The organism is Acidovorax facilis (assembly GCF_050626955.1).
Classification (GTDB): Bacteria; Pseudomonadota; Gammaproteobacteria; order Burkholderiales; family Burkholderiaceae_C; genus Acidovorax; species Acidovorax facilis.
This window is the reverse complement of sequence record NZ_CP192460.1, coordinates 3,764,224-4,209,266: the sequence shown is the minus strand read 5'-3', so window position 1 is coordinate 4,209,266 and position 445,043 is coordinate 3,764,224. Positions and strand designations below refer to the sequence as shown.

Below are 445,043 nucleotides of genomic sequence, written 5' to 3'. Positions count from 1 at the left end.
GTCCCGTGAGCCAGGAACTGACGGCCTCCATCCACCGCAAGGCCCCTGCGTACGACGAACTGTCGCCTTCGCAAGAGCTACTGGAAACCGGCATCAAGGTGATCGACCTGGTGTGCCCGTTCGCCAAGGGCGGCAAGGTGGGCCTGTTCGGTGGCGCCGGTGTGGGCAAGACCGTGAACATGATGGAACTCATCAACAACATCGCCAAGGCCCACAGCGGTCTGTCGGTGTTCGCTGGTGTGGGCGAGCGTACCCGCGAAGGGAACGACTTCTACCATGAAATGGCCGATTCCGGCGTGGTGAACCTGGAGAAGCTCGAAGAGTCCAAGGTTGCCATGGTGTACGGCCAGATGAACGAGCCCCCAGGCAACCGTCTGCGCGTTGCTCTGACCGGCCTGACCATCGCCGAGTCGTTCCGCGACGAAGGCCGTGACGTGCTTTTCTTCGTGGACAACATCTACCGCTACACGCTGGCCGGTACCGAAGTGTCCGCTCTGCTGGGCCGCATGCCTTCCGCCGTGGGCTACCAGCCTACGCTGGCCGAAGAAATGGGCCGTCTGCAAGAGCGTATTACGTCGACCAAGGTCGGCTCGATCACCTCCATCCAGGCCGTGTACGTGCCTGCCGATGACTTGACCGACCCATCGCCTGCCACGACGTTCGCCCACTTGGACTCCACCGTGGTGCTTTCGCGTGACATCGCCTCGCTGGGTATCTACCCTGCCGTGGATCCTCTGGACTCCACCAGCCGCCAGCTGGACCCGAACGTCGTGGGCGAAGACCACTACGCTACGGCCCGTGCGGTGCAAGGCACGCTGCAGCGCTACAAGGAACTGCGCGACATCATCGCCATTCTGGGCATGGACGAACTGGCACCTGAAGACAAGCTGGCCGTGGCCCGCGCGCGCAAGATCCAGCGTTTCCTGTCGCAGCCTTTCCACGTGGCCGAAGTGTTCACGGGCTCGCCAGGCAAGTACGTTCCACTGTCGGAAACCATCCGTGGTTTCAAGATGATCGTGAACGGCGAATGCGATCACCTGCCAGAACAGGCGTTCTACATGGTGGGCACCATTGACGAAGCCTTCGAAAAGGCCAAGAAGGTGGCCTGATTGCCCGGCGGCTGAGCAGCCTACCGCCGCTCGGCCTTCAGCAATCAAGCAACCCACCTTTTCCTAGGAGCAATGATGAACACCATCCACGTTGATGTGGTCAGTGCCGAAGAGTCCATCTTCTCCGGTGAAGCGCGTTTCGTGGCGCTGCCTGGCGAAGCTGGCGAGTTGGGCATCTATCCCCGCCACACCCCGCTGATCACCCGTATCAAGCCGGGCTCGGTGCGCATCGAAATGGCTGACGGTTCCGAAGAGTTTGTCTTCGTGGCCGGTGGCATTCTGGAAGTGCAGCCCAATTGCGTGACTGTGTTGTCCGATACCGCCATCCGTGGCAAGGATCTGGACGACGAGAAGGCCAACGCCGCCAAGGCCTCCGCCGAGGAAGCGCTCAAGAATGCCAAGAGCGAAATCGACCTGGCCAAGGCCCAGTCCGAACTGGCCGTGATGGCGGCGCAGATTGCTGCGCTTCGCAAGTTCCGCCAGAAGAAGTGATTCAGATCTTGGTGGATCTGCCCCAAAACCCGGCTTGGCCGGGTTTTTTTATGCCCGCCTGCTGCAAAACAGCAAGCGGTCATGGAAGTCTGCACTAAGGCAAGGCGGGGGACGTTTCCAGCAGGTGAAGTTGCAGCCCTTCACACGCCATGGAAAGCACATCGCCGCTGTCCGCCTGGAGCAAATGCCGGCTGCTCAGAAAGGCACGCGCTATAGATAGTGAGCGCACGCTCAGCGACAGCGATTCAATCAGCAAGTGGTCTCCTGGAACCAGCTCCAGACAGACATCCGGCATGACTGCAATGGGATGGCCAGGCTGCGAGCCTGTGAGTGCCCGCCAACGGTGCTGGTGTGTTTGCACATCCGGGGTGCCCATGCGCAGGGCATGCAGTCCGGTGATTCCCAGGGGGCCGCCCCCGCTGTCCTGCAGGGCCTGCCGATGCTGCGCGCGGCGTTCTACCGGCGTTGCGGTTTCGGGCCAGGGGTAGAGGGCCGCACGCCGATCCCACTCGCAAAAGAACACACAACAGCTTGGAGCGGAAAGCTCAAGCAGCACGGAATTGGTGAAATTGGTGACGCTTTCGCCCCGGCTGTTCTCGGACTGGAAGGCGCGGGGAGGCTTGCAAGTGATGCCTGCCTCCATCGCGTGCTCCAGACTTTCGGCCAAGGGCGAAGCAGGCTCCAGAGCAAAACCGTGGATCAAGGGCGGTTGCGCATGGTCGGGAAGATCGCCGTTGGCGGTCGCTGCCCACAATTCGAGGTCAGTGTTGCCCAGATGGACCCAGCCATACGTGGCGAAATCAGTGCGTTGCAAGGGCCAGGCCACGGGCAACCCGAAGGTCTCGCTGAAGAGCTGAAACAAAGGCTCGGCTGCGTGAAGGCGCAGCATGACATGGTCGATGGAGCGGTAGCTGGAAGCCATTGAGGTGTTCTGGGCCGGTGACTGTGCCATTGTCAATCTCTTCACGATTGGCAGGGCAGAAAAAAGCCGAGGCCCCTCACGGGGCCTCGGCTTTTTGCTTTCAGCATCGGGCTGCAGCCGTGACAACGACCGCAGTACCTCCCGCGCGAATTACATGGCGCTGAATTCGCCCGAAGGGATCTTGCCAGTGCGCAGGGCTTCAGCAGCCTGGGCGCGCACAGCAGCGCGGTCAGCCGTGGACGTGTAGGTCACCACACGCGAACCAGCGGGCTCGATGCTGCGGGTCTGGGCCACGGTGGCGGCTTCAGCGGCCACTTCGGCACGGGTGCGGTTCGTGTCGAACTTCAGGGCAAATTGCGAACCATCGGCTTCGTCAGCGTGGGCGCCGAAAGCAGTGAAAGCGGCAACAGCGGCGATAGAGAGGAAACGGACAGACTTGTTCATGGTGAAACTCCAGTGAAATTCAAAAAATAGGGACGAGGTACTTGGCAATACGAAAACGTGTGAACCGTGGATTCAACAAGAATCAACCACGCTCACCCGAAGGGATCTGGCCAGCGCGCAGGGCTTCGGCAGCCTGGGCACGCACGGCAGCGCGGTCAGCCGTGGACGTGTAGGTCAACACACGCGAGCCTGCCGGCTCGATGGAGCGGGTCTGGGCAACGCTGGCGGCTTCTGCCTGCACTTCAGCGCGGGTGCGGTTGGTTTCAAATTTGGTAGCGAATTGCGAAGCATCGGCTTCGTCAGCCTGTGCGCCGAAAGAGGCGAAAGCGGCAACGGCAGCGATGGAGAGGAAGCGGGCGGTGTTGTTCATGATGAAAATCCTTGGAAGTTAAAAAGCGTCTCAAAAAAGCCGGGTCAAAAAACCATTCCTGAACCGGGTTCGGTGAGTCGCCTTGCGGGTTCGGCTCATCGATGGGTTGAACTGTACGCGGGTGAAGTCCAAAGAAAAACCACCGAGTCGCAAACTAACTGTTCCAGTATTGGAAACAATAGGCTGGGAACTTCGGTCGGGGATTTCGTAATGAGCGAGAAGATCGCCTTGAAACAAGGTGTTCTAGAGGAAAACCCTGCGGCTTATTTGGAACAGTGAGAATGCCCCGAAAGACATGCACGGTGCAGGAAGCGCCAGCCACTCCCCCAACAAACCGCGCTTCTGCTGGGCCCGCAAATCGCTTGGACGGGCCGTCAAAAGCCCGCAGCGTCAACCCACTTTCTGGAGGCAACTCCGTGCGACCAGCCTCCCGCCGTGGAGGCTGTGCACGCGATGGCTAGCGCAGCACCGGCGCGTCCGGCAATTCGTTGTGCCCGGGCGTATCGGGCAGGCGTGGAAAGTGCCGGGCAAGGCGCAAGGACACGGCGTCGACGGCCTGTGCGAGGCCCTCTTCGTACTGCTCCTGGCGAAAGCGGGGAGCCATCAGCGCAATCACATCGCGCCATTCGTCCGCTCCCACCTGCCGGGCAAGGCCCCGGTCGGCCACGATCTCTATCGCGTGTTCGGGCAGCAGCAGGTAGATCAAGACGCCGTTGTTGTGCTCGGTGTCCCACACGCGGTATTTGCTGAACAGCATGAGGGCGCGTTCGCGCGCGCTGGCGTTGCGGCGCAGGTAGCTCCAGGGCAGGCTGGCTTCTGCGACGATGCGGATCTGGCCCGTGTGCTGCTGCTCGCTGGCAGCCACCCGCGCGGCCAGGCGCTCCAGGGTGTCGCCGGGCAGCGCGCGGCGTGCCTGGGGCTCGCCCCAGCGATGGCGGGCCAGGCGCCAGAGGGCGGCCGGTAAGGTCGCTATGGAGGTGGTGGTTGTTGATCCTGGACCCATGTTCACCAGTCCCCCGAGGCGCCGCCGCCTCTAAAATCGCCACCGCCACCCGAGCTGAACCCGCCACTGTCGCTGCTGCTGCCACCGCCGCTCCAGCCTCCGCCGCCGACACCCGCGCCCCAGCCGCCGACCGCCGCACCGCCTCGACCACGCCGTCGGCTGCTGCCACCGCCAGTGCCGCCGAAGATCCAGGTGTAAAGCAGAGCGAGGAGGCCGGCGCCGCCCGCCACGATCAGGCTGGAGGTAACCACAAAGGCCAACAAGCCCACACCGCCGCCCATGAGCAGGCCCCCGAGGCGGCTGCCAAAAATGCTGCGCATCACCGGTCCCGCCACCATCACGCCGAAAAACAAAAAGATGGCGAGGTCCGTCCAGTCGAATCCGTCGCGGCTGGTGTTGGGGCTATGGGCTGCGGTGCCGCTGTTGCTCGCGGGTGCTGGCAACGCCTCACCGGCTATGCGTGCGGAGATCTGGGTGACTGCGTCACGCAGGCCGCCCGCATAGTCGCTTTGCTGGAACCGGGGCTTCATGGCGCCGTCGATGATGCGCGCCGCTGCAATGTCGGGGATGGCGCCTTCCAGGGTCTTGGCGACCTCGATGCGCATCTTGCGGTCGTTCTTGGCCACGATCACGAGCACGCCGTCACCCACGTCGCGGCGCCCGATCTTCCAGGTGTTGCCCACGCGGTTGGCGAACGATGCAATGTCTTCGGGAGCGGTGGTGGGCACCATCAGCACCACCACCTGCGCGCCCCGGGTCTGCTCCAGCGTTTGCAGCTGCGTCTCCAACGCGGCCTTGTCGGAGGCGCTCAGGGTTCCGGTCTGGTCGATGACGGGGCCGGTGAGCGTGGGCACGGGCAACAGGCCACTGTCAGCATGCGCCCATGGGACTGCAAATGCTATCAATAGTATAGCTATTAGCGCTTTATAAATAAGCGCTAGGGGCATATTTTTCTCAAATTTTCAGCGGTGGAGAGGGCCGCGTTCAAGGCTTGGGCTTGGACGCGGAGAAATCCACGGTGGGCGGCGCGGAGATCTGGGCTTCGTTGGCCACGGTGAAGCTGGGCTTGGGCGCATAGCTGAACGCCATGGCCGTCAGGTTGGTGGGAAAGCTGCGCGCGAGCACGTTGTATTCCTGCACCGTCTGGATGTAGCGGTTGCGCGCCACGGTGATGCGGTTCTCGGTGCCTTCCAGCGTCACGCGCAGGTCGCGAAAGCCCTGGTTGGCCTGCAGCGTGGGATAGCGCTCGGACACCACCATCAGCCGCGACAGCGCGCCCGACAACTCGCCCTGCGCCTGCTGGAACTTGTTGAACGCCTCGGGATTGTTCAGGGTTTCGGGCGTGACCTGGATCGAGGTGGCCTTGGCGCGCGCCTCGACCACGCGCGTCAGGGTTTCCTGCTCGAAGTTGGCCTCGCCCTTGACGGTGGCGACGATGTTGGGCACAAGGTCTGCGCGGCGCTGGTACTGGTTGAGGACCTCGCTCCACGCGGCCTTGGACTGCTCGTCCAGCCGCTGGAAGTCGTTGTAGCCGCAGCCGGTCAATGCGCTGAGCGCCAGCAGGGCGGTCAGCAGGGCAAAAATGCGTTGGATCATGGTGGCTTCGCCAGGTGGAGTTCAGGGACAGTTTGGGGCACAGAGACAAGATGCCAAGGTGCCATCAACCGGCAGCTTGGCTGATTCTGCAACAAGTGCCTTCCCTGGTGCCACTTTCCGGGCGGGCCACAAGGCTTTGGGAGATGGCCGCACAATAGCAACCCGCACATGGCGGGCCGCATGGCCGCCGCGCCACCTTCCATCCCAGACGCCTCACCAACCACCATGCCCCGTTCTCGCGCCAGCGCCGCCACCCTCGGAGGTTCCTCGGACGACACCGAAGCCGCGTTCTATGAGGCTTTGCAGCGGGGCGATATCGAGCTTTTGATGTCCTGCTGGGCAGAAGACGACGACATCATCTGCGTGCATCCCGGCGGGCCCCGGCTGCTGGGTGCTGGTGCGATTCGCGCGGCGTTCGAGGCGATGTTTTCGCACGGCACGGTGCGGGCGCGGCCGTTGCAGGTGCACCGTGTGGTGGCGCTGACAAGCGCTGTGCACAGCGTGGTCGAGCAGGTCGAGGTGATGCTGCCCGACGGCCTGCACCAGGCCGTGGTGCTGGCCACCAATGTCTATCACAAGACCCCGGAAGGCTGGCGCCTGGTGGCCCACCATGCGAGCCCCGGCGTCGCGCCCGATGCGCAGGTGGTGGACGCCCAGCGGCCCGTGCTGCACTGAGTGGTGGGGCCTTGAATCGAAGCCTTTTTAGGGTCTGGCGCTTGATAGGAAAGCGCAAATAGCTATGAAATATGTAGCGCCTCGATGGTTGCCCGGTGGACAGCTCCAGACCATCTGGCCAGCCCTGTATTCGCGCCGCGTTTTCGGCCCCCGCCCCGTGTACCGCCGAGAGCGCTGGGACACGCCGGACGGTGACTTTGTAGACGTGGATTTTCTGCTGGAGGAGGGGGCCACGGCGCCTGCGGCACTCCGGCCGCTGTTGGTGGTCTTCCATGGCCTGGAAGGCTCGTCGCGCAGCCATTACTGTGAGGCCTTTGCCGACTGGGCGCGCGAGCGCGGTTGGGCATGCGCCTTGCCCCATTTCCGGGGTTGCAGTGGCGAGATCAACCTTGCGCCCCGCGCCTACCACTCCGGCGACCACGCAGAGATCGGCTGGATGCTGCAGCGCCTGCGCGCCTCGCACCAGGGCCCCTTGGTGGCCGTGGGGGTCTCGTTGGGCGGCAATGCGCTCTTGCGCTGGGCGGCCGAGGTGGGCCAAGACGCTGCGCGCAGCGCCGATGCCGTGGCGGCCGTGTGCTCGCCCATCGATCTGGCCGCAGGGGGGCACGCCATCGGGCGTGGCTTCAACCGACAGGTCTACACACGCATGTTCATGCGCACCCTGGTGCCCAAGGCGCTGCGCAAACTCGCGCAGCACCCCGGGTTGTTCGATCGCCAGGCACTGATGGCGGCGCGCGACCTGTATGCGTTTGACAACGTGTTCACCGCGCCACTGCATGGCTTTCGGAACACCGAGGACTACTGGCAGCGGGCGTCGGCCAAGCCGCTGCTGCACCACATCCGCGTTCCGGCCCTGGTGGTGAATGCGCGCAACGATCCGTTTGTCCCGGCCGCCAGCCTTCCGCTGCCGCACGAGGTGCGCAATGGGTTCGTCACGCTCTGGCAGCCTCCACACGGCGGTCACGTCGGTTTTGCCCATGGCCGCCTGCCTGGGCACGTGCGTGCCATGCCCGACGCGGTGGGCGGGTGGTTGGCGGAACACGCAGGGGCTGGGACGCGGGCGGGCGCACAATCGCCGCATGGATGACATCGTCAAACAGGCGCTGGCCAAGTGGCCCAACGTGCCCGACTGCTATGGCTGGCTGGGCCTGGACGCGCGTGGCCACTGGTACCTGCGCGATGACCAGGCCCAGGCAGCAGGGCCGTTTCCACGTAGCAAGGGGTCCTTGCTGCAGCATGAAAAGCTCATCGGCTTCATCGCGCGCAATTACGAATCCGATGCGCAGGGACAATGGTTCTTTCAGAACGGGCCCCAGCGGGTGTATGTGGAGCTGGAGGCTACGCCCTGGATCTGGCGCATACAGTCCGATTTTTCGGTGGTGTCCCACACGGGCCGTGGCGCGGCGGTGCAGGACTGCCTGGTGGACGCGCAGGGCCATGTCTACCTGACGTCGGCGCTGGGCGTGGGCCTGGTGCATACGCTGGACGTGCCTCTGGTGGCCGAAGCCGTGGAAGCAGGGCGCTGGCTGCCGCAGGAAGTGCTGGCGGAAGAGTTGCCTGATCGCTACGGCTTTGTCATGAGCCCGCAGGGCCAGTGGGGTGCCCGCGAAACCCCTGGGTCACCGCGCATGGTGGATGCAAAGCAATCCAGAAAAGCAAAAAAGCCGGTCCACTGAACCGGCTTTTTTAAGCCTGCATGCAATGCCCCAAAGAGTGCACCGCACATGCCGCAAGGGGAAGGCTTACTTGGCGGCGGCAGCCATGAACTCGACCGCTGCGCGCAGGTCGGCGTCTGACGCCTGGGCTGCACCGCCACGGGGAGGCATTGCGCCCTTGCCCTTGGCCACGCTGTTGTACAGCGCATCGATGCCGGCAGGCAGGCGGGCCGACCAGGCGGCCTTGTCACCAAACTTGGGAGCACCGGCTACGCCTGCAGCATGGCACACCTGGCAGGCCTGCTTGTACAGGGCTTCGCCTGCGCCTGCGCCCGCGGCGGCGGCCGCTGCCACCGGCGCGGCAGCGGCTGGCGCGGCTTCTGCGGCGGGGGCTGCTGCTGCCACCGGCGTGGCGGGGGCGGCGGGAGCGGCTTCTGCGGCTGCCGGAGCAGCACCAGCCGCAGCGGGTGCTGCAGGCTCGGCAAATTTGGCACCGGCAGCATTGGCCATGTAGGCCACGGCCCGTGCGATTTCGGTGTCGTTGAAGTCGCCGCCACCTTGTGGGGCCATCGCACCCTTGCCCTTCAGGGCGGATTGCACCAGCGTTTCAAAGCCGGTGGCGATGCGGGCCGTCCAGGCGCCAGCGTCGGCAAATTTGGGAGCACCAGCGGCGCCGGTTGCATGGCAGGCGGCGCACTGGCCCTTGTACACCTCTTCGCCAGCACGGAGAGGGCGGTTGGCGTCACGGATCTCGACCATGCCCACCTTCTGGATGCGCTCGGCAATGGCTTTCTCAGGATTGACGGCACCAGCGGCAGGCTTGTCTGCCGACGTGACGTACAGGACCAAGCCAATGATGGCAAAGATCGGAATCACAAACGAGAAAAGTACCGCGACCAGCAACTGCTTGGGGTTCTTGATCGGGCCGGTATGGGCTTCTTCGTGGTGGTTGTCGCTCATGACGTCCTCTGGTGTATCGGGGGCTTTGATGAAATCAACCTTAAATTATATCTGCGGGGCTGTTGCCTTCGGCTCAGGCCCGCGCGCACCCTGTATCTCACCCCACACAGCTTGAGCCTGGCACGCGCCCGAAAACCATGGGGCCGCGCCAAGCTTGCCGCCGCCTGCGTCAGGAGGGGTTGCCTGCTGTCGTTTCGGGTGCACCGCCGCCCAGGGCCTTGTACAACGCCACCTGGTTTTGCAATTGTGCAAGTTTCACCTGCACCACAGCCTGTTGCGCCGTGAACAGCGAGCGCTGGGCGTCCAGCAGGTCCAGGTAGCTCGACACGCCATTGCGGTAGCGCAGATCAGACAGTTGCAGCCGGGCGGCCTCGGCCTGCGCCTGCAGCTGTTGCGCCTGCGCCTGCTCGCCCAGCGTGGCCTGGCCGGCCAGCGCGTCCGACACTTCGCGAAAGGCCGTCTGAATGGCTTTTTCGTATTGCGCGACGGCGATGCTGCGGCCCGCTTGGGCGCTTTCCAGGTTGGCCTGGTTGCGCCCTGCATCAAAGATGGGCAGCAGCAGGGAGGGTGCAATCGTGAACCCCCACGAGCCGCTCTTGAACAGGCCCGACAGCTCGCCGCTGGCGGTGCCTGCCTGCGCTGTGAGCGAGATGCGCGGGAAGAACGCGGCCCTGGCGGCGCCAATGTTGGCATTGGCAGCAATCAGCTGCTGCTCCGCCTGGCGGATGTCGGGGCGGCGGGTCAGTAGTTCGGATGGGAGCCCCGCCGGCAGCTGTGCCATGGCGGGGGCGGCTGCCAGTCTGCTGCCTGTGAGGCTGGCACGAATGTCATCGGGCAGGGCTTGTCCCAATAGCAACGCCAGGGCGTTTTCGTCGAGCGCGCGCTGGCGCTGCTGCTGGGCCAGCGTGGCCCGCGCCGCCTGGGTCAGTGACTCGGCCTGGCGAAAGTCCAGCTCCGAGGCCACGCCTGCATCGAGGCGCATCTTGGTCAATCGTATGGACTCCTCGCGCGAGGCGAGGGTCTGGCGCGACAGGTCCAGCAGTTCTTCATCGGCCAGAAGGTTCAACCAGCCGTTGGCTACGGCAGCCACGAGGCTGACCTGTGCGGCGTTGCGGCCTTCTTCGGTGGAGAGGTACTGGGCAAGGGCCTGTTCCTTGAGACTTGCAATGCGGCCAAAGAAGTCGATCTCCCAGGCCGAAACGGCCAGGCCCACGCTGAACGAGTTGGTCAGATCGCCGGACCCTGCGGCGGGCGCGCGGCTCGCGTTGGCGGCCAGGCCCACGCCGGGGTACAGGTCGGCCCTGCGCACCTGGAATGTGGCGCGGGCCTGCTCGATGTTGAGCACGGCCACGCGCAGGTCGCGGTTGTTGGCCAGGGCCACCTCGATGAGCTGGCGCAGCCGGGGCTCGGCAAAATAATCTTGCCAGGGCGCGGCAGTTGCAGTGCCTGGGGCTGCCGCGTCCGTGGTGGCATAGGTGGCCGGCACTGGCGCTGCAGGGCGCTCGTACGTGGGTATGAACGAACAGCCGGCCAGAAGCAGAGCCGCTGCCAGGGCGATGGCGGTAGTGCGTGGGTGATTAGTCATGGGTTCCAACTCCTGCTTCTTCTGCGTGGCGGCGGTTCATCTCCTGCTGGCGCGCGCTGCCCTTGAACAGACTGCGCACCACTACGAAGAACACGGGCACGAAGAACACGGCCAGCACCGTGCCGGTGATCATCCCGCCCAGCACGCCGGTGCCGATGGCGCGCTGGCTGGCCGAGCCGGCCCCCGACGCAATGGCCAGTGGCAACACCCCGAGGCCAAAGGCCATCGACGTCATAACGATGGGGCGGAACCGCAGGTGGGCCGCCGCCAGTGCCGACTCGATCACGCTCTTGCCCTGGGCTTGCAGGTCCTTCGCAAATTCGATGATCAAAATCGCGTTCTTGGCTGACAGCCCGATGATGGTGATCAGCCCCACCTGGAAGTACACGTCATTGGCATAGCCGCGCAGCAGGGTGGCCAGCAGCACACCCAGCACCCCCAGCGGCACCACGAGAATCACGGCCAGCGGAATCGACCAGCTCTCATACAACGCGGCCAGGCACAAGAACACGGCCAGGATGGCAAAGCTGTAGAGGATCAGCGACTGGGAGCCCGCCAGCTTTTCCTCGCGCGACTGGCCGGTCCATTCGAAGCCGAAGCCTGCAGGCAACTGGCCGGCGAGTTTTTCCATCTCTGCCATCGCTGCGCCCGTGCTGAAACCAGGGGCCGGTGCGCCCGAGATGCGCATGGCGGGATAACCGTTGTAGCGCACCGTCTGCTGTGCGCCGTTGACCCAGCGCGTTGTGGCAAATGCGGAAAGTGGCACAGGTTTGCCCTGGCTGTTGGCGGCGTTGATCTTCAGCAGATCGTCCGGCTGCATGCGTGCAGGCGCATCGGCTTGCACCACCACACGCTGCAGGCGGCCCTGGTTCGGGAAGTCGTTTACATAGCTCGAACCCAGTGCCGTGGACAGTGCCGAGTTGATCGCATCAAACGGCACACCCAGCGCATTGGCCTTGTCGCGGTCGATATCGATCTGCAGCTGGGGTGCGTCTTCCAGTCCATCCGGGCGCACCTGGGTCAGCACCTTGCTTTGCGAGGCCATGCCCAGCAGCTGATTGCGTGCCTTCACCAATGCCTCGTGCCCGGCGCCTCCTCGGTCCTGCAGGCGGAATGTGAAGCCGCTGGCGTTGCCCAGTTCAGGAATGGGGGGGGGGCTCAGCGGGAAGATGAACGCGTCGCGGATGCCCATCAGCCCGCCAAAAGCGCGGTTGGCCACGTCTTGCGCAGACTGACCCGGGCCGTGGCGCTCGCTCCAGTCCTTCAGGGTCACAAAGGCGAGGGCCGCATTCTGGCCCTGGCCGGAAAAGCTGAAACCCAGCACACCCACCATGCTTTGAACTTCGGGCTGCTTGAGGATGAATTCCTCAACCTGTTGCATCACGGCCAGCGTGCGTTCCTGTGTCGCACCGGGGGGCAGTTGCACATTGACGATGATGTTGCCCTGGTCTTCGCTGGGCAGGAACGAAGTGGGCAAGCGCATGTACACCACGGTCACGGCGCCGATGATGGCGGCGTAAATGACGAGGTAGCGCGCGGCCCGCTTGAGCATGCGCGCAACAAAGCCTTCGTACCCCTTGGCCGTGCGTGAGAAGCTGCGGTTGAACCAGCCGAAAAAGCCGCGTTTTTCATGGTGGTGGCCGGCTTCTACGGGCTTGAGCAGTGTCGCGCACAGTGCCGGTGTGAGCGACAGCGCCATGAAGGCCGAGAAAGCGATGGATGCCACCATCACCGCCGAGAACTGGCGGTAGATGTTGCCTGTGGACCCGGCAAAGAAGGCCAAAGGTACGAACACCGAGATCAGCACCACGGTCACGCCGATGATGGCGCCCGAGATCTGGCGCATGGCCTTGCGGGTCGCCTCCAGTGGCGAAAGACCCTCCTCGCTCATGATGCGCTCGACGTTCTCCACCACCACGATGGCATCGTCCACCACGATGCCGATGACCAGCACCATGCCGAACATGGTCAGCACATTGATCGAGAAACCTAGCGCCAGCAGTGTGGCGAACGTACCCAGCAGTGCGATGGGCACCACGATGGTCGGGATGATGGTGTAGCGCCAGTTCTGCAAGAACAGGAACATCACAAGGAACACCAGCGCCACGGCTTCCAGCAGTGTCTTGGCCACCTGGGTGATAGAGATGTCCACGAAGCGCGAGCTGTCGTAGGGGATGCTCCAGCTCATGCCCTCGGGGAAGTAGCGCGAGAGTTCATCCATCTTGGTGCGCACGGCCTTGGCGGCTTCGAGGGCATTGCCGCTGGGGGACAGTTGGACGCCGATGCCTACGGCGGGCTTGCCGTTCAGGCGTGCAGCCGTGGCATAGGCCTGTCCGCCCAGCTCGACACGCGCCACGTCCTTGATGCGGACCGTGGAGCCATCGGTGTTGGCGCGCAGCACGATGTTGCCGAACTGCTCCACGCTGGAGAGCTGTCCGTTGACCACCACGGTGGCCGCGATGCCCTGGCCCGCCACATTGGGCAGGTCGCCGATGGTGCCGCTGGCTACCTGCGCGTTCTGCGCACGGATGGCGGCTGTGATCTCGGCCGCCGAGAGGTTGAAGCTCACCATCTTGGCCGGGTCGATCCAGATGCGCATGGCACGCTCGGTACCGAACAGCTGGGCTTGGCCAATGCCTTTCAGGCGCTGCAGTTCGGGCACCACGTTGCGCGATGCGTAGTCTCCCAGCGCCACCGTGTCCGTGGCAGGATTGGTGGACGAGAGCATGGTGAACAGCAGGAAGTTGGAGCGCGACTTGTCCACGCGCACGCCTTGCTGCGTCACGGCCGAGGGCAGGCGTGGCGTGGCTCGCGAGAGCCGGTTCTGCACATCGACCTGCGCCAAGTCGGCGTTGGTGCCGGGCTGGAAGCTCAGGGTGATGCTGCCGGAGCCATCGGCCTGCGCGACGGACTCCATGTAGATCAGCCCGGGTGAGCCGTTCATCTCGCGTTCAATCACTGACAGCACGCTGTCTTCGAGGGTTTGCGCAGAGGCGCCGGGGTAGGCCGCGTTGATGACGATGGACGGCGGCGCGACAGGGGGATACTGGGCGATCGGCAACTGCGTGATCGCCACCCCGCCCATCACCATGATGAACAAGGCAATCACCCATGCAAAGATGGGGCGGTCGATAAAGAACTTGGCCATGCTGGAATGCCCCTTATGGCTTCGATGCCGAAGCGGCCGATGCAGCAGGTGTGGCGGCCTGTGCCGAAGGCGCCCCCGGAGCTTGCCACGGGACGGGTTTTACGGGCGTGCCGGGAGGCAGCATCTGCAGCTTCTGGAAACCGTCCACCATGATCTTTTCACCGGCCTTCAGCCCCTCAAGAACCACCCACCGGTTGTTTTGTGCGGCGCTGACCTTGATGGTGCGCTGGGACACCTTGCCGTCTTCGCCCACCACGCTCACGGTGTCGCCCTGCTGGGTGCGCGTGACAGCCTGCTGAGGCAGGGTGATGGCATTGCTGGCCTGGGCTTGCTCAATGCGCACGCGCAGGTACAGGCCGGGCAGCAGCTCGCCCTTGGGGTTGGGCACCTCGGCGCGCAGCGTGACCTGGCCCGTGGTGGCGTCCACCGACAGGTCGGTGAACAGCAGCTTTCCTGTCTGGGCGTACTCCGAACCATCGCCCATCACGAGTTTGACACTGGCGGCCTCTGCGCTGCCTGCACGCTTGAACTGTCCACTTTCCATGGCCCGTCGCAACTGAAAGACGTCGCCCGCCGATTGGGTGAAGTTCACGTACACGGGGTCGATCTGCTGCACCACCGCCAGGGGGGTTGCTTCGCCTTGTCCCACGAGCGCACCTTCGGTAACCAGAGCCCGGCCGATGCGGCCCGAGATGGGCGAGGTCACACTGGCATAACCCAGGTTGATATCTGCCGTACGTACGGCAGCCCGGGCGGTGGCCACATCTGCCTGTGCCTGCTTTTCGGCAGCTTCGGCATTCACAAAATCCTGTTTGCTGATGGCATTGGCACTCACCAGCGGGCGGTAGCGTTCCACTTGAGCACTGGCCTGTGCGAGGTTGGCCTGGGCCTTGGCCAGGCCAGCGCGCGCGCTTTCCGATGCGGCGGCGTAGGGGGCGGGGTCAATGCGGAACAGCGACTGCCCTGCCTTCACATCACTGCCTTCCTTGAAAAGGCGCTGCTGCAGGATGCCTGCGGCGCGAGCACGTACTTGTGCAACCCGCGAGGCCTCCACACGGCCCGGCAATTCGGTGATCAGGCCGACATCGCCAGGCGTTGCCGTCACCACACCCACCTCAACAGGTGGCATTTGCGGCCCTCCAGCGGGTGCTTGGCCATCCGTCTTGCCACAAGAGGCGAGAAACAGTGTTGTTGCTGTCAAGGCAACCAGAGAGACAGCCCTGCGGGTGGGAAAGGCGCTAAAGGAGGGAGTTGCAGATGCATCACGCAGCATGGGAGTCCTTTTTGATGGGCGTCAAGGAATCGGGTTGTAGGGGATGGGCCGCTTGCCGAGGGCCCGACCAGGCCAGAGCCCGACAAAATAAGTGCGCGATTATACATACAGACATGAATGTATAATTGTGACGGCCGATGCCTTTGTGGATCGTGTGGATACGTAGTGTGTAGAACGAGGAGACAAATACCAATGGCGCGTCGAACCAAGGAAGATGCGGTTGCCACGCGCAACGGCTTGATTGATGCGGCGGAGCAGGTTTTTCGGGAGAAGGGGGTCTCACGCGCTTCGCTGAGTGATATTGCGCAGGCTGCGGGGGCTACGCGGGGAGCGATCTACTGGCACTTCAAGGACAAAGTGGATCTTTTCAATGCCATGATGGATCGGGTGACACTTCCGCTGGAGCAAGGCTACGGGGAGTTTGAGAGCAGCACCTGCCCAGACCCTGTGCAGCGATTGCGCGCGGTGATGGCGCTCGTGCTGCGCGGCGTTGCCTCTGATGAGCGAACGCGCAGGGTTTTTGAGATCGCGCTCTACAAAGTAGAGTATGTGAGTGAGCTTGGGGGGGTGCGTGACCGCCATGTGGCTGCGTCGGAGGGTTTTACGCAGCAGCTGGCGCGTGATTTTGCGTTGGGGGCGCAGCACCAGGGGGTTGTCTTGCCGATGGCTCCGATCGAGGCGGCGATTGGTTTGCATGCCCTGTTCGATGGCTTGATTAGAAACTGGATCCTGAGCGAGGGTGGTTTTGATCTTGTGGGTGTTGGTGGTGCCTGTACCGATGCCTTTTTGTTGGGGTTGGGGCTCTCGCTGCCGGTATCTTCGGGTGCCGAGGTTTGTAGTCTTTCTTCCTGATACGCCATCCATTTCGTCGTCGTGCGGGAGTCGGTTGTGATTGATTCCTTCGACGTGTGGTGGCGTGCGATAATGTGAAGCTGTGCCATTTCGGTCGTGCGGCTGTAGCTCAGTGGATAGAGTATTGGCCTCCGAAGCCAAGGGTCGTGGGTTCGATCCCCGCCAGCCGCACCATGAATTTGTATAGCTTTGCCTCCTGTCCTGGATGTGGCGTGGTGGCTTGGTCTTATGAATTTCTCCGGACTGCAAAAAACTGGTGCTATAATTCGAAATTCTCCGGAGGGGTGCCCGAGTGGCTAAAGGGGGCAGACTGTAAATCTGTTGGCTTACGCCTACACTGGTTCGAATCCAGTCCCCTCCACCAGTGAATAGAAGTGATGAGGTTGGTGCTTGGTCTCGTTGTTTGCGGGGCTGGGCGCGCAGAGACTGTTGGTCGATGCGGGAGTAGTTCAATGGTAGAACCCTAGCCTTCCAAGCTAATGACGCGGGTTCGATTCCCGTCTCCCGCTCCATTGCTTGTTGTGCTGGTTTGTTGAGTTAGAGATTTTGATGTCGCGCGAGCGGTGTCAAGTTGCCCATGTGGCTCAGTGGTAGAGCACTCCCTTGGTAAGGGAGAGGTCGCGGGTCCGATTCCCGCCATGGGCACCACTTTCAGGTGCGTCCGATTCTGGTTGCGCCGAGATCCAGTTGTATTGGTATAGATTTTTTTCGGAGTCGGAAAAATGGCAAAAGGTAAGTTCGAGCGCACCAAGCCTCACGTCAACGTGGGCACAATCGGCCACGTGGACCATGGCAAGACGACGCTGACGGCAGCCATCGCTACCGTGCTGTCTGCCAAGTTCGGCGGTGAAGCCAAGGCATACGACCAGATCGATGCAGCGCCCGAAGAAAAGGCCCGCGGTATCACGATCAACACCGCCCACGTGGAATACGAAACGGCCAACCGCCACTACGCCCACGTGGACTGCCCTGGCCACGCCGACTATGTGAAGAACATGATCACCGGCGCAGCCCAGATGGACGGCGCTATCCTGGTGTGCTCGGCTGCTGACGGCCCCATGCCCCAGACCCGCGAGCACATCCTGCTGGCTCGCCAAGTGGGCGTGCCTTACATCATCGTGTTCCTGAACAAGTGCGACATGGTGGACGACGAAGAACTGCTCGAACTCGTCGAAATGGAAGTGCGCGAACTCCTGGACAAGTACGACTTCCCAGGCGACGACACCCCCATCATCCGTGGTTCTGCCAAGCTCGCCCTGGAAGGCGACAAGGGCAAGCTGGGTGAAGAAGCCATCATGAAGCTGGCTGAAGCGCTGGACACCTACATCCCCACGCCAGAGCGCGCTGTGGACGGTGCCTTCCTGATGCCCGTGGAAGACGTGTTCTCCATCTCCGGCCGTGGCACCGTGGTGACCGGTCGCGTTGAGCGCGGCATCATCAAGGTCGGCGAAGAAATCGAAATCGTCGGTATCCGCGACACGCAAAAGACCATCTGCACCGGCGTGGAAATGTTCCGCAAGCTGCTGGACCAAGGTCAAGCTGGCGACAACGTCGGCCTGCTGCTGCGCGGCACCAAGCGCGAAGACGTGGAGCGCGGCCAAGTGCTGTGCAAGCCCGGCTCGATCAAGCCCCACACCCACTTCACCGCTGAAGTGTATGTTCTGAGCAAGGACGAAGGCGGCCGTCACACGCCCTTCTTCAACAACTACCGCCCTCAGTTCTACTTCCGCACGACCGACGTGACCGGCGCCATCGAGCTGCCAGCCGACAAGGAAATGGTCATGCCTGGTGACAACGTGTCGATCACTGTGAAGCTGATCAACCCCATCGCCATGGAAGAAGGTCTGCGCTTTGCTATCCGCGAAGGCGGCCGTACCGTAGGCGCTGGCGTCGTGGCCAAGATCATTGCTTAATTAGCAAGGTATACAGGGGTATAGCTCAATTGGCAGAGCGTCGGTCTCCAAAACCGAAGGTTGTAGGTTCGATTCCTACTGCCCCTGCCACTTGAATGTGGCCCAAAACAAGCCCGCCAGACCCTGGCGGGCTTCGGTGTCTTAAGTGATGCCGTGCATCGGAAGCAGGAAATACTCAAAGATGGCCACTTCACAGGTTGAAACAGTCAATACAGGCGCAGACAAGGCCAAGCTCGCTGCGGTGGTGGCCCTGGTCATCGCTTCGGTTGCAGGCTTCTATTTGTTGGGAAAACAAGGCGCTGTGGTGCAGTGGGCTGCGCTGATCGTTGGGCTGGCTGCTGCTGCTGGTGTGTTCTTGGTGTCGGAGTCCGGTCGCCAGTTCGTTGCCTTTGCCAAAGACGCTTGGCGCGAGGTGAAGAAGGTCGTTTGGCCCACCCGCAAGGAAACCCTGCAGATGACGGCCTACGTATTCGCCTTTGTGGTGATCATGGCCCTTTTCCTGTGGTTCACAGACAAGACGCTGGAATGGGTCTTGTACGACTTGATTTTGGGCTGGAGAAAGTCATGACAACCGCTGCGGAAATCACTGGAGCAGAAGCTCCTGCAGGCGCTTCTGCTTCGGCAAATCCCGATCTGCGTTGGTACATTGTCCATGCCTACTCGGGCATGGAAAAGGCTGTGGAGCGCAACATTCAGGAGCGAATTGGTCGCTCGGGTATGCAGGACAAGTTTGGTCGCATTCTTGTGCCGACTGAGGAAGTGGTCGAAATGAAGAACGGCCAGCGCAAGACGACAGAGCGTCGCTTGTTTCCTGGCTATGTGTTCGTCGAGATGGTGATGGACGATGACACTTGGCATCTGGTGAAGCACACCAACAAGGTGACGGGGTTTGTGGGGGGGGCGAAAAATCGCCCTGCGCCGATTTCTGAAGAGGAAGTCCAGAAAATCGTCAGCCAGATGCAGGAAGGCACAGACAAGCCTCGCCACAAGATCGAATTCATGGTGGGCGAACTTGTTCGTGTCAAAGAAGGTCCTTTCACCGACTTCAATGGTTCGGTTGAAGAGGTCAATTACGAAAAGAGCCGCGTGCGGGTCTCCGTGATGATTTTTGGCCGCTCCACGCCGGTCGAGTTGGAGTTTGGGCAGGTCGAAAAGACATAAGTCTTTCGATAACACCTAAGTTCTCCCTGGCAAACCCAGGGTAAGCAGTTGGATGCCGCACTTTTCGACTCGGTGCGAACATCGTGATAGCGAGTCGTTAACCCCGGGGAGCCAGTTGTTGCGTGGTGCGACAACAGCGTTATGACCCGTAAGGAGTAAAACATGGCGAAAAAAATCGTCGGTTTTATCAAGCTGCAAGTTCCAGCTGGTAAGGCCAATCCATCCCCACCCATCGGCCCAGCACTGGGTCAACGTGGTCTCAACATCATGGAGTTCTGCAAGGCATTCAATGCGCAGACCCAAGGTGTGGAGCCAGGTCTGCCACTGCCCGTGGTCATCACGGCGTTCGCGGACAAGAGCTTTACCTTCATCATCAAGACGCCGCCTGCGACGACTCTGATCAAGAAGGCTATCAAGCTCGAAAAGGGTTCTTCCAATCCGCTGAAGACCAAGGTTGGCAAGATCACGCGCGAACAGCTCGAAGAAATCGCCAAGACCAAGATGAAGGACATGAATGCTGCGAATGTTGACGCTGCTGTCCGTACGCTGGCTGGTTCCGCTCGCTCGATGGGCGTGACGGTGGAGGGTTTGTAAATGGCCAAGTTGACAAAAAAGCAAAAGGCCCTGCAGGGCAAGGTTGACAGCACCAAGCTGTACGCCTTTGCAGATGCCGTGGTTCTGGTGAAGGAAGCTGCTACTGCTAAGTTCGATGAATCCATCGACGTGGCTGTTCAGCTGGGCATTGATGCCAAGAAGTCCGACCAGGTGGTGCGTGGCGCTGTCGTGCTGCCCAACGGTACTGGCAAGACGACCCGTGTGGCCGTCTTTGCGCAAGGTGCCAAGGCGGAAGAAGCCAAGGCTGCTGGCGCTGACATCGTTGGCATGGATGACCTGGCTGCCATGGTGAAGGCTGGTGACATGCCCTTCGACGTGGTGATCGCTGCTCCTGACGCCATGCGCGTTGTGGGTACCCTGGGTCAGATCCTTGGCCCACGTGGCCTGATGCCAAACCCCAAGGTGGGCACGGTTACCCCCGACGTGGCTACGGCTGTGAAAAATGCCAAGGCAGGCCAGGTGCAGTTCCGTGTGGACAAGGCCGGTATCGTGCACAGCACTATTGGCCGCCGCTCGTTCGACAATGAAAAGCTGCAAGGTAACCTGGCTGCACTGATCGACGCTCTGAACAAGGCCAAGCCTGCTTCGAGCAAGGGTCTGTACCTGCGCAAGGTCGCTGTGTCCTCCACGATGGGCGTTGGCGTCCGCGTGGATACGCAATCCATCGCAGCGTAATTGCGGTAAAAAATCTTCGGGCCTGCAAGGGCCTGATGTGGTGGGCTGGGGTGGTCTAACAACCATCTCCAGGCCATCCAAGACCGTTGGTGTGCAGCCTTGCACTTAATCCCTCCGGGGCCAACGCAGATGGCGATCCCGCTGCAGATGGAATTCATTCCGAAACAGTTGGTCGCTGCAACAAGAGCGTGTACGAGGGCGCAAGCCTGAATGCACAATTTAAGGAGTAGACCTTGAGTCTTAATCGCAGTGAGAAAGAAGCGGTCATCAGTGAAGTGACCAGCCTCGCCGCTAAAGCTCAAACGCTTGTGATCGCGGAATACCGTGGCATCACGGTCGCCGACATGACCAAACTGCGTGTGGAAGCTCGCAGCAAGGGCGTGAACCTGAGTGTTCTGAAGAACACTTTGGCCCGCCGTGCTGTGGCTGGCAGCGCGTTTGACGTGGTGGCTGACCAGATGACCGGTCCTCTGATCTATGGCTTCTCCGAAGACGCCGTGGCTGCCGCGAAAGTGGTGGCTGACTTTGCGAAAACCAACGACAAGCTGGTGATTCGCGGTGGCGCTTTCGGTGGTAAGGCCCTGGACGTGAACGGCGTTAAGCAACTGGCCAACATTCCTTCCAAGGAAGTTCTGCTGGCTCAGATTTGTGGCTTGCTTATGTCCCCCATGTCGCGTACGGCCGTTGTGCTGGGCGCACTGGCGGCGAAAAAAGGCGAAGGCGCAGCCGCACCGGCCGCCGAACCTGTTGCGGCTTGATAGCCCGGCAGACAACCAACACAATTGTTAGGAAATCAAAATGGCATTCGATAAAGACGCATTTTTGACCGCGCTGGACAGCATGACGGTTCTGGAACTCAATGACCTGGTGAAGGCCATTGAAGAGAAGTTTGGCGTGAGCGCTGCAGCCATGGCTGCTCCTGCTGCCGCTGGTGGTGGCGCTGGCGCTGCTGCTGCTGAAGAAAAGACGGAATTCAACGTGGTGCTGACCGAAGCTGGCGCCAACAAGGTGTCCGTCATCAAGGCAGTGCGCGAAATCACCGGCCTGGGCCTCAAGGAAGCCAAGGACCTGGTGGACGGCGCTCCCAAGAACGTCAAGGAAGGCATTGCCAAGGCCGACGCCGAAGCAGCCGTCAAGAAGCTGGTGGAAGCCGGCGCCAAGGCCGAACTCAAGTAATTCGGTCTTGCTCAAGGGCTGGAGTGCTCCTCAAAGGGCCTCCAGCCTTTGGTGCTTTCAGAGCGCACCCGAAAGCCGCCGTGCAAACGCTGGTTTTCGAGTGTCTTCTGACAACCCCGACAGCAGAAGACGCCTTGGTTCGGGTGATGTGCAACGCATCACCGTCCGCCATGGTTGGTAGTGGCCAACCGCCAAGCCCGTAAGGACAGCGCTCCTTGCGGGTCAGTCGTCGAAGACCCAGGACTCATGTCTTTGCCCGGAGATCTCATGGCCTATTCCTACACCGAACGCAAGCGAATTCGCAAAAGTTTCGGCACCCGCGATAGCGTGCTCGAAGTTCCTTATCTGCTGCAGATGCAGAAGGACGCCTACACCGCTTTCTTGCAGGCTGATAAAGCACCCCAGAAAAGAACCATCGAAGGCCTTCAGGCTGCATTCGACGCTGCCTTTCCTATCGTCTCCCACAACGGTTTTGTGGAGATGAAGTTCATTGAATACAACCTGGCCAAGCCAGCTTTTGATGTGCGCGAGTGCCAGACCCGTGGTCTGACTTTCGCCTCGGCTGTGCGCGCCAAGGTGCAACTGATCATCTATGACCGCGAGTCCTCGACGTCGCAGTCCAAGGTGGTCAAGGAAGTGAAGGAGCAAGAGGTCTACATGGGTGAAGTGCCCCTGATGACCGACAAGGGCTCGTTCATCATCAACGGCACCGAGCGTGTGATCGTGTCGCAGCTGCACCGTTCGCCGGGTGTGTTTTTCGAGCATGACAAGGGCAAGACCCACAGCTCGGGCAAGCTGCTGTTCTCTGCACGCATCATTCCTTACCGTGGCTCTTGGCTCGACTTCGAGTTCGACCCCAAGGACATCCTGTACTTCCGCGTGGACCGTCGCCGCAAGATGCCGGTCACGATCCTGCTCAAGGCCATCGGCCTGAATCCAGAATCTATCCTGGCGAACTTCTTCGTCAACGATAACTTCCGCTTGATGGACAGCGGTGCACAAATGGAATTTGTGTCCGAGCGTCTGCGTGGTGAAGTGGCCCGTTTTGACATCACCGACAAGTCCGGCAAGGTCGTAGTGGCCAAGGACAAGCGCGTGACGGCCCGCCACACCCGCGAACTGGAACAGTCTGGTACCACGCACATTAGCGTGCCCGAAGACTTCCTGATAGGTCGTGTCGTGGCCCGCAACATTGTGGATGCGGACACGGGTGAGATCATCGCCAAGGCCAATGACGAGCTGACCGAAGCGCTGCTCAAGAAGCTGCGCAGCGCTGGTGTGCAAGACGTACAGTGCATCTACACCAATGAACTCGACCAGGGGGCGTACATGTCGCAGACCCTGCGCATCGACGAAACGGTGGACGAATTTGCTGCACGCGTGGCCATCTACCGCATGATGCGCCCCGGCGAGCCGCCTACGGAAGACGCCGTGCAGGCCCTGTTCCAGCGCCTGTTCTACAACCCCGACACGTACGACCTGTCGCGTGTGGGCCGCATGAAGTTCAACGCCAAGATTGGCCGCGACGAATCCACTGGCCCCATGGTGCTGTCCAACGAAGACATCCTGGCTGTGGTCAAGATTCTGGTGGACCTGCGCAACGGCAACGGCGAAGTCGATGACATCGATCACCTGGGCAACCGGCGCGTGCGCTGCGTGGGCGAACTGGCCGAAAACCAGTACCGCACGGGCCTGGCACGTATCGAAAAGGCCGTGAAGGAGCGTCTGGGCCAGGCCGAGCAAGAGCCGCTCATGCCCCACGACCTGATCAACAGCAAGCCGATTTCGGCCGCCCTGAAGGAATTCTTCGGTGCGTCGCAGCTGTCGCAGTTCATGGACCAGACCAACCCGCTGGCCGAAATCACGCACAAGCGCCGTGTTTCCGCCCTGGGCCCGGGTGGTCTGACCCGCGAACGCGCAGGCTTCGAAGTGCGCGACGTGCACGTAACCCATTACGGCCGCGTCTGCCCTATCGAAACGCCTGAAGGCCCTAACATCGGCCTGATCAACTCGCTGGCTCTGTACGCTCGGCTGAACGAGTACGGTTTCATCGAAACCCCTTACCGTCGCGTGGTGGATGGCAAGGTCACGAACGAGATCGACTACCTCTCCGCCATCGAAGAAGGCAAGTACGTGATCGCGCAGGCGAATGCCGTGCTCGACAAGGATGGCCGTTTGACGGGTGATCTGGTGTCTGCCCGTGAGAAGGGTGAATCCATTCTGTGTGGTGCAGACCGCGTGCAGTACATGGACGTGTCGCCCGCGCAGATCGTGTCGGTCGCGGCTTCGCTGGTGCCCTTCCTGGAACACGATGATGCGAACCGCGCGCTGATGGGCGCCAACATGTCGCGCCAGGCCGTGCCAGTGCTGCGTCCTGAAAAGCCGCTGGTGGGCACGGGCATCGAGCGCGTGGCTGCCGTGGACTCGGGCACCGTCGTGACGGCGACCCGTGGCGGTGTGGTGGACTATGTGGATGCGACCCGTATCGTGATCCGCGTCAACGATGCCGAAGCCGTGGCTGGTGAAGTGGGTGTGGACATCTACAACCTCATCAAGTACCAGCGTTCTAACCAGAACACCAATATCCACCAGCGCCCCATCGTCAAGAAGGGCGATATGCTGGTCAAGGGTGACGTGATCGCCGACGGCGCATCGACGGACTTCGGCGAAATCGCCATCGGCCAGAACATGCTGATTGCGTTCATGCCTTGGAACGGCTACAACTTCGAAGACTCGATCCTGATCTCCGAACGCGTGGTGGCCGAAGACCGCTATACCTCGATCCACATCGAGGAACTCGTGGTCATGGCGCGCGACACGAAGCTGGGCGCCGAAGAAATCACGCGCGACATTCCGAACCTGTCGGAGCAGCAACTGAACCGCCTGGACGAGTCCGGCATCATCTACGTGGGCGCCGAAGTGCAACCTGGCGATACGCTGGTGGGCAAGGTCACGCCCAAGGGCGAAACGACGCTCACGCCTGAAGAGAAGCTGCTGCGCGCCATCTTCGGCGAGAAGGCTTCCGACGTGAAGGATACCTCGCTGCGCGTGGACCAAGGCTCGTCGGGCACCGTGATCGACGTGCAGGTCTTCACCCGCGAAGGCATCCAGCGCGACAAGCGCGCCCAGCAGATCATCGACGATGAACTCAAGCGCTTCCGCCTGGACCTGAACGACCAGCTGCGCATCGTGGAGGCTGACGCCTTCGACCGTATCGAGAAGCTGCTCAACGGCCGTGTGGCCAACGGCGGCCCGCAGAAGTTGGCCAAGGGCACGAAGATCGACAAGGCCTACCTGTCTTCCGTCGAGAAGTTCCACTGGTTCGACATCCGCCCGGCTGAAGACGAAGTAGCTACGCAACTCGAGTCCATCAAGAACGCGCTGGAGCAGACGCGCCACAGCTTCGACCTGGCTTTTGAAGAAAAGCGCAAGAAGCTCACGCAAGGCGACGAGTTGCCAGCTGGCGTGCTGAAGATGGTCAAGGTGTACTTGGCCGTCAAGCGCCGTCTGCAGCCAGGTGACAAGATGGCCGGCCGCCACGGTAACAAGGGTGTGGTCTCCAAGATCGTTCCGGTCGAAGACATGCCTTACATGGCCGACGGCACACCTGCCGATATCGTTCTGAACCCGCTGGGCGTGCCCTCGCGGATGAACATTGGTCAGGTGCTGGAAGTCCACCTGGGCTGGGCCGGCAAGGGCATTGGCCAACGCATCGGCAACATGCTGCAGGAACAGGCCAAGGCCGCCGACATGCGCAAGTTCCTCGAAGAGGTGTACAACTCGCGCGGCCGCACGGAAGACCTGTCGCTGCTCAGCGATGACGACGTGATGGCCATGGCTGCCAACCTGACCAACGGTGTGCCTTATGCGACGCCCGTGTTCGATGGTGCTTCGGAAGAAGAAATCAAGGACATGCTCAAGATCGCCTACCCAGACGACATTGCAGAGCGCAAGGGCCTCACGCCCACCCGCACGCAGGCGTACCTGTTCGATGGCCGTACGGGCGAGCGCTTCGAGCGTCCGACCACCATTGGTTACATGCACTACCTGAAGCTGCACCATTTGGTGGACGACAAGATGCATGCCCGCTCGACCGGTCCTTACTCGCTCGTCACGCAGCAGCCGCTGGGTGGTAAGGCGCAGTTTGGTGGCCAGCGTTTCGGGGAAATGGAAGTGTGGGCGCTGGAAGCTTACGGCGCCGCCTACGTCCTCCAGGAAATGCTGACCGTGAAGTCCGACGACGTGGTGGGCCGTACCAAGGTGTACGAATCCATTGTCAAGGGCGAACACGCCATCGAAGCCGGCATGCCGGAATCGTTCAACGTGCTGGTCAAGGAAATCCGTTCGCTGGGCCTGGACATCGAGCTGGAACGCTCCTAAGCAGAAAAGGAAAGAGTCACTATGAAATCGCTACTCGACCTGTTCAAGCAATTCACGCCGGACGAGCATTTCGATGCCATCCGCATCGGCATGGCTTCTCCCGAAAAGATCCGTTCGTGGTCTTTTGGCGAAGTGAAGAAGCCCGAAACCATCAACTACCGCACTTTCAAGCCCGAGCGCGACGGCCTGTTCTGCGCCAAGATTTTTGGTCCCATCAAGGACTACGAATGCCTGTGCGGCAAGTACAAGCGCCTCAAGCACCGTGGTGTGATCTGCGAGAAGTGCGGCGTTGAAGTCACGCAGACCAAGGTGCGCCGCGAGCGCATGGGCCACATCGACCTGGCCGCGCCCTGCGCCCACATCTGGTTCCTGAAGTCGCTGCCATCGCGTCTGGGCCTGGTGCTGGACATGACGCTGCGCGACATTGAGCGCGTGCTGTACTTTGAAGCCTATGTGGTGACCGACCCCGGCATGACGCCGCTGAAGAAGTTCAGCATCATGTCCGAGGACGACTACGACGCCAAGCGCAAGGAATACGGCGACGAATTCATCGCCAAGATGGGCGCTGAGGGTATCAAGGACCTGCTGGAATCCATCGACATCGACATGTCGATTGAGCGCCTGCGTGGCGACCTCACCGGCTCTGAAGTCAAGGTCAAGAAGAACGCCAAGCGCCTGAAGGTGCTCGAAGCGTTCAAGAAGTCGGGCATCAAGCCCGAGTGGATGGTGCTCGAAGTGCTGCCCGTGCTGCCACCGGACCTGCGTCCGCTGGTGCCGCTGGACGGCGGCCGCTTTGCGACCTCCGACCTGAACGACCTGTATCGCCGCGTCATCAACCGCAACTCGCGTCTGCGCCGCCTGCTGGAGCTGAAGGCCCCTGAAATCATCGCCCGCAACGAAAAGCGGATGCTGCAGGAAGCGGTTGACTCGCTGCTGGACAACGGCCGCCGTGGCAAGGCCATGACGGGCGCCAACAAGCGCGCGCTGAAGTCGCTGGCCGACATGATCAAGGGCAAGTCCGGCCGTTTCCGCCAGAACTTGCTGGGCAAGCGCGTGGACTACTCCGGTCGTTCCGTGATTACCGTGGGCCCAACGCTCAAGCTGCACCAGTGCGGCCTGCCCAAGCTGATGGCGCTGGAGCTGTTCAAGCCTTTCATCTTCTCGCGCCTCGAAGCCATGGGCATCGCGACGACGATCAAGGCCGCCAAGAAGGAAGTCGAATCCGGCACCCCCGTGGTGTGGGACATCCTGGAAGAGGTGATCAAAGAGCACCCCGTGATGCTGAACCGTGCGCCTACGCTGCACCGTTTGGGTATCCAGGCCTTTGAGCCCATCCTGATCGAAGGCAAGGCCATTCAGCTGCACCCCCTCGTTTGCGCGGCTTTCAACGCCGACTTCGACGGTGACCAGATGGCTGTCCACGTCCCGCTGTCGGTGGAAGCGCAGATGGAAGCCCGCACGCTGATGCTGGCCTCCAACAACGTGCTGTTCCCTGCGTCGGGCGAACCCTCCATCGTTCCTTCGCAGGACGTGGTGCTGGGCCTGTACTACGCCACCCGCGATCGCATCAACGGCAAGGGCGAAGGCCTGGTGTTTGCCGATACCGGTGAAGTGCAACGTGCTCTGGACGCCGGCGAGGTCGAACTGGCCGCCAAGATCACGGTGCGCATGACCGAGTGGACCAAGAACAAGGAAACGGGCGAATTCGTTCCATCCACCTCGCTCGTGGAAACCACGGCCGGCCGTGCGCTGCTGTCCGAGATTCTTCCCAAGGGCCTGCCGTTCTCCAACATGAACAAGGCGCTCAAGAAGAAGGAAATCTCGCGCCTGATCAACGTCTCGTTCCGCAAGTGCGGTCTGAAGGAAACGGTCGTGTTCGCCGACAAGCTGCTGCAAAACGGCTTCCGTCTCGCCACGCGCGCCGGCATCTCGATCGCCATTGATGACATGCTGGTGCCGCCACAAAAGGCCGGCATCATCGAGCGTTCCGAGAAGGAAGTGAAGGAGATCGAACAGCAGTATGTGTCCGGTCTGGTCACCTCTGGCGAGCGCTACAACAAGGTGGTGGACATCTGGGGCAAGGCCGGCGACGAAGTGTCCAAGGTGATGATGGCCCAGCTGTCCAAGCAGAAGGTCATGGACCGCCACGGCAAGGAAGTGGACCAGGAGTCCTTCAACTCCATCTACATGATGGCCGACTCTGGCGCTCGCGGTTCCGCAGCACAGATTCGTCAGGTGGCCGGTATGCGGGGTCTGATGGCCAAGCCGGATGGCTCGATCATCGAAACGCCTATCACCGCGAACTTCCGCGAAGGTCTGAACGTGCTGGAGTACTTCATCTCCACCCACGGTGCCCGTAAGGGTCTGGCCGACACGGCGCTGAAGACCGCCAACTCGGGTTACCTGACCCGCCGTCTGGTGGACGTGACGCAGGATCTGGTGGTGACCGAAGAAGATTGCGGCACTTCCAATGGTTCGCTGATGCGCGCCATCGTCGAAGGCGGTGAAGTGATCGAATCGCTGCGCGACCGTATCCTGGGCCGCACGGCGGCTGAAGACGTGCTGCACCCCGAGAACCGCTCGGTGCTGGTCTCAGCGGGTGTCATGCTCGACGAAGACCTCATCGAAGAACTCGAAGCGGCTGGCGTGGACGAAGTGAAGGTTCGCACGGCACTGACCTGCGAAACCCGCTACGGCCTGTGCGCCAAGTGCTATGGCCGCGACTTGGGCCGTGGCGGCCTGATCAACCTCGGCGAAGCCGTGGGTGTGATTGCTGCCCAGTCTATCGGTGAACCCGGCACGCAGCTGACCATGCGCACGTTCCACATCGGTGGTGCCGCATCGCGCGCTGCCATCGCATCGAGCGTGGAAGCCAAGTCCAACGGCGTGATCGGCTTCAACGCCACGATGCGCTACGTGAGCAACACCAAGGGTGAGCTGGTGGTGATTGCGCGTTCGGGTGAAATCATCATCCACGACGAGCATGGCCGCGAGCGCGAACGCCACAAGGTGCCTTACGGTGCAACGCTGACGGTCAAGGCCGACCAGACCATCAAGGCTGGCACCATCCTCGCCAACTGGGATCCGCTGACGCGCCCCATCATCACCGAGTTCGCCGGTCAGACCAAGTTCGAGAACGTCGAAGAAGGTCTCACGGTGGCCAAGCAGGTCGACGAAGTGACCGGCCTGTCCACGCTGGTGGTGATCGATCCGAAGCGCCGTGGCGCTGCCAAGGTCGTGCGTCCGCAGGTGAAGCTGATCGACGCCCAGGGCAACGAAGTGAAGATCCCTGGCACCGACCACTCGGTGACCATCGGCTTCCAGGTGGGCGCTCTGATTCAGGTGCGCGACGGCCAGGACGTGGGCCCCGGCGAAGTGCTGGCCCGTATCCCGGTCGAAGGTCAGAAGACCCGCGACATTACCGGCGGTCTGCCCCGTGTGGCCGAGCTGTTCGAAGCCCGTACGCCGAAGGACAAGGGCACGCTGGCCGAGATGACCGGTACCGTGTCGTTCGGCAAGGAAACCAAGGGCAAGGTCCGCTTGCAGATCACTGATCCTGAAGGCCATGTGTTCGAAGAACTCGTGCCCAAGGAAAAGAACATCCTGGTGCACGAAGGCCAGGTGGTGAACAAGGGCGAATCAATTGTGGACGGCCCGGCAGACCCACAAGACATCCTGCGTTTGCTGGGTATCGAAGAGCTGTCGCGCTACATCGTTGATGAAGTGCAGGATGTGTACCGCTTGCAGGGTGTGAAGATCAACGACAAGCACATCGAGGTGATCGTTCGCCAGATGCTGCGCCGCGTCGTGGTCGAGAACGTTGGCGAGTCCAACTACATCGCCGGTGAACAGATCGAGCGTTCCGAGATCCTCAACACCAACGATGCGTTGCAGGCCGAAGGCAAGATCCCCGCGACCTACAGCAACCTGCTGCTGGGTATCACCAAGGCTTCGCTGTCGACCGACTCGTTCATCTCGGCCGCTTCCTTCCAGGAAACGACCCGCGTGCTCACCGAGGCTGCCATCATGGGCAAGCGCGACGAGCTGCGTGGCCTGAAGGAAAACGTGATCGTGGGTCGCCTGATCCCGGCCGGTACCGGCATGGCCTACCACCAGGCACGCAAGGCCAAGGACGCCATGGACGACGCCGAGCGCCGCGCCATTGCCGAAGCCGAAGCCGCCGAGATGGAAGCCCAGGGTGAAGCAACGGAAGTCGAGGGCAGCACCTCCACCGCGACCGACGCAGCCGCTGACTAAGCCTTCGGGCCGCCTCTGAAAAGCTCCCGTCCTGTCCCTGGCAGGCCGGGAGCTTTTTTCTGGAACCCGCACTTCGATCTTTCGTAGTCTTCGCCTTTCTCCCTCATTTCCTTATCGGGCCGTAACGCGTGGTGCACGCGAGGACGGCAACTGTGCATGTGGTCATCGCCCCTTTTCTGGATTGTTTTTGCCATTGCCGCTTTTTGGGCGCTGGGCGCCTACAACCGCCTGATGCGGCTGCGCTCGGCCGTTGTGCAGGCGTTTGGCAGCTTTGACGCTCACATGGTGCGCCAGCTGTCTTTGATGGGTGAGTATGGTGCGGCGCAAGCCGTACAGCAGGTCCCCTCGGCAGGTGGCACGGAGCCAGAGATGGCGGCACTGCAAGGCGCCACCACCCAGTTGAGCGCATCCTTGGCCATGGCGCGGGCGCGTCCCTTGCAGCCAGACGCGGTGGCCGCCTTGGCGGCAGCGCGCGAGGTGCTCCATGCGTCCTGGCAGAAGGCCACACACAACAGTGGGCAAGCGACCCGGGCGCAGACGTCTGTGGCTACCGCCGCTGCGGACGCGCCGCCCGTGTCTCCGTCGCTGTGGCAGGTTCGGTGGGACGAGCATGTTCTGCAGAACGACCAGGCGATGCGTGTTTTCAACGAAGCGGTGTTGCACTACAACGCTGCCATTGCCCAGTTTCCAGCCAACCTGCTGGCCTGGGTGTTCGGATTCAAGGCCGCCCGCGGGCTGTAGAAAGGTTGCCAGGACCACAATGAACCCACCCGCACCACGACAACAACCCCCACGCCCTGCGTCCCGCCCCGGGCCTAACAAGCGAGCCGACAGAGCCAACAACGCGCCAGCCCGTGACCGGACGCTTTCCGGCCCGGGCGGTGCCAGTCGCCCGGGGGCGGGCGGTCAGCCCGTAGCGCTATGGCAACAGTTGGAGGCTGTGGCCAGTGCCTTGCAGGCCATTCGCACAGGGCAGTCGGGCACCGCAGCACTGGCGGCGGTAGACACAGCTCTGCGCCCTGGGGTGCAGTCTCTCCTGTTCCAGGTGCTGCGCCAGGCCGGACGGGCCGAGGCGTTGCGCCGCCAGATGGTTGCACGCACGCCTCCACCGGCTGCGGATGCGCTGTTGTGTACGGCGCTGGCGCTGTGCTGGAACCCTGAGGAGTCGCCGTACGAGCCGTTCACCTTGGTGAACCAGGTGGTGGAAGCGGCCAAACGCAGCGCGTCCACGCGTGCGCAGGCTTCATTCCTCAACGGTTGCTTGCGCCGCTTTCTGCGCGAACGCGAAGCGCTGGTTGCCCGCACCGATGGCGATCCGCTGGCCCGTTGGAACCATCCGGTGTGGTGGGTCGAGCGCCTGCGCAAGGACCATCCCCACCACTGGGAGCAGATTCTGCAGGCCAACAATGCCCACGCACCGATGACGCTGCGAGTCAATGCACGAAAAAGCACTCTAGCGCTTTACCAGAAAGCGCTGGATGCTATCAGTTTAGAAGCAATTCCGTCTGGGAGTGTAGGACTGGTATTGCAGCACCCCGTGCCCGTGCAATCGCTGCCGGGGTTTGAAGAGGGCTGGGTCTCGGTGCAGGATGCCGCAGCCCAGATGGCTGCGCCTCTGTTGCTTGAAGGTCTGGACCTCACCCGGCCTGTGCGGGTGCTCGACGCCTGTGCGGCGCCTGGGGGTAAAACCGCCCACCTTATGGAGTGGGCAGGCGTTGGTGCTCCGATACACGTCACTGCGCTGGAGATCGATGCCACCCGCAGCGCGCGCATTGGTGAGACCTTGCAGCGCCTGGGGCTGCGCGCCCAAGTGGTGGTGGCTGATGCGGCGCGTCCGCAAGACTGGTGGCAGCAGCATTGCGATGGTGCGCAGTTCGATGCCATCTTGCTGGATGCGCCCTGCACGGCCTCGGGCATCGTGCGCCGCCATCCGGATGTGCGCTGGCTGCGCCGCGAGAGCGATATTGCGCAGCTTGCAGGCCTGCAGGCCCGGTTGCTCAAGACCCTGTGGCCGCTGTTGCGCCCTGGCGGACGGCTGCTGTATTGCACGTGTTCCGTGTTCCGTGCCGAAGGCGACGACCAGGTGCAAACGTTTCTTGCACACAACACCGATGCGCAATTGCTGCCGTCGCCGGGTCATTTAATTCCCACCAACGGGGACAAGCCCGGAGCTGTCCCGGACAATCGGTCGGGTGACCACGACGGATTTTTTTACGCACTGTTGCAAAAATCGCCGCAATGAGTTCCGTGGGGCTCGTTGGGTGGCGATCTGTGCGCTCTTTCTCTTGGTGGCATGGGCCGCAATGGTGCAGTCGGCCATCGCAGGCCAGCCGGTGGACCCCGAGGTGGGCGAACTTCGGCTGGACCGTGCCGAGGATGGCCTCTACCTCAGCGCCACACTGCAATTTGTGCTGCCGGAGCTTGCCGAGGATGCGCTGTACAAGGGCATTCCCATGTTCTTCGTGGCCGAGGCCCAGGTTTTGCGAGACCGCTGGTACTGGTCTGACCGCCAAGTTGCTGAAACCACCCGCTATCTGCGGCTAAGTTACCAGCCGTTGACGCGACGTTGGCGTCTGAACATCTCCCCGGTACCTTTCACCAACAGTGGCCTGGGTGTGGTTTTGGGGCAGAATTTTGACAGTTATGCCGATGCGTTGTCGGCCATTCAGCGCATTTCGCGATGGAAGATCGCAGAACGCGATGTCATTGAGCCAGATGCCGTCCATACGGTCAATTTCCGGTTCCGGCTTGATATGTCGCAGTTGCCCCGACCCTTCCAGATCGGTGCCGTGGGGCGCTCCGGCTGGAATCTCCTGGTATCCCGCAGCCAACGCCTGGCTGCAGAGACCGTCGCCAAGTGAGCCCTCCAGAGTCTTCTCAGACGGGAGCTTCCGCGTCGGCCCATGCCGCCGCACGCCAGTCGCGCGCCGTGCGCTGGGCCGTGGGGGTTGGGGCCGCCATCATGTCGGCCATCGGCATGGTGCTGTTGTTCCTGCTCACCCTGGCCACTAACAACCGCGCGCTGTACGAGCGCAACTACGCCTGGCTTTTTGGCGTGAACGTTTTGGTGGCTGCACTGCTGCTGGCCGTGCTTGTGTGGGTGGCGGTGCGGCTGGGCATGCGCTTGCGCAAAGGGCGCTTTGGCAGTCGACTGCTGGTCAAGCTTGCGGCCATCTTTGCGCTGGTGGGGCTGATGCCGGGGCTGCTGATCTATGTGGTGTCCTACCAGTTTGTCACGCGGTCCATTGAGAGCTGGTTCGATGTGAAAGTGGAGGGCGCTCTTTCAGCGGGGGTGAACCTGGCCCGTGTGTCGCTGGATTCGCTGGCCGCCGACATGGCCTCAAAAGCGCGCAATGCCAGTGCCCAAGTGGCGCAGGTGCCTGATGCCGCGGCTGGTCTGGTGCTGGAGCGCATCCGCGACCAGCTGGGAGCCACCGACGTCGTGCTCTGGAATGCTGCGGGCCAGGCGGTAGCCAGTGCAGGCCAATCGCGCTTTAGCCTGAACCCCGACCGGCCAGGCGTGGCGTTGCTGCGCACCGTGCGGCAGCAGCGCGCCACCGCGCAGATCGAGGGCCTGGACGATATTTCGGACCCTGCCGCGGCACAGAATGCGCGCGTGAAAGTGCTGGCGCTGGTCAGCAGCCCCAGCGTCGGCTTGCTCGTGGAGCCCCGATACCTGCAGGCCACGTTGCCCCTGCCGCCTGCGCTGGTGGCCAACGCCATTGCCGTGCAGGAGGCCAACCGCGAATACCAGGAGCGAGCCCTGGCCCGTGGGGGGTTGCGGCGCATGTATGTGGGCACGCTTACGCTGAGCCTGTTCCTGGCTGTCTTTGGCGCCGTTTTGCTGGCGGTGCTGCTGGGCAACCAGCTGGCCCGCCCGCTGCTGGTGCTGGCCGAGGGGGTGCGCGAGGTGGCGGCTGGCAATCTCAGCCCCAAGGCTGCATTGCAGGGCAAGGATGAGCTGGGTGGACTCACACGCTCTTTTGCACTGATGACCCAGCAGTTGTCCGACGCCCGCCATGCCGTGGAGCAGAGCATGGGCGAAGTCGATGCCGCACGCGCCAACCTGCAGACCATCCTGGACAACCTCACGGCGGGGGTGATCGTGCTGGATGCCCAAGGTTTGATCCGATCGTCCAATCCGGGGGCCACCCGCATCCTGCGGGCACCGATGGCGGCCTATGAGGGGCGACCCCTGTCGGAAGTGCCAGGGCTCGCCGAGTTTGCGGCGTCGGTGCAAGGGCACTTCGACGCTTTCCTGGGCGACCACGAACGCCATGGACTGGACCACTGGCAGCAGCCTTTTGAGCTGCATGCGTCTTCTGGCGGCGTCGGGCAACACGCTACCAGCCTCGTTGCGCGGGGGGCGGAACTGCCCGATTCGGCCAGACTGTTGGTTTTTGACGACATTTCGGAAATTGTTTCCGCCCAGCGCGCGCAGGCTTGGGGTGAGGTGGCGCGGCGCCTGGCGCACGAAATCAAGAACCCGCTCACGCCCATCCAGCTGTCTGCGGAGCGGCTGGAAATGAAGCTCTCTGGCAAGCTGCCCGGCCCTGAACAGGCCATCCTCGCCAAGTCCGTCAAGACCATCGTGGACCAGGTCGATGCGATGAAGCGGCTGGTCAACGAATTCCGCGATTACGCACGCTTGCCTGCTGCAGAACTCCATGCACTGGACCTCAATGCCCTGGTGGCCGACGTGCTCCATCTCTACGGCGAAGAGAACGCCGCCGTGCGCGTAGAAGCCGAGCTGGACCCGCGCTGCCCCTCTATCGCAGGCGATGCGCAGCAGCTGCGGCAGGTTGTGCACAACCTGCTGCAAAACGCGCAAGACGCCACCGAGCAGGCGCGCGCTGGAACCTCGGAGCCCGTGCCCCCGGTACGCATCAGCACGCGCTGGAGTGAGTCCTCGCGCCGCGTGCGGCTCACGGTATCCGACAGTGGTGGGGGCTTTCCTGCGCACATCCTGCAGCGTGCCTTCGAGCCCTACGTCACCACCAAGCCCCGGGGCACCGGCTTGGGTCTGGCCGTGGTCAAAAAGATTGCCGATGAGCACGGTGCGCGCATTGACTTGTCGAATCGGACCGAAGATGGCGTAGTGCGGGGGGCCCAAGTGTCGTTATCATTCGCCCCTGAACCAGCGGTGGCGTCATAACAACACCGCCCCGCAGTACCCCAAGGCGCTTCAACACACATGGCAAACATTCTGGTGGTCGACGATGAGCTCGGCATTCGTGATCTGCTGTCGGAAATCCTGAACGACGAAGGTCACAGCGTAGACCTCGCAGAAAACGCCACCCAGGCGCGCACGGCCCGGGCAGGCAACACCTACGACCTCGTGCTGCTCGACATCTGGATGCCGGACACCGACGGGGTTTCGTTGCTCAAGGAATGGGCCACAGCGGGCGTGCTGACGATGCCCGTGATCATGATGAGTGGCCACGCCACCATCGACACCGCCGTAGAGGCCACCCGGATCGGCGCCTTCTCGTTTCTTGAAAAACCCATCACCCTGCAAAAGCTGCTCAAGGCGGTGGAGCAGGGCCTGGCACGCAACGCTGCCCACCAGTCCGCCCCGGTGGCTGCGGCCCCAGCGCCCGTCCATACCCCGGCCGACCCCACGTTTTCGCAACTGCCTGCTGTGTCGGCCATCATGGCTGGCGTCGAGGCTGGCCCGCACGCGCACCAAGGGTTTGACCTGGACCGCCCCCTGCGCGAAGCGCGCGATGGTTTTGAAAAAGCCTATTTCGAATTCCACTTGGCCCGCGAAGGCGGTTCCATGACGCGCGTGGCCGAAAAGACGGGCCTTGAGCGCACGCACCTTTATCGCAAGCTGCGCCAGCTAGGGGTCGATCTCGGCCGGGGCAAACGCGGGTAGGCTTGCAAGAAATTATTGGCGGTTTCGCCAAAACGGCCTTTTTTTCTGGTTATAATTTGAGGCTCAGGCCCGGTAGCTCAGTCGGTAGAGCAGAGGATTGAAAATCCTTGTGTCGGTGGTTCGATTCCGCCCCAGGCCACCAAACAAAAGCCCTTGATTTTTGCTAATCAAGGGCTTTTTCCATTCTGCATGCGGCGTCCACGGCGCTGGGTCGTGCTTCGGAGAGGCGTTGGACGGGTCTCCTGTCGCGCCACCAAGCTGCCCAGAGCATTCTTCTCGCCGCAGCACCGCATCCGATGTTTGCGTTCACCGAGGCTGTGGCCGGTGTGCGTTGAACACTTCCTCATCGCTTCGACACTTCACCCATGCCCCTCCTGAAGGACACCACCCTCGGTATCGACTTTGGCACTTCCAACTCCGCGATGGCCGTGCGCCAGGGGGCGGGGTTGGCGCGGATGATTGCGCTGGAAGGGAGTGCGCACACACTGCCCACCGCACTGTTCTTCAACGCAGAGGATCACCGCACGCACTTTGGTCGCGATGCCGTGGGCCAGTATCTGGGAGGCACCGAGGGGCGTCTGATGCGGTCGCTCAAGAGCCTGCTCGGCAGTGCGCTGCTGCAGGACAAGACGGCGGTGCACAACAAGATGGTGAGCTACCAGGACATCATCAGCCTCTTCTTGCGCATGTTGGTGCAAAAGGCGCGCGATGAGCTGGGCGGCATGCCTGCCCGGGTGGTGATGGGGCGGCCGGTGCATTTTGTGGATGGGGATGCCGACCGCGATCAGCAGGCGGAAGATGCGTTGCGCCAGGCTGCGCTGGATGCGGGGTTTGCCGAGGTGTCGTTCCAGCTGGAGCCGATTGCCGCAGCGCTGGACTACGAACAGCGCATCGCGCAGGAGTCCCTGGTGCTGGTGGTGGACATTGGGGGGGGTACCTCGGACTTCACAGTGGTGCGGTTGGGGCCGGAGCGCATGGCGCGTGCCGCGCGTGGCAGTGATGTGCTGGCCACCACCGGCGTGCACGTGGGCGGCACCGACTTTGACCGGCGGTTGAGCCTGGACCTGTTGATGCCCTTGCTCGGGTTTCGGCACACCGGGCCCACGGGGCGCGAGGTGCCCAGCCGGGTGTTTTTTGACCTGTCCACCTGGCACCTGATCCAGTGGCTGTACTCGCCGCGTGCACTGCGCGATGCGCAGAACCTGCGCACCGACTATTCCGATGCGCGGCTGCACGCGCGGCTCATGCGGGTGCTGCACGAGCGCCTGGGGCACCGCATGGCCAACACGGTGGAGCAGGCCAAGATCGCCGCGTCGCTGGCCGATGCCGACGCGCTCATGCCTCTGGACTGGATCGAGGCAGGACTGGGCGCCGCCGTCACGCCCGAGGGGCTGGCGCAGTTCCTGTTGCAGCCCCTCGAACAGGTGGTCGCCTGCGCGCAGGAATGTGTGCAGCTGGCGGGCTTGGGTGTGCAGGGGCTGGATGCGATCTATCTCACCGGGGGCTCGTCGGCCCTGCGGCCGCTGCGGCAGGCGCTCAAAGCGGCGTTTCCCGACACTCCCCAGGTGGAAGGCGATTTGTTTGGCGGGGTGGCGGCCGGGTTGGCGGTGTCAGGGCGATAGATCTGGAGGGGGGGGCGGCACCAGGGCCGGTGGTGGATTCGCTGTGGAGGATGAAATGCTATTAAAAATATAGCTATCAGCGCTTGTCCATCAAGCGCCAGGTGCCAATTTGGCCCGAAATCCGAGGTGTTATCAGCTCCCGGCGTCGCCGGCTTCGTCCTCATCTTCCCCGCTCGCGCCGCTGCGCTTCCACGCCAGGGCCGTGTCGTACAGCACATTGCGTGATGCACCCGTGATCTCGGCAGCCAGGCGCACGGCGGTTTTCAGCGGCAGCTCCTGCACCAGCAGGCGCAACACCCGCAGGCTGGCGCCATCGTCGCTGGCCACCGCCACCGGGTGCAGCAGCACCACAAACTCGCCGCGCGAGCGCTGGGGTGCGCCGTCCAGCCAGGCTGTCAGCTCCCGGGCGGGCCGCGTGGTCACGTCCTCGAACTGCTTGGTCAGCTCCCGTGCCAGCGTTACCGGACGATCACCCAGCACCGCCAGGGCCTGGGCCAGCTCGTTGATGCGGTGGGGGGCTTCAAGCAGCACCACGCAGCGCGGCTCCGGGGCCAGCTGCTGCGCAATCACCGTGGCGCGTTCGGCGTTCTTCACGGGTAGAAACCCTGCGAACACAAAACCGCCATGTTCAGTGCTGTGGGCCACTGCGCCTGCCACGCTCAGCGCCGTGGTGATGCTGCTGGCGCCGGGCAGGGGCACGGCCCGCAGGCCCGCCGCCTGCACGGCGGCCACGAGCCGGGCGCCAGGGTCACTCACGCCGGGCGTGCCAGCGTCACTCACGTAGACCACGCGCTGGCCCAGCTGCAGCCGCTGCACCACGTTCTGCGCGGCCTCGGTCTCGTTGTGCTGGTGCACCGCCAGCAGCTGTGCGGCGCCCTTGTCGATGCCGTAGGCGCGCAGCATGGACTGCGTGTGGCGCGTGTCTTCGCAGGCCACGGTGTCGGCCATTTGCAGCACGTGCAGCGCGCGCAGGGTGATGTCGGCCAAGTTGCCGATGGGCGTGGCCACCACGTACAAGGCGCCCTCGGGATAATGCTGCGCAGCCGCCGCTTCGCGCGCGGCGCCCTGGGCTGAAGCGAAAGATGCGCTCAATGAAATTCCTTGGAAAGAGAAAACCGGCGGGGGGCTCTGGCCCGGCTGCCCCTGCCGCCACCACGCGCGAACGCGGCAATGTGGCGGAGGACCAGGCTCTGGCCCATCTGCAGGCGGCTGGCCTGCAACTGGTGGTGCGCAATTATCGGACGCCCGGGCGCGGCGGTGGCGAGATTGACCTGGTGATGCGCGAGCGGGACGGCACGCTGGTGTTTGTGGAGGTGCGCAGCCGGGCGGGCAGCGCGTTTGGCGGCGCCGGGGCCAGCATCAGCGTCACCAAGCAGCAGCGCATCATTTTTGCGGCGCGGCACTACCTGCTGCGCCTGCCGTCGCCGCCGCCCTGCCGGTTTGATGTGGTGCTGGTCGAGGCTTCGGTGCAGTGGCTCAAGGCGGCCTTTGATGCGCAGTGACCCCATCCGTTCCCTGTCCCCCATTCGGGCTCCAAAGCAATGCCAGTGACTACGGTTTGCTACAAAAGCTGTAACACGCGGCGGGTATCATCGAGCCCTCATGCTTGAGCAACGCATCCAACAGCATTTCATCGACAGCGCCGACCTGAAGTACCAGGCCGCGCAGGTTTTGAGCCATCCCATCGCCGCCGCAGTGCAGGCCGTCCTGGCCTGTGTGACCAGCGGCGGCAAGGTGCTGGCCTGTGGCAACGGCCCCTCGGCCGCCGAGGCGCAGCAGTTCGCTGCGTTTTGCGTGGCGGGTTTCGAGCGCGAACGCCCCGAGCTGGCAGCGCTGGCCCTGACCTCCGACAGCACGCTGCTGACGGCCGCCACAGGAGGCAGTCACGACGCCGCCCAGCAGTTTGCCCGCCAGGTGCGTGCGCTGGGCCAGGCCGGTGACGTGCTGCTGGCCCTGTCGGTGTCCGGCAACGACGCCAATCTGCTGGCCGCTGCCGAAGCCGCCCACGAGCGCGACATGACCGTGGTGGTGCTGACCGGCCGCACCGGCGGCAAGCTTGCCGCCATGCTGCGCGAAACCGACGTGTTGATCAGCGTGCCCCACGACCGCGCAGCGCGCGTGCGCGAAGTCCATGCCCTGGTGCTGCATTGCCTGAGCGATGGTGTGGACGCCCAGTTACTTGGTGAACAGGAGAATCCGCTATGAAGCAAACAACCATGAACCGTACCCAGCGCACGGTGTGCACCGTGCTGGCCGCTGCCGCCCTCGCTGCAGGCCTGTCGGCCTGCGCGCCGCTGATCGTCGGGGGCGCCGTGGTGGGTGGCGTGATGGCCGTGGACCGCCGCACGGCGGGCACCCAGATCGAGGATGAAGGCATCGAACTGCGCGCGGCCAACCGTATCCGCGAGACTTTTGGCGACCGCGTGCACGTGAACGTGACGAGCTACAACCGCCAGGCCCTGCTGACGGGCGAAGTCCCCAATGCGCAGGAGCGCCAGGCCGTCGAGCAATTGGTGTCGCAGGTGGAGAACGTGCGCTCGGTGGTGAACGACCTGACCATCACCACCTTCTCCAGCACCCTGAGCCAGCGTTCCAACGACACCTTCATCACCGGCAAGGTCCGCGCCAGCCTGGTGGACGCGCAGGACATCTCGGCCAATTCCTTCAAGGTGGTGACCGAGCGCAACGTTGTCTACCTGATGGGCCGTGTGTCGCAGCGCGAAGCCAACCGGGCCACCGAGATTGCGCGCGGGGTGAGCGGCGTGAGCAAGGTGGTGCGTGTGTTCGAGATTGTCTCGGAAGAAGAACTGCGCCGCATCGCTCCGCAGCCTGCACCCGTCACCACGGATGACACCAAGCCCTCTGGGGGCTGAAGATCGTTTTCAGCCGGCTCGACAGCCTGCACAACTGGTAGATCAAAAAAAATCCCGGCTCGCACCACGCGACCCGGGATTTTTTCTTGGGGACTCCGCACCGCGCGCGGCTGCGTGAAACTGGCGTGGCCGAGGCCAGCACCCCCGCGCAAGGGCCGCCAAGCTGCGAATGCAGCGTTGCACTTGCGGGCGCTGGGGGAGGGCGCGAAGCGCCCACGGGGTGTTTTATTTCAACCGCTGGATGAGGGACGATGTATCCCAGCGGTTGCCTCCCATTTTCTGCACATCGGCATAAAACTGGTCCACCAGGGCCGTCACCGGCACGCGTGAACCGTTGCGCTTGGCCTCATCGAGCACCAGGCCCAGGTCCTTGCGCATCCAGTCCACGGCAAAGCCAAAGTCGAACTTGCCGTCCACCATGGTCTTGCCACGGTTGTCCATCTGCCAGCTTTGGGCGGCGCCTTTGCCGATCACGTCGAGGACCTGTTTCATGTCCAGCCCCGCGTTCTGGCCAAAGGCCACGGCCTCGGACAGGGCCTGCACCAGCCCGGCAATACAGATCTGGTTGACCATCTTGGCCAGCTGGCCCGAGCCACTGGCACCCAGCAGCGTGAAGGCACGCGAGAACGCCATGGCCACGGGTTGGGCTGCCTCGAAGGCTGCGGCATCGCCGCCGCACATCACGGTGAGCAGGCCGTTCTGCGCGCCGGCCTGGCCGCCCGACACAGGGGCATCCACAAACTGCAGGCCCAACGCCTGGGCGGCTGCGTACAGCTCGCGCGCCACCTCGGCCGATGCCGTGGTGTGGTCCACAAAAATCGCACCCGGCTTCATGCCCGCAAAGGCGCCGTCCGCACCCTGCGTCACAGAGCGCAGGTCATCGTCGTTGCCCACGCAGCAGAACACGATGTCCGCGCCCGCAGCGGCTTCGCGCGGCGTTGCAGCGTGTTTTGGCGCCTTGGCGCTTGCATACTCTGCGCACCAAGCTATTGATTTGGTAGCGGTACGGTTGTAAACCGTCACCTCATGCCCGGCCAGTGCAAGGTGTCCGGCCATCGGGTAGCCCATCACACCCAAGCCCAGAAAGGCGACCTTGCGGGAAGGGGTGGCGTCGTAGTTGCGGGGGTTGGTGCTTGGCATGGAAATGGTTCTTGTGAGAAAAGGCCGCCATGTCGACGGCGTTTGAAACTGGCGCGGCCTGGGCCAGCGGACGCCGTGGAACTGGCTTTGCCAGGCCACTGGCGTCGTCCCCCTTCCCGCGCGCCGCGCGAGAGAAGGGGGAAGCGGCGCAGCCGCTCAGGGGGTTGTCACACGATCGCGAAATGCTCGGTACCCGAGGCCAGGTCTGGCGACTTGGCGCGCTGGCTGTTGAGCTTGATCTGCAGGCGCAGGTCGTTGAGCGAGTCGGCGTTGCGCAGCGCGTCTTCGTAGCTGATCACGTTGGCCTCGTACAGGTCGAACAGCGCCTGGTCAAAGGTCTGCATGCCCAGGTTGCGGCTCTTTTTCATGATCTCCTTGATCTCGGAGACATCGCCCTTGAAGATCAGGTCGGAGATCAGCGGCGTGTTCAGCATGATCTCCACCGCAGCCGCACGGCCCTTGCCGTCCTGCTTGGGGATCAGGCGCTGCGAGACCATGGCGCGCAGGTTCAGTGACAAATCCATCAGCAGCTGCGCGCGGCGCTCTTCAGGGAAGAAGTTGATGATGCGGTCCAGCGCCTGGTTGGCGCTGTTGGCGTGCAGCGTGGCCAGGCACAGGTGGCCGGTTTCGGCAAAGGCCACGGCATGTTCCATGGTCTCGCGGTCGCGGATTTCGCCCATCAGGATCACGTCGGGCGCCTGGCGCAGCGTGTTCTTGAGGGCCGCTTCCCAGCTGTCGGTATCCAGCCCCACTTCGCGCTGCGTGACCACGCAGTTCTTGTGTGGGTGCACGAATTCCACCGGGTCTTCCACCGTGATGATGTGGCCGAACGAGTTCTCGTTGCGCCAGTCCACCATGGCGGCCAGCGTGGTCGATTTACCCGAGCCCGTGGCACCCACCAGGATGCACAGGCCGCGCTTGGTCATCGTCACTTCCTTGAGCACCTGCGGCACGCCCAGGCCGTCGATGGTGGGCAGCGTGAGCGGAATCGTCCGCATCACCATGCCCACATGCCCCTGCTGGATGAAGGCGTTGACGCGAAAGCGGCCGATGCCGGAGGGCGAGATGGCGAAGTTGCACTCCTTGGTGCGTTCAAAGTCGGCCACCTGCTTGTCGCTCATGATGGCGCGCGCCAGCGTGAGCGTATGGTTGGGGGAGAGCGGCTGGGGCGACACCTTGGTCACCTTGCCATCCACCTTGATGGCGGGTGGAAAGTCTGCGGTGATGAACAAGTCGCTGCCGTTGCGGCCCACCATCAACTTGAGCAGGTCATTGATGAATTTACTGGCCTGATCGCGTTCCATCAGAAGTTCTCCCGGGGCTGTTCGTCGGCTGGACGATCATTGATCTTGTCTTGACGCATCATTACTTGTGGTTGTCGCTCAGGCGCGCACTCACCACACGCAGGCGCAGCGACAGCTTGCGGGCCAGCAGCGCAATCAGGCTGGCTGCAAGCTGCGGGTCCTTGGTCATCATGTCGTCCATGGCTTCGGCGCTCAGCACGGCGATCTCGCAGTCAGTGAGCGTGGTGCAGGCCGAAAAGCGGATGCCGCTGTCGAGCAGCGACATCTCGCCCAGGATGTCACCGGGCCGCGTCTCGGCCAGGCGCAATTGCTCGCCCCAGGGCTGCACACGGTCCACGGCGATAGTGCCCGTGAGCAGCACCACCATGAAATTGCCGTACTCGTCCTGGCGGATCACATCGCGGTTGGACGGGATGGCCGCAAATTCGAAGAAGCGCTCCATGCGCTCCACGGCGTCCTTGTCCAGGTGCGCCATGTATTTGTCCTTGGCCCACAGCCCTTGCAGCAGCTTGCCGCCTCGGCTGGTGGGCAGGCGTTTGGCGCCTACTTCCACGGCACGTGCCTCCCAGGGCACCAGCATCGAATCGTCTACGCCCTGGCCTGCAAAGGCCGTGGAGAACAGCACGGAATCCGTGTGGTCCTCCGCAGGCTTGCCGCCCCGGGTTTTCATTTTCAGAAGGCTCAGAATGCCTTTCATATCGGGCTCCGGTATGCGGCGCCTGCGGGGGCCGCAAAGTCGTTCATGGGTGTGTGCTGCGGGGGGCTCAGCCAGGGAAGTTCTCGGGGATCTTGGCCTTGCTGCGGGCCTCGGCCGGGCTGATGATGTTGCGGCGCACGAGGTCGGTGAGGTTCTGGTCCAGCGTCTGCATACCCACGCTGTTGCTGGTCTGGATGGTGGAGTACATCTGCGCCACCTTGGCCTCGCGGATCAGGTTGCGGATGGCGCTGGTGCCCAGCATGATCTCGTGCGCGGCCACGCGGCCCGAGCCATCCTTGGTCTTGCACAGTGTCTGCGAGATCACGGCCTGCAGCGACTCGGACAACATCGCACGCACCATTTCCTTTTCTTCGGCGGGGAACACGTCGATGATCCGGTCAATCGTCTTGGCAGCGCTGGAGGTGTGCAGTGTGCCAAACACCAAGTGGCCCGTTTCCGCCGCCGTCATGGCCAGGCGGATGGTTTCGAGGTCGCGCATTTCACCCACCAGAATGGCGTCCGGGTCTTCGCGCAGTGCGGACTTCAGCGCGGCAGCGAACGACAGCGTCATCGGCCCCACTTCGCGCTGGTTGATCAGGCACTTCTTGGATTCGTGCACGAACTCGATCGGGTCTTCCACCGTGAGGATGTGGCCGTATTCGGTTTCGTTGAGGTAGTTCACCATGGCCGCGAGCGTGGTGGATTTGCCCGAGCCCGTAGGCCCGGTCACCAGCACCAGGCCGCGCGGCTTGAGGGCCAGGTCGCCGAAGATCTTGGGTGCGTTGAGCTGCTCCAGCGTCAGGATCTTGCTTGGAATCGTCCGGAACACGGCGGCGGCGCCCCGGTTCTGGTTGAAGGCGTTGACGCGAAAACGTGCCAGGCCTTCGATTTCAAAAGAGAAGTCGACTTCCAGAAACTCTTCATACGTCTTGCGCTGCGCGTCGCTCATGATGTCGTACACCATGGCATGCACCGTCTTGTGGTCCAGCGCATCGACGTTGATGCGCCGCACATCGCCGTGGACCCGGATCATGGGCGGCAGGCCTGCGGAGAGGTGCAGGTCGGAGGCCTTGTTCTTGACGCTGAACGCGAGCAGTTGGGTAATGTCCACGGAATCCCTCTATCGTTTGGTACGCTTGCCAAACATTATGACCACGATTGCTAACAACCTCCAACAGGTTCTGGGCAGGATGGCGCAGGCGTGCAAAGCCGCCGGGCGCGATCCGGCCAGCGTTTCCTTGCTGGCCGTTTCCAAGACCTTTGGCGCCGATGCGGTGCTGGAGGCCGTGGCCGCCGGCCAGCGCGACTTCGGCGAAAACTACATCCAGGAAGGCGTGGACAAGATTGCGGCTGTGCGCGCCGCCTTGCCCGATGTGGCGCTGCAGTGGCACTGCATAGGCCCCATTCAGAGCAACAAGACCCGCCTGGTGGCCGAGCACTTTGGCTGGGTGCATACGGTGGACCGGCTCAAGATCGCCGAGCGCCTGTCGGCCCAGCGGCCCGATCACCTGCCGCCGCTGCAGATATGTATCCAGGTCAATATCGATGGAGGCCCCACCAAGTCAGGTGTGGCTCCTGCTGAAACGCTGGAGTTGGTGCGGGCTGTCGCAAAACTGCCACGGCTGGTGGTGCGGGGGCTCATGAGCATTCCGGACCATGCTCCTGAATTTGAAGCGCAACTGGCAATCCACACCAGCGCCAAGAGGCTTTTTGACCAAATATCTGCCTTGGGCGGACCGGGCCTGGGGAAGTTCGACACCCTGTCCCTGGGCATGACGGCCGATCTGGAGGCCGCCATCCAGGCGGGCAGCACGCTGGTGCGCGTGGGCACCGGCGTGTTTGGTGGACGGACCTACCCCGCCGCCTGAGCGGGCTCAGCCCGGCAGCGTGAAGCGCGCCACGCAATCCAGCGCTGCCGTCACATCCTCCTCGCTCACATCCAGGTGCGTCACCCAGCGCAGCCGGGTGGCGCCGCCATACAGGCTGCTGGTGACGCGCACGCCGTGCTGCGCCAGCCAGGCGGTGAAGGCTGGGGCCACCTCTGCGTGCAGGTCGGTGAAGAGGATGTTGGTCTGCCACGGCAGCACGGTGAGCTTGCCCTGCAGCACAGGGTGGCTGCGGTTGGCTTCAGCCAGCCCTTGCGCCAGCCGGTCCAGGCGGGCGTGGTCTTCCGCCAGGCGCCGCACATGGTGCTGCAGCGCATAGTGGCCGGCAGCCGCCAGCACACCCGCCTGTCGCATGCCACCGCCCAAAATCTTGCGGGTGCGGCGCGCCTGCCGGATGAAGTCGCGCGAGCCCAGCACCAGCGAGCCCACCGGCGCGCCCAGGCCCTTGCTCAGGCACAGCGATGCGGAATCAAAGTGGCTGCACAGCGCGCGCGCTTCCGCATACACATCGGTACCGTTGCGCGCGGCATTGGCCGTGGCAGCGTTGAACATGCGTGCGCCGTCCAGGTGCATCGCCAGCCCCCGGCTGCGCGCCAGTTGCCCCACCTCGGCGATGTAGGCGGGCGGCAGCACCTGGCCACCGGTGGTGTTCTCCAGCACCACCAGGCGGGTGCGGGCAAAGTGCGGGTCGTCGGGCTTGATGGCGGCGGCGATGTCGGTCACGCGCAGCGTGCCGTCGGGCTGCGTCTCCACCGGCTGGGGCTGGATGGAGCCCAGCACGGCCATGCCACCCGCCTCCCAGCGGTAGGTGTGCCAGCTCTGGCCCACGATGGCTTCGTCGCCGCGCTGGCAGTGGCCCCACAGCGCGATCAGGTTGGTCTGCGTGCCCGAGGGGGCGAACAGCGCGGCCTCAAAACCCAGCAGCTCGGCGGCATGTTCCTGCAGTGCGTTCACTGAAGGGTCGTCGGCAAACACATCGTCGCCCAGCGGGGCCTTGAACATGGCCTCGCGCATAGCGGGCGTGGGCTGGGTGACGGTGTCGCTGCGAAAGTCGGGCATGGGCGCGGTCCTTGTGGGTCGGGTCAATGAATGGCCGACCATATTAGTCGCGTTGGCATCCCCAGCGGCTGCAATGCTCTCGGCCGGCGAAATGGGCGCTGCCTAGGTCAGTGACGCCGAGCAAGGGCCGCCCCGCAGTGAGGGCGTCGTCCCCCTGAGGGGGACGGCGCCGAAGGCGACTCAGGGGGCTACGGTCTGGTCATCTTGCAGTCCGTGCCTTGCGCCAGCTCATTGCCGGTGTAGGCGGCATCGGTGCGAAAGCCATAATTCGTGCCTTCCCAGCCCACCTTCACGGCCTTGCCGTCCACCGGCGCGATGGTGTTGACCACCTGGGGCAGCAGCAGCTGGTGGTCTTCCCCGCGCATGCGCACCGGGCCCACCACCGAATCGATGGTCAGGTCTTCCAGCGCGCGGGCCACCTTCACCGGGTCGGTGGACTGGGCCTTGTTGATGGCGGCGGCGAGGAAGCGCGGCGTCATCTCAATGCGCGGCGCGAGAAAGTCCTTGCCCGTCTTGGTCTTGTAGGTCTTGGCCAGCGCATCCACCTTGGGGGTGTCGGCCTGTCCGGGGTGCCATTCGGCCACCCAGGTCAACTGGCCCTGCTTGGCCTGCGATACCGCCAGCACCGTGCCGGGGATGGAGCCCGCGCTGTGGTTGAAGTAGCGCAGGTTGTAGCCCGCGTCACCCGCCGCCTTGAGCAGCAGGGTCATGTCCTGCCCCCAGTTGCCGGTGATGACCGAGTCGGCCTCGGTGCTCTTGACCTTGGCGAGGTAGGGCGCAAAGTCTTTCACGCGGCCGATGGGGTGCAGCGCCTCGCCCACAAACTGGATGTCGGGCCGCGCCAGGCCCACCATCTCGCGGCCATAGTGCGCCCACTGCTTGCCGTGCGCGTAGTCCTGGTTCAGCAGGTACACCTTCTTGATGTCCGGCTGCTTCTTGATGTAGTTGGCGATGGCCTTCATCTTCATGGCCGTGTTGGCCTCGAACTGGAAGTGCCAGAAGTTGCACGCCTTGCCCGTCAGCTCGGGGTCGATGGAGGAGTGGTTCAGCACCAGGATCTCCTTGCCCGGGTTGCGCTGGTTGTGGCGCGCTGCCGCCTGCACCAGCGCCGTGACCACGGAGGAGCCCGAGCCGCCCGTCACGATGGCCTTGGCTCCCTGGTCAATGGCGGCCTGCAGCGCGCTCTGGCTCTCTTGCGCCGAGAGCTTGCTGTCGAACTGCAGCAGCTGCAGCTTGGTGCCCTTGAGCACGCCGCCCTTGGCGTTGATGTCCTCGATGGCGTACTGTGTGTGGGTGAGCATCAGCTCACCCACGTTGGCGAACGGGCCCGACAGCGGGTCGATGTAGGCAACCTTGAAGGTCTCCTGCGCGCTGGCGGCCGTGCCGATGAGTAGTGCCGCCGCAGCGGCCAGGGGGGTGAGGAACACGGTTTTCATGGGTTTTGTCTCCGGTGGTTGTTGTGCTTGGTGTAGGGGTGCTGCGGTGCGCGTCAGGCTGGGTTGCGCTTGCGGGTTCGCCGCAGCCCCAGCACACGCCAGGCCAGCTGCGCCAGCTCCTGCGCCACCTCGTCTTGCGACAGGCGGCCGTCAGGGCGGTACCAGTTGTAGAGAAAGCCGGGCAGGCTGCAGGCGGCCAGGGCGGTGATCTTGGTGTCGTTGAACTCGAACATGCCGTCGTCGCGGCCCTGTTCGAGCAGCGCGCACAGCCGGTCGTAGAAGTGGTTCGCCAGATCCTTCTGCGCCGCCAGGTATTCGGGCCGGTACACCTGCGGCTCGCGGTAGGGGAAGAAGGCCGAGGGGTGGTGCTCCAGCGTGGCGCGGATCAGCCGCTCGATGCCTTCCGTCACCTTCACATGCGCGGGGCGGTCGTCGCCCGCCGCAAAGTCCATGGCCGTGAAGCAGGCCACGGCAGGTGCCCACGACAGCGTCTCGAAGATCTCCTGCTTGTTGCGAAAGTAGTAGTACACAAAGGGCTTGGTCACGCCCAGCTGCTGCACGATCTGCTCGATGGTGGTGTTGGCGTAGCCCTGCGCATCGAACAGCGCCTCGGCTGCGCGCAAGATGCGTTCGCGCTTCTCGTCCGACCCGGCCGTGGCGGCCTTCTGGCGGCCGCTGGCCTGCACGGGGGGCTGCTGGTTCATCGGTGTCCTTTGCGCGACGTTAGATTTATACCCATGGGTAGCATTGTTCTACCGAGCGGTATATATTGGCAAGACGCTGGCGGGTGAGGGCGCTCAGAGAAAACCCTGAGTGGCCGCCAAGAACCAGCGATTCCAGACACCTTGGAGACAACGCCATGCCTTCTTCCGCACCGCAGCTGCCGCTGCACGAACACCTGCGCCGCCACGCGCGCGAAACGCCCGACCGCATAGCCTACCTTTGGTACGGCCAGCCCCTCACGTGGGCGCAGCTTGATGCGGCCAGTGATGCATTTGCCGCGCGCCTGCAGGCGCTGGGTGTGGCCAAGGGCGAGCCCGTGGCGCTGTTCATGAACAACTGCCCGCAGTACGTGATGGCGCACTATGGCATCCAGAAGATCGGCGCCATCGTCTGCCCTTGCGGGCCGCTGAACAAGGAGCATGAGCTGGAATACCAGCTCACCGACCTGCAGGCGCGCGTGATCGTCGCGGCCGATGTGCTGCTGCCCGTGGTGGACAAGGTGCGCGCCAAGACCGCGCTGCAGCAGGTATTTGTGGTGCGCTATGCCGAGCTGCTGCCCGAGGGCGCGCCCAGCATCGACGTGCCCGCCGAGCTGCTGGCCATGCGCGCCGCCATGGCGCCGGTGCCTGCGGGCTGCGAAGACTTCCTGGCCGCCACCCGCACCGGTGCGCGGCCTGCGCCCGTGGCGCTGTCGATGGATGACATCTCGCTCATGACCTACACCTCGGGCACCACCGGGTTGCCGAAGGGCGCGATGCTGAGCTACGGCAACGCCACGTTCAAGACCGCGGCATCGGCGGACTGCAACGGCATGACACCGCACGAAACGCTGCTGGCGGTGGCGCCGCTGTACCACATCGCCGGCATGGTGATGGGCGTGAACCTGCCGGTCTACACCGGCGCCACCGCCGTGCTGCTGTACCGTTTCGACCCCCTGGGCGTGGCCCAGGCGCTGGAGCGCCACCGCGTGACCTGGTGGTACAGCATCGCACCCATGAACGGTGCGCTCATGCAGGTGCCCGGCGCGCGCGAGATGGACTGGAGCGCGCTGCGCCGCAACCCGGTCACCAGCTTTGGCATCACCTTCACCGAGGCGCTGGCCCAGCAGTGGCTGCAGTTCGCGCCGAACTGCATTGCGCACGAGGCGGCCTATGGCCTGTCCGAAACCCACACCGTGGACACCGCCATGCCGGTGGACGCGATCCGCTGGGGCACGCAGGGCAAGCCCGTGCCGGGCAACACCTTGCGCATCGTGGACCCTGACACCGGTGCGCCGCTGGCTGCTGGCGAGGTGGGCGAGATCACCATCCACGGCCCCGGCAACTTCAAGGGCTACTGGAACAAGCCCGAGGCCACGGCCAAGACCCTGCGTGACGGCTGGGTCTACACCGGCGACATGGGCAAGATCGATGCGGATGGCTACCTCACCTTCATCGGCCGTTTCAAGGAAATGATCAAGGTCTCGGGCTACAGCGTGTTCCCCGAAGAGGTCGAGACCCTGCTCATCAAGCACCCCGCTGTGGCCCAGGCCGCCGTGATTGGCGTACCCGATGCAGAAAAGGGCGAGGTGGTGCGAGCCTTCATCGTCAAGAAGCCTGGCCAGGATGTGGACACCGCCGCCCTGGTGGCCTGGTGCCGCGAGAACATGGCGCCCTACAAAGCCCCGCGCGAGGTGCATTTCATCGACGCGCTGCCCGCCACGGGGGCGGGCAAGGTGCTGCGCCGCTTGCTGCGTGATATTGCTTGATTGAATGAAAAATTGCCCGCTGGCGTTAGATGAATATACGTCGGTAGCTATAAAAAATAGAGCGACTGCCCCCCATGCCATCTTCTGTTCTGTTCACCAAAGTGCTGGTTGCCAATCGGGGCGAAATCGCACTGCGCACTGTGCGCGCCCTGCACGACCTCGGCATTGCCAGCGTGGCCGTGTATGCCGACGATGACGCCACCAGCCCCCATGTCCACGCAGCCAGTGCGGCCGTGGCGTTGGGCGCCACCGGCCCGGCGGCGTACCTGGACGGCGCGCGCCTCATCGCCATTGCCCAGGCGCAGGGCTGCGATGCCGTGCACCCGGGCTACGGCTTCTTGAGCGAGCGTGCCGACTTTGCCCGCGCCTGTGCCGAGGCGGGGCTGCGCTTCATCGGCCCCACGCCTGCGCAGCTCGCGCTGTTCGGCGACAAGGCGCAGGCCCGTGCGCTGGCGCAGCAGCAGGGCGTGCCGCTCATGCCCGGCACGCAGGCGGCGGTGACGCTGCAGGAGGCGCAGGCCTTCTTCGCGCAGCACGCCCATGCCGGCATCGTGATCAAGGCCATCGGTGGCGGCGGCGGGCGGGGCATGCGCGCGGTGGCGTCGGCCGATGACTTGCCCGCTGCTTACGCGCGCTGCCGCAGCGAGGCGCAGGCCGCCTTTGGTGTGGACGGCGTGTACGTGGAGCGCCTGATGGACAACGCCCGCCATATCGAGGTGCAGGTGCTGGGCGACGGGCGCGAGGTAATTGCCTTGGGCGAGCGCGAGTGCACGCTGCAGCGGCGCTTTCAGAAGGTGGTGGAGATCGCGCCCAGTCCTTCGTTGCCTGCGCCGCTGCGCGAGCGCATCACCACCGCCGCACTGTCCATGGCGCGCGCCGTGGCCTACGAGGGCCTGGGCACGTTCGAGTTTCTGGTGGACCTGGCCTCGAACGACCTGCCGTTTGTGTTCATCGAATGCAACCCACGCCTACAGGTGGAGCACACCATCACCGAAGAGGTTACCGGCGTGGACCTGGTGCAGGCGCAGATCGCGCTGGCCGCGGGCCGCACGTTGCAAGACATCGGCCTCGACCCTGCCGCACCGCCCACCGTGTTGGGCTTTGCCGTGCAGTGGCGCATCAACGCCGAAACGCTGGACGCACAGGGCAACGCCACCCCAGGCAGCGGCACGCTCAGCCGCTTTGACCTGCCCGCAGGCCCAGGCGTGCGCGTGGACACGCACGGCGCAGCAGGCGCCACGCCGTCGCCGCACTACGACACGCTGCTGGCCAAGCTCATCGTGCACACGCGCAGCCCGCGTTTTGCCGATGCGCTGCGCCGCTCGCAGCGCGCGTTGGCCGAGTGCCGCATCGAGGGCGTGGCCACCAACCTGGCGCTGCTGCAGGCGCTGGCAACACGGCCTGAGATGGAGAGCCAGCAGGTGCACACACGCTGGCTGGAGTCGGTGCTGCCCCAATTGCTGAGTGCTATTAAAAATATAGCTATAAGCGATTATCCAGAGCGCGGATACGGCCAAAATGCCTTGGAATCTACAGCTCCCGTGCCTCATGGCGCGGTGCTGGCCCCCATGCCCGCGCGCCTTGTGCAATTCAGCGTGGCCGAAGGCGACGTGGTCGCTGCCGGCGCCGAACTGGCCGTGCTCGAAGCAATGAAGATGGAGCATGTGCTGCTGGCCCCGCACGCGGGCCGCGTCTGCGCGCTGCTGGCCGTGGCCGGTGGCTACGTCGCGCAGGGGCAGCCGCTGCTGGTGCTGGAGGCTGTGGACGATGCGGCCGATGTCGAAGTGCAGGGCAGCGCTGCGCACGACCCCGACCACATCCGCGCCGACCTGCAACGCGTGATCGACCGCCACGCCTTCACGCTCGACGCCGCGCGCCCCGACACCATGGCCAAGCGCCACGCCCAAGGCGGCCGCTCCGCGCGCGAGAACATTGCCGACCTGTGCGACGACGGCAGCTTCATCGAATATGGTGCCCTCGCCATCGCCGCGCAGGCCCGCCGCCGCAGCAAGGAGGACCTGATTGCCAACACGCCCGCCGATGGGATGGTCACGGGCATCGGCGGCATCAATGGCACACTGTTTGGCGACGAGAAATCCCGCGCGGTGGTCATGTCGTACGACGCCACCGTGCTGGCCGGCACCCAGGGCGCGCGCAACCACGCCAAGACCGACCGCATGCTGGGCATCGCGCTGGCGCAGAAGCTGCCCGTGGTGCTGTTCGCCGAGGGCGGCGGCGGGCGCCCGGGCGACACCGACATGCCCGTGGTGGCGGGGCTGCATGTGCACACCTTCGCCAGCTACGCGGCGCTGTCGGGCCAGGTGCCGGTGATCGGCATTGCCGCAGGCCGCTGCTTTGCGGGCAACGCGGCGCTGCTGGGCTGCAGCGACGTCATCATTGCCACACGCGCCAGCAACATCGGCATGGGCGGCCCGGCCATGATCGAAGGCGGCGGGCTGGGCGTGTTCAAGCCCGAGCAGATCGGCCCGAGCCGCGTGCAGCATGCCAACGGCGTGATCGACGTGCTGGTCGATGACGAGGCCGGGGCGGTGCAGGCCGCGCGCCACTACCTGTCGTTCTTCCAGGGCCGCACATCGCAGTGGTCTGCACCCGACCAGCGCCTGCTGCGCGCCGTGGTGCCCGAGAACCGCCTGCGCGTGTATGACACCCGCACGGCGATGGCGGGCCTGGTGGACGACGGCAGCCTGCTGCTGCTGCGCACCGGCTTCGGTGCCGGCATCCACACGGCGCTGGCGCGCATCGAAGGCCGCCCGGTGGGCCTGCTGGCCAACAACCCGCAACACCTGGGCGGCGCCATCGACGCTGACGCGGCCGACAAGGGCGCGCGCTTCATGCAGCTGTGCAACGCACATGGCCTGCCCATCGTGAGCCTGGTGGACACGCCCGGCTTCATGGTCGGCCCCGAGGTCGAAGCCACGGCCCAGGTGCGCCACGTGAGCCGCCTTTTCGTCACCGCCGCCAGCCTGCGCGTACCCACCTTCAGTGTGGTGCTGCGCAAGGGTTACGGCCTGGGCGCCATGGGCATGACTGCCGGGGGCTTCCATGCGCCCGTGTTCACTGTCGCCTGGCCCACGGGCGAGTTCGGTGCCATGGGGCTCGAAGGCGCAGTGCGCCTGGGCTTTCGCAAGGAGCTGGAGGCGCTGCCCGAGGGCGCCGAGCGCGACGCGCTGTTTGCCAAGCTGCTGGCCAAGTCCTACGCCAACGGCGAGGCGATGCACATGGCCGCCACGCTGGAGATCGACGCGGTGATCGACCCGGCCGACACCCGGGCGTGGCTGGCGCGGGGGTTGGCATCGGCGCAGGTGGCGCCGCTGGGTCCACGTTGCATCGATACCTGGTGAAGCAGCACGGCACCTGACACGGTGGTGCCTATCGGTGCATCAGGGCGAGCTTTGCGCCGAGCCCGACAAACGCGGCCGCAAAGCCGCGGCGCAGCCACACCAGCGTGCCGGGGCGCTGCAGCACCTGGTCACGAAACCGGGCGGCAAAGACGCCATAGCCCAAGAACACCACAAAGGTCATGGCCATGAAGACCAGCGAGAGCTGGAGCATGCGCCACGCGGGCTGCGCTTCACCCGGTGCGATGAACTGCGGCAGAAAGGTGAGGAAGAACAGCGACAGCTTGGGGTTGAGCAGGTTGATCAGCATGGCTTCCGCGATACGCCCACTGGCAGCGCGTGTGGGCGCGTCAGTGCGAACCTCCAGGGTGGCGGGCGAGCGCCACGTGGCCCAGCCCATGTAGACCAGGTAGGCGACCCCCGCGTAGCGCAGGACTTCGAATGCCGTGGCGCTGGCGTTGAGGAGCGCGGCCAGCCCGGTGATCGCCGCCAGCAGGTGCGGCACGATGCCGAGCGTGCAGCCCAGCGCCGTCACGGCGGCGGCCCGCGCGCCGCCCGAGAGTCCGGCCGCCACGGTCAGCAGGGTTCCTGGCCCCGGCGAGACGACCACGATGAGCGAGGTGATGAGAAATTCGATGCCCATGGCGAGAGGCCGCGCGGCGGCGGCGTGAAGTGGCGATGCCCGCAGCATCCGCCAACCCCCGCACAACGGTCTTGAACGAAATTGCAGGGGCCGGGCTGTCAGCCGCGTGCGCGGACGTAGGCGCCGGGTGTGATGCCAAAGCTGCGCGTGAAGAGGCGCGTCAGGTGGCTTTGGTCGGCAAAGCCACTGGCTGCGGCGACATCGGCCAGGGGCGTACCCGCACCCATCAGATGGCGCGCAAGCTGCAGTCGGCGCTGCAGCAGGTAGGCGTGTGGCGTCAGGCCCGTGGCCTGGGCAAATTGGCGCACGAGCTGGTAGCGGCTCAAACTTGCTGCGTCGGCCATTTGCGCGAGGCTCCAGGGTGCGGCGGGATCGTCGTCCATCATGGTGCGAGCCCTGGTGATGGACGCGGCGGATTGTTGGTGGCCCTTCGGTCGCAGCAGGCCGCTCAGCACCCGCAACAGGCATTCCTCCACATGCAGCGCTGCGGCCGAGTGGTTGGGGCGGTGGGTGGCCGCGTCGAACAGCGCCAGTACCTGGGCCGCCAGCCGCGCATCGCGCATCGTCGGAGCATGGAATTCGAAGGCGGAGCCGAGCGGGCCCGGATGCACCTCTGCCGCCAATGGCGCCACCAGGGCAGGCTCCAGGTAGAGCATGCGCCAGGCGCGTCCACGCTCGTCCAGCGGCATGCCATCGTGGACTTCGCCGGGGTTGACCGTGATGGTGTCGCCTGGGCCCGATTCCACAATCCCCCGGCCGCTGGCCGATTTCTGCGCACCCCGCTCGATCACGCCGAGGCCGAACTGCAAGTGCATGTGCCTGCCGAAGACGAGGCGGGAGTCGGCCTGCATCGCTTCGATGCCGGGCAGTGCGGTGGGCAGGAATCGGAAGGGTTTTTGCTGCATGGCGCGCGGCCTTTGGGTGGCGCGGGGCCATGATAAGCTGACCTGATCGTCCCTTTTTCCTACCCCAGTTTCACACGCGGAGACTCCCCTATGCCCGGCCTTTTGCCCGATATCGACCCCGATGGTTTGCTCGAATTTTCGGTGGTCTACACCGACCGCGCGCTCAACCACATGTCCAAGCGCTTCACCGGCGTGGTGCAGGACATCCTGGGCACGCTGAAAGAGGTCTACCACGCCCACACGGCCGTGCTGGTGCCCGGCAGCGGTACCTTCGGCATGGAGGCCGTGGCGCGCCAGTTTGCCAACAAGGAAAAGGTGCTCATCGTGCGCAACGGCTGGTTCAGCTACCGCTGGACGCAGATCTTTGATGCCGACAAGGGCCTGGGCGGCGGTTCCGTGGTGTGCAAGGCGCGCCAGCAGGGCAGCGGCCCGCAGGCGCCCTGGGCACCATGCCCGGCTGAGGAAGTCGCCGCTACCATCCGCGCTGAAAAGCCCAAGGTGGTGTTTGCGCCCCATGTGGAAACGGCCAGCGGCATCATCCTTTCGGACGACTACATCCGCACGCTGACGGCAGCTGCGCATGAGGTGGGCGCGCTGTTTGTGCTGGACTGCGTGGCGTCGGGCGCGATGTGGGTGGACATGCAGGCCACGGGCGTGGATGTGCTCATCAGCGCGCCGCAAAAGGGCTGGAGCGGATCGCCCTGCTGCGCCATGGTGATGCTGTCCGAGCGTGCGCGCGAAGCCATCGAGGGCACCACGAGCAGCAGCTTCTCGTGTGACCTCAAGAAGTGGATGCAGATCGCCGAGGGCTACGAAAAGGGCCAGCACGCGTACCACACCACCATGCCCACGGATGCGCTGGTGCGCCTGCGCGAGGTGATGGCCGAGACGCGTGAATATGGATTTGCCAAGGTGCGTGACGAGCAGATCGAATTGGGCGCCAAGGTGCGCGCGCTGCTCGAATCGCGCGGCTTCCCCAGCGTGGCGGCCGACGGCTTCAAGGCGCCCGGCGTGGTGGTGAGCTACACCACCGACCCCGGCATCCAGAACGGCAAGAAGTTCATGGAAGTGGGCCTGCAGACGGCTGCGGGTGTGCCGCTGCAGTGCGATGAGGGGCCGGACTTCAAGACCTTCCGCATCGGCCTGTTTGGCCTGGAGAAGTGGCACAACGTGGACCGCACCGTGGGCCATTTGTCGAAGGCGCTGGACCAGATTGCGGCGGCAGCCTGACAGGTTGCGGTCCAGGTCGGCGGGCTTGCTCGGATGAACGCCGAGACTGAAAGCGCAACCCTCACCTTGCGCCGGGCCAAGCGCCAGGCACTGGGCCTGTTGTTGCTCGTGACGGCCGTGTTCATCGCCACCAGTGTGGTCGAACGCGGCCTGCTGCTCAACTGCGTGAAAGCCATGGCCGAGGCCGCCATGGTGGGTGCGCTGGCCGACTGGTTTGCGGTGGTGGCGCTGTTCCGGCGCCCGCTGGGCCTGCCCATTCCGCACACGGCGGTCATTGCGCGCAACCAGGCGCGCATCGGCCGCAACCTCGCCACCTTTGTGCGCGACAAGTTCCTGGACGTGCCTTCGCTCGTGTCGCTGATCCGCCGGCATGACCCGGCCGAGCGGCTGGCGCAGTGGCTCACGGCGCCAGGCAACGCCGCGCTGCTGGGGCACCATGCCACGCGCCTGGCATCGGCCGCGCTGGAGACGGTGCAGGACGCGCAGGTGGAGCGCTTCATCCACAAGGCCGCGCGTGCCTTGATCGGGCAGGTGGATATGTCGCGTGCCCTGGCGGCGGTGCTCGACACCCTCACGCACAACGGCCGTCACCAGGCGCTGCTGGACGACGTGCTGGCCAAGCTCATCGAACTGCTGCAGAACGAGCAGACCCGTACCTGGGTCGCGCAGTCCATCGTGGCCTGGCTCAAGAAGGACCACCCGCGCACCGAGAAGTTATTACCCAGCGACTGGCTGGGCGACAAGGGCTCGGCCCTGCTGGCCCGCGCGCTGGAGAGCCTGATGGCCGATGTGGCCGCCAACCCGCAGCACGCACTGCGTGCGCAGTTTGATGTGGCGGTGCAGCGCTTTATCGAGCGCCTGCGCAGCGACCCGGAATGGGAGCGCAAGGGCGAGGAGATCCGCACCTGGCTGCAGACCGATGCCACCGTGGCAGGTTATGTGCAGACCTTGTGGCTGGATCTGCGCGGTGCGTTGCAGCGTGACCTGGCCGATGCCGATTCGGTGCTGGCGCGGCAGGTGGGCAAGCTGGGGTTGTGGCTGGGTGAGTCGCTGGCGGGCGATGCGGCGTTGCGGCAGTCGTTCAATGACCGGCTGGAGCGGTGGGTGGAGGGGCTGGCGCCGGATGTGTCGGCGTTCATTGCTCAGCACATTGAGGAGACGGTGCGGCGGTGGGATACCGAGGAGATGACACAGCTGATTGAGCTGAACATTGGGAAGGATTTGCAGTACATCCGTATCAACGGCACCGTGGTGGGCGGGTTGATTGGGCTGGTGCTGTTTGCGGTGTCGCACGCGGGGGAGATTTGGCGGGCGGTGGTGGGCAGCTGACCACTCGTTCGGGCTCAGTCTGTCGAAGCCTGGGCTTGTGCGCTGATTTCAGCGGCGTGCCTGTGCAAAGGGCGGAAGCCGGGACTCGCCCCGGCGGGCGAGGTACTTGTTCTTTGCTTCGCCAAAGAAAAGTACCCAAAAGAAAGGCGACCCCCAGTCTGCGACCCCCACGCGGTGCGTGGGGGCAAACCTGCGTCGGGGCGGTTGCGGGGTGCGCCGTGGAACTCGCTTTGCGCTGGCGCGCGCCGCTCGGACAACCACGGCGAGTCAGATCACGAGGCATGGGCGCTTCGACGCCCATGCTCACCCCGTAACCGCCCCGCCGCAGGCGCAGCCAGCAGGGGGATGGACAGCCGAACATCCAACAGCCGAACAGCCACACGGGCCATCGCGTTGCTCGGCCGCGGCGGGGCTGCTTCAGCTAGCGTGCCGCTTGATCCGCCGCCATGTTGGCCGCGTGTTCTTCCTGCAGATGCTGCGCAATCTGCGCCCAGGCCTGCTTGGCGTCCGCGTCTTGCGCCCGGGCGTAGCAACTGGCGATGTGCATGGCCGTCACCGCATGGTGCGGGTCGAGCGCAAAGGCCACCTCGCACTGCAGTGCCGCCTGGCGCCACATCGCCGTCACATCTTCTGATCCTTCTTTCTGCAGTGCATGGGCCTCGGCCACCCACGCCTGCCCCAGACGAAATGCCGCAGCATGTTGCGTGGGGTCGGCTTCGTGCGCCCGTTGAAACAACACGCCCGCCTCCCGCCACAGCGCCCGCGCTGCGGCAAAGTCTTGCGTGGCCACGGCTTGCGCTTGGGCTACGAGGGCGTTGCCGGATTGGAGGAGGGTGGTGGGGGAGTCGCTGGGCATGAGGTCGGATGAAAGAACGCGAGGACCTGCAGATTGTCGGGGTTTTGCAGGGCGCAATTGTCCAGCGGAGCCGGTGGCTGCTATGAAATTGGACGCTCAGCGTTGGCAGTGAAATGCACGAAACGGCTTGGTACTGCGAGGCATGCGATTGCCAGCACCTCGCGGGAGCCAAGCTGTTGCGTGTCGGTCTCGACCATTCGTCATTTCCGCGTTTCGAGTTCGTTAAGGAAGTGAGGCATTTGGCGCAGCAGATAGTGGGCCCATTCATCCACATGTTCAGCGGTGTAGTACCGCATCCACGTATCGTGCTTTGGATTGATCGAAGGCACTGGTACGAACTTTTCCAGATACCAATCTCTCGTTTCTGTATCAAGGTCTCGTACGCGCTCGTGGTCGTAGGGAGGTGCGGTCAGTGAGTTGATTACGCGATTTTGTATTAGGCGCAGCTCTTCCCGCTGAGCGTCGGTTAGCAAGTAACAAAATCGAAAGCACCGATTTTTCAGATCGTCGTTCCCTGGCCTTCCAATCTGGAAATCCAAAACAAACTGAGATCCTGCAAATTGATCCCAATAGTCCCTGCGCGCAACGCCGAAACCAAAAATTAAGGCCACACTACCGTGAGGCCGACTCCAAGAGACGCCTCGCTCTAATGGGCTAAATCCATGCATCTTGGTCCAAGCGCCGAAATGGTCTTTCAGTCGCTTGTATACGTCGGCGGCTTTCATTCTTTAAAACCTCGGCAAATCCGGATGCTTGATCGCCCCCCCGCGCACCAGCATCTTCCCGTACTCCGCACACCGGTTCAGCGTAGGAATCACCTTCCCTGGGTTCAGCAACCCCGCCGGGTCGAATGCATGTTTCAGTCCAAACATCTGCGCGTTTTCCTCGGCCGTGAACTGCACGCACATGCTGTTGAGCTTTTCCACGCCCACGCCGTGCTCGCCCGTCACCGTGCCGCCCATGGCTACGCTGGTCTCAAGGATGTCCGCGCCAAACAGCTCGCAGCGGTGCAGTTGGTCGGCATCGTTCGCATCAAACAGGATGAGAGGGTGCAGGTTGCCGTCGCCCGCGTGGAACACGTTGGCGCAGCGCAGCTGGTATTTCTTTTCCATTTCCTGGATGGCGAGCAGGATGTCGGCTAGGCGCTTGCGCGGGATGGTCGAGTCCATGCACATGTAATCGGGGCTGATGCGGCCGCTGGCGGGGAAGGCGTTCTTGCGACCGCTCCAGAAGCGCAGGCGTTCGGCCTCGTCGCGGCTCACGCTGATGGCGGTGGCGCCCGCAGCGCGCAGCACCTCGCTCATGCGGCCGATTTCTTCTTCCACCTCTTCGGGCGTGCCGTCGCTTTCGCACAGCAGGATGGCTTCTGCGGTCAGGTCGTAGCCCGCGTGCACAAAGTCTTCGACGGCGGCGGTCATGGGCTTGTCCATCATCTCCAGCCCGGCGGGGATGATGCCCGCCGCGATCACCGCAGCCACCGCGTCGCCCGCCTTGCGCACGTCGTCAAAGCTGGCCATGATGCAGCGCGCCAGCTGGGGCTTTGGGATGAGCTTGACCGTCACTTCGGTGGTCACGGCCAGCATGCCTTCGCTGCCGATCACGGCGGCCAGCAGGTCGTAGCCGGGGGCGTCCAGCGCCTCGCTGCCAAATTCGACGGGCTCGCCTTCCACTGTGAAGCCTTTCACCTTGAGCACGTTGTGCACGGTGAGGCCGTATTTGAGGCAGTGCACACCGCCCGAGTTCTCGGCCACGTTGCCGCCGATGGTGCAGGCGATCTGGCTGCTGGGGTCGGGCGCGTAGTAGAGGTTGTAGGGTGCCGCCGCCTCGCTGATCGCCAGGTTGCGCACGCCACACTGCACCACGGCCGTGCGGCTTTCGGGGTTGATGTCGAGGATGCGGTTGAACTTGGCCAGCGACATCGTCACGCCCAGGGCGTGCGGCATGGCCCCGCCCGACAAGCCCGTGCCCGCACCGCGCGCCACCACCGGCACCTGCAGCCGGTGGCACACCTGCAGCACGGCCTGCACCTCGTCGTAGGTTTCCGGCAGACACACCACCAGCGGGCGCTGGCGGTAGGCGGTGAGGCCGTCGCATTCGTAGGGCGTGGTGTCTTCGGTGTGCCAGAGCAGTGCGTGGGCGGGCAGCACGCGGCCCAGGGCCTGGACAACCTCGGCCTGGCGTGCGGCGCGTTCGGCGGGTGTCGGGAGCGGGGCGGAAGAAGTGGCGGTGATCATGGCCGCCACTGTAGGGGATGGGGACGGGCGGGGTGTGAGGTTTTCTGCAGGTGTTTGTGAAAAACACCGAAATGCTCACTAATTGATAGCTGCTGACGCTTGATGTGCAAGCGCTGGGGCTGTTTTTTGCCTGAACTTGGTGGAGGAGGGCGCGGCTCGGGCGAGGGCCGCCGAGCAAGGGCCGCCCCGCAGCGAGGGCGGCGTCCCCCTTCCGGCGCAGCCGAGAGAAGGGGGAAGGCGCCAAAGGCGATTCAGGGGAATGCCTCGACTACGCCATGGTTTTGCGCAGCCACTCGGCAAACGCCGCGCATTCCCACCGGTCCATGGTGCCCGTGCGCCAGCACAGGTAGTGGGCGTGGGGGCTGGCAGTGTCGGTGTCAAACAGGCGCACCAGCGTGCCGTTCTCCAGCCACGGTGCGCCCAGCTTCAGTCGCACTAGGGCGACGCCCATGCCGGCGGCGGCGCCGTCGCACATCAGGCCGATGTCGTTGAACTGCGAGCCCTCGCTGGGCTCGGCCCAGTCGAGGCCCGTGGCAGCAAACCAGGTGCGCCAGGGCTCCAGCGGGCTGCGCAGCAGGGGCACGCCCTCCAGGTCCTCGGGGCGGTCAAAGGGGCCGTGTTCGCGCACGAAGGCGGGCGAGGCCAGGGGCGTGACCACGTCGCGGGCCAGTTCCACATGCTCCACGTCGGCATAGTGGCCGGGGCCAAAGCGCACCATCAGGTCTGCATCCTCGGCCACCACGTCCAGCAGCGGGATGGACACCTGCAGGGCCAGGTCGATCTCCGGATACGCCTCGGTGAACTGGCGCAGGCGGGGGATGAGGATGGTGCGCGCAAACGTGGGCGTCACGGCCAGCTTGAGCCGCCGGCGCCCGGGCGCGGCCGCCTGGCCCGGAAAGCGCTGTAGCGCGCCCAGCCCCTCGCGCACATGGGCCAGGTAGGCGCTGCCCTCGGTGGTCAGCGAAAAATCGGCCCGGCCAAACAGCCGCACCCCCAGGATCTGCTCCAGCTGCTTGACCCGGTGGCTCACGGCGCTAGGCGTGACGCACAGCTCGTCAGCCGTCTGCGTCACGCTGCGCAGGCGGGCCAGGGCCTCAAAGGTCAGCAGGCACTGGATGGGCGGAATGCGCCGGGCTGCGCTGCTGAGGAAGGATGAGGACGGGGCTGCCGTGGCCATGGGGCAGAACGGGTTAGCGGGTTAGCGGAAGACGACGGTCTTGTGGCCGTTGAGCAGCACGCGGTGCTCGCTGTGCCACTTCACGGCGCGGGCCAGCACCTGGCTTTCAGTGTCGCGGCCCCGGGCCGTGAGGTCTTCGACCGTGTCGGTGTGGTCGGCGCGGGCTACGTCCTGCTCGATGATCGGGCCTTCGTCCAGGTCGGCCGTCACATAGTGGGCCGTGGCGCCGATCAGCTTCACGCCCCGGTCATGGGCCTGGTAATAAGGCTTGGCGCCCTTGAAGCTGGGCAGGAAGCTGTGGTGGATGTTGATCGCCCGTCCGGCCAACTTTTGACATAGGTCAAGAGAAAGTATCTGCATGTAACGGGCCAATACCACCAACTCGGCCCCTTCGCCCTCGATAATCTCAAGCTGCTTGGCTTCGGCCTGGGCTTTGGTGCTGCCCGTCAGCGGGATATGGTGGAACGGCACGTTGTAGCTGGCCGCCAGCTGGTAGAAGTCGCGGTGGTTGCTGATGATGGCGCGGATGTCGATGGGCAGCAGGCCACTCTTCCAGCGGAACAGCAGGTCGTTGAGGCAGTGGCCCTCCTTGCTGACCATGAGCACCGTTTTCATGGGCGCAGCTGTTGCGTGCAGGCGCCAATGCATGTTGTAGGGTTCTGCAAACGTGGCCAGGCGGGCCTTGAGCGTTGCATGATCGTGCAGGTCGCAGGCAAACTGAACGCGCATGAAGAACAGGCCGGTGGCGTGGTCGTTGTACTGCGCGGCTTCTTCGATGTTGCCGCTGTGCTCCAGCAAAAAGCCCGAAACGGCATGCACCAGCCCCAGGCGGTCGGGGCAGGACAGGGTAAGGATGTAGGCGTTGGTCATAGCGGTGCGATTGTCGCAGCATGGCCTGAGCGCTTGTCGAACAGGGAAATCAATGACCAATCCGGGCGATGCGTCGCGTATTGTCCCCTGGCGGGGAATGCTGCTGTACCTGGTGCTGGGGGTGGCCTGGGTGTTTGTGGGCGACGCGCTGCTGGCCCGGTGGGTGAGCGACCCGGTGCTGCTCACGCGCTTTCAGACCTGGAAGGGCTGGGGCTATGTGCTGCTGACCAGTGGCCTGGCCTGGTGCCTGCTGCGCAGCATGCGCCACGCCGAAAAGGTGCGCCTGGCCATGGCCAGGGAGCTGTCGCAGATCGTGCGCCACGTGCCGGCAGGTATCGCGCGCGCGGCGCCAGACGGGCGGTTCCTGTGGGCCAACACCCGCCTGTGTGATCTGCTCGGCGCGCCGCTGGAGCGGGTATGCAGCCTGAATGTTCGCGATGTGCTGATGGCGCCCGACCGTGACCGGGTGGCTGCCCAGTTGTCGCGCCTGCTGGCGGGCGAGATCGACCACTATGTGGGTGAACACGAATGCCTGCGTCCGGGCGATGGGCGCAAGGTGGCCGTGCTGTGCACGGTAGCGCTGGTCCCCGAGGCGGATGCCGAGCCCGCCCATATGGTCTGCGTTCTGCAGGACCTGGACGAGATCAAGGCCGCACGCGCCGCACTCAAGAACAGCGAGGCCCGCCAGCGGCTGGCCGCCACGGTGGTGGACAACACCATGGAGGGCGTGGTGGTGACCGATGCGCAAAGCCGCATCCTGTCGGCCAACGCCGCCGTCACCCGCCTGCTGGGCTATACCGAGGAAGAACTGCTGGGCCAGACGCCGCGCGTCTTCAAGTCGGGGCGGCATGACAAGGCGTTTTACGAGGCCATGTGGGGCACATTGCGCCAGACGGGCCACTGGCAGGGCGAGATCTGGAACCGCCGCAAGAACGGCGAGGTGTTTCCAGAGCACATGTCCCTGTCGGCCGTGCGCGACCCTGCGGGTCAGATCACGCACTACGTGTGCATGTTCACCGACATTTCTGAAGAAAAGGTGCAGCAGCAGCGGCTGGAGTTCCTGGCGCACAACGATGCGCTCACGGGGCTTTCCAACCGCGCGTGGTTCGGCCACCAGCTGGAGCAGGCTGTGTTGGAGGCGCGAGCCAGTGGCGAGCACATCGCTGTGCTGCTGCTTAACCTCGACCGTTTCAAGGACGTGAACGACAGCTACGGCCATGCCACCGGTGACGAGGTGCTCAAGCACATCGCGCGGCAGGTGCAGTCGGCCCTACGGCCGGGCGACGTGATGGGGCGGCTGGCGGGCGACGAGCTGGCCGTGGTGGCGCGCCACCTGCGCCATGCCGACGGCGCCGCTGCCGTGGCGCGGCACCTGATCACAGCCGTGGCCGAGCCCTGGCGTTCGCCCGATGGCTTTGAAGTGGTGGCGGGTGTGAGCGTGGGCATCTGCATGTTCCCTGAGCACGCGAACACCACCGAGCTTCTGCTGCAGGGCGCCCATGCGGCGGTCTATGGCGCCAAGGCGCGCGGCCGGGGGGCGTGGTGTTTCTTCCACGAGGCGATGACCCAGGCTGCGCGCGAGCGGCTGGCGCTGGAGTCGCGCCTGCGCCTGGCGCTGGCGCAGGGCCACCTGCAGATGTATTACCAGCCGCAGGTGGACATTGCCACCGGCCGCATCCAGGGCGCCGAGGCGCTGGTGCGCTGGAACGACCCGGTGGAGGGCCTGATCTCGCCCGCGCGCTTTATCCCCGTGGCCGAAACCTCGGGCGTCATTGGCCCGCTGGGCGAATGGGTGCTGCGCGAGGTATGCCGCCAGGGCCAGGCCTGGCGCCAGGCAGGCCTGCCCGACCTCACGCTCGCCGTGAACGTGTCGCCGCGCCAGTTCCACTTGACGGACCTGGCCGGTTGCGCGTCGGGCGCGCTGGCCGATTCGGGCTTTCCGCCCGAGCTGCTGGAGCTGGAGATCACCGAAACCGCCCTGGCCGAGCGCACCGAAGAGGCGCGCCAGGTGCTGATGCGCCTGCGCGCGCTGGGCCTGCGCATTGCGGTGGATGACTTTGGCACAGGGTATTCGTCGCTCGCGCAGCTCAAGCGCTTTCCGATTGACGTGCTCAAGATCGACCAGGGTTTCATCCGCGACATTCCGCAAAGCGAGGACGACATGGCCATCAGCGCCGCCATCATCGCCATGGGGCACAGCATGGGGCTGTCGGTGCTGGCCGAGGGGGTGGAGACCGACGGCCAGTTGGCCTTCTTGCGAGAGCGGGGATGTGATGCGTACCAGGGCTACCTGTGCAGTCGGCCCGTGCCCGCCGATGACTTCGCAGCGCTGCTGCGGGCACAGGCCGTGACTGTGGCACCGTAGGTCAAGGCGCTGGGCGCGCCGGGCGCCACTTCTCGCGCAGTTCTGCACAGGCATCGCGGGGTGGCAGGGCAGGGGTTTCAATCACCGCTTCCGCGTCGCCTGGTTTGTTTGCTCCATTTTTGATAGCTGTTTGCGATTGCCCAGATTGCGCCAGGGCCACTTTTGACACCAAACCGGCTGGCCAGTGGGTGGGCACTCCCAGACTGCGCAGCACATGACCGCCCCCGGCCACCAGCAGCACCGTCTGCCCGGGGCGCAGGGCCTGCTGGGCGGTGCGCGCCATGCTCGCGTCGCGGGCGATCTGGATGCGGGCCATAGGGGCAATTTGCGATTCCGGCAGCAGGCCGCAGTGGCCCTCGCGCAGCGCCTGGTGTTGCTGTGCCAGTGCGGGGGCGGGCAGGTGCTGGTCCCAGCGGGCCTCGCCCATCGCGGCGCGCATCTGGGCGCGCGGCAGGTTGCCACCCAGCACCGGCACGCCAGCGGCCACGGCGGCCATCACCACGGGGCCATAGGCCTTCCACGGCCAGGCGGCGTCGTTCCATTGAAGGGCGGCCTGGGCCTGGGCGTCGGTGGCGTCGCGCGGCAGGGCCTGCGTGCTGTGGCCGCTCTCGGCCATCTCCATCACCACGGCCGCCAACTGGCCTTTTGCGGCCAGCCACAACACGGTCTCGCGCTGCAGGCGCTGGTGGTCGGGCGCATCGTGTTGTTCGCCGAGCAACAGCACATCGGTGGGGAGCAGGGCCTGCAGGCGGTCGGGCCACGCAGCGAGTGGTGTGCTGGGGGGCGTGGTGCCCGTGCTGGCACAGCCAGTCAGTGCTCCCGTGGCTATCAGGGCTCCGGCCAGCAGCAGGCGGGCACAGAGGTGGGTGTCGGGTGGTCGTTGCATGGCGCCATGCTACGCGGGTGAGACTTGACCCAGGTCAAGAGTCGGCGCAAGCTCGGTGCCTACACTGCCCTGCATGCGCACCAAGCCCACCCTGTCCACCAAGCTCCTGGCCATGGGCGCGGGTTTTTTGCTGGTGGCGCTGGCCTCCATCAGCCTCACGCTGTGGGTGACCTGGAAGCTCGAAGGCGGCGCCGCCGCTGTCAACGAGGCCGGCCGCCTGCGCATGAACATGCTGCGCATGGTGCTGGTGCTGCAGACCGAACCCACCGAGGCGGTGCAAGAGCGAGCCCGCCTGTTCGATGCCAGCCTGGACCTGCTGCGCACGGGCGACCCCTCACGCCCGCTGTTTGTGCCCTGGAGCGACGAGACCCGCTCGCGCTTCGAGGCCATACGCACCCAGTGGGCCCAGGCGCGCAGCGGCTGGGTGACCACGTTGCCCCCCGATCGCGCGCAGACCTTGGCGCAAGCCGATGCGTTTGTGCAGCAGGTCGATGGTTTTGTGGATGCCATCGAGATCCAGATTGCGGGCTGGACGGCGGCGCTGCACCTGTTCCAGCTGTTCATGATGGCGCTGGCCATTGTTGCCGCCGTGACCTTCATGGCCGCAAGCTATCTGCTGGTCATCAACCCCGTGGCGCGCCTGCAGCAGGCCCAGGCCCGGCTGCGCCAGGGCGAGCTCGGCACCCGCCTGCCGGTGGATACGGATGACGAGTTCGGCCAGCTGTCGGCGGGCTTCAACCTCATGGCGCACGCATTGCAGGCATCGCACGACGACCTGGAACACAAGGTGGTGGAGAAAACCGCCAGCATCGCCGTGCAGAACCAGCGCCTCGCCGCGTTGTATGAGGTGAGCGCGCTGGCTTCCACCGCCAGCAGCCTGGAGCTGCTGGCCCAGGGCTTTGTGCAGCAGATCCGGCGCGTGGCCGGGGCCGATGCGGCGGCGGTGCGCTGGTCCAATGAGGCCAATGAACGTTATGTGCTGCTGGCCGGTGACGGCCTGCCCCGCACCATGGCCGAGGGCGAGCACTGCCTGCACACCGGCACCTGCCTGTGCGGCCAGCCCCAGGCCCAGGCGCGCACGCGGGTGATTCCCATCACGCCATCAACCACCGTCGCCTTGCCACATTGCCGCGAGGCGGGTTTTGAAACCATGGTGACCATCCCGGTGCAGATGCAGCAGCGCTTGCTGGGTGAGGTGGACCTGTTCTTCCGCTCGCCCATTGAGCTGACCGATGAACTGCGCGATTTGCTAGAAGCCATGACGCGCCACCTGGCCAGCGCCATGGAAGGCCTGCGCGCCACAGCCCTGGAGCGCGAAGCCGCCGTGGCCGAAGAGCGCAGCATGCTGGCGCGCGAGCTGCACGACTCCATCGCCCAGTCGCTGGCCTTCCTCAAGATCCAGACGCAGCTGCTGCGCGACGCCGTGAACCGTGGCGACGAGGCCAAGCGCGACCGCAGCATCAGCGAGCTGGATGTCGGCGTGCGCGAGTGTTATTCCGACGTGCGCGAGCTGCTTGTGCACTTTCGCACCCGCACCAACGACGAGGATATTGAATCGGCCCTGCGCGCCACGTTGTCCAAGTTCGAGCACCAGACCGGCATGGCCACCACGCTGGGCATGGTGGGCCATGGCCTGCCGCTGGCGCCCGATTTGCAGATCCAGGTGCTGCACATGGTGCAGGAAGCGTTGTCGAACGTGCGCAAGCATTCGGGCGCCACGCGGGTGGACCTGCTCGTGCACCGGCATCCGCGCTGGCGCTTTGAGGTGCAGGACAACGGCAAGGGCTTCGACGTGGCCACCGTGCCACCCGATTCGCTGCATGTGGGCCTTGGCATCATGCGCGAGCGCGCCCACCGCGTGGGTGCCGTGCTGCAGGTTGAATCCACCCCGGGCCAGGGCACGCGCGTGTGCATCGAGCTGCCCACGGTGACCGCTGCCACCACCATGCCCTCCCAGTCTGCACCTCCGTCCGCAGCGGCCATAGCCCCCCAAGGCGCGGCTTCTGGCGAAGAACTCACACCCGCCGTGGCCGCAGGCCGGGTGGCCACCACCGCATGACCCCTACCACCGCCATCCCCTTGGCCCCCCCCGCCGGTGCGGGCCACCAACCCCCCGCAGAGCCGCCTGTGACGCTGCTGGTGGTGGACGACCACACGCTCTTCCGCCGGGGGCTGATTGCACTGTTGGGGCAGGACGCGGGCCTGCTGGTGGTGGGCGAGGCGGGCGATGCCGCCGAGGCCCTGCGCCTGGCGCCGGAGCTGTTGCCCCAGGTGATCCTGCTGGACAACCACCTGCCCGGCGTGATGGGCGTGGACGCCATCCGGGGCCTGCGCGAAGTCTCGCCCTCCTCGCGCGTGCTCATGCTCACCGTCAGCGAAGACGGGCAGGACCTGGCCGCCGCACTGCGCAACGGCGCGCAAGGCTACCTGCTCAAGACCATCGACGGCGATCTTTTGGCCCAGGCCATCCGCCGCGCGGCCCGGGGCGAGCCCGTGGTGAGCCCCGAACTCATGGGCAAACTGGTGGCCGCGTTCCAGTCGCAAGGGGTGGCCGAAGCGGCAGCGCTCATCGCCCCAGCCGGGCCTGCCGGGGCGGGTGCGTCCACGCAGCCGCCCGAGGCTGCCAACAACGGCGCCGCGCCCCTGTCCCCGCGTGAGGAGGACGTGCTGCGCGAGATCGCGCGCGGTGCCAGCAACAAGGAAATCGCGCGCACACTCGACATCGCCGAGACCACGGTCAAGATCCATGTGCAGCACATCCTGCGCAAGCTGGGCCTGAGTTCGCGCGTGCAGGCGGCGGTCTACGCCTCAGACCGGCAGCGCGCGGAGTAGCGGGCTCGCTGCGCGCACGGCCGTGCGGTCGCTTGCGCGTGGTGTTTGCTATAATTTTAATAGCTATTGGCGCTTTCCTATCAAGCGCTACCAGCGGTTTGTACTGAAATTTTGCTGTGCACAGCCCGTCGCCGCTGCAGCATTGCTCCCATGGCCCTTGGTGCGCCGACCCTATCCTGCATTTCCTCTCACGAACCGGCCCGCAGCTGCACGCGCCTGCCTGGTCATCCATCCATAGTTCTTTCGGACGATGAGTCGGTGCGGTGGCGTAGGCCCGGACTAGTCCTTCTGCCGCGCCCCGGGTGTCCTTGCGAAGGATAGGCAGTGCGTGCCCAAAGCGGGACGATACCGCCAACCACAGAGAGAAGAAGAGGAACCGCGCAATGGCACATACCCCTTTGCCCCCGGGCGACAGCCCACAGCGCACCCGCCAGGCTTGGTCGGTGCTGATCGTCAGCACCTTCGCCTTCACGGTCTGTTTCATGGTGTGGATGATGTTCGGCGTCATCGGCATCCCTATCAAGAAGATGCTCAACCTGAACTCCACGCAGTTCGGGTTGCTCATGTCCATGCCTGTGCTCACGGGCTCGCTGGTGCGGGTGCCGTTGGGCATCTGGACCGACAAGTTCGGCGGCCGCATCGTGATGGCCGCCGTGATGGCCACCACCGTGCCCGCCATCTGGCTGATGGGCTACGCCACGGAATACTGGCACTTCCTCACCATCGGCCTGTTTGTGGGCTTGGCGGGGGGCTCGTTCTCGGTGGGTACGCCCTATGTGGCGCGCTGGTTCCCCAAGCACCGCCAGGGCACGGCCATGGGTGTGTATGGCGCGGGCAACTCGGGCGCGGCGGTGAACAAGTTCGTGGCCCCGGTGTTGCTGGTGGCGTTTGGCTGGACCATGGTGCCGCAGGTGTATGCGGCCATCATGCTCGGCACGCTGGTGCTGTTCTGGTTGTTCAGCTACAGCGACCCGGCCCACCTGGTGCCCAGCAACGTCAAGTTCACCGACCAGCTCAAGGCGCTGAAGGACCCCAAGGTCCTCAAGTACTGCCAGTACTACAGCATTGTGTTTGGCGGCTATGTGGCGCTGTCGCTGTGGATGGTGCAGTACTACGTGGGCGAATTTGGCCTGGACATCCGCGTGGCGGCACTGCTGGCCGCGTGCTTCTCGCTGCCCGGCGGTGTGCTGCGCGCCATCGGCGGCATGCTGTCTGACAAGTACGGCGCCCACAGCGTGACCTGGTGGGTGATGTGGGTGAGCTGGATCTGCCTGTTTTTGCTGAGCTATCCGCAGACCGACTTCACCATCGTCACCGTCAACGGCCCCAAGACCTTTCACATCGGCCTGAATGTGTACCTGTTCACGGGCCTCATGTTTCTGCTGGGCATTGCCTGGGCCTTTGGCAAGGCCAGTGTCTTCAAGTACATCAGCGACGACTACCCCCAGAACATCGGTGCCATCAGCGGCATCGTGGGCCTGGCCGGTGGCATGGGCGGCTTCATCCTGCCCATCCTGTTCGGCGCGCTGATGGACCTCACCGGCATCCGCTCCAGCGCTTTCATGCTGATGTATGGCGTGGTGTGGGTCTCGCTCATCTGGATGTACTTCACCGAAGTGCGTCGCACCGATCTGATGGCCACGCAGGCAGCACCGGCTGCTGCGGCTGGCCGCTGAACTTTCACTTTCCAAGGAAACACCATGTCTGCCACACCCGCCAGTAGGCGCCAGGGGCGTCTGCTCACCCTCTGGGCTCCTGAGGACAAATCGTTCTGGGAGCGCGAAGGCGAAGCCATCGCCAAGCTCAACCTGTGGATCTCGGTGCCCGCGCTGTTCCTGGCCTTTGCCATCTGGCAGGTGTGGAGCGTGGTTGCCGTGAGCCTGCCGGGCCTGGGCTTCAAGTATTCGACCAACCAGCTGTTCTGGCTGGCCGCAGCGCCCGCGCTCAGCGGCGCCACGCTGCGTATCTTCTATTCGTTCTTGGTGCCGCTGGTGGGTGGGCGCCGCTGGACGGCGATCTCCACCGCCAGCTTGCTGATCCCTGCGATTGGCATCGGCTTTGCGGTGCAAGACAACACCACGACCTATCCCACCATGCTCATCCTGGCGCTGCTGTGCGGCCTGGGCGGCGGCAACTTCAGCTCCAGCATGGCCAACATCAGTTTCTTCTTTCCGAAGGAGCGCAAGGGCTCAGCGTTGGGCGTGAATGCAGGCCTGGGTAACTTGGGCGTTTCGGTGGTGCAGTTTCTGAGCCCGCTGGTCGTCACGGCAGGCATCTTCGGCATCTTTGGTGGCGAAGGCCAGACCATCGTCAAGAACGGCCAGACGGTGCAGGTGTGGACGCAGAACGCCGCTTTCATCTGGGTGCCATGGATTGCGCTGACGGCGCTGGCCGCGTGGTTCGGCATGAACGACATCGCCGATGCCAAGGCTTCCTTTGCCGCGCAGGCCGCCATCTTCAAGCGCAAGCACAACTGGCTGATGTGCGTGTTGTACCTCGGCACCTTCGGCTCGTTCATCGGCTATGCAGCGGGCTTTCCGCTGCTCATCAAGAGCCAGTTCCCTGGCGTGAATCCGCTGGCCTACGCCTGGCTGGGCCCGCTGGTGGGCGCCGTGATCCGCCCCTTTGGTGGTTGGCTGGCCGACAAGCTCGGTGGTGCGCGTGTCACGCTGTGGAATTTCATCGTCATGGCCGTGGCCGTGATGGGTGTGACGTTCTTCCTGCCCTCCGGTGGCCCTGGCGGCAACGAAGGCCAGTTTGCAGGTTTCTTCGTGTGCTTCCTGGTGCTGTTCCTCACCACCGGCATCGGCAACGGCTCGACCTTCCGCATGATCCCCGTGATCTTCCTGACCGAAGCCATGCGCGGCGTGGACAAGCACAACGCCGCCGCTGTGGCCAGCGCCAACAAGGAGGGCAATACCCTGGGCGCGGCGACGCTGGGCTTCACCGCCGCCATGGCCGCCTACGGCGGGTTCTTTATCCCCAAGAGCTATGGCAGCTCCATCGCGCTGACCGGCAGCCCCCACGCTGCACTGTGGACGTTCTTCGCCTTCTATCTCGTTTGCATCGTGATCACCTGGTGGACCTACGCACGCAAGCACGCCGAGATGCCTTGCTAGTCAACCCCAGAACAGAAATCAGAAAAGGAGCCCTTCGATGAGCCATTTCCTCGATCGCCTTTCGTACTTCTCGCAGCCCCGCGAGACCTTTGCCCAAGGCCATGGCGAAACCAACGGTGAAGACCGCACCTGGGAAGACGCCTACCGCGACCGCTGGGCGCACGACAAGATCGTGCGCAGCACCCACGGCGTGAACTGCACGGGCTCCTGTTCGTGGAAGATCTACGTCAAGGGCGGCATCGTGACCTGGGAAACCCAGCAAACCGACTACCCCCGCACCCGCCCTGATCTGCCCAACCATGAGCCCCGTGGCTGCGCACGCGGCGCCAGCTACAGCTGGTACCTGTACAGCGCCAACCGCGTGAAGTACCCCATGGTGCGTGGCCGCCTGCTCAAGCACTGGCGCGCCGCCATCGCCCTGGCCAAGAGCCCGGTGGACGCCTGGGCCAGCATCGTCGAGAACGATGCCTCCAAGCGCGAATGGCAAAAGCAGCGCGGCCTGGGCGGCTTCGTGCGCAGCACCTGGGAAGAAGTCAACCAGATGATCGCTGCGGCCAACGTGTACACCATCAAGAAGCACGGGCCCGACCGCATCATCGGCTTCTCGCCCATCCCGGCGATGTCGATGATTTCGTACGCTGCAGGCAGCCGCTACCTCAGCCTGATGGGCGGCGTGTGCATGAGTTTTTACGACTGGTACTGCGACCTGCCTCCCAGCAGCCCGCAGACCTGGGGCGAGCAGACCGACGTGCCCGAGTCGGCCGACTGGTACAACAGCTCGTACATCATTGCCTGGGGCTCCAATGTGCCCCAGACGCGCACGCCCGATGCGCACTTTTTGACCGAGGTGCGCTACAAGGGCACCAAGGTGGTGTCCATCACGCCCGACTACTCCGAAGTCGCCAAGCTGGGCGATCTGTGGATGCACCCCAAGCAGGGCACCGACGCCGCCGTAGCCATGGCCATGGGTCATGTGATCCTCAACGAGTTCTACTTCAAGGACGGTGGCAAGGGCCGCAGTGCGTACTTTGACGACTACGCGCGCCGCTACACCGACCTGCCGCTGCTGGTGGTGCTCAAGGAAAAAACGCTGCCCGATGGCCGCACGGTGATGGTGCCCGACCGTTATGTGCGCGCCAGCGATTTCCCAGGCCAGCTTGACCAGTCCAACAACCCCGACTGGAAGACTGTGGGCTACGACGAGCTGGGCCAGGTCACGCTGCCCAATGGTTCCATCGGCTTTCGCTGGGGGGCGGACGGCCGCCCCGACCAGGGCCTGTGGAACCTGGAGAACAAGGAAGCACGTACCGGCAACACCGTCAAGCTCAAGCTGTCGGTGATCGAAGATGGCGAGCAGGCCCACGACATTGCCGATGTCGCCTTCCCGTACTTTGGCGGCGTGGCAACGCCCAACTTCACGGCCAACGAACAAGGTGGCGACGTGATGGTGCGCCGCGTGCCGGTGTCCCACCTGGAGTTGGCCGGGCATGAAGCCCAGGGCCGCGTGATGGTGGCTACCGTGTTCGACCTGCTGGCGGGCAACTACGGCATTGACCGAGGCCTACCGGGCGAAGAGCCCGGTGGCGGTTACGACGCCGACCGCCCCTACACCCCTGCCTGGCAAGAGGCCATCACCGGCGTGCCGCGCGAGCAGATCATCACCGTGGCGCGCCAGTTTGCCGACAACGCCGACAAGACGCATGGCAAGTCCATGGTGATCATCGGCGCGGCCATGAACCACTGGTACCACAGTGACATGAACTACCGGGGCATCATCAACATGCTGATGCTGTGCGGCTGTATTGGCCAAAGCGGTGGCGGCTGGGCGCACTATGTGGGCCAGGAAAAGCTGCGCCCACAGACGGGCTGGACGGCGCTGGCCTTTGCGCTGGACTGGATCCGCCCACCGCGCCAGATGAACAGCACCAGCTTCTTCTACGCCCACACCGACCAGTGGCGCTACGAGAAACTGGGCATGGAAGAAATCCTCTCGCCCCTGGCTGACAAGAAGGCCCACCACGGCGCGCAGATCGACTACAACGTGCGCGCCGAGCGCATGGGCTGGCTGCCATCAGCGCCCCAGCTCAAGACCAACCCCATGCAGGTGGCCAAGGATGCCGCTGCAGCGGGTATGGACGCGAAGGATTACGTCGTCAAGTCTCTGAAGGACGGCACGCTCACGATGAGCTGCGAGGACCCGGACCATCCGTCCAACTGGCCGCGCAACATGTTCGTGTGGCGCTCCAACATCCTGGGCTCGTCGGGCAAGGGGCATGAATACTTCCTCAAGCACCTGCTGGGCACCACCCACGGCGTGCAGGGCAAGGACCTGGGCAAAGACGAAGCCAAGCCCGAGGAAGTGCAGTGGCACACCAACGCACCCGAAGGCAAGCTGGACCTGCTGGTCACGCTCGACTTCCGCATGAGCACGACCTGCCTGTACTCCGACATCGTGCTGCCCACGGCCACCTGGTACGAGAAGAACGACCTCAACACCAGCGACATGCACCCCTTCATCCATCCGCTGTCGACAGCGGTGGACCCTGCCTGGCAGGCCAAGAGCGACTGGGAGATCTACAAGGGTTTTGCCAAGGCCGTGAGCGAGGTCAGCGTGGGCCATCTGGGCGTCGAAAAGGACGTGGTGCTCACACCCATCATGCACGACACGGCCGGCGAAATGGCCCAGCCCTATGGTGTGCGCGACTGGAAGCGGGGCGAGTGCGAACTCATCCCCGGCAAGACGGCGCCGCAGGTCACCGTGGTCGAGCGCGACTACCCCAACCTCTACAAGCGCTTCACCGCCCTGGGCCCCTTGATGGACAAGGCAGGCAACGGCGGCAAGGGTATCGGCTGGAACACGCAGACCGAAGTCGGCCAATTGGGCGACTTGAACGGCCGGGTGAAGGAAGAGGGCGTGACGCAGGGCATGCCCCGCATCGTGTCCGACATCGACGCCACCGAAGTGGTGATGATGCTGGCCCCCGAAACCAACGGCCACGTGGCCTGCAAGGCCTGGGAGGCCCTGGGCAAGCAGACCGGGCGCGACCACGTGCACTTGGCCCTGCACCGCGAGGACGAGAAGATCCGCTTCCGCGACATCCAGGCGCAGCCGCGCAAGATCATCAGCTCGCCCACCTGGTCCGGTCTGGAAAGCGAAAAGGTCAGCTACAACGCCGGCTATACCAACGTGCACGAGTACATCCCATGGCGCACCCTCACGGGCCGCCAGCAGTTCTACCAAGATCACCCGTGGATGCGTGACTTTGGCGAAGGCTTCGTGAGCTACCGCCCACCCGTGCACCTCAAGACGCTGGAAGAAGTGGAAGGCAAGAAGCCCAACGGCAACCGCGAGATCGCGCTCAATTTCATCACGCCGCACCAGAAGTGGGGCATCCACAGCACGTACAGCGACAACCTGATGATGCTCACGCTCAACCGGGGTGGCTCGGTGGTGTGGCTGAGCGAGGACGACGCGAAGGTCGCTGGCATCGTGGACAACGACTGGGTCGAACTCTTCAACGCCAACGGCGCGATTGCAGCCCGTGCGGTGGTGAGCCAGCGCGTGAACCCCGGCATGGTGATGATGTACCACTCGCAAGAGAAGATCATCAACACCCCCGGTTCCGAGATCACCGGCACGCGCGGCGGCATCCACAACTCGGTCACGCGCATTGTGCTCAAGCCCACCCACATGATTGGCGGCTATGCGCAGTTGAGCTACGGCTTCAACTACTACGGAACCATCGGCACCAACCGCGACGAGTTCGTGCTGGTGCGCAAGATGGACCGCGTGGACTGGCTCGACGATGAGCCTGTGTCCGGTACCGCAGCCCACGCCTGAAGCCGAAGACAAGGAGAAACACGATGAAAATTCGCGCACAAATCGGCATGGTGCTGAACCTGGACAAGTGCATCGGTTGCCACACCTGTTCCGTCACCTGCAAAAACGTCTGGACCAGTCGCCCGGGCGTGGAATACGCCTGGTTCAACAACGTCGAGACCAAGCCTGGTATCGGCTACCCCAAGGAATGGGAAAACCAGGACAAGTGGAACGGCGGCTGGGTGCGCAACCCTGACGGCTCCATCGCCCCCCGCCAGGGCGGCAAGTGGAAGCTACTCATGCGCATCTTCGCCAACCCCAACCTGCCCCAGATCGACGACTACTACGAGCCCTTCACGTTCGACTACGACCACCTGCAGTCGGCGCCTGAAACGAAGGCCGCACCCACGGCCCGCCCGCGCAGCCTGATCACCGGCAAGCGCATGGAGAAGATCGAGTGGGGCCCGAACTGGGAGGAAATCCTGGGCGGCGAGTTCAGCAAGCGCAGCAAGGACAAGAACTTCGACGATGTGCAAAAGGACATCTACGGCCAGTTCGAGAACACCTTCATGATGTACCTGCCACGCCTGTGCGAGCACTGCCTGAACCCGGCGTGCGTGGCATCGTGCCCCAGCGGCTCGATCTACAAGCGCGAGGAAGACGGCATCGTGCTGATCGACCAGGACAAGTGCCGTGGCTGGCGCATGTGCGTCTCGGGCTGCCCCTACAAGAAGATCTACTACAACTGGCAATCGGGCAAGGCCGAGAAGTGCATCTTCTGCTATCCCCGCATCGAAGCGGGTCAGCCGACCGTGTGCTCCGAGACCTGCGTGGGCCGCATCCGCTACCTGGGTGTGCTGCTGTATGACGCAGACCGCATCCAGGAAGCCGCCAGCGTGGAACGCGACCGCGACCTGTACCAGGCGCAGCTCGACATCTTCCTCGACCCGAACGACCCGGACGTGATCAAGCAGGCCCGCATCGACGGCATCCCGGACAGTTGGATGGACGCTGCCCGTAACAGCCCCGTCTACAAGATGGCTGTGCAATGGAAGGTGGCCCTGCCGCTGCACCCCGAGTACCGCACGCTGCCCATGGTCTGGTATGTGCCGCCGCTCTCGCCCATCACGGCCGCCGCCAACGCGGGCCATGTGGGCGTGAATGGCGATATCCCCGATGTGTCGCAGCTGCGCATCCCCGTGCAGTACCTGGCCAACCTGCTCACCGCTGGCGATACCGGCCCCGTGGTGCGGGCGCTGGAGCGCATGCTGGCCATGCGCACCTACCAGCGCGACAAGCACGTGGAGCAGCGCCAGAACCTGGCCGTGCTCAAGCAGGCCGGCCTGTCGATGGCCGAGGTCGAGGAGATGTACCACGTGATGGCAATTGCCAATTACGAGGACCGCTTCGTCATCCCATCGGCCCACCGCGAATACGCCGAAAACGCGTTCGACATCCGGGGCGGCTGCGGCTTCTCGTTTGGCAACGGGTGCTCGGATGGCGCCACCGAGACCAGCATGTTCGGTGGCAAGAAGCCCCGCACGATCCCGATCAAGGCCACGGTCTGATTGCACACAGGAAGGAATCACCATGTTCAAGAAGAACCCGACCTCTGTGCGCCTGACCCTGCGCGCCCTGGGCTACCTGCTGAGCTACCCCGATGCGCAGTTGCGCAGCGTGATGCCGCAGCTCATCGACGCGCTGCAGGCCGAGCAAGCCCTTACGGCTGATCGCATGGATGAGCTGAAGGCAGTGTGCGAGCACCTGGCTGCACTCGATCCGCTGGAAGCCGAGGCCCGCTACGTGGACAACTTCGACCGGGGCCGCCAGACCTCGCTGCACCTGTTCGAGCATGTGCATGGCGACTCGCGCGACCGGGGGCCTGCGCTCATCGATCTGCTGCAGACCTACGACAAAGCAGGTCTGAAGTTTGAAGCCGAAGAGCTGCCCGACCACCTGCCGGTGGTGCTGGAGTTCGCCTCCACCCAGCCGCCCGAAGTGGCCAAGGAGTTCCTGGGCGAAATGGCCCACATCCTGAACGCGCTGTTCAGTGCGCTGGTGGCAAGAAGCAGCCCCTATGCCAGCGTGATTGCTGCGGTGCTCGAAGTGTCGGGCCAGCGCGTGCAGTCGGTGGCGCTCACGCCCGAGCCGCCCATGGACGAGGTCTGGGCCGAGCCCGAAGCGTTTGGCGGTTGCAGCACCCAGGGCCAGGCCAAGCCTGACCAGCCGCAACCTCTGCATTTTGTTCGTACCCCCCGCGCCGAGCGGGCACCAGAAGGAGTCTCCGTATGACCGCCTGGCTTGACACCCTGTTGTTTGGCATCTATCCGTATATTTGCCTCGCTGTCTTTTTCATTGGCAGCTGGGCGCGGTTCGACCGCGACCAGTACACCTGGAAAAGCGATTCGTCGCAGCTGCTGCGCACCGGCAGCCTGCGCTGGGGCAGCAACCTGTTCCATATCGGTGTGCTGTTCCTGTTCTTTGGCCATACCGTGGGCATGCTCACGCCGCACTTCCTGTACGAAGGCTTTATCACTGCAGGTGCCAAGCAGATCATGGCGATGGTGACGGGCGGTATCGCGGGCGTGCTGGGCTTCATTGGCCTGTCCATCCTGCTGCACCGGCGCCTGTCGGATGACCGCATCCGCGCCACGTCCAAGACCAGCGACATCCTGATCCTGGTGCTGCTGTGGCTGCAACTGGCGCTGGGCTTGGCCACCATTCCGCTGTCGGCGCAGCATCTGGACGGCTCCATGATGATGAAGCTGGCCGAGTGGGGTCAGCGCGTGGTGACCTTCCGCAGCGGCGGCGTCGAGCTGCTGGCCGAGGCGGGCTGGATCTTCAAGGCCCACATGTTCCTGGGCATGAGCATCTTCCTGGTCTTCCCCTTCACCCGTCTGGTGCATGTGTGGAGCGGCTTTGGCACGCTGGCCTATGTGCTGCGCCCCTACCAGGTGGTGCGTGCGCGCCGCCTGAACCTGCCGCCCGGCCATATGCAGTCGCAAGACCGCCGCGCCTGAAACCCACTGACCCAAGGAGCACACCATGAGCGGATGTGGAACCGGGAGCTGCGGATGCGGCTCCACTGACAGCAGCGTGGCGGCAGCACCTGCCAGCACGCTGACCCCTACACAGGCTGCGGCCTACGAGGCACTGGTTGCAACGATGGACGATGCCCCCCAGCAAGCCACCCTGGCACCACAAGCCGGCGCTATGGGGGGCATGGGCTCGGTGACGGCCGAGATGGCACGTGTCAATGGCGTGGCCCTCAACGCCCCGCACGAGCTGCTGGACGAAGAGGCCTTGCGCCAGCGTGCCTGCACCGAACTGCTGCGCCAGGCGGCCCAGCAGGCGGGTTTGCTTTCAGCAGACGATGTGCCCGGCGTCGAGGGAGCCATCAGCACCGAGGCCTCCAACGCCATCGAGCAGCTGCTGGAGCGTGAGCTACCCATCCCCGACCCATCGGAAGAAGCCTGCCGCCGCTACCACGACGCCCACCCTGCGGCACACGCCCAGGGCGAGCGGGCCCAACTGCGCCACGTGCTGTTTGCCGTGACGCCGGGTGTGGATGTGAAGCAGCTGCGCCTGCGTGCCGAGGCCATGTTGATTGACTTGCGCTGTGCAGACGATGGTGGCGCCAAGTTTGCTGAGGCGGCTGCGCAGTGGTCCAACTGCCCCAGCGGCCAGCAAGGCGGCGACCTGGGCTGGCTCACCCGCGCCGACTGTGCCCCCGAGTTCGCCCGCGAGGTGTTTGGCAGCGCCGAGATCGGTGTGCTGGCACGCTTGGTGCACAGCCGGTTTGGCCTGCATGTGGTGGAGGTGGTGGCGCGCGATCCGGGGCAGCAGCCTTCGTTCGAAGAGGTGCGCCAGGCCATCGCCCTCACGCTGCGCCAGCAGGCCTGGGTGAACGCATTGAGGCAGTACCTGCAATTGCTGGCGGGCGCTGCCGTGGTGGAGGGCGTGGCACTGGACGCGGCCGATTCTCCGCTTGTACAGTAGTTGCATTGCACGCCATCTGATCGCACCATGCCCGACGAGCTGCTTGATCGCCTGCGTCGTTTTCACGACGACGCCTTTCCCCAGTACCGCGAACAGTTCCAGACGCTGGTGGACGAGGGGCAGCACCCCACCACGTTGTTCATCGGCTGTTCCGACTCGCGCCTGGTGCCCTACCTGTTGACCGGCGCGGGCCCGGGGGAGCTTTTCCTGGTGCGCAACGTGGGTGCGTTCATCCCGCCGTATGACGGATCTCACGGCCACCATGGGACCACGGCAGCCATTGAGTTTGCAGTGCTCAACCTGCAGGTGCGCCGCATCGTGGTGTGCGGCCACAGTCACTGTGGGGCTATCAAGGCGATGTATGGTGAGGTTTCGCCCGAAGCGCCCAACCTGAACCGCTGGCTGGACCTGGGGCGCGAGGCCCTGTTGCCCATGCAGGCGGGCCCCGAGGTGCTGCGCCGCACTGAGCAACGCGCCGTGGTGCTGCAGCTCGAACGCCTCATGGAGTACCCGATGGTGCGCAGCCGTGTGCAGTCAGGGCAGATCAGCCTGCACGGCTGGCACTACGTGATCGAGGAAGGAGAAGTCCATGTGTTTGATGTCAAGACGGGCGGTTTTGTGCCGGCCTCGCTGGCGGACAACAGCGGCACCGGCCCCTACCACCCTTACGTGGAGCATGATGGGCAAGTTCTTCTGGACGAGCTTTGACCTTGTCCGGCATTCTCGCGGCAGATCCGTGAGGAATGAGGCCCTCTTGATGGAACGCAAGACCTCACTGGCGTGAAACCCAAATCATCGGCCCCCATGAAACGCGAACCTCAGCCCCCCCTCAAGCCCACCTCGTCCCTGCAGCCCATCAGCCTGGATGTGCTGCGCGAGAAATACCTCAAACCTGGCGAAACCACCGCCGACGAGCTGTACCAGCGTGTGGCGCGGGCTCTGGCCTCGGTCGAAAAACCGGAGCTGCGCGATAAGTACGAAGCCTTGTTCCTCGCCAACCTGAAGGCAGGCGCCATCGGTGCGGGCCGCATCATGAGCGCGGCAGGCACCGACATACAGGCCACCCTTATCAACTGCTTTGTGCAGCCCGTGGGTGACTGCATCCAGGGCGTGGATGACGAAGGCTTTCCGGGCATCTACGAAGCGTTGCGTGAGGCGGCCGAGACCATGCGCCGTGGCGGGGGCGTGGGCTATGACTTCTCCCGCATCCGTCCCAAGGGCGCACAGGTGAAGGCCACCGCCTCCATGGCATCGGGGCCGTGCAGCTACATGAACGTGTTCGATCAGTCCTGCTCCACCGTGGAGAGCGCGGGCGCGCGGCGGGGGGCGCAGATGGGCGTGCTGCGCATCGACCATCCCGATGTGCACGAGTTCATCACGGCCAAGCGCACGCCAGGGCGCTGGAATAACTTCAATGTGTCGGTGGGCGTGTCGGACGAGTTCATTGCAGCCGTGCAGAACAACGCACAGTGGGAGCTGGTGCACAAGGCTCGCCCCGGCGCTGCGTTGCTCGCCCAGGGCGCCCGCCAGCGTGCAGACGGCCAGTGGGTGTATGCCACCGTGCCCGCACGCGAGCTGTGGGACACCATCATGAAGTCGGCCTACGACTTTGCCGAGCCCGGTATCCTGTTCCTGGGGCGCATCAACGAAGACAACAACCTGCACTATTGCGAAGACATCGCGGCGACCAATCCCTGTGTGACAGAAGACACCTGGGTCATGACCACTGAAGGGCCTGCGCAAGTGGCTGACCTAGTAGGGCGCCCGTTTGTAGCGGTGGTGGATGGGAGCGCTTACCGGGTCGAGAGTCATGGCTTCTTCAAGACCGGCACCAAACCCGTGCTGCAGTTGCAAACCGAAGAGGGGCATGTACTGCGCCTTACCGCAGACCATCGTGTGCGCCGCGTGGCGTGCAAGACCCGTTACTGCCTGGAGGTGGAATGGACGGAGGCGGCGCAGCTGCAGCTGGGCGATGAGGTTGTGCTGCACGACCACCGGGCCTTTGCGGGCTGGGGCGGTGCAGGCACGCAGGCAGAAGGTTACCTGCTGGGTTTGTTGATTGGTGACGGAACCCTTAATGCCGACAAGGCCGTGATTTCGGTGTGGGCGCCTGAGCTGAAAGCCGTGGGGCAGGGCACGGTAGCTTTCGCGGCCACCGGGGCGGACGGCATCATGCGGGTCGCCATGGCTGCGGCAGCTACGTTGCCGCACCGTGCAGATTTCAAAGGCTTTCAGCGCCCTGTGACAGGACGCGGTGAGACACGGCTGGCCAGTGCGGCGCTCTTGAAACTCGCGCATGAACTGGGAATGGCGCCGGGCCACAAGACCATCACGGTTGCCATGGAGCGGCAATCGTCTGCCTTCGCGCAGGGCCTGCTGTCTGGGCTGTTCGATGCCGATGGATCGGTACAAGGTGCGCAGGACAAAGGCTTGAGCGTGCGCTTGTCGCAAAGCGACGAGGCCTTGCTGCAAACTGTGCAGCGCATGTTGTTGCGCATGGGTATCGCTTCCACGCTGTACCGCAACCGTCGCCCGGCGGCTGAGCGCAACCTGCCCAATGGCAAAGGGGGGATGCAGTCCTACGCTACGCGTGCGCAGCACGAACTGGTTATTAGTGGGGACAACCTCGCGGTATTTGCCGAGCGGGTGGGCTTTTGTGACACAGACAAAGCGGCGCGTTTGCAAGAAGGGCTGGCGCAGTACCGGCGTGCGCTCAATCGCGAACGGTTCACCGCCACCGTGCAGGCTTTGGTGGATGCAGGGGTGGAAGATGTTTACGACGTCACTGTGGCCGATGTGCATGCCTTCGACGCCAACGGTATCGTGGTGCACAACTGTGGCGAACAGCCGCTGCCGTCGTATGGCTGCTGTGATTTGGGGCCCATCATCTTGACCCGCTTTGTACGCCACCCCTTCGGTTTTGGCGGGGTTGCTGCGTTTGATTTCGATGCGTTTACCAAAGCCGTGGCGCTGCAGGTGCGTGCGCTCGACAACGTGCTCGATGTGACCTACTGGCCGCTGCCGCAGCAGCGCGACGAGGCCATGGCCAAGCGCCGCATTGGTGTGGGCTTTACCGGCATGGGCAACACACTGGCCATGCTGTGCCTGCGCTACGACCTGCCCGAGGGCCGCACCATGGCTGCACGGATTGCCGAGTACATGCGCGACGCAGCGTATGCCGCATCGGTGGACCTGGCGCGTGAGAAAGGAGTGTTTCCGAAGTTCGATGCCAACGGCTATCTGGCCGAAGGCACGTTTGCCAGCCGCCTGCCGGAGTCGCTCCAAGCTGCCATCCGCCAGCATGGCATCCGCAATAGCCATCTGCTCTCCATCGCCCCCACGGGCACGGTGAGCCTGGCCTTTGCCGACAACGCTTCCAACGGCATCGAGCCGCCGTTTTCGTGGATGTACAAGCGCAAGAAGCGCGAGTCCGACGGCAGCACGACCGAGTACGCGGTGGAAGACCACGCCTGGCGGCTGTACCGCGAGCTGGGCGGCGATGTAGATGCGTTGCCGGACTATTTCGTCTCGGCCCTCGCCATGCCCGCCGAAGGCCACATTGCCATGATGGAGGCCGTGCAGCCCTTTGTGGACACGGCCATCTCCAAGACTGTCAACATCCCTGCCGACTACCCCTACGAAGGGTTCAAGGACCTGTATCTTCAGGCCTGGCGCGCCAAGCTCAAAGGTCTGGCCACCTACCGGCCCAACGCCATCCTGGGGTCTGTGCTGGAGACCCACGCTGCACCTGCGCCAACGCTTGCTGCTGCGCCCATGGTGCCACCCGCACCCCCGGTGGACCCCATGCGCACCGTCATCGAAAGCCGCCCCCAAGGCGGCCTCTCCGCCGTTGCGGAGAAGCTCGAATACTGGACGCAAGAGGGCCACAAGACGCTGTACCTCATCGTGTCGTTCCTCCCCGTTCCCACTGGCATCGGTAACGGCACGGTAGACCGCGCCATTGAGTTCTTCATGCCCGTGGGCCAAAGCGGCGAGTCGCAGCAGTGGATCACGTCCAGCATGCGCATGTTGTCGCTGGCAGCGCGTGGCGGCTTTTTGGAGCGGGCGCTGTCGGACATGCGCAAGGTCGCCTGGGACCGCGGCCCCGTGCGCCTGGGCACCCACCGCAAGGACGACGGCACGCTGGTGCCCATGTGGCACGACTCCGAGGTGGCGGCCATGGCCTATGCCATCCAGAACATCCTGGCGCGCCGCGTGGCCGACCCGGTGCAGCAGCAGCTGCCGCTGGATGAGCCTGCACCGCCCCCGGTGGCTGTGCCCCAGGCCATGGCGGGCAAGAAGTGCAGCGAGTGTGGCGCCCACGCCGTGATTCGCAAGGATGGTTGCGACTACTGCACGCAGTGCGGGCATTTGGGGACCTGCGGGTGACCTCTCGCCCCGTCATCCCCCTGCGCACCGCGTCGGGAAAACCGTCGCCGGAGATGCTGGCGTCGCTGGACAGGCAATGGCGCTGGCGCTATCTGATGCTGGCGCCGCACCGGTTGGGGTTTTTCCTGGCCATGGTGGTGCTGGTGGCGTCAGGGGGGTGGTGGGCATTGGTGCAGGTGGCGCGGTCCAGCGGTGGGTGGGGGCTTTACTACGCAGTGTCTCCGACGCTGGTGCACTCGGCGGTGATGGCGTTCGGATTCATTCCCCTGTTCTTTTCCGGCTTCCTGTTCACAGCAGGCCCTAAATGGCTCGGGGTGGAGCCTTTGCCAGTGGAGGCGATTCGCGCACCGCTGGTGGCGCAGGCGGTGGGGTGGCTGTTGTGGCTGGCGGGCGCGCACCTATGGGTTGGCGTGGCGCTGGTCGGATTGGCGGTGGCGACGGCGGGCCTCGTCTGGATGACTGCGCAGTTCTGGGGGCGTGTGCGGCGCAGCCAGGCCGAGGACCAGTTGCATGCTCGCACCATCGCTTGGGCTTGTACGTTGGGCTGTGTCAGCCTGGCCGGGCTGTGGCTGGGGCTGGCCGTGGGCACCCATGCGCTCGCACGTGCCTGGGTCTTCACCGGCCTGTGGGGGTTTGTGGTGGTGGTGTATGTCACGGTGGCGCACCGCATGATTCCATTTTTCACCTCCAGCGCCATGCCCATGGTGCAGGCCTGGCGGCCTTTCTGGGTGCTGTGGCTGATGCTGGCGGCCGCCGTGCTGCAGGTGCTGGCGGTGTGGCTGGACTGGCTCGGATTGCCTGCCAGCGCTGCGGGGCCGGCCTGGGGGTTGGTACACGGCACGCTGCAATTGGTGATCGGGGGCGTGCTGGTCTGGCTGGCCTGTGTCTGGGGGCTGGTACAAAGCCTCAAGAACAGGTTGCTGGCCATGCTGCATATCGGTTTCCTGTGGCTTGGCCTTGCCTTTCTGCTTGGAGGGCTTTCGCGGTGGCTGGCGTGGGGCTATGGCATGGGAACCCTGGGCCTGGGCGCGCTGCATGCCCTGACCATGGGCTGCCTGGCATCGCTGATGCTGGCCATGGTGACGCGGGTGTCGTGTGGGCACAGTGGCCGTGCGCTGGTTGCTGACCAAACGGCGTGGACATTGTTCTGGCTGCTGCAGGTGGCTACCGTGTTGCGCATTGCGGCAGAAGTGCCGGGCGTTTTTGGCATAGCGTGGGTGTGGGTGCTGCCGGTGGCGGCTTTCCTGTGGGCCGCCACCATGGGCGTATGGGGTGTCCGGCTGGGCCGGTGGTACGGTTGCCTGCGGGCCGACGGCCGGCCGGGCTGAAGAAGCTTCTTTCAAGGACCTGTGATGGCTGTCATTCCCTGGCCTTTGCACCATGCCCCCCGGCAGGTGCCAACTGCTGCTCTCCCGCCAGACGATACCGCCGCCATGGCCGCCGCGCTGATCCACTCGCGCCAGACCATCCTGCCTAAACGCCTGACTGCTCCCGGACCCAGTGCGGGGGAACTGGCCCAGATTCTCAGCGCTGCGGCCCACGCGCCGGACCACGGCCAATTGACGCCGTGGCGTTTTGTGCTGGTGCCCGCCGCCGCGCGGCCGGCGTTGGCCGACGTGTTTGCGCAGGCTCTGTGCGAACGAGATCCTGCCGCCACGCCCGAGCAGGCCGAGCAGGCCCGCGAAAAGGCCTACCGTGCCCCGGTACTCATGCTGGTGGTGGTAGATAGCCAGTGCGGCGACCCCGCCATCGACCTGTCAGAGCGCTTGGTGTCCGCTGGCTGCGCGGTGCAGAACATGTTGCTCATGGCCACTGCACAGGGCTTCGGATCGGCCCTCACCAGCGGCAAGGCCCTCAAGTCCCCCGGATTGCGCGGCTTGTTCCAGCTGGACGCCTGGGAGCAGGCGCTGTGTTTTGTCAGCATTGGCACCGTGCAATCGCGCAAGGCAGCGCGTGCTCGACCTGTAGCAGACAGCTATGTGAGCACGCTAGACCCGCATAAGGGCGTGGTGCCAGGCTTCTGAGAAGACCGAGCCTCCCTCGCAGCATTTTTTAATTCATCGAAATTTTTTATGAACATTTCCAGCTTCGACGATCTACTTGAGGCGGCACGCATGCAGCCTGAACCCCAGCGGCTCCTGTTCGTGTTTGCTGCCGTTGAATTGCCCGACGATGCCACCCCCGCGCAGCGGGCCCGGTTTGAAGCCGGGCAGGGCGGCGCGCTGGTGCCACTGATGTGCGTGGACAAGACGCCACAGGAGCTGCCGTCGTTCGACGCGCTGGTCGGTGAGGCCAGCCAGTTCACAGCCCCTGGCCACGACTGGGCCATGGTGTTCGCGGCCGCCATGTCGGGCACCCTGAACAAGGCGCCCACCAGCGCCGATGCCGAGGCGCCTTTGCAGCGCATGGTGGATGCGATCAAGGGCGGTTCGCATGGTGCCTACATCCCCTTCGACCGCCAGGGCCAGCCCGTGCGCTTTGGGTGAGGCGAGGATGGCGTCCACTTCTGCTCCTGCTCGCCACGTTCCTGGCTTCAGCGCGCCTGCAGTCGGGTTCGAAGAGCCCTTCGCCATGCTGGAGGCCTGCCACGAGCGCGTGCAGCGCACGCTGGCACTGCTGGACCGCCTGCGTGAACATGTCCGCCAGCAAGGTGCCGATGAGAGCGCGCGCCAGGCCGCGCGCGATGTGTTGCGCTACTTTGATGTCGCTGCGCCATTGCACCATGAGGATGAGGAGCTCCATGTCTTCCCGCTGTTGCTGGCCCAGGCTGCACCGGAGATGAGGACTCTGGTGCAGCGGCTGCAACAGGACCATGTCGACATGGTGGCTGACTGGGCGGCGGCGCGAGTTCCACTACAAGCGTTGGCACAGGGGGAAATCGAAGGCTTCTCGGAATCGGAAGAGGCGCTTTTTGATCGATTTACGGCGCGCTATGCGAGCCATATCCACCACGAGGAGCGCCAGGCCTACCCGGCGGCGCTGCATCTTTTGGAGCCCACTGTGCTGGGCCGGATGGGACAAGAAATGGCACACAGGCGGGGCGCGCCTGAGCGCTGAAAAGCTCCGCCAGTGCGCTCTGCGCGCCCAGAAAGAGGAGGCCACAGTACCCGCTTTCCATGGCGGTTTGCCTTGCGGCGGACTTGGCTGTTGTCCCTGGAGCCGCCCGGCTGGCGCTGGACGGCGGTTCGGTGCCGCGCAGGTGTTTACCATGACGGGATGTCAACCTCTCATCTGTATCGGGAAGCACCTTGACCGACACAAAGAAACCTCATTTCGGCCAGTCCTTCAAGCCTGGTGCCATACCAGCCAGCCAGCCCAGTTTTAAATTCGGAATCAACTATGGAGCGGGCTTGGTTGCGGGCGTTAGATCTGTGGAGTCGCCCCTTCCCGATGATGCGACGGCGTGCAACACCCGGGGCAATGAATGGATGATGGCCAACCGGCCCGCAGACGCTATTCGCGCCTACGACCGGGCCATCGCTCTCAAGCCCGACTACGTTGATCCCTACTTCAATCGTGGCAACGCGCTGCTACGCCTGCAGCGCAATCAGGACGCGCTGGCTTCGTTCGATCAGGCCATTGCACTCTCGCCCGGGTTGGGGCTCGCACATTACAACCGGGGAACGGTACTGCAAACCTTGGATCGGTTGCCGGAGGCCATGGAAAGCTACCGCAAGGTGCTGGCGATAGATCCTGCGAATGTGCAGGCGCGTTTCAATCTGGGCTGCATTCACCTGCAGATGAAGCAGTTTGATGAAACCCTGGAGTGCATGGACCAGGTGATCGAGCGCGCACCCGAGATACCGGAGCCGCACAACAACCGGGGCACGGCTTTGCTGAGGCTGGGCCGGTATGCAGAAGCGGTTGCTGCCTTCAGCCGGGCGCTGGAGATCAACCCGCAGTCCGCCGAGGCGTACAACAACCGTGGCGAGGCGCAACTGCAACTGAGAAATCTGGAAAGCGCACTGGCGGACGTGAGCCGCGCGATCGAGCTTCGGCCCCAGCAGGGGGAGTCCAGATTCCTCATGGGCCGGCTTTTGCGGGAGATGAAGCAGTACGACGAGGCTTTGCAGCAGTTCTATCTGGCCCAGCGCCTGCCCGCTCCTTTGGCGATGCTGCAAAGCGAGATCGTTACCGCCAAGGTCCATGGCTGTATTTGGCAAAACCTGGAGGAAGAACTGCTTCAGCTCCAACAGGACATCCGGGCTAGGAAGCCTGTCCTTGAGCCATTCTCTGCTCTGTCCGTGTTCGACCAGCCTGCCCTCCACAAAGAGATTGCAAGCCGTCTTGTAGAACGCGATATGCCTGGCTCTGCAGCGTTGGGCGCGATTCCTGTTCGAGCGAGGGGCGAGAAGATTCGCATCGGTTACTACTCTGCAGATTTTCGCAATCACCCCTCGGCGTACTTGATTGCAGAGCTGATTGAAGTGCATGACCGCGAGCGATTTGAATTGTTCGCGTTTTCGGTCAGTCCCCAGGTGCACGACAGCATGCGCGAGCGACTGGTGGTGGCCTTTGACCATTTTCTGGATGTGCGTGAGCGTACCGATCTTGATATTGCGCAGCTTTCGCGAGAGCTTGGTATCGACATTGCTGTGGATCTGATGGGCTTTACGCAAGCGACGCGTTTGAGATGTTTTTCCTACCGGTGTGCACCCGTTCAGGTCAGCTACCTGGCGTACCCTGGCACCATCGGCGCCAGTTACATGGACTATGTGATCGCCGACAAGGTGGTGATTCCTCCCCGTGCCCAGGCCGACTTCACTGAAAAAGTGGTCTATCTGCCGCACAGCTACCAGGTCAACGACTCCCAGCGCAAAGTCGCTGACCGGACATTTTCCCGCGACGAACTGGGTTTGCCCGCCACTGGTTTTGTGTTTTGCTGCTTCAACAACAACTTCAAGATCCTGCCGCCCACGTTTGACGGCTGGATGCGCATCCTCCATGCCGTTGAAGGCAGCGTCTTGTGGCTGCTGGAAGACAACCCGATTGCGGCGCGGAATCTGCGCCGAGAGGCGCAGGCCCGGGGGATTTCTGCAGACCGCCTCGTGTTTGCCAGCCGCGTGCCCATGGACCAGCATCTCGCCCGCCAGCGGATGGCCGACCTCTTCCTTGATACGCTGCCCTACAACGCGCACACCACCGCGAGCGATGCCCTGTGGGTAGGGCTGCCGGTTCTGACGTGTTCAGGACAATCGTTTGCGAGCCGAGTGGCGGCGAGCCTGTTGCATGCCGTGGGGTTGCCCGAGCTTGTCACCCAGACGCAGTCTGCATTTGAGGCCCGAGCCATAGAGCTTGCCCGCGATGTGGCGCAACTCAAGAGCATTCGGGACAAGTTGGAGGAACAGGGGCCCCAGTCGCCCTTGTTCAATGCCCGGCTCTTTGCGCGGCATATCGAGTCGGCATACACCACAATGGTCGAACGCGCGCACCAGGGGCTGCCTCCCGATGTGATTGAGGTGTGAAACTTCACGGCGCCCTTCGCGTGGGCGCGAGCCCCATGTCTTGTATTTTTCAGTTTTTTTGCCCCCTTCATGAATCTCACCTTGTTCGGAACCGGTTATGTGGGGCTCGTTACCGGCGTATGCCTTGCAGAGCTGGGCAATGATGTCCTGTGCATCGACACGGATGCCGACAAAATTGCCACACTGCAGCGCGCAGAGGTTCCAATCTACGAGCCAGGGCTGCAGGAGCTGATCGTCGGCAATGTCCGCGCCGGCAGGCTGGCGTTTTCCACCGACATGGCGCGCGGTGTTGCCCACGGTGACGTGCAGTTCATCGCGGTGGGCACGCCCTCTGCGGACGATGGCAGCGCGGACCTGAGTCATGTGTTCGAGGTGGCGGGAGCCATCGCGACCCACATGACCAGCTTCAAGGTGATCGTCAACAAATCTACCGTGCCTGTGGGCGCGGGCGAAGCGGTGCACAAGGCCGTCGCTACTGTGCTTGCCCAGCGCTGGCCCGGTGCCCAGCCAGCACCTGGCTTTGCGGTGGTCTCGAACCCGGAGTTCCTCAAAGAGGGCAGTGCGATCAACGACTTCATGCGGCCTGACCGGATCATCGTTGGGTTGGGCGAGTCGCCCGAAGAGCAGCGCGCTGGTGATCTCATGCGTGCGTTGTACCGCCCTTTCGGGCATGGCCATGATCGCGTCATCTGCATGGACCGCCGCAGCGCAGAGTTCACAAAGTACGCCGCCAACGCCATGCTCGCCACGCGCATCAGTTTCATGAATGAAATGGCCAATCTGGCAGATCGTCTGGGGGTGGATATCGAACCTGTGCGGGTGGGTATTGGCGCTGATCCGCGCATTGGTGACAGCTTTCTTTATCCCGGCGTCGGTTACGGTGGCAGTTGCTTTCCCAAGGACGTGACAGCGTTGCAGCGCATGGGCGATGACGTCGGGCTCCCGCTGCGGTTGTTGGCGGCGGTGGCGCAGGTCAATGATGGACAGAAGCGGCAGCTGGTGGACAGGCTGGTGCAGCGGCTCGGCCCGGATTTTTCGGGCCAACGGTTTGCGTTGTGGGGGCTGGCCTTCAAACCCAATACCGACGACATGCGCGAGGCTCCCAGCAGGGTGCTGGTGCGTGAACTGCTGGAGCGCGGTGCGGTGCTGCAGGTGTTCGACCCGGTGGCCATGCAGGAAGCTCGCCGATGCCTGCAAGACGATTTGCAGGATCGGCCCGACCTGCTGGAGCGTATCCGTTATGCCCAAAGTCCAATGGATGCGGCGCGCGATGCCGACGCATTGTTGATCGTGACCGAATGGCAGGTGTTTCGCAGTCCTGACTTCGATGCCCTGCGGGCAGTCCTGCGGCAGCCGCTGGTCGTGGATGGGCGCAACCTCTACGAGCCTCGGTCCATGCGTGCTTTGGGGTTTGACTATCTGACGGTGGGGCGGAACGCGGTGGATGCATCTGGGGCCACCACACCATGAAGAAGGCTAAGTCAATCCTGGTGACCGGAGGCGCGGGCTTCCTCGGCTCTCATTTGTGCGAGCGTTTGTTGCAAGATGGTCATGGGGTGCTGTGCGTGGATGACTTTTCCACGGGCTCCGAAAAGAACATTGCCCACCTCCAGGCTTCGCCGCGTTTTCGTTGGCTTCGGCACGATGTCACCCAGCCGCTGGCCGCTGAGGTAGACGAAATCTACAACCTCGCCTGCCCCGCATCGCCCGTGCACTACCAGGCCGACCCCGTGCGGACCCTGCGTACCAGCGTGATGGGGGCGCTGAACCTGCTGGAGCTGGCCCGCCAGTGCAGGGCCGTAATTCTTCAGGCTTCCACCAGCGAGGTGTATGGCGACCCCAGCGTGCACCCACAGCCGGAGTCCTACTGGGGCAACGTCAATCCCATTGGCGTGCGGGCCTGCTATGACGAGGGAAAGCGCTGTGCGGAGACCCTGTTTTTCGATTACCGGCGCCAGCATGGCGTGCGCACGAAGGTGGTGCGGCTGTTCAATACCTATGGCCCCCGCATGCGCCCGGACGATGGCAGGGTGGTCTCCAACTTCATCGTGCAGGCGTTGCGCGGCGCTGACCTGACCGTATACGGCTCAGGTGACCAGACCCGCAGCTTCTGCTATGTGGACGACATGGTGGAAGCACTGGTGCGCATGATGGCAACGCCTGACGAAGTGGCGGGGCCTGTCAACTTGGGGAATCCTGGGGAATTCACCATCCTGGAACTCGCCCAGAAGGTCCTTGCTCACACGGGGGCCACCGCCCGGATCACCCACCACCCTCTGCCGGGAGATGACCCCCGGCAGCGGCAGCCCGACATCGCGCTGGCGCACCAACTGCTGGGCGGCTGGGAGCCCCGTATGGATCTTGATGCTGGATTGCGCCAGACCATTGCTTACTTCAGAGGCGCTGGTGCCCCTTGAACCTGAAAGGCAAATGGGTGCGGCTTTTCACGTTGTCTCCCTTTCCCATTTGGACGGGTCGCCAGGTCGAAAGTGTCGGTATGGTGGCTGTAGGGTGTACTGGCCATCGACTGATGCCGTCTCACTTTCACCATGCCTGTGAATTCTCTCTTTCGCGTTCTTGCAACACTTGTTCTGGCCCTTGCCGCCGCAGTCGGCTGCGTGGCTCTGCACACGCCCTTGCCCTGGATGATCGGCCCGTTGCTGGCGACTTCCGTCGTGTCGATCGCTGGCGGCCCTACGCAGAGCTGGGGGCCACTGCGCAATGCCGGGCAGTGGACCATTGGCGCAGCGCTGGGCCTTTATTTCACACCCCAGGTGGCGGCGCTGATCAGCGGGCTGTGGTGGGCCATCGTGCTGGGCATCGTGTGGGCGCTTTTTCTCGGCTGGCTGTTCGGTGCTTGGCTGTACAGGCTGCATGCACCGCGCATGCACGGTGTGCCTGCACCCATGCTGCGCGCCACCAGTTACTTCGCCGGTGCAATTGGTGCTGCGTCCGAGATGACCTTGCTGTCCGAGCGCGAGAACGCACGCACCGACTTGGTTGCAGCGAGCCACAGCCTGCGCTTGCTGATCGTCACCGTGACGATTCCCTTTGCCTTGCAGTGGAGCGGTCTGCATGGCCTGGACATTCTGCCGCCCACCGTGCGGGCGGTGGACTGGCCCGGCTTGGCGCTGATGGCGCTGCTGACGGGTGCTGGTGCCCTGGTGATGGACCGGCTGGGCCGTGCCAACCCCTGGTTCATGGGCGCCATGCTCGTGTCCATGGCGCTCACGATGGCGGGCATCAGCCTGTCCGCCGTGCCGGCGGCCATGGTGAACGCAGCGCAACTGGTGATCGGTGTGAGTCTCGGAGTGCGCTTTCGGGCTGATTTCCTGCGCACGGCTCCCCGCTGGCTCGTATCCGTAGCCGCCGGTACGCTGGTGTTGATGGGGGCGTGCACGTTGTTCGCGGGCCTGCTGGCCTGGGCCACGGGGTTGCCCTGGGTCACCTTGCTGCTGGGTACTTCGCCGGGCGGTATCACGGAGATGGCGATTACCGCCAAGGTGCTGCAATTGGGCGTGCCCGTGGTCACAGCGTTTCAGGTATGCCGGTTGATGGCGGTGCTGATGCTGGTAGGCCCGCTGTACCGGCGCATCTATCCGGCAGCGGCGATCTGACCGAGGGGGCGCTCGCGTCACAATCTCCCTTTTATTGGCGCTGGAGGGTTGTCCTAGTGACGGCCGTTCCGCGTTTCTATCCGCTGCACACCCTGGATCATGAGCATTCACTACAACTTCGGAATACGCCCTCCCCAAGTGACAAAAGCCCAACTGGCTGCGTGGTTGGACCAGGCCATGCGAGCACACCGGGAGGGCGCTATTGCGCAGGCCAACCAGCTCTACAACACCATTTTGAAGAATGACCCCAAAAACGTTGGCGCCCTGCACATGCAAGGCGTTTTGGCGTACCAGGCGGGTCACTTGCAAATTGCGGTGGACCTGATCGGCCAGGCCATCAAGCTGGCTCCGGACGATGCTGCGCCCCACATCAATCGTGGGCTGGCTTTGAGCGCATTGAAGCGCCATGACGAAGCACTGGCGCATTTTGAGCGAGCCACCAGCCTGCGCCCAGATTTCGCAGAAGCCTACGTCAACCGGGGGATCACGCTCAAGGAGTTGTCGCGGCCCGAAGACGCCATCGCAAGCTACGACCGGGCCATCGCCCTTCAGCCCAGACTGGCTGCCGCCCATAACAACAAGGGTAATGCCCTGCGCCAGATGGAGCGGCTGGACGAGGCGCTGAAATGTTATGAACAGGCCTTTGCCCTGGACGGCCAGGACGTGGACGCGTGCCAGAACATGGGCATGCTGCACGCCGATGCCGGCCGTTCGGACGAGGCCCTGAAATGTTTCGATCAGGTTGTTGCACTGAGGCCTCAGCACGCCGAAGCCCATAACGGCAAGGGGGCGATCCTGGCGCAAAAGGAGCAGTGGACGCAGGCCATTGCGCACTTCGAGGCCGCCATTCAGGGCAATGACAAACTGGTTCAAGCCCACAAGAACCTGGGGATCGCGCAGCGCAGCCTTTTCCAACTGTCCAATGCGGTACAGGCTTTTCAGAAGGCTGCCCAACTGAGCCCACTCGACGTGGAGATCCTGGCGTTCCTAGCCCTTTCGTTGCTGGAGGCGGGGCGGTATGCAGAAGCACTTGCCGTCTACGACCAGGCGATTCGGCTGGCGCCTGAAAGGCCAGACCTGTACTACAACCGCGCCAATTTGAACATCCGGTTCAACCGGCATCAGGACGCCGTGGCCGACTACACGCAGGTGTATCGCCTCAAGCCAGATGCGAAGTATCTGCTCGGGTATCTTGCGAGCTGCAGGCTCAAGACCGGCGATTGGGGGCACTTGGCAGACGACATGGCGCAATGTGAGCGGAGCATCCGGGCCGGTGAGCTGGGTGTGAAACCCTTCATCGCGCTTTCGTTGTTCGACTCGCCCGAGTTGCACAAGCAGGCGGCACAAGCTTCCGTACAGCAGGATTTTCCTGAATCCACCGTCCTGGGGCCCATCCTTGCGCGTGCTGGCGCAGGCAAGATCCGGGTCGGTTACTACTCTGCGGATTTCCACGGCCACGCCACTTCGTATCTGATAGCGCAGCTTTTCGAAGTCCATGACCGTGAACGCTTCGAGTGGTTTGCGTTTTCGTTCGGACCTCCCGCGACGGATGCCATGCGCGCGCGTCTGGTTGCAGGTTTCGACCATTTCATCGACGTGCGCGAGCGCAGCGAGATCGATATTGCCCGCTTGTCGCGGGAGCTGGGCATCGACATCGCCATTGACCTGATGGGTTTCACCACGGGCTGCCGCTTTGGCATTTTTGCCCACCGCTGCGCCCCCATCCAGGCCGGTTATCTGGGCTACCCGGGGACGACCGGGGCAGACTATATGGACTACGTGATTGCCGACAAGGTGGTTGTGCCCCCCGACGCGCGGCGCCATTTCACCGAAAAACTCGTCTACCTGCCGCACAGCTACCAGGTCAACGACTCGCAGCGCGCGATCAGTGACCGGATGTTTACCAGGGAAGAGGCGCGGCTGCCTGCCACGGGGAGCGTGTTCTGCTGTTTCAACAACAACCAGAAGATCCTCCCGCAGGTATTCGACAGCTGGATGCGCATTCTGCAAGGGGTGCCTGACAGCGTTCTGTGGCTTCTGGCAGACAACCCTGCTGTGGAGGACAGCCTGCGGCGCGAGGCGCAGGCGCGCGGCGTGGCGGCCGAGAGGCTGGTGTTTGCACAGCGCCTGCCTCTGAGCGAGCATCTGGCGCGCCACCGGTTGGCCGACCTGTTTCTGGATACCTTGCCCTACAACGCTCACACCACGGCCAGCGATGCCTTGTGGGCGGGTCTGCCGGTGCTCACGCGGCTGGGAGAATCGTTTGCGGCGCGAGTGGCGGCCAGCCTGCTACATGCTGTGGGCCTGCCGGAGCTTGTGACCCACAGCGCCGCCGAATATGAAGCCCTGGCGATCTCGCTCGCCCAGGACCCTGCGCGCTTGAAGGCGCTTCGCGACAAACTCCAAGCGGAAAAAGCCCAGTCCCCCTTGTTCAACACCCACCAGTTTGCGCGTGATATCGAGGCTGCCTATCTGGCGATGCATGAACGGCACCTGCAGGGGCTGCCGCCCGAGGTGATTGAGGTGTGACAACTGGGGGCGCTGCCCCAGTCTGCCGAGAATGGAGGAGACCGATCTGGGCCTCCTGGGCCATCCAGGGATGGCTGCTGTGGAGGATGCGGTCAGTGCACCACGACCGGGTTCTGTGCCAGGCCCGCATAGCGGTCCAGCGCGTCTTCCACTTCTTCCTGTGTGGGGGTGTCGCGCTGCCAGGCCAGGATCTGCTCCTGGAACATCTCGGCCCAAGAGCCGTCCAGGTACACCTCTTTGCCGGAGCGCTTGTCCACGATTTCAAAGCCGTGGCGCGCGAGCTGGGGAACGGCGGGGGCGGTGTCGTTGAGCACCTGGGCGCTCTTTTTCTCCACGGCGTCGGGCAGCATGTGGACCACCACGAAGGATTCTGAGTCGTAGAGCATGTGCATCGTGTTCCCCTTGTCGATATAGATGTCAGATGACAGCGGGTGCGCAGAGTTCAAGTGGCACAGGCAAAGCCCGTGGCTTTTGTCCCCTTGCCGATGCAGTATTTCATGAAAACCCGGTGCTTCCGGTTTCGCGGGTCTATTTTGGTGGGATGGCGCTCCTGCGCAACACTTTTTAACAAGACCCCTCCAGACCATCAAGGCGGGCCGCTGCGGCTCAGTTGCAGGTCGGCGAAGTCGCCGTTGGCTTGGGTGAGCTTGATGCGTACCGGCAGATAACCCAGTGCGGGGGCCACCCACAGTTCGGCCTTCTGGTCGTAGTCCTTGCGGGGCAGGCGCTGCAACTTGAGGGTGGGCGTGGCGCCTGTGGGCAGGTCCAGTGTTTCTGCCCCCTCGATGGTGAAGGTCCAGCGGTCGGCGCTGCGCGCGCTCACGGTGGTGAGCGTGATCTGGGTGCCGGTCACAAACCGGGCGGGATCGGCGGCGAGCAGGGCACCGAGTTGGATGAACACACTCAGCCGGTCCTGCACCCCCGTGCCCACGGTGGCGTCCGGCGTGTTGGCGCTGAAGGTGACCCGGCTCTTGGTGTAGTCGAAGTGCGCTGCCTGCTCGCTGCGGGACTTGTCTGAAAATTTCTCGGGCAACAGCCCTTGGGCCGTGATGGCGCCCACACTGCGCTGCGCCCGGGTGCCAACCAAGAACGCGCTGATCTCCTGCCGCGCCTCGTAGCGGCTGCCATCGTGCTGCCACAGCAGCTCGGCGCGGGCGCTGTAGGCAAATTTCTTGGCCTGCCCACTCACGTCAAACGCCAGCCGTGTAGGCGGGGGCAGGCGCACAGGCGGTGGTGCCGTGTTGGGCGTGTGGTCCGTGCCAGCCCCGGGCGGGGCGATGTCCACGCCTGTTGTGGCTTCAGAGGGGAGAGGCGCTGATGATGCCTGGGCTGGTGCCGATGCAGGGGAGGCTGCCGTTGTGGGGAGCGTTTCCTCCACAACGGTCGAGACAGCTTCGGCGGGGGCGGCCAGCGCGACGTCTGCACCCGCCTCGGTGCTGGGGGCCGTGGCCTCGGTGGAGGGGGATGCAGGGGGTGGCGCCTGGGCGGCCGGGGGCTGGGGTGTTGCCCGTGCCTGTGGTTTGGGGCGCGCGGGCGGCTTGGGCGCGACCGCAGGTTTCGCCGCAATGGGGGCAACGGCTGCCACAGCTGCCACAGCGGCAGCGGGTGGCGGGGGGGCCGCAATGCTGCGCGTGCTGAACACTTTGCCGACAGGCGACCGGGGGCTGTCCCAAGCCAGCGGCACGCCGCTCAGCACCAGCCAGTGCAGGGCCAGCACCAGGACTGTGATGAGAAACAGCGCGCGCCGTGGCATCTACCTGCGTGCCGGGGCCGTCAGGCGCTGCCCGCGCCCAGATCACTGGAGAGCTGGGCCGCAGCCGCGCGCAGCGGCGCGTCGATGGCGCCGCCCCACTCGGGGTCGAAGGTGGCAATCGAGCCCAGCGTGGTGATGCCCAACTCCAGGTGGCCGTCCGCGTCAAACACGGGTGCGCAGAACGCCACGATGCCGGGCAGCAAGGTATCTACCACCCGCGCGGCACCGCGTTCGCGTACCTCGGCGAGCAGGGTATTGACCTCGGTCATGGTCGAGGGCAGGTCGGTGCGGCGCATCTTCACGGCGCGGGCCAGCTCCTCCTTGAGCAGCGGCGCCACCACATCAGGCGCCATGTGCGCCGCAAAGCAGCGGCCGGTGGCCGACGACAACAGCGGCATCACGTCACCCAGGCGCAGGTTGGCAGTGACAGCCTGGGGCGACTCCTCCCAGTGCACGATGGTCGGGCCGTGGTTGCCCCACACGGCCAGCGCCAGCGTGTGACCGATGGCTTCCATGAGCTCCGGCATGCGCTCGCGCGCCAGGCGCACGGCATCGAGCCGGGCCAGCGACGCCAGCCCCAGCTTGAGGGCGGCGGGGCCCAGGTCGTAGCGGGCGTTGCGCGGGTCCTGTGTGACCAGGCCCAGGCGCTGAAAGCTCACCAGATACCGGTGCGCCTTGGCCGCGCTCATGCCCGCCGAGGCCGCCACATCCTTGAGCATGAGCGGTCCGCGCGAGCGTGTCAGCCCCTCCAGCAGGGCAAAACCCACCTCGACCGATTGAATTCCTGCACGTTCTTTGTCCATGTGCACTAAAATTTGCGAGTTTTGTTTAGTTAAATCAATTTACCCAAGCGTAATTCGTGTTGGGTGAAGACTTTCAACCCCTTGAGACAAAGGTCCTGCCACCATGAAACTCGCTACCTACAAAGACGGCTCGCGCGACGGCCAACTGGTTGTCGTCTCCCGCGACCTGGGCACGGCCCATTATGCGACCGGCATCGCCAGCAAGCTCCAGCAGGCGCTGGACGACTGGGGCTTCATCTCGCCCCAGCTGCAGGACCTGTACGACCAGCTCAACAGCGGCCGCGCGCGCCACGCGTTCCCGTTTGACCCCAAGCAATGCATGGCCCCGCTACCCCGCGCCTACCAGTGGGCGGATGGCTCGGCCTACATCAACCACGTCGAACTGGTGCGAAAAGCGCGCAATTCCGAAGTGCCCGAGAGCTTCTATACCGACCCCCTGATGTACCAGGGCGGCAGCGACGACTTCATCGGCCCTTGCGACGATGTGGTGGTGCCCAGCGAAGCCATGGGCATCGACTTTGAGGCCGAGATCGCCGTCATCACCGGCGACGTGAAGATGGGCACCACCGCCGACCAGGCGCTGGACGGCATCCGCCTGGTGATGATTGCCAACGACGTGAGCCTGCGCAACCTGATCCCTGCCGAGCTGGCCAAGGGTTTCGGTTTCTTCCAGAGCAAGCCCGCCACCGCCTTCGGCCCTGTGGCCGTCACGCTGGACGAGCTGGGCGACGCCTGGGACCATGGGCGCGTGAACCTCACCGTGCAGTCCACCTGGAACGGCCGCAAGGTCGGCATGTGCGACGCGGGCCCCGAGATGACCTTCCACTTCGGCCAGCTGATCGCCCACGTGGCCAAGACGCGCAACCTGCGCGCGGGCTCCATCATCGGCAGCGGCACCGTGAGCAACAAGGGCGTGACCGACGCCAACGGCCGTACCGAATGGCCCAAGGGCTACAGCTGCATCGCCGAAAAGCGCTGCATCGAGACCATCCAGGACGGCAAGCCCAGCACCGAATTCATGAAGTTCGGCGACACCATCCGCATCGAAATCAAGGGCAAGGACGGCGCGAGCATCTTTGGCGCCATCGACCAGAGCATCGCAGCCCCCTGAGCCGCCTTCGGCGTCTTCCCCTCAGGGGGACGCCACTCGTGGCCTGGCAAAGCCAGTTCCACGGTGGCGCTGGCCTTAGCGCGCGCCGGTTTCAAGCGACGCGCGCATGTGCGGTCAGAAATACAAGAAAAAACAGGCTCTAGCGCTTATTGGATGGGCGCTAGCAGCTATTAATTTAATAGTTCCATTAGGAGACAACCCCATGCAGCGTAGAACCCTCTTGTCCGCCCTGGCCGCCGCAGGCGCCACCACCGCCGCCCCTTGGGCCCTGGCCCAGCAAGCAGCTTGGCCCGACCAGCCCCTGCGCTGGGTGGTGCCCTACCCCGCAGGCGGCGGCACCGACGTGCTGGCCCGTACCGTGGCCGAGGCTATGCGCCAGACGCTGGGCCAGCAGATCATCGTGGACAACCGCCCAGGCGCCTCCACCAACATCGGCGGCCAGGCCGTGGCCACGGCCAAACCCGACGGCAACACCTTCATGTCGGCCGACAACGCCATCCTGGCCTACAACGAACACCTGTTCACCAAGCTGCCGTTCAACCCCGAAAAGGACTTCACCTACGTGGGCGGCATCAGCCGCTTCCCGCTGGCGCTGGTGGTGCACCCGGCGTTCGAAGCCAAGACGGTGAAGGAATTCCTCGCCTACGCGCGCGCCAACCCCGGCAAGCTCAACTACGCGTCGCCCGGCAATGGTTCGCCGCACCACCTGGCGATGGAGATGTTCAAGAACCGCACCAAGACCTTCCTCACCCACATCCCCTACCGCGGCGCGGCGCCTGCGCTGCAGGACGTGATGGGCGGGCAGGTGCCGTGCATGTTCCTGGACCTGGCTGCCGGCCTGCCGGTGATCACTTCGGGCAAGGTGCGTGCCTTGGCCATCGGCTCGGCCAAGCGCGTGGCCGCGCTGCCGGACGTGCCCACCCTGGCCGAAGCCGGTGTGCCCAACACCGAGGTGTTTGCGTTCCAGGGCATCCTGGCGCCCGCCGGTCTGCCCGCTGCGATCACGGCGCGCCTGAACGGCGACCTGAACAAGGCCCTGCTCAACCCCGCCGTGGTCAAGCGCATGAACGACTTCGGCATGGAAGCCCTGCCCGGCACGCCCGAGCAGTTCCGCGCCATGGCACGCTCCGAGTCCAAGCGCTGGGGCGAGATCATCAAGGCGGCAGGCGTGAAGCTGGACTGATCACGCAGCACTCAGTGCACAGGGCCATGCACCGGGTGGCCTCGCCTTGCCGGGCCTGGCCACCCTTCAGCCTTGCAGGCACATCTAACATCTATTCAGGCAGGTGGCACACCGCCTCGATGTTGTTGCCTTCCGGGTCAATCACGAAAGCGCCGTAATAGTGCGCGTGGTAGTCGGGCCTGAGGCCCGGGGCTCCGTTGTCCTTGCCGCCCGCCGCAAGCGCGGCGGCATAAAAAGCATCCACTTGCGCCCGGTTCTGGGCGCGCCAGGCCAGGTGGCAGCCCGTGGTGGCTGGCGGGCCGCCGTAGGGCGAGGGGCCGTCGATGAACCACACGTCGGCCTTCTTTCCATCAGGTTCGGCCGGATCCGGGTAGGCAAAGCCCAGCATGTTCGAGCCGTAGTTGCCTTCAAAACACAGGCTGTAGCCCAGCGGCGCGAGGGCGGCGGTGTAGAACGCCTTGGCGCGGGCGATGTCGGTGACGCGGAAGGTCATGTGGTCCAGCATGGGAGGTCTCCTAAGTGGCGGAAAAAAGCACATCGTGCTCTCGGAAATACTGAGATTAAACACAGTTATTTTGCCATGCTACTTGGCCCGTCCTCAACGCTGCCCCAACAAGAAAGCCGCGAATGTAAACCGTCTACGGCAGCGGTGGTCGTCGTGACCGGACGCGCTGCAGGATCAATTGAATGGAGATGACGGCGAATGGCACTAGCCACATCACCGCAAGTGTCCAGCCACTGCTGATACCGTCGGCCTTGGCGCGTGTACCACCGGGAGCCATGACGACAAAAAATAGGTTGTTCGCGAAGCCGAATGCGGGTGCCAACGCCAGCAGCCAAAGAGCTGCAAGCGACCTGCGTGTGGCAAAGCCACGGACCGCCATGGGTACACAAAACCCCAATATAGGGGCCCAAAAAAGCAACTTTTCGAGCATGTCAACTCGCCCCAGGGGGTAGATGCCGTTGGAAAGAGCCGCAGTGACAGACCACGCAAACCAGCCGATCAGGAGAGGCAAAGCGATTGCAATGACTTTTAGCATCCGTCAATTGTCTGGTGCTTTTACTTCGATTGGCTCTAGCTCCACCCCTCCAGCACCAGCTTGCCCCGCGCCTTGCCGCTCTCGATGAGCGCATGGGCGCGTTTCAGATTCGCCGCGTTAATGCTGCCCAACCGCTGGTCCAGCGTGGTGCGGATCAGCCCCGCATCCACCAGCTGCGCCACCTCGGACAGCAGCCGGTGCTGGCCGATCATGTCATCCGTGCCAAACAGCGCGCGGGTGAACATCAGCTCCCAGTGCAGCGACACCGACTTGCGCTTGAACTTCGTCACGTCGAGCGCCACCGGGTCGTCGATCAGCGCGAACTGGCCTTGGGGCGCGATGGCCTCGACGATCTGGTCGAAGTGCGCGTCGGTCTGCGTGAGGCTCACGATGATGTCCACCGTAGGGTGGCCGATGCGCGCCAGCTCTTGCGTCAGCGGCTGGCTGTGGTCGATGACGTGGTGGGCGCCCAGGTCGCGCACCCACTGCTGCGTTTCGGGGCGTGATGCGGTGCCGATCACCGTGAGGCTGGTGAGCCGCGCCGCCAGCTGCGTGAGGATGGAGCCCACACCACCGCTCGCGCCGACGATGAGCAGGGTCTTGCTGGTGGGCTGCTTGCCTGGCGCCACGCCCAGGCGGTCAAACAGCAGTTCCCACGCAGTGATGGTGGTCAGCGGCAGTGCGGCGGCTTCCGCAAAGTCCAGCGACTTCGGCGCGTGGCCCACGATGCGCTCGTCCACCAGGTGCAGCTCGCTGTTGGTGCCGGGGCGCGCGATGGAGCCTGCGTACCAGACGCGGTCGCCGGGCTGGAACAGCGTCACGTCGGATCCCACGGCGCGCACGATGCCGCTGGCGTCCCAGCCCAGCACCTTGTAGTCGGGGCCGTCACCGCTGCGCGAGCTGCTTTTGCGCACCTTGGTGTCCACGGGGTTCACCGAGACAGCATGCACCTCCACCAGCAGATCGTGGCCGGTGGCCACGGGGTCGGCTTGGGTGATGTCGAGCAGCGACTCGGGGTGGTCGATCGGGTGGGCGGTTTGGTAGCCGATGGCTTTCATGGCGGGTCCTTGTGTGTCGGTGGATGGGTGAGTGGGAGAGAGGGCGATGGCGGCCGGGTCACGCCGAGGCGGTAGCGGTGGGCTCCACGGCCGATGCGTGGGCAGGGGCGTAGTCGCTGTAGCCCCGCTCGGTTCCGCCGAAGAGGGTTGGTGGGTCAAATGCGGCCAGCGGCAGCCCGGCGGCGTAGCGCGCCGGCAGGTCGGGGTTGGCAATGAAGGGGCGGCCAAAGGCCACAAGGTCTGCCATGCCGGATGACAGGATCTGCTGCGCGCGCTCGGGCGTGTATTTGCCCGCCACGATCACGCGGCCGCTGTAGGCATTGCGCAAGGCCTGGCGGAAGTCATCGGGGATGCTGGGGGCGTCGTCCCAGTCAGCCTCAGCCAGGTGGATGTAGGCCAGGCCCAGCGTGTCCAGTTGGCGCGCAAGGTGCAGCATGGTCGGAATGATCTCGGGGCAGTTCATGTTGCGCTGGGTGATGAACGGGGCCAGGCGCATGCCGGTGCGCTCGGCGCCCGCCTCGCTGGCCACGGCGGCGGCCACTTCGCGGGCGAAGCGGGTGCGGTTGTCCATGGTGCCGCCGTAGGCATCTGTGCGATGGTTGGACGTGGTGCGCAGGAACTGGTCGATGAGGTAACCGTTGGCCCCGTGGATTTCCACCCCGTCAAAGCCTGCCCGCATGGCGTTGGCAGCGGCGCGCCGAAAGTCGTCGATCACACCCGCGATCTCCGCGGTGCCCAGCGCCCGCGGCACCGGGCAATCGACCATACGGCCCACGCCGTCGTCGCCCACCACCCAGACTTTGGCCTCGGGCGACAAGGCGGACGGCGCCACGGGCAGGCCATCGGCGTGAAAGCTGGGGTGCGACATGCGGCCCACGTGCCACAACTGCAGCACCATGCGGCCGCCAGCGGTGTGCACGGCATCCGTCACCCGGCGCCAGCCTTGCACCTGGGCTTCGGTGTAGATGCCTGGCGTAAAGCTGTAGCCCTGGCCCTGGCGCGAAATCTGGGTGGCCTCGCTCACGATGAGCCCGGCGCTGGCCCGCTGGGCATAGTAGGTGGCCATCATCGCGTTGGGCACGTCACCGGGCTGGGTGCTGCGAGCCCGGGTCATGGGCGCCATCACCATGCGGTTGGGCAAGGTGAGGGGGCCAAGCGCCAAAGGGGCAAAAAGGGGAGCTGTGGCAGGGCGGGTCATGGTCAAAGCTTGTGGAGTGGGCTGGACAGGCTTGTATGGTCGCTTTGTCTTGCTTATTTTTAAATAGGCTGCCTATTGAATGAATATTCAAAGAAAATTTGAAGATGGCCAGCTCAACGCCACGACCAAGACATGAAAAGCCTGCAAGACCTGGACATCTTTGTGCGCACTGTGGACAGCGGCAGCCTGTCGGCCACGGCCCGGGCGCTGGACCTGACCCCGGCAGCGGCCAGCGCGGCACTCAAGCGGCTGGAGGCCGAGCTGGGCGTGCTGCTGTTCGTGCGCTCCACGCGCAGCCTGCGGCTCACGCCCGAGGGCACGTTGTTTCTGGAGCACTGCCGCCCCGCGCTGGCCGCGCTGCAGCAGGTGCAGGGGCAGCTGGCCAACGGCCGGGCGGGTGCGCTGAGCGGCACGCTGCAGCTGGCGGCGCCGTCGGATCTGGGGCGCAATGTGTTGTTGCCCTGGCTCGACGAGTTCCAAGTCGAGCACCCGGGCATCGCCGTCCGATTGCAGCTGTCAGATCGCATGGCGAATGTGTACAGCGAGCCGGTGGACGCCGCCTTTCGCTATGGCAAGCCCCAGGATTCGGGCCTGGTGGTGCTGCCGCTGGCGGCCGAGCACCGGCGCGTGCTGTGTGCGGCCCCGGCCTACCTGGCGGCCCACGGCGCGCCCCCCACCCCGCATGCGCTGGTGGACCATGACTGCCTTTGCTTCATGCTGGGCGAGGACGTGCACGACCGCTGGCGGTTCTGGGATGCGGCGGGCCAGGAGGCGCAGGTTCGTGTGCGCAGCCACAACGTGGCCAATGACGGCGATGCCGTGCGCCGCTGGGCCGTGCTGGGGCGCGGCATTGCCTACAAGTCGTACTTTGACGTAGCGCACGATCTGGCTGCCGGTCGTCTGGTGCCACTGTGCACCGACTGGACCACGGAGGCGGTCCCGCTGTTTCTGGTGGCCCCCAGCCGCAGGCAGCTCACGCCGCTGGTGCGTGCGCTGCGCGACTTCATGGCCACGCGGCTGCAGGCGCTGCTGCAGTAGCAAGAGGTCGCCTCCTGATCTTTGCGTGTCGCGGGCGAGGGAGGAGGGGGGGGCCGCCGGCCGCCAATCGGTGGTCCGGATTCAGCGAGTGCCTGGGGCAGGGCGGTTTTACGCTCCGGTCGGAGTGGGGCGCCAAGCCATCGCTCGCCCGGCTGGCGGCGCAACTGGCGCCCGGCATTTCTCCCCAAGACCCAAAGGCATCTTCATGAATATCGTTCTTTTGCACGGCAGCTGGCATGGCGCCTGGTGCTGGCACAAAGTGGTCCCGCTGCTGCAGGCCCGGGGGCACCAGGTGCATGTGCCTGACCTGCCCGCCCATGGCCGCCACTGGCGGGTGGCGCGGGGGCGCACCACGCTCTCGGCCATGGCGGCGCATGTGTGCCGGGTGCTCGATGCGCTGGACGGCCCGGCGCTCATCGTGGCGCACAGCCGGGGCGGCATTGTGGCGTCCACGGTGGCCGAGTTGCGGCACCACAAGCTGGCGGGTGTGACCTACCTGGCCGCTTACATGCTGCGCCATGGCGAGCGGGTGACCGACTTTTTCCGCCAGGACAAGGCCTCGCTGGTGGCGCGCCACATCCATGTCAGCCGCAGCACCTTGACCGACCACCTGGCGCCCGAGGCCTACCGCCCCGCGCTGTACGCCGATTGCTCGGACGCCGACGTGGCGCTGGCCCAGGCGCTGCTCACGCCCGAGCCTTCGCTGCCCGCACTCACCCGGCTTGCGCTGACGGCGCCGCGCTACGGCAGCGTGCCCCGGCACTACATCGAGCTGACGCAGGACCGGGCCGTGACCATCGAGCTGCAGCGCAAGATGATCGCGGCCTCGCCCTGCGCCACGGTGTCGTCCATCGAGGCGAGCCACTCGGCGTATTTCTCGCAACCCCAGCGGCTGGCGGACACCGTGCACCAGATCGCCGGTTTCCGCTGAAGGGCCCGGGATGAGCGCGGCGGTGGCAGGGCTATCGCCCACGCGACGCCGCCGGGGCGCGGGTGCGCCGCACAATGCGACCCCCAACGGCGCATGCGCCTGCCTCGCCCAGAAAGACCCCCATGCTGAATTTCGACTTCCACAACCCCACCCACATCGCCTTCGGCCAGGGCCGCATTGCCGATCTGGCCAAGCTCGTGCCCGCTGCCGCCAAGGTGCTGATCCTCGTGGGTGGCGCCAGCGCCGAAAAGACCGGTACGCTGGCCGAGGTGCGCGCCGCGCTGGGCGAGCGCCAGCACGCCACCTTCAGCGGTATCGAGCCCAACCCCAGCTTTGAGACCTCCATGAAGGCCGTTGCGCAGATCCGCGAAGGCGGGTTTGACTTTCTGCTCGCCGTGGGTGGCGGTTCGGTGATCGACGCCACCAAGTTCATCGCGGCCGCTGTCCGCTTTGAAGGCGATGACCCCTGGGCCATCCTCGAAAAGCACGGCCGCAACGTCAAGGGCGCCATGCCGTTTGGTTCCGTGCTCACGCTGCCCGCCACGGGTTCTGAAATGAACAACGGCGGCGTCATCACCCACCGCGCCAAGGGCGCCAAGCTGTCGTTTGGTAGCGTGCACACCTACCCCGTGTTCTCGGTGCTCGACCCCACCAAGACCTACACCCTGCCGCCGCAGCAGCTGGCCAACGGTGTGGTCGATGCGTTTGTGCATACGGTGGAGCAGTACCTGACCTACCCGGTCAACGCGCCCGTGCAGGACCGTTTTGCCGAAGGCATCCTGCAGACGCTGATCGAGATCGGCCCGCGCCTGCTGACTGCCCCCGAGCCTGTGTACGACGACCGTGCCAACCTCATGTGGGCCGCCACCATGGCGCTCAACGGCCTGATCGGCGCGGGCGTGCCGCAGGACTGGGCCACGCACATGATCGGCCACGAGCTGACGGCGCTGCACGGCATCGACCACGCGCGCACCCTGGCCATCGTGCTGCCCGCGCTGCTGAATGAGCGCCGGGTGGCCAAGCGCGCCAAGCTGCTGCAGTACGGCGAGCGCGTATGGGGCATCACCACCGGCAGCGAGGACGAACGCATCACCGCCGCCATCGAGCGCACGCGCGACTTCTTTGAAAGCATGGGCATCGCCACCCGCCTGTCGGGCTACGGCCTGGGCGCCGACACCGTGGGCGCCGTGGTGGCGCAGCTGGAAGCGCATGGCATGGTGACCCTGGGCGAGCAGCGCGAGATCACGCCCGCCGTGAGCCGCCGCATCCTCGAAGCCGCGCTGTAAGCCGCCGCCGAGCGGGAGGGCGGGCGGGCAGACGCTCGCGCCTCCCGTGGTGCATTTCGCGCCGCGCAGCGGCGTTTCGTCGCAGGGCGCTGGAGCCCGCTGCGAGTGCTGCCTACAGTGCCGTCAAGCCGCCACCTCGGGCGGCCATTGACGAAAGGCGCACCGTGATCCTCATCCTCTTCCTGGCCCTCCGCACCACATGGCGGGTTGCCCGTGCCCCGCTGCTGGCTGCTTTTGTAGCGATGCTGGCCTGGGCCACCCCGGCATCGGCGCAATATGCCGGGCTGCGCACCCTGGTGGTCCCGGGTGCCGAGCCCGTGACCGTGGCCTTGTACTACCCCACCCCCGCCGTGGCGCGCACCCTGCCCATGGGCCCGTGGCGGCCCGTGGTCACGCCGGGCGCCCCGGTGGCAACCGCGCCCCTCAAGGGCCTGATCCTCATCTCGCACGGCACGGGTGGCCATGAACTGGGCCACCACAACCTGGCCACGCGCCTGGCGGCCGACGGCTATCTGGTGGCAGCGCTGCGCCATCCGGGCGACAACTGGGAAGACCGGTCGATGATCACCTCGGGCCGCTATTTCAGCGAGCGCCCCCGCCAGGTAAGCCGCGTGCTGGACGCACTGCTAGCCAACCCCGAATGGGGCCCCCGCATTCCGGCTGGGCGCATTGGTGCCGTGGGGCATTCGGCAGGCGGCTACACCGTGCTGGCCCTGGCCGGTGCGCAGGCCGAACCGGCCCGTGCGGCAGAGCACTGCCGCAGCGTGTCGGACGACCCCGGCTTTTGTAGCCTGGGCAAGCTGCCCGCCCGTGGCCAGACCGCCCAGACTACCAAGGAGGCCCCTGCGGCCGCCACCGCGGCATCCACACAGGCCGGTGCCCCCGCGCTCGATGGTCCGCTGGTCTCGGTGGCAGACCCCCGCATCCGCGCCGTGGTGGCCATGGCGCCCATGGCGGTGGTGTTCACACCAGACAGCCTGAAGGCCATCGGCGTGCCGGTGCGGCTGATGGTGGCCGAGCGCGATGCCGTGCTCACGGGCCAATACCACGGCGGTTATGTGGCGGCCAATCTGCCCTCCGCACAGGCGAGCACCGTGCCAGGTGCAGGCCACTTCGCCTTCATGGCCCAGTCTGTCTGGCCGCTGGCGTCCGAGGCGGGAGACGCCGCAGCCAACCCCGAAGGCTTTGACCGCGTGGCTTACCATGCCACGCTGGAGAACGAGGTGGCGGAGTTCCTGGCCAGGCAGCTGCGCTGAGATGCTGGGGGGCTTACAGCGCGGTAGTACCGTCCTGTAAGCCAATGCCGCAAACCTGCCTGCATCGCGGGACAACGGGCCCTATGGCTGGTACGGTGGTGGTTTGCTTTTTCCGATCGACCCTCCCACACCGAAAGCGACCTCCATGGCACACCTCCTCATGGTTCTGACGTCCCACGACCAACTGGGCGACACCGGCAAAAAGACGGGCTTCTGGCTGGAAGAGTTTGCGGCACCGTACTACGTGTTCAAGGATGCAGGCGTGCAGATCACGCTCGCATCGCCCCACGGTGGCCAGCCGCCCCTGGACCCTAAAAGCGACGACGAAAACGCCCAGACCGATGCCACGCGCCGCTTCAAGGCCGATGCTTCAGCGAAGCAGCAGCTGGCCAGCACCGTGCTCCTATCCAGCGTGAAGGCCGAGGACTTTGACGCCGTGTTCTACCCCGGCGGCCACGGCCCCCTGTGGGACCTGGCCGAAGACGCGCAGTCCATCGCACTCATCGAAAAGACCTTTGCGGCCGGCAAGCCGCTGGCGCTGGTGTGCCACGCACCCGGCGTGTTGCGCCACACCAAGGCGCCCGACGGGTCGCCCCTGGTGAAGGGCAAAAAGGTCACGGGTTTCACCAACACCGAAGAAGACGCTGTGCAGCTGACCCAGATCGTGCCGTTCCTGGTGGAAGACATGCTCAAGGCCAACGGTGGTGTGTATTCCAAAGGCCCTGACTGGGCACCCTATGTGCTGACCGATGGCACGCTGATCACGGGGCAGAACCCGGCATCGTCAGAGCAGGGCGCCCATGCCTTGCTCAAGCAATTGGGTTGATGAGGAAAAGGGGCTTCGGCCCCATATTTGCGCCGGGTGGCTGCACCGGAATATCCGTGTTCCACATTGGAAGCAAAAAAGGCAGCCAGCGCTTTATCCATCAGCGCAAGCAGCTATCAAATTGGAAGTTATCGTGTGGTGATGCCTGTCGCCAGCCCACGCAACGCGCTCGCTTCATTCAATACGGCAGGATGCCTGGCAACAGCGGGCGGTCCAGCCGGTGGCGCCACCACTTGAGTGCCTCGCCCATGTGCTCGGGTCGCCAGGCCAGCCAGAAGGTTTCGTCCGGGCGGGGCTCCTCCACCTGCAACTCCACCAGAATGCCGGTCTCCAGCTCCACGCGCACACAGGCGCGGGGCACAAAACCGTGGCCCAGACCTGCGGCCTGGCAAGCGATCTTGGCCTGCATCGATGGCACGGTGATACGGCGCTGGCCTGACAGCAACCCCACCGTGCGGTCGTTCAGCGAGCGCGCCCCGTCGCCCACCACCACGGCCGTGTGTTCCAGCAAGTCGCTGCGCGTGAGCGGCCGCTGCAGCTTGGCCAGCGGGTGTGTGGCCGTCACGCAAAACGCAAAGGCCAGGCTGCCCACGGCCACAGCCTTGTAGCCACCCCCCGCTGGGCCTTCGCCTGCGGCCACGACGATGTCTGCGCGCCCTTCGCGCAGCGCCTCCCAGGTGCCTGTCAATGCTTCGCTGCTGATGCGCAGTCGGGTGCCGCAGTGCAGGTCTTCAAACGCGCAGATGTCCTGGTTGAACGCGTGCGTGGGGATGAGCGAGTCGTGCATCAGCCGCAGCTCGGACTCGAAGCCCGTGGCGATCTGCCGCATCCGCGATTCGAGCTGCTGCGCGGCGGCCAGCAGCCAGCGCCCCTCCTTGAGCATCTCTTGGCCGGCAGGGGTGAGCGTGACGCGCGGGCCGTTGCGGGTGAACAGGGCCAGGCCCAGCTGGTCTTCCAGCTTGCTCACGGCGTACGAGATGGTGGACGGCACCTTGTGCAGCCGCTCGGAGGCACCTGCAAACGAGCCGTGGCGGGCAATGGCGTCGATGGTTTCAATGGCTTCCAGCGTGAGTTTCAACATGGTCCAATTCCTTGATCTGCATCATCGAAATTATCGATGATGAGTTGGAAAACCTTTCAGCATACGCCCCGGAACGGCGCGAGATACTTTCTTCACCGCAGCACTGAAGCCTTGATGAATAGGGCGGTGAGGCAAAAACCTCCCAGTGTGAATCACATCGACGAAGAAAGGACCTGCACCATGCTCGACATCCGCAAAGCCCAACACCGCGGCAACGCCAACCACGGCTGGCTCCATTCGCGCCACACCTTCTCGTTCGGCCACTACCACGACGCCAACCAGCAAGGCTTTTCCGACCTGCTGGTTATCAACGACGACCGCGTGGCCCCGGGCAAGGGCTTCGGCACCCACCCGCACCGCGACATGGAAATCTTCTCGTACGTGCTGGAAGGCGCGCTGGAGCACAAGGACTCCATGGGCACGGGCTCGGTCATCCGCCCCGGCGACGTGCAGATGATGAGCGCCGGCACCGGCGTGCGCCACAGCGAGTTCAACCACTCCAGCGACGAGCCCGTGCATTTCCTGCAGATCTGGATCGTGCCCGGTGTGCGCGGCGCCGCGCCCCGCTACCAGCAGGTGCACTTCAGCGAGGCCGACAAGCGCGGCCGCCTGCGCCAGATCATTTCGCCTGAAGGGGCTGACGGATCGCTGGCCGTGCACCAGGACGCCCGGGTCTATGCCGGCTTGTTCGACGGCAGCGAGGAGTCGGCCGATCTGGACGTGGGCCCGGGCCGCAACGTGTATGTCCACGTGGCCCGCGGCAGCCTGGACGTGAACGGCGAGCGTCTGTCCGAAGGCGACGGCGCCCGCATCCGCGACGCTGGGGCCCTGCGCTTTGCCAACGGCGAAGGCGCCGAGGTGCTGGTGTTCGACCTGCGGCCGAACGAGCTGCCCACGATGCCGCACTGAGCGCATGGGGCGCACTGAGGCGCGGGGTGGGCGATGCCGCCCATCCCTTGCGCCCCGGCCCGCCGCATTGCCTTGTCTATTTTTTGTTTTTCTCGACGTCCTTCATCTTCAATTTCCAGGGAGTTCACCATGACCAACGCCAACACGACCGCCGCAGCCAACGCCACCGCCCGCCCCGTCGCCTACGCCAAGCCCGGCGCCACGCTGCTCAACGCCGACGACCACACCCTGGTCATGATCGACTTCCAGTCGCAGATGGCCTTTGCCACGCACTCCATCGATGCGATCACGCTGCGCTCCAACGCCGGCTTGGTGGCCAGCGCGGCCGCCGGGTTTGGTGTGGACACCATCCTCACCACCGTGGCCGAAAAGAGCTTTAGCGGCCCCATGTTCGACGAAGTGACTGCACCATTCCCCGGCCAGGCGCTGCTGGACCGCACCTCCATGAACACCTGGGAAGACGAGGCCGTGATCGCACGGGTCAACGCCATCGGCAAGCCGCGCATCGTGCTGGCCGGCCTGTGGACCAGCGTGTGCATCGTGGGCCCGGCGCTGTCGGCGCTGGACCAGGGCTTCGAGGTGTATGTGATCGCCGACGCCAGCGGCGACATTTCGGCCGAAGCCCACAACCGTGCCATGGAGCGCATGGTGCAGGCCGGCGCTCGGCCCATCACGGCATTGCAGTACTTGCTGGAGCTGCAGCGCGACTGGGCGCGGGGCGAGACGTATGACATGACGACGGGCATCGCCCAGAAGTTCGGTGGCGGCTATGGCCTGGGCATCACCTACGCCAAGACCATGTTCAACGCCCACGAAGGCTAAAAAAGGGTGCATTGGCCTACTGCGCGACCCGATCCCGCACCTGCGGTTCTCGCCGTACGCTTGTACGGCTGCGGTCCTCGATGCAGGCTAGGGCCGCTCGCTACGGCCACTGCACCCTTTTTGCGCCCTGCCATTGCTGAAATTCTCTGAGCCCCAAGACATGAACCAACCTGCCACCACTCCCGACCTCATCCTGCGCAACGGTCGCTTCACCACGCTGGACCGCGCCAATCCCGCGGCCAGTGCGGTCGCCATTGCGCAAGGGCGCTTTACCAAGGTCGGTGACGACCGCGAAGTGATGGCGCTGGCCGGTGCGGGTACGCGGGTCATCGACCTGGGCGGGCGCAGCGTGCTGCCGGGGCTCATCGACAACCACCTGCACATCATCCGCGGCGGCCTCAACTTCAACATGGAGCTGCGGTGGGACGGCGTGAAGAGCCTGGCCGACGCCATGGCCATGCTCAAAGCCCAGGTAGCGGTGACGCCCGCGCCGCAGTGGGTGCGCGTGGTGGGCGGCTTCACCGAGCACCAGTTTGCGGAAAAGCGCCTGCCCACACTGGCCGAGCTGAACGCCGTGGCGCCGGACACGCCCGTGTTCATCCTGCACCTGTACGACCGCGCGCTGCTCAACGGCGCCGCGCTGCGCGCCGTGGGCTACGGCAAGGACACGCCCGCGCCACTCGGCGGCGAGATCGTGCGCGACAGTGCGGGCAACCCCACGGGCCTGCTGCTGGCCAAGCCCAATGCGGCCATCCTGTATGCCACGCTGGCCAAGGGCCCCAAGCTGCCGCACGACTACCAGGTCAACTCCACGCGCCACTTCATGCGCGAGCTCAACCGCCTGGGCGTGACCGGCGCCATCGACGCGGGCGGCGGCATGCAGAACTACCCGGATGACTACGACGTGATCCAGGAGCTGGCCGATGCCCACCAGCTCACCATTCGCCTGGCCTACAACCTGTTCACGCAAAAGCCCCAGCACGAGAAGGAAGACTTCCTGAACTGGACGGCCACCTCGCAGTACAAGCAGGGCACGGACTACTTTCGCCACAATGGCGCGGGCGAGATGCTGGTGTTCTCCGCCGCCGACTTCGAGGACTTCCGCCAGCCCCAGCCCGAGCTCGCGCCCGGCATGGAAGGCGAGCTGGAAGAAGTGGTGCGCATCCTCGCGCAGAACCGCTGGCCCTGGCGCATGCACGCCACCTACGACGAGACCATCGAGCGCGCGCTCAACGTGTTCGAAAAGGTCAACCAGGACACGCCGCTGGCCGGCCTGAACTGGTTCTTCGACCACGCCGAGACCATTTCGGAAAAGTCCATCGACCGCATCGCCGCCCTGGGCGGCGGCGTGGCCGTGCAGCACCGCATGGCCTACCAGGGCGAGTACTTCGTGGAGCGCTACGGCGCCGCGGCGGCCGAGGCCACGCCCCCGGTCAAGCGCATGCTGGAGAAGGGCGTCAATGTGTCCGCCGGCACCGACGCCACCCGCGTGGCCAGCTACAACCCCTGGGTGTCGCTGTCCTGGCTAGTCACCGGCAAGACGGTGGGCGGCCTGCAACTCACGCCGCAACGCAACTGCCTCACCCGCGACCAGGCCCTGCGCATGTGGACCGAGAACGTTACCTGGTTCAGCAACGAGCAGGGCAAGAAGGGCCGCATCGAGGCGGGCCAGCTGGCCGACCTCGTCGTGCCTGACCGCGACTTCTTTGCCTGCCCCGAGTCCGATATCGCCGACACCACGGCCCTGCTCACCGTGGTGGGCGGCAAGGTGGTCTATGGCGTGGGCGACTTCGCGCGCTTCGACGACGCGGCCCCGCCGCCCGCCATGCCCGACTGGTCGCCCGTGCGCACCTTCGGCGGCTACGGCGCCTGGGGTGCCCAGGGAGGGGCGGACGGCGCGCCGCTGCAGGCCGTGCTGCGCAACGCGGCGGCGAACTGCGGCTGTGCGAGCAACTGCAACCTGCACGGCCATGCCCATGCCACGGCCTGGAGCAGCAAACTCCCCGTGTCCGACCTGCAGGGCTTTTGGGGTGCGCTCGGCTGCGCCTGCTGGGCGGTGTGACGGTGCAGCACGCATTGCAAAACGCCGCCACCGCGCCCTGGGTGCAGACGCTGGCGCTGCTGTGCCTGTGCGCCGCGTACCTGCAGGGCGGCATCGGCAAGGCCCGCAACTTTGCGGGCGCCGTGGCCGAGGTGCGCTCGCTCGGCCTGGCCCCCGCCGCGCCCATCGCTGCCGCCACGCTGGTGCTGCAGCTTTCGGCCTCGGCGCTCATCCTGTCGGGCTGGTACCGCTGGCTGGGGGCGCTCGCCCTGGCGGGCTTCACGGCGCTGGCCGCCTTGCTGGCAGACCGCTTCTGGGCTGCACCGCCAGGCGAGCGGCAGCGCAGCGCCAACGCATTTTTTGAACATTGGGGCCTGGTGGGCGGCATGCTGCTCGTCGCTTGGCACGACCTCGGAGGCCAACATGCCGGATAACCCACACGATCATCACCACCACACCGCCGCCGCTGCAGCGCCCCCGTCTGCGGCACCCGTCGCTTTCGGCAGCTTCGCTCCCCTGGCCATCCCCGTCTTCGCGGTGCTCTGGGTCGCCACCGTGCTGGGCAACATCGGCAGCTTCATGCGCGACGTCGCCAGCGCCTGGATGGTGACCGAACTCTCGTCCAGCCCCACCGCGGTCGCGCTGATCCAGACCGCCGCCACGCTGCCCGTCTTTCTGCTCGCCATCCCTGCGGGCGTGCTGTCGGACATCCTGGACCGCCGCCGCTTCCTGATCGGGGTGCAGGTGCTGCTGGCGGCCGTCAGCGGAACGCTGCTCATCCTGGCCAACACCCACACGCTGACGGTGGAGTGGCTGGTGGCCCTGACCTTTGTGGGCGGTATCGGTGCCGCGCTCATGGGCCCCACCTGGCAGTCCATCGTGCCCGAGCTGGTGCCGCGCAGCGAGCTCAGGAGCGCCGTGGCGCTCAACTCGCTGGGCATCAACATCGCGCGCGCCATCGGCCCGGCGGCCGGCGGCCTGCTGCTGGCCAGCTTCGGCGCCGCCATGGCCTACGGCCTGGACGTGCTGAGCTATGTGTTCGTGATCGCCGCGTTGCTGTGGTGGAAGCGCCCCCAAGCCGAGGCGTCAAGCCTGAACGAGCAGTTCTTCGGCGCCTTCCGCGCCGGCGTGCGCTACGCCCGTGCCAGCCGCGAGCTGCATGTGGTGCTGCTGCGCGCAGCCGTGTTCTTCCTGTTCGCCAGCTCCGTCTGGGCGCTGCTGCCGCTGGTGGCGCGCCGCATGCTGGGCGGCTCGGCAGGCTTTTACGGCGTGATGCTGGGCGCCGTGGGCGCGGGCGCCATCCTGGGCGCCGTGCTGCTGCCGCGCTTGCGCCAGCGGCTCGACACCGACGGCCTGGTGCTGCTGGCCTCGCTGCTGACCGCGGCCGTCATGGGCGTGCTGACCGTGGCCCCGCCCCAGTGGGCCGCCGTGGCGCTGATGCTGGTGCTGGGCCTGGGCTGGATCATCGCGCTGACCACCCTCAACGGCGTGGCCCAGGCCGTGCTGCCCAACTGGGTGCGCGGCCGGGGCCTGGCCATCTACCTCATGGTATTCAACGGTGCGATGGCAGCCGGCAGCCTGGGCTGGGGCCTCATCGCAGGGCAGGCCGGCTTGCCGGTCACGCTGCTGATGGGCGCGGCCGGCCTGGTCGTAGCGTCGCTTATCTTTCACCGCGTGAAGCTGCCTACCGGCGAGGCCGACCTGCAGCCCTCGAACCACTGGCCCGAGCCGCTGCTGGCCGAGCCCGTGGCGCACGGCAGGGGCCCGGTGATGGTGCAGATCGAATACCGCATCGCCAAGCCCGACCTGCCCGCCTTCCTGCAGGCCATGCAGCACCTGTCTGCCGAGCGCCGCCGCGACGGCGCCTACGCCTGGGGCGTGGCCGAACACACGGGCGAGCCGGGCCGGGTCATCGAATGGTTCCTCGTCGAATCGTGGGCCGAGCATTTGCGCCAACACCACCGCGTGTCCAAGGCCGATGCCGACCTGCAAGCGGAGGCGCTGCGTTTCCATGTCGGTCCGAAGCGGCCCGTGGTGCACCACTTTCTGGCACTGACGGCTGGCGGATCGGATGGGCAGGGCGCAGCCCCTTCAACCACGGCCTTGCACACGCATTGACGAAGAATGTGATTGAAAATGGCCTCTAGCGCTTATTGGATAAGCGCTGGCAGCTATCAAATTGATATTGCGTCAGGTTAGCAGGTGACGCCCGCGATCAGGCGGATGCCAACGCCAGGGTGTCCGCCGAACTGGCCTCCACCTCCACCAGGCAGTCATAAAACGTCGGCGCGCGGCCCAAGTCCGTGAGGGCCTGGCTGGTGACCTCGTTCACGTTGGTGCCGTTCAGCCCCAACTTGCGCCACCAGATGCCCAGGCCATTCACAACCCCGGGCCGTGCGCGGCGCGACACGGTGGCGTGGCACAGGTAGCTGCCCCGGTCGTTGAACACGCGCACCACGGCGTCGTTGGCAATGCCGCGTGCTTCGGCATCGTCGGGGTGGATCTCCAGCACGGGGCGGCCCTCGATGTTGCGCAGGCTCTGCACGTTCACGAAGGTGGAGTTCAAGAAGTTGCGCGCGGGCGGCGAGATCATGGCCAGCGGGTAACGTGCATCCGTGCCCTGCAGCTCGTAGTTGGGCAGGTGGTCGGGCAGGCCGTCCAGGCCCTGGGCGGCCAGGCGGGCGCTGTAGAACTCGCACTTTCCAGAGGGTGATGGGAAGTTGCCTTCGGCGAACGGCGCATCGGGCAGCGCCAGCGTGGCAAAGCCTTGGCTTTCGAGCAGTGCGTAGTCCACTGCGTCGCCAAACGCCTGGTGGCACAGGGCCTCGTCGCTCTCGGCAAAACAGGTCTCGGCAAAGCCCATGCGCGCCGCCAGGTCGCGGAAGATCTGTGCGTTGCTGCGCGCCTGGCCCTGCGGCGCGATGGCGGGGCGGTTGAGCAGCACGTCGGTGTGGCCGTAGCTCAGGTGCACGTCCCAGTGCTCCAGCTGCGTGGTCGCGGGCAGGATGTAGTCGGCGTAGTCGGCCGTGTCGGTCTGGAAGTGCTCCAGCACCACCGTGAACAGGTCTTCGCGCGCAAAGCCTTGCACCACCTTGCCCGAATCGGGCGCCACGGCCACGGGATTGCTGTTGTAGACCACGACGGCCTCCACCTTCGGTCCGAACGCAGGCGAGGCCTCGCGCAGCAGGTCGTCGCCAATGGTGGACATGTTGATGGTGCGCGGTGTCTGGGCGGGCATCAGGTCGGGTCGCTGCAGCACGGCGCGCTGCGCGGGGAACTGGCCCGAGCTGGACAGCAGCACGCCGCCCGCGCGGTGGCGCCAGGCGCCCGTGAGCGCAGGCAGGCAGGCCACGGCGCGCACCGCATTGCCGCCGCCCCGCACGCGCTGCATGCCGTAGTTCAGGCGGATGGCGGCGGGCTTCGTCGTACCGTAGTCCTTGGCCAGCTGGCGGATCTGCTCCACCGGAATACCGCACACCTCGGCCGCGCGCTCGGGCGGCCATTGCAGTGCGCGCTCGCGCAACTGGTCCCAGCCCAGCGTGTGGCGCTCGATGTAGTCGTGGTCCAGCCAGTCGTTCGCGATCAGCTCGTGCATCAGCGCCAGTGCCAGCGCCGCGTCGGTGCCGGGGCGCAGGGCAATGTGCTCGTGGCATTTGTCGGCCGTCTCGCTCTTGCGGGGGTCAATGCACACCAGCTTGGCGCCATTGCGCTTGGCCTGCTGGGCGTAGCGCCAGAAGTGCAGGTTGCTGCCGATGGAGTTGCTGCCCCAGATCAGGATGAGCTGCGATTCGGCAAAGAACTCCACCTTCATGCCCACCTTGCCGCCCAGGGTCTGCACCAAGGCCTCGGCGCCGGCCGATGCGCAGATGGTGCGGTCCAGCTGCGAGGCACCCAGCTTGTGGAAGAAGCGGCGGTCCATGCTCTCGCCCTGCACCATGCCCATGGTGCCCGCGTAGCTGTAGGGCAGGATGGCTTCGGGCGCGCGCGCGGCGATGGCCTGCAGGCGCTGGGCGATGTCGCTCAGCGCCTCGTCCCAGGTCACGGGCGCGAACTGGCCGGCCCCCTTGGCGCCCGTGCGCTTGAGCGGCGTGAGCACGCGCTCGGGGTGGTAGCTGCGCTCGGTGTACTTGCTCACCTTGGCGCACAGCACGCCGTCGGTGTGTGGGTGAGCGGGGTTGCCCTGTACGCGGGTGGCCACGCCGTTCTCTATGGTCGTCAACAGGGCGCAGGTGTCCGGGCAGTCGTGGGGGCAAGCGCCGCGCACCTGAGTCGGTACAGATAGAGGGGAATTTGCAGCAGAAGACGTGGGCATTTGGTAGGTTGATCGTTAAACTGGCAATCAGGGTTGGAACGGTTGTGCATATCTAGCCACCCTTCCAAGGAGGCTGCCTACCGGCAGCGCAGAGGGATCGCCCTCGATTCACAAGAGCAGAGATTTCACCATGAACCAACCGGTATTGGGTCGTAGACAGTTTTCCGTGGGCCTGGGCGCTGCAGCGCTGGGGGGCTTCCAGCTGGCACACGCGCAAAGTGAAGGCCGGATTGTGCTGGGCCAGTCTGCTGCCTTCACGGGCCCCGCCGCGCAGCTGGGCGTGCAGTTCAACCTGGGTGCCAAGCTCTTTTTCGACCAGCTCAATGCGCAGGGTGGCGTGGGCAAACGCACGGTGGAAATCCGCACGATGGACGATGGCTACGAGCCCGACCGCTGCGCCGAGAACACCCGCAAGCTCATTGCCGAAGACGTGTTCGCCCTGTTTGGTTACATCGGTACGCCCACCAGCCTGGCGGCGATGCCTATCTTCACCAAGGAAAAAGTGCCATTCTTTGGCCCCTTTACGGGGGCCGAGGCGCTGCGCCAGCCGTTCAACCGGCTGATCTTCCATGTGCGCGCCTCGTACTACGACGAAACCGCACTCATCGTGCGCCAGCTCACCAACCTCGGCCTCAAGAAGATTGCGGTGTTCTACCAGAACGACGCCTACGGCAAGGCCGGCCTCGATGGCGTGACGAAGGCGCTGACCGAACTCAAGCTCTCGCCTGTGGCCACTGCCACGGTGGAGCGCAATTCGACCGACGTGAAAGCGGCTGTGGACAAGCTGGTGCCGGCCAAGCCGGATGCCGTGGTACAGATCACTGCCTATGCCTCGGCCGCATCCTTCGTGCGCGCAGCGCGCAAGGCGGGCTTTGGCGGCACGTTCTACAACGTGTCTTTCGTGGGCACGCAGGCGCTGGCCGACGAGCTGGGCAAGGATGGCGCCGGTGTGGTGGTGTCGCAGGTCGTACCTTCGCCCTATCAGCCGTCGCGCCAGATTACCCGCGAGTTTCTGGAAGCCATCAAGAAGGGCGGCGACAAGGTGCAGGCCAACTACTCCAGCATGGAGGGTTTTCTGGCCGCCCGCATCTTCACTGAAGGCCTGCGCCAGGCCCAGGGCAGCGGAAGGCCCACCCGCGAGAGCCTGATCACCGGCATTGAGTCGCTGGGCAGCCAGGTGATTTCGGGCTTTCCGGTCACCTACAGCGCTACGAGCCATGCGGCATCGAAGTTTGTCGAGATGTCCATGCTGACGGGCGACGGCCGCGTGAGGACCTGACTGCAGCGCCGCAGGCCCCGGCGGAGCGCTCTGCGGCATCTATCTGCAAGGCGATCAGCCCAGTGTGCGTGTGCGCACCAGTCCTTGCATGAAGGCCTCGCAGCGCGCCAGCTGCTCCAGGCTCACGTATTCGTCGGGCTGGTGGGCCTGCTGGATGCTGCCGGGGCCACACACCACGGTGGAGATGCCCGCGTTCTTGAACAGGCCCGCCTCGGTGCCAAAGGCCACCAGCGTGGTGTTCTTTTCGCCGCTCAGCTCCTGCGCCAGGCGCGTGACCGGGTCGTCCTTGCTGCCCAGAAAACTCGGAATCTCGCAGATGGTCTCGAATTCAAAGCCTGCTGCGGGCGCCACCTTCTTCATCGCAGGCTCCAGCGACTTGGCGTAGGCCACCACCTCGGACTGCATCTGCGCGGCGTTGGCTGTGGGCAGGTCGCGGAACTCGTAGCGGAACTCGGCGTCGCGCGGCACCACGTTGTCGGCAATGCCGCCGTGGAACTGGCCCACGCTGGTGGTCGAAAACGGCACGTCGAAGCCCTCAAAGCGGGGCTCATTCTTTTCAAAGTCTTCCGCCATGTCGCGCACCCGGCCCACCACGCGGGCGGCCATCTCGATGGCGTTCACCGAATGCGGCGTGAGGGATGAATGCGCCTCCTTGCCGCGCACGCAGCACTTGTAGCGGTACACGCCCTTGTGTGCGATGGCGGGCACCATGCTGGTGGGCTCGCCCACGATGCAGGCCAGGGGCTTGATGTTGGCATCTCGCAGGTCGGCGATGAGCTCTTTTACGCCAAAGCAGCCGATCTCTTCCTCATAACTGAAGGCCAGGTGGATGGCGAAGGGCGCGTCGCTGTTCAGGAATTGCTCGGCGTGCGAGACCGCAATGCCAATGAAGGCCTTCATGTCGGCACTGCCGCGCCCGTACAGATTGCCGTCCTTGACCAGAGCGCTCAGTGGGTCCATGGTCCAGTCCTGCCCGTCCCACGGCACCGTGTCGGTGTGGCCCGAGAGGATCACGCCAGCGGGTTTGCCCTCGCCCAGCGTGGCGAACAGGTTGGCCTTGGTCTTGTCGTCGTTGAAGGTCAATCGGCTTTTCACGCCCAGCTTGGCCAGGTGGTCGCGGATGAAATGGATCAGCTCCAGGTTGGAGTGGTGGCTGACGGTGTTCATGCGCACCAGGGTTTGCGCAAGTTCGAGGGCGTGGGGGGAGAGTGTCATGTTGCAGTGCAAATAAACCCGGGGTGGCGCAAGGGGCGGCCAGCGGGCTAGACTGTGAGATCGTAAGGACACATATCATGAACGTTATTGACTCCATCGTCACCCAGGCGGCCAGTATTGCAGCGGTGCGCCGGGACATTCACGCCCACCCCGAGCTGTGCTTCGAAGAGGTGCGCACCGCCGACGTGGTGGCGCAAAAGCTCACCGAATGGGGCATTCCCATCCACCGCGGCCTGGGCAAGACGGGCGTGGTGGGCATCGTCAAGGGGCGCGACGGTGGCGCCAGCGGCCGCGCGATTGGCCTGCGCGCCGACATGGACGCCCTGCCCATGCAGGAGTTCAACACCTTCGCCCACGCCAGCGTCCACAAGGGCAAGATGCACGCCTGCGGCCACGACGGCCATGTGGCCATGCTGCTGGCGGCGGCCCAGCACTTTGCCAAGCACCGCAACTTTGACGGCACCGTGTACCTGATCTTCCAGCCCGCCGAAGAAGGCGGCGGCGGTGCCCGCGTGATGATCGAGGACGGCCTGTTCGAGCAGTTCCCCATGCAGGCCGTGTACGGCATGCACAACTGGCCCGGCATGCCGGTGGGCACCTTTGCCGTGAGCCCCGGCCCGGTGATGGCATCCACCAGTGAATTCAAGATCACCCTGCGCGGCAAGGGCGGCCACGCGGCGCTGCCGCACACCGGCATCGACCCGGTGCCGATCGCCTGCCAGATGGTGCAGACCTTCCAGACCATCATCAGCCGCAACAAGAAACCGGTGGACGCGGGCGTGATCTCGGTCACCATGATCCACGCGGGCGAGGCCACCAACGTGGTGCCCGACAGCGTCGAGCTGCAGGGCACCGTGCGCACCTTCACCGTGGAGGTGCTGGACCTGATTGAAAAACGCATGCGCCAGGTGGCCGAGCACACCTGCGCCGCACACGACGCAACGTGCGAGTTCGAGTTCGTGCGCAACTACCCGCCCACCATCAACTCGCCCGCCGAGGCCGAGTTTGCTCGCAAGGTCATGACCACCATCGTGGGTGAAGAGCGTGTGCTGGCGCAAGAGCCCACCATGGGCGCCGAAGACTTCGCCTACATGCTGCAGGCCAAGCCCGGCGCGTACTGCTTCATCGCCAACGGTGACGGCACGCACCGCGAAATGGGCCATGGCGGCGGCCCCTGCATGTTGCACAACCCCAGCTACGACTTCAATGACGACCTGATCCCGCTGGGGGCGACCTACTGGGTCAAGCTGGCTGAAGAGTGGCTGGCTCAGCCCACCAGCGTGGCCTGAAGCGCCGTTGAACTACCTTTACCCCGGGCGCACGCAGCGCGCGTGCCCGGGTTTTCTTTTTCCTCCCACACTGACTCCTGAAAGCCCCGCCCATGACCGGAATCGTTGAAGCCTTCTCGCCCAGCTACGCGCAGGCGCGAAAGAAGTTTCTGGAGGCCGCCGCAACAGCCGGCCTGCCCATCGAATCGCACGCCCATCCGCTCAAGGGCCGCGACGGCGAGGACCTGGCCATGGACGTGGTGCGTGACGGCCCGGCGGACGCGAAGAAGCTGCTCATCGTGAGCAGCGCCTGCCATGGCGTCGAAGGCTATTGCGGCAGCGGCGTGCAGGTGTTTGCGCTGCACGACGCCGAGTGGCGGGCCAAGGCGCGCGATGCCGGTGTGGCCACGCTCTACATCCATGCGCTGAACCCGTATGGCTTCTCGCATGTGCGCCGCTTCACGCACGAGAACGTGGACCTGAACCGCAACTTCCAGGACTTCAGCAAGCCCCTGCCCGTGAACACCGCCTACCGCGAGGTGCAGCCCCTGCTGCTGCCCGAGCAGTGGCCGCCCGGCCCCGAGAACCTGGCCGCCGTGCAGCAGTACATCGCCACCAAGGGCGAGGCCGCGTGGCAGGCGGCCATCTCGCAGGGCCAGCACGAGTTTCCACAGGGCGTGTTCTTTGGTGGCACCGAGCCCACCTGGAGCAACCGCACGCTGCGCCAGGTGCTGCGCCAGCACGGCGCCAGCGCTTCGAACATCGCCTGGATTGACCTGCACACCGGCCTGGGCCCCAGCGGCCATGGCGAGCGCATCTACGCAGGCAATGATGACGATGTGGCCGTGGCCCGTGCGCGCGCCTGGTGGGGCGGCGGTGGCGCCACGCCGGTCACGTCCATCTACGACGGCTCGTCCACCTCGGCCTTCCTCACCGGCCTCATGTGGACCTCGATCTACGACGAATGCCCGCATGCAGAGTACACCGGCATCGCCATGGAGTACGGCACGGTGCCCGTGCTCGACGTGATGAACGCCATCCGTGCCGAGCAGTGGCTCAACCTGCACCCCGACACGCCCGCCGACAAGGCCGCCCAGATCAAGGCACAAATGCTGGCGGCCTTCTACACCGACACCGATGCCTGGAAGGGGCAGATCATCAGCCAAGCGCGGCAGTCGATGTTCCAGGCGGTGGAGGGGCTGGTTTCTTGAATACTTGGTGAAAAATGCACCTGGCGCTTATCCAGAAAGCGCAAGTAGCTATAAAAAATATAGTATTTCAGGTCCATGGGGCCTGGTTTTTACGAGGGAGCCGCTGGCGCATGGCGGCTACCATCGTTCCCAAAAACCAGGAGACCCCATGGCGCCACGCCCCCGCACACCCCCCATCCCGCACGCAGCAGAACACGCTGGCCCATGAGGCCGCCCAGCGTGGCACACGTGGCAGCGCAAGCGCAGCAAGCAGATCCCCTGCGCGCGCTCAGCCGCAGCCTGCTCCAGCTGGCTGAACAGGCCCAGCACGCGCCGCCGCAGGACCTGCTGCACCAGGCGCTGCAGACGCTGCGCGGGCTGGTGCCTTTTGATTCGGCGTGGTGGGGCGAGGTGTCGGCAGGCGAGTCTGGCGCAGGGGGCGGCGCGCAGGAGGTGCAGGCCGCGCCGCGCAACTGGCTGCACGGCAGCATCGGCCTGGCCCGGGGTTTTGCCGACGAGTGGAACGCCTTGTCCGCTGCGGACGATTTTGCGAAGCATTCCATGCGCCACCTGGGCGAGGTGATCCGCGAGCGCGACCTGGTCGGCGCGCCACCTGAAGACCCGCAGGTGATGGCCTTCGCAGAGCGGCACGGCCTGTACCACTGCATGGCCCTCACGGCTGAGCTGCCGCACAGCGGACTGCTGTTTTTTGTCTCGGTCTACCGGACGCCCACACACAGCGAATTCACCGATGCCGAAACCGTGCTGTTCGGCGAGTTTGTGCTGCACCTTCTGCAGCACTGGCACCACCGGCTGCAGGGGTTGCAAAGCGATTCGCCCCGCCGGCCCTGGGACAGCTTTGCGCTGGCACAGCCCACGGGCGAGCTGCTGTTTGCGGGCCTGCGCATCAGCCAGGCCCTGCGTGCGGCCCACCCGGAATGGGCGGGCACCCACCTGCCCCCGGCCGTGGTGCAGGCGCTGCCCGGCGCTCCTTGCAACCTGGTGCTGGGCAAGGCCTGCCGCCTGCGGCTGGAGCCCTGCGGCCCGCTGGTGGCGCTGAGCATCGCATCGCGCCAGCACAAGCAGGCGCTGGCCCCGCGCGAGCTGAGCGTGGCCATGCTGTACGCCCAGGGGCAGTCGCACAAGGACATTGCCGCCACGCTGGGCCTCACGCCCGCCACGGTGCGCACCTACCTGCGCACCGCTTACGCAGCGCTGGGTGTGCGTAACAAGCTGGAACTGGTGGCGGCGCTGCGCAACGCGTAGGGCGGTGGCCCGCCGCTGTGCGGGCTCGGTAGTTTCCCGCTCCCTCTGCATTTGCAGAGGCCGCAGCGGCAGCTTCTTTTTCTATCGTCCGCACCGGAGTCCCAGAGACTGCGGTGGCGCTGCCGCCGCAAGCTGGGCTCCTGAGAACAACACACCACAGGAGACTTCCCGCATGTTCCCGCACCCCACCCGCGCCGCCGTGGCGCACCCCCGTCGCAACGCATCCGCGGCACCCTCGGGCCGATGGCCCGCACGCGCCCTGGGCGGCCTGGGCGCCGCAGCCACCCTGGCGCTGACGGCCTGCGGCGGTGGCAGCGATGCCCCTGCGCCCCTGGCCAGTAAGCCCTTGGCAGAAGCTTGCGCTGCCTACAAGTCAACCACCTTGCCCCATGGCGCCAAGCTCACGCGCACCGAGCTGCGCAAGGCCGAGGGCACGTTGCCCGACGTGTGCATCGTGCGCGGGCAGATCGTGTCCTCGCCCGACTCCACCATCAACTGGGCGGTGGAACTGCCCACGCTGGCGCAATGGAACAGCAAGACGCTGACCATCGGCGGTGGCGGCTTCGACGGGTTTATCCCCACAGACGACCCGTGGTACCAGCAGCTGGTGGGCCCATCGGCCAATCCGTATGTGAAGATCAGCTCCGACTCCGGCCACCAGATCCAGGGTTTCGCCTGGGGCAAGAGCGATGTGGCGTTGCGCAACCATGCGTTCGACGCCAACCATTTTGTGCTGGAGGTGGGCACCGCCATCGCCACCGAGTTCTACGGCAAGCGCCCCGTGCGGCGCTACCACATGGGCCATTCCAACGGCGGGCGCTCAGGTCTGATCTCCACGCAGAAGTACCCCAAGGACTACGACGGCGTGGTGGCCATGGAGCCCGCCATCGCCCAGCAGGCGCACCAGGTCAACCTCGGCCCCACGGTGCTGCGCCACATCTTCAAGAGCCGCGAGAACTGGATGAGCCCCGCCAAGATCGCGCTCTACGCCAAGGCCGAGACGGCCGCGTGCGACGGGCTGGACGGTCTGAAGGACGGCATCATCGGCAACGTCGAGGCCTGCAACTACGTGCCCACCGAGCTGCTGTGCCAGGGCGCGGACAGCGACAGCTGCCTCACGGCCGGGCAGATCGAGTCCATCCGCCTCATCTACAGCGACCACAAGACGCCCGTGACCCTGTCGCGCGGCGCGGTGGGCTATCCGCGCTTTGGCCGGGGCGGCGCGTCCACGTCCGATTGGCAGTCGTACATGTTCGGCACCAGCTTCGATGCCCCCGATTCGTTCAACCACATGGCCGTGACGGCGGCTGCGCGCCTGGTGGAGGGCAACCCCAACGCCAACATCCTGAGCCACGACCCCACGCAGTACCAGGCGCAGTACACCCGCCTGGCCGAGATGATCGACGGCACCGACCCGGACATTGCTGCCTTTGCCGACAACGGCGGCAAGCTGTTGATCTGGTACGGCGCGGGCGACACCTGCGTGTCGATGTACCGCACGGTGGAGTACCTCGACACGGTGAAGCAGCGCCTGGGCGCCAGCAAGGTGCAGAGCTTCGCGCGCATGGTCACCTCGCCCTCCAACGGGCATGACCTGGACGGCGCGGGCACCGAGCCCCGCTCCATCGACCTGCTGGCCGCCATGGACGCATGGGTGGAAAAGGGCACGGCGCCCGACAAACTGGTGGCCACGAAGTTCGCGCCCGGCACCACCACCCCCGTGGCCCAGCGCCCGGTGTGCGAGTACCCGAAGTTCCCGCGCTACAACGGCACGGGTGACCCGGCCAAGGCCGAGAGCTTCACCTGCTCGGCGACCTGACGGTGCATGGGGCGGATGGTAGGCGACGTTGCGGGTTGCCCCGCAGCGTTGCTCTCGGTCTTGGGGCTCACAGCCCCAGGCCGCTCAGCCCCGGATGGTCGTCCGGGCGCCGCCCCAAAGGCCACAAGAACAACCGGTCCGCCGCGTTGATGGGCCGGTCGTTGATGCTCGCGTGGCGCACGGCCATCAGGCCCGCATCGTTGAACTCCCAGTTCTCGTTGCCATAGCTGCGGTACCACTGGCCCGCGTCGTCATGCCATTCGTAGGCGAACCGCACGGCGATGCGGTGGCCGCTGAACGCCCAGAGCTCTTTGATGAGGCGGTAGTCCAGCTCGCGCGCCCACTTGCGCTCCAGCAGCTGCCGGGCGGCCTCGCGGCCCACGGGAAACTCAGCCCGGTTGCGCCAGCGGGTGTCCTCGGTGTAAGCCAGGGCCACGCGCGCCGGGTCGCGCGAGTTCCAGCCGTCTTCGGCCAGGCGCACTTTCTGGATGGCGGTTTGCAGGGAGAAGGGGGGAAGAGGCGGACGGGTTTCCATGGGCAGCACCTTGGGGTTGTGGGTCAAGAGGAATTGGTAGACAAGTCTGTCTACATCGCATCATAGCGAAATGTAGACAGACTTGTCTACAATGCCCACATGATTCCCCTGCCGCCTTCCGACTGGAAAGACCTGCCTGCCCGCGACCGCCTGCTGCAGACCGCGCACGTGCTGTTTTACCGCGACGGTATCCGTGCCACGGGCATCGACCGCGTGATCGCCGAGTCGGGCGTCACCAAGGTCACGTTCTACCGGCATTTCCCCAGCAAAAACGATCTCATCTGCGCCTATCTTGAATACCGCCATGCAGGCTGGATCGCGTGGTTCGCTGCGGCCCTGGAGCGCCATGGTGGTGCAAAGCGTGGTGGTGCGTCCGGCCTGAATGTGCTGGTGGCCACGCTGGCCGAATGGTTTGGCCGCGATGACTTCAGGGGCTGCGCCTTCATCAACAGCGTGGGCGAGCTGGGCAGCACGGTGCCGGAGGTGATAGAGATTGCACAGCGCCACAAGCGGGAGATGACGGACCTTCTGGCCACCCTGCTGCCCCCCGGCGCCCACCGGGCGCAGACCGCGCAGGCCGTGACCCTGGTGGTGGAGGGCGCCATCGTGCGTGTGCAGATGGGCGAGCCGGTGAAGGCGGTGCTGGGCAGTGTTGAGCGCCTGCTGGCGGGCCTGGCCGCATAGCCTGCCTGCCCGGAGCTGCGCATCACCTCACGCGTACTGCGCCAGGCCGTGGCCGAAGGACCAGTTCTCCTTGGCCACCTCGACGATGTTGATGAACACGTCCTCGGGCCGCAGGCCCGGGCTCTCGCCCAGCAGCTGCGCGATGCGCGCAAACAGCGCCTTCTTCTGCTCCAGGCCGCGCGTGTTGTTGGCGGTGATCTGGATGAACACCACGTCGTCGCTGCGGGCCACGCCCAGGTAGGTGGGGCTGTAGCGGAAGTTCGCGGCTTCGTGCTCGGTGATGGTCATGAACTGGTCGTCCTCGGGCACGTTGAAGGTCTCGCGCAAGGCGCGGTACAGCGTGTCAAAGATCGCCTGCCGGTAGGCCGCAGGCTTGCCGGCGCGCATGGCAATGTGGATGAGGGGCATCGCAAGATCCTTTCTGAACAAGATGCTGGCGAAATCCTATCCATATGAATATGCTATGGATATCTATTTCAGAAATATCAAATTCAAATGATTGAGCGATCCCTGGATCTGGATGCCGTCGAAGCCTTTGTGCGCATTGCCGAGCTGGGCAGCTTCACGCGCGCAGCCGAAGCCATGAGCACGGCGCAGGCCGCGATAAGCCTCAAGCTCAAGCGGCTGGAGGACCGGCTGGGCTGCCGCCTGATCGAGCGCACGCCGCGCCACGTGCAGCTGTCGGCCCGGGGCGCGGCCTTTCTGGAGCATGCGCGTGAACTGCTGGCCGCGCACGACCGGGCGCTGGCCACGTTCGCCCAGGCGCGCCAGCGCCTGACCATCGGCATCAGCGACCATGTGGCCGGGCCGGAGCTGCCCGCGCTGATCGCCCGCATGAACCAGCAAGACCCACAGCTGCTCATCGAGATCCGCATCGGCTCGTCGGGCGACCTGCTGCAAAGCTACGACCGGCGTGAGCTGGATGCCGTGCTGGCCCGCATGCACGTGGGCCGCAGCGATGGCGAGCTGATCGCCGAAGAGCCCTTCGGCTGGTTCGCCGCCCCCGGCTGGCAGCACCGTGCGGGCGAGCCCCTGCCCCTGGCCACGCTGGCCGAGCCCTGCGGTGTGCGGGCCATGGCGGGGCAGGCGCTGGACGCTGGGGGCATCGCCTGGGCCGAGGTGTTTGTGGGTGGAGGCGTTGCTGCCGTGGCGGCGGCCGTGATGGCCGGGCTGGGCGTGGCGGCACTGGCGCCGCGCATGCTGCCGCTGGGGGCGGTGGATGTGGGTGCCCGCCTGGGGCTGCCTGAGCTGCCGCGTCTGCCGGTGCTGCTGCACACACGCAACCAGGAAGGTCGCCCGCGCGATGCGCTGACAGCGTTGTCGGCGGCCTTTCGCAGCGCGGGGCGGGGATAGCGCACAAGCCTGTACGCTTGTTGATGGACCCGGCCTTTCACTCCAGCCTGGCGCCTTGCGATGCGCCGTGCCGGGTGTCGCGGTCGTACTGCTTCTCGCGCTCCGCGTGCTCGCGCAGCAAGCGGTGGCCCAGCGTGTTGGCCTGGCGCTCCAGCGCCGCGCAGTCGGGGGCAGCAGGCAGTGCGGCAATGCCCTCGTCAATGGCCTGCGCCGCATCGCGCCCGAACTGCACATGGCCCTGTTCGTGGCGGGACAAGGCGCTCAGGTACCGGTCGAACACCGCCAGCTGGGCGGGTGTGGCGCTGTGCAGTTCAGGCAATTGCACCTGGGTGCGCAGCCGGGTGGTGACCTCGGTGATGGTGCAGCGGCCCGATGCCTCGCGCCACCAGCGAAAGGTCCAGCGCACGTTCCAGCGGGTGTAGCCGTGAAAGCGCTGGCCGTCGACGGTGATGGGTGTGGCGGCGTTCAGCGCTTGCCGCAGGGTCTCGCCGGGCAGGGCGCGCACGGGGTAGGGCTGTTGGATATGTTCTTCCGTGACGGCGGCATGAGCGGCGCCCGCGCAGACCAGGGCCACCAGCACCCCGGCAAGGTCCACCCAGCGCGCCCTCAGCACCACCGAGGCTCCCCGGTTCACTCGCCCCAGGGCAGCATCAGTGTGAGCAGCGACAGCTGGTCAAACTCGGGCGCAAACGCGTCGATGATCTGCTGCGGCTCGGGGCAGAGCGTGGTGTCGGTGATCACGCCAAACTGCACACCACCACCGTAGCTCAGGATGGAGACACCGAGGCCGATGTCGCCCGACTGCGGCACCCAGAACATGCACTGGGTGACGCGTGAGCCGCACAGTGTCAGCTGCTCCTTGGGCCCGGGCACATTGGTCATCACGGCCGTGGTCTTGCGGCCGAACAGGTTGAGCAGTGCATCCTGCGCGGGCTTGATCATCAGGCCCGCCACGGCCAGCATCGCAAACGCCAGGATGGGCTGGGTACTGCCCTTGAGCGCGTTCATGCGCTTGCGCACTTCGTACACGCGCTCGACGGGGTTGGCCACGCCAATCGGCAGCACCAGCGGCACCAGCCCAAAGCGGTTGCCCAGCTTCCAGGCCTCTTCCATGGGGCGCAGGTTGACCGGGATCATGGCGCGGATCTCCTGGCCCGTGGGGTCGTCGCCCTGGCTGCGCAGGTAGCCGCCGATGGCGCCCGCCACGCACGACAGCAGCACATCGTTGATGGAGCAGTTGAGCGCCTTGCCGATGGCCTTGACTTCTTCCAGCGGGATGGGCGGGCACCAAGCCACGCGCTTTGCACTGCCGGGCTGGCCCTTCAGGCGCGTGGGTGAGTCGTCGGGCATCAGCGCCAGGGCAGCGGCATCGCTCACCAACTGGTAGGCCACGCGTGCCATGTCCATGGTGCCAGCCAGCCCATGGTGCATGGTCTTCTCGGGGTCGCTCAGCATCTTGAACGACTTGGCTGCGCCGTCACCGGCCAGATCCAGCGCCTTCACCGTCATGTCGGTAAAGGGCTTGATGAGCGCGTCCGCAATCCAGTCCTCGGCCGTGGCAGCCTGTTCGCGCTCTTTGCGGGTGCGCTTGGGCGGTTCGGCGCCGCCGTCCACGATGGACATGGTCACCGAGATCAGCGCAATGCCGTCCGCAATGCAGTGGTGGATGCGCACGATGAGCGCGCTGCCCGGCTGGCCGTCGTCACCCACAAAATCTTCGATCAGGTGCATTTGCCACAGCGGCCGCCGGGTATCGAGCGGCTGCATGGCCAGCTCGCCCACACGGTCCTGCAGCGCGCGCTGCATGCTGTGGCCTTGTCGGTGGGGCAGCTTCTCGCGCAGCACATGCGCGGCGATGTCGAAGTTGCGGTCCTCCACCCAGGTGGCGCCCGCTGCGTCTTCCACCACGCGCTGGCGAAAGCGCGGGTACTGCAGCAGGCGCTGCTGCACGCGGTCGCACAGGGCCTCCCAGGTGATGCTGGGCGACAAGGTCCACACGCCGTTGATCATCATCAGGTTGCTGTGCGAATCCATGCGCAGCCAGGCGGTGTCGACCTTGGTCATGCGTTCGCCCGACAGGCCCAGCATGCCGGTGGCAGCGCGGCGCACGTTCTTCTGCACCACGGTGGCGGCCTTGCGGGCTGCGGGGGGCAGGGCCTGGGCTGCCTTGCGCGCCACCTCGGGGGCCTGGTTGCGCATCGTGCGCAGGGGGCTGGAGCCTTTGCCCGGAGTGGCTTTGCTGGGGGCTGGAATGCGGGTCACCATCGGATGTACACCTGTTGTTTGATTTTTGGGGACTTGCCTCTATGGATTGAGCGGTCCCAGACTGTGCTCAGCCCGTAAGATACAACGCAGCAAACCCTTGCCGACACCGTTCTTTCCCTCCCCCCAAAGATCTCAAGGAGCACACCGATATGGCCGACCTCAACGCCACCTTCGAAGCCGCCGTGGCCAATTCCAAGAACCTGAGCGAGCGTCCCGACAACGCCACGCTGCTCAAGATCTACGCGCTGTACAAGCAAGCCACCGCCGGCGACAACACCGAGAAGAAGCCCAGCTTCTCCGATATGGTGGGCCGTGCCAAGTGGGACGCTTGGGAAAAGCTCAAGGGCACGGGTGCCGACGAGGCCAAGCAACAGTATGTGGACCTGATCACCTCGCTGAGCTGATACAGCGGTACCCCAAAGCAAAAGGCGACTTCGGTCGCCTTTTGCTTTGGGGGCAAAGGTGCCTAACGCCGGACCCACCCCTTGGGCAGTCCCGCTTCCGGCGTCATGCCGTAGACCGGCTCTCCCGGCAGCCCCGCCTGCAGCGGCGCGCGTGCGGCCATCAGGCGCTCCAGGTCTACCCCCATGTCAATGCCCATGGCTTCGAACATGAACACCAGGTCTTCCGTCACCACGTTGCCCGACGCGCCTGGCGCATAGGGGCAGCCGCCCAGGCCGCCCAGCGACGCATCAAAGGTTCGCACCCCCACGTCGTAGGCCGCCAGGCAATTGGCCAGGCCCAGGCCGCGGGTGTTGTGCATGTGGGCCGCCCCGGCCTTGGCGCCCAGCTCGGCGCGCAGGCGCGTGAAGAGGCGGCGCACCTGCGCCGGGTTGGCCATGCCGGTGGTGTCCGACAGGCCCACCTCGTCGGCCCCGGCCTCAGCGCACAGGCTCGCGAGCCAGATCACGTCGTCCTCGGGCACCTCGCCCTGCAGGGTGCAACCAAAGGCGGTGGACAACCCCACCTCCACCAGCATGCCGGGGGCCTGCGCGTCGCGCAGGTGGGCCACGGCGCGCACTTCCTCGACCATGGCCTCGCGCGTCTTGCGCACATTGGCCAGCGAATGGGCGGCGCTGGCCGACACCGGCAGCGTGACCTTGTGCACACCTGCCGCGAGGGCCGCCTCGGCGCCGCGCAGGTTGGGGGCCAGCGCCATCACAGTGATGCCAGGGTGGGTCAGCGCGTGGCGCACCACCTCGGCCACATCGGCCATCTGGGGCAGCAGGCGGGCAGGCACGAACGAGCCCACTTCAATCTCGCGCAGCCCGGCGGCCACCAGGGCGTCGATCCAGCGCAGCTTGTCGGCCGTGGGCATGGTGGCTTTGACGGACTGCAGGCCATCGCGCGGGCCGACTTCGCTGATGAGGACTTGGGGTTGCGTCATGGTGCGGAATGTTGTCGGACGTGCGTGGAATGTGCCGGATGCGGGAGGATAGCGCCCCATGCCCCCATGGCGCGGGGCCGACGATTGTGCAAAGTGGTAATTTGTTCTGCCATACCGGCAAACCACTCCACAACATGCGGCAGTTTGGGCAATTCCCATTGCTGCGTTGCTCCGGGACACTGCTTGTATCCCACCCGGAGACAAGCACCATGCCTTCCAAGAACCACTTTTCCACCCTCTACCTCAGTGCGCCCGATGTCATCGAGTTGGTGCAGCGCAAAGGCGTCGAGGCCTGCCTGCGCGGCATTGCCGACTACATCCAGTCCGACTTTCTGCGCTGGGGCGCGTTCGACAAATCCGCACGTGTGGCCAGCCATTCGCGCGACGGCGTGATCGAACTCATGCCGATTGCCGACGACCAGACCTATGCGTTCAAGTACGTCAACGGCCATCCCAAGAACACGCGCTGGGGGTTGCCGACCGTGATGGCGTTTGGCGTGCTGGCCGATGTAGCCACCGGCGTGCCGTTGCTGCTGAGCGAACTCACCCTCACCACCGCCCTGCGCACCGCCGCCATGTCGGCCGTGGCCGCCCGCGCCCTGGCACGCCCCGGTGCGCGCACCATGGCGCTGATCGGTAACGGCGCCCAAAGCGAGTTCCAGGCGCTGGCCTTCCACCACCTGCTGGGCGTCACCACGCTGCGGCTGTTTGATGCGGACCCCGCCGCCACCGCCAAGCTGCAGGCCAACCTGCAAGGCACGGGCCTGCGCACCGTGGTCTGCAACAGCACGGCCGAGGCCGTGCGTGGCGCCGATATCGTGACCACGGTGACGGCCGACAAGACCAATGCCACCATCCTCACGCCCGGCATGCTGGCGCCCGGCATGCACATCAACGCTGTGGGCGGCGACTGCCCCGGCAAGACCGAGCTGCATGCCGACGTGTTGCGCCAGGCCCAGGTGTTTGTGGAATACACCCCGCAGACACGCATCGAAGGCGACATCCAGCAGTTGCCTGCCGACTTTGTGGTGACCGAGCTGTGGGAAGTGCTGGCAGGTCAGCACACCGGCCGGGCCAGCGATGCGGCGGTGACGGTGTTCGACTCCGTGGGTTTTGCGCTGGAGGACTTTTCTGCACTGCGATTCTTGCGCGATGCGGCCACCGAGCTGGGCATGGGCCAACCCATCGAACTCATCCCCCAGCTGTCAGACCCCAAGAACCTGTTTGGGCTGCTGCGCACGCACAACCCCCTGCTGCGCGCTGTGGCCTGACGCCCGCCCGGTCACGCCCTTTCAGTCTCGCCACACCACACTGCTGGCCGGATCGGCGCGTGTGGTGCGGAAATGGTTGGCCGGGTGGGCGGTGTCTGCCATGCCAAACGAGATGCCGCAGACGATGCTGCGGTCCTCGCCAATGCCCAGCACCTCGCGCAGCACGCCGGGGTAGGACGCGAGCGCGGCCTGTGCAATGGAGCCCACGCCCAGGCTGTGCGTGGCCAGCATGAAGTTGTTCACGTAGGCGCCGCAGTCCACCGCGCCGTACACGCCCAGTGCCTCGTCGCTGCTGATGATGGCCACATGCGGCGCGCCGAACATCGCGAAGTTCTGCGCCGCCTGTTGCGCGGAGGCTTCGCGGTCGCCCTTGGCAATGCCCAGGGCTTCGTACAGGCCCCAGCCACATTCGCGCCGCCGCTCCTGGTACACGCCCCGGTATTCGCGCGGCCAGGGCAGGTCGGGCGCAGGGGCTGCGTTGGCCATGTGCGACTGCAGCGCGCCGCGCAGGCGCTCCAGCGTGGCGCCACTGGCGATGGTGAGCTGCCAGGGCTGCGCGTTGCACCACGATGCCGTGCGCTGCGCGGTGACCAGGATGGCTTCGATGGTGGCGCGCGGTAGGGGTTCGGGCAGAAACGCGCGGCAGCTGTAGCGGGTGTGGAGCAGCGTGGAGAGGGTGTCGAATGCCGTGCTGTGGGCGGCAGTGTCCGTGACGGTGGATGTCATGGTGACGGCCCTGGTGGCTATGCCTTCTTGGCTTTGGCGGCAGGTTTGGCCGCTGCCTTGGTACCCTGCTTGTCTGCCCCTGCCTCAGCCGCGTGCTTCTTCTTGTCGACAGCGGGCTTCTTGGCGCCGGGGTGAGGCGCATTGAGCAGGGCGTCGAGCTGCTCACCAATTTCGGCCTCGATGCGGTCCTTGAACGCGCCGAACAAAAAGCCCAGCTGCGCCTTCATCTCGAACTGGTGGGCATCCACCAGCAGCGTGCCCTTGACGCCCGAGCGGGTGAATGTAAGCAGGTCTTCCGTCTCGCCCTCTTCGTAGGTGCACTCCATGTCGAATTTTTCTTCTGCCTTTTCGGCCCAGGAGAAGGCGACCTTGCGGGCCTCCTTGAAGCCCAGGTGGTGGTCGCGGTGGATATGGATGTCAGGCACCGGGTGTCTCCTTGAGGTGTTGGGTATCAGATAGAAGGGCGCGCAGTGCCTCGTGCCGTTGTGGCTGGGGCTGTTGCGTCAGTTGCCGTACGGCATCATAAAACCGGGGCCAGTCGCGGCCCTCGCGTTCGAACAGGGCTTCGAACGCGGGCACCAGTTCATCGTAGGCAGCCTGGGCGGCAAAGCTGGCGTTGTTGGCCTTGGCCACCCAGCGGTCGTAGCCCGCCACCTGGGCGGTGGTGGCTTGGGGTGCCCCCCCGCTGGATGTGTTCAGCCATTGCGTGCGCAGGGCCGCGTAACCGGTGCGGAAAGCCTCCATTGCTTCACTTTTCATAGCTGCTAGCGCTTGATCATCCAGCGCTAGAGCTTCTTTTTGTTCATAAATGGCTGCCAGCCGAGCGCGGGTGGCGCGGGTCAGCGCGCGGAAGGCGCTGCGCCGTGCCTCGCTGGTGGCAAAGGCCTTGCGGGCCTCCGGGGTGGACTGGGTTGCCAGCCACTGCACAACGCCGATGCGCTCCACCGCCGTGGCAAAGGACTCGTTGAACAAGGTGTCGTTCTTGGCATAGACCACCTGGTGCGCCAGCTCGTGGAACAGCAGGCGAACAAAGTCGCCCTCGGGCCAGGCGACAAAGGTGGAGAGCAACGGGTCGCCGCCCGCCCAGTTCATATAGCCCAACGTGGAATACGCGGGCACGCCATACACCTCCACTTCCAGCCCCTGGGCGGCCAGCTCCGCTGCCTCGGCTTGCGCGGCAGCCTCGGTGAAGTAGCCCCGGTAGCCAATGCAACCCGTCACAGGGAAGCACCAGGTGTGCAGCGTGAGGGAGTACGGCGGCGCGGCCACCACGTTCCAGACGGCGGCGGGGCGTTTGAGGTCCGCATAGCGGCGGTAGCTGGCGTTGTCAGGCAGGCCCAGCTCGGCCACGGCAAAGGCGCGGGCGCGCTGCGCCAGTTGCAGCCGCTCGCGCAGGGCGGGGGGGATGTCGGTGCGGGCGATCCAGCGGTCGATGGGTTCGGCCGCCTGCATGATCTGCATGTGCCCCTGCACCGACTGCCAGTAGTAGCCCAGCATGCTGGTGGGGCCGGTGGTGCTGGCGCAGCCCGCCAAGGCAAGGCTGATCATGAGGGGAGACACGGCTCGCAGATGGGGGAGAAACTGGCGCATGCGGGCAGTTTATGGGCAGATCGCGCGGAGCGTTTGAAGGGGTGTCAGCAGTGTGGCCGGTGCAGTTTCTAGAATGCAGCGCATGACCGCTGAATCCGCCCCTGACCTGCCTGCCGGCCTGTTTGCCGACGAGGCCGATTGCCCACGCTGCATCTGGTGCCAGGCCACGCCTTTCTATCGCCATTACCACGACCACGAGTGGGGTTTCCCCGTGGCGGACGACCGGCGGCTGTTCGAGAAGATCTGTCTGGAGGGTTTTCAGTCGGGTCTGAGCTGGCTCACCATCCTGAACAAGCGCGAGGGCTTTCGCGCCGCGTTCGCGAACTTCGACGCCGAGCAGGTCGCGGCCTTCGGCCCCGCCGAGGTCGAGCGTCTGGTGCAGGACGCGGCCATCGTGCGCCACCGGGGCAAGATCGAGTCCACCATCAACAACGCGCGCCGCGTGCTGGAGCTCAAGCGCGAGTTCGGCTCGCTGGCGCACTACGCCTGGCGCTACGAGCCCACTGCCGCCGACCGGCCCGAGCGCATCACGCGCGAGGTGGCGCGCACGCTGTCCACTTCGCCCGCATCCATTGCCATGTCCAAGGACCTGAAAAAGCGCGGCTGGAGCTTTGTGGGACCCACCACGGTGTACGCCTTCATGCAGGCGATGGGTCTGGTCAACGACCACCTGGAAGGCTGCCACTCGCGCCCCGCAGCGCTCGCGGCGCGGAAGGCGTTTGAGGTGCCGCGCGGCTGACCGATGGATTGATAGCTCGTTCAGGCCCGCGCCACGGGCCGCAGCAGCCACAGCGCTCCCAACGCGGCCAGGCCCAGCAGTGTGGTGAGCCACAGGGCAGCTGCCCCGGCGCTGTCCAGCAGCATGCCAAACAGCACCGGTGCAAAAGCCTGCGCCACGCGGGCGGGCACCATCATCAGGCCCTGGCGCGCGCCGTAGCCTGCTGGCCCAAACAGCACCAGTGGCAGCGTGCCCTTGGCAATGGTCAGTATCCCGTTGCCTGCTCCGTGCAGCACGGTAAATACTGCGGCAGCAGGCCCGCCCAGCACCATCAGCAGGCCCGCGCCCACGGGGTGTGCGGCGGCAGCCAGCTGGGCCGACAGCAGCGGGTGCAGGCGGCGCAGAAAACCAAACTCCAGCAGGCGCGCCGCCACCTGTGCCGGGCCCACCAGCGCCGCCAGGGCCACTGCCGCCTGCAGCGATGTGCCACTGGCCTGCAGCAGGCGAGGCAGGTGGGCTGCCATGGCGGTGCTCGTGAACCAGGTGACCGCAAACACGAAGGACAGCAGCACGGTGGTGCGCAGCGGGTGTGCTGGAGTGGGCGGGGCGGATACGGCCGGTTCTGTGGCGGGCGCTGCGATGGCGTCCGTCGATGGTTCGGTAGCCTTTTCTGCGGCGCCGGCGCGCGGCAGCCAGCCATTGAGCGGCACGCCCACCAGCAAGTGCAATGCGGCCCAGCCCGCACACGCGCCGCGCCAACCCCACTGCGTCTCCATCCAGGCCGACAGCGGCCAGCCCACGGTGCTGGCAAACCCCGCGATCAGCGTGATGCCGGTGATGGCGCTGCGCGCGCCCTGGCCGTACAGCCGCACCAGCGTGGCAAACGCCGCCTCGTACAGGCCCGACCCCATGGCCACGCCCATCAGCACCCACGCGGCAAACAGGCCCACCGGGCCTTGCGCCAGGGCCATGCTCGCCAGAGCAGCTGCAAACAACAGGTTGGTGCCCACCAGCACCGGGCGACCGCCATGGCGGTCAATGGCTCGGCCCGCGAAAGGCCCGAGCAGCGCCGACACGATGAGCGCCACGGAAAACGCCGCGAACATCGTGGGAGTGGCCACACCCAGGTCGCGCGCCATGGGCGTGGCCAGCATGGCAGGCAGGTAGTAGGACGAGGCCCAGGCCAGCGTCTGGGCCGTGCCCAGGCGCGCCACGGTCCAGCGTTGCGAGGCGGCGCTCATGCCGCGCGGTGGGCCATGGCGGGGGCGCGCGAGGTTGCCTCAGACACGCTGGCCCTGCGCGTTGATGACGACTTCGCCATCCTCCTTGGTGAAGGCGCCCTGCTGGGGGGCGGGCAGGATGTCCAGCACCTTCTCGGACGGGCGGCACAGCCGCGTGCCCAGGGGCGTGACCACGATGGGGCGGTTGATGAGGATGGGGTGCTGCAGCATTGCGTCGATGAGCTGGGCGTCGGTGACGCCCGGTGCGTCCAGCTGCAGCTCGGTGAAGATCGCCTCCTTGGTGCGCACGGCGTTGATCACCGGCTCGCCCGTGGCAGCAATCAGCGCCACCAGCGTGGCACGGTCGGGCGGGGTCTTGAGGTACTCAATGACCTCGGGCTCCACGCCGCTGTTTCGGATCATGGCCAGCGTGTTGCGGGACGTGCCGCATTTGGGGTTGTGATAGACGGTGATGGCAGTCATGGTGGGTGCTGTGGATGGCTGACGGGATGGAAAGGGTTACGAATAGGCAGGTTGTTGGCGTGAAAGTTTGCCACTGTGCAGGGGCCAGCCCGGCAACTGCTCCAGCGCGTTCAGTAGTCGCTGGCCTGCATTGCCCAGCGCGTCGTCGTTGTGTACCTCTAGGCTGACAGTGCCTGGGGGCGGTGTGTAGGCCATGGCCCGTTGCACGCGGGCCTCCACCTGCTCAGGACTCTCGCGGCCCCGCGACAGTATTCGCTCGCGCAGCACCTGGGGGCTGGCGGTGATGTGCACCGCTACGAGGTCCGGGAAGCGCGCCAGGGCCTCAGGCAAGTAGGCGCGCGAGCCATTGAGCAGCACCCAGTGGCCTTGGGCCAGCGGCGCCAGTTGTGCATGCCGCACGCCGTAGCCCAGGCCGTTGGCTTCCCAGTGCAGGGCAAAGGCCAGTTCGTGGCGCAAAGCAACAAACGTTTCGGGCGAAACACTTTCATGGGCTTCGCCGCCCGGCATGGCGGAGCGGCTGATGGTGCGCTGCGCCCAGTGCACGGGGCACGGGGTGGGCAGGTGTGCCCGCAACCAGTCCAGCAGGCTGTCTTTGCCCGCGCCCGAGGGGCCCATGCAGTAGACCAGCCGGCCCGCGGTCATGCGCCCATCTCCAGGTGATCCAGCAGCACAAAGTCGGCGCCGGGTGTGGGCTCTGCGAACAAGGCCAGGCTGTTGAACTTCAGGATGGGAAGGTCCGAGAAGAACTCCTGCGCGGCCTCGAACACCAGCGCCTGCGTCTGTGTGTCCACCTGCGCCAGGCTGCCGGTGAGCGACATGTGGAATCGGAACTCGTCCAGGACAAACGGGTAGCCCCATTGCTCCAGCAGCGCGTCCTGCTGGGCAGTGAGCCCCGCCGCGCGGCGCCGGGCCAGGTCGGCGTCGGACAAGGGGGCGGCCAAAGGCTGCAGCGCCGTCACGCAGGTGGCGGCGGTCTGCTGGATCTGCGCATTGGCGGGGTGCAACGCCGGGGGCACCAGCGCCAGAAAGTCGTCGATGCGTTGCACCTGCAGGGGCGGCAGCACAAAGGGTTGCAGCCCGCGCGCCACGGACTGCACGGCCTGGTGCAGCGCGATCCAGTCGGTGCCGGGCGCCAGTGCAAACGGCGCCTTGAGCGTGGCGTGCCAGCCGTAGCGGCGGGGCGCCGCCGTCAGGCGGTGCAGGTCGTCCGCCGCCACGCCGTCGATGGCGAGCTGCTGCAGCGGCTGCAGCAGCGCGGCGCAGCGCCCCAGCCAATGGCTGCCGGCCAGCCAGCCCAAGCTGCCCGGGTTGGGTGCGAAATAGACCGCATAGCGGTGGTGGGTGGGTGGCATTTCAGGCGTGTTCATCGTGGTCAATGGTCAGTTTCACGCGGTCGCCCGCAAACCAGGCGCGGGCCCATTCGATGGGCGTGCCTGCCAGGTCCACGTTCAGGCTCTCTACCTGCAGCACGGGGCGCGACGTGGGCTGGCGCAACTGGGCGGCCACTTCGGCGCTGGGCAGCTCGGCGGTGATGCGGCTTTCGCGGCGCGTGTAGTCGGCCACGCCGTGGGCGGTGAAGCCTGCGGTGATGGAGCCCGTTTCGCGCACAACGGCCGCCAGGTTCTCGAAGCGGGGCAGGGGAAAGTAGCGCTCGCTGATGTGCAGGGGCTGGCCCTCGGCGTCGCCCCGCACGCGCAGCGCCAGCAGCGGGCTGCGCGCTGGCACCTGCAGCGCCTTGGCCAGCGCCGCCGTGGCGCGCGTGGTCTGGGCCTGCAGCACCACCAGGCTGCCGCGCAGACCGGCCTGTGCCAGGCCCTGCTGGTGGCGCGTGCGCTTGCCCAGCACCAGGTCCACCGCAAAGTCTTCCACATAGGTGCCGCTGCCCTGTGTGATGCGCACCAGCCCCTGGCTGCACAGGCTGGCGAGCGAGCGGCGAATGGTGTGGCGGTTCACGCCGAACTGCTCGGCCAGCGCGTGTTCCGAGGGCAGTCGCTGGCCTGGCGGATAGACGCCGCTGCCGATGGCCTCGGCCAACTCGGCGGCAATGCGCGTCCAGAAGCTGTCGCGCGCAGGGCGCAGTGGTGGTGCTTGCGGGACCTGCAACGGGGTCGTGAGAGAGGTTGTGCTGGCTGTCATGAAACCTACATGCGCGCTCTTTAAGCTCGCGCCAGTTGTTCAATTTGTCTATACAACTTTCAGGGTACCACTTCCATGTTTCAAGCCTTTGACAACCCGGGGCCGGGCCGCCCCCTGGGCCGCGCGCAGTGGATGGCGCTGCTGGCCCGGGCGCCGCTGGGGCTGCTCGAATCTGCGTTGCACGAGCACGCCACGCGCCCCGCGCGCTGGCTGCGTGCGCCCGAGACCGGCCTGATGATGGTGCAGGGCCGCGCCGGTGGCACGGGCGAGCGCTTCAACCTGGGCGAGGTCACCGTCACCCGCTGCGCGCTGCGCGTGGCCGACGCATCGGACGCCGCCGAGGCCACTGTGGGCGTGGCCTACGTGCTGGGCCGGTCGCACCGCCAGGTGCAGCTGGCGGCCCTGGCCGATGCGCTGCTGCAAGACCCTGTTCAGCAACCGGTGCTGGACGCACAACTGCTCGAACCCATCCGCAACCACCTGCGCCACACCCAGGCCGAGCGCCAGGCGCGGGCCGCCAGCACCAAGGTGGACTTTTTCACCGTGGCGCGCGAGAGCGGTGCCGACAACGACGAGGACACCGAATGAGCACGACCCCGTTGGCATCGCTGGGTGCCGGATTTTCGAATGAAGCCTTTGGCAGCCAGGCGGTGTTCCGCGCGGTGCTGCAGGCGCTGTCGCACCCCGGCCGCACGGTGGCGGTAGAACACGACGCGCAAGCTCCTGCCGTGGGGCATTCCGCATCGGCTGCCGTGCTGCTGGCGCTGCTCGACAGCGACTGCACCTTGTGGCTCTCGCCCAAGCTGGCAGCCAGTGATGCCGGTGCTTGGCTGCGCTTTCACACAGGCTGCACTGTGGTGGCCGACGCTGCGCAGGCTCGTTTTGTGTGGGTGGCGCAGGGTGATGCGCTGCCTGCCCTGAACCGTCTGGCCCTGGGTACCGACATCTACCCCGATCAGTCAGCGACTTGCGTGGTCGATGTATCGCGTGCCGCCACCACGGTGGACGCGAGTGATGCGTGGCACTTGCGTGGCCCCGGCATCCAGGAGGTGGCGGCCTTGCAGGTGGATGGTTTGCCCGACGACTTCGAGGCCCAGTGGGCGGCCAACCATGGGGTGTTTCCACGCGGTGTGGATCTGCTGCTGGCCACTGCAGACCACATCGTGGGTCTGCCACGCACCACGCGGGCAACGCGCGGTGCCACTGCCCTTCAGGAGGCCTGAGCATGTACGTAGCCGTCAAAGGCGGAGAAGCTGCCATTCTCAACAGCTACCAGTTGCTGGCCCGCCAGCGCAGGGGCGATGCCGCACAGCCTGAACTCTCGGTAGCGCAGATCCGCCAGCAGCTCAAGCTGGCGGTGGACCGCGTCATGACCGAGGGATCGGTGTACGACCCCGAGCTTGCGGCCCTTGCCATCAAGCAGGCAGCAGGCGACCTGGTGGAAGCTATCTTTTTGCTGCGCGCCTACCGCGCCACTCTGCCGCGCCTGGGCACCACCTGCGCGCTGGACACCAGCCGCATGGTGCTGGACCGGCGCATCTCCGCCACCTTCAAGGACCTGCCGGGCGGCCAGGTGTTGGGCCCCACCTACGACTACACGCAGCGCCTGCTCGACTTCAAGCTGCTGGCCGAAGGCCCGGTGGCGCCGCCTGCCGCTGCGGCAGCTGCGGTGCCACCCGGCCCCACGCCGCGCGTAGTGGACCTGCTCAACCAGGAAGGCTTGATCGAAACCCGCCCCGTGCCCCCGGGCGACCCCGCCCCCACAGACCTGACCCGTGAGCCACTGCGCTTCCCTGCCAACCGCGCCACCCGCTTACAGAACCTGGCGCGCGGTGATGAGGGCTTCCTGCTTGCCATGGCGTATTCCACGCAGCGCGGTTACTCGCACTCGCACCCGTTTGTGGGTGAGGTGCGCCTGGGCACGGTGGCAGTGGAGATCGAACCCGAAGAGCTGGGCTTTGCCATCGACATCGGTGATATCGAGATCACCGAATGCGAAATGGTGAACCAGTTTGCGGGCAGCAAGAGCCAGCCCCCGCAGTTCACGCGCGGCTACGGCCTGGCGTTTGGCCACAGCGAGCGCAAGGCCATGGCGATGAGCCTGGTGGACCGAGCCCTGCGTGCCGATGAGCTGGGTGAACCGGTGGAGTCGCCCGCGCAGATGCAGGAGTTTGTGCTGGGCCACAGCGACAGCCTGGAGGCGTCTGGCTTCGTGCAGCACCTGAAGTTGCCGCACTACGTGGACTTTCAGTCCGAGTTGGAGCTGGTGCGCAAGATGCGCGCCGCTGCCGCCCACCCCACCCCCCCCCGCCGAGAAGGATGCCGCATGAACGCGCCCATGGAACCCGCCGTGATGGGCTTGCCCGCCGACGCCGCACCGGTGGACGGCCACTTCAACTTTGCCTACCTGGACGAGCGCACCAAGCGCATGATCCGCCGCGCCATCCTCAAGGCCGTGGCCATCCCCGGCTACCAGGTGCCGTTTGGCTCCCGCGAAATGCCGCTGCCCTATGGCTGGGGCACGGGCGGCATCCAGGTCACCGCTTCCATCATCGGCCCGCAGGACTGCCTCAAGGTCATCGACCAGGGATCGGACGACACGGTCAACGCGGTCAACATCCGCCGCTTCTTCGAGCGCACCACGGCCGTGGCGACCACCACCCGCACGCGCGAGGCCACGCTGATCCAGACGCGCCACCGCATCCCCGAGACACCGCTGGCCGAAGGCCAGGTCATCGTCTACCAAGTGCCAGTGCCCGAGCCCATGCAGCGCCTGGAGCCGCGGGAGACCGAAACGCGCACTCTGCATGGCCTGGCCGAGTACGGGCTCATGCACGTCAAGCTCTACGAAGACATCGCGCGCTACGGCCACATTGCCACCACCTACGACTACCCCGTGCTGGTCAACGGCCGCTATGTGATGGCGCCGTCGCCCATCCCCAAGTTCGACAACCCCAAGATGCACATGAACCCCGCGCTGCAGCTGTTTGGCGCGGGCCGCGAAAAGCGCATCTATGCCGTGCCGCCCTATACGCCGGTGGAGAGCCTGGGTTTTGAGGACCACCCGTTCGAGGTGCAGCGCTGGGATGCTGCTTGCGCGCTGTGTGGCGCCACCGACAGCTTTCTGGACGAGGTCATCACCGACGACCAGGGCGGGCGCATGCATGTCTGTTCCGATTCGGACTACTGCCACGAGCGCCAGGCGCAGCAGGCCGAAACGGCGCAGGTGGAAGGCGGCGCGGCATGAGCGCCGTGCACATTCGCGAAGCCCGGCAGGCCGACCTGGAGAGCGTGCTGGTGCTGTATGCCGCCATTGAAGACAGCCCGGCCGACGTGCTGACCCTGGAAGAAGCCCAGGCCGTATGTTCCCAGTTCGCCCGCTACCCCAGCTACCGCCTGTGGGTGGCCTGCGACCCCGCGCAGCACGGCGCCGTGGTGGGCACCTATGCGCTGCTCGTCATGCACAACCTGGCGCATCGGGGCACGCCCTCGGCCATCGTGGAAGACGTGGTGGAGGCACAGGACCAGCAAGGCCGAGGCATTGGCCGCCAGATGATGGCCCACGCCATGCAGCAGGCGCGCGACGCGGGCTGCTACAAGCTCGCGCTCTCGTCCAACGCCCGCCGCAAGGGCGCGCATGCCTTCTATGAATCCCTGGGCTTTGCGCAGCATGGCCTGAGCTTTGTTGTCGAGACCCTCACATGAATCACCCCGAACCTTCTGCGCCGCTGCTGAGCGTGCGCAACGTCAGCAAGCGCTATGGCGACCGCGTGGCGCTGCAAGGCGCGTCCTTTGACCTGTGGCCCGGCGAGGTGCTGGCCGTGGTGGGCGAGTCGGGCTCCGGCAAGTCCACGCTGCTCAACGCCATTGCAGCACGCAGCGCCCCGGACGAAGGCACGGTGCAGTTCCGCCAGCGCAGCGGCGAGCTGCAGGACATCTACGCCATGACAGAAGCGCAGCAGCGCCTGCTGGCGCGCACCGACTGGGGCTTTGTGCACCAGAACGCGGCGGACGGCTTGCGCATGGATGTATCCGCCGGTGCCAACGTGGGCGAGCGCCTGATGGGCCTGGGCGAGCGCCACTATGGCCGCCTGCGCGCCACGGCCACGGAATGGCTGCAGCGTGTGGAGATCGATGCCGCGCGCATCGACGACGCACCACGCACGTTTTCGGGCGGCATGCGCCAGCGCCTGCAGATTGCCCGCAACCTGGTCACGCAGCCACGCCTGGTGTTCATGGACGAACCCACCTCGGGCCTGGATGTGTCGGTGCAGGCGCGCCTGCTGGACCTGCTGCGCCAGCTCACGCGGCAGATGCAGTTGGCGGCCATTGTGGTCACGCACGACCTGGCCGTGGCACGCCTGCTGGCCCACCGCATGGTGGTCATGCAACGCGGCCGCGTGGTGGAGGCGGGCCTGACCGACCAGGTGCTCGACGACCCGCAACACCCCTACACCCAGCTCCTCGTTTCTTCGGTACTGCAGCCATGAACCAACCTTCCATTGCGCCCATTCTCCAGATGCAAGGAGTGGCCAAGCGCTTCACCCTGCACCACCAGAACGGCATTGAACTGCCCGTGCTCGCCCACGTGGACCTGGCCGTGCAGCCCGGTGAATGTGTGGTGCTGGACGGCCCCTCGGGCATGGGCAAGAGCACGCTGCTCAAGATGATCTACGCCAACTACCGGGTCAATGCAGGGAGCATCACCGTGCGCTCGGCCGATGGCGCCGTGGTGGATGTGACGCAGGCCACGCCGCGTGCGCTGGTGCAGCTGCGGCGCGACACCGTGGGCTATGTGAGCCAGTTTCTGCGGGTCATCCCGCGCGTGTCGGCGCTGGACGTGGTGGCCGAGCCACTGGCGGAAGACGCCGGCGACGATCCAGCGGGCATCGAGGCCGCACGCGAGGCCGCCTGCCAATGGCTGACCCGCCTGCGCATCCCTGAGCGGCTGTGGCACCTGCCGCCCGCCACGTTCTCCGGCGGGGAGCAGCAGCGCATCAACATCGCCCGCAACATGATCAAGCCCAAGCCTCTGTTGCTGCTGGACGAGCCCACCGCATCGCTCGACGCGGCCAACACTGAAACGGTGATTGCCATGATTCGCGAGGCCGTAGCGCGCGGCGCGGCCCTGGTGGGCATCTTTCACGACGCACAGGTCGGCACTGCCGTGGCCACGCGCCGCGTGAACGTGGGTGACTTCCGGGGAGCATCGGCATGAATGCAACCGTGTTCAAGAACGCCCACATGGTGCTGCCAGGCGAAGTGGTGCAGGGCAGCCTGCAGGTGGAGGGCGGGCGCATTGCGTCGCTGGACAGCGGGGCCACTGCGGCCCTGCAAGGCATCGACCTGGGGGGCGACTACCTGCTGCCCGGGCTGGTCGAAATCCACACCGACAACTTCGAGCGCCACCTGATGCCGCGACCCAAGGTGCAATGGGCCGAGATGCCCGCACTGCTGGCGCACGACGCCGAGATTGCGGCCGCAGGCATCACGACAGTGCTCGACGCGCTGGGCGTGGGCGAGGCCGACGTGGACAGCCTGCGTGGCAGCGCCTGGAACCGCGTGCTCGACACCATCGACACCTGCACCGAGCGCAACCTGCTGCGTGCCGACCACCACCTGCATGTGCGCTGCGAGCTGCCTGCGCCCAACACCATCGACCTGTTCGAGCCGTTCCACGGGCACCCGCGCCTGTCGTTGATCTCACTGATGGACCACACCCCAGGTCAGCGCCAGTGGGAGAACATCGAGCAGGCGCGCACCTACTACACCGGCAAGAAGGGCTGGAGCGCCGAGAAATTCGAGCGCCAGGTGGCGCACGCTGCCACGCTGCAGGCGCAGTACGCCGAGCCACACCGTGCGTACTTTGTGGATTACTGCCGCACGCACGGCATCTCGCTGGCCAGCCACGACGACACCACGGTGGCCCATGTGAAGCAGGCCCATGCCGAAGGGGCCGCGATGTCGGAGTTCCCGACCACACTGGCCGCAGCCCAGGCCGCGCACGAACGTGGCTTGCTCACCGTGATGGGCGGGCCCAACGTGGTGCGCGGTGGTTCGCATTCGGGCAACGTGGCGGCGGCCGACCTGGCGCGCCGGGGGCTCTTGGACATCCTCTCGTCCGACTATGTGCCCGGCAGCCTGCTGAGCGCGGTGATGCGGCTGGTGCAGGAAGACATCCTGCCCTTGCCGCAGGCCGTGGCCACCGTCACCCGCAACCCCGCCAGGGCTGCGGGCATGGCGGACCGCGGCGAGCTGGCAACGGGCCTGCGGGCCGACCTGGTGCAGGTGCACATGGCGGAGTTGCCCGATGGCGGCTACCAGGCCGTGGTGCGTGGGGTGTGGCGCGAAGGGCAAAGGGTGCTCTAGGGCCACCTCTGACATCCAAACTTCTCTCAACTGTCAAAGCACTGTCACGCCCCGCAACCACACTCCGGTTGTCTAGACGACTTAACCCATCAGGAGGCTGCCATGACTGCCGCACTGCACATTCACCAACTGAACAAGCATTTCGCCAACGGCAAACACGCCCTGCGCGACATCAACCACACCGTGCAGCGCGGCGAGATGGTGGCGCTGATTGGTGCCTCGGGCTCGGGCAAGTCCACACTGCTGCGTCATGTGGCGGGCCTAGTGGTGGCCGATGCGGCCAGCGATTCGCTGATCGAGGTGGACGGCCGCTGCGTGCAGCAGGGCGGGCGCATCCACAGCGACATCCGCAAGGTGCGTTCGCAGGTGGGTTTTGTATTCCAACAGTTCAACCTGGTGGACCGCTTGCCGGTGTTGATGAACGTGCTGGTGGGTCTTCTGCACCGCACGCCCTGGTGGCGCGGCTGGCTGCGCATGTTCAAGCCGCAGGAGCGCGCACTGGCGCTGGAAGCGCTCCACCGCGTGGGCATTGCCGAATGCCATGCACAACGTGCTTCCACCCTGTCCGGCGGGCAGCAGCAGCGCGCGGCCATTGCCCGCACGCTGGTGCAGGGCGCCAAGGTGGTGCTGGCCGACGAACCCATCGCGTCGCTCGACCCGGAGTCCTCGCGCAAGGTCATGGACATCCTGGCGCGCATCAACCGCGAGGACCGCTGCACTGTCATCGTGTCGCTGCACCAGGTGGATGTGGCCATCAAATACTGCCCCCGCGTGGTGGCCTTGCACCACGGCCAGGTGGTGTACGACGGCCCTTCGGCGGCCCTCACGCCCGCACTGCTGCGCAGCCTGTATGGCGTGCACGCCGACGAAATTCTGTCGGATGCAGCGGGTGCCCCCACAGCACCCGTGCATGCCCCAACACCCGTCCCGCAGTGGGCGCCCGCCATGGTCCAGGCCGCCTGAACGGTCTTTTGTTTCTTTTCAATTCCTTTCTCTGGAGTTTTCAACATGTTCAAGAAACTGTGTGCCGCCCTGACGATCGGGCTGGGTTTGACCACGGGCGCGTTGGCCCAGGACATCAACTTCGGCATGATCTCGACCGAGGCCTCGCAAAACCTCAAGGCCGACTGGCAGCCGCTGCTGGACGACATGGCCAAGCAGACCGGTCTGAAGATCAATGCCTTCTTTGCATCCGACTACGCGGGCCTCATCGAAGCCATGCGCTTCAACAAGATGCAGGTGGCCTGGCTGGGCAACAAGTCGGCCATGGAAGCCGTGGACCGCGCCAACGGCGAAGTCTTTGCGCAGATGGTGAACGCCGACGGCACGCAGGGCTACTACTCGCACCTCATCGTGCACAAGGACAGCCCCCTGGCCACCCTGGATGACGTGCTAAAGAACGGCAAGTCGCTGAGCTTTGGCAACGGCGACCCCAACTCCACCTCGGGTTTCCTGGTGCCCGGCTACTACGCCTTTGCACAGAACAAGATCGACGCGAAGACGCACTTCAAGATCACGCGCAGTGCCAACCACGAGACCAACGCGCTGGCCGTGGCCAACAAGCAGGTGGATGTGGCCACCAACAACAGCGAGAACCTGGAGAAGATCAAGGAGCGCCAGCCCGAGAAGTTCAAGGACATCAAGATCGTCTGGACCTCGCCCCTGATTCCGCTGGACCCGCTGGTGATGCGCAAGGACTTGCCCGAGGCCACCAAGACCAAGATCCGCGACTTCTTCTACAACTACGCCAAGACCGACGCGCGCGAGAAGGAGATCGTGATGAAGATCTCCAAGCTCTCGGGCTTCAAGCCATCAACGAACGCACAGCTCACCCCCATCCGTCAGCTGGACCTCTTCGGCAAGCGCAACAAGATCGAGGCCGACGCGACGCTGGCCGATGCCGATAAGAAGACCCGCCTGGCCGAGATCGACCAGCAGCTGGCGTCGTTGAAGTAATTCGTAGGTTTCTTGTTGCGGCCCGGGTGTCTCCATGTCCTCTGCTTTGAATCCATCGCTGGCCACACTGGCCAGCACTACGTCGCCCAAGCGCAGCCTGGCCTGGTACCTGTCGTGGGGCATCCTGCTGGTGTTGCTGGCGGCGTCCTGGAAGGGCGCCGACATGCGCCCGCTCGATCTGTGGAACGACTCGGGCAACATGGTCAGCTATGCGGCGGAGTTCTTTCCGCCCAATTTTGCGCAGTGGCAGATCTATGTGCAGGAGATGCTGGTCACGCTGCAGATCGCGCTGTGGGGCACGGCGCTGGCGGTGGTCACCGCCGTGCCGCTGGCACTTCTGGCCTCGTCCAACATCGTGCCCTGGTGGGTGTACCAGCCGGTGCGCCGCGTACTGGACGCGTGCCGCGCCATCAACGAAATGGTGTTTGCCATGCTGTTCGTGGTGGCCGTGGGCCTGGGGCCTTTTGCGGGCGTGCTGGCGCTGTGGATTCACACCTCGGGCACCCTGGCCAAGCTGTTCTCCGAAGCCGTGGAGGCGATTGACCCGCAGCCCGTGGAAGGCATCCGCTCCACCGGTGCGAGCGCACTGCACGAAATCATCTATGGCGTGATCCCGCAGGTCATGCCGCTGTGGATCTCGTACACGCTGTACCGCTTCGAGGCCAACGTGCGTTCGGCTTCGGTGGTGGGCATGGTGGGCGCTGGAGGCATTGGGGTGGTGCTGTGGGAAATCATCCGGGGCTTCCAGTACGCCGAGACCTGCGCGGTCATGCTCATCATCGTGGTCACGGTGAGTGTGATCGACCTGGTGTCGGCCCGCATCCGCAAGGCACTGGTCTGACAAGGAGCACACCATGGCATTGAGCCTTGAAGACATTGCCCACCTGCTCGCTACCCGGGGCGTGAACCAGTACGGCCGCGAGGCGGTCAGCCAGCTGGAGCACGCACTGCAGTGCGCGCAGTGGGCCGAAAAATCGGGTGAAACCCCGGCCACTGTCGTCGCGGCCCTGCTGCACGACTTGGGCCACCTGCTGGCGCCCGGGGGCGACTCGGCCGAGCAGGACGACCTGCACCAGTACATGGCCATCCCGTTCTTGCGGGGCCTGCTGCCCGACGCAGTGCTGGAGCCCATACGCCTGCATGTGGATGCCAAGCGCTACCTGTGCACCATGGAGCCGGGGTACTGGGAGACACTGTCGCCCGCATCGCAACACAGCCTGGTGCTGCAAGGCGGGCCCTTCACGCCGAAAGAGGCGATGCAGTTTGCGGCCCAGCCCTTTGCGCAGGAGGCCATCCGTCTGCGCCGCTATGACGACCACGCCAAGGTGCCGGGGTTGGTCACGCCCCCGCTGGGCTATTACATGGCGCTGGTGCAGCGGCTGGCACCAGCTCCAGCGGCTATTGCCGCTGCGGCTGAACTTGCCCCGGTGGCTGCGTAAAAAGCCGCGCGACCAAGCCGAGGCAGCCCCCGCGCGTCAACCTCCCTTGTCGCCATTCACCCAGCCCAGGTCCAGCGGCCGGTCCTCGAATTCGGTATTCAGGACCACGGTGCTCGTGGTGCGCGCCACGCCGGGAATCGCCTTGATCTGGTAGAGCACGTCCTCCAGCCCGCGCGCGTGCGTGGTGCGGATCTTGGCCAGGAAGTCGTGCTCGCCAGCCACGCTGTGCAACTCCTCCACCTGGGGGATACCGCGCAGGCGCGGCGCAATGTCGCGGCAGTGCGCGCCGCCATCGTTGCGGATCGCCACAAACGCGGTGAAGTTCAGCCCCACGCGCTCCGGGTCCACGCTGATCGAAAACCGGCGAATCACGCCCTTGTCCAGCAGCTTCTTCACGCGCTCGTGCACGGCGGCGGTGGACAGTCCCACTTCGGCCCCCACATCGGCATAGGAACGTCGCCCATCGGCGCCTAGCGCCGAAATAATTCTGGCGTCCATGTCATCTGTCTGAATATTTGCTTGCATAGCCGCTCGATTTTGGTAAAAATTCCGAAAACCTTGCGGTTTCCATAAATTATTCGGTCAGGTGAAGAATATGCCGGCAATTTTCAATGCGCAAGCCCGCGCACAGCGCAAAGGGGCGGTGGCCATGGCACTGCTGTTGGTCTACGTCGTCTGGGGCACTACCTATTTCGCCATTGGTATTGCGCTGCAGAGCATGCCGCCACTGCTGATGAATGCGATCCGCTTTCTGTGTGCAGGGGGGGTGATGCTGCTGATTGCGCTGTGGCAAGGCCATGCATTGCCCACGTGGGTGCAATGGCGCAACTCGACGGTGGTGGGCGGCTGCATGGTGTTTCTGGCCATGAACCTGATGGGTTTTGCGCAGAAGCTGGGCATTGGCTCGGGCCTGATGGCCACGGTGGTCACCACCATGCCGATGTGGTTGGCGCTGTGGTCGCGCTGGGGCGGCGAGCGGGTGCCCTTCACCAGCTGGATCGGTCTGGCGCTGGGCGTGGTGGGCGCACTGCTGCTAGCGCTGGAGGGCGACTTTTCAGCCACCTGGCTCGGTGCGCTGCTGGCCTTTGGTGCACCTCTGTGCTGGAGTGTGGGCTCGTATGCATCGCGCAAGCTGTCGCTACCCGCGCCCGCCATGGCATCGGCCGCGCAGTGGTTTGCGGGGGGCGCCATGGGGCTGGTGGTGGCGTTGTGGTTTGAGCCGTTGAGCGCCCTGGGCCAAGTCACTGCCAAGTCGTGGGCGGCGTGGGTCTATCTGCTGGTGTTTGGCACGCTGGTGGCGCTCAATGCGTATCTGTGGCTGCTGCAGAACACGTCGGCGGCGCTGGCGGGCAGCTATTCGTTTGTGAACCCTGCGGTGGCGCTGCTGGTGGGCGTGGCGCTGGGCGGCGAGCTGCTCACGGGCTGGGTGTTTGCCGCGCTGCCGTTGATTGGGGCGGCGCTGGCGTTCATTCTGTACGGGCAAGCGCTGCAGCGGTGGCTGGAAAAGCTCAGTCCGGGATTACAGCGGTTGCTTCAATCTCGATCTTCGCGCGCTCTTCCATGAGCCCCGCCACCTGCACGCAGGCCATCGCCGGGAAGTTCTTGCCCAGCACCTCACGGTAGACCGCCCCCAGCTCCTTCAAGCGGCTGTTGTATTCGTTGCGGTCGGTCACGTACCAGGTCAGGCGCACCAGGTGCTCGGGGCCCGCGCCGCCAGCCTCCAGCACCGCCCGCACGTTCAGCAGCGTCTGCCTCGTCTGGTCGATGAAGTCATCGCTCTCAAACTGCTGCTGCGCATTCCAGCCGATCTGGCCGCCGGTAAAGACCATGGTGCCGCGCGCGGCCACGCCGTTGGCGTAGCCCTTGGGGGTGACCCAGCCTTCGGGCTGCAAAAGGGTGTTTTTCATCATGTTGTTTTTGTTGAAGAAGAAGGTGCCGGCACCGCGCCCTGGCGCAGCTTGAAGCGCTGCAGCTTGCCGGTTTCGGTGCGCGGCAGGGCGGTCACAAACTCCACCACGCGCGGGTATTTGAACGGGGCGATGGTGGCTTTCACATGGTCCTGCAGCGTCTTGACCATGGCGGCATCGCCTGTGTGGCCGGGCTTCAAGACGCAGATGGCTTTGACCACCATGCCGCGCTCCTCGTCGGGCACGCCGATCACGCCGCACTCGGCCACGGCCGGGTGGCGCAGCAGGGCGTCTTCCACCTCAGGGCCGCCCACGTTGTAGCCGGCGGTGATGATCATGTCGTCATCGCGTGCCTGGTAGAAAAAGTAGCCGTCAGCGTCTTGCGTGAACGCATCGCCCGGGTAGTTCCAGCCGTCCTTCACGTACTTGGCCTGGCGCGGGTCGTCGAGGTACTTGCAGCCCGTGGGGCCGATCACCGCGAGCTTGCCCACGGTGCCGCGTGGCACTTCATGGCCCTCGTCGTCCACCACCTTGGCGGTGTAGCCGGGGACCACCTTGCCGATGGCGCCTGCGCGGCTTTCGCCGCCCGCCGACGAGATGAAGATGTGGAACATCTCCGTGGCGCCGATACCGTCCGTCATGTCCAGACCGGTCGCCTCCTTCCACAGCTGGCGTGTGGCGTCCGGCAGGCCCTCGCCCGCGCTCACGCTGGTGCGCAGCTGGGGCAGGCCGATCTGCTTGGCAAAGGGTGCCATCTGCCGGTAGAAGGTGGGGGCGGTGTAGCAGATGGTCACGCCCGCATCGCGCATCAGCCGCACCATGGTTTCGGGCGTATAGGGCTGGTCCGGAAAGTACACGCTGGCCCCGGCCCACATCGGAAACACCAGCAAGCCGCCCAGGCCAAAGGTGAACGCCAGGGGCGGCGAGCCCGCCACGATGTCATCGGGCGTGGCCTTGAGTACATGGCGCGGCCAGGCCTCGCAGCCTGCCAGCACGTCGCGGTGGGTGTGCACGGCAGCTTTGGGCGCGCCGGTGGTGCCCGAGGTGAAGGCCATCAGCGCGATGTCGTCGGCCGACGTGGGGCAGGGCGGCGTTGTGCCGGGTTTGCCCTGCGCGCGCTGCAGCAGGTCGGCCGCATCTGGCGCTGTGTGGAAGGGCACGATGGTGGCGAGCACGGGGTGCTGCGTCTGCGCGGCTTGCAGCTCGGCCAGCAGGCGGCCGTCGCACAGCGCCAGCGTGGGCTGGGCACGGTCGATGATGCTGCCCAGCTCCACCGCGCGCAGCAGCGGCATGGTGGCCACCGCCACCAGCCCCGCGTAGACGGTACCCAGCCAGGCCAGCGCCATCTCCACCGTGTTGCCGCCGCGCAGCAGCACGCGGTTGCCGGGCACGAGGCCGTGGTCCTGCGTCAGTACCTCGGCAATGCGCGCGGCCTCGGTGCGGGCGTCGCGGTAGGTATACGTGCGGTGCGGGCCGCGCAACAGGGGGCGGTCGATGTGGCCCGCACGTTCGGCCTGGTCGAACAGCGCCTGCACCAGGTTGGCCTGGTTGGCGATCTGCAGCTCGGGCAGGTCGTAGCGCAGTGTGGGCCAGGCCTCGGGCGGCGGCAAGCGGTCGTGCACGAAGTGGTCGGGCTGGGCGGAGGGGGCTTTCATGCGATTACTCCTGCAGAACGGCCTTGCCGATGATGAGCTGCTGCACTTCGGTCGCGCCTTCGTAAATGCGCAGCGAGCGGATGTCGCGGTACAGCGATTCGACCTTGCTGCCCACTTCCACGCCGCGCCCGCCGTGCAGCTGCAGCGCCATGTCGATCACGCGCTGGGCGTTTTCGGTGGCGGTCATCTTGGCCATGGCTGCTTCAGCCGTGACGCGCGTGCCGCCGCGCTTCTCGCCTTCATCGCGCAACCAGGCCGCACGGTAGGTGAGCAGCGCGGCGCTGTCCACCAGCGCGGCCATCTCGCCGATCTTGGCGTGCGTGAGCTGGAAGTCCGCGAGCGTCTGGCCGAACATGCGGCGCTGGCGGGCGTGGTGCACGGCCTCGGCCAGCGCGCGGCGCGCCATGCCCAGAGCGGCAGCGGCGACCGATGCGCGGAAGATGTCGAGCGTGCGCATGGCCAGCTTGAAGCCGCCGTTCTCCTCGCCCAGCAGCGCGGTGGCAGGCACTTTGCAGTTGGTGAACTGCAGCGTGGCCAGCGGGTGGGGCGCCATCACATGGATATGGCGCGAGGCGTCCAGGCCCGGCGTGTTCGCATCGACGATGAAAGCGCTGATGCCGCGCGTGCCGCCGCTCGGGTTGGTCTTGGCGAACACGCAGTAGAAGTCGGCGATGCCGCCGTTGCTGATCCAGGTTTTGGTGCCGTTCAAGCAAAAAGTGCCTGTAGCGCTAGTCGAATCTGTGCTGGAAGCTATGGTTTGCATAGCGCCCACATCTGACCCAGCCTCGGGCTCGCTCAGCGCGAACGCAGCAATCAGTTCGCCACGCGCCACGCCTTGCAGGTAGTGCGCCTGCTGCGCGGGGCTGCCCGCCAGCGTGATCGCACCGCTGCCCAGTCCTTGCATCGCAAACGCAAAGTCCGCCAGCGGCGAGTGGTAGGCCAGTGTCTCGCGCAGCAGCACCAGCGCACGCGAGTCCAGTGCGGGCAGAGCGCCGCCGTGTGCGGCCGGCACGCAGTAGCGCAGCCAGCCGCCTGCGCCCAGGCGCTTCACCCAGTCGCGGCAGGCGGCGCGGTCATCGGTTTCATCGACCGCTTGCGCAGCGGCCCAGGGCACCAGGCCCTCGGCCAGCGCGCGGTGGGCGTCGTCGAAGAAGGGCAGGGCCAGGTGCGCCGTCGGGGGCGGGCAGGGTGCGGGGGGCGTAGCGATGTGCATCCGTTCAATCTCCCTGAAAGACGGGTTTCTGCTTGGCGGCAAACGCCTCGTACGCGCGCCGGAAATCTTCCGTCTGCATGCAGATAGCCTGCGCCTGCGCCTCGGCCTCGATGGCCTGTTCGATGGTCATGCTCCACTCCTGGCTCAGCATGGTCTTGGTCATGCCATGGGCAAAGGTGGGGCCATCGGCCAGCGCGCGCGCCGTGGCCTGCACGTTGGCGAGCAGATCGGCGCTTTCGTACAGGTCGTTGAAAAAGCCCCAGGCCAGGCCTTCGTGTGCCGTCATCGCGCGGCCGGTGAACAGCAGCTCGCTGGCGCGGCCCTGGCCGATCATGCGCGGCAGCAGTGCGCAAGCGCCCATGTCGGCGCCGGCCAGGCCCACGCGGGTGAACAAGAAGGCGGTCTTGGTGGCCTCGGTGCCGTAGCGCATGTCGCAGGCCAGCGCCATCATGGCGCCTGCGCCGGCGCAGATGCCGTCGATGGCGCCCAGCACGGGCTGCGGGCAGGCGCGCATGGCCTTGACCAGATCGCCCGTCATGCGCGTGAACTCCAGCAGCTCGGGCATGGTCATGGTGGTCAGCGGGCCGATGATCTCGTGCACGTCGCCGCCCGAGCAGAAGTTGCCGCCCGCACCGGTGACCACGATGGCCTTCACGTCGGTGGCAAAGCGCAGCGCGTAGAAGAAGTCGCGCAGCTCGGCATAGCTCTGGAAGGTGAGCGGGTTCTTTCGGTCGGGCCGGTTGAGCGTGACGGTGCCCACGCCAGCATCGAAGCTCCACGCGAAATGCTCGGCCACGTAGCGGGCCTCTGGGTTGAACTGCTCGCGCATGGGGTTGCTCGCCCCGATGTAGTGCTTCATTCGGCTGTCTCCAAAGAGTTGTTTTGTGTGTGTTCCTTGACCTTGCCCAGCAGGCGGTACAAGGTGGCGATGTCGCGCTCGCCCAGCGCGGCGAAGGCCTCGACGATCCATTGCTCGTGCTGGCGCGCCATGGTGTTGAACTGCTCGCGGCCTTGCGGCGTGAGGCGCACCAGGTACGCGCGGCGGTCGCCCTCCACGTCCATGCGCTCCACCAGCCCTTCGGCCACGAGCTGGTCGGTGATGCCGGTGATGTTGCCGCTGGTCACCATCATGCGGCGCGAGAGCTCCTTCATCTTCATGCCGTCCGGCGCGCGTTCGAGTTGCGCCATCAGGTCGAAGCGCGGCAGCGTGGTGTCGAACTGCGCGCGCAGGTGGCTGCGTACCTGCTTTTCGATGAGCTGGGTGCAGGTGAGCAGGCGCAGCCACAGGCGCAGGGCCTCGGGATGTTCGCTGGGGGCGGCGCCGTGCAGGCGGGCTTCGAGGTCCATGGTGGCTTACTCGATGGCTGCGGGTTTGCTGGATTCCTGCGCCGGTGCGGTCAGCGCGGCCATCTGCTTTTGCTTGGCAATCTCGCGCAGCATCTGGTCGCGGCCGCTGTGGTATTGCACAGGCCAGTCGGTGTGCGTTGCGGCCTGGGGGCTCAACTGCGCGGCGGCATGCAATGTCCAGGCCGGGTCGGCCAGGTGGGGGCGCGCAATGGCACACAGGTCGGCGCGGCCGGCCGCGACGATGCTGTTGGCATGGTCGGCTTCGGTGATAGCGCCCACCGCCATGGTGGCAATGCCCACCTCGTTGCGGATGCGGTCGGCAAACGGTGTCTGGTACATGCGGCCGTACACGGGGCGCGAGTCGCGCGTGGTCTGGCCGGAGGACACGTCGATCAGGTCCGCGCCTGCGGCCTTGAACAAGCGCGCGATGGCAATGGCGTCGTCGGCGGTGTTGCCATCGGGGAGCCAGTCGTGCGCGGAGATGCGCACGCTCATCGGCTTGTCGGCGGGCCACACGGCGCGCAAAGCAGTGAACACTTCCAGCGGGTAGCGGCAGCGGTTGTCCAGGCTGCCGCCGTATTCGTCCGTGCGGTGGTTGGTGGCGGGACTGATAAAGCTGGCCAGCAGGTAGCCGTGCGCGCAGTGCAGTTCCAGCCAGTCAAAGCCGCAGGCCATGGCGCGGCGGGCGCTGTCCACAAAGGCGGCGGTCACGCGGTCCATGTCGGCACGGGTCATGGCGGCAGGCGTCTGGTTCTGCGCGCCGTAGGCGAGGGGGCTCGCGGCCAGCAGGGGCCAGTTGCCCGCGTCCAGCGGCTCATCCGTGCCTTCCCAGCCGACGCGGGTCGAGCCCTTGGGGCCGCTGTGGCCCAGCTGCAGGCCGATCTTGGCCGTGCTGCTGCCGTGCACAAAGTTCACGATGCGCGCAAAGGCGGCTTGCTGTGCGTCGTTCCACAGGCCGGGGCAGGCGGGGGTGATGCGGCCCTCGGGCGTGGGGCTGGTCATCTCCACCATCACCAGCGCGGCGCCGCCCAGGGCCCTAGCGCCCAGGTGCACCAGGTGGAAGTCCTGCGGCACGCCCTCGACCGCGCTGTAGGTGGCCATGGGCGAGACGACGATGCGGTTCTTGAGCGTGAGGCCTTTGAGCGTGAAGGGCGTGAGCATGGGCGGAATCGCGGCCTTGCCACCCGCGAGCCAGGCCTCATAGCCCTCCAGCCACGCGGCATCGCGCAGCCGCAGGTTCTCGTGGCTGATGCGCTGGCTGCGCGTGAGCAGTGAGTACGTGAACTGCTCCACGGGCATGCCGGCGTAGCGCGCCACGTTCTCAAACCACTCGGTGCTGTTGCGCGCGGCGTTCTGGATCTTCAGCACCTCCACGCTGCGGCGCGCTTCATAGTGCTGCAGCACCTCGTCAATCGGCAAGCCCGTGGCGAATTCGTTGGCCAGGTCAATGGCGTCTTCGAGCGCGAGCTTGGTGCCGCTGCCAATCGAGAAATGTGCGGTGTGCGCCGCGTCACCCATCAGCACGATGGGCACCTGCTTCCCGCCGATGGTCTCGCGGTGCACCCAGGTGTTGCAGATCACGCGCGGGAAGCGGATCCAGTTGGCCGAGCCGCGCAGGTGCGTGGCGTTGCTGATGAGCGCGTTGCCGTCCAGGTATTTGGCAAACAGCTTTTCGCAGAATGCAATGGCCTCGGGCTGCTCCATCTGGTCGAGACCGTGCGCCTTCCACACCGCTTCGGGTGTCTCGATGATGAAGGTGGAGGTGTCGGCATCGAACTGGTAGGCATGCGCCTGGAACCAGCCATGCTCCGTTTGCTCGAAAGCAAACGTAAAAGCGTCGAGTTTTTTGTGAGTGCCCAGCCAGACGAAACGGCATTCGCGCAGGTCGATGTCGGGCTGGTAGGTGGTGGCGTAGCGCGTGCGGATGCGGCTGTTGAGGCCGTCGCTGGCGATCACCAGGTCGGCGTTGTACTCGGCGGCCAGCGCCTGGTCGTCGGCCACATCGGTCTCGAACACCAACTCCACGCCCACCGCCAGGCACCGGTCCTGCAGGATGTTGAGCAGCCGCTTGCGGCCGATGCCGCAGAAGCCGTGGCCCGTGGAGCGCACGCTGCGGCCCTTGAAAAACACCTCGATGTCGTCCCAGTGGTTGAACGCATCGCCGATGAGCGCGGCCGTGGGCGCGTCGGCCGCCTGCAGGTTGGCCAGCGTCTGGTCCGACAGCACCACCCCCCATCCGAAGGTGTCGAACGGCCGGTTGCGTTCGACCACCGTGACGCGGTGCGTGGGGTTTTGCTGCTTCATGAGCAGGGCGAAGTAGAGACCGGCGGGCCCACCGCCAATGCAAAGGATGTTCATGCCAAAATAGTTTAGGCTTAAACAAAATGCTGTCAATGGGGCCTTCCCGGCGAAACCCCTGATGCCATCGCGGGGTGTTGACGCAGTGCAGCAAATTTCTCAAGATGCGCCGCATGAAGCACTTGCTGCACACCTTGGAGGGGCGGCTCGCGGCCCTGCCGGTGCCGATGGCCGTCCAGTTGCCTGCGGGCCAGCAACTGGGCGCGCCCGAGCCTGCTGTAACGCTGCGCTTTCGTGACCGCATGGCGCTGGTGGCGCTGGCCACGGGCGAGATCGGCAATGTGGGGGCTGCCATCGTCGAGGGGCGCGTGGCGCTGGAAGGCGGCATGCGCGACCTGATGGCCGCCGCTGCGGGCCTGTTGACCCGCGACCCGGCCCGCGACCAGCACCACGGCTGGTGGCAGCGGGTGCTGGCACGCGCGCGGTCGATGGCGGTGCACACGCTGGCGCATGACGCGCGCCATGTGCAGTTCCATTACGACCTGTCGGACGACTTCTACGCGCTGTGGCTGGACCCGCGCCGCGTGTATTCGTGTGCGTACTACCGGTCCCCAGACCTGACGCTGGCCCAGGCGCAGGAGGCCAAGCTCGACCACATTTGCCGCAAGCTGCAGCTGCAACCGGGGGACCGGTTTCTGGACATTGGCGCGGGCTGGGGTGGCCTGCTGCTGTGGGCGGCCGAGCACTACGGCGTGGATGCCACAGGCATCACGCTGTCGCGCAACCAGCACGCCCATGTACAGCGGCGCATTGAAGAGCGTGGGCTGCAGGGGCGCGTGCGCATGCAACTGGTGGATTACCGCGAGCTGCAGGTGGCGCAGCCCTTCGACAAGATCGCCTCGGTGGGCATGTTCGAGCATGTGGGCCGCGCGCAGATGCAGCGCTACTTTGAGACGGTGGCGCGCCTGCTGCGGCCCGGAGGGCTGGTGCTGAACCACGGCATCACAGCGGGGGGCGCAGACAACGCGCAACTGGGTGCGGGCATGGGTGACTTTATCGAGCAGTACATCTTCCCCGGCGGCGAGCTGTTGCATGTGAGCACGGTGCTGCACGACATGGCCCGCGCAGGCCTGGAGATGGTGGACACCGAGAACCTGCGCCCACACTATGCGCGTACGCTGTGGGCGTGGTCCGACGGGCTCGAAGCCCAATTGCCTGCGGCCCGTGAGGTGCTGGCCGCACAGGGTGGGGCGCAGCCGGGTGATAAGGTCTTGCGTGCGTACCGCCTGTATCTTGCGGGCAGTGCCCTGGGGTTTGAGCGTGGCTGGATGGCACTGCACCAGATGCTGGCCATCAAGCCTGACGGAGATGTGGCCACCGGGGCCATGCCCGGCGCACAATCAGGCTATCCGTTCATTCGCGATTACATCTACCGCAGCTGAGTCTGCTTCTTCCACGAAAACGCTTCTCCATGCTCTACAAATTCAAATCCCGCGCCGCAGCCGATCTGATCATGCTGGAGCCGCAGGGCCGCCAGGTGGTGACCATCATGGGCAAGACACCCGGTGCCAGCGGCATCGTGACGGCCGCCCAGATCCCTGCCGCCATCGCTGCGCTGGAGTCCGCCGTGGCGTCCGAAGAGGCTCAGCAGGCGTCCGCAGACGCGGGTGGAGAGGACGAGGCCAGTGCGGAAGACCGCGCTGAGGCCGTGCGCCTGCGGCAGCGGGTGGCACCGCTGATCGACATGCTCAAGCGCAGTGCGGCGGCGGATGTGGACGTGGTCTGGGGCGTGTAGCGCCTCGTCTTTTGAGCCAGTGGGTTGCGGGCAGCTTCGTTCGCGGCGCATCTTCACGGCAGCCCCCTGCAGGTTTCTTCTTTCTGGTGCAACCCTCCAATGACCCGCGACCTTTCTCCGCTGGCCGTCGTCCAGGCTCAGCTGGACGCCTACAACGCCAAGAACATCGACGCCCTGCTCGCGACCTACGCCGAAGACGCGCAGCAGTTTGTCCTCCACGGAGAACGGCTTGCGCAAGGGCATGCCGAAATGCGTCCACGCTTTCTGGCGCGCTTTGCCGAGCCCGACCTGCATGCACGGCTACTGTCGCGCACGGTGATGGCGAATGTGGTGGTGGACTGCGAATTGATCACGCGCAATTTTCCCGAGGGCCTGGGGACGCTGGAGATGCTGTGCGTGTATGAAGTCTTGAACGGGCGCATCGAGCGCGCCTCGTTTGCCACGGGTGAAAAGCGCCTGCAGCCCGCGCAGGCAGCCATCACGGGCTGACCCGCAGGCCCGTCACCACGGCAAGAGGTCAGTCCACCTTCGCCCCCGACGCCTTCACCACCTGAGCCCACTTCTTGTGTTCGTTGTCGATGTGTTTGGCAAACTCGGCGGGTGTATTGCCACCCGGAATAGCGCCTTGCGCCACCAGCCGTTCTTTCATCGCCGGGGTGGCCAGTGACTTGGCCACCTCCTGCTGGATGCGGTTCACGATGTCCTGGGGCGTGCCCGCCGGGGCAAGCAGGCCGAACCAGGAGCTGGCCTCGTAGCCCTTGAGGGTCGGGCCTCCGGCCTGCTCCACTGTGGGAACGTCGGGCAGGGCGCTGGAGCGCTCTGAACTGGTCACGGCCAGGGCCGTGAGCTTGCCCGCTTTGATCTGCGCCATCGACGAAGGCAGGTTGTCAAACATCACGTCGGCGTTGCCCGCCACCATGTCCATGAGCGCGGGGCCGGAACCCCGATAGGGCAAGTGCAGCATGAAGGTGCCAGTCATGCTCTTGAACAGCTCGCCTGCCAGATGGATCGATGTGCCGTTGCCGCTGGAGGCCATGTTCATCTTGCCGGGGCTGGCCTTGGCGACGCGGATGAAATCCTGCACGTTGGCGATGCCCTGGGCCTTGGCCTTGTCGGCATTCATCACCATCACATTGGGCACCGCAGCCACCAGCGTGACGGGGACAAAGTCCTTGATGGGGTCGTAGGGCAGCTTGGCGTACAGCGCGCGGTTGATGCCGTGCGTGCCCACGGTGCCCATCAGCAGCGTGTAGCCGTCCCCCGGTGACTTAGCCACGATGTCGGCGCCCACATTCCCGCCAGCACCGGCGCGGTTGTCCACAATGAACTGCTGACCAAACGCGCGCGAGAGTTCGGGTGCCATGGCGCGCGCCAGGATGTCGGTGGTGCCACCGGGGGCGAAGGGCACCACGATGCGCACGGGCTTGGTGGGCCAGGTGCTGGCTTGTTGTTGGCCGTGCGCAAGGGGCAGCAGGGCAGCGCAACCCAGGGCGGCGCAGGCCAGTGCCGCAACGGTGCGGCGGCGTGGATGGGGGCGTGTTGTCATCGCGGGGGCGTCCTTTCGCAGGTGTTTCGTATGCATGCAAAGCTTTTTACGCGGCGCGGCGCGATCCGTGCAGATGGATTACCCCAAGGTGGTGGCGCCGAGCTCGATGGCAGGCACAAAAAAGCCGCCTCGGCCAAGGCCGAGGCGGCTATTCCATCAATGACCGGAAGGGAAAAACTGATCAGTCTGCGTAGGTGCCTGCAGCCTTGATCACAGCGCCCCACTTGTCGATTTCGGCCTGTACAAACTTCTTGTGCTCGGCGGGCTCCATGCGCTTGTCGGTGACGACCACCGCGCCCAGGCCTTCTTGCTTCTTAATGAACTCGGGGTCCTTCAGTGCAAGCTTGAGGGCTTCGTTGATCTTGGTCACGACGGGAGCTGGCGTGCCCTTGGGCGCGTACAGGCCGTGCCAGATGCTGACGTTGAAGTCCTTCAGGCCCGACTCCGCCAGGGTGGGCAGGTCCTTCAGAGCCGGGGTGGTCAGGCGCTTGGGCGTGGTCACGGCGTAGGCCTTGACCTTCTTGCCTTCGATCTGTGGCGTGGTGTTCGTGGTCTGGTCGCACAGCAGGTCGATCTGGCCGCCAATCAGGTCGGTGATGGCGGGGGCCGTGCCCTTGTACGGCACGGGGGTCATGTCCACCTGCATGGCGCTCTGGAACATCAGGCCACACAGGTGCGACGCAGCGCCCAGGCCGGCATTGCCCAGGTTGATCTTGCCCTTGTTCTGCTGGATCCAGGCGGTGAGTTCCTTGAAGTTGTTCGCAGGCATGGTGGGCCGAGCGATCAGCGTCATGGGCACATCGTTGACCATGCCCAGATATTCAAAGTCGTTGGGCACGCTGAACGACAGCTTGCGGTACAGCGCGGGCATGGTGGACATGCCAATGTGGTTGAGCAGCAGTGTGTAGCCGTCCGGCGCGGCGCGGGCTACGCGGGCTGCACCGATGGAGCTGCCGGCGCCGGCCGTGTTGTCCACCACCACAGTAGCACCCAGGGGCTTGCGCAGTGCTTCGGCCAGGTCGCGCGCCACGCGGTCGGTGGGGCCGCCCGCAGCAAAGGGAACCACGATGGTGACGGTCTTGTCCTTGGCGGGATAGTCTTGGGCGCTGGCGCCAAAAGCGGTGGCTGCGGCCGCAGCGATCAATGCAAGTTTCAGCGTTGTTTTCATGGGTCTCTCCTGTGAATGACGGGCCATGATAGCGAGGGGGGTTTGCGGGAACATTGCGGATATTACGTAGCACACAGGGGGCATGGTCTTTAACAAAAAGACGCCTGCAGCGCTTTTCTATAAAGCGCTGAATGCTACAAAATAAGGAGCAATGCTAGGGTAAACACTGCGGCATGCCACCGCGCAAAGCGGGCACTTTTTGCGCTGACGCAAACCTTTGGGCGGAGCGGGAAGGGCCCACGTTTGCGCATTGACAGCACGCCCATGCCGCTCATCACCGAGACAGGCACGACCCGATGCCAGCGCCACCGTGGAACGCTTTGCCAAGCGACGGGCGGCGTTTCCGTTGGGGATAGAGGAGCTGCAGCCCCTGGCAGCTGCGGCTAGGCGCCGCAGGGCGCCATGGCGGAGGCTACTTATAGCTCCGCGCGTCCTCGATCACCTTGCCATCGTTGGGCAGCGTGCCAGGGGCCACCATCTGCACGTCGCCCCGCAGCTTGGTCACTTCGCGGATGGCGTCCGAGAGCTGGTGTGCCAGGCCCTCGGCGGTCTCCACGGTTTCCACCTGCAGCACCATCTGGTCGTTGGCCATCTCGCCGCTGACCACCAGGCGTGCGCGCAGCACCTGCGGAAAACGCTGTGCAATCGTGGCCACCTGGCCGGGGTGCACGAACATGCCGCGGACCTTGGTGGTCTGGTCGGCCCGGCCCATCCAGCCCTTGATGCGGGTGTTGGTGCGGCCCGTGGGGCACTGCCCTGGCAGCACGGCCGACAGATCACCCGTGCCAAAGCGGATCAGCGGGTAGTCGGGGTTGAGCGTGGTCACCACCAGCTCGCCCACCTCGCCCTCGGGCACCGGGTCGCCCGTGCCGGGGCGCACGATCTCGACGATCACGCCTTCATCGAGCACCAGGCCTTCGCGGGCCGAAGTTTCGTAGGCAATCAGCCCCAGGTCGGCCGTGGCGTAGCACTGGTAGCCCGCGATGCCGCGCTCGGCAAACCACTCGCGCAGTGAGGGCGGAAAGGCCTCGCCCGACACCAGCGCCTTGGTCACCGTGGGCAGCGTTACACCCATCTCGGCGGCTTTTTCGACAATGATCTTGAGAAAGCTGGGCGTGCCGATGTAGCCCGCAGGTTGCAGTTCGGCCATGGCCTGCACCTGCTGCTCGGTCTGCCCCGTGCCGCCTGCAAACACCGTGCAGCCCAGAGCGTGTGCGCCGGTTTCCATCATCGAGCCCGCGGGCACGAAGTGGTAGCTGAAGCTGTTGTGGATCAGCTCACCGGGTCGAAAGCCTGCAGAGTGGATGGCGCGCGCCATGCGCCAGTAGTCGCGCCGCGTGCCTTCGGGTTCGTAGATGGTGCCGGGGCTGGCAAACACACGCGGCATGGCCGCGCCAAAACCCAGCGCGCTGAAGCCACCAAACACGTTGGTGGCGCGGCCTGCCTGCTGGCGCTCCAGCAACTCGTACTTGCGCGTGACGGGCAGCTTTGCCAGGGCCGCGCGGCCGGTGATGGTGGTTGCATCCACGCCAGCCAGGATGCCGGCAAATGCGGGCGATGCCTTCTGGGCATGGGCGATCTGCTGCGGCAGCGCAGCCATCAGCGCCGCTTCGCGCTCTGCGGGGCTGCGTGTTTCCAGGGCGTCATAAAACGTGCTCATGCCTGGGGTTCCTTGTGAGGTGGTTTGAAGTGAAATTGGCCTCTGGCGCTTATACATAAAGCGCAAGCAGCTATGAAAATAGGAGTGATCCGTTCAGCGTTTGAAAAGGTGCGGAGCCTGGAATACCGGCGCTGACGAAAGCCAGCGCCACCGCGCAAGGGCCGCCCCGCCGCGCTGGTGGCGTCCCCCTGAGGGGGAAGGCGCGCAGCGCCACAGGGGGCTCCTCAAGCCAACCAGCGCTTGCGCCGCTTGTAGCTTTTGACATCCTTGAAACTCTTGCGCTCGCCGCCGCCCACGCCCAGGTAGAACTCCTTGACGTCCTCGTTGTTGGCCAGGTCGCTCGCTGCGCCGTCCATCACCACGCGGCCGCTTTCCATGATGTAGCCGTAGTCGGAATACTTGAGCGCCATGTTGGTGTTCTGCTCGGCCAGCAGGAAGGTGACCTTTTCTTTGGTGTTCAGGTCCTTCACGATGTTGAACACCTCCTCCACGATCTGCGGCGCCAGGCCCATCGAGGGCTCGTCCAGCAGCACCATGCTGGGGTTGGCCATGAGCGCGCGGCCGATGGCGCACATCTGCTGCTCGCCACCCGAGGTGTAGGCGGCCTGCGAGGTGCGGCGCGTCTTGAGGCGCGGAAAGTAGTTGTAGACCTTCTCCAGGTTGGCTGCGATCTCGGCCTTGCTGGTACGGGTGTAGCTGCCCGTCATCAGGTTCTCTTCAATCGTCAGGTGGGCAAAACAGTGGCGCCCCTCCATCACCTGCACCACGCCACGCTGCACCAGGTCCGCGGGCGAGAGGTTTTCGATGCGCTCGCCGCGCAGCTCGATGGAACCCTTGGTGACCTCGCCCCGCTCGCCCTGCAGCAGGTTGGAGATGGCGCGCAGCGTGGTCGTCTTGCCCGCCCCGTTCCCCCCCAGGATGGCCACGATGGAGCCCTGCGGCACCTGCAGTGACACGCCCTTGAGCACCAGGATCACGTGGTTGTAGATGACCTCGATGCCGTTGACGTTGAGAACGATATTGCTGTTGGAGTCCATGGTGTTGCCTTCCTGTACCAATCCAAAGAGTTGTTGCACAACCCTTTGGATTGGCGGCTGCCAAATGGCAACCGCTTCGTCATTGGCCCTTGAAACGGTCGCAGCCTGAAATACCAGTGCCACCGCGCAAGGGCCGCCCCGCCGCGCTGGTGGCGTCCCCCTTCCCGCAGCGCGAAGCGCTAAGAGAGAAGGGGGAAGCGGCAAAGCCGCTCGGGGGGATGTGCTTAGCTCTGGCAGTCCGCAGCGTCGCGGCGCGTCATCTTCTTGTCGGCCAGGTACTTGTCCGCACCGGCCTTGACCATGGGCTTCAAGATCTGCTCATCAGCCTGGTACCAGTCGGACGAGAAGTTCCACTTGCTGCCATCCCAGGTGTGGACGCGCGCCCACGTGGAGCCCATGTGGTCAGCGCAGCTGGTGGACAGCGGACGCATCACGCCGCCAAAGCCCAGCGCATCGAGCTTCTTCTGGTCCAGGGCCAGGTTTTCCATGCCCCAGCGCACTTGTTCGCCGGTCATGACCTTGCCCTTGCCAAAACGCTCCTGTGCGCGGCGCACTGATTCGACGGCCAGCATCTGGATGATCACGCCGCGCGTGTACAGCACCGAGCCCACTTCGTCCTTGGGACCCGTGCCCTGGCCCTTGTCGTGCACGTTTTTCAGGATGTCCTGGATCACCTTGGGCTGCTGGCCCGAGGTGTTCAGTGCCAGCGCGTTGTAGCCCTTGGCGCCTTCGCCCACGTCACGCACATCGGGCTCGGCACCGGCCCACCACACGCCGTACATCTTGTCGCGGGGGTAGCCAGTGGCCTGGGCTTCCTTGAGGGCGGTGGAGTTCATCACGCCCCAGCCCCACAGCAGCACGTAGTCAGGGCGGCTTTGGCGCACTTGCAGCCAGGTGGCTTTTTGCTCCACGCCGGGCGCGGTCACGGGCAGCATCTGCAGCTCAAAGCCGTGCATCTTGGCGCGCTCCTGCAGCAGCGGGATGGGTTCCTTGCCAAACGGGCTGTCGTGGTACACCAGCGCAATCTTCTTGCCCTTGAGCTTGTCCAGACCGCCATTGGCCTTGCCGATGTGCTGGATCAGGATGTCGGCGCCGGTCCAGTAGCTGCCCATGAACGGAAAATTCCACTTGAACGCCTGGCCGTCCTGCGCCACCGACAGGCCGTAGCCCAGCGTCATCAGCGGAATCTTGTCCACAGGGGCTTTTTCGGTCAGTGCAAACGTGATGCCGGTGGCCTGGGGGTCGAACAGCGACACGCCGGGGCGGCTCTTGAGGCGCTCGTAGCATTCGACGCCACGGTCGGTGGCGTAGCCCGTTTCACATTCTTCAAAAGTCAGCTTCACACCATTGATGCCGCCGTCGCGGGCGTTGATCATCTTGATGTAGTCCTGCTTGCCGTTGGCCCATGGCACACCGTTGGGTGCGTAGGGTCCTGTGCGGTAGGACAGCAGCGGGAAGAACTGCTCCTTGGCTTGTGCGAGGGCGCTCGTCGCAACGGACGAGGCACCGGCAGCAACCACCGCAGCGGCGATCACGATTTTCGAAAGCTTCATGGATGTCTCCTTTGGATGAATGTGTTGAAGCACGGGAAAAACTGGCAGGGGATCAGTGGGGGAAAGGCCAGAGGCGGAGTTTTTGTTTGGCGGTGGACCACAGCTTGGCCAGACCATGGGGCTCCACGATGAGGAACCACACGATCAGTGCGCCGAAGATCATCAGCTCGGCATGCGAGACACCGGCGGTGGACACCTCGATGCCAAAGATCCCCATGAAGGCCGGCAGGAACTGGTTGAGCACGATGGGCAGCACCACGATGAAGGCCGCACCAAAGAAGCCACCCATGATCGAGCCGAGCCCGCCGATGATCACCATGAACAGCAGGCGGAACGAAATTTCCACCGAGAAGGCCGCAGGCTCCCAAGCGCCCAGATGCACAAAGGCCCACAGCGCGCCGGCCATGCCCACGATGAACGAGCTGACCGCAAACGCGCTGAGCTTGGCGTACATGGGGCGGATGCCGATCACCGCCGCAGCCACGTCCATGTCACGGATGGCCATCCACTCACGCCCGATGGCGCCGCGCACCAGGTTCTTGGCCAGCAGGGCCACCACCACCAGGATGGCCAGGCAGAAGATGTACTTGCTGGTGGCGCTTTCGATCGGCATGCCCAGCACCTGCAGGTTGGTGACCGACACCGAGCCAGAGTCGGAGTTGTTGGTGAACCACTTGATGCGCAGGAACATCCAGTCGCTGAAGAACTGCGCGGCCAGCGTCGCCACGGCCAGGTACAGCCCCTTGACGCGCAGGCTGGGCAGCCCGAACAGGATGCCGAAGAACGTGGCGCACAGCCCGCCCAGGATGAGCGCTGGGATCAGCGGCATGCCGGGGAAACGCACGAAGAAGTTGTAGGCCCCATAGGCGCCCACCGCCATGAAGGCGCCCGAGCCCAGCGAGATCTGGCCGCAGTAGCCCACCAGGATGTTCACCCCCAGGGCCGCCAGCGCCATGATGACGAAGGGGATCAGGATGGCACGGAAGATGTAGTCGCTGGCCAGCATGGGCACGGCGATGAAGGCAATGGCCAGGATGATGCCGATGGCAATGCGGTCCTGCGCGATCGGAAAGATCTGCTGGTCAGCGCGGTAGCTCGTCTTGAACTGGCCGTTTTCGCGGTAGAGCATGGAAGTCTCCTGTTCTAGTTGTTATGGGTTACACGCGGTCGATGATCTTTTCTCCGAACAAACCTTGCGGTCTGAACAGGAGGAACACCAGCGCCAGCACATACGCAAACCAGATCTCGATGCCCCCGCCCACGAACGGGCCCAGGTACACCTCGGAGAGCTTCTCGCCCACGCCGATGATCAGGCCGCCGATGATGGCGCCGGGTACCGAAGTCAGGCCGCCCAGGATCACCACCGGCAGCGCACGCAGGGCCACCGTGGTGAGCGAGAACTGCACCCCGAGCTTGCTGCCCCAGATCATCCCGGCCACCAGGGCCACCACACCTGCCACGCACCACACGATCACCCAGATGCGGTTCAAAGGGATGCCGATGGATTGGGCCGCCTGGTGGTCGTCGGCCACGGCGCGCAGTGCGCGGCCGGTAGAGGTTTTCTGAAAGAACACCGACAGCAGGGCCACCAGCGCGGCGGCAATGGCCGCAGCAATCACGTCTTCCTTGTTGATCAGGATGCCGCCCTGGAACACCGTGTCGAACGCAAAAATGGGCTCCTTGGGCATGCCCACGTCGATTTTGTAGATGTCGCTACCAAACAGCGTCTGGCCCAGTCCTTCAAGAAAGTACGTGATGCCCAATGTGGCCATCAGCAGCGTGGCACCTTCCTGGTTGACCAGGTGGCGCAGCACCAGCTTTTCAATCAGCCAGGCCACTACGAACATGATGGCGCCCGCAATCACGAAGGCGGCCAGGTTGGCCACGATGGGGTTGTCGATGCCGGTCCACTTGGGGATCCATTCGGCAAAGCGGGCCATGGCCAGCGCTGCAAACAGCACCATCGCGCCCTGCGCGAAGTTGAACACGCCCGAAGCCTTGTAGATCAGCACAAAGCCCAGCGCCACCAGCGAATACAGCATGCCGGCCATGAGGCCGCCGATGAGGGTTTCCAAAAAGAATGCCATGAGTTGTTCTCCCGATCAGTGGCTTGTGCCCAGATAGGCACTGATCACGTCTTCGTTGTTGCGCACTTCGTCGGGGCTGCCGTCGCCGATCTTCTTGCCGTAGTCGAGCACCACCACGCGGTCGCTGATGTCCATCACCACGCCCATGTCGTGCTCGATGAGCACGATGGTGGTGCCGAACTCGTCGTTCACATCGAGGATGAAGCGGCACATGTCCTGCTTTTCTTCCACGTTCATGCCGGCCATGGGCTCGTCGAGCAGCAGCACCTGCGGCTCCATGGCCAGGGCGCGGCCCAGGTCCACGCGCTTTTGCAGGCCATAGGGCAGCTGGCCCACGGGCGTCTTGCGAAACGCCTGGATTTCCAGGAAGTCGATGATGTGCTCGACGTACTCGCGGTGGCGGATCTCCTCGCGCTCGGCCGGGCCGATACGCAGCGCCTGCATCAGCAGGTTGCTTTTGATCTTGAGGTTGCGGCCGGTCATGATGTTGTCGATCACGCTCATGCCCTTGAACAGCGCCAGGTTCTGGAACGTGCGCGCCACGCCCATCTCTGCCACCTGGCGCGAGTTCATGTGCGAGAACGTCTTGCCCCGGAAGGTGATCGATCCATCCTGCGGCGTGTACACGCCGTTGATGCAGTTGAGCATGGAGCTTTTGCCCGCGCCGTTGGGGCCGATGATGGCGCGGATCTCGTGCTCTTTCACGTTGAACGAGATGTCGGTCAGCGCCTTCACGCCGCCAAACCGCAGGCTGATGTTCTTGACGTCCAGGATGACGTCGCCGATCTTCTTTTTGGTCATGGTGAGGTGTTGCTGCTCGGGCGGGTAGAGAGCGGGTTTCATGCTGCAGCCTTGACGGGCGCGAAGGTCTTTGTGTCCGACAGCTTCAGGGTGGCGCTTACGCTGCCTGTGCGGCCGTCCTCGAACTTGACCTGGGTCTCGATGTACTGCTCGGTGCGGCCTGCGTACAGCGCATCCACCAGCACCGCGTATTTTTCGGCAATGAATCCCCGGCGGACCTTGTTGGTGCGCGTGAGTTCGCCGTCGTCCGCGTCCAGCTCCTTGTGCAGCACCAGGAAGCGGCTGACCTGGCTGCCCGCCAGCATGGTGTCGGTGGCGAGGTCGGCGTTGACCTTTTCGATGCACTCGCGGATCAGCTCGTACACCTCGGGCTTTTGCGCCAGGTCGGTGTAGCCCGCGTAGGGCAGGTTGCGGCGTTCGGCCCAGTTGCCCACGGCGTCGAAATCGATGTTGACCATCACACACACCTTCTCGCGGCCGTCGCCCAGCGCGACCACTTCCTTGATGTGCGGGAAGAACTTGAGCTTGTTCTCCACATACTTGGGCGCAAACATGGCGCCATCGTTGGCGCCGCCCTTGATGCGGCCCACGTCCTTTACCCGGTCAATGATCTTGAGGTGGCCGTGCGCGTCGAGGAATCCTGCATCGCTGGTGTGGTACCAGCCATCGGCGGTGAGCACCTCGGCTGTGGCCTTGGGGTTCTTGTAGTACTCCTTGAGCAGGCCGGCGGACTTGACGAGGATCTCGCCGTTGTCGGCCACCTTGATCTCCACACCGCGAATCGGCACGCCCACCGTGTCGGCGCGCGCCTGGTTGTCGGGCTGCAGGCAGACGAACACGGCGGTCTCGGTGGAGCCATACAGCTGCTTGAGGTTGATGCCGATGGAGCGGTAGAACGTGAACAGATCCGGGCCAATGGCCTCGCCTGCCGTGTACGCCACGCGCACGCGGCTAAAGCCCAGGTTGTTGCGCAGCGGGCCGTACACCAGCAGGTTGCCCAGCGCGTACTTGATGCGGTCCAGGGTGCCCACGGGTTCGCCGTCCATGAGGGCGGGGCCCACCCGCTTGGCCACGCTCATGCAGGCGTGGAACATGGCGCGCTTGATGGTGCCTGCGTCTTCCATGCGGATCATCACGCTGGTCAGCAGGCCTTCAAAAATGCGCGGCGGCGCAAAGTAGTAGGTGGGGCCCACTTCCTTCAGGTCGATGGTCACCGTGCTGGCCGACTCGGGGCAATTGACCACGTAGCCGCAGGCCAGCCACTGGGCGTAGCTGAAGATGTTCTGGCCGATCCAGGCCGGGGGCAGGTAGGCCAGCACTTCTTCGCTGCTGGTGAGCTTGTCGAACTCGGCACCTGCGCTGGCGCGGTCCAGCAGGGTGCTGTGGGTGTGCACCACGCCCTTGGGGTTGCCCGTGGTGCCCGAGGTGAAGAACATCGCCGCCACATCGTCGGGCTGGGCCTTGGCGACCTCGCTCTGGAACCACTGGGGGTTCTTGGCGACGTGCGCCTTGCCTGCTTCGATCAGCGAGTCCAGCGACGCCAGGCCCTGTTCCTCGTAGTTGCGCAGGCCGCGCGGGTCGTCAAAGTAGATGTTCGAAATCTGGGGGCACTGCTCGCGGATCTCCAGCAGCTTGTCCACCTGCTCCTGATCTTCCACCAGGCAAAAGCGCACTTCGGCGTTGTTGAGCGGGAACACGCATTCGGCCCCCACGGCGTCCTGGTACAGCGGAACAGGAATCGCGCCCAGTGACTGCGCGGCCAGCATGGTGGCGTAGAGGCGGGGGCGGTTGGCGCCGATCACCACCATGTGTTCATGGCGCTGCAGCCCGGCCAGGTGCAGGCCGGCGGCCACCTGCTCCACCAGCCGCACCAGGTCAGCCCAGCTGTGGGTTTGCCAGATGCCATATTCTTTTTCGCGCAGGGCCGGGGCCGTGGGGCGCTCGGCGGCATGCTTGAGCAGCAATTGCGGGAACGTGGTCAACATTGCAGGTTCCTGAAAGTAAGAGGTGTCCGTCCGGTGACTGGCGGGAGCGCGGCCTTGTGGCTGCGTATCTGTGTATGGGATGGATGCTAGGACTGACTTTGACGTCATCTTGTCTTGCCGACGACAATTTACGGGAAACTACTCCTCGGGTAAAACCCTGACGCACGGCGAATGGCCGATTGGCGAGGGTGGCGGACGGGGTATCGCGGAACGCTTCACAGGGGGGCGGTATCCTCACGGGCTATGTACGCCCCGTTCTTCGGCCTTCAGCACCCGCCGTTCTCCATCGCCCCCGACCCCCGCTACCTGTTCATGAGCGAGCGGCACCGCGAGGCGCTGGCCCACCTGCTCTATGGACTGGATGCAGGGGGGGGCTTCGTGCTGCTCACGGGCGAGGTGGGGGCGGGCAAGACCACCGTGTGCCGCTGCTTTCTGGAGCAGATCCCGTCGCACTGCAACGTGGCCTACATCTTCAATCCCAAGCTCACGGTGCGTGAGCTGCTGCGTTCCATCTGTGACGAGTTCGGGGTGCCGCACAAGCCCACCGTGCCGGGTGGTGTGGAAACGGTCAAGGATTACATTGACCCGCTCAACGCCTCGCTGCTGGCGGCGCACGCCGCCGGGCGCAACACCGTGCTCATCATCGACGAGGGACAGAACCTCTCGGCCGACGTGCTGGAGCAGCTGCGGCTGTTGACCAACCTGGAGACCAGCGAGCGCAAGCTGCTGCAGATCATCCTCATCGGCCAGCCCGAGCTGCGCGCCATGGTGGCCAAGCCGTCGATGGAGCAATTGGCCCAGCGCGTGATTGCGCGTTTTCACCTGGGCGCACTGAGCCCGCAGGAGACACAGCAGTACATCGCACACCGCTTGGCCGTGGCCGGGCTCACCGGGCCGCTGCCGTTTGACCGGGGTGCCCTGCGGCGTGTGCATGCGCTCTCGCACGGCGTGCCCCGGCGCATCAACCTGCTGTGCGACCGGGCGCTGCTCGGTGCCTATGCGGCTGGTGCGCGGCAGGTGAACCGGGCCATCGTCAACCGCGCTGCGCGCGAGGTCTTCGATGCGCCGGCCTCGGCCGCTGCAGCGCGCAGCGCCCGGCAGGCGGGACTGCCGCGCTGGGCTCTGGCGGGCCTGGGTGCCGTGGCGGGTGCTGCAGCGGTGGCGGCTGCGGGCTGGGGCATGGGGGGGTGGCCTGCGCACCGTGGCGGCCCGCAGGTGGCCACCACAGGCCCTGGTGCCGCCGTGGCGCCGGGGGCGGCGTCCAGCCCGGGCGCGAAGCCCCCGGCGGCTGCGGCGCCTGTGGCAGTGCTGCCCGCATCCGCTGCGGCTGCCTCCGCCCCGGTAGCTGCCGCGCCCGCTGTACCGGCGTCATCGGCGGCACCGTCTTCTGCGCTGGACCAATTTATGCAGGCCCAGCCTGCCACCGATGCGCCGGCCTGGCAGGCGCTGGCCTCGGCCTGGGGGGCGGCTTTGCCTGCGGGCGCCGATGCCTGCACTACCCTGCCGCGGGAGGGCTTGCGCTGCTACCGCAACCGCCGTGCGGGCCTGAACCTGGTGCGCCAGATCGACCGGCCCGTCCTGCTTGCGCTGTACCCGTCGGAAGAGGCCGAGGCCCCTGTCTCGGTCTTGCTGCGTGGACTGGATGGCGACAACGCCACGCTCGAAGGCGGCGGCCGCAGCTTGCGCGTGCCCGTGGCCGAACTGGCCCAGGTCTGGCGCGGCGAGATTGCCACGCTGTGGCGCGCCCCGGTGGGCATGCCCGACCGGGGCGAGATCACCGATTCACCGGCGGGCGCGGCCTGGCTGGACCAACGGCTGGCGAGCAAGGCCGCCGGTGGCTCGGGCCCCGGCAGCAAGCCGGTGACACCCGCTCAGCGCCAGTCGCGCATCCACCGGTTCCAGCTGGCCCAGGGCGTGACGCCCGACGGCCGCGCCGGCCCCCTGACCCTCATGCTGCTCAACCGCGCCACCGGCGTGAACGAGCCACGTCTGCGGAACACGCCTTAACCATGTCCTACATCCTTGATGCCCTGCGGCGTGCCGATGCCGAACGCGGCCGGGGCGCCGTGCCGGGCCTGCACACGCAGGCTGCGCCCACTTCTGGCGCTTCCTCCATGCCGGGTCAGGCCGGGCCGATCAACCTGTGGTTTGTCGCAGCGGGCGTGGTCGGAGCCGCTGCGCTGGCGGCCGGCGGCACCTGGTGGGCCCTGCGGCCCCAGGCCCCGGCTGTGGTGGTGGCAGCGGCCCCGGCTGTGCCAACGCCCGCTGCCGTGGCGCCCCCCGTGGCAGCGCCAACCCCGCCGTCGCCCCCTGTGCCCGCGCCGGAGCCTGCCCCGGCACCCGCACCCGCACCGATGGCACCGCTTGAGCCCCGCAGCGCCGACAAGCGCCCGGCAGACAAACGCAGCGCAGCACCTCAGCCACCCCCGCGTGAACGTGAGCGGCCCGTGGCCTCCGTGGTGGTGGCGCCTCCTGCGGCGGCCCGCGCCCCCGCTGCCGAACAGCCCGTGCGCCCGCGCAGCCCGGCAGCTGCGCCCGCCCCCCAGGCCCCCGCAGCGCCTGCGCCACGGCCGTCACCAGACGCCGGGGTGGCCCCGCCGCCCGCCAGCCCCGTGTTTGCGCAGGGAGATCTGCCCGAGGCCTTGCGCACGCAGTTGCCTGCGCTCAAAGTGACGGGCGCCACCCATTCGAACAATCCGGCCTACCGCATGGCCATCGTCAACGGACAGGTGCTGCACGAAGGCGACCAGGCGGCACCCGGCCTGGTGCTGGAAAAGATCGAGCCTGGGCGTACTGTCTGGTCGTTCAAGGGCTACCGGTATGGTGTGGCGGCGCAGTAGTAAAAAAATCAGTTAAAACAGCCTCTAGCGCTTATCCTGTAAGCGCTAATAGCTATCTATCTGATAGTTGTTTTGTGAGGCGCTGTGCTTTCAACACCTGGCTCCACGCAAAGCGAGAGCTACGGTGGAGTCGGCGTCACCGGCCCACCAGAGTCCGGGGGACGGCGCAGCAACCCCGGGGATCACCGGATAAACCTGCCGTCGCGCCCCACCAGCGTCAGCTCCACAAACCGCGATGCATTGCGGTCGGGGGTGCTGGCGTTGATCTCGAAGCCACCCAGGTCCCACTTCTTGAGGTTCCAGGTGGCGTCGATGAAGGCGGCTCGTGTGGGGTTGCGGCCCGCGCGCTGCAGGGCCTCGGCAAAGACGCGGGCGTTGATGTAGCCCTCCAGCGCCAGGTGCGAGGGCTCGGCCGCGGCGCCCGAGGCCTTCCAGGCGGCCTGGAAGTCGCGCACTACCGGCATGACCACGTTGGAGGGCAGGGGCACGACCTGCGAGATGGCCATGCCCGTGGCATCTGCGCCCAGGGCCTTCACCGTAGCGGGGGTGCCCATCACCGACAGTGCATACAGCGTCACGCCGCGCTTGATGGCGCGAAACGCCTTCACGAATTCCAGTGTGGGCTTGCCTGCCAGGCCGATCACGATGGCTTCGAGGTTGCCGCTTGCCAGTTTGGTGGCTGCTGCGCCGGCATCCGACGCGTTGTTTTCGACCGTCACCGTCAGCGCCTCGGGCAGCTTGAGGCGGTCCATCGACTGTTTGGCGGCGGTAAAGATCTCTTTGCCGAACGCGTTGTTCTGGTAGACGATGCCGATGCGCTGGATGCCGATGGTAGACAGGTGTTGCACCAGCTTTTCGGCCTCGTCGGCGTAGCTGGCGCGAATGTTGAAGACACTGCGGGCCTTGGTGCGGCTCAGTTGCGCGCCGGTGAAGGGGGCGAAAAACGGAATGCCACTCTCGATCACCTTGGGCAGCATGGCGTCGATCATGGGGGTGCCCATGCAGTTGAACAGCGCAAAGTACCCAGGGTCTGCCAGGAACTGCTCCACATTGGCCAGCGCCTTGGGCACATCGTAGGTGTCGTCCTGCGTGACCAGTTCAATGGTCTTGCCGTGGATGCCACCCCGTGCATTGATGCCCGCAAACGCCGCCTTGGCACCCTGGTGCATGGCCGACCCGAGATCGCCCAGCGGGCCGGTGAGGGCGGTGGACTGTGCAATACGGATGGTCCCTTCCTGTGCGCGGGCGCTGCCCAGCCCCAGCCAGGGCAGGCTGATGGTGGCGGTCGCGGCAGCCAGCAACTGGCGCCGGGCGATGTGGGACGGTGGGCGGGCGGTGGTCGGGGGCAGGTCGGCGGGCATGTGTGTCTCCTCAAAAGGCCCGGGCCTGCGCAGCGGCGGCCGGGGGAGGCGACATCATCCAATCACGATTGGCATTTTTTTGTCGGTCTGGCGACAATTGGGGTCGTGGTATTCCCGCACTTCCCCATCGCGGCAGACTGCCCTTTTTCATGAGAACCTTCGCGCCATGGACTCACGCATGAACCAGGATCTGTCTTTGCACCAGCGTCGTCGGCCACCCACGGCGGATGAGCTGGACGGCATTCCCTGGCTGCGACTGCTGCTGCCCGCCGAGCGCGAGCGCGCTGTGGCCTCGTTGCTGGTGGGGGATGCCAAGGCGGGCGACTATGTGTGCCGCGTGGGGCGCCCGGTGACCTACTGGTTTGGTGTGGTCGAGGGCCTGCTCAAGATGAGCACGGACAACGCCCAGGGCCAGACCATGACGTACGCGGGCCTGCCGCCGGGCGGCTGGTTTGGCGAGGGCACCACCATCAAGCGCGAGCCCTACCGCTACAACATCCAGGCGCTGCGCAAGAGTGTGGTGGCGGGGTTGCCGATTGACAGCTTTCACTGGCTGCTGGACCACTCCATCGGCTTCAACCGCTTTGTGATGAACCAGCTCAACGAGCGCCTGGGCCAGTTCATCGCCGCGCGCGAGATCGACCGTCTGAACAACCCCGATGTGCGTGTGGCCCGCAGCCTGGCGTCGCTGTTCAACCCGGTGCTGTACCCGGGCGTGGGCGAGGTGCTGCGCATCACGCAACAAGAGCTGGCCTATCTGGTGGGTCTGTCGCGCCAGCGCGTGAACGAGGCGCTGGCTGCGCTGGAAGCGCAGGGCGCCATCCGTGTGGAATACGGCGGCCTGCGCGTGCTGGACTTGGCCGCGCTGCGGTCGAGTGTGTTTCCCCCCTGAGGCGATCGGCGCCTGGGGACGACGCCCTCGCTGCGGGGCGGCCCTTGCTGGGCGTCCCTGGCGTGGGGAGCGCCAGTTTCAAAGTCCAGTTAGCTGCGTGGCAGGGCGCGGGGGTGGGAAGGTGGCGAGGACAGGGGGCGGCTGCCCGTGGTGCGGGCTGGGGCGGGCACCACAGCCATTGGCAATGCAGAGGGGCTGCCTGCCCCCCAGCTGTTGTCATCGCCGCCGTCACGCGTGAGGCGGAAGGTGCCCACCATTTGTGTGAGGCGCCCGGCCTGGTCTTTGAGGCTGTCGGCGGCGGCGGCGCCTTCTTCCACCAGCGCCGCGTTCTGCTGGGTCATTTCTTCCAGCGCACCCACCGAGTGGCTCACGTGGCCAATACGCTGGCTTTGCTCCTGTGTGGCGGCGGTGATCTCGCCCATGATGTCCGACACGCGGCGCACCGAAAGCACCAGTTCTTCAATGGTCTTGCCGGCGTGGTTTACCAGGGTGCTGCCTTCCTGCACCTGGTCGACGCTGGTACCGATCAGCGCCTTGATCTCGCGCGCGGCATTGGCCGAGCGGCCCGCCAGGTTGCGCACCTCGCCGGCCACCACGGCAAAGCCCCGGCCTTGTTCGCCTGCACGGGCTGCTTCTACTGCCGCATTCAGCGCGAGGATGTTGGTCTGGAACGCTATGCCGTCGATCACGCTGATGATGTCGGCGATCTTGCGCGAGCTGGCGCTGATGGTGTCCATGGTGCGCACCACCTGCGACACCACCTCGCCGCCGCGCGTGGCGGCATCCGATGCGGTGGAAGCCAGCTGGTTGGCCTGGCGGGCCGAGTCGGCGCTCTGCGACACCGTGCCGGTCAGGTCCACCAGCGAGCTGGCCGCGCTTTGCAGGTTGTGCGAGGTTTGTTCGGTGCGCTGGCTCAGGTCCAGGTTGCCCGAGGCCACTTCCGAGCTGGCGACCAGGATGGAATCTGCCGTCTGACCAATCTCACCCACCAGGGTGCGCAGGCGTTCCTGCATGGCGGCGATGGCTTCGAGCAGGCGGCCGGTTTCGTCGTGGATGCGCACTTCGACCTGCGAGGTGAGGTCGCCGCGCGCAATGCGTTCGGCCACCACCACGGCGCGGCCAATGGGGGCCGTGATGCTGGTGGTGATGCGCCAGGCAATCAGCGCGCCCAACCCAATGGCCAGCAGCACCAGCAGCCCGCCCACCACGCGGGCCTGGCTCTGCGTGTGCTCGGCCGATGCAGTGGCTTCGGCATTCAGCGTGTTTTGCAGGTCGATGAGTTCGCCCAGTTTGGTGCGCCAGGCGGTTTCGGCGGGGGCCACGCGGGTCATCAGCGCCAGGGTGGCGCTCACGGTATCGCCGTCGTCGGCGGCCTTGATGGCTGTGTCCAGTTCGGGGCGGGTCTTCTTGCCCAGGGCCTGCACTTCGCCCAGCAGCTTGATCTCGGTCGGGGTGGCGTTGGCGGGGGTCAGCAACTCGGCCAGCGCGGCTTCCTGGGTCGCATACAGCTTGAGCGTCTTGGCCACAGCATCAATCTGTTCGCGGGCCTGTTTGGGGTCGATGTCGTTGAGCATGGCCGCCGACCGGCTCTGAATGCCTATGGCGCTCACACTCTCCAGCATGCCATTGACCAGCTTGGCCTTGTTGGCGCCGATGCCCGTGATCTGGCGCATCTGCTCGTGCACCTTGCCCACCGAGAGCTGGCCCACGGCGGCCACCGCCACCAGCAGCACCAGCATGCAGCCAAAGCCCAGGCTCAGCCGGCTGGAAATCGACAGGGATTTGAGTGACGTTGCGGCCTGCATGGTGTTCCTTGGAGTCTCTGGGGACAATGAATCGTGTGGGGGAGAACGAAGCAATAAGGGTGCCCGTGTCAGCCACCTGCTGAATGGCCTTGGTCTGCGTCCTGGTTCAAGGCAGTGTAGGCACAAATTACAAAATGTGTCATGACGCTTGCGGATAGTGGTATGCCCAATGTGCATGGGCTCGTTGTTACAAATTTGCGGGCAATTTTTTGCCATTTGTGAAAGCGTATGGCGGTATTGTTGCTTCGCAAGATTGCAGATAGAACTGGTGTTTACGCCTGTATTTAAAGCATCAAACGCTATACAAAATATAGCAATTCACTTTCCCTGGATTGCTCTGTACCCACGCGGGAGTAGTCCATCAGGTATAAATCCGTTACAGATGCAAGGCCCCACGATGAAAGCTCTTTCCTTCCCCTTGGTGCGCCATATGGCTGCCGCAGCGCTGGTAGGCGCCGCGCTGGCGGGTTGCGCCACCGCACCCGCACCAGAAACCAGCCAGCGCGAACTGGTCGTTGCGATCACGGCCTCGCACGAACTCATCACCTTCCACGCCGGCCAGCCAGACCGCATCCTGGAGCGGCGCCCCGTCACGGGCCTGCCCGCAGGTGAGCGGCTGGTGGGTATCGACTTTCGGGTGGCGCGTGGCGTGCTCTATGCGCTCTCTCAGGCGGGCCGCCTGTACACGCTCGACATTCCCACTGGCGCGCTGCGCCCCGTGGGGCCAGCACCAGCGGTCCTGGGCCTGCGGGGCACGGCCTTCGGCTTCGATTTCAACCCTGCGGCCGACCGGATCCGTGTGGTGTCGAACACGGGCCAGAACCTGCGCCTGCACCCCGACACCGGGGCTGCCGTGGATGGCGACCCGGCCGTCGAGGGTGTGCAACCCGACCCGGCCCTGCGCTATGCGTGGAGCGACACCCACGCCGGCCGCAATCCCGACATCGCAGGCGCCGCCTATACCTACAACGCCCAGGACAGCAAGATCACCACCAACTACGCCATCGACCGCACCCTCGGCGTGCTGGTGATGCAGGGCTCACGCGAAGGCACCACGCCTGTGGTGTCGCCCAACACCGGTCAGTTGCGCACCGTGGGGTCGCTGGGGCTGCCACGGCTCACCGACGTGGCGTTCGATATTTCGGACGTCGGCAATACCGCGCTGATTGCGGTGCGCACTTCGGTAGACAGCCACACGCGGCTGCACCTCGTAGACCTGCGCACAGGGGCCACCCGGCCGCTGGGCACCGTGGGTGAAGGCGCCCCCCTGCTGGGCATGGCCATCGAACCATGACCACCAGCTGCCATGCCCAGCGCACCAGGGCTTTGTCTGCGCTGACCGGCGTGGTTGTGGTGTTTGTGGCGTGTCTGGCAGGCCTGCCCACCGCTGCCCATGCTGCCACAGTGCAGGTGGAGGTGCTGGATGCGGCGGGCAGGCCGCTGCCAGACGCCGTGGTGTTTCTCGAATCCGCCGATGCCCGAAAGGCGGTCAAGCCGCTGTCCGGTGCGGAGATGGCGCAGGAAAAGCGGCAGTTTGTGCCCGGCTTGCTCGTGGTGCCCGTAGGCACCGAGGTGCGGTTCCCCAACCATGATTCGGTGCGCCACCACGTCTATTCGTTCTCGCCGGCCAAGAAGTTCGAACTCAAGCTCTATACAGGCACGCCTTCCAACCCTGTGCTGTTCGACCGCCCTGGTGTGGCCGTGCTGGGCTGCAATATCCACGACCAGATGGTCGGCTGGATTGTGGTGGTGGACACCCCGTACTACGCCCGCACACCTGCCGCACCGGGCCGGGCGCAGATCGACAACGTGCCGCCCGGCACCTACACTTTGCGCACCTGGCACACGCGGTTGCCCGTGGGCGCGCCCGCGCAGGAGCAGGCGCTCACGGTGCCCGCCACGGGTGCTGCGGCGGCATCGGTGCGTTTGGCAGGGCTGCAGCCTTGAACCGGAAGAAGCTGTGCGAACTGGGGCGCAGCCTGATCTTGCGGCTGATTGGGCTCACGTTGCTGCTGCTGCTCATCGTGCAGGCTGCAGGTTTTGCCGTGGTGCGTGCCACCATCGAGCGCAATGCCCGTGCGCAGATTGCCCAGGCTCTGGACCTGGATGAAAACGTCTGGCGCCGTCTGTTGGAGCAGAACGCCGACAAGCTGCGCCAGGGTTCGGCCTTGCTGGCCGCCGACTACGGTTTTCGCTCGGCCGTGAATTCGGGCGACGAGGAGACCATCCAGTCGGTGCTCGAAAACCACGGCAACCGCATTGGCGCGGCGGTCACCGCGCTGCTGGGCACCGACCTGGAACTGCGCGCGGTCAGCCTGGCGGGCAACATGGAGGCGTTTCCGGCCACCTTGCGCGCGCTGGTGCCGCCGCTGGCCGCCCAGCCGCAGGGCAGCCAGATCGCGGTGATGGGCGGCGTGCCCTACCAGTTCGTGATGGTGCCGCTGCGCGCACCGGTGGTCATTGGCTGGGTACTGATGGGGTTCCCGGTCAACCAGCCGCTGGCCGATGAGATGCGGCAGCTGCTGGCGGTGCACGTGGCGCTGGTCGTGAAGGGCGAGGACGGCAGGGCCAAGGTGCCCGTCAGCACGCTGCCGCCAGGCTCGCTGGCGCTGCTGCAGCGCGAGGGTGTGCCCTCTGGCGAGCTGCAGACGCCCGAGGGCATCCTGCTGGCGAGGGCCATTCGCCTGGACAGCGTGGGGGGCGAGGTGCAGGCGCTGCTGCTGCGGTCGGTGGAGGAAGTGCTCGCCCCCTACCGGCAGCTGCAGGTGCTGCTGGCCATCATCACCGTGGCGGGGGTGATGCTGTTTGCGGTGGGCACGGGGCTGGTCGCACAACGCCTGACCACGCCGCTGCGCTCGCTGCTGGCCGCCACGCAGCGGCTGTCGCGCGGTGAATACGATGTGCCGCTGGAACACACCGACCGCAGCGACGAGATTGGCAACCTCGCACGTTCGTTCGATCACATGCGCAGGGACATTGCTGCGCAGCAAACCGAGGTCCGCCGCCTGGCCTATTGGGATCGCCTCACGGGCCTGCCCAACCGGGAGCGCTTTCGCGAGGCGGTGGTGTTGGCCATTGCACGCAGCACCGGCGGTGCGGTGCCCCCGCACCCGCTGGCCGTGCTCACGCTCGACCTGGACCGCTTCAAACACGTGAACGACGTGCTCGGCTATTCCTTTGGTGACCGCCTGCTGCAGGCGGTGGCCGAGCGGCTGCGCCAGCAGGTGCCATCGCCCGACAACATGGTCGCCCGCCTGGGCGGCAACGAATTCGCCGTGCTGCTGCGGGGCGCCGATGCGGCCACCGCCCATGCCACGGCGCTGCGCATCACCCAGTCGTTCGAAGAGCCGCTGGCCTTCGAGGACCAGACGGTGGACCTGAGCGCTGGCATTGGCATTGCCTGCTGGCCTGGGGATGCCGACGATGCCGACACGCTGCTGAGCCGCTCCGAGATCGCCATGTATGCCGCCAAGCGCAGGCTCAGCGGGGCACAGCAGTACGACGCATCATTTGATTCGGCCAGCGCGCAGACCTTGTCGCTGCTGACCGAGCTACGCCACGCGGTGGAGCACCACGAGCTGCGCCTGTACCTGCAGCCCAAGGTGCCGCTGCACGGGCAGCCCGGCCGGGCTGCCGAGGCCCTGGTGCGCTGGCAGCACCCGCAGCGCGGCCTGGTGCCGCCCATGCAGTTCATTCCGTTTGCCGAACAGACGGGGTTCGTGCGGCAGCTCACGCTGTGGATGTTCGAAGAGGTGGCACGCCTGCTGGCCGACCCGCGCACCCAGGGCCTGGCGCTGCGAGTGTCGGTCAACCTGTCCACACGCGATCTGCTCGACCCGGAACTCAGCACCCGCCTTGCCGACATTCTGGTGCGCCATGGCGTGCCGGCCAGTGCCTTCTGCCTGGAGATCACCGAAAGCGCCATCATGGACGACCCCCAGCGCGCCGAGGCCATGCTCAACCGGCTGTCGGAGCAGGGCTTCAAGCTGTCGATTGACGACTTCGGCACCGGCTATTCCTCGCTGGCCTACCTCAAGCGCCTGCCGGTCCATGAGCTCAAGATCGACAAGTCGTTTGTGATGGGCATGGAGACGGGCGAGGACGACGCGATGATCGTGCGCTCGACCATCGATCTGGCGCACAACCTGGGGCTCACCGTGGTGGCTGAGGGGGTGGAAACCGCCGCCATTCTGGAGCGCTTGCGCACCTTGGCGTGCGATGAGGCGCAGGGCTATCACATTGCACGACCACTGCCGGTCGATGATTTCCTGGCCTGGCAAGAGGGGCAGGCGCATCAGGTGCGCCAGGGGTAAGTTTCTTTAGTTCTTGGTCTGCCAGGCCCCGCAGGCGAAAATACGCGCAATGTCTCCTCCTTCCAGTTCCCGCCCGCCTGCCGGCCCCGCTGCTGCCCCTGCGCCTGCTGCAAGTGCCAGCGCACCAGCGGCACCCGCAACCCGTCCTGTTCTCCGCCGTCCCGCCGTGGCCGCCAAAGCCGCTCCCGTCCGGCCTGCGCCGCCGCCGCGCGCTGCCAGGGCGTCCGCGCCCCCCAACTACCGCACGGCGTCGGGCTCGTTTGTTGCGCCCATCAAGCAAGCGCCCGAACGGGCGTCCGCGACGATCACCGTGAACGGCATGGTCAGCTCCCGCCTGAACAAGCGCATGGCCGAGCTGGGCCTGTGCTCGCGGCGCGAGGCGGACGACTGGATCGCCCAGGGCTGGGTCAAGGTCAATGGCCAGGTGGCCGAAATGGGCGTGCAGGTGTTGCCCACCGACCGCATCGACGTGGACAAGGTTGCCCAGGGTTTCCAGGAGCAGCGCGTCACCATCCTGCTGAACAAGCCCATCGGCTATGTGAGCGGCCAGGCCGAGGATGGCCACACGCCGGCGGTGGCATTGATCAACCCCCGCACGCACTGGCGTGACGACCCCAGCCGCAACCGATTTTCTCCGCCGCAGTTGCGTGGCCTGGCGCCTGCGGGGCGGCTCGATATCGACTCGGTGGGCCTCTTGGTGCTGACCCAGGATGGTCGGGTGGCCCGGCAGATCATTGGTGAGGACTCCGAGATGGAAAAGGAGTACCTGGTGCGCGTCGTTTACCAGGCACCGGGTCAGGTGGTGCCACGCCATCCCAGTGAGCGCTCCGCGCCGCTGCAGGAGATTGACGAGCGCGATCCTGTCAGCACCAATGTGCAGGCGGTGTTTCCCCCCGCGTTGCTGGCCCGGCTGCGCCACGGCTTGAGCCTGGACGGCGAGCCGCTCAAGCCCGCCAAGGTCGATTGGCAGAACCCCGAGCAACTGCGCTTTGTGCTCACCGAAGGCAAGAAGCGCCAGATCCGCCGCATGTGCGAGCTGGTGGGTCTCAAGGTGGTGGGGCTCAAGCGCATTCGCATCGGCCGCGTCACCCTGGGCAATCTGCCGGTGGGGCAGTGGCGCTACCTGTCTCCCAGCGAGCGGTTCTGAGTACCACCAGGCTCCCCGCGTCACCGCACCGCATCCCTTGAACGGAGCCTTCTCCATGCCTACCCCACCGCGACCGCGCGCTGATGCTGCCAACGCAGCCAAACCCCATCCGCTGCGCCAGTTGCGTGCGTCCGACTTGCGGGGAGTGGCGCGGTTGGCCACACAGGCCACCACGGGCATCAGCCGCGTGGCCGAGGGGGTGCACCAGTCGGTGCTGGGCACGCTGGGCCTGCCTGGAGGGGCGCAGCCGGGCCAGGCGCGCGGCCTGACCGGGCTGGTCTACCAGAGCATTCGGGGCGTGACACGCCTGGTGGACGCGGGCCTGCAGGCAGGCCTGGCGCGGCTGGAGCCGTTTTTTGAACCCGATGCGCCGCCCACCGCAGTGCAGTGGGAGCGCGAGGCCGTGCTCGCCGCCCTCAACGGCGTGATGGGCGACCGCCTGCAGCGCGACGACAACCCACTGTGCACCCGCATGGGGTTCTACCGGGATGGGCTGCCTTTGGACCTGCCCGCCCTGGCCGCCAGCGGCGGGGCCACGGGCAAGCTCTTGGTGCTGGTCCATGGCCTGTGCATGAACGATCTGCAGTGGCTGCACCAGGGCCATGACCATGGCGCCCACCTCGCGCAGGCGCTGGGCTATACGCCGGTCTACCTGCGCTACAACACGGGCCTGCACACGTCCGCCAATGGTGCCGAGCTGGCCGCCCAGCTGGAATCCCTGGTGGCGGCCTGGCCCGTGCCCGTGAAGGAGGTAGCGGTGCTGGCCCACAGCATGGGCGGCCTGGTGGCCCGCAGTGCCTGCCACCAGGCGGCGGCTGCGGGGCAGGGCTGGCAGGCGCTGCTGCGCCACCTCGTATTTTTGGGAACGCCCCACCATGGCGCACCGCTGGAGCGCGCAGGGCACTGGGTGGACACCCTGCTGGGCAGCACGCCGTATTCCCGGCCGTTTGCCCGGCTGGCGCAGCTGCGTAGCGCGGGCATTACCGACTTGCGCCATGGCCATGTGCTGGAGGCCGACTGGCAGGGGCGTGACCGCTTCGTGCGGCACCCTGACCGGCGCACCCCCGTGCCCCTGCCCGATGGGGTGGCCTGCCATGCTGTTGCCGCCACGCTGGCGGCGCGGCGCAGTCCGGCGGCCGAGCGGCTGGTGGGGGACGGGTTGGTGCCATTGCACAGTGCCCTGGGCATCCATGATGATGCGAAACGAACCCTGGGTTTTGCCAAGAGTCGGCAAGCCGTGTTCCACCGGATGGGCCACCTGGCGTTGCTGGGGGATGCGGGTGTGGCGCAGCAGCTGGAGCAATGGCTGCAGCCTGCGTGAAGACAAGCAAAAAACAGGCAACACGGCAGAACCGGAAAAGCGGTTCGGATGGCCTGTTTTTCCCCGCCAGCGGTCTTGCCGGGTGTGAGGCCACCGCTACCATGTGGCCACGAGATATGTAACAAGGAGAAGCTAGTGAGTGACGTGAAATACCGCCTGGTAACCCGCAGCGACTTTGACGGCTTGGTGTGCGCCGTGCTGCTCAATGAGCTCAACCTCATCGACGAGATCACTTTCGTCCACCCCAAGGACATGCAGGACGGCAAGATTGCCATCACCAGCCGTGACATCACCACCAACCTGCCCTATGTGCCCGGGGCCCATTTGGTGTTCGACCACCACGAGTCCGAAACGGTACGCAATTCGGGGCGGCGCTCCGAAAACCACATCATCGAAGCCCATGCCCCCTCGGCAGCCCGTGTGGTCTACAACCACTACGGCGGCAAGGCGGCCTTTCCGCGTATCACCGACGAGATGATGGCGGCGGTGGACCAGGCCGACTCGGCCCAGTATTCGCGCGAAGACATCCTCGACCCCCAGGGCTGGGTGCTGCTGAACTACATGATGGATTCGCGCACGGGCCTGGGGCGCTTTCGCGAGTTCCGCATCAGCAACTACGCACTGATGATGGACCTCATCCAGTACTGCCGCGACCACACCATTGAAGAGATCCTGGCTCTGCCCGATGTGCAGGAGCGCGTGCAACTTTACCGCGAACACGCCCCCAAGGCCCAGGAGCAGTTACAGCGCTGCGCCATCCGCATCGGCAAGCTGGTCGTGCTCGATCTGCGCGAGGAGGACACCATCTGGGCCACCAACCGTTTCATGATCTACGCGCTGTTCCCTGACTGCAACATATCCATCCACGTGATGTGGGGGTTGCAAAAACAGAACACGGTGCTGGCCACCGGCAAGTCCATCCTGGACCGCAGCAGCCAGGTTCACATCGGCAACCTCATGCTGGAGTTCGGGGGCGGTGGGCATGCCGCAGCGGGCACCTGCCAGGTGGCCAATGACAAGGCCGACCAGATCCTGCAGTCGCTGGTGCAGCGCATCACGCTGGAAGGCTGACGGGGCAGGCCGCCACAAGGCCCGCATGGTTTGCATTCAACCGGAATGCCAGGCTGGAAGCTGCAGACAGTGCTGTAGCGCGGCAGGCACGTCGCACCAGTGATACCTTGCGCTTCGCGCCACCCACGGGCGCACGAAGCTGGCGCGGCCCAGGCCAGTGCTCCCGCGCAAGGGCCGCCCCGCCGCGCTGGGGGCGTCCCCCTCCCGGCTCGCGCAGCGAGGCGAGAGAGGGGGAAGGCGCGAAGCGACTCAGGGGGTGTTTCACTTCAGTCGTCGCTCAGCAGCGCGCGGTAGATGGCGGCGCCCAGCAGTGCGCCTGCAATGGGCGCGGCCCAGAAGACCCACAGTTCCGACAGCGCATAGGCTGGGCCAAACAGCGCCGGACCGGTGCTGCGGGCCGGGTTGACCGAGGTGTTGGTCACCGGGATGGAGATCAGGTGAATGAGCGTGAGGCACATGCCGATGGCCAGCCCGCCAAAGCCGCTGGCCGCGCGTTTGGCCGTGGCGCCCAGGATCACGATGAGGAAGATGGCTGTCAGCACGACCTCCGTCACCACGGCGGCCATCAGCCCATAGCCGCCTGGGGAGTGTTCGCCATAGCCGTTGGTGGCAAAGCCCCCGATGTCTGCGCCCGGCTTGCCCGTGGCAATGAGGTACAGCACGGCCGCTGCAGCAATGGCGCCCAGCACCTGGGCCACCACGTAGCCCGGCAGCTCGGACGCCTTGAACCGGCCCCCCAACGCCAGCCCTACCGACACGGCAGGGTTGAAATGCCCGCCCGAGATCGGCCCCAGCGCATAGGCCCCGGTCAGCACGGTGAGGCCAAATGCCAGGGACACGCCGACAAAACCGATACCCAGCTGCGGGAAGGCGGCAGCCAGCACGGCGCTGCCGCAACCGCCAAATGTCAGCCAGAACGTGCCGAGGAACTCAGCGGACCATTTTTTCAGGGATGTGGGCATGGCAAGAGGGCTCCGGAAGAAAGGGGCAGAGGATGGGAAGGCGGCCTCGCACCGAGCGCCTTCGGTGGCGTGCATCTTATGGGGTCTAAATGACAGAAAATGCTGTCAAATGCCTGCAAATTGTCAACAATCTTCAGCGCCGAAATGGCTGTGCGGGATGGCTTCGGTGCGGGCCGCAGGTGGTGAGGGGCGTGCGCCGCACAGTGCAACCCTTGAAATCACCGAGTCCGCCCCGAGGTGAACACGCGCGAATGCCGTTCCTGGCCTCCTGGGCGTGAAACGCGTTCTTTTTGCACCTTACACAGCAACCTCCAAGACACCATGAGCACAAAACAAACCCTGTCTTTCCAGGCCGAAGTAGCGCAACTGCTGCACCTGGTCACCCATTCGCTGTATTCCAATCAGGAGATCTTCCTGCGCGAGCTGATCTCCAACGCGTCGGACGCCTGCGACAAGCTGCGTTTTGAAGGCCTGAACAACTCCGCGCTGTTTGAAGACGCCCCCAACCTCGAAGTGCGCGTGACCTTCGACAAGGCCGCCAAGACGCTGACCATCACCGACAACGGCATCGGCATGAGCCAGCAAGAAGCCATCGACCACCTGGGCACCATCGCCAAAAGCGGCACCAAGGACTTCATGGGCCGTCTCTCAGGCGACCAGAAGGCGGATGCCCAGCTCATCGGCCAGTTTGGCGTGGGCTTTTACTCCGGCTTCATCGTGGCCGACAAGATCACCGTGGAATCGCGCCGCGCGGGCCTGAAGGCCGACGAAGGCGTGCGCTGGATCAGTGGCGGCACGGGCGACTTCGAGGTGGAGACCATCACCCGCGCCCAGCGCGGCACCAGCATCATCCTGCACCTGCGCGACGACGCCGAGGAATACCTCAACGCCTGGAAGCTCAAGCAGGTCATCGCCAAGTATTCCGACCACATCAGCCTGCCCATCCTGATGGAAAAGGAAGAGTGGAAAGACGGCGAGCTGATCAACCCCAATGACGAAAACGGCGGCCGCCAGCCCGGCGGCATGGTCAAGACCGGCGAGTGGGAAACCATCAACAAGGCCAGCGCCCTGTGGACGCGCCCCAAGAAGGACATCAGCGAAGAGCAGTACGCCGAGTTCTACAAGACCATCAGCCACGACCACGAGGCCCCGCTGACCTGGGCGCACAACCGCGTGGAAGGCAACACCGAGTACACGCAGCTGCTGTACATCCCCGCCAAGGCGCCGTTTGACCTGTGGAACCGCGACAAGAAGGCCGGCGTGAAGCTGTACGTGAAGCGTGTGTTCATCATGGACGACGCCGAAGCGCTGATGCCCACCTACCTGCGCTTCGTCAAGGGTGTGATCGACTCGGCCGACCTGCCGCTGAACGTGAGCCGCGAGCTGCTGCAGGAAAGCCGCGACGTGCGTGCCATCCGCGAAGGCTCCACCAAGCGCGTGCTCTCGATGCTGGAAGACCTGGCCAAACACGACAAGCACGACACCGCCGCCAATGCCGACGGCGTGACCGATGTGGTGGATGCCGACGACAAGGCCAAGGAAGGCAAGTACACGCAGTTCTACAGCGAGTTTGGCGCAGTGCTCAAGGAAGGCCTGGGCGAGGACTTTGGCAACCGCGAGCGCCTGGCCAAGCTGCTGCGTTTTGCGTCCACCACCAGCGACGCCGTGACGGTCGGCTTTGCCGACTACAAGGCCCGCATGAAGGAAGGCCAGGAGGCGATCTACTACATCACCGCCGACACCCTGGCCGCTGCCAAGAACAGCCCACAGCTCGAAGTCTTCAAGAAGAAGGGCATCGAAGTGCTGCTGATGACCGACCGCGTGGACGAGTGGGCGCTGAACTACCTGCACGAGTTTGACGGCACCCCGCTGCAAAGCGTTGCCAAGGGCGCGGTCGACCTGGGCACGCTGCAGGACGAAGCCGAGAAGAAGGCGGCCGAGGAAGCTGCCGAAGCCTTCAAGCCTGTGCTGGCCAAGCTGAAAGAAGCGCTCAAGGACAAGGCCGAAGACGTGCGCGTGACCACCCGCCTCGTCGATTCACCCGCCTGCCTGGTGGTGCAGGACGATGGCATGAGCACCCAGCTGGCGCGCATGCTCAAGCAGGCCGGCCAGCAGGCGCCCGAGACCAAGCCTGTGCTGGAGGTGAATGCCGAGCACGCGCTGGTCAAGAAGCTCGATGGCAGTGTGCACTTCCACGACCTGGCGCACATCCTGTTTGACCAGGCCCTGCTGGCCGAGGGCGGCTTGCCTGAGGACCCCGCCGCGTATGTGAAGCGCGTGAACGCCTTGCTGGTATAAAAACTTAGGCCAAATCGGCATCTGGCGCTTGTCCATCAAGCACTAAATGCTATAAAAATAATAGTAAAAACCGGTGGTGCCTGGTACCACCGGTTTTTTTATAGGGCTTCACAAAGCCGCTCAATCTTCGGGCTGGGCCTGCTCCAGGATGCGGCTGTGTGCCTGGTTGCGTTCCTGTGAGGGGGTGTCGATCAGCTCCTTGAGCGCGCCCTCTGGCAAACGCAGTCCCTTGCGCCGGTCGTTCTTTACCGGCAGGTTGCGCCAGCCCGACAGCACCAGCCAGTCCCACAGCTCCCTGGGCAGCGGATGGGTGACGGCCATCTTGACCTGCCCCCGCAGGATCACGGTGCCCACGGCGGGCAAAGGCCCCACGGGGGCGGGCTTGCGCTTCTGGCGAATGGAGAGGAGCGTGCGAAACATGTCCTTCATGGGTGGGCCAACTCGCGGTAGATCGAAGATGGCGCAGCATAGCCCAGGGGCCCCCAGCCGGTCCACCACCCGTGCTGCCCACCGGGGTGGCGTGCACCCGTGGTGCAAACAATACGCAATACCGTTCGCAACCGTTAACGATTGTTGCCGGGCGGATTGCGCCCCCGTCCGTCGATAAATTCCAACACAGCCTTGGTCCGTGGCGGCCACGGTACATCCACGCACTCCCTGCATTTTTTGCCAGCCCCTCGGGGCCTGGTGAGGTTGCGGCGTGGCCGGAAGTCGGAGCCATTCACCTCAGGAGTATTTTTGATGCTTTATCGATTGACGCGATCTTGGGAGGGCGCATGCGCCTTCTGGCGCGCGCGCACATCCAGTGGGCCCGCGCAGCCTGCTACAAGCCCTGCGCACAGCGCGGTACGCCGCTTCCGCTGGCTCTTGCTGGCGGGTGGCCTGTTTGCGGGTGCAGCCATGGCGCAGTCTGCCGACCTGGTGGTCAACCATGCGGATTCGCCGGACCCCGGGCCCGCAGGCGGCATCTTCACGTACACGCTGCGCATCGACAACAACGGCCCCAACGGCGCCACCGGCGTCACGCTGACGGACACACTCCCGGTGGGCTCCACGTTCGTGGATGTGGCCACCACAGCAGGCACCTGCAGCCAGGCGGCGGGTGTCGTCGATTGCACGTTGGGCAATATCCCGTTCAACAGCAACCAGACCGTGACCATCCGGGTGCGGCTGCCTTCCGCCGGGGTCTGGACCAACACCGCCACGGCTGGCAGCGCCACGTCCGACCCGAACACCAGCAACAACGTCAACAGCGTGCAGGACACCACCGCCACGCAGGCGGCCGACCTTGCGCTGGTGGCTACGCCCTCCACGGCCAACGTTGTGGCCGGCCAGGCCTACAGCTACGCGCTGCAGGCTGCCAACAACGGCCCGAACGCGGCCGATGGCAGCCAGCGCATTACCTTCACAGTGCCAGCCGGCGCGTCGATTACCTCTGTTCCGACAGGCACGGGCTGGTCCTGTACGCCATCGGGCGGCTATCCGCTGAGCAGCGGCAATGTGACCTGCACGCGCACGGGCACCCTGGCCAGTGGAGCGTCCGCCTCGGTGCTGACGGTTCCCGCCGTGTCCAACGTCAATGGCACGGTGACGGCGGCTTTTGCCATCGATGGCATCAAGCCCGACAACTCCGCCATGCCCGATGGCAACACCTCCAACAACACCACCTCGGCGGACGTGACGTCCACCTCGGGTGCCGACGTGTCCATCACCAAGACAGCCGCCAGCTCCAACGTGGCCCAGGGTGCCAACGTGGTGTACACGCTCACGCCGCGCCTCAACGGTGGGGTGTCGCTGGCGGGTCAGCCGGTCACCGTGACCGATACGCTGGGCGCCGGACTCAGCTTCGTATCTGCCGTCGGCACGGGCTGGGTCTGTGACGCCACGATCACCTGCACGCGCACCGAATACACCGGTGCCAACTTCAGCAACATGCCCACGATCACCGTGACCGCCACGGCCAACAGCGCAGGCACGCTGGGCAACACGGCCGGTATCAGCACGGCGCTGCCAGACCCGGTGCCCGCCAACAATTCGGCTTCGGTCAACGTGACGGCCAGCAACGACGCCGACATGCAGCTGACCAAGACGGCCAGCATCAACCCCGTGGTGCCGAACCAGGCGTTCAATTACACGCTGACCGCGCGCAACACCGGGCCGCTGGCCGTGCCCAATGGCCAGACCATCACCATCACCGACCAGGTGCCGGCGGGCGTGAGGCTCGACAGCCTGGTCAGCGCGGCGGGCTGGACTTGCGACGCTTTGCCGTTCACCGGCCCCGGCAACTGGACCTGCTCGCGCTCTACCGGCCTGAACGCCAATACCAATGCCCCTGCCGTCACGGTGTCGGCCGTGCTGACGGGCACTGGCACCGCCACCAACAACGCCTGCGTGGCGCTGGGGGCGGGTGTGCGCGTGGACAGCAACGGTGCGAACAACTGCGTGGGCGTGGGCGTGACCTCCACGGCCACCGAGGCCGACCTGCGCGTGGTGTCCAAGACCGCTGCGCCCGACCCTGTGGTCGCGGGCCAGAACCTGACCTATGTCATCACTGTGGACAACGTCGGCCCGGCCGCTGCCACGAACGTGGTGGTGTCGGATACGCTGGGTAGTCTTGTGAACACCGGGGGGTTTCAATCTGCCGTGGCCTCGCAAGGCAGCTGCACGCCCAACGCTGTCACCAACGGCACCTCGCAGAACCTGAGCTGTAACCTGGGCACGCTGAACTCCGGCGCGCAGGCCACCGTGACTGTGGTGGTGCGCCCCAGCATTGCCGTCAGTGGCCCTCGCACCAACACCGCGACCGTGCGCTCTACCGACGTGGGCGACCCCAACCAGGCCAACAACAGTGGCAGCGTGACCAGCCAGGTCACGGCCATCGTGGATGTGACGGCTGCCAAGACGGCCACTCCGTCCACCGTTGCGGCCGGGGCTCCCATCACCTTCGTGGCGACGATTGGCAACACAGGGCCTTCCACGGCACAGACCGTGCAGATGGTGGACACCCTGCCGTCCAATGCCGCCTTTATCGACGTGGTGAGCGTGAGCGGGGGCGGCAGCTGCGCGCCCATCGCCGCGGGCACGGTGGGCGGAACGCTCACCTGTAATTGGGCCAGCATCAATTCCGGATCGCAGCAGACGGTGAACTACCGCATGCGCCCCCTGGGCAGTGCAACGGGCAGCACGGTGGTCAACAGTGTGGCTGCGACCACGGCAACCGCCGAGTCGAACACCGCCAACAACAGCGCCACCACCAGCACCCCGGTCACTGCCGCGCAGCTGGACATCCTGGTGAACAAGGTGGACAGCTCTGACCCGGTAGACCTGGGCCAATCGACGACGTACACCATCACGGTGAACAACAGCGGGCCGTCGTTCGGCACCAACGTGGTGATGACCGACATCTTCCCCGCACCGGGCTCCTCGCCCACGGCCACCTTCAGCTACCAGGGCGCGCTCACGGTGAATGCAGGCGGCGCGTGTACCGAACCCACGATGGGGGCGACCAGCGGCACGCTGACCTGTAGCTTTCCGGGGCTGAGCAGCGGCCAGAGCGCCACCATCACCTACGTCATGCGCGCGGAGACCCTTACCGTCAATGGCGCCACCAGCGGCACGGCCTTCAACCAGGCGAGTGTGGTGGTGGACGAAACCGAGACCACGCTGGCCAACAACGTGGTGACCCATGACACCACCGCGCGCCGCTTTACCGTGGCCACGGATCTGGCGCTGAACAAGACAGCGCCGGCAGGTCCTCTTACGCCCGGCGCTGCGCTCGCCTACACCTTGGTGGTCACCAACAATGGCCCGCTGGCCAGTGATGGAGCGCAGGTCGTGGATGTGCTGCCCGCCGGGGTGAACTTTGTTTCAGCGCCAGGTTGCGTCAACGCGGCCGGGACTGTCAGCTGCGGCGTCGGAGCGTTGGCGGTGGGGGCATCGCGCACCTTCACGATCAACACCACCCTGGCCACCCCTTACAGCGGTGCGCGTCCTCTGGTGAACTCTGCCACGGTGGATGCACCGGGCGACACCAACCCCGGCAACAACACGTCCAGCGCCTCGACGACGGTGACGGGCAACGCCAGCAACATTCCGACGCTGTCGGAATGGGGCCTGATCCTGCTGGCTGCATTGCTGGGTCTGATGGCCTGGCAGCACCCTGCCATGGGCCGCCGCCGGTAGCCCGGCAGCCACCACCGCCGCGATCACTTCGCGGCGGCGGGCTGAACGCCAAAAGGCCAGCACGCTGCAAAGCGTGCTGGCCTTTTTTTGTTGTTCAGGGAAGGAGCACGTGGCGGCTTGTGCGCCGCCCTGCGCGCGGCGTGTCAGCCGCGTGGGTCCGCCAGGGCCACCGTGTCTACCGTGTCCAGCCGGTACCCCATGCCATAGATGGCCGTGATCGCATAGCCGTGGGCCTGCTGCGTCAACTGCAGCTTGGTGCGCAGGCGCGAAACGTGGGTGTCGAGCGAGCGTGAAGGCGCCTCGCTGCGCTCGCCCCACACCGCTTCGCGCAGGTGCGCGCGCGACAACAGGCGGCCCGCGTTGCGGAACATGAAAAGGGCAAGTTCGTATTCCAGGTTCTTCAGCGCCAGTGGCTCGCCGTGCAGGGACAGCAGCCGCTTCTCCGGATCGAACCGGTAGGGGCCGAAGACCAGCTGCTGGCCCATGGCCTGCGGATACGCCCGCCGCAGCAAGGCCGCAACGCGGGCGACCAGCTCCCCCACACGCAGGGGTTTGACCATGTAGTCGTCCGCGCCCCGGTTGAGCGCTTCGATCACGTCACGTTCTTCATTGCGGCGTGTAACCAGCAGGATGGGCAGTTGCTGGCCGGCCATCTCGCGCAGGCGCTGGATGACCTCGATGCCATCCATGTCCGGCAGGTGCCAGCCAGAGATCAGCAGGTCAAAGGTTTCGTGCCGTGTGTCCTTGAGCAGGCTCGCACCGCTGGTATAGAAATGGCACACATGGTGGTGGCGCTCAAGGGCGCCCCGGATCATGTCGGGCAAGAGGGGGTCGTCGTGCAGGACGGCAATGCGCATGGTGTCGGTCTTCGGGCGCAAGCGCCCTTCGCAAGTCAGAAAACGCCTTTCCAGGAAGGCGTCTCTGGATGTTGCGCGACATCGCGCCCCTGTGCACACGGGTTGACAATCGTTTGCAATGCCCGGGCGCCTCTGGCGCCTCTCCGGGGCGCCGCAGCGGCCTGCACCACAACACACCGCAGCGCAGGCGGCTCAGTGCGCGTTCATTTCACGCCACCAGGGGCTCTTCCTGCATGGCCTCAATCTGCTCGATCAGCATGTCCACCTGCCCGCGCCAGTAGTCGCTGGTGCCAAACCACGGGAAGTTGACGGGAAAGATCGGGTCCTGCCAGCGGCGTGCGAGCCAGGCGCTGTAGTGGATGAGGCGCAGCGTGCGCAGCGGCTCGATGAGCGCCAGCTCGCGGCGGTCGAAGCTGCGGAACTGCTCGTAGCCGTCGATCAGTGCGCCGAGCTGGTGGGTGCGCTGGCGCCGGTCGCCCGACAGCAGCATCCACAGGTCTTGCACGGCCGGACCCATGCGCGCGTCGTCCAGGTCCACAAAATGCGGGCCGCCCCGGCCCCATTCATCCAGCGGAGTCCAGAGGATGTTGCCGGGGTGGCAGTCGCCATGCAGGCGGATTGCTGTTGCATTTTCTAAGCCAAATGAGGCTCCAGCGCTTGATGGATAAGCGCTGGAAGCTATCAATTCAAGAGCTTTGTCGCATTGGGCCTTCCAGGTGGCCTGCATGTCGAGCGGAATGATCTCGTTCGTGAGCAGCCAGTCGCGCGATGCTGTGCCAAAGGTCTCCAGGTCCAGCAGCGGCCGGTGCACAAACGGTTGGGCCGCACCCACGGTGTGGATGCGCGCCAGAAAGCGGCCGATCCATTCCAGCACCTCGAAGTCGTCCAGCTCGGGCTGGCGCCCCCCGCGCCAGGGGCTGACGGAAAACGCAAAGCCATCGTGCTGGTGCAGGGTGGTGCCGTTCAGCACCAGCGGGCCCACGGCGGGCACTTCGGCGGCCATCAGCTCGGCGGCAAAGGCGTGTTCTTCGAGGATCTGGGCCTCAGACCAGCGGCCAGGGCGGTAGAACTTGGCCACCACGCGCTCGCCGTCTTCCAGTGTGGCCTGGTACACCCGGTTTTCGTACGACGACAGGGCCATGAGGCGGCCATCGCCATACAGGCCCACGCTGGCCAGCGCGTCCAGCACCTGGTCGGGCGTGAGGCGGGCGTAGGGGTGTTGGTCGTTCGAGGCGTTGGCAGCGGTATCGGGGGGCAATGGGGTCATGCCCCATTGTCGCCGCCGCGCCCTTGACGGCCCGGCATAGCGTTTCAGCCAGGCAGCATCGTCGCGATATGCCCGGCGCGCGGGTCGCCGCTGCCCGCCAGCACGCCCGCAAACAGCGCCTGCGTGGCCTGGGGCCCTGTATGGTGCTGCACCACCAGCCAGGGCTGCGGCCCGGCCGACACGGCGGTGCTGAACTGGTTCCACGCCGCTACCAGGCGGTCGTTCAGGCCCTGGGCGCCCCAGTCGGCGTGGCGCTTCTTGACCTGGGCGGGGGCGAAGAACATCACCGGGCGCGGGCCGGGCAGCTGGCCGGCTCCGCCCAGGTCCTGCACGTGGCTGGCGCCCACCGAGCAGCTGTAGGCCAGGCCCGTGAAGTGGGCGTGGATGCGCTGGCGCAGGCCCACGCTGCCCGCAAAGTCGATGTAGACACTGGGCGTCGCGCCGTCGATCTGGTCCAGTGTGTCGTAGGTGACCACGCGGTGGTAGCAGCCCAGGCTTTCGCAAAACGCCACATTGCCCGGCGAGGTGAGGCCAATGACCTCGATGCCCTCCCGCTGTGCAAGCTGGAAGGCGGTGCCGTAGGCCGTTTTGCTCGACGCGCTGGACAGCAGCATGCGCTTGGCGCCAAAGAACTGCTGGTCGGCCAGAAAATCGTCGATAAGCCACGAGGTGATGAACAGCGGCCGCAGCAGTGCCTGCACGTCTTCGTTGTCGGCGCGGTACAGCCCGTCGGTGCCGGTGCGCAGGTAGTGGTTGTAGACCGCATGCAGGCCCGCGCGGTGCGCGGCGCCGTCACTGAAGCCCGTGGGGTTGACGCGCTGGGGCGACAGCACGGCCTGACTGGCCATGGGCCAGTAGCCATAGAGGCGCTCGCCCACGGCCACCTCGGGGTGCTGTGACTCTGTCACCGTGCCAAAGCCCCACACGGGCACGATGCCCCAGCCTGCCTCGCCCGTGGGGAAGAACTGCCAGTAGTTCAGCATGTCGCCCAGCGCGGCGTAGGTGATGTTGTTGGCCGTGAGGGCAAACGACTCGACCCGCACGCGGACCTGGCCGCCTTCCAGCGGGGTGTCGTCGGCGGTCAACAGGCGGGTGCTGGCCAGGTTGTCCTGGCGCACGAGGAGGGTGGTGGTGCTCATGCCGCCACGCTAAACGAAAGCCCGGCGCGGCTCAAGCGGGCCGCGCCACCTCGGCGACAGCGGGGCCCACTCTTTGAACGGGCGCTTAGCCCGGGAACGTCTGGCCCAGCTGCTCGAACGGCAGCGCCTGTTTGACCAGGATGACGGTGCAGGGCGCATCACGCGCCACGCGGATGGGCACGGTGTCGATGAAGCGCTGCATCTGCAGCCCGTGCGTGGCGGCGCCCAGGATCATCATGCTCACGTGGTTGCTGGCCGCATAGCGCACCAGCGCCTGGGCCACGTCGCCCGCTTCGAGCACGTGGTAGCTCACGGCATGTCCGGTCAGGTCCAGACCCTGGGCCCACTGGCGCAGGCGTGCCATGTGCTGGCGGTGCAGCGTGGTTTCACTGCGCTCACTGTCGCTGGTGCTGCTGGCGCCCGGCGAGATCACCGTCACGCAGGCCAGCCGCGCGCCGGGGCGGATGCCCAGCGAGCGGGCCACGGCCTGGCGCAGCGAGTACAGCGTGGCATCGCTCACATCGGCATGGGGCACGGCGACCATGAGGATGGGCGTGTCTTCGATCTGCTGCGAGGGCAGGGGGCTGGGCGTGTAGTGCATGCCCGCAGCACGCAGCCAGCGGCGCACATGCGTGCGCAGTGGAGTGCGCTCGGTGCGCTCGCCGCGTTCGGTAACCAGCACCTGTTCGGGGTTCGACAGGTCGAAGGCCAGGTGCGCGGCCGACGGGTAGCGGCTCCCTGCCTCAGGCTCCAAGCAGCGCAGGATGACTTCCTGCAGCCAGGGCGGGATGTCGGCGCGGTGTTTGCGCGGCGGGGCAGGCGTCATCCACAGGCGCTGTCGCATGCCGCCGCTGGTGGTGGGCGCGCCAAAGGGCAGCTCGCCCGTGGCCAGCTCGTACAGCATCACGCCGATGGCAAAGATATCGCTGCGCGGGTCGCCGCGCACGCCCACCACCTGCTCGGGCGCAATCCAGGCGGGCGAGCCCACGGCCTGGCGCATTTCCTCGGCCAGCAGGTCGGGGTAGTGGGCGTGGCACGAGAGGCCAAAGTCCAGCAGCACGGCCGTGCCATCTTCTTTGATGAGCACGTTGGCCGGTTTGAGGTCGAGGTGGCACACGTTCTGCTGGTGCAGGCTGTGCGCCGCGCGCGCGGTGGCCGCGCCCAGGCGTGCGATGGTTGCTGTGTCGCAGCGGCCAGGCCCTTCGTCCAGCCAGTGCTGCAGCGTCTGGCCGGGGATGTATTCCATGACCAGGTAGGGCAGACGCACCAGGTCGCCCGCCGCCACAAAACGCGGCACATGCTGGCCGCTGAGCACGGGCAGGATCTGCAGCTCGACCTCGAAGCTCACGATGTTCTCGGCCCCGTCGCCCGCCGTCATGCGCGGGATCTTCATCGCCATGGGAAAGCCGGGGCTGCGGTCGGCCTGCGCGTATTCCACGGCGTAGATGTGGGCCATGCCACCCGCGTGGATGCAGTCCACCACGCGAAAGCCGTCGATCTCGGTGCCGGGTTCGAGCAGTTTCATTGACCATGCTCCAGCCTGTCGGCATAAAACGCGGGCAGTCCTGCCGCGCGGATGGCGGCGGCGGCGGCCAGGTGGTCATACGGCACGCGGTAGAAGGTGATCTGCCTGGCGGTGTCGTCGAACAGTGCGTACATGGCGCGCGCATCGCCGTCGCGCGGCTGGCCCACCGAGCCCACGATGCCCAGCCACTGGCGGTGCGGTGGCACAGGCACGGGCACGCCGGGCTCGGGCGCAAAACGCATCAGCTTGGCGGTGGGCGTGAGGAAGTACAGCACCTGCTCATGCACATGGCCGCAGAACACGTAGCGGATGGCGGGGTCAAGGGCCTGGGCCGCCGTCATGCTGCGCTCGGCGGCGTTCGAGTCCTCCACGTAGCGCCATTGCTCCGGCATGTCGGCGCTGGCATGCACGAGCAGCGCGCTGCTGCCCAGACGTGCGGTGAGCGGCAGCGACTGCAAAAAGGCGATGTGGCTGTTGCCGAGCTGGTCGTGCGTCCACTGCGCGCCCAGCTCGCTGCGGTTGCGCGGGTTGGCAGGCGGGGCCAGGGCCATGGCGTCGTGGTTGCCCAGCACACACAGGGCGCCCTGCTGGGCGAGGTCGCGCACCTGTTCCACCACGGCCACGGGCTCGCCGCCGTACCCCACCAGGTCGCCCAGCAGCGCAAATTGTTCGGCGCCCTGTGCGCGGGCGTGTTGCAGGCAGGCGTCCAGGGCCTGGCGGTTGGCGTGGATGTCGGACAGCAGGGCGATTTTCATGGTGTTGTCTCCAACCCCATCATCGCGCGTGTCGCTGAATGCCAGCTTGCAGGCGGCAGTACCTGCGTGGATTCAAAGCAAAAATAGCTGCCAGCGCTTGATTGACAAGCGCTGGCAGCTATGGTTTTAGTAGCTCAGAGGCTGCGCCGTGCGGCAGGTGCTTTGTCCAGCGCCAGCACCAAGCCCAGCGCGATGATCGCGGGCAGCGCCTGGCTGAAGAAGATCTTGGGCGCTGCGGTGGCGGCGCCAAACACCCCGGCCACGATCACGCAGGCCAGGAAGAAGATCTTGAACACCCGGTTGCCGGTGAACAGCCCCCAGAACAGGCCCGCCGCCAGAAAACCGTTATACAGCCCCTGGTTGGCCGCCAGCGTGGTGGTGGCGTCGGCCAGCTCCTGGGTCAGGTTGAATGTCTTCATCCCCAGCGGCTTGTTCCAGAAGAACATTTCGAGCACGAGGATGTACACATGCTCGATGGCCACCAGGGCCACCGCGATGCGGGGAAGCAACTGGCGGCCCATGGCTTACACCAGCGTGATGGTCACGTCGATGTTGCCGCGCGTGGCGTTGGAGTAGGGGCAGACCTGGTGGGCTGCGTCCACCAGCTTCTGGGCGGTTTCCTTGTCCAGGCCGGGCAGGCTGATGGCCAGGCGGGCGGCGATGCCGTAGGCGTTCGGGATGGGGCCCAGGTCCACTTCAGCGTCGATGGACACGTCCTGCGGCACGGGGATGCCGATCTTGCCGCCGACGGCCTTCATGGCGCCGATGAAGCAGGCTGCGTAGCCGGAGGCAAACAGCTGCTCGGGGTTGGTGCCGGTGCCGGCCGTGCCGGGCGAGGACAGCTTGACTTCCAGGCGGCCGTCATCGGTCTTGGCGGCGCCATCGCGGCCACCGGTCACGTGCGACTTGGCGGTGTACAGGACTTTTTCGAGCTTGGTCATGGTGTCTTCCTTGCGGTTGTTGCCCACTGGCGGGCGGTGGAGGGAATCGGTTCTTGCGTTGTCTGAAGGCCGTCAGCGTTGCTCGCTGAGCCGGTCTCGCAGCTGCTTGAGTTCGGTGGTCAGGGCCGTCAGCTCGGCAATCGAGCACTGGCTGCTTTGCAGCACACAGGGCGGGATGGCCTCAGCCTGGTCGCGCAGTGCGCGGCCTTGCGACGTGAGGGTGAGGCGCACGCGGCGCTCGTCCTGCACATCGCGCAGCCGGGCAATGTGGCCCTGCGCCTCCAGGCGCTTGAGCAGCGGCGTGAGCGTGCCGGAGTCCAGAAACAGGCGCTCGCCCAGCTCGGAGACCGTGACGCCATCCTGCTCCCACAGCACCAGCATCACGAGGTACTGGGGGTAGGTCAGGCCGATCTGGTCGAGCAGCGGTTTGTACAGCTTGGTCATTGCCAGCGAGGCGGAATACAGCGCAAAGCAGACCTGGTTGTCCAGCCGCAGGATGGCGGGGCTGGGGGTGTGGGGTGTGCTGTGGCTGGGCATGGGGTGAATTGTGAGCGTGAATTCAATTGTGTGCAATTGAATTGTGAAAAACTTTGTTAATGAATGGGATTGTGCCGATGGGGGAGCGGCGCCGCGCCATCGGTGCTATTCGCGCGTCCCGCTTGCGCAGGCGGGGGCGCTGTGCCCCTTCACTCTCGGAAAATTGCTATCAATAGCAGAGCTGCTGGCGCATGATTCATATGCGCTAGCGACCGATTAGGCTTGAAATTTGGCATGTAGTGGTTCGGGCGACGACGAACCACCAGGCCCTCAGCGTCCGCTGAACTGCGCGGGCCGGCGCTCGATAAACGCGCGCACGCCTTCGGCGGCGTCCTCGCTGTTGGCCAGAGCTTTCTGCACGGGGATGAAGTCCGCCACCGCAGCCGCCTGGCCTTGCTCGATGGCCTTGAGCACATTCAGGCGTGTGGCCACCACCGCACGCGGAGCCTGTGCGGCAATGCGCTGGGCAATCGCCAATGCCTCGTCCAGCTCCTGGCCAGCCGGCACCACTTTTTGCACAAAGTTCAGGCGGTACGCCTCAGCGCTGCCAAACTCGTCGGCCGTCAGCAGGTGCAGCAGCGCATTGCCCGTGCCCGCGCGCTCGGCCATACGCAGCGTGGCGCCGCCTGTGGCCATGATGCCGCGCTGCACCTCCATCTGCGAGAAGCGGCAGTTGTCGGCCGCCACCACGATGTCGGCGCCCAGCATGAGCTCGATGCCAACGGTGAAGCAGATGCCCTTGACCGCCACCACCATGGGCTTGGTGCGGCGCCGGTAGCCGGGCAGGCCGTAGTCATGCGGCTCCACCAGGCCTTCGGGGATGGCTTTTTCGCCGCGCTGCATGTAGGCGCTCACGGCCGGCAGGTCGAGCCCTGCGGTGAAATGGTCGCCAAACGCATGCAGCACGCCCACACGCAGGGGGGGGTCGTCGTCGAGCCGGGTGTAGGCCTCGGCCAGCTGGCGGAACATGGGGGGTGTCCAGCCATTGCGTTTGGCAGGCCGGTTGATGCCGATCAGCAGCACATGGCCGATGACCTGGGTGTCGATGTTGCCCTCAGGTGGGGGCGTGGTGGGGGTGATGTGGGTCATGGGCGCAGGTCTCCTGGCCCATGATTGAAAACGCAATGGAAACTGCGCGCCGTCCCGCGAGGGACAGCGCACTGAAGGCCGTCAGTAGGTGTAGACGCCTTGCCCAGTCTTGCGCCCCAAGCGGCCCGCAGCCACCATTTCCTTGAGCAGCGGGCAGGGGCGGTACTTGCTGTCGCCGAACTCGGTCAGGTACACGTCCATCACGGCCAGGCACACATCCAAACCGATCATGTCGGCCAGCGCCAGCGGGCCGATGGGCTGGTTGCAGCCCAGCTTCATGCCTGCGTCGATGTCCTCGGGCGTGGCCAGGCCCTCGGCCAGCACGAAGAAGGCCTCGTTGATCATGGGCACCAGGATGCGGTTGACCACAAAGCCGGGCGCGTTCTTCACGGTGATGGGGCTCTTGCCCAGGGCCTCGGCCAGCGCCTTCACAGCGTCGTGGGTCGCATCGCTGGTCTGCAGGCCGCGGATGATCTCCACCAGCGCCATCATGGGCACGGGGTTGAAGAAGTGCATGCCGATGAACTTGTCGGCGCGGCTGGTGGCGGCGGCCAGCTTGGTGATGGAGATCGAAGAAGTGTTCGATGCGATCAGCACCTCGGGCGCCACGATGGCGTCCACCTGCTTCAGGATCTTGAGCTTGAGCTCGTAGTTTTCGGTGGCGGCCTCGATCACCAATTGCGCGGCTTTGAGGTCGTCGTAGCTGGTGGAGGTTTGGATGCGCGCCAGGGCCGCCGCCTTGTCGGCTTCGCTGATCTTTTCCTTCTTGATCAGGCGGTCCAGGCTGCCGGCCACGGTGGCCAGGCCTTTTTGCACTGCAGCATCCGAGATATCGACCATCACCACGTTGATGCCCGACACCGCACAGGCCTGTGCAATGCCGTTGCCCATGGTGCCTGCGCCGATGATGCCTACGGTCTGAATCGTCATATAGAGAGCCCTCTTCAAAGTGAAACGGATGGACGGAATGGTAAGGCGAATCGCACGACCGTTCGGTTATCGTGCGTCAAACCTGAACCAACAAACCGCTGCGCAGCATGGCGGAGGAGACACCACAACATGTTCGACTACATCGTGATCGGCGGCGGCTCGGCAGGCTCTGTGCTGGCCGGGCGCCTGACTGAGAACCCCGCCGTGCGCGTGTGCCTGCTGGAGGCGGGGCCTGCCGACAACAGCGTGCTCATCCACTGCCCGGCCGGGCTGGCCGTGATGGCCAAGTTCGAGCTGAACGGCTGGGGCTTCAACACCACGCCGCAGGCGGCGCTGAACAACCGGCGCGGCTATCAGCCACGCGGCAAGGTGCTGGGGGGCTCCAGCTCCATCAACGCCATGGTCTACATCCGGGGCCAGCATGCCGACTACGACCACTGGGCCGCGCAGGGCAATCCGGGCTGGGGCTGGGAGGATGTGAAGCCCTACTTCCTGCGCGCCGAAAACAACGAGCGCGGTGCTGATGCCTGGCACGCCCAGGGCGGCCCCTTCAACGTGGCGGACCTGCGCTCGCCCAACCGCTTCAGCCACCACTTCACCGAAGCGGGTGTGCAGGCGGGGTATCCGCACAACACCGACTTCAACGGTGCCACGCAGGAAGGCGTGGGCCTGTACCAGGTCACGCACAAGAACGGCGAGCGCCACAGCGCGGCCAAGGGCTACCTCACGCCGCACCTTGCGCGCTCCAACCTGCAGGTCATCACCGGTGCCCACGCCACGCGCATCCTGTTCGAGGGCACGCGCGCCGTGGGTGTCGAATACCGCCAGGGCGGTGCCTTGAAGCAGGTGCATGCGGGGCGCGAAGTGCTGCTGAGTGCGGGCGCACTGTTGTCGCCGCAGCTGCTGATGTTGTCGGGCGTGGGGCCTGCCGCACACTTGCAGCAACACGGCATCCCGGTGCTGCACGACCTGCCCGGCGTGGGCCAGCATCTGCACGACCATCCCGACGTAGTGCAGGTGCTGGACGCTCCCGATCTGAAGGACCTGTTCGGCCTTTCGCTGTCGGGCATGGTGCAGACGCTGCGCGGCATCATCGAATGGCGCAAGCACCGCACCGGCATGTTGACCACCAACTTTGCCGAGGCGGGGGGCTTCATCAAGAGCGACCCATCCGAGCCAGCGCCCGACCTGCAGCTGCACTTTGTGATCGGCAAGCTGGTGGACCACGGGCGCAAGACCGTGTTCGGCCATGGCTACTCGGCCCACGTGTGCCTGCTGCAGCCCAAGAGCCGGGGCGCGGTCACGCTGGCCAGCCGCGACCCCATGGCCTTGCCTTTGGTGGACCCGAACTTCCTGGCCGATCCCGATGACATGGCGCGCATGGTGCGTGGCTTCAAACGCACGCGGGAGATCCTCATGCAACCGGCGCTCGCGAAGTTCGGCGCCAAGGAGCTGGCGGCCTCGGCCAGTGCGCGCACAGATGCCGAGATCGAGCAGTTCATCCGCCAGTACGCCGACACCATCTACCACCCCGTGGGCACCTGCCGCATGGGGCCTGGGCCGCTGGATGTGGTGGATGCCGAACTGCGTGTGCATGGCCTCGCGGGCCTGCGTGTGGTGGACGCGTCCATCATGCCGCGCATAGTGAGCGGCAACACCAATGCGCCCACGGTGATGATTGCTGAAAAAGCGGTGGACCTGCTGCGCGCCGCGCCGTGAACGATTTCACGTTTGGCGCCCGGAACGCGATTTTTAAGGTTTTCAAAGGGTCTGTTTAAGGAGTTTTTAACAGGCAAAAGCGCGGCGAATTTCTAGACTTCTTTGCATGGAAACGGGTGCATGGTGCACCCGGCCCAGCGCCCAAAAAAAGGCGCTGAAAGAGCCCACCGGGGCCATGAAAGAACGTGATGAAGATTGATGCCCGCGAAATTGCCGCACTGACACAAGCCCAGCCCGCCGCCCCCCGCATGGACATGTACGCCAGCATCCACAAGGCGCTGCGCGCCTTCATGGCAGACACGCTGCTGGGCCTGGGCCGCATGGATGTCGAGGATGACCTGGAGTTTGCCCACACCTGCGACCGCGTGATGCAGCTGCTGGACCTGTGCCGCGCGCACCTGCACCACGAGAACCAGTTTGTGCACGCCGCCATGGAGGCGCGCCAGCCCGGCTCCAGCCAGAGCATTGCTGGTGAACATGTGGAGCACGAACAGGCCATCGTCGCTTTGGCAGACGGCGTGAACCACCTGATGGCCTGTGCCAAGCCCGCACGAGCTGCAGCCACCCTAGCCCTGTACCGCCAGCTGGCGCTGTTTGTGGCGCACAACTTTGAGCACATGCACGAGGAAGAGACTGCGCACAACCGCGTGCTCTGGCAGTGCTACACCGACGCGGAACTGGCGGGCGTGCACGATGCGCTGGTGGCCTCGATCCCGCCGCAGGAAATGATGGTGGTGGCCCGCTGGATGGTGCCCTACATGTCACCCGCCGAGCGCACGGCCATGCTGTCGGACATGAAGCAGCATGCGCCTGCCCCTGTGCTGGCAGCGGTGCTGGCGCAAGTGCAGCCGCACCTCACGCAGCCTGAGTGGACCAAGCTGATGCGCAGCCTGGGCCTGCCGGTGGTGCCGGGTCTGGTGCACTGACTTTGAGAAATCAGTGGCGTGAAGGCGTCAAGCGTCTTCCAGCACCACGGGGCGCAGTACGCACAGCCGAAAGCGCCCGCGCCCTGTTTTTTCGATGTGGATGTGCGGGCAGTTCTCCTGCAGGCGGCGCTGCAGCAACAGCAGGCGGGCCTCCAGGTTGTCGGCCACATCGGGCAGGCGCAGGGCGGGGTCCAGCCGCAGTTCGCGGTTGGTGAAGTCCACGCGCCCGGTGTGCTGGTGGTCGCGCAGCAGCTTCCAGACAATGGCGCCCGCCACGCCCTTGATCAAATAGTCGTCGTTGATGAACACGCTGTCGTTGGCCGCAAAGTGGCGCACCCGCAGAGCGCTGCCGCTCACCGGCGGTGCCGCCGTCGGAGTAGGCAGCGGCTCGGGCGCATCGGGCGCGGCCTGCAGCAGGTCGATGGCGGCGGCCAGCTGGCCCGCAATGGCCACCAGCAGGTCTTCATCCTCGAAACCAAAGCGCATGTCTTCGGGGCTCTCGGCAAACAGCACGCCCAGCAGGCGTCCGGCCGACAGCAGTGGTACCGCCACCTGGCTGTGCGGCTCTGGCAGCCCGGGGTAGGGGATGTCCAGGCCGCGCAGCGGGGGCGCATCGGGTGTGGCATGCGCGTCCATGCTTTCGCGGATGGCATGGCTGTACAGGGCGGCGTGCGTCATGTGGCTGATGCGCACCGGCGTTCGCTCGCGCGCAGCCATGCCGATCACTCCCTGGCCCAGTCGGATTTCTGAACCCACGCCCGACGTGGCATAGCCGCAGCTGGCCACCGTGTAGAGCTGCTGGGCGCTGGCGTCCAGCATCAGCACCATGGCGTGCTGAATGCCCAGCTTGTCCTGCAGGCCCTGCAGCGCGCCTTGCAGCAATTCATCCAGCCCCGAGCAGCGCGCGATGCTCTCGCTGCACAGACGCAGCGTGTGCAGCAACCCGGAACGCGGCGCCGGTGCCGGCAGGCCTTCGCCCGCTACCGATTCGATGCGCTCCACAGCGTAGATGTCGGCCCCTTTGAGTTCAAACACCTCGGCCATGCCCGCATGCGACGCAATGCCCGCCAGCTGCGCGCGCATGCTCTCGAACACCGGCCCGCTGTCCTCGGTGCGTTCGTACAGCAGGTGCAGGCGGTAGAAATGGGCGGTGACTGGGTCCAGCACCAGCACCGACGCGCGCGGGTTGCGCAGGATGTTCTGGCGGGTCTTGTTGAAGAACTGGAACGACAGCGCCACGTGCGCCGCATCCACATAGACCACCTGCGAGATGTAGGCCACGTTGGGTGTGCCGTCAGGGTCGCAGGTCGCCATGATGGCGGGAATCGCCCCCTCCAGGCAGGGGCGGATGCTGTGCAGGGACGGCGCTGCGGAGCTCATGGCTGCAGTACGGGTGGCGTGGGTGGTGCGGGCGGCGCACACAACTCCGCGCCTGCGCGCGGGCCTGGGGTCTGGTCGAACGCGCTGGTGGGAGTGAAGGTCACTGCGACCACATCCTGCAGCGGTGCTGCCAGCATGGCGCCCACATACTGCGGCCCATAACCCACCCGGCCCACCTCCTGCACCATGGACTGCAGGTAGGCCTGCAACACCGGCAGGTCGCCATCAGTGGCCGGGCGCTGCGTGGCCCGGCGGGCCTTGAGCTGCAGCGTCTGGTGGGTGGACGGCACGCTGAACACCACGGCAATCTCTCCGGTGTGCGCAATGTCCTGCAGCAACTGTTCGGACTGGCTGCGCCGCAGGTACACCGTGACCTCCAGCCCATCGCCGCTGATGCGACTGCCCACGGCCCGCATGATGCTCGGCCGCAGGGCCGCATCGCGTGACGCCACGATGGCCGACACGCCTTTGGCCACCATGGCGATATGGCTGGGGCCGAGCAGCGCGGTCATGCCTTGAAGCGTTTGCGGGTCAGGGCCAGAGCCACCCAGAAGGCCACCACGGTGGTCACCACCAGCACCAGGCCGTGGCGCAGGGGGTGGGCGGGCCACTGGTCCATGAACAGCGGGCGTACCAGCTCGACCGCGTTGGTCAGCGGCAGCCAGTCGGAGATGGTGCGCACGATGGGAGGCAACTGCTCGCGCGGGAAGAACACACCGGAGAGAAACATCATGGGCGTGAGCACCAGCGTGAAGTAGTAAGTGAAGAAGTCATACCCCTTGGCCAGCGCATTGAAGATGAGCGCGATGCTGGAGAACATCACCCCCACGAACAGCAGCACCGGCCAGGCCACCAACAGCTTGGGGCTGTGGCTGATGGAGAGGGCCAGCATCACGCCCAGGATGGCGGTGACGGTGAACAGCGCCTTGAACGCGGCCCACAGCATCTCGGCCAGCACCACATCGTCGAGGCTCACCGGCGCGTTCATGATGCCGTCCCAGGTCTTTTGCACATGCATGCGCGAGAAGGCCGAGTACAGCGCCTCGAAGCTGGCCGCGTTCATGGCGCTCATGCAGATGGAGCCGCTGGCCAGGAACAGGATGTAGGGCACCTTGGTGTCGCCCGCCGCGCCGCCCACGTTCACCTGCCCCACCAGGGCCCCCATGCCGTAGCCAAAGGCCACCAGCCACATCAGCGGTTCGGCAATGTTGCCCACCAGGCTGGGGATGGCCAGCTTGCGCCAGACCAGCAGGTTGCGCATGAACACGGGCCACCAGCGCACGGACAGGCTGGGCGGGCGCCATACCGACGGCGGGGGTGGGGCCACAGTGGCCACAGAGGGCGGGTGAGCGGTTTGCATCCGCTTATTGTGCGATGTTGGCGGGCGGGCGCACAGTCCCCGATGTGTTCCTGGTCGCCACCTGGGCACGGCCATTGCTTGGGTACCCCTATGTCCACCCACGTCCTGAACCTGCCCGCCGGTGCCAGTGCCCTCTGGCAGAACCGCTTGGGGCTGCTGCTGGAGTCCACGGGCGAGGGGGTGTTTGGCATTGATCTGGCGGGCAACTGCGTGTTCATCAACCGGGCGGGCGCGCAGATGCTGGGCTTTGCAGCCGATGAGGTGATGGGGCGCAACATGCACGCGCTCACCCACCACAGCCACCCCGACGGCAGCCCGTATGCGGACGGCGACTGCCCCATCTTCAATGCGTTCCGCCAGGGTCTGCCCTGTCGTGTGGACACCGAGGTGTTCTGGTGCCGCGATGGCTCGGCGTTTGCCGTGGAGTATTCCAGCCACCCGATTCTTGAAGGTGACCAGGTACAGGGCGCCGTGATCGCTTTTGTGGACATCACCAGCCGCAAGCGTGCCGCCGATGAGCTGCAGCGCGCGCACGATGAGCTGGCTCGCGCCAATGACGAGTTGGAGCGCCGCGTGGCCGCCCGCACCCAGGAGCTGTCGCAGGCGCTGGCGCAGTTGCGCGAGTTGTCCGCCTACTCGGAGCAGGTGCGCGAGGACGAACGCACCCGCATCGCCCGCGAGGTGCACGACGAGCTGGGCAGCCTGCTGGTGGCACTGAAGATGGATGTGAACTGGCTGCACAAGCGCCTGGGCGAGCAGGGCGAGCGCACACCCGAGGCCGCGGGCGACATGCGCACGCAGATGCGCTGCAAGTGCCAGAATATGAGCCGCCTGATCGAAAACGCCGTGGACAACGTGGGCCGCATCATCACCGACCTGCGCCCCAGCATCCTGGACCACCAGGGCCTGTGGGCGGCGCTGGAGTGGCAGGCACAGGAGTTCGTGCAGTCGGCCGAACTGGAGCTGGCGTGGCAGATGGACGTGCCCGCCACCCTGCACCTGCCCGAGCCTGCCGCCATCGCCGTGTTCCGCATCTTCCAGGAGATGCTGAGCAACGTGGGCCGCCACGCGCAGGCCAGCGCCATCGACATTGCCATCGACGTGCAGGACGAAATGCTGCAGCTGCGCGTGCGCGACAACGGCGTGGGCGCTACCCGCCAGGCCCTGGAGGCGCCCACCGCCTATGGCGTGATGGGCATGCGCGAGCGGGCACGGCAGCTGGGGGGGCGGTTGAGCATCACCAGCGAGCCGGGGCAGGGCTCGTGCCTGCAATTGCTGATTCCTCTGGAGCTGTCATGAATTCCGTGGTTCGCGTATTGATCGGGGATGACCATCGCATCGTGCGGGAGGGGCTCAAGCAGGTGCTGGGCGACCCCGCCAATGGCGCGCCCGAGATCACTGTGGTGGCCGAGGCCACGCAGGGCAGCGAGGTGCTGGAGCAGGTGGCCGCGCTGCAAGGGTTTACTGGAGCGCCGGGGCTGGACCTGGTGCTGCTGGACATCGCCATGCCGGGCATGGACGGCCTCGAAGTGCTGCAGGCGCTCCGCAAGGCCTGGCCTGCATTGCCGGTGCTGATGCTCAGCACCTACCCCGAGCGGCAATACGCGGTGCGCTGCATCCAGATGGGCGCGGCGGGCTACCTGCACAAAAGCGCTGACCCCGACGACATGGTGGCCGCCGTGCGCAAGGTGGCTTCGGGCGGGCGGTATCTGACCGAGGCCACGGCCTTGGCGCTGGCGGGCGCGGTGGAGCGCACCGGCGTGGTGCGTGCCACCCAGCAGGGCGCGCCCGCTGGAGTAGACGCGCTCTCCTATCGTGAGCATCAGGTGTTCCGTCTGCTCACGGCCGGGCAGAGCGTGAGCGAAATTGGTGCGCAGCTCAAGCTCGCGCCCAACACGGTGAGCACCTACCGCGCCCGCATCCTCGAAAAGACCGGCGCGCGCAATGACGTGGAGCTGGCGCTGCTAGCGCGCGGCGCGCCTGCCGAGTGATTTGCGGGCGCTGCATCCCCGATTTGTAGTGCTAGCCCTACACGCTGTAGACACCACACCCACGAATTCATGACAGCGGGCCGACACCGGCAAAAACTGGCCCGCGCTTTGCGTAACACCTGGCACCAACTTCTACGAGGTGTGCCATGTCCGAATTCTTCTCGCCCTACGATGCCGACCGCCCGTTGATGCTGAAATGCAGCTGTGGCCGCGACCACACGGTGGCCGACCACCACGCCGAGGTGTCGGCCGATGTCGCCGCAGCCACCCTGCGCCAGCGCAGCGAGACCCGTGAGTTCGAGCTCTACAGCAACGAGTTCATCGAAGCCACGCTGGTCAAGGCGCTGTTTCCGCAAGACGCAGTGCGCCGCCGCTTCATCAAGGCGGTGGGCAAGGGAACGGCCATGGCGGCCATCGCGAGCGTGTTGCCTGTGGCCAGCATGCAGGCCATGGCGCAAGAGAAACAGGGCGCACTGGAGAAGACCAACCTCAAGATCGGCTTCATCCCGATCACCTGCGCCACCCCGCTGATCATGGCCCACCCGCTGGGCTTTTACAGCAAGCAGGGCCTGAGCGTCGAAGTCACCAAGACGGCCGGCTGGGCACTGATCCGCGACAAGATGATCAACAAGGAGTACGACGCCACGCACTTCCTGAGCCCCATGCCGCTGGCGATCTCCATGGGCCTGGGCTCCAACGCCACGCCGATGAACGTGGCCACCATCCAGAACGTGAACGGCCAGGCCATCACGCTCAGCCTCAAGCACAAGGACAACCGCGATCCCAAGAACTGGAAGGGCTTCAAGTTCGCGATCCCCTTCGAGTACAGCATGCACAACTTCCTGCTGCGCTACTACCTGGCCGAGGCGGGCCTGAACCCCGACACCGACGTGCAGCTGCGCGTGGTGCCACCCGCCGAGATGGTGGCCAACCTGCGCGCGGGCAATATCGACGGCTTCCTCGGCCCCGATCCTTTCAACCAGCGCGCCGTGTTTGAGGAAGTCGGCTTCATCCACCTGCTCACCAAGGACCTGTGGAACGGCCACCCCTGCTGCGCCTTCGGCACCAGCACCGAGTTCATCCAGAAGAACCCCAACACCTTTGCTGCGCTGTACCGCGCGGTGCTCACCTCGGCCGCGATGGCGCGCGACCCGGCCAACCGCGAGCTCATCGCCAAGGTGATTGCGCCCCAGGCCTACCTGAACCAGCCCGAGGCCGTGCTCAACCAGGTGCTCACCGGCAAGTTCGCCGACGGCCTGGGCAAGATCCAGAACGTGCCGGACCGCGCAGACTTCGACCCCATGCCGTGGCAGAGCATGGCCGTGTGGATGCTCACGCAGATGCAGCGTTGGGGCTACATCAAGGGCGATGTGGACTACAAGCAGATCGCCGAAAAGGTGTTCCTCATCACCGATGCGAAAAAGCAGATGAAGGCGCTGGACCAGAAGGTGCCCGAAGGCGCGTACCCCAAGTTCAAGATCATGGGGCGCGAGTTCGATGCGGCGAAGGCGGCCGAGTACGCCAAGAGCTTCCCCATCCGCAAGGCGGCATGACATGACTCCCGCCAAGAACCTCAACCTGCGCGCGGGCCTGTTGTCCGTGCTCATCTTCCTGGCCCTGCTGGGGATCTGGTACATCGCCACCGCTTCTTCGGGCGCGGGCAACAGCACGGCCGGCATGACCGCCGAGCAGATCGAGTACGCCAAGATGATGGGCAAGGACCCAGGCGCCAGCGCCAAGGGCAGCGGCTTCCCCTCACTGGCAGAGATGGGCCGTACCGTGTGGGGGCACGTGTCCAACCCGTTCTATGACAACGGCCCCAACGACAAGGGCATCGCCATCCAGCTCGCGCATTCGCTAGGCCGGGTCGCGTTAGGGTTTGGCCTGGCCTGCTTGGTGGCGATACCGCTCGGTTTCGTCATCGGCATGTCGCCGCTGCTGCGCCGTGCGTTCGACCCGTTCATCCAGGTGCTCAAGCCCATCAGCCCGCTGGCGTGGATGCCGCTTGCGCTCTACACCATCAAGGACTCATCGATCTCGGGCATCTTCGTGATCTTCATCTGTTCGGTGTGGCCCATGCTGGTGAACACGGCGTTTGGCGTGGCATCGGTCAAGCGCGAGTGGCTCAACGTGTCGGCCACGCTGCAGGTCAACCCGCTGCGCAAGGCCTTCCTGGTGATCTTGCCCGCCGCAGCGCCCACCATCCTCACGGGCATGCGCATCAGCATGGGCATCGCCTGGCTGGTGATCGTGGCGGCCGAGATGCTGGTGGGCGGCACGGGGATTGGCTACTTCGTTTGGAACGAGTGGAACAACCTGTCGCTCACCAACGTGATCTTTGCCATCCTGGTGATTGGCGTGGTGGGCATGTTGCTCGACCTGGCCTTCGGCCAGCTGCAGAAGGTGGTGACCTATGTGGAGTGATGTCGCCCAGCGCCCGGCTGTTCCAGCCCCTCTTGCCACTGACGCCCCGCAACGAAAGGCCTCTGCCGTGACCCAAGGCTTCCTCCAGATCGACCGGCTGAGAAAAGCCTTTGTACCCTCCAAACCCGTGTTTGCCGATGTGTCGTTCACGCTCGACAAGGGCGAATTCGTCTGCATCATCGGCCACTCGGGCTGCGGCAAGACCACCATCCTGAACGTGCTGGCGGGGCTCGACACCGCCACCTCGGGCACCGTCATCATGGACGGGCGCGAAGTGGCCGGCCCCAGTCTGGACCGGGGCGTGGTGTTCCAGAGCCACGCGCTCATGCCCTGGCTCACGGTGCGCCAGAACATCGCGTTCGCCGTGAAGTCGCGCTGGCCCGACTGGAAGAAGAGCCAGGTGGATGCGCATGTGGAGAAGTTCGTGGCGCTGGTGGGCCTGAGCCCTGCCATTGACAAGAAGCCGTCGCAACTCTCAGGCGGCATGAAGCAGCGCGTGGGCATTGCGCGCGCGTTCTCCATCCAGCCCAAGATGCTGCTGCTGGATGAACCCTTCGGCGCACTCGATGCGCTCACGCGCGGCACCATCCAGGACGAATTGATGGCCATCGTGCGCCAGACGCAGCAGACGGTGTTCATGATCACGCACGATGTGGACGAAGCCATCTTGCTGGCCGACCGCATCCTGCTCATGAGCAACGGCAACGAGACGCCCGATGGCTACCGCCCCGGCGGCATCGCCGAGGTGGTGGTGAACCCACTGCCACGCGAACGCACGCGCGCCAGCCTGCACCACCTGGATGGCTACTACGCGCTGCGCAACCACATCGTGGACTTTTTGGTGACGCGCGCCAAAGCCCACTGATTTCCTGAATAACCCAGCACTGTCGTGTTGCCCCTTGGGGTGGCAGGGAGTGCTGCACCCTGAAGTTCCTGTTCCCTGTTCCAAAACCCATCCCACCGAAGGAGCCATCACCATGAACCGCAACGACGTTACCGAAAAGATCATCAGCACCAAGGTCGCCAAGGGCCTGCAATGGGATGCCATTGCCAAGAAGGTCGGCCAGTCCAAGGAATGGACCACCGCCCTGTGCCTGGGCCAGATGACGGCATCGGCCGAACAGGCCAAGGTGCTGGGCAAGATCTTCGGCCTCACGGCCGAAGAGCAGAAGTGGCTGCAGGTGGTGCCCTACAAGGGCTCGCTGCCCACGCCCGTGCCTACCGATCCGCTGATCTACCGCTGGTATGAGGTGGTGAGTGTGTACGGCACCACCATCAAGGAGCTGATCCACGAAGAGTTTGGCGACGGCATCATGAGCGCCATCGACTTCAGCATGGACATCCAGCGCGAGGCCAATCCCAATGGCGACCGCGTGAATGTGGTCCTGTCCGGCAAGTTCCTGCCGTATAAACAGTACTAACCCCCTGAGTCGCTTCGCGCCTTCCCCCTTTCTCTCGAATTGCTGCGCAATTCGGGAAGGGGGACACCGCCAGCGCCCGCCAGCGAAGCGCCGCCTGTGCGGCTTGGCGGCCCTTGCGCGGCGGTCGCTGGTATAGGCCGTGCTCGTTACACCGGCGTGGGCCTATGCATTGCGCCGAGTGGGGTAACGAAGACAGTCAGAGCACCTTGACGGCGCGGCCGATGAACTGGATGGGGCCTGTGGGCTTGCCAATCGGCGAGCCCGTGGGCGGTTCCAGCGTCAGCTCGAACAACTGGTTGGGCTGCAGCGGCGGCAGCTTGTCCAGCGGGATCTGCAGGGGCTGACCGGGCTGCACCAGGCCCAGCGATACGGGGCCGCTCCAGCCGTCGGCCTTGGTCCAGAACTCCAGGGCCTTGTCGGCCGGTACTTCGGCCATACCCAGCGGAATCAGGCTGATCTGCCGGGGCGAGCTGGCCTGCACCACCCAGCCCGGGGCCTTGTCATGCGGCGCGACCAGCACCACCATGAACTGCGGCGGCGCGGCCACTGGGGCGGTGCGGGTGACGAGCACTGCCGCGAGCACCGCCGCCATGGCAAAGCCCGAGCCGGCGAGGGCCCGCCACAGGCCCAGGTGGTCCCACCAGCGCACGGATGGCTTGCGCTCGGTTTTTGCGCGGGGTTGGGCGGCAACGGGTGTCGCAACCGGCTGCGCGCTGGTGGCCTGCAGCGACTGGTCGATGCGCGCCCACAAGGCAGCGGGCGGCGCGATGGGCTCTGCCAGCTGGGTCAGCGGCAGCAGGCGGGCTTCCCATTCGGCAACCGCCTGTTGCAGTGCCTTGTCACCAGGCAGGCGTTGCTGCACACCCTGGCGTTCGGCAGCGGGCAGGGTGCCCAGCACGTACTCGCCGGCCAGCACGCTCAGGTCTTCCGGCGAGGGGGTGGACGGTGTGTTGCGCACGTCGGTCATGCCATGCACTCCCGCAGCGAAACCAGGCTGCGCCGGATCCACGCCTTGACGGTGCCCAGCGGCGCACCGAGGCGCTCCGCAATTTCTCCGTGCGAGCAGCCGTCCACATAGGCGTGCAGCACGCAGTTGCGGCGCGCGGGGTCCAGGGCCTCCAGGCAATGCTGCAGGCGGCCCAGGCTGGCGTTCAGCGCAAAGGTTTCCTCGACCTCATGGTGGGCCTGCACAGACATGTCGGCCTCCAGGGCTTGGGTGGTGGTGTCGTCCACATCAACGTGGCGGCCCGCGTCGCGAACGGCGTTCAGGGCCAGGTTGCGCACCACGCTGTAGATCCAGCCGCGTGCGCTGCCCCGGCGCGGGTCGTAGCTGGCGGCGCGGGTCCAGATGTTCACGCAGGCATCGTGCACGATGTCCTCGGCCAGGGCCCGCTGGCGCACGATGCGCAGCGCAACGCCCAGTAGCCGCGCGCCCTCCTGTTGGTACAGGCGGTGCATGGCCTGCCGGTCGCCCGCTGCGCAGGCGGCCAGAGCGGCTTCGTAGTCAAAATCGCCAGGGGTGTCGGGCACGGTGTGCAGGCAGCGGGGCCTCGTCTAAAGAGTGGGCGCATCGTAGCCGCAAACCCGCCACCGCCTGGCGGTAGCCCCCGCTGGGCAGGGGATTGCGTGTGCGTGGTTTACGCGGCCTTCCAGAAGATGTAGTCGGCCTGGTACTTCACGATCTGACGCTCGCCCTTGTTGGCGGTGGTGCAGGCAGCAGCGGGTGCCACGCCGCCCTTGAGGGCCACGCGCTGGATGAAGGTCACGCCGGTCATGGCGCCCGAACCCATGGCGGGGTTGGCCTTGACGAGCTGGTAGGGCAGGTTACCCGTGCCCGAGGGCGCCACGGCTAGCTGGGTGGCTGTCAGCTTGGACCCATCGCTCGACTCCCAGGTGGCCGGCGGGCCGTAGTAGGTGCCCACTTGTTTGCCGCTGCGGTCATTCAGCACGGCCTTGGGGCCCACGAACACCCATTCGGTCTGGCCGGGCATGTTGGCCTTGTCGCGGCATTCGTAGGTGATCTCGCCCACGCCCACGGTTTCCATCGCCACCTTGTTGCCAGCCGGCACCTTGATGCTGTCGGGCAGGCTGTCCTGCGAATACATGGATTTGGAGGACGACGACATCATCGAACCGCAGGCGCTCAGCAGCACGGCGGCGGCAATGGCGCCCGTCAGGGGGAGCAGGCGGGAGATGGGGGACGTGTGGATGGTCATGGCGTTTCTCTCTGGTCTGTGGGTTGATAGGACAGCAGCAACAAGATGCGCTGCTGTAGGTACTACCCACGAAAACGCCGTTTGGATGCAGTGGATGCCAAAAATTTTTTGCCGGTGCCAGCCCGGGCCAGATTGCCGCCCGGGCCCGAGGCTGCCTCAATGCAGGGTCAGCGGCTGGGTGGTGGTCTTGACCCGCACCACGGCCGCCCGGTGCTCATAGGGGGTCACCGGTTGGCCCAGGATGGCGGCCGCCAGCGTTCGCGCCTGCCGGGCAATCGGTTCGATGTAGCGGCTGCACTGCCCGTCGATGCTGATGCAATCGCCCAGTGCATGGATGCGGGATACGCTGGTTCGCAGCGTGCCTGCGTCCACCGCAATGCCATGGGTCCAGTCAAGCCCTGCACTCTGCGCCAGGCGGTGGGGGGGCAGCAGGCCTGCAGCCACCACCACTTCGTCCGCCGCAAAACGCCGCCCGCTGGTGGTGGAGACGCGGTAGCGCGAGCCCACGCGTTCCACCTGCTCCACCTGCAGACCGCCTTCAAAGCGGATGGACAGGTCTTTCCAGGCGTCCAGCAGCTGCGGGCCCGCCTGCTGGTCGTGCCAGCGCGCCAGCGGCTCGGTGGCCGTGTCCAGCAGCGTGATGTGGTGGCCGCCCAGGGCCAGGTCGTTGGCCAGCTCACTGCCGACCAGGCCCGCGCCGATGATGAGCACGTCCTTGGGCTGCTCGCCCAGGTGCTGGCGCAGGCGCTGGTAGGCGTCCAGGTGGTTGATGCGCCAGCACAGGCTGGCGGGCAAGCCCGGAGGCAAGGCGGCCTGCGCACCGTGGGCCAGCACCAGGTGACCGTAGCGCAGCACGCCCCGCGTGGTGCGCAATTGGCGGGTGTCGGCGCAGATGCGCACGGCATGGGTGTGGGCCAGCAGGGTGACGCCCAGGCGGTGCGCCGCATCGCGACCGGTTTCGGACACCAGGGCCAGCGGGTCCAGCTGGCGCGCCATGGCCACCGACAGCAAAGGCTTGTCGTACCGGTCGCCCGTGCAGGCCGTCACCAGGGTGATGGGCAGTGTGGCGCTGTGTTGGCGCAGGGTTTCGGCCAGTTGCCAGCCTGCACGGCCCGCGCCGACGATGACCACGCCCGGCTCGCCACGCACGCGCAGGGAGGCGGCTGGCGCAGCGCTGGCCTGCGCCCGCAGCGCCTCCAGCGTGGGGGCTTCGTACGGCGAAAAATCGGCCTTGGTCACTCCACACAGCGGGCAGGCCCAGTCGTCGGGTATGTCCGCCAGCCGCGTGCCCGGCGGCAGGCCGCCATCGGGGTCGCCGTCGGCCTCGTGGTAGACGTAGCCGCAGGCGTTGCAGATGTAGCTTTGCCAGGGCGCCTGGGCGGCCGCGTCGGCAAACGCATCGCACAGCGCCTGCGATGCCGCGCTCAACACGAACTCGGAGGCAACCGACGGCGTGGTGGCGGTGGGGAGGGCGGGCGTCATGCAGGCATCTCCTCGGTGCTGAGCCGGGCGATCTCCTTGCGCAGGTGCTTGATGGCGGGCGTGACGATGGCCACAAAGTGCGACTCGCGCACGCGCCGCTGCACGTCCGAGCTCATGAGGTAGCCGCGCGCACCCTGGTGCATCAGGGCGGACTGGGCGGCGCGCAGGCACAGCTCCGCGCCATGGGCACGGGCGTCCAGCACGTCGATGAAGAAATCGGTGCTTGTGTCGAACGGAGTCTGGGCCAGTTGCATGACGCGTGCAGTCAGTGTATCCAGCTCGGCCTGCAGCGCGTCGGGCCGGTCTTCCAGGAACTGGTTGACATGGCCCAGTTGGGCCTCCACCGCCCACATCGAGTCGATGGCGCCCTGGGTGATGCCCACGGCCATGCCACATTGCAGCATCACAAACGCAGCGCGGATGCGGGCGATGAAAGGGCGCGTGGGGTCGGCCATGGTGTCGGCCGTGCCGATGAAATGGTCCTTGAGCCGCAGTGCATAGGTGCCCGTGCCCTCCATGGCCGAGAAGCTGGGGCATTCGCGCATCTCCACGCCGGGGGCATCGCAGCGCAGCAGGAACATCACCTCGCGCTGGCTGGCCGCACCGTCGGCCTCCACCACCGCCGCAATCGCGCCGCAGTAGTGGTCGGGCCCCAGGTTGCTCACCCAGGGCAGGGTGCCGTTGATGAGGTACCCCCCCTCCACTGGCGTGGCCTTGAGCAGCAGGCTTTCGATCTGCGCATAGCTCTTCATGGGGTTGGACAGCGCCGTGCCGCCCATGCCTGCGCCGCTGGCGTGGCGCTGCAGCACATCGCCCATCAGCGCGGGGTTGCCCGACTGCTGCAGGTACAGCCCACACACCGCCTGGCACCACATCATGAAGCCCGTGGCGCCGCACACGCGCGAGGCCTCGGCCATGGCGCGGATGGCCAGGCCGTAGTCGGCCGGGCCGGCCGTGCTGTCCAGGTGCGCGCTCATCGCGCCCACGGCGGCCAGCTGCTGCAGCTCCGCGCAGGGGTAGTAGCCGGTGCGGTCAATCGCCTCCACCTGCGCGGCCAGCGGGCCCTGGGCGATCTGGCGCACGGCGGCCAGCAGCGCATCGCCCCGCAGGGCGCCGTCCAGGTGGAGTTGGGGAGGGAGGTCGGCGGGGTTCATGGGGCTCCTTGGGTGCGCAGGGCGGGCTCGGTTGCGGGGCTATTTAGTCCGCGAGGCTGATCTCGAAGGGGATGGGGTTGCGCATGCTGTTGGCCACGGGCGAGTAGAAGTTGGCGTGCTGCACGATCTCGTCCAGCACCTCGCGCGGCGCGTCGCCTTCCACCAGCACCTTCACGCGGATCGCCTGAAAGCCCATCTCCGGCGGCGTCTTCTGCAATGCGCCACCCGCACCCCAGGCGGCGGGGTTGCCGATGTCGCCTTCCATGAACACTTCGATCTTGCTGAGCTTGACCTGCTTCCAGGTGGCCACGGCGGTGATGCCCACCGCCAGGCAGCCGCCCAGGCCCGACAGCACGATCTCACCGGGCGCGGGCGCCGTGTCCTGACCGAACAGGTGCAGGGGCTCGTCCACCACCACCGGCGCATGGTTGCCCACATAGCTCAGCGAGCGGTACTGCCCCTCCATCACCGTATGGACCTTGTTGGTACCCCGGCTGGCAGGGTTGTTGCGGCCCTTGTCGGCAAAGGCCATCAGCCCGTCGCGGTCGATGGGGCGCAGGTGTGTGTGCACGGTGGTGACAGGGGCAGAGGGTTCCAGCAGATCGGTGGACATGGTGTTCCTTGGAGAAAGAGAAGGGAATGCAAAAAAAGAAGGACAGGGTTCGCAGCGGGCCATGCCCGCTGCAACAACGCACGGGGCTCAGGCCGCCAGCGCCAGCGCAGGCTTTTTGGGGAACTTGACCAGCGGCAGCCCGCTTTCGATCGGCAGCTTGTCGTCGCGCGACCATTCGTTCCACGAGCCGAAGTACATGCGCACATCGGCAAAGCCCGCCTGCTTGAGCGCCAGGAAGGTGTTGGACGCGCGTGCGCCCTTGAAGCAATACAGGTACACCGTGTCCGCCGGGCTGATGCCCGCCGTGGCGCATTCGGCGCGCACTTCGTCGGGCGACTTGAACACCGGACCCTGGGGCGAGGGCTTCATGAAGCGGTACCACTCCAGCCACTTGGCGCCCGGCAGGCGGCCTTTGCGCGGCGCAAAGTCCTTGCCATAAGGGCTGGAGCTGTCGCCAATCCACTCGTCCACATCGCGCACGTCCAGCAGCACGGTGTCGGTGCCCAGGGCCTCGATCACATCCTCCTTGGTCAGCATCACATCGGTGGTGGCCAGCTGGGTGGGGAAGATGGCGGGCGTGGGCACCACGGCCTCGGTGGAGATGGGCAGTTCTGCCGCCTTCCAGGCCGAGTAGCCGCCGTTCAATACCTTGACCTTGGGGTAGCCCAGCCAGGTCAGCAGGTAGTAGCCCCGGCACGACTGGCCGTAGCCGCTGTTGAGCGCATCTTCATAGAACACGGCCGTCTCGGCGCCCGACAGGCCGATGGCGCCCAGGTGCGCGGCAAAGGTGTCTTTCAGCTCCTGCAGGCCTTGGGGCGTGGAGGTGGCCAGGTACGTGAAGGTTTCGCGCAGGTTCACCGCGCCGGGGATGTGCCCCAGGGCGTAGGTGTCGGCGTCGCGGGTGTCGATCAGCACCACAGGTTCTGCGGCTTGCAGGGCCAACAGCTGGGTGGGTGAGATGAGGACGGCGTCGGAGGCGGTAGCGGTCACGGTGCTCATGGAAAACCTTTCGGTGCGGTGGTGGGCGGGATGCCTGCCCTCCTTATTGCAACAGGTGTGCCAGAGCTTGGGAATGCAAAGAAATTTGAATGAAATAGGCTGCTAGCGCTGATTGTTAAAGCGCTGGCAGCTATTGATTTGATAGTATTTTGTGTCGACTATCACCAGAGCGCAGCCTGTCCAACGCGGACGCTGAACACTGTGTCTACAAATTGTTGACACAGTGTTGGGCGTCACTTCAAGCCTGCTTTGCGCAGCCGGTAACCGAACTGCCGGAGCGTCAACCCCAGGCTCTGCGCCGCGCGCGATTGGTTGCCGTGGTGTTCGACCAGCGCGGCCTGCAGCACCTGAACGCTGTGGGACTGGGCCGAGGCGTAGTCGCGCACCAGCGGTGCTGCGGCGATAGGGGTAGACGGCATCTCGGCCTGAATCTGCTGAATGGGCGCCGGTGCGGGTGGCAAAACCACAGCCGCAGCGGGCAGAAACCGGTCCAGCTCGCCACGCGTTACCAGCGTGTCATTGGTCAGCAGCACCAGGCGTTCGATCACATTGCCCAGCTCGCGGATGTTGCCGGGCCAGGGGTGTTCTTCCAGCCGCGCCAGCGCGTCGGGCGAGAGGTTCACGTTGCGCTGGTGCGCCTGGTTGGCGCGGCTCACAAAGTGCAGCGCCAGCGCGCGGATGTCTTCACGCCGCTCGGCCAGCGAGGGCAGATGGATCGGAATCACGTGCAGGCGGTAGTACAGGTCCTGCCGAAAGCGCCCGGCCTCCACATCGGCCGCCAGGTCGCGGTGGGTGGCCGCCACCAGGCGCACGTTGACCTTGACCTCGCGCTGCCCGCCCAGGCGCACCAGCGTGCCCTCCTGCAGCGTGCGCAGCAGCTTGGACTGCAGGGCCAGCGGCAGCTCGCCAATCTCGTCGAGAAAGATGGTGCCGCTGTCGGCCTGCTCGAACCAGCCCGCGCGGGCTGTGCTGGCGCCGGTGAACGCGCCTTTTTCGTAGCCAAACAGTTCGGATTCGAACAGCGCGTCCGGAATGGCCGAGCAGTTGACCTTGATGAAGGGCCGGTCGCGCCGCCCGCTGGCCAGGTGCACGGCGCGTGCGAACAGCTCCTTGCCCGTGCCCGACTGGCCCAGCAGCAGCACGGTGGCCTGGGTTTGCGACACGCGCTCCAGCTCGCTCAAGGCCTGCAGCAGCGGTGGCGAGCTGCCTATGAGCCCGTAGCGCGCGCTTTTGGTGTTGAGCGCGTTGGCCAGCACGGCATTGCGCGCCTCCAGCTGCCGCGTCTGGTCGGCCACCAGGGCTTCGAGCTGCAGCAGCTGCCCCACCAGCGTGGCCAGCACGCGCAGCACGGCCAGGTCGTCGTTCAGGTGGCGCTGGCGGCTGCGGATGCGGTGGCAGGCCAGCACGCCGATGGGCGCGTTGTTGACCTCGATGGGCAGTGCGATGAAGGCCACCGTCTCGGGCGGCAGCTGGCTGCGCTCCACTGCGCGTGCCAGAAACAGCGGTTCGGCATCAATGTCCTGCACGATGGCAGGCTGCCCCGTGGCCAGCACGCGGCCTGTGATGCCCTCGCCCCAGGCGTACCGCCCGCGCTGCACCTCGGCCTGGGTGAGGCCGTAGGCGTGCTGGATGGAGGCGGTGCGCGGCGCGCCGGCTGGGGAGGACGGGGCGTTGTCCACCAGCACGATGCGCCCCCGGTTCAGGCCCAGCAGTTCGCTCATCAGGTGCAGCATCTCGCGCAGCACCAGGCCGGGCGCCAGGCTGCGGCCGATGAGGCGCATCACTTCGCGCATTAGCAGCAGCTCCTGGGCGTGCCAGTCGGTGGGGCTGTGCGAGCGGGCCGTGCTGGAAGGGGAGGGCATGGGCGGTGGGGGCATGTCAGGGCGATTGCAAGTTCTGCGCCCGGGTGCATTAAAGTCGCCTGCGTCCCGCCATTTACCGACTTTTTCACCTTCTCGAAAGCCCCCACCATGACCACCCTCGGAACCCCTCTGTCCCCCCATGCCACCAAAGTCATGCTGCTGGGCTCGGGCGAGCTGGGCAAGGAGGTGCTGATCGCGCTGCAGCGCCTGGGGGTGGAAACCATTGCCGTGGACCGCTACGACAACGCCCCCGGCCAGCAGGTGGCCCACCACGCGCGCACCATCACCATGAGCGACCCGGCCCAGCTCAAGGCGCTGATCGAAGCCGAACGGCCCCACCTGGTGGTGCCCGAGATCGAAGCCATCGCCACCCCCATGCTCGAAGAGCTGGAAGCCGCGGGCACCGTGCGCGTGATCCCTACGGCCCGCGCAGCGCGCCTGACCATGGACCGTGAAGGCATCCGCGTGCTGGCCGCCGAAACGCTGGGCCTGCCCACCAGCCCCTACAAGTTCTGCAATTCGCTGGAAGAACTGCAGGCTGCGATTGACGCAGGTATCGGCTACCCCTGCATCGTCAAGCCCGTGATGAGCAGCTCGGGCAAGGGCCAGAGCAAGATCGACGGCCCAGACGACGTGAAGAAGGCCTGGGACTACGCCATGGCCGGTGGCCGGGTGCGCCACGGCCGCGTGATCGTCGAGGGCTTCATCGACTTTGACTACGAAATCACCCAGCTCACCGTGCGTGCGGTGGGCGCGGACGGCCAAATCACCACCAGTTTCTGCGACCCCATCGGCCATGTGCAGGTGAGTGGCGACTATGTGGAAAGCTGGCAGCCCCACCCCATGCACCCGGCCGCGCTCGAAAAGTCGCGCCAGATCGCCAAGGCCGTGACCGACAACCTGGGCGGCCAGGGATTGTTCGGCGTGGAGCTGTTCGTCAAGGGCCAGGAGGTCTGGTTCAGCGAAGTGAGCCCGCGCCCGCACGACACGGGCCTGGTCACGCTGTGCACCCAGCACCAGAGCGAGTTTGAGCTGCACGCCCGCGCCATCCTGGGCCTGCCCGTGGACACCAGCCTGCGCAATCCCGGCGCCAGCGCCGTCATCTACGGCGGCGTGGAAGCCCAGGGCATCGTGTTCGATGGTGTGGAAGAAGCCCTGCGCGTGCCGGGCACCGATCTGCGCCTGTTCGGCAAGCCCGAGAGTTTTGTGAAGCGCCGTATGGGCGTGGCGCTGGCTCGGGCTCAGAATGTGGACACGGCGCGTGCGAACGCCAAGCTGGCGGCGAGCAAGGTCAGGCCCCGCGTGGCCTGATAGCCTGCGGCCGCAGTTGCGGCGGGCCGGTGCTACGACGGCGCTTCTGTGAAGGAGAACCCCTGTGAGCCTGAGTGCGCGGATCCTGTGGCTGGTGCTGGCAGCCTCTTTGTTGCCTGTGCCGGCCCTGGTGTGGCTGCTGCTGGAGTTCCGGGTGGCCACCACCGGACAGGCGCGCGACCGGCTGGTGGCCCGGGCAGGCATCATTGCCAGCGACCTGGACGACAAGATCGCTGGTACCGGGCAACTCTTGTTTGGCCTTGGGCGCGTACCCCTGCTGGCAGCGGGCGACAAGGGCGCCTGCTCTGATTTCCTGGCAGATGTCCTCAAGGAACATCCTCAGTACACCGGCATCCTCACCATCCAGCCCGATGGTTCCCTGTTCTGTGATTCGCTGCGCAGTGGCCGTACGCTGGACCTCCGGGACCGCAGTTACTTTCAGCGTGCGCTGACAGCCTCCGGGCCGGTGCTGGAAGCGGTCATAGGCCGCCTGACGGGCAAGGGGGTGCTGCAGGTGGCCTACCCGGTGCGCGATGCGGGAGGCGCGTTGCGCTTCATCCTGCTGGCCTCGCTCGACATGCAGGACTACGGGCAGGCCACGGTGCATGCACAGCGCTATGAGCGCATGCATCTGCAGGTATGGAATGCCGACGGTTCGGTGGTCATGGACTTCCGCCGGCCGGAGTTGGCGCCGCTGACCCTGGGGGACGCCGAACGCACTTTCATGTTGCAAGCGGTCGAAGGGCATGCCGTGATGGAGGGGGCCGATGGCGTGCGTCGCGTCTGGGTGCGCGCCCAGTTGCCGCGCGCACAGGGCTCGGATCTGCGTCTGGCCCTGGCCGTGCCCGAGGACGACCTGCGTGGCCCGGTGGAGCGCCAGTTCCGGCGCGCACTGCTGGGGGTGCTGGCACTGGCGGCCATCGTGTTTGTTGCTGCTTTTCTGTTGGTGGAATTTGCGGTACGCCGCCATGCCATGCGCGCCATCCGCGCCATTGGCCGCATGGATGCTGGCAACTACGCCGAACCCATTGGCACACCCTATCCCCCGGGAGAGCTGGGGCAGGTGGCCCGGGCACTGGACCGGATGGCGGAGTCCCTGCTGCGCCAGCAGCAGTCCATCGCGCTGCACACGGAGACGCTGGAGCGCCAGGCGCGGCGAGACCCCCTGACCGACTTGGCCAACCGCTACAGCCTCACGGAGCGGCTGGACGCGGCGTTGGACCGGGCGCGGGAGCAGGGCCACTGCGTGGCCGTTATGGCCATGGACCTGGACCGGTTCAAAGGGGTGAATGACAGCCTGGGACATGCCCGGGGCGATGCCTTGCTCAAGGAGGTGGCGGTCCGGTTGCAGGGTTGTGTACGCCCTGGCGACGTAGTGGCCCGCCCGGGAGGGGATGAGTTTGTGGTGGTGCTGCCTGACCTGCCGGACCCGGCCGTGGTGGAGCCCATGGCGCGGCGCATTGTGCGGGCGCTGACCCTGCCTGTGGAGACCGGCACGTCCAGCTGGTTGCTGGGCACCAGCCTGGGGATTGCGGTCTTTCCACAGGATGGGGACTCTGGCGACCTGTTGTTGCGCAATGCAGACGTGGCCATGTACGACGCCAAGGACCTGGGTGGGAATCGACTGGCTTTCTTCAGCCCGCACATGACGGAGGTGTTGACGGAGCGCCTGCGGGTGGAGGCGGGCCTGCGCCATGCCATCGAGCACGACGGGCTGCGCCTGCACTATCAGCCCATCATGGATGCGCGGACGGGGCGCATGTCGTCGGTGGAGGCGCTGGTGCGGTGGGCGGACCCGGAGCGTGGGCTGGTGTCTCCGCTGCAGTTCATCGGCATTGCGGAAGAAACGGGGCTGATCGTGCCCCTGGGCGAATGGGTGCTGAACGAGGCCTGCGCGCAGGCACGCCGGTGGCTGGATGCCGGGTGGGGGGAGATCCCGGTGGCGGTGAACCTCTCGGCCCGTCAGTTCCAGGAGCCCGAGCTGGACCAGGTGGTGGCCCGCGCCTTGCAAAGCACCGGGTGCCCACCCCGGTTGCTGCAATTGGAGATCACTGAAAGCTCGATCATGGAGCCCGTGGAGGAGGCCCTGCAGACCATGCAGCGCCTCACCGCTCTGGGTGTGCAGCTGGCCATCGACGACTTCGGCACCGGCTATTCGTCACTGAGCCAGCTCAAGCGGTTTCCGGTGCGCAAGCTCAAGATCGACCGCTCTTTCGTGAACGATCTGGGGAGCAATGACCGGGGCGAAGTGCTGGTGGACGCCATCGTGGCCCTGGCGCAAAAGCTGGGCCTGCGCACGGTGGCCGAGGGCGTGGAAACCGACCACCAAGCCCAGTGGCTGGCCCGGCTGGGCTGCGACGAACTGCAGGGTTATCTCTTTTCCCAGCCTTGCGCGCCACAAGACCTTGAAAACTGGTGGCAGGGCCGGGTGGCAGGCCCTCCCGCCGGCCTCATTCCCGGATCTGCCGCCCCGTGAGCTTGAGGAACAGGTCTTCCAGATTGGCCGGCCGGTGCAGCGTGCGCAGGTGGCCGTGTGCGGCCAAGGCCTGCAGCAGTGGCTGGGCGTTCTGGGTGTAGAAAAACACGGTCTCGCCGCTGATTTCCACGCGGGCGGCCTGGGTGCGCAGCGCGGCGTCTTCGGCCATCTGGACGGCCCCCACGCCGAACACCTCCACCACATCCGGCTCCAGGTGCTGGGCGATCAGCTCGCGCGGGCGGCCTTCCGCAATCTTGCGGCCGTGGTCCAGCACCAGCAGGCGCGAGCACAGGCGCTCGGCCTCGTCCATGAAGTGGGTGGTCAGCAGGATCGACTTGCCTTGCTGCAGCAGCAGTTGCAGGCGCTCCCACATCAGGTGGCGGGCTTGCGGGTCCAGGCCGGTGGTGGGTTCGTCCAGCAGCAGCAGGCGCGGGTTGTTGACCAGGGCGCGCGCCAGCGACAGGCGCCGCTTCATGCCGCCCGATAGCTCGCCCGGCTTGGCGTCGGCCTTGTGGGTGAGGGCTGCGAACTCCAGCAACTGGGGTACACGCTCGTCCATCACCGGGCCCTTCAGCCCAAAGTAGCGGCCGAACACGCGCAGGTTCTCGGCGCAGGTGAAGTCCGGGTCGAGGGTGTCGAACTGCGTGACCACACCCAGCTGCGCCTTGATGGCCAGCGCATCGCGTGGCATGTGCAGCGGTGCGGTGCCGGGCTTGGAGGTGAAATGCACTTCGCCGCCATCCGGTGACGCCAGGCCCAGGCACATGCGAATGGTGGTGGTCTTTCCAGCACCGTTGGGGCCGATGACGCCCAGGCATTCGCCGGGAGCAATCGCGAAGGACACGTCGTCCACCACCGTGGTCTCGCCATAACGTTTGCGCAGGTGCAGAGCTTCAAAAAGTGCGGTCATGGAGAGATTGTGTGCGACGTGGGCATACCCGGTGTTGCGCGCAGTCGTTGTGGCAAAAATCAACACTTAGCGCAGGTGGATAGTGCACTGATTGCTATCAAAAGAGGATCAATTGGCTCAGTCCGCTGCGACCAGCCGCCCACGGCCCGCCGTCTTGGCTGCATAGAGGGCGCCATCGGCACGGGCCATCAGTTCCGCCAGGGCGGCCTCACCGGGCTGCAGGACGGCCATCCCGGCGCTGTAGTCCAGCGCAAAGCCCAGCTCGGCCACACTGGCTGCATGCAGGCGCCTGCGCAGTCGCCGGTCCAGGGCCAGTCCGGCGGGCTCGCTGTTGTGCAACAGCAGCACACCAAACTCCTCGCCACCCAGGCGGCCAACCAGGTCGCCGCTGCGGCAGGTGTCGCCCAGCAGTCGGGCAAACAGTTGCAGGGCGCGGTCCCCGGCCTCGTGGCCATGGGTGTCGTTGACCTGCTTGAAGTGGTCCAGGTCCAGCATCATTGCCGTCATGGGCAACTGGTGGCGTGCGGCGTGGGCCAGCAGGCTGCTGCCTTGGGTGGTGAAGCCGCGCCGGTTGAGCACGCCGGTGAGGCCGTCGGTCATCGCCAGCGTGCGCAGCTTGTGTTCAGCCTCCGACCGCCAGGCCACCAGCAGGGCGACCGTGCCGAGCACCAGGCTCACGTTGGTGGCCACGGCGGCAGCGAGGTTGACAGGATGGGGAGTGCGAAAGCTGGGGTACTGGTCGGTGAAGGCGCCCAGCATGCCCCGCGCCAACGTGAACGCGGCCGACGTCAACAGGCAGCCCAGCAGCAGGCTGCGCCAGCGCAGGTTGGCCTCGACCACAGGCGCCAGGGTGGCGCGCGCAACGATGCACAGGATGGTGGCCAATACAAAGTTGGCCCAGCCCACGCGCCAGGCGTAGTGACCAAAGCCCAGGGTGTAGCCCAGCGGGGCGGCTATCACCAGCACCAGCAGCAGGCTGCGCAAGGGACGGGGGCCCAGCCATTCTTCGAGCGCCCGGTACAGCATCCACTGTGCGGCCGCGTTGCAGGCAATCGACACGGTGGAAAGGGCCTGGTCCCACAGGGTGGATGAGGCAATGATGGCCGCCCAGGCCACGGCCTGCAGCAGCATGCTGGCCTGCACATGGCGGGCCGCGCGGCTCACGTCCCGGCCCATGATCAGCGGCAGCGCGGCCGAGATCATGAACAGGTTGGCCGCCATGACCGTCATCAGCGTGAGGAAATCCAGTGGCATACGCAGCGGCCCCGGGCCCGTCGTTTACTGAAAAGCGACCTCGGCAAAGCTGCGGAGCTTGCGGCTGTGCAGGCGGTCCACGCCGCCGTTGCGCAGGATCTCGATGGCGCGCATGCCGATGCGCAGGTGCTGGTCCACCCGCTCGCGGTAGAAGTGGTTGGCCATGCCGGGCAGCTTGATTTCGCCGTGCAGGGGCTTGTCGCTCACGCACAGCAGGGTGCCGTAGGGCACGCGGAAGCGGAAGCCGTTGGCGGCGATGGTGGCGCTTTCCATGTCCAGCGCCACGGCGCGGCTCTGGCTGAAACGGCGCTGGGGCGTGTTGTCGGGCAGCAGCTCCCAGTTGCGGTTGTCGGTGCTGGCCACGGTGCCGGTGCGCATCACGCGCTTCAGGTCGGCGCCGCTGATCTGCGTGACATCGGCCACGGCCTGCTGCAATGCGAGCTGGATCTCGGCCAGCGCCGGGATGGGCACCCACAGCGGCAGGTCTTCGTCTAGCACATGGTCCTCGCGCACGTAGGCATGCGCCAGCACGTAGTCGCCCAGCTGCTGGCTGTTGCGCAGGCCTGCGCAGTGGCCCAGCATCATCCAGGCATGGGGGCGCAGCACGGCGATGTGGTCGGTGATGGTTTTGGCGTTGGCGGGGCCTACACCGATGTTGACCATGGTGATGCCGCTGCTGTCTGCGCGCACGAGGTGGTAGCCGGGCATTTGCGGCAAGCGCGGCGGGGCTACGCCCAGTTCGTCGCCGGGCTGGGCACTCAATCCCACGCGGCGGGTGACCACGTTGCCCGGCTCGATGAAGGCGATGTATTCACTGTCGGGCTTGGCCATCTCGGCGTGGCCCAGGCGCACAAATTCGTCGATGTAGAACTGGTAATTCGTGAACAGCACGAAGTTCTGGAACCACTCGGGCGCCGTTCCCGTGTAGTGGCGCAGGCGGTGCAGCGAGTAGTCCACGCGCGGCGCGGTGAACAGCGACAGCGGCTGCGCCTCGCCTGGGCGGGCCTGCCAGGTGCCGTTGGCGATGCCGTCGTCCATGGCAGCCAGGTCGGGCAGGTCGAACACGTCGCGCATCAGCATGCGGCGCTCGGGCGTCAGCGTGCCCTCGATGTGGTCGTGCTCGGCAAACGAGAAATGGATCGGAATGGGGTGGGCGCTGGTGCCCACTTCCAGCTCCACGTTGTGGCTGGCGCGCAGCAGGCGAAACTGCTCGGCGTAGTAGTGAGCGAACAGGTCGGGCCGGGTGAGGGTGGTTTCGTAGCGCCCTGGGCCTTCCACAAAACCATAGGCCAGCTTGGTATCGGCCCGCGCCACGGTGGTGGTGTGCACCCGTACAAAGGGGTAGAACGCGCGCACGGCGCCTTCGGGCGTTTCGCCCGCCACAAAACGCTGCATGGCGTCGCGCAGGTGGCCAATCTGTTGCTGGTAAATGCGCTGCACCTGGGCCAGTGCGTCGGCCGGGTCGGTGTGGCGGGTGGGGGCGATGAAGTCGGGGATGAGGGGCATGCCCCTATTGTCCACAAGCCGGGAACGTGTCTGTGTGACGGCACCGGGAAGGGATCGGAAACAGGTTCTTAAACCGGCAAATCGCGCATCCAGCGCTGGAGCGCCACGGCATCCAGCGGCACCGACACCACATGCCCCTGGATCAGGTCACACCCCAGGCCCTTGAGCAATTGCACCTGCGCCGGGGTTTCCACCCCTTCGGCCACGGTTTTGAGCTGCAGGCTGCGGGCCATCTGAATGACGGCCGTGACGATGGCCACGTCGTCGGGGTTGCCGGGCGTGTCCACCACAAAAGACCGGTCGATCTTGAGGCTGTCGATGGGGTAGCGCTTGAGGTAGGCCAGCGACGAATACCCCGTGCCAAAGTCGTCGATCGAGATGCCCACGCCCAGCGCTTTGAGGGCATTGAGGGTGTCCAGCACCTGGCCGGTCTGGTGCATGAGCACGGATTCGGTCAGCTCTATCCCCAGGTACTGCGGCGCCAGGCCGGTATCGCGCAGCGCCGCGGCGATTTCGCCAGCGACATCGCGCTGGCGAAATTCGAGGGCCGACAGGTTCACCGCCACGGGCACCAGGGCCAGGCCCTCGTCCTGCCATTCCTTGAGCTGGCGGCAGGCCTCGCGCATCACCCAGCGGCCGATGGGGGTGATCAGGCCGCGCGATTCCGAAAAGGTGATGAACTCGTCCGGCCCCACCAGGCCGCGCTGCGGGTGGCGCCAGCGCACCAGAGCCTCCAGCCCCTGCAGGGAGCCGTCTTCCAGGCTGATCTGGGGCTGGTAGTGCAGCACAAAGGCGTTGTCCACAATGGCCTCGCGCAGAAGGCGCTCGTGCTGCAGCACGTCGATGGCGCTGGCTTCCATGCTCGGGGTGTAGAACTGGCGGTTGCCGCGGCCGCTTTCCTTGGCGTGGTGCATGGCTGCATCGGCGCAGCGCAGCAGTGCATCGCCGGTGGTGGCGTGTTCGGGGAAAAGGCTGATGCCGATGGAGGGGGACACCGTCAGCGGCACCTGGCCCAGGGTGAACACGCCGTGCATGGACGCAAGCAGCTTGTCGGCCACCCGGGCGGCATCGTCGGGGCCCTGCACATCGGTCAGCACCACCACAAACTCATCGCCGCCCAGCCGCGCCACCACGTCAGCGTCGCGCACGCCCTGGCGCAGGCGTTCGGCCACGTTGCACAGCAGCTGGTCGCCTGCATGGTGGCCCAGCGAGTCGTTCACCGTCTTGAAATGGTCAAGGTTCACAAAAAGCACGGCCGCACGGCCGTGGCGCCTGCGGGCCAGCGACAGCACCTGCGACAGCTGCTCCATCAGGAAGTGGCGGTTGGGCAACTGCGTAAGCGTGTCGTGCAGCGCAATGAAGGCCTCGCGTTCCTGGGCCTGCTTGCGGGCCGTGATGTCACGCACCACCACGATGCGGTAGTCGGCATGGTGCAGTGGCATGGTCTTTCCCACCACCTCCACGGGAATGACATGACCGTCCTTGTGGCGGATGGTCACTTCGTAGGGGTCTTCTCGCCCGGTGCGCGTGTAGTCCAGCGCCACGGCCCTCCATTCCGGACTGATGAAGTGGAAGATGGAAAACCCCACCACCTCCTGCAGCGCATAACCCGTCAGGCGGGTGAGTGCCTCATTGCCGTCGGTGATGATTCCGTCGCGGTGGAACACGATGGCCTCGTCCGTGGCCTCGGTGAACTTGCGCATGCGCTCTTCGCTCTGGCGCACTTGGCGCTCCGCGCGCCAGCGCTCAGTGATGTCGGTGATCAGAACGAACGAGCCCAGCTGCTGCGCGCTGGCGTCAAAGTGCGGGATCAGGTTGACCTCGATCATGCGGGCCTCGCCATTGGGCAAGGTCTGCTCACGTGTGTACTTCACATGTTCGCCGCATGCGGACCGTTCCACATGCGGCTGGATGGCCAGCCAGGCCTTGTCGCCGATGGCCTCCTGCACCGTGAGGCCCAGGATGGACTCGGTCGTGTGGCCGTTGTAGGCGGCATAGCCTTGGTTGGCGAACTGGCAGCGCAGGCCGGGCAGGTTGTAGTAGGCCATCAGCGCGGGCACGGAGTCTGCAATCAGCCGCAGCAAAGCATCGCTGGAGCCACGGGGGCCAGGGGTGGGGGCTGCGTTGGTAAGGTCTTGCATGGGCAGGCGCTGATGGGATTTGTTATAGCCGATAGACCTGACAGCAAGGCTTGGGGCAACTCCCCATGCAAGTTTGCTGCGCGGGTGGGTGGGTTGCGGTGGGTCTTTCTGTCACCATGGGGCATTGCCAGAAGAACAAAAGACAGGAAAGGTGCGGGAGTTCCATGCAGGAGTTCGGAGGTTTTTCCTCAGCGCTGGCCGTGCTGGCGAGCGCAGCGGGTTGCGGTTTGCTGATGGGTATTGAGCGCGAGCGTCGCAAAGGGGCGGGGCCCGACCGGGCGCTGGCCGGGGTGCGGTCGTTCACCCTGGCTTCCCTGGGGGGCGCGGCAGCTGCGCTCACGGCGGTTCCTGTGCTGGTGGTGGTGGGGGCCGTGTTGGTAGCGGCCCTCACGGTGGTGGCCTATGCGCGCGACCGCTCTGGCGACCCTGGCGTCACCACCGAGATCGCCTTGTTTCTGGCCTATCTGATCGGGGTGACCTGCGCGCGCGACCAGTTGCTGGCCGCCGCCCTGGCGGTGGTGGTGACGGGGCTGCTGGCGTTGCGGGACGTGTTGCACCAGTTTTCCAACCAGTGGCTGCAGCCCGGCGAGGTGCGCAGCGGGCTCATTCTGGCCGCCTTGGCTTTGCTGGTGTATCCGCTGGCCCCCAACACCCCCCTGTGGCAAGACGTGCTGAACCCGCAGGTGGTGGTGCGCCTGGTCATCGTGCTGCTGGTGATCCAGTCGCTGGCGCACCTGGCCAAGCGACTGATGCAGGCGCGCCATGCCGTGGCGCTGTCGGCGCTGGCCTCCGGGTTTGTGTCGAGCACCGCCACCATCGGCAGCCTGGGTATGGAGGTGCGAGCGGGCCGGGCCACGGCGCACACCAACGCAGGCGCTGCGGTGCTGTCGTGTGTGGCCACCATGGCCCAGATCGTGGTGGTGGCCGCCACCGTGCAGCCGCAGTGGCTGGCTCGGCTGTGGCTGCCCGCGCTGGCGGGCGGGTGTGTGGCGGCCGCCGTGGGATGGTGGGGCGGGCGCGGCGCGGCGCACCTGTCTGCGAAGGCTATGGACGCCGGTGCGGAGGTGGCGGTTGCTGTACCCCCTGACACCCCTATGTTCAAGCTGCGCGATGCCTTGCTGATTGCGGCTCTGCTCACTGGCATTCAGGCCGGTGTGCAGGGGCTCACGGCGTGGCAAGGCGACGCGGGCATGCTGGCAGGCGCGCTGCTGGCGGCCTTGGCCGACGTGCATGCCGCCACGGCGGCCGTGCTGGTGCGCGGCGGCCCGCACAGCGCGGCCGCACCCGCCATCGCGCAGGCCCTGATGGCCGCGCTGCTGGTGCATGCAGGCAGCAAGTGCGCGGTGGCCCTGGCCAGTGGTGGCTGGCGCTACGCGCTGGCTGTGGCACCGGGCGTGCTGGCGCACACCCTGGCTTTTGTGGGGGTGTTGGCCCTGCAGGCATAGCGGCTGGTGAAGGCGGGGCCGGATAATCGACCCATGACCTCCAAAGAAAACCAAGCCCGCGCTGATTTCAGCGCGCTGGCCCTGAGCCCCGCCACGCTGGCCAACCTGCAGCAGCTGGGCTACACCACCATGACCCCCATCCAGGCGGCCAGCCTGCCGCCCGCGTTGCTGGGTAAGGACCTGATCGCCCAGGCCAGCACCGGCAGCGGCAAGACCGCCGCGTTTGCCCTGGCCCTGCTGGCCAACCTCAACCCCCGCCGTTTTGCGGTGCAGGCGCTGGTGCTGTGCCCCACGCGCGAGCTGGCCGACCAGGTGACCACCGAGATCCGCCGCCTGGCGCGGGCCGAAGAAAACATCAAGGTCGTGACCCTGTGTGGCGGCGTGCCGCTGCGCGCCCAGACACTGAGCCTGGAGCATGGCGCGCACATCGTGGTGGGCACGCCCGGCCGCGTGATGGACCACCTGGAGCGCAAGCACCTGTCGCTGGAAGCGCTCAACACCCTGGTGCTCGATGAGGCCGACCGCATGCTCGACATGGGCTTCTTCGACGACATCGTCGTGGTGGCCAAGCAGTGCCCCAAGGAGCGCCAGACGCTGCTTTTTTCGGCCACGTACCCCGAGGGCATCGCCAAGCTCAGCGCCCAGTTCATGAAGTCGCCCGAGCAGATCACGGTGCAGGCCCAGCATGCCGAAGGCAAGATCGAGCAGCGCTGGTACGAGGTGAAAAACAGCGAGCGCCTGCACACGGTGTCGCAGCTGCTCAACCACTTCCGCCCAGAATCGTCCATCGCGTTCTGCAACACCAAGCAGCAGTGCCGCGACCTGGTGGGGGTGCTGCAGGCCCAGGGCTTCAGCGCGCTGGCGCTGTTTGGCGAGCTGGAACAACGTGAGCGTGATCAGGTGCTGGTGCAGTTTGCCAACCGCAGTTGCTCGGTGCTGGTGGCCACCGACGTGGCCGCGCGGGGCCTCGACATTGCCAACTTGGCCGCCGTGATCAACGTGGATGTGACGCCCGACCCCGAGGTGCACATCCACCGCATTGGCCGCACCGGCCGGGGCGATGCCGACGGCCTGGCGCTGAACCTGGCCAGCCTGGACGAGATGGGCTCCGTGGGCAAGATCGAGCAACTGCAGGGCCGCGAGTCGCGCTGGTTCCCTGTGGCGGACCTCACGCCCACGGGCAGCGGCCCGCTGGTGCCGCCCATGGTCACCATCCAGATCATCGGTGGCCGCAAGGAAAAGATCCGTGCGGGCGACGTACTGGGCGCGCTCACGGGCGAGATGGGCTACACCCGCGAGCAGATCGGCAAGATCAATGTGAACGACTTCTCGACCTACGTGGCGGTGGACCGCGCCATTGGCGCGCAGGCCGCGCAGCGCCTGAACCAGGGCCGCGTGAAGGGCAAGACCGTGAAGGCGCGGCTCGTCACGGACTGAGAGGCTGAGAGTCTTTTATCCATGCCCGCCTTGCACGCGAAAACGCCCCGGCTCGTCGTTGCAAATGCTCGCCATAGCCCGAGCTATGGCTGTGCTTTGCGCATAGATCCGAGGCGTTTTCGCGCGCTTTTCGGGCGCGGCTAAAAAACTCTCAGCCTCTGAGGCGCTCACGTGGGGCCAGCGCCGCTGCGCGGAGGCTGGCTGCGCTGGTGGCAGGTGAAAGTTTGGGTGAAAAATGCCGCCAGCGCTTGATGGGTATCATTTGTTGCTATCTGTTTGATAGTGACCAGGTTCTGCCCGGCGGCGGATCATTTCCGCAGCTGTTTTTTTCACGCCGCCTGTGGCATCTGCGCATTGCATCAAGACCTATAGAGGACTATAGTTCTTGGCATGACCACATCCCACAAAGTTGTTGCCTTTGACAGTGCCCCGGGACTGAGCCGCTACGCCGCCCTGGCCGCCGCCCTGCGTGCCCGCGTGGTGGCAGGGGAGTGGCCACCCGGCTCGGCCCTGCCGGCAGAAAGCCTGCTGGCCACCGAGCACCAGGTGGCGCTGGGCACCATGCGCCGTGCGCTGGAACTCCTGGTGGCGCAAGGCCTGGTGGAACGCATACACGGCCGGGGCACCTTTGTGCGCCAAGGGATTGCCGGTGCGTCGATGCTGCGCTTTTTTAGGTTTGACAGTGGCAGTGGCGAAATGCCACGCTCGCGCATCCTGTCACGCCAGCGCGTGGCGGCCCCGGCCGCCGTGGCCCGCAGGCTGGGCTTGGCCACGGGCGAGATGGTGCTGCGGCTGCAGCGTTTGCGCCTGCTGGCCGACCAGCCCTGTCTGCTGGAAGAGCTGTGGTTGCCGCTGGATGTGTTTGCTCCCCTGGCCGAAGGCAGCACCGCCGAATGGGACGACCTGCTGTACCCCATGTTCGCGCGGCGCTGCGGCGTGCATGTGCACCGTGCCGTGGACGACATTGGTTTTGCCGTGCTGACGGCCGCTCAGGCCATCCCCCTGGGGCTGGCCGCAGGCCATCCGGGCGTGGTGGTGCAACGGGCCGCCTACGACCTGGGCGGGCGCTGCGTCGAATGGCGCACCACGCGCGGCGATGCCCATGCCTTTCACTACACCGTGACCATTACATGAACGACAACCGCGGGGGTGTCCGTGGCCTGGCAAGCCAGTTCCACACCCCCTGCTGGACTTGGGGCGCCAGCTTCCTGCGTGTCCCCCTGAACGCCTGATAACTCAACCAAGGAGACCTGTATGCACCATCTGTCCGATCCTCTGAACCCCCCTGGTCTGTCGCGCCGCGCGGCCCTGGCTGCCGTGGGCGCCACCTTGGCCGCCCCCTGGGTGCACACCCGCGCCGCGGGCGTGGGCGGCGGACGCACCGTGACCCTGGTTGTCTCTTACCCGGCAGGCGGCGGTGCCGACCTGATGGCCCGCATCATCGCGCCCCGCATGGCCGAGGCGCTGGGGCAAGGCGTGGTGGTGGACAACAAGCCCGGCGCCAGCGGCCAACTAGCCGCATCGGCGGTGGCCCGCGCCACGCCGGATGGCACCACACTGCTGCTCGATGCATCGTCGTTCGCTGTCAATCCATCGCTCTACCCCAAGCTGCCCTACGACAGCAACACGGCCTTTGTGCCACTGGCCGTGTTGGCGACCTTTCCGAACGTGCTGGTGTGCCACCCGGGCTTCGGTGTCAATTCCGTCAAGGAGGTCATCGCACGCGCCAAGGCCAAGCCCGAGGACGTGGCCTATGCGTCGTCCGGCAATGGTTCGGCCCAGCATCTGGCGGGGGCGTTGTTTGAAGAGCGCACAGGCGTGCGGCTGTCCCACATTCCCTACCGTGGGGGCGGCCCTGCCATGAACGACGTGATGGGAGGCCAGGTGCCGCTGTTCTTTGCCAATGTGGCCTCGTCACTTGGCCACATCCAGGCGGGCAAGCTGCGGCCGCTTGCAGTGACCAGCGCCGTGCGCGCCCGTTCGCTGCCCGATGTGCCCACCATGGCGCAGGCCGGCGTGGCCGACTACGAAGTGCTGGAGTGGAACCCCGTGCTGGCTCCGGCGGGCATTGCGCCCGAGGTGCGCACGCAGCTGGTCAACGCCATCCGCAAGGCGCTGGCAGACCCTGAGGTGCTGGGCCGCATCCGCGCGCTGGGCGGTGATGCCTTTCCCGATGCCACCCAGGCCAGTGCGGGCAAGTTCATCCAGGCCCAGCAAGTGCAGTGGGGCAAGGTCATCCGTGAGCGCAAGATCGTGGTGGGCTGACCCATGGGTGCGCTGGCCACATCCACACCGTTGCGGGAAGCCCTGGAGGGATGGGACACGCACGTCCATGTGTTTGATGCCGCAGCCCCGGTCCAGGCCGGGCACTACCAGCCTGCGCACCAGCCTCTCGAACGCATTGAGGCAGAAGCCGCGAAGCTGGGCGTGGGCCACCTCGTGTTGGTGCAGCCCAGTGTGTATGGCACCGACAACCGGCTGGTGCTCGACGCCCTGGCGCGCGAACCGGGTCGGCACCGCGCGGTGGTGGTGGTGGATACCGACATTGCCGACAGCGAACTGCACTCCATGCACGCACTGGGCGTGCGCGGCGTGCGTTTCAATCTGGTGTCCCCCGTGGGCAACGGGGCGCAGGCCATGCAGGCGCTGGCGCCCCGCCTGAAGGCGCGGGGCTGGCATGTGCAGTGGTATGCAGCACCCGCCCAACTGGCGCAGATTGCCCAGCTGCATCTGCAAACGGGGTTGCCTTGTGTGCTGGACCATCTGGCGGGAATGCACGCCGCCTTGGCGCAGGACGATGCGGCCTGGCAGGCGCTGGCAAGGCTGGCCGACCTGGGGGCATGGGTCAAGCTGTCGGGCTGGTACCGCCTGCAGGCCGTGGCCCCCTACGCCGAACTGCACGGCGCGATCCGCCGCGTGGCAGGGCTGATGAGTGAGCGGCTGGTGTGGGGTTCGGACTGGCCCCATACGGCGTTTGCTCCGGACGCCATGCCCGCCTACGCGGGTGTGTGGGAGCCGGTGGTGGATGCCCTGGGCGCGGCGCGCGCCGACAAGGTGCGCATGGCGGGCGCCGAGCTGTACCGCTGAAGCGAAGTGCGTATGGGGGCATTGGCATGGGTGCTTCCCGCACCCGCCGTGTCTTTACCTGGCGCCTGCCGTTTCCAGCATCCGCACCATTTCGCTGAAGCCCCGTTGGCGCGCCAGTTGCAGCGGCGTGTTGCCCTGCCGGTCGGTCAGCGTTTGGCTCGCTCCCGCCCGCAGCAGGGCGTTCAGGGTCGCTTGGTGGCGCGGGCCGCCGTTGCCCAGAACGATGGACTCGATGAGCGCCGTCCAGTGCAGGTTGTTCACATGGTCCAGCGGCGCGCCAGCGGCGATCAGCTGGCGCACCACGCCGTCGTGCCCCAGGTGGGCAGCGGCGATGAGCGCCGTGCCTTCGTAGCGGCTGGTCACCTGTTTGGCGCTGGCGCCCAGTTGCAGCAGCACGCGCAGCGTGGCCTCGTCGTCGGCCACGGCGGCAATGGTCACGGCGTCGTAACGGTCGTTTTCCAGCAGATCCAGGCCAGCGCCCGCTTTGGCAAGGGCGCGGATCGCTTCGGCCTGCCGGGCGTATGTGGCCACATGCTGCGGTGTGCGACCGTAAGCGTCGCGGGCGTTCAGATCGGCCCGTGCCGCGATCAGCTTGGTGAGCGCAGGCATGTCGCCGCGCGCCGCAGCGGCATGCAGGCCCTGGTAGGCCGCTGTTTCGGCCGCCGTGGGAGGCACCTGGGCCTGGGCCGTGGTGGCACAGGCCAGTGCAGCGGCCAGTGTGAATACAAGGTTCCAGTGCTTCACGGGTGTCTCCGATGGCGTGCGTTGCAGGTGTGGGCGGGGGGTTACTTCAGCAGATCCTGCACCTTGGCGATGCCGGCCACGGCGCATTGCTCGTCCAGGTGGCCGCCAGGCGCGCCGCCCACGCCTACGGCGCCGATGACTTCGTTACCCACCTTCACCGGCACGCCGCCGCCCAGCAGCAGGTAGCCAGGGATGTTCATCAGGTTGGCAGCAGCGGGGTTTTTCTGCGCGCCTTCCATCATGGCCAGCGTGGTGTTCTTGGCCGATGCCGAGGTGTAGGCCTTCAGGCGGCTGGCTTCCAGCGTGTGGGGGCCTGCGTTGTCGGCGCGGTGCACGGCGCGCACGGTGCCTGCGCGGTCCACCACGGTGGCGGTCACGTTGTAGCCGTTGGCGCTGCAGGTGGCGACGGTTTGCGCGGCGATCTGCGTGGCCAGGTCCAGCGAGATGTTCTTTTCGGTGCGTACGCCTTCGGCGCTGGCCGCTGTGGCGATCAGGGACAGGGTGAGGGCGGCGATGGTGGCGAGGCGGTTTTGCATGGTGTTCTCCGGTGTTTTTGACGTCGGTGCCACCCGTTGTGGCGCCGTGGGAGAACTGTAGAAAACGCTGCGGTTTTCAGCCATTCGGGCGGCTACGCGCGGGCCTCCGTAAAACTACGGAAGGCCTTGGCAAAGCTGCTCAGGATGCTGCATCCACCAGCGCCGCATACCGCCGTATCAGCTGCGCCAGCGATTCCGCCCCCAGCTTGCCAAACAGGTTGGCGCGGTGCGTTTCCACCGTGCGGGGCGACAGTGCCAGCGCGCGCCCAATCTCCTTGTTGGTCAGGCCCTCCACGATCAAGCCCAGCACCTCGCGCTCGCGGGCCGACAGTTGCGCGAAGCGCTCGCGCGCCTGCTGGTCGGCCTGGTGGCGCTCGCGGGATCGCACATGCTGGCGCACGGCGTTCTGCAGGGCTTCGATCAGCACTTCGTCGTCCACGGGCTTTTCCAGAAACTCCGCCGCCCCGGCCTTGAATGCGCGGCGGCACATCTCCACCGTGCCGTGGCCGGTCAGCAGGATCATGGGCTGGTCCACGCCCTGCGCGAGCAGCTGCTCCAGCACCGTGAGGCCGCTGATGCCGGGCATGCGCACATCGAGCACGATGGCGCCGATGCTGGCGCGGTCAAACCCTGCCATGAAGGACTGCGGGTCGGCCCAGGCCTGTACGCGCAGGCCCACGGTGCTGATGAGCAGGGAGAGGCTGTCGCGCACGGCGGCATCGTCGTCCACCAGGTGGATCAGGGGCGAGAGGGATGGCGCGCTATCGGTCATGGGCGGGCGGTGCGGTGGGCAGGGTCAGCACAAACTCTGCGCCCCGTAGGTCTTGGGCTGGCGCAGCGGCCTCAGGCGCCAGGGCCAGCTGCGCGCCCATGGCCTGCGCCAGGCTGTCGCACAGTGTCAGGCCCAGTCCCAGCCCGCCCGTGCGTGTGGTGTAGAACGGCTCGAACAGGCGCTGGCGGGCCTCGGGTGGTATGCCCGGGCCGTGGTCGCGCACCGACAGGGCCACGTGCCCGGTATCGGTGCGCGCCATGGCAATGTGCAGCTGGCGTTCGGTGGCTGGCACCTGTTCCAGCGCCTGCAATGCATTCATCAGCAGGTTGTGGATGATCTGCTGCAGGGCCACAGGCTCGGCCAGCACGGTGGGCAGGTCGGGGGCGGTGGTCACGCTGGGCACCACACCCCGCTGGGCCAGCTCGGGCTCCAGCAGGTGCAGCGCGTCGTGCACGGCCGTGGGCAGCGCCAGCGGCTGGGCCTGGCCTGCCAGGTCGGGGCGCTCCACCAGGCGGCGCAGGCGACCCACCACGGTGGAGGCGCGGCGTGCCTGCTCCACCGCACGGGCCATGGCCGTCTGGGCGGTGTCGAGGTCGGGCGGTTCATCGGCCAGCAGGCGCTGGGCGGCCTGGGTGCTCGACAGCAGGGCCGTCAGCGGCTGGTTCAACTCGTGCGCCATGCCGGCGGCCAGCTCGCCCAGTGTGTTCAGGCGTGCCACCTGGCCCAGGCGCAGCAGTTCTTCGGCCCGCTGGCGGGCCACGCGCTGGCGCCACAGTGCGTGGCCTGCAGCCCAGAGCGCAGCGGTCAGCACGCACCAGCCCAGCATGCCCCAACACGGCAGCTCGTGCAGGCCCACGCTGCGGCGGGCCACCACGTCCAGCGGCTGGCTTTGTGCCGCCAACAGCTTGTGAAACTCGTAGGTGCGGCTCCAGGCGCCCACCTCGGATCGGCCCGGCTGTACGACGAAAGCCTCGCCATCGCGCTCCAGCGTCACACGCACGGGGCTGGTGGACCTGTCCATGGGCCACTCGTCCATGGGAATGGTGCTGCGCAGGTCGATGTGCAGTGCGTAGCTGGCGGGCGTGCCTGCCAGCACGAGGTGATAGCGGCCTGCGGGCAGGTTCAGCCCTGCCATGGCCGCATGGCCGGTGCGGCGTGAGGAGGCTTCAGCGGCCGCCAGTTCTGCCTGCAGTGCGGGGGGCCAATCACTCTGCGCTGTGCGCTGCAGCACCGCCAGAATTTGCGGGTAGACCGAAGGCAGGCGGGGCAGGGGGGATGCGGCGTCGGTGCTGTTGCTCGCTGCGGCGGTGGGCTGCAGCAACGCCAGCGTGGCCATGATGGCATCGTGCTGCACCACACGCTGGCTCAGTAGCCGGTGCACGATGCGCGCGTCGGTCTCGAACGCTGCGTGCAACTGCTGCAAACGCGCGACGGCCAGCCAGCTGGCGCCTGCGCATGCGACCACGGCCCAGAGCAGCAGGCTGGGGAGATGCAGGGTGCGGTACAAGGGAAGGCGGCGGCGCCATGCCGGGGTCATGCGCGGATTCTGGCATGGGGGCTTGCGCGGGACGCGCTTCGCCGAAGGTAGCGCTGTCTGAGCGAACGGTGTAAAGCGGGTCTTAAGGCCGCTCTGGTGTAATTCCGGCTCGGTTCTTCAGCGCTACTCCTCCAATACCTCCACCCATGTCCAACCCTGCTCCAAAGCCTCACCAATGGCTCACACCCCGCAACCTGCTGTGGGCGTCTATTGCGGTGGCGGGGGTCACCATCGCGCTCAAGACGCTGGCCTGGGTGGTCACTGGCTCGGTGGGCCTGCTGTCGGATGCGATGGAGTCGTTTGTCAACCTGGCCAGCGCCATGTTTGCGCTGGCCATGGTGACCGTGGCGGCGCGGCCTGCGGATGACGACCACCCCTACGGCCACCACAAGGCTGAGTATTTTTCGTCAGGGTTCGAAGGCATCCTCATCGTGGGGGTGTCGGGGGGCATCCTGTGGGCGGCCGGGCACCGGCTGATGGACCCGCAGCCCATCGAACAGTTGGGCTGGGGCCTGGGCCTGTCGGTGCTCAGTTCGGCGCTCAATGGCTTTCTCGCGTGGCTCATGTTCCGCTCGGCCCGCGAGTACCGCTCCATCGCGCTGGAGGCCGATGCGCGTCATCTCGTCACCGACGTGTGGACCTCGGCCGGTGTGCTGGTGGGCATTGCGGGCGCGGCCCTCACGGGCTGGCTGTGGCTGGATGCGCTGGCGGCGATTGCCGTGGCGCTGAATATCCTGAAAGAGGGCGTGGAGCTGGTGTGGCGATCCTCCCAGGGCCTCATGGATTCAGCGGTAGAGCCCGAGGTGCAGGCCACCATCGACGCCACGTTGCAGCAGTTTGTGCTATCGCAGGCGCCCGGTGCCGTGCGGTTTGACCATGTCTCCACCCGCCGTGCGGGCCAGCGCCAGTTTGTGGACATGCACCTGCACATGCCCGCCGACTGGACCCTGCGGCACGCCGCCGAACTGCGCGGCCAGGTCGAGCGTGCGCTGATGACCGCCGTACCCGGCCTGCGCGCCACCATTGAGTTGCTGCCCACCGATGTGGAAGCGCATTTTGATGATCTCCGTGACGATTTGAAGGATGCCGTGAAGTGATCAGCGTATTGCAACGTGTGCGCGAAGCGCGCGTGGAGGTGAACGGGCAGACCGTGGGAGCCATCGGCGCAGGCCTGCTGGTGCTGGTGTGTGCCGAACGCGGTGACACGGAGATGGAGGCCGACAAGCTGCTGGCCAAGATCCTCAAGCTGCGCATTTTTTCGGACGCCGCAGGCAAGATGAACCAGAGCGTGCAGGACACCGGTGGCGGCCTGCTGCTGGTCAGCCAGTTCACGCTGGCGGCAGACACCACCGGCGGCAACCGCCCCAGCTTCACCCAGGCGGCTGCACCCGATGAGGGGCGGCGGCTGTACGACTATGTGGTTGCCCAGGCGCGCAAGGTGCACCCCAAGGTGGCCACGGGCCAGTTTGCCGCCGATATGCAGGTGCACCTCATCAATGACGGCCCGGTGACCATCCCGCTGCGGATGGCGCCTTCGCTGGCGACAGCGGCGGCTGGCTGAACGCGTGGGCTGGCCTCGGCCCGCAGCTGGCCGTGGGGTTGTCCGCACGGCGACGACGCGCGGGTGGCAAATTCTGTAGGCTCGGGCACGTGCGTTCCGTTCTTCTGTTCTTGTGATGCGGTGCGCACTCCGCCGTATACCCGCCGCGCGCCCACTGCCAGCCCTGCTTCACCCGTGACCCAAGCCGCCCCCGCTGTCCTGCCTGATCCGCCCTCGCCACGCCGCGCCCTTTGGGTGATGTACCTGTGCCTGTTGTCGGCCTTTGCGCTGAGTCAGGCTTACCGCACCGTGACGAGCATCATCGCCGCAGGGCTGCAGGCGGACTTTGGCATTTCGCCGGACTCGCTGGGCGCGTTTGCCGGCCTGTTTGGCCTGTCGTTTGGCGTGACCCAGCTCCTCATGGGCATCGGCATGGACCTGTACGGCCTGCGCCGCACGGTGCTGGTGGCTTTCCCGTTGGCGGGGCTGGGGGCCGCGGTATCAGCCCTCGCGCCCGGCTATGGCTGGCTGATGGTGGGCCAGCTGCTGATCGGTGTGGGCTGCTCTCCCGCCTTCCTGGCTTGTACCGTCTTCGTTTCGCGCCACTTTCCTGCGCAGCGCTTCGCCTTCTTCTCGGGCGTGGGCATGGGGGTGGGCGGGCTGGGGCTGTTGTTCACCGGCACACCGCTGGCCTGGATGGTGCAGCACGGGGGCTGGCGCGCGGGGTTCGCGGTGCTGGCGGTGTTTTCGCTTCTGTCGTGGCTGCTGATCTTTCTGCGTGTGCACGAGCCCGCACTGGCGCAAGCCGCCCAGGGTCCGCGCGAGTCGTGGGTGCAGGCGGCGGGGCGGTTTGGCAGCTTGCTCAAGGTGCCGCACACCTGGGGCATCCTGATCCTGGGCATGACCTGCTACGCCGCCTTCCTGACCCTGCGCGGCTTGTGGCTGGGGCCCCTGCTGATGGGGCGGTATGGGTTTTCGCTCATCGACAGCGGCAACGTGGCCCTGGTGCTGTCGATGCTCGCGCTGTTCGTGCCCGCCGCGTTTGGCCGCATGGACCCCGGGCCCACACGGCGGCGGCGCTGGATCACCCACTTTTCCCTGCTCATGGGCAGCCTGTTCCTGCTGCTGGCCTTCTGGCATCACGCCACTGCCAACGTGGCGCTGATCTTCCTCATGGGCCTGCTGTCGGGCTACGGCGTGCTGCAGTACGCGGACGTGCGTTCGTCCTACCCCGCTGAAATGACGGGCCGCGCGCTGTCGCTGTACACCATGTCCATGTTCCTGGGCGTGGCGCTGATGCAATCGCTCACGGGGCTGTTGGCCGCGTGGGCGCAGCGCCATGGCCACGAGCCCTACCAGGCGGTCATGGTCAGTATCGCGTGCATGCTGGCAGCGGCCTCGACCGCGTTTCGCTTCTTGCCGCGGTCGCCGTTGCTGGGGCGTGGTGCCGCCTGACTCCGTGGTGCCTACTGGCTCCAGGTGCCGGCGGTGCGGCTGAAGAAGTAAAGCGTAAATGCGGAGGCTTCGCTCCCCACATCCTGCGCCGCAGTGACCACGCTGTTTCCGTCCGCCGACACACCCACCGCCTCTCCGAATCGAATGACGTTGGGCCCGGCTGGGAACATGTGGGCCTGGGCTTGCCATGTGTTCTGGGTTCGTGCATAAACGAAAGCCATGCCCCGCACAGAGCCCACCGCCAGGGTTTCGCCATGGGCGGACAGGGCTGTGCGTCCGCCGAAGTAGCTCATTGGCTCGGTGCCGCCGAAGACCGTGTTCACGGGGGCCTTCACATAGGCCTGCTGGCTCCAGCTGCCGCGGTCCTGGCTGAAGACATAGACGGCTCCAAAGGGCGATTGCGCGTTGTCTGATTGATTGCCACCGACGCCGGTGGCGCTGCTGCGCTCGAAGATGGCGCCGACGGCCAGGGTCGAGCCATCGGCCGACAGGGACACCGACGTACCGAACCCGTCGCCAGCATCCGTGTTGCTGGCCTTGAGGTAAGCCTGCGGCGCCCAGGTGGAGCCGGTGCGGGCATAGGTGTGAACGGCGCCCGCAAAGACCGCCAAGGTGTCGTTCGCATCGCCGTTGACGCCGGTGGACTTGCTGTCGTCACCGGCGGCACCCACAGCCAGCAGGCTGCCGTCGGCGGATAGGGCCACGCTGGCGCCGAAGTTCTGCCCGTCGCAGGGCTGTGTGGCCCAATAAGAAAGGTTGCACCAAGTGTTGTTGCGTGCCGGCGTGTTGCTGGCCTTGACATAGGCCTGCTGGCTCCAGCTGCCGCCAGTGCGGGCGAAGACATACACCGCGCCCGCGGCCAGGCTGTCGGTGTTGGCCTGATCGCCGTTGACGCCCCGGGCGTTGCTGGTCTCTCCGGTAGCGCTGACCGCCAGCGTGTTCCCATCGGCGGACAGCGCCAGCCCCGCTCCGAAGGACGAAGAGTGGCAGTAATCCTGGGCTGCGTTGTTGCAGGCTGGCGCACGCCGATTGCTCGCCTGCAGTCGGGCCTGCGGCTGCCAGGCCACGCCCACGGCGCTGCGCACGAGGATGTGAACGGCGCTGTCGTCAACGGCGGGCGTTGGCCGGGGCAAGGTGGTGGTGCTCACCGGGTCGGGCGCTCCGATCACCAGCGTCTTGAGGTCCGCCGAGACGAGCACCGGAGTGCCAGCGGTGGCGTTGAACGGCGCCAGCACGCTGCTGCCTTGGCGGTCAAAGAGGAAGTGCGCGCGCAGCGCGTCCGGTGCGAGCGTGGTGGCCCGGAAGGAGCAGCTGGTGCCATTGCACTCGCGCAGCCGGTAGGTGGCGTTTACCCGTTGGTGCAGCTGCTTGATTTCAAAGGTGTGCCGTGTGCCGGTGATCGCGGAGCCGGCCTGCGCCTCGGGCAGCGGACCCAGGCCGTCCGGGTCCTCCCAGAGCTCGTAGTGCGTGGCTGGGGCCGAGGGGCTCCAGACGAAGTCGTAGCGCTCCACCCCGTAGCGCAGGCTGAATTCCGCTGTGCCGATGGTGTCGAATGCTCCGTTGGGCGTCCCGGGAACCGGCACGGAGGTAGGTGTAGGGGCAGGCGGTGGTGGTTCGCTGGCGTTGTCTCCACTGCCGCCGCCACAGGCGGAAAGAAGCAGCGACAACATCAGGCTGGTGCTGATGCCTGCCGCGCGCCAGCGTGGCGTGGCAAGGCCACCGAGGCTGCGCAGGGCCGCGTTGGCGGTGACGGAACTGAGCAAAGGTGTGACGTTAGACATGAGATCTCCTCAGTGGGCGGATAACTGCCTGGGCGGATGGATGCATCGTTGAAGGGGCGGTGCGGCGCAAGCCCGTGTTGACGAGCCCCCGCTCGCGCCTCGGTAGAGGCAGCAGCAACCACGTTGCCGCGCGGACGTCCGACTTTTACTGCCGCGCAAAAAAAACCAGCGACATCGCCAGGCCGGTGGCTACGACTCCCAAGCGTAACACCGCCGGGGGCAGCTTGCGGGCCAAGCGTGCCCCTCCGTAGCCCCCTGCGGTGGCGGCCACCATCATCATCAGCGCCTGCGGCCACAGCACCACGCCGCCTGCCGCATAGATGAGCACGGCAATGGCGGTAAGCAGGGCCGACACCCAGTTCTTGAGGCCGTTCATAGCGTTCAGGTTCGTCTGCCCCAGCAGGCCGAACAGCGCCAGCAGAAGGATGCCCAGCCCGCCGTTGAAATAGCCGCCATAGGCAGCCACCGCCAGCACGCCCACCGTGGCCCTGGCGGTGGAGGGTTTGCCGCCCGCCAGCATCCGGCGCAGCTGCGGCCCGAATGCAAACAGCGCCGTGGCCGCCAGCAGCAGCCAGGGAACCACGCGGCGGAAGGTGGCGTCGGGCGTGACCAGCAGCAGCGCGGCCCCGGCTGCGCCCCCGATGAGCGAGAGCACCACCAACAGGCGCATCGACAGCCCCGGCGGCGGGGCCGTGTCTTCGCGGAAACCCCATGCGCCGGCCATGTACCCCGGCAGCAGGGCTACCGTGCCCGTGGCATTGGCCACCACAGGCGGCACGCCAGTGAAGACGAGGGCGGGCAGGGTCAGAAAACTGCCGCCTCCGGCGACGGCGTTGAGGGCGCCGGCAACGAAGGCGGCGGTGAGCAGCAAAGGCGTGTCGAGCATGCTCCGATGGTAGGGGGTGGCGCCGCCACCATTGGCGATGGCGCGGGTGCAACACTTTTGCCTGCCGTGAGCCTCGTCGGGTGTTCAGCCCTGTCGCCAGTGGGGTCCCGGCTGCCGATGCAATCAGTACAGATAGGCGGCGTCGGCTGCGGCGGGTGTTACGCCATCCGTGGCACTGCTGGTGCCCACGGCCAGGGTGCTGGCATCACCGGACAGGGCGACGCTGGCACCGAAGCGTGCAAGTGCGCGCGGCTGGGGGGCCTTGAGGTAGGCCCTGTGCGCCCAGGTGGTGCCGTCACGGCGGTAGACATTGACGGCTCCGGCTGAATATAAGGCCTGGTTGTTGGGGTTGCCATTGATGCCAGAGGCGTTGCTTGCATCGTCGAGGTTGCCCACGGCAAGCATGCGGCCGTCCGCAGAAAGCGACAACATGACACTGTTTGTAAAGAACCCGTCGGCAGCCTTGACCGGCAATGCGGGCTGCTGCGTCCAGGCGTCCCCAGTGCGTGTGAATGTTCGCAGCTGAACGTCAGTACCTCCAGAGCGGTCCAAGACGGCCAGTGTGCTTCCGTCCCTGGACATTGCAAAGGGATTGTGCGAACCCGTCAGCGCACCTGCGGCAGGAACGCGCCACACCTGCGTGGGTGCACTCCAGACACCTCCGAGATGGGTCAGGACCGAGATGTCCTTGTCGGTGTTTGCCGCAAGCACGGTGCCGTCGCTGGACAGGGCTACAACCGCCCCAAAGCGGGCCATTGTCGGGTCGGCGCTGCTGCCTGGCAGGTGCGCCTGCTCGGCCCAGCCGCCGTTGTTGCGGGCAAAGGTGTGAACGGCTCCGACGCCGCCCCCAAAAATGGTTTCACCGGTGAAGGAGAGTCCACTCAACACGGCGGCAGACCCCGGGGTGAAGTTAGCACCTTCTTCGGGCGCTCCTACCGCCAGCAGGTTCCCGTCGGCTGACAGAGCCACGCTGAAGCCAAAGTGTTGGGGGGTGCATGGAAATACAGCCGTGCCAGAGATGTCCAGGCGGCTGCAGGTCTCGACTTTCGCAGGCGTGTTGCGGGACTTGATGTAGGCCTGCTGGCTCCAGGTGCTGCCGTTGTCCATGAAGATATAAGCAGCCCCCGCGCCATACGCGTCGCGGTTGGCCGCATCGCCGTTGATGCCGCGTGCATTGCTTCTTTCCTCTGGTGCACCCACTGCCAGCGTGCGACCGTTGGCCGATAGTGCGAGGCTGGCGCCAAAGGCCATCTTTGCGGCCGGACTGCTGCCTTCCAGCCGCGCCCGCAGACCCCAGGCAGGGGCTGGCATGCCAACGCCTGGCATGCTGCGGCTGAAGATGTACACCGCGCCCGCCCCTGCCAGGCCGTCTGAACTGCCCTCGCGGGGCGACCCGACAGCCAGCGTTAAACCGTCGGCCGAAAGGGCAATTGCGTTCGTGTAGGCGCCAAATCGCTGCGTCGGATCGCCGTCAGGCAGGTCGAAGCGCCCTATGGCCTGGGTGAGGTCGGGTGTTACCGCGCTCGTGAACGGGCCGCAGCCGCTCGTGTCGCAGGCGCGCAGCCGGTAACTCGCGTTCACACGCTCGTGCAGCAGCCCCCCAACCTGTATGGGGAAGCTGGTGACGTTGTTGGCGGCGCCGACGCCGAATAGCGATTCAGGTTGGGGGCCTGCTGCGCCATCAGGGTCCTCGAACAGTTCGTAGCGCATCGCACCCGGGGTGACGGTCCAGCCCAAGTTGTAGGTCTTGGGGCCGTAGCTCGCCACGCTGAAGCCGGAAGGGGCCGGGAGTCCGGCGGGCTCCGATTCGCCACTGCCGCCCCCGCAGGCCGCCAGAACGAGTGGCGCCGCCAGCAGCAAGGCGCGATACAAGCATGGCAGGCCCGAATTCGCCACGGGCGCAGGGTGTCGCTGGAAATTGATCACAGAGAAGACTCCTGAAAAAAGGGGGAAGACAGGCAGGGCGAGCGGCGGGAGTGCCAACAGGTCTGCGAGACGCGCACTGGAGGAGTCAATCGTCGCTTATCAAGACAACGCCGAGCCCCGGCAGATGCGAGCACTTTGTACCAAATGGTAAAAAGTGCGCCGCTGCCCTCGGCAGCAGGGATAGCGTTCAGGAAGTCGCGTACGGGTCGGCAAAGCCCAACTCCTGCAGGATGGCGGTTTCATACTCCTCCATCTCCTCGGCATCTGCCTCGCTGGTCTCGTGATCCCACCCCTGGGCATGCAGCGTGCCATGCACCAGCATGTGGGCGTAGTGTTCTTCTAGGCTTTTGTTCTGCTCTTTGGCCTCGCGCTCAATCACGGGGGCGCACAGCACCAGGTCGGCCGTTACCAAGGGCTCCTGGGTGTAGTCAAAGGTGAGCACGTTGGTGGCGTAGTCCTTCTTGCGGTACTCGCGGTTGAGCTGCTGGCCTTCTTCGGCCCCTACGATGCGTACGGTGATCTCGGCATCGGTGGCCAGCGCGTGGCGAATCCAGCGGGTGACCTTGTGGCGTGGCAGCACGGCGCGGTGGGCGGCAGCTCCGTCGAACGGGCCGAACTGCAGCGACAAGGAGAGTTGGTTTAAAGACATTTTTGCTGTTTTTGGCCGTCAGAGCTTGATGGATAAGCGCTGAAAGCTATCAAAATGATAGTGCTAGTCCCGGCTGCGAGAAGCCGGGGCGCGGCGCGGTGCGTCGTACGCATCCACGATGCGCGCGACCAGCGGGTGGCGCACCACGTCGGCCGTCGTGAAGCGGGTGACGGAGATGCCCTTGACCCGCTTGAGCACCCGCTCGGCATCGATCAGGCCGCTCATGGCCCCCTTGGGCAGGTCGATCTGGCTCACGTCGCCCGTGACCACGGCCTTGGCGCCAAAGCCGATGCGGGTGAGGAACATCTTCATCTGCTCGGGCGTGGTGTTCTGCGCTTCGTCCAGGATCACGAAGGCGTTGTTCAGCGTGCGCCCGCGCATGAATGCGAGCGGGGCGATTTCCAGCGCGTTGCGCTCGAAGGCTTTCATCACCTTGTCGTAGCCCATCAGTTCGTACAGCGCGTCGTACAGCGGGCGCAGGTAGGGGTCCACCTTTTGCGCCAGATCGCCGGGCAGAAAACCCAGGCGCTCGCCCGCCTCGACCGCTGGGCGGGTCAGCACGATGCGCTGCACGGCGCTGCGCTCCAGCGCATCCACGGCGCAGGCCACGGCGAGATAGGTTTTGCCGGTGCCTGCAGGGCCGATGCCAAAGGTGATGTCGTGGCTGGCGATGTTTTCGAGGTACAGGTTCTGTGTGGGCGTGCGGCCGCGCAGGTCGGCCCGGCGGGTGTTGAGCACGATGGCGCCCTCGGGCGCCTCCACCAGGGCGCTGTCTCCGGCCAGCATGAGCTGCAGGTGGTCCTCGGTGATCGGGCGTTCGGCCATCTCGTACAGCGCCTGCAAAAGCTCCATCGCCTGCGTGGCCTTCGCTTTGGGGCCGTCCACCTTGAACTGCTCGTGCCGGTGCGCAATGCTCACCGAGAGGGCCACTTCGATGGTGCGCAGGTGCGCGTCGGCCGGGCCACACAGGTGCGTGAGCCGGGTGTTGTTGTGGGGGGTGAAGGTGTGGCGCAGGATCACGCGGATAATTCCCGTTGGATCGCCGCAGTGCGCGGCAAAGGACATCAATGATAGGCAAATTGACCGGCACCCTGCTGGAGAAGAATCCCCCCGAGGTGCTGTTGGACTGCCATGGCGTGGGCTATGAGGTGAATGTGCCCATGAGCACGTTCTACAACCTGCCCGCTGTGGGCGAAAGGGTGAGCCTGCTGACCCAGTTCATTGTGCGCGAAGACGCGCAGCTGCTGTATGGCTTTGCCACGGCGCCCGAGCGCCAGGCGTTCCGCGAGCTGATCAAGATATCGGGCGTGGGGCCGCGCACTGCGCTGTCCATCCTGAGCGGCATGGGCGTGGCGGATCTGGCCCAGGCCATCACGCTGCAGGAGGCAGGCCGCCTGGTCAAGGTGCCGGGCATTGGCAAGAAGACGGCCGAGCGGCTGTTGCTGGAGCTCAAGGGCAAGCTGGGGGCCGACATGGGCGCTGCCCACGGGCCCGCTGCCAGTGACGCACAGGCCGACATTCTGCAGGCACTGTTGGCTTTGGGCTACAACGACAAAGAGGCTGCGGCAGCCCTCAAGGCCCTGCCACCTGAGGTGGGTGTGAGCGATGGCATCAAACTGGCGCTGAAGGCGTTGGCTAGGTAGTGCACTTGCGGGTTTGTTGCGGCAGTTGTTTTCGTGTTCAATGGCGGTTTTGACCGGAGCGAGGGAAAGAAATGAAAAATGGAATGATGTGGCGGATGGGCGTTGCCTGGGGTGCGGCGCTTGCCTTGTTGGCCGGATGCGGTGGAAGCGGTACCGAGGCCAGCGTGCAAAAGACGGCCTCTGCGCTGATGGTGGATGGCTGGGTGCAGCCCGCCAGCGTGGACCAGGGTGTCTCGAACATCAAATCCCGCAGCGCGCTTGTCACAGCGCCCACGCCTACCCGGGTGAGCCTGGGAGCCCTTGAAGCATCCAAGACGGCATCGCTTGGCGGCGGCATTGGGCCACGCCAGGTGGGTGTGGCGCGCGATGTGGCAGCCACACGTGCTGCGGCGCAGACACTGCAGCAGTTGCAGTGGAAGCCCACCGCCAGTGGCGGCCAGGTAGCAGCGATCAGTTTTTCTGCCGAAGGCGCTTATGGATTGCGTCTGGGCGTAGTGGCCAAAACGCTGCCCCTGGGGTCGGTGCTGCGTGTCTACAGCCAGGCCGACACTGCCACGGTGTTCCAGATTTCCGGCCAGGAAGTGCTGCTGCGCATTGAACGCAATGCGCAGGCGGGCGATACCACCCTGGACGGCCAGACCTGGTGGACGCCTGACATGGGGTCGGACGAGGTCACGCTGGAGCTGGAACTGCCCGCCGGGGCTGATGCCGGCACGGCGGACATCTCAGTGCCGCGTGTCTCGCACATCTTCGAGAACCTGTCGATCCCCGCGGAAGCAGAACTCTCCACCAAGATCAATGAATCGGCTTCGTGCCACCTCGATGCCACCTGCTACGAGGCCTACGCGACCGAGCGCAACGCCGTGGCACGCATGATCTTCACGTCCGGAGGGGGCTCCTTTCTGTGCACCGGCACACTGCTCAATGACAGCCAGTCTTCGGGCACGCCGTATTTCCTGACGGCCAACCACTGCATTTCCAAGCAGGCCGAAGCCTCCTCGCTGCAGACCGACTGGTTCTACCGCGCGCCAACGTGCAACAGCCGTACCCTGTCGAGCGCGACCACCAAGCGCGTCAATGGCGCTGCGCTGCTCTACGCTTCGGGATCCATGGACATGGCCCTCCTGCGACTCAACGACACCCCTCCTGCAGGGGCCGTCTTTGCTGGCTGGGATGCTGGCACCCAGGCCCTGAGCTCATCGGTGGTGGGCCTGCACCATCCACGGGGCGATTTGCTCAAGGTCAGCCTGGGCTCTTTGAACAGTCTGACTTCCTGCGCGGCCACCAGCGGAAACGAGTTCCAGTGCAGCGGCACATCGGGCAACTACTACCGTGTGAACTGGGCCGAAGGCACAACCGAAGGCGGCAGCAGCGGCTCGGCCTTGTTCAAGGGAGGCACACATGTGATCGGTACGCTCTATGGCGGTAGTTCCAGCTGCTCGGCCATCGCGTCCCCCGACTTCTATGGCCGTTTTGACGTGGCGTTCAACGCGGCGCTGAAGAACTGGCTGTCGTCTGCCACGCCACCCACTGGCCCCACGGGACGGGTGCCTGTCTATCGCTTCTACAACATTGCTGGGCTGGAGCATTTCTATACCAGCAACGTCGGTGAGCGGGATCTTCTGATCAAACAGTTTGGATCGAACTTCATCTACGAAGGCACGATCTTCTATGCGTATCCCACTGAGGGGTCCAACCTGTTCCCGGTGTACCGCCTGGTTGATTTGGCGCGCAATATGCACATTTACACGGCAAACCCTGCGGAGCGAGACGGTCTGCGCCAGGCATTCCCGTCCGTGCAGCTTGAAGCCACTGCATGGTGGGGACAGGCTGCTCCGGGCAATGGTGCCGTGCCTGTCTACCGCTTCCGCAACCGCACCGTGGGAACCTATTTCTATACTGCCAGCCCTGCAGAACGCAGCTACCTCAACGCCAACATGAGCCAGCAGTACGTTGAAGAAGGCATCGGGTTCTACGTCTGGCCCGAAAAATAACAGGACTGCATGACGATCCAGACCGACGACTTCGCCCCCGCCCCCGCAAAACGCGTCATTTCGGCCGTGCCCGCATCGCCCCAGGAGGAGGCGATCGAGCGCGCGCTGCGCCCCAAGCTCCTGCAGGAGTACGTGGGCCAGGCGAAGGCGCGCGAGCAGCTGGAGATCTTCATCGGCGCGGCGAGGAAGCGGGGCGAGGCGCTGGACCATGTGCTGCTGTTTGGCCCGCCCGGTCTGGGCAAGACCACGCTCAGTCACATCATTGCGGCTGAGCTGGGGGTCAACCTGCGCCAGACCAGTGGCCCTGTGCTCGAAAAGCCCAAGGACCTGGCGGCGCTGCTGACCAACCTCGAAAAGAACGACGTTCTTTTCATTGACGAGATCCACCGCCTGTCGCCTGTGGTGGAGGAAATTCTCTACCCCGCGCTGGAGGACTACCAGATCGACATCATGATCGGCGAGGGTCCTGCGGCGCGCAGCATCAAGCTCGACCTGCAGCCCTTCACGCTGGTGGGCGCCACCACACGTGCGGGCATGTTGACCAACCCGCTGCGCGACCGCTTTGGCATCGTGGCGCGGCTGGAGTTCTACACAGCCGAAGAGTTGGCGCGCATTGTCAAGCGCAGCGCGGGGCTGCTCAATGCGCCTATGGATGAAGAAGGCGGCTTCGAGATCGCCCGCCGCTCGCGCGGTACGCCGCGCATTGCCAACCGGCTGCTGCGCCGCGTGCGCGACTACGCTGAGGTCAAGGGCGACGGGCGCATCACCAAACCCATTGCCGACAAGGCGCTGGCCATGCTGGATGTGGACCCGCAGGGTTTTGACGTGATGGACCGCAAGCTGCTGGAGGCGGTCATCCACCGCTTTGATGGCGGCCCCGTGGGGCTGGATAATATTGCCGCTAGCATCGGGGAAGAGGCGGGCACCATCGAAGACGTGATCGAGCCCTACCTCATCCAGCAAGGCTTTTTGCAGCGTACGCCGCGTGGGCGCATTGCCACGCTGGCGGCGTTCCGACACCTGGGGGTGGCGCCGCCCAAGGCGGCTGGCGGGCTGTTTTCTGAATGACGCAAGGCACAGCGCATGGCAACCAGGGCAGATCTGTGAATAGGCGCTGGTTTGCTGTTGTGTTGGGCGCTATCGTGCTGGTGGTGGCTGCCTTCACCGGGGTGATGGCGCTGCGTGGTCCGCAGGTCGATGCCCTGTTGGTGCAGTCGGCGCCGCTGGTGCGCACGCTGCAGTTTTCGGCGCGCGTGGCCACGTTGTCGCGGGTGGATGTGGGCAGCACCATCACCGGCCGCGTGGCCGAGGTGCGGGTGGCAGAAGGCGCGCAGGTGCGCCAGGGCGACGTGCTGGTGCAGCTGGAGTCCGACGAGCTCGCGGCGGCGCTGGCGCAGGCCGTGGCGGCCGAGCGCCAGGCGCAGTCCCGCTTGGTGGGCCTGCGCAGTAGCGGCCGCAGCGCTGCACAGGCAGCGCGCGCGCAGGCCAATGCCACCCTGCAAGCGGCCAGCGCCAGTCTGGCGCGGGTGCAGCAGCTGGTGGCCCAGGGGTTCTATAGCGCCGCGCAGCTCGATGAGGCGCGGCGCGCCGTCGATGTGGCCCAGGCGCAGCAGTTGAGCGCGCAGGCGCAGGTCCAGGCCAACGCCGATGCGGGCACCGATGTGGTCCAGGCGCAGGCGCAGCTGGCGCTGGCCCAAGCGGCCACCGTGGCGGCCCAGGCCCGCCTGGCGCAGACCACGCTGGTAGCCCCGGCCGATGCCCGCGTGCTGGTGCGCGACGTCGAGCCCGGGCAGATCGTGCAGCCTGGCAAGGCCTTGCTCAGCCTGGCGCTGGCCGGGCCCACCCAGCTGGTGGCCCAGGTGGACGAACGTTTTCTGGACCAGTTGCTGCCGGGTCAAAAGGCCTCGGTGGTGGCCGATGCCTTTGCGGGCCAGCGTTTTGCAGCACGTGTGCTCACCATCGCACCCTCGGTGGATGCCCAGCGTGGTGCCATCGAGGTGAAGTTTGCGCTGGAGCAGCAGGCCCCCGCCTTTCTGCGCGAGGACATGACCTTATCGGTCGAGGTAGAGACTGCGCGGCGCGAGCGGACCCTGGTACTGCCCCAGGCTGCCCTGCGCGGCCCGGTGGAGGGCGACCAGGCGACGGTGCTGGTGTTGCAGGAGGGGCGCGCCCAGGCCCGCCCCGTGCGGCTGGGGCTGCGCAAACTGGACGCGGTCGAGGTGCTGGACGGCCTGGCCGAAGGCGACACCGTGCTGCGGGGCGGCGCCGTGCAGGCGGGCGACCGCGTACGTGCCCGCACGGTGGAGTGGAGTGCGGGCTCCGCCGCAGCCGGTGCAGCCCAAGGTCAAGCGCAAGGTGCTGACGCCGGTGCTGCCCTCACCAACGCCATGGGCCGCTGAGTCGCCATGTGGGTCTGGCCCGGCTTCGAGTTGCGCGTGGCGCTGCGGTTTCTGCGCGAGGGGCGCATGCAGACCGTGCTCATCATCGTGGGCGTGGCGGCAGGTGTGGCAGTCATTGCCTACATCTCGGCGCTGATCAGCGGCTTGCAGTCGAACACCCTGGCCAAAACACTGGGCGCCCAGGCGCACATCACCCTGCGGGCGCCGGACGACCTGGTCATACCGGCAGCCCCTGCCTTGCCTGGCACCGCTGCGCTGACCGAAACCCAACCGCGTGCCCAGCGCCTGCGGTCCGTGGCCAATTGGCAGGCGCTGGTGCCGCTGCTGGAGCGCTTGCCCGAAGTCGCCGGGGTGTCGCCCATGGTGTCCGGCTCAGGCCTGGCGCTGCGCGGCGAGGCATCGCAGGCCATTGCCCTGATGGGCGTGGACCTGGACCGCTATGACCGCGTGGTGGGGCTGCGCTCCAAGGTGGTCAGTGGCACGGCGCGGTTGTCACCGGGCGAGGCCATCGTGGGGCGCGAGCTGGCCTCCGACCTCGGTGTGCGTGTGGGAGACCGCCTCACGGTGCAGACGGGCGGCGCGGGCGGCACGGTGAGTGATTCGGTGCGCGTCACCGCGCTGGTGGACCTGGGGGTGAAAGACCTGAACCGGCGCACCGTGATCGTGCCGCTGCGCGCGGCGCAAAGCCTGCTGGCGCTGCCGGGTGGTGCCAGCCAGCTCGACCTGACCTTGAAGGACGTGTGGGTGGCACAGACCCTGGCGCGTGCGTTGCAAATGCAGTTCCCCTACAAGATCGAGAGCTGGCAAGAGAGCAATGCCCAGCTGGTGTCAGCACTCAATGCGCAGTCCATCAGCACCTCCATCATCCGGGGCGTGGTGTTGGCGGTGGTGGTGCTGGGTATTGCCAGCGTGCTGGTGGTCTCGGTAGTGCAAAAGGGCCGGGAGATCGGCATCCTGCGCGCCATGGGCGCCACGCGGGGCCAGGTGCTGCGCGTGTTTCTGGTGCAGGGCGCCGTGGTGGGTGCGCTGGGCTCGGTGCTGGGCCTGCTGCTGGCGGTGGGGCTGATCTGGGTGTTCACGCATTTTGTGCGGGGCTCGGATGGCTTGCCGTTGTTTTCGATCGCGCTGCCGCTGGGCATGGCATTGCAGATTGCACTCATTGCTTCGGTGTGTGGTGTGCTGGCGGCGGTGGCGCCTGCGCGGCGGGCAGCGGCGCTGGACCCAGCGCAAGCCATCAGGATGTGATGAACCAACCCGCCGCCCCCGAACTGATCACGCTCGATGCCGTGCGCAAGAGCTACAACCTGGGCCGTCCCAGCGAGGCCGAGGTACTGCACGGCATCGACCTGCAGGTGCGCCGGGGCGAGTTCATCGCGCTGATGGGGCCTTCGGGATCGGGCAAGAGCACGCTGCTCAACATCCTGGGCCTGCTCGAACGCATGACGACGGGCAGCTATCTGCTGGACGGCGAGGCGGTGCAGGGTCTGGACGATGCGGCCCTGACCCTGCGCCGGCGCAGCACCCTGGGCTTTGTCTTTCAGTTCCACCACCTGCTGCCTGCTTTCTCCGCGCTGGAGAACGTGACGCTGCCGGCCCTCATGGCCGAAGGCCGCGTCAGCCCCGCCCACCGCGATCACGCGCGCAGCCTGCTCGACGCCGTGGGCCTGGCCCAGGCCATGGACAAGCGCCCCGCAGAGCTGTCAGGCGGCATGCAGCAGCGCGTGGCCATTGCGCGCGCGCTGGTCATGAACCCGCCGCTGGTGCTGGCCGATGAGCCCACGGGCAACCTGGACACCGCGTCCTCTGCCGAAGTGTTTGCCCTGCTGCGCCGTATCCATGCCGAGCGGGGCACGAGTTTTGTCGTGGTCACGCACGACCCCCGGCTGGCCGCGCGCTGCGACCGGCTGGTGGAGCTGATCGACGGCCGGATTGCCCGCGACGAGGCCATCACTGTGGGCGTGGAGCCTGCGCCCAGTGGGTGAGCTGCAGGCAGGTGATTTGCTATCAAATAAATAGCTATTTGAGCTTGATGCTGAAGCGCTGGCGGCAATTTTGGCTAAAAAACCATCGCACAGAACACACAGGTGCTCAGGAGGAGCGTGAAGCCGTCCCTGGGGCGATGTTCGGAGCCCTGTCCCGAGCCATGTGCGTGCGGCCCTCTTCTCCGGTCACGCCCGTTCGCTGCACTGCGGTGGCAGGCACCGAGGCCTTGCTGGCCAGCCATCCACTGACGATCAGCGCCTGCGCCGCATAGTACGTGGCCAGCACCCAGACCTGCGCCATCGGCAGCGGCATCACAAACCGGTTGGTGGCCAGCAGCGAGTCGCTGAGCATGAAAAACCCGGCGCCGACCGCTACGAGCAGCGACGGCGCATCGCGCAACACCGTCGCCCGGCCGATGGCCTGGGCCGCCATCAGCGCGATCAGCAGCACATAGGCCGCCACCGGCGCGCGCAGTGCAGGTGGCAGGCCACCCGCCCACAGAAAGGCGTACATGGCCACGCCAATGCCCAGTGTGGCGGCCAGCGCACCCCGGTGCGGAAACCACGCCTGCCCGCTTTTGAACAGCGCCACATAGAACAGATGCGCCACCAGAAAACTCACCAGGCCCGGGATGAAGAAGCCCTGGAACATGAGGAACACATCCCCGGCCAGCGATCCGGCCAGCGCGGCCGCGAGGAGAAGCAGGGTCTTTGGGTTAAATTGGCCTCTAGCGCTTGGCGAATAAGCACTGGCAGCTACCAAAACAAGAGCAAAAACCATCGTCAGCGGCTTGAACAGCCAATGCCATTCCATGAACCCCATCGCGCTGGTGGCGGTGGCCAGCGCGCCGCTTTGCAGCATCAGCGCCATCAGCGCGGTGATACGTCCCTGCATCACTGCGCCCAGCGACCATTGCACCGTCAGCAGCACCGCAAACCAGATGGCGTTGCGCGCCAGCGGCGCCGCATCGGCCTGCCAGAGAAAAGCCGCCACGCCCGCCAGCAGCAGCGCGAACTGCACCAGCGCAAACCACTGCGCGGCGCGCGACATCGGCGGGTGGTACAGCTGCATCTGTGCCATGCTGAAGGTGGGCTTGGGAAAGCGCTCTGCCACATCGGCAGGCCGCCAGCCCGGAGGCTTGACCCAGACCTTGAGCTTGTCGAGCCAGCTGCGCGCATGCCAGCTGTCATGTGCCAGCCCTGCGTACACCTGCGCGTTGGCCCAGAGCGGGTCCCAGCTGTTCAGCAGGCCGCGCGTGCCGTACACACACTTCTCCTGGTCGTCTTCGTCCTTGAAGGTGCCAAAGACCCGGTCCCACAGGATCAGGATGCCGCCATAGTTCTTGTCCAGATAAGCGTCGTTCACCGCGTGGTGCACCCGGTGGTTGCTGGGGCTGCAAAACCAGCGGTCAAACCAGCCGAGCTTGCCCACCTGCTCGGTGTGCACCCAGAACTGGTAAAGCAGATCGATGAGCGCCACCACGCCAAACACCAGCGGCGGCACGCCCGCCAGTGCCATGGGCACATAAAAGATCCAGCCCAGCAGCGCGCCCGAGCTGGTCTGGCGCAGCGCGGTGGAGAGGTTGTAATCCTGGCTCTGGTGGTGCACCGCGTGCGCGGCCCACAACACGGCCGATTCATGCCCCATGCGGTGCAGCCAGTAGTAGCACAGGTCGTAGAACACCAGTGCCAGCAGCCAGCCGGGCAGGCTGGTCCAGAATGCATCGTTGCGCCACAGCGCCACGTGCTCGAACAGGGCCGTGTAGATGCCGATGCGCAGCAGCCGGGTGAACACTGCGCTGGTCTGGCTCAGCATGCCCAGACTGATGCTGCTGACGGCATCGGCCAGGCGGTAGGTGTTGCGCTGCCTTCTGTAGCCCACCGCCAGTTCGATGGCGATCAGCAAAAAGAAGACGGGGGTCGCAAGGACAATGATCTGGCTGGGGCTCATGGGGGACACCAAAATGTCCGCCGATTCTTGCCGCAATCAGGTCAGCGCGCCTCTGGCATCAACCCTGATGATGCGCTCCACAGTACCCGTCGCCAAACCGCCGCGCACGCCGATCAAAAAGTCGTGCAGGTTCACCGTCGGGTCGCAGTGGCCCGGGATGAGCCAGAGCATATGGCCCAGGCTGGGCAGGCGGGCGTCGGGCGCGTCGGCATACAGCAGGCCGTGTTCATCACCACCGTTGGCGTAACGCAGGGTGCGGTCGGCCGGCAGCAGGGCCACGGTGGGCAGACCAGAGTCGATGGCGTGGCTCTTGTGGCCTGCGTCGCACACGGCGTGGGTGTCGCGCACCGAAACCACCTGGGTCTTGACGTACAGCGCGTGTTCAAACGCGGGTTGTGCCGGTTCACGCTCGTTGCGGGCGTAGTCGGCATCCATGAACAGGAAAGAGCCCGCCTGCAGCTCGCCAAACACGCCGCTGGCAGCCTCGTGCACCAGGGTGCCGGTGCCTGATCCGGTGACCAGCGGCACGGGCAGCCCGGCGGCTTCGATGAGCTGGCGAGTGTGGTCGGCAGCGCGCACCACGGCGGCGATGGTCTCGCGCCGGCCCACGCTGCTGGCCAGGTGCTGGGCGCGGCCGTGGTAGGCCTGCAGGCCCGCAAACCGCAGGCGGGGGCTGCGTGACACGGCCAGCGCGAGAGGCACGGCGGCCTCGCCCGGCGGCACGCCGCAGCGGCCCTGGCCCACGTCGATCTCCACCAGCACGTCGATGCCCGCATCGCTGCCGGATTGCGCCATGGCTTCGGCCAGGCGCTCAATGCCGTCGATGTGGTCCACGGCCACGCCCAGGCGCCCGCCGCGTGCCGCCAGCTGGGCGGCCAGCCGCGCCACGCGGTGCAGCTTGGGCATGGCGATGACCTGGTTGGTGATGGTGATGTCATCGACCCCACCGGCGGCCAGCGCCTCCGCCTCGGCCACCTTCTGCACACACACGCCCTGGGCGCCCGCGCGTTGCTGCAGCAGCGCGATTTCTGCACTCTTGTGCAGCTTGGCGTGGGGGCGCCAGCGCACCTGGTGCTTGCGCGCAAAGTCGGCCATGCGCTGGATGTTGCGGTCCATGGCGTCCAGGTCCACCACCAGGGCGGGGGTGTCGATAGCGTCCACCCGCTGGCCGATGGTGGATTGCAATTCAGGCGTGGTTTTCATCGCGCAGGACGATCTGGTCAAGGTGTTGGGTGTCTGCCCAGCCGACGAGGGTGAGGCCGTCGGGCGTCCACAGCAGGCGGTTGATGGCGGCGTTGGACAGTTGCCAGGTGCGCGGCGCCTGGATGTCCTGGCGCGTGGCCAGGCGGTACAACACATCGAGCACGCCGCCGTGCGCCACCATCACCACCTGCTCGCCCACATGCTGCTGCGCCAGGACGGTCACGGTGTGTTCGATGCGCTCGCGCAGCGCGACGAGCGACTCGCCACCTTCGGGGGTGTAGTGCGGATCGCGCTTGCGCCAGCGCAGCGCGTCTTCGGGCAGCTCAGCCTCGATCTCGGCAAACGTGCGGCCCTGAAAGTGGCCAAAACTACGTTCGCGCAGGCCGGGATCGGCCACCAAAGGCGCGCCCGTGGTGCGGGCCACGGCCTGGGCCGTGGCGTGCGCGCGCTGCAGGTCGCTGGTGTAGATGGCGGCAATCGGTTCGCCCACCAGTGCCTGCGCGACCTGATCGGCCTGCCACAGCCCGGTGTTGTTGAGCGGAATGTCCAGGTGGCCCTGGATGCGGGTGTCCACGTTCCAGGCGGTTTCACCGTGGCGGATGGCAATGATGCGGGTGGCGTGCATGTCAGTTTTCGATGGCGTTGGATGTAGCTCGCAGCCGCTCAGGGGAATGTTTCATTTTTGCGCCAGGGGCAGGCGCACCTGTCGAGGGCCCTGGGGTGGCTTTGGAAAGCCATCGAGTGCGGCGTCAAACAGCACGCCATAGACGGCCGGGTCGCTCACCCACACATCTTCGTGCACGGCCGAGGTTTCGTACACCACCGCCTGGGTGTTGGCATCGCGCATCACGATGCTGACAGCGCGGCGGTGCAGGGGCGTGGGCTCGCCAAAGCGCCACATGCCATGCACGCCCCAGCCTCGGCCATACCAGCCACCCACGCCCCAAGGGCCGGGGCCATACGCACCGTAGGGCCCGTAGGGGCTGAAAGGATCGTTGCGCGGCACCGTGTCAGCCTGCACGCCCAGTTGCACCCGCAGGCGGGGCGCGGCATCGTCGCGTTGCAGGCCGGCGCGTGCCAGGGACTGTTCTGCCAGTGCGGCGATGGCGTCAAACGATGGGGTTTGCTGCGAAGGCAGGCGTTCGATGCGGTAGGTGGCAGGTGCAGGCGCGGCCGCCAGGGTTGAGAAGCTCTGTACTTGCCCGTCGACCACGCGGGTGGTGCTGCAGCCCGCGAGCAAGGCGGTTGCCAAGCCCAGTATAAGAAGGGGAATCCATCGGCGTTGCGTTGTCATGGTCAGACGCTCCAGAAAAAGAAGTCTCCATGAGAGTGCCCCAGCTTGCCAGGGTTCACGACAGTTGCACCACCTGCACGCCGGGCAGCGTGGGCGAGGGCGCTACAAACTCTTCCTTGTCAAACGCCTTGTCGCCGTCTTCGCTGGCGATGCCCGTGGCCTTCGCGTTCTTGAAGTCGTACAGGCTGCCGTCCAGCAGGTGCGACGGCACCACGTTCTGCAAGGCGTTGAACATGTTCTCCACGCGGCCGGGGAAGCGCTTTTCCCATTCGCGCAGCATCTCGCCCACCTGCTTGCGCTGAAGGTTCTCCTGGCTGCCGCACAGGTTGCACGGGATGATGGGGAAGTTGCGGTGCGCAGCCCAGCGGGTGGTGTCCTTCTCGGCCACGTAGGCCAGCGGGCGGATGACCACATGCTTGCCGTCGTCGCTGACCAGCTTGGGGGGCATGCTCTTCATCTTGCCGCCAAAGAACATGTTGAGCAGCAGCGTCTGCAGGATGTCGTCGCGGTGGTGCCCCAGGGCGATCTTGGTGCAGCCCAGTTCATCGGCCACGCGGTACAGAATGCCCCGGCGCAGGCGGCTGCACAGGCTGCAGGTGGTCTTGCCCTCCGGGATCAGCTTCTTGACGATGCTGTAGGTGTCTTCGTTCTCGATGTGGAAGGGCACGCCGGTGCTGGCCAGGTACTCGGGCAGCACATGCTCGGGAAACCCCGGCTGCTTCTGGTCCAGGTTCACGGCCACCAGGTCAAAGTGGATGGGCGCGCGGGCCTTGAGCTTGAGCAGGATGTCGAGCAGCGCATAGCTGTCCTTGCCGCCGGACATGCACACCATCACCTTGTCGCCTTCTTCGATCATGTTGAAGTCGACGATGGCCTTGCCGACCTCGCGGCACAGGCGCTTTTCCAGCTTGTGGGTTTCGCGCTCGATCTTCATGCGGGCGGCGCCGCTGGTGGCTTCGGTGCTTTCCTCCGTCCAGCCAGTGGATTGGGCGGAGCCGGGGTTGGATGTGGGGGCTTCGTTCAATACTGCGCTCATGGGGTCACCACTGTCCTGTCTCGACGCGAATGGCCACTTCGCAGTCGTCAAAAATTTCGAGTTTGGCAATCTTCACCCGCACGCCCAGCACGCCGGGCAGTTGCATCAGGCGGTTGGCCAGCTTGCCGATCAGGCTCTCCAGCAGGTTCACATGCTCGGCCGTGCACTCGTCGATGATGATCTGGCGCACACGGCGGTAGTCCAGCACATGGCCGATGTCGTCGTCGCGCGGGGCCAGCGGCTGCACGCCCAGGCTCAGTTCGGCATCGACCTGGATGGGCTGGGGGTCGGTCTTTTCGTGGTCGAGGATGCCCAGGTTGGCGTCAAAGCGCAAACCGGTGAGCGTGAGGATCTGGGTGCCTGCAGCGGTGGTCATGAATAGGTTCTGGAGTGAGCGGGCGCTCACATCAAAGAGAAATCGCGGTCAAACTTCATCAGATGCTGGCCACCGTCGACCAGCAGCGTGGTGCCGGTCATCGACCGGTTCTCCAGCGCAAACTTCACCGCACTCGCCACGTCCTCGGCGGTGGACGAGCGGCCCAGGGGGCTGAGGGAGTGCAACTGGGCAAACTTTTCGTCGCTGAGCATGTGGCTGGTCAGCGTGAGGCCCGGTGCCACGCCCACCACGCGCACGCGCGGCGCCAGGGCGATGGCCAGCATGGTGCCCGCAGCTTCGAGTGCAGCCTTGGAGAGCGTGTAGCTCACAAAATCGGGGTTCTGATTCCAGAGCTTCTGGTCCAGCAGATTGACCACGACGCCCTGCGCGTCGGCCTCGCCCTGGGCCGCGCGGTCGGCCACGTGCTGGTGCAGCGCCTGGGCCAGCAGCACGGGGGCGGCGGTGTTGCTGCGCAGGTGCTTTTCGAGCGCGGCAAAACCAAAGGTGGCGGCATTGTCATGCTCGAACAACGAGGCGCTGTTGACCACCGCATCGACACGGCCAAAGTGCGCCACCACGCGGGGCAACAAGCCGCGCACGGCGGCCTCATCCTCAAAATCAGCATCAAAATGGGCGCTAGCGCTTGTCAGTTGTACGCAAGCAGCTACGGTATCGATAGCATTCTGCTGCGATGAGCGATAGTGCACCGCCACCTGCCAGCCACCCGCCGCCAGGGCCAGCGCAATGCTGCGGCCCAGGCGCTTGGCGGCGCCTGTGACCAGAACGGTGCGTGGGTGGGAGGGAGTAAGCATGTGGGCTGGGAGACAATGCGGGCCGTGACCCAAAGACCCGACAGTTTAACGACCGCCCTGCACCAGCACATCACCCAGGCCATTGCCGCCGAGGGCGGATGGCTGGGTTTTGACCGCTTCATGGCCTTGGCCTTGTACACGCCCGGCCTGGGCTACTACGCCAACGATTCCACCAAGTTCGGCGCCATGCCCGAGTCCGGCAGCGACTTTGTGACCGCGCCCGAGATGACCCCACTGTTCGGCCAGACGCTGGCCGTGCAGGTCGGTGAGGCCCTGGCGCACACCGCCACCGACGAGGTGTGGGAGTTTGGCGCGGGCTCCGGCGCGCTGGCGCTGCAACTGTTGGAAACGCTGGGCGATCAGGTGCAGCGCTACACCATCGTCGACCTGTCGGGCAGCCTGCGCGCGCGCCAGCAGGCCAAGCTGGTGGCGCACGCCCACAAGCTGCGCTGGGTGGATGCCTTGCCCGAGAAATTCAGCGGCGTGGTGGTGGGCAACGAGGTGCTCGATGCCATGCCCGTGCAGCTGCTCGCCCGCCACGGCGGCCAGCAGGGCGGTGTGTGGCACGAACGCGGCGTGGTGGTGGCCGAAGACGGCCACTTTGCCTGGGCCGACCGCCCCACCGACCTGCGCCCGCCCATCGACATCGAAGGCCCGCAGGATTACCTGACCGAGATCCACGCCCAGGGCGAAGGCTTCATGCGCATGCTGGCCGACCGGCTCACGCGCGGTGCAGCCTTCTTGCTGGACTATGGATTTGGCGAAGACGAGTACTACCACCCCCAGCGCCACATGGGCACCGTGATGTGCCACCAGGGCCACCTGGCCGATGGCGACCCGCTGGTGGCGGTGGGGCTCAAGGACATCACCGCCCACGTCAACTTCACCGCCATGGCGCTGGCCGCGCAGGAGGCGGGCCTGAACGTGCTGGGCTACACCACGCAGGCGCATTTCCTCATCAACTGTGGGTTGCTCCCCAAAATGGAGCAACAACCGCAAGCCCAGCGGGCGACAGCGGCCAAATTGATCATGGAACACGAGATGGGCGAGCTGTTCAAGGTGCTGGCCGTGGGCGCGGGCGAGCCCTGGGAGCCGCTGGGGTTCAGCCACGGCGACCGTTCGCACCGGCTGTAGGCGGCGCTGGTGGCCTTGCCGTCTTGCTCTAGAGCAGAGATGGGAAGGCGTTGCAGCGCGGGATCAGAGGCTCGCGGTCGGTTTGGGGCAGCTTTGCGCGGTGTGCCTTGGGGGGGGGCTCAACCCAGCTGCGCTGCGTCGCCGCCCTGGTAAGCCGTTAGCGTCACCGCATCGCTGCGGTCCTTCAGCCCCACCCCCGTCAGCCCCAGTTGCCGCGCCTCCTGGCACAGCCACCACAGGCGTGCAGCGGCGGCGGCGGGGGGCAGACCCTCGGACCGCACGTTGGAGATGCAGTTGCGCTGCGCATCGTTGCGCCCCACCTGCGGGTGCCAGGTCAGGTAGATGCCCAGGCTGTCGGGCGAGCTGAGGCCCGGCCGCTCGCCGATCAGCACCGCCGCCAGGCGCGCGCCCAGCAGTGCGCCCACCTCGTCACCCAGCGCCACGCGGGCCTGCTGGGCAATGACCACGGGGCCCAGCTGCCAGCCGGCGGGCGCCTGTTGGCGAATCGCGTCGATGAGCGGTGGCGCCTGCCGCGCCACAGCCAGGGACGAGAGGCCGTCGGCCACGACCAGCAGCAGGTCGATGGGAGTGGTTCCGTTTGCAGAGGACTCCCGCAGCGCCTGCGCATCGGCGTCGCTCAGCCGCCGGCCCAGGTCGGGGCGCAGCAGGTAGGTGGCACGGTCGGGGGCGGCGCTGTGCACGGGGAGCGTTGCGCAGCCCTGGGCCTGCAGCTGGGTGGCCAGCGCTTCGGCGTCCAGCGGGATGTGCACGGCATCGCGCGCCTGCGCATGGGCCAGGCCAAAACGCAGCAGCTCGGCCGTGGGCAGGGCTGCGCCCGCACGCCCCAGGGCCAGGCGCGCCTGGGTGTGGGCGCGCAGGTCCTCCCAGGGGTCGGGAGGGATGCCGTGTGGCGCTGGTTCGTGTGTCATGCGCCCAGCCTCCATTGCCGCATCTGTGCCAGCGCCGGGTGTTGATCGTGGGCAGGCAGCAGGCGTCCGCCTGCATCGGTGATGTGCATGCGCTGCAGCCAGGCGCCAAACTCGGGTGCGCACTGCAGGCCCAGCACCTCGCGCAGGTAGAGCGCGTCGTGGAACGAAGTACTCTGGTAGTTGAGCATGATGTCGTCCGCCCCCGGCACGCCCATGATGAAAGTCAGGCCCGCCGTGCCCAGCAGCGTCATCAGCGTGTCCATGTCGTCCGAGTCGGCCTCGGCGTGGTTGGTGTAGCACACGTCGCAGCCCAGCGGCACGCCCAGCAGCTTGCCGCAGAAGTGGTCTTCCAGGCCCGCGCGGATGATCTGCTTGCCGTCGTACAGGTACTCGGGGCCGATGAAGCCGACCACCGTGTTGGTGAGCAGCGGCGCAAACGCGCGGGCCACGCCATAGGCCCGCGCCTCGCAGGTCTGTTGGTCCACGCCGTGGTGCGCGTTGGCCGACAGGGCACTGCCCTGGCCGGTTTCAAAGTACATCACGTTGTCGCCCACTCCATCGCCAAAGTTTTTTCCGCGCCGCAGGGACAGTGCAGCCTCGCGCGCTTCTTGGAGCAGCGCCAGCGAAATGCCAAAGCTCGCGTTGGCCGCCTCGGTGCCCGCAATCGACTGGAAGACCAGGTCCACCGGCGCGCCTTGCTCCACCATCTGGATGGTGTTGGTCACATGCGTGAGCACACACGACTGGGTGGGGATCTGCAGCCGCTCGATCACATCGCCCAGCATGTGCACCAGCCCGGTGAGCGCTGCGATGCTGTCGGTGGCGGGGTTCACGCCAATCACCGCGTCGCCCGCGCCATACAGCAGGCCGTCGATCATCGACGCCGCAATGCCGCGCAGGTCGTCCGTAGGGTGGTTGGGCTGCAGCCGCACGGCCAGGTGGCCCGGCAGGCCGATGGTGTTGCGAAACCGCGTGACCACGCGGCACTTGCGCGCCACGGCGATCAAGTCCTGGTTGCGCATGAGCTTGCTCACGGCCGCCGCCATCTCGGGCATGATGCCGGGTGCCACGGCGGCGAGCATGGCGCTGTCGGTGCCGTGGGCCAGCAGCCAGTTGCGGAAGTCGCCCACGGTGAGGTGGGCGAGGGGTGCGAACGCGGCGGCGTTGTGGGTGTCGAGGATGAGGCGCGTGACCTCGTCGCTTTCGTAGGGGATGAGCGCCTCGCTCAGAAAGCGCGTCAGGGGGATGTCGGCCAGGCACAGGCGCGCGGCCATGCGCTCCACGGCCGACGCGGCAGCCAAACCTGCCAGCGCGTCGCCCGAGCGCAGCGGCGTGGCCTTGGCCATCACCTCCCGCAAGTCGCTGAACTGCCAGCGCTCGCCGCCAATGGTGTGCTGGTAGGCCATGGTGTGCTCTGCCCCTTCTGAATTGATCAGGCCACCACGATATGGCAGCCCGCTGCCTGCAGGGCCGAGAAGGCGGGCAAGGACCGGGCGCCCGCGTCGGTGACCAGCGTGCCCACGTCGGACAGGCTGGCATAGGTCACGCGGCTGGCTTGCCCCACCTTGCTGTGGTCGGCCACCAAGATCAGCTCCTTGGCCCGCGCAGCCATGGCGCGGGCCACGGCGGCCTCGTGGTGTTCAAAGCTGGTGGCGCCGCTGTGCACGCTGATGCCCACGGGAGAGAGCAGGGCCACATCGGCGCGGTAGCGGTGGATTTCGGCCACGGTGGTGTCGCCGTGCGTGGCCTGCACGGCAGGGTCGGTGCGGCCACCGAGCAGGATCACGTCGTTGCGCGTGTTGCGCCCGGCGTCGGCTGCAGCGAGCTTGAGCGCCACGTTCAGCCCGTTGGTAATGATGGTCAGGCCCGACAGGCTGGACAACGCTTCGGCCAGCAGGGTAGTGGTGCTGCCCGCATCAATGAACAGCGTTTGCCCCGGCTGCAGCAGCTGCAGGGCGGCGCGGGCGATGGCGCGTTTTTCGCGCTCGCGCACCGCCTGGCGCACGGCCAGCGGGGGTTCGGGCTCTGGCCCCTGGGCCACCACGCCGCCGTGCACGCGCCGCAGAATGCCCTGCGACTCCAGCGCGAGGATGTCGCGGCGCACGGTCTCGCGCGACACATCCAGGTCTTGCGCAATGCGCTCGGTGCTCACACGCGAGAGCGTGGACAGCAGGGTGCGGATGCGGAGGAAACGTTCTTCTTGCAGCATGGTTGCGATGTTAGGCGGGCTTGGAACCTGGTTTTCGGCGCTGCGTGCCAAAGTGCAGCAGCAGCGCCAGCGACCCCACCACCGCCATGATGCAGGTAGAGAACGCTGCCGCCTGCGAGGTCAGCCCCGCTTCATCCAGCCGCATCACCGTCACCGCCCCCATGGGCAGCGAGGGGGTGATGAGGAAGATGACCGCCGACAGCGTGACCATGGACCGCATGAACAAGAACACCAGCACCGCCAGCAGCGTGGGCAGCAGCGCGGGCAGGTACACATCGCGCAGCACGTGGGCGGTGCTGCCGCCCAGCACGGTGGTGGCGTCTTCCAGCGTGGTGGGCACGTTGCGCATGCCGGTCATCATGGTCATGAAGCCCTGCGTGTGGTAATGGTAGTAGTTGCACAGCGCCAGCAAGATGGCCGTGCCATACAGCATGCCCCAGGGCCAGGTGGCAGTGTTGAAGGTGAACACATAGGCCAGCCCCAGGACCAGCCCGGGCACGCCCACCGGCAGGGCCGACAGCGCCGTGGCTGCCTGCGCCAGCCGCCCCGGCAGGCGGCGGATGCCAAAGCACAGCACAAACAGCATCGCCGTGCCCACGCTGGCGGCCAGGGCCGACACCCAGACGGAGGTCCATAGCGGCGCATAGCCCCCTGCAATGGTGATGTCGTAGTGCTTGAGTGTGAGGTCCAGCCGGTAGGGCCACAGCCGGATGAAGCTGGCCACCACCACCGTGAGCACCAGGGCCACGATGCTGCCCGCAATGCCCATGCAGGCGATGAAGAACGCTGCATCGCGCCCCGGGCGGCGCGTGGGCGTGGGCGGCAGGGCTGATTCAGCCCCCGCCCCGGCGCGCTGTGCGGCCATGCGTTCGATGAACACCGACAACGCGGCGGGCGCAAGCAGCAGCATGCCCACCACCGCGCCCATGCCGAACTTCATCTGCCCGCTGACCTGGTTGTAGATCTCGGTGGCCAGCACGGCAAAGTTGCCGCCAATGACCACGGCGTTGCCAAAGTCGGTGATGGTGATGGTGAACACCACAAACCCCGCGCTCAGCAGGCCGTAGCGGGCCTGCGGCAGCGTGATGTCGCAAAACTGTCGCCAGGGGGTGGCGCCCAGCACCTCGGCGGCGTCGTACTGCCGGGCATCGCCCTGGCGCAGCGCGGTGCGCACGATGAGCACGGCCTGCGGCAGCGCATAGAGCACGTCGGCAATCAGCAGGCCCCAAAAGCCATAGATTTCGGGTCGCACGCCCAGCAGCTTGCCCACGATGCCGTTGCGCCCCAGCAAAAAGATCAAGCCCAGCCCCAGCACCAGCGAGGGCGCCAGCATGGGCAGGGCCAGCGCACCGGCCACAAAGCGGCGGCCCGGCATGCCGGTGCGCTCCAGCCCAAACGCCACCACAAAGGCCAGCACCAGCGTGACGGCCGTGGTTACGGCGCCCAGCAGCAGACTGTTGGCCAGGGCCCGCCACACGCCCGGGGTGTCGAGCAGCGCGGCGTAGTTGCCCCAGCCGATGCCGCCCGTGTCCTGCACCAGGCTGCGCCAGGCAATGGCCAGCATGGGCACGCCAAAGAACAGCACCAGCGCGGCCAGCGGCAGCAGCAGGCAGGCGCGCAGCAGCCAGCGTTCGCTGGCGTGCATGGGTGGCAGGTGGGGGGCGGCAGTGGTGCTCATGCGTGCACCCAGGCGCAGTCCTGTGCGCTCACCGAGATGTCCACGTTCTGGCCCGCCTCCCAGGTGCTGGCGCTGCTGGATTCGGCCAGCAGGTCCAGGTCGTTCCAGCGCAGCTGCACCCGCTGGATGCTGCCCAGGAAGGTGGTGCCGGTGACGCGGCCCGCACCCTGCGCGCTGGCTTGCAGCTGCAGGCGTTCGGGGCGGATGCACAGCAGGGCCGATTCGGGCGCCATGCCTTCGGGGGCCCCGCCCAGCGCGGGCTGCAGCAGCCGTGCCTGGGCGGGCGGCAGCAGGTTGCTGTGTCCCATGAAGTTGGCCACGAAGCGGGTGCGCGGTGCCAGGTACAGCTCGCGCGGCGAGCCCGCCTGTGCAATGCGCCCACCCTGCATGCAGACGATGCGGTCGGCCATGGCCAGGGCTTCTTCCTGGTCGTGCGTGACCATGATGGTGGGAATGCCCAGGCGGCGCTGCACCTCGCGCAGCTCATGGCGCAGGTCGGCGCGCACGCGGGCGTCCAGGGCCGACAGGGGTTCGTCGAGCAGCAGCAGCGAAGGGTTCACCGCCAGGGCCCGCGCTATGGCCACGCGCTGCTGCTGGCCGCCCGACAGCTGCGCCGGGTAGCGCCCGCCATAGTCGGCCAGCTTCACCATGTCCAGCAGCTCGGCCGTGCGCGCCTGCACCACGTCGGGCGGTGTGCGGCGGATGGCCAGGCCGTAGCCCACGTTCTGCGCCACCGTCATGTGCGGGAACAGCGAGTACGACTGGAACACGATGCCAAAGCCCCGGTCGCGCGCCGGCAGCGTGGCCAGGTCACGGCCGCCCAGCGTGATGCGGCCGCCATCGGCAGGCAGCAGCCCCGCGATGATGCGCAGCAGCGTGGTCTTGCCGCAGCCGCTGGGGCCCAGCAGGCACACGAACTCCGAGGCGCCCACGGCGAGGTGGATGCGTTCGAGCGCGACCTGGCCGTCAAAGCTCTTGTGCAGGTCGGTGATCTGCAGGGACATGGTGTGTGGTCCTCGGGGAGTACGGTTCAGTGCAGCGGTTCGGTACAGCGGCTCAGCGGCCGATGGTCTTTTGCCAGGTGCCCAGGATCGCGTCGCGTTCCTTGGCGGACTTGGCGAAGTCCATGGGGTAGAGCACCTTGGAGAGGTCGGCGGGCAGGCCTGCCGCTGCAGCCGCCTTGGATTGCGGCACGCCGGGCACGGTGACGATTTCCTTGTACTTGGTGTAGAGCTGTGCTGCGCCGGGCGACAGCGTCCAGTCCAGAAAGCGCTTGGCGTCGGCCTTGTTCTTGGAGCTGGCCATCAGGCCCGAGGCTTCCAGCTCATAGCCCGCGCCGTCGGTGGGGATCACCATCTTGACCGGATAGCCCTCGTCCACCGACTGCATGGCCGCAAACGCCAGCGAGGTGCCAATTGCAAACTCACCCGCCCGCGCGGCCTTGCAGGGGCGCGAGCCCGACTTGATGTACTGCGCCACGTTGCCGTCCATGGCCTTGATGAGCTTCCAGCCCTCGTCATTGCCGCGCGACTGGATCAGCGCGGCAATCTGCAGGTAGCCCGTGCCCGAGGACACCGGGTTGGGCATGACGACCTCGCCCTTGTAGATGGGGTTGGTGAGGTCCTTCCACGACGTGGGCATGGGCAGCTTCTTGGCCTTGAGTACCTCGGTGTTCACGCAGAACGCGGCCATGTAGCCGGTGGTGGTGAACCATTTGCCGTCGGCGGCCTTGTCCTTGGCGGCCAGCTTGTCGCTGCCCTTGGGGGTGTAGGGCTCCAGCAGTGCGGTGATGCGCGGGTCCAGCGTGTTGGTCAGCGCCCAGCCCCAGATCACATCGTGCTGCGGGTTGGCAGCTTCGGCCAGGATGCGCGCGCCCAGGTCGCCCGTGGACAGGCGCAGGACCTTCACATCCACATCGGGCAAGTCCTTTTTGGCGGCGGCCAGGTATTCCTTGATCTCGTCTTCTTCGAGCGCGGTGTAGGCCGTGACGGTGCCCGCCTGGGCGGCGGTCAGCCCGCAGGCCAATGCGCCCAGCACGGGCAGCAGGCGCAGGGCTGCAAAGAGGGAGGAGCGAGTGCGCATGAATTTCTCCAGAACGGTGCGTTGCCAAAAAACAGTGCGGGGTCACCGCAGGCCAGGGGGTTTGTTCACCAAAGTTGTGCGTTTTATTGCACTTGTGCAAATTATTGTTTTTGCACGAAAATACACAAGCACTAAATATGCCAACCCGTTCATGCCGAGCGGTAGGCCCTTCTTCATTGCCCAACCGCTGCCCGGAGCTCTTCCCTTGACCATTCCCATGAACACTTTGCCCACCCCCGGTTCCCCCTTCCTGGCCCTGGCGCACGCCCTGGCCGATGCGGCCCGTGTGCACTCGCTGCGGTACTTCCGCACCCCGCTGGATGTGCTGACCAAATCGGACGAGAGTCCGGTCACCATTGCCGACCGCGAGGCCGAGGCCGCGATGCGCGCGGTGCTGCGGGCGCAGGCGCCCACGCACGGCATCCTGGGCGAGGAGCATGGCCGCGAGCGGCTGGACGCCGAGTACGTGTGGGTGATCGACCCCATCGACGGCACCAAGAGCTTCATCACCGGATCGCCGCTGTGGGGCACGCTGGTGGCACTGCTGCACCAGGGCCAGCCCGTGCTGGGGCTCATGGATTTGCCGGTGCTGGGTGAGCGCTGGACGGGGCTGGCAGGCCAGCTGACGCAGTGCAATGGCCAGCCCGTGCGGGCCAGCGGGTGTGAACAACTGGCGCAGGCCCGCATCTACACCACATCGCCGGATGCCTTTGGTGCGGCCGACTGGCAGTGTTTTGATGCGCTGAGCCGCCAGTGCGCGCTGCGCCGTTTTGGCGGCGACTGCTATGCCTATGCCCAGCTGGCGGGCGGGCATGTGGACCTGGTGGTGGAGGCGGGGCTGCAGCCGTACGACTACCTCTCGCTGGTCTGCCTGGTGGAGGGCGCGGGCGGGCGCATTACCGACTGGCAGGGCCGTGCGCTCACGGTGGCATCGGATGGGCGGGTGGTGGCGGCTGCCACGCCCCAGTTGCATGCCCAGGCGCTGGCCCTGCTGGCTGACCGGGCCGAACGGGCCGGACTGGCCAAGGCGTAGCCGAATGCGGTGGCGCCTACACTCGGCGCACCATGTTCCGCTGGCTCCTCGTCATTCTCCTGGCCCTGATGTTCATCAGCTGGCTCACACCGCTGCTGCGCCGCCTGGGCTTTGGGCGCCTGCCGGGGGACTTCCGGTTTCGCTGGCTGGGGCGCGACTGGGATGTGCCGCTGGCGTCCACGCTGCTGCTGAGCTTCGTGGTCAGCCTGATCACCAAGATGTTGTAACGGGCCGCAGCTGGGCGGCTACCCCGCCGCCTGCAATGCGTCCAGAAACGCCTTGCGCCACCAGTGCACGTCGTGCTGGCGTATACGGGCCATCAGCTTTTGATGGCGCGCCTGCCGCTCCACCAGCGGCATCTGCAATGCCTGCTGGATGCTGTCGGCCATGCCTTGGGTGTCGTAGGGGTTCACCAGCAGCGCTTCTTTCAGCTGCTCGGCCGCACCGGCAAAGCGTGACAACACCAGCACGCCCGGGTCGTCCGGGTCTTGCGCCACCACGTACTCCTTGGCCACCAGGTTCATGCCGTCGCGCAGTGGCGTGACCAGCCCCACGGCGGCGGCGCGGCACAGGCCCGGAACCCGCTTGCGGGCCACCATGCGGTGGATGTAGCGCACGGGCATCCAGTCCAGTTCGCCGTAGTCGCCGTTGACAGCGCCACACAGACCTTCCAGCTCCTGGCGCAGGTCGGCATAGGCGTTGACGTCGTCGCGCGTGGGCGAGGCGATCATGATGAGCGTGGCGCTGTCGCGGTTTTCCGGGTAGCGGTCCAGCAGTTCGCGAAAGGCCCGCACACGTTGCGGAATGCCCTTGGAGTAGTCGAGCCGGTCAATGCCCAGCAGCAGGCGCCTGCGTGAATACTCGTCGCGCATGTTCTCGTAGGTTTCCACCGCGTCGGGCGCGTGCGTGAGGCGTGTGAATTCGTCCACGTCGATGCCGATGGGAAAGGACTGCACCACCACGGTGGCTCCAAAGGCGCGCACGCGCCTTTCGTCCACCTCTTCCGCGCTGCCTTCGTTGCGCACATAGCGCGTGAAATGCGACACGTCGGCCTCGCTCTGCAGACCCACCAGGTCGTAGGCAAACAGCGAGCGCATCAGCCACTCATGCTGCGGGATGGCCGCCATGATGAGCGGCGGCGGCATGGGAATGTGCAGAAAGAACCCGATGCGCTGCTTGCAGCCCATGGCCCGCAGCTCGGCCGCCAGCGGGATCAGGTGGTAGTCGTGCACCCAGATCACGTCGTCGTCGCGCAGCAGCGGCAGCAGCTTGCGCGCAAACATCTGGTTCACGCGGCGGTAGCCCGCGATGTAGCTGGCGTTGAAGTCGGCCAGGTCCAGGCGGTAATGGAACACCGGCCAGAGCACGCTGTTGCTGTAGCCGTGGTAGTAGCTGTCGTGGTCTTCGCGGCACAGGTCCACGGTGGCCAGGGTGACGGCACCTGCCTGCCGGGTGTGCAGTTCGCCCTCGCCGGGTGTGCCGCCTTCGACCACAGTGCCGCTCCAGCCGAACCAGAGGCCCCCGGTCTGGTTCAGGGCTTCGCCCAGGGCGACGGCCAGGCCGCCGGCGGCGGGTTTTCGGGGGTCTGCAAGGCGGTTGGAGATGACAACAAGACGGCTCATGGGTTCATCATCGTTGTGGATCGCCCCGGGCCGCTGTCGGACAGTGCCTCAAATCACGCTGTCCCAGGGGGCCGACAGGCGCACGGCGGCGTTGATGACGCCCACCATGGAGTAGGTCTGCGGAAAGTTTCCCCACATTTCCTGGGTCTCGGGGTGCGTGTCTTCGGACAGCAGGCCCAGCGGATTGCGGGCGGCCAGCATGGTCTCGAAGATGGCGCGGGCCTCGGCCTTGCGGCCAATGCGCGCCAGCGCGTCGATGCGCCAGAAGGTGCAGATGTTGAAGGCCGTCTCGGGCTTGCCGAAGTCGTCGGCCGCCTCGTAGCGGCGCATGTAGGGGCCATCGCACAGGCTCTTTTCCATGGCCTCCACGGTGCTCACAAAGCGTGGGTCCTTGGGGTCGATCAGGCCCACCTCGGCCATCAGCAGCACGCTCGCATCGAGTTCATGGCCGCCAAAACTCTCGGCGAACGCCTGGCGCGCTTCGCACCAGGATTTGTCGAGGATCTCGGCGCGCATGCGGTCGGCATGCTGCTGCCAGTGGCTGGTACGGTCGGCCAGCTGCAGGGTGGCGGCGATCTTGGCCAGCCGGTCGCAGGCTGCCCAGCTCATCAGCGCGGACGAGGTGTGCACCCTGGCGCGCGTGCGCAGCTCCCACATGCCGGCGTCGGGCTGGCCATACACACGCACCGCGTTCTCGCCCACCTGTTCCAGCCGCGTGAACTCGGCCAGGCCCGCACGGTGCAGCAGGCGGTGGTCGTGGAACGCCTGGGCTGCGCCCAGCACGATGTTGCCGTACACATCGTGCTGAAAATGCTCGGCCGCCTGGTTGCCCACGCGCACCGGGCCCATGCCCCGGTAGCCCGCCAGCTGCGGCACAAGGCTCTCGGGCAGTTCTTGCTCCAGGCCAATACCGTACAGCGGCTGGATGTGGCCATCGCCGCCTTCCACCACCACGTTGCTGAGCCAGCGCAGGTAGTCCTCCATGGTGCCCACTTCGGAGATGCTGTTGAGCGCGCGCACCACGAAGAACGCATCGCGCAGCCAGCAGTAGCGGTAGTCCCAGTTGCGGCCGCTGTGGGCGGATTCGGGGATGCTCGTGGTCATGGCGGCCACGATGGCGCCGGTGTCTTCGTACAGCGAAAGCTTGAGCGTGATGGCCGCGCGGATCACGGCCTCCTGCCACTCCAGCGGCACGGCCAGAGCGCGGGTCCAACTGCGCCAGTAGGAGGTGGTCTCCTGCTCAAACAGGCGCGCGGTGTCGGCAATGCCCTCCACCAGCGTCTCGTCCGCCCCCAGCAGAAAGTTGTGTTCGCGTGTGAGCACAAATGCCTGGCCCGACAGCACATGCGACACCGGCGCATCGGTAGACAGGCGCAGCGTCATGCTCTCGCCCACGTAGCGGATGTGGTTGCTGCCGCGTGTGATTTCGGGGGTAGTCTGGCCCCAGTCGTAGCGCACCTTGAGCGCCACACGGATGCGCGGCGCACCCTGGATGGGGCGCACCCGGCGCACCAGCGTCATGGGGCGAAAGTAGCGCGAGCGGCTGTAAAAGCGCGGCGCAAAATCGGTGATCTCGATGCCGTGGCCCGCCTTGTCAAACAGCTGCGTGCGCAGGATGGCGGTGTTCGGCTCGTACCACTGGTGGGCCGATGCCAGGTCTTCCAGTTCGATCGCGAAGTGGCTGCCTTCGTCGCCGGGCTGCAGCAGGGCGTTGAACACCGGGTCGCCATCAAAACGGGGCAGGCAGCACCACACCATGCGGGCGTGGTTGTCGATCAGTGCGCTGATGGCGCAGTTGCCGATCATCCCGAGGTTGAGTGAGCCCGCTTGGGGATCGTTGGCTGCCGTGTTCATCGTTCGCGCTCCAAGGTCGTGCGTGCAGAAGACAGCCAGCCGCGCAAGGCGGCGGATGTCATGCAGCGGTGTTGTGCCATGGTCGGCCCTTCGCCCACCTTGATGCCCCAGCCGCCCAGTGCCTGAACGGCGGCAAAGCCAGCCTCATCGGTGACGTCATCTCCCACAAAGACTGGGGTGCGCCCGGCAAAGGGGGCCTGTGTCATGAAATCGAGAATGGCCTGGCCTTTGTGGACGCCCCGGGGCTTCACTTCAAAGACGCATTTACCGCGCAGCAGTTCCACACCCTCCACCTGCTGCATGGCGCGCACGAGGGTGTCGTGACACAACCCTTGCAGATGGGGGGCCTGGCGGTAGTGCAGGGCCACGCTCGCGCGCTTGGGCTCTACCAGCAACCCCGGATAGTGTGCCGCCAGGTCGTACGCAGCCCGTAGAACCTTCTCCAGGTCTGGCGGCAGAACGGCAGGGTGGGATGTGTCGGTCAGTCGGTATTGGGCACCATGCTCGCTGGCCAGCGGCAGGTGCAGCGGGGCCAGAAATCCGTCGATGTCGGCCTCAGGCCGCCCGGTCACGATGGCCAGCGCGCCGTCCAGATGGGTGTACAGCGATGACAGCGTGGGGACCAGCCCGGAAGCGATGCGCACCGCCTCGGGGCGCGGCGCCAGCTCGGTGAGCGTGCCGTCAAAGTCCAGAAAAAGCGCATGGGCAGTTGTCAGTAGGGGGAGCAGCTGCATGGGCGAAACCTTATCAGACGCGGTGAAGCTGACCCGGGTGAAAGGGTGTTTCAGCGCTGGTAAACGCACGCAAGGTGTGCGACGGGGTGCAACATCAAGACCCCAGGACTGCCAAGCCCGCTCTTGAAACGCCCGGCTTGTGCCGCCATGTGTAAGAACCTGTTGCGATCCCCGAAAAGATCTTGAGCAGGTTCTAAGAGGCCCGCTTTTTGCTCACACCGATTGCCGCACCATGACCGAATCCCTGCACATCGTCTGCCCCCATTGCCACACCACCAACCGCGTGCAGCGCGCCGACCTGGGCAACGCGCCCGATTGCGGAAAGTGCCATCAGCGCCTTTTCGCGGGGGCGCCGCTGGAGCTGGATGCCACCAGTTTTGACAAGCATGTGGTGCGCAGCCACATCCCCGTGTTGGTGGACTTCTGGGCGCCCTGGTGCGGGCCTTGCCGCCAGATGGCCCCGGCCTTTGCGCAGGCCGCCCGCGAGCTGGAGCCGCGTGTGCGCCTGGCCAAGCTCAACACCGAAGACCACCAGGCCATCGCGGCGCGTTATGCCATCCGCAGCATTCCGACCATGATTTTGTTCCAGCAGGGGCGCGAGGTGGCGCGCGTTTCGGGCGCGCTGGGGGCTGCGGACATCGTGCGCTGGGTGCGAACAGCGGCAGTTTAAAAAAGACAGGCGCCTCAACGAATTCCGAGTGCCCGGTCCAGTGACACGTTGCCTGCGCCGCGCCCCACCAGGTACAGCATCAGCCCCGCCCATGACAGGTGCGTGGGCCAGGCATCGGGGTACACGAACACCTGGATGACCAGCGTCATGCCCAGCAAGGCCAGGGCCGACAGGCGCGTGAGCAGGCCCAGCACCAGAAGAACAGGGAACAGATGCTCTGCCACGGTGGCCATCTGCGCCGCCAGCTCGGGTGGCAGCAGGGGCAGCTTGTACTCGTCGCGGAACAGCGCATAGGCGCTGTCGGAGATGGTGAACCACCCATCGACTTTGGTGCGCGCTGAAAGCCAGAAGATGCCTGCAATTGCCACGCGGTTGACCATCGCCAACAGGCTGTGCGGGGTGAGCGAGGTGGCTGCATCGGCCAGGCGCGCCAACAGCTTGCGCTGGCCTTTGGCGGGTGCAGTGGGGAAATGTGTGCTGGTGGTCATCAGGGGCTCCTTGGCCTCGGTGTGAATTGGTGTGGGTCGGTGGGTATCAATGCGCCTGCGTCCAGCAAGGAGCCCATCAGGGCCGCAAAGTCTGCGGTGGGCTCGGCCGCAAGGGCTGAAGTGGCGGCGGCCTCCAGCGTCTGGCCTTGGGCGCAGGCGTCCAAAAAGGCCACTCCGGCGCGCGACAGTGGGCGCCACGTCACGGGTGCGTGGGGCCGGGTGAGCAAGGCCCCATCGCCGGTCCAGTCCAGCGGCTCTGTGGGGAGCAGACCTTCGCGGTGGCTCTGCCACAACGCGTAGGCGGGATGCTCGTCGCACCAGGCCCAGCGTGCGGCGGGGTGGGGGCGCAGTTGCACCAGGGGCAATGTATCGGGCGCCTGCTGTGCCAGCCAGTTGCGGTCCACAGCGGTGGCGTCTGCCGCCAGATGGCATTCGGTCCAGCCGCGGTCCAGGCGCGCCACGGCCGGCAGATAAGGCAGCTCGGCCGCTGGTGCAAAACCGGCCAGAAAGTCAGCAAACTCCGCGCCGTAGTCCATCAGCAGTCCGTCAGCTGGCGGCTGCGCGCGGGCATACACCGCGGCGGCGGCGCGAAACCATTCTTCGCCCACCAGCTGGCACACCGTGGGGTAGCTGGCCTGCAGGGCATCAATGCAGCCCTTGAGCACGGTGTTGCGGTACACGGCAAAGCCGGGCTGGGATTCCAGCGCAGACAGCCACGGTGAGTGCTCGGCATGGCCGAGCAACGCGGCAGAGAAGCCGTCCTGGAATGCGCTCAGCTGCATGCTGCCTCCTCGGGCTGCGCCGCTGTGAGCGCGTTGTGGGCCTTGTCGCGCTCGGCCAGCAGTTCGCTGAAGGCGGGCAGATTGTCGTCGCGTTCGATGAGGGTGGGCATGGGGCCTGTGCGCGCGATCACCTGCCCGTACAGCGCCCACACCGCCGGGGCGATGGACGCGTCGTGGCTGTCGATCAGCAGGGCATCGCCATGCACCGGGTCGGCATGGTGGCCCGCCAGGTGGATTTCGGCCACGGCGTGCAGGGGAAAGGCGTTGAGGTAGGTCTGCGCGTCAAAGCCCAGGTTGTTGGCACTGACGTACACGTTGTTCACGTCCAGCAGCAGGGCGCAGCCAGTCCGCTGCACCAGCTCGGTCAGAAATTCGGTCTCAAGCCAGTCGTGGCCGTCGATGTGCAGGTAGTGCGTGGGGTTCTCGATGGCGATGGGGCGCTGCAGCGCATCCTGCGTTCGGGCGATGTTGTCTACGATGCGGTGCAAGGCGGCCTGCGTGCGCGGAAACGGCAGCAGGTCGGGCAGGTACTGCCCGCGCCACTTGGACCATGCCAAGTGCTCCGAGATGATGACTGGCTCCACCCGCCTTGCAAGGGCTGCCAGTCGCGCCAGGTGTGCCGCGTCGGGCGGAGTATCGGCAGCAAGCGACAGCGATACGCCGTGCAGCGCCACGGGGTGGCGCGCGCGGATGGCCTCCAGCCAGGCCAGGCGGGGGCCACCCTCGGCCAGATAGTTTTCAGGGTGCACCTCCCACCACAGACCCGTGGCGGTGCAGTGCAGCGCCTCGTCATAGTGCTGGGGCTTGAGGCCCAGGCCAGCGGTGAGAGGGCACAGGGCCATCGGTCAGGCCTTGATGGGGGTGAGCGAGCCCATGCCCTTGGGCGTCTTGATGGTGGCGCAGGTGCCTGCGGGCACAAACTTCCAGGCGTTGCCCTGGTAGTCCACCTTGGCGGAGCCCGCACAGGTGGTGCCGGGGCCGGCGGCGCAGTCGTTCTTGCCAGCCATCGAGACGCCGTAGCACTTCTCCATGGCGGGTTTGGCGCCGTCCATGGGGGCGGAGGTGGTTTGGGCCATGGCGGCGCCAGAGGTCAGGGCTACAAGGGCAAGGGCGCCGAGGCTGAGGGTGCGAGTGGTCATGGTACGGTTCTCCGAGGGTTGGGTCAGGGTTGAATCCGATCGGGGTGCAGCGAGAGGCCGCGTTGAACTGCCCGATCTGCGTTGTAATTCGCGCAGCGCAACTTGCGGGTTACAGCGCTGTACGAAAAATTTCGGAGCGGCATGGCGAAACATTTTTTTGCGATGCCTGTAACCCAATGGCTCCGGCATACGAATTTCTTGCAGGGAGACACCATGGAGAGTGTGGAAGAACGCCTGCGCGGCTTGTTGATGCAGGGGCTGGATGCCGACGCAGCCGCCTACCAGCGCTTTTTGAAAGAGCTGAGCGCCCACCTGCGCGCCTTTTTGCGCCGCCGCCTCGCGCAGCGGCTCGATGAGGTGGAAGACCTGGTGCAGGAGACGCTGCTGGCGGTGCACAACCAGCGCCACACCTACCGGCCCGAGATGCCGGTGACGGCCTGGGTGCACGCGATTGCGCGCTACAAGCTCATCGACTGGTTGCGCTCGCATGCCGTCAAAGAGGGGCGCAACGACCCGCTGGACGATGCCGACGAGTTGTTTGCCCGCAGCGACAGCGAGGCCGCCGAAGCCCGGCGGGACCTGGGGCAGTTGCTGCGCACGCTGCCAGACAAGCAACGGCTGCCGATTGAGTATGTGAAATTGGAAGGTTTGTCGGTGGTCGAGACGGCGCGCCTCACGGGGCTGTCGGAGTCGGCTGTCAAAGTCGGCGTGCACCGGGGGCTCAAGGCCCTGGCCGCCAAGATCAGGGGAATGGCATGAAAACCGATGAATTGATCCACCTGCTGGCCACCGATGACCGGCCGGTGCAGCGCAACGCGATAGAGCAGCGCTTTGTGGTGGCCGCACTGGCGGGCATTGCCGGCGCCGGGGTGCTGATGCTGTCCCTGTTCGGTCTGCGCCCAGATCTGCTGGCCACCATGGCGCTGCCCATGTTCTGGGGCAAGCTGGTGTTTGCCGCCGCGCTCGCTGCTGCCGGGCTGGCGCTGCTGCGCCGCATGGCCCGCCCTGGCATGGCGCTGGGCCACGCAGCCCTGTGGCTGGCCATGCCGCCGCTGGTGCTGTGGGCCATGGCCTTGTGGGCGTTGTCGCAGGTGTCCGCCGCAGAGCGCATGCCGCTCATCCTGGGCAGCACCTGGCGCACCTGCCCGTTCAATATCGCGGCGCTGTCGGTGCCGGCATTTGTTGCAGGCTTTTGGGCCCTCAAGGGCGCTGCCCCCACGCGCCTGGCGTGGACGGGTGCGGGCGCTGGTTTGCTGGCGGGTGCGCTGGGCGCCTTGGTGTACGCCCTGCATTGCCCCGAAATGGCCACGCCCTTCCTGGCTGTCTGGTATGTGGCGGGCATGGCCATCCCGACTGCGCTGGGGGCGGTGCTGGGGCCGCGCCTGCTGCGTTGGTGAAGGGGCGCGGCAAGTGTGCCAAGCGCCCTGGTGGTTCAGGCGCTGACGCGTTTGTTGTAGGCGCGGAAAACCGTGTCCAGCGTCCAGCCCAGCGATTCGTAGAGGGACTGCGCGGTGGTGTTGGTGTGTGCTGTGGTCAGGTCCATGCGCACCTTTCCATGGGTGCGGGCCGTGGCTTCTGCTGCCATCAGCAAGCTGCGCCCGGCGCCTGTCTTGCGGGCGGCGGGGGCCACGAACAGGTCGTACAGCGTGTAGATAGGGGCGGCCTCCACCGAGCAGAACGTGGGGTAGAGCTGGCAAAAGCCTACCGCCGTTTGCGACGCATCCAGCGCCAGCAGGATCACCGACTCTTCACGCTCTAACCGCTCCGCGATGAAGGCCTTCGCTCCGGCCAGGTCTGGCGCCTGCTCGTAGAACTGCCGGTAGGCATCAAACAGCGGCGCGACGGTGTCAGCGTCGGCCGGGGTGGCAAGGCGGATGTGAACAGTGGTCATGGAGACGTTGGGATGGCTGTGCGGGCGCGAAACTGCACCAGGTTCTTGCAAGGCTGTACCCCGGATGGAATACAGGCGGACGCGGATTGTAGGAGGGGCTGTCCGCGTCTTGGGCGGTCGCGTGCGGGGTCAGGCAACGTCGCTGCGGGGCTGCAGCCACTGCGCCACCGCTTCCACCCGCGCCTGGTGGATCAACGCACCCACCTGCGGCCCAGCCACGCCCTTGGCAGCTGCCTGCGCTGCAATGTCGCGCGTGACCACCGACTGCACGGCCGCCAGCACAGCCGCCAGCCGCTGGCGCTGCGGGTAGGCGGATTCTTCAAACCCTAGCCGTCCGCGCGCATCGCATTCGCAGGCCAACAGGATGTCGGCGAACCGCTCGGGCTTGCGGATGGCGTCGCAGCGCTCCAGCAGGCGCACCAGCGCGGCGGCCGAGAGGTCGCCGCTGCGGTGGATGTGGCCGTGCTCGCGGGCCACCACATCGGCCGTCTCGCGGCAGTCCACGGGCACGCGCAGGCGCTCGGCCACGTCTTTCAGCAGCTCCGCGCTGCGCTCCTCATGCCCGATGTGGCGCGGCAGCATATCGGCGGCCGTGGTGCCCTTGCCCAGGTCATGCACCAGGCAGGCAAACCGCACGGGGAGTGGCGCCTGCAGCCGGGCCGCCATGTCCAGCACCATCATCAGGTGCACGCCCGTATCCACCTCGGGGTGGTACTCGGCGCGCTGGGGCACGCCCCACAGGCGCGCCACTTCGGGCAACAGCACCTGCAGCGCGCCGCACTCGCGCAGCACCTCGAACATGCGCGAAGGCTTTTCTTCCATCAGACCCCGCGCCAGCTCCTGCCACACGCGCTCGGCCACCAGGTGGTCCACCTCGCCATGCGCCACCATCTCGCGCATCAGTTGCATCGTCTCGGGCGCCACCGTGAAGTCGGTGAACCGCGCTGCAAACCGCGCCACGCGCAGAATGCGCACCGGGTCTTCGCGGAAGGCGTCGGTCACATGGCGCAGCACCCGCGCCTCGATGTCTTTGGCGCCAGAATATGGGTCAAAAATGCCTCCAGCGCTTGTCCCATAAGCGTTAGTAGCTATTGCATTGATAGTGAGGTCGCGGCGGGAAAGGTCTTCTTCCAGCGTCACGTCGGACGAGCTTTCCACCACAAAGCCCCGGTAGCCGCGCCCGCTCTTGCGCTCGGTGCGGGCCAGCGCGTATTCCTCGCGGGTCTCGGGGTGCAAAAACACCGGGAAGTCTCGGCCCACTGGCAGGTAGCCCAGCTCCAGCATCTGCTCGGGCGTGGCACCCACCACCACCCAGTCGTGGTCATTCACCGGCCGGCCCAGCAGCTTGTCGCGGACCGCGCCGCCCACCATGTAGATTTGCATCGGTGTAGTTTAGGACGAGCACTCGGCCGTATATTCCAGCCCACCATGTCCCTATCGTCCGAACTCACCATTGCCCAGCTCAACCCCGACGGCAGCGTGCCCGTGCCCACGGCGCCCGACGCAGCGGCCAACGCCGCCGCCGAGGCCCTGCAGCGCGAGGCACAGTTCGAAGCCCTCAAGGCCAAGGTGGACGACTTGCAGGAGATCCTGGCCAAGTCGCTCAACGAAATCCTTGCCGACCGCGACAAGTTCAAGGAAGCGATGGCCGCGTGGGACGCCTTCGGCGCCATGTGGATGCTGTCACAGCGCGCCATGAAGCGCGTGGCGCTGGATCTGGCTGCGCAGCAGGGTGTGAGCGACGAAGAGGTGGTAGCGCGTGCGCTCGCCTATGCCAACCAAGTGCTGAACGCGGAGGAGGAAGACCTGGGCGGCACCATTGCCCCGGCGCAGTTGGCGCACATTGCGCGGCACAAGGCGTTCTTGCGCAAGCAGTTCCGATAGCTCGTTGTTGGAGGTCTGGACGAACTGATCAGCGTTCTGTCTGTGAGGTGATGGACGTGCAATGAAAGGAGTGCGAGCTATGAAAAAACGTGTGACGGTTTTCACCTTTGCCTTGTCGGCTTTGCTGATGGGAGCCGCTCTTTGGCCGTACGCTCCTCCATTTGAAACGCTTACGGCAGAGAGCGCGACAGTTAGGGTGAAGCACCCGGGGCCAGTGGTTCAGGAGGCCGTCTTTCAGACTGCCTCGGGCTCGGAGGTTTCCTGCAAGAGGGGAAAGTCGGGCAGGTGCCCTATCGAACAATTGGTCAGGATGGAGGCGCGTCAAGCGCAACTCACTGTTTGGCACGATGGTGCGCGCGTGTTCCAGATCGCCGACAAGGAGCGGATCCTCTATCCATACGAAGCTGTCTACGATGGCCGCGCATTTCTATTCGCGATCGCAGCCATTGTCGCGCTGGTGGGATTGGGCCAGATGGCGATTCACATTGGCTGGGCTAACGAATATGACGATGAAGGCAAGCTGATCGTGCGCGAATAGACAGAGTCCTCGCGCTGGGCTTCCTACTGACCCGACCTGAAGTCTTAGTTGAACACCGGCCTGAAAAAACTCCGCTCGTAGCTCGCGATGCACCCCGTCTCCTCGGCGTAGCGGAACGCTGCCTGGCACTCCGCGTCCTGCATCGACTGCTGGCGGTACACCTCGTAGGCCGCGAGGCTCTCAAACGTGAACAGCGCCAGCGCGATGTTGTTGGCGCCCTCGCTGGGCATGAAGTAGCCGTGGTGCTGGCCGCCGAACTTCTCGACCAGTGGAATCCACAGCCTGCCGTAGTGCTCGAACTCCTTGAGCTTGCTGGTGTTGAGCACGTAGCGCAGGTAGATGGTGACAGCCATGGCGATGCTCAACCCTCGGTATGGCGCAGGCGGTACGGCTCTTCGAAGTCCAGAAAGTCCTTCTCGGCCAGGGCTTCGTCGATCCAGGCTTTCACGCCGGGCAGTGCGCGCACGAGGTCTACATAGGCCTTGATGGGGGTGGGTACGGGCAGGGCATAAGAGTGCAGGCGCATGCACACGGGGGCAAAGTAGGCGTCGGCCACGGTGAACTCGCCAAACAGCAGGGGGCCGCCGTGCTCCTGCAGCAGTGCACTCCACATCTCCACCAGTCGCTGGACGTCGGTGCGCACGCCGGCTTTGTCGCGCCAGATCAGCGCGCCGGCATCGGCCAGATTCGCCTCAATGTTCATGGGGCAGTTGCTGCGCAGGGCGGTGAAGCCGCTGTGCATCTCCGCGCAGACGCTGCGTGCGCGTGCGCGGGCCTTGGCGTCCGCGGGCCAGAGCTTCTTGTCGGGGTGGGTTTCGGCCACGTATTCGGCAATCGCCAGGGTGTCCCAGACGACCAGATCGCCATCGACCAGTGCAGGCACCTTGCCCGTGGGACTCACGGGGCTCATCACACGCTTGAACTCCGAATCGGCGTCAAAGCTGTCGAAGCGCACGCGCACTTCTTCAAACGCAATGCCCGCCTGCTTGAGCAGTACCCAGGGGCGCATGGACCATGAGGAGTAGTTCTTGTTGCCGATGTAGAGCTTGAGCATGGGGGCACCTGAAAAATGAAGGTCAGCCCGCCATGCTAGCGGCTGCGCGATGCGCCAGCGATGCGAAAAAAGGCCTGAATGATGCGCAGCGCGCATCACCGGGCCCCGAGGAGCCGGTCTGGCCGGTCAGACAGGCCAGACCACCCCGTTGTCGTTCAGGATGGCATCGAGCGGCAGGTCGAACTCCTCGGGCTCGAAATCATCCAGGTAGCCATGGGTGAAGCCCAAGCCCACGGTGAACGGCTTGGGTTGCAGCGTGGCCAGCGTGCGGTCGTAAAATCCGCCGCCATAGCCCAGCCGGTAGCCACCCGGCGCGTAGCCCACGCACGGAACAAACAGCAGCGTGGGCACGATGACCTCAGTGTCCTTGGGCTTGGGGATGCCATAGGCGTCTTCTTCCATGGGGCAGCCGGGGTACCAGGCGTGGAAGGTGAGGGTCTTGTGCTGCTTGTTGACCACCGGCAGGCCAATGCGGCGGCGCAGGGGCTCGTCCAGCAACTCGCCGTCTTCCTTCCAGCGGTGCAGGGCGGGCAGGGGGTCGAACTCGCCCTTGATGGGCCAGTAGGCACCAATCACCGTATCGGGCCGGTTCACCAGCCAGATGCGCATCACCTGCTGTAACAGGTCGGCCCGCTGTAGGCGGTCCGGCAGGTTGAGGCGTTCTTCTATCAATGCGCGCCGAAGGGCTGCTTTGTCCATCAGATAATTCCCCCATGCAATTTCTCAGAGCGATTCTGACACCCCTTGTGGCCGCCACCCTGCTGGCTGCTACCGCGCCCCTTGTCATGGCGCAAAACCGTGGTGACGATACCCTGCTGGAGATGCAGCAGGCGTTCCGCAAGGGCGACCGCAACAAGCTCGCGCAGCTGCTGCCTGCGGCACGCGGCCATGCGCTGGAGCCCTGGGCTGCCTACTGGGAGCTGCGCGTGCGTCTTGGCGAGGCCTCGCCACAGGAGATCCAGTCCTTCATGCAGCGCTACGCCGGCACCTACCAGGAAGACCGCCTGCGCAACGACTGGCTGCTGCTGCTGGGCCAGCGCCGCGACTGGAGCCAGTTTGCCGAGCAGCACCCGAGCTACCGCATGTCGGACGACCGCGAAGTGCGCTGCTACGCGCTCCTGATCGACCAGATCAAGGGTACGGCACCAGCCACCGTGGCCGAGGACGTGCGCAGCAACTGGTATGCGATCCGCGACGCCGACGATGGCTGCACCCACGCCGCACGCGAGCTGTACGGCTACAAGAAGCTCTCGGCCCTGGATGTGTGGCGCAAGGCCCGCCTGGGCGTGGAGGCCAACCGGCCCCGCGTGGTGCGCACGGCGGTCGAAATCGTCTCGCCGGAATCGCTGCCGCAACTCAAGGATGTGCTCGATGCGCCCAGCAAGTACCTGCTCTCGCGCGCCACTGCCGCTGGCAAGGCCCGGCAGGAACTGGTGCTGCTCGCCCTGTTGAAGCTGGCCACCAGCGACCCGGACAGCGCGGCCTACCAGCTGGAGAACAAATGGGGCGTGCACCTCTCTGCCGAAGAGCGCAACTGGGCCTGGGGCGTGATTGGCAAGACCGCCGCGCAGAAGCTGGCCAGCAACGCCCATGGCTACTTTGCCAATGTGACCAAGGACAGCGACCTCAACGACGACCTGCTGGGCTGGAAGGTGCGTGCCGCCCTGCGCGCTGGCCAGTGGAAGGCCGTGGGCAAGGCGGTGGACGCCATGGGCCCTGAAGGCCGCCAGGACAGCACCTGGGTGTACTGGAAGGCGCGCTCGCTGCTGGCGGGCCGCGTGAGCGATGCCGAACGCGCCGAAGCACGGCAACTGCTCGAAGGCATTGCCGGAACGCGCGGCTTCTATGAGCAGCTGGCGCTCGAAGAGCTGGGCCAGCGCATCACCACGCCGCCCGCGCCCGCGCCCCTCACCGCCGAAGAAAAGGCCGCCGCTCGCGCCAACCCGGGGCTCAATCGCGCCCTGTACGCCATCCTGCTGGGCCTGCGCAGCGAAGGCGTGCGCGAGTGGAACTACACCACAAACCTGCACCAAAGCGGCGGCATGCCCGACCGCGAACTGCTGGCCGCCGCCGACTTCGCCTGCCAGCGCGAGGTGTGGGACCGCTGCATCAACACCAGCGAGCGCACCAAGAGCGTGGTGGACGTTACGCAGCGCTTCCCCACCCCCTTCCGCAGCGCGGTGGTGGAGCGTGCCAATGGCATCGGCCTGGACCCGGCCTACGTGTACGGCCTGATCCGCCAGGAAAGCCGCTTCATCATGGATGCGCGCTCGCACGTGGGCGCCTCGGGCCTCATGCAGGTGATGCCCGCCACCGCGCGCTGGACGGCCAAGAAGATCGGTCTGAACGGTTTCACGGCCGATCAGATCAACGACCGCGACACCAACATCACCATCGGCACGGCCTACCTCAAGCTCGCGCTGGACGACTTTGCGGGTTCCATGCCCATGGCCGCGGCCGCCTACAACGCAGGCCCCGGCCGCCCGCGCAGCTGGCGCAACGGCCCGGTGCTGGACGCCGCCATCTGGGCCGAGAACGTGCCGTTTGCCGAGACGCGTGACTATGTGAAGAAAGTGCTGTCCAACACCACCAACTACGCAGCCATGCTCACCGGCCAGCCTCAGTCGCTCAAGAGCCGCCTGGGCACGATCGGCCCGCGCGATGCGGCGTTGCCAGAGGTGAACAAGGATTTGCCTTGATGGGTCGGTGGTTGCTATAAATAGAAGAGCTGCTGGCGCTTATCGGATAAGCGCTAGGGCCTATTTTTGCCAATATTTGGAGGGGTAAGCCATGAGAAAACTGGGTTGGGTGGCCATGGTCGCCCTGGCGATGGCTTTGGGCGCAGCAGCGCAGGCGCAGCCGGTGTACAAGTGGGTCGATGCCGACGGCAAAACCCATTACGGATCGCAGCCGCCGCCTACCTCACAGGATGCTGAGCCGATGAAGCTGCAGAACAACAACGGCACCAGTGGCAGCGGTGGGGTAGGCAGCAAGGGCAGTGCCTCTTCTGCTGGCAAGTCGGCGGGTGCCACCCAGTTCAACCCCGACGGCACCAAGAAGATTCCGAAAGACGTTCAGGAATTTGGCGAGGGGCTGAAGAAGGCCCTGGGCACGGTGGACGGCAAGCAAGTGCCGCTCAACTGCGCCACCGCAGTGGACAACATCCACTACCAAGCCGACCTCATGCTGGAAGTGGGCCAGAAGAACGTGCGCGACGGTTACATGGCCCAGGCGGACTTTGACAAGGCGGCACCCAAGATCCGTGAAGCCAAGGGCAAATACAGCCTATCGGACTGCCAGGGCGCATCGGGCAACAAGAAGGCGTTCTACCAGTGCATGTCCAGCAGCAACAACCATGTGACGGGGTGCGACAAGCAGCACAAGCATTGAAGCCGTGCCGAGGCGCTGTGTGCCGTCCCCCAAGAGGGACGCCTGCAGCGGCTCTGTCAAGGGCGTGCCGTGGCGGCACTGACTGAGGTGCATTGCTGGGGTCAGCCGGGATGCCAAGGTCCGGGCGGACGTCGTATCTATGCGTTGTGCAGCATGTCGCCTTGGCGGGTGGCCGCACCGGACCGCACCAGTTCGTCGCTCAGGCTGCCAAGCCATTCAACCTCGGCCTGATCGGCAAAGTGGCGCTCGCGGAGCATGCCGAAGTAGGGCGTGGCCTGCGCCCAGGCAGCCAGGTTCTGGAGACTGATCTGCTGCCATTCCAACAGCTTGTACTTGAGCAGCACCTTGGCCGCATAGAGCGCATGTTTGCCCGGGTTGCGCACAAAACCGTCCAGGCGGCGGCGTGCGCCGTCAATGGCGCGCGACGCATCGACAAACACCGGCCCGTGGCCGGGGATCACGACCTGGGGCGATAGCTGCTCGATCACATCCAGCGTTGCGGCCACCTGGGCGAACGCGTCTTCGCCTTCCAACTCGGGAAACACCACGCCAAAGCCGTTTTCCCACAGCGCATCGGCCGAGATCAGCACACGGCCCTGGGGCTCGAACAACACCACCGAATGCGGATCGTGGCCCGGCGCGGCATGCACCTGCCAGGGCTTGTCGCCGAGCAGCACGCAGGAGTCGGGCATGAGCAGCGTGTCGGCCCGAAAGGGCGGACATTCCTGGCCCGTCGGTGTGTAGCTGAGCGCATAGGCATCCCACTGGCGCACATGGTCGGCCTGGCCGGGTGGAATGGCCGTGAGCACGCCGGGCCAGGCCTTTTGTAGCGCGGCATTGCCGCCGCAGTGATCGCTGTGCAGATGGGTGTTGAGCACACGGTCCAGCGCGCGGCCCTGCAGCGCGTCGCGCACCAGGTCCACAGTCTGTTCGGCATGGCTGCAGTAGCCGGTGTCCACGATGGCCGTGTCGTGGTGGCCGACGAAGAGGATGTTGTTGGCCGAGAGCCAGCCGCGTTCCAGGACGGTGATTTCAGGGGGGAGCAGGTTGTGTGGCGCAGTAGTGGGCATGAAGGCGAGAGTGAAGGCTTTGCGGCGGGTATCAATACAAACGCTGCGCCGCAGTCTGCTGCCCAGCGTACTGCAGGTCTGGCGTGCCCGCAGTCCTCCAAAACCCGCATGCCCGCGCCATCGATGCCGCTCGGCGGGACAGCGGCATCTGGCTGCACGTGGCTACTGTGGCAAGGTCACTTGCACCACCGCGTTGCGGGTGCTGAAGAACAGCTTGGAATCCCGCACGGCAATGCCGATAGGCGTGTGAATGATGCCCGGAAGATCCCCTCCCAGAAAGCCTCGCTGCCCGGCACGACCGACCAGCGTGCTGACTTGGCCTTCTGTGGAGATCTTGCGAACCACGCTGTTGACAGGATCCGTGACGTACAGATTGCCCTTGGCATCCATTGCGAGGCTGGCGGTGCCGCCGTTTTCTCCATTGAGAGAGCCAAAATCTTGCCCGATGTAAACCCCGCCAGCTGAGTAGCTGCTGTAACTGGCTGCCGCAAAGCGCGCGCTGCTGGCCGGCCCATCCACCAGACCAGCAGGCAGATCGGCCCTGCCGGCGACGGTGCTGACCATGCCGGCAGGTGTGATCTTGCGGATGGTGGGGCCAATCCCGGTGAACGCGTCATTGAGCCCATCCACCACATACAGGTTGCCCGTCTGATCAAGGGTCATATTCCCCAGGATGGAGAAGCGCGCGGCGCTGCCCTGTCCGTCCACGTGGCCCAACGCGCCGGGACTGCCGGCCAGCAATGTGACCTCGCCTGCGGCGGTGATTTTGAGGATGACGCCATTGACGCCTGCCGCATAGACAGTGCCTGCAGCGTCGGCGGCAACCCCATTGATGGCGGCAGCATATCTGTAGGTGTTGCCACCATGGACGAATGGGGGAACCCATATGGACACATCTGCCAGAACCGATGCTTGGCCAGTGGGGCTGATCCTGAAAACCAGATTGGGATCGCCAGTAAACGGTGCCGTGGAGGCCGTGTAGATGTTGTCCTGCCCATCTACCGCCATGGCCCGCCAGGAGGGGTTCGCAAAGCCTGCAGGCCATTGGAGCGGGAGTGCGCTTGTGGTGCCGTCGGGGCGGACGATGCGCACCCTGCCAGCGTCGTAGTCGCCCACATACAGCGCTCCTGACTTCGCCAGAGCCATCGCCTGAGGAGCCTTGAACCGCGCATCTGTGCCCGGACCGTCTGCAGCGACGGCCTCGGGATTCGCCGCCGTGGGCTTCCCGACAAGGGTGGATCGGGTGCCATCGCGATGGTATTTTTGAATCCACGTGGATTGGACATTGGCGAGGCTGACGATGAAGTTGCCGCTGCGATCAACGACCAGGCTTCTACCCCCCGAAGCCGCAGGGACTGTGAGGGTCAGGGTGGACACGGCCCCGCTCTTGGTGATATGGCGAATGGTGACCGGGTCATGTCCATCCAGCGCATAAAGCTCGTTGGAGGCATCCAGTGCCAAATCGTGGAGGATGCTGAACTTGGCCGTCACGGCATCGCCATCGGCAGCACCCTGAATGTCTTGGTTGCCAGCGACATGGGTCACTTCTCCGGTGGGGGTAGATTTCTTGATGGAACTCCCGTGTGTGAAGTAGACGGTGCCGGAGGCATCTACGACGAACTTGGAGCGCTCCGGCTCCGGCAGCTCCATCGGCAGGGTGCTCGTGACGCCCGCAGGGGTGATCTGGCGAATCTTTGGGTAGGCGTAGCTACCCTGGCCGACATAGAGATTCCCGGCGCTGTCCAGCCTTATTTCGCGAGGAGCGCAGAGTGTTGAGCCCTGGGAGGGGCCGTCGGCATTGCCACACACGCCGGGTTTACCTGCGATGGTGGTGACGGCACCGGTGCTGTCAATCTTGCGCACCAGGTGGTTGGCTGTGTCCGCCACGTAGGTGTTGCCTGACGCGTCTGCTGCGACCGCTGTTGGATAGAAAAAACGTGCAGCTGGCCCCACTCCATCGGCGTAGTGGACAGTGACCGAGGGTGCAGGGGCCGGACTTTGGCCGCCCGCGACGGTGCTGACGGGACCGGAGGTTGCCCATTTCCGGATGGCATGGTTGCCTGTGTCTGCCATCAGCAAATCACCTGTGGGCGAAAGCGAGAGTGCTGGTATCCCGGAAAAAAGCGCATCGGCGGCGGCGCCATCCAGGTAACCGGACCGGTGGGTGGCCCCGGCCAGCAGACTGAGTGCAGGTGTGGGCTCGGGGACTGGGGTATCTGGGTTGCCTGCGTCCGGACCACTGCCGCTACCGCCCCCGCAGGACGTGGCAAAGATGGAAAGGCTGAGCAAACCTGCCAGCCAGGGGAGGGCAGGCCGATGCTGTCGCGACATGGGTTTCACAAGTGGTTCCTCCCTGATGAACTTGAAGCGGGTCTGCGCCAAGGATGGGCCTTCTCGCTGCTGGTTGATTATGCGTAGGGAGCATGGAAGTACGTGTCTGTTTCAACCCGTTGCAAATGCAGCGCCAGACGCCAGACGCCAGACCCGTGGCCCGGCGTTCGGGGCCGCGTCGACGAACTACCCAGGCCACGGCCAGCGTTGGTGCAAAGTCGCAGGAGCCGGGTGTGGGAAAGGTGCCTCTGCAGTCACCGGGGAAACGTATGGTTGCGGGACGTGGGCCGCGCTTTTCCCGCTGCTGCAACTCCAGCTCGGGTCTACCGTGCTGGCTTGCCGACCCCCTTGAAGTGGCTCAATGTCGTGAGGTCAGAACGTCACGCCCGCCACCAGAATCACATTGGCATAGGGCGTGCACTCGCCTGTGCGCACCATCACGCGGGCCTGCTGGGTCAGGCGCTTGAACTCATCGTGCGATACGGCCTGGGGATCCACCGGCAAGTGGCACCACGCGGGCAAATGGCCGCCGTTGCGCTCCATGGCCTCGTTAGCGATCACGGCTTTCTCGACCTGCATCTCCTCCAGCACCACCCGCAGCACATCGGCCACGGCCGGGATGCCCGGCGTCAGCGCCAGGTCAATGCGGCGCGGGCCATTGGGGATGGGCAGTCCCACGTCGCCAATCACCAGCATGTCGCCGTGGCCCAGGGTGGCGATGGCGTGGGAGAGTTCGGCGTGCAGCAGGGCGGTGCGTTTCACAGGGGGCTCCAGGCGGGCGGTTGGGGGCTTTGCGCCACGGCGGCGCGGGTGGGGATGGAGGGCTGGGCGCCCGGCTGCGTGACGCACAGCGCCGATGCTCGGATGCCTTCGCGCACGGCGGCGTCCAGCGGCCCGCCGCGTGCCAGCGCCACGGCCAGTGCCCCCAGGAAAGTGTCACCAGCGGCCGTGGTGTCCACGGCTTTCACGACCAGGCCGGGGTGGTAGCGGTTGCCTGCCGCATCGGCGGCCACGGCGCCCGCAGCGCCCAGAGTTACTACGACCTGTGCGGGGCCCTTGGCGCGCAGGGCTTGTGCGGCCTGCGCGGCATCGGCGGGGGTGTCCACGTTCTGGCCTGCCAGCGCGGCGGCTTCCACCTCGTTCACCACCAGTGTGTGCACCAGCGGCCACATCGCTTCGGGCAGGGGCTGGATGGGGGAGGGGTTCAGCACCACGGGGCAGCCAGCGGCATGGGCCATCGCGGCGGCGGCCAGCACCTGGGGCAGGGGCGTTTCAAACTGCAGCACCAGACCGCCTGCGCCTTGCAGCGCAGCGCCCAGCGCGGCGGCGTCCAGCACAAAGCGGCCATTGGCGCCGGGCACGACCACGATGCGGTTCTGCCCTGTGGCCTCCACGGTGATGGCGGCGACGCCGGTGGTGGTGTCGGTGTCGGTCTGCACGCCGCTGTGGTCGATGCCGTCGGCGTCGAGCCCGGTGCGCAGCGTGTGGCCATAGCCGTCGTCGCCCACGCGGCCAAACAGGGCCACCCGGGCACCCTGGCGCGCACAGGCCACGGCCTGGTTGCCGCCCTTGCCGCCGGGCACCAGGTGCAGGGCGTCGGCCAGCACGGTTTCGCCAGGGCCCGGCGCATGTTGCACCTGCAGCACCAGGTCCATGTTCAGGCTGCCGACGACGGCGATGCGGGGCGTGTGGGTGGTGCTCATGCCGCACCTCCGGGCGCATGGGCCGTGGAGGCGCGCACGCGCAGCTCGGGCTGCAGCATCACCTTGCGCGCGTCCTGGCGCTTGCCGTCGATGCGCTCCAGCAGCATGTCCACGGCCAGTGCGCCGATGCGCTGCTTAGGCTGGGCCACGGTGGTGAGCGGCGGGCTGGTGAAGGCGGCCAATTCGATGTCGTCAAAACCCACGATGGACAGTGCCTCGGGCACGCGCAGGCCGCGCTCGTGTGCGGCACACAGCGCGCCCATGGCCATGAGGTCGTTACACACGAAGACGGCGGTGGGCGGCTCGGGCGCGCGCAGCACGGCGTGCATGGCTTCGTAGCCACCCTGGCTCGTGAAGTTGCCATGCCACAGCAGGCCCCCCCCCTCGCCGCAGCCCGCGTCGGCCAGCGCGGTGCGCCAGCCGGCAATGCGCTGCTCGCTGGGTGCAATGCCGTCGGGGCCGCCAATGCAGGCAATGCGGCGGTGGCCCAGCGACAGCAGGTGGCGCGTGGCCAGCAGGCCGCCCTGCATGTGGGCGGTTTCCACCAGGTCGCAGGGCTGCTGTTCGGCAATGTCGATTTCGCGGTCCACCAGCACGGTGGGGATGGACAGGCCCGCCAGCTGCGTGGCCAGCGTGGCGTCATGCCCGGTAGAGACCACGATGAGTCCGTCGATGCGCCGCTCGGCCAGCACCTGCAGGTAGGTGCCCTGGCGGTGCGCCTCGTCGTTGGTGTTGCACAGGATGACGTTGTAGCCTGCGCCAAAGCAGCGGTCTTCCACGCTGTGCACGATCTCGGCAAAGTAGGGGTTGGAGCTGTTGGGGATCAGCATGCCCAGCGTGCGCGTGTTGTTGCTCTTGAGGCTGCGCGCAATGGCGCTGGGCACGTAGCCCAGGGCGCGGATGGCGGCCTCGACGCGCTCGCGCCCCTCGGGGCTCACGCGGCGCGTGCCGTTGACAACGTGCGACACCGTGGTGACCGACACCTCGGCGTGGCGCGCAACGTCCTTGATAGTAGCCATGCAAAAAGAAGAATGAGGTCGTTGTTGGTGGGGCAGACGGTCGCGGTAATCAGTCTCTCAGACCTTGGCGCGGCGCTGGCGCAGCGTGTCCACGATCACAGCCGCCACGATCACAAAACCCGTGATGATGCGCTTGCTGGGCTCGCTGGCGCCCACCTGGGCCAGACCCGCCTCCAGCACCGCGATGATGAGCACGCCAAACGCGGTGTTGACCACCGAGCCGCGCCCGCCCATGAGGCTGGTGCCGCCAATCACCACGGCCGCAATCACCTGCAGCTCCATGCCGGTGCCGGCGTTGGGGTCGGCGGCTTCGAGCCGGGCCGACTGCATCAGGCCCGCCAGGCCCGCCAGCAGGCCGGTCATGGCAAACACGATGACGCGGATGGGGCGCGGGTCCACGCCTGCGAGGCGCATGGCTTCTTCATTGGTGCCAATGCCCACCACGCAGCGGCCGAACACCGTGCGCGACAGCACCAGCTGCGCCACCACCACCAGCACCACGGCCAGCAAGAAGGCGAACGAGATGCCGCCAAAGAACGGCGCCGACAGCCACGAGATCGCATCGCCCACGTACTGCGTGCGCGAGTCGGTCACCACATAGGCGCTGCCGCGCACGGCTTCGAGCATGCCCAGCGACACGATGAACGAGGGCAGCCGCCACGCGACGGAAATGGTGCCCGTGATGGTGCCGCACACCAGGCCCGTGGCCAGTGCCAGCGCGGCGGCGGCGGGCACCGTCCAGCCCCACTGCAGGATGGCAGCGGCCGAGGTGGCGGCGGCCAGCGCCATCACCGAGCCCACCGACAAATCGATGCCCGCGATGATGAGCACAAAGGTCATGCCCACGGCCATCACGGCCAGGGCCGGGATCTCGTTGGCGATGGTGATGAAGGTTTCGGCGCTCCAGAAGTATTCGGACAGCGACGAGAACAGCGCCACCATGCCTGCCAGCACGGCCAGCAGGCCCAGGTAGGTGCCCAGCTGGCTGCGCCAGACTGAAGCGGAGGAAGGCGCCGCAGCGGGCGCGGCAGATGCGGTGGGGGCGTTCATGCGGTCACAGGAGAAGAAGTTGAAGGGGTGGTGCTGGTGCGTCCGCCGGGCTCGGAGAACGCGGCTGCCAGCAGCGATTGCTCGGACCACTCGCCGCGCTCGAACACGGCCACCAGGCGGCCCGCGCTCATCACGCCGATGCGGTCGGCCATCGCCATGAGTTCGCGCAGGTCGGACGACACCATCAGCAGCGCGCGGCCTTCTGCGGCCATGCGGTCCAGCTCGCCATACAGCTCGGCGCGGGCGCCCACGTCCACGCCGCGCGTGGGTTCGTCGAGCAGCAGCACGCGGCCTTCGCGGTGCAGCCAGCGGGCGAACACCACCTTTTGCTGGTTGCCGCCCGACAGTTGGCCCACGGGCTGCTCGGCGCTGCGGCAGCGGATGCCCAGCGTGCGCACAAAACCCTGCACCAGGCGGCTTTCGAGCCCGCGCTGCAACCAGCCGCCGCGCGACACGGCCGACAGGTCGGACAGTGTGGCGTTGATCCGGATGGGTTGCGACAGCAGCAGGCCCTGGGATTTGCGGTCTTCGGTGACCAGGCCCACACCGGCGGCGATGGCCTGAAGAGGCGAGGCGAAACCACGGGGAATCGTGCGGGGTGCGACCTGGAAAACCGCAGGTTTCTGGTTTGCTATGTTTTGTATAGCTGGTTGCGCTTGCGCATCAAGCGCTAGAGGCTGTTTTTGTTCATACTCTGGGTGCAGCGTCACGCTGCCGCGGTCTGCCCGGTCCGCGCCGAACAGCAGGCGGACCAGCTCGGTGCGGCCCGATCCAACCAGCCCGGCAATGCCGAAGATCTCGCCCGCACGCAACTCCAGGCTCACTTCCTGCACGGCGGTGCCCCGGCCCAGGTTGTCAGCGCTCATCACCACCGGGCCCACAGGGCGGCGCGGGCGGTGGTCCAGGTCGCTCACCACGCGGCCCACCATGCGCTGCACCAGGTCGTCCTCGCTCATGCCGGCCATGGGGCGCACGTCCACCAGGCGGCCATCGCGCAGCACCGCCACGCGGTCGGCAATGCGGCGCAGTTCTTCGAGCCGGTGCGACACGTAGATGATGGCCACGCCGCGTGCGGTGAGGTGCGCGATCTGCTCGAACAGGTAATTGGTCTCGCGCGGCGTGAGCATGGCCGTGGGCTCATCGAGCACCAGAATGCGCGTGTCGTCCTGCAGGTTGCGCGCAATCTCCACCATCTGCTGCTGGCCGATGCCCAGCTGCGAGACCGGGGTGGCGGGGTCGATGTTGTCGAGCCCGATCTTGGCCAGCTGCGCACGGGCGGCGGCGTGCAGCACATCGCGCTGCAGCCAGCCCAGGCGGTGTGGCAAGCGGCCCATCAACAAATTCTCGGCCACGGTGAGCGTGGGCACCAGGCCCAGCTCCTGCATCACCATGCGCACGCCGTGGCGCTCGGCATCGCGGCGCGACGTGGGCGTGTAGGTTTGGCCCGCCAGCACCATGCCACCGCGCGTGGGCTGCTCCAGCCCGCAGAGGATCTTGGACAGCGTGCTCTTGCCCGCGCCGTTCTCCCCGGTCAACGCCAGCACCTCGCCCGCAAACAGCTCCACGTTCACGCCATCGAGCACGGTGGCGGTGTAGTCCTTGCCCACGGCCTGGATGGCGAGCAAGGGCGGGGACTGAGGAGCGGGCGAGCGACTGGGCATGGGGGCTTGAAGTGGGCGGCTGCAGGGCGGGGTTTATCGGTTGAGCGGCGAACAACGCCAGAAGGGCCTTGTTCGCCGCTCTCGGATTTACTTGCTGTCTTTCGTCACCAGCACCACGTCCGTCTTCACCGTGGCGGGCAGCTGGTTCTGCGGCGTCTTGGCGGCCAGGGCCTTCTGCGCCAGTTCGATGCCGAACACGGCCTGCTTGGCGGCGTACTGGTCGGCGGTGGCCAGCACGCGGCCGTCGGCCAACATGGGCTTGATGGCGCCGATGTTGTCGTAGCCCACCACCTGCACCTTGCCGGTCTTGCCTGCGGCCTTCACGGCGGCCACGACGCCCAGGGCCATGCTGTCGTTGCCAGCCAACAGGGCGACCAGGTCAGGGTGCTCGCGCATCATGCCGGCGGCCACGGTGTTGCCCTTTTCGATCTCCCAGTTGCCGGACTGCACTCCCACCACGGTGATGTTGGCGGCCTTCATGGCGTCCTGGTAGCCCAGGGTGCGCTGCTGCGCATTGAAGGTGGTGGACACGCCTTCGATGATGCCGACCTTGTCACCGGCCTTCAGCGTCTTGGCCAGGTGGTCGCCCACCAGCTTGGCGCCTGCGCGGTTGTCGGGGCCCACGAAGGGCACGGTGATACTCTTTTCCTTCAGCGCGTCGGCATCGAGCTGGTTGTCGATGTTGACCACGAGAATGCCTTTGTCGATGGCCGCCTTGACCACGGGCACCAGCGCCTTGGAGTCGGCCGGGGCCAGCACGATGGCGCTGACCTTCTGCGCCATGGCTTGTTCGATCATCTTGATCTGCGCTGCCGTGTCGGTCTCGTTCTTGATGCCGTTGGCCACCAGCGTGTATTCCTTGGCGTGGGCCTTCTGGTGCGCCTTGGCGCCGTCTTCCATGGTGCGGAAGAACTCGTTGGCCAGCGACTTCATGATGAGCGCGATCTTCGGCTTGTCCTGCGCAAACGCAGGGCTGGCCAGCAGGCTGCCCACAACGGCGAGGGCGGCGGCGGTCTGAACGGAACGGCGGGTGAACTGCATGGGTGTTGTCTCCAGGTTGGAATGTGGACAAAGGCAACGCTGAACAAGCCTCTCGCGCCCGGCACATCCCTGGCTCAGGACGGTCTGCAGCGTTGCAAATCCTCGCGATAGCTACGGCTATCACTGTGGTTTGCGCCTTGCAGCCCATCCCGATCCAGGGCCCGCCGCATCGCGGAGGCTTATTCAGCGTCGCCCTAAGGCGACCGACAGCGTGGAGGGAAATCCCCGGCAGCGCCCCAAAAAGGAGCGGCTACGGATGCCCGGTGCCTTGTCGCGATTGGGATGATAACGAAAGCAAACGTTTGCGCAAACGTTTGCTAGTCGGTGAAAACCCGAAGATGCAGACATTGGAGTACCGGTGCAGTGGGGCGACCTGCAGGGTTTATGCCAAGAAAAAGGGCGCCGAAGCGCCCTGGGGGAGGTGGCAGGGGGCGGCGCTTGGCGCGCTGCCCTTGTGAACAGCGTCAAGCCTTGCGCAATTCCCTGCGCAAGATCTTGCCCACGTTGCTCTTGGGCAACTCGTCGCGGAACTCGATGTACTTGGGGCGCTTGTAGCCGGTGAGATTCTGGTGGCAGTAGTTGGCCACCTCGTCCTCGGTCAGGGCCGGGTCGTTCTTGATGATGAACACCTTGATGGCCTCGCCCTGCTTCTCATCGGGAACGCCAATGGCCGCGCATTCGACCACGCCGGGGCACAGGCTGATGACCTGCTCCAGCTCGTTGGGGAACACATTGAAGCCGCTCACCAGGATCATGTCCTTCTTGCGGTCGATGATGCGGGTGTAGCCCTGCGGGTCCATGATGCCGATGTCGCCCGTGCGCATGAAGCCGTCGGGCGTGAAGGCCTTGGCGTTTTCTTCGGGCTGGTTGTAGTAGCCCACCATCACGTTGGGGCCGCGGATGCAGATCTCGCCCGACTCGCCCTGGGGCAGGCTGTTGCCTTCGTCGTCCTTGATGGCGATGTCGATGCCCGGCAAGGGCAGGCCGATGTTGCCGCTGAAGGTGGTGCTAATCACCGGGTTGTTGGTGCCGATGGCGCAGGTCTCGCTCATGCCCCAGCCTTCGATCATGGTGCTGCCGGTCACTTTCTGCCACTGCTTGGCCGTGCCCTCGCTGGCTGCCATGCCTCCGGCCTGCGACACGCACAGGTGCGAAAAATCCAGGGTCTTGAACTGCGGGTTTTGCAGCAGCGCGTTGAACAGCGTGTTCACCGCAGGCAGCATGTGGAAGGGGCGCTTCTTGAGTTCGGCCACGAACTTCGGAATGTCGCGCGGGTTCGGGATCAGCGTGAGGCTGGAGCCTTGGCGGATGGCCAGCAGGCACAGCGTGAGCGCGAAGATGTGGTACAGCGGCAGCGCGGCAATGGAGTTGGCCTTGGAGAGGTCGCCCACCTTGGACAGTGCGGGCGTGAACCACGCCTCGGCCTGCAGCGTGGCGGCCACGATGTTGCGGTGGGTGAGCACCGCGCCCTTCGACAGGCCTGTGGTGCCGCCCGTGTACTGCAGGAAGGCGATGGAATCGAGCGTGGCCTGGCTGGGCGCGAGCGACTTGTGCTCGCCCAGCGACAGCGCCTTCTTGAACGTGACGACCTTGCGGCCGTTGGACAGCGGCAGGTCATACGCAGGCACCATCTTGGCGAGGTGGCGCACGGCGAAGGTGATCCATTTGCCAAACCAGAAGCCCAGCAGGTCGCCCATGGAGGCCATCACCACATGCTTGACGGCCGTGTGGTCAATGACCTCAGCCAGCGTGTGGGCAAAGTTCTCCAGGATCACGATGGCCGTGGCGCCCGAGTCCTTGAGCTGGTGCTCCAGCTCGCGCGCGGTGTACAGCGGGTTCACGTTCACGCAGGTGTAGCCTGCGCGCAGCACGGCCGCCATGGTCACGCCAAACTGGGGGATGTTGGGCAGCATGATGGCCACGCGCGCACCCGGCTCCAGCCCCAGGCTCTGCAGATAGGCCCCCAGCGCGGCCGAGCGGCGCTCCAGCTCGCCATAGGTCATCCACTGGTCCATGCAGACCGAGAACGGACTGGATGCGTGTTTGCGGAACGACTCTTCCAGCAGGTGGGCCACAGAGCGGTATTGCTCGGGCTTCACGTCATGCGGGACGCCCGGGGGGTAGCTCTTGAGCCAGATCTTTTCCATGCGCTTGTTTCCTTGTGCTCGCCAAATGCCATTGATAGGTGGGCACAGATTGTGGAAGGCGGGCGCGTTGCGGGCTATCGGGCTTGTCCTAGGGTGTTGGCAAGCTGGGTCTCGCAGGTGACACGGTCCGCATCGAAGAGCTGGTCCATCAGCGCCCGCTCCCGTTGCTCGATGGTGGCCAGAAACTGCTCTACCCCGCCGCGCTGGCGCGCAAGCTGGCCGAAGGTGTCAAACCCGGCCTCCAGAAACCTCTGCAACGCGCCCATGCCGGCCGCGTTGGCCGGGCCCCTCATCATGCGCAGCATCATCCGCAGGCCGGGGGTGCGCGTGAGGCGCGCCAGGTCATTGCCCATGGCCAGCACGCGCTGCAGCTGCTGCGCTCGTGCATGGCGCTGGCCCACAGTGCGCCAGGCTGCGGTGTAGCGGATGGCGTCGCTGGCTGCGTTGGCTTCATGCACCAACCACGCGCGGCCCATGTCCTGGTCCAGTTCCTCGGTCTGTGCGTGCAGCACGGCCAGGGCCACGGCGGTGGTCACCACTGGCTGGGGGAACATGGTCTGCAGCGTGCCCGCAATGCGGCCAAACTGCAGATCGCGGTCGGTGTAGTCGGTGTCGCTGTACAGCTCTTCCAGAAAGAACTGCGCTGCGGGTCCGAAGGCGGGCGAGCCCATCAGGTCCGCATAGGTGCCCCGAAAGCGCCGCGCCTGCAGGCTTTTGACGTTGCCCACCGCCGCCCCCAGCGCCGGGTCGCCCTTGCGGTGCAGGCGCAGGGCGGTCACGTCGGCGATGCAGTCGCGGATGGTCTGGGCGGCATCCATGGGGCGGGGTCCTTTCAGCGTTCTGCGGGGTGCGGTGTCGGGCTGTGGTCAGACCGCACAATGCGGCTGGTCAATTACAACATTTGCCCATCACCACCATGATCGCGCGCTGGCAACGAATCCTGCTCCTGTTCATCCTGCTGACCATGGCCGCCTGGCTGGTGTGGCAGTGGCCCCATTCACCGTTGCGTGCCGTGCTGGGGGCACTGGTGCCGCTCAGCATTTACCTGGTGGTGATGGCGGTGGAGTTTGTGCTGATGCACATCACCAACCGTGCCGATGCTGCGCCCCGCGCCCGCCTGTCACAGGTCGTGGGTGCCTGGTGGGCCGAGGTGTGGGTGGCGTTGATGGTGTTTTGCTGGCGCCAGCCATTTCGCCACCAGTCATTGCCCGATTGGCTGCCTGCGCAGCCGACAGGAAAACGCGGCGTTGTGCTGGTGCATGGCTTCATGTGCAACCGGGGCCTGTGGCTGCCGTGGTTCGCGCCATTGCAAGCCCGAGGCCATGCCTATGTGGCGGTCAATCTGGAGCCGGTGATGGGCTCGATTGACGAGTATGCCGACATCATCGAAGACGCTGTGCGCCAAGTGACGGCGGCCACGGGGCAGGCGCCGGTGTTGTTGTGCCACAGCATGGGGGGCTTGGCGGTGCGGGCGTGGCTGCGGGCGCACCAGGCGGACGGGCGGGTGCACCGGGTGTTGACACTGGGCACGCCGCATGGGGGCACGTGGCTGGGGCGTTTCAGTCGTGCGGTGAATGGGCGGCAGATGAGCTTGGCGGGGGATTGGGTGGTGGCGTTGCAGCGGGCAGAGCCGGCGGGGCGGGCTGCGTTGTTTACGTGCTGGTATTCGAACTGCGACAACATCGTGTTTCCGGCGACTACTGCGGCGTTGGTGGGGGCGGAACACCGGTTGGTGGAAGGGGTTGCGCATGTCGAGATGGCGTTTGACCCTGGGGTGATGGAGGCTTGTCTGGAGGAGATAGGTCGAGTGTGATTCTCTGGATTTTTTGACTGCTAGCGCCTGTCTATAAAGCGTTAGTAGCTATCGATTTTGTAGTGTTTGGTTGCGTGCGCTGATTGGATGGTGTGTCTTTGTTGAGGGCGGAGGCCGGGAGTCGCCCGGCGTGCGAGTAACTTTCTTTTGCTTCGCCAAAAGAAAGTCACCAAAGAAAAGGCGACCCCCAGTCTGCGACCCCTTCGCGGTGCGAAGGGGCAAACCCGCGTCGGGGCGGTTGCGGGGTGCGCCGTGGAACTCACTGCGCTGCGGTGCAGCTTCGTTCAGACAGCCACGGCGAGTCAGTTCACGAGGCATGGGCGCTGCGACGCCCATGCTCACCCCACAACCGCCCCGCCGCAGGCGCAGCCAGCAGGGGTGGGGAGCCGAACATCCAAACAGCCGGACATCCATTCGGGCCATCGCTGCGCTCGGCCCAGTTTGCGCAGCGCGTGGCGCTTGCGCCCGCGAGACGGTGCCGAGCGCAGCGCAGCGAAGCAATGGCCCGTGTGGATGTCCCTCGGGTTCCCTTCTGGATGCGCCTGGGGCGCGCAGGGCGCGGGGTGGCGCGTGTGCCGAAGGACACACGCGCTTCGTGAACTGACTCACCGCAGCTGTTTGAGCGGAGCGCCGCAGGCGCGCAGCGAGTTCTGCGGTGCACCCCGTGACCGAGCACCCCAGGTTGCCCCGCAGCGCAGCGAAGGGGTCGCAGACAGCAGGGTCGCCTTTTCTTTGGTGACTTTCTTTTGGCGAAGCAAAAGAAAGCCACTGCGCCGCCGGGCGCACACCCCGGCCTCCGCCCTGAACCCAGGCACGCCTTCCAAACCAGCACGCCGAGGCTTCGAGAGCTTCAACCCGAATGGTTGAAGGATTGCTATAAAAATGGTAGCTATCAGCGCTCTATGGAAAGGCGGAAGAAGCCAATTTCATCTAAAGAATCAAGCCGCCACAGCCTCCCGCTCATCCGCAGCAAACTCTGGTAACCCCCGCAGCCGCTCATAGATCGGCGCAAAGTCCGCTGCTGTCATCTCAAACAGCTGCTCAAAGCTGTCGATCACAAAATACGTCTGCTGGTACGTATCGATTTTGTAGCGCGTGCGCATGGTCCGCTCCAACTGCAGCGGAATGCGCTGCGGCTCCGGGCTCTGCACCGAGTACGCCAGCTCGCCCGACGAGCTCAAGATGCCAGCGCCATACGCCCGCAACTGCCCCGCCTCGCGGATCAGCCCGAACTCGATCGTGTACCAGTACAGGCGGCTCAGCATCTCGCACGACCCCAGCCCCTGCGCCTTCAGCCCACCCTGGCCGTAGCGCTGCACATAGTCGGCAAACACCGGGTTGAACAGCAGCGGCACATGGCCAAACAGGTCGTGAAAAATGTCGGGCTCGACGATGTATTCGAACTCCTCGGGCTTGCGGATCCAGTCCGTCACCGGGAATTTACGGTTGGCCAGCAAGGTGAAAAAGGGCACCTCGGGGATCAATCCCGGCACGCCCACCAGCTCCCAGCCTGTGGCCTTGTACAGGCGCTCGTTCACCTCTTCAAAACGCGGGATGCGGTCGCTCGCGCCCAGTGAGGGCAGGGCGTCGATGAACGCCTGGCTGGCCAGGCCCGGCAGCAGGGCGCGCTGGCGCTCGTAGAGACGGCGGTAGGTGTCGTGGTCGGCGGCGGTGTAGCTCGCGTAGTCCTGCGGGCAGGTGTAGTCCGCGTTGGCACGCGAGTAGTCGCCACGCGGGGGGCGGGTGGATTGGCCATAGACGACAGGGGCTTGTCCCATTTTTTTCTCCTTTGCCGCCATGGTCGGCGCACCGCGACGGGGGTGCGCACCAGCCCATGCGGCTGCTAATCGATCTTGATCTTTGCGGCCCGGATCAGGAACTCGTACTTGCTGTTTTCCGAGCGCACAAACTGCGCAAACCCGTCGAGCGTCAGCTCTTCGGGCGTGATGCCCATCTTCTTGAACTTCTCCTTGCCAGCGGGCGAATGCATCGCTGCCGAGAACGCATTGGCATACCGGCGCGCGTCGGCATCGGGCAGCGAGGCGGGCGCGAACAGGCCGAACCAGGTCGACACGTTGAAGCCCTGCACGCTGTCGTTGATGCTGGGCACGTTCGGCAGCGCCTCGTTGCGGCTCAACGTGGTTACACCCAGCGCCAGCAGCTTGCCCGACTGGATCTGCGGCAACGCCGAGGCCAGGTTGTCAAACACCATCAGCACCTGGCCGGATTCCAGTGCCGCCAGCGCGGGCTTGGAGCCCTGGAACGGCGTGTGGCCCATCTTGGTGTTGGTGAGCGACTTGAACATCTCGGCCGAGATGTGGCCGATGCTGCCGTTGCCGCCCGATCCGTACTTGGCCTGGTCCGGGTTCTTCTTGAGGTACTGCACGAGGTCGGGCGTGGTCTTGATGCCCAGCTTGACCGCCTGCTCCGCATTCACCACCAGCACGTTGGGCGTGCGGGCTACCAGCGCGATGGGCTTGAAGTCCTTGAGCGCGTTGTAAGGGAAGTTCTTGTACAGCCAGGGATTGACGGCGTGGGTGGCCACGGCGCCCATCAGCACCTGGTTGCTGGTCTTGGGTGATTTGGCGACCTGGTCGGCACCGGTACTACCACCCGCCCCCGGTTTGTTCTCCACGGTAATGGAGCCAAGCTGGGCTGCAGCACCCTCGGCCACGATGCGGGCCGAGGTGTCCAGCGGACCACCAGCGGGGTAGGGAACCACGATGGTGAGCGGGGCAGAGGGGCTTTGGGCCATGGCAAAGGTGGCCACACAGGTCAGGCCAACACTGAACAGGGTGCTACGGAGCGACATCGGGATCCTTATGAGTTCCGGGGAGCGCGCAGTATAGGCACCTGTTCAGGGTTAACCCTGGATGTCGGATGTCTTAGGTGTTCAGCACGCCACGGCGGATCTGGTCGCGCTCCAGCGACTCGAACAGCGCCTTGAAGTTGCCTTCGCCAAAACCATCGCGGTAGTCGCCTTCGCGCTGGATGAATTCGAAGAACACCGGGCCCAGCATGGGGGTGGAGAAAATCTGCAGCAGCAGGCGGGGCGTGCCGTCGGCCGTGGTGCCGTCCAGCAAGATGCCGCGCGACTGCAGTTCGGGCACAGGCTGGCCGTGGCCGGGCAGGCGGGTGTCCAGCATTTCGTAATAGACCTCGTTGGGCGCGGTGGCCAGCTGCACGCCGGCCATGCCCAGCTTGTCCACCACCTCCAGCAGGTTGTCGCAGATCAGAGCGATGTGCTGGATGCCTTCGCCGTTGAACTGCATCAGGAATTCTTCGATCTGGCCACCACCCTGCTTCGATTCTTCATTCAGCGGGATGCGGATCTTGCCGTCCGGCGCCGTCATGGCCTTGCTGGTCAGGCCCGTGTATTCGCCCTGGATGTCGAAGTAGCGGATCTCACGGAAGTTGAACAGCTTCTCGTAGAAATTGGCCCAGAAGCCCATGCGGCCGCGGTACACGTTGTGCGTAAGGTGGTCGATGAGGTTCAGGCCATGGCCCACGGGGCGGCGGTCCACGCCTTCGATGAACTCGAAGTCGATGTCGTAGATGGACTTGCCGTCTTCAAACCGGTCGATCAGATACAGCGGCGCACCACCAATGCCCTTGATGGCGGGCAGGCGCAGTTCCATGGGGCCGGTGGGGATCTCGATGGGCTGGGCACCCAGCTCCAGGGCGCGGTTGTAGGCCTTGTGGGCGTCCTTCACGCGGAAGGCGAGGCCGCAGGCCGACGGGCCGTGTTCGGCGCCGAAGTAGGCGGCCTGGCTGTGGGGCTCGCGGTTCAGGATGAAGTTGATGCCGTTCTGGCGGTACAGCACCACATCCTTGGAGCGGTGCTTGGCGACCAGGGTGAAACCCAGCTTTTCGAACACGGCCTCCAGCACGCCGGGCTGGGGCGAGGTGAATTCGACGAACTCGAAGCCCATCAGGCCCATCGGGTTGTCCCAGGCTTCGAGCTGGGCGGCGGTTTCTTGCGGCAAGGCGGCGTTCATGGGGTGTCTCCGGCATTCGTTGAGGAATGTCATGGACTGTAGGCGCGCCCTGCCTCATGTTTCTGGCGAAATCAAGAGGCTTGGGCCTCCGATTTGCAGGAATATTGTGAATGATCAAATTTCAGCGCAAGACGAGGGCGCTACCCCGGTATGTGGCGGCTGTCTCTTGCGTGGGGCCAGGGGAGCTCAGGAGCCTGACGCAGCAGGTGGCAGGCGCAGCAGCGCCAGGGCGGCGTCGATGCGTTGTTGCTCCTCGGCGGAGAAAAGCTGCTGGCGCAGTTGCTGCAATGCGGGGCCTTCGCCTTGTTGGCCGCGCGCCTGGTTGTACTGGTCAAGCCGCTGCTGCCAGTGTTGTTCTTCCCGGTCGAGCTGGGCCATGGCGTGGGCGGCGGCCTCGCCGTATTGCGCACTCCGGGCCGCGTGGCGGGTGCGCTCGTCGGTGTTTTGCGCGTTGAACGCGGCGGTCTGGGCGGCGGCACTCAGGTGTTCGGTGGTGGCGGCGCGCTCGGCGCGGCGCGCTGCGGGCAATTCATTCTCTGCATGGCGCAAGGCCTGGGCGCGCTGTTCAGCGCTGAGCTGGGGGTTGCGCTCGATTTCCAGGCGTGCCAGGGTGTAGCGGTCCAGTTCCGCCTCGCGGGCGAACAGGGCGTCGTGCTCGGGGCCGTCAAAAAACTGCTGGCGCACCTTGTGGCGCGCTTCCAGCGCCTCGCGCAGGGCACCGGGGTCGTTCGGGTCCTGGGGAGGACGCAGTTGGCCCAGGGCCACGCGGTAGTCCACATAGCGCTCGGCCAGCGCCAACGCACGCGTAGCCAGGGCTGCCGGGAAGTGTTTGCCCACCAGCGCCGCCAGGCGTTGTTTGAGTGCGGCGGGGTCTGTCGCGCCGTCCTCCAGGGCTTCTGTGAGCAGTGCCTCCAGCGTGTCGCGCAGGCCGTGCGTCAGCAGGGGGTCTTCACCGCGGTCGGGGTCGGTGGCGCGGCGGGTGGCAAAGAAGCTGCTCTCCATGGGCCGCGCCGACAGGGTCTGGCCTGCACCGCCGGTTGGCGCTGCCGCCGCGCCGGGCACCGAACGCGGGTCCACCGCGCCCGGCAGGCCTTGCTGTGAACCCTGCCACCAGACCACGGCGGCCGTGGCGGCGACCAGGGCCACCCCTGCGGCGAAGGCGCGGGCGCGGTTCACGGCTTACAGGCCCTGTGCCTTGAGGCGGTTGGCGTGCTGGCGGTACAGCGTCACCGGGTCGGTGGAGAACCAGTCGCGCAGGCCCAGCAGTTGGTTCACTTCGTCGAGGTGGTTCTGCCGGTAGTCGCCCAGGTGTTTGCCCAGGCGCGAGGAGCAGGCCGACACCAGGCCGTCGTTGGCTTCGCCGAAGACCAGGCCCAACACGCCCAGCAGGGCGTCGCTCGCATCCAGCACGTTGGTAAGGGTCTTGGTGCCCGTCCAGGAGTAGTAGCGCACGCCGTTGACGAGTTCTGCGCCGCTGCCGCAGCCAGAGGTGGGGACGCCTTGCGGAAAGCGTCGGTTGAAGGCGGCGGAACCGGCGGTGGTGAGCGAGTCCAGCGCGGCGGTGGGCATCTGTGGCAGGCCCGAGCCGCCCGAAGTCAGGTTGATCAGCGCGACCAGCGCCGACGCCGCCCCGTTGGCGATGGTTTCGGAGACCGAACCCGCGGGTGCCACGCCACGCATGATGTCCGCCACCCGCGATCCCCGGTTGACCCCACCGACCGAGGTCACCGAGGCAACCTTGCCCGGCGCCACCCCGGCCACGTAGCGTGCCGTAGGCCCACCGTGCGAATGCCCCACCAGGTTCACCTTGGCCGCGCCGGTGATGGCCAGGATGGTGTTCACCTGTGCGAGCAGCTGCTCACCCCGGACCTCGGTGCTGTTGGCGGCCGACACCTGGGCCACGTAGACCTTGGCGCCGCCCTGGCGCAGGGCGTCAGGGATGCCGTAGAAGTAGTCGACACCCAGGGCCGAATCAAACCCGAAAAGTCCGTGCACAAGCACGATGGGGTAGCGGGTCTGGGTGGTGCCCGTCTGGGCTTGCGCGCTGGCGCCGACGAGCAGCAATGCGGCGGTCGCGGCCAGAACAAATCGCCGCAAAAAGCGGCTGAGGAATCCGGTCATGCAGTTGTCTCCATAGGTATGTTTTTTGTATTCGCAAAAAAGAACGACCGTTCGTTTTTGCGAGGTTTATTCTTCTTTTCTTCGTGTGGAGTCACTATCAGGACATACCCGAGCCTGCAATTCAGAAGGCGCGAAAAGTCAAAACTTCATAAAATATTGCGCCATGCAAGCTTTAAACGCACTCGACAAGCTGGACAGGGCCATCCTGCGCCGTCTGCAAGAAAATGGCCGTGAGACGTACGACGTCATCGGTGAGCAGGTGGGCCTGTCGCCCAGTGCGGTGTTGCGCCGCGTCAAGCGCCTGGAGGAAAGCCGCGTCATCGACCGGTACGTTGCATTGGTGCCCCCCGAGGCCGTGGGCCTGGGGCTGACGGCCTACCTCAACGTCCGGCTCGAAAAACACACCGAAAGCCACAAGCGCAACCCCATGGACCTGTTCCGCGCCAGCGTGCAGACCTGGCCCGAAGTGGTGGAGTGCGCGTCGCTCACGGGCGAGATGGACTACCTGCTGCGCGTGGTGGTGGCTGACATGGCGCACTACAGCCGGTTCATCATGGACACGCTGCTCAAACACCCCAGCGTGCAGGACTGCAAGACCAGTTTTGTGCTGGACCGCGTGAAGGCGACCACAGCCGTGCCTGTGTAGATAGGCTTTAGAGCACGTTCTTAGGGTGCCGCGAGCGTGACACCCCATGTTGCCCCTTGCCCGCTGTCGCTATACCCTTGCGGGAAGCCGTTGGCGGAGGCGCCCAGCTTGCCAAGTGGGGCGGGGAGTGCGGTGTGGAACAGGTTTGAGCTACCTCACTAATTTGTTGCAACGCAGCATTTTTGCTGGAAATAATGAGGGAAAACCCTTATATTTGCAGCCATGATCGCAACCAAAGACTGGCTCAAGGCATCCTGGTATGCAGGCAGGGATATGCTGCGCCCGGTGATGGGCGAATCGCCTGCCCATGAAACTCGCGTCAAGCAGGAGGTCCCCGTGATGGTTCCCATTCGTGCCCTGGGTCCCTCCTACCGGGAGCGGATCACCCAACATTTGCTCCAGCTGGAGCCCGCAGACCGCTACCTGCGTTTTGGCTACGCCGCCAACGACGAGCAGATCCGGCGCTATGCCGAGCAGCTCGACTTCAACCGCGACGAGATCTTCGGCATCTACAACCGCCGCCTCGAACTGATCGCCATGGCGCATCTGGCCTTCTCGGAGCACCCAGAGTACAAACATTGCGCCGAATTTGGCGTGTCGGTGCTCAAGCAGGCGCGTGGCCGGGGCTTCGGCGCACGCCTGTTCGAGCGGGCCGTGATGCATGCGCGCAATGAAGGTGTGAACATGGTTTTTATCCATGCGCTCTCCGAAAACACCGCCATGCTGAAAATTGCCCGCAAGGCCGGTGCCACCGTGCGCCGCGATGGTTCGGAGTCCGAGGCTTACCTCCAGATCGAACCGGCCAGCCTGGACACGCGCATGACCGAGATGGTCGAGCAGCAGTTCGCCGAGGTGGATTACCAGATCAAGAAGCAGGCCAAGCAGTTCTGGGACTTTTTGGCCAGCGTGCAGGAAGTGCGCAGTGGCGTGCAGCACGCGCGCCACCAATCTGCTGAATAGTCCGTCCATCCATCCCAAGGTCGCGCTGCGCGGCCTGCGGGGTTTGCGTAGCGGGCCGTCACAACTATCCGCTATCCTAGGGGCCTGATTCACTACCGCACGTCGTGCACTCCAGTGTCTGACCCGCATCCCGCGCACCCCGGGCGACCACCCGAGAGGGAAGACAAGCGCACCTTCCTGCAGAAAGTGGCCGAGTTCATCCATCCGGGGCCAGACTCCACGGAAGAACTCATTGAGACCCTGGCCGAAGCCGAAGACAACCAGGTCATTGGGGCCGATTCGCGCGTGATGCTGGAGCGCGTCATCCGCATGGCCGACATGACGGCGGGCGACGTGATGGTGGCCGCCCCCCGCATGGACCTCGTCAACATCGACGCACCGTTTGACGAGATGCTGCACCTTGTCATCAACACCGCGCACTCGCGGTTTCCGGTGTACCAGGGCGAGCGCGAGAACATCATCGGCATCCTCATGGCCAAGGACCTGCTCAAGCTGCAGCGGGCGCCGGAGCTGAATATCCGAGCGCTGCTGCGCCCGGCCGCCTTTGTGCCTGAAAGCAAGGGCCTGAATGACCTGCTGCGCGAGTTTCGCGGCAACCGCAACCACCTGGCCATCGTGATCGACGAGTTTGGCCGCATGGCCGGGCTCATCACCATTGAAGACGTGCTCGAACAGATCGTGGGCGAGATCGAGGACGAGTTCGACATCCCCGAAGACGACGGCGACATCTTTGGCCTTGCCGACCGCACCTACCGGGTGAGTGGCGACACCTCGGTGGAGCGGGTGTGCGAGGCGTTTGATGTGCTGGTTCAGGGCAGCGACCCCCATGAAACCTTCGAAACCATCGGCGGCCTGATTGCCCATGAAATGGGCCATGTGCCCAAGCGCGGCGAGCACCTGCAGCTGGGCGGCCTGCACTTCGTCGTGCTGCACACCAAGGGCGGCGCCGTGCGCTGGTTCAAGGTGTCGCGGGTCGAAGAAGCCAGCGCCAGCGACTGATGGCCCGCGCTACTTCCACGCCGGGGCTGCCGCTGGCCCTGCAGGCGCTGCTGGCCGTGGCTGCCGGCGTTGCGCAGGCGGCCTCGCTAGCCTGGCCCTGGAGCGGAGAGCCTCTGTGGTGGCTGCAGATCGCCTCCATGGCGGTGCTGGCCTGGCTGGTGCGACCACATGCCACGGTGTCTGTCTCCTGGCAGCGCGGCGCGGCCATCGGAGGCCTGTTTGCCACGGCCTGGCTGGCCGGGACCTTCTGGTGGCTTTTCATCTCCATGCACACCTACGGCGGGCTGGCAGCGCCGCTGGCCGTGGCGGCGGTGCTGGGGCTGGCGGCGTTCCTCGCCAGCTACTACGCGGCGATGTTGGGGATTTTTTGCCGCCTGGCGCTTACCAGTAAGCCGCTAACAGCTATAATTTTTGGAGCATTCTGGCTGGTGGCCGAACTGGCGCGTGGCACCTTGTGGACGGGGTTCCCCTGGGGCGCTGGCGGTTATGCCCACGTGGATGGGCCGCTGGCGGCGCTGGCGCGCTACGGGGGCGTCTATGGGCTGGGGGCGGTTGCTGCGATGCTGGCGATGGGGGCGGTGCAAGTGCGGCGCGCCGACTTCCGTGGCTGGCGCCTGTGGGCGCTGCTGCTGGCGTTGGGGGCAGCGCTGGCCCTGGCCACGGTAGACCGCTTTTGTGCCATCCATCTCTGCTCCACACCCCTGCAGCGCCCCGCGCCTTCCCTGAGTCTGGAGCTTCTGCAGGGCAATATCCCGCAGGACGAGAAATTCCAGTCGGGCAGCGGCGTGCCGCTGGCACTGAAGTGGTATGCCGAAGCGTTGCGCGACGCCAAGGCCGATCTCGTGGTGGCGCCTGAAACGGCCATCCCGCTGCTGCCCCAGCAGCTCATACCGGGCTATCTGGAAGGCATCCAGCAGCGCTACGCGCAGGGTCCGCAGGCCGCGCTGCTTGGCATTCCGCTGGGCGACGAGGCGCAGGGCTACACCAATTCGGTGCTTGGCATGGGCCCCGCCACCGGGGCCACGCCCTACCGCTACGACAAACACCACCTGGTGCCTTTTGGCGAATTCATCCCGCCCTTTTTCAAATGGTTCACGGCCATGATGAACATTCCGTTGGGGGACTTCAACCGGGGTGTGGTGGGGCAGCCCTCCTTTGCCTGGGCGGGCCAGCGCATTGCGCCCAACATCTGTTACGAAGACCTTTTTGGCGAAGAGCTGGGGGCTCGTTTCATCGACCCGGCTCAGGCGCCCACGGTGTTCGTCAACTTCAGCAATATCGGCTGGTTTGGCGACACCGTGGCCATTGACCAGCACCTGCAGATCAGCCGCATGCGTGCCCTGGAGTTCGAGCGCCCCATGGTGCGCGCCACCAACACAGGCGCCACCGCCATCATCGACCACCGGGGTGTGGTGACGCACCAGCTGGCGCGCACTACACGCGGCGTGCTCAAGGGCGAGGTGCAAGGCCGGGGGCTGGATGCGCAAAGTGGCTGGGCCATCACGCCCTACGCCTGGTGGGTGTCGCGCTGGGGCCTGTGGCCGCTCTGGATGTTCGGGGCGCTGATGCTGGCGCTTGGCGTGTGGGCCAGAAACAAGGACATGGGGGCGCGCCGCCATTGATCCAGGTCAGGCGCCGAGAGGGCGGGGCGGGTGGCTTGGCAGGCCATTGTTTAGAGGCAGCTCCCTATGCCTTGATAATAGAGCCCCGCAAGACGGGGCTGTATTGCATACAACGATGATTTGAGGCGGGCCAACCGCTGTTCTGGAGCACGACTGAAAATGGCAGATTCCTTTTCCTACGAACAACTGATCGCCTCGGGCGAGGGCCGGCTGTTCGGCGCCGACAGCGGGCGCCTGCCGCTGCCGCCCATGCTGATGTTTGACCGCATCACGCACATCGACAGCGATGGTGGCGCGCACGGGCTGGGAAAGATCCGCGCCGAGCTCGATGTCAAACCCGACCTGTGGTTCTTTGCCTGCCACTTTCAGGGCGACCCGGTCATGCCCGGCTGCCTGGGGCTCGATGCCATGTGGCAGCTCATCGGTTTTTACCTGACCTGGCTGCAGCTGCCCGGCCGGGGCCGTGCGCTGGGTGCGGGCGAGGTCAAGTTCACGGGCGAAGTGGGTCCGGACGTGAAGCTCGTCACCTACGAAATCGACATCAAGCGCGTCATCAAGCGCAAGCTGGTCATGGCCATTGGCGATGCCCGCCTGCTGGCTGATGGCAAGGAAATCTATGTAGCCAATGACCTGCGCGTGGGCTTGTTCAAGCGCGAGGAAGACGGCAAGGACGCAGCATGACCACCAAGAAGCGCGTAGTCATCACCGGCGCGGGCATCGTCTCGTGCATTGGCAACGACCTGGCCACCGTGGAAGCCTCACTGCGCGAAGGCAAAAGCGGCATCAAGGCCGTCGAAAAATTCACCGAGCTGGGCCTGCGCAGCCAGGTGGGTGGTGCGCCTGAGATCGACATCGAGGCGCGTATCGACCGCAAGCAGCTGCGCTTCATGGGTGATGCGGCCGCGTATGCGCAGATCGCGCTCGAAGACGCCATTGCCCAGGCGGGTCTCACGCCTGAGCAGGTGAGCCACCCGCGCACCGGCCTCATCATGGGCTCGGGCGGTGGATCGCCTGCCAACCAGATCGAGGCGGCCGACACGCTGCGCGAAAAGGGTATCCGCCGCGTCGGGCCCTACCAGGTCACGCGCTGCATGAGCTCCACCGTGTCTGCCTGCCTGGCCACCAACTTCAAGGTCAAGGGCATCAACTACTCCATCACCTCGGCCTGCTCCACCTCGGCCCACTGCATCGGTGTGGCCGCGCAGCAGATTGCCTGGGGCATGCAGGACGTGATGTTTGCGGGTGGTGGCGAGGAATTGAGCTGGGGCATGTCGCTGCTGTTTGATGGCATGGGTGCCATGTCCAGCAAGTACAACGCCACGCCCGAGAAGGCCTCGCGCGCCTACGACGCGAACCGCGACGGTTTTGTGATTGCGGGCGGTGGCGGTGCCGTGGTGCTGGAAAGCCTCGAACACGCCCAGGCGCGCGGCGCCACCATCCTGGCCGAAGTGGTGGGCTTTGGCGCCACCAGCGATGGCGAAGACATGGTGGCCCCCTCGGGCGATGGCGCCATTGCGTGCATGCAGCAGGCCATGGAAGGGCTCGACGCCCCCATCGACTACATCAACACCCATGGCACCTCCACGCCGGTGGGCGACATGCAGGAAGTGCGCGCCATGCGCGCCCTGTTTGGCGACAAGGTGCCGCCGTTTTCGTCCACCAAGTCGCTCACGGGCCACTCGCTGGGTGCCACGGGTGTGCAAGAGGCCATCTACTGCGTGATCATGCTCAACAAGGGCTTCATCGCCGGTTCCGCCAATGTGGAGACGCCCGACCCGGCACTGGGTGACATGCCCCTGGTTGCGCAAACGCGCGATGCGCAGCTGACCACGGTGTTGTCCAACAGCTTCGGCTTTGGGGGCACCAACGCCAGCCTGGTGCTGCGCCGCTGGAACCACTGACCGCAGCCTGCCCACTGCAACGGCCTGCCTGTCTTTGGACATGCAGGCCGTTTTTCATGGGCTAGGAGGTTGCGCGGCGGAAGGCATCGAAGCGAAACGCGCGAAAACCGAGGATCGCGTGGAGCTACCGACAAGCCCAGGGTGGGTCCCTGGGCGCAGGAGGTCGTACCGCGCGAGACCGGTTTATCGCGCGTTGCAGCCGATGCTCCTTCTGCAGCGCAGCCTCCTAGCGCTTGGCAGGCTTGGGGTTGGGCTGCAGGGCCTCGTGCAGCAGGGTGGGCAGCATGGCCAGCATGCGCGTGGCCTGCAGACCGGGTGGCAACGCCCTTGCATGGTAGCTGTACAGCGACATGGGGGGCAGTTCGTGCAGCTCCTGCGCCACTATCTGCGCGGGGTCGAGCCCCTTGGCGGTGAGAAAGTCCACCACCGTCCATCCCATGCCCCGGCGCACCAGTTCCAGCGCCAGGCGCGATGTCTGCACCTGGATGCCAGGCCCGGCGGGAGAGCCCAGCCGTTGCGCGAGTTCGTCAATCGCCTGGCGCATGGGGTCGTCGCCCACCAGGCGGATCACCGGCACCTGCGCCAGCCGCGCGCCCGGGCTGGCGGCACGGGGTGCACGTGCCCACACGCTGGTGGCCACCGCAAGGTACAGCCTTCCGCTGACCAGCAGGTCGCTCGCAATTTGCGGGTGCGGGTGTTTGTAGAAGCCCAGGCAAAAGTCCACGCTGCGCGTGAGCAGCGCCTGCGTCATCTGGTCCTGGTGGATGGTGCGCACCTCCACGCCCACCTGCGGATGCTGCTCGGCATGGTGTTGCAACAGGCGCGGCAGAAACTCGTGGGTGATCGACGGGATCGCCCCCAGGCGTACATCGCCCGAATCGCTGGTGGCCAGGTTGCGCGCGGTGCGCTTGAGTGCGTCGAGCTGCCGGTAGATGCCAGTGGATTCGGCCGCCAGCACCTGGGCCTCGGGGGTGGGGGTCAAGCCCGAAGGTGTGCGGTTGAACAGCCGGTAGCCCAGCTGCAGCTCGGTGTGCGCAATGGCCTTGCTGACCGCCGAGGGCGTGATGCACAGCAGGCGCGCCGCTGCGCTCATGTTGCCGGTCTGCAGCACGGCCTGAAAAACTTCCAGTTGCCGCAGGTTCATTCCAGCGCTGCTCCGGTGTGTGTGCCTGTGCGACCTGAATAGTGGGATCGCGTGGAGGCGTTTGGGGTGTGAGTGAAATTCATAAGGGTGGGTCAATTATTCCGCATGACTGTGTTCTGCTTTCTCATAGGATGCGGCACCGCTTCACGGGCGGGTTTTGCAAAGAGCGGCGCAACGCGCGTCGCCAACCCCAAAAAAATCAGGAGACACCCTCATGCGCATTTCTTCCTCCCCCACTGCCAGCCGCTGGCTCGCAGGCTTGCTGTTGTCGGCCGCGTCCGCTGTGGCCATGGCCCAGGCTGCCAAGCCCAATGTGGTGGTGCTGGCCACCGGCGGCACCATTGCAGGTGCTGGCGCCTCGGCCGCCAACAGCGCCACCTACGCTGCTGCCAAGGTGCCGGTCGATAAACTGCTGGCGGGCCTGCCCGAGCTGGCCAACGTGGCCAAGGTGTCCGGTGAGCAGGTGTTCCAGATCGCGTCTGAAAGCTTCACCAACGAGCACCTGCTGCGCCTCGGCCAGCGCGTGTCGGCCCTGGCCAAGCAGGCGGATGTGGACGGCATCGTCATCACCCACGGCACCGACACGCTGGAAGAAACCGCGTACTTCCTGAACCTCACCGTGCGCACCAACAAGCCCATCGTGGTGGTGGGCTCCATGCGCCCCGGCACGGCCCTGTCGGCCGACGGCGCGCTGAACCTGTACGACGCCGTGACCGTGGCCGCCAGCAAGGACGCTGCCGGCAAGGGCGTGCTGGTCACGATGAACGACGAGATCCAGAGCGGTCGCGACGTGAGCAAGACCATCAACATCAAGACCGAGGCCTTCAAGAGCCAGTGGGGCCCACTGGGCATGGTGGTGGAAGGCAAGAACTACTGGTTCCGCGCGCCGGTCAAGCGCCACACCATGCAGTCGGAGTTCAACATCGACGACATCAAGGCCCTGCCCGCCGTGGACATCGTCTATGGCTACAGCAACATGAACACCACGGGCATTGAAGCCTACGGCAAGGCTGGCGTGAAGGCGCTGATCCACGCCGGTACGGGCAATGGCTCGGTGGCGGCACAGGCGGTGGATTCTCTCAAGGCACTGCGTGCTGCGGGCGTGCAGATCGTTCGCTCGGCCCGCGTGCCCGACGGTTTTGTGCTGCGCAATGCCGAGCAGCCCGACGACAAGTACGACTGGGTGGTGGCCCACGACCTGCGCCCCCAAAAGGCCCGCATCCTGGCCATGGTGGCCCTCACCAAGACCAATGACAGCAAGGAACTGCAGCGCATTTTCTGGGAGTATTGAGAAGACCCCCTGAGGCGCTGCGCGCCTTCCCCCTGAAGGGAGACGCCCCCAGCGCGGTGGGGCGGCCCTTGCGCGGGGGCACTCGCCCAGGCAGCGCCCTGTGGTGGCGCTCCGGCCAGCGCGATGGATAGTTGATTTGACTTGGCGCACAACACGTGCGCCGACGGGCTACCCGCAAAGGTGGTCACTGGTACGCAACGGGCTATAGCCTGCGTGACTGGTTGGGAAGGCTGGTGCTCCAAAAGGGCTCCGGCCTTTTTTCATGGGCGCGGGCCGATGTTGCTGGCGCTGCCGCAGCACGTGCGGCTGCGCGCCGTAAAATCACTGGTTTGCGCGCGCGAGGCCCGTCCTTGCTACCTTTGGGGTGGCAGGCGCCGGGGCTGGCATCCGCACCGCCTTTTCTTCTTTTTCCCCTTACTTGCTCGGCCCTGGCTTGCCAGTGCCTCAGCCAAAGACGCCATGTTGACATTCCAGCAAATCATTTTGAAGCTGCAGTCCTACTGGGACGCGCAGGGTTGCGCCCTTTTGCAACCCTATGACATGGAAGTGGGCGCCGGCACCTCGCACACTGCCACCTTCCTGCGCGCCATCGGCCCCGAGCCCTGGAAGGCCGCCTACGTGCAGCCCAGCCGCCGCCCCAAGGACGGCCGCTATGGCGAAAACCCCAACCGCCTGCAGCACTACTACCAGTACCAGGTGGTGCTCAAGCCCGCGCCAGCCAACATCCTGGAGCTGTACCTGGGTAGTCTCGAAGCCTTGGGCTTCGACCTGAAAAAGAACGACATCCGCTTTGTGGAAGACGACTGGGAAAACCCCACGCTCGGCGCCTGGGGCCTGGGCTGGGAGGTGTGGCTCAACGGCATGGAAGTCACGCAGTTCACCTACTTCCAGCAGGTGGGCGGCATCGATTGCAAGCCCGCCACCGGCGAGATCACCTACGGCCTGGAGCGCCTGGCCATGTACCTGCAGGGCGTGGACAACGTCTACAACCTCAAGTGGACCGACACCCTGAGCTACGGTGACGTGTACAAGCAAAACGAGGTGGAGCAGTCCACCTACAACTTCGAGCACAGCGACGCGGACTTTTTGTTCACCGCCTTCAACGCGCACGAAAAGCAGGCGAAATACCTGATGGAGCAGCAGCTGGCGCTGCCCGCTTACGAGCAAGTGCTCAAGGCCGCGCACAGCTTCAACCTGCTGGATGCGCGCGGTGCCATCAGCGTGACGGAACGCGCCGCCTACATCGGCCGCATCCGCAACCTGGCCCGTGCCGTGGCGCAGAGCTACTACGAAAGCCGCGAGCGCCTGGGCTTCCCCATGGCGCCGCGCGAGTGGGTGGAACAGATGGTCAAAAAGGCAGCGTGAACGAGCGAAAGAACAAGAACATGACGACCCAAAACCTCCTCGTTGAACTGTTTGTCGAAGAACTGCCCCCCAAGGCGCTGCAGAAGCTGGGCGATGCCTTCGCTACCGTGCTAGGTGACCAGCTCAAGGCCCAGGGCCTGGCGACGGCTGCCTCGGTGGTCACGCCCTTTGCCTCGCCTCGCCGCCTGGCTGCGCATGTGACCGCCATGGCCGACAAGGCCGCCGACAAGGCCGTGCAGCAAAAGCTGATGCCCGTGACCGTGGGCTTGGACAAAGACGGCAACGCCACGCCTGCGCTACTGAAAAAGCTGCAGGCGCTGGGCGCCGATGTGTCCAACCCCGCAGCCGCTGTGGCTGCCTTGAAGCGCGCGCAGGACGGCAAGGCCGAAGCCCTGTTCTACGACAGCGTGGTGGCCGGTGCCACGTTGGCGGCGGGCCTGCAAAAGGCGCTGGATGAAGCCATCGCCAAGCTCCCCATCCCCAAGGTGATGAGCTACCAGCTTGAAACCGACTGCGAGCTGCCCGGCTGGACCAGCGTGAACTTTGTGCGCCCCGCACACGGCCTGGTCGCGCTGCATGGCAGCACGGTGGTGCCCGTGAAGGCGCTGGGTCTGACCGCTGGCAACAGCACCACCGGCCACCGTTTTGAAGCCGCCGTGTCGCCCGTGGTGCTGGCCGATGCCGACAGCTACGCCGCCACGCTGAAGAAGGATGGCGCCGTGATCGCCAGCTTTGCCGAGCGCAAGGCCGAGATCGCGCGCCAGCTGGCCGCTGCTGCTGCGAAGGTGGGCAATGGCGCCCGCCCCATTGAAGACGAGGCGCTGCTGGACGAAGTGACCGCGCTGGTCGAGCGCCCCAACGTGGTCATCTGCCAGTTTGAAGAGCAGTTCCTGGGCGTGCCGCAGGAATGCCTCATCCTCACGATGAAGGCCAACCAGAAGTACTTCCCGCTGCTGGACGCTGCAGGCAAGCTGACCAACAAGTTCCTGGTGGTCAGCAACATCAGCCCCGAAGACACGAGCTTTGTGACCGGCGGCAACGAGCGCGTGGTGCGCCCCCGTTTGGCCGATGCCAAGTTTTTCTTTGATCAGGACCGCAAGAAGACCCTGGCCTCGCGCGTCGAAGGTCTGGGTAAGGTCGTGTACCACAACAAGCTAGGCACGCAGGGTGAACGCGTGGAGCGCGTGCGGGCCATTGCCAAGGCCATTGCCACGCGACTGGGCGACGCTGCTCTGGTGGCCGATGCCGACCTGTCCGCACAACTGGCCAAGACCGATCTCGTGACCGACATGGTGGGCGAGTTCCCCGAGCTGCAGGGCATCATGGGTGGCTACTACGCGCTCAACGACGGCCTGGGCGAAACCGTGGCGCACGCCATCGAAGACCACTACAAGCCGCGTTTTGCGGGTGACGCGCTGCCGCGCAACACCGCAGGCGTCGTGGTGGCCCTGGCTGACAAGCTCGAAACCCTGGTCGGTATGTTCGGCATCGGCAACCTGCCCACGGGCGACCGCGATCCGTTTGCGCTGCGCCGCCACGCGCTGGGCGTGATCCGCATGCTGGTCGAGAAGGATCTGCCGCTGGAGATGAATGCGCTTCTGGCTGGTGCCGTGCCCGCCTTTGGCGACAAGATCACCGATGCTTCAGCGGCCCTGGCCGACTTCATCTACGACCGCCTCGCCGGCAGCCTGCGCGAGCAAGGCTACAGCGCCCAGGAAGTCGACGCGGTGCTAGCCCTGCGTCCGCAGCGCCTTGCACTGGTCGAAAAACAACTGGCCGCAGTGCGCGCCTTCGCCGCCTTGCCCGAAAGCCCCGCCCTCGCCGCCGCCAACAAGCGCGTTGGCAACATCCTTAAAAAGGCCGAGGTCGAAGGCCCGGTGGATGCCCACGTCAACCCCGAGTTGCTGCAGGAAAAAGCCGAGCAGGACCTCTACGCTGCCCTGCAGCGCTTCGTGCCCGAGGCCAACGCCCAGTTCGATGCTGGCGACTACACCGCATCGCTGCAGACCCTGGCAGTGCTGCGTGCGCCGGTGGACGCGTTCTTTGACGATGTGATGGTCAACGCCGAGCAACTGGATGTGCGGATGAATCGCCTGGGTCTGCTCAAGATGCTGCACAACGCGATGAACCGCGTGGCCGACCTGTCCCGCCTGGCGGTTTGACCGGTTTGCACAAGCTGCTAGGCTGGCGGTTCTCACAAGGTAAACCCCTCCTATGAAACTCGCCATCCTCGACCGCGACGGCACCCTCAATCCGCTGGCGGACGACTACGTCACCGCTGCCGACGAGTGGACCGCTGTGCCGGGCGCGCTCGAAGCCATTGCGCGCCTCAACCATGCGGGCTGGCATGTGGTGGTGGCCACCAACCAGCCGGGCCTGGGCCGGGGCTTGTTTGATGTGGTGGCGCTCAACGCCATTCACGCCAAGATGCACCGTCAGGTGGCGGCGGTGGGCGGGCGCATTGATGCCGTTTTCTACTGCCCCCACGCGGCCGATGAGGAGTGTGCGTGCCGCAAGCCCGCCCCCGGCCTGCTGGAGCAGATCAGTGACCGCTATGGGGTGGAGCGTGAGGATGTGCAGGTGGTGGGCAGCTGCACCGCGCACCTGCAGGCAGGCGCCGCACTGGGCGCACAGCTGCACCTGGTGTGCACGGGGCAGTCGGCGCAGGTACACCCGGGTGGCCCCTTGCCAGCGGGGGTTCCGCCGGGCACGCGCGTGCATGCCAGCCTGGGTGATTTTGTGGACCAGCTTTTGCCTGCTGTGCAGCCCGCTGCGGCACCCCTGGCGGCGACACCCCTGCCAGCGCCTGGTGGTGCCGCTGTCTGATGCTATTACTTTAATAGCTGTTAGCGCTTGATAGATAAGCGCTGGCGGCCAAAATGACCATCAAAATGGCCTTTATCCGTTCCGTCATTCACCTTCTCTGGATGGGCATCACTGTGGTGCCCTATGCGCTGACCATCATGCTGGGCACGCTGCTGGGCGTGCGCGGCAAGCCGCTGTACCGCATCGCCCGCGCGTGGCTGTCACTGTGCATCAGCGGTGCCCGCGTGATCCTGGGCATCCGCGCCAACGTGATCGGCATGGAGAACCTGCCGCAGGGCGAGAACGCGGGGGCGGTGCTGCTGGTCAAGCACCAGTCCACATACGAGACCTTTCTGATGCCCGCGATCATGCCGCGCCCCCTGGCCTATGTATTCAAGAAGGAGCTGTTGCGTGTGCCGTTCTTCGGCTGGGCCATCGGCCGCCTCGACATGATCCACATCGACCGCGACCAGCGCACCCAGGCCTTCCACAAGGTGGTGCAGCAGGGCAAGGACCTGTTGGCCCAGGGCATCTGGATCATCATGTTCCCCGAAGGCACGCGCATTGAGCGTGGGCAAAAGGGCAACTACAAGACCGGCGGCACCCGCTTGGCCATCGACACCGGCGCGCCAGTGGTGCCAATTGCCGTGACGTCCGCCAAGGTCTGGCCGCGCAAGGCGTTCATCAAGCGCCCGGGCGTGGTGGATGTGTCCATCGGCAAGCCCATTTCCAGCGTAGGCCGCAAGCCCGACGAGCTGATGCGCGAAGTGGAGGCCTGGATCGAGGCCGAGATGCGCCGCCTGGACCCTGATGCGTACCCAGCCGTGGTCATCCCCCCGCACGGCAAGGCGGGCGAGAAGTAGGCCACAGCGTGATGCAGCGGCTTGTGCAGTTGGCGCTCGACTTTTTCGACCCGCCGGTCGCACCGGCAGGACCGGCTGCGGCGCCGGGGGTGAAGGCTGCAGATTCCAAGTCAAAACTGCCCCCAGCGCTGGATGGGAAAGCGCCAGTAGCTCCTAAAACAGTAGTGAATCGGCCTGCTGCACCTGCTGCACCTGCTGTACCGCTGCCATCTCTGCTGTCTCCGGCCGAATTCCGCCACCCGCAGGCCAGCCGCGAAGTGCTGCTGGGCGATGCCGTCGTGGCCTATGCGTTGCAGCGCGCGCGGCGCCGCACCATCGGCTTTACCGTGGGGGCCGATGGACTGTCGGTACGTGCGCCCAGCTGGGTCACCCTGTCGGGCGTGGATTCTGCGCTGCGCGAGAAGTCCGAATGGATCCTGCGCAAGCTGTCTGAGGCGCGCGAGCGCCACCAGCGCATGGAAGGCGGTCGTATTGTCTGGGCCGATGGCGCCGTGTTGCCCTATCTGGGCGAGCCTTTGACCGTGGTGCTGGACCCGAGCCACGGTTTTGCGGGCAAAGGCGGTGCGCTGGTGGCGGGCACCGATGTGGTGCCACCCAGCCTGCACATCGGCCTGCCCCACAGCGCCAGCCCCGCGCAGATCCGCGACGCCGTGCAGGCCTGGCTCATGCGTGACGCGCGCCGCCACTTTACGGCCCGGCTCGACCATTTCGCCCCGCTGCTGGGTGTGCGCTGGGCCAGCCTGCGCCTGTCGAGCGCCAACACCCGCTGGGGCAGTGCCAAGGCAGACGGCTCCATCCGCCTGAACTGGCGCCTGCTGCACTATCGCCCAGCCATCATCGACTACGTGGTGGCGCACGAACTGGCCCACCTGCGCGTGATGGACCACAGTCCGCGCTTCTGGGACACCGTGGCCACCGTGGTGCCCGACTATGCGCAGCTGCGCAGCCGCTTGCGGGATGAACCCGCGCCTTTGTGGTGAATCCCCCTGAGTCGCCTGCGGCGCCTTCCCCCTAGGGGGACGACGCCCTCGCTGCGGGGCGGCCCATGCTCGGCGTCCCTCGCACTGGTCGCGCCCAGTTCAAACGTTTTGCCTAGTGCCCAGAAAGTATCCAAACCATGACAAATACGCTCTCCTCCGTTTCTCCCGCCGACGGCTATGCCGGTGACGTGACGCCCCAGCAGGCCTGGCAGTGGGTACAGGCCGGCCAGGCCGTGCTGGTGGATGTGCGCAGCGACGCCGAACGTGAATGGGTGGGGCAGGTGCCCGGCGCCATCGCCGTGGCGTGGAAGCAGTGGCCGGGCATGGTCATGAACGCGGATTTTGATGCGCAGATGCGCACGGCCGTGCCTGAGGGCGCCCGGGCTGTGCTGCTGTGCCGCAGCGGCGTGCGCTCCATCGCCGCCGCGCGCCGCGCTACTGAGCTGGGCATCACGGCCTACAACATCCTGGAAGGTTTTGAGGGCGACGCCGATGCGCAGGGTCAGCGCGGCAAAAAGGGCGGCTGGCGTTTTCACGGTCTGCCGTGGAAGCAGGGTTGATGCTCCCAAAAAAATAGCTGCCAGCGCTTTATAGATAAGCGCTGGCAGCTGGCTCTAAAGCTTGACTTGCCCCGGCGTTCCGTTTGTCTCGGGCGTCGGTACACCCCCGACTCAGGCCAGTGCACCCGTGGAACCGGCTTTGCCGGGCCACCGGGTGCGTCCCCCTTGGGGGAAGGCGCCGCAGGCGACTCAGGGGGTTACTTAGCCTGCGGGATTCGGAGTTTCTGGCCGGGGTAGATCTTGTCGGGGTGGCTCAGCATCGGCTTGTTGGCCTCGAAGATCACGGGGTACTTGTTGGCGTCGCCATAGAACTTCTTGGCGATGGCGCTGAGCGTGTCGCCGCGCACCACGTCGTGGTACTGGGCTTCGGGCTCGGGGTTGGTCACATCCATCAGGTTCTCGACGCTGGTCACGCTGGCCACGTTGCCGCAGCACAGGGTGACTTTTTCCTTGGCCGCCTGCGTGGGGGCTGTGCCCTTCACGGTGACTTTGCCTTCGGGTCCTTCAAAGGCGACCTGCACATTGCTGGCGCCCAGGTTCTGGGACGCGATGTAGGTCTCGATGGCCTTGGATGCCTTGGCGTTGAGTTCATCTTGCGTGGGGGCTGCTGCCGTGGCGGCCTGTGCTTCTTTGCCGCCGAACAGCTTTTCGCCGGCTTCCTTGATGAAACTGAAAAGACCCATGTCGTACCTCCTAATGTTGCAGAAACAGGAAGGACCACTGTAGCGGCAATGGGCGGCTGCGTCGTGTCGGACACGGGCGCGACACGATTTTTCACAATTTGTGGGAGGGCAGGGGTGGTGCAGCCGGAGGCTGTCGCCCTCGGGCAGAGGTGCATCGCAAAACTCGGGATAATCCGCCGCATGACTTTTCTGGCCATCGACGTCGGTAACACCCGTCTCAAATGGGCGTTGTACGACGCTCCCCGCCCCGGGGCTGCGCTCATTGCGCATGGCGCCGAGTTTCTGGACCACATCGACCGCCTGGCTGAAGGTAGCTGGGAGTCGCTGCCCCACCCGGAGCGCATGCTGGGCTGCGTGGTGGCGGGCGATGCCGTCAAACGCCGCGTGCAAGAGCAGATGGAAATCTGGGACGTCACCCCCTCCTGGGTGGTGTCGTCGGCGCAGGAGGCGGGGCTCACCAACGGCTACGACCATCCCTCGCGCTTGGGCTCGGACCGCTGGGTGGCCATGATCGGCGCGCGCCACCATGTGTTGGCACGTGGCCCGGCGCGGCCGCTGGTGGTGGTGATGGTGGGCACGGCCGTGACGGTGGAGTGCATCGACACCGAGGGCCGCTTCATGGGCGGCCTGATCCTGCCCGGCCACGGCATCATGCTGCGCGCGCTCGAGTCCGGCACCGCCGGCCTGCACGTGCCCACGGGCGAAGTGCGCCCGTTCCCCACCAACACCAGCGATGCGCTGACCAGCGGCGGCACCTACGCCATCGCGGGGGCCGTGGAGCGCATGTACCAGCACCTGCTGCAGCACTGTGGCCAGGAGCCCGCCTGCATCATGACCGGCGGCGCAGGCTGGAAGATGGCGCCCAGCATGACACGGCCCTTCGAGCTGGTGGACAACCTGATTTTTGACGGCCTGCTGGAGATTGCCGCGCAGCGGTTTGGGGGCTGAGGGCTTTTGAGCGCCGCATCTATAGCAGCGCGACACGGCAATCTACGGCAAACCTCTGTGCAAAACTGGCGCTGCGCAAGCCAGAGACACCGAGCAAGGGCCGCCCCGCAGCGAGGGTGTCGTCCCCCTTCCCGAATGGCGTAGTCAGTCGAGAGAAGGGGGAAGCGGCAAAGCCGCTCAGGGGGATGTCTCTTACTCTTCTTCCAGTTCAGCCCGCGCCATCTCCACATCCAGCCGCTCCATGGCATCCATGGGTTCAGCGGCGGCGGCCTTTTCGTAGAGCGCGGTGGCTTCCTGCATTTTCTTGTCGCCCTCCAGCATGACGAGCGCATTGGCGTACTCGATCATCGCGATGGCCGATCCCGGGTTCAGCTTGAGGGCTTCCTGAAACAGCTTGAGGCCCGTGTCCTTCTTGGCGCCATAGGTCATGCCGCCAATCAGCGAGCCCACCTTGTCGATCACCTCGGCATGGAAGGCGCCCAGCGCAATGCGCGCATCGGCGTGTTTGGGCGACAGGGCAATGGCCTTCTCCAGCGAGTCCTTCACCTTGCCACCCAAGCCCTGCGCCAGCGCCTTGGCCACGCTGATGCCCTGGCTGTAGCGGCCCAGTGCGTAGGCATGCCAGTACCAGGCGTTGGCGTTGTCGGGCTCCTTGGCGGCCTGGGCCTCCGCCCGTTCGGCCACCTGCATGAACAGGTCCAGGCGCGCCTTCTCCTTCGGCTCCAGGTAGTTGGCATAGATGGAGGTGGCCTTGTTGGCGGCAGTGATACCCGCGCCACCGGCTGCCATGCCTGCTGCCGCAGCTTTCTCAAAATCACCGTTGTGGAACAGCGCCCAGGCTTCCAGCGCGGCAGCGTCCTTGGGGCAGGGTTCGGCATCACCGCCATGCAGTCGTGCCCAATGCTTCTTGACGCTCGCAGCGTCAAATTGGTAGTCGCCAGCGTGGGGGAAGGGGGTCCATTTGGCCATGGCGTGTGTCTCCGGAAGTTCTTGTTGGTGGGTGTCTGTGGCGGGTGGGCCGTGTATCAGCCTAGCGCTGGTGCGTAGGCGCCGACCAGCTGCAGCAGGTGGGCGCGCTGGCCGCTTTCGAGGTAGGGCATGAGCAGGTTCAGCACATGGTGGGCTCCGCGCAGCAGCGCGGCCTGGGCGCTTTCGGGCTCCAGTGCACGGCGTGGGTCGCGCACGTATTCGAAGCTCAGCCAGTAAGTGAGCACCACGACCATGCTGGTGGCGGTGGCCTCCAGTTCGCGCGAGTCGATGTGCAGTGCATCAGCGCGGCCCATACCGTCGAGCATGGCGCGCACGGCGCGGGTCTTGTTTTTGAGGATGGCCTGGAAGTGGGTTTCCAGGCGCCGGTTCTTGGACAGCAGGTCGTTGAGATCGCGGTACAGGAAACGGTACTGCCAGATCAGCTCGAACAGCGAGTGCATGAAGAACCAGGCGTCCTCCACATTGCGCACACCATCGGCGGCGGCCAGCAGTTCGGTCAACGAGGTTTCGTAGCGATCAAACAGCGCGTTGATCAGCTCGTCCTTGGCCGGGTAGTGGTAGTACAGGTTGCCGGGACTGATGCGCAGCTCGGCCGAGATCAGGGTGGTGGAGACGTTGGGCTCACCGAACCGGTTGAACAGGTCCAGCGTCACTTCCAGAATGCGTTCTGCGGTGCGGCGTGGCGCTTTCTTCACCATGTGTGCGGGCCCCTTCGCGTCGTTTGGCGTCGTTGTTGCGTTGTCTCTGATGGCTACTCTAACCCACGCGGTCATGCTGCAGTGCGACATGAACGTAGGGTGCGTATGCAGTACCTAGGCTGCTTGTAGCGCACTTCATGGGTTTCACCAAAAAAAGAAAAGCGGTCCAAACGCCTTGGCGCGTGGACCGCTTGGAGCGGGCTGGGTGCTTGCCGGTGGCAAGCCGTGATCAGCTGGCCGATGGCGTGCTGGTGGCTGCGTCGGCAGCGGCACGTGTCGCGGTCTTTTTGGCCGCAGCCTTCTTGGCGGGGGCCTTGGTAGCGGGCTTGGCGGCTGCCTTTGCAGGAGCCGCCTTCTTTGCCGCTGCCTTCTTGGCGGGAGCCTTGGCTGCGGGTTTGGCGGCTGCCTTGGCAGCAGCTTTGGCGGGTGCAGCCTTGCTGCCCTTGGCCAGGGCGTCCACACGGGCGCTCAGGGCTTCCAGGTCGCGGGCCGAGGGCACGCCCAGCTTGGCGAGGGCCTTGGCCACGCGGTCTTCAAAGATGTTTTCGAGCTTGTCCCACTGGCCCTGGGCCTTGGAGCCGATGTCGCTGGCCATGGTGGTCACGCGGCTGGTGGCTTCGGTGATCTTTTCTTCGGCCACGGCCTGGGTCTTGCGCTGGATGGTCAGGCCTTCCTTGACCAGGGCTTCAAACACCTTGCCGCCTTCTTCCTGTGCCTTGGAGAAGGCACCCAGGCCTGCCAGCCAGATCTGCTGGGCGGAGTCCTTGACGGTGCTGGACAGTTGGGCGTTGCTCTTCTTTTTGTCGGCGCTGAGTTTCTGCAGTTTCTTGACCATGGGGCCTCCGTTGTGCGGTTGGTTGGGTTTGCCGGGGCGGGTTGCCTTCGACGCATGGCCGCACTGTACGCCGCACGGCGCGACAGGTGTAGGCGCGCGCTCCTAAAAATGTAGAGCGTGCCATCTAGCGGGGGCGTTCGCTGGCCGCCTAGCATCGGCGCGGGTTTCTGCTGAATCGGTGCGCGCAGGCCTTGGGCAAGAATGAAGCTATCTCAGAGGAGTTATCCATGCAGTATTTCGTGACGGGGGCAACGGGGTTCATTGGCAAGCGGCTGGTCAAGAAGCTGCTGGAGCGAAAGGGGGCGGTGGTGCATTTCCTGATCCGCAAGGAAAGTGCGGACAAGGTGGCCGACCTGCGTAGCTTCTGGGGCGTAGGGCCCACGCGTGCGATTCCCGTGTTTGGCGACCTTACCGCCAAGAAGCTGGGCGTGGCGGCGGAAGACGTCAAGAAGCTCAAGGGCCAGATCGACCACTTCTACCACCTCGCTGCCGTCTACGACCTGGGTGCGGACGAGGAAACCCAGGTGGCCGTGAACATCGAGGGAACGCGCAACACGGTGGACCTGGCCAAGGCGATTGATGCCGGGCACTTCCACCATGTCTCCTCCATCGCGGCCGCAGGTCTGTACGAAGGCGTGTTCCGCGAAGACATGTTCGAGGAAGCCGAGGGCCTGGACCACCCGTACTTCCAGACCAAACACGAGAGCGAAAAGATCGTGCGCCAAGACTGCAAGGTGCCCTGGACGGTGTACCGCCCGGCCATGGTGGTGGGTGACAGCCAGACCGGCGAGATGGACAAGATCGACGGCCCCTACTACTTCTTCAAGCTCATCCAGCGCCTGCGCCAGCTGCTGCCGCCCTGGATGCCCACGGTGGGCCTGGAGGGCGGGCGCGTGAACATCGTGCCCGTGGACTTTGTGGTGAACGCGCTCAACGTCATCAGCCACCAGAAGGACATCGGCAAGAAGTGCTACCACCTGGTGGACCCGGTGGGCTACCGCGTGGGCGATGTGCTCGACATCTTCAGCCGCGCCGCCCATGCACCGCGCATGAACCTGTTCGTCAACGCTGCGCTGCTGGGCTTCATTCCCAAGAGCGTGAAGAAAAGCCTGATGGCGCTGGCGCCCGTGCGCCGGGTGCGCAACGCGGTGATGAAGGACCTGGGCCTGCCCGAGGACATGCTCACCTTCGTGAACTACCCCACGCGCTTTGATTGCCGCGAAACGTTGGCCGCGCTCAAGGGCTCCGGCGTCACATGCCCCAATCTCAAGGACTACGCCTGGCGGCTGTGGGACTACTGGGAGCGCAATTTGGACCCCGAGCTGTTCATCGATCGCACGCTCAAGGGCACGGTGGCGGGCAAGGTGGTGCTGATCACCGGTGGATCGTCCGGCATTGGGCTGGCGGCAGCGCACAAGTTTGCCGAGGCAGGCGCCACCACCATCATCTGCGGGCGTGACCAGGACAAGCTCGACGAGGCCTGTGCCGAAGCCAAGGCCAAGGGTTACCAGTTCATCGCCTATTCGACAGACATTGCCGACATGACCGACTGCGATCGTTTTGTGCAGTTGCTCATCGACAACCACGGCGGTGTGGACTTCCTCATCAACAACGCGGGCCGCTCCATCCGCCGCGCCATCGAGTCGAGCTACGACCGCTTCCACGACTACGAGCGCACCATGCAGCTCAACTATTTCGGCTGCCTGCGCGTGACCATGGGCTTTCTGCCCGGCATGGTGGCTAAGCGCAAGGGCCATGTGGTCAACATCAGCTCCATCGGCGTGCTGACCAATGCGCCCCGCTTTTCGGCCTATGTGGCCAGCAAGGCGGCACTGGACGCGTGGACGCGCTGTGCCTCCAGCGAGTTTGCCGACCAGGGCATCACCTTCACCACCATCAACATGCCCCTGGTGCGCACGCCCATGATTGCGCCCACCAAGATCTACAACAACGTGCCCACGCTGAGCCCCGAGGAGGCGGCGGACATGATCGCCCAGGCCTGCATCTTCAAGCCGGTGCGCATCGCCACGCGGCTGGGCATCACCGGCCAGCTGCTGCACGCGCTGGTGCCACGCGTGGCGCAGATCACCATGAACACGAGCTTTCGCATGTTCCCAGACTCCACCGCCGCCAAGGGCAGCAAGGACGCCAAGCCGCAGCTGTCGGCCGAGGCCGTGGCGCTGCAGCAGATGATGCGAGGCATCCACTTCTGATGACCCGCCGGCCCGGGCAGAAATACCCGCGTTGAACTCTGTTACCCGGGGGCCGGGCGGGGTGGGATAATCGTGGGTTCTGCCGAGCAGGCATTTCACACGGCCCTCCCTATGATTCTGGTTACTGGCGGCGCGGGTTTCATCGGCGCCAACTTCGTTCTTGACTGGCTTGCTGCCTCCAGCGAGCCCGTGGTCAACCTCGACAAGCTCACCTACGCGGGCAACCTGCACAACCTGGACAGCGTGCAGGGTGACGCGCGCCACATCTTTGTGCAGGGCGACATCGGCGACACCGCCCTGGTGGCCCGCCTGCTGGCCGAGCACAAGCCCCGCGCCGTGGTCAACTTCGCGGCTGAATCGCATGTGGATCGCTCCATCCATGGTCCCGAGGATTTCATCCAGACCAACATCGTGGGCTCGTTCCGCCTGCTGGAGGCCGTGCGTGCTTACTGGAGCGCGCTGCCCGAGGGCGAACGTGCCGCCTTCCGCTTCCTGCATGTGTCCACCGACGAGGTCTACGGATCGCTGGCCCCCACCGACCCGGCCTTCGCCGAGACGCGTGGCTTTGAGCCCAACAGCCCTTACAGCGCTAGCAAGGCCGCCAGCGACCACCTGGTGCGCGCTTGGCACCACACCTACGGCTTGCCGGTGCTCACCACCAACTGCAGCAACAACTACGGGCCCTACCACTTCCCCGAAAAGCTGATCCCGCTGATGATCGTCAACGCACTGGCCGGCAAGAACCTGCCCGTGTATGGCGATGGCATGCAGGTGCGCGACTGGCTCTACGTCAAGGACCACTGCAGCGCCATCCGCCGCGTGCTGGAGGCCGGCGCGCCCGGTGAGACCTACAACGTGGGTGGCTGGAACGAGAAGCCCAACATCGAGATCGTGAACATGGTCTGCAGCCTGCTCGACGAGCTGCGCCCCCGTGCTGATGGCCAAAGCTACCGCACCCAGATCACCTATGTGAAAGACCGTCCGGGCCACGACCGCCGCTACGCCATCGACGCCCGCAAGATCGAGCGCGAGCTGGGCTGGAAGCCCGCCGAGACCTTCGACACCGGCATCCGCAAGACCGTGCAGTGGTACCTGGACCATGCGGACTGGGTGGCCAGCGTGCAGACCGGCGCCTACCGCGACTGGGTGCAGACCCAGTATGCGCAGGAGGCCTCCGCTGCGGCTGTGACGGGCGCCACTGCATGAACATCCTGCTGTTTGGCAAGGGTGGCCAGGTCGGCTGGGAGCTGCAGCGCAGCCTGTCGGTGCTGGGCTCCGTCACGGCGTTGGACTTCGATAGCACCGAGCACTGCGGTGACTTTTCCAACCCCGCCGGCGTGGCTGATACGGTGCGCGCCCTGCGCCCCGATGTCATCGTCAATGCCGCCGCCCACACGGCCGTGGACAAAGCTGAGAGCGAAGCCGAGTTTGCCCGCACCCTCAATGCCACAACGCCCGGAGCCCTTGCACAGGAGGCCGCGAAGCTGGGTGCTTGGCTCGTGCACTACAGCACGGACTATGTTTTCGATGGCAGCGGCAGCCGCCCCTGGGTGGAGACCGATACACCCGCCCCGCTGAGCGTTTACGGCCGCACCAAACTCGAAGGCGAGCAGCTCATTGCAGAGGCGGGCGCCAAACACCTGATCCTGCGCACCAGCTGGGTCTACGCAGCACGCGGCGGCAACTTCGCCAAGACCATGCTGCGGCTGGCGCAAGAGCGTGAGCGGCTGACGGTGATTGATGACCAATGGGGTGCGCCCACCGGTGCCGACCTGCTGGCCGATGTGACCGCCCACGCGCTGCGCCACCTGCAGCAGCGCCCGCAGGATGCAGGCCTGTACCACTGCGTGGCTGCGGGTGAGACCAACTGGAATCAGTATGCAAAATACGTGCTGGCGCAAGCCCAGAAAGCGCAGATAGCTACAAAAATAGTAGCAAAAGAGGTCGCGCCTGTGCCCACAAGCGCATTTCCCACACCGGCCGTGCGCCCCCATAACTCGCGCCTGGGTACCCACAAGCTGCAGTCCACCTTCGGTTTGCAGATGCCCCATTGGCAACAGGGCGTGGCGCGCATGCTCACGGAAATTCTCTGAACGGACCCCAATGACGCAACGCAAAGGCATCATCCTCGCAGGAGGCTCCGGCACACGGCTGCACCCGGCCACGCTGGCCATCAGCAAACAACTGCTGCCCGTTTACGACAAGCCCATGATCTATTACCCGCTCAGCACGCTGATGCTGGCGGGCATCCGGGACATCCTGGTTATCAGTACCCCGCAGGACACGCCGCGTTTTGCCCAGCTGCTGGGGGATGGAAGCCAATGGGGCTTGAACCTGCAATACGCGGTGCAGCCCAGCCCGGACGGCCTGGCGCAGGCGTTTGTGATCGGGGAGTCTTTTCTGGATGGGGCTCCGAGCGCCCTGGTGCTGGGAGACAACATCTTCTACGGGCACGATTTCCATGAACTGCTGGGCAACGCCCAACAGCGCTCTGCGGGTGCCAGCGTGTTTGCCTACCATGTGCACGACCCGGAGCGCTACGGTGTGGCCGAGTTCGATGCCCAGGGCAAAGTGTTGTCGTTGGAGGAAAAACCTGCTCAGCCCAAGAGCAGCTATGCCGTCACAGGCCTCTACTTCTACGACAACCAGGTTGCGCAGATGGCCCGGAGCTTGAAGCCATCGCCACGCGGCGAACTGGAAATCACCGACCTGAACCGGCTGTACCTGGAGCAGGGGCAGCTCAATGTCGAGATCATGGGCCGCGGCTATGCCTGGCTGGATACTGGCACCCATGAAAGCCTGCTGGAGGCCAGCCAGTTCATTGCGACGCTGGAGCATCGCCAGGGCCTCAAGATTGCCTGCCCCGAGGAAATTGCCTGGCGCGCCGGCTGGATCGACAGTGCCCAGTTGCAGCGCCTGGCACAACCTCTTGCCAAGAACGGCTACGGCCAGTACCTCCAGCGTTTGCTGAACGACAAAGTCTATTGATCCCCCATGCACTCCATCCGGCAATCCATCCCAGACGTTGTCCTCCTTGAGCCCAAGGTGTTCGGCGATAGCCGTGGTTTTTTCTACGAGAGCTTCAACCAGCAGGCCTTCCGGGAGGCCACGGGTGTCCAGTGCGATTTTGTGCAGGACAACCACAGCCGCAGCAGCCAGGGTGTGTTGCGGGGCCTGCACTACCAGTTGCCCCCCAGGGCGCAGGGCAAGCTCGTGCGCGTGGTGCGTGGCGCTGTGTTTGATGTGGCGGTGGATATTCGCAAGGGGTCACCCACCTTTGGCCAGTGGGTGGGGGCCCTGTTGACCGAAGACAACCACCGGCAGCTTTGGGTGCCGCCGGGGCTTGCTCACGGTTTTCTGGTGTTGTCCGAATCGGCTGACTTCCTTTACAAGACCACCGACTACTACAGCCCGGAGCATGAGCGCTGCATTCGCTGGGACGATCCACAGCTTGCCATCGCCTGGCCAGCGGTGGAGGCCGCCATTCAGCTTTCGGCGAAGGATCAGGCGGGGCGCTGGTTCGCTGAGGCAGACCTTTGACGACGGCGCAGGGGCGTGCAACGGGCGGATCTCTGGACCGCCCTGCCAAGCTGCGGATCGCTCTGTTGGGAGCCAGGGGCATCCCCGCGAGCTATGGGGGGTTCGAAACCTTTGCCGAACAACTCTCGATACGCCTGGTGGAGCGTGGCCACGAGGTCACTGTGTATGCAGAGACCAGCGAGTCGTCCGTCGAAGACACCTTCTACCAAGGTGTTCGCGTGCGCCACAAACGTCGGCCCCGGTGGGGAGCTGCATCGGTCCTGGCCTACGACTGTGCCTGCCTGTGGGACGCCCGGCGGGGGTACGACCTGGTCTACATGCTGGGGTATGGCGCTGCCTGGGCCTGCTGGTGGCCCCGGGTTTTTGGGGTTCCGGTCTGGATCAACGTGGACGGACTGGAGTGGGCCCGCAGCAAATGGGGGAGGGTTGCACGCATCTACCTGCGCTGTATGGAGTGGGTGGCCAGCCGGGTGGCCACGCGCCTCATCGCCGATGCCGAGGCCATTGCACAGCGGTTCCGCGAGACTTATCCCAAGGGGGCTCCGTCGAGCTTCATAGCCTACGGCGCCGAACTGGTGCAGGACCGGGACGTGGACCCTTCCGTGCTTTCTGCCTGGGGGCTGAAGCCCCGCCGCTACATGCTGGTCGTGGCGCGCCCGGAGCCGGAAAACCATATCCTTGAAATCGTTCAAGGCTATGAGATGCACGGCGGTGACTGGCCGTTGGTCATCGTAGGGGATGTGTCAGGTGCCACGGCCTACCAGCAACTGCTGAGGCAACATGCCAGCGACCGCGTGCGTTTCGTGGGGGGCATCTACGACACCGGGCAGCTTGCAAGCTTGCGTGTACATGCGGCCTGTTACCTGCACGGGCACTCGGTGGGGGGGACGAACCCTTCGCTGCTCGAGGCACTGGCCTGCGGAAACTGGGTCATTGCGCATGACAACCCGTTCAACCGCGAAGTGGCACGCGATGCGGCCGACTACTTTGCAACCCCCGAGCAACTCGCTCGCAGCCTGGACCTAGTGGTTGGCCAGTCGGACGCCATGCTGCCGCAGCGAAGCCAGCGCGCCCGCGATATCGTGGCGGAGCACTACACCTGGGAGGGCATCGCAGATGCCTACGAGGCGCTGATGTATTCAGAATGCCGGCCCCACCGCGCTGCAACAACCAGCACGGGGACCGTGTGACTGAGCCGACTCTTCGATTGGCCTCACGCGGAGGGGCGGGCGGGGCTGCCCCGTCGCAGTCACCGCTGGTGGATGTGCTGCTGGCTACGTACAACGGGGCGAAGTATCTCCGTGCCCAGCTCGATTCGCTGTTGGCCCAGACCCACCAGAATTTCCGCCTCCTCGTCAGCGATGACGGGTCTTCGGATGACACGCTTGCAGTCCTGGAGAGCTACCGGGTGCGCTTTGGAGAGCGTTTGGTACTTGTACCCAATCCCCACCATGGGCAAGGGCTGGTCCGAAACTTTGAGAATCTCATGGTGGCCAGCCTGCATGATGGTGTGGCGGCTTGGGTTGCCTTCTCGGACCAGGACGATGTCTGGCTCCCTCCGAAAATCGAGCTGTGTCTCCAAGAAATGGTGCGAATGGAGCAAGAGGGTGGTGCGGAATTGCCTTGTCTGGTGCACTCCGACCTGACGGTGGTGGATGAGCACTTGGGCGTGATTTCGGAGTCCTTCGCCACATACCAACGTATGGACCCTCTGCAGTGCTCGCCACTTTCGCTGCTCAGCGTGAACCAGGTGACGGGGTGCACGATGATGGTGAACCGCACCCTGTTGCGAATGGCCTTGCCCCTCCCGCAGGACACCATCATGCACGACTGGTGGTGTGGCCTGGTGAGTGGAAGCGGCCATAGGCGTTTTGTGCCAACCCCGCTGATCCTGTATCGCCAGCATGGCGCCAACCAGGTAGGCGCCAAGGATCGTAGCCTGAAGACGCGTTTGCTCCGGCTGTTGACGAATGGCCAGGGGATCGTCCGGCGTGTCCGGGTGCTGGGTGGGGCTACCTATCTGCAGGCGCAGGCGCTGCAGCTGCGATTGCGCGCCTTGGGGCTGGATGAAGGCTACGTGTCAGAATACCTTGCGTGGAGGGATGGGCCTCTGAGGGCGAGAATTTTTGGGTATCGCGAATATTATGTGGGCCCCGAATTGGATCGATTAAGCCGCTGTTTGCTGTGGTTCAAGTGATTCACTCCGTCCGAGTGAGACAAGTCGGGCCCGGGTATTGGGTGGTTGGAAGAATGTTCAAAGGCGTTGGTAATGAAGCTCTCGGCTGAAATTGGTGAAGTGGAAAGCGTCGATATCGCTGCGCCCAGGCTCGGTGAGATGCTCCTTGCGGACCAGAAATTGTCGCGCAATGACCTGGAGAGGGCGCTAGAGGTCCAGCGTTCCATGGGCGGTCGTCTGGGGCGCCTGCTGATCAGTCTGGGGCTGGTGTCTGAGGTGGATGTCTACTCCGCACTGTCCCGGCAGGCCGGATTGCCTTTGGTGCGCCAGGACGCTTTCCCGAAGGAAAAGCCGGAAACTTCGCGGCTGAACACCAGCTTTTTGCTGGCCAACAACCTGCTTCCTTTGGGAAATGCAGAGGACGCTGAGTCCACGCCGGATTTCGCGTCGGTAGATCCGAAGAGCGCGGCATTGCGCGATGCATTGCGCCTGGTCTTTGGGGATGTGCCCAGGGTCGTTTTTGGCCTGGAGTCTGAAATATCCAGTCAGCTCAATGCCTGGTACGTCCAGGAGTCGGAGCCGGAAGGAGAAGCCGTTGCGGACCAGTTTGAGGCTTCGGAATTCATCGAGCACCTGAGGGACATGGCCTCGGAGGCCCCCATCATCCAGCGCGTGAGCCATATCCTCTCCCAGGCCGTGGCTGCCCAGGCCTCCGACATTCACATCGAAACCTACGAAGAAAAATCGGTGGTCCGGATACGGGTGGACGGCGAGCTGTACCCCATTGACGAGATTGATAACAAGGATGCCCCCGCTGTGGTGTCCCGCATCAAGATCCTTTCGCAGCTGGACATTGCGGAACGCCGGATGCCGCAGGACGGGCGCACCAAGCTGCGCGTGCATGGCAAGGAAATGGACTCTCGCGTGTCCACCATTCCCACCATGTTTGGCGAATCGGTCGTCATGCGCTTGCTGGAAAAGAACTTCGACCTGCTCTCGTTGGAGAGCCTGCACTTCACGCCACCCACTTTGAAAACCATGCGTCAGCTGCTCAGCGTGCCACATGGGATCTTTCTGGTGACAGGTCCCACAGGCTCCGGGAAGTCCACCACGCTGTATGCCTCCATGCAGGAACTGGAGGGCGAGAACCTCAAGATTCTGACGGTGGAAGATCCGGTGGAGTACCGGCTGCAATGGCTCAACCAGGTGCAGGTCCAGCCCCAGATCGGGCTGACCTTTGCGAAGGTGTTGCGATCCTTTCTCCGCCAGGATCCTGATGTGATCATGATCGGGGAAATGCGCGATGGCGAAACCGCAGAAATTGCGGTCCAGGCGGCATTGACGGGCCACTTGGTCATGTCCACCCTGCACACCAATAGCGCGCTGGGGGCCATCGTGCGGCTGATCAACATGGGGGTCGAGCCCTATTTGATCACGGCGTCCGTCATTGGCGTGCTGGCGCAGCGCCTGGTGCGCAAGCTGTGTGAGGAATGCAAAGCGCCGTTGCTGCCGGACCAGGCGCAGGCTGCCGCAGCCTCCCTGGGCATGGCCATGGAGGAGGGCCAGGTCATCTATCGGTCCGTCGGTTGTTCTGCATGCCGGGGGACCGGCTACCGAGGGCGGTTGGCCGTTCATGAGTTGCTGGTAATGTCAGAAGACGTAAAAAAGGTGGTGCTCGAAAGAGGCTCTTCGTTGGGGGGCGGAGATGGCGCCTATGCCGGGGGGAACTTGTTGCAGGATGGCGCCACCAAGGTCTTCAAAGGTCTGACGACTGCGGAAGAAGTCCTGCGCGTTGCGCGTCAAAATGATTGAATTTCAATACGATGGAATCACGTCCGATGGCAAGGCCTGCCAGGGGACGATCCGCGCGCTGAACGTGGAGACCGCGCGACTGCGACTCATTGGGCAGGGCGTGACGCCGGTTCGTATTGCAGACGAGTCGGCAGCAGTTGCCCAAGATGAGCCGCAAAGCCGGGGGGGCAAGCTCAAACGTGGCGAGATCCTTTTGTTCAGCCGCGAGATGGCCCACCTCAAGCAGGCCAACATGCCGCTGGACAAGGCGCTGGTCATGCTCAAGGAGACGGCCAACACGGAGCGGCTGAAAGCGTTCATTGCCAAGGTCGAGGAAGGGGTGCGTGGCGGTAAGTCTCTGTACCAGTCGCTGCTGCCGTTTGAACGGGATCTTGGGCGCCAATATCTGGTTCTGATTCGGGCGGGGGAAACTTCTGGTTCGCTGCATGTGGTTTTGAAAGAACTCACGGTGCAACTGGAGGCAGAGGACAAGCTTCGCAACTACGTCATTTCCTCCATGACGTACCCCGTCATCTTGCTGATTGTTGCGGTGCTGTCCGTCGTGATGCTCCTGGCATTTGTGGTTCCCCAGTTTCGGGAAATTTTTGATTCCATGGGCGACAAACTGCCTTACTCCACGCGGTTGGTGGTCGATCTCAGTGATCTGATCCGCTCGCACTGGATGGCAATCCTGTTAGGCTTGACGGTGGTCTTGTTCCTAGGCTCCCGCTGGGGCGCGACGCCTGCGGGGCGGTTGCGCGTTGACAGTGTGCTGTTGGACCTCCCCCTGTTCGGCAAGGTGTTGCGGAATCTGCAGTTTGCTATTTATTTCCGCACCTTCGGCATCTTGCTGCAGCGCGGTGTACCCATGGTGGATGCGTTGCGCATTGCTGTGGACACACTGACCAATACCGCATTGCGCAAGGATATTGAACCTCTGGTGGGTATTGTAAAAACAGGCAAACGACTTTCCACAGGGTTTGTCTCTCCTTACTTCGGGAAGTCCAGCACCCCGCAGCTTATTCGGGTTGCTGAGGAAACAGGGCAGCTTGATATTACTCTGCTGGGTTTGGCAGATCGTTACGAGGATGAAGGTCGGCGTACCATGGGGCGTGTTTTGGCAGCCATGGAGCCCTTGATTATTATTGTTTTGGGGGCCTTGGTTGCCTTCATTATTATTGCGATTCTGGGTGGCGTTTTGTCGATCAACGACACAATTTGATTCTGGATTATTTGAGAGATTTTGAAATGAATGTAGTGAATTTTGAACACAAAGCAATGGCGCGAGCGCAGCGTTCCTCGGGCTTCACGTTGATTGAATTGCTGGTGGTTCTGGTGATTCTGACGTTGCTTGCCGGGCTGGTGGGCCCGAAGGTGCTTGATCAACTCGGTGGTGCCAAGTCCAAGACGGCCCGCATTCAGATCTCGGAAATTGAGCAGAGCCTGGACCTTTTCAAGCTGGACGTCGGCCGTTATCCCAATGATGCTGAAGGGCTGCGTGCCCTGGCAGAGCGGCCTGCAACGGCCCAGGGATGGAATGGCCCCTACCTGAAGAAGGGCCTGCCTTCTGATCCTTGGGGTGCCGCCTATTTGTACAAAAACCCGGGACGCAATGGCGGGCCCGACGTGTTCTCTCTGGGGTCCGACGCCAAGCCGGGCGGTGACGGTGAGAACGCGGACGTTTTTAACTGACGCTCTGTTGCGCTTTCCACTCCCCAGTGCCGTCTGGTGACTTGTCTCGCATGAGCCGCCCTTTGTTGGCGCCAGACCTCCGCATCCGTGGCTTCACGTTGTTGGAGATGCTGGTCGTGCTGGTGCTGGCTGCCATTACTGTCTCCGTAGTGGGGGCGGGCGGGCAGGCGTACATGGAGCGGTCACGCTACAACCAGACGGTACGGGATGTTTCCAGCCAATTGAACAAAGCGCGTGCGCTCAGCGTCCAGGAAGGCCGTTCGGTGACCGTGACCTACCAGCCAGACATTCGCAGGCTGGTGGTTGACGGACGCCTGGCTCTGGAGGTGCCTGCATCACTGGTGGTCCAGTGGGAAGCGATTGAGCGCAATTCGCGGACTGGCAAAACTGCAACTGCCGTGGGAGAACCTATTTTTGTGTTCAATTCCGACGGCGGCGCACGTGGCGGGCGGCTTGCAGTGCTAAGAGGTGGGCAGGGCGTCAGCTTTCGCGTGAACTGGCTCCTTGGGACGGTGGAGCAATCCATGGTCGTGGCCCAGTCATGACCGTGACGTGCTGTCTGTTGCCCCTGATTGATCCTATTTTCAAGTCATTCAGGCGAGCGCATCGGAATCAACGGGGGTTCAGTTTGCTGGAGGCCTTGGTAGCCATGGCAATTGCTTCCATTGCGCTGGCAAGTCTTTACCGCAGCGTGGGGCAAGGCTCCAAAAATGTGGTGGACGTGGAGGCTCGGGTGGAGGCCTCTCTCGTGGCCAGGTCGGCAGTGGCTGCTGGAACCTTTGCAGAGGATTTGATGCGACAGGAATCCGGGCGGGCGGGCGATTGGAATTGGCGGATTCAGGTGGCGCCCGAACCGGTCCAAATGATGGACGAGAGTGGTCGCCCCGTAGCCGGGCCACCTGTGCGTGCGGCAAGGGTGACCGTAGAGGTCAGTAAAGATGGGGTGACGGCTGTCACATGGACCACATGGAAGCCCTACAGGTCTGCACCATGACCCACTCTTTTCGGAAAACATCCCGTGGTTTTACCTTGTTGGAGTTGCTGGTCGCATTGGCCGTGACGTCCGCAGTGGTCGCTCTGATGTTTGCGGGGGTGGGAGTCATCGGGCGTTCGGAAGAGCGCAACCAGCGCGTCATTGAGCGCTCTGAACGCATGTTGGTGGTCAGCCAATGGCTTGGGCGCAAGTTTGACACCCTGCGCTTGTTGAGTCGGCGCGACGAAAACATCTTTGTGAATTTCTTTAGCGGAAATGCTGCGGGTGCGATCTGGGTGGCGCCATTGCCGGAGCGGGGGGATGCTGGGGGGCTCTATGTATTTCGCATGAGCCCCCTGCGCCATGCCGATGGGCGCGTCGATCTGTCGGTAGAAGCCGTTCCTTATGACGGAGCACTGATGGCGCTGGACTGGGGCAAGGCTTTGCGCGAAACACTTCTGTCGGATGTGCGAACGCTTCAGTGGCATTACCAGGACGGACTGACGGGGCAGTGGACTCAGCAATGGGACTCTGCCAAAGCGCAGTACCCGGCACGTATCCGGGTGGAAATTGCCGATGCGCGCGGAGCCTGGCCTCCTCTGGTGTTCCCTCTCGCGAGGGCAAGGTGATGAAGCGGTCGAAACACGGCAGCCGGGGCGCAGCGCTGATTCTGGTGCTGTGGCTGGTTGCGTCCTTGTCATTGGTGGTGATGGCGAGTTCACGGGGGATTCGCCAGCAAACGCAGCGCGCAGCGCTGGATTTGGAACGCTTACGCGCTGAGTCCGTGCTGGACGCCGCGATCCAACTGACAGCGCAGCGAATGATGACCGAAAAGACCGCAGACAGTTGGTACCGCATTCAACGTTTGCCAATGGGGTCGAATGACATCTGGGTGGAGGTCACGCCTTCTGGAGGTCTGGTAGACGTTAATGTCGCCAGCGAAGCTCTGCTGCAGGCGCTATTTCAAAGAGCTGGAGGGCTCTCCTCGGGGGAGGCTGCCATCTTGACTTCACGCGTGCGGGACTTCATCGACCCTGACGACACGCCAGGTGGTGTGGGCGGGGCTGAGGCTGCCCAATACCGCGCTGCTGGCTGGCCCTCCCTGCCTCGAAATGGCGCGCTGGATGACCTTTCGGAACTGAGATCAGTCCTGGGAATGACATCTGAGCTCTATGAGATAATCGCGCCCCACTTGGGTATCAATGGGCAGCAACGCATCGAAATCGATTCAGCCCCCCCCGCCCTGATCGACGTCCTCACGGGACAGCCAGGTTTGGGGGCGCGCATTCACAACTCCCCACCGGAAACGCGGGCTGGCGTGCTTTTGACAGGAGCTGCAGCCGAATTTTTCTCGCCTGCCCGCGCTGGAGGCGGTCTGACAGTGCGCCTCAATGCTTTTGTGCGGGCTGAAGGTGATCGCTGGTGGCAGCGTGAGGCATGGATCGATCTCAGCGAGCGTCCCGGTGGTCTGACGCCCTGGACAACGCTCTCTTTGGAGCCGACACGCCGCTTAAACAAGCCGGAACAGGAATTCAAGCCATGACAGGTTGGGGGCAGCTATCTCTTCGTGCGCAAAAAACACTGGACCGAATGGCATGGGGTTTCGGTGATCTCAAGCGCGTTCTCATGGAGCATGGCGCCTGGCCTGCAGTCGCGAGTGCAGCCATTGCGTCCGACGGAGAGCGTTGGACCATCACTGGAACCCGTGCCCGCAAGCGCGCCAACAACCGAAAGGCTTCCAGCCTGCTGGTACCGGAGTCCGGCTGTCTTTGGGGCACCGTGCAGTTTCCGGATATGCCGCGGCGCTCGTTGGCAGGCGGCGTCGAAGAAGCCCTGTGGCGGATCTCTCCCATGCCGCCGGAACAGATTGTGGCGGCATGGTGGGCAGAACCTCAAGCCCAAGGCGGTTGGATGGTGGAGTGGGGCATGTGCCGACGCAACACTCTGGCCGAGCAAATGGCGCAGCACGGGTTTGCCGAAAATGCGCCTGTGTATCTGATGCGCCAGGGGCGCGCGCTTCCCGTCCGTACTGCGGCGTGGCAAAAGCAGTACAACCGCCAGCGTTGGATGGATTGGTTGGGGGTGGGGCTGGTGCTTGTCCTGCTCGCAGCATTGTCATTGCCGGCACTCATGCCGCTGGTCTTGAAGCGCCAGGCCGTGGTCCGCGCTGTGGAGCACGTCAACATGCTGGAGCCCAAGGCGGCTCCCTTGCGCCAGAAGATGGATGAACTGCGTCGCCAAGCAGAGCTGGCGGAAGAGCTTCGCAAGAACATCAGTACGGACCTGCCTCTCGCCAGTGTCGTGGATGCGCTTTCCGCCGCTATTCCTACCGACACCTGGCTCGATCGCATCGAAGTCAACGGTAGCGAAATCCGGATCACGGGCTTGACGGCTAACGCTACCGAACTTATTGGGCATCTAGGGCGCCAGCCTGGCCTGGTGGATGTGCGCGCCACCGGGGCAAATGTGCGCGACGGCACGCTGAATAAAGAGCGCTTCACGTTTGAAATGCGCTGGCGGGGCGAGGGAGCAAAACCATGAAAATGAATGTATGGCGCCGTCATTCGGTGGTTTTGCTGCTGGTGCTGTTTGTTGGCGCCTTGGCTTGTGCCGCTCTGATTTACAGCACTCTCTGGGCGCGTTACAACAACGCCCTGCAACAACTGGAGCCCCGCAGCGAACGCCTGGAAGGGGTGGTGAACGCCGGCGCTGAAATCGAAACCCTGCTCAGCGCAGCAAGCAGTACAGTGGCCCCGCTGGTGCACCCTGCTGGCGAAACTTCTCAAAACGATATCCAGCAGAAGCTTCGCCAGATGATCATGGCTTCTGGCGGCACGCTGGTTTCGTCCCAGGTCGCACTGGAACCTGGGGTGGATGGCAAGCTGGCGCGCATACGCTTGACGGCAACCGTGAATGGTGAATGGGTCAAGTTGGTGAGTTTTATGGAAAGTCTTCAGACGCACCGCCCTCCTTTCTGGGTGCGCACTGCCAACATCACGCGTGAGGGGGCAAGTTCTGGCGCGGGTCCGCAAAATGCACGCCTGTCTTTGCAGCTGGAGGCCCCCTTGGCACCAGAAAAGGCCAAGCCATGATCAAACCCTGGTACGTCGGCCCCGTCCTGGGTGCCGTAGCTTTGGCTGCGAGCGCTTACTGGTGGCATACCGAAAAAGAGCGCTGGAACCCGCCGCAAGCGCGCCGGCCCGATCTTCCAAAGGTTGAGCCCATGCCCCCGGTGATCAAGGTCCGGGCAAAGCAGGCAGTGGAGCGCCCTTTGTTGTGGGCATCGCGGCGCCCGGTGGCGGTGGAAGAAAAAAAGACCAGTCTGGTCACGGAGTTGCTGCAGGCGCGCCTCACTGCAGTATTTGAGTCTGGCAAGGAGCGTGTGGCCATCTTGCAGCGCCCCGATGGCAGCACCCTCAAGATCACCGGGGAAACAAAACCCTGGCGAGTTGAATCCTTTGATGGCCGCAAGGCTCTCTTTGTGTCAGCTGATGACCAACGTGTAGAGCGCCCGCTGGAAGCGGGAAGTGCGGCGGCCGTGAAAGCCGGACCGATCGGTGACCGCCTGCGCAGGCCTGCAACAAATCAATAAGCCCTAGCGGCGTACCCCAATATTGGAGCTATCTCTATGAATATTCGGCCATCCATCCTCTTGCTCGCATTGCTGGCGGCAGGCTGTGCCAGCACGCAGGGAGGTCCTGCGGCGTCCGGAGTTGCGGACTCCAAGGTCGCAGTTGGCGGAGCACCGGGGCCATCGCAGCCTGTTGCAGCTGCAGCTGCGGCTGCGCCAGTGGCGCCAAGCCCTGCACCGGCGGCGTCAGCGCCCAAGGAGCAGGCGCAAAAGAATGCTTCTTCCAGCACCAAGCTATATCCTGGCAACGACCAGTTTTTCAAGCGCGACAAGGCGCCTGCAATCGATCCCGTGCTTGCCAAGGGCGACAAGGTGGCGCTCAATTTCGAGAATGTCACTGTCAGCAACTTGGCTACAGCGTTGCTAGGTGACCTGCTCAAGCTCAACTACACCATCGACGCAGGTGGCGAAACGGTGGTGAGCCTGCATACGCGCCAGCCGCTGCTGCGCAGTCAGGTGCTGGATGTGCTGGATGCGGTGCTGTTGCCCCACGACTTGGCCATCGTCCGCGACAACGCGGGGGTCTATCACGTGACCAAGCGTACCGTTACCGTAGGCGCGCGCCCGGTGGTAGGGGCGTCCAAATTCAAGGATCTGTCGGGTGCCGGGACGGTTATCGTTCCCTTGAACCACATAGCAGCGGCCGAGATGGCCAAGATTCTGGCGCCTATCGCACCCCGTGAGGCCATCGTCTACGTGGACTCCCTGCGCAACCTGCTGGTGCTGCAGGGCAGCAAGGCCCAGTTGGGTGGTTGGCTGGAAATGGTAGAAGCGTTTGACGTGGACTTTCTCTCTGGCATGTCGCTGGGTGTGTTCGTGTTGGAAAACGCCAACGTCAACGTGGTACGGGATGCCCTGCAGGCGATGCTAGGCTCCGACAAATCCTCCGATCCCTATGGGGGGGCTGGTGCCGCACCTGCGGGGGGAGCGCCTAGCACGTCGGGTAGTGCTGCAGGTGGTGCGGCCGCAAGTGGTGGTGCCAGCGGTGCCGGCGCCCAGATGGCGACCCCTTTGGGTGGCTTGATTCGCGTCTTTCCCGTTGAGCGCCTGAATGCCCTGGTGGTGGTCACGCCGCGCAGTCATTTGTTGGCCCAAGTGGAAACCTGGATCCGTCGCCTGGACCGTCCCACCGATACGCTGGAGGCCAGCCTGTTTGTGTATCCGGTGCAAAACGGCTCAGCATTGCAACTGGCGGAAATGCTCAATGGCCTCTTTGGTGGGCAGTCCGGGCAAGCCAGCTCGGGTGGCGTCGCGGCGGGCTCGGCGCCCACGCAGTTCTCTCGGGGGGCGGGGGGCGCCGGTCTGGGTACGGGCAGCACTGGCAATACGGGCAGTTCCAGCGGGCTCTATGGCAATAGCAGCAGCTCCGGCACGGGCAGTAGTCCTTTAAACGCCGCGCTGGGTGCTGGCGGAAACAGAACTTCTTCGAACAACACATCCCTTACGTCAACGAGTCAATTGGATGGCAACGTGCGTGTGGTTGCGGACGAGAAGCGCAATGCACTCCTGATTCGCGCTCCGCGCACCGAATACCGCCGCATCGAGCAGGCATTGCGCGAGCTGGATAGGGCTCCAATGCAGGTGTTGATTGAGGCCAGCATCGTGGAGGTGAGCCTCACGGGCAACCTGGAATACGGCGTTGAGTGGTACTTGCAAAACGGTCTTAGCAGGGGGCGTCAAGGAGAGGCGCTGCTGGACTCCAACAACAGCAGTGGCATAGGCGCCAAAATACCCGGTTTCTCGTACACCATCAGCAAGGCGGATGTAGTTCGCGCCACGCTGAACGCCGTTGCCACAAAATCGCAAGTGCGGTTGTTGTCCAGTCCGTCTATCTTGGTTCTGAACAACCACACCGCCAATATTCAGGTCGGTCAGCAACAACCCATTCTGAGTTCAACGGCGGCCGCTACGGGCAGTAATTTCATTACTCAGTCCATAACATACAAAGACACTGGCGTACTGCTCACCGTCACGCCATCCGTCAATGCGGGAGGGTTGATCTCCATGGACATCTCTCAGCAAGTCACCGATGTGGGTGAAGAGGATGTTGTGACAAAACAGCGGTCCTTTCAGACCCGGCAAATACAAACGCGTGTCGCAGTGCGTTCCGGCGAGTCCATCGTTCTGGGCGGGTTGATCCGTGAAAATGACAGCAATACTCGTAGCGGGTTGCCGGGGCTTGCGGATGTCCCATTGTTGGGGGCCTTGTTCTCCAACACGTCAAACCAGCGCAACCGCACGGAGCTGCTGGTGTTAATGACGCCCCGCGCCCTGGAGGACGATGATCAACTGCGTTCGGCCAGTGCGGAGATGCGCGAACGCATGCGCTCCTTGTCTTTGCAGGCCCAACCCATGAGTTTCCGCCCCCCAGATGCCCAGTTGCAACCTTCGCGCTGACTGCGCCTGGCTGCTATGGCTCTAGCCAGCGTGGCGTATCCCATATATAGATAGTCAATCAGGAGATTCTTTACATGACAAAACCTGTTACCCGTCGTCATCTCGTCGCGACCTTGGCAGCGCCTGCGGTTTTGGCGGTGCTGGTGGGCTGTGCCGCCACAGGTGGCGCAGTGGTGTCGGCTGAAGATGACCAAGCAGCACTTCTAACGCGCGCAAAAGCGTATTGGGGGCTCATTCAGAAAAATGACCGTGTAGGCGCTTGGGCCTATGAGGAGCTGTCCAAAGACCCGAATGCAACGCTCGAGGCCTACCTCAAGCGTGGTGGCATTGCCTTTGACGCCGTAGAGGTCCGTGGCGTACGCAGCATTGAAGGCGACCGCGCACTGGTCAATGTGTGGATGCGCTACTCGTTGCCATTGCTGCGCGTGAAAAAGCAAGAGGCTGTCGCCGAAGACGAATGGCGCCGCATCGATGGCGTGTGGCACCATGTGCAGCGCCGTAGTGTCATGTTTCCAACAGCCCAGTGATACTTCGTTGTTTGAGTGCAACAAACGAGCATGCAGTGGGTTTCTCGTGGAAATAGGTTGAAAAAATCAAAGGTATCAGTATAAGATTGCATCAACCCAAACGGAGTACGGATGGGTTGCAGATCCCGCACAGGGTGGGAAAGCTTCCTTCAATTATCTAAGGACTGAGAAGATGAAAAAATTTGCAATGGCAGCCGTTGCAGCCGCTGCGCTGAGTGCTGGTGTGGCGCAGGCGTACACCGTGGGTACGTTCAGCAATGGTTTCGTGGTTCCTAACGTGATCCACAACGGCGACACCGATACCACCGCTGTGGGTATCATCAACCAAACCGGTAACGTTGTGCCTGTGTTCTGGACGTTCTTTGATGCGAACTCCAACCACGTGACCGACGGTTGCTTCCCTCTGACCAACAAGGACTACGAGCCCTTCATCTGGTCGCAACAATCCGGCACCGGCTTGGCTGGTACCCGCGGTTACCTGGTGTTCGCTGTGGGTGCTAACACTGCTTCCACCACCGCTGCTGGCGCTTGCAATGTGGCTAACGCCGCTGCTGGCATGGGCACGGGCGCTATTGGTGCCAATGCTTTCCAAGTGAACACCACTGCACAAGACGTGGCATTCGTTCCAGTCATCGACGGTCCTCTGACCCTGGCTACTGGCTCTGACCTGACGACCCTGGGTCCATTGAACCTGCTGTCTGTTGCTGGTGCACGTGCTGTGACGGCTGGTCCTTCGGCCACGCCTGCTTTCAGCATGCGCTATGCAGTTGACGCCGCTCTGAATGCTGGTCTGGAAACCCGCATCGTGGTGTGGTCGACTGGTGACCAACGCGGCACCCACACGGTCAACATGTACGACGCGGCTCAAAACCGTAAGTCGGTGAACTTCGCTCTGGCTGAAGCCGAACTGTCGTTCTTCAACCCAGAAACCATCCCTGGTCGTCCTGCCAACTTCACCGATGGTTTCATCGAGTGGGCTCCCGTGGCTGCTGAGCCAGCTGACTATCCAGGTACTTCTGGCCAGTCGCTGTTCTCCCTGGGCGGTTCCGTGTTCACGTACAGCCTGATCAGCGCACCTGCTTTCGGTGCTGTGCAATCGGTTCTCGGTTCGCACAACTAATATTTCTTAGTGCATGTGGCACTTCGGTGCTGCATGCAACAAAAGAAATAAAACTTGGCAATACCCTTTGGGGTGTTGCCAAAAAAAATGGCGCCAAACTGGCGCCATTTTTTTTGCTTGTGGAGTTTTCATGAAATTGTCTCGTTCTGTTCACTTTCGCTGGTTCGGTGTGGTGGCGTGCCTGGTGATGATTGCGGGTTGTCAGATGCAGCCAGTCGCAGGTGCTGGGGCTGCAGCATCCCCGGCCGTACAGGTGCCCCAAGGTGGGGGTGACCGTATCAAGATCGAAGCCCCCATGGTGTGGGGGGGGGAGGCGCGTTGTTCCACTGCCATGGGTTGCCGCCTCGTGCTGATTGAGCATGAGGAAGGGAAGGTGGCGTTGCACAAAATTGACGGCAGAGTCTCGCGTCTGTTGGATCGCCAAACGGTGGCGTATCACCCAGATTCTGCGATCTGGTTGTCAGACAGCTTGGTTGCAGCGGCGGTGGAGACCACCGGTAGTCTGGATATCTTCCGCATTGAGGGTGAGCGCATGGTACGTGTCCACCAGGCGGTGGTGGGTTTTGCGCCGCGAGATGTGATTCTGGTCAACGCCTCGCAAGGGCAGTACAAATTCCTGGCGACGCCTTACAGCGGTAAGGAAGTGTCGTGGATCGACTGGTATGAAGACAATCGCCAGGCCGCTACGTCAAAAAAATCCCGCTGGTGCGAGGCTCCGTGGCATCCAGTGCGCGTGAGCAAACTTCCTGGCACACAAGGGGGGGGTATTGCGGTGGCGTGTCTGGATGATCGCAAGGTAGTGGCGGTGTCTGATGCGGATTTGCTGGCAACACCGCGTGTTCTCGCAAGCTTTGCTGCAATCGCACGTCAGGCCCGGCCGTCACCGTCGGGCCTTTGGCTGTATGTGTCGTTGGAGACGGGTTCGCGGAACGCCCGCATCAACATGCAAAGCGGGGAACTCCAATGGATCCAGTCCCCTCTGACCGGCAGTGTTTCGGTAGCGCCGTTGTCCGACGATCTCGTGGTTTGGGGTGAAGATGCAAAGCTTTATCTGCAGCGTCTTGATGCCGACGCCAAGGTGCTTGAAACACGGTGGTTGAAGACCAGTGGGTTCTCCACCGGCTTGCAGCTGATTGATCTGGATGGTGATGGTGAACGTGATCTGGTAGTGCTCAACTCGGTGGATACCGTGGTGGATGTAATTTACGGCCCGCTTTGGGACCGTGCCGCTGAGCGCCTTTGAGTATGTGTACTTCTTAAATATTGCTATGAGTCATTTTTCGAAGAACTTGAATTGGCCCCGCGCTTTTGTTGCTGTTGCGCTGGCAGTCGCAGTCTCTACGGCTGGGGCTGGGGAGGCGCTGGTGCGCTTTGCCAATGGTGAAACCATTACCAAGGCTGATTTGTCCGTGTATTTGGACCGTCGAGTGGATTTGCGCTCCACCAGCCGGAACGTCTGGGGTGTGCAAACCACCTTGCGGGAAATGGCCTTGGTCCGGGCATTAGCGCTGGAAGGTGCTGCAATGGGCCAGCCCCGAGAAGAGAGCAAGGAGGCGCAGCGTTTTGATGATGTTTATGCCCAGGCTGTGTATACCAAGCTCGCGCCAGCCTGCAAGCCTCCGGCGGACGAAACTGCCGCTCGCCAGTTCTTCGAGGATCATCCCCAGGCTTTCAGGGTGCCTCCCATGGCGCGGTTGAGTCGCGTGATTCTCCCGGCTTCTGAGTCCCTTGAGGGTGAGCCCGCAGCGGCATGGTTGATGAAGCAAGCCCAGGCAGTGGCCTCCGGTGCGAAATCGTTTGACGATTTGGCCAAGCAGGCGGAATCCGTGTACAAGCTTGATGCCCAGGGAGATCTGGGTTGGGTTACCCTTTTTGAAGAAGACGCTAGCGTCCTGCGTGTGCTGGCCACTACCAATCAGGGTGAAATGGTAGGTCCGATTCGGGAGGGTGATTTTGCCTATCTCTTTAAAGTAGACGAAAAACGTGAAGGCCGCCAGCTGGCCTGGGGAGATGTGGCGGTTTCCGTGCCCACCCGCGCAGTCACTTACTGCCGCCAAGAGGGAAGCAAGAAAGTCCGGGAGGATCTTTTCAAGAAGTACGGGGTGGATTTGGATGGTGCTGCGATCAGGGCCTTGTTCTCGAAACAGTCTGCAGCAAATTAGCGGGCGTCCGGAGCCTTGGGGGTTGGCGGGCAGGGCTGATTACAAAGGGTGCACAGTACAATGGCAGGCTTTGCGGATCGCTAGGCCTGTCGCCCTGAGTCGCTGTCAGGCGCAGGGCATATGACGCCGTATCCTGAGCGAGCCCTTGCTGCACCTAGACAATGACTGAAATACGCGCCTCCGTGTTGATCCCCGTCAAGAACGGAGGGCCCTTGCTGGGTGAAGTGCTGGATGCTGTGCTCTCGCAGCAAGCACCTTGGCCATTCGAGGTTATCGTGGTGGATTCCGGTTCATCCGATAATTCTGTGGAATGTGCCCGGCAGCGTGGTGTTCGTGTAGAGACCATTCCCGCTGCAGAGTTCGGCCACGGCCGTACCCGCAATCTACTGGCTTCCATGGCAAGGGGGCAGTTTCTGGTGTTTATCACGCAAGACGCGCGACCTGCGGGCTCCAAATGGCTGTACAACATGGTGCAGGGCTGCGATGCTGAGCCAGGCGTCGCGGGGGCTTTTGGTCCTCATCGAGCCCATCCCCAAGCGCGGCATGTTACGCACTGTGAGCTGAATCAGCATTTTGCCGGCTTTGGTGACAAGCTGTCTGTGGTTCGCCTTGAAGACCCCGCCCGGTTTGCCAGAGATCCTAGTTATCGCCAGTGGCTGCACTTTTTCTCCAGCAACAATTCATGCATTCGCCGCTCGGTGTGGGAGCAATTGCCTTTGCCAGAAGTGGCATTTGCAGAGGACCAGACATGGGCGCTGCGCGCCATTGAGGCGGGGCACGCGAAGGCCTTTGTGCCAGATGCGGTGGTCTACCATTCGCACGATTTCGGTGTGTGGGAGACGTTGCAGCGCAATTTTGACGAAGCACGCTCATTCCATCTCTACTTTGGCTATCGCATTCAGGACAGCTTGGCGCAGGCTTTGAAGTCTGGTCTGTACTTGGCTAAGCGGGATCTTGGCTGGTTGCGCAGCGGGGGGCTGCAGGGCTGGCGCCTTTGTAAAAATGCGATTTACATGGGCTTCATTGAAATGGCGAGGGTTTCGGGACAATACCTGGGCACGCACCATGACCGTTTGCCCGCTTGGCTGCTGCGCTCGGTGTCGCGCGATGAGCAATTGCAGCGTGCGGGAGCTGTCTGACCATGGCGTTGAATCTGTCCAAGAAGATTTGGCGTGTGAAAGAAATGGCGCGCAAGGAAGGCGTTTTTGCCGCCCTGCGTGCTGTGGTGCGTCGCCTGCGCCAAGGCCCAGGAAGGTATGTGGATGTCTTTCGCCACTACGACTTTGCCCTGCCTTATGTCTTGCCTGCCCAGTCGGGTGAGGCTAAGCCGGGCACCTTGCTGTGGTTCATTCCTGACTTCAATGTCGGGTCCGGTGGCCATCTGAACATCTTCCGCACCATCTGGCATCTGGAGCAGATGGGCTACACCTCCAGTATCGTGATCGGCAAGCCCGTCATGCACCACGATGCGCAGGAGGCCCGCGAGGCCATTCGGAAGCACTTCTTTCCGCTTCAGGCGCAGGTGTTGTTGGGTCTTGAAGATCTGCCGCCGTGCGAATTCTCCATTGCTACGGGATGGGACACTGCCTACACCGTACGCGCCTTTACGGGCGCGAAGCACAAGCTCTACTTTGTACAGGACTACGAGCCGCATTTTTACCCCGTCGGGTCGGAGTCGGTCCTAGCACAGAATACTTACAGCTTTGGATTTTTCGGGATCACGGCGGGCGGCTGGCTGGCCAGCAAGTTGGCGAATGAATATGGCATGACCACCCACGCTATAGGTTTTGGTGTGGAACTAGAGCGTTACCGGCGCTTGCCGCGCAGGGAGCCGGAGATTCGCCGGGTGTTCTTCTACGCGCGTCCCCCCACTCCCCGCAGGGCGTTTGAGATAGGACTTCTGGTGCTGAATGCAGTGTGGGAGCGGATGCCCGACGTCCAGTTCGTACTGGCAGGCTGGGACACGGCTGGCTATCACATTCCGTTTCCACACTTGGGGTGTGGAACCGTGGCGCTCGATGATCTGCCGGATCTCTACAGCCAGTGCGATGTGGCGCTGGTTCTGTCGCTCACGAATGCATCGCTGTTGCCCCTGGAGTTGATGGCTTCGGGTTGTGCTGTGGTTTCGAATCGGGGGCCCAACGTGGAATGGCTGCTCAATGAAGACGTGGCCGCTCTGGCGGAGTCTTCGCCCGAGGGGTTGGCGGATGCCGTCTGTGACTTGTTGCAGAACGATGAACGGCGCCATGCTTTGAGCGCACGGGCCGAAAAGTTTGCGCGGGCGCAGACTTGGGACATGGTTGCGAAGGACTTTGAAGCAGCCCTGCTGCACGCGCGCACCCAGCAGCAAGTGGAGGCTTCCTGATGCGTTGCGCGATTCTGGGAGGTGCTGGGTTTCTGGGGCGCCATATTGGGCGTGCCATGGCGTCGGAAGGCGCAGAGGTGTGGTCGGTAGACCGGTCATTGTCGGCTGCGGGTAGTGCTCCCTGGCTGGGGGGAGAGGTGCAGGCAGATTGTTTTGACCTGCCCTCCTGGTGGGATGTGGTGGGGGGGGCAGACGTGATTGTTCACCTCGCTTCCTCCACGGTGCCGGCCACGGCCAGTGAGGACCCCATCCAGGATGTCCAGACCAATCTGGTGGGAACCTTGCGCCTTCTTCAGGAGTTGCGCAAAAAGGCCGCGCGCCCCAAGTTGCTGTTTGCGTCATCCGGTGGGGCGGTGTACGGGCGGCCGCAGTATGTGCCTTTGTGTGAGGCCCACCCCACCATGCCCATGGGGGCCTACGGCGCCACCAAACTGGCGATTGAGCACCACTTGCGCATCGAAGAGGCACAGCATGGCCTGCCATGCCGGATTCTGCGTTTGAGCAATCCCTACGGTGAGTGGCAGCAACCCCATGGGGTCCAAGGTGTGATTGCCGTTTTTGCACACCGTGCGCTCAATGCGCAACCGCTGGATGTGTGGGGGGACGGGTCCGTGGTGCGCGATTTTGTTTACGCTGCGGATGTGGGATATGCGTTCGCAGCAGCGGCGCGCCATGAGGGGGAGACCCGGATATTCAACATTGGCGGTGGTGCAGGGCACAGCGTCAACGATATTGTGCACACACTGGAGCAGTTGTTGGGGCATGCCGTAGAACGGCGTGTATTCCCTGCGCGTCCTTTTGACCCACCGGTCAATGTGTTGGACATTCAGCGTGCCCGGAACGAGCTGTTCTGGAAGCCGACGATGGCTTTCGAGGATGGGGTGGCCAAATCGGTCGAATGGCTGCGGACGGTAGCATGACGCGCCCTGTTTCCCATTCCACAGGGGTCTCATCGGCAGCGCCGCGCAATGCGCGCCAGTTGTGGGTGCTTTGGCGGTACTGGATGGTGCGCGAGTTCAAGACGCGCTATGCCGGTTCGGTATTGGGTTTTGCCTGGGCTTTTGTTCAGCCCGTAGCCACGCTGGCTATCTTCTATGTTCTTTTTGGCTTGGTGCTGGCGGTGCGGGTGCCCGGGCTGGACGTGAACAATGGCTATCTGCTGCACCTTCTGGCGGGGCTTGCAGTCTGGCTACCCTTTACCGATGCCATTGGCCGGGGGGTTGGGTCTCTGGCGGCGTACGAGGACTTTCTGCGCAAGCAGCCTATGCCTGCGGAGATACTGCCCGCAGTGTCCGTTGGCGGTAGCCTGCTCGTTCTGGGTATTGGCTATGCGCTGTTGATTGTCTTGTCGGTGGTGCGGGGTGTGGGGCCTTACGCGTCACTGGCTTGGCTACCGGTTCTGGTGCTGGCCCAGATTGCGCTGACCTTTGGTCTTACGTTGCTGCTGAGCATGGCCCACTTTCTGTGGCGTGATGTGGGCTCCATGGTGGCCTTCGCACTACAGCTCTGGTTCTACCTGACACCTGTCGTATACCCCCTGTCCCAGGTGCCGGAGAAATTCCACAACTGGTTCCTTTTCAACCCCGTAGCTTGCCTGGTCCTGATGGTGCAGAGCACTGTATTGCATATGCCGGTACCGCCGGGAACCCCCGTGGCCTTGGCCGTATGGGTGTTGTTGCTGGGTGGAGGGGGGTGGTGGTTCTTCCGCTCAATGAAGTCTGCACTGGGCGAGGCCTTGTAAAGCCATGACGATCCGCTTTGAAGGCATTGAAAAGACCTATATGGTCTACAGCCGTCCGCAGGACCGGCTTTGGGAGTGGGTGACGCGTAAGCAGCGCCACCGTATACATGTCGCTTTGACCGGGGTGGATTTTGAGGTGCAGGCCGGCGAAACGTTTGGCCTCATCGGTGAAAACGGTGCGGGCAAAAGCACCTTGCTGAAAATCGCGGCAGGCACCATCCGTCCCACCCGTGGGCAGGTGTTTCAAGAAGGCCGCGTTGCCGCGTTGCTGGAGCTTGGCGCGGGGTTTCACCCGGAGGAGTCCGGCTACGACAACATCCGCTTCATGGCCGCGTTGCATGGGCTGGAGGGCACCGCCATGGAGGACTTCATTGTCCGTGCCACTGCGTTCTCGGAGTTGACCAAGGAGACGCTGGAGCGGCCGGTGAAGACCTACTCATCGGGCATGTTCATGCGGCTGGCTTTTGCCGCTGCGACGGCCATCGATCCGGATGTATTGATCGTGGACGAGGCGCTCTCCGTGGGCGACCTGCATTTCCAGAAGAAGAGTCTCAATCGTATTCTGGAGCTTCGTGAGCGAGGCGCCACGGTGCTTTTCTGTTCCCACAACCTGTATCAGGTACGAAGCCTCTGTCAGCGGGCGGCATGGATACACGGTGGTCGCGTGCAAGCGATCGGAGCGACCGAGGACGTGGTGACCGCCTACGAATCCCATGAGCGACGCAGGTATGCCCACCTGCGCGTCGAAGCCCATGAGGCTGCAAAAAAGGATGAAGCGGCGCAGCCCGCAGCGGCGTCTTCGTCGGGAGCACCACTGGTAAAAATCGCAGGCCTGACGATCGAAACGGGGGACGGCATCAACCCTGCGCAGGTGGATTCGTTTCAGGATCTGTCGGTAGAGATCGAGATCGAGTCCTATGCTGACGCGCCGTTTCATGTGTTGTTTGCAATTGTTCGCCCGGACAAGGACAACGTTTTTGGCACGAGCACGCAGTTTCGTGCCGAGGGTAAGCCGCTGCAGGGCACTGGCAGCCACCGCATTCGCGCCAGGTTCCCACGCTTACCGCTCCTGTCGGGTGAATACCTCTGGAGCGTCTATGTCCTGGATGATTCAGGTATCCAGGTGCTGGACATGGCGGAACTTATCCAGCCCTTTACCGTGCTGAACCAGAAGCACCGGGAGTTTGGTGTTGCCTGGCTGGAACACGAATGGGTGCTGGTGGAATGACGCGAGCCTGGTCTCTGGACCTGCTATTCCCTTTCATTGCCCGGCTGCCTACGACCCTGCCCTGGCGGCTGGCCGGGCGGATAGGGCGGGAATCAGCTGCGGAGCGCGAGCACCTGCTGCGCTGGCTCGAAAGCTTGTTTGTCCGGGTCTTCCCGCAAGCCACGGGGGGGCAGCATGCGCAATGGGCTCGTGCCCACTTGGACATGTTAGCGCAGGAGATGGTGGATGCCATGGCCTTCAGCCGCCTGGGCCGTTCCGGAGGGCCGACCATTGATCTGCAAGGTGCCGAGTTTGCCAAAGGCCTGGCTCGCCAAGGCAAGGGCTTCATACTGGTTCTCAATCACTATGACCGGCTTCTGACGGCCCCGGTTGCTTTGGCGAGGGAGGGTGTCGCCACCAATGTTCTGACCATGCCGGTCTTGGACAACCCGGAGCTTGAGGCTGCGCAGCGCCGTTTTTTGCTGCGAAAAATTCAAGGCTATACCGAGGTGACCGGTGGAAAATGGCACACCACGAGTGAAGGGCTGCGCCCGGTGCATGAAAGCCTGCGGGCGGGGCAAGCGTGGGTGATTCTGGCTGATGCATGGCGACCCGAGTTTGGCCGTTTGCGTGGTAACCCATTTCTGGGCGGAAACCTGAGTCTGCCCACAGGTATTGAGCGTCTGGCGCAATCCACGGGCGTTCCGCTGCTGCATGCTGTGACTTATTCCCGACGCCCTGACCATCTGGAGGTTGTCGTCGAGCCATTGCCGGAAAATCCCAGGCAGGCGATCGATAGAGTCATCCAGCGGCTGGAGCAGGATGTTCTGGCCCGGCCTTGGGCATGGTGGCAGTGGGGATTGTGGGATCAGATGTGGCAGCCCGAACCGGCGCCAAAGGCGGAGGGAAATGCATGACCAATATTGAGCGATACGACTACGCATTCGACCCGAATGGTGAGGAGTGGGCTGCTCGGTTGCTGCGCCGCGTGCCACCAGGTGGCGGCTCGGTTCTGGAGCTTGGGCCGGGCCCTGGCGCCATGACCCGTGTTCTCCTGGCTCGGGGCTATCGCGTCACGGTGGTGGAAAACGACCCCGAGGCGCTGGAAGTGCTCAAGACACTGGACGTGGAGGTCATCCCTGGAAATCTGGACAACACCGACTGGCTGGATGCGCTCAAGGGTCGGCAGTTTGATACGGTGATGGCGTGTGATGTGCTGGAACACCTCAGAAAGCCCGAGGATGTGCTGCAGCGGTTGAGTGAGTTGGTCGCTCCCATGGGCTGTCTACTGATTTCCGTTCCGAACATCGCCTATGCCGGGGTTCTGGCTTCTATGCGAAGCGGCATCTTTGACTATTCCGACAAGGGCCAACTGGACAGGACCCATGTCCGTTTCTTTACCAAACGCAGCATGGAGAAGATGTTGCTGGACTGCGGATGGGCTCCCCGGGTCTGGGAAGCCAATAGGGTACCCGTTGAATGCAGCGAATTCGCCGGCTACTGGAGCGCCCTGTCGGGCGACCAGCGCCAGGCGTTGTTGGCTGGGTGGCAGGACTTTGACGTCTACCAGTGGATGGTGGTGGTCACGCCTTCTGTGGATGCCCCAACGTGGGAGCTGAAAGAGGCTCGGGGCATGGCGGAAAGCTTGCGCGACGAGTTGCAAGCACTGACGGTGCTGCACCAGCGCGAACGAGCTTCGTTGCTGGAGCACCAGAAGGCCTTTGCGGAAGCCAAGGACCTCATTGGGAAACTCCAGCAAGAGATCAATGAGTTGCGCACAGAGGTGGGTTCGCTGCGATCCGAAAAGACACTGGTGGAGTCTGAGCTTGCGACCACGCAAATAGCGTTGCAGGCCAGGACGGCGGAACTGAACGATCGCGCATGGCGCAGCCGTTGGCGCAGGCTCATGGGCTCGCATCACAGCCGGTGAACATGACGGACATGCTGCTGGGAATTCCTGCTTTCACGGCGTCACACGCAGGTGTGGATCGCATGGGCGCCGAATGTCGGATCGACCCGTCCGTCTCGGTCATGCGTTTCGGCCAGCGCTCCGATGTCTTGTGCCTGGCCGACGGGGTCAGTATCTATGCCCAGACACGGCTGGTGCTGGGCGATGTGGTAGCAGATCCCTGCGTGGGTATCCGCATCGGAGCCCGTACTATCGTCAATGTGGGAGGCTACCTGTCGGGTGAAGGTGGCCTGGAGATTGGTGAGGATGTCCTGATTGGCCCCCATGCCAAGCTGCTGTCTGCCGGCCATGCCATCGATGGGGGGGATGTGGTGATTGCGCGCAACCGAATCACCCGGGCAAGAATCGTTGTGGAAGACGGCGCCTGGATCGGTGCGGGCGCGATTGTTCTAGAGGGCGTGACGATTGGCCGTGGCGCGGTCGTGGCAGCCGGGGCGCTGGTACGACAGGATGTGCCGGCGGGCATGGTGGCTGCAGGTATGCCCGCCCGGCTGATCCGTTCAAGGCGGGGGGAGGCATGGCCGGAGCCTGAGCCCGAGGCAGCGGCCTCCTGGTTTCAACGGGTCGGTGCTGGGCTGAAAAGTTTCTTTCGCGAAGGGCGCGAGGTCAAATGAGAACCATGAGTCTGTTTTGGAAGGAGTCTGACGAGCGCGATCTCCCATCGCTTGGGACGGTCATGCGTGGTGTCATGCTCTTGGTTTTTCTGGTTGGGGGATGGTTGCCGTCCTCCTGGGCGAACCAGGTGTGGGAGTTTGTGGATGGGGAGGGCGTAACCCACATCGGCAATGTGCCTCCTTCGGCGGCTACGCGGGGTGTGATCTGGCTCAGCCGTGTGCCTCCCGCCTCGGTGGTGAAGGGCAAGGATCGCAGCCCCTCTGCACTGCAGTTTCCGGGCTATGACGACGTCAAGCAGCACCTGGAAGCGGCGGCGGTGGCGCAGTCGCTGGACCCCGCATTTGTGATTGCCGTCGCGGCAGCAGAGTCGGCCTTTAATGTGAAAGCCGTTTCGCGCAAAGGTGCGTTGGGGCTGATGCAGGTCATGCCGGCAACGGCTGAGCGTTATGGGGTTGCAGCGCGCCCTTCGTCAGACGGAGAGCATGCCGCGATGGAACCCAAAGTGAATGCGCAGATTGGCACCCGCTACCTGGCCGATCTGCTGCGCATGTTCGATGGCGACAAGGAACTGGCGCTGGCGGCGTACAACGCAGGGGAAGGTGCCGTGATCAAGTATGGTCGGCGCATCCCTCCGTATCCCGAAACGCAGCAGTACGTGGAAAAGGTGATGCGTTTTTACCGTGGCTTGCTTCGGTAGTGGCCCCGGGTTCTGACCGCATGAACCTCTCCGTGGCCCCCTTGGGGTTGTCGGGGGGACGGCCTGATTCAGGCTCGGACCTTCGTGGTGGCGTCTTGCCAGGTTCTCCTCACATAGCATCCTTGCAGCATGCCAGCAGCCCCAGCCCGCTGGGATGGGGCTGCGTGGATAGCGCTTTCTTACAGGCACTGGGACCGAGTGCGGGTACCATCGGCCGCTCATGATCTGGTTATCTGTGGTGGCATTCATCGTTGCAGCGTTGGCGGCAGGGTTCATCGTGCGGTGGATGCACAGCCACGCTTCCGTGTACGGCAACGGCATGCCTCAACGCTTTCATCTGGGGGACGTTCCCCGCTTGGGGGGGGCCGCATTGCTGCTGGGCATTGGGTGCAGTTGGGGCCTTGGTGTTCTTCAATCTACCCATTGGGGTGATCCTGGCTCGCTGAAGCTCGGAGCTTGGGTGGGGGGTTGGCTGGTGGCCTTGCTGCCCGCCGCGCTGGGCGGCATTGCGGAGGACATGACCCAGCGCCTGTCCGTGCGTTACCGGTTGAGCCTGACCGGTGCATCCGGCGCTCTGGCGGTGATCCTGCTGGATCTGACCTTGCCGCGCATGGGGTGGCCCTGGCTGGATTCTTTGCTGGCCGCTGCTCCGTGGCTGGGCGTTGCGGTGGTTGTTCTGGCGGTTGCGGGACTTCCCCATGCATTCAACATCATTGATGGCTACAACGGCCTGGCGGGCATGGTGGCTCTGATCGTTTGCCTGGCGCTGGCCCATGTGGCCCTGCAGGTGGGGGACCGTGCGCTGGCTGCGCTGTTGGTGTCCACGGCGGCGGCGACGGGCGGGTTTCTGGTCTGGAACTACCCGCGCGGCATGCTGTTCGCGGGGGATGGCGGTGCCTACGTGTGGGGCGGCGTGATCGCCCTGGCCAGCATTTCCCTGGTGCAGCGCAACGCCGATGTTTCGCCCTGGTTCCCCATGCTTTTGTTGATCTACCCCGTATGGGAAACGATCTTCTCGATTTACCGCAAGACCGTGCGGGGCGTTTCCCCCGGCGTGGCCGATGCGCTGCACTTCCACCAATTGATTTACCGTCGCATTGTTCGGGGTGTCTTCCATGACGATGAATCGCGCAGGGTGTTGATGCGCAATAACCGCACATCCCCCTACCTGTGGGGCTTCACCTTGCTGACGGTGGTGCCTGCGGTACTGTTCTGGAGCAATACCCCACTGCTGATGGCGTTTTGCGGCCTGTTCGTCATCAGCTATGTGATGGCCTACCTGGCCATTGTGCGTTTCAAGGTACCCAACTGGTTGCGCCACTGACGGCGGGTGCGCGGGCAAACCCAGCGCGCCGCGCGAATGCGGCACAATTTGCGCCTCACCGTTTTCTCTGGATGGCCCGCCTCCATGACCGACCTTCTTTCGATTGCCCCGCGCGACAAGGCTGAAATCCTGGCCCAGGCGCTGCCTTACATCCGCAAGTTCCATGGCAAGACCATGGTCATCAAATATGGCGGCAACGCCATGACCGACCCCGCGCTGCAGGCCGACTTTGCCGAGGACGTGGTGCTGCTCAAGCTCGTGGGCATGAATCCCGTGGTCGTGCACGGCGGCGGACCTCAGATTGAGACTGCGCTGAACCGCCTGGGCAAGAAGGGCGAGTTCATCCAGGGCATGCGCGTGACCGATGCTGAGACCATGGAAGTGGTCGAGTGGGTGCTGGCCGGCGAGGTGCAGCAGGACATCGTGGGCCTGATCAACCAGGCCGGCGGCAAGGCCGTGGGCCTGACGGGGCGCGACGGCGGCATGATCCGTGCGCAGAAGCTCAAGATGGTGGACAACAAGAACCCGTCCATCGAGCACGATGTGGGGCAGGTGGGAGACATCGTCTCCATCGATCCGAGTGTGGTCAAGGCGCTGCAGGACGACGCCTTCATCCCCGTCATCAGCCCCATCGGCTTTGGTGAAAACAACGAGAGCTACAACATCAACGCCGACGTGGTCGCCAGCAAGCTGGCCACGGTGCTGCAAGCTGAAAAACTGATGCTGTTGACCAACACGCCCGGCGTGCTGGACAAGGCGGGCAATCTGCTCACAGACCTGACGGCCCGCGAGATCGACGCGCTGTTTGCCGACGGCACCATCTCTGGCGGCATGCTGCCCAAGATTGCGGGAGCGCTGGATGCTGCCAAGGCCGGCGTGAACGCAGTGCACATCATCGATGGGCGTGTGCCGCACGCCATGCTGCTCGAAATCCTGACCGACCAGGCCTACGGGACCATGATTCGTAGCCATTGAGATGGTCCATCCCTCTGAGTCGCTCCGCGCCTTCTCCCTTCTCTCGCTTCGCGGGGTGGGTGACGTCGCCAGCGCCAGCACAAGGTATTGGGGGGCCTTGCGCGGTGGCCGCTGGCTGAGGCTGCGCCAGCCCATTGCGCCTGCCGCGATGCACAGCGAACAAGTGGGTTGATATGCGACTATTGCTGGTCGAAGACGATGTGATGGTTGCCAGCGGCATCAAGCTGGGGTTGACCGACGCGGGGTACGCCGTGGATTGGGTCGGAAGCGGTGAGCGCGCCGAAGAGGTGCTGCGCACCGAGTCGTTCGACGCGGCCATCATCGATATCGGCCTGCCGGCCATGGATGGGCTGGAACTCACCCGCCGCCTGCGCCGCCCCGACATGGCAAGCCCCGCCCTGCCGGTACTGATCCTCACCGCGCGCGATGCACTGCACGACCGCGTGCAGGGGCTGGACCTCGGGGCTGACGACTACATGGTCAAGCCCTTCGAGTTGCCTGAACTGCTGGCACGCCTGCGCGCCCTGCTGCGCCGCTCGCAGGCCGCGACCACAGCGGTGTTGAGCTTTGGTCCGCTGGAGTTGGACACGGCTGGCCGTCGCGCCAGCATCCGTACCGGGGACGGGGAGCAGGTCATTGAGCTCGGTCCGCGTGAATGGACTGTGCTGGAGTACCTACTCATCAATGCCCCCAAGCCTGCCAGCAAGGACAAGCTTCTGCAGGCTCTGACGGGCTGGGACAAGGAGATCACGCCCAACGCGGTGGAGGTCTACGTCTCCCGGCTGCGCGGCAAACTGGAGCCGCATGGCGTGGCGCTGCGTTCGATCCGCGGGTTCGGCTATCGGCTTGAACTCCAGGCCGCCTGAGCGGAACCGGCCTGGCTGAAGCCGTCGGTAAGGATCATGATGACGCCGCCGGACCGAGTCATCCCTTCCCCACGCCCCGGCCTGCGTGCCATGACCTCCGACCTGCGCAATCGGCTGCTGATCTTGCTGGTGCTGCCTTTGTGCGCGCTGGCTCTGGTGGGCGTGTGGCTCGACTACCGCTCGGCCGACGAGGCCGCCGGGCGGCACGACCAGCGGCTGCTGCGGCTGTTGCCCGCACTGGCAGATTCGGTGCTGGCCCCGTCCATCCGTGACCACGAGCCGCCCTTGCTGCTGCTGGCGCCTCCGGTCGAAGACTTTCTGCGCCAGAACACCGGGTTTGCGGGTTACAGCGTGCGCGACATCTCTGGACGTCTGCTGCTGGGCGACGACTGGGTGCACAGTGCCGTGCCCACCACCCATGCACCCGAGTTCCACAGCGTTGAGTTTGGCGGCGTGACCTATAGGGTGGCGGTGCAGCGTGGTCGCACCGGTGCTGGCGAACTGGTGGTGGCGCTGGCCGACGGGTCTGACCCGCGCCAGCAATGGGCGCAACAGCTCCTGCTGCGGGTGCTGCTGCCCAACCTGGTGCTGGTGGCCGCCGCCGCGCTGGCCATCCACTGGGCTGTGGGCCGGGCCTTCAAACCGCTGGTGGACTTGGCCGAAGCGGTGGAACACCGTTCGCCGCGTGACCTGAGCCCTATCGACGAAGCCTCGTCGCCCGCCGAGGTGCGCCCGCTCGTGCACTCGCTCAACCGCCTGTTTGCACTGGTCAATGCGCAGGCGGAAGGGCAGCGCCGCTTTGTGGCCGATGCGGCGCACCAGCTGCGCACCCCGCTGGCGGGCCTGCAGGCACAGGTCGAAGCCTGGGCCATGATGGCCAAGGCGGCGGCACCACCCCAGGTGTCCTTGTCAAATCTTGAGGGAAAATTGCCGCTAGCGCACGATGGGCAAGCGAAAGGTGCTATTGTTTTAGGAGTTGATCAGATCGAGAAGCTGCGCAATGCCACGCGCCGCACTTCGCAGCTTGCCCACCAGCTGCTGGCACTGTCGCGCGCCGATGCGCGCAGCCTGGACGCGCAGCCGCCCCAGCGCGTAGACCTCAAGGACCTGTGCGAAACCCTGCTGGAGACCTTTCTCGACCCAGCCACCGGCAAAGGGCTGGACCTGGGGCTGGAAGTCCAGCCCGTGCATGTCACCGGCCATGGCTGGCTGCTGCGCGAGTTGTTGTCCAACCTGGTGGACAACGCCATCAAGTACACCCCGGCGGGCGGCATTGTGACCATACGCTGTGGCATGCGCCAAGGGCGCGCAGGGCCGCCACGTGTGTTCATCGAGGTGGAAGACGATGGGCCTGGCGTGCCCGATGCCGAGCGAGGACGCGTCATGCAGCGTTTTTACCGGGTGCCCGGTACGGTGGGCGAGGGCACGGGGCTTGGGCTTGCCATTGCCGACGAAATTGCGCGCGTGCACCGCGCTGCCCTCACGCTGGGCACCGGCCCGCTGGGGCACGGCCTGCTGGTGACTGTGGTGTTTCCGCTGTAAATCGGCGTAGTGGCAGCTGCTCTCGCCCGTGCCCATGGGGACGCCCCAGGGCCTGTGCGAGAATCATTTCCACACATGATTTACGCCCTGCCGCAGGCCGGTGCATGCCCACCTGGCATGTGAACCCGGCGCAGGGTGCCCTTGGCCGCATGGCCTTACCCCAGCCCTTGTTCCTGCATGTCTGAACTTTCGCCCCTCCCCGAGCCAGCCAGTACCGACGACGGGGGCGAAACTCCGGCTGCGCGCAAACGGCCCAAGCCGGGTGAGCGGCGCGTACAGATCCTGCAAGCGCTGGCGGCCATGCTCGAGCAACCCGGGGCAGAGCGCATCACCACCGCCGCGTTGGCGGCGCGTCTTTCTGTCAGCGAGGCCGCGTTGTACCGCCACTTCGCCAGCAAGGCGCAGATGTTCGAAGGGTTGATCGACTTCATCGAGCAGACTGTGTTCACCCTGGTCCTGCAGATTACCGGCCGCGATGTACCCGATCCGGACCAGTCTGCCGAAGTGGGCACGCGCCAGGCTGCGCGCATCGTGGCGTTGCTGCTGCAGTTTGGCGAGCGCAACCCCGGCATGGTGCGCGTGATGGTGGGCGATGCCCTGGTGTTTGAGCACGAGCGCCTGCAGCAGCGCATGAACCAGTTCTTTGACCGCATCGAATCCACCCTGCGCCAGTGCCTGCGCCTGGCGGTGGCGGGCTCTGCCACACCCACTGTGGATGCCCAGGTCGCGGCCAGCGTGCTCACGGCGTTTGCCGTGGGGCGCCTGCAACGCTACGCGCGCTCGGGTTTCAAGCGCCTGCCATCGGAACACCTGGAAGCCAGCCTGGCGCTGATTCTCTGATACCACCGCCTGGGTGCCGCCTGCCGTGGGCGGCCTTGTGGCGGGGGTGGAAGCGATGGGGTGGGGCAGAGGGTGGCACCGCCGCAACGAATGGTTTGGGTGGGCCTCCCTATTTTTTCCGGGGGTTTTGGTCGGGCGGAGAATTTGCTGCAGAATAGAACGAACGTTCGTTTTTATTTGCCCGCATGTCCGCCACCTCTTCATCCAGCCAGGTCACCCGCATCCCGCGCGCTCGCAGCGGTACCGGCCGTGCCCTGCAAAAAGGCCAGCAAACCAAGGCGGCCATTGTCGAGGCAGCGCTGGGCCTGGCCACGCATATCGGGCTGGAAGGCCTGTCCATCGGGGCGCTGGCCGATGTCACAGGCATGAGCAAGTCGGGCGTGTTTGCCCATTTTGGCTCGCGCGAAGAGCTGCAGATATCCGTGGTTCGTGAATACCACACGCGTTTCGAGCAGGAAGTGTTCTACCCCGCCATGTCCGCGCCGCGTGGCCTGGCCCGTCTCAGCGCCATGTTCGACAACTGGATGAAGCGCACCTCCATCGAAATCGATTCGGGCTGCATCTACATCAGCGGTGCGGTCGAATTTGATGACCGCACCGGCCCCGTGCGCGACGCGCTGGCCAGCTCGGTGCTGACCTGGCACGCCGCCATGCGCCGCGCCATCGAGCAGTGCAAGGGCCTGGGCGAGCTGCGCGCAGACACCAATGCCGAGCAGATGCTGTTCGAGATCCACGGCCTCATCCTCGCGCTGCACTACGAAGCGCGCTTCCTGCAAACCCCGGGCTCCATGGCCCGGGCGGTGCAGGGCTTTCACAACATCCTGGCGCGTTACAGCGCCGCAAAACCTGGCGCCACCGCAGAAGCCGCCCCCGCTGCTGTTGCCAAGCGCCGCAAAGTTTCCAACCAAACCACCACCTCCAAGGAGTAAACCCCATGCCTATGTACACGCCGCCCCTGCGCGACATGCAATTCGTCATGCACGAAGTGCTCAAGGTCAGCGATGAATTCAAGGCCATGCCGCCCCACGCCGAGGTGGATGTGGACACCATCAATGCCGTTCTGGAAGAGGCTGGCAAGTTCGCCGCCGAAGTGACCTTCCCGCTGAACATCAGCGGCGACACCGAAGGCTGCGTGCTCGACAAAACCACGCACGAGGTGAAGCCCCCGTCGGGCTTCAAGGATGCCTACGCCAAGTACGTCGAAGGCGGCTGGGCGGCGCTGTCGTGCGACCCCGCCTATGGCGGCCAGGGCCTGCCCTTTGTGCTGAACCAGTGCCTGTACGAGATGATGAACTCGGCCAACCAGGCCTGGACCATGTACCCCGGCCTGTCGCACGGCGCGTACGAAGCCCTGCACGCCCACGGCACCGAAGAGCAAAAGAAGATCTACCTGCCCAAGCTGACCAGCGGCGAGTGGACCGGCACCATGTGCCTGACCGAACCCCACTGCGGCACCGACCTGGGCCTGCTGCGCACCAAGGCCGAGCCGCAGGCCGACGGCACCTACAAGCTCACCGGCAACAAGATCTTCATCAGCGCCGGCGAGCACGACATGACCGCCAACATCGTGCACCTGGTGCTGGCCCGCCTGCCCGATGCGCCCAAGGGCAGCAAGGGCATCAGCCTGTTCGTGGTTCCCAAGTTCAATGTGAAGGCCGACGGTTCGCTGGGCGAGCGCAACCCCATCTTCTGCACGGGCCTGGAGCACAAGATGGGCATCCACGGCAATGCCACTGCGCAGATCGCCATCGACGGCGCCATCGGCACCATGGTGGGCCAGCCCAACAAGGGCCTGGCAGCCATGTTCGTGATGATGAACGCCGCCCGCCTGGGCGTGGGCAACCAGTCGCTGGGCCTGACCGAAGTCGCCTACCAGAACGCCCTGGCCTACGCCAAGGACCGCATCCAGATGCGCAGCCTCTCGGGCGTGAAGGCCAAGGACAAGGACGCCGATCCCATCATCGTGCACCCCGACGTGCGCAAGATGCTGCTCACCGCCAAGGCCTACGCCGAAGGCGGCCGCGCGCTGCAGATCTTCTGCACGCTGCTGCTGGACAAGGTGCACAGCCACCCCGATGAAAAGGTGCGTGCCGAATCCGAAGAGATGGTGGCGCTGCTCACCCCCATCGTGAAGGCCTTCATCACCGACAACGGCCACATCTCCACCAACGCCTGCATGCAGGTCTTCGGCGGCCACGGCTTCATCAAGGAATGGGGCATGGAGCAGTACGTGCGCGACAACCGCATCAACATGATCTACGAAGGCACGAACACCGTGCAGTCGCTGGACCTGCTGGGCCGCAAGATCCTGGGCAACAACGGCGCCACGCTCAAGAAGCTGGGCAAGCTGATCGGCAAGCTGGTGGAAGAAGAAGGCGTGAACGAGAAGATGGCCGAGTTCATCAACCCGGTGGCCATGCTGGGTGACCAGATGACCAAGTTCACCACCGAGATCGGCTTCAAGGGCATGCAAAACCCGGACGAAGTGGGCGCTGCCGCCGTGGACTACCTGCGCGTGGCCGGCCACCTGGTGTTCGGCTACCTGTTCGCCCGCATGGCCCAGGTCGCCCTGCGCGAGATCGCCGCTGGCAACACCGACCCGTTCTATGGCGCCAAGCTGCAGACGGCCCGCTTCTACTTTGCCAAGCTGTTCCCCGAAACCGCCACGCTGATGCGCACGGCCCGTGCCGGTAGCAAGGTGCTGATGGACACGGATCTGGCCCTGGCTTGATCGGTAGACCTGCGGATTTCAAGCTTTTTTGGCACGGAGCGCCTATGTATAAAGCGGTAGCAGCTATTGTTTTTGTAGCGTCTGCGGCGCCCGTCTGGGCGCAGGCGACGCCCGAAGGCCTGTGGCGCAACATCGACGACAAGACCGGCGAGGCCAAGGCCGAAATCCGCATCCGCGACATCGGCGGCGGCGTGTTGAACGGGGCGCTGGAAAAGCGCCTGTCCAAAGACGCCAAGCCCGACGAGGTCTGCGACGAATGCTCGGATGACCGCAAGGGCAAGCCCATCTTGGGCCTGGAGATCATCCGCGGTGCCAAGAAGGCCGACGGCAAAGAGGTGTGGGAGGGCGGCAAGATTCTCGACCCCGAGAACGGCCGCAACTACACCCTGCGCATGACCCCCGTCGAGGGCGGCAAGAAGCTCGAAGTGCGGGGCTCCATCGGCCCCTTTGGCCGCACGCAAACCTGGATCCGCGTCCAGTAAACCCCATTCCCGTGGCCTTGCGCGCCCCCTGCGGTGTTGCGCAAGGCCCCAACCAGGAACCCAACCCATGTCCCGATTCCAAGTGAAAAAAGTCGCCGTGCTCGGCGCAGGCGTGATGGGCGCGCAGATTGCCGCCCACCTCGTCAATGTGAAGGTGCCCGTGGTGCTGTTTGACCTGCCCGCCAAGGAAGGCCCCAAGAACGGCATCGTCACCAAGGCCGTCGAAGGCCTCAAGAAGCTCAAGCCTTCGCCCCTGGGCGTGGCCGACGACGCGGCGCTGATCCAGCAGGCCAACTACGAAGAGCACATGCACCTGCTCAAGGAATGCGACCTCGTGATCGAGGCCATTGCCGAGCGCATGGACTGGAAGCTCGACCTGTACACCAAGATCGCGCCCCACGTGGCCAAGCACGCCATCCTGGCGTCCAACACCTCGGGCCTGTCGATCACCAAGCTGTCTGAAGTGTTGCCCGAGAGCATCAAGCCGCGTTTCTGCGGCATCCACTTCTTCAACCCCCCGCGCTACATGACGCTGGTGGAGCTGATCAACACGCCCACCACGCAGCCTGAAGTGCTGGACCAGCTCGAAGCCTTTGTGACCAGCGGCCTGGGCAAGGGCGTGGTGCGCGCGCACGACACCCCCAACTTCGTCGCCAACCGCGTGGGCATCGCCGGCATGCTGGCCACGATGAAAGAGGTCGAGAACTTCGGCCTGACCTATGACGTGGTGGACGACCTCACGGGCAAGAAGCTCGGCCGTGCATCCAGCGGCACCTTCCGCACCGCCGACGTGGTGGGCCTGGACACCATGGCCCACGTCATCAGGACGCTGCAGGACAACCTGAGCATTGAGACCGACCCGTTCTACGAAAGCTTTGGCACGCCCGCCGTGCTGAAGAAGCTGCTGGAGCTGGGCAACCTGGGCCAGAAGACCAAGGCAGGCTTCTTCAAGAAGGTCGGCCGCGATGTGATGCGCTTTGAGCTGGACAGCGAAGAGTACGTGCCCGCCGGCCAGAAGGCCGACGAGGTGTATGCGCGCATGCTCAAGAAGCCCGCTGCCGAGCGCCTGCGCCTGCTGCGCAACGCCGAAGGTGCGCCCGGCCAGTTCCTCTGGGCCATCCTGCGCAACAGCTTCCACTACGCTGCCGTGCACCTGGGCACCATCGCCGACAACGCCCGCGACGTGGACCAGGCCATGCGCTGGGGCTTTGGCATGAAGCAGGGCCCCTTCGAGCTGTGGCAGGAAGCCGGTTGGCTCGAAGTGGCCAAGATGATCCAGGAAGACATCGACGCTGGCAAAGCGCTGTGCAAGGCACCGCTGCCCGAGTGGGTTTTCAAGGGCCCCGTGGCCGAAGCCGGTGGCGTGCACACCGCGCAAGGTTCGTGGAGTGCATCACAGAACAAGTTTGTGCCCCGCCGCCAGCTGCCCGTGTACGAGCGCCAGATCTTCCCCGAGGCCCTGTTGGGCGAAACCAGCCTGCCCGACTGGCGCACCGCTGGCACCACCATTGCTGAATCGAAAGCCCTGCGCACCTGGACGCTCGATGGCCAAGTGCTCATCGCCAGCATCAAGAACAAGATGCACGCCATCAGCCCCGAGGTGATGGAAGCGCTGATGGAAGCGCTGGAACTGGCCGAGGCCGAGTACCAGGGCATGGTGATCTGGTCCGGCGACGCGCCCTTCAGCGTGGGGGCCGACCTGGAAGCCACGATGCCCGCGTTCATGGTCGGCGGCGCCGATGCGGTGGAAAGCATCGAGCAGGAGCTGCAGAACCTGATGATGCGCATTCGCTATGCGCAGGTGCCTGTCGTCGCAGCCATCCATGGCATGGCGCTGGGCGGTGGTTGCGAACTGGCCGTGTATTCGGCCAAGCGCGTGGCCCACATGGAAAGCTACATCGGCCTGGTCGAAGTGGGCGTGGGCCTGGTGCCCGGCGCGGGCGGCCTGACCTACATTGCCCGGCGCGCGGCCGAGAACATGGCGGCCTCGACCAGCAAGGACATCTTGCCCTTCCTGACGGAAGGCTTCACTGCCGCTGCCATGGCCAAGGTGGGCACCAGCGCCATCGAATCGCGCAAGCTGGGCTTCCTGCTGGACAGCGACATCATCGTGCCCCACAAGGACGAGCTGCTGTTCGTGGCCATCAACGAAGCCAAGTCCATGGCTGCGAGCGGATGGCGTGCACCGCACAAGCGCCTGTTCCCCGTGGCGGGCCGCAGTGGTCTGGCCACCATCAAGGCCCAGCTGGTGAACATGCGCGACGGCGGCTTCATCAGTGCCTACGACTTCAAGATCGGCGCCATGATCGCCGAGGTGGTCTGTGGCGGCGATGTGGATGCTGGCTCGATGGTGAGCGAGGAATACCTGCTCACGCTGGAGCGCAAGGTGTTCTGCCACCTGATCGCCCAGCCCAAGACGCACGAGCGCATCCTGGGCATGTTGTCCACCGGCAAGCCGGTTCGCAACTGATCCGGACGTCGATGGACAACCGGCTGACCGACATGAGCGAACACGCCCCCAACAAATTGCAGCGCTCGCTGATGCGCCTGGACGAGGCCCCCGCCTTCATGCGCGGCTTCGTGCAGAACATCATCCTGCGCCGGGCCGTGCCCTTCACCGGCACGGCCGGGGTGCGGTTCGTGTCGCTCACGCCCGAGCGTGTCGAGGTGCACCTTGCCAACGAGCGCCGCGTGCAAAACCACATCGGTGGTGTGCACGCCTCGGCCATGAACCTGCTGGCCGAAACGGCCACCGGCATGGTCGTGGGCATGAACGTGCGCGACGACTGCCTGCCGCTGGCCAAGGAGCTGAGCATGGCGTTCAAGAAGCGCGCCACGGGCGGCCTCAAAGCCGTGGCCACGCTCACCGCCGAGCAGCGCGCCGCCATGCGGGCCAGCGACAAGGGCGAGGTGCAGGTGAAAGTCACCGTGACCGACGAAGCCGGTGTGGAGCCGGTCGAATGTGTATTTACGTGGGCCTGGGTTCCTTCCAGCCGCCCCCCCAAGAATTGAAGGAGTTTCACCATGGCTCAAAAACAAGTCCAGGACGCCTACATCGTCGCCGCCACGCGCACGCCCATCGGGCGCTCGGGCCGCGGTTATTTCAAGAACACCCGCCCCGACGACCTGCTGGTCGCTGCCATCAAGAGCGCCATGCTGCAGGTGCCCACGCTGGACCCCAAGGCGATTGAAGACGCCATCATCGGCTGCTCCTTCCCCGAAGGTGAGCAGGGCATGAACATGGCGCGCATTGCCGTGGGCCTGGCGTTCGACCACCCCGTGGGCGGCGTGACCGTGAACCGCTTCTGCGCATCGGGCATCACCGCGCTGCAGATGGCCGCCGACCGCATCCGCGTGGGCGAGGCTGACGTGCTGATCGCCGGTGGCGCCGAGTCCATGAGCCTGGTGCCCATGGGCGGCAACAAGCCCTCGTTCAACGCCGAGATTTTTGCCAAGGACGAAAACGTAGGCATCGCCTACGGCATGGGCCTGACCGCCGAAAAGGTCGCCCAGCAGTGGAAGGTGAGCCGCGAAATGCAAGACGCGTTCGCCCTTGAATCCCACCTGCGTGCCATCAAGGCTCAAAAGGCCGGTGAGTTCACCGACGAAATCACGCCCTTCGAGATCGTGGAGCGGTCGCCCAACCTCGCTACCGGCGAAGTGGTGGAAAAGCGCCGCACCGTGAGCCTGGACGAAGGCCCTCGCCCCGACACGTCCCTCGAAGGCCTGGCCAAGCTCAAGCCTGTGTTTGCGGCACGCGGCAGCGTCACGGCGGGCAACAGCTCGCAGACCAGCGATGGCGCGGGTGCACTGATCGTGGCCAGCGAAAAGGCGGTGAAGCAGTTTGGCCTGACGCCCCTGGCGCGTTTTGTGAGCTACGCCGCGCGTGGCGTGCCGCCAGAGATCATGGGCATTGGTCCTATCGAAGCGATTCCTGCGGCCCTGCGTTATGCGGGTCTCAAGAGCGATGACATTGGCTGGTACGAGCTGAACGAGGCGTTTGCGGCCCAGTCGCTGGCGGTGATCAATACGCTGGGTCTGAACCCTGCGAACGTGAACCCGATGGGCGGCGCCATTGCATTGGGGCACCCGCTGGGCGCTACCGGTGCCATCCGTGCGGCGACGGTGGTGCATGCGCTGCGTCGGCACAAGCTGAAGTACGGCATGGTCACGATGTGTGTAGGTACCGGCCAAGGCGCCGCCGGCATCATCGAAGCTTTGTGAGTTAGCTGGCTACTGCGCGGCTTTCATGCGTCGTTGGGCGGTGCTCGCAATCCTCACGTACCGCAAGTACGTTCCGGTTGCTGCGCTCCGTCCGCCTAGCCTGAAAGCCGCTCGCTACGCCCTTGAGGGCGGGGTGTGAAGGCAGGGGGAAGTGCACTGCCTGTTTTTCTTTTCCATTCAAGCTGGCGCAGATCGGCATTGAACCAAGGAGACAGACATGAACAAGCAAACCTTGCAGGTCAACGGGGCAGTGTCTTTGGCGCTGCGTGTTTACGAACCCGAGGGCGCGCCACGCGCCAGCGTCGTGATCGGCGGCGCGATGGGGGTGCGGCAGTCGTATTACGAGGCCTTTGCGCTGTGGATGGCGCAGCAGGGGTTTCGGGTCACCACTTTCGACTACCGAGGCCACGGCGATTCGCTGCAGGGCGCCATGCGCGATGTGAAGGCGGATCTGTTTGATTGGGCGCAGGACTATGAGGCGGTCATCACAGCCGCCAAGGCTGCGCTGCCGTCGCAGCCGCTGTATTTGCTGGGCCACAGCCTGGGCGCGCAGTTGCCGGGCTTGCTGAAAAAGCCCGAACAGGTGGCGGGCCTGCTCAGCGTGGCTGCAGGCAGCGGCTACTGGCGTGACAACGCGCCGCAGCTCAAGCGCATCGTTCCGTATTTCTGGTGGGTGCTGGTGCCGCTGGCCACGCGGCTGTGCGGGTACTTCCCGGGGCGCACGCTCAAGAAGGTGGGCGACCTGCCTGCGGGGGTGATCCTGCAGTGGCGGCGCTGGTGTCTGGACCCCGCTTACAGCGTGGGGGCTGAGGGGCCTGCGGTGGCGCAGAGTTATGGCGCGGTGCGGTTCCCGGTGCTGGCGCTGTCGATGGCGGACGACGAGCTGATGACCTTGCGCGGCACGCACAACCTGGTGAACCTGTACGCCAACACCGAACGCCGGGTGGAGAGCATCACGCCGGCCGACCTGCAGGTGCGGCGCATTGGGCACTTTGGTTTCTTTCGCGACCAATTCCGCCAAAGCCTGTGGCCGCGCGCAGCGGCTGCGCTGGCCACGCTGGGCGGCGGCGTAATGCCCCACGGCGAAGTCTCCGGTACGACGGCTTGAGCGGTCGTTTCGCGGCACACTTGCAGCATGACTTCCTCTTCATCCACTTCTTCGTCTGCGTCTTCGTCCTCCGCTACCCACCCGCTGGACGAGGCGCTGCAACTGACGGCCTCGTCCGATGCGACGGGCCAGTACGAAGGGCAGACCCACCCCGGCTACTGGAACATGGTGGGCCCGTTTGGCGGCATCACCGCCGCCACGCTGCTGCAGGCCGTTCTGCAACATCCCGACCGGCTGGGCGACCCGCTGTCGCTCACGGTCAACTATGCGGGCGCTTTGAGCGCTGGTGCGTTCACGGTGCAGGCAACTCCTGTTCGCACCAATCGCTCCACCCAGCACTGGACGCTATCGATCCTGCAGGCCGGTGCCGACGGCGCGCAGGTGGTTACCACCACGGCCAACGCCGTCACGGCCGTGCGCCGCGAGACCTGGAGCGTGGGCGATGTGCCCATGCCGCAGGTGCCACCCCCCGCGGAGCAAAAGGCCATCGTTGCCCCCTTGGGCGCTGTGGAATGGCTCAATCGCTATGAGATGCGCCCCATCGCTGGCTTCATCCCGCGCACCTGGGACGGCAGCGGCGACCACAGCCTGACCCAGCTGTGGATGCGCGACACACCACCGCGGCCGATCGACTTCGTGGCGCTGTCCGCATTGGCCGATGTGTTCTTCCCCCGCGTGTGGCTGCGCCGTGCGCGCCAGGTGCCTGCGGGCACGGTGTCGATCACCGTGTACTTCCACGCCACGGCAGAGCAGCTGCAGGCCACGGGCACGGGCTTCCTGCTCGGCCAGGCGCGCGGGCAGGAGTTCCGCAACGGATTCTTTGACCAGACCGTGCAGCTGTGGAACGAGGCTGGCACCATGCTGGCCACCAGCCATCAGATCGTTTACTACAAGGAATAGGAAGTCGGGCTGTTGCCCTGTGCCGTACCGCTTTCCTCTCGTCCTAATCCATCCGACCCGGAACCTCCATCACCATGACCGAAGCCACCCAAGACATCCTCGTCCACTCCGAAGCGGGCGTGACCACCATCACCTTCAACCGCGTGGACAAGAAGAATTCCATCACGCGCGACATGTACGCCGCCATGGCTGATGCGCTCGACGCCGCCAAGGCCGATGCCAGCGTGCGCGTAGTGGTGTTCCAGGGCGACGTGGCGATCTTCAGCGCGGGCAATGACATTGGCGACTTTCTGCAGCAGCCGCCTGCCACGCAGGACTCGCCCGTGTTCCGTTTTCTGCGCGGCATCGCCACTTTCCCCAAGCCCGTGATCGCTTCGGTCTGCGGCCCGGCCGTGGGCATCGGCACAACCATGCTGTTCCATTGCGACCTGGTCTATGCGGGCGACAACGCGGCGTTCTCTATGCCCTTCGTCAATCTGGGCCTGTGCCCTGAGGCCGCATCGAGCCTGTTGGTGCCGCAGATGTTGGGGTATCACCGCGCTGCGGAAGCCTTGCTGTTGGGCGAGCCGTTCATGGCCGAAGCCGCGTTGGAAGTGGGGCTGGTCAACCGCGTGGTGCCGCCGACCGAGTGCAATGGCGTCGCACAGGCGCAGGCGAAGAAGCTGGCTGCCAAGCCGTTGTCGTCGCTCATCGAAACCAAGCGGTTGATGAAGGGCGGGCAGACAGCGAAGGTGCTGGAGGTGATGGCGGAAGAGGGTGAGAGCTTTGGGCGCATGTTGCGTGAGCCTGCAGCGCGGGAAGCGTTCTCGGCTTTTATGGAGAAGAGAAAGCCTGATTTCAGCGCGGTTTGAGTCGTTGGTTCTGATGTTTTTTTGGCTGCTGGCGCTTGTACATAAAGCGCTGGCAGCTATTATTTTTATAGTTCGTTCTCGCCCCGTCCGTTTGGGTTGAGCCTACCGAAGCTTGTTTTGGCGGTGGCTACTGCATGCCCGTGTGAAGTGCGGGAGCCGGGAGTCGCCCGGCGTGCGAGTAACTTTCTTTTGCTTCGCCAAAAGAAAGTCACCAAAGAAAAGGCGACCCCCAGTCTGCGCCCCCTTCGCTGGCGCTGCGGGGCAAACCTGCGTCGTGTCGGTTGCGGGGTGCGCCGTGGAACTCACTGCGCTGCGTTGCAGCTTCGTTCAAACATCCACGGCGAGTCAGAGCACGAAGCATGGGCGCTCCGACGCCCATGCCACCCCGCAACCGCCCCGCCGCAGGCGCAGCCAGCAGGGGTGAGGAGCCGAACATCCAACAGCCGAACAGCCGAAAAACCACACGTGCCATCGCTGCGCTCGGCCCAGCTTTCGCAGCGCGTGGCGCTTGCGCCCGCGAGACGGGGCCGAGCGCAGCAATGGCCCGAGTGGATGTCCCTCGGGTTCCCTTCTGCGCGTGCCGAGAAGCGCAAGGCAGGGGGTGTGTGCGTGTGCCGAAGGACACACGCACTTCGTGCACTGATTTGCCGCAGTTGTCTGAACGGAGCGCGTAGCGCGCAGTGAGTTCTGCGGCGCACCCCCTGTGCGAGCATCGCAGGTTGCCCGTAGCGCAGCGAAGGGTCGCGCGCAGTAGGGTCGCCCTTTCTTTGGTGACTTTCTTTCGGCGACGCGAAAGAAAGTTACTCGCACGCCGGGCGACTCCCGGCCTCCGTCCTTCGCATAGGCACGCGATCTGCTTCCAAATGAGCAGCAAATCAGGCAGTGAATACCGGCGTTTCACCTCAAAAAGCACCCGTAGCAATCGCGATCAGACAAGCTATCTATTTTTACAAAGCACTTGCTTGCTAAAAATAAACAGTTTTGCTATCGTGCCTGCATGGATTCACCCGTGCCGCGCACCAGCGCCATCGCCCCCGCTCCCGAGAAACCACCGGCCCGCACTGGCAGCAAGGCGGTAGCTTCCTCCGACGCCAACGCAGCCGCTGCAGAGGCAACCCCCACCCGCCGCCCCCGCGGCCGCCCCCGCAAGACCGCCGAGGAACTCGACGACGGCAACCGCCGCCGCAAGCTCATGGACGGCGCGGCCAAGCTCTTCCGCACCCAGGGCTTTGCCGCCACCAGCACGCGCGACATTGCGGCGGCGGCGGGCATGCACAGTGGCTCGCCCTTCTACCACTTCGAAAGCAAAAGCGCGCTGCTCTACGCCGTGATGAGCGAGGGCATGACCATGGCCGCGCAAAGCCAGCAGCAGGCACTCGATGCGCTGCCCGCCGTGGCCACACCGCGCGAGCAGTTGCACACGCTCATTCGCCACCACTTCGAGATCCTGCTCGGCCCCCGCAGCAGCTTCATCCCGGTGATGCTGTACGAATGGCGCTCGCTCACGCCTGCGCAGCGCAAGGGCATTGCCCGCATCAAGGACAGCTACGAGGCCACCTGGATGCCCGTGCTGGAAGCGCTGGCAAAGCAGGGTGTGCTGCAGGCCGAGCCCGGTGTGGCGCGGTTGTTCATCTTTGGGGCGCTCAACTGGGCGGTGCAGTGGTTCTCGCCCAAGAAGGGCAAGTCGCTCGACGCGCTCACCGACGAGGCACTCGCCTTGTTCATCCGTTCATAACAAGCCAATCAAGGCAGAGTCACCATGGCCCCCACCGCGCGCAACGCCTACCAGTCTGTGTTTGCTCCGGGCCTGTTCCAGGGTCAGGTGGTGGTCGTCACCGGCGGTGGCTCCGGCATTGGCCGGTGCACTGCGCACGAACTGGCGCACCTGGGCGCGCATGTGGTGCTGGTGGGGCGCAAGCCTGAAAAGCTGCTGGCCGTGGCCGAAGAGATCACCGCCGATGGCGGCCACGCGTCGTGCCAGGTGTGCGACATCCGCTCCGAAGAAGGTGTGGTCGCGCTGGTGCAGCAGGTCCTTGCTGCGCAGGGCAGCATCGATGCGCTGGTCAACAACGCGGGCGGGCAGTTCATGTCGCCGCTCGAATCCATCAGCGCCAAGGGCTGGGAGGCCGTGCTGCACACCAACCTCACCGGCGGCTTTTTGATGGCGCGAGAGTGCTATCGGCAGTGGATGGCGCAGCACGGCGGCTCAGTAGTCAACATCGTGGCCGACATGTGGGGCTCGATGCCGGGCATGGGGCACAGCGGGGCTGCGCGCGCGGGCATGGTCAGCTTCACCGAAACCGCTGCGCTGGAATGGGCACACAGCGGTGTGCGCGTGAACGCCGTGGCGCCGGGCTACATCGCCTCCAGCGGCATGGACAACTACCCGCCCGAGGCGGGCGACATGCTGCGTGCCATGCCGCGCACGGTGCCGCTCGGCCGCTTTGGCAACGAGGCCGAGGTGTCGGCGGCCATCACCTTTTTGCTCTGCCCGGCAGCCAGCTTCATCAGCGGCACCACGTTGCGGGTGGACGGCGCACGGCCCCAGGTGCGCATGGGCTGGCCGCAGCGCCCGCCTGGTGCCACCGCCGCTGCACACCCGGCCGTGCGGCCATTTGACGGCTTTCACCGCGCGCAGGTGCCGCAGGTGTTTGCACCTTCCCACACCCCCAAGACCGAGGCCGCATGACCGCAGTCTTCACTTCCCGATTCAACCCAGGCAGCGCCGAGGCCACGCAGCGCCGCGCGGCGCTGCAGGCCCGGCTTCATGCCCTGCGCGCGTTGGAAGAGCGTGCCGCCGCCGCCTCGGCCCGGTCGCTGCCCCAGTTTGAAAAACGCGGCCAGCTGCTGCCTCGCCAGCGCGTGGCACTGCTGCTGGATGCGGGTGCGCCCTGGCTGCCGCTGTGCACGCTGGCGGGCTACCTGCAGGATGTGAAAGACCCCGAGAAGTCCGTGCCCGGTGGCGGCATGGTCGCGGGCATCGGCTTTGTCAGCGGCGTGCGCTGCATGGTGGTGGCCAGCGATTCGGGCATCGAAGCCGGTGCCATCCAGCCCATGGGCCTGGAAAAGATCTTGCGCGTGCAGGAGATCGCGCTGCAAAACCGCTTGCCGTTCATCCACCTGGTGGAGAGCGCGGGCGCCAACCTCATGCGCTACCGGGTGGAGGGCTTCGTGCACGGTGGCACGCTGTTCCGCAACCTTGCGCGGCTGTCGGCGGCAGGCATTCCGGTGATGACTGTGCAGCACGGCTCGGGCACCGCAGGCGGCGCCTATATGCCGGGGTTGTCGGATGTGGTCATCATGGTGCAGGGCCGCTCGCGCGCCTTTCTGGCCGGGCCGCCGCTGCTCATGGCCGCCACGGGCGAAATTGCGACGGAAGAAGAACTGGGTGGCGCCGAGATGCACACGTCCGTCTCGGGCCTGGGCGAATACCTGGCCCAGGACGACCGTGAGGCGATTGGCTTGGCACGCGATGTGGTGGCGCAGCTGGGGTGGAACACGGCCCCGCGACCCAGCGCGCCCGCACCTCTCTTGCCGGCAGACGACCTGCTGTCCCTGATGTCTGCCGACCTGCGCCAGCCCGTGGACATGCGCGAGGTGATGGCGCGGCTAGTGGACGGCTCGGAGCTGCTGGAATTCAAGGCCCGCTACGGCATGGCAACCCTGTGCGCGCAGGGCCACATCCAGGGCCATGCGGTGGGCTTCATCAGCAACAACGGCCCCATCGACGTGGCGGGCGCCAACAAGGCCACGCACTTCATCCAGTGGATGTGCCAGCTGGGCCACCCCATCATCTACCTGCAGAACACCACGGGCTACATGGTCGGCAAGGACAGCGAGCAGGGCGGCATGATCAAGCACGGCAGCAAGATGATCCAGGCCGTGACCAACGCCACCGTGCCGCAGATCACCATCCAGTGCGGCGCCAGCTTTGGTGCGGGCAACTACGGCATGTGCGGGCGGGGCTATGCGCCGCGCTTCCTGTTCAGCTGGCCCGGCGCCAAGACAGCGGTGATGGGCGGCGAGCAGGCCGCGCGCACCATGCAGATCGTGACCGAGGCGGCGCTGACGCGCAAAGGCCTCACGCCCGACCCGGCCGAATCGCAGGCCCAGTTCGACAAGATCGTTGCCATGTTTGAGGCCCAGGCCGATGCGTTCTACACCAGCGGCCTGCTGCTGGACGACGGCGTGATCGACCCGCGCGACACGCGGGCCGTGCTGGCGTTTTGCCTGGACACCTGCGCCGATGCGCAGGCCCGCACGCTGCGGCCCCTGAGCTTTGGCGTGGCGCGGATGTAAGCGCTTCGCACGCAATCCCTACGATGGCCGAGCCTCTCAAATACCTGCTCAACGACACCGTGCCGCCTCGCATCGCGGCCATGGTGCGCCGTGCGTGGCGCAAGTTCGACACCACCGCTTTTCTGCAGCAGGTAGAGCCCGGCTACGAATCGCTGGAGCTGATGGCGCGCGGCCAGCGCATTGCGCAGGCCCTGCAGGCCCACCTGCCGCAGGACGTGCCGCGCGCGCTGGGTGTGCTGGTCGATTCGATGGACCCGCCCATGGGCCTGGACGTGGCAGGCGAGCCTGATGCGGGTGACCGCCCTTACAGCGCCTTTTTGTACCTGCCCCACAGCATCTACATCGGCACACACGGCCTGCCGCATTTCGAGGCGGCCATGGCCGCGCAGTACGCGTTGACCCAGCGCTTTACGGCCGAGTTCAGCATCCGCCCCTACCTGCTGCACCACCAGGGCGCCACGCTCGCGCGGCTGCGCGACTGGGCGCAGGACGACAACGCCCATGTGCGCCGCCTGGTGAGCGAAGGCACGCGGCCCCGCCTGCCCTGGGCGCCGCGTTTGCCTGCATTCCAGAACAACCCGCAACTGGCCCTGCCATTGCTCGATGCGCTCAAGGACGACCCATCGTCTTATGTGCGCCGCTCGGTCGCCAACCACCTGGGCGATATCGCCAAGGACCACTCCGACCTCGCCGTAGGCACCGCGCGCACCTGGCTGTTGGGCGCACCCGCCCCGCGCGAGGCCCTGGTGCGTCACGGCCTGCGCTTTCTCATCAAACGCGGCGACGCCGCTGCGCTCGATGCCCTGGGCGTGGGCCATGCCGTGGCGCTGGACGTGCGGTCCGCGCGCGTGCTTCCCGCCCGCGCACGCATCGGCGACAAGGTGCGCATCGAGGCCGAACTGCACAACCCCACACCCCAGTCCCAGCGCGTGCTGGCGGACCTCAAGGTGCACTACGTCAAGGCCCACGGCGGCGCGGCGCCCAAGGTGTTCAAGCTGCAAACGCTGGACATCGCACCCGGCGCCACCGTGGCGGTGGGCAAGACGCTGTCGCTGCAGCAGATGACCACACGCACCCACTACCCCGGCGCGCACCAGGTGGAGCTGGTGCTCAACGGGCGGCCCCAGCCGCTGGGGCAGTTTCAGCTTTCGTGATCGAGGTTTGCAGGCACACAAACATACAAACGCAACAGCAGGAGACAAGCACCATGCAGTTCACACACGAGCACCGCGAGATCCAGAAGACCCTCAGGCGTTTCATCGACGAGGAGATCAACCCCCATGTAGACGAGTGGGAGGCGGCCGAGATCTTCCCCGCGCACGAGGTCTTCAAGAAGATGGGCAACCTGGGCCTGCTGGGCCTGTGCAAGCCCGAGGAATACGGCGGCGCAGGGCTGGACTACTCCTACAGCCTCGCCATGGCCGAGGCACTGGGCCACATCCACTGCGGCGGCGTGCCCATGGCCATTGGTGTGCAGACCGACATGTGCACCCCGGCGCTGGCGCGCTATGGCAGCGAAGAACTCAAGCGCAACTTTCTCGCCCCCGCCATTGCGGGCGACATGGTGGGCTGCATTGGCGTGAGCGAGCCTGCGGCGGGCAGCGACGTGTCGGGCATCAAAAGCGTGGCGCGCAAGGACGGCGACGACTATGTGATCACCGGCCAGAAGATGTGGATCACCAACAGCCTGCAGGCCGACTGGATGTGCATGCTGGTGAACACCGGCGAAGGCCCCGTGCACAAGAACAAGAGCCTGGTCATGGTGCCCATGCGCGACGGGCCCGGCGGCAAGCTCACCAGGGGCATCGAGGTGGCGCAAAAGATCCGCAAGATCGGCATGCACAGCAGCGACACCGGCTTGATCTACTTTGACGAGGTGCGCGTGCCGCAGCGCTACCGCATCGGTGCCGAAGGGCAGGGCTTTATTTACCAGATGCAGCAGTTCCAGGAAGAGCGCCTGTGGTGCGCCGCCAGCACGCTCGAATCGCTGAACCACTGCATCCAGTGGACCATCGACTACGCGCAGGAGCGCAAGCTGTTTGGCAGCACGCTGGCCGACCAGCAGTGGGTGCAGTTCAAGCTGGCCGAACTCAAGACCGAGGTCGAAGCGCTGCGCGCTCTGACCTACCGCGCCTGCGACCTGTATGTGAACGGGCAGGACGTGCTGGAGTTGGCCAGCATGGCCAAGCTCAAGGCCGGCCGCCTGAACCGCGAGGTGCCCGACACCTGCCTGCAGTTCTGGGGCGGCATGGGCTTCACGCTGGAGAACAAGGTCTCGCGCATGTACCGCGACGGGCGGCTGGCGTCCATCGGTGGCGGGGCGGACGAGGTCATGCTCGGCATCCTCGCCAAGCTCATGGGCATTGCGAAACGACCCGTATGAGAGGCAAAAGGTTGTCCCTGCAGCGTGATGCGCACGCAGTACTGCCCCTCTCCCCTCGCGGGAGAGGGGTTGGGGAGAGGGGGCTGATTTGGCGCTGCCTCCCAGTCCGGCACCCCCTCTCCCCAGCCCTCTCCCGCAAGGGGCGAGGGAGTGAAGTCAGCCCGCTGCGTGCGAACCATGGAATACGGAAATGACCGCCGCTGTTTTGCTCATGGACCGTGTGCCGCTGCCCAGCGGCAGCCTCGAAACCTGGACGCTTAACGACCCCGCCAGCCGCAATGCGTTGTCGGAGGCGATGGTGGACGCACTGCTGGCCGCGTGCGAGCGCGCCGCTGCAGATGCCGACCTGCGCGGCGTGGTGCTGCGCGGCGCGGGAGGTCACTTTTGCGCGGGTGGCAGCCTGGGCGGCTTCGCCAAGACCATCGGCCAGCCCCTGGCTGCGGGCGAGGCTGACCCGCTGGTGCCGCTGAACCGCCGCTTTGGCGCGCTGCTGCAGGCCCTTTGCGCGCTGCCGCAGTGGCTCATAGTGGCGGTCGAAGGTGCTGCGATGGGCGGGGGCTTTGGCCTGGTGTGCTGTGCCGATCAGGTGCTGGCCCACACCAGCGCACAGTTCGCCACGCCCGAGGTCACGCTGGGCATCGTGCCTGCGCAGATCGCGCCGTTTGTCGTGCGGCGCCTTGGCCCGTCTGCTGCGCGTCGTTGTCTGCTGACGGGCGAGCGCTGGGATGCCGCGAAAGCTCAAATCGCGGGGCTGGTCGATGAGGTGGTGAGTGGCGACATGGAGGCTGCTGTGCAAGCCACCATTGCACGCCACGCTGCCGCAGCGCCGCAGGCCGTGGCCGCCACCAAACGTTTGTTGCTGGCCCAAGCCGAAACGCCGTTGCCCGCGCTGCTGGACGAAGCGGCAATTGCTTTTTCGCAAGCGCTGCGTGGTCCCGAGGCGCCGCAAGGGCTGGCGGCGTTTGCTGCGCGCAAGGCGCCGCCCTGGAGTGCGAAGCCATGAAAAAGATACTGATCGCCAATCGCGGCGAGATCACTCGCCGGGTGATTCACACCGCCCACCGCATGGGCATCGAAGCGGTGGCGGTTTACTCCGACCCCGATGCCAACGCCCTGCATGTGCGCGAAGCCACCCAGGCCGTGGCGCTGGGTGGCGCGGCCAGTGCCGACACCTACCTGCGCACCGACAAGCTGCTGGCCGCCGCCCGTGCCACCGGCGCCGATGCCGTGCACCCCGGCTATGGCTTCCTCAGCGAGAACGCTGACTTCGCCCAGGCCGTGGTCGATGCGGGCCTGACCTGGATTGGCCCCTCGCCAGCCGCCATCCGCGCATTGGGCAGCAAGTCGGGGGCCAAGGCCCTGGCCCATGCGCACGGCGTGCCCTGCTTGCCCGGGTACTCCGGCGACGACCAGAGCGACGAACGCTTTGCCGCCGAGGCTGCACGCATTGGCACGCCCCTCATGGTCAAGGCCGTGGCGGGTGGGGGAGGGCGCGGCATGCGCCTGGTCACCGACCTGGCGCAGTTGCCCGCCGCATTGGCCAGTGCCCGGTCGGAGGCGCTGGCGGGTTTTGGTTGTGGCGACTTGCTGATCGAACGTGCGCTGTTGCAGCCGCGCCATGTGGAGGTGCAAGTCTTTGCCGACTCCTACGGCGCGTGCATCCACCTGGGCGAGCGCGATTGCTCGGTACAGCGCCGCCACCAGAAGATCATTGAAGAGTCCCCCAGCCCCGCCGTGGACGCAGCGCTGCGCGAGCGCATGGGCGCCTGCGCCGTGGCGCTGGCACAGGCAGCTGGCTATGTGGGTGCGGGCACGGTGGAGTTCTTGCTCGACGGCAGTGATTTCTACCTGATGGAGATGAACACCCGCCTGCAGGTGGAGCACCCGGTGACCGAAGCGCTCACGGGGCTGGACCTGGTGGAATGGCAAATCCGCGTGGCTCGGGGTGAGCCGCTGCCGCTCACGCAAGATGAGGTGCATCTGCAAGGCCACGCCATCGAAGTGCGCCTGTGTGCCGAAGACGCGCACTTCCGCCCCCACACCGGCCGCGTGCTGCAGTTCAGCGCACCACCGGCCACCGCGTTTGAGCGGGCTGCGCCGGGCGCGCTGCGCTTTGACCATGCGCTGGAAGAGGGGGCAGAGGTCACGCCTCACTACGACGCCATGCTGGGCAAGCTCATCGTGCACGCGCCCACGCGGCCCGAGGCCATTGCCGCGCTGGTGCGTGCGCTGCAGGGCACCCGCGTGCTGGGCTTGCCCACCAACCGCGCGTTTCTGGCGGCCTGCCTGCAGCACCCCGTGTTTGCCAGCGGCCAGGCGCTGGTGCCGTTCCTGGCGGAGCATGCCCAGGAGCTGCAGCGGTTGCTATCAAATAATGAGCTATCAGTGCATATTCCTTCAGCGCTATCGGCAATTTTTGCTTCAAATCCGACGTCGGACCTGCCTTGTGCCATGGCCCGGCCCCTGCGGCTGCGCCACCAGGGCGAGGTGCACTCCATTGCCGTGCGCGAGCTGGGCGGTGGAAGGCTGCAGGTGGAGCAGGCCGGGGCAGAACCTGTGACTTTGCAACTGCCCCAGCGCGGCGTGCATTGCGTGGCGGTTGGTCCCCGGCGTTGGCACTGGCAGTCGGGCGGCGTGGACGGCTGGGTGGAAGACGCATCGTGGGAACCCGTTGCGCGCGCGGGTGCGGCGGGCGGTGCGACGGAGTTGCGCGCCCCCTTCAACGGCAAGGTGGTCGCGCTGCCTGTGGTTGCAGGCCAGGCGCTGGCGGCGGGCGATACGGTGGTGGTCATCGAATCCATGAAGCTCGAACACAGCCTGGCCAGCCCCGCCGCCGCCACGGTGGCCGAGCTGCTGGTAGCCCCCGGCCAGCAGGTGTCGCCCGGCCAGGTGCTGGCCCGCTTTGCACCCGCCACGCAAGGAGCGCCCGCATGACCGCCACATCCGACGCAACCCCTGTGAGCGACGAAGACCGCACCGCCCTCACCGACACCGTCACCCGCTTTGCCCGCACCGAGATCGCGCCGCATGTGGACGCGTGGGACGCGGCCGGTGAATTCCCCCGCAGCCTGTACCGCCGCGCGGCCGACCTGGGCCTGCTAGGGCTGGGCTACCCCGAGCAGTACGGCGGCACACCCGCCAGCTACGCCTTGCGCTTGCCGCTGTGGCGCGCGCTCAGCCGCCACGGCGCCAGCGGCGGCGTGCTGGCCAGCCTGCTGTCGCACAACATTGGCTTGCCGCCCGTGCTGGCGCATGGCAGCGACGCGGTGCGTGCCGAGGTCATTCCGCCCGTGCTGGCGGGCGAGCAAATCGCTGCGCTGGCGATTACCGAGCCCGGTGGCGGGTCCGATGTGGCCCAGCTCAAGACCACAGCGCGGCGAGAGGGTGATGAGTACATCGTCAACGGCGAAAAGGTGTTCATCACCTCCGGCATGCGCGCGGACTGGATCACGGTCGCTGTCAGAACGGGAGAGGCTGGAAGCAAGGGCAGTGGCGGCATATCGATGCTGGTCATGCCCGGCCACAGTGCAGGCCTGTCGCGCAGCAAGCTCGACAAGATGGGCTGGCTCTGCTCTGACACAGCCCACCTGCGGTTTGACAACGTGCGCGTGCCCGCCCGCTACCTGCTGGGCGAAGAGGGCGCGGGCTTTCGCATCATCATGGCCAACTTCAACGGCGAGCGCTTTGGCCTGGCCGCATCGGCCCTGGGCTTTGCCGAGGCCTGCTTCGACGAAGCCCTGGCCTGGGCGCGCCAGCGCAAGACCTTTGGCGCCGCGCTGGTCGAGCACCAGGTCATCCGCCACAAGCTGGTGGACATGCAGATGCGCATCCAGTCCACCGCCGCATGGTGCGAGTCCGTGGCCGCGCAGGCCGACGCGGGCGGCACCGGGCCGGAATGGGTGGCCAACATCTGCATGCTGAAGAACCACTCCACCCAAACCATGCAGTTCTGCGCCGACCAGGCCGTGCAGATCCTGGGCGGCATGGGCTTCATGCGCGGCACCGTCAGCGAGCGCATCTACCGCGAGGTCAAGGTCATGATGATCGGCGGCGGTGCGGAAGAAATCATGAAAGACCTGGCTGCCAAGCAGCTCGGCATTTGAAGGAGACAGCCACCATGCACAGCACCGACCACGGCAACAAAGCCATCATCACCTGCGCCATCACCGGCGTGCTGACGGACCCCGGCCAGCACCACGTGCCCGTCACGCCCGAGCAACTGGCCAAAGAGGCCCGCCGCGCCTGCGACGCTGGCGCCGCCGTGGTCCACGTGCACTTTCGCAACCAGGAGCCCGGCAAGGGCCACCTGCCCAGCTGGGACCCGCAGGTGGCGCGCGACTGTGTGCAAGCCATGCGCGATGCCTGCCCGGGTTTGATCATCAACCAGACCACCGGCGTGGTGGGCCCCAACTACCAGGGCCCGCTCGACTGCCTGCGCGTCACCCGCCCCGAGATGGCCGCGTGCAACGCCGGCTCGCTCAACTACCTGAAGGTGCGCAGCAACGGCACCTGGGCCTGGCCGCCCATGCTGTTCGACAACCAGCCCGCCAAGGTCAAAGACTTCATCGACGTGATGCTGGAGACCGGCACGCTGCCCGAGTTCGAATGCTTCGACGTAGGCATCGTGCGCTGCGTGGAGATGTATGTGCAGACCGGCATGTACACCGAGCGCCTGCCCGAATACAACTTTGTGATGGGCGTCGAATCCGGCATGCCCGCGGACCCGGACCTGCTGCCCATCCTGCTCAAACTCAAGATCAAGGACGCCCCCTGGCAAGCCACCGTCATCGGCCGCAGCGAGATCTGGCCCGTGCACCAACGCGTGGCGGAACTGGGCGGGCATTTGCGCACGGGGCTGGAGGATACGTTCTATCTGCCGGATGGAAGCAAGGCGGATTCGAACGGACCGTTGATTGAGAAATTGGTGGAGTACGCGCGCAACGCGGGGCGTGCGGTGGCGTCGCCGCAGGAGGCGCGTGGGATGTTGGGATTGAAGGCTGCTGATTAGCCGAAAGTGCTTACACGACATTCGTCTGCGTTTTCATCCTTGCAAACTGATCGGCCAGCGATCAATTTGCAAGGATGAAATAGGAATCGTGGCGCCGTAGGTTGGTTCAGCCGCATGACGTCACCCGACATACTTGCCTTGCGAAAGGGTGGCACGGGGTTGCGCTGCGTTAAGCAGACCTACGGTAATAGACTGCGGTTGCCCATTGAGGAGGACGCATGGAATCCGTGTCGAACTATCAGGCGTACAAGGACGCAATCAAGAAGACGGGTTTCGTCTTGGAAAATCGTGTCGCTCAACTGCTAAAAGCTAGCGGCTGGACGGTCATCAGCAATAAGTACTACGAAGACGATTACTCGAACACCGTGCGAGAAGTCGATCTGATCGCATACAAGGTCAGTCACGTACAGCACTTTGATGTCTACACGACTCTCGTCATCAGTTGCAAAAAGAGCGAGGAGAATGTTTGGGCCCTGCTTGCGCGGGACATCAACCTCAAGGACCCGAACGCTGATTGGTGGCCAATGCACGCGTGGTCGAATGATCCAGCTCTCCAGTATCGACTTGCAGAGCCGAATTGCGCAAAGGCTTATCACGCAGCTGCCCAATCTTTTGGTGTGGTTCAAGCGCTCAGCGTGCCGGACGTTGAGGTCTTCGCCTTTCAGGAGCTATCCAAAGCTGCAGAGATCACCTCGGTAACAAGAAAGCAAACTCATGGCAGCGGGAGTACGAAGCTCGCCAGTAGTCCAAAAAACGACGTAGCAATCTTCAGCGCAATCACATCGTTAATGAAAGCTCAGGCGTACGAGCTGGGGTCACTGCCGAATCGCAAAAAGAAACCTTCTCTATATCAGTTCAATTTGCTGGCTGTAGCGGACACTGAATTGCTGCGGTTGCACTTTCGGGGATCTGACATTGAGTGTGCGGAGATCGATTCGGAACACTACGTAGGGCGATACATCATTCACCGAAAAGAGACCTTCTCGCGGATCCGCTTCATTCGCGCCTCGGCTTTCGAGAGTACTTTGCAGGACTACGGCCGTCTGCATGATGCAAATGCCAAGTGGGTCGCTGATGAATGTGACTCCTTCTATCGGGATATCGTGCAAGATGATCGACGGCTGAATGCCTTACTGCCTACGTTCCGAAATGAGGTGCGGTCATTTATTCGATGGAAATCGGTATCCGAGGCGGGTGTCCATGTGGACATGGAGACAGCCACATTGAGCTACTCTAAGAAAGAAAAAAAGCTGCTCATCCATACCGACTTCGGGCTCGAGATTGATGCGCCCGACAAGTTCAATCAATCGAAGGCTATCAAGGAACGCGTAAGTAAGGCGCTTGAAAAAGTCTACAGATACGAAGGTGCCTTCGAGTTCATTGATGACATTCCCTTCTAAGCGGCAACTCAATCAGTTTCGAGAGTGAATTGGGGGCCCTCCCTATCGAAGATTGCCCCCCTGTTCATGCGGTGATCGTTAATAAATCGGTTGAAATTTCTCGATTGCATTTCGTGCTTTTGCGTCTAACTTGAAGCCGACTCCATGGCGTGCCGCCAGCTGGTCCGTCCTCTGCATAAACGCCTCAAGACCCGTTCCATAAATGAACTGCATCGCCCCTCCCGTCCACGCCGGAAACCCGATCCCGAAGATCGAACCGATGTTCGCGTCATGCACGCTGGTCAACACGCCCTCGGCCAGGCAGCGCGCGGTCTCGATGGCCTGGCGGTAGAGCAGCCGGTCCTGGATTTCCTGCACGCTCCACTCCACGCCCGGCTTTTCGAACAGAGGTTTCAGCTCGGGCCACAGGTGCTTCTTGGCGCCTGTGGGGTAGTCATAAAAGCCGCCGCCACCGGCGCGGCCGGGGCGCTTTAGCTCTTTGACCATGCGCTCCACCAGCAGCTCGCCGGGCGTGGCGGTGTAGGTCTTGCCTTCAGCCGCGTAGTCGGCGCGGGTCTGGTCCAGCACGTGCACACTCAGAGTCAGCGCGGTTTCGTCCAGCACGGCCAGCGGGCCCACGGGCAGGCCGGCCTGCATGGCGGCGTTTTCAATGGCGGCGGCGGGGATACCTTCGCCCAGCATGGCGGCGCCTTCCATCACAAAGGTGCCAAAGGTGCGGCTGGTGTAGAAGCCGCGTGAGTCGTTGACCACGATGGGTACTTTGCCCAGAGCCTGCACGTAGTCGAACGCGCGGGCTACGGTCTCGTCGTCCGTCTGTTTGCCGCGAATGATCTCCACCAGTTTCATCTTGTCCACGGGGCTGAAGAAGTGGATGCCGACAAACTTCTCGGGCTTGCTGCTGGCCGTGGCCAGGCCACTGATGGGCAGGGTGGAGGTGTTGCTGGCAAAGAAGCCGCCGGGGGCCAAGTGCGGCTCGGCCTCTTGCGTGACCTTGGCTTTGAGGTCGCGGCTTTCGAACACGGCTTCGATGATGAGGTCGCAGCCCGCCAGGTCGGCCGCGCTGGCGGTGGGGGTGATGCGGGAGAGTAGCGCCTGCTGAGCCTCGGCCGTCATGCGGCCCTTGTCCACGCGGGCCTGCGTGAGTTTGGCGCTGTAGGCCTTGCCCGCCTCGGCCTTCTCCGCGCTCACGTCCTTGAGCACGGTGGTGATGCCCCGGCTGGCCTGGGCCCAGGCGATGCCCGCGCCCATCATGCCGGCGCCCAGGATGCCGACCTTTTGCGGCTTGTAGCGTGGTGTGGCGCCGGGGCGCGACTTGCCGCTCTTGATCGCGTTCATGTCAAAGAAGAACGTGTTGATCATGTTGCGCGCCACGGGGCCGGTCATCAGGCGGGCGAGGTAGCGGCTTTCAATGCGCAGGGCGGTGTCGTAGTCCGCCATCGCGCCTTCGACCATGGCGGCCAGCGCGGCCTCGGGCGCGGGGTAGCGGCCGCGCGTGGTCTTCTTGAGCATGGCGGGCGCCACGGTGAGGGCGCCAGCGATCTTGGGGTTGGCGGGTGTGCCGCCGGGCATTTTGTAATTCTTATCGTCCCACGGCTGCACGGCGTGCGGGTGGGTGGCGATGTGGGCCAGGGCGGCGGGCAGCAACTGCTCGCGCGTGGCAACCAGCTCGTGCACCAGTTGCAGCTCCAGCGCCTCGGCGGGGTTGAAGAGCTTGCCTTCCAGGATGTAGGGCTGCGCGCCCATCAGGCCCAGGAGGCGCGTCATCTTGGTCACGCCGGTGGCGCCGGGCATCAGGCCCAGCGTCACCTCGGGCAGGCCGAACTGGATCTTGGGGTCGGCCACGGCGATGCGGTAGTGGGCCACCAGGGCGACTTCCCAGCCGCCACCCAGTGCGGCGCCGTTGAGGCAGGCCACCACGGGGATGCCCAGCGTTTCGAGCGTGCGGAAGTGCTTCTTCATGCGCTCGATTTCGCCAAACGCGTTGGGCGCATCGGCGGGTGTGAGGCGCATGGTGGCCTTGAGGTCGGCACCGGCAAAGAAGCTGGTCTTGGCCGACGCGAGCACGATGCCTTTGAGCGCAGTGCCCAGGCGTTCGCGGTCGCCCAGTACCTGTGCGGTGACCTCGCCCAGCTCTTGCTGCCACTGGCGGCACATGGTGTTGACGGGGGAGTTGGTTTCGTCAAACGTGATGACGGCGACCTGGCCTTCGGTGCCTTGGGCGGGGATGAGTTCGTAGCGGATGGTTTGCATGTTCTTGTCTCCTACCCAGTCCATCAAATGCGTTCAACAATCGTTGCGATGCCCATGCCGCCGCCCACGCACAGCGTGGCGAGCCCATAGCGCTGGCCCCGGCGGTGCAGCTCGTCAATCAGCGTGCCGAGGATCATGGCGCCCGTGGCGCCCAGCGGGTGACCCATGGCGATGGCGCCGCCGTTCACGTTGACCTTATCGTGCGGCACGCCCAGCTCGCGCATGAAGCGCATGGGCACTGCGGCAAACGCTTCGTTGACTTCAAACAAGTCGATCTGGTCGATGGTCATGCCCGCACGGTCCAGCGCCTTCTTGGCAGCGGGAACGGGGCCGGTGAGCATGATGGTGGGGTCGGCGCCGCTGAGCGCCGTGGCCACAATGCGCGCGCGGGGCGTGAGGCCGTGGGTCTTGGCGGCGGCCTCGTTGCCGATCAGCACGGCGGCGGCGCCATCCACAATGCCTGACGAGTTGCCCGCGTGGTGAACGTGGTGGATGCGCTCCACCTGCGGGTACCGCTGCAGCGCCACGGCGTCAAAGCCCATGCCGCCCAGTTGCTCGAACGAGGCCTTGAGCGCGCCCAGGCCTTCAAGGGTTGTCTTGGGCTTGATGAATTCGTCTTCCGCCAGGATGGTCTGGCCGATGAAGTCGCGCACGGGCACGACCGAATTCTTGAAATAGCCCGCTGCGCGCGCGGCGGTGGCGCGGCGTTGCGATTCGAGCGCGAAGGCGTCCACGTCGGCACGGGTGTATCCGTCCAGCGTGGCGATGAGGTCGGCGCCGATGCCCTGGGGCACAAACAGCGTGGCGGAGTTGGTCTCCGGGTCTTGCGCCCAGGCGCCGCCGTCGGAGCCAATGGGCACGCGGCTCATGCTCTCCACGCCACCGGCCACCACCAGGTCTTCCCAGCCGCTGCGCACCTTCTGCGCGGCCAGGTTCACGGCTTCCAGGCCCGAGGCGCAGAAACGGTTGACCTGCACACCCGCACAGCGAAAGTCCCACCCGGCCTTGAGCGCCGCCACCTTCGGTAACACCGAGCCCTGCTCGCCCACGGGCGAGACGATGCCCATGACCACGTCGTCCACCGCCGCCGTGTCAAAGCGGTGGCGCGCTTGCAGTTCGGTCAGCAGGCCCACCAGCAGGTCGATGGGCTTGACCTCGTGCAGTGTGCCGTCCTTCTTGCCCTTGCCACGCGGGGTGCGCAGCGCGTCGAATACATAGGCTTCGGTCATGAATGGTCTCCGGTGGTTTCTCTAAACTTCAAGCAGTGCGGCGGTAAAGCAGCTGGGCTGGCTCACGCCACTACAAGGTGCTTTCTGACGCGGGTGCAGTGGTTTTTGCACTATCTTTCGGCGGTTGCTATCTACATTTCTGGCTATGGAACGAAATTCATCCCCTGCATTGCAGCGCATCGCGCGCAGCGCCATCGAATACGACGACACGCGCGAAGGATTTGCGCTGGAGCACCATGTCGTGCTGGCGGCATCCAGCGCGCTGGCGGTGGCGGCCTTCATGGCGCCCAGCCGCAGCTCGGCGGCCATTCGCGGCATTGGCGCAGGCTTGCTGCTGATGCGCGCGCTGAGTGGCAGCCAGGGTGTGCGCTCCTGGCTGAATGTCACCGACCGCCGCCCCGGTGCGCCGCTCAGCCCCGAGGAAGCGCGCGCCGCCTGGTACCTGTAGCGGCATTCGGCGCCCACTTGTGCGTTGTGAAGGGCGTTGTGCAGGGCATCGTGCACTGCGTTATTCACGGTGCGGTGCATTCCGTTATTTGCCCAGGCCCATGGCCCGCGCAATCACTTCTTTCATGATCTCGTTGGTGCCGCCATAAATGCGCTGCACGCGTGCGTCGGCATAGGCGCGGGTGATGGGGTATTCCCACATGTAGCCATAGCCACCGAACAGCTGCACACATTCGTCCATCACCTTGCACTGCAGGTCGGTCGTCCAGTACTTGGCCATGCTGGCGGTTTCGGTGTCGAGCTGATCGCGCACGATCAGCTCACAGCATTTGTCCACGAACACGCGGGCCACCTGCACCTGCGTTTGCAGCTCGGCCAGGGTGTGGCGGGTGTTTTGAAATGACGCCACGCTCTGGCCAAAGACCTTGCGCTGCTTGACGTAGTCCAGCGTCCAGTCAATGGCGGCCTGGGCGGCGGCCACGGCGGTGATGGCGATCTGCAGGCGCTCCCAGGGCAACTGCTCCATCAGGCAGATGAAGCCACGCCCTTCCATGGCGGGGCCGCCCAGCAGGTTGTCCACCGGCACCTGCACGTCGTTGAAGAACAGCTCGGACGTGTCCTGCGCCTTCATGCCCATCTTCTTGAGGCGCTGGCCTTTTTCAAAGCCGGGCATGCCGCGCTCCACCAGCAAAAGGCTGGTGCCCTTGGCGCCCGCAGCCGGGTCGGTCTTGGCGACCACAATCACAAGGTCGGCATGCCAGCCGTTGGTGATGAAGGTTTTGCTGCCGTTCAGCACGTAGTGCGACCCGTCCGCACTTTTGATGGCTGTGGTCTTGATGCCTTGCAGGTCGCTGCCCGCAGCCGGCTCGCTCATGGCGATGGCGCCCACCACGTCGCCGCTGGCCATCTGCGGCAGGTACTTCTGTTTCTGGGCCTCGGTGCCGTAGTGCAGGATGTACGGCGCCACGATCTCGCTGTGCAGACCAAAGCCGATGCCGGTGGTGCCTGCACGCGCCAGCTCTTCCATCTGCGCCACCGAATAGAGCTTGTCGGCCCCGGCGCCTCCGTATTCCTCGGGCAGGCTCATGCACAGAAAGCCGTTGGCGCCCGCCTGGCTCCACACCTCGCGCGCCACATAGCCCTGGTCTTCCCAGGCGGCGTGGTGGGGCGTCACTTCCTTGTCGATGAAGCGGCGAAAGCTGTCGGCAAAGGCCTGGTGGTCGGGCTGGAAGAGGGTGCGTTCGATCATGGTGGGGCAACCAGGTTATTTATGCAAAGTTACTGCTTGGTTAAATTCTGCCACCGACTGAGCCCGGATGCACCCCCTGAAACGCAAAAGCCGCCCGAAGGCGGCTTGAAGGAGGCGGGTCAGGCGCTCATGGCTTGACGTAGTCGGAGACCACCTTCCACTTGCCATCGGTGATCTGCGACAGGCGAGAAAGATCGCTGCCCAGGCGCTTTTGTGGGCCAAAGGTGCCCTCGGCGCTGCCGAACATGTCGGGCGGAATCACCATGGTGTCCATGGCCTTGATGAAGCTGTCGGTGCTCAGATTGGGGCCCGCCTTCTGGGCCGCCTTGATGAAGGCGTCGATGGCGTTGTAGCCGTAGACCGAGAACACGGTGGGGTCTTCGTTGAACTTGGTCTTGTACTTGTTGGCCCAGAAGCGGATGGGCTGGCTGGCTTCATCCAGGTAGGGGTGTTGCACCGTCATGGTGGCGTACAGCCCGTCCATGGGCTTGCCGCCCAGCTTGTGGATGAGGTCGGTGTAGGCGGCGCTGGAGCCCAGGAAGGTGGGGTTAAAGCCCGTCTTGCGCGCCTCGCCAATCGTGCCGATGGTTTCGCGGATGATGGTGCCCAGGATCACGAAGTCGCATTCGGACGACTTCATCTTGGCGACCTGTGAAGAGAAGTCGGTGGCGCCGCGCTTGTACGAGGTCTTCTCGGTGAAGTCCATGCCCATGGACTTGAGTGCCGCTTCGCCCCCGCGCATCACCTCCAGGCCAAATTCATCGTCCTGGTAGATGGTGCAGATCTTCTTGGCGCCCTTTTCCTTGATGAGCTTGGGTGCGGCAAGGCGGATCTGGTCGTAGTAAGTGGCGGCAAACGAATACTTGAGCTTGTGGAAGGGCTCGTACATTTCCCGCGCGGCCGTCACCGGGAAGAAGTTGATCACGTTCTTGCTGAACTGCACCGGCATGGCGGCCAGGTTTTGCGCCGTGCCGATGTGCGCCACCATCATGAAGATCTTGTCCTGGTTCACGAGCTTTTGCGCGGCCAGCACGGCTTTCTTGGGGTCGTAGCCCGAGTCTTCCACCTTCAGGTCCAGCTTGCGGCCATTGACGCCGCCTTGCTCGTTGGCCTCGTCCACGCGCAGCATCATGCCCAGCCGCACCTGCTTGCCAAAGCCCGCCAGCGGGCCGGACAGATCCTGGATGGAACCCAGCGTGATGGTGTCCTTGCTCACGCCCTGGCTGGGCTGGGCCTGTGCAGCACCTCCGGCCATGGCCACGATGGCCAGCGCGGCAATGTGATGAAACTTCATGGCACGTCTCCTTTGGTTGGATCGAACTCGGTTGCTCGTTATAGAACGATGCCCGGGGTGGGGCACCAGCACTTTCCCTATCCTGATGGGCGTGGCCTGGGGTTGCGTGACGTGCGCACCTACCGGTACATCGCCTCAATCTGCGGTGCGTACTTTTGCTGCACCAGCTTGCGCTTGAGCTTCATGGTGGGTGTCAGCTCTTCGTCCTCGGCCGTGAGTTGCGTATCGAGCAGGAAGAACTTCTTGATCTGCTCCACGCGGGCGAACTTGGCGTTCACGCGGTCGATTTCGCTCTGGATCAGCTCCTGCACCTCGCGGGTGCGGGTCAGGCTGGCGTAGTTGGAGAACGGCACGTCGTTGTCCTGTGCGTACTTCTCCACGTTCTCCTGGTCGATCATGATGATCACCGTGAGGTAGGGCAGCTTGTCGCCAATCACCACCGCATCGGTGATGTATGGGCTGAACTTGAGTTCGTTCTCCAGCTCGCTCGGCGTGATGTTCTTGCCGCCCGCCGTGATGATGATGTCCTTCATGCGGTCGGTGATGCGAAGGTAGCCATCGGCGTCGATCAGGCCCACATCGCCCGTGTGCAGCCAGCCTTCGGGGTCGATGGTTTCGGCGGTTTTCTCGGGCTGGTTGAGGTAGCCCTTGAACACATTGGGACCACGCACCAGGATTTCTCCCGTGGCGGGGTCGATGCGCACCTCGTTGTAGCTGGCCGCGGGGCCGATGGAGCCGGGTTTGATGCGGCTGGCCGGCACACCGGTGGAGGCTCCGCAGGTCTCGGTCATGCCCCACACCTCCAGCATGGGCACGCCCAGCGCGAGGTACCACTTCACCAGATCGGGCGAAATGGGCGCTGCGCCCGTGACGAGGAAGCGCGCACGGTGGATGCCGATGAGCTTGCGCACATTGTTAAGCGCCAGAAAGCGCGCCAGCATGAACTGCGCCTTCAGCAAACCGCCCACCGGCTGTCCGGCCAGCACCCGATCTGCGATGCGGGTGCCCACGCCAATCGACCAGGCATAGGCCGCCTGCTGCATGCGCGTGGATTCCTTCAGGGCAATCATCACGCCCGAATAGAACTTCTCCCACACCCGGGGTACGGCGGTGAACACCGTGGGCGCGATCTCTCGCACGTTCTCGGGCACGGTGTCGGGGTTCTCGACAAAGTTGAGGCGCGCGCCGGTGTAGAGCGAGAAGTATTCGCCCCCCATGCGCTCGGCGATGTGGCACAGGGGCAGAAAACACATGGTCTCGTCGGCTTCGCTGCGCGAGATCAGCGTGTTGTAGCCGCGCACGGTGTAGGTGAGCGCGGCGTGCGTGTGCATGGCACCCTTGGGCTTGCCGGTGGTGCCCGAGGTGTAGACCAGGATGGCCAAGTCTTCGGGTCGGCAGGCCTTGACGCGCTGCATCAGCGCGTCGGGGTGTTGTGCATTCCAGGCCCTGCCCAGCTCGCGCAGGGCGGCCAGGCTCAGCACATCGGGGTCGTTCAGACTGCGCAGGCCTTCCATGTCGAACACCACCACCTTGCGCAGCAGGGGCAGGCTGCTGCGCACTTCCAGGGCCTTGTCGAGCTGTTCATCGTCTTCCACAAACAGCACGGTGGTGCGAGAGTCTTCGCTCAGGTAATGCACCTGCGCCGCCGCGTCAGTGGGGTAGATGCCATTGGCCACGCCGCCACAGCTCAGCACGGCCAGATCGGCCAGCACCCATTCGATGTTGGTGTTGGACAGGATGGATGCACATTCGCCGGGCGCAAAACCCAGCGACATCAGGCCGCCCGCAATCTCCCGCACGGCTTCCGCCGTCTGGTCCCAGGTCCAGCTCTTCCAGATGCCCAGCTCCTTCTGGCGCATCCAAACGCGCTGGCCGCGCTCGGCCACGGCGTTCCAGAACATGGCAGCGATGGTGTCGCCCGCAAGCACGTCGGTGCCTGCGGGCTGGATGTGATCGAGGTCCCAGAGGTTAGACATTTGCGCTTATCTCCAGGTCTTCTTTTTCTTCCAGCGCCGCTCTCCACGCACGCCGACATCTTTCATCCCAAGGTAGAACTCCTTGATGTCGTCCTTCTCGCGCAGGCGCTCGCAGCTGTCTTCCATCACGATGCGGCCGTTCTCCAGCACATAGCCGTAGTCCGATGCGTTGAGCGCCATGTTGGCGTTCTGCTCGACCAGCAGGATGGTGGTGCCGCGCTCACGGTTGATGCGCACCACGATCTCGAAGATCTCCTTGGTGAGCTTGGGGGACAGGCCCAGGCTGGGCTCGTCCAGCAGGATGAGTTCTGGGTTGGCCATCAACGCACGCGAGATGGCCAGCATCTGCTGTTGCCCGCCTGATAGCAGGCCGGCGTCCTGCGCTGCGCGCTCCTTCAGGATGGGGAAGTAGCCATACACCGTTTCGATGTCGCGGGCCACGGCGTCGGCATCACTGCGGGTGTATGCGCCCATGAGCAGGTTGTCGCGCACCGAAAGCAGCGCAAACACCTCGCGCCCCTCGGGCACGTGCATCAGGCCCCGGCGCACGATGGCCGCCGGGTCGTTGGCAGTGATGTCGGCGCCCGCGAATTCGATGGAGCCCTTGCGCGGGTCGATGATGCCGCTGATGGTCTTCAGGATGGTGGTCTTGCCCGCGCCGTTGCTGCCCAGCACGGCGGCGATCTCGCCGCGCCGCACCTGCAGGCTGACGCCCCGGATGGCCTTGATGGGGCCGTAGGCACTTTCCACGTTCTGCAGGCGCAGCAAGGGTTGGTCAGCAGCAGCTGCTGCTGCGGATGTGTTGACGGCGGCAAGTACGGCGTTCATGCCCGAACCCCCATTTTTGAACCCGCCGGACGCCGCAGGTTGCTCACGTCGTCGATGGTGCCCAGGTACGCCTCGATCACGCCGGGGTGCGTCTGCACCTCGCGCGGCGTGCCCATGGCCACCACCTCGCCCTGATTCATGGCCAGCACGCGGTCGGATACCTTGGAGACCAGCGACATGTCGTGCTCCACCATCAGCACGGTGATGCCCAGCTCGTGCTGGATGTCCTGGATCCAGAAGGCCATGTCGTCAGTTTCCTCCACGTTCAGGCCCGACGAGGGCTCGTCGAGCAGCAGCAACTGCGGCTCGGTGCACAGCGCACGGGCCAGCTCCACCACCTTGCGCACGCCGTAGGGCAGGCCGGCGACCATGGTGTCGCGGTAGTGCTGCAGGTCGAGAAAATCGATGACCTGCTCAGCCTTCTCCCGGGCCTGAACTTCGCCTTCGCGCACCTTGCGCGTGAAGAACATCTCGGCCCACAGGCTGCTGTGTTGTCGGGTGTGGCGGCCGATCAGCAGGTTGTGCAGCACACTCGCGTGCTCGAAGAGTTCGATGTTCTGGAAGGTGCGTGCAATGCCCAGGCCTGCCACCTTGTGCGGCGGCTGGTCGGTCAATGGCAGCAGGGCCCCGCCCGGGCCCGCGTAGGCGATGGTGCCGGTGGTGGGCGTATAGATGCGGCTGATGAGGTTGAACACCGTCGTCTTGCCCGCGCCGTTGGGGCCGATGAGGGTGAACACCTCGCCACGGCGCACGTCAAAGCTCACGTTGTTGACCGCGAGCACGCCGCCAAAGCGCACACTGAGGTTCTGGGCGCTGAGCAGGATTTCGTCAGTCATGGGTACAGCAATTTGGGTCATTTCACTGGTCCAGTGTGCTGAATGCCGTCCGCAGCCTTTGCGACTGGCGTGACCGAGGCCAGTGCCCCCGCGCAAGGGCCGCCCCGCCGCGCGGGGGGCGTTCCCCTCCCGAATCGCGCAGCGAATCGAGAGAGGGGGAAGGCGCGAAGCGACTCACGGGGTGCTTCATTTCAAGCGATCCGATTTCTGGAACGACTTCTGCCGCTTGAACAAGCCCTTGCGGTAGAACGGGAACATCTGCAGCCAGGTGCGCACCTTGAGCCAGCGGCCATACAGGCCCATGGGTTCGAACAGCACAAAGGCGATCAGCACCGCGCCGTACACCACCGCCTGCAGGCCCGGTGCCTGGCCGATGGCGGCGGGCAGCCAGTCCTTGGAGAGCGAAATCATCTGCGGCATGGTGATGAGGAAGATGGCGCCCAGGAACGCTCCATGCACCGATCCCAGCCCACCGATCACGATCATCAGCAGCAGGTCGATGGACTGCAGGATGTTGAACTGATCGGGCGAGATGAACTGCAGCTTGTGCGCGTACAACGCACCGCCGATGCCTGCAAGTGCAGCCGATATGGAGAACGACAGCGTCTTGTAGCGGGCCAGGTGGATGCCCATGCTCTGCGCCGAGATCTCTGAATCACGGATGGCGACAAACGCACGGCCCGTGGGCGAGCGCAGCAGGTTCAGGATGGCGAGGGTGCTGACCACCGCAATCACAAGGCACAGAAAGTAGAACGACTCTGTGGTCTCGAACGAGTAGCCCGCGATTTGTGGCGGCACCAGGTGCTTGCCGGAGTTGCCGCCTGTGACCGACTCCCACCGCGCGAACACCTCTTCCACGATGAAGCCGAAGGACAGTGTGGCCATGCCCAGGTAGATGCCTTTGACGCGGAGTGCTGGCAGTCCCACCACCACGCCCACAGCGGCCGACAGCCCCGCCGCGCAGGCCAGCGACAGCGCAAACGGCCAGCCCATGCCCGTGAGCACGGCCTGCGTATACGCCCCCACGCCCAGAAACGCTGCATGCCCCAGCGAGAACAAGCCGGTGAAGCCCGCCAGCAGCATCAGCCCCAGGCCCACGATGGCGTAGATGAGCACAAAGGTGAGCTGTGCCAACCAGTATTCAGGCGCCACCCAGGGCGCGGCGACCAGGGCCAGGCACAGCAGGCTGTACCAGAACACATGCCCGCCATGCTTGGCGAGGCGAATGTCTTGCTCGTACGAGGTCTTGAAGAGAAAGCGCATGGGTCAGACTTTCTTTCTCAGCTTCTCGCCGAACAGTCCGTTGGGTTTGACCATCAGCATGATCAGCACGACGATGTACGCGGCTGTGTCCTTGAACCCATCGGGCAGATAGAAGCCCGAGAGCGATTCGACAATGCCGATCACCAGCCCGCCCACGATGGCCCCGGGCAGGCTCCCAAAGCCGCCCACCACGGCGGCGGGGAAGGCCTTGAGCCCGATCAGCCCCATGTTGGCGTGCACAAAGGTGATGGGCGCCAACAGCAGCCCGGCTACCGCCGCCACCGCCGCGGCAAGCCCCCAGGCCAGGCCGTTGAGGCGCTGCACGGGAATGCCCATGTAGTAGGCCGCGAGCTGGTTCTGCGACGCGGCCTGCATGGCAATGCCCAGCTTGCTGTAGCGGAACATGGCAAACAGCAGCACACACAGCACGCCCGTGGCGCCGATCACCACCAGTTGCTCGGCGCTGACCACGAGTTCGCCCAAGCGCAGGGACTGGTCCTTGTAGGGCACGGGCAGCGTGTGGGTGTCGGTGCCGATGTTGGGGATCATCGTGACAAGGCCGCGGAGCACGTAGCCGATGCCGATGGTGAGCATGACGATGGAGAACGCGGGCTGGCCCAGGATGGGGCGGATCACTGCACGCTCCAGCACCGTGCCAAACAGCCCCATGGCCAGGATGCTGGCGAGCACCGCCACCCAGAAGGGAAAGCCCAGCACGGTCATGAGCGCCAAGCCACAGAAAGCGCCGAGCATCATGAGTTCGCCCTGGGCAAAGCTCACGGTCTCCGTGGCTTTGTAGATAAGCACGAACCCGAGCGCGATCAGCCCGTAGATGCACCCCTGCGAGACACCGCTGATCAACAGTTGCACAAATTGCACACTGGCTCTCCAGAATAAGTGATACGCAAAGCGGGTAAATGCGGGGTGGATGCCTCGTGGGCATGGGATGGCCGCATCGTCGCTTGCGCAGGTCCTGCAGAATATTTATACAAAGCGATTGCTTTGTATAAATAATGGTGCACGCGCGCTGTGCATACCGCACTCGGGGCTAACCCTGATGGGGCGGGCGAGCGGGTAGCGGCGGATATTGACGCAGTGCTGCACCCTGCGCAATAGGAGTAACGTCGGGTGGGTGAACAGGTTCTGACACCGGGCCACAGGAGAGCCACATATCCGCAGAGGTTGAAGTGCAAGGTGGTGTCACGCTGGTGACATGGCGCAGGCCCGATGTGCACAACGCGGTGGATGCCAGCACAGCCCGCACCAGCGCGCTCGCCGCCGAAGGGCTGCTGTTACGGCGAGCCTTGCTGCAGGAATAGGCGGGCGGCCGCGAATGCCTGGCCGAAGCACTGCGCGGCGCCTCGCGGTTTGCCGCAGGGCAAGTGCGCCACGGCCAGTTTTAAGTAAAAATGGCCTCTAGCGCTTATCTATTAAGCGTGAGAAGCTACAAAATCAGGAGCATCTGGATGGTTTCGATTGCACGCACCATCCCGCAGTGACCCCCAGGAGACCCATGAGCAAATCCACCGCCACCCCAGCCCCGCAAGCCTTTGAGCCCGAGTTCATTGCCGGGCTCAAATCCATCTTTGAAGAAAAAATCGTGTTCAACCAAGTGCTGGGCCTGAAGATCACGTCACTGGCTCCCGATGGCGTGGTGGGTCGCATCGACATGAAACCGGACCTGGTGGGCCACTATGCCTACAACCGCATCCACGGCGGCGTGATCAGCGCAGGGCTCGACGCCATGGGCGGGCTGGCGGTTATGGCTGCGATTGGCGCCAAACACCTGGATGAAGCACCCGAGCAGCGCCTGCACCGCTTTGCCAAGCTGGGCACCATCGATCTGCGCATTGACTACCTGCGCCCCGGCATTGGCAGCCACTTCGAGCTGCGCGCCCAGGTGCTGCGCCTGGGTTCGCGTGTCGCAACCACGCGCATGGAGTTTCTGGGGCCGGATGGGCAGATCATGTCGGCCGGAGCTGCGGCTTACATCGTCTCTTGATTGGGGCGCGCTCCTGAGCCGCCTCGCCACGGGGCGTTGCCATTCGCAGGATGTGTGATCCCGCAAGCCTTGCAAGCGCATGCTACGAGAGAACCGTTTGGTTACCGTTCTTGCGTAACCAGGGCATCTTTCACGGGGCGCGATACCTACGATGACTCTCTTTTCAAGGAGATCTGATGGCCGTGCAAAACCCCTTCTTTGGCAAGCGTGAACCCGAGTCGTTCCAACCCCGCAACAGCACCACTTCAGGCTCCGTATTGGGGAGCTCAGCGGCGAGCAGTTCTGCGGCTGCACAGCCGGTGCCCAGCCCTGCTGTCCCCAAGGCCGCCAGCAGCAGCGACAGCTCGGGCAGCAAGCTCACGGTGGGCCCGAACATCAAGCTCAAGGGCGTGGAAATTACCGATTGCGACACCCTCGTGGTCGAAGGCACGGTGGAAGCCACCATGGATTCGCGCGTGATCCAGATTGCTGAGCATGGCGCCTTCAAGGGCTCTGCCGAGATCGACATTGCCGAGATCCATGGCGAGTTCAACGGCACACTCACCGTGCGCCAGAAGCTGGTGATCTACAGCACCGGCAAGGTCAACGGCAAGATCCGCTACGGCAAACTGGTGGTGGAAGAGGGCGGTCAGCTGGCGGGTGAGATTGAGGCCGGGTTCTCGCCCTCGTCATCCAGCAGCACTCTGCAGCGCACGGCAGCTCCTCTGCGCACCGAACCGGCCACTGCACTGGCCGCCTGACCGGTCCAAGAAGGCGTCCGCGCACCGCCAGGCGGGGTTTGCGCGAGCCGACCTTCCGTGTTCTCACGCCGGCGCGTTGTGCTTGGGCACCGGGCGCGGCCTGCCCTGGTCGTCGATGGCCACATAGGTCAGGCGCGCCTCCGTCACCTTCACATACCGGCCCTGGTCGGTAAACCGTTCGGCATACACCTCCACCTCCACGGTGACCGAGGTGTTGCCCACCCGCGTGATGGACGAGAAGAACGACAGGATGTCGCCCACGCGCACGGGCTGCTTGAAGATGAATTCGTTGACGGCCACCGTGGCCATGCGGCCCTGGATGTAGCGCGCGGGCAGCACAGAGCCCGCCAAGTCCACCTGCGCCATCACCCAGCCGCCAAAAATGTCGCCATTGCCATTGGTGTCGGCGGGCATGGGGATGACCTTGAGCACCAGTTCCTTGTCGGTGGGCAATGCGGCGGGTGGTGGGCTGAAAACGGCAGACATGGGCACAATCTCGGTTGGGGCTGAGCCAATCCTTGTCGGAACCTGGGGTTTTGCAAGGCGGCTGGCCCGCAAAAAAACCACCTTGGCATCAGCCGGGTCGGTAAAAACAACAACAACCGGAATTGTCCCCCATGCGCCACCTTGGCGAAACCGCCCCCCCCACCCCTGGCACGCCCGCGCCCCCCAAGTCCGACTGGGTCACGCTGAGGCGGCTCCTCCCTTACCTGTGGCAATACAAGTGGCGCGTGGTGGCGGCGATTGTGTTCATGGTGGGCGCCAAGCTGGCCAACGTCAGCGTGCCGCTGCTGCTCAAGACACTGGTGGACGCGATGGCGTTCAAGCCTGGTGACCCCGCCGCGCTGCTGGTGGTGCCGGTGGGCTTGCTGGTGGCGTACGGGGCGCTGCGCCTGTCCACCTCGTTGTTCACCGAGCTGCGCGAGCTGGTGTTTGCCAAGGCTACGCAGGGTGCAGCGCGCTCCATTGCGCTGCAGACGTTCGAGCACCTGCACGCGCTGAGCCTGCGCTTTCACCTGGAGCGCCAGACCGGCGGCATGACGCGCGACATCGAACGCGGTGTGCGCGGCATCGAGTCACTGATCTCGTTTTCGCTGTTCAACGTGTTTGCCACCTTGATCGAGGTGATCCTGGTGTTGAGTGTGCTGGCCGTCAAGTTCGATGCCTGGTTTGCCTGGATCACGCTGGCCGCGCTGGTGCTGTACATCGCCTACACGGTGCTGGTGACCGAGTGGCGCACCAAGTTCCGCCGCGAGGCCAACGAGTTCGACTCGGCAGCACACTCCAAGGCCGTGGATTCGCTGCTGAACTACGAGACGGTCAAGTACTTCAACAACGAAGGCTTTGAGGCCCGCCGCTACGACGAAAGCCTGGAGTGGTTGCGCCTGGCCCGCCTCAAAAGCCAGACCACGTTATCGATGCTCAACACCGGTCAGCAGCTCATCATTGCCGTGGGCCTGGTGGCCATGCTGTGGCGCGCCACACAGGGCGTGGTCGATGGCCGCATGACGCTGGGCGACCTCGTCATGGTCAACGCCTTCATGATCCAGCTGTACATCCCGCTCAACTTTCTGGGCGTGATCTACCGCGAGATCAAGCAGAGCCTCACCGACCTGGACAAGATGTTCACGCTCATGGACAAAGAGCGCGAAGTGGCCGACGCACCCGGCGCCCAGCCGCTGGCGGGGCTGAGCCAGCCCACCGTGCGTTTTGAGAACGTGCACTTTTCCTACGACGTGCGCCAAGGCAGCGACCTCAGCAGCGGCCGGCCCATCCTGCAGGGCATCAGCTTCGAGATCCCGGCGGGCAAGACGGTGGCGGTGGTGGGGCCTTCGGGTTCGGGCAAGTCCACACTGGCCCGGCTGCTGTTTCGCTTCTATGACATCCAGCAGGGGCGCATCACCATTGCGGGGCAGGAGATCCGCAGCGTGACGCAGGCGAGCGTGCGTCAGGCGATTGGCATCGTCCCGCAGGACACGGTGCTGTTCAACGACACGGTGGCCTACAACATCGCCTATGGCCGCACCGGTGCCAGCCAGGATGAGATCGAAGCCGCCGCCCGTGCCGCACGCATCCACGACTTCATTGCCAGCACGCCCAAGGGCTACGCCACCATGGTGGGCGAGCGCGGGCTCAAGCTCTCGGGCGGTGAAAAGCAGCGCGTAGCGATTGCCCGCACCTTGCTCAAGAACCCGCCCATCCTGATCTTTGACGAGGCCACCAGCGCGCTGGACTCCGCCAACGAACGCGCCATCCAGGCCGAGCTGCAGGGCGTGGCGCAGAACAAGACCACGCTGGTGATTGCGCACCGCCTCTCCACCGTGGTGGATGCGCACGAGATCCTGGTCATGGACGCGGGCCGCATCATCGAGCGCGGCACGCACGCGCAACTGCTGGCCCAGGGTGGCCGCTACGCGAGCATGTGGTCTCTCCAGCAGGAGGCCCCCCCTGAGTCGCCTGCGGCGCCTTCCCCCTGAGGGGGACGACGCCATCGCTGCGGGGCGGCCCTTGCTAGGCGTCCCGCGCCTGGGCCGCGCCGGTTTTGTACGCTCTGCGCGAAGCGCACGATGCAAAGCGTAGCGTCCCGTTTTCTTTTTTCGAGATTGCACTATCCCATGAAGCCTGTACTGCTTGCCCTCATGTTCCTGTCCGAAGAACATCGCGCCCAGATGGCGCAGTCGTTCGAGCTGGTCTACGCGCCCGACGCTGCGCAGGCCGCAGCCGCCATTGCCGAGCATGGCGCGCGCATCACCGTGGTCCTGACCATCGGCGCCACGGGCCTCTCAGCCGCGCAGATCGATGCATTGCCCGCGCTCACGCTGATTTGCGCGCTGGGCGCAGGCTACGAGAACATCGCCGTGGCCCACGCCAAGGCGCGGGGCGTTGTGGTGGCCACGGGCGCGGGCACCAATGACGACTGCGTGGCCGACCACACCTGGGGCCTGCTGATTGCCGCGCAGCGCCGCATCCTGCCGCTGGACAAGGCCACGCGCGCAGGCATCTGGCGCACGGCCTTGCCGCTGCCGCCCAACGTGTCGCACAAGCGCCTGGGCATCGTCGGCCTGGGCACCATCGGCAAGAAGATCGCACAGCGCGCGCTGGGCTTCGAGATCGAGGTGGGCTACCACAACCGCAGCGCGCGCGCCGATGTGCCGTACCGCTACTTTGGCGATGTAAAGGCGCTGGCCGAATGGTCGGACTTCCTCGTGGTCGCCACGCCCGGTGGCGCGGGCACCAAGCACCTGGTCAACGCAGACGTGCTGAATGCCCTGGGCGCGCGCGGCGTGGTGGTCAACATCGCGCGCGGCAGCGTGATCGACACTGCCGCCCTGGCCGCCGCGCTGCGCGAAGGTCGCATTGCGGCAGCAGGCCTGGATGTGTACGAGAGCGAGCCCGCGCCCCCGGCTGAACTGCTGGACCTGGACAACGTGGTGCTGACACCCCATGTGGCGGGCTGGTCGCCCGAGGCGGTGCAGGCTTCGGTGGACCGTTTCCTGGAAAACGCTCGCCGCCATCTGGCAGGCGAGGCGCCGGTGTCTCCGCTCTGAAATTTGAATGAAAAATGGCTCTAGCGCTTTATGGATAAGCGCAAGCAGCTATCAAATAAGGAGTTTTGGCAATGCCCCTGGATGTCGATGCCTTGCAGGCGCGGCTGCGCGCCTTTGCCGCCGAGCGGCAGTGGCAGCCGTTTCACACCCCCAAGAACCTGGCGATGGCGCTGATGGTGGAAGCGGCGGAACTGACCGAGATTTTCCAGTGGATGACCCCCGAGCAGTCGCTGGCGGTACGTGATGACCCGGCGCTCACGGAGCCCATTGCCGATGAGGTTGCCGATGTGCTCCTGTACCTGCTGCAGCTGGCAGACCATGCGGGTGTGGACCTGGCGCAGGCGGTGGAGAACAAGCTGCGCAAGAACGCCGTCAAACACCCGGCGCCGCGCGATGGGGGTGCAGCCGTGGGTGGTCGTGACATTTAGATGAAAAGTGCCGCTTGCGCTTTATTGGTAAGCGTTGAAAGCTATCAATAGTGAAGCAAATGGCTCGCACCCTGCAACGATCCAGCGACAGCAAAAAGCCCCGCGAGCGGGGCTTTTGTTGGAGGCTTTGGCGAACCAGCGCCTGACTTATTGCTTGCGGGCCGCAATCGCCTTCTCGGCCGAGGTCACCAGGTCCGCACCAATCTGGCCCTTCCACTTGTCATATACCGGGCGTGTGGCCTTCACAAAGGCGGCGCGTTCGGCGGGGCTCAGCTGGGTCACCGTCACGCCCAGTGCGGCGATGTCTTTGAGCAGAGGTTTGTCGGCTTCGACCACGCCCTTGCGGGCCAGGGCGATTTCTTCCTTGCCCGCGTCGATGGCGGCTTGCTTGACGATCTCGCGGTCGGCTGGGGTCCAGCTGTTCCAGATCTCCTTGTTCACCACAAAGATCAGCGGATCGTTCACGTAGCCCCACAGCGTGATGTGCTTTTGCGCCACGCTGTGCAGCTTGGCGGCGGTGAAGATGGATAACGGGTTTTCCTGTCCGTCCACCGCGCCGCTGGCAAAAGCGGGCTGTGCGTCGGCCCAGCTCATCTGCGTGGGGTTGGCGCCCAGGGCGGTGAAGGTGTCGAGGAACAGCGGCGAGCCCACCACGCGAATCTTCAGGCCTTTGAGGTCTTCAGGGCTCTTGATGGCCTTTTTGGAGTTGGAGATTTCGCGGTAGCCGTTCTCGCCCCAGGCCAGTGGCATCACACCGGCCTTGTCCAGCGTGGCGAAGATGCTCTTGCCCACGTCGCCCTGCGTCACGGCGTCCACGGCGGCGTAGTCGGGGAACAGGAAGGGCAGCGAGAACAGGTTGAGTTGCTTGACCTGGGGCGACCAGTTGATGGTGGAGCCCACGGCCATGTCGATCACGCCCTGGCGCAGCGCGCTGAATTCACGCGTCTGGTCGCCCTGGATCAGCGACACGCCGGGGTAGAGCTTGATGTTGATGCGGCCATTGGTGCGCTCGCGGACCTTGTTGGCCCACAGCTCGCCGCCCTTGCCCCACGGGAATGCGGGGCCCAGCACCAGCGACATGCGGTATTCGCTCTTGTACGCAGTTTGTGCGATGGCGGCAGGTGCGGTGAAGGCCAGGGCGGCTGCAGCGGCCACGGCAGAGGTGAGGAAGGTGCGCAGTTTCATCGGTTGTCTCCTTGTTGGATGGGGAATGGGTGAGGAAAAATCAGTAGCCCAGCCGCTGGGGCAGCCAGAGCGCAATCTGCGGAAACACGACGACCAGCAGCATCGCCAGCGTCATGGCCAGCACCAGCCAGACGACCCAGCGGGTGGTCTGCTCCATGCGTACACCGGCAATCTTGCTGGACACCATCAGGTTCACGGCCATGGGCGGGGTGAACTGGCCGATGGCCACCGTGAGGGTCAGCACCACGCCGAACCACACCACGTCCCACTGGTAGTGCTGCATGATGGGCATGAGCAGGGGCACAAAGATCAGGAAGATGGAGATGCCGTCGAGGAACATGCCTGCGATCAGCAGCATGACGATCAGCACGCCGAGCACACCCTGCTCGCTCAGCCCCGACTGCACGATGGTGCGGGTGATGGGGTCGATCACTCCCAGGGTGGACAGCGAGAACGCAAAGATGCCAGCCAGCGATACCACCACGAGGATCACGGCCGACAGTTCACCGGCTTCGCGCAGGATGGTGAACAGGTCGCGCACACGGATCGTGCGGTGAATGCACATGCCCACAAACAGGCCGTAGAACACGGCCACCACGGCAGCCTCGGTGGGAGTGAACCAGCCGGCGCGCATGCCGCCCAGAATCACCACCGGCGCGGCCAGCCCCCACGCCGCCTCGCGCAGGCTGCGCCAGAACGGCGGGCGGGGCATGTCGGCTTCAGCGCCACCCATCTTGTGGCGCCGTGCCAGCCACACGGCGGGCACGATCAGCGCAATGCCCGCCAGGATGCCTGGGAACATGCCTGCGGCAAACAAGGCGGGCACCGAGGCGCCCGGCACCAGCACCGAATACACGATGAACGCCACCGAGGGCGGGATGAGGATGTCGGTGGCTGCCGCGCCCGCCACCACACTCGCCGAGTAGGCAGCGGGATACCCGGCGCGCGCCATGGCGGCGATCATGACGCCACCCACCGCCGCTGCGGTAGCGGGGCCCGAGCCGGAGATGCCGCCGAGGAACATGGCCACGGCAATCGCAACCAGCGGCAGCATTCCGGGCCCTCGGCCCACGATGGACACCGCAAAGTTCACCAGCCGCAGCGCCACGCCTGAGCGGTCGAAGATCGAGCCCACCAGCACAAACATCGGGATGGCCAGCAGCGGGTATTTGCCCAGGCCTGCGTAGAAGTTCTGCGGCACGGCCAGCAGGCCGAACCAGGGGGTCTCGGCATTGGCCACGGCAATGGCCGTGGCGCCCGCCAGACCCAGGGCCGCACCAATCGGAACGCCCAGAAACATCATGCCCAGGAAGGCGACAAACAGCAGGGTAGCGATCACGGGCGGGCCTTCGGTGCGGTCGATGCGGCCGATGCACGCCGCAGGCGGGCAAACAGTTGCAGTGCCCGGGCTGTGGTCAGCGCGCACAGCACGGGCAGCCAGACGGTGTACCACCACTGCGGCACACCGATGCCGGGCGATGTCTCTTCAAACCGGTAGTCGTCCCACACCACGCGGATGCTCAGCACCGTGATCAGCCCAAACAACAGCGCCACCATGAGAGCACCAAACTGCGCCAGCACCTGACGCCGGTGCTCGGAGCCGCCATCGGCAAAGAACTCGATGCGTATGTGCAACTGGCGCGCCACGGCGGCGGAGCCGCCGACCATGGCCAGCACGATCATCAGGAACACCGATATTTCTTCGGTCCAGGCGAAGGATGCATCGGTGAAATAGCGCAACACCACGTTCACAAAGGTGATGAGCGCCAGGGCGGCCATGGTCAGGACGATGAGCCAGTCTTCCAGGCGCAGGGAGCGGGGTTCGTCAGCGGCAGCGGGCGCTGCAGGCACTATGGGCGCAGAGGGCTGCCCATCGGGAGTGGAGGTGGACATGAACGCGGGGAGTCAGAAGAACACGGGGCAAATGCCGATCTTGCTGCCCGGCGGCGTTGTGCACCTGGGGCGTTGACCGAGGGAGAAGCGGGGTAGACGCGCTGGGTATTATGCGTCGCTCGCTATGCATGCACAGCATTGGTGCGGGGGCCAGCGCAGCCGGAAGACGCGCATGGAGCCGAGGGCCGCAGGCGCACGGGCCTGTGGAAACCCTGATGCCCGGTGCCAGCACGTTGCAGCGCCCGCGCGGATAATGCGCCGATGGAAACCAAGTGGCTTGAAGATTTCGTCAGTCTTGCGGAAACCCGCAGCTTCAGCCGGTCAGCGCAGCTGCGGCATGTGACGCAGCCCGCGTTCTCGCGGCGCATCCAGGCGCTGGAAGCCTGGGCTGGCACCGATCTGGTGGACCGCAGCTCTTACCCCACCCGACTCACTCCGGCTGGCAAGACCCTGTACGACCAGTCTCTGGAAGTGCTGCAGGCGCTGCAGAACACGCGTGCCATGCTGCGGGCGCACACCAGCGCGGGCAAGGACATGATCGAGTTCGCCGTGCCGCACACGCTGGCGTTCACGTTTTTCCCGGCCTGGGTGTCGAGCTTGCACGACAAGTTTGGGCCGTTTAAAAGCCGGCTGATTGCGTTGAACGTGCACGACGCCGTGATGCGCCTGGTGGAGGGCGGGTGCGATCTGCTGATTGCCTACCACCACCCTTCGCAGCCCTTCCAGCTGGATGCCGACCGTTACGAGATGGTGAGCCTGGGGCAGGAAGTGATCTCCCCCTACAGCAAGGCCGACGCCGACGGACAACCCGTGCACCGCCTGCCGGGCCGGGCCGGGCAGCCACTGCCCTACCTGGGCTACGCCCCGGGCGCCTATCTGGGGCGCGTGACCGAACTGATCCTGAAGGAATCCGGCACGCCCATCCATCTGGAGCGCGTGTACGAAACCGACATGGCCGAGGGCCTCAAGGCCATGGCGCTCGAAGGCCATGGCGTGGCCTTTCTGCCGCACAGCGCCGTGAAGAAAGAATTGCGTTCGCGCCGTCTGGTCAGTGCAGCACCGGTCGATAGCGAAGGCCTGCAGATGACCATGGATGTGCGCGCCTACCGCGAAAAACCAGCGGGCAAAGAGGCTCCCAAAGGCACGGCACAGGCGCTGTGGATGTACCTTCAAGCGCAGGCCGGGTCATGCTAAGGGTAAATACGGATATAAACACTTTGCATAGTTGCGCGCGCAAACGGCATTGGAATTTCACGGTAACGACACGTACAGTCGGCGCCATCGCTGGGTCGGCTGCCGCAGCGTGTGCCGTCTAAGAGCAGATTCTTAGTCCCCACGGTGGCACGAACATTGCGAATCCGATCCATCCACTCACCGAGACGCCGTATGAAAGTTCAGCATTGGGGAATTGCCTGGGGCCTTGCCGCTGCAAGCTGCGCTTTCGCGGCCTCTGCGCAGGCCTCGGTGCTGGAGCGCATCGGTGCCGGCGGCAAGCTGGTGATTGCGTACCGTGAATCGTCGGTGCCTTTTTCGTACATCGACACCCAGTCCGGCAAGCCGGTGGGTTATGCCATGGACCTGTGCCTGCGCCTGGCCGAGGTGGTGCGCAAGAAAACCGGCAAGAAGGACATGGAGGTAGAGCTTGTAGCGGTCACGCCGGCCAACCGTATCGCCATGATCGAGCAGGGCAAAGCCGACATGGAGTGTGGCTCTACCACCAACAACGCCGAGCGGCGCCAGAAGGTTGCGTTCACCATCCCCCATTTCATCACGGGTGCGCGGCTGCTGGTGAAGACCTCCAGCCCCATCGACCGTGTGGAAGACCTCAATGGCAAGAAGCTGGTGTCCACCAAGGGCACGACACCGCTCAAGGCCGCCGATCAGGCCAACCGCGAGCGCCTGATGGGGATTACCATTGTTGAGGCGCCGGACCACGCCAAGGCGGTCGAGATGGTCGAGAAGGGCGAGGCCGATGCTTTTGTGATGGACGACGTGCTGTTGTATGGCCTGGCCGCCGGGCGGCCTGACCCCAAGGCGCTCAAGGTGGTGGGCCGCTTCATGACCACCGAGCCACTGGCCATCATGCTGCCCAAGAACGACCCCGAGTTCAAAAAGCTGATTGATGAAGAGATGCGCCGTCTGATCACCAGCCGGGACATCTACCCCATTTATGACAAGTGGTTTAACAAACCCATCCCTCCCAACAACACGGTGCTGAACCTCCCGGTCAGCTACTTGTTGCGCGACTTCTGGAAATACCCCACCGACCAGGTTCCGTTCTGACTAATATCCCGGTCGAGGTTTCTGTTTTTGGAGAATGCGACCTGCCGGCACTGCTGGCGTGGGCGAATCTCTAGAATCCCCCCGTTTTTAGCTTCACACACAAGGAGATACCAATGAAGAAGCATTTGCTCGCGGTTGCCGTGACCGCCCTGGCTGCAGGTAGCGCTTTCGCTCAAGCCACCGATACCCTGGCCAAGATCAAGGCCTCGGGTAGCGTGACGCTGGGCGTTCGCGAATCTTCCGGTCTTTCCTACACCCTGGGTAACGGCAAGTTTGTGGGCTTCCACACTGAAATGGGCGAAATCGTCCTGGCCGACATCCAGAAGCAACTGGGCCTGCCCAAGCTGGATATCAAGTACCAGCCCGTAACCTCGCAAAACCGTATTCCCCTGGTGACCAATGGCACCGTGGATCTGGAGTGCGGCTCCACCACCAACAATGCCGCCCGCCAAAAGGACGTTGCGTTTGCCGTGACCACCTACGTGGAAGAAGTGCGCACCGTTGTCAAGGCCAACTCGGGCATCACGTCCATCAAGGACCTGAACGGCAAGACCATCGCCACCACCACGGGCACCACTTCGGTGCAAACCCTGCGCAAGCATGAGCGTGCTGGCGGCATCGACTTCAAGGAAGTCTTTGGCAAAGACCACGCTGACAGCTTCCTGATGCTGGAAACCGGCCGCGCCGATGCGTTTGTGATGGACGGCTCCATCCTGGCTGCCAACATCTCCAAGTCCAAGAACCCTGCCGACTACAAGATCGTCGGTGAAGTTCTGAGCGTGGAGCCTATCGCCTGCATGCTGCGCAAGGACGATCCAGCCTTCAAGAAGGCCGTGGACGACTCCATCAAGCGCCAGATTGCAGACGGTTCGCTGGCCAAGCTGTACGACAAGTGGTTCATGCAACCCGTGCCACCGACCAACACCAAGATTGGTCTGCCGATGTCCGACGCTACCAAGGCAGCATGGGCATCGCCCAATGACAAGCCCATGGAAGACTACGCAAAGAAGTAATTTTCTGAACGCTTGTGCCCCTTCGGCCAACCGGTTTGAAGGGGCTTTTTTGTTGGGCTCGCAAAGGGTTGCGCCCAACGCAATACCAAGAATTTAAGGGGTGCTCCTATGAGTTGGGATTGGCAGGTGTTCTGCCAGGACACCATGGACAGGGAAGTCGTGCAAAGCTGCTTTGGCAAGGGCGGCGATATCACCTACCTGGACTGGATGCTGTCGGCCTGGGGTTGGACGGTGTCTGTTTCGGTGCTGGCCTTGGTGCTGGCGCTTGTGTTGGGTTCCTTGATCGGGACGCTGCGTACCTTGCAGGACCGGCCCATGATCGTGCGCTTGGGCAATGCCTGGGTCGAGCTGTTTCGCAACATTCCGTTGCTGGTGCAGATTTTCCTGTGGTACCACGTGCTACCCAGCCTGTTTCCGGTGCTCAGGGGCGTTCCTGGCTTTGCGCTGGTGGTGCTGGCACTGGGCTTCTTCACGTCGGCACGTATTGCCGAGCAGGTGCGCTCCGGCATCCAGGCGTTGCCACGCGGCCAGCGGTACGCAGGTCTGGCCGTAGGCTTCACCACGTTCCAGACCTACCGCTATGTGCTTCTGCCCATGGCGTTTCGCATCATCATCCCGCCGCTGACCAGCGAGACGATGAACATCTTCAAGAACTCGTCCGTGGCGTTTGCCGTGTCGGTGGCTGAACTCACGATGTTTGCCATGCAGGCGCAGGAAGAGACCTCGCGCGGCATCGAGGTCTACCTGGCGGTGACGACGCTGTACATCATCTCGGCATTTGCCATCAACCGCATCATGGCCTTCATCGAAAAACGCGCACGCATCCCTGGCATGGTCGTGAGCGGCGCGGCCGGAGGGGGGCATTGATATGAATATCGATTTCTCCTTCTACAACTGGGAGCTGATCTCCAACTTCGTGCTCAAAGGGCTGTATTTCAGCCTGCTGCTCACGCTCATCGCCACCATCGGTGGCGTGATCTTCGGCACGGTGCTGGCGCTCATGCGCCTGTCGGGCAAGAAGTGGCTGGATGTTCCTGCGACCATCTACGTCAACGGCATGCGATCCATTCCGCTGGTGATGGTGATCCTGTGGTTCTTCCTGCTGGTGCCAGCCATCATCGGCCGCCCCATTGGCGCGGAAGTGTCGGCGATCATTACCTTCATCGCCTTTGAAGCGGCCTACTTCAGCGAAATCATGCGCGCTGGCATCCAGTCCATCCCACGCGGCCAGGTGTATGCCGGCCAGGCGCTGGGCATGACGTATGGCCAGAACATGAAGCTGGTGGTGCTGCCCCAGGCGTTCCGCAACATGCTGCCGGTGCTGCTCACGCAGACCATCATCCTGTTCCAGGACACGTCGCTGGTCTACGCCATCGGTGCCTACGACATGCTCAAGGGCTTTGAAGTGGCGGGCAAGAACTTTGGTCGTCCGATCGAGGCATACCTGGCCGCTGCGGTTCTGTACTTCATCATGTGCTACGCGCTGTCCTGGGCGGTCAAGCGCCTGCACCAGAAGATCGCGATCATCCGCTGATCGATGCTGGTGCAAAAGAGATTGGATTGAGGAAAAAGAAATGATCGAACTCAAAAACGTATCCAAGTGGTATGGCCCGGTGCAGGTGCTCAACGAATGCACGGCCACCATCCAAAAGGGTGAAGTGGTGGTGGTGTGCGGCCCCTCGGGCTCAGGCAAGTCCACGCTGATCAAGACCATCAACGCGCTCGAACCCTTCCAGAAGGGCGAGATCACGGTGGACGGAATTGCTCTGCACGACCCCAAGACCGACCTGCCCAAGCTGCGCAGCCGCGTAGGCATGGTGTTCCAGCATTTCGAGTTGTTCCCGCACCTGTCGGTGACGGACAACCTGACCATTGCGCAGATCAAGGTGCTGGGCCGCAGTGCGGACGACGCCAAGAAGCGCGGTCTGAAGATGCTCGAACGTGTGGGCCTGATGGCGCACAAGGACAAGTTCCCCGGCCAGCTCTCGGGCGGCCAGCAGCAGCGTGTGGCCATTGCGCGCGCGCTGTCGATGGACCCCATCGTGATGCTGTTCGACGAGCCCACCTCCGCGCTCGACCCCGAAATGGTCGGCGAAGTGCTGGACGTGATGGTGGGCCTGGCCAACGAAGGCATGACCATGATGTGCGTGACCCACGAAATGGGCTTTGCCCGCAAGGTGAGCAACCGCGTGATCTTCATGGACGTGGGCGGCAAGATCCTGGAAGACTGCTCCAAGGACGACTTCTTCAACAACCCCGACGCACGCCAGCCGCGTACCAAGGACTTCCTCAACAAGATCCTGCAGCACTGAACGGTGCTTGCACGCCCGTGCCGCAGGGGTTTGGGGCTTCATAAAGCGCTCTCTGGAGCGCTTTTTTCATGGGGCCCCCCAAGGCTGAACGACTGCTGCGCGCAGGCTAGCGCTTGCTCCGCCGACCGGCTGGCGAGGGACTTTCCACGATGAGCTGCGACTCGAAATCCGTCCACAGATCATCGCGCCGCTTCAGTGCCTCGGACACCGCCTTGTGCCGCAGCTGGGCCACGGCCGACACCAGCGCATTGCACAGGAAGAACGCGGCGGTGTACGAGTCGAACGGCGATGCGTTGGACGTGCGCACCTGCAGCCGGTGGTGGGACAGCGCGGCCAAGGGCGCTGCGGCGCTGTCGGTGACGGCCAGCACCTGGGCCCCCGCGTCGCGAAAGCGCTGCGCCACTTTCACCGGCCCGCTGGCGTAGCGGCGGATGCTGAAGACCAGCAAGGCATCTTCGGGCTGGATCCACAGCAGCTGGTCGGTGGCGTCCACCGCGCCAGCCCCCAGTTCGTGCACGCCCGGGCGGCACATGTTCAGGTGCAGCGCCAGCCAGGCGGCCACTGGGGCGCTGTTGATCTGCGCCAGCACAAAGATGCGTCCCTTGCCCTGTGCAATGCGCGCCACCATGGCCTCGAAGGCCGCCATGTCCAGCCCGTCGCGCGTGGTGGTGAGGTTGTGCTGGTCGTGCAGCAGCGCATCGTCCACGCACTGTTGCAGGCTGCGCCGGGTGCCGATGGTGACGGGTGCGCGCTGCCCGGCCGTTTGCAGCAGGGCGGTGACCTCGGCCCGCGCCTCGCGCTGGGCCTCGGCATAGCTGCCGTAGCCCAGCTTGGCAAACAGCCGCACCACGGTCGATGCACTGGTGCCAGTGCGCGCAGCGAGGGCGGTGGCGGACTCCAGCAGGGCGTGGGGGTAGTCGCGCCCCAGGGCCTCGGCCAGCGCCCGTTCGCTGGCTGTCAGGTCGGCGTCCTGGCGGGCCAGCCGCTCGGTCAGCAAGGCGCTGGATTCGTGCAATGATGATTTCATAAAATTCTCATTCGTGCAAAATACGTTGCAGAACCCCAGGTCGCGTGCAACACTGCGACCCAAATTTTGCCCCTACCTGGGGCTTGCCCAAGGACAACGATGCTCAATACCCTGAACGAAGGTCTGCTGCCGGTGCGTGCGCAGGTCCTGGACTGGCTGGCCAGGCAGCAGCAGTCCATGCAAGACCTGTTGCAAAAAGTGGTCAATATCGAGAGCGGCAGCCGCAATGAGGCGGGCGTGACGGCCGTGGCCCATGCCCTGGCCGAGCGCCTGCAGGCGGCTGGTGTGCCCGTGCAGTTCGAGCCCGTGCCCGGCTATGGCGTGCTGCTGCATGCGCAGGTCAACCCGGAAGGCGCTGAAGCCGGTGGCGCGCCCATCATCCTCATGGGGCACATGGACACGGTGTTTCCCGATGGCACCGTGGCCAAGCGCCCTTACCGCGAAGAAGCGGGGCGCGCCTACGGCCCCGGCGTGGCCGACATGAAGTCCGGCCTGGTGCTCAACGTGTTTGTGGCCGAAGCCTTTGCGCGCTGCGGCGGCCTGCAGGCGCCGCTGCACCTGTTCTTCTCGTGCGATGAAGAGATCGGTTCGCCCGCCACGCGTGACCTCATCATGGCCCGCGTGCGGGGGGCGCGTGTGGTGTTCAACGCCGAGCCGGGCCGTGTCAGCGGCAACGTGGTCACCAGCCGCAAGGGCTCGATGGTGGTGGAATTCGAGGTGCAGGGCGTGGCCGCACATGCAGGCATCAACCACGCCGCTGGCGCCAGCGCCATCGAAGCCCTGGCCCGCAAGACCTTGGCGCTGCATGCGCTGACCGACCCAGCCACGGGCGTCACCTGCAACGTGGGCGTGGTGCAGGGCGGCATCGTGCCCAACATGGTCGCCCCACACGCACGCGCCGAGGTGGACCTGCGCTTTACTGCCGACACCAACCCCGACGAGCTGCTGGAGCGCGTGCGCGCCATCGTCGAAGAAGAATCCGTGCCCCGCACCCAGGGCCGCATCACCACCACGCGCCGCACGATGCCCATGAAGCCCACACCGGACGACTTGCTGGCGCTGTACCAGCAAGGCGCAAGCGCGCTGGGCTTTGAGGTGCAAGGCGAATTCACCGGCGGCGCGGCCGACAGCGGCCTGACCGCATCGGTGGGCGTGCCCACGCTGTGTGCCACGGGCCCGGTGGGCGGACATGCACACACCGAACGCGAGTACTGCGAGCTGTCCACCTTTGTGCCGCGCGCGCAGGCCGTGGCGCTGGCCGTGCTGTCACACCCTTGATTCTTTCCGTATCTTTTCAACCTGTTTCTTGAGTTCTTTGACCGCCATGAACACCACACCTTCCCGCCGCCACCTTCTGACCACCGGACTGGGCCTTGCCGGCCTGGCCGCGCTGCCCGCCATGGCACAAGATAAGTTCCCTTCGCGCCCGATCACGCTGGTGGTGCCGTTCCCGCCCGGTGGGTCGGTGGACATCATGGCGCGCCAGTATTCCGAGCCGCTGTCGCGCGTGCTGGGCGTGCCCATCGTGGTGGAAAACCGCGCCGGCGCGGGGGGCTCGGTGGGCGCGCAGTATGTGGCGCGCTCCAAGGCCGACGGCTACACCCTGGTGGTGTCGTCGCAAAGCAGCCACCTGGCCAACCCGCTCACCCAGCCCAAGATTGGCTACGACCCGGTCAAGGATTTTGAAAACATCGCCATCCTGGGCCGCCAGCCCAACGCCCTGGTGGTGCACAGCAGCCTGCCTTTCAAGACCTTCAAGGAGTTCATCGACTACGCCAAGAAGAACCCCGGCAAGCTCAACTATGGCAGCGGTGGCGTGGGCAGCATGGGCCAACTCAACGTGGAAATGCTCAAGGTCTCCACGGGCGTGTTCACCACGCACATTCCTTACCGGGGTGGCACGCCGCTGATCACGGGCGTGCTGGGCAACGAGGTGCAGTTCATCCTCGACAACCTGGTCATCATGCTGCCGCACATCCAGGCGGGCAAGGTGCGCGCCCTGGCCGTAGCGGCCGACCAGCGCCTGCCCCAGCTGCCCGATGTGCCCACCATGGCCGAGGTCGGTCACCCCGAGCTGAACCTCACCTCATGGACGGGCTTGGCCGCGCCCGCGGGCACGCCTGAAGCGGTGGTGCAGACGCTGTACAAAGCCGTGCGCCAGGTTGCCACATCGCCCGCCATGGTGACGAACCTCAAGGAGCGCGGCGTGATCGTGCCCGAAGAGATGCCACCCGCCGCGTTCGAAAAGATGATGGCAGAGCGCCTGGTGAAGTTTGGCGACGTGGTGCGCAAGGCAGGCATCACTGCCGAATGACGCGGTGTTGCTCTGAATTTTGAGTGTTTTTGGCTGCTAGCGCTTATTGGATAAGCGCTAGCAGCTATCAAAACAATAGTTGATAACCCGATGGGACAATGCTGCCCATGACAGCCGCACTCCACACCCCCACCGCGCCCACCACCCTCACCATCACCCGCCCCGACGACTGGCACCTGCACGTGCGCGACGGCGAGCCCCTGCACACCGTCGTGCCCCACACCGCCGCCCAGTTCGGTCGCGCGATCATCATGCCCAACCTGCGCCCTCCGGTCACCACGGCCGAGCAGGCCATGGCCTACAAGCAGCGCATCCTGGCCGCCGTGCCCGCAGGCATGAGCTTTGAGCCGCTGATGACGCTGTACCTGACCGACAACCTCCCTCCCGAGGAAATCGTGCGTGCCAAGGCCGCAGGCGTGGTGGCCTGCAAGCTCTACCCCGCCGGTGCCACCACCAACAGCGACGCGGGCGTGACGGACCTGCGCAAGACCTACAAGACGCTTGAAGCCATGCAGAGAGCCGGCATGCTGCTGCTGGTGCACGGCGAGGTGACCAGCAGCGACATCGACCTGTTCGACCGCGAAGCCGTGTTCATCGAGCAGCAGCTCATCCCGCTGCGCCGCGACTTCCCCGAGCTGAAGATCGTCTTCGAGCACATCACCACCAAGGACGCGGCCGACTACGTGGCCAGCGCCGACCGCTTCACCGCCGCCACCATCACCGCGCACCACCTGCTGTACAACCGCAACGCCATCTTCATCGGCGGTGTGCGCCCCCATTACTACTGCCTGCCGGTGCTCAAGCGCGAAACCCACCGCGTGGCCCTGGTGCAGGCCGCTACCAGCGGCTCCAGCAAATTCTTCCTTGGCACCGACAGCGCGCCGCACCCCGCGCACCTCAAGGAACACGCCAGCGGCTGCGCGGGCTGCTACACCGCCCACGCCGCCATCGAGATGTATGCCGAGGCCTTCGACAACGCCGGTGCGCTCGACAAGCTCGAAGGTTTCGCCAGCTTCCACGGCCCCGATTTCTACAGCCTGCCGCGCAACACCGGCAGCATCACCCTGCGCCGCGAGTCGTGGACACCGCCCGACAGCTTTGCGTTTGGCGAAGCCGAACTCAAGCCCCTGCGTGCCGGTGAAGTCCTGCCGTGGCGGCTGGTGTAAGCGAAGCCTTCGACGCCATTGACTGGAGCGCCCCCTGGCTGGCGCCGTTGCGCAATCTGGGCCAGCCCGTGGCGCAGCAGCTGCAGCACGATCCTGCAGTGCACCGGGCGTTGCAGGCCGCAGCGCCGCCGGCGTTGCCGGTGGGTTTTGTGCCCCAGTCCGAGCTGCCCGAAGGCACGGCCTACGAGCAGTACATCTGGGACACCCGCCGGGTGCCCACGCGCGACAACCTGCACGACTTCTTCAACGGCCTGGTCTGGCAACAGTTTCCGCACACCAAGCGGCGCCTGAACGAGCTGCAGGCCCGGGCCATCGCCGCCGATGGTGTGCAGGCTGTGCGCGGGCCGTTGCGCGATGCGCTCACGGTGTTTGACGAGAACGGCGCCGTACTGCAAGCGCCGCCCGCGCTGTGGGCCGCGCTAAGGGTACGAGACTGGCAGCGCCTGTTCATCGACCTGCGCCCGCTGTGGGGGCAGGCCCGGCTGGTGGTGTTCGGGCATGCGCTGCTTGAAAAGCTGGTTATCCCTCGAAAACCCATGGTGGCGCATGTTTATCAGGCGCCAGTAGCTATTGAATCAATAGCAATTTTGGATGCTTGGCTGGCGCAGGAAATTCAGCCGCAGCCGTGGTCTGCCAAGCCCTTCACCCCGCTGCCCGTGCTGGGCGTACCCGGCTGGTGGCCCGCCAACGCTACGCCGGACTTTTATGCCGACACCCAGGTGTTCCGCCGGCCCCGGGCTGTGTCAGGGGGCTAATTCCCGTCAACGCTTGTGTGATAAGGCCTGTGCGCGGGTTTGCACCTACCATAGCGCGATGAAATCGCGGCCATGGGGCTGCCAGGGGCGTGCAGTGGCCCCAGCAGCGGGTGTTTGGTGCTTGAAGCGCAGCACCCGGCCCCCATCTGAGCCAGCAAACACTTGTTGTTGTTTACCCCACGGAGAAACCATTCCATGAAGCGGATCCTTTTGTTTGTGATGACCAACCTGGCCGTCGTTGTCGTGCTGGGGGTGGTGGCCAGCCTGCTGGGCGTCAACCGCTACCTCACGGCCAACGGGCTCAACCTGGGCGCGCTGCTGGGCTTTGCGCTCGTCATGGGCTTTGGCGGCGCCATCATCTCGCTGCTCATCAGCAAGCCCATGGCCAAGTGGACCTCGGGCGTGCGCGTGATCGACGGCTCCGGCTCGCCCGACGAGCGCTGGATCGTCGAGACCGTGCGCAAGTTCGCCACCGAAGCCAAGATCGGCATGCCTGAAGTCGGCATCTTCGAAGGCGACCCCAATGCGTTTGCCACGGGCGCGTTCAAGAACTCGGCTCTGGTGGCGGTGTCCACGGGCCTGCTGCAAGGCATGACGCGCGAAGAGGTCGAGGCCGTGATCGGCCACGAGGTGGCCCACATCGCCAACGGTGACATGGTCACCATGACGCTGATCCAGGGCGTGATGAACACCTTTGTGGTGTTCCTGTCGCGGGTGATCGGCTATGCGGTCGACAGCTTTCTGCGCAAGAACGACGAGAGCAGCTCGGGCCCCGGCATCGGCTACTACGTGACCACCATCGTGCTCGACATCCTGCTGGGCTTTGTGGCCGCGATGATCGTCGCCTGGTTCAGCCGCCAGCGCGAGTTCCGTGCCGATGCAGGCGCGGCGCAACTGATGGGCCGCCGCCAGCCCATGATCAATGCCCTGGCCCGCCTGGGTGGCATGCACCCGGCCGAGCTGCCCAAGAGCATGGCTGCCATGGGCATTGCCGGTGGCATTGGCAAGCTGTTCAGCACCCACCCGCCCATTGAAGAGCGCATTGCTGCGCTGCAGAACGCGCAGCAGCAAGGCTGATCCGGTTCAACCTGGCCCTTGAAGGCCGCTGCAGGGGTTGCCCCTGCGGCGGCCTTTTTGTTTCTGGGTGGGTTGTCGGCCTTGTGGGGCGGCTCAAGGGTTTGTAACCTTTTGTCGATAACCAGTGGAAACCCAATTCCGCATGCCGTGCGGGCAGCAGCGGGTTGCCGATCCTTATTCCCACGAGAACACCTTATGTCCATCTCCCACGCACGTGTTGCGGTCCGCCTGGCCCTGGCCTTTGGCGTTGTCTGTCTGGTCATGTCGCTCTCGGCCGCCGTCGGTATCTGGCGGCTGGCGGGGCTGCAGGACATTGCCGACGACCTGGGCGGCGCATCGTCCGAGCGCGCGCTGCTGGCGCGTGAGCTGCACGCCATCGTGGTGCTGAGTTCCGCACGTGCCGAAACGCTGCTGGAGATCGACAACCCCGCCTACGCGGCGCGCATCGACGCGGACCGCAAAACCACGTCGGCCCGTTCTTCCGAAGTGCGCAAGCGCCTGGACGAGCTGGCGGCAGACCCGGAATCCCAGGCCTTGTTCGATGCCATCGACAAGGCAGGCAACGGTTTTCGCACGGTGCGGGACGACCTTGTCAAGCGCCGCAAGGCGGGCGAGGCCCTGCCCCCCGACGCCATTGCCAACCAGCTTCGGCCTGCGGCCGATGCCTATGCCGCCTCGGTGAACAAGCTGGCCGAGTACCAGCGCCAGCGTGTGGCCGAGGCCCGCGAGGCTGCCGCCCGCAGCGAGAGCCAGGGCATCACGCTGCTGGCCGCAGGCTCGTTGGTGGGGCTTCTGCTGAGCCTGGCCTGCGCCTGGCTGCTGTCGCGGTCCATCCTGCAGCCGCTGGCCCATGCGTCCGAGGTGACTGACCGCATTGCCGAGGGCGACCTCACCTCCCCCGTGCCCGCGCCGCAGGCGGGCAGCCGCGATGAACTGCAGGCCCTGCTGGCGCGCCTGGGGGGTATGCAGGCGCGGCTGGCGGAACTGGTGGTGGGCATGCGCCAGGCCAGCACCTCGGTGGCCGGTGCCAGCAGCGAGATTGCGGCGGGCAACAGCGACCTGTCGGCACGCACCGAACACACGGCCTCCAACCTCGAAGAGATCGCTGCGAGCATGGAGGAGCTGCTGGCCACCGTGCGCCACAGCGCCGATGCCGCCGCGCAGGCAAGCAGTCTGGCCACCGGCGCGAGCGACGTGGCGCGCCGAGGCCGTGAGGCGGTGGATCGCGTGGTGGGCACCATGGACGGTATCGCTCTGTCGTCCCGACGCATCGCCGACATCACCAGCGTGATCGACGGCATCGCCTTCCAGACCAACATCCTGGCGCTCAACGCCGCCGTCGAGGCCGCGCGTGCGGGTGAGCAAGGGCGGGGCTTTGCCGTGGTGGCGGGCGAGGTGCGCAGCCTGGCCCAGCGCTCGGCCACGGCAGCCAAGGAGATTGGGGGCCTGATCAGCGACAGCGTGCGGCAGGTGGACGAAGGCTCCAAGCTCGTGCACGCGGCCGGCAGCACCATGGGTGAGATTGTCGACTCGGTGGGCCAGGTGGCCACCATCATTGGCGAGATCAGCACGGCGGCGCGTGAGCAGACCACGGGCCTGAGCCAGGTGGGCGAGGCCGTCTCGCAGCTCGACCAGATGACGCAGCAGAACGCTGCGCTGGTGGAGGAATCCTCCGCCGCAGCCCAGGGCCTGCGCGTGCAGGCGCAGCAACTGGCCGAGCTGGTGGAGGCCTTCCGTCTGCCCGCTGGCAACGCGCTGCGCTGAGCTGGGCAGGGCTGGGCGGAGAGCAGGGGCGTACCGCTCTACTTCACCTCCACCCGCCAGCGCCGCCGTGGCGCACGCAGCGCATGGCGCTTGCGGTACTCGGCCGGGGCCATGCCGGTGTAGCGCACAAAGATGCGCCGGAACGCAGCCGGGTCGGCGTAGCCGCAGGCCACGGCAATGCTGGGCACGCTTTCCAGCGTCACCTCCAGCATCACCCGGGCACGCGCGCAGCGCAGGCCGTGCAGGTGGTCCAGCGGCGACTGCGACAGCTCTTGCTGAAAATGCCGCAGCAGGGTGCGTGTGCTCACCGATGCGGCCTCGGCCAGCCGGTCCAGCGAGTAAGGCTGGTCCAGGTGCGCCTCCATCCAGGCAATGGCGCGGGCGAGTGTGCTGTCGCGCGTTGCGGGGATGTGCTGCTGTGCGTTGGCCTGCAGCGCCGCGCGGGCGCGCTGGTGGTCGGGGGTCATCACGGTCTCGCAGGCGGCGGCCAGCTCCGGCCCCAGCGCCTGGCGCACCAGGGCGATGGCCAGCAGGTTCACGTTGCTGGGCAGCGCGCAGCTCAGCCAGGGGCCGTCGTCCGACAGGTCCTGGCCCAGGCTGTGGCCGATGCTCGGGAAGTCCCGTTCAAACCCCGCGATGTAGAACCAGGGCAGGCAGGCCTGGCGCCCATTCAGCCGCCCGCTTTGCGCCGCCAGCCAGGCGCCATTGCCCATGGTGAGCAGCTTTTGCCCTGCGTCCAGCGCAATGCCCAGCTGGCGTGACAGCGCCTGGTGGCGGGCTGCCACGGCACGGATGGCCGGGATGTCCGGCGCGTGGAACGAAGGGATGAACAGCGCCCGGGTGGGGGCCAGTGCCGCATCCTTGTCATCTGGCACCGTGTAGGCTGCGAGGGGGCTCGGCAAGGGTGCCAGGGGCAGGCCCTCGGCGTCCAGCAGGCGCCATGCCAGGCGGGGTGCTTGTGCACCCAGCCGCTGGCTGGCCAGCAGGTTGGCGCCGCGCAGCAGGTCGATGAGCTGCAGGGCACTGCCTGCGGCCGATTCGGGCAGCAGCGGGATGTCCACGCGGAACACCGGGGGCTTGGGCGGCGCCGAAGGCAAGGACGAAGGTGACGGTGGCATGGCGATATTGGCTCTGTGTATGGCGATTTTCGCTTGTCATGAAGGCAGCGTGCGCTTTTAGCATGAACGTGCTTTTCGCTTCTCCACCCAGGCCCTCGTGGCTGTTCACTCCCTACGGATCTGCCCATGCACAAACCCCTCTCTGCCATCGCGCTTGCCACCGGCCTCGTCGCCAGCGGGCTGACTTTTGTCACTTCGGCCCAGGCCCAGGCGCTGGATGCCGCGGGCTTGCAGACCATCGACGCCGCCGTGAACGCCGTGGCGCCCAAGATGGTCAGCTGGCGCCGCGATATCCATGCCCACCCCGAACTCTCGGGCCAGGAAGTGCGCACCGCCAAGCTCGTGGCCGAGCACCTCAAGAAGCTGGGCATGGAAGTGCAGACCGGCGTGGGCGGCACGGGCGTGGTGGGCACGCTCAAGGGCGGCCTGCCCGGCAAGGTGGTGGCCCTGCGCGCTGACATGGACGCGCTGCCTGTGCTGGAAAACACCGGCCTGCCCTTTGCGAGCAAGGCCAAGGCCAACTACCTGGGCAAGGAAGTGCCCGTGATGCACGCCTGTGGCCACGACGCCCACACCGCCATGCTGATGGGCGCGGCCGAAGTGCTGGCCGGCATGAAGGCCCAGCTGCCCGGCACGGTGAAGTTCATCTTCCAGCCCGCAGAAGAGGGCGCGCCGGTGGAGCCCGACGCCAATGGCAAGGTGCCCAGCTTCGGCGCCAAGGCCATGATCGAAGCAGGTGCGCTCAAGGACGTGCAGGCCATCTACGGCCTGCACATCACCTCCAACCTGCCGGGCGGCGTGGTGGGCTACCGCAGCGGCCCGCTGATGGCCGGGTCGGACAACATCACCATTCATGTGGAAGGGCGCGGCGGTCATGGTTCCTCACCCTGGGCCACCATCGACCCCATCGTGGCCGCCAGCCAGGTGGTGATGGGCCTGCAGACCGTGGTGAGCCGCCAGCTCAACATCAGCCAGGAACCGGCCGTGGTCACCATCGGCCAGATCCAGGGCGGCACCCGCTACAACATCATCCCCGACAAGGTGGAGATGATGGGCACGCTGCGCACGTTTGACGAAGACATGCGCCAGGAAGCCCTCAAGCGCATCACCACCACGGCCGAGTCCATCGCCGCTGCCAGCGGCGCCAAGGCCAGCGTGCGTTTTGGCCCCGTGGCCTACCCCGTGACCACCAACCCTGCGCAGCTCACGCAGGCCTCGCTGCCCGCGCTGAACCTGGCCATGGGCGGCAAGACCATGGTGATCCCCAAGGTGGCGGGCTCGGAGGACTTCTCGGAGTTCCAGAAGGTCGTGCCCGGCTTCTTCTACTTCCTGGGCGCACCGCCCAAGGGCAAGGAATTTGCCAAGGCGCCACCCAACCACTCCGCGCTGTTCGATATCGACGAGGACCAGCTGCCGACCGGCGCACGCAGCCTGGCCGCACTGGCCGTGGACTTCCTGCAGCGCAAGTAAGAAGCGAAAAGAAGAGGGGCGCCGCGCGGTTCAGGCCGTGCGGCGGGGCGAAGCCAGTCGGCTGCCGATGAGCAGGCGAAACGGCAGCAGCAGCGCCACGCCCAGCCCCAGCTTCACCGCGAGGTCACCCAGTGCCCAGGTGATCCACGGGTCGCTGGTGCCCCCAAACGCAATGCTCCAGAACACGGCGGTGTCCAGCACCGCTGCGAGCAGCGTGGCTACCAGCGGCGCGCGCCACCAGGTGCCATGGCGCAGACGGTCAAACACGCTGATGTCCAGCCACTGCGAGAGCAAAAACGCCGAGCCCGACGCGATGGCAATGCGCACCGGCGCCAGCACCAGCGAGGCCGCAACGGCCACCGCAAACCCCACCCACGCCACCCGCCGCGCCTGCTGCGGGCCGTGGGCGCGGTTGACCAGCTCGCTCACCAAAAAGGCCACCGGGTAGGTGATGGCGCCCCAGGTGAGCCAGTTGTTGATGGGGAACTGCACGAGGATGTTGGACGCCAGCACCACGGCGGCCATGGCCAGCGTGGCCGCTGCGAATGGCGGCCGTTTGGAGGACCGCATCACGCGGCAATGCCCAGCAGGCTGCGCGCCACCGCCTCACCCACCTTGATGCCATCCACGCCCGCCGACAGAATGCCGCCCGCGTAGCTGGCGCCTTCGCCCGCCGGGTACAGGCCCGGCGTGTTCAGGCTTTGCAGATTCTCGCCACGCCCGATCTTCAGGGGCGATGAGGTGCGCGTCTCCACGCCCGTCAGCACCGCGTCGTGCATGTCAAAGCCCTTGATCTTGCGGCCGAACACGGGCAGCGCCTCGCGCAGCGCCTCGATGGCGTAGCCGGGCAAGGCGGCGTGCAGGTCGCCCAGGGCCACGCCGGGCTTGTACGAGGGCTCCACGCTGCCCAGCTGGGTCGAAGGCTTGCCACTAATGAACTCGCCCACCAGCTGGCCTGGCGCACTGTAGTCACGCCCGCCCAGCACAAAGGCATTGGATTCGAGCTGGCGCTGCAGCACGCTGCCCGACAGCGGGTGGAACTGCCCGGCGGGCAGGGCTTCCACGCCATAGGTCTGGCCCAGGTGGGTTTCAAATGCCTGCGCATCCTGCGGGTAGTCGCGTGGGTCGATGCCCACCACCATGCCCGCGTTGGCATTGCGCTCGTTGCGCGAATACTGGCTCATGCCGTTGGTCACCACGCGGTTGGGCTCGCTGGTAGCGGCCACCACGGTGCCACCGGGGCACATGCAGAAGCTGTACACCGCGCGCCCGTTGGCGGCGTGGTGCACCAGCTTGTAGTCGGCCGCGCCCAGCAGCGGGTGGCCCGCGTGGCGGCCCCAGCGGGCGCGGTCGATCACGCCCTGCGGGTGTTCGATGCGGAACCCGATGGAGAACGGCTTGGCCTCCATGGCCACGCCGCGCTGGTACAGCATGGCAAATGTGTCGCGCGAGCTGTGGCCCAGCGCCATCACCACGTGGTCGGCACGCAGCTCGGTGGTCTCGCCCGTGGCCTGGTTCAGCACCTTCAGGCCGCGCAGGTGGCGGGCTTCACCGGTGCCTTCGATGATCACGTCCGTCACGCGCTGCTCAAAGCGGATCTCGCCGCCCAGCGCAATGATCTGCTCGCGCAGGTTCTCCACCACCTTCACCAGCTTGAAGGTGCCGATGTGCGGGTGGGCGACGTACAAAATCTCTTCGGGCGCACCGGCTTTGACGAACTCGTTCATCACCTTGCGGCCCAGGTGGCGCGGGTCCTTGATCTGGCTGTAGAGCTTGCCGTCGCTGAAAGTGCCGGCGCCGCCTTCGCCAAATTGCACGTTGCTCTCGGCATGCAGCTCGCGTTTGCGCCACAGGCCCCAGGTGTCTTTGGTGCGCTCGCGCACGGTCTTGCCGCGCTCCAGCACGATGGGCTTGAAGCCCATCTGCGCCAGCACCAGGGCCGCAAAGATGCCGCAAGGGCCAAAGCCCACCACCACGGGGCGCAGGGGCAGGTCTGCCGGGGCCTGGCCCACAGGGTGCCAGGCCATGTCGGGCGTGGGCTGGATGTGCGGGTTGCCCGCAAACTGGGCCAGGAGGGCGGCTTCGCGCGCGGGCTGCGCGAGGGTGATGTCCACGATGTAGACCGCCAGCAGGTCGGCCTTGCGCGCATCAAAGCTGCGCTTGAAGACGTGCAGGTGGGCGATGTCGGTGTCCGCCAGGCCCAGGATTTGGGTGGCTGCGGCGCGCAGGGGCGCCTCGGGGGCTTCGGCCACGGTGAAGGGCAGCCGGATTTCGGAGAGTCGGATCATGTTCTTGCGGGCCCGTGTCGATCGGGCGGGTTGCAATGGCGTGGGGCCGCGATGATACGGGGTGCTCGCCACCCACGGAAGTCCTGGCGTGCAGGGGGTGTGGAGCCGTGTGCCTAAAAAGCTATCAAATCAATAGCTGCTAGCGATTTATGGATAAGCGACAGAGGCACTTTTGAATCATATTTTTCGAGCTGTTGGAACTTCATCATCGCTGCCCGACTGCTGGCGCCAGCGCAGCTCTGCCACACCAAAGGCTATGGCCGCGAGCACCAGTGGCCCAAAGTAATACAGCGCCCGGTAGGCCAGCAGGGCCGCCAGCACTTCTTCCTGCCCCAGCGCCTGGGTGGCCAGCAGCGCCACGCCCACGGCCTCCAGCACACCCAGGCCCGCAGGCACGCGCAGCACCAGCCCGGCCACCGCCCCCAGCAACACGGTGGCCAGCGCGGCGGGGTAGCTCACCTGGTGTTGCAGCACCGTCCACAGCGCGGCGCCCATCAGCATCCAGTTGGCGGCCGACACGGCCACCTGCCACAGCGCCACGGGCCAGCCGGGCAGCGGGAACGCGTGGCCTCTCAGCGTGAGGGCGCGGCCACTGCGCAGGCCACACAGCGCCACATAAGCCAGAGGCAGGAACCCCAGCACGGTGCCGCCAAGGCGCCACTGCCAGGACTCTACAGCCCACCCGGCCACCGCAGGCGGCTGCCACGTCCACGCCAGCACGCCCGCCAGCAACAGGTAACCCACCCAATTCGTCACGATGCTGGTGCCCACCACCTGACCGATCGTGCCGGGGTCCACGCCACGCCGGTCATACAGCCGGTAGCGCACGCCCACGCCGCCAATCAGCGAGCCCAGGTTGAGCGTGAACGGGTAGCTCGTCATGGCGATGGCCAGCGTGGTGGTGCGCGGTAACCGGTGGCCGCTGCAATGGCGGCCCACCCAGTCAAAGCTGCCGTAGGTGCAGTGGCTCAGCAGCGCCAGCGCGCCACCCACGGTCAGTGCGGTGGTGGGCAGGTCGCGCAGCGCCTGCAGCACGGCGGGCCAGTCCACGGTGCGCGCCTGCCGAAAGATCAGCCCGGCCACCACCGCAAAAAAAGCGGCAGCGAACCCCCGGGTGACCCATGGCCACCAGGCCTGCTCCGGCCAGTGGCGCCAACCGCGTGGGCTGCTGCTACTGCTGCTGCTGGGGGCAGGTGATGCCATGGCGTCGGCGGTGCCTGTCTGGGTGTCCGCGGGCAGTGTGGAGGTGGCCATGGCGAGGGCTCCGGGGCGCCGTCAGGTGGCCGCGTTGCTGGCGGGCTCGGCCGACGACGTGCCCGGGCTGGCCAGCGTGATCGTGGGCTCATGGTGGGGCAGCCAGCCCGCCCACGCCGGGAACCAGCGCATCAGGTGGTACACCGCATAGCTGCGCAGCAGACGCAGTCCATTCCAATGGCTGGGCGCTGCAGCTTCGATCTGCTTGCAACTGGTGTCCATCAGGTGCGACAGGCGGCGGTGCAGGTGGGCGTTGAAGTCGCGGTCCTGGATGATCACGTTGGCCTCCAGGTTCAGCGACAGGCTCAACGGGTCGAGGTTGCTGGAGCCCACGGTGGACCAGTCCTCATCCACCAGCGCCACCTTGCCGTGCAGCGGGCGGTCGCAGTATTCGTACACCCGCACGCCCGCGCGTTGCAGGTGGTCGTACAGCAGGCTGGCTGCTGTCTTCACGATCGGCATGTCGGGCTGGCCTTGCAGGATCAGCCGCACGTCCACGCCCCGCTTGGCGGCCCGCCGCATCTCTCGGATGAAGCGGTAGCCCGGGAAGAAGTAGGCATTGGCAATCACCACCCGGCTGCGCGCCGCGCGCAGGGCCACGCGGTACTGGCGCTCAATGTCGCTGGTGTGCTGCTGGTTGTCGCGCGTCACAAACATGGCGTTGGCTGTGCCTGCGTGGGGGCGGCCGGTAATGTCTGTGGCGTGGGGGCGTTGGTGCGCGCTGCGGTCCAGCACCGCCTCGCGCGTGAAGCGGTGCATCTGCGCCACAACCGGGCCGCGTACCTGCACGGCGTAGTCCTGCTTGGCCTCGGGGCCGAAGTCGGCCATGTGGTCGGCTGAATAGTTGATGCCGCCGATAAAACCCAGCTGGCCGTCCACCACCACGATCTTGCGGTGCATGCGACGCAGCACGTTCAGCCGCTGCCCGAGAAAGCGGCGGCCCGGGTCAAAGATGCGAAAGCGCACACCGGCCTCAACCAAGCTGCCCACAAATGTGTCGGACAGGTCGGGCGAGCCAAAGCCATCCACCAGCACATGCACCTCGACACCGCGCTTGGCTGCGGCCAGCAGGGCGGCATGCAGTTCCTGCCCGATCTTGTCCTCGAACAGGATGAAGGTTTCCAGCATCACCTCGCGCCGGGCCTGGGCAATGGCGTTGAACACACGCGGGAAGAACTCCTCGCCGTTTTCCAGCAACTCGAAGTGGTTGCCCGGAACCCAGCGGGATGAGCGTGGCAGGCTGAAAGCAGGGCGCTTCATAGCAGGATCTCCGCCGCCAAAGGCGCATGGTCCGAGAGCTTGTCCCAGGGTTTTTTGGGCAGTGACAGCGGCGCATGCACAGCGGCGTTGCGCACGTAGATGCGGTCCAGCGCCAGCAGCGGCATGGAGGCTGGAAACGTGCGCACCGCACGGCCAAAGGCCTGCACAAACACCTCTTGCAGGCCCGCTTCGCGGTGCAGGATGTCGTGCGCGCGGTTGCGCCAGTCGTTGAAATCACCCGCCAGCACCACGGGCTCGTTGGCTGGGAAGCTGCGCAGCAGATCGCACACACGCAGCAGCTGCCGCTGTCGATGGGATTCCTGCAGGCCCAGGTGCACACAGACCGCATGCACCGGCAGGTGGTGGCCCGGCGGCTGCAACACGCAATGCAGCATGCCGCGCCGCTCGGGCCCGCTGATGGAGATATCGTGGTTCTCGTAGTGCGTGATCGGAAACTTGGACAACAGCGCATTGCCGTGGTCGCCGTTGTCATACACCGCATTGCGCCCGTAGGCGTATTGCGACCAGATGGTGTCCGCCAGAAACTCGTAGTGCGGCACCTGCGGAAAGTTGGCGAAGCGGCTGGCATGGCGGTGGTGCGTGCCCAGCACCTCCTGCAGAAACACCAGATCGGCTGCCACATCCCGCACGGCATCCCGCAGCTCATGCAGCATGAAACGCCGGTTGAAGGTGGTAAAGCCCTTGTGCACGTTCACGGTGAGCACCTTGAACGCGATGGGCTGGGGATCGGTAGCGGCGGTGGTGGCCATGGGCAGTCAAACAATCTTTGGAGTGGGTCCCCCGCGAAGCCGCCGCGGTGTGCGCAATGGCCACCAGGGGCAGGCCGAGGGATGACTTGATTGTTTGGGCTGCACTGCCTTGCCGCTGTAGGACGGCTGGCCGTGGTTTTGTGCTGCTGGGGACGAAAAAAATGGGGCCTGATAGCCCCATTTCGTACTGCAAAGTGCTGCACTGGCGGCAGCGGCGCTTAAGCCGGCAGGAAGCCTTCCACCGACAGGTAACGCTCGCCCGTGTCGTAGTTGAAGCCCAGCACCTTGGCGCCCGCAGGCAGCTCGGGCAGCTTTTGCGCAATGGCGGCGAGCGTGGCGCCCGACGAAATACCCACCAGGATGCCCTCTTCGCGCGCAGAGCGGCGTGCGTATTCGCGGGCCGGTTCGGCATCGACCTGGATCACACCGTCGAGCAGGCTGGTGTCCAGGTTCTTGGGGATGAACCCCGCGCCAATGCCCTGAATGGGGTGGGGCGACGGTGCGCCCCCCGAGATCACGGGCGACGCCGTGGGCTCCACCGCAAACACCTTCAGGTTGGGGAACTTGGCTTTGAGCACCCGCGCCACGCCGGTGATGTGGCCGCCCGTGCCCACGCCGGTGATCAGCACGTCGATGCCATCGGGGAAGTCCGCCAGGATCTCCTGCGCCGTGGTGCGCACATGCACATCGATGTTGGCGGGGTTCTCGAACTGCTGGGGAACCCACGCGCCGGGTGTCTGCGCCTGCAGTTCTTGTGCGCGGGCAATCGCGCCCTTCATGCCCTTCTCGCGCGGGGTCAGGTCAAACTGCGCGCCATAGGCCAGCATCAGGCGGCGGCGCTCGATGCTCATGCTGTCGGGCATCACGAGGATGAGCTTGTAGCCCTTGACGGCCGCCACCAGCGCCAGGCCAATGCCGGTGTTGCCCGAGGTGGGCTCGATGATCGTGCCGCCGGGCTGCAGGGCGCCCGATTTTTCGGCGTCTTCCACCATCGACAGTGCGATGCGGTCCTTGATGGAGCCGCCAGGGTTGCTGCGCTCGGACTTCACCCACACGTTGGCCGCCGGGCCAAACAGGCGGTTGATGCGCACGTGGGGCGTGTTGCCGATGGTTTGCAGAATGTTGTCAACTTTCATGGCGTCTCCTGTGAGGGGCAAAGAAGGGGGTTGATCCAATCCAGCCCTTCAGAACAAATCCGTTCGGGCTGAGTCTGTCGAAGCGGGGCGCGACGGCGGGCTCCTCCACAAACTCGGGCGAACGGGTTCGCGGGCTGGCATGGCGGTACCACGCGCATTCTGAACCAGTTGTTCTACTGCCTGGGTGATATGGATATACCCAAGGTATCTCTCAAAGCCGATACAGACCGGCTTACAGCAGCGGGCTGATCTCCACCAGCATGGCTTTGTCCACCGGCGTGATTTGCACCCGCACCGGCAGCCCCCGCGCAATCGTCTGTGCGTTGGTCGCAGTGTGCTGCGTCACCTCGGTACAGGTATAGCGCGCGGCCCGCCCGCTGCGCCACACCGCCAGGGCCAGCGGCAGCATCCACTGGTCGGCCAGGTGCGGACCTAAGGCACCCGCGCTGCGCTGGTAGTCGCGCACCTCATCCACCAGCCGCTTGGCAACCTGCTCGGCCGACAGGCTGCGCTCGCCCAACTGGCAGAACACCTCGGTGATGTGCTCGTACTCCAGCGTGGCGATCAACGCGTTGCCCGGGCCCTCGTTCTGGCGCGTTGGGGGTTGGCGCAGTCGGCCGGATTCAAAGGTCCAGCCCATGCGCTGCCCCAGCGCGTCCAGCTCCCGCGTGGCAATGTTGCGCGCCAGGCCCGGCACCAGTGCCTCGCCCCACGCGTCTTGCAGCGGGCCGCGCTCCAGCACATCCACGGGCGTCAACGGCAGCGCTGCGGGCGTGATGTGCGCCAGCAGCTCGCCACCCCCGGCGGGGTAGAAGCCGCGCCGCTGCAGTTGCAGATCCAGGCCCACGCCCAGCCGCCGCACCAGCGGTGCAAACGCCCGCTCCAGAAAGTCAAACGGCGGCGCCATCGGGTTGTGCGTGCCGCCCGAGAGTTGCACGCGGCTTTCTCCATCGGCCAGCATCAAGGCGGGCAACACCGTCTGCAGCACCAGCAGGCAACTGCCCGCCGTCGCGATCTGAAAGCGGTAGTCGCCTGCGCGCACGGCGCTGGGCGTGAACAACAGCGTTTGCGACCCCAGCTCGGCCCCGTCGGCCTGCCCACCGCACACGGCCATGGCCGCCTGCACGCAGGCCAGGTGCTGGCGCATCAGCCCCGGCTTGGGTCGCCCCGCACGGATGCGTGTGATGTGCAGCGGTCGGCCAGTGACCGTGGAAAGGGCCAGGCCGGTGCGAAGGATCTGGCCGCCGCCCTCGCCGGTGGAGCCGTCTAGACTCAAAATAAATTTGTCCATGTACCTAGTGTCCAGAGGACTTGGTATCAGCTTCGGCCGCGGCAAGATTTGAAAGAGCGCTATCGAGCTTTTGGAGATGCTCTTTCAGCAAGGACCGAGAGTGCTCTGCCTCGTCGCTCCACCACCATGGGAAAGACTGACTGTCACTCAGCGCTTTGACTGTAGTTGCTGCACTCTGGACCACGCAAATAACGTGCTCCTTGGAGACCAAGTGATGATTTGCTTGAAAGTGGATAAAGCTATTTCGCAGCTGATTCAACGCACCTATCCAATGATCTACTTCCTCGGTCAAGACTACGGTAAGGCTTTCATCGTGGTTTGCCTTTGCAGTTCTCTTAACGTCTGCGTAAAGCTCCATAAAGTAGTTCAAACGCACCTCCGGGTACTCACGGTTTAGTGTCTCGTCAGCTCGTTGCTCATCATGAGCTTTTAGCCAAGCCTTTGCATCTCTCTCGCGCCATGACGCTATCCCGTTGCCTTGGTTTAAGTAGCAGGACATAGCACCTTGTGCGGCGGAATGCGCTGCTGTCACGAACCATTTTGGTGAGCAGGCGATCCGATTCAGCCGCTCTGCTTGTTCCGCAGTCTGGGCTGTTGAGTCAATGACGTCATCCAGCATGCTTAGTTCGTAGTAGTTCATCGGTCACCCCTTCACACACACAACCTGCTTGAGCGTGTACACCACCTCCACCAGGTCTTCCTGCGCCGCCATCACCGCGTCGATGTTCTTGTATGCCATCGGAATCTCGTCGATCACGTCGGCATCCTTGCGACATTCCACACCTTCGGTGGCGGCAATCTGGTCGGCCACGGTGTACATCTTCTTGGCCTTGGTACGGCTCATGGTGCGGCCAGCGCCGTGGCTGCAGCTGTTGAAGCTCTCGGGGTTGCCTTTTCCGCGCACGATGAAACTTTTGGCCCCCATGCTCCCCGGGATGATCCCCAGCTTGCCTTGTTCGGCACTCACCGCGCCCTTGCGGGTCACGAAAACGTCTTGCCCGAAGTGCGTCTCGCGCTGCACGTAGTTGTGGTGGCAGTTCACGGCTTCCACGTGCGTTTCGAACGGCTTAGTGATCACCGTGCGCAGCGCGGCAATCACGCGGCCCATCATCACTTCGCGGTTGGCGGCGGCAAACTTTTGCGCCCACCCCACGGCCTTCACGTAGTCGCCGAAGTACTGCGCGCCTTCCTCGAAGTACGCCAGGTCCTTGTCCGGCAGGTTGCGTTGGTTCATCTCGGCGTCCTTCTTGGCCAGCTCGATGAAGTGGGTGCCGATGGCGTTCCCCACCCCGCGTGAGCCGGAGTGCAGCATCACCCACACGGACTGGTGTTCGTCCAGGCAGATCTCGATGAAGTGGTTACCCGTTCCCAGCGTCCCCAGGTGCTTGTAGTTGTTGGTGTTCTTGATGCGCGGGTGCGCCTCGCAAATTTCCTCGAACTCATCCACCAGCCCGGCCCAGGCGAGGTCGGTCTCGGCGGGCGGGGTGTCCCAGCTGCCTTTATCGCGGCCCATGCGTTTGGGCGTCATCCCCGCCGGCACCGCGCGTTCGATGGCGGCGCGCACGCCGGACAGGTTGTCGGGCAGGTCGCTGGCCGTCAGCGTGGTCTTGCACGCCATCATTCCGCACCCCAGATCCACCCCCACCGCAGCGGGGATGATGGCCTTGAGGGTGGGTACCACCGAGCCGATGGTGGCGCCAATCCCGAGGTGCACATCGGGCATCACCGCCACATGCTTGAAAACGATGGGCAGGCGCGCGATGTTGCGCAGCTGGTTGCGGGCTTCTTCTTCCACGGGCACGCCGTTGGTCCACATCTTCACGGGCACGCCGTTGGGGACTTCATATTGTTCGTAGTTGTTCATGTTTTTTCCTGTTCTGTTGTTCATCTTCAGCTGGCCATTGCATCAAAGACAGCTGCAATGCGTTCGGTCAGCGGGTAGTGGATCTGGCCGCATTTGGCGCATGCCGGGCGCCAGTCGGCGGGTGTCCCGTCCTCTGTCAGCTTCAATAGCTTGTGTGCCCACGCGGCTTTGACTTGCGGATCATTCAGCCATGCCTGCATGGCGGCATGAAAGGGCGCCTCGGCAAACGCGTTGGAGATCGCTCCGCCATTCGTCCAGTATTCCCAGTAATAGGAATCTACAAAGTTCAGCGTCGCCGCTTCGCGGTCGTCTGCCAACCAGTCGCCCAGCAAGGGCTGTATGGATACTCCGGCGTAGTCCCACATCAGCAGGATGCTGAATGCGTGCTCTCCCTGGAAAAGGCCGTCGCTGTCCGGCTCCCACTGCGCCAGGCCCTCGGCGAAGAATGCCCGTGCATAACCCAGCACGGCAGCCCTCTCGTCAGATGCGTAGGCATCGGCAAGGCAACGCCCCAGCCGGTCGAGATAGATCTCGGTGGAGTGGTGCAATCGGGCTCCTTGCGCCAGCAATTCCAGCATGCGAGGCAGGTAGTACTTGATCTCGTCAGCGGGCTGTACCTGGCTCTTGGCAGAGTCGTTGTATTGATAAAAGTGTTCCCGCGTCAGTTGGCGCAGCGGCAGGCATCGCATCTCGCGCTCCAGTTCGGCATCCATGCAGCAGCCGGTGCAGACATCCAGCAGCCCATGCGGTGCCTGGTATTTCGCAAAGGTCTGGTAGACCGCCTGTGTGGCGGCTTCCAGAGGCATTGCAGCAGTCGTTGGTTTCTTTTTCATGGTTCTCTTTCAGCGCATCTTCACCAGGCCGTTCAGCACCTGATCCAGTCCGCCAAACACCGAGATCTTGTCGATCCGTTCAGCCACGCGTTCCAGCGTCTCCAGCTCCTTCATGCGCAGGGCGACGGGGTTGTCCTCCATCACCTTTGCCGTGTTGAGCAGCGAGCGCGTAGCGGCAGTCTCTTCGCGGCGGCGGATCACGTTGGCCTGGGCCTGTTTCTCCGCCTGCACCACCTGGGTCAGGATGGTTTTCATCTCGCCGGGCAGCACGATGTCCTTCACGCCCACGCTTTCCATCACCATGCCAAAAGGCATGAGCTTGGTAGCCATGTGCGCGGTCACCACGTCGTCGATCACCGTCTTGTTCTCCAGCAGCTCATCGAGCGTGCGGGTGCCCACGGCGGCGCGCAGCGCAAACTGCAGTTCGCGGTACAGGTGGTCGGCAGGCTTTTGCAACTGGGCAAAGGCACGCAGCACATCGGTGTAGCGAAAGGTGGCAGACAGATTCAGCCGCAGGCTCACCTTGTCGCGGGTCATGATGTCCTGGCCCGATACCTCCACGGCTTGCAGGCGCAGGTCCACCAGCTCCACGGCGATGGTGCGGCCGTACTTCCAGAACGCATAGGCGCCTGCAGGCAGCAGCCGATCCACTTTGCCGTCGATGGTGAGCAGCGCGCACTGGCCCTCGGGCACCTGCACCTGCAGCACGCCGGTCAATCCGGTCACGCTGCGCTGGCGCATTTGTGTGTGCGTGAGGCGCGCCACCAGGGCGGCGGGCAGCTCGGGGCCAGCGTCGAGGTCGATCACCTGCACGTTCACCTCCACCAGGCCTTTCCAATAAAGGCGGCGGGTGCCAGGGGGCAGCACCTCGACCAGCACGCCGTTTTCGCTGCGCAGGCCCACTTGCTGCTCCGACAGGTTCACTTGCACGAATTCGGCAGCCACCACGGCAGGCTCCTGCGCCATCAGGTAGTCGGCCAGGCCGTGGGTGAACGCAGGTTGTTCGAGGGCGAAGGTCTCTACCCGCAACTGGTCCATGCCGGCAAACAGCCAGTAGGTGCCGCTTTGGAGCACGCGGTCAAAGCTGCCGTTGCGCAGCAGCAGGGCGCGTTCGTTTTTCTTCACGGTCACTCGTTCGATCAGCTTCATCATTTTTCTTCTCCTTGTTCTGTCGTTGTCGTTACTTCTTCGTTGTCGTTGCAATCAGGGTGCCGTTACAGCGATGGCGGGGTGCCAGGGGGCACAGCCAGGGCCCTGCAGTGCGCCGTGGTTGCTGCCCTGCAAGCAGGGCGGCAGCGTGGCTGGCTGCGGGCGCGGGCTGTGCCGGGTGCTGGCACAAACCGCCACCGGCTGACGGGGTCTTGCCTTGCGGTTGCGTCCAAAAGAGGCGCAACCCTGGGGCAACTCCCCGCGTTCGGCGGGTGGTCTTTCGACCGTTTCTCAGTTCCAACCCTTCGGTCGGATGAATGGGCAGGAGTCGAACCTGCTACAGCCCTCTTGCGAGGGTGCTCTACCAATGAGCTACCAATGGAGGCAAGCCGGGAGTCGAACCCGGCACCCCTTTCGGGATGGCTACCACTGCCGTGCCGTTACCCAGCGCTCACGGTGTGCGGCATGCGGGGAATCGACAGGGCCTTGAGAGCCCGGATTCCCTGCACCGGCGGGGCGAACGTTGGTCCTAACCCCGGCCTGTGAGCGGTCACCGCCTGCGCTGTATGTCTTATCTATTGCCAGATGTGTGCCAGCCTGATTTTTGTCGGTTGAATTTCTTCAAGTCGTTGATTTGTATAGAGAAATTCATCCGTAAGATTTTTTGCTTCTTAGGTGAATTTGAAATTAATAGAATTAAAGCTAGCTAAATAGATGAACAGCATGCGCAAAAACAAAGTCGTGATCGGTTTCCTTGGCACCCAGCTCGACTCCGGCCGGGGCGCGGGGCGGTGGGAGAAGTGGCGCCCCACCGTATCGCTGGTGCAACATGAGGACGTGGTGATCGAGCGGCTGGAGCTGCTCTACACGCCGCCCCACCAGGACTTGGCGCAACAGGTGCGCGCGGACATGGTGATCGCGTCCCCCGAGACCACGGTGAACCTGGTACTCCTGCCCATTGCCGACCCGTGGGACTTTGGCGAGGTGTATGCCAAGCTGTTTGACTGGGCGCAGGCCTACCGCTTCGACACCGAGCGCGAGGAATACTGGACCCACATCACCACCGGCACCCACGTGGCGCAGATCTGCCTGTTCCTGCTGGTGGAGTCGCGCCGCATTCCGGGCGTGCTGGCGCAGACCTCGCCGCCCAAGCGCCAGCAGATGGGCGACCCGGGCAGCTACACGCTGATCGACCTGGACCTCTCGCGCTACGACGTGATCGCGCAGCGCTTTGGCGCCGAGCAGCAGGACGCGGTGCAGTTCCTCAAAAGCGGTATTGCCACGCGCAACGCGCGCTTCAACGCGCTGATCGACGAGGTGGAGCGAGTCGCGGTGCGCTCGCGCGCGCCCATCCTGTTCACCGGGCCCACGGGCGCGGGCAAGTCGCACCTGGCGCGGCGCATGTACGAGCTGAAGAAGGCGCGCCACCAGGTCGAGGGCGAATTTGTGGAGGTGAACTGCGCCACGCTGCATGGCGACGGCGCGGCATCCACGCTGTTCGGCCACAAAAAGGGCGCTTTCACGGGCGCGGCAGCCGACCGTGCGGGGTTGCTGCGCACGGCGCACAAGGGTGTGCTGTTCCTCGACGAGATTGGCGAACTGGGCCTGGACGAGCAGGCCATGCTGCTCAAGGCTGTGGAAGAAAAACGCTTCTACCCCATGGGCAGCGACCGCGAGGTAGCCAGCGACTTCGAGCTGATCGCCGGCACCAACCGCGACCTGCGCGCCGAGGTGGCGGCCGGGCGCTTTCGCGAAGACCTGTATGCGCGCATCAACCTCTGGAGCTATGTGCTGCCCGGCCTGGCGCAGCGGCATGAAGACATCGAACCTAATGTGGACCACCAGCTGGCCCGCGCAGGCGCCGAGCTGGGCCGCAGCGTGCGCTTTTCCAACGAGGCGCGCGCGGCCTACCTGCGCTACGCCCAGTCGCCCGAGGCGCTGTGGACCGGCAACTTCCGCGATCTGGCGGCCAGCGTGACGCGCCTGGCCACGCTGGCCGACAGCGGCCGCATTGGCCTGTCCCTGGTCGAGGCCGAAATGGCCCGCCTGCGCTGGCTGTGGCAACCCGCCAGCGATGCGCGCAACGGTTTGGCGTCCGCGCCCGGCGTGTGGGGCCGTGACGATCTTGCGGACCTGTTGGGTGAGGAAGCGGTGGGAACCATGGACCTTTTTGATCAGCTGCAGCTGGCGGCGGTACTGCAGGTGTGCCGCAATGCCCGCACCCTGTCGGACGCTGGGCGGCAACTGTTCCAGGCCTCGCGCACGCAGCGCACGGTGGTCAACGACGCGGACCGGCTGCGCAAGTACCTGGCGCGGTTTGGGCTGGATTGGGATCGCGTCGCGGCCGCTGGGCGATAATCCACCCCGTGAAGCGCGCCAGACCGCCGCTGGTGCAATCTGGGAAACCAGGCACTGGAGGAACGTCCGGACTGCACAGGACAGCGTAGCAGCTAACGGCTGCCCACCGTGAGGTGAGGATCAGAGCAACAGAGACGAGTCCCGGGGGAGTGCCGCAAGGCAAACCACCGGGGGTGAAACGGGCAATCTCTACGCGCAGCAATACCAAGTAGGCCAACGTTGATGTGGTTCCGCAGAGTTGGCGGGTAGGTAGCACCGAGCCGTGGTGGCGACACCCGGCCCAGATTAATGGCGGTCACACTGCGGGCAACCGTGGTGCACAGAATCCGGCTTATCGGCGCGCTTCACACTTTATTTCCCATCCCCGGTTTCCCCACCGCGGTTCCCAGGCCCTTCGCGCCTCAAGCTCTGCCGATGGCGGGAATAAGCCGGCCTTGCCCAGCAAGGGGCGGGGGCTGGCTCAGTTTTTCGTGCAATGGGGCGCATGCCCCTTTTCCAGCTCGCTGGCTCGCGCCACGGTGTCGGGGTGGCTGCTGAGCAGCGACCACACGGGATGCGAGGCCATCTCTTCTGCCGTCTTGCGCTGGCGCGCGCGTTCGGGGCTGCTGGCGCCGGGGTCTGCCTTGGGTGCAGCCGTCTTGTCCTGGCCTGCTTTCTCTTGTTCTTTCTTGTTGTTTTCTTCTTCCTCTTCGTTGTGGGCAATGGCCAGCAGCAGCTTGCCCATGGGCGCCGTGGGCAGGGCCGTGTGGTTCATGAGGGCGATGGCGTAGCAGTCAGCTTCGCGTTCGTGGCTGCGGCTGTAGGCCAGGCCGGTGAGCACCGATGCGCCTGTGGACACCACCGTCGACACGTCCCCGAGCGCCAGGCCCAGGCCCATGTTGAGCACGCCTTGTTCGACCACCATGCGCGTGGTGTGGCGGTACACCACATGGCCGATCTCGTGGGCCAGCACGCCCACCAGGGCGTCGTCGGGCAGGCCCTGGTCGGTCGCTGCTTTCACGATGCCGTCGGTCATCACGATCTTGCCACCGGGCAGGGCAAACGCATTGGCGCCCATGCCTGATCGGAACTCCAGCGACAGCGGCGGACGGTAGTCGGGGTAGCGGTGCATGGTTGTGGGCGTCTGCTGCACCAGGGCGTCAAAGCGGGCCTTGAGCTGCTCCTGCCGCTCCTTGGGGAGCTTGCTGGGCTTCAAGGTGCCGTCGTCCATTTGCTTGAGCACGTTCTCGGCCACGCTGGTTTCCCAGCCCAGGGGCACAAAGCGGGTGAGCTGTGTGGCGGCCCAGGGCGTGCCATAGCGGTAGAACAGCGTGAGGCCGATGACGGCGGCAGCCGTTACACCCAGCAGTACGGGCCAGCGGGTCTGCATCCGCTGGGCCAGGCCGGGGCGTTCGCCAGCGGCTGCGAGGGCGGCACGCCAGTCGCTCACGGCATCGATCTCCAGGCTGCCGTGGTCCCGTAGGTCCACGACCACCCGGGGCTGGGGCTTGTGTTCGTTCCAGGCCTCCGGCCAGCCCACGTCCTTCCAGGCGAACACGACCGGCTCGGCGCCCGGCTGTGAGAGCGGGTGCAGCACCAGCGACGGGCCCTGCGGCGTGGGCCGCAGGCTCACCATCACGGGGCGGGCTCTGCTGCTCTGGCCGTCGAACCAGCGTCCTTGGAGCAGGTCTGTGTTCACGGGGGCGGGCATGCTCAACCGATGAGGTCCAGGCCTGCCGCATCGGCCAGCGCATCGCCCAGGCCGCCCTGTTGCTGGCGCACCATGGCGCCCGCAACCTGTTCGACGCCGCCCTTGACGTGCAGGGTGACGGATTCGCATTTCATGCGGTATTCACTCACCCGCGCAAACGGGCGGTAGAGGCCGAGCGTGAGCAGGGTGAGCAGCATGTTCTTGATGCGCAGCCCCACGTAGCTGCCGCTCTTGAGGTGGCACTTGAACCGTGCCACATGGCTCACGCCGATGTTGTTCCACATGAGCTGGAACATGCGCGCCTCGCGGTAGGCGCGGGCGGGGGCCGAAGCCAGGATCAGCATGAAGATGCCCGCGATGATGGACACGATGATCACCAGAATCATCCACAAGCCCATGCGGCTGCTCTGACCGGCGAACAGGGCGATGGAGCTGCCGGCCAGCACGCCAATCAACACCGAGAACCCCACCACGGTCAGCACGAAAACGGCCACCGTGGCCAGCCACACCTTGACGAAATCCATGTACACCGGCTTCCAGCGGCCTTTTTCGGCGCCTACCTGGGCCTTGAGCACCAGCAGGCTCTTGTAGTTGTATTCCAGGCGGATGAAGCACAGCACGGTCAGCACCAGGCCCAGCAGCAGCAAAGCGCCCATGGCCGGGGTGAACGAAGGCATCTTGGGGTTGGCGGCTTCGTCCTCCACCTCCTGCAAGACGTCGGCCAGTTCGGGCGAGAGGATCTGCATGCCAAAAAACACGCCAAACCACACCAATGCCAGCGCAAACAGGGGCCAGCTCGCGAGGTAGACCTCTTTCCAGTGGGCGGTGAACTGCAGGCGCAGGCCGCGCCAGCGCGTGGCGCCCAGCCGAAAGCGCATGGCACTGCCCCAGATCAGCGGCGAGAGCACGGCGCCCGTCAGCAGCAAGACGCCCACGGCAGCATCCTGCCCCGTGTTGGCCGCGATGTTGTAGGCCAGGGTGATGAGCATCAGCAGCACGAAGCCCATCACCATCTTGCGCTGCTGCGCAGTGAATTCGAGCGGGCTGCCCGCCACCAGCGTGTGGCTGTAGAAGTATTGCGCCGTGCGGCGCCTGGCCCAGGGGGTGTAGATGCCCAGCGTGACGATGGACAGCAGCACGTTGACGATCCACACCCGGAAGTATTCGCCCCCGCTGCCCGTGAACTCCATCGGGTGTGCATCGATGTTCTGCGGCATGAACGTAGACATCGGCCCCGCAGCGCTGTCTCTGTCTGATGAAACTTGGCTCATGAACTCCCTCCTGTTTGCCGCGCAGTGTAGCAGCGGTCAGTGGAAGAAAAATTTATGCCAAATTGGCATCTGGCGCCTTTCCAACAAGCGCTGGCAGCTATGAGTTTGATAGCTGCGAACTTGTCGCTTGGAAGCTGGGGCTTACCGTTCGGGCCGAGCATGTCCAAGCTTGGCACCGTGCTTCGACAAGCTCAGCGTGAACGGTTTGGGTTGGTCTGATACCGAACCCGTCGGCAGGGTCGCCAAGCGGACGGTCGCACCGACGTAGCCACGGGACGCGCGGCCAGACCAGTGCCACCGTGGAACTGGCTTTGCCAGGCCACCGGT

Annotated in this window: 398 protein-coding genes, 7 tRNA genes, 1 other RNA gene and 1 pseudogene (1 of these 407 running past the window's edge); 230 read left to right on the top strand and 177 right to left on the bottom strand. The window is 65.2% G+C overall.

Going from position 1 to position 445,043, the window contains the following annotated elements; all coding sequences use genetic code 11:
• Nucleotides 1-1,109 carry the 3' portion of a F0F1 ATP synthase subunit beta gene (gene atpD / locus ACQ4MJ_RS19235; protein ID WP_055396243.1) on the top strand. Its footprint begins 298 nt before the window's first position, so 1,109 of the gene's 1,407 nt are visible here — the last part of the coding sequence; its start codon lies off the left edge, out of view; its stop codon occupies nucleotides 1,107-1,109.
• Nucleotides 1,110-1,184: 75 nt separating this feature from the next.
• Complete coding sequence (locus ACQ4MJ_RS19230; protein ID WP_010467232.1) at nucleotides 1,185-1,601, top strand: F0F1 ATP synthase subunit epsilon; 417 nt, start codon at nucleotides 1,185-1,187, stop codon at nucleotides 1,599-1,601.
• A 94-nt stretch (nucleotides 1,602-1,695) separates the two neighbouring features.
• On the opposite strand, the gene ACQ4MJ_RS19225 is transcribed toward ACQ4MJ_RS19230, so the two are convergent.
• The 6 genes from ACQ4MJ_RS19225 to ACQ4MJ_RS19200 all read right to left on the bottom strand — a co-directional run bounded on the left by ACQ4MJ_RS19225 (nucleotide 1,696) and on the right by ACQ4MJ_RS19200 (nucleotide 5,936).
• The gene (locus ACQ4MJ_RS19225; RefSeq protein ID WP_431151600.1) at nucleotides 1,696-2,649 is read right to left on the bottom strand and encodes a hypothetical protein; all 954 of its coding nucleotides are present in this window, start codon (nucleotides 2,647-2,649) and stop codon (nucleotides 1,696-1,698) included.
• A 24-nt stretch (nucleotides 2,650-2,673) separates the two neighbouring features.
• Nucleotides 2,674-2,967: a DUF4148 domain-containing protein gene (locus tag ACQ4MJ_RS19220; RefSeq protein WP_121419969.1), complete on the bottom strand. Its 294-nt coding sequence runs from the start codon at nucleotides 2,965-2,967 to the stop codon at nucleotides 2,674-2,676.
• An 82-nt stretch (nucleotides 2,968-3,049) separates the two neighbouring features.
• Nucleotides 3,050-3,337: a DUF4148 domain-containing protein gene (locus tag ACQ4MJ_RS19215; RefSeq protein ID WP_121419970.1), complete on the bottom strand. Its 288-nt coding sequence runs from the start codon at nucleotides 3,335-3,337 to the stop codon at nucleotides 3,050-3,052.
• Nucleotides 3,338-3,794: 457 nt separating this feature from the next.
• Nucleotides 3,795-4,340 (bottom strand): TPM domain-containing protein, encoded by a 546-nt coding sequence (locus ACQ4MJ_RS19210; protein ID WP_431151603.1) that lies wholly within the window; start codon nucleotides 4,338-4,340, stop codon nucleotides 3,795-3,797.
• A gap of 2 nt (nucleotides 4,341-4,342) precedes the next feature.
• The gene (locus tag ACQ4MJ_RS19205) at nucleotides 4,343-5,287 is read right to left on the bottom strand and encodes a TPM domain-containing protein (protein WP_431151604.1); all 945 of its coding nucleotides are present in this window, start codon (nucleotides 5,285-5,287) and stop codon (nucleotides 4,343-4,345) included.
• 37 nt (nucleotides 5,288-5,324) lie between these two features.
• Nucleotides 5,325-5,936 (bottom strand): LemA family protein, encoded by a 612-nt coding sequence (locus tag ACQ4MJ_RS19200; protein WP_370460100.1) that lies wholly within the window; start codon nucleotides 5,934-5,936, stop codon nucleotides 5,325-5,327.
• Between the two features lie 225 nt (nucleotides 5,937-6,161).
• On the opposite strand from ACQ4MJ_RS19200, the gene ACQ4MJ_RS19195 reads away from it, so the two are divergent.
• The 3 genes from ACQ4MJ_RS19195 (at nucleotide 6,162) to ACQ4MJ_RS19185 (ending at nucleotide 8,287) form a co-directional block, all read left to right on the top strand.
• A complete protein-coding gene (locus ACQ4MJ_RS19195; protein WP_431151605.1) occupies nucleotides 6,162-6,611 on the top strand; it encodes a YybH family protein in 450 nt (149 codons plus the stop codon).
• A gap of 64 nt (nucleotides 6,612-6,675) precedes the next feature.
• Nucleotides 6,676-7,698 (top strand): YheT family hydrolase, encoded by a 1,023-nt coding sequence (locus ACQ4MJ_RS19190; protein ID WP_431151606.1) that lies wholly within the window; start codon nucleotides 6,676-6,678, stop codon nucleotides 7,696-7,698.
• The gene (locus tag ACQ4MJ_RS19185) at nucleotides 7,691-8,287 is read left to right on the top strand and encodes a DUF2946 family protein (protein WP_431151608.1); all 597 of its coding nucleotides are present in this window, start codon (nucleotides 7,691-7,693) and stop codon (nucleotides 8,285-8,287) included. Before ACQ4MJ_RS19190 ends, ACQ4MJ_RS19185 begins: the two co-directional genes overlap by 8 nt.
• A 66-nt stretch (nucleotides 8,288-8,353) precedes the next feature.
• Here ACQ4MJ_RS19185 and ACQ4MJ_RS19180 read toward each other — a convergent pair whose 3' ends face one another.
• The 4 genes from ACQ4MJ_RS19180 to ACQ4MJ_RS19165 form a co-directional block, all read right to left on the bottom strand.
• On the bottom strand, nucleotides 8,354-9,226 hold the full coding sequence (locus ACQ4MJ_RS19180) for a c-type cytochrome (RefSeq protein ID WP_431151609.1): 873 nt from the start codon (nucleotides 9,224-9,226) through the stop codon (nucleotides 8,354-8,356).
• A 169-nt stretch (nucleotides 9,227-9,395) separates the two neighbouring features.
• Nucleotides 9,396-10,811 (bottom strand): efflux transporter outer membrane subunit, encoded by a 1,416-nt coding sequence (locus tag ACQ4MJ_RS19175; protein WP_431151610.1) that lies wholly within the window; start codon nucleotides 10,809-10,811, stop codon nucleotides 9,396-9,398.
• Nucleotides 10,804-13,959, bottom strand: coding sequence for an efflux RND transporter permease subunit (locus ACQ4MJ_RS19170; protein ID WP_055401284.1), 3,156 nt, complete (start codon nucleotides 13,957-13,959; stop codon nucleotides 10,804-10,806). The genes ACQ4MJ_RS19175 and ACQ4MJ_RS19170 overlap by 8 nt, the downstream gene beginning before the upstream one ends.
• A 13-nt stretch (nucleotides 13,960-13,972) precedes the next feature.
• Entirely contained in the window at nucleotides 13,973-15,232 is a 1,260-nt protein-coding gene (locus ACQ4MJ_RS19165; protein ID WP_121422023.1) for an efflux RND transporter periplasmic adaptor subunit, read from the bottom strand.
• A 192-nt stretch (nucleotides 15,233-15,424) separates the two neighbouring features.
• Between ACQ4MJ_RS19165 and ACQ4MJ_RS19160 the strand changes: the two genes are divergently transcribed.
• The 22 genes from ACQ4MJ_RS19160 to ACQ4MJ_RS19055 all read left to right on the top strand — a co-directional run bounded on the left by ACQ4MJ_RS19160 (nucleotide 15,425) and on the right by ACQ4MJ_RS19055 (nucleotide 37,761).
• Complete coding sequence (locus ACQ4MJ_RS19160) at nucleotides 15,425-16,084, top strand: TetR family transcriptional regulator (RefSeq protein ID WP_431151611.1); 660 nt, start codon at nucleotides 15,425-15,427, stop codon at nucleotides 16,082-16,084.
• A gap of 98 nt (nucleotides 16,085-16,182) precedes the next feature.
• Nucleotides 16,183-16,258 (top strand) — tRNA-Arg (locus ACQ4MJ_RS19155).
• A 104-nt stretch (nucleotides 16,259-16,362) separates the two neighbouring features.
• A tRNA-Tyr gene (locus ACQ4MJ_RS19150) sits at nucleotides 16,363-16,448 on the top strand.
• A gap of 74 nt (nucleotides 16,449-16,522) precedes the next feature.
• Nucleotides 16,523-16,596 (top strand) — tRNA-Gly (locus tag ACQ4MJ_RS19145).
• 61 nt (nucleotides 16,597-16,657) lie between these two features.
• A tRNA-Thr gene (locus ACQ4MJ_RS19140) sits at nucleotides 16,658-16,732 on the top strand.
• A gap of 74 nt (nucleotides 16,733-16,806) precedes the next feature.
• Nucleotides 16,807-17,997: an elongation factor Tu gene (tuf, locus tag ACQ4MJ_RS19135; protein WP_056642984.1), complete on the top strand. Its 1,191-nt coding sequence runs from the start codon at nucleotides 16,807-16,809 to the stop codon at nucleotides 17,995-17,997.
• A 14-nt stretch (nucleotides 17,998-18,011) separates the two neighbouring features.
• Nucleotides 18,012-18,087: transfer RNA gene (locus ACQ4MJ_RS19130), tRNA-Trp, on the top strand.
• Nucleotides 18,088-18,178: 91 nt separating this feature from the next.
• The gene (gene secE, locus ACQ4MJ_RS19125; RefSeq protein WP_121422025.1) at nucleotides 18,179-18,565 is read left to right on the top strand and encodes a preprotein translocase subunit SecE; all 387 of its coding nucleotides are present in this window, start codon (nucleotides 18,179-18,181) and stop codon (nucleotides 18,563-18,565) included.
• The gene (nusG, locus tag ACQ4MJ_RS19120; RefSeq protein ID WP_082437456.1) at nucleotides 18,562-19,158 is read left to right on the top strand and encodes a transcription termination/antitermination protein NusG; all 597 of its coding nucleotides are present in this window, start codon (nucleotides 18,562-18,564) and stop codon (nucleotides 19,156-19,158) included. The genes secE and nusG overlap by 4 nt, the downstream gene beginning before the upstream one ends.
• 162 nt (nucleotides 19,159-19,320) lie before the next feature.
• A complete protein-coding gene (gene rplK / locus ACQ4MJ_RS19115) occupies nucleotides 19,321-19,752 on the top strand; it encodes a 50S ribosomal protein L11 (protein WP_010467238.1) in 432 nt (143 codons plus the stop codon).
• Nucleotides 19,753-20,448 (top strand): 50S ribosomal protein L1, encoded by a 696-nt coding sequence (rplA, locus tag ACQ4MJ_RS19110; protein WP_055398510.1) that lies wholly within the window; start codon nucleotides 19,753-19,755, stop codon nucleotides 20,446-20,448. It abuts the gene before it with no gap.
• Nucleotides 20,449-20,681: 233 nt separating this feature from the next.
• Nucleotides 20,682-21,206, top strand: a complete 525-nt coding sequence (gene rplJ, locus ACQ4MJ_RS19105; RefSeq protein WP_055398511.1) for a 50S ribosomal protein L10 — start codon at nucleotides 20,682-20,684, stop codon at nucleotides 21,204-21,206.
• Nucleotides 21,207-21,246: 40 nt separating this feature from the next.
• Nucleotides 21,247-21,624, top strand: a complete 378-nt coding sequence (gene rplL, locus ACQ4MJ_RS19100; protein ID WP_008907085.1) for a 50S ribosomal protein L7/L12 — start codon at nucleotides 21,247-21,249, stop codon at nucleotides 21,622-21,624.
• 267 nt (nucleotides 21,625-21,891) lie between these two features.
• Entirely contained in the window at nucleotides 21,892-26,004 is a 4,113-nt protein-coding gene (rpoB, locus tag ACQ4MJ_RS19095; RefSeq protein ID WP_055398512.1) for a DNA-directed RNA polymerase subunit beta, read from the top strand.
• 21 nt (nucleotides 26,005-26,025) lie between these two features.
• Complete coding sequence (gene rpoC / locus ACQ4MJ_RS19090) at nucleotides 26,026-30,261, top strand: DNA-directed RNA polymerase subunit beta' (protein ID WP_055398513.1); 4,236 nt, start codon at nucleotides 26,026-26,028, stop codon at nucleotides 30,259-30,261.
• A gap of 156 nt (nucleotides 30,262-30,417) precedes the next feature.
• Nucleotides 30,418-31,002 (top strand): LemA family protein, encoded by a 585-nt coding sequence (locus tag ACQ4MJ_RS19085; protein WP_431151612.1) that lies wholly within the window; start codon nucleotides 30,418-30,420, stop codon nucleotides 31,000-31,002.
• 190 nt (nucleotides 31,003-31,192) lie between these two features.
• The gene (gene rsmB, locus ACQ4MJ_RS19080) at nucleotides 31,193-32,503 is read left to right on the top strand and encodes a 16S rRNA (cytosine(967)-C(5))-methyltransferase RsmB (RefSeq protein ID WP_431173666.1); all 1,311 of its coding nucleotides are present in this window, start codon (nucleotides 31,193-31,195) and stop codon (nucleotides 32,501-32,503) included.
• A 61-nt stretch (nucleotides 32,504-32,564) separates the two neighbouring features.
• The gene (locus tag ACQ4MJ_RS19075) at nucleotides 32,565-33,122 is read left to right on the top strand and encodes a DUF4390 domain-containing protein (RefSeq protein ID WP_431153046.1); all 558 of its coding nucleotides are present in this window, start codon (nucleotides 32,565-32,567) and stop codon (nucleotides 33,120-33,122) included.
• The gene (locus ACQ4MJ_RS19070; protein ID WP_431151614.1) at nucleotides 33,119-35,416 is read left to right on the top strand and encodes an ATP-binding protein; all 2,298 of its coding nucleotides are present in this window, start codon (nucleotides 33,119-33,121) and stop codon (nucleotides 35,414-35,416) included. Before ACQ4MJ_RS19075 ends, ACQ4MJ_RS19070 begins: the two co-directional genes overlap by 4 nt.
• 39 nt (nucleotides 35,417-35,455) lie before the next feature.
• Nucleotides 35,456-36,139, top strand: a complete 684-nt coding sequence (locus ACQ4MJ_RS19065; RefSeq protein ID WP_121422031.1) for a response regulator — start codon at nucleotides 35,456-35,458, stop codon at nucleotides 36,137-36,139.
• A gap of 66 nt (nucleotides 36,140-36,205) precedes the next feature.
• Nucleotides 36,206-36,281 (top strand) — tRNA-Phe (locus tag ACQ4MJ_RS19060).
• 223 nt (nucleotides 36,282-36,504) lie between these two features.
• Nucleotides 36,505-37,761, top strand: a complete 1,257-nt coding sequence (locus tag ACQ4MJ_RS19055) for an Hsp70 family protein (protein WP_431151615.1) — start codon at nucleotides 36,505-36,507, stop codon at nucleotides 37,759-37,761.
• 132 nt (nucleotides 37,762-37,893) lie between these two features.
• Here the strand turns inward: ACQ4MJ_RS19055 and rsmI are convergent, their stop codons facing one another.
• Nucleotides 37,894-38,853 carry a 16S rRNA (cytidine(1402)-2'-O)-methyltransferase gene (rsmI, locus tag ACQ4MJ_RS19050; RefSeq protein WP_431151617.1) on the bottom strand — a complete coding sequence of 320 codons (960 nt, stop codon included), beginning with the start codon at nucleotides 38,851-38,853 and terminating at the stop codon, nucleotides 37,894-37,896.
• Between rsmI and ACQ4MJ_RS19045 the strand changes: the two genes are divergently transcribed.
• The 3 genes from ACQ4MJ_RS19045 to ACQ4MJ_RS19035 all read left to right on the top strand — a co-directional run bounded on the left by ACQ4MJ_RS19045 (nucleotide 38,853) and on the right by ACQ4MJ_RS19035 (nucleotide 40,634).
• On the top strand, nucleotides 38,853-39,263 hold the full coding sequence (locus ACQ4MJ_RS19045; protein ID WP_055398398.1) for a YraN family protein: 411 nt from the start codon (nucleotides 38,853-38,855) through the stop codon (nucleotides 39,261-39,263). The two genes, rsmI and ACQ4MJ_RS19045, sit on opposite strands and share 1 nt — an antisense overlap.
• Before the next feature lie 100 nt (nucleotides 39,264-39,363).
• Complete coding sequence (locus ACQ4MJ_RS19040) at nucleotides 39,364-39,966, top strand: SIS domain-containing protein (protein WP_121422035.1); 603 nt, start codon at nucleotides 39,364-39,366, stop codon at nucleotides 39,964-39,966.
• Nucleotides 39,963-40,634 (top strand): BON domain-containing protein, encoded by a 672-nt coding sequence (locus tag ACQ4MJ_RS19035; protein ID WP_055398400.1) that lies wholly within the window; start codon nucleotides 39,963-39,965, stop codon nucleotides 40,632-40,634. The genes ACQ4MJ_RS19040 and ACQ4MJ_RS19035 overlap by 4 nt, the downstream gene beginning before the upstream one ends.
• Before the next feature lie 225 nt (nucleotides 40,635-40,859).
• Here ACQ4MJ_RS19035 and ACQ4MJ_RS19030 read toward each other — a convergent pair whose 3' ends face one another.
• From ACQ4MJ_RS19030 to ACQ4MJ_RS19015, 4 genes are all read right to left on the bottom strand, one after another.
• Nucleotides 40,860-41,774: an NAD(P)-dependent oxidoreductase gene (locus tag ACQ4MJ_RS19030; RefSeq protein WP_431151618.1), complete on the bottom strand. Its 915-nt coding sequence runs from the start codon at nucleotides 41,772-41,774 to the stop codon at nucleotides 40,860-40,862.
• 167 nt (nucleotides 41,775-41,941) lie between these two features.
• Nucleotides 41,942-43,078, bottom strand: coding sequence for a PilT/PilU family type 4a pilus ATPase (locus tag ACQ4MJ_RS19025; protein WP_055398402.1), 1,137 nt, complete (start codon nucleotides 43,076-43,078; stop codon nucleotides 41,942-41,944).
• A 61-nt stretch (nucleotides 43,079-43,139) separates the two neighbouring features.
• On the bottom strand, nucleotides 43,140-43,775 hold the full coding sequence (locus ACQ4MJ_RS19020; RefSeq protein WP_055398403.1) for a Crp/Fnr family transcriptional regulator: 636 nt from the start codon (nucleotides 43,773-43,775) through the stop codon (nucleotides 43,140-43,142).
• A gap of 67 nt (nucleotides 43,776-43,842) precedes the next feature.
• A complete protein-coding gene (locus ACQ4MJ_RS19015; protein ID WP_055398404.1) occupies nucleotides 43,843-44,886 on the bottom strand; it encodes a type IV pilus twitching motility protein PilT in 1,044 nt (347 codons plus the stop codon).
• A 37-nt stretch (nucleotides 44,887-44,923) separates the two neighbouring features.
• On the opposite strand from ACQ4MJ_RS19015, the gene ACQ4MJ_RS19010 reads away from it, so the two are divergent.
• Entirely contained in the window at nucleotides 44,924-45,643 is a 720-nt protein-coding gene (locus tag ACQ4MJ_RS19010) for a YggS family pyridoxal phosphate-dependent enzyme (protein WP_218299053.1), read from the top strand.
• 6 nt (nucleotides 45,644-45,649) lie between these two features.
• On the opposite strand, the gene ltaE is transcribed toward ACQ4MJ_RS19010, so the two are convergent.
• From ltaE to ACQ4MJ_RS18995, 3 genes are all read right to left on the bottom strand, one after another.
• Nucleotides 45,650-46,720 (bottom strand): low-specificity L-threonine aldolase, encoded by a 1,071-nt coding sequence (ltaE, locus tag ACQ4MJ_RS19005; RefSeq protein WP_431151620.1) that lies wholly within the window; start codon nucleotides 46,718-46,720, stop codon nucleotides 45,650-45,652.
• A 188-nt stretch (nucleotides 46,721-46,908) separates the two neighbouring features.
• Nucleotides 46,909-48,156: a branched-chain amino acid ABC transporter substrate-binding protein gene (locus ACQ4MJ_RS19000; protein ID WP_431151621.1), complete on the bottom strand. Its 1,248-nt coding sequence runs from the start codon at nucleotides 48,154-48,156 to the stop codon at nucleotides 46,909-46,911.
• A 53-nt stretch (nucleotides 48,157-48,209) separates the two neighbouring features.
• Complete coding sequence (locus tag ACQ4MJ_RS18995; protein ID WP_121507797.1) at nucleotides 48,210-48,860, bottom strand: TetR/AcrR family transcriptional regulator; 651 nt, start codon at nucleotides 48,858-48,860, stop codon at nucleotides 48,210-48,212.
• 155 nt (nucleotides 48,861-49,015) lie between these two features.
• Between ACQ4MJ_RS18995 and ACQ4MJ_RS18990 the strand changes: the two genes are divergently transcribed.
• Both ACQ4MJ_RS18990 and ACQ4MJ_RS18985 read left to right on the top strand, forming a co-directional pair.
• Entirely contained in the window at nucleotides 49,016-50,626 is a 1,611-nt protein-coding gene (locus ACQ4MJ_RS18990; protein WP_431151622.1) for an AMP-binding protein, read from the top strand.
• Between the two features lie 89 nt (nucleotides 50,627-50,715).
• A complete protein-coding gene (locus tag ACQ4MJ_RS18985; RefSeq protein WP_431153047.1) occupies nucleotides 50,716-53,988 on the top strand; it encodes a carboxyl transferase domain-containing protein in 3,273 nt (1,090 codons plus the stop codon).
• 28 nt (nucleotides 53,989-54,016) lie between these two features.
• Here ACQ4MJ_RS18985 and ACQ4MJ_RS18980 read toward each other — a convergent pair whose 3' ends face one another.
• Nucleotides 54,017-54,628, bottom strand: a complete 612-nt coding sequence (locus tag ACQ4MJ_RS18980; protein WP_431151623.1) for a LysE family translocator — start codon at nucleotides 54,626-54,628, stop codon at nucleotides 54,017-54,019.
• 98 nt (nucleotides 54,629-54,726) lie between these two features.
• Entirely contained in the window at nucleotides 54,727-55,533 is an 807-nt protein-coding gene (locus tag ACQ4MJ_RS18975) for a helix-turn-helix domain-containing protein (RefSeq protein WP_431151624.1), read from the bottom strand.
• Between the two features lie 90 nt (nucleotides 55,534-55,623).
• Between ACQ4MJ_RS18975 and ACQ4MJ_RS18970 the strand changes: the two genes are divergently transcribed.
• Nucleotides 55,624-56,763: an aminotransferase class V-fold PLP-dependent enzyme gene (locus ACQ4MJ_RS18970; RefSeq protein ID WP_108498063.1), complete on the top strand. Its 1,140-nt coding sequence runs from the start codon at nucleotides 55,624-55,626 to the stop codon at nucleotides 56,761-56,763.
• Between the two features lie 33 nt (nucleotides 56,764-56,796).
• Nucleotides 56,797-58,092 (top strand): DUF445 domain-containing protein, encoded by a 1,296-nt coding sequence (locus ACQ4MJ_RS18965; RefSeq protein ID WP_431151625.1) that lies wholly within the window; start codon nucleotides 56,797-56,799, stop codon nucleotides 58,090-58,092.
• Nucleotides 58,093-58,513: 421 nt separating this feature from the next.
• Here the strand turns inward: ACQ4MJ_RS18965 and ACQ4MJ_RS18960 are convergent, their stop codons facing one another.
• The 5 genes from ACQ4MJ_RS18960 to purU all read right to left on the bottom strand — a co-directional run bounded on the left by ACQ4MJ_RS18960 (nucleotide 58,514) and on the right by purU (nucleotide 63,229).
• Entirely contained in the window at nucleotides 58,514-58,948 is a 435-nt protein-coding gene (locus ACQ4MJ_RS18960) for a hypothetical protein (RefSeq protein ID WP_431151626.1), read from the bottom strand.
• 200 nt (nucleotides 58,949-59,148) lie between these two features.
• Nucleotides 59,149-59,673, bottom strand: a complete 525-nt coding sequence (locus ACQ4MJ_RS18955; RefSeq protein ID WP_431151627.1) for a hypothetical protein — start codon at nucleotides 59,671-59,673, stop codon at nucleotides 59,149-59,151.
• A 3-nt stretch (nucleotides 59,674-59,676) separates the two neighbouring features.
• Complete coding sequence (locus ACQ4MJ_RS18950; protein WP_431151628.1) at nucleotides 59,677-61,182, bottom strand: FAD-linked oxidase C-terminal domain-containing protein; 1,506 nt, start codon at nucleotides 61,180-61,182, stop codon at nucleotides 59,677-59,679.
• Between the two features lie 268 nt (nucleotides 61,183-61,450).
• Nucleotides 61,451-62,359, bottom strand: a complete 909-nt coding sequence (locus tag ACQ4MJ_RS18945) for a LysR substrate-binding domain-containing protein (RefSeq protein ID WP_055398416.1) — start codon at nucleotides 62,357-62,359, stop codon at nucleotides 61,451-61,453.
• A 21-nt stretch (nucleotides 62,360-62,380) separates the two neighbouring features.
• Nucleotides 62,381-63,229, bottom strand: a complete 849-nt coding sequence (gene purU / locus ACQ4MJ_RS18940) for a formyltetrahydrofolate deformylase (RefSeq protein ID WP_176888061.1) — start codon at nucleotides 63,227-63,229, stop codon at nucleotides 62,381-62,383.
• Nucleotides 63,230-63,281: 52 nt separating this feature from the next.
• Here purU and ACQ4MJ_RS18935 point away from each other — a divergent pair, with 52 nt between their 5' ends.
• Nucleotides 63,282-65,594: a putative bifunctional diguanylate cyclase/phosphodiesterase gene (locus ACQ4MJ_RS18935; RefSeq protein WP_431151629.1), complete on the top strand. Its 2,313-nt coding sequence runs from the start codon at nucleotides 63,282-63,284 to the stop codon at nucleotides 65,592-65,594.
• A gap of 1 nt (nucleotide 65,595) precedes the next feature.
• On the opposite strand, the gene ACQ4MJ_RS18930 is transcribed toward ACQ4MJ_RS18935, so the two are convergent.
• A complete protein-coding gene (locus ACQ4MJ_RS18930; RefSeq protein ID WP_431151630.1) occupies nucleotides 65,596-66,480 on the bottom strand; it encodes a ChaN family lipoprotein in 885 nt (294 codons plus the stop codon).
• Between the two features lie 73 nt (nucleotides 66,481-66,553).
• Here ACQ4MJ_RS18930 and ACQ4MJ_RS18925 point away from each other — a divergent pair, with 73 nt between their 5' ends.
• From ACQ4MJ_RS18925 to ACQ4MJ_RS18830, 20 genes are all read left to right on the top strand, one after another.
• The gene (locus tag ACQ4MJ_RS18925) at nucleotides 66,554-68,539 is read left to right on the top strand and encodes a type IV pili methyl-accepting chemotaxis transducer N-terminal domain-containing protein (RefSeq protein WP_431151631.1); all 1,986 of its coding nucleotides are present in this window, start codon (nucleotides 66,554-66,556) and stop codon (nucleotides 68,537-68,539) included.
• Nucleotides 68,536-69,312 carry a response regulator gene (locus ACQ4MJ_RS18920; protein ID WP_431151632.1) on the top strand — a complete coding sequence of 259 codons (777 nt, stop codon included), beginning with the start codon at nucleotides 68,536-68,538 and terminating at the stop codon, nucleotides 69,310-69,312. Before ACQ4MJ_RS18925 ends, ACQ4MJ_RS18920 begins: the two co-directional genes overlap by 4 nt.
• A gap of 383 nt (nucleotides 69,313-69,695) precedes the next feature.
• Complete coding sequence (locus ACQ4MJ_RS18915) at nucleotides 69,696-70,988, top strand: MFS transporter (RefSeq protein ID WP_055398425.1); 1,293 nt, start codon at nucleotides 69,696-69,698, stop codon at nucleotides 70,986-70,988.
• Between the two features lie 24 nt (nucleotides 70,989-71,012).
• A complete protein-coding gene (locus ACQ4MJ_RS18910) occupies nucleotides 71,013-72,431 on the top strand; it encodes an MFS transporter (RefSeq protein ID WP_431151633.1) in 1,419 nt (472 codons plus the stop codon).
• 37 nt (nucleotides 72,432-72,468) lie between these two features.
• The gene (locus tag ACQ4MJ_RS18905) at nucleotides 72,469-76,272 is read left to right on the top strand and encodes a nitrate reductase subunit alpha (RefSeq protein ID WP_431151634.1); all 3,804 of its coding nucleotides are present in this window, start codon (nucleotides 72,469-72,471) and stop codon (nucleotides 76,270-76,272) included.
• A gap of 23 nt (nucleotides 76,273-76,295) precedes the next feature.
• Nucleotides 76,296-77,819, top strand: coding sequence for a nitrate reductase subunit beta (narH, locus tag ACQ4MJ_RS18900; RefSeq protein ID WP_121422051.1), 1,524 nt, complete (start codon nucleotides 76,296-76,298; stop codon nucleotides 77,817-77,819).
• A gap of 22 nt (nucleotides 77,820-77,841) precedes the next feature.
• The gene (gene narJ, locus ACQ4MJ_RS18895; protein ID WP_306552959.1) at nucleotides 77,842-78,543 is read left to right on the top strand and encodes a nitrate reductase molybdenum cofactor assembly chaperone; all 702 of its coding nucleotides are present in this window, start codon (nucleotides 77,842-77,844) and stop codon (nucleotides 78,541-78,543) included.
• Entirely contained in the window at nucleotides 78,540-79,271 is a 732-nt protein-coding gene (gene narI, locus ACQ4MJ_RS18890) for a respiratory nitrate reductase subunit gamma (protein ID WP_431151635.1), read from the top strand. The genes narJ and narI overlap by 4 nt, the downstream gene beginning before the upstream one ends.
• A 145-nt stretch (nucleotides 79,272-79,416) precedes the next feature.
• On the top strand, nucleotides 79,417-80,250 hold the full coding sequence (locus tag ACQ4MJ_RS18885) for a peptidylprolyl isomerase (protein ID WP_431153048.1): 834 nt from the start codon (nucleotides 79,417-79,419) through the stop codon (nucleotides 80,248-80,250).
• Between the two features lie 27 nt (nucleotides 80,251-80,277).
• Entirely contained in the window at nucleotides 80,278-80,958 is a 681-nt protein-coding gene (locus tag ACQ4MJ_RS18880) for a carbonic anhydrase (RefSeq protein ID WP_121422054.1), read from the top strand.
• 96 nt (nucleotides 80,959-81,054) lie between these two features.
• Entirely contained in the window at nucleotides 81,055-84,639 is a 3,585-nt protein-coding gene (locus ACQ4MJ_RS18875) for an LAGLIDADG family homing endonuclease (RefSeq protein ID WP_431151636.1), read from the top strand.
• The gene (locus ACQ4MJ_RS18870) at nucleotides 84,636-85,967 is read left to right on the top strand and encodes an NnrS family protein (RefSeq protein WP_431151637.1); all 1,332 of its coding nucleotides are present in this window, start codon (nucleotides 84,636-84,638) and stop codon (nucleotides 85,965-85,967) included. The genes ACQ4MJ_RS18875 and ACQ4MJ_RS18870 overlap by 4 nt, the downstream gene beginning before the upstream one ends.
• A gap of 24 nt (nucleotides 85,968-85,991) precedes the next feature.
• A complete protein-coding gene (locus tag ACQ4MJ_RS18865) occupies nucleotides 85,992-86,663 on the top strand; it encodes a nitroreductase family protein (RefSeq protein WP_431151638.1) in 672 nt (223 codons plus the stop codon).
• A 48-nt stretch (nucleotides 86,664-86,711) separates the two neighbouring features.
• Nucleotides 86,712-87,125: a ribonucleotide reductase subunit alpha gene (locus tag ACQ4MJ_RS18860; protein WP_431151639.1), complete on the top strand. Its 414-nt coding sequence runs from the start codon at nucleotides 86,712-86,714 to the stop codon at nucleotides 87,123-87,125.
• Nucleotides 87,126-87,210: 85 nt separating this feature from the next.
• The gene (locus tag ACQ4MJ_RS18855; protein ID WP_431151640.1) at nucleotides 87,211-87,696 is read left to right on the top strand and encodes a hemerythrin domain-containing protein; all 486 of its coding nucleotides are present in this window, start codon (nucleotides 87,211-87,213) and stop codon (nucleotides 87,694-87,696) included.
• Between the two features lie 191 nt (nucleotides 87,697-87,887).
• On the top strand, nucleotides 87,888-90,104 hold the full coding sequence (locus tag ACQ4MJ_RS18850; protein WP_431151641.1) for a tetratricopeptide repeat protein: 2,217 nt from the start codon (nucleotides 87,888-87,890) through the stop codon (nucleotides 90,102-90,104).
• A gap of 69 nt (nucleotides 90,105-90,173) precedes the next feature.
• On the top strand, nucleotides 90,174-91,574 hold the full coding sequence (locus tag ACQ4MJ_RS18845; RefSeq protein WP_431151642.1) for a UDP-glucose dehydrogenase family protein: 1,401 nt from the start codon (nucleotides 90,174-90,176) through the stop codon (nucleotides 91,572-91,574).
• Nucleotides 91,571-92,521, top strand: coding sequence for a UDP-glucuronic acid decarboxylase family protein (locus ACQ4MJ_RS18840; protein ID WP_431151643.1), 951 nt, complete (start codon nucleotides 91,571-91,573; stop codon nucleotides 92,519-92,521). Before ACQ4MJ_RS18845 ends, ACQ4MJ_RS18840 begins: the two co-directional genes overlap by 4 nt.
• A 132-nt stretch (nucleotides 92,522-92,653) precedes the next feature.
• On the top strand, nucleotides 92,654-93,721 hold the full coding sequence (locus ACQ4MJ_RS18835; protein WP_431151644.1) for an AbrB family transcriptional regulator: 1,068 nt from the start codon (nucleotides 92,654-92,656) through the stop codon (nucleotides 93,719-93,721).
• Nucleotides 93,722-93,820: 99 nt separating this feature from the next.
• The gene (locus tag ACQ4MJ_RS18830) at nucleotides 93,821-96,250 is read left to right on the top strand and encodes a tetratricopeptide repeat protein (RefSeq protein ID WP_431151646.1); all 2,430 of its coding nucleotides are present in this window, start codon (nucleotides 93,821-93,823) and stop codon (nucleotides 96,248-96,250) included.
• A 92-nt stretch (nucleotides 96,251-96,342) separates the two neighbouring features.
• Here ACQ4MJ_RS18830 and ACQ4MJ_RS18825 read toward each other — a convergent pair whose 3' ends face one another.
• From ACQ4MJ_RS18825 to ACQ4MJ_RS18815, 3 genes are all read right to left on the bottom strand, one after another.
• On the bottom strand, nucleotides 96,343-96,642 hold the full coding sequence (locus tag ACQ4MJ_RS18825) for a BTH_I0359 family protein (RefSeq protein ID WP_055392879.1): 300 nt from the start codon (nucleotides 96,640-96,642) through the stop codon (nucleotides 96,343-96,345).
• 194 nt (nucleotides 96,643-96,836) lie between these two features.
• A complete protein-coding gene (locus ACQ4MJ_RS18820; RefSeq protein WP_431151647.1) occupies nucleotides 96,837-98,003 on the bottom strand; it encodes a DUF3108 domain-containing protein in 1,167 nt (388 codons plus the stop codon).
• Between the two features lie 20 nt (nucleotides 98,004-98,023).
• Nucleotides 98,024-98,806, bottom strand: a complete 783-nt coding sequence (locus ACQ4MJ_RS18815) for an IclR family transcriptional regulator (RefSeq protein WP_055396937.1) — start codon at nucleotides 98,804-98,806, stop codon at nucleotides 98,024-98,026.
• Between the two features lie 103 nt (nucleotides 98,807-98,909).
• On the opposite strand from ACQ4MJ_RS18815, the gene ACQ4MJ_RS18810 reads away from it, so the two are divergent.
• Both ACQ4MJ_RS18810 and ACQ4MJ_RS18805 read left to right on the top strand, forming a co-directional pair.
• Nucleotides 98,910-99,917, top strand: coding sequence for a fumarylacetoacetate hydrolase family protein (locus tag ACQ4MJ_RS18810; protein WP_055396939.1), 1,008 nt, complete (start codon nucleotides 98,910-98,912; stop codon nucleotides 99,915-99,917).
• Nucleotides 99,918-100,119: 202 nt separating this feature from the next.
• Nucleotides 100,120-101,100: a Bug family tripartite tricarboxylate transporter substrate binding protein gene (locus ACQ4MJ_RS18805; protein WP_431151648.1), complete on the top strand. Its 981-nt coding sequence runs from the start codon at nucleotides 100,120-100,122 to the stop codon at nucleotides 101,098-101,100.
• Between the two features lie 91 nt (nucleotides 101,101-101,191).
• On the opposite strand, the gene ACQ4MJ_RS18800 is transcribed toward ACQ4MJ_RS18805, so the two are convergent.
• The 4 genes from ACQ4MJ_RS18800 to ACQ4MJ_RS18785 form a co-directional block, all read right to left on the bottom strand.
• Nucleotides 101,192-101,605 carry a VOC family protein gene (locus ACQ4MJ_RS18800; protein WP_431151649.1) on the bottom strand — a complete coding sequence of 138 codons (414 nt, stop codon included), beginning with the start codon at nucleotides 101,603-101,605 and terminating at the stop codon, nucleotides 101,192-101,194.
• 133 nt (nucleotides 101,606-101,738) lie between these two features.
• Nucleotides 101,739-102,140 carry a hypothetical protein gene (locus ACQ4MJ_RS18795; protein WP_431151650.1) on the bottom strand — a complete coding sequence of 134 codons (402 nt, stop codon included), beginning with the start codon at nucleotides 102,138-102,140 and terminating at the stop codon, nucleotides 101,739-101,741.
• Between the two features lie 35 nt (nucleotides 102,141-102,175).
• On the bottom strand, nucleotides 102,176-103,198 hold the full coding sequence (locus tag ACQ4MJ_RS18790; RefSeq protein ID WP_431151651.1) for a zinc-binding alcohol dehydrogenase family protein: 1,023 nt from the start codon (nucleotides 103,196-103,198) through the stop codon (nucleotides 102,176-102,178).
• 58 nt (nucleotides 103,199-103,256) lie between these two features.
• Nucleotides 103,257-104,396 carry an alkene reductase gene (locus ACQ4MJ_RS18785; RefSeq protein ID WP_431151652.1) on the bottom strand — a complete coding sequence of 380 codons (1,140 nt, stop codon included), beginning with the start codon at nucleotides 104,394-104,396 and terminating at the stop codon, nucleotides 103,257-103,259.
• A 132-nt stretch (nucleotides 104,397-104,528) separates the two neighbouring features.
• On the opposite strand from ACQ4MJ_RS18785, the gene ACQ4MJ_RS18780 reads away from it, so the two are divergent.
• The 5 genes from ACQ4MJ_RS18780 to ACQ4MJ_RS18760 all read left to right on the top strand — a co-directional run bounded on the left by ACQ4MJ_RS18780 (nucleotide 104,529) and on the right by ACQ4MJ_RS18760 (nucleotide 109,733).
• Nucleotides 104,529-105,434 carry a LysR family transcriptional regulator gene (locus ACQ4MJ_RS18780; protein WP_431151653.1) on the top strand — a complete coding sequence of 302 codons (906 nt, stop codon included), beginning with the start codon at nucleotides 104,529-104,531 and terminating at the stop codon, nucleotides 105,432-105,434.
• 205 nt (nucleotides 105,435-105,639) lie between these two features.
• Nucleotides 105,640-106,365 (top strand): alpha/beta fold hydrolase, encoded by a 726-nt coding sequence (locus tag ACQ4MJ_RS18775; RefSeq protein WP_431151654.1) that lies wholly within the window; start codon nucleotides 105,640-105,642, stop codon nucleotides 106,363-106,365.
• A 122-nt stretch (nucleotides 106,366-106,487) separates the two neighbouring features.
• The gene (locus ACQ4MJ_RS18770) at nucleotides 106,488-107,651 is read left to right on the top strand and encodes an iron-containing alcohol dehydrogenase (RefSeq protein WP_228897564.1); all 1,164 of its coding nucleotides are present in this window, start codon (nucleotides 106,488-106,490) and stop codon (nucleotides 107,649-107,651) included.
• A gap of 164 nt (nucleotides 107,652-107,815) precedes the next feature.
• The gene (locus ACQ4MJ_RS18765) at nucleotides 107,816-108,907 is read left to right on the top strand and encodes an alpha/beta hydrolase family protein (protein WP_431151655.1); all 1,092 of its coding nucleotides are present in this window, start codon (nucleotides 107,816-107,818) and stop codon (nucleotides 108,905-108,907) included.
• A 145-nt stretch (nucleotides 108,908-109,052) separates the two neighbouring features.
• Nucleotides 109,053-109,733: a type 1 glutamine amidotransferase domain-containing protein gene (locus tag ACQ4MJ_RS18760; protein WP_431151656.1), complete on the top strand. Its 681-nt coding sequence runs from the start codon at nucleotides 109,053-109,055 to the stop codon at nucleotides 109,731-109,733.
• A 178-nt stretch (nucleotides 109,734-109,911) separates the two neighbouring features.
• On the opposite strand, the gene ACQ4MJ_RS18755 is transcribed toward ACQ4MJ_RS18760, so the two are convergent.
• A complete protein-coding gene (locus ACQ4MJ_RS18755; RefSeq protein WP_121422074.1) occupies nucleotides 109,912-110,814 on the bottom strand; it encodes a LysR family transcriptional regulator in 903 nt (300 codons plus the stop codon).
• A gap of 180 nt (nucleotides 110,815-110,994) precedes the next feature.
• Here ACQ4MJ_RS18755 and ACQ4MJ_RS18750 point away from each other — a divergent pair, with 180 nt between their 5' ends.
• The 5 genes from ACQ4MJ_RS18750 (at nucleotide 110,995) to ACQ4MJ_RS18730 (ending at nucleotide 116,704) form a co-directional block, all read left to right on the top strand.
• Nucleotides 110,995-111,723 (top strand): pirin family protein, encoded by a 729-nt coding sequence (locus tag ACQ4MJ_RS18750; RefSeq protein WP_431151657.1) that lies wholly within the window; start codon nucleotides 110,995-110,997, stop codon nucleotides 111,721-111,723.
• A 129-nt stretch (nucleotides 111,724-111,852) separates the two neighbouring features.
• On the top strand, nucleotides 111,853-112,545 hold the full coding sequence (locus tag ACQ4MJ_RS18745; protein WP_431151658.1) for a hydrolase: 693 nt from the start codon (nucleotides 111,853-111,855) through the stop codon (nucleotides 112,543-112,545).
• Between the two features lie 160 nt (nucleotides 112,546-112,705).
• Nucleotides 112,706-114,607, top strand: coding sequence for an amidohydrolase (locus ACQ4MJ_RS18740; protein ID WP_431151660.1), 1,902 nt, complete (start codon nucleotides 112,706-112,708; stop codon nucleotides 114,605-114,607).
• Nucleotides 114,571-115,020 carry a DoxX family protein gene (locus tag ACQ4MJ_RS18735; RefSeq protein WP_431173664.1) on the top strand — a complete coding sequence of 150 codons (450 nt, stop codon included), beginning with the start codon at nucleotides 114,571-114,573 and terminating at the stop codon, nucleotides 115,018-115,020. Before ACQ4MJ_RS18740 ends, ACQ4MJ_RS18735 begins: the two co-directional genes overlap by 37 nt.
• Nucleotides 115,010-116,704, top strand: a complete 1,695-nt coding sequence (locus ACQ4MJ_RS18730; protein ID WP_431151663.1) for an MFS transporter — start codon at nucleotides 115,010-115,012, stop codon at nucleotides 116,702-116,704. The genes ACQ4MJ_RS18735 and ACQ4MJ_RS18730 overlap by 11 nt, the downstream gene beginning before the upstream one ends.
• 97 nt (nucleotides 116,705-116,801) lie before the next feature.
• Here the strand turns inward: ACQ4MJ_RS18730 and ACQ4MJ_RS18725 are convergent, their stop codons facing one another.
• Nucleotides 116,802-118,898, bottom strand: coding sequence for a molybdopterin-containing oxidoreductase family protein (locus tag ACQ4MJ_RS18725; protein ID WP_431151665.1), 2,097 nt, complete (start codon nucleotides 118,896-118,898; stop codon nucleotides 116,802-116,804).
• Nucleotides 118,899-119,028: 130 nt separating this feature from the next.
• Here ACQ4MJ_RS18725 and ACQ4MJ_RS18720 point away from each other — a divergent pair, with 130 nt between their 5' ends.
• Nucleotides 119,029-120,177 carry an ABC transporter substrate-binding protein gene (locus ACQ4MJ_RS18720; protein ID WP_218299015.1) on the top strand — a complete coding sequence of 383 codons (1,149 nt, stop codon included), beginning with the start codon at nucleotides 119,029-119,031 and terminating at the stop codon, nucleotides 120,175-120,177.
• Nucleotides 120,178-120,231: 54 nt separating this feature from the next.
• On the opposite strand, the gene argE is transcribed toward ACQ4MJ_RS18720, so the two are convergent.
• Entirely contained in the window at nucleotides 120,232-121,392 is a 1,161-nt protein-coding gene (gene argE / locus ACQ4MJ_RS18715) for an acetylornithine deacetylase (RefSeq protein ID WP_055396963.1), read from the bottom strand.
• A 77-nt stretch (nucleotides 121,393-121,469) separates the two neighbouring features.
• Here argE and ACQ4MJ_RS18710 point away from each other — a divergent pair, with 77 nt between their 5' ends.
• The 4 genes from ACQ4MJ_RS18710 (at nucleotide 121,470) to ACQ4MJ_RS18695 (ending at nucleotide 126,935) form a co-directional block, all read left to right on the top strand.
• Nucleotides 121,470-122,681 carry a M20 aminoacylase family protein gene (locus ACQ4MJ_RS18710; RefSeq protein ID WP_431151667.1) on the top strand — a complete coding sequence of 404 codons (1,212 nt, stop codon included), beginning with the start codon at nucleotides 121,470-121,472 and terminating at the stop codon, nucleotides 122,679-122,681.
• A 92-nt stretch (nucleotides 122,682-122,773) separates the two neighbouring features.
• Nucleotides 122,774-123,871, top strand: a complete 1,098-nt coding sequence (locus ACQ4MJ_RS18705) for a M14 family metallopeptidase (protein ID WP_055396967.1) — start codon at nucleotides 122,774-122,776, stop codon at nucleotides 123,869-123,871.
• Nucleotides 123,872-124,075: 204 nt separating this feature from the next.
• Nucleotides 124,076-125,116, top strand: a complete 1,041-nt coding sequence (locus ACQ4MJ_RS18700; protein WP_431173662.1) for a response regulator transcription factor — start codon at nucleotides 124,076-124,078, stop codon at nucleotides 125,114-125,116.
• A gap of 172 nt (nucleotides 125,117-125,288) precedes the next feature.
• A complete protein-coding gene (locus tag ACQ4MJ_RS18695) occupies nucleotides 125,289-126,935 on the top strand; it encodes a tannase/feruloyl esterase family alpha/beta hydrolase (protein ID WP_431151669.1) in 1,647 nt (548 codons plus the stop codon).
• A 67-nt stretch (nucleotides 126,936-127,002) separates the two neighbouring features.
• Here ACQ4MJ_RS18695 and ACQ4MJ_RS18690 read toward each other — a convergent pair whose 3' ends face one another.
• A complete protein-coding gene (locus ACQ4MJ_RS18690; RefSeq protein WP_431153049.1) occupies nucleotides 127,003-127,470 on the bottom strand; it encodes a DUF1348 family protein in 468 nt (155 codons plus the stop codon).
• Between the two features lie 99 nt (nucleotides 127,471-127,569).
• Between ACQ4MJ_RS18690 and ACQ4MJ_RS18685 the strand changes: the two genes are divergently transcribed.
• Nucleotides 127,570-128,154 (top strand): TetR/AcrR family transcriptional regulator, encoded by a 585-nt coding sequence (locus tag ACQ4MJ_RS18685; RefSeq protein ID WP_431151670.1) that lies wholly within the window; start codon nucleotides 127,570-127,572, stop codon nucleotides 128,152-128,154.
• A gap of 27 nt (nucleotides 128,155-128,181) precedes the next feature.
• Here ACQ4MJ_RS18685 and ACQ4MJ_RS18680 read toward each other — a convergent pair whose 3' ends face one another.
• Nucleotides 128,182-128,562, bottom strand: coding sequence for a tautomerase family protein (locus tag ACQ4MJ_RS18680; protein ID WP_218299007.1), 381 nt, complete (start codon nucleotides 128,560-128,562; stop codon nucleotides 128,182-128,184).
• 87 nt (nucleotides 128,563-128,649) lie between these two features.
• Between ACQ4MJ_RS18680 and ACQ4MJ_RS18675 the strand changes: the two genes are divergently transcribed.
• Complete coding sequence (locus tag ACQ4MJ_RS18675) at nucleotides 128,650-129,507, top strand: LysR family transcriptional regulator (RefSeq protein WP_431151671.1); 858 nt, start codon at nucleotides 128,650-128,652, stop codon at nucleotides 129,505-129,507.
• Nucleotides 129,508-129,544: 37 nt separating this feature from the next.
• Here the strand turns inward: ACQ4MJ_RS18675 and ACQ4MJ_RS18670 are convergent, their stop codons facing one another.
• Both ACQ4MJ_RS18670 and ACQ4MJ_RS18665 read right to left on the bottom strand, forming a co-directional pair.
• Complete coding sequence (locus ACQ4MJ_RS18670) at nucleotides 129,545-130,141, bottom strand: DUF922 domain-containing Zn-dependent protease (protein WP_431151672.1); 597 nt, start codon at nucleotides 130,139-130,141, stop codon at nucleotides 129,545-129,547.
• Complete coding sequence (locus ACQ4MJ_RS18665; RefSeq protein WP_431151673.1) at nucleotides 130,138-131,772, bottom strand: wax ester/triacylglycerol synthase family O-acyltransferase; 1,635 nt, start codon at nucleotides 131,770-131,772, stop codon at nucleotides 130,138-130,140. The genes ACQ4MJ_RS18670 and ACQ4MJ_RS18665 overlap by 4 nt, the downstream gene beginning before the upstream one ends.
• Before the next feature lie 149 nt (nucleotides 131,773-131,921).
• Between ACQ4MJ_RS18665 and ACQ4MJ_RS18660 the strand changes: the two genes are divergently transcribed.
• The gene (locus tag ACQ4MJ_RS18660; protein ID WP_055397012.1) at nucleotides 131,922-132,176 is read left to right on the top strand and encodes an acyl-CoA-binding protein; all 255 of its coding nucleotides are present in this window, start codon (nucleotides 131,922-131,924) and stop codon (nucleotides 132,174-132,176) included.
• Nucleotides 132,177-132,238: 62 nt separating this feature from the next.
• Here the strand turns inward: ACQ4MJ_RS18660 and ACQ4MJ_RS18655 are convergent, their stop codons facing one another.
• Nucleotides 132,239-133,159, bottom strand: coding sequence for a hydroxymethylglutaryl-CoA lyase (locus tag ACQ4MJ_RS18655; protein WP_431151674.1), 921 nt, complete (start codon nucleotides 133,157-133,159; stop codon nucleotides 132,239-132,241).
• 209 nt (nucleotides 133,160-133,368) lie between these two features.
• Here ACQ4MJ_RS18655 and ACQ4MJ_RS18650 point away from each other — a divergent pair, with 209 nt between their 5' ends.
• A complete protein-coding gene (locus ACQ4MJ_RS18650) occupies nucleotides 133,369-134,430 on the top strand; it encodes an ornithine cyclodeaminase (RefSeq protein ID WP_431151676.1) in 1,062 nt (353 codons plus the stop codon).
• Nucleotides 134,431-134,451: 21 nt separating this feature from the next.
• Here the strand turns inward: ACQ4MJ_RS18650 and ACQ4MJ_RS18645 are convergent, their stop codons facing one another.
• Genes ACQ4MJ_RS18645 through ACQ4MJ_RS18635 form a run of 3 tightly spaced genes read right to left on the bottom strand, consistent with a single transcriptional unit; the run spans nucleotide 134,452 to nucleotide 136,746 of the window.
• Complete coding sequence (locus ACQ4MJ_RS18645) at nucleotides 134,452-135,156, bottom strand: nitroreductase (protein ID WP_431151678.1); 705 nt, start codon at nucleotides 135,154-135,156, stop codon at nucleotides 134,452-134,454.
• A 17-nt stretch (nucleotides 135,157-135,173) separates the two neighbouring features.
• The gene (locus ACQ4MJ_RS18640) at nucleotides 135,174-135,581 is read right to left on the bottom strand and encodes a polyhydroxyalkanoic acid system family protein (protein WP_431151679.1); all 408 of its coding nucleotides are present in this window, start codon (nucleotides 135,579-135,581) and stop codon (nucleotides 135,174-135,176) included.
• Nucleotides 135,574-136,746, bottom strand: a complete 1,173-nt coding sequence (locus tag ACQ4MJ_RS18635) for an aminopeptidase (RefSeq protein WP_431151680.1) — start codon at nucleotides 136,744-136,746, stop codon at nucleotides 135,574-135,576. Before ACQ4MJ_RS18635 ends, ACQ4MJ_RS18640 begins: the two co-directional genes overlap by 8 nt.
• Before the next feature lie 73 nt (nucleotides 136,747-136,819).
• On the opposite strand from ACQ4MJ_RS18635, the gene ACQ4MJ_RS18630 reads away from it, so the two are divergent.
• On the top strand, nucleotides 136,820-137,485 hold the full coding sequence (locus tag ACQ4MJ_RS18630; protein WP_228897542.1) for a DNA-3-methyladenine glycosylase I: 666 nt from the start codon (nucleotides 136,820-136,822) through the stop codon (nucleotides 137,483-137,485).
• Nucleotides 137,486-137,505: 20 nt separating this feature from the next.
• Here the strand turns inward: ACQ4MJ_RS18630 and ACQ4MJ_RS18625 are convergent, their stop codons facing one another.
• The 5 genes from ACQ4MJ_RS18625 to phnF are packed head-to-tail and all read right to left on the bottom strand — an operon-like array spanning nucleotide 137,506 to nucleotide 141,303.
• On the bottom strand, nucleotides 137,506-138,705 hold the full coding sequence (locus ACQ4MJ_RS18625) for an MFS transporter (RefSeq protein ID WP_431151681.1): 1,200 nt from the start codon (nucleotides 138,703-138,705) through the stop codon (nucleotides 137,506-137,508).
• A gap of 39 nt (nucleotides 138,706-138,744) precedes the next feature.
• Entirely contained in the window at nucleotides 138,745-139,167 is a 423-nt protein-coding gene (arsC, locus tag ACQ4MJ_RS18620) for an arsenate reductase (glutaredoxin) (RefSeq protein ID WP_431151682.1), read from the bottom strand.
• 36 nt (nucleotides 139,168-139,203) lie between these two features.
• Complete coding sequence (gene phnN, locus ACQ4MJ_RS18615; protein ID WP_121507742.1) at nucleotides 139,204-139,809, bottom strand: phosphonate metabolism protein/1,5-bisphosphokinase (PRPP-forming) PhnN; 606 nt, start codon at nucleotides 139,807-139,809, stop codon at nucleotides 139,204-139,206.
• Nucleotides 139,806-140,534: a DUF1045 domain-containing protein gene (locus ACQ4MJ_RS18610; protein ID WP_431151684.1), complete on the bottom strand. Its 729-nt coding sequence runs from the start codon at nucleotides 140,532-140,534 to the stop codon at nucleotides 139,806-139,808. Before ACQ4MJ_RS18610 ends, phnN begins: the two co-directional genes overlap by 4 nt.
• Nucleotides 140,521-141,303, bottom strand: a complete 783-nt coding sequence (gene phnF, locus ACQ4MJ_RS18605) for a phosphonate metabolism transcriptional regulator PhnF (RefSeq protein WP_008903098.1) — start codon at nucleotides 141,301-141,303, stop codon at nucleotides 140,521-140,523. The genes ACQ4MJ_RS18610 and phnF overlap by 14 nt, the downstream gene beginning before the upstream one ends.
• Before the next feature lie 75 nt (nucleotides 141,304-141,378).
• Here phnF and phnG point away from each other — a divergent pair, with 75 nt between their 5' ends.
• From phnG to ACQ4MJ_RS18545, 12 genes and pseudogenes are all read left to right on the top strand, one after another.
• Nucleotides 141,379-141,891, top strand: coding sequence for a phosphonate C-P lyase system protein PhnG (phnG, locus tag ACQ4MJ_RS18600; protein ID WP_094289204.1), 513 nt, complete (start codon nucleotides 141,379-141,381; stop codon nucleotides 141,889-141,891).
• On the top strand, nucleotides 141,888-142,526 hold the full coding sequence (gene phnH / locus ACQ4MJ_RS18595; protein ID WP_094289199.1) for a phosphonate C-P lyase system protein PhnH: 639 nt from the start codon (nucleotides 141,888-141,890) through the stop codon (nucleotides 142,524-142,526). The genes phnG and phnH overlap by 4 nt, the downstream gene beginning before the upstream one ends.
• A 2-nt stretch (nucleotides 142,527-142,528) precedes the next feature.
• A pseudogene (locus tag ACQ4MJ_RS18590) lies at nucleotides 142,529-143,596 on the top strand (carbon-phosphorus lyase complex subunit PhnI); the annotation flags it as partial.
• Between the two features lie 33 nt (nucleotides 143,597-143,629).
• Nucleotides 143,630-144,550 (top strand): alpha-D-ribose 1-methylphosphonate 5-phosphate C-P-lyase PhnJ, encoded by a 921-nt coding sequence (locus ACQ4MJ_RS18585; RefSeq protein WP_146870138.1) that lies wholly within the window; start codon nucleotides 143,630-143,632, stop codon nucleotides 144,548-144,550.
• Nucleotides 144,547-145,008: a GNAT family N-acetyltransferase gene (locus ACQ4MJ_RS18580; protein ID WP_431151686.1), complete on the top strand. Its 462-nt coding sequence runs from the start codon at nucleotides 144,547-144,549 to the stop codon at nucleotides 145,006-145,008. Before ACQ4MJ_RS18585 ends, ACQ4MJ_RS18580 begins: the two co-directional genes overlap by 4 nt.
• Nucleotides 145,005-145,793 (top strand): phosphonate C-P lyase system protein PhnK, encoded by a 789-nt coding sequence (phnK, locus tag ACQ4MJ_RS18575; RefSeq protein WP_055399975.1) that lies wholly within the window; start codon nucleotides 145,005-145,007, stop codon nucleotides 145,791-145,793. The genes ACQ4MJ_RS18580 and phnK overlap by 4 nt, the downstream gene beginning before the upstream one ends.
• Nucleotides 145,790-146,521 carry a phosphonate C-P lyase system protein PhnL gene (phnL, locus tag ACQ4MJ_RS18570; RefSeq protein ID WP_431151687.1) on the top strand — a complete coding sequence of 244 codons (732 nt, stop codon included), beginning with the start codon at nucleotides 145,790-145,792 and terminating at the stop codon, nucleotides 146,519-146,521. The genes phnK and phnL overlap by 4 nt, the downstream gene beginning before the upstream one ends.
• Complete coding sequence (locus tag ACQ4MJ_RS18565) at nucleotides 146,518-147,672, top strand: alpha-D-ribose 1-methylphosphonate 5-triphosphate diphosphatase (protein WP_431151688.1); 1,155 nt, start codon at nucleotides 146,518-146,520, stop codon at nucleotides 147,670-147,672. Before phnL ends, ACQ4MJ_RS18565 begins: the two co-directional genes overlap by 4 nt.
• Before the next feature lie 102 nt (nucleotides 147,673-147,774).
• The gene (gene phnC / locus ACQ4MJ_RS18560) at nucleotides 147,775-148,635 is read left to right on the top strand and encodes a phosphonate ABC transporter ATP-binding protein (RefSeq protein WP_431151690.1); all 861 of its coding nucleotides are present in this window, start codon (nucleotides 147,775-147,777) and stop codon (nucleotides 148,633-148,635) included.
• Nucleotides 148,636-148,680: 45 nt separating this feature from the next.
• Entirely contained in the window at nucleotides 148,681-149,628 is a 948-nt protein-coding gene (gene phnD, locus ACQ4MJ_RS18555; RefSeq protein WP_055399982.1) for a phosphonate ABC transporter substrate-binding protein, read from the top strand.
• A 34-nt stretch (nucleotides 149,629-149,662) separates the two neighbouring features.
• Nucleotides 149,663-150,469 (top strand): phosphonate ABC transporter, permease protein PhnE, encoded by an 807-nt coding sequence (gene phnE, locus ACQ4MJ_RS18550; RefSeq protein ID WP_431151691.1) that lies wholly within the window; start codon nucleotides 149,663-149,665, stop codon nucleotides 150,467-150,469.
• Between the two features lie 13 nt (nucleotides 150,470-150,482).
• The gene (locus ACQ4MJ_RS18545; RefSeq protein ID WP_431151692.1) at nucleotides 150,483-151,067 is read left to right on the top strand and encodes a phosphonate degradation HD-domain oxygenase; all 585 of its coding nucleotides are present in this window, start codon (nucleotides 150,483-150,485) and stop codon (nucleotides 151,065-151,067) included.
• 36 nt (nucleotides 151,068-151,103) lie between these two features.
• Here the strand turns inward: ACQ4MJ_RS18545 and ACQ4MJ_RS18540 are convergent, their stop codons facing one another.
• A complete protein-coding gene (locus tag ACQ4MJ_RS18540; protein WP_056059735.1) occupies nucleotides 151,104-151,565 on the bottom strand; it encodes an Lrp/AsnC family transcriptional regulator in 462 nt (153 codons plus the stop codon).
• Nucleotides 151,566-151,662: 97 nt separating this feature from the next.
• Between ACQ4MJ_RS18540 and ACQ4MJ_RS18535 the strand changes: the two genes are divergently transcribed.
• Nucleotides 151,663-152,631, top strand: a complete 969-nt coding sequence (locus tag ACQ4MJ_RS18535) for an EamA family transporter (protein WP_431151693.1) — start codon at nucleotides 151,663-151,665, stop codon at nucleotides 152,629-152,631.
• Here ACQ4MJ_RS18535 and ACQ4MJ_RS18530 read toward each other — a convergent pair.
• The 6 genes from ACQ4MJ_RS18530 to ACQ4MJ_RS18505 are packed head-to-tail and all read right to left on the bottom strand — an operon-like array spanning nucleotide 152,576 to nucleotide 159,547.
• Nucleotides 152,576-152,974: a RidA family protein gene (locus tag ACQ4MJ_RS18530; RefSeq protein WP_055400021.1), complete on the bottom strand. Its 399-nt coding sequence runs from the start codon at nucleotides 152,972-152,974 to the stop codon at nucleotides 152,576-152,578. The genes ACQ4MJ_RS18535 and ACQ4MJ_RS18530 overlap by 56 nt on opposite strands.
• Complete coding sequence (locus tag ACQ4MJ_RS18525; RefSeq protein WP_431151694.1) at nucleotides 152,974-154,629, bottom strand: AMP-binding protein; 1,656 nt, start codon at nucleotides 154,627-154,629, stop codon at nucleotides 152,974-152,976. Before ACQ4MJ_RS18525 ends, ACQ4MJ_RS18530 begins: the two co-directional genes overlap by 1 nt.
• 4 nt (nucleotides 154,630-154,633) lie before the next feature.
• Entirely contained in the window at nucleotides 154,634-155,842 is a 1,209-nt protein-coding gene (locus ACQ4MJ_RS18520; RefSeq protein WP_431151695.1) for an acyl-CoA dehydrogenase family protein, read from the bottom strand.
• Nucleotides 155,843-155,846: 4 nt separating this feature from the next.
• Nucleotides 155,847-156,701, bottom strand: a complete 855-nt coding sequence (locus tag ACQ4MJ_RS18515) for an enoyl-CoA hydratase family protein (RefSeq protein WP_431151696.1) — start codon at nucleotides 156,699-156,701, stop codon at nucleotides 155,847-155,849.
• A complete protein-coding gene (locus tag ACQ4MJ_RS18510) occupies nucleotides 156,698-157,189 on the bottom strand; it encodes a MarR family winged helix-turn-helix transcriptional regulator (protein ID WP_431151697.1) in 492 nt (163 codons plus the stop codon). Before ACQ4MJ_RS18510 ends, ACQ4MJ_RS18515 begins: the two co-directional genes overlap by 4 nt.
• Before the next feature lie 6 nt (nucleotides 157,190-157,195).
• Nucleotides 157,196-159,547: a bifunctional salicylyl-CoA 5-hydroxylase/oxidoreductase gene (locus ACQ4MJ_RS18505; protein ID WP_431151698.1), complete on the bottom strand. Its 2,352-nt coding sequence runs from the start codon at nucleotides 159,545-159,547 to the stop codon at nucleotides 157,196-157,198.
• A 113-nt stretch (nucleotides 159,548-159,660) separates the two neighbouring features.
• On the opposite strand from ACQ4MJ_RS18505, the gene ACQ4MJ_RS18500 reads away from it, so the two are divergent.
• From ACQ4MJ_RS18500 to ACQ4MJ_RS18490, 3 genes are all read left to right on the top strand, one after another.
• Entirely contained in the window at nucleotides 159,661-160,929 is a 1,269-nt protein-coding gene (locus ACQ4MJ_RS18500; RefSeq protein ID WP_431151699.1) for a class I SAM-dependent methyltransferase, read from the top strand.
• A gap of 29 nt (nucleotides 160,930-160,958) precedes the next feature.
• The gene (locus tag ACQ4MJ_RS18495; protein WP_121422116.1) at nucleotides 160,959-161,282 is read left to right on the top strand and encodes a DUF1840 domain-containing protein; all 324 of its coding nucleotides are present in this window, start codon (nucleotides 160,959-160,961) and stop codon (nucleotides 161,280-161,282) included.
• Nucleotides 161,283-161,381: 99 nt separating this feature from the next.
• Complete coding sequence (locus ACQ4MJ_RS18490) at nucleotides 161,382-161,771, top strand: nuclear transport factor 2 family protein (protein WP_431151700.1); 390 nt, start codon at nucleotides 161,382-161,384, stop codon at nucleotides 161,769-161,771.
• A gap of 28 nt (nucleotides 161,772-161,799) precedes the next feature.
• On the opposite strand, the gene ACQ4MJ_RS18485 is transcribed toward ACQ4MJ_RS18490, so the two are convergent.
• The 9 genes from ACQ4MJ_RS18485 to ACQ4MJ_RS18445 form a co-directional block, all read right to left on the bottom strand.
• Nucleotides 161,800-162,828, bottom strand: coding sequence for a Bug family tripartite tricarboxylate transporter substrate binding protein (locus ACQ4MJ_RS18485; RefSeq protein WP_121507721.1), 1,029 nt, complete (start codon nucleotides 162,826-162,828; stop codon nucleotides 161,800-161,802).
• 181 nt (nucleotides 162,829-163,009) lie between these two features.
• Nucleotides 163,010-163,996 carry a tripartite tricarboxylate transporter substrate-binding protein gene (locus tag ACQ4MJ_RS18480; RefSeq protein WP_055400007.1) on the bottom strand — a complete coding sequence of 329 codons (987 nt, stop codon included), beginning with the start codon at nucleotides 163,994-163,996 and terminating at the stop codon, nucleotides 163,010-163,012.
• A 412-nt stretch (nucleotides 163,997-164,408) separates the two neighbouring features.
• Entirely contained in the window at nucleotides 164,409-165,656 is a 1,248-nt protein-coding gene (locus tag ACQ4MJ_RS18475; RefSeq protein ID WP_431151701.1) for a phenylacetate--CoA ligase family protein, read from the bottom strand.
• Nucleotides 165,657-165,880: 224 nt separating this feature from the next.
• Nucleotides 165,881-166,693: an ABC transporter ATP-binding protein gene (locus tag ACQ4MJ_RS18470; protein WP_055400025.1), complete on the bottom strand. Its 813-nt coding sequence runs from the start codon at nucleotides 166,691-166,693 to the stop codon at nucleotides 165,881-165,883.
• A 224-nt stretch (nucleotides 166,694-166,917) separates the two neighbouring features.
• On the bottom strand, nucleotides 166,918-168,246 hold the full coding sequence (locus ACQ4MJ_RS18465; RefSeq protein WP_431151702.1) for an ABC transporter substrate-binding protein: 1,329 nt from the start codon (nucleotides 168,244-168,246) through the stop codon (nucleotides 166,918-166,920).
• 52 nt (nucleotides 168,247-168,298) lie between these two features.
• Nucleotides 168,299-169,375 (bottom strand): branched-chain amino acid ABC transporter permease, encoded by a 1,077-nt coding sequence (locus ACQ4MJ_RS18460; protein WP_055400013.1) that lies wholly within the window; start codon nucleotides 169,373-169,375, stop codon nucleotides 168,299-168,301.
• 28 nt (nucleotides 169,376-169,403) lie between these two features.
• Nucleotides 169,404-170,333, bottom strand: a complete 930-nt coding sequence (locus ACQ4MJ_RS18455) for a branched-chain amino acid ABC transporter permease (protein WP_055400015.1) — start codon at nucleotides 170,331-170,333, stop codon at nucleotides 169,404-169,406.
• 15 nt (nucleotides 170,334-170,348) lie between these two features.
• Nucleotides 170,349-171,134, bottom strand: coding sequence for an ABC transporter ATP-binding protein (locus tag ACQ4MJ_RS18450; protein ID WP_055400027.1), 786 nt, complete (start codon nucleotides 171,132-171,134; stop codon nucleotides 170,349-170,351).
• Nucleotides 171,135-171,172: 38 nt separating this feature from the next.
• Nucleotides 171,173-173,119 carry an AMP-dependent synthetase/ligase gene (locus ACQ4MJ_RS18445; RefSeq protein WP_121507718.1) on the bottom strand — a complete coding sequence of 649 codons (1,947 nt, stop codon included), beginning with the start codon at nucleotides 173,117-173,119 and terminating at the stop codon, nucleotides 171,173-171,175.
• 243 nt (nucleotides 173,120-173,362) lie between these two features.
• Here ACQ4MJ_RS18445 and ACQ4MJ_RS18440 point away from each other — a divergent pair, with 243 nt between their 5' ends.
• Both ACQ4MJ_RS18440 and ACQ4MJ_RS18435 read left to right on the top strand, forming a co-directional pair.
• Nucleotides 173,363-175,126, top strand: a complete 1,764-nt coding sequence (locus ACQ4MJ_RS18440) for an ExeA family protein (RefSeq protein ID WP_431151703.1) — start codon at nucleotides 173,363-173,365, stop codon at nucleotides 175,124-175,126.
• A gap of 2 nt (nucleotides 175,127-175,128) precedes the next feature.
• Nucleotides 175,129-175,959, top strand: a complete 831-nt coding sequence (locus ACQ4MJ_RS18435; RefSeq protein WP_431151704.1) for a general secretion pathway protein GspB — start codon at nucleotides 175,129-175,131, stop codon at nucleotides 175,957-175,959.
• Nucleotides 175,960-176,141: 182 nt separating this feature from the next.
• Here the strand turns inward: ACQ4MJ_RS18435 and ACQ4MJ_RS18430 are convergent, their stop codons facing one another.
• Nucleotides 176,142-177,320 (bottom strand): ABC transporter substrate-binding protein, encoded by a 1,179-nt coding sequence (locus ACQ4MJ_RS18430; protein ID WP_121422124.1) that lies wholly within the window; start codon nucleotides 177,318-177,320, stop codon nucleotides 176,142-176,144.
• 178 nt (nucleotides 177,321-177,498) lie between these two features.
• On the opposite strand from ACQ4MJ_RS18430, the gene ACQ4MJ_RS18425 reads away from it, so the two are divergent.
• On the top strand, nucleotides 177,499-178,212 hold the full coding sequence (locus tag ACQ4MJ_RS18425; protein ID WP_199727044.1) for a Crp/Fnr family transcriptional regulator: 714 nt from the start codon (nucleotides 177,499-177,501) through the stop codon (nucleotides 178,210-178,212).
• Nucleotides 178,213-178,301: 89 nt separating this feature from the next.
• On the opposite strand, the gene ACQ4MJ_RS18420 is transcribed toward ACQ4MJ_RS18425, so the two are convergent.
• Nucleotides 178,302-180,017, bottom strand: coding sequence for a methyl-accepting chemotaxis protein (locus ACQ4MJ_RS18420; protein ID WP_431151705.1), 1,716 nt, complete (start codon nucleotides 180,015-180,017; stop codon nucleotides 178,302-178,304).
• 397 nt (nucleotides 180,018-180,414) lie between these two features.
• Here ACQ4MJ_RS18420 and ACQ4MJ_RS18415 point away from each other — a divergent pair, with 397 nt between their 5' ends.
• From ACQ4MJ_RS18415 to ACQ4MJ_RS18390, 6 genes are all read left to right on the top strand, one after another.
• Nucleotides 180,415-181,311 (top strand): DUF4394 domain-containing protein, encoded by an 897-nt coding sequence (locus ACQ4MJ_RS18415; RefSeq protein WP_431151706.1) that lies wholly within the window; start codon nucleotides 180,415-180,417, stop codon nucleotides 181,309-181,311.
• Nucleotides 181,308-181,964 (top strand): methylamine utilization protein, encoded by a 657-nt coding sequence (locus ACQ4MJ_RS18410; protein ID WP_431151707.1) that lies wholly within the window; start codon nucleotides 181,308-181,310, stop codon nucleotides 181,962-181,964. The genes ACQ4MJ_RS18415 and ACQ4MJ_RS18410 overlap by 4 nt, the downstream gene beginning before the upstream one ends.
• A complete protein-coding gene (locus ACQ4MJ_RS18405) occupies nucleotides 181,961-184,330 on the top strand; it encodes a putative bifunctional diguanylate cyclase/phosphodiesterase (protein ID WP_431151708.1) in 2,370 nt (789 codons plus the stop codon). Before ACQ4MJ_RS18410 ends, ACQ4MJ_RS18405 begins: the two co-directional genes overlap by 4 nt.
• Before the next feature lie 319 nt (nucleotides 184,331-184,649).
• A complete protein-coding gene (locus tag ACQ4MJ_RS18400; RefSeq protein ID WP_121508843.1) occupies nucleotides 184,650-185,477 on the top strand; it encodes a pseudouridine synthase in 828 nt (275 codons plus the stop codon).
• A 55-nt stretch (nucleotides 185,478-185,532) separates the two neighbouring features.
• Nucleotides 185,533-186,798, top strand: a complete 1,266-nt coding sequence (locus tag ACQ4MJ_RS18395; protein ID WP_431151709.1) for an esterase/lipase family protein — start codon at nucleotides 185,533-185,535, stop codon at nucleotides 186,796-186,798.
• Between the two features lie 135 nt (nucleotides 186,799-186,933).
• Nucleotides 186,934-187,869 (top strand): hypothetical protein, encoded by a 936-nt coding sequence (locus ACQ4MJ_RS18390; RefSeq protein ID WP_055400141.1) that lies wholly within the window; start codon nucleotides 186,934-186,936, stop codon nucleotides 187,867-187,869.
• A 266-nt stretch (nucleotides 187,870-188,135) separates the two neighbouring features.
• Here the strand turns inward: ACQ4MJ_RS18390 and aqpZ are convergent, their stop codons facing one another.
• On the bottom strand, nucleotides 188,136-188,831 hold the full coding sequence (aqpZ, locus tag ACQ4MJ_RS18385; RefSeq protein ID WP_055400143.1) for an aquaporin Z: 696 nt from the start codon (nucleotides 188,829-188,831) through the stop codon (nucleotides 188,136-188,138).
• 321 nt (nucleotides 188,832-189,152) lie between these two features.
• Between aqpZ and htpG the strand changes: the two genes are divergently transcribed.
• Nucleotides 189,153-191,129: a molecular chaperone HtpG gene (gene htpG, locus ACQ4MJ_RS18380; RefSeq protein WP_431151710.1), complete on the top strand. Its 1,977-nt coding sequence runs from the start codon at nucleotides 189,153-189,155 to the stop codon at nucleotides 191,127-191,129.
• 120 nt (nucleotides 191,130-191,249) lie between these two features.
• Here the strand turns inward: htpG and ACQ4MJ_RS18375 are convergent, their stop codons facing one another.
• Nucleotides 191,250-191,558 (bottom strand): hypothetical protein, encoded by a 309-nt coding sequence (locus ACQ4MJ_RS18375; RefSeq protein WP_055400148.1) that lies wholly within the window; start codon nucleotides 191,556-191,558, stop codon nucleotides 191,250-191,252.
• Nucleotides 191,559-192,029: 471 nt separating this feature from the next.
• Between ACQ4MJ_RS18375 and ACQ4MJ_RS18370 the strand changes: the two genes are divergently transcribed.
• Complete coding sequence (locus ACQ4MJ_RS18370; protein WP_431151711.1) at nucleotides 192,030-195,311, top strand: IPTL-CTERM sorting domain-containing protein; 3,282 nt, start codon at nucleotides 192,030-192,032, stop codon at nucleotides 195,309-195,311.
• A 143-nt stretch (nucleotides 195,312-195,454) separates the two neighbouring features.
• On the opposite strand, the gene ACQ4MJ_RS18365 is transcribed toward ACQ4MJ_RS18370, so the two are convergent.
• The 10 genes from ACQ4MJ_RS18365 to ACQ4MJ_RS18320 all read right to left on the bottom strand — a co-directional run bounded on the left by ACQ4MJ_RS18365 (nucleotide 195,455) and on the right by ACQ4MJ_RS18320 (nucleotide 204,351).
• Complete coding sequence (locus ACQ4MJ_RS18365; protein ID WP_228897503.1) at nucleotides 195,455-196,168, bottom strand: response regulator transcription factor; 714 nt, start codon at nucleotides 196,166-196,168, stop codon at nucleotides 195,455-195,457.
• A 208-nt stretch (nucleotides 196,169-196,376) separates the two neighbouring features.
• Complete coding sequence (locus tag ACQ4MJ_RS18360) at nucleotides 196,377-197,435, bottom strand: serine/threonine protein kinase (protein WP_218298962.1); 1,059 nt, start codon at nucleotides 197,433-197,435, stop codon at nucleotides 196,377-196,379.
• Nucleotides 197,436-197,479: 44 nt separating this feature from the next.
• The gene (locus ACQ4MJ_RS18355) at nucleotides 197,480-198,574 is read right to left on the bottom strand and encodes a DUF2855 family protein (protein WP_431151712.1); all 1,095 of its coding nucleotides are present in this window, start codon (nucleotides 198,572-198,574) and stop codon (nucleotides 197,480-197,482) included.
• An 85-nt stretch (nucleotides 198,575-198,659) separates the two neighbouring features.
• A complete protein-coding gene (locus tag ACQ4MJ_RS18350) occupies nucleotides 198,660-200,099 on the bottom strand; it encodes a protein kinase domain-containing protein (RefSeq protein ID WP_431151713.1) in 1,440 nt (479 codons plus the stop codon).
• A complete protein-coding gene (locus tag ACQ4MJ_RS18345; RefSeq protein WP_431151715.1) occupies nucleotides 200,096-200,854 on the bottom strand; it encodes a metallophosphoesterase family protein in 759 nt (252 codons plus the stop codon). The genes ACQ4MJ_RS18350 and ACQ4MJ_RS18345 overlap by 4 nt, the downstream gene beginning before the upstream one ends.
• 134 nt (nucleotides 200,855-200,988) lie before the next feature.
• Nucleotides 200,989-201,375 carry a DUF1304 domain-containing protein gene (locus ACQ4MJ_RS18340; RefSeq protein ID WP_431151716.1) on the bottom strand — a complete coding sequence of 129 codons (387 nt, stop codon included), beginning with the start codon at nucleotides 201,373-201,375 and terminating at the stop codon, nucleotides 200,989-200,991.
• Between the two features lie 3 nt (nucleotides 201,376-201,378).
• A complete protein-coding gene (locus ACQ4MJ_RS18335; RefSeq protein ID WP_121423023.1) occupies nucleotides 201,379-201,795 on the bottom strand; it encodes an organic hydroperoxide resistance protein in 417 nt (138 codons plus the stop codon).
• A gap of 72 nt (nucleotides 201,796-201,867) precedes the next feature.
• Nucleotides 201,868-202,332 (bottom strand): MarR family winged helix-turn-helix transcriptional regulator, encoded by a 465-nt coding sequence (locus ACQ4MJ_RS18330; RefSeq protein WP_431151717.1) that lies wholly within the window; start codon nucleotides 202,330-202,332, stop codon nucleotides 201,868-201,870.
• Between the two features lie 270 nt (nucleotides 202,333-202,602).
• Nucleotides 202,603-203,421, bottom strand: coding sequence for a crotonase/enoyl-CoA hydratase family protein (locus ACQ4MJ_RS18325; protein WP_431151718.1), 819 nt, complete (start codon nucleotides 203,419-203,421; stop codon nucleotides 202,603-202,605).
• Nucleotides 203,422-203,502: 81 nt separating this feature from the next.
• Complete coding sequence (locus ACQ4MJ_RS18320) at nucleotides 203,503-204,351, bottom strand: 3-hydroxybutyryl-CoA dehydrogenase (RefSeq protein ID WP_431151719.1); 849 nt, start codon at nucleotides 204,349-204,351, stop codon at nucleotides 203,503-203,505.
• A 129-nt stretch (nucleotides 204,352-204,480) separates the two neighbouring features.
• Here ACQ4MJ_RS18320 and ACQ4MJ_RS18315 point away from each other — a divergent pair, with 129 nt between their 5' ends.
• Together ACQ4MJ_RS18315 and ACQ4MJ_RS18310 are read left to right on the top strand one after the other, a co-directional pair.
• Entirely contained in the window at nucleotides 204,481-206,070 is a 1,590-nt protein-coding gene (locus ACQ4MJ_RS18315) for a GMC family oxidoreductase (RefSeq protein ID WP_431151720.1), read from the top strand.
• A gap of 188 nt (nucleotides 206,071-206,258) precedes the next feature.
• Complete coding sequence (locus tag ACQ4MJ_RS18310; RefSeq protein ID WP_431151721.1) at nucleotides 206,259-206,996, top strand: hypothetical protein; 738 nt, start codon at nucleotides 206,259-206,261, stop codon at nucleotides 206,994-206,996.
• 27 nt (nucleotides 206,997-207,023) lie between these two features.
• Here the strand turns inward: ACQ4MJ_RS18310 and ACQ4MJ_RS18305 are convergent, their stop codons facing one another.
• The 3 genes from ACQ4MJ_RS18305 to ACQ4MJ_RS18295 are packed head-to-tail and all read right to left on the bottom strand — an operon-like array spanning nucleotide 207,024 to nucleotide 209,736.
• Entirely contained in the window at nucleotides 207,024-208,376 is a 1,353-nt protein-coding gene (locus ACQ4MJ_RS18305) for a GAF domain-containing protein (protein ID WP_431151722.1), read from the bottom strand.
• Complete coding sequence (locus ACQ4MJ_RS18300; RefSeq protein ID WP_228897494.1) at nucleotides 208,373-208,888, bottom strand: hypothetical protein; 516 nt, start codon at nucleotides 208,886-208,888, stop codon at nucleotides 208,373-208,375. The genes ACQ4MJ_RS18305 and ACQ4MJ_RS18300 overlap by 4 nt, the downstream gene beginning before the upstream one ends.
• Nucleotides 208,885-209,736: an ABC transporter permease gene (locus ACQ4MJ_RS18295; RefSeq protein ID WP_094289109.1), complete on the bottom strand. Its 852-nt coding sequence runs from the start codon at nucleotides 209,734-209,736 to the stop codon at nucleotides 208,885-208,887. The genes ACQ4MJ_RS18300 and ACQ4MJ_RS18295 overlap by 4 nt, the downstream gene beginning before the upstream one ends.
• A 90-nt stretch (nucleotides 209,737-209,826) precedes the next feature.
• Between ACQ4MJ_RS18295 and ACQ4MJ_RS18290 the strand changes: the two genes are divergently transcribed.
• The 6 genes from ACQ4MJ_RS18290 (at nucleotide 209,827) to cynS (ending at nucleotide 215,572) form a co-directional block, all read left to right on the top strand.
• Nucleotides 209,827-211,035 (top strand): PAS domain S-box protein, encoded by a 1,209-nt coding sequence (locus tag ACQ4MJ_RS18290; protein ID WP_431151723.1) that lies wholly within the window; start codon nucleotides 209,827-209,829, stop codon nucleotides 211,033-211,035.
• Nucleotides 211,032-211,727, top strand: a complete 696-nt coding sequence (locus ACQ4MJ_RS18285) for a response regulator (RefSeq protein ID WP_431151724.1) — start codon at nucleotides 211,032-211,034, stop codon at nucleotides 211,725-211,727. The genes ACQ4MJ_RS18290 and ACQ4MJ_RS18285 overlap by 4 nt, the downstream gene beginning before the upstream one ends.
• 146 nt (nucleotides 211,728-211,873) lie before the next feature.
• The gene (locus tag ACQ4MJ_RS18280) at nucleotides 211,874-213,280 is read left to right on the top strand and encodes a CmpA/NrtA family ABC transporter substrate-binding protein (protein WP_055396323.1); all 1,407 of its coding nucleotides are present in this window, start codon (nucleotides 211,874-211,876) and stop codon (nucleotides 213,278-213,280) included.
• Between the two features lies 1 nt (nucleotide 213,281).
• Complete coding sequence (gene ntrB, locus ACQ4MJ_RS18275) at nucleotides 213,282-214,151, top strand: nitrate ABC transporter permease (RefSeq protein WP_099731375.1); 870 nt, start codon at nucleotides 213,282-213,284, stop codon at nucleotides 214,149-214,151.
• A complete protein-coding gene (locus ACQ4MJ_RS18270) occupies nucleotides 214,141-215,016 on the top strand; it encodes an ABC transporter ATP-binding protein (protein WP_431151726.1) in 876 nt (291 codons plus the stop codon). Before ntrB ends, ACQ4MJ_RS18270 begins: the two co-directional genes overlap by 11 nt.
• 112 nt (nucleotides 215,017-215,128) lie before the next feature.
• Nucleotides 215,129-215,572, top strand: coding sequence for a cyanase (gene cynS, locus ACQ4MJ_RS18265; protein ID WP_431151727.1), 444 nt, complete (start codon nucleotides 215,129-215,131; stop codon nucleotides 215,570-215,572).
• Nucleotides 215,573-215,768: 196 nt separating this feature from the next.
• On the opposite strand, the gene ACQ4MJ_RS18260 is transcribed toward cynS, so the two are convergent.
• From ACQ4MJ_RS18260 to ACQ4MJ_RS18225, 8 genes are all read right to left on the bottom strand, one after another.
• The gene (locus tag ACQ4MJ_RS18260) at nucleotides 215,769-216,539 is read right to left on the bottom strand and encodes an anti-sigma factor (protein WP_218298948.1); all 771 of its coding nucleotides are present in this window, start codon (nucleotides 216,537-216,539) and stop codon (nucleotides 215,769-215,771) included.
• Nucleotides 216,536-217,102, bottom strand: a complete 567-nt coding sequence (locus ACQ4MJ_RS18255; RefSeq protein ID WP_055396332.1) for a sigma-70 family RNA polymerase sigma factor — start codon at nucleotides 217,100-217,102, stop codon at nucleotides 216,536-216,538. Before ACQ4MJ_RS18255 ends, ACQ4MJ_RS18260 begins: the two co-directional genes overlap by 4 nt.
• Nucleotides 217,103-217,209: 107 nt before the next feature.
• Nucleotides 217,210-217,788, bottom strand: coding sequence for a DUF3455 domain-containing protein (locus tag ACQ4MJ_RS18250; protein WP_055396334.1), 579 nt, complete (start codon nucleotides 217,786-217,788; stop codon nucleotides 217,210-217,212).
• 156 nt (nucleotides 217,789-217,944) lie between these two features.
• Nucleotides 217,945-219,270 (bottom strand): FAD-dependent oxidoreductase, encoded by a 1,326-nt coding sequence (locus ACQ4MJ_RS18245; RefSeq protein ID WP_431151728.1) that lies wholly within the window; start codon nucleotides 219,268-219,270, stop codon nucleotides 217,945-217,947.
• Nucleotides 219,267-220,424 carry an acyl-CoA dehydrogenase family protein gene (locus ACQ4MJ_RS18240; protein WP_431151730.1) on the bottom strand — a complete coding sequence of 386 codons (1,158 nt, stop codon included), beginning with the start codon at nucleotides 220,422-220,424 and terminating at the stop codon, nucleotides 219,267-219,269. The genes ACQ4MJ_RS18245 and ACQ4MJ_RS18240 overlap by 4 nt, the downstream gene beginning before the upstream one ends.
• 43 nt (nucleotides 220,425-220,467) lie before the next feature.
• Nucleotides 220,468-221,037, bottom strand: a complete 570-nt coding sequence (locus ACQ4MJ_RS18235) for an OsmC family protein (protein WP_008905298.1) — start codon at nucleotides 221,035-221,037, stop codon at nucleotides 220,468-220,470.
• Between the two features lie 87 nt (nucleotides 221,038-221,124).
• The gene (locus tag ACQ4MJ_RS18230; RefSeq protein ID WP_431151731.1) at nucleotides 221,125-222,036 is read right to left on the bottom strand and encodes a sulfurtransferase; all 912 of its coding nucleotides are present in this window, start codon (nucleotides 222,034-222,036) and stop codon (nucleotides 221,125-221,127) included.
• Nucleotides 222,037-222,269: 233 nt separating this feature from the next.
• Entirely contained in the window at nucleotides 222,270-223,898 is a 1,629-nt protein-coding gene (locus ACQ4MJ_RS18225; protein ID WP_431151732.1) for a sigma-54 interaction domain-containing protein, read from the bottom strand.
• A gap of 108 nt (nucleotides 223,899-224,006) precedes the next feature.
• Here ACQ4MJ_RS18225 and purT point away from each other — a divergent pair, with 108 nt between their 5' ends.
• Together purT and ACQ4MJ_RS18215 are read left to right on the top strand one after the other, a co-directional pair.
• The gene (gene purT / locus ACQ4MJ_RS18220) at nucleotides 224,007-225,209 is read left to right on the top strand and encodes a formate-dependent phosphoribosylglycinamide formyltransferase (RefSeq protein WP_218298946.1); all 1,203 of its coding nucleotides are present in this window, start codon (nucleotides 224,007-224,009) and stop codon (nucleotides 225,207-225,209) included.
• A 64-nt stretch (nucleotides 225,210-225,273) separates the two neighbouring features.
• Nucleotides 225,274-227,685 (top strand): putative bifunctional diguanylate cyclase/phosphodiesterase, encoded by a 2,412-nt coding sequence (locus tag ACQ4MJ_RS18215; protein WP_431151733.1) that lies wholly within the window; start codon nucleotides 225,274-225,276, stop codon nucleotides 227,683-227,685.
• Here the strand turns inward: ACQ4MJ_RS18215 and ACQ4MJ_RS18210 are convergent.
• The 4 genes from ACQ4MJ_RS18210 to ACQ4MJ_RS18195 form a co-directional block, all read right to left on the bottom strand.
• Nucleotides 227,660-228,595: an ATP-binding cassette domain-containing protein gene (locus tag ACQ4MJ_RS18210; protein WP_431151734.1), complete on the bottom strand. Its 936-nt coding sequence runs from the start codon at nucleotides 228,593-228,595 to the stop codon at nucleotides 227,660-227,662. The genes ACQ4MJ_RS18215 and ACQ4MJ_RS18210 overlap by 26 nt on opposite strands.
• A gap of 117 nt (nucleotides 228,596-228,712) precedes the next feature.
• Nucleotides 228,713-229,849 carry a GGDEF domain-containing protein gene (locus tag ACQ4MJ_RS18205; protein ID WP_431151735.1) on the bottom strand — a complete coding sequence of 379 codons (1,137 nt, stop codon included), beginning with the start codon at nucleotides 229,847-229,849 and terminating at the stop codon, nucleotides 228,713-228,715.
• Nucleotides 229,850-229,873: 24 nt separating this feature from the next.
• Entirely contained in the window at nucleotides 229,874-231,355 is a 1,482-nt protein-coding gene (locus ACQ4MJ_RS18200) for an AMP nucleosidase (RefSeq protein WP_176888171.1), read from the bottom strand.
• A gap of 68 nt (nucleotides 231,356-231,423) precedes the next feature.
• Nucleotides 231,424-233,496: a putative bifunctional diguanylate cyclase/phosphodiesterase gene (locus ACQ4MJ_RS18195; RefSeq protein ID WP_431151736.1), complete on the bottom strand. Its 2,073-nt coding sequence runs from the start codon at nucleotides 233,494-233,496 to the stop codon at nucleotides 231,424-231,426.
• A 164-nt stretch (nucleotides 233,497-233,660) separates the two neighbouring features.
• On the opposite strand from ACQ4MJ_RS18195, the gene ACQ4MJ_RS18190 reads away from it, so the two are divergent.
• The 5 genes from ACQ4MJ_RS18190 (at nucleotide 233,661) to ACQ4MJ_RS18170 (ending at nucleotide 239,465) form a co-directional block, all read left to right on the top strand.
• Nucleotides 233,661-234,941, top strand: coding sequence for an MgtC/SapB family protein (locus ACQ4MJ_RS18190; protein ID WP_121422157.1), 1,281 nt, complete (start codon nucleotides 233,661-233,663; stop codon nucleotides 234,939-234,941).
• A 33-nt stretch (nucleotides 234,942-234,974) separates the two neighbouring features.
• On the top strand, nucleotides 234,975-236,378 hold the full coding sequence (gene dbpA, locus ACQ4MJ_RS18185; RefSeq protein ID WP_431151737.1) for an ATP-dependent RNA helicase DbpA: 1,404 nt from the start codon (nucleotides 234,975-234,977) through the stop codon (nucleotides 236,376-236,378).
• 390 nt (nucleotides 236,379-236,768) lie between these two features.
• The gene (locus ACQ4MJ_RS18180; RefSeq protein WP_055396362.1) at nucleotides 236,769-237,512 is read left to right on the top strand and encodes a GntR family transcriptional regulator; all 744 of its coding nucleotides are present in this window, start codon (nucleotides 236,769-236,771) and stop codon (nucleotides 237,510-237,512) included.
• Between the two features lie 120 nt (nucleotides 237,513-237,632).
• On the top strand, nucleotides 237,633-238,643 hold the full coding sequence (locus tag ACQ4MJ_RS18175) for a tripartite tricarboxylate transporter substrate binding protein (protein ID WP_431151738.1): 1,011 nt from the start codon (nucleotides 237,633-237,635) through the stop codon (nucleotides 238,641-238,643).
• A 3-nt stretch (nucleotides 238,644-238,646) separates the two neighbouring features.
• Nucleotides 238,647-239,465 carry an amidohydrolase family protein gene (locus tag ACQ4MJ_RS18170; RefSeq protein ID WP_431151739.1) on the top strand — a complete coding sequence of 273 codons (819 nt, stop codon included), beginning with the start codon at nucleotides 238,647-238,649 and terminating at the stop codon, nucleotides 239,463-239,465.
• Nucleotides 239,466-239,519: 54 nt separating this feature from the next.
• Here the strand turns inward: ACQ4MJ_RS18170 and ACQ4MJ_RS18165 are convergent, their stop codons facing one another.
• The 4 genes from ACQ4MJ_RS18165 to ACQ4MJ_RS18150 form a co-directional block, all read right to left on the bottom strand.
• A complete protein-coding gene (locus ACQ4MJ_RS18165) occupies nucleotides 239,520-240,209 on the bottom strand; it encodes an ankyrin repeat domain-containing protein (protein WP_431151740.1) in 690 nt (229 codons plus the stop codon).
• Nucleotides 240,210-240,250: 41 nt separating this feature from the next.
• Complete coding sequence (locus tag ACQ4MJ_RS18160) at nucleotides 240,251-240,745, bottom strand: GlcG/HbpS family heme-binding protein (RefSeq protein ID WP_431151741.1); 495 nt, start codon at nucleotides 240,743-240,745, stop codon at nucleotides 240,251-240,253.
• Nucleotides 240,746-240,884: 139 nt separating this feature from the next.
• Nucleotides 240,885-241,517 (bottom strand): response regulator transcription factor, encoded by a 633-nt coding sequence (locus ACQ4MJ_RS18155; RefSeq protein WP_121507671.1) that lies wholly within the window; start codon nucleotides 241,515-241,517, stop codon nucleotides 240,885-240,887.
• On the bottom strand, nucleotides 241,507-243,054 hold the full coding sequence (locus ACQ4MJ_RS18150) for a sensor histidine kinase (RefSeq protein ID WP_431151742.1): 1,548 nt from the start codon (nucleotides 243,052-243,054) through the stop codon (nucleotides 241,507-241,509). The genes ACQ4MJ_RS18155 and ACQ4MJ_RS18150 overlap by 11 nt, the downstream gene beginning before the upstream one ends.
• 146 nt (nucleotides 243,055-243,200) lie before the next feature.
• Between ACQ4MJ_RS18150 and ACQ4MJ_RS18145 the strand changes: the two genes are divergently transcribed.
• The 3 genes from ACQ4MJ_RS18145 to ACQ4MJ_RS18135 all read left to right on the top strand — a co-directional run bounded on the left by ACQ4MJ_RS18145 (nucleotide 243,201) and on the right by ACQ4MJ_RS18135 (nucleotide 246,049).
• On the top strand, nucleotides 243,201-244,151 hold the full coding sequence (locus tag ACQ4MJ_RS18145) for a cation diffusion facilitator family transporter (protein WP_431151743.1): 951 nt from the start codon (nucleotides 243,201-243,203) through the stop codon (nucleotides 244,149-244,151).
• A complete protein-coding gene (dtd, locus tag ACQ4MJ_RS18140; RefSeq protein ID WP_055396374.1) occupies nucleotides 244,148-244,615 on the top strand; it encodes a D-aminoacyl-tRNA deacylase in 468 nt (155 codons plus the stop codon). Before ACQ4MJ_RS18145 ends, dtd begins: the two co-directional genes overlap by 4 nt.
• A 237-nt stretch (nucleotides 244,616-244,852) precedes the next feature.
• A complete protein-coding gene (locus tag ACQ4MJ_RS18135; RefSeq protein ID WP_207401914.1) occupies nucleotides 244,853-246,049 on the top strand; it encodes an MFS transporter in 1,197 nt (398 codons plus the stop codon).
• Nucleotides 246,050-246,060: 11 nt separating this feature from the next.
• Here ACQ4MJ_RS18135 and ACQ4MJ_RS18130 read toward each other — a convergent pair whose 3' ends face one another.
• From ACQ4MJ_RS18130 to ACQ4MJ_RS18110, 5 genes are all read right to left on the bottom strand, one after another.
• Entirely contained in the window at nucleotides 246,061-247,830 is a 1,770-nt protein-coding gene (locus ACQ4MJ_RS18130) for an FG-GAP repeat protein (RefSeq protein WP_431151744.1), read from the bottom strand.
• Between the two features lie 145 nt (nucleotides 247,831-247,975).
• Nucleotides 247,976-248,716 carry a sulfite exporter TauE/SafE family protein gene (locus ACQ4MJ_RS18125; protein WP_431151745.1) on the bottom strand — a complete coding sequence of 247 codons (741 nt, stop codon included), beginning with the start codon at nucleotides 248,714-248,716 and terminating at the stop codon, nucleotides 247,976-247,978.
• Between the two features lie 123 nt (nucleotides 248,717-248,839).
• The gene (locus ACQ4MJ_RS18120) at nucleotides 248,840-250,642 is read right to left on the bottom strand and encodes a hypothetical protein (protein WP_431151746.1); all 1,803 of its coding nucleotides are present in this window, start codon (nucleotides 250,640-250,642) and stop codon (nucleotides 248,840-248,842) included.
• A gap of 187 nt (nucleotides 250,643-250,829) precedes the next feature.
• Nucleotides 250,830-251,291: an rRNA maturation RNase YbeY gene (gene ybeY / locus ACQ4MJ_RS18115; protein ID WP_218298932.1), complete on the bottom strand. Its 462-nt coding sequence runs from the start codon at nucleotides 251,289-251,291 to the stop codon at nucleotides 250,830-250,832.
• Nucleotides 251,292-251,354: 63 nt separating this feature from the next.
• Nucleotides 251,355-252,311, bottom strand: coding sequence for a PhoH family protein (locus tag ACQ4MJ_RS18110; protein ID WP_055396485.1), 957 nt, complete (start codon nucleotides 252,309-252,311; stop codon nucleotides 251,355-251,357).
• Between the two features lie 47 nt (nucleotides 252,312-252,358).
• Here ACQ4MJ_RS18110 and ruvA point away from each other — a divergent pair, with 47 nt between their 5' ends.
• The 6 genes from ruvA (at nucleotide 252,359) to ACQ4MJ_RS18080 (ending at nucleotide 259,309) form a co-directional block, all read left to right on the top strand.
• Nucleotides 252,359-252,934 (top strand): Holliday junction branch migration protein RuvA, encoded by a 576-nt coding sequence (gene ruvA / locus ACQ4MJ_RS18105; RefSeq protein ID WP_055396390.1) that lies wholly within the window; start codon nucleotides 252,359-252,361, stop codon nucleotides 252,932-252,934.
• A 71-nt stretch (nucleotides 252,935-253,005) separates the two neighbouring features.
• Nucleotides 253,006-254,928, top strand: coding sequence for a trypsin-like peptidase domain-containing protein (locus ACQ4MJ_RS18100; RefSeq protein ID WP_431151748.1), 1,923 nt, complete (start codon nucleotides 253,006-253,008; stop codon nucleotides 254,926-254,928).
• A 9-nt stretch (nucleotides 254,929-254,937) separates the two neighbouring features.
• A complete protein-coding gene (gene ruvB / locus ACQ4MJ_RS18095) occupies nucleotides 254,938-255,996 on the top strand; it encodes a Holliday junction branch migration DNA helicase RuvB (RefSeq protein WP_055396394.1) in 1,059 nt (352 codons plus the stop codon).
• Between the two features lie 59 nt (nucleotides 255,997-256,055).
• Complete coding sequence (locus ACQ4MJ_RS18090; RefSeq protein WP_431151749.1) at nucleotides 256,056-257,327, top strand: efflux RND transporter periplasmic adaptor subunit; 1,272 nt, start codon at nucleotides 256,056-256,058, stop codon at nucleotides 257,325-257,327.
• A 6-nt stretch (nucleotides 257,328-257,333) separates the two neighbouring features.
• Nucleotides 257,334-258,572 (top strand): ABC transporter permease, encoded by a 1,239-nt coding sequence (locus tag ACQ4MJ_RS18085; RefSeq protein WP_431151750.1) that lies wholly within the window; start codon nucleotides 257,334-257,336, stop codon nucleotides 258,570-258,572.
• Nucleotides 258,572-259,309 (top strand): ABC transporter ATP-binding protein, encoded by a 738-nt coding sequence (locus tag ACQ4MJ_RS18080; RefSeq protein WP_055396398.1) that lies wholly within the window; start codon nucleotides 258,572-258,574, stop codon nucleotides 259,307-259,309. The genes ACQ4MJ_RS18085 and ACQ4MJ_RS18080 overlap by 1 nt, the downstream gene beginning before the upstream one ends.
• A gap of 106 nt (nucleotides 259,310-259,415) precedes the next feature.
• Here the strand turns inward: ACQ4MJ_RS18080 and ACQ4MJ_RS18075 are convergent, their stop codons facing one another.
• From ACQ4MJ_RS18075 to ACQ4MJ_RS18045, 7 genes are read right to left on the bottom strand one after another with little or no spacing between them, the layout of a single operon-like run.
• On the bottom strand, nucleotides 259,416-261,260 hold the full coding sequence (locus tag ACQ4MJ_RS18075; protein ID WP_431151751.1) for a lysoplasmalogenase family protein: 1,845 nt from the start codon (nucleotides 261,258-261,260) through the stop codon (nucleotides 259,416-259,418).
• A gap of 36 nt (nucleotides 261,261-261,296) precedes the next feature.
• Nucleotides 261,297-262,463 carry a DSD1 family PLP-dependent enzyme gene (locus tag ACQ4MJ_RS18070; RefSeq protein ID WP_431151752.1) on the bottom strand — a complete coding sequence of 389 codons (1,167 nt, stop codon included), beginning with the start codon at nucleotides 262,461-262,463 and terminating at the stop codon, nucleotides 261,297-261,299.
• Entirely contained in the window at nucleotides 262,447-263,088 is a 642-nt protein-coding gene (locus ACQ4MJ_RS18065; protein WP_121507658.1) for a histidine phosphatase family protein, read from the bottom strand. The genes ACQ4MJ_RS18070 and ACQ4MJ_RS18065 overlap by 17 nt, the downstream gene beginning before the upstream one ends.
• A gap of 51 nt (nucleotides 263,089-263,139) precedes the next feature.
• Nucleotides 263,140-263,757, bottom strand: a complete 618-nt coding sequence (locus ACQ4MJ_RS18060) for a DUF4136 domain-containing protein (protein ID WP_431151753.1) — start codon at nucleotides 263,755-263,757, stop codon at nucleotides 263,140-263,142.
• 55 nt (nucleotides 263,758-263,812) lie between these two features.
• On the bottom strand, nucleotides 263,813-264,793 hold the full coding sequence (gene ttcA, locus ACQ4MJ_RS18055) for a tRNA 2-thiocytidine(32) synthetase TtcA (RefSeq protein ID WP_218298927.1): 981 nt from the start codon (nucleotides 264,791-264,793) through the stop codon (nucleotides 263,813-263,815).
• A gap of 4 nt (nucleotides 264,794-264,797) precedes the next feature.
• A complete protein-coding gene (locus tag ACQ4MJ_RS18050) occupies nucleotides 264,798-265,169 on the bottom strand; it encodes a dihydroneopterin aldolase (protein ID WP_055396414.1) in 372 nt (123 codons plus the stop codon).
• 26 nt (nucleotides 265,170-265,195) lie between these two features.
• Nucleotides 265,196-265,981: an SDR family oxidoreductase gene (locus ACQ4MJ_RS18045; protein WP_431151754.1), complete on the bottom strand. Its 786-nt coding sequence runs from the start codon at nucleotides 265,979-265,981 to the stop codon at nucleotides 265,196-265,198.
• Nucleotides 265,982-265,996: 15 nt separating this feature from the next.
• On the opposite strand from ACQ4MJ_RS18045, the gene ACQ4MJ_RS18040 reads away from it, so the two are divergent.
• Nucleotides 265,997-267,115 carry a class I SAM-dependent methyltransferase gene (locus tag ACQ4MJ_RS18040; RefSeq protein WP_431153051.1) on the top strand — a complete coding sequence of 373 codons (1,119 nt, stop codon included), beginning with the start codon at nucleotides 265,997-265,999 and terminating at the stop codon, nucleotides 267,113-267,115.
• A 119-nt stretch (nucleotides 267,116-267,234) separates the two neighbouring features.
• On the opposite strand, the gene eutC is transcribed toward ACQ4MJ_RS18040, so the two are convergent.
• The 6 genes from eutC to ACQ4MJ_RS18010 are packed head-to-tail and all read right to left on the bottom strand — an operon-like array spanning nucleotide 267,235 to nucleotide 274,013.
• Nucleotides 267,235-268,044: an ethanolamine ammonia-lyase subunit EutC gene (eutC, locus tag ACQ4MJ_RS18035; protein ID WP_431151755.1), complete on the bottom strand. Its 810-nt coding sequence runs from the start codon at nucleotides 268,042-268,044 to the stop codon at nucleotides 267,235-267,237.
• Entirely contained in the window at nucleotides 268,041-269,450 is a 1,410-nt protein-coding gene (locus ACQ4MJ_RS18030) for an ethanolamine ammonia-lyase subunit EutB (RefSeq protein WP_431151757.1), read from the bottom strand. The genes eutC and ACQ4MJ_RS18030 overlap by 4 nt, the downstream gene beginning before the upstream one ends.
• 26 nt (nucleotides 269,451-269,476) lie before the next feature.
• The gene (locus tag ACQ4MJ_RS18025; RefSeq protein WP_431151758.1) at nucleotides 269,477-270,253 is read right to left on the bottom strand and encodes a DeoR/GlpR family DNA-binding transcription regulator; all 777 of its coding nucleotides are present in this window, start codon (nucleotides 270,251-270,253) and stop codon (nucleotides 269,477-269,479) included.
• Between the two features lie 10 nt (nucleotides 270,254-270,263).
• Nucleotides 270,264-271,931 (bottom strand): ABC transporter permease subunit, encoded by a 1,668-nt coding sequence (locus ACQ4MJ_RS18020; RefSeq protein WP_431151759.1) that lies wholly within the window; start codon nucleotides 271,929-271,931, stop codon nucleotides 270,264-270,266.
• A complete protein-coding gene (locus ACQ4MJ_RS18015) occupies nucleotides 271,928-272,935 on the bottom strand; it encodes an ABC transporter ATP-binding protein (protein ID WP_108498518.1) in 1,008 nt (335 codons plus the stop codon). Before ACQ4MJ_RS18015 ends, ACQ4MJ_RS18020 begins: the two co-directional genes overlap by 4 nt.
• Before the next feature lie 52 nt (nucleotides 272,936-272,987).
• Nucleotides 272,988-274,013, bottom strand: coding sequence for an ABC transporter substrate-binding protein (locus ACQ4MJ_RS18010; RefSeq protein ID WP_431151760.1), 1,026 nt, complete (start codon nucleotides 274,011-274,013; stop codon nucleotides 272,988-272,990).
• A gap of 217 nt (nucleotides 274,014-274,230) precedes the next feature.
• Here ACQ4MJ_RS18010 and hisN point away from each other — a divergent pair, with 217 nt between their 5' ends.
• The gene (gene hisN, locus ACQ4MJ_RS18005) at nucleotides 274,231-275,046 is read left to right on the top strand and encodes a histidinol-phosphatase (RefSeq protein WP_431151762.1); all 816 of its coding nucleotides are present in this window, start codon (nucleotides 274,231-274,233) and stop codon (nucleotides 275,044-275,046) included.
• A 32-nt stretch (nucleotides 275,047-275,078) separates the two neighbouring features.
• The gene (locus ACQ4MJ_RS18000) at nucleotides 275,079-275,273 is read left to right on the top strand and encodes a DUF2905 domain-containing protein (RefSeq protein ID WP_431151764.1); all 195 of its coding nucleotides are present in this window, start codon (nucleotides 275,079-275,081) and stop codon (nucleotides 275,271-275,273) included.
• Between the two features lie 18 nt (nucleotides 275,274-275,291).
• Here ACQ4MJ_RS18000 and otsA read toward each other — a convergent pair whose 3' ends face one another.
• From otsA to otsB, 3 genes are read right to left on the bottom strand one after another with little or no spacing between them, the layout of a single operon-like run.
• Nucleotides 275,292-276,668 carry an alpha,alpha-trehalose-phosphate synthase (UDP-forming) gene (gene otsA, locus ACQ4MJ_RS17995; protein WP_431151765.1) on the bottom strand — a complete coding sequence of 459 codons (1,377 nt, stop codon included), beginning with the start codon at nucleotides 276,666-276,668 and terminating at the stop codon, nucleotides 275,292-275,294.
• A 48-nt stretch (nucleotides 276,669-276,716) separates the two neighbouring features.
• Complete coding sequence (locus tag ACQ4MJ_RS17990) at nucleotides 276,717-278,522, bottom strand: glycoside hydrolase family 15 protein (protein WP_121507648.1); 1,806 nt, start codon at nucleotides 278,520-278,522, stop codon at nucleotides 276,717-276,719.
• The gene (otsB, locus tag ACQ4MJ_RS17985; RefSeq protein ID WP_431151766.1) at nucleotides 278,519-279,256 is read right to left on the bottom strand and encodes a trehalose-phosphatase; all 738 of its coding nucleotides are present in this window, start codon (nucleotides 279,254-279,256) and stop codon (nucleotides 278,519-278,521) included. Before otsB ends, ACQ4MJ_RS17990 begins: the two co-directional genes overlap by 4 nt.
• A 232-nt stretch (nucleotides 279,257-279,488) precedes the next feature.
• Here otsB and trxC point away from each other — a divergent pair, with 232 nt between their 5' ends.
• Nucleotides 279,489-279,926, top strand: a complete 438-nt coding sequence (gene trxC, locus ACQ4MJ_RS17980) for a thioredoxin TrxC (protein ID WP_431151767.1) — start codon at nucleotides 279,489-279,491, stop codon at nucleotides 279,924-279,926.
• Between the two features lie 14 nt (nucleotides 279,927-279,940).
• Here the strand turns inward: trxC and ACQ4MJ_RS17975 are convergent, their stop codons facing one another.
• From ACQ4MJ_RS17975 to ACQ4MJ_RS17960, 4 genes are read right to left on the bottom strand one after another with little or no spacing between them, the layout of a single operon-like run.
• Complete coding sequence (locus ACQ4MJ_RS17975) at nucleotides 279,941-280,414, bottom strand: DoxX family protein (protein WP_431151768.1); 474 nt, start codon at nucleotides 280,412-280,414, stop codon at nucleotides 279,941-279,943.
• A complete protein-coding gene (locus ACQ4MJ_RS17970) occupies nucleotides 280,414-281,196 on the bottom strand; it encodes an HvfC/BufC family peptide modification chaperone (RefSeq protein ID WP_431151769.1) in 783 nt (260 codons plus the stop codon). The genes ACQ4MJ_RS17975 and ACQ4MJ_RS17970 overlap by 1 nt, the downstream gene beginning before the upstream one ends.
• Nucleotides 281,187-282,038 carry an MNIO family bufferin maturase gene (gene bufB, locus ACQ4MJ_RS17965; protein ID WP_218298914.1) on the bottom strand — a complete coding sequence of 284 codons (852 nt, stop codon included), beginning with the start codon at nucleotides 282,036-282,038 and terminating at the stop codon, nucleotides 281,187-281,189. Before bufB ends, ACQ4MJ_RS17970 begins: the two co-directional genes overlap by 10 nt.
• A gap of 3 nt (nucleotides 282,039-282,041) precedes the next feature.
• Nucleotides 282,042-282,335 carry a BufA1 family periplasmic bufferin-type metallophore gene (locus ACQ4MJ_RS17960; protein WP_121507643.1) on the bottom strand — a complete coding sequence of 98 codons (294 nt, stop codon included), beginning with the start codon at nucleotides 282,333-282,335 and terminating at the stop codon, nucleotides 282,042-282,044.
• A 213-nt stretch (nucleotides 282,336-282,548) separates the two neighbouring features.
• Here ACQ4MJ_RS17960 and ACQ4MJ_RS17955 point away from each other — a divergent pair, with 213 nt between their 5' ends.
• Both ACQ4MJ_RS17955 and ACQ4MJ_RS17950 read left to right on the top strand, forming a co-directional pair.
• A complete protein-coding gene (locus ACQ4MJ_RS17955) occupies nucleotides 282,549-283,094 on the top strand; it encodes a sigma-70 family RNA polymerase sigma factor (protein ID WP_218298913.1) in 546 nt (181 codons plus the stop codon).
• Nucleotides 283,091-283,732: an NrsF family protein gene (locus ACQ4MJ_RS17950; protein WP_431151771.1), complete on the top strand. Its 642-nt coding sequence runs from the start codon at nucleotides 283,091-283,093 to the stop codon at nucleotides 283,730-283,732. Before ACQ4MJ_RS17955 ends, ACQ4MJ_RS17950 begins: the two co-directional genes overlap by 4 nt.
• A 35-nt stretch (nucleotides 283,733-283,767) precedes the next feature.
• Here the strand turns inward: ACQ4MJ_RS17950 and ACQ4MJ_RS17945 are convergent, their stop codons facing one another.
• Nucleotides 283,768-284,226 carry a GNAT family N-acetyltransferase gene (locus ACQ4MJ_RS17945; RefSeq protein WP_176888209.1) on the bottom strand — a complete coding sequence of 153 codons (459 nt, stop codon included), beginning with the start codon at nucleotides 284,224-284,226 and terminating at the stop codon, nucleotides 283,768-283,770.
• Nucleotides 284,227-284,355: 129 nt separating this feature from the next.
• A complete protein-coding gene (locus ACQ4MJ_RS17940) occupies nucleotides 284,356-285,609 on the bottom strand; it encodes a multifunctional CCA addition/repair protein (RefSeq protein ID WP_431151773.1) in 1,254 nt (417 codons plus the stop codon).
• Nucleotides 285,610-285,654: 45 nt separating this feature from the next.
• Between ACQ4MJ_RS17940 and ACQ4MJ_RS17935 the strand changes: the two genes are divergently transcribed.
• Nucleotides 285,655-286,110, top strand: coding sequence for a hypothetical protein (locus ACQ4MJ_RS17935; RefSeq protein ID WP_431151774.1), 456 nt, complete (start codon nucleotides 285,655-285,657; stop codon nucleotides 286,108-286,110).
• 79 nt (nucleotides 286,111-286,189) lie between these two features.
• Nucleotides 286,190-286,648 carry a hypothetical protein gene (locus tag ACQ4MJ_RS17930; RefSeq protein WP_228897443.1) on the top strand — a complete coding sequence of 153 codons (459 nt, stop codon included), beginning with the start codon at nucleotides 286,190-286,192 and terminating at the stop codon, nucleotides 286,646-286,648.
• A 44-nt stretch (nucleotides 286,649-286,692) separates the two neighbouring features.
• On the opposite strand, the gene ACQ4MJ_RS17925 is transcribed toward ACQ4MJ_RS17930, so the two are convergent.
• The 3 genes from ACQ4MJ_RS17925 to ACQ4MJ_RS17915 form a co-directional block, all read right to left on the bottom strand.
• Nucleotides 286,693-287,001, bottom strand: coding sequence for an NIPSNAP family protein (locus ACQ4MJ_RS17925; RefSeq protein WP_228897442.1), 309 nt, complete (start codon nucleotides 286,999-287,001; stop codon nucleotides 286,693-286,695).
• An 8-nt stretch (nucleotides 287,002-287,009) separates the two neighbouring features.
• On the bottom strand, nucleotides 287,010-287,702 hold the full coding sequence (locus ACQ4MJ_RS17920) for a glutathione S-transferase family protein (RefSeq protein WP_431151775.1): 693 nt from the start codon (nucleotides 287,700-287,702) through the stop codon (nucleotides 287,010-287,012).
• A gap of 126 nt (nucleotides 287,703-287,828) precedes the next feature.
• Entirely contained in the window at nucleotides 287,829-288,401 is a 573-nt protein-coding gene (locus tag ACQ4MJ_RS17915; protein WP_121422201.1) for a 5-formyltetrahydrofolate cyclo-ligase, read from the bottom strand.
• Between the two features lie 14 nt (nucleotides 288,402-288,415).
• Here ACQ4MJ_RS17915 and ACQ4MJ_RS17910 point away from each other — a divergent pair, with 14 nt between their 5' ends.
• A complete protein-coding gene (locus tag ACQ4MJ_RS17910) occupies nucleotides 288,416-290,401 on the top strand; it encodes a transglycosylase SLT domain-containing protein (protein WP_431151776.1) in 1,986 nt (661 codons plus the stop codon).
• Between the two features lie 91 nt (nucleotides 290,402-290,492).
• Entirely contained in the window at nucleotides 290,493-291,092 is a 600-nt protein-coding gene (locus tag ACQ4MJ_RS17905) for a DUF4124 domain-containing protein (RefSeq protein WP_431151777.1), read from the top strand.
• A 137-nt stretch (nucleotides 291,093-291,229) separates the two neighbouring features.
• On the opposite strand, the gene ACQ4MJ_RS17900 is transcribed toward ACQ4MJ_RS17905, so the two are convergent.
• The 10 genes from ACQ4MJ_RS17900 to ACQ4MJ_RS17855 form a co-directional block, all read right to left on the bottom strand.
• Entirely contained in the window at nucleotides 291,230-292,162 is a 933-nt protein-coding gene (locus tag ACQ4MJ_RS17900; RefSeq protein ID WP_431151778.1) for an MBL fold metallo-hydrolase, read from the bottom strand.
• A 162-nt stretch (nucleotides 292,163-292,324) separates the two neighbouring features.
• Nucleotides 292,325-294,544: a hypothetical protein gene (locus tag ACQ4MJ_RS17895; RefSeq protein WP_431151779.1), complete on the bottom strand. Its 2,220-nt coding sequence runs from the start codon at nucleotides 294,542-294,544 to the stop codon at nucleotides 292,325-292,327.
• 321 nt (nucleotides 294,545-294,865) lie between these two features.
• Nucleotides 294,866-295,255: a D-ribose pyranase gene (gene rbsD, locus ACQ4MJ_RS17890; RefSeq protein WP_431151780.1), complete on the bottom strand. Its 390-nt coding sequence runs from the start codon at nucleotides 295,253-295,255 to the stop codon at nucleotides 294,866-294,868.
• Nucleotides 295,252-296,196, bottom strand: coding sequence for a ribokinase (rbsK, locus tag ACQ4MJ_RS17885; RefSeq protein ID WP_431151781.1), 945 nt, complete (start codon nucleotides 296,194-296,196; stop codon nucleotides 295,252-295,254). The genes rbsD and rbsK overlap by 4 nt, the downstream gene beginning before the upstream one ends.
• Nucleotides 296,193-297,215, bottom strand: coding sequence for a LacI family DNA-binding transcriptional regulator (locus ACQ4MJ_RS17880; RefSeq protein WP_431151782.1), 1,023 nt, complete (start codon nucleotides 297,213-297,215; stop codon nucleotides 296,193-296,195). The genes rbsK and ACQ4MJ_RS17880 overlap by 4 nt, the downstream gene beginning before the upstream one ends.
• Before the next feature lie 57 nt (nucleotides 297,216-297,272).
• On the bottom strand, nucleotides 297,273-298,265 hold the full coding sequence (locus tag ACQ4MJ_RS17875; RefSeq protein WP_228897436.1) for an ABC transporter permease: 993 nt from the start codon (nucleotides 298,263-298,265) through the stop codon (nucleotides 297,273-297,275).
• A complete protein-coding gene (locus ACQ4MJ_RS17870; RefSeq protein ID WP_431151783.1) occupies nucleotides 298,262-299,926 on the bottom strand; it encodes a sugar ABC transporter ATP-binding protein in 1,665 nt (554 codons plus the stop codon). Before ACQ4MJ_RS17870 ends, ACQ4MJ_RS17875 begins: the two co-directional genes overlap by 4 nt.
• An 87-nt stretch (nucleotides 299,927-300,013) precedes the next feature.
• Complete coding sequence (locus ACQ4MJ_RS17865; protein WP_431151784.1) at nucleotides 300,014-300,967, bottom strand: sugar ABC transporter substrate-binding protein; 954 nt, start codon at nucleotides 300,965-300,967, stop codon at nucleotides 300,014-300,016.
• A gap of 464 nt (nucleotides 300,968-301,431) precedes the next feature.
• A complete protein-coding gene (locus ACQ4MJ_RS17860; RefSeq protein ID WP_099731323.1) occupies nucleotides 301,432-303,114 on the bottom strand; it encodes an AMP-binding protein in 1,683 nt (560 codons plus the stop codon).
• Between the two features lie 74 nt (nucleotides 303,115-303,188).
• Nucleotides 303,189-303,932 (bottom strand): FFLEELY motif protein, encoded by a 744-nt coding sequence (locus ACQ4MJ_RS17855; RefSeq protein WP_431151785.1) that lies wholly within the window; start codon nucleotides 303,930-303,932, stop codon nucleotides 303,189-303,191.
• Between the two features lie 98 nt (nucleotides 303,933-304,030).
• Between ACQ4MJ_RS17855 and ACQ4MJ_RS17850 the strand changes: the two genes are divergently transcribed.
• Nucleotides 304,031-304,927, top strand: coding sequence for an esterase/lipase family protein (locus ACQ4MJ_RS17850; RefSeq protein WP_431151786.1), 897 nt, complete (start codon nucleotides 304,031-304,033; stop codon nucleotides 304,925-304,927).
• A 938-nt stretch (nucleotides 304,928-305,865) separates the two neighbouring features.
• On the opposite strand, the gene phhA is transcribed toward ACQ4MJ_RS17850, so the two are convergent.
• The 5 genes from phhA to ACQ4MJ_RS17825 form a co-directional block, all read right to left on the bottom strand.
• On the bottom strand, nucleotides 305,866-306,705 hold the full coding sequence (gene phhA, locus ACQ4MJ_RS17845; protein ID WP_431151787.1) for a phenylalanine 4-monooxygenase: 840 nt from the start codon (nucleotides 306,703-306,705) through the stop codon (nucleotides 305,866-305,868).
• A gap of 65 nt (nucleotides 306,706-306,770) precedes the next feature.
• Nucleotides 306,771-307,739 carry a Bug family tripartite tricarboxylate transporter substrate binding protein gene (locus ACQ4MJ_RS17840; protein WP_218298896.1) on the bottom strand — a complete coding sequence of 323 codons (969 nt, stop codon included), beginning with the start codon at nucleotides 307,737-307,739 and terminating at the stop codon, nucleotides 306,771-306,773.
• A 73-nt stretch (nucleotides 307,740-307,812) separates the two neighbouring features.
• Entirely contained in the window at nucleotides 307,813-308,925 is a 1,113-nt protein-coding gene (gene hppD, locus ACQ4MJ_RS17835; RefSeq protein ID WP_121507625.1) for a 4-hydroxyphenylpyruvate dioxygenase, read from the bottom strand.
• Between the two features lie 186 nt (nucleotides 308,926-309,111).
• On the bottom strand, nucleotides 309,112-310,101 hold the full coding sequence (locus ACQ4MJ_RS17830; protein ID WP_431151788.1) for a lipase secretion chaperone: 990 nt from the start codon (nucleotides 310,099-310,101) through the stop codon (nucleotides 309,112-309,114).
• A 3-nt stretch (nucleotides 310,102-310,104) separates the two neighbouring features.
• Nucleotides 310,105-311,046, bottom strand: coding sequence for an esterase/lipase family protein (locus ACQ4MJ_RS17825; protein WP_055396875.1), 942 nt, complete (start codon nucleotides 311,044-311,046; stop codon nucleotides 310,105-310,107).
• A 163-nt stretch (nucleotides 311,047-311,209) separates the two neighbouring features.
• On the opposite strand from ACQ4MJ_RS17825, the gene ACQ4MJ_RS17820 reads away from it, so the two are divergent.
• The 6 genes from ACQ4MJ_RS17820 (at nucleotide 311,210) to fabB (ending at nucleotide 317,174) form a co-directional block, all read left to right on the top strand.
• Nucleotides 311,210-311,692, top strand: coding sequence for an Lrp/AsnC family transcriptional regulator (locus ACQ4MJ_RS17820; protein ID WP_055396873.1), 483 nt, complete (start codon nucleotides 311,210-311,212; stop codon nucleotides 311,690-311,692).
• Nucleotides 311,693-311,914: 222 nt separating this feature from the next.
• Nucleotides 311,915-312,652 (top strand): GNAT family N-acetyltransferase, encoded by a 738-nt coding sequence (locus ACQ4MJ_RS17815; protein WP_055396871.1) that lies wholly within the window; start codon nucleotides 311,915-311,917, stop codon nucleotides 312,650-312,652.
• A 114-nt stretch (nucleotides 312,653-312,766) separates the two neighbouring features.
• On the top strand, nucleotides 312,767-313,651 hold the full coding sequence (locus tag ACQ4MJ_RS17810; protein WP_431151790.1) for an HlyC/CorC family transporter: 885 nt from the start codon (nucleotides 312,767-312,769) through the stop codon (nucleotides 313,649-313,651).
• Nucleotides 313,651-315,273 (top strand): apolipoprotein N-acyltransferase, encoded by a 1,623-nt coding sequence (lnt, locus tag ACQ4MJ_RS17805; protein ID WP_431151791.1) that lies wholly within the window; start codon nucleotides 313,651-313,653, stop codon nucleotides 315,271-315,273. Before ACQ4MJ_RS17810 ends, lnt begins: the two co-directional genes overlap by 1 nt.
• Before the next feature lie 159 nt (nucleotides 315,274-315,432).
• Entirely contained in the window at nucleotides 315,433-315,954 is a 522-nt protein-coding gene (fabA, locus tag ACQ4MJ_RS17800; RefSeq protein ID WP_008907199.1) for a 3-hydroxyacyl-[acyl-carrier-protein] dehydratase FabA, read from the top strand.
• Nucleotides 315,951-317,174 carry a beta-ketoacyl-ACP synthase I gene (fabB, locus tag ACQ4MJ_RS17795; protein WP_431151792.1) on the top strand — a complete coding sequence of 408 codons (1,224 nt, stop codon included), beginning with the start codon at nucleotides 315,951-315,953 and terminating at the stop codon, nucleotides 317,172-317,174. The genes fabA and fabB overlap by 4 nt, the downstream gene beginning before the upstream one ends.
• 226 nt (nucleotides 317,175-317,400) lie before the next feature.
• Here fabB and ACQ4MJ_RS17790 read toward each other — a convergent pair whose 3' ends face one another.
• Complete coding sequence (locus ACQ4MJ_RS17790; RefSeq protein WP_055396861.1) at nucleotides 317,401-318,318, bottom strand: LysR family transcriptional regulator; 918 nt, start codon at nucleotides 318,316-318,318, stop codon at nucleotides 317,401-317,403.
• A gap of 214 nt (nucleotides 318,319-318,532) precedes the next feature.
• Here ACQ4MJ_RS17790 and ACQ4MJ_RS17785 point away from each other — a divergent pair, with 214 nt between their 5' ends.
• The 7 genes from ACQ4MJ_RS17785 to ACQ4MJ_RS17755 all read left to right on the top strand — a co-directional run bounded on the left by ACQ4MJ_RS17785 (nucleotide 318,533) and on the right by ACQ4MJ_RS17755 (nucleotide 326,182).
• Nucleotides 318,533-319,609 (top strand): asparaginase, encoded by a 1,077-nt coding sequence (locus ACQ4MJ_RS17785; protein ID WP_055396859.1) that lies wholly within the window; start codon nucleotides 318,533-318,535, stop codon nucleotides 319,607-319,609.
• 459 nt (nucleotides 319,610-320,068) lie between these two features.
• Nucleotides 320,069-320,974, top strand: a complete 906-nt coding sequence (glyQ, locus tag ACQ4MJ_RS17780; RefSeq protein ID WP_008907201.1) for a glycine--tRNA ligase subunit alpha — start codon at nucleotides 320,069-320,071, stop codon at nucleotides 320,972-320,974.
• 20 nt (nucleotides 320,975-320,994) lie between these two features.
• A complete protein-coding gene (glyS, locus tag ACQ4MJ_RS17775; protein WP_431151794.1) occupies nucleotides 320,995-323,136 on the top strand; it encodes a glycine--tRNA ligase subunit beta in 2,142 nt (713 codons plus the stop codon).
• Nucleotides 323,137-323,188: 52 nt separating this feature from the next.
• The gene (gene gmhB / locus ACQ4MJ_RS17770) at nucleotides 323,189-323,800 is read left to right on the top strand and encodes a D-glycero-beta-D-manno-heptose 1,7-bisphosphate 7-phosphatase (protein WP_431151795.1); all 612 of its coding nucleotides are present in this window, start codon (nucleotides 323,189-323,191) and stop codon (nucleotides 323,798-323,800) included.
• A gap of 65 nt (nucleotides 323,801-323,865) precedes the next feature.
• Nucleotides 323,866-324,642, top strand: coding sequence for a lysophospholipid acyltransferase family protein (locus ACQ4MJ_RS17765; RefSeq protein WP_121508834.1), 777 nt, complete (start codon nucleotides 323,866-323,868; stop codon nucleotides 324,640-324,642).
• An 11-nt stretch (nucleotides 324,643-324,653) separates the two neighbouring features.
• Complete coding sequence (locus ACQ4MJ_RS17760; RefSeq protein ID WP_431151796.1) at nucleotides 324,654-325,622, top strand: M48 family metallopeptidase; 969 nt, start codon at nucleotides 324,654-324,656, stop codon at nucleotides 325,620-325,622.
• A 137-nt stretch (nucleotides 325,623-325,759) separates the two neighbouring features.
• Entirely contained in the window at nucleotides 325,760-326,182 is a 423-nt protein-coding gene (locus ACQ4MJ_RS17755) for a rhodanese-like domain-containing protein (protein WP_121422224.1), read from the top strand.
• Between the two features lie 197 nt (nucleotides 326,183-326,379).
• Here the strand turns inward: ACQ4MJ_RS17755 and lysM are convergent, their stop codons facing one another.
• Entirely contained in the window at nucleotides 326,380-326,865 is a 486-nt protein-coding gene (gene lysM / locus ACQ4MJ_RS17750; protein WP_055396847.1) for a peptidoglycan-binding protein LysM, read from the bottom strand.
• A 180-nt stretch (nucleotides 326,866-327,045) separates the two neighbouring features.
• Between lysM and ACQ4MJ_RS17745 the strand changes: the two genes are divergently transcribed.
• The gene (locus ACQ4MJ_RS17745; RefSeq protein WP_055396845.1) at nucleotides 327,046-327,813 is read left to right on the top strand and encodes a type III pantothenate kinase; all 768 of its coding nucleotides are present in this window, start codon (nucleotides 327,046-327,048) and stop codon (nucleotides 327,811-327,813) included.
• 192 nt (nucleotides 327,814-328,005) lie between these two features.
• Here ACQ4MJ_RS17745 and ACQ4MJ_RS17740 read toward each other — a convergent pair whose 3' ends face one another.
• From ACQ4MJ_RS17740 to ACQ4MJ_RS17730, 3 genes are all read right to left on the bottom strand, one after another.
• Nucleotides 328,006-328,782, bottom strand: a complete 777-nt coding sequence (locus ACQ4MJ_RS17740) for a tetratricopeptide repeat protein (RefSeq protein WP_055396843.1) — start codon at nucleotides 328,780-328,782, stop codon at nucleotides 328,006-328,008.
• Nucleotides 328,783-328,838: 56 nt separating this feature from the next.
• Nucleotides 328,839-329,501 carry a TetR/AcrR family transcriptional regulator gene (locus ACQ4MJ_RS17735; protein WP_431151797.1) on the bottom strand — a complete coding sequence of 221 codons (663 nt, stop codon included), beginning with the start codon at nucleotides 329,499-329,501 and terminating at the stop codon, nucleotides 328,839-328,841.
• A 229-nt stretch (nucleotides 329,502-329,730) separates the two neighbouring features.
• On the bottom strand, nucleotides 329,731-330,336 hold the full coding sequence (locus ACQ4MJ_RS17730; RefSeq protein ID WP_121507617.1) for a phasin family protein: 606 nt from the start codon (nucleotides 330,334-330,336) through the stop codon (nucleotides 329,731-329,733).
• 227 nt (nucleotides 330,337-330,563) lie between these two features.
• Here ACQ4MJ_RS17730 and ACQ4MJ_RS17725 point away from each other — a divergent pair, with 227 nt between their 5' ends.
• The 55 genes from ACQ4MJ_RS17725 to ACQ4MJ_RS17455 all read left to right on the top strand — a co-directional run bounded on the left by ACQ4MJ_RS17725 (nucleotide 330,564) and on the right by ACQ4MJ_RS17455 (nucleotide 390,085).
• Nucleotides 330,564-332,549, top strand: coding sequence for an SDR family oxidoreductase (locus ACQ4MJ_RS17725; protein ID WP_431151799.1), 1,986 nt, complete (start codon nucleotides 330,564-330,566; stop codon nucleotides 332,547-332,549).
• Nucleotides 332,550-332,660: 111 nt separating this feature from the next.
• On the top strand, nucleotides 332,661-333,755 hold the full coding sequence (rfbB, locus tag ACQ4MJ_RS17720; protein WP_121422228.1) for a dTDP-glucose 4,6-dehydratase: 1,095 nt from the start codon (nucleotides 332,661-332,663) through the stop codon (nucleotides 333,753-333,755).
• Nucleotides 333,752-334,642, top strand: coding sequence for a dTDP-4-dehydrorhamnose reductase (gene rfbD, locus ACQ4MJ_RS17715; RefSeq protein WP_431151800.1), 891 nt, complete (start codon nucleotides 333,752-333,754; stop codon nucleotides 334,640-334,642). The genes rfbB and rfbD overlap by 4 nt, the downstream gene beginning before the upstream one ends.
• 10 nt (nucleotides 334,643-334,652) lie before the next feature.
• Nucleotides 334,653-335,537, top strand: coding sequence for a glucose-1-phosphate thymidylyltransferase RfbA (rfbA, locus tag ACQ4MJ_RS17710; protein ID WP_055396830.1), 885 nt, complete (start codon nucleotides 334,653-334,655; stop codon nucleotides 335,535-335,537).
• Nucleotides 335,538-335,543: 6 nt separating this feature from the next.
• Complete coding sequence (gene rfbC / locus ACQ4MJ_RS17705) at nucleotides 335,544-336,089, top strand: dTDP-4-dehydrorhamnose 3,5-epimerase (RefSeq protein ID WP_431151801.1); 546 nt, start codon at nucleotides 335,544-335,546, stop codon at nucleotides 336,087-336,089.
• Nucleotides 336,086-337,279: a DUF1972 domain-containing protein gene (locus ACQ4MJ_RS17700; RefSeq protein WP_431151802.1), complete on the top strand. Its 1,194-nt coding sequence runs from the start codon at nucleotides 336,086-336,088 to the stop codon at nucleotides 337,277-337,279. The genes rfbC and ACQ4MJ_RS17700 overlap by 4 nt, the downstream gene beginning before the upstream one ends.
• Before the next feature lie 68 nt (nucleotides 337,280-337,347).
• A complete protein-coding gene (locus ACQ4MJ_RS17695; RefSeq protein ID WP_431151803.1) occupies nucleotides 337,348-338,286 on the top strand; it encodes a glycosyltransferase family 2 protein in 939 nt (312 codons plus the stop codon).
• A 72-nt stretch (nucleotides 338,287-338,358) separates the two neighbouring features.
• On the top strand, nucleotides 338,359-340,077 hold the full coding sequence (locus ACQ4MJ_RS17690) for a GspE/PulE family protein (RefSeq protein ID WP_431151804.1): 1,719 nt from the start codon (nucleotides 338,359-338,361) through the stop codon (nucleotides 340,075-340,077).
• On the top strand, nucleotides 340,070-341,278 hold the full coding sequence (locus ACQ4MJ_RS17685; RefSeq protein WP_121422233.1) for a type II secretion system F family protein: 1,209 nt from the start codon (nucleotides 340,070-340,072) through the stop codon (nucleotides 341,276-341,278). The genes ACQ4MJ_RS17690 and ACQ4MJ_RS17685 overlap by 8 nt, the downstream gene beginning before the upstream one ends.
• A gap of 26 nt (nucleotides 341,279-341,304) precedes the next feature.
• Nucleotides 341,305-341,748 (top strand): type II secretion system major pseudopilin GspG, encoded by a 444-nt coding sequence (gene gspG, locus ACQ4MJ_RS17680; RefSeq protein WP_055396821.1) that lies wholly within the window; start codon nucleotides 341,305-341,307, stop codon nucleotides 341,746-341,748.
• 50 nt (nucleotides 341,749-341,798) lie between these two features.
• Nucleotides 341,799-342,293 (top strand): GspH/FimT family pseudopilin, encoded by a 495-nt coding sequence (locus ACQ4MJ_RS17675; RefSeq protein WP_431151805.1) that lies wholly within the window; start codon nucleotides 341,799-341,801, stop codon nucleotides 342,291-342,293.
• A complete protein-coding gene (locus ACQ4MJ_RS17670; RefSeq protein ID WP_431151806.1) occupies nucleotides 342,290-342,742 on the top strand; it encodes a type IV pilus modification PilV family protein in 453 nt (150 codons plus the stop codon). Before ACQ4MJ_RS17675 ends, ACQ4MJ_RS17670 begins: the two co-directional genes overlap by 4 nt.
• A complete protein-coding gene (locus ACQ4MJ_RS17665) occupies nucleotides 342,739-343,350 on the top strand; it encodes a prepilin-type N-terminal cleavage/methylation domain-containing protein (RefSeq protein WP_431151807.1) in 612 nt (203 codons plus the stop codon). The genes ACQ4MJ_RS17670 and ACQ4MJ_RS17665 overlap by 4 nt, the downstream gene beginning before the upstream one ends.
• A complete protein-coding gene (locus tag ACQ4MJ_RS17660; protein WP_431151808.1) occupies nucleotides 343,350-344,264 on the top strand; it encodes a general secretion pathway protein GspK in 915 nt (304 codons plus the stop codon). Before ACQ4MJ_RS17665 ends, ACQ4MJ_RS17660 begins: the two co-directional genes overlap by 1 nt.
• Entirely contained in the window at nucleotides 344,261-345,262 is a 1,002-nt protein-coding gene (locus ACQ4MJ_RS17655; RefSeq protein ID WP_431173659.1) for a PilN domain-containing protein, read from the top strand. The genes ACQ4MJ_RS17660 and ACQ4MJ_RS17655 overlap by 4 nt, the downstream gene beginning before the upstream one ends.
• The gene (gene gspM / locus ACQ4MJ_RS17650; RefSeq protein ID WP_199727039.1) at nucleotides 345,259-345,813 is read left to right on the top strand and encodes a type II secretion system protein GspM; all 555 of its coding nucleotides are present in this window, start codon (nucleotides 345,259-345,261) and stop codon (nucleotides 345,811-345,813) included. The genes ACQ4MJ_RS17655 and gspM overlap by 4 nt, the downstream gene beginning before the upstream one ends.
• Nucleotides 345,810-346,313, top strand: a complete 504-nt coding sequence (locus tag ACQ4MJ_RS17645; RefSeq protein WP_233559458.1) for a hypothetical protein — start codon at nucleotides 345,810-345,812, stop codon at nucleotides 346,311-346,313. The genes gspM and ACQ4MJ_RS17645 overlap by 4 nt, the downstream gene beginning before the upstream one ends.
• A gap of 36 nt (nucleotides 346,314-346,349) precedes the next feature.
• The gene (gene gspD / locus ACQ4MJ_RS17640) at nucleotides 346,350-348,749 is read left to right on the top strand and encodes a type II secretion system secretin GspD (protein WP_121507610.1); all 2,400 of its coding nucleotides are present in this window, start codon (nucleotides 346,350-346,352) and stop codon (nucleotides 348,747-348,749) included.
• 74 nt (nucleotides 348,750-348,823) lie between these two features.
• Nucleotides 348,824-349,276 carry a hypothetical protein gene (locus ACQ4MJ_RS17635; RefSeq protein ID WP_121507609.1) on the top strand — a complete coding sequence of 151 codons (453 nt, stop codon included), beginning with the start codon at nucleotides 348,824-348,826 and terminating at the stop codon, nucleotides 349,274-349,276.
• A gap of 172 nt (nucleotides 349,277-349,448) precedes the next feature.
• Nucleotides 349,449-350,396, top strand: a complete 948-nt coding sequence (locus ACQ4MJ_RS17630) for a hypothetical protein (protein ID WP_121507608.1) — start codon at nucleotides 349,449-349,451, stop codon at nucleotides 350,394-350,396.
• Nucleotides 350,397-350,526: 130 nt separating this feature from the next.
• Nucleotides 350,527-351,639, top strand: a complete 1,113-nt coding sequence (locus ACQ4MJ_RS17625) for an FG-GAP repeat domain-containing protein (RefSeq protein WP_147433776.1) — start codon at nucleotides 350,527-350,529, stop codon at nucleotides 351,637-351,639.
• Between the two features lie 25 nt (nucleotides 351,640-351,664).
• Nucleotides 351,665-352,558, top strand: a complete 894-nt coding sequence (locus tag ACQ4MJ_RS17620; protein ID WP_431151812.1) for a peptidylprolyl isomerase — start codon at nucleotides 351,665-351,667, stop codon at nucleotides 352,556-352,558.
• 161 nt (nucleotides 352,559-352,719) lie between these two features.
• A complete protein-coding gene (locus tag ACQ4MJ_RS17615; RefSeq protein WP_431151813.1) occupies nucleotides 352,720-353,697 on the top strand; it encodes a glycosyltransferase family 2 protein in 978 nt (325 codons plus the stop codon).
• 2 nt (nucleotides 353,698-353,699) lie between these two features.
• Nucleotides 353,700-354,923, top strand: a complete 1,224-nt coding sequence (locus tag ACQ4MJ_RS17610; RefSeq protein ID WP_199727038.1) for a glycosyltransferase family 4 protein — start codon at nucleotides 353,700-353,702, stop codon at nucleotides 354,921-354,923.
• Nucleotides 354,923-355,843, top strand: a complete 921-nt coding sequence (locus tag ACQ4MJ_RS17605; RefSeq protein WP_121507605.1) for an NAD-dependent epimerase/dehydratase family protein — start codon at nucleotides 354,923-354,925, stop codon at nucleotides 355,841-355,843. Before ACQ4MJ_RS17610 ends, ACQ4MJ_RS17605 begins: the two co-directional genes overlap by 1 nt.
• A complete protein-coding gene (locus ACQ4MJ_RS17600; protein WP_431151814.1) occupies nucleotides 355,840-356,664 on the top strand; it encodes an ABC transporter permease in 825 nt (274 codons plus the stop codon). Before ACQ4MJ_RS17605 ends, ACQ4MJ_RS17600 begins: the two co-directional genes overlap by 4 nt.
• A gap of 4 nt (nucleotides 356,665-356,668) precedes the next feature.
• Complete coding sequence (locus ACQ4MJ_RS17595; RefSeq protein ID WP_121422246.1) at nucleotides 356,669-357,892, top strand: ABC transporter ATP-binding protein; 1,224 nt, start codon at nucleotides 356,669-356,671, stop codon at nucleotides 357,890-357,892.
• Nucleotides 357,889-358,788, top strand: coding sequence for a lysophospholipid acyltransferase family protein (locus tag ACQ4MJ_RS17590; protein WP_199727037.1), 900 nt, complete (start codon nucleotides 357,889-357,891; stop codon nucleotides 358,786-358,788). The genes ACQ4MJ_RS17595 and ACQ4MJ_RS17590 overlap by 4 nt, the downstream gene beginning before the upstream one ends.
• Nucleotides 358,785-359,801 (top strand): class I SAM-dependent methyltransferase, encoded by a 1,017-nt coding sequence (locus ACQ4MJ_RS17585; RefSeq protein WP_121507603.1) that lies wholly within the window; start codon nucleotides 358,785-358,787, stop codon nucleotides 359,799-359,801. The genes ACQ4MJ_RS17590 and ACQ4MJ_RS17585 overlap by 4 nt, the downstream gene beginning before the upstream one ends.
• Nucleotides 359,802-359,803: 2 nt before the next feature.
• On the top strand, nucleotides 359,804-360,454 hold the full coding sequence (locus ACQ4MJ_RS17580) for an acyltransferase (protein ID WP_228897400.1): 651 nt from the start codon (nucleotides 359,804-359,806) through the stop codon (nucleotides 360,452-360,454).
• A 5-nt stretch (nucleotides 360,455-360,459) separates the two neighbouring features.
• Nucleotides 360,460-361,152: a lytic transglycosylase domain-containing protein gene (locus tag ACQ4MJ_RS17575; RefSeq protein ID WP_431151816.1), complete on the top strand. Its 693-nt coding sequence runs from the start codon at nucleotides 360,460-360,462 to the stop codon at nucleotides 361,150-361,152.
• Nucleotides 361,153-361,372: 220 nt separating this feature from the next.
• Nucleotides 361,373-362,476 (top strand): glycosyltransferase family 4 protein, encoded by a 1,104-nt coding sequence (locus ACQ4MJ_RS17570; RefSeq protein ID WP_029413975.1) that lies wholly within the window; start codon nucleotides 361,373-361,375, stop codon nucleotides 362,474-362,476.
• Between the two features lie 84 nt (nucleotides 362,477-362,560).
• A complete protein-coding gene (gene argB, locus ACQ4MJ_RS17565; RefSeq protein WP_055396782.1) occupies nucleotides 362,561-363,451 on the top strand; it encodes an acetylglutamate kinase in 891 nt (296 codons plus the stop codon).
• Nucleotides 363,452-363,624: 173 nt separating this feature from the next.
• Nucleotides 363,625-364,317: a response regulator transcription factor gene (locus ACQ4MJ_RS17560; protein WP_055396780.1), complete on the top strand. Its 693-nt coding sequence runs from the start codon at nucleotides 363,625-363,627 to the stop codon at nucleotides 364,315-364,317.
• A 90-nt stretch (nucleotides 364,318-364,407) separates the two neighbouring features.
• Complete coding sequence (locus ACQ4MJ_RS17555) at nucleotides 364,408-365,859, top strand: ATP-binding protein (RefSeq protein WP_431151817.1); 1,452 nt, start codon at nucleotides 364,408-364,410, stop codon at nucleotides 365,857-365,859.
• 177 nt (nucleotides 365,860-366,036) lie between these two features.
• Nucleotides 366,037-366,699, top strand: coding sequence for a nucleoid occlusion factor SlmA (gene slmA, locus ACQ4MJ_RS17550; protein ID WP_431151818.1), 663 nt, complete (start codon nucleotides 366,037-366,039; stop codon nucleotides 366,697-366,699).
• Between the two features lie 185 nt (nucleotides 366,700-366,884).
• The gene (locus ACQ4MJ_RS17545) at nucleotides 366,885-367,628 is read left to right on the top strand and encodes a TetR/AcrR family transcriptional regulator (protein WP_431151819.1); all 744 of its coding nucleotides are present in this window, start codon (nucleotides 366,885-366,887) and stop codon (nucleotides 367,626-367,628) included.
• A 5-nt stretch (nucleotides 367,629-367,633) separates the two neighbouring features.
• Nucleotides 367,634-369,430, top strand: coding sequence for an acyl-CoA dehydrogenase C-terminal domain-containing protein (locus ACQ4MJ_RS17540; protein WP_431151820.1), 1,797 nt, complete (start codon nucleotides 367,634-367,636; stop codon nucleotides 369,428-369,430).
• 44 nt (nucleotides 369,431-369,474) lie between these two features.
• Complete coding sequence (locus tag ACQ4MJ_RS17535) at nucleotides 369,475-369,912, top strand: DUF2147 domain-containing protein (protein ID WP_228897398.1); 438 nt, start codon at nucleotides 369,475-369,477, stop codon at nucleotides 369,910-369,912.
• A 67-nt stretch (nucleotides 369,913-369,979) separates the two neighbouring features.
• Complete coding sequence (locus ACQ4MJ_RS17530; protein ID WP_431151821.1) at nucleotides 369,980-372,382, top strand: 3-hydroxyacyl-CoA dehydrogenase NAD-binding domain-containing protein; 2,403 nt, start codon at nucleotides 369,980-369,982, stop codon at nucleotides 372,380-372,382.
• Nucleotides 372,383-372,414: 32 nt separating this feature from the next.
• Complete coding sequence (locus ACQ4MJ_RS17525; RefSeq protein ID WP_431151822.1) at nucleotides 372,415-372,924, top strand: DUF4442 domain-containing protein; 510 nt, start codon at nucleotides 372,415-372,417, stop codon at nucleotides 372,922-372,924.
• A gap of 12 nt (nucleotides 372,925-372,936) precedes the next feature.
• Complete coding sequence (locus ACQ4MJ_RS17520; RefSeq protein WP_055400958.1) at nucleotides 372,937-374,136, top strand: acetyl-CoA C-acyltransferase; 1,200 nt, start codon at nucleotides 372,937-372,939, stop codon at nucleotides 374,134-374,136.
• Between the two features lie 217 nt (nucleotides 374,137-374,353).
• Nucleotides 374,354-375,244: an alpha/beta hydrolase family protein gene (locus tag ACQ4MJ_RS17515; protein WP_431151823.1), complete on the top strand. Its 891-nt coding sequence runs from the start codon at nucleotides 374,354-374,356 to the stop codon at nucleotides 375,242-375,244.
• A 27-nt stretch (nucleotides 375,245-375,271) separates the two neighbouring features.
• The gene (locus ACQ4MJ_RS17510) at nucleotides 375,272-376,144 is read left to right on the top strand and encodes an acyl-CoA thioesterase (RefSeq protein ID WP_431151824.1); all 873 of its coding nucleotides are present in this window, start codon (nucleotides 375,272-375,274) and stop codon (nucleotides 376,142-376,144) included.
• A 74-nt stretch (nucleotides 376,145-376,218) separates the two neighbouring features.
• Complete coding sequence (locus ACQ4MJ_RS17505; RefSeq protein WP_099731277.1) at nucleotides 376,219-376,995, top strand: enoyl-CoA hydratase; 777 nt, start codon at nucleotides 376,219-376,221, stop codon at nucleotides 376,993-376,995.
• A 997-nt stretch (nucleotides 376,996-377,992) separates the two neighbouring features.
• On the top strand, nucleotides 377,993-378,730 hold the full coding sequence (locus ACQ4MJ_RS17500) for a TetR family transcriptional regulator (protein ID WP_431151825.1): 738 nt from the start codon (nucleotides 377,993-377,995) through the stop codon (nucleotides 378,728-378,730).
• 24 nt (nucleotides 378,731-378,754) lie between these two features.
• The gene (locus ACQ4MJ_RS17495; protein WP_431151826.1) at nucleotides 378,755-379,684 is read left to right on the top strand and encodes an SDR family oxidoreductase; all 930 of its coding nucleotides are present in this window, start codon (nucleotides 378,755-378,757) and stop codon (nucleotides 379,682-379,684) included.
• A complete protein-coding gene (locus ACQ4MJ_RS17490) occupies nucleotides 379,681-381,294 on the top strand; it encodes an acyl-CoA carboxylase subunit beta (protein WP_431151828.1) in 1,614 nt (537 codons plus the stop codon). Before ACQ4MJ_RS17495 ends, ACQ4MJ_RS17490 begins: the two co-directional genes overlap by 4 nt.
• Before the next feature lie 23 nt (nucleotides 381,295-381,317).
• Nucleotides 381,318-382,448 (top strand): DNA alkylation repair protein, encoded by a 1,131-nt coding sequence (locus ACQ4MJ_RS17485; protein ID WP_431151829.1) that lies wholly within the window; start codon nucleotides 381,318-381,320, stop codon nucleotides 382,446-382,448.
• A gap of 53 nt (nucleotides 382,449-382,501) precedes the next feature.
• Complete coding sequence (locus ACQ4MJ_RS17480; protein WP_431151830.1) at nucleotides 382,502-383,677, top strand: acyl-CoA dehydrogenase family protein; 1,176 nt, start codon at nucleotides 382,502-382,504, stop codon at nucleotides 383,675-383,677.
• Nucleotides 383,678-383,867: 190 nt separating this feature from the next.
• Nucleotides 383,868-384,680: an enoyl-CoA hydratase/isomerase family protein gene (locus ACQ4MJ_RS17475; RefSeq protein WP_431151831.1), complete on the top strand. Its 813-nt coding sequence runs from the start codon at nucleotides 383,868-383,870 to the stop codon at nucleotides 384,678-384,680.
• Entirely contained in the window at nucleotides 384,677-386,611 is a 1,935-nt protein-coding gene (locus ACQ4MJ_RS17470) for a biotin carboxylase N-terminal domain-containing protein (protein ID WP_431151832.1), read from the top strand. The genes ACQ4MJ_RS17475 and ACQ4MJ_RS17470 overlap by 4 nt, the downstream gene beginning before the upstream one ends.
• On the top strand, nucleotides 386,608-387,780 hold the full coding sequence (locus tag ACQ4MJ_RS17465; protein WP_431151833.1) for an acyl-CoA dehydrogenase family protein: 1,173 nt from the start codon (nucleotides 386,608-386,610) through the stop codon (nucleotides 387,778-387,780). The genes ACQ4MJ_RS17470 and ACQ4MJ_RS17465 overlap by 4 nt, the downstream gene beginning before the upstream one ends.
• A gap of 14 nt (nucleotides 387,781-387,794) precedes the next feature.
• The gene (locus ACQ4MJ_RS17460; protein ID WP_431151834.1) at nucleotides 387,795-388,685 is read left to right on the top strand and encodes a 3-keto-5-aminohexanoate cleavage protein; all 891 of its coding nucleotides are present in this window, start codon (nucleotides 387,795-387,797) and stop codon (nucleotides 388,683-388,685) included.
• Between the two features lie 218 nt (nucleotides 388,686-388,903).
• A complete protein-coding gene (locus tag ACQ4MJ_RS17455) occupies nucleotides 388,904-390,085 on the top strand; it encodes a hypothetical protein (protein ID WP_431151835.1) in 1,182 nt (393 codons plus the stop codon).
• A gap of 78 nt (nucleotides 390,086-390,163) precedes the next feature.
• Here ACQ4MJ_RS17455 and ACQ4MJ_RS17450 read toward each other — a convergent pair whose 3' ends face one another.
• Together ACQ4MJ_RS17450 and ACQ4MJ_RS17445 are read right to left on the bottom strand one after the other, a co-directional pair.
• The gene (locus ACQ4MJ_RS17450; RefSeq protein WP_431151836.1) at nucleotides 390,164-392,335 is read right to left on the bottom strand and encodes a 3-hydroxyacyl-CoA dehydrogenase NAD-binding domain-containing protein; all 2,172 of its coding nucleotides are present in this window, start codon (nucleotides 392,333-392,335) and stop codon (nucleotides 390,164-390,166) included.
• Nucleotides 392,336-392,358: 23 nt separating this feature from the next.
• A complete protein-coding gene (locus tag ACQ4MJ_RS17445) occupies nucleotides 392,359-393,564 on the bottom strand; it encodes an acetyl-CoA C-acetyltransferase (RefSeq protein WP_431151837.1) in 1,206 nt (401 codons plus the stop codon).
• Nucleotides 393,565-393,709: 145 nt separating this feature from the next.
• Between ACQ4MJ_RS17445 and ACQ4MJ_RS17440 the strand changes: the two genes are divergently transcribed.
• Nucleotides 393,710-394,012: a hypothetical protein gene (locus ACQ4MJ_RS17440; protein ID WP_395452730.1), complete on the top strand. Its 303-nt coding sequence runs from the start codon at nucleotides 393,710-393,712 to the stop codon at nucleotides 394,010-394,012.
• An 84-nt stretch (nucleotides 394,013-394,096) separates the two neighbouring features.
• Here the strand turns inward: ACQ4MJ_RS17440 and ACQ4MJ_RS17435 are convergent, their stop codons facing one another.
• The 7 genes from ACQ4MJ_RS17435 to ACQ4MJ_RS17405 form a co-directional block, all read right to left on the bottom strand.
• Nucleotides 394,097-395,260 (bottom strand): acyl-CoA dehydrogenase family protein, encoded by a 1,164-nt coding sequence (locus ACQ4MJ_RS17435; protein WP_431151838.1) that lies wholly within the window; start codon nucleotides 395,258-395,260, stop codon nucleotides 394,097-394,099.
• A 127-nt stretch (nucleotides 395,261-395,387) separates the two neighbouring features.
• Nucleotides 395,388-396,554, bottom strand: coding sequence for an ABC transporter substrate-binding protein (locus tag ACQ4MJ_RS17430; RefSeq protein WP_056059375.1), 1,167 nt, complete (start codon nucleotides 396,552-396,554; stop codon nucleotides 395,388-395,390).
• A 119-nt stretch (nucleotides 396,555-396,673) separates the two neighbouring features.
• On the bottom strand, nucleotides 396,674-398,530 hold the full coding sequence (locus tag ACQ4MJ_RS17425) for an AMP-dependent synthetase/ligase (RefSeq protein ID WP_431151840.1): 1,857 nt from the start codon (nucleotides 398,528-398,530) through the stop codon (nucleotides 396,674-396,676).
• Between the two features lie 6 nt (nucleotides 398,531-398,536).
• Entirely contained in the window at nucleotides 398,537-399,358 is an 822-nt protein-coding gene (locus tag ACQ4MJ_RS17420; protein WP_431151841.1) for an ABC transporter ATP-binding protein, read from the bottom strand.
• Nucleotides 399,355-400,194 (bottom strand): ABC transporter ATP-binding protein, encoded by an 840-nt coding sequence (locus tag ACQ4MJ_RS17415; RefSeq protein ID WP_055393740.1) that lies wholly within the window; start codon nucleotides 400,192-400,194, stop codon nucleotides 399,355-399,357. The genes ACQ4MJ_RS17420 and ACQ4MJ_RS17415 overlap by 4 nt, the downstream gene beginning before the upstream one ends.
• 186 nt (nucleotides 400,195-400,380) lie before the next feature.
• The gene (locus tag ACQ4MJ_RS17410) at nucleotides 400,381-401,457 is read right to left on the bottom strand and encodes a branched-chain amino acid ABC transporter permease (RefSeq protein ID WP_055393742.1); all 1,077 of its coding nucleotides are present in this window, start codon (nucleotides 401,455-401,457) and stop codon (nucleotides 400,381-400,383) included.
• A gap of 3 nt (nucleotides 401,458-401,460) precedes the next feature.
• Nucleotides 401,461-402,336, bottom strand: coding sequence for a branched-chain amino acid ABC transporter permease (locus tag ACQ4MJ_RS17405; RefSeq protein WP_121422272.1), 876 nt, complete (start codon nucleotides 402,334-402,336; stop codon nucleotides 401,461-401,463).
• 634 nt (nucleotides 402,337-402,970) lie between these two features.
• On the opposite strand from ACQ4MJ_RS17405, the gene ACQ4MJ_RS17400 reads away from it, so the two are divergent.
• Both ACQ4MJ_RS17400 and ACQ4MJ_RS17395 read left to right on the top strand, forming a co-directional pair.
• Nucleotides 402,971-403,459 carry a thioesterase family protein gene (locus ACQ4MJ_RS17400; RefSeq protein ID WP_176888282.1) on the top strand — a complete coding sequence of 163 codons (489 nt, stop codon included), beginning with the start codon at nucleotides 402,971-402,973 and terminating at the stop codon, nucleotides 403,457-403,459.
• Nucleotides 403,460-403,635: 176 nt separating this feature from the next.
• Nucleotides 403,636-404,199 carry a bactofilin family protein gene (locus tag ACQ4MJ_RS17395; protein ID WP_431151842.1) on the top strand — a complete coding sequence of 188 codons (564 nt, stop codon included), beginning with the start codon at nucleotides 403,636-403,638 and terminating at the stop codon, nucleotides 404,197-404,199.
• A gap of 63 nt (nucleotides 404,200-404,262) precedes the next feature.
• Here the strand turns inward: ACQ4MJ_RS17395 and ACQ4MJ_RS17390 are convergent, their stop codons facing one another.
• On the bottom strand, nucleotides 404,263-404,685 hold the full coding sequence (locus ACQ4MJ_RS17390; protein ID WP_121422273.1) for an acyl-CoA thioesterase: 423 nt from the start codon (nucleotides 404,683-404,685) through the stop codon (nucleotides 404,263-404,265).
• Between the two features lie 131 nt (nucleotides 404,686-404,816).
• Between ACQ4MJ_RS17390 and ACQ4MJ_RS17385 the strand changes: the two genes are divergently transcribed.
• The 3 genes from ACQ4MJ_RS17385 (at nucleotide 404,817) to ACQ4MJ_RS17375 (ending at nucleotide 408,175) form a co-directional block, all read left to right on the top strand.
• Nucleotides 404,817-406,676 carry an ABCB family ABC transporter ATP-binding protein/permease gene (locus ACQ4MJ_RS17385; RefSeq protein ID WP_431151844.1) on the top strand — a complete coding sequence of 620 codons (1,860 nt, stop codon included), beginning with the start codon at nucleotides 404,817-404,819 and terminating at the stop codon, nucleotides 406,674-406,676.
• 138 nt (nucleotides 406,677-406,814) lie between these two features.
• On the top strand, nucleotides 406,815-407,747 hold the full coding sequence (locus ACQ4MJ_RS17380; protein ID WP_431151845.1) for a 2-hydroxyacid dehydrogenase: 933 nt from the start codon (nucleotides 406,815-406,817) through the stop codon (nucleotides 407,745-407,747).
• A 71-nt stretch (nucleotides 407,748-407,818) separates the two neighbouring features.
• Complete coding sequence (locus ACQ4MJ_RS17375) at nucleotides 407,819-408,175, top strand: nucleotide pyrophosphohydrolase (protein ID WP_431151846.1); 357 nt, start codon at nucleotides 407,819-407,821, stop codon at nucleotides 408,173-408,175.
• 147 nt (nucleotides 408,176-408,322) lie between these two features.
• Here ACQ4MJ_RS17375 and ACQ4MJ_RS17370 read toward each other — a convergent pair whose 3' ends face one another.
• Genes ACQ4MJ_RS17370 through ACQ4MJ_RS17360 form a run of 3 tightly spaced genes read right to left on the bottom strand, consistent with a single transcriptional unit; the run spans nucleotide 408,323 to nucleotide 411,253 of the window.
• Nucleotides 408,323-409,360: a DctP family TRAP transporter solute-binding subunit gene (locus tag ACQ4MJ_RS17370; protein WP_121507577.1), complete on the bottom strand. Its 1,038-nt coding sequence runs from the start codon at nucleotides 409,358-409,360 to the stop codon at nucleotides 408,323-408,325.
• Between the two features lie 40 nt (nucleotides 409,361-409,400).
• Nucleotides 409,401-410,699, bottom strand: a complete 1,299-nt coding sequence (locus ACQ4MJ_RS17365; RefSeq protein ID WP_121422277.1) for a TRAP transporter large permease — start codon at nucleotides 410,697-410,699, stop codon at nucleotides 409,401-409,403.
• Nucleotides 410,696-411,253: a TRAP transporter small permease gene (locus ACQ4MJ_RS17360; RefSeq protein WP_121422278.1), complete on the bottom strand. Its 558-nt coding sequence runs from the start codon at nucleotides 411,251-411,253 to the stop codon at nucleotides 410,696-410,698. Before ACQ4MJ_RS17360 ends, ACQ4MJ_RS17365 begins: the two co-directional genes overlap by 4 nt.
• 261 nt (nucleotides 411,254-411,514) lie before the next feature.
• Here ACQ4MJ_RS17360 and ACQ4MJ_RS17355 point away from each other — a divergent pair, with 261 nt between their 5' ends.
• The 6 genes from ACQ4MJ_RS17355 to ACQ4MJ_RS17330 all read left to right on the top strand — a co-directional run bounded on the left by ACQ4MJ_RS17355 (nucleotide 411,515) and on the right by ACQ4MJ_RS17330 (nucleotide 416,861).
• On the top strand, nucleotides 411,515-412,447 hold the full coding sequence (locus ACQ4MJ_RS17355) for a LysR family transcriptional regulator (protein ID WP_055400828.1): 933 nt from the start codon (nucleotides 411,515-411,517) through the stop codon (nucleotides 412,445-412,447).
• Nucleotides 412,448-412,639: 192 nt separating this feature from the next.
• Complete coding sequence (locus ACQ4MJ_RS17350; RefSeq protein WP_121422279.1) at nucleotides 412,640-413,536, top strand: amino acid ABC transporter substrate-binding protein; 897 nt, start codon at nucleotides 412,640-412,642, stop codon at nucleotides 413,534-413,536.
• Between the two features lie 113 nt (nucleotides 413,537-413,649).
• Nucleotides 413,650-414,549 (top strand): amino acid ABC transporter substrate-binding protein, encoded by a 900-nt coding sequence (locus ACQ4MJ_RS17345; protein WP_121507575.1) that lies wholly within the window; start codon nucleotides 413,650-413,652, stop codon nucleotides 414,547-414,549.
• A 108-nt stretch (nucleotides 414,550-414,657) separates the two neighbouring features.
• A complete protein-coding gene (locus ACQ4MJ_RS17340; RefSeq protein ID WP_055400823.1) occupies nucleotides 414,658-415,416 on the top strand; it encodes an amino acid ABC transporter permease in 759 nt (252 codons plus the stop codon).
• Nucleotide 415,417: 1 nt separating this feature from the next.
• A complete protein-coding gene (locus ACQ4MJ_RS17335; RefSeq protein WP_055400821.1) occupies nucleotides 415,418-416,083 on the top strand; it encodes an amino acid ABC transporter permease in 666 nt (221 codons plus the stop codon).
• Nucleotides 416,084-416,123: 40 nt separating this feature from the next.
• Complete coding sequence (locus tag ACQ4MJ_RS17330; RefSeq protein ID WP_055400819.1) at nucleotides 416,124-416,861, top strand: amino acid ABC transporter ATP-binding protein; 738 nt, start codon at nucleotides 416,124-416,126, stop codon at nucleotides 416,859-416,861.
• Nucleotides 416,862-416,967: 106 nt separating this feature from the next.
• Here ACQ4MJ_RS17330 and ACQ4MJ_RS17325 read toward each other — a convergent pair whose 3' ends face one another.
• Nucleotides 416,968-417,888: a MurR/RpiR family transcriptional regulator gene (locus tag ACQ4MJ_RS17325; RefSeq protein ID WP_431151848.1), complete on the bottom strand. Its 921-nt coding sequence runs from the start codon at nucleotides 417,886-417,888 to the stop codon at nucleotides 416,968-416,970.
• 99 nt (nucleotides 417,889-417,987) lie between these two features.
• On the opposite strand from ACQ4MJ_RS17325, the gene ACQ4MJ_RS17320 reads away from it, so the two are divergent.
• The 6 genes from ACQ4MJ_RS17320 to ACQ4MJ_RS17295 all read left to right on the top strand — a co-directional run bounded on the left by ACQ4MJ_RS17320 (nucleotide 417,988) and on the right by ACQ4MJ_RS17295 (nucleotide 424,964).
• Nucleotides 417,988-419,166, top strand: coding sequence for a M20 family metallopeptidase (locus ACQ4MJ_RS17320; protein ID WP_431151850.1), 1,179 nt, complete (start codon nucleotides 417,988-417,990; stop codon nucleotides 419,164-419,166).
• A gap of 46 nt (nucleotides 419,167-419,212) precedes the next feature.
• Nucleotides 419,213-420,202, top strand: coding sequence for a Bug family tripartite tricarboxylate transporter substrate binding protein (locus ACQ4MJ_RS17315; RefSeq protein WP_055400813.1), 990 nt, complete (start codon nucleotides 419,213-419,215; stop codon nucleotides 420,200-420,202).
• A 98-nt stretch (nucleotides 420,203-420,300) separates the two neighbouring features.
• On the top strand, nucleotides 420,301-421,368 hold the full coding sequence (pyrC, locus tag ACQ4MJ_RS17310; protein ID WP_431151851.1) for a dihydroorotase: 1,068 nt from the start codon (nucleotides 420,301-420,303) through the stop codon (nucleotides 421,366-421,368).
• Nucleotides 421,353-422,123: a DUF3025 domain-containing protein gene (locus tag ACQ4MJ_RS17305; RefSeq protein WP_431151852.1), complete on the top strand. Its 771-nt coding sequence runs from the start codon at nucleotides 421,353-421,355 to the stop codon at nucleotides 422,121-422,123. The genes pyrC and ACQ4MJ_RS17305 overlap by 16 nt, the downstream gene beginning before the upstream one ends.
• Nucleotides 422,124-422,318: 195 nt before the next feature.
• Nucleotides 422,319-423,200, top strand: a complete 882-nt coding sequence (gene htpX / locus ACQ4MJ_RS17300; RefSeq protein ID WP_010462430.1) for a protease HtpX — start codon at nucleotides 422,319-422,321, stop codon at nucleotides 423,198-423,200.
• A 195-nt stretch (nucleotides 423,201-423,395) separates the two neighbouring features.
• Entirely contained in the window at nucleotides 423,396-424,964 is a 1,569-nt protein-coding gene (locus tag ACQ4MJ_RS17295; protein WP_431151853.1) for a methyl-accepting chemotaxis protein, read from the top strand.
• A gap of 38 nt (nucleotides 424,965-425,002) precedes the next feature.
• Here the strand turns inward: ACQ4MJ_RS17295 and ACQ4MJ_RS17290 are convergent, their stop codons facing one another.
• Entirely contained in the window at nucleotides 425,003-426,082 is a 1,080-nt protein-coding gene (locus ACQ4MJ_RS17290; protein WP_431151854.1) for a GlxA family transcriptional regulator, read from the bottom strand.
• 126 nt (nucleotides 426,083-426,208) lie between these two features.
• On the opposite strand from ACQ4MJ_RS17290, the gene ACQ4MJ_RS17285 reads away from it, so the two are divergent.
• Entirely contained in the window at nucleotides 426,209-427,552 is a 1,344-nt protein-coding gene (locus tag ACQ4MJ_RS17285) for an amidohydrolase (protein WP_431151855.1), read from the top strand.
• Nucleotides 427,553-427,582: 30 nt separating this feature from the next.
• Here the strand turns inward: ACQ4MJ_RS17285 and ACQ4MJ_RS17280 are convergent, their stop codons facing one another.
• From ACQ4MJ_RS17280 to ACQ4MJ_RS17225, 12 genes are all read right to left on the bottom strand, one after another.
• A complete protein-coding gene (locus ACQ4MJ_RS17280; protein WP_431151856.1) occupies nucleotides 427,583-428,122 on the bottom strand; it encodes a VUT family protein in 540 nt (179 codons plus the stop codon).
• Nucleotides 428,122-429,840, bottom strand: coding sequence for an NAD(P)/FAD-dependent oxidoreductase (locus tag ACQ4MJ_RS17275; RefSeq protein WP_431151857.1), 1,719 nt, complete (start codon nucleotides 429,838-429,840; stop codon nucleotides 428,122-428,124). The genes ACQ4MJ_RS17280 and ACQ4MJ_RS17275 overlap by 1 nt, the downstream gene beginning before the upstream one ends.
• Nucleotides 429,841-430,017: 177 nt before the next feature.
• Complete coding sequence (locus ACQ4MJ_RS17270) at nucleotides 430,018-431,094, bottom strand: lysylphosphatidylglycerol synthase transmembrane domain-containing protein (RefSeq protein WP_431151858.1); 1,077 nt, start codon at nucleotides 431,092-431,094, stop codon at nucleotides 430,018-430,020.
• 21 nt (nucleotides 431,095-431,115) lie between these two features.
• Nucleotides 431,116-432,354: a cardiolipin synthase ClsB gene (gene clsB, locus ACQ4MJ_RS17265; protein WP_431151859.1), complete on the bottom strand. Its 1,239-nt coding sequence runs from the start codon at nucleotides 432,352-432,354 to the stop codon at nucleotides 431,116-431,118.
• Nucleotides 432,351-433,124: an endonuclease/exonuclease/phosphatase family protein gene (locus tag ACQ4MJ_RS17260; RefSeq protein WP_121507563.1), complete on the bottom strand. Its 774-nt coding sequence runs from the start codon at nucleotides 433,122-433,124 to the stop codon at nucleotides 432,351-432,353. Before ACQ4MJ_RS17260 ends, clsB begins: the two co-directional genes overlap by 4 nt.
• A gap of 218 nt (nucleotides 433,125-433,342) precedes the next feature.
• Nucleotides 433,343-434,260 carry a cysteine synthase A gene (cysK, locus tag ACQ4MJ_RS17255; protein WP_055399638.1) on the bottom strand — a complete coding sequence of 306 codons (918 nt, stop codon included), beginning with the start codon at nucleotides 434,258-434,260 and terminating at the stop codon, nucleotides 433,343-433,345.
• A gap of 232 nt (nucleotides 434,261-434,492) precedes the next feature.
• On the bottom strand, nucleotides 434,493-435,551 hold the full coding sequence (gene rtcA / locus ACQ4MJ_RS17250; RefSeq protein ID WP_426306422.1) for an RNA 3'-terminal phosphate cyclase: 1,059 nt from the start codon (nucleotides 435,549-435,551) through the stop codon (nucleotides 434,493-434,495).
• 4 nt (nucleotides 435,552-435,555) lie between these two features.
• Entirely contained in the window at nucleotides 435,556-436,191 is a 636-nt protein-coding gene (locus tag ACQ4MJ_RS17245; RefSeq protein WP_147433294.1) for a hypothetical protein, read from the bottom strand.
• A 3-nt stretch (nucleotides 436,192-436,194) separates the two neighbouring features.
• A complete protein-coding gene (locus ACQ4MJ_RS17240) occupies nucleotides 436,195-437,415 on the bottom strand; it encodes an RtcB family protein (RefSeq protein ID WP_431151861.1) in 1,221 nt (406 codons plus the stop codon).
• A gap of 26 nt (nucleotides 437,416-437,441) precedes the next feature.
• Nucleotides 437,442-438,248 carry a hypothetical protein gene (locus tag ACQ4MJ_RS17235; RefSeq protein WP_431151862.1) on the bottom strand — a complete coding sequence of 269 codons (807 nt, stop codon included), beginning with the start codon at nucleotides 438,246-438,248 and terminating at the stop codon, nucleotides 437,442-437,444.
• 9 nt (nucleotides 438,249-438,257) lie between these two features.
• Nucleotides 438,258-439,397 (bottom strand): slipin family protein, encoded by a 1,140-nt coding sequence (locus ACQ4MJ_RS17230; RefSeq protein ID WP_431153052.1) that lies wholly within the window; start codon nucleotides 439,395-439,397, stop codon nucleotides 438,258-438,260.
• A 313-nt stretch (nucleotides 439,398-439,710) separates the two neighbouring features.
• Nucleotides 439,711-439,774, bottom strand: a tRNA-OTHER gene (locus ACQ4MJ_RS17225).
• 346 nt (nucleotides 439,775-440,120) lie between these two features.
• Here ACQ4MJ_RS17225 and rtcR point away from each other — a divergent pair.
• On the top strand, nucleotides 440,121-441,755 hold the full coding sequence (gene rtcR / locus ACQ4MJ_RS17220) for an RNA repair transcriptional activator RtcR (protein WP_431151863.1): 1,635 nt from the start codon (nucleotides 440,121-440,123) through the stop codon (nucleotides 441,753-441,755).
• Nucleotides 441,756-441,765: 10 nt separating this feature from the next.
• Nucleotides 441,766-442,105: RNase P RNA component class A (gene rnpB / locus ACQ4MJ_RS17215), an RNA gene on the top strand.
• A 110-nt stretch (nucleotides 442,106-442,215) separates the two neighbouring features.
• On the opposite strand, the gene ACQ4MJ_RS17210 is transcribed toward rnpB, so the two are convergent.
• Both ACQ4MJ_RS17210 and ACQ4MJ_RS17205 read right to left on the bottom strand, forming a co-directional pair.
• Nucleotides 442,216-443,445 (bottom strand): M48 family metallopeptidase, encoded by a 1,230-nt coding sequence (locus ACQ4MJ_RS17210; protein WP_431151864.1) that lies wholly within the window; start codon nucleotides 443,443-443,445, stop codon nucleotides 442,216-442,218.
• A gap of 2 nt (nucleotides 443,446-443,447) precedes the next feature.
• On the bottom strand, nucleotides 443,448-444,716 hold the full coding sequence (locus tag ACQ4MJ_RS17205; RefSeq protein ID WP_431151865.1) for a YjgN family protein: 1,269 nt from the start codon (nucleotides 444,714-444,716) through the stop codon (nucleotides 443,448-443,450).
• Nucleotides 444,717-445,043 lie beyond the last annotated feature (327 nt).

What these genes read in the sequence shown, in the direction of transcription:
- ACQ4MJ_RS19025 (WP_055398402.1), bottom strand. Translation starts at nt 43,078, where the DNA reads ATGGAACGCGATCAGGCCAGTAAATTCATCAATGACCTGCTCAAGTTG.
- ACQ4MJ_RS17445 (WP_431151837.1), bottom strand. Translation starts at nt 393,564, where the DNA reads ATGACCGAAGCCTATGTATTCGACGCGCTGCGCACCCCGCGTGGCAAG.
- ACQ4MJ_RS18420 (WP_431151705.1), bottom strand. Translation starts at nt 180,017, where the DNA reads ATGCAGGCCGCAACGTCACTCAAATCCCTGTCGATTTCCAGCCGGCTG.
- ACQ4MJ_RS19210 (WP_431151603.1), bottom strand. Translation starts at nt 4,340, where the DNA reads ATGGGTCCAGGATCAACAACCACCACCTCCATAGCGACCTTACCGGCC.
- rplL (WP_008907085.1), top strand. Translation starts at nt 21,247, where the DNA reads ATGGCATTCGATAAAGACGCATTTTTGACCGCGCTGGACAGCATGACG.
- ACQ4MJ_RS17840 (WP_218298896.1), bottom strand. Translation starts at nt 307,739, where the DNA reads ATGTCGCTCCGTAGCACCCTGTTCAGTGTTGGCCTGACCTGTGTGGCC.
- ACQ4MJ_RS17730 (WP_121507617.1), bottom strand. Translation starts at nt 330,336, where the DNA reads ATGGTCAAGAAACTGCAGAAACTCAGCGCCGACAAAAAGAAGAGCAAC.
- ACQ4MJ_RS18235 (WP_008905298.1), bottom strand. Translation starts at nt 221,037, where the DNA reads ATGTCCACCGATCTGCTGGAACCCTCTGCCCCTGTCACCACCGTGCAC.
- ACQ4MJ_RS17865 (WP_431151784.1), bottom strand. Translation starts at nt 300,967, where the DNA reads ATGCAGTTCACCCGCCGTTCCGTTCAGACCGCCGCCGCCCTCGCCGTT.
- ACQ4MJ_RS18960 (WP_431151626.1), bottom strand. Translation starts at nt 58,948, where the DNA reads ATGCCCAGCGACTCCCCCACCACCCTCCTCCAATCCGGCAACGCCCTC.
- ACQ4MJ_RS17610 (WP_199727038.1), top strand. Translation starts at nt 353,700, where the DNA reads ATGGCGTTGAATCTGTCCAAGAAGATTTGGCGTGTGAAAGAAATGGCG.
- ACQ4MJ_RS17975 (WP_431151768.1), bottom strand. Translation starts at nt 280,414, where the DNA reads ATGACCACCAGCACACATTTCCCCACTGCACCCGCCAAAGGCCAGCGC.
- ACQ4MJ_RS18430 (WP_121422124.1), bottom strand. Translation starts at nt 177,320, where the DNA reads ATGCCCGCCGACCTGCCCCCGACCACCGCCCGCCCACCGTCCCACATC.
- ACQ4MJ_RS18455 (WP_055400015.1), bottom strand. Translation starts at nt 170,333, where the DNA reads ATGGCATTCTTTTTGGAAACCCTCATCGGCGGCCTCATGGCCGGCATG.
- ACQ4MJ_RS17395 (WP_431151842.1), top strand. Translation starts at nt 403,636, where the DNA reads ATGGCCGTGCAAAACCCCTTCTTTGGCAAGCGTGAACCCGAGTCGTTC.
- ACQ4MJ_RS18440 (WP_431151703.1), top strand. Translation starts at nt 173,363, where the DNA reads ATGTACGCCCCGTTCTTCGGCCTTCAGCACCCGCCGTTCTCCATCGCC.
- ACQ4MJ_RS18630 (WP_228897542.1), top strand. Translation starts at nt 136,820, where the DNA reads ATGCAGCGCATGACCGCTGAATCCGCCCCTGACCTGCCTGCCGGCCTG.
- ACQ4MJ_RS17600 (WP_431151814.1), top strand. Translation starts at nt 355,840, where the DNA reads ATGACGCGCCCTGTTTCCCATTCCACAGGGGTCTCATCGGCAGCGCCG.
- ACQ4MJ_RS19200 (WP_370460100.1), bottom strand. Translation starts at nt 5,936, where the DNA reads ATGATCCAACGCATTTTTGCCCTGCTGACCGCCCTGCTGGCGCTCAGC.
- ACQ4MJ_RS17950 (WP_431151771.1), top strand. Translation starts at nt 283,091, where the DNA reads ATGAAAACCGATGAATTGATCCACCTGCTGGCCACCGATGACCGGCCG.
- ACQ4MJ_RS18505 (WP_431151698.1), bottom strand. Translation starts at nt 159,547, where the DNA reads ATGAACATCCTTTGCATTGGCGGTGGGCCCGCCGGTCTCTACTTCGCC.
- ACQ4MJ_RS17760 (WP_431151796.1), top strand. Translation starts at nt 324,654, where the DNA reads ATGCAGCGGCTTGTGCAGTTGGCGCTCGACTTTTTCGACCCGCCGGTC.
- ACQ4MJ_RS17415 (WP_055393740.1), bottom strand. Translation starts at nt 400,194, where the DNA reads ATGACTGACGAAATCCTGCTCAGCGCCCAGAACCTCAGTGTGCGCTTT.
- ACQ4MJ_RS17675 (WP_431151805.1), top strand. Translation starts at nt 341,799, where the DNA reads ATGAGCCGCCCTTTGTTGGCGCCAGACCTCCGCATCCGTGGCTTCACG.
- ACQ4MJ_RS17485 (WP_431151829.1), top strand. Translation starts at nt 381,318, where the DNA reads ATGGCCGAGCCTCTCAAATACCTGCTCAACGACACCGTGCCGCCTCGC.
- ACQ4MJ_RS18045 (WP_431151754.1), bottom strand. Translation starts at nt 265,981, where the DNA reads ATGCTTACTCCCTCCCACCCACGCACCGTTCTGGTCACAGGCGCCGCC.
- ACQ4MJ_RS17880 (WP_431151782.1), bottom strand. Translation starts at nt 297,215, where the DNA reads ATGGCTACTATCAAGGACGTTGCGCGCCACGCCGAGGTGTCGGTCACC.
- ACQ4MJ_RS18720 (WP_218299015.1), top strand. Translation starts at nt 119,029, where the DNA reads ATGAACCAACCGGTATTGGGTCGTAGACAGTTTTCCGTGGGCCTGGGC.
- ACQ4MJ_RS18225 (WP_431151732.1), bottom strand. Translation starts at nt 223,898, where the DNA reads ATGCCCTCCCCTTCCAGCACGGCCCGCTCGCACAGCCCCACCGACTGG.
- ACQ4MJ_RS18915 (WP_055398425.1), top strand. Translation starts at nt 69,696, where the DNA reads ATGGCACATACCCCTTTGCCCCCGGGCGACAGCCCACAGCGCACCCGC.
- ACQ4MJ_RS18345 (WP_431151715.1), bottom strand. Translation starts at nt 200,854, where the DNA reads ATGAAAATCGCCCTGCTGTCCGACATCCACGCCAACCGCCAGGCCCTG.
- ACQ4MJ_RS17295 (WP_431151853.1), top strand. Translation starts at nt 423,396, where the DNA reads ATGTCCATCTCCCACGCACGTGTTGCGGTCCGCCTGGCCCTGGCCTTT.
- ACQ4MJ_RS18130 (WP_431151744.1), bottom strand. Translation starts at nt 247,830, where the DNA reads ATGTCTAACGTCACACCTTTGCTCAGTTCCGTCACCGCCAACGCGGCC.
- ACQ4MJ_RS18840 (WP_431151643.1), top strand. Translation starts at nt 91,571, where the DNA reads ATGAAGAAGGCTAAGTCAATCCTGGTGACCGGAGGCGCGGGCTTCCTC.
- ACQ4MJ_RS18580 (WP_431151686.1), top strand. Translation starts at nt 144,547, where the DNA reads ATGAGCGCCGTGCACATTCGCGAAGCCCGGCAGGCCGACCTGGAGAGC.
- ACQ4MJ_RS18250 (WP_055396334.1), bottom strand. Translation starts at nt 217,788, where the DNA reads ATGACCATCCACACGTCCCCCATCTCCCGCCTGCTCCCCCTGACGGGC.
- ACQ4MJ_RS18965 (WP_431151625.1), top strand. Translation starts at nt 56,797, where the DNA reads ATGAACGCCGAGACTGAAAGCGCAACCCTCACCTTGCGCCGGGCCAAG.
- clsB (WP_431151859.1), bottom strand. Translation starts at nt 432,354, where the DNA reads ATGAAGCGCCCTGCTTTCAGCCTGCCACGCTCATCCCGCTGGGTTCCG.
- ACQ4MJ_RS17290 (WP_431151854.1), bottom strand. Translation starts at nt 426,082, where the DNA reads ATGCCACCGTCACCTTCGTCCTTGCCTTCGGCGCCGCCCAAGCCCCCG.
- ACQ4MJ_RS18150 (WP_431151742.1), bottom strand. Translation starts at nt 243,054, where the DNA reads ATGACCCCGGCATGGCGCCGCCGCCTTCCCTTGTACCGCACCCTGCAT.
- ACQ4MJ_RS19045 (WP_055398398.1), top strand. Translation starts at nt 38,853, where the DNA reads ATGAAATTCCTTGGAAAGAGAAAACCGGCGGGGGGCTCTGGCCCGGCT.
- ACQ4MJ_RS19180 (WP_431151609.1), bottom strand. Translation starts at nt 9,226, where the DNA reads ATGAGCGACAACCACCACGAAGAAGCCCATACCGGCCCGATCAAGAAC.
- rpoC (WP_055398513.1), top strand. Translation starts at nt 26,026, where the DNA reads ATGAAATCGCTACTCGACCTGTTCAAGCAATTCACGCCGGACGAGCAT.
- ACQ4MJ_RS17490 (WP_431151828.1), top strand. Translation starts at nt 379,681, where the DNA reads ATGACCGCAGTCTTCACTTCCCGATTCAACCCAGGCAGCGCCGAGGCC.
- ACQ4MJ_RS18725 (WP_431151665.1), bottom strand. Translation starts at nt 118,898, where the DNA reads ATGCCCACGTCTTCTGCTGCAAATTCCCCTCTATCTGTACCGACTCAG.
- ACQ4MJ_RS17230 (WP_431153052.1), bottom strand. Translation starts at nt 439,397, where the DNA reads ATGAAGCTGATCGAACGAGTGACCGTGAAGAAAAACGAACGCGCCCTG.
- ACQ4MJ_RS18335 (WP_121423023.1), bottom strand. Translation starts at nt 201,795, where the DNA reads ATGACCAAGCTCGAAAAAGTCCTGTACACCGCCAAGTCGCACGTGACC.
- ACQ4MJ_RS17465 (WP_431151833.1), top strand. Translation starts at nt 386,608, where the DNA reads ATGACCGCCACATCCGACGCAACCCCTGTGAGCGACGAAGACCGCACC.
- ACQ4MJ_RS18635 (WP_431151680.1), bottom strand. Translation starts at nt 136,746, where the DNA reads ATGCGCCAGTTTCTCCCCCATCTGCGAGCCGTGTCTCCCCTCATGATC.
- ACQ4MJ_RS18905 (WP_431151634.1), top strand. Translation starts at nt 72,469, where the DNA reads ATGAGCCATTTCCTCGATCGCCTTTCGTACTTCTCGCAGCCCCGCGAG.
- ACQ4MJ_RS18805 (WP_431151648.1), top strand. Translation starts at nt 100,120, where the DNA reads ATGCAGCGTAGAACCCTCTTGTCCGCCCTGGCCGCCGCAGGCGCCACC.
- ACQ4MJ_RS17910 (WP_431151776.1), top strand. Translation starts at nt 288,416, where the DNA reads ATGCAATTTCTCAGAGCGATTCTGACACCCCTTGTGGCCGCCACCCTG.
- ACQ4MJ_RS18410 (WP_431151707.1), top strand. Translation starts at nt 181,308, where the DNA reads ATGACCACCAGCTGCCATGCCCAGCGCACCAGGGCTTTGTCTGCGCTG.
- phnC (WP_431151690.1), top strand. Translation starts at nt 147,775, where the DNA reads ATGACTGCCGCACTGCACATTCACCAACTGAACAAGCATTTCGCCAAC.
- ACQ4MJ_RS18340 (WP_431151716.1), bottom strand. Translation starts at nt 201,375, where the DNA reads ATGGGCCGCCAGTTGCTTCCCCGCATCGCGGTGGCCCTGGTGGCCATC.
- ACQ4MJ_RS17930 (WP_228897443.1), top strand. Translation starts at nt 286,190, where the DNA reads ATGAAAAAACGTGTGACGGTTTTCACCTTTGCCTTGTCGGCTTTGCTG.
- ACQ4MJ_RS18085 (WP_431151750.1), top strand. Translation starts at nt 257,334, where the DNA reads ATGTGGGTCTGGCCCGGCTTCGAGTTGCGCGTGGCGCTGCGGTTTCTG.
- ACQ4MJ_RS18300 (WP_228897494.1), bottom strand. Translation starts at nt 208,888, where the DNA reads ATGACCGCGCTGCTCGGCCCCAGCCATATCGCCATGGTGGCCAAAGGC.
- ACQ4MJ_RS19010 (WP_218299053.1), top strand. Translation starts at nt 44,924, where the DNA reads ATGACCACGATTGCTAACAACCTCCAACAGGTTCTGGGCAGGATGGCG.
- ACQ4MJ_RS19075 (WP_431153046.1), top strand. Translation starts at nt 32,565, where the DNA reads ATGGTGCAGTCGGCCATCGCAGGCCAGCCGGTGGACCCCGAGGTGGGC.
- ACQ4MJ_RS18855 (WP_431151640.1), top strand. Translation starts at nt 87,211, where the DNA reads ATGCTGGAGGCCTGCCACGAGCGCGTGCAGCGCACGCTGGCACTGCTG.
- argB (WP_055396782.1), top strand. Translation starts at nt 362,561, where the DNA reads ATGACCGACCTTCTTTCGATTGCCCCGCGCGACAAGGCTGAAATCCTG.
- ACQ4MJ_RS18475 (WP_431151701.1), bottom strand. Translation starts at nt 165,656, where the DNA reads ATGAGCACGTTTTATGACGCCCTGGAAACACGCAGCCCCGCAGAGCGC.
- ruvA (WP_055396390.1), top strand. Translation starts at nt 252,359, where the DNA reads ATGATAGGCAAATTGACCGGCACCCTGCTGGAGAAGAATCCCCCCGAG.
- ACQ4MJ_RS18660 (WP_055397012.1), top strand. Translation starts at nt 131,922, where the DNA reads ATGGCCGACCTCAACGCCACCTTCGAAGCCGCCGTGGCCAATTCCAAG.
- ACQ4MJ_RS18370 (WP_431151711.1), top strand. Translation starts at nt 192,030, where the DNA reads ATGGCGCAGTCTGCCGACCTGGTGGTCAACCATGCGGATTCGCCGGAC.
- ACQ4MJ_RS17510 (WP_431151824.1), top strand. Translation starts at nt 375,272, where the DNA reads ATGACTTCCTCTTCATCCACTTCTTCGTCTGCGTCTTCGTCCTCCGCT.
- ybeY (WP_218298932.1), bottom strand. Translation starts at nt 251,291, where the DNA reads ATGTCTTTAAACCAACTCTCCTTGTCGCTGCAGTTCGGCCCGTTCGAC.
- secE (WP_121422025.1), top strand. Translation starts at nt 18,179, where the DNA reads ATGGCCACTTCACAGGTTGAAACAGTCAATACAGGCGCAGACAAGGCC.
- gspD (WP_121507610.1), top strand. Translation starts at nt 346,350, where the DNA reads ATGAATATTCGGCCATCCATCCTCTTGCTCGCATTGCTGGCGGCAGGC.
- ACQ4MJ_RS17410 (WP_055393742.1), bottom strand. Translation starts at nt 401,457, where the DNA reads ATGCGCTTTCTCTTCAAGACCTCGTACGAGCAAGACATTCGCCTCGCC.
- ACQ4MJ_RS17755 (WP_121422224.1), top strand. Translation starts at nt 325,760, where the DNA reads ATGACAAATACGCTCTCCTCCGTTTCTCCCGCCGACGGCTATGCCGGT.
- ACQ4MJ_RS17645 (WP_233559458.1), top strand. Translation starts at nt 345,810, where the DNA reads ATGATCAAACCCTGGTACGTCGGCCCCGTCCTGGGTGCCGTAGCTTTG.
- narJ (WP_306552959.1), top strand. Translation starts at nt 77,842, where the DNA reads ATGTTCAAGAAGAACCCGACCTCTGTGCGCCTGACCCTGCGCGCCCTG.
- ACQ4MJ_RS18060 (WP_431151753.1), bottom strand. Translation starts at nt 263,757, where the DNA reads ATGACAACGCAACGCCGATGGATTCCCCTTCTTATACTGGGCTTGGCA.
- ACQ4MJ_RS19170 (WP_055401284.1), bottom strand. Translation starts at nt 13,959, where the DNA reads ATGGCCAAGTTCTTTATCGACCGCCCCATCTTTGCATGGGTGATTGCC.
- ACQ4MJ_RS17375 (WP_431151846.1), top strand. Translation starts at nt 407,819, where the DNA reads ATGCCCCTGGATGTCGATGCCTTGCAGGCGCGGCTGCGCGCCTTTGCC.
- ACQ4MJ_RS18490 (WP_431151700.1), top strand. Translation starts at nt 161,382, where the DNA reads ATGACCCGCGACCTTTCTCCGCTGGCCGTCGTCCAGGCTCAGCTGGAC.
- nusG (WP_082437456.1), top strand. Translation starts at nt 18,562, where the DNA reads ATGACAACCGCTGCGGAAATCACTGGAGCAGAAGCTCCTGCAGGCGCT.
- ACQ4MJ_RS18825 (WP_055392879.1), bottom strand. Translation starts at nt 96,642, where the DNA reads ATGCACATGCTCTACGACTCAGAATCCTTCGTGGTGGTCCACATGCTG.
- ACQ4MJ_RS18845 (WP_431151642.1), top strand. Translation starts at nt 90,174, where the DNA reads ATGAATCTCACCTTGTTCGGAACCGGTTATGTGGGGCTCGTTACCGGC.
- ACQ4MJ_RS18290 (WP_431151723.1), top strand. Translation starts at nt 209,827, where the DNA reads ATGTCCACCCACGTCCTGAACCTGCCCGCCGGTGCCAGTGCCCTCTGG.
- lnt (WP_431151791.1), top strand. Translation starts at nt 313,651, where the DNA reads ATGGCCCGCGCTACTTCCACGCCGGGGCTGCCGCTGGCCCTGCAGGCG.
- ACQ4MJ_RS17855 (WP_431151785.1), bottom strand. Translation starts at nt 303,932, where the DNA reads ATGGATGCCGCCCAGACCATCCGCGACTGCATCGCCGACGTGACCGCC.
- ACQ4MJ_RS17360 (WP_121422278.1), bottom strand. Translation starts at nt 411,253, where the DNA reads ATGTCCACCTCCACTCCCGATGGGCAGCCCTCTGCGCCCATAGTGCCT.
- ACQ4MJ_RS18975 (WP_431151624.1), bottom strand. Translation starts at nt 55,533, where the DNA reads ATGCAGCAAAAACCCTTCCGATTCCTGCCCACCGCACTGCCCGGCATC.
- ACQ4MJ_RS18520 (WP_431151695.1), bottom strand. Translation starts at nt 155,842, where the DNA reads ATGCACATCGCTACGCCCCCCGCACCCTGCCCGCCCCCGACGGCGCAC.
- purU (WP_176888061.1), bottom strand. Translation starts at nt 63,229, where the DNA reads ATGACCAACGCCTACATCCTTACCCTGTCCTGCCCCGACCGCCTGGGG.
- ACQ4MJ_RS18730 (WP_431151663.1), top strand. Translation starts at nt 115,010, where the DNA reads ATGCCGGATAACCCACACGATCATCACCACCACACCGCCGCCGCTGCA.
- ACQ4MJ_RS18565 (WP_431151688.1), top strand. Translation starts at nt 146,518, where the DNA reads ATGAATGCAACCGTGTTCAAGAACGCCCACATGGTGCTGCCAGGCGAA.
- ACQ4MJ_RS17275 (WP_431151857.1), bottom strand. Translation starts at nt 429,840, where the DNA reads ATGATCCGACTCTCCGAAATCCGGCTGCCCTTCACCGTGGCCGAAGCC.
- ACQ4MJ_RS18280 (WP_055396323.1), top strand. Translation starts at nt 211,874, where the DNA reads ATGTCCGAATTCTTCTCGCCCTACGATGCCGACCGCCCGTTGATGCTG.
- ACQ4MJ_RS18315 (WP_431151720.1), top strand. Translation starts at nt 204,481, where the DNA reads ATGTTCGACTACATCGTGATCGGCGGCGGCTCGGCAGGCTCTGTGCTG.
- ACQ4MJ_RS18075 (WP_431151751.1), bottom strand. Translation starts at nt 261,260, where the DNA reads ATGAGCCCCAGCCAGATCATTGTCCTTGCGACCCCCGTCTTCTTTTTG.
- ACQ4MJ_RS18830 (WP_431151646.1), top strand. Translation starts at nt 93,821, where the DNA reads ATGAGCATTCACTACAACTTCGGAATACGCCCTCCCCAAGTGACAAAA.
- ACQ4MJ_RS18070 (WP_431151752.1), bottom strand. Translation starts at nt 262,463, where the DNA reads ATGAAAACCACGCCTGAATTGCAATCCACCATCGGCCAGCGGGTGGAC.
- ACQ4MJ_RS17520 (WP_055400958.1), top strand. Translation starts at nt 372,937, where the DNA reads ATGGCTCAAAAACAAGTCCAGGACGCCTACATCGTCGCCGCCACGCGC.
- ACQ4MJ_RS17245 (WP_147433294.1), bottom strand. Translation starts at nt 436,191, where the DNA reads ATGAACTACTACGAACTAAGCATGCTGGATGACGTCATTGACTCAACA.
- ACQ4MJ_RS18650 (WP_431151676.1), top strand. Translation starts at nt 133,369, where the DNA reads ATGCCTTCCAAGAACCACTTTTCCACCCTCTACCTCAGTGCGCCCGAT.
- ltaE (WP_431151620.1), bottom strand. Translation starts at nt 46,720, where the DNA reads ATGCCCGACTTTCGCAGCGACACCGTCACCCAGCCCACGCCCGCTATG.
- ACQ4MJ_RS19035 (WP_055398400.1), top strand. Translation starts at nt 39,963, where the DNA reads ATGAAGCAAACAACCATGAACCGTACCCAGCGCACGGTGTGCACCGTG.
- ACQ4MJ_RS18200 (WP_176888171.1), bottom strand. Translation starts at nt 231,355, where the DNA reads ATGCCCCTCATCCCCGACTTCATCGCCCCCACCCGCCACACCGACCCG.
- ACQ4MJ_RS18780 (WP_431151653.1), top strand. Translation starts at nt 104,529, where the DNA reads ATGAAAAGCCTGCAAGACCTGGACATCTTTGTGCGCACTGTGGACAGC.
- ACQ4MJ_RS17335 (WP_055400821.1), top strand. Translation starts at nt 415,418, where the DNA reads ATGAATATCGATTTCTCCTTCTACAACTGGGAGCTGATCTCCAACTTC.
- ACQ4MJ_RS18465 (WP_431151702.1), bottom strand. Translation starts at nt 168,246, where the DNA reads ATGAAGCTTTCGAAAATCGTGATCGCCGCTGCGGTGGTTGCTGCCGGT.
- ACQ4MJ_RS18705 (WP_055396967.1), top strand. Translation starts at nt 122,774, where the DNA reads ATGACCGGAATCGTTGAAGCCTTCTCGCCCAGCTACGCGCAGGCGCGA.
- ACQ4MJ_RS17210 (WP_431151864.1), bottom strand. Translation starts at nt 443,445, where the DNA reads ATGCCCGCCCCCGTGAACACAGACCTGCTCCAAGGACGCTGGTTCGAC.
- ACQ4MJ_RS18030 (WP_431151757.1), bottom strand. Translation starts at nt 269,450, where the DNA reads ATGGCCTACCAGCACACCATTGGCGGCGAGCGCTGGCAGTTCAGCGAC.
- ACQ4MJ_RS18425 (WP_199727044.1), top strand. Translation starts at nt 177,499, where the DNA reads ATGAACCAGGATCTGTCTTTGCACCAGCGTCGTCGGCCACCCACGGCG.
- bufB (WP_218298914.1), bottom strand. Translation starts at nt 282,038, where the DNA reads ATGGCCCTGTGCCCTCTCACCGCTGGCCTGGGCCTCAAGCCCCAGCAC.
- phnF (WP_008903098.1), bottom strand. Translation starts at nt 141,303, where the DNA reads ATGACAGCCAGCACAACCTCTCTCACGACCCCGTTGCAGGTCCCGCAA.
- ACQ4MJ_RS19175 (WP_431151610.1), bottom strand. Translation starts at nt 10,811, where the DNA reads ATGACTAATCACCCACGCACTACCGCCATCGCCCTGGCAGCGGCTCTG.
- rfbA (WP_055396830.1), top strand. Translation starts at nt 334,653, where the DNA reads ATGACGCAACGCAAAGGCATCATCCTCGCAGGAGGCTCCGGCACACGG.
- ACQ4MJ_RS18530 (WP_055400021.1), bottom strand. Translation starts at nt 152,974, where the DNA reads ATGAAAAACACCCTTTTGCAGCCCGAAGGCTGGGTCACCCCCAAGGGC.
- ACQ4MJ_RS19085 (WP_431151612.1), top strand. Translation starts at nt 30,418, where the DNA reads ATGTGGTCATCGCCCCTTTTCTGGATTGTTTTTGCCATTGCCGCTTTT.
- ACQ4MJ_RS18480 (WP_055400007.1), bottom strand. Translation starts at nt 163,996, where the DNA reads ATGAAAACAACGCTGAAACTTGCATTGATCGCTGCGGCCGCAGCCACC.
- ACQ4MJ_RS18645 (WP_431151678.1), bottom strand. Translation starts at nt 135,156, where the DNA reads ATGACATCCACCGTCACGGACACTGCCGCCCACAGCACGGCATTCGAC.
- ruvB (WP_055396394.1), top strand. Translation starts at nt 254,938, where the DNA reads ATGACGATCCAGACCGACGACTTCGCCCCCGCCCCCGCAAAACGCGTC.
- ACQ4MJ_RS18010 (WP_431151760.1), bottom strand. Translation starts at nt 274,013, where the DNA reads ATGCGCACTCGCTCCTCCCTCTTTGCAGCCCTGCGCCTGCTGCCCGTG.
- ACQ4MJ_RS17535 (WP_228897398.1), top strand. Translation starts at nt 369,475, where the DNA reads ATGTATAAAGCGGTAGCAGCTATTGTTTTTGTAGCGTCTGCGGCGCCC.
- ACQ4MJ_RS17525 (WP_431151822.1), top strand. Translation starts at nt 372,415, where the DNA reads ATGAGCGAACACGCCCCCAACAAATTGCAGCGCTCGCTGATGCGCCTG.
- ACQ4MJ_RS18750 (WP_431151657.1), top strand. Translation starts at nt 110,995, where the DNA reads ATGCTCGACATCCGCAAAGCCCAACACCGCGGCAACGCCAACCACGGC.
- ACQ4MJ_RS17480 (WP_431151830.1), top strand. Translation starts at nt 382,502, where the DNA reads ATGCAGTTCACACACGAGCACCGCGAGATCCAGAAGACCCTCAGGCGT.
- ACQ4MJ_RS18240 (WP_431151730.1), bottom strand. Translation starts at nt 220,424, where the DNA reads ATGAACCCCGCCGACCTCCCTCCCCAACTCCACCTGGACGGCGCCCTG.
- tuf (WP_056642984.1), top strand. Translation starts at nt 16,807, where the DNA reads ATGGCAAAAGGTAAGTTCGAGCGCACCAAGCCTCACGTCAACGTGGGC.
- ACQ4MJ_RS18510 (WP_431151697.1), bottom strand. Translation starts at nt 157,189, where the DNA reads ATGGACCTCGAAGCCCGCCTGCACGGCGCCGCCCCCAGCGAACATCCC.
- ACQ4MJ_RS19195 (WP_431151605.1), top strand. Translation starts at nt 6,162, where the DNA reads ATGCCCCGTTCTCGCGCCAGCGCCGCCACCCTCGGAGGTTCCTCGGAC.
- gmhB (WP_431151795.1), top strand. Translation starts at nt 323,189, where the DNA reads ATGAAACTCGCCATCCTCGACCGCGACGGCACCCTCAATCCGCTGGCG.
- ACQ4MJ_RS17960 (WP_121507643.1), bottom strand. Translation starts at nt 282,335, where the DNA reads ATGACCACTCGCACCCTCAGCCTCGGCGCCCTTGCCCTTGTAGCCCTG.
- ACQ4MJ_RS19030 (WP_431151618.1), bottom strand. Translation starts at nt 41,774, where the DNA reads ATGCCAAGCACCAACCCCCGCAACTACGACGCCACCCCTTCCCGCAAG.
- ACQ4MJ_RS19185 (WP_431151608.1), top strand. Translation starts at nt 7,691, where the DNA reads ATGGATGACATCGTCAAACAGGCGCTGGCCAAGTGGCCCAACGTGCCC.
- ACQ4MJ_RS18995 (WP_121507797.1), bottom strand. Translation starts at nt 48,860, where the DNA reads ATGAACCAGCAGCCCCCCGTGCAGGCCAGCGGCCGCCAGAAGGCCGCC.
- ACQ4MJ_RS18245 (WP_431151728.1), bottom strand. Translation starts at nt 219,270, where the DNA reads ATGACGCCCGCCCTCCCCACCGCCACCACGCCGTCGGTTGCCTCCGAG.
- glyS (WP_431151794.1), top strand. Translation starts at nt 320,995, where the DNA reads ATGACGACCCAAAACCTCCTCGTTGAACTGTTTGTCGAAGAACTGCCC.
- ACQ4MJ_RS18545 (WP_431151692.1), top strand. Translation starts at nt 150,483, where the DNA reads ATGGCATTGAGCCTTGAAGACATTGCCCACCTGCTCGCTACCCGGGGC.
- htpG (WP_431151710.1), top strand. Translation starts at nt 189,153, where the DNA reads ATGAGCACAAAACAAACCCTGTCTTTCCAGGCCGAAGTAGCGCAACTG.
- cynS (WP_431151727.1), top strand. Translation starts at nt 215,129, where the DNA reads ATGAACCGCAACGACGTTACCGAAAAGATCATCAGCACCAAGGTCGCC.
- ACQ4MJ_RS17615 (WP_431151813.1), top strand. Translation starts at nt 352,720, where the DNA reads ATGACTGAAATACGCGCCTCCGTGTTGATCCCCGTCAAGAACGGAGGG.
- ACQ4MJ_RS19190 (WP_431151606.1), top strand. Translation starts at nt 6,676, where the DNA reads ATGAAATATGTAGCGCCTCGATGGTTGCCCGGTGGACAGCTCCAGACC.
- ACQ4MJ_RS18270 (WP_431151726.1), top strand. Translation starts at nt 214,141, where the DNA reads ATGTGGAGTGATGTCGCCCAGCGCCCGGCTGTTCCAGCCCCTCTTGCC.
- ACQ4MJ_RS18935 (WP_431151629.1), top strand. Translation starts at nt 63,282, where the DNA reads ATGACCAATCCGGGCGATGCGTCGCGTATTGTCCCCTGGCGGGGAATG.
- narH (WP_121422051.1), top strand. Translation starts at nt 76,296, where the DNA reads ATGAAAATTCGCGCACAAATCGGCATGGTGCTGAACCTGGACAAGTGC.
- rfbB (WP_121422228.1), top strand. Translation starts at nt 332,661, where the DNA reads ATGATTCTGGTTACTGGCGGCGCGGGTTTCATCGGCGCCAACTTCGTT.
- gspG (WP_055396821.1), top strand. Translation starts at nt 341,305, where the DNA reads ATGAATGTAGTGAATTTTGAACACAAAGCAATGGCGCGAGCGCAGCGT.
- ACQ4MJ_RS17320 (WP_431151850.1), top strand. Translation starts at nt 417,988, where the DNA reads ATGCTCAATACCCTGAACGAAGGTCTGCTGCCGGTGCGTGCGCAGGTC.
- ACQ4MJ_RS17380 (WP_431151845.1), top strand. Translation starts at nt 406,815, where the DNA reads ATGAAGCCTGTACTGCTTGCCCTCATGTTCCTGTCCGAAGAACATCGC.
- ACQ4MJ_RS17605 (WP_121507605.1), top strand. Translation starts at nt 354,923, where the DNA reads ATGCGTTGCGCGATTCTGGGAGGTGCTGGGTTTCTGGGGCGCCATATT.
- ACQ4MJ_RS18170 (WP_431151739.1), top strand. Translation starts at nt 238,647, where the DNA reads ATGGGTGCGCTGGCCACATCCACACCGTTGCGGGAAGCCCTGGAGGGA.
- phnG (WP_094289204.1), top strand. Translation starts at nt 141,379, where the DNA reads ATGTTTCAAGCCTTTGACAACCCGGGGCCGGGCCGCCCCCTGGGCCGC.
- ACQ4MJ_RS17260 (WP_121507563.1), bottom strand. Translation starts at nt 433,124, where the DNA reads ATGGCCACCACCGCCGCTACCGATCCCCAGCCCATCGCGTTCAAGGTG.
- ACQ4MJ_RS18305 (WP_431151722.1), bottom strand. Translation starts at nt 208,376, where the DNA reads ATGAGCTCCGCAGCGCCGTCCCTGCACAGCATCCGCCCCTGCCTGGAG.
- ACQ4MJ_RS17455 (WP_431151835.1), top strand. Translation starts at nt 388,904, where the DNA reads ATGGAATCCGTGTCGAACTATCAGGCGTACAAGGACGCAATCAAGAAG.
- glyQ (WP_008907201.1), top strand. Translation starts at nt 320,069, where the DNA reads ATGTTGACATTCCAGCAAATCATTTTGAAGCTGCAGTCCTACTGGGAC.
- ACQ4MJ_RS17495 (WP_431151826.1), top strand. Translation starts at nt 378,755, where the DNA reads ATGGCCCCCACCGCGCGCAACGCCTACCAGTCTGTGTTTGCTCCGGGC.
- ACQ4MJ_RS18495 (WP_121422116.1), top strand. Translation starts at nt 160,959, where the DNA reads ATGCTCTACAAATTCAAATCCCGCGCCGCAGCCGATCTGATCATGCTG.
- ACQ4MJ_RS17340 (WP_055400823.1), top strand. Translation starts at nt 414,658, where the DNA reads ATGAGTTGGGATTGGCAGGTGTTCTGCCAGGACACCATGGACAGGGAA.
- ACQ4MJ_RS17740 (WP_055396843.1), bottom strand. Translation starts at nt 328,782, where the DNA reads ATGGCCAAATGGACCCCCTTCCCCCACGCTGGCGACTACCAATTTGAC.
- ACQ4MJ_RS17325 (WP_431151848.1), bottom strand. Translation starts at nt 417,888, where the DNA reads ATGAAATCATCATTGCACGAATCCAGCGCCTTGCTGACCGAGCGGCTG.
- ACQ4MJ_RS17450 (WP_431151836.1), bottom strand. Translation starts at nt 392,335, where the DNA reads ATGCAAACCATCCGCTACGAACTCATCCCCGCCCAAGGCACCGAAGGC.
- ACQ4MJ_RS17970 (WP_431151769.1), bottom strand. Translation starts at nt 281,196, where the DNA reads ATGCAGCTGAGCGCATTCCAGGACGGCTTCTCTGCCGCGTTGCTCGGC.
- rtcA (WP_426306422.1), bottom strand. Translation starts at nt 435,551, where the DNA reads ATGGACAAATTTATTTTGAGTCTAGACGGCTCCACCGGCGAGGGCGGC.
- ACQ4MJ_RS18655 (WP_431151674.1), bottom strand. Translation starts at nt 133,159, where the DNA reads ATGACGCAACCCCAAGTCCTCATCAGCGAAGTCGGCCCGCGCGATGGC.
- ACQ4MJ_RS18500 (WP_431151699.1), top strand. Translation starts at nt 159,661, where the DNA reads ATGAAGCACTTGCTGCACACCTTGGAGGGGCGGCTCGCGGCCCTGCCG.
- phnH (WP_094289199.1), top strand. Translation starts at nt 141,888, where the DNA reads ATGAGCACGACCCCGTTGGCATCGCTGGGTGCCGGATTTTCGAATGAA.
- cysK (WP_055399638.1), bottom strand. Translation starts at nt 434,260, where the DNA reads ATGAAAGTTGACAACATTCTGCAAACCATCGGCAACACGCCCCACGTG.
- ACQ4MJ_RS18865 (WP_431151638.1), top strand. Translation starts at nt 85,992, where the DNA reads ATGGCTGTCATTCCCTGGCCTTTGCACCATGCCCCCCGGCAGGTGCCA.
- ACQ4MJ_RS18795 (WP_431151650.1), bottom strand. Translation starts at nt 102,140, where the DNA reads ATGCTAAAAGTCATTGCAATCGCTTTGCCTCTCCTGATCGGCTGGTTT.
- ACQ4MJ_RS17860 (WP_099731323.1), bottom strand. Translation starts at nt 303,114, where the DNA reads ATGGAAAAGATCTGGCTCAAGAGCTACCCCCCGGGCGTCCCGCATGAC.
- ACQ4MJ_RS17560 (WP_055396780.1), top strand. Translation starts at nt 363,625, where the DNA reads ATGCGACTATTGCTGGTCGAAGACGATGTGATGGTTGCCAGCGGCATC.
- ACQ4MJ_RS17655 (WP_431173659.1), top strand. Translation starts at nt 344,261, where the DNA reads ATGACAGGTTGGGGGCAGCTATCTCTTCGTGCGCAAAAAACACTGGAC.
- ACQ4MJ_RS17875 (WP_228897436.1), bottom strand. Translation starts at nt 298,265, where the DNA reads ATGAACGCCCCCACCGCATCTGCCGCGCCCGCTGCGGCGCCTTCCTCC.
- ACQ4MJ_RS17920 (WP_431151775.1), bottom strand. Translation starts at nt 287,702, where the DNA reads ATGCTCAAGCTCTACATCGGCAACAAGAACTACTCCTCATGGTCCATG.
- ACQ4MJ_RS17515 (WP_431151823.1), top strand. Translation starts at nt 374,354, where the DNA reads ATGAACAAGCAAACCTTGCAGGTCAACGGGGCAGTGTCTTTGGCGCTG.
- ACQ4MJ_RS18540 (WP_056059735.1), bottom strand. Translation starts at nt 151,565, where the DNA reads ATGGACGCCAGAATTATTTCGGCGCTAGGCGCCGATGGGCGACGTTCC.
- ACQ4MJ_RS17530 (WP_431151821.1), top strand. Translation starts at nt 369,980, where the DNA reads ATGTCCCGATTCCAAGTGAAAAAAGTCGCCGTGCTCGGCGCAGGCGTG.
- rfbD (WP_431151800.1), top strand. Translation starts at nt 333,752, where the DNA reads ATGAACATCCTGCTGTTTGGCAAGGGTGGCCAGGTCGGCTGGGAGCTG.
- ACQ4MJ_RS18015 (WP_108498518.1), bottom strand. Translation starts at nt 272,935, where the DNA reads ATGTCCCTGCAGATCACCGACCTGCACAAGAGCTTTGACGGCCAGGTC.
- ACQ4MJ_RS19020 (WP_055398403.1), bottom strand. Translation starts at nt 43,775, where the DNA reads ATGAAAGGCATTCTGAGCCTTCTGAAAATGAAAACCCGGGGCGGCAAG.
- ACQ4MJ_RS18950 (WP_431151628.1), bottom strand. Translation starts at nt 61,182, where the DNA reads ATGATCACCGCCACTTCTTCCGCCCCGCTCCCGACACCCGCCGAACGC.
- ACQ4MJ_RS18230 (WP_431151731.1), bottom strand. Translation starts at nt 222,036, where the DNA reads ATGAGCACCGTGACCGCTACCGCCTCCGACGCCGTCCTCATCTCACCC.
- ACQ4MJ_RS19000 (WP_431151621.1), bottom strand. Translation starts at nt 48,156, where the DNA reads ATGAAAACCGTGTTCCTCACCCCCCTGGCCGCTGCGGCGGCACTACTC.
- ACQ4MJ_RS18945 (WP_055398416.1), bottom strand. Translation starts at nt 62,359, where the DNA reads ATGGCCACGGCAGCCCCGTCCTCATCCTTCCTCAGCAGCGCAGCCCGG.
- ACQ4MJ_RS17955 (WP_218298913.1), top strand. Translation starts at nt 282,549, where the DNA reads ATGGAGAGTGTGGAAGAACGCCTGCGCGGCTTGTTGATGCAGGGGCTG.
- ACQ4MJ_RS17590 (WP_199727037.1), top strand. Translation starts at nt 357,889, where the DNA reads ATGACGCGAGCCTGGTCTCTGGACCTGCTATTCCCTTTCATTGCCCGG.
- ACQ4MJ_RS18665 (WP_431151673.1), bottom strand. Translation starts at nt 131,772, where the DNA reads ATGGTGACCCGCATTCCAGCCCCCAGCAAAGCCACTCCGGGCAAAGGC.
- ACQ4MJ_RS18790 (WP_431151651.1), bottom strand. Translation starts at nt 103,198, where the DNA reads ATGAAAGCCATCGGCTACCAAACCGCCCACCCGATCGACCACCCCGAG.
- rbsK (WP_431151781.1), bottom strand. Translation starts at nt 296,196, where the DNA reads ATGAGCACCACCCACACGCCCCGCATCGCCGTCGTCGGCAGCCTGAAC.
- ACQ4MJ_RS17235 (WP_431151862.1), bottom strand. Translation starts at nt 438,248, where the DNA reads ATGAAAAAGAAACCAACGACTGCTGCAATGCCTCTGGAAGCCGCCACA.
- ACQ4MJ_RS18180 (WP_055396362.1), top strand. Translation starts at nt 236,769, where the DNA reads ATGACCACATCCCACAAAGTTGTTGCCTTTGACAGTGCCCCGGGACTG.
- ACQ4MJ_RS18080 (WP_055396398.1), top strand. Translation starts at nt 258,572, where the DNA reads ATGAACCAACCCGCCGCCCCCGAACTGATCACGCTCGATGCCGTGCGC.
- ACQ4MJ_RS17330 (WP_055400819.1), top strand. Translation starts at nt 416,124, where the DNA reads ATGATCGAACTCAAAAACGTATCCAAGTGGTATGGCCCGGTGCAGGTG.
- ACQ4MJ_RS17735 (WP_431151797.1), bottom strand. Translation starts at nt 329,501, where the DNA reads ATGGTGAAGAAAGCGCCACGCCGCACCGCAGAACGCATTCTGGAAGTG.
- ACQ4MJ_RS17570 (WP_029413975.1), top strand. Translation starts at nt 361,373, where the DNA reads ATGATCTGGTTATCTGTGGTGGCATTCATCGTTGCAGCGTTGGCGGCA.
- ACQ4MJ_RS18930 (WP_431151630.1), bottom strand. Translation starts at nt 66,480, where the DNA reads ATGCAACGACCACCCGACACCCACCTCTGTGCCCGCCTGCTGCTGGCC.
- ACQ4MJ_RS17765 (WP_121508834.1), top strand. Translation starts at nt 323,866, where the DNA reads ATGGCCTTTATCCGTTCCGTCATTCACCTTCTCTGGATGGGCATCACT.
- slmA (WP_431151818.1), top strand. Translation starts at nt 366,037, where the DNA reads ATGTCTGAACTTTCGCCCCTCCCCGAGCCAGCCAGTACCGACGACGGG.
- ACQ4MJ_RS17915 (WP_121422201.1), bottom strand. Translation starts at nt 288,401, where the DNA reads ATGGACAAAGCAGCCCTTCGGCGCGCATTGATAGAAGAACGCCTCAAC.
- purT (WP_218298946.1), top strand. Translation starts at nt 224,007, where the DNA reads ATGACCACCCTCGGAACCCCTCTGTCCCCCCATGCCACCAAAGTCATG.
- ACQ4MJ_RS18690 (WP_431153049.1), bottom strand. Translation starts at nt 127,470, where the DNA reads ATGGAAACCCGTCCGCCTCTTCCCCCCTTCTCCCTGCAAACCGCCATC.
- ACQ4MJ_RS17545 (WP_431151819.1), top strand. Translation starts at nt 366,885, where the DNA reads ATGTCCGCCACCTCTTCATCCAGCCAGGTCACCCGCATCCCGCGCGCT.
- ACQ4MJ_RS17390 (WP_121422273.1), bottom strand. Translation starts at nt 404,685, where the DNA reads ATGTCTGCCGTTTTCAGCCCACCACCCGCCGCATTGCCCACCGACAAG.
- ACQ4MJ_RS18800 (WP_431151649.1), bottom strand. Translation starts at nt 101,605, where the DNA reads ATGCTGGACCACATGACCTTCCGCGTCACCGACATCGCCCGCGCCAAG.
- ACQ4MJ_RS18680 (WP_218299007.1), bottom strand. Translation starts at nt 128,562, where the DNA reads ATGCCCCTCATCCACATTGCCATGCGCGCCGGCAAGCCTGCGGCCTAC.
- phnL (WP_431151687.1), top strand. Translation starts at nt 145,790, where the DNA reads ATGAACCAACCTTCCATTGCGCCCATTCTCCAGATGCAAGGAGTGGCC.
- ACQ4MJ_RS17540 (WP_431151820.1), top strand. Translation starts at nt 367,634, where the DNA reads ATGCCTATGTACACGCCGCCCCTGCGCGACATGCAATTCGTCATGCAC.
- ACQ4MJ_RS17470 (WP_431151832.1), top strand. Translation starts at nt 384,677, where the DNA reads ATGAAAAAGATACTGATCGCCAATCGCGGCGAGATCACTCGCCGGGTG.
- ACQ4MJ_RS18980 (WP_431151623.1), bottom strand. Translation starts at nt 54,628, where the DNA reads ATGGGCATCGAATTTCTCATCACCTCGCTCATCGTGGTCGTCTCGCCG.
- ACQ4MJ_RS18815 (WP_055396937.1), bottom strand. Translation starts at nt 98,806, where the DNA reads ATGGACAAAGAACGTGCAGGAATTCAATCGGTCGAGGTGGGTTTTGCC.
- gspM (WP_199727039.1), top strand. Translation starts at nt 345,259, where the DNA reads ATGAAAATGAATGTATGGCGCCGTCATTCGGTGGTTTTGCTGCTGGTG.
- ACQ4MJ_RS17620 (WP_431151812.1), top strand. Translation starts at nt 351,665, where the DNA reads ATGAGTCATTTTTCGAAGAACTTGAATTGGCCCCGCGCTTTTGTTGCT.
- ACQ4MJ_RS18880 (WP_121422054.1), top strand. Translation starts at nt 80,278, where the DNA reads ATGCCCGACGAGCTGCTTGATCGCCTGCGTCGTTTTCACGACGACGCC.
- phnK (WP_055399975.1), top strand. Translation starts at nt 145,005, where the DNA reads ATGAATCACCCCGAACCTTCTGCGCCGCTGCTGAGCGTGCGCAACGTC.
- ACQ4MJ_RS17420 (WP_431151841.1), bottom strand. Translation starts at nt 399,358, where the DNA reads ATGAACGCCGTACTTGCCGCCGTCAACACATCCGCAGCAGCAGCTGCT.
- ACQ4MJ_RS18990 (WP_431151622.1), top strand. Translation starts at nt 49,016, where the DNA reads ATGCCTTCTTCCGCACCGCAGCTGCCGCTGCACGAACACCTGCGCCGC.
- ACQ4MJ_RS17595 (WP_121422246.1), top strand. Translation starts at nt 356,669, where the DNA reads ATGACGATCCGCTTTGAAGGCATTGAAAAGACCTATATGGTCTACAGC.
- ACQ4MJ_RS17785 (WP_055396859.1), top strand. Translation starts at nt 318,533, where the DNA reads ATGCGCATTTCTTCCTCCCCCACTGCCAGCCGCTGGCTCGCAGGCTTG.
- ACQ4MJ_RS18970 (WP_108498063.1), top strand. Translation starts at nt 55,624, where the DNA reads ATGCCCGGCCTTTTGCCCGATATCGACCCCGATGGTTTGCTCGAATTT.
- ACQ4MJ_RS17660 (WP_431151808.1), top strand. Translation starts at nt 343,350, where the DNA reads ATGAAGCGGTCGAAACACGGCAGCCGGGGCGCAGCGCTGATTCTGGTG.
- ACQ4MJ_RS17425 (WP_431151840.1), bottom strand. Translation starts at nt 398,530, where the DNA reads ATGTCTAACCTCTGGGACCTCGATCACATCCAGCCCGCAGGCACCGAC.
- ACQ4MJ_RS18125 (WP_431151745.1), bottom strand. Translation starts at nt 248,716, where the DNA reads ATGCTCGACACGCCTTTGCTGCTCACCGCCGCCTTCGTTGCCGGCGCC.
- ACQ4MJ_RS17500 (WP_431151825.1), top strand. Translation starts at nt 377,993, where the DNA reads ATGGATTCACCCGTGCCGCGCACCAGCGCCATCGCCCCCGCTCCCGAG.
- ACQ4MJ_RS18710 (WP_431151667.1), top strand. Translation starts at nt 121,470, where the DNA reads ATGAACGTTATTGACTCCATCGTCACCCAGGCGGCCAGTATTGCAGCG.
- ACQ4MJ_RS18330 (WP_431151717.1), bottom strand. Translation starts at nt 202,332, where the DNA reads ATGCCCAGCCACAGCACACCCCACACCCCCAGCCCCGCCATCCTGCGG.
- ACQ4MJ_RS18685 (WP_431151670.1), top strand. Translation starts at nt 127,570, where the DNA reads ATGATTCCCCTGCCGCCTTCCGACTGGAAAGACCTGCCTGCCCGCGAC.
- ACQ4MJ_RS18485 (WP_121507721.1), bottom strand. Translation starts at nt 162,828, where the DNA reads ATGACAACACGCCCCCATCCACGCCGCCGCACCGTTGCGGCACTGGCC.
- ACQ4MJ_RS18910 (WP_431151633.1), top strand. Translation starts at nt 71,013, where the DNA reads ATGTCTGCCACACCCGCCAGTAGGCGCCAGGGGCGTCTGCTCACCCTC.
- ACQ4MJ_RS18835 (WP_431151644.1), top strand. Translation starts at nt 92,654, where the DNA reads ATGCCTGTGAATTCTCTCTTTCGCGTTCTTGCAACACTTGTTCTGGCC.
- ACQ4MJ_RS18000 (WP_431151764.1), top strand. Translation starts at nt 275,079, where the DNA reads ATGTTCCGCTGGCTCCTCGTCATTCTCCTGGCCCTGATGTTCATCAGC.
- dbpA (WP_431151737.1), top strand. Translation starts at nt 234,975, where the DNA reads ATGACCTCCAAAGAAAACCAAGCCCGCGCTGATTTCAGCGCGCTGGCC.
- ACQ4MJ_RS17850 (WP_431151786.1), top strand. Translation starts at nt 304,031, where the DNA reads ATGATCGCGCGCTGGCAACGAATCCTGCTCCTGTTCATCCTGCTGACC.
- ACQ4MJ_RS18320 (WP_431151719.1), bottom strand. Translation starts at nt 204,351, where the DNA reads ATGACGATTCAGACCGTAGGCATCATCGGCGCAGGCACCATGGGCAAC.
- phhA (WP_431151787.1), bottom strand. Translation starts at nt 306,705, where the DNA reads ATGGGACAAGCCCCTGTCGTCTATGGCCAATCCACCCGCCCCCCGCGT.
- ACQ4MJ_RS17670 (WP_431151806.1), top strand. Translation starts at nt 342,290, where the DNA reads ATGACCGTGACGTGCTGTCTGTTGCCCCTGATTGATCCTATTTTCAAG.
- ACQ4MJ_RS18145 (WP_431151743.1), top strand. Translation starts at nt 243,201, where the DNA reads ATGTCCAACCCTGCTCCAAAGCCTCACCAATGGCTCACACCCCGCAAC.
- ACQ4MJ_RS17820 (WP_055396873.1), top strand. Translation starts at nt 311,210, where the DNA reads ATGCAAGCTTTAAACGCACTCGACAAGCTGGACAGGGCCATCCTGCGC.
- ACQ4MJ_RS17205 (WP_431151865.1), bottom strand. Translation starts at nt 444,716, where the DNA reads ATGAGCCAAGTTTCATCAGACAGAGACAGCGCTGCGGGGCCGATGTCT.
- arsC (WP_431151682.1), bottom strand. Translation starts at nt 139,167, where the DNA reads ATGACTGCCATCACCGTCTATCACAACCCCAAATGCGGCACGTCCCGC.
- ACQ4MJ_RS17745 (WP_055396845.1), top strand. Translation starts at nt 327,046, where the DNA reads ATGACTTTTCTGGCCATCGACGTCGGTAACACCCGTCTCAAATGGGCG.
- ACQ4MJ_RS17400 (WP_176888282.1), top strand. Translation starts at nt 402,971, where the DNA reads ATGAGCAAATCCACCGCCACCCCAGCCCCGCAAGCCTTTGAGCCCGAG.
- ACQ4MJ_RS18260 (WP_218298948.1), bottom strand. Translation starts at nt 216,539, where the DNA reads ATGACCGACGTGCGCAACACACCGTCCACCCCCTCGCCGGAAGACCTG.
- ACQ4MJ_RS18020 (WP_431151759.1), bottom strand. Translation starts at nt 271,931, where the DNA reads ATGAGCACCACTGCCGCCCCCCACCTGCCACCCATGCACGCCAGCGAA.
- ACQ4MJ_RS17630 (WP_121507608.1), top strand. Translation starts at nt 349,449, where the DNA reads ATGAAAAAATTTGCAATGGCAGCCGTTGCAGCCGCTGCGCTGAGTGCT.
- ACQ4MJ_RS18820 (WP_431151647.1), bottom strand. Translation starts at nt 98,003, where the DNA reads ATGCCACGGCGCGCGCTGTTTCTCATCACAGTCCTGGTGCTGGCCCTG.
- eutC (WP_431151755.1), bottom strand. Translation starts at nt 268,044, where the DNA reads ATGACACACGAACCAGCGCCACACGGCATCCCTCCCGACCCCTGGGAG.
- ACQ4MJ_RS17690 (WP_431151804.1), top strand. Translation starts at nt 338,359, where the DNA reads ATGAAGCTCTCGGCTGAAATTGGTGAAGTGGAAAGCGTCGATATCGCT.
- phnE (WP_431151691.1), top strand. Translation starts at nt 149,663, where the DNA reads ATGTCCTCTGCTTTGAATCCATCGCTGGCCACACTGGCCAGCACTACG.
- ACQ4MJ_RS19165 (WP_121422023.1), bottom strand. Translation starts at nt 15,232, where the DNA reads ATGCTGCGTGATGCATCTGCAACTCCCTCCTTTAGCGCCTTTCCCACC.
- ACQ4MJ_RS18365 (WP_228897503.1), bottom strand. Translation starts at nt 196,168, where the DNA reads ATGCGCATTGCCGTCCTGCACGACGACCCCCTCTTGCCCGACATGATC.
- ACQ4MJ_RS18155 (WP_121507671.1), bottom strand. Translation starts at nt 241,517, where the DNA reads ATGACCGATAGCGCGCCATCCCTCTCGCCCCTGATCCACCTGGTGGAC.
- ACQ4MJ_RS18040 (WP_431153051.1), top strand. Translation starts at nt 265,997, where the DNA reads ATGCGGGCCGTGACCCAAAGACCCGACAGTTTAACGACCGCCCTGCAC.
- ACQ4MJ_RS19160 (WP_431151611.1), top strand. Translation starts at nt 15,425, where the DNA reads ATGGCGCGTCGAACCAAGGAAGATGCGGTTGCCACGCGCAACGGCTTG.
- ACQ4MJ_RS17815 (WP_055396871.1), top strand. Translation starts at nt 311,915, where the DNA reads ATGATCGCAACCAAAGACTGGCTCAAGGCATCCTGGTATGCAGGCAGG.
- lysM (WP_055396847.1), bottom strand. Translation starts at nt 326,865, where the DNA reads ATGGGTCTTTTCAGTTTCATCAAGGAAGCCGGCGAAAAGCTGTTCGGC.
- ACQ4MJ_RS18310 (WP_431151721.1), top strand. Translation starts at nt 206,259, where the DNA reads ATGAAGATTGATGCCCGCGAAATTGCCGCACTGACACAAGCCCAGCCC.
- ACQ4MJ_RS18625 (WP_431151681.1), bottom strand. Translation starts at nt 138,705, where the DNA reads ATGAGCGCCGCCTCGCAACGCTGGACCGTGGCGCGCCTGGGCACGGCC.
- ACQ4MJ_RS18860 (WP_431151639.1), top strand. Translation starts at nt 86,712, where the DNA reads ATGAACATTTCCAGCTTCGACGATCTACTTGAGGCGGCACGCATGCAG.
- ACQ4MJ_RS17905 (WP_431151777.1), top strand. Translation starts at nt 290,493, where the DNA reads ATGAGAAAACTGGGTTGGGTGGCCATGGTCGCCCTGGCGATGGCTTTG.
- ACQ4MJ_RS18375 (WP_055400148.1), bottom strand. Translation starts at nt 191,558, where the DNA reads ATGAAGGACATGTTTCGCACGCTCCTCTCCATTCGCCAGAAGCGCAAG.
- ACQ4MJ_RS18445 (WP_121507718.1), bottom strand. Translation starts at nt 173,119, where the DNA reads ATGTTGACCACGTTCCCGCAATTGCTGCTCAAGCATGCCGCCGAGCGC.
- ACQ4MJ_RS17370 (WP_121507577.1), bottom strand. Translation starts at nt 409,360, where the DNA reads ATGAAACTGCGCACCTTCCTCACCTCTGCCGTGGCCGCTGCAGCCGCC.
- ACQ4MJ_RS18775 (WP_431151654.1), top strand. Translation starts at nt 105,640, where the DNA reads ATGAATATCGTTCTTTTGCACGGCAGCTGGCATGGCGCCTGGTGCTGG.
- ACQ4MJ_RS18435 (WP_431151704.1), top strand. Translation starts at nt 175,129, where the DNA reads ATGTCCTACATCCTTGATGCCCTGCGGCGTGCCGATGCCGAACGCGGC.
- ACQ4MJ_RS17345 (WP_121507575.1), top strand. Translation starts at nt 413,650, where the DNA reads ATGAAGAAGCATTTGCTCGCGGTTGCCGTGACCGCCCTGGCTGCAGGT.
- ACQ4MJ_RS18770 (WP_228897564.1), top strand. Translation starts at nt 106,488, where the DNA reads ATGCTGAATTTCGACTTCCACAACCCCACCCACATCGCCTTCGGCCAG.
- ACQ4MJ_RS17580 (WP_228897400.1), top strand. Translation starts at nt 359,804, where the DNA reads ATGACGGACATGCTGCTGGGAATTCCTGCTTTCACGGCGTCACACGCA.
- ACQ4MJ_RS17585 (WP_121507603.1), top strand. Translation starts at nt 358,785, where the DNA reads ATGACCAATATTGAGCGATACGACTACGCATTCGACCCGAATGGTGAG.
- ACQ4MJ_RS18460 (WP_055400013.1), bottom strand. Translation starts at nt 169,375, where the DNA reads ATGCTCTACCGCGAAAACGGCCAGTTCAAGACGAGCTACCGCGCTGAC.
- ACQ4MJ_RS17940 (WP_431151773.1), bottom strand. Translation starts at nt 285,609, where the DNA reads ATGCAAATCTACATGGTGGGCGGCGCGGTCCGCGACAAGCTGCTGGGC.
- ACQ4MJ_RS18610 (WP_431151684.1), bottom strand. Translation starts at nt 140,534, where the DNA reads ATGAACACGCCTGAAATGCCACCCACCCACCACCGCTATGCGGTCTAT.
- ACQ4MJ_RS17475 (WP_431151831.1), top strand. Translation starts at nt 383,868, where the DNA reads ATGACCGCCGCTGTTTTGCTCATGGACCGTGTGCCGCTGCCCAGCGGC.
- ACQ4MJ_RS18585 (WP_146870138.1), top strand. Translation starts at nt 143,630, where the DNA reads ATGAACGCGCCCATGGAACCCGCCGTGATGGGCTTGCCCGCCGACGCC.
- ACQ4MJ_RS17990 (WP_121507648.1), bottom strand. Translation starts at nt 278,522, where the DNA reads ATGAACACGGCAGCCAACGATCCCCAAGCGGGCTCACTCAACCTCGGG.
- otsB (WP_431151766.1), bottom strand. Translation starts at nt 279,256, where the DNA reads ATGCAGCTGCTCCCCCTACTGACAACTGCCCATGCGCTTTTTCTGGAC.
- ACQ4MJ_RS19065 (WP_121422031.1), top strand. Translation starts at nt 35,456, where the DNA reads ATGGCAAACATTCTGGTGGTCGACGATGAGCTCGGCATTCGTGATCTG.
- ACQ4MJ_RS18175 (WP_431151738.1), top strand. Translation starts at nt 237,633, where the DNA reads ATGCACCATCTGTCCGATCCTCTGAACCCCCCTGGTCTGTCGCGCCGC.
- ACQ4MJ_RS18355 (WP_431151712.1), bottom strand. Translation starts at nt 198,574, where the DNA reads ATGAGCACCACCACCCTCCTCGTGCGCCAGGACAACCTGGCCAGCACC.
- rplA (WP_055398510.1), top strand. Translation starts at nt 19,753, where the DNA reads ATGGCCAAGTTGACAAAAAAGCAAAAGGCCCTGCAGGGCAAGGTTGAC.
- ACQ4MJ_RS17900 (WP_431151778.1), bottom strand. Translation starts at nt 292,162, where the DNA reads ATGCCCACTACTGCGCCACACAACCTGCTCCCCCCTGAAATCACCGTC.
- rplK (WP_010467238.1), top strand. Translation starts at nt 19,321, where the DNA reads ATGGCGAAAAAAATCGTCGGTTTTATCAAGCTGCAAGTTCCAGCTGGT.
- otsA (WP_431151765.1), bottom strand. Translation starts at nt 276,668, where the DNA reads ATGAGCCGTCTTGTTGTCATCTCCAACCGCCTTGCAGACCCCCGAAAA.
- rtcR (WP_431151863.1), top strand. Translation starts at nt 440,121, where the DNA reads ATGCGCAAAAACAAAGTCGTGATCGGTTTCCTTGGCACCCAGCTCGAC.
- ACQ4MJ_RS18810 (WP_055396939.1), top strand. Translation starts at nt 98,910, where the DNA reads ATGAAACTCGCTACCTACAAAGACGGCTCGCGCGACGGCCAACTGGTT.
- ACQ4MJ_RS17870 (WP_431151783.1), bottom strand. Translation starts at nt 299,926, where the DNA reads ATGCCCAGTCGCTCGCCCGCTCCTCAGTCCCCGCCCTTGCTCGCCATC.
- ACQ4MJ_RS18295 (WP_094289109.1), bottom strand. Translation starts at nt 209,736, where the DNA reads ATGCAAACCGCTCACCCGCCCTCTGTGGCCACTGTGGCCCCACCCCCG.
- ACQ4MJ_RS17440 (WP_395452730.1), top strand. Translation starts at nt 393,710, where the DNA reads ATGGAACGAAATTCATCCCCTGCATTGCAGCGCATCGCGCGCAGCGCC.
- ACQ4MJ_RS17280 (WP_431151856.1), bottom strand. Translation starts at nt 428,122, where the DNA reads ATGCGGTCCTCCAAACGGCCGCCATTCGCAGCGGCCACGCTGGCCATG.
- fabB (WP_431151792.1), top strand. Translation starts at nt 315,951, where the DNA reads ATGACCACCAAGAAGCGCGTAGTCATCACCGGCGCGGGCATCGTCTCG.
- ACQ4MJ_RS19220 (WP_121419969.1), bottom strand. Translation starts at nt 2,967, where the DNA reads ATGAACAAGTCTGTCCGTTTCCTCTCTATCGCCGCTGTTGCCGCTTTC.
- ACQ4MJ_RS18205 (WP_431151735.1), bottom strand. Translation starts at nt 229,849, where the DNA reads ATGCCACTGGATTTCCTCACGCTGATGACGGTCATGGCGGCCAACCTG.
- ACQ4MJ_RS18065 (WP_121507658.1), bottom strand. Translation starts at nt 263,088, where the DNA reads ATGCACGCCACCCGCATCATTGCCATCCGCCACGGTGAAACCGCCTGG.
- ACQ4MJ_RS18875 (WP_431151636.1), top strand. Translation starts at nt 81,055, where the DNA reads ATGAAACGCGAACCTCAGCCCCCCCTCAAGCCCACCTCGTCCCTGCAG.
- ACQ4MJ_RS18025 (WP_431151758.1), bottom strand. Translation starts at nt 270,253, where the DNA reads ATGCTGCAAGAAGAACGTTTCCTCCGCATCCGCACCCTGCTGTCCACG.
- ACQ4MJ_RS18760 (WP_431151656.1), top strand. Translation starts at nt 109,053, where the DNA reads ATGGCACACCTCCTCATGGTTCTGACGTCCCACGACCAACTGGGCGAC.
- ACQ4MJ_RS18470 (WP_055400025.1), bottom strand. Translation starts at nt 166,693, where the DNA reads ATGGACTCCAACAGCAATATCGTTCTCAACGTCAACGGCATCGAGGTC.
- hisN (WP_431151762.1), top strand. Translation starts at nt 274,231, where the DNA reads ATGAACACTTTGCCCACCCCCGGTTCCCCCTTCCTGGCCCTGGCGCAC.
- ACQ4MJ_RS18135 (WP_207401914.1), top strand. Translation starts at nt 244,853, where the DNA reads ATGTACCTGTGCCTGTTGTCGGCCTTTGCGCTGAGTCAGGCTTACCGC.
- rpoB (WP_055398512.1), top strand. Translation starts at nt 21,892, where the DNA reads ATGGCCTATTCCTACACCGAACGCAAGCGAATTCGCAAAAGTTTCGGC.
- narI (WP_431151635.1), top strand. Translation starts at nt 78,540, where the DNA reads ATGACCGCCTGGCTTGACACCCTGTTGTTTGGCATCTATCCGTATATT.
- ACQ4MJ_RS17790 (WP_055396861.1), bottom strand. Translation starts at nt 318,318, where the DNA reads ATGAACCTGCGGCAACTGGAAGTTTTTCAGGCCGTGCTGCAGACCGGC.
- ACQ4MJ_RS18885 (WP_431153048.1), top strand. Translation starts at nt 79,417, where the DNA reads ATGGACGATGCCCCCCAGCAAGCCACCCTGGCACCACAAGCCGGCGCT.
- ACQ4MJ_RS17315 (WP_055400813.1), top strand. Translation starts at nt 419,213, where the DNA reads ATGAACACCACACCTTCCCGCCGCCACCTTCTGACCACCGGACTGGGC.
- pyrC (WP_431151851.1), top strand. Translation starts at nt 420,301, where the DNA reads ATGCTGCCCATGACAGCCGCACTCCACACCCCCACCGCGCCCACCACC.
- ACQ4MJ_RS19055 (WP_431151615.1), top strand. Translation starts at nt 36,505, where the DNA reads ATGCCCCTCCTGAAGGACACCACCCTCGGTATCGACTTTGGCACTTCC.
- ACQ4MJ_RS18195 (WP_431151736.1), bottom strand. Translation starts at nt 233,496, where the DNA reads ATGCAAGACCTTACCAACGCAGCCCCCACCCCTGGCCCCCGTGGCTCC.
- ACQ4MJ_RS18695 (WP_431151669.1), top strand. Translation starts at nt 125,289, where the DNA reads ATGTTCCCGCACCCCACCCGCGCCGCCGTGGCGCACCCCCGTCGCAAC.
- ACQ4MJ_RS17385 (WP_431151844.1), top strand. Translation starts at nt 404,817, where the DNA reads ATGCGCCACCTTGGCGAAACCGCCCCCCCCACCCCTGGCACGCCCGCG.
- ACQ4MJ_RS18925 (WP_431151631.1), top strand. Translation starts at nt 66,554, where the DNA reads ATGCGCACCAAGCCCACCCTGTCCACCAAGCTCCTGGCCATGGGCGCG.
- ACQ4MJ_RS18050 (WP_055396414.1), bottom strand. Translation starts at nt 265,169, where the DNA reads ATGACCACCGCTGCAGGCACCCAGATCCTCACGCTCACCGGTTTGCGC.
- ACQ4MJ_RS17935 (WP_431151774.1), top strand. Translation starts at nt 285,655, where the DNA reads ATGTCCCTATCGTCCGAACTCACCATTGCCCAGCTCAACCCCGACGGC.
- ACQ4MJ_RS18100 (WP_431151748.1), top strand. Translation starts at nt 253,006, where the DNA reads ATGAAAAATGGAATGATGTGGCGGATGGGCGTTGCCTGGGGTGCGGCG.
- ACQ4MJ_RS17725 (WP_431151799.1), top strand. Translation starts at nt 330,564, where the DNA reads ATGCAGTATTTCGTGACGGGGGCAACGGGGTTCATTGGCAAGCGGCTG.
- ACQ4MJ_RS17945 (WP_176888209.1), bottom strand. Translation starts at nt 284,226, where the DNA reads ATGACCACTGTTCACATCCGCCTTGCCACCCCGGCCGACGCTGACACC.
- ACQ4MJ_RS19215 (WP_121419970.1), bottom strand. Translation starts at nt 3,337, where the DNA reads ATGAACAACACCGCCCGCTTCCTCTCCATCGCTGCCGTTGCCGCTTTC.
- ACQ4MJ_RS17430 (WP_056059375.1), bottom strand. Translation starts at nt 396,554, where the DNA reads ATGAAGTTTCATCACATTGCCGCGCTGGCCATCGTGGCCATGGCCGGA.
- ACQ4MJ_RS17270 (WP_431151858.1), bottom strand. Translation starts at nt 431,094, where the DNA reads ATGGCCACCTCCACACTGCCCGCGGACACCCAGACAGGCACCGCCGAC.
- ttcA (WP_218298927.1), bottom strand. Translation starts at nt 264,793, where the DNA reads ATGAGCGCAGTATTGAACGAAGCCCCCACATCCAACCCCGGCTCCGCC.
- ntrB (WP_099731375.1), top strand. Translation starts at nt 213,282, where the DNA reads ATGACTCCCGCCAAGAACCTCAACCTGCGCGCGGGCCTGTTGTCCGTG.
- ACQ4MJ_RS18360 (WP_218298962.1), bottom strand. Translation starts at nt 197,435, where the DNA reads ATGACCCCATTGCCCCCCGATACCGCTGCCAACGCCTCGAACGACCAA.
- ACQ4MJ_RS17285 (WP_431151855.1), top strand. Translation starts at nt 426,209, where the DNA reads ATGCACAAACCCCTCTCTGCCATCGCGCTTGCCACCGGCCTCGTCGCC.
- ACQ4MJ_RS19040 (WP_121422035.1), top strand. Translation starts at nt 39,364, where the DNA reads ATGCTTGAGCAACGCATCCAACAGCATTTCATCGACAGCGCCGACCTG.
- ACQ4MJ_RS17635 (WP_121507609.1), top strand. Translation starts at nt 348,824, where the DNA reads ATGACAAAACCTGTTACCCGTCGTCATCTCGTCGCGACCTTGGCAGCG.
- ACQ4MJ_RS18785 (WP_431151652.1), bottom strand. Translation starts at nt 104,396, where the DNA reads ATGACCCGCCCTGCCACAGCTCCCCTTTTTGCCCCTTTGGCGCTTGGC.
- ACQ4MJ_RS18755 (WP_121422074.1), bottom strand. Translation starts at nt 110,814, where the DNA reads ATGTTGAAACTCACGCTGGAAGCCATTGAAACCATCGACGCCATTGCC.
- ACQ4MJ_RS18350 (WP_431151713.1), bottom strand. Translation starts at nt 200,099, where the DNA reads ATGAAACTGCTCGAACCCGGCACCGAGATCGACGGCTTTCGCGTGGTG.
- ACQ4MJ_RS17355 (WP_055400828.1), top strand. Translation starts at nt 411,515, where the DNA reads ATGGAAACCAAGTGGCTTGAAGATTTCGTCAGTCTTGCGGAAACCCGC.
- ACQ4MJ_RS18285 (WP_431151724.1), top strand. Translation starts at nt 211,032, where the DNA reads ATGAATTCCGTGGTTCGCGTATTGATCGGGGATGACCATCGCATCGTG.
- ACQ4MJ_RS18535 (WP_431151693.1), top strand. Translation starts at nt 151,663, where the DNA reads ATGCCGGCAATTTTCAATGCGCAAGCCCGCGCACAGCGCAAAGGGGCG.
- argE (WP_055396963.1), bottom strand. Translation starts at nt 121,392, where the DNA reads ATGACACTCTCCCCCCACGCCCTCGAACTTGCGCAAACCCTGGTGCGC.
- ACQ4MJ_RS18210 (WP_431151734.1), bottom strand. Translation starts at nt 228,595, where the DNA reads ATGACCGCACTTTTTGAAGCTCTGCACCTGCGCAAACGTTATGGCGAG.
- ACQ4MJ_RS19230 (WP_010467232.1), top strand. Translation starts at nt 1,185, where the DNA reads ATGAACACCATCCACGTTGATGTGGTCAGTGCCGAAGAGTCCATCTTC.
- ACQ4MJ_RS18400 (WP_121508843.1), top strand. Translation starts at nt 184,650, where the DNA reads ATGGTCAGCTCCCGCCTGAACAAGCGCATGGCCGAGCTGGGCCTGTGC.
- ACQ4MJ_RS19205 (WP_431151604.1), bottom strand. Translation starts at nt 5,287, where the DNA reads ATGCCCCTAGCGCTTATTTATAAAGCGCTAATAGCTATACTATTGATA.
- ACQ4MJ_RS18675 (WP_431151671.1), top strand. Translation starts at nt 128,650, where the DNA reads ATGATTGAGCGATCCCTGGATCTGGATGCCGTCGAAGCCTTTGTGCGC.
- ACQ4MJ_RS18160 (WP_431151741.1), bottom strand. Translation starts at nt 240,745, where the DNA reads ATGCAAAACCGCCTCGCCACCATCGCCGCCCTCACCCTGTCCCTGATC.
- fabA (WP_008907199.1), top strand. Translation starts at nt 315,433, where the DNA reads ATGGCAGATTCCTTTTCCTACGAACAACTGATCGCCTCGGGCGAGGGC.
- phnD (WP_055399982.1), top strand. Translation starts at nt 148,681, where the DNA reads ATGTTCAAGAAACTGTGTGCCGCCCTGACGATCGGGCTGGGTTTGACC.
- ACQ4MJ_RS17825 (WP_055396875.1), bottom strand. Translation starts at nt 311,046, where the DNA reads ATGACCGGATTCCTCAGCCGCTTTTTGCGGCGATTTGTTCTGGCCGCG.
- ACQ4MJ_RS17350 (WP_121422279.1), top strand. Translation starts at nt 412,640, where the DNA reads ATGAAAGTTCAGCATTGGGGAATTGCCTGGGGCCTTGCCGCTGCAAGC.
- ACQ4MJ_RS17555 (WP_431151817.1), top strand. Translation starts at nt 364,408, where the DNA reads ATGACCTCCGACCTGCGCAATCGGCTGCTGATCTTGCTGGTGCTGCCT.
- ACQ4MJ_RS17925 (WP_228897442.1), bottom strand. Translation starts at nt 287,001, where the DNA reads ATGGCTGTCACCATCTACCTGCGCTACGTGCTCAACACCAGCAAGCTC.
- trxC (WP_431151767.1), top strand. Translation starts at nt 279,489, where the DNA reads ATGACCGAATCCCTGCACATCGTCTGCCCCCATTGCCACACCACCAAC.
- ACQ4MJ_RS18700 (WP_431173662.1), top strand. Translation starts at nt 124,076, where the DNA reads ATGAGGCCGCCCAGCGTGGCACACGTGGCAGCGCAAGCGCAGCAAGCA.
- aqpZ (WP_055400143.1), bottom strand. Translation starts at nt 188,831, where the DNA reads ATGCCCACATCCCTGAAAAAATGGTCCGCTGAGTTCCTCGGCACGTTC.
- ACQ4MJ_RS17665 (WP_431151807.1), top strand. Translation starts at nt 342,739, where the DNA reads ATGACCCACTCTTTTCGGAAAACATCCCGTGGTTTTACCTTGTTGGAG.
- ACQ4MJ_RS18450 (WP_055400027.1), bottom strand. Translation starts at nt 171,134, where the DNA reads ATGACCAAAAAGAAGATCGGCGACGTCATCCTGGACGTCAAGAACATC.
- ACQ4MJ_RS17505 (WP_099731277.1), top strand. Translation starts at nt 376,219, where the DNA reads ATGACCGAAGCCACCCAAGACATCCTCGTCCACTCCGAAGCGGGCGTG.
- ACQ4MJ_RS17575 (WP_431151816.1), top strand. Translation starts at nt 360,460, where the DNA reads ATGAGTCTGTTTTGGAAGGAGTCTGACGAGCGCGATCTCCCATCGCTT.
- ACQ4MJ_RS18325 (WP_431151718.1), bottom strand. Translation starts at nt 203,421, where the DNA reads ATGACCCACATCACCCCCACCACGCCCCCACCTGAGGGCAACATCGAC.
- ACQ4MJ_RS18415 (WP_431151706.1), top strand. Translation starts at nt 180,415, where the DNA reads ATGAAAGCTCTTTCCTTCCCCTTGGTGCGCCATATGGCTGCCGCAGCG.
- ACQ4MJ_RS17625 (WP_147433776.1), top strand. Translation starts at nt 350,527, where the DNA reads ATGAAATTGTCTCGTTCTGTTCACTTTCGCTGGTTCGGTGTGGTGGCG.
- ACQ4MJ_RS18515 (WP_431151696.1), bottom strand. Translation starts at nt 156,701, where the DNA reads ATGAAGCACTACATCGGGGCGAGCAACCCCATGCGCGAGCAGTTCAAC.
- ACQ4MJ_RS17240 (WP_431151861.1), bottom strand. Translation starts at nt 437,415, where the DNA reads ATGAACAACTACGAACAATATGAAGTCCCCAACGGCGTGCCCGTGAAG.
- ACQ4MJ_RS18745 (WP_431151658.1), top strand. Translation starts at nt 111,853, where the DNA reads ATGACCAACGCCAACACGACCGCCGCAGCCAACGCCACCGCCCGCCCC.
- ACQ4MJ_RS17685 (WP_121422233.1), top strand. Translation starts at nt 340,070, where the DNA reads ATGATTGAATTTCAATACGATGGAATCACGTCCGATGGCAAGGCCTGC.
- phnN (WP_121507742.1), bottom strand. Translation starts at nt 139,809, where the DNA reads ATGACCGCGGGCCGGCTGGTCTACTGCATGGGCCCCTCGGGCGCGGGC.
- ACQ4MJ_RS18395 (WP_431151709.1), top strand. Translation starts at nt 185,533, where the DNA reads ATGCCTACCCCACCGCGACCGCGCGCTGATGCTGCCAACGCAGCCAAA.
- htpX (WP_010462430.1), top strand. Translation starts at nt 422,319, where the DNA reads ATGAAGCGGATCCTTTTGTTTGTGATGACCAACCTGGCCGTCGTTGTC.
- ACQ4MJ_RS18190 (WP_121422157.1), top strand. Translation starts at nt 233,661, where the DNA reads ATGCAGGAGTTCGGAGGTTTTTCCTCAGCGCTGGCCGTGCTGGCGAGC.
- ACQ4MJ_RS18955 (WP_431151627.1), bottom strand. Translation starts at nt 59,673, where the DNA reads ATGAAAGCCGCCGACGTATACAAGCGACTGAAAGACCATTTCGGCGCT.
- ACQ4MJ_RS17435 (WP_431151838.1), bottom strand. Translation starts at nt 395,260, where the DNA reads ATGATCGAACGCACCCTCTTCCAGCCCGACCACCAGGCCTTTGCCGAC.
- hppD (WP_121507625.1), bottom strand. Translation starts at nt 308,925, where the DNA reads ATGAACGCCGCCTTGCCGCAAGAAACCGCCGCCCAGCTCGAAGCCTGG.
- ACQ4MJ_RS18920 (WP_431151632.1), top strand. Translation starts at nt 68,536, where the DNA reads ATGACCCCTACCACCGCCATCCCCTTGGCCCCCCCCGCCGGTGCGGGC.
- ACQ4MJ_RS18525 (WP_431151694.1), bottom strand. Translation starts at nt 154,629, where the DNA reads ATGAAAGCCCCCTCCGCCCAGCCCGACCACTTCGTGCACGACCGCTTG.
- ACQ4MJ_RS17460 (WP_431151834.1), top strand. Translation starts at nt 387,795, where the DNA reads ATGCACAGCACCGACCACGGCAACAAAGCCATCATCACCTGCGCCATC.
- ACQ4MJ_RS18740 (WP_431151660.1), top strand. Translation starts at nt 112,706, where the DNA reads ATGAACCAACCTGCCACCACTCCCGACCTCATCCTGCGCAACGGTCGC.
- rfbC (WP_431151801.1), top strand. Translation starts at nt 335,544, where the DNA reads ATGCACTCCATCCGGCAATCCATCCCAGACGTTGTCCTCCTTGAGCCC.